The sequence below is a fragment of the Citrobacter sp. C1 genome (assembly GCF_014596895.2).
Lineage (GTDB): Bacteria > Pseudomonadota > Gammaproteobacteria > Enterobacterales > Enterobacteriaceae > Citrobacter > Citrobacter gillenii.
In genome coordinates, this window is sequence record NZ_CP115035.1 from 3,502,307 (window position 1) to 3,963,679 (window position 461,373).

At 53.2% G+C, this 461,373-nt stretch carries 407 protein-coding genes, 13 tRNA genes, 2 other RNA genes, 3 pseudogenes and 1 other annotated feature (2 of these 426 only partly in view); of the genes and pseudogenes, 204 read left to right on the forward strand and 221 right to left on the reverse strand.

Annotated elements, in window-relative coordinates:
* A protein-coding gene (hutG, locus tag IB214_RS16965) for a formimidoylglutamase (RefSeq protein WP_115259012.1) crosses the window boundary here: on the reverse strand, nt 1–375 show its beginning. It extends 567 nt beyond the left edge of the window; only the first 375 of its 942 coding nucleotides appear in the window; it begins with the start codon at nt 373–375; its stop codon lies beyond the left edge, outside the window.
* Entirely contained in the window at nt 372–1,595 is a 1,224-nt protein-coding gene (gene hutI / locus IB214_RS16970; protein WP_117341661.1) for an imidazolonepropionase, read from the reverse strand. Before hutI ends, hutG begins: the two co-directional genes overlap by 4 nt.
* A 223-nt stretch (nt 1,596–1,818) precedes the next feature.
* On the opposite strand from hutI, the gene IB214_RS16975 reads away from it, so the two are divergent.
* Nucleotides 1,819–3,102 (forward strand): putative acyl-CoA thioester hydrolase, encoded by a 1,284-nt coding sequence (locus IB214_RS16975; protein WP_115259975.1) that lies wholly within the window; start codon nt 1,819–1,821, stop codon nt 3,100–3,102.
* A 93-nt stretch (nt 3,103–3,195) separates the two neighbouring features.
* On the opposite strand, the gene IB214_RS16980 is transcribed toward IB214_RS16975, so the two are convergent.
* The 3 genes from IB214_RS16980 to IB214_RS16990 form a co-directional block, all read right to left on the reverse strand.
* Nucleotides 3,196–5,460 (reverse strand): hydratase, encoded by a 2,265-nt coding sequence (locus IB214_RS16980; protein WP_117341660.1) that lies wholly within the window; start codon nt 5,458–5,460, stop codon nt 3,196–3,198.
* A gap of 91 nt (nt 5,461–5,551) precedes the next feature.
* Nucleotides 5,552–6,985, reverse strand: a complete 1,434-nt coding sequence (locus IB214_RS16985; RefSeq protein WP_117341659.1) for an anion permease — start codon at nt 6,983–6,985, stop codon at nt 5,552–5,554.
* An 80-nt stretch (nt 6,986–7,065) separates the two neighbouring features.
* The gene (locus tag IB214_RS16990) at nt 7,066–8,121 is read right to left on the reverse strand and encodes a 4-oxalomesaconate tautomerase (RefSeq protein WP_117341658.1); all 1,056 of its coding nucleotides are present in this window, start codon (nt 8,119–8,121) and stop codon (nt 7,066–7,068) included.
* A 179-nt stretch (nt 8,122–8,300) separates the two neighbouring features.
* On the opposite strand from IB214_RS16990, the gene IB214_RS16995 reads away from it, so the two are divergent.
* The gene (locus IB214_RS16995) at nt 8,301–9,245 is read left to right on the forward strand and encodes a LysR family transcriptional regulator (RefSeq protein WP_115259017.1); all 945 of its coding nucleotides are present in this window, start codon (nt 8,301–8,303) and stop codon (nt 9,243–9,245) included.
* 65 nt (nt 9,246–9,310) lie between these two features.
* Here the strand turns inward: IB214_RS16995 and pgl are convergent, their stop codons facing one another.
* Nucleotides 9,311–10,306 carry a 6-phosphogluconolactonase gene (gene pgl / locus IB214_RS17000; protein WP_115259018.1) on the reverse strand — a complete coding sequence of 332 codons (996 nt, stop codon included), beginning with the start codon at nt 10,304–10,306 and terminating at the stop codon, nt 9,311–9,313.
* Nucleotides 10,307–10,472: 166 nt separating this feature from the next.
* On the opposite strand from pgl, the gene IB214_RS17005 reads away from it, so the two are divergent.
* Nucleotides 10,473–11,291, forward strand: coding sequence for a pyridoxal phosphatase (locus IB214_RS17005; RefSeq protein ID WP_117341657.1), 819 nt, complete (start codon nt 10,473–10,475; stop codon nt 11,289–11,291).
* Here the strand turns inward: IB214_RS17005 and modC are convergent, their stop codons facing one another.
* The 4 genes from modC to IB214_RS17025 all read right to left on the reverse strand — a co-directional run bounded on the left by modC (nt 11,292) and on the right by IB214_RS17025 (nt 14,164).
* On the reverse strand, nt 11,292–12,350 hold the full coding sequence (gene modC, locus IB214_RS17010; protein WP_117341656.1) for a molybdenum ABC transporter ATP-binding protein ModC: 1,059 nt from the start codon (nt 12,348–12,350) through the stop codon (nt 11,292–11,294).
* Between the two features lie 2 nt (nt 12,351–12,352).
* Complete coding sequence (modB, locus tag IB214_RS17015; protein WP_117341655.1) at nt 12,353–13,042, reverse strand: molybdate ABC transporter permease subunit; 690 nt, start codon at nt 13,040–13,042, stop codon at nt 12,353–12,355.
* Nucleotides 13,042–13,815, reverse strand: a complete 774-nt coding sequence (modA, locus tag IB214_RS17020) for a molybdate ABC transporter substrate-binding protein (protein ID WP_117341654.1) — start codon at nt 13,813–13,815, stop codon at nt 13,042–13,044. The genes modB and modA overlap by 1 nt, the downstream gene beginning before the upstream one ends.
* A gap of 199 nt (nt 13,816–14,014) precedes the next feature.
* Nucleotides 14,015–14,164, reverse strand: a complete 150-nt coding sequence (locus IB214_RS17025) for an AcrZ family multidrug efflux pump-associated protein (RefSeq protein WP_085047482.1) — start codon at nt 14,162–14,164, stop codon at nt 14,015–14,017.
* Between the two features lie 129 nt (nt 14,165–14,293).
* On the opposite strand from IB214_RS17025, the gene modE reads away from it, so the two are divergent.
* The 7 genes from modE to gpmA all read left to right on the forward strand — a co-directional run bounded on the left by modE (nt 14,294) and on the right by gpmA (nt 22,472).
* A complete protein-coding gene (modE, locus tag IB214_RS17030; protein ID WP_096757798.1) occupies nt 14,294–15,082 on the forward strand; it encodes a molybdenum-dependent transcriptional regulator in 789 nt (262 codons plus the stop codon).
* 67 nt (nt 15,083–15,149) lie between these two features.
* On the forward strand, nt 15,150–16,622 hold the full coding sequence (modF, locus tag IB214_RS17035) for a molybdate ABC transporter ATP-binding protein ModF (protein ID WP_117341653.1): 1,473 nt from the start codon (nt 15,150–15,152) through the stop codon (nt 16,620–16,622).
* A 618-nt stretch (nt 16,623–17,240) separates the two neighbouring features.
* Nucleotides 17,241–18,257: a UDP-glucose 4-epimerase GalE gene (gene galE, locus IB214_RS17040; RefSeq protein WP_117341652.1), complete on the forward strand. Its 1,017-nt coding sequence runs from the start codon at nt 17,241–17,243 to the stop codon at nt 18,255–18,257.
* Between the two features lie 9 nt (nt 18,258–18,266).
* Complete coding sequence (galT, locus tag IB214_RS17045) at nt 18,267–19,313, forward strand: galactose-1-phosphate uridylyltransferase (protein ID WP_117341651.1); 1,047 nt, start codon at nt 18,267–18,269, stop codon at nt 19,311–19,313.
* Between the two features lie 3 nt (nt 19,314–19,316).
* Complete coding sequence (galK, locus tag IB214_RS17050) at nt 19,317–20,465, forward strand: galactokinase (protein WP_115259026.1); 1,149 nt, start codon at nt 19,317–19,319, stop codon at nt 20,463–20,465.
* Nucleotides 20,459–21,499 carry a galactose-1-epimerase gene (gene galM / locus IB214_RS17055; protein WP_117341650.1) on the forward strand — a complete coding sequence of 347 codons (1,041 nt, stop codon included), beginning with the start codon at nt 20,459–20,461 and terminating at the stop codon, nt 21,497–21,499. Before galK ends, galM begins: the two co-directional genes overlap by 7 nt.
* Nucleotides 21,500–21,719: 220 nt before the next feature.
* Nucleotides 21,720–22,472 carry a 2,3-diphosphoglycerate-dependent phosphoglycerate mutase gene (gene gpmA, locus IB214_RS17060; protein ID WP_096757810.1) on the forward strand — a complete coding sequence of 251 codons (753 nt, stop codon included), beginning with the start codon at nt 21,720–21,722 and terminating at the stop codon, nt 22,470–22,472.
* Between the two features lie 118 nt (nt 22,473–22,590).
* Here gpmA and aroG read toward each other — a convergent pair whose 3' ends face one another.
* The gene (gene aroG, locus IB214_RS17065; RefSeq protein ID WP_115259029.1) at nt 22,591–23,643 is read right to left on the reverse strand and encodes a 3-deoxy-7-phosphoheptulonate synthase AroG; all 1,053 of its coding nucleotides are present in this window, start codon (nt 23,641–23,643) and stop codon (nt 22,591–22,593) included.
* Nucleotides 23,644–23,960: 317 nt separating this feature from the next.
* Here aroG and IB214_RS17070 point away from each other — a divergent pair, with 317 nt between their 5' ends.
* Complete coding sequence (locus IB214_RS17070; RefSeq protein ID WP_117341648.1) at nt 23,961–24,335, forward strand: YbgS-like family protein; 375 nt, start codon at nt 23,961–23,963, stop codon at nt 24,333–24,335.
* Between the two features lie 113 nt (nt 24,336–24,448).
* Nucleotides 24,449–25,390: a CDF family zinc transporter ZitB gene (gene zitB / locus IB214_RS17075; RefSeq protein WP_117341647.1), complete on the forward strand. Its 942-nt coding sequence runs from the start codon at nt 24,449–24,451 to the stop codon at nt 25,388–25,390.
* Here zitB and pnuC read toward each other — a convergent pair.
* From pnuC to cydA, 19 genes are all read right to left on the reverse strand, one after another.
* Nucleotides 25,387–26,106 (reverse strand): nicotinamide riboside transporter PnuC, encoded by a 720-nt coding sequence (gene pnuC, locus IB214_RS17080; RefSeq protein ID WP_117341646.1) that lies wholly within the window; start codon nt 26,104–26,106, stop codon nt 25,387–25,389. The two genes, zitB and pnuC, sit on opposite strands and share 4 nt — an antisense overlap.
* Before the next feature lie 25 nt (nt 26,107–26,131).
* On the reverse strand, nt 26,132–27,175 hold the full coding sequence (gene nadA / locus IB214_RS17085) for a quinolinate synthase NadA (RefSeq protein ID WP_117341645.1): 1,044 nt from the start codon (nt 27,173–27,175) through the stop codon (nt 26,132–26,134).
* 290 nt (nt 27,176–27,465) lie between these two features.
* A non-coding RNA gene (locus tag IB214_RS17090) (RtT sRNA) lies at nt 27,466–27,599 on the reverse strand.
* Between the two features lie 22 nt (nt 27,600–27,621).
* Nucleotides 27,622–27,697 (reverse strand) — tRNA-Lys (locus IB214_RS17095).
* A gap of 47 nt (nt 27,698–27,744) precedes the next feature.
* A tRNA-Lys gene (locus IB214_RS17100) sits at nt 27,745–27,820 on the reverse strand.
* Between the two features lie 49 nt (nt 27,821–27,869).
* Nucleotides 27,870–27,945 (reverse strand) — tRNA-Lys (locus tag IB214_RS17105).
* Between the two features lie 3 nt (nt 27,946–27,948).
* Nucleotides 27,949–28,024 (reverse strand) — tRNA-Val (locus IB214_RS17110).
* A gap of 35 nt (nt 28,025–28,059) precedes the next feature.
* Nucleotides 28,060–28,135, reverse strand: a tRNA-Lys gene (locus IB214_RS17115).
* Nucleotides 28,136–28,300: 165 nt separating this feature from the next.
* Complete coding sequence (gene cpoB / locus IB214_RS17120) at nt 28,301–29,089, reverse strand: cell division protein CpoB (protein WP_117342264.1); 789 nt, start codon at nt 29,087–29,089, stop codon at nt 28,301–28,303.
* Nucleotides 29,090–29,098: 9 nt separating this feature from the next.
* A complete protein-coding gene (gene pal, locus IB214_RS17125; protein ID WP_006685431.1) occupies nt 29,099–29,617 on the reverse strand; it encodes a peptidoglycan-associated lipoprotein Pal in 519 nt (172 codons plus the stop codon).
* Between the two features lie 34 nt (nt 29,618–29,651).
* A complete protein-coding gene (tolB, locus tag IB214_RS17130; RefSeq protein WP_096757817.1) occupies nt 29,652–30,944 on the reverse strand; it encodes a Tol-Pal system beta propeller repeat protein TolB in 1,293 nt (430 codons plus the stop codon).
* Between the two features lie 128 nt (nt 30,945–31,072).
* Nucleotides 31,073–32,344, reverse strand: a complete 1,272-nt coding sequence (gene tolA / locus IB214_RS17135) for a cell envelope integrity protein TolA (RefSeq protein WP_117342263.1) — start codon at nt 32,342–32,344, stop codon at nt 31,073–31,075.
* Between the two features lie 64 nt (nt 32,345–32,408).
* The gene (tolR, locus tag IB214_RS17140; RefSeq protein WP_005125437.1) at nt 32,409–32,837 is read right to left on the reverse strand and encodes a colicin uptake protein TolR; all 429 of its coding nucleotides are present in this window, start codon (nt 32,835–32,837) and stop codon (nt 32,409–32,411) included.
* Between the two features lie 3 nt (nt 32,838–32,840).
* Nucleotides 32,841–33,533, reverse strand: coding sequence for a Tol-Pal system protein TolQ (gene tolQ / locus IB214_RS17145; RefSeq protein ID WP_096757819.1), 693 nt, complete (start codon nt 33,531–33,533; stop codon nt 32,841–32,843).
* A complete protein-coding gene (gene ybgC / locus IB214_RS17150; protein WP_045441116.1) occupies nt 33,530–33,934 on the reverse strand; it encodes a tol-pal system-associated acyl-CoA thioesterase in 405 nt (134 codons plus the stop codon). Before ybgC ends, tolQ begins: the two co-directional genes overlap by 4 nt.
* A 275-nt stretch (nt 33,935–34,209) precedes the next feature.
* Nucleotides 34,210–34,503: a cyd operon protein YbgE gene (ybgE, locus tag IB214_RS17155; RefSeq protein WP_096757820.1), complete on the reverse strand. Its 294-nt coding sequence runs from the start codon at nt 34,501–34,503 to the stop codon at nt 34,210–34,212.
* Nucleotides 34,503–34,616: a cytochrome bd-I oxidase subunit CydX gene (cydX, locus tag IB214_RS17160; protein WP_096757821.1), complete on the reverse strand. Its 114-nt coding sequence runs from the start codon at nt 34,614–34,616 to the stop codon at nt 34,503–34,505. The genes ybgE and cydX overlap by 1 nt, the downstream gene beginning before the upstream one ends.
* Nucleotides 34,617–34,630: 14 nt before the next feature.
* On the reverse strand, nt 34,631–35,770 hold the full coding sequence (gene cydB, locus IB214_RS17165) for a cytochrome d ubiquinol oxidase subunit II (protein ID WP_115259034.1): 1,140 nt from the start codon (nt 35,768–35,770) through the stop codon (nt 34,631–34,633).
* Nucleotides 35,771–35,785: 15 nt separating this feature from the next.
* A complete protein-coding gene (gene cydA, locus IB214_RS17170) occupies nt 35,786–37,354 on the reverse strand; it encodes a cytochrome ubiquinol oxidase subunit I (protein WP_096757823.1) in 1,569 nt (522 codons plus the stop codon).
* Nucleotides 37,355–38,578: 1,224 nt separating this feature from the next.
* On the opposite strand from cydA, the gene glmS reads away from it, so the two are divergent.
* The 10 genes from glmS (at nt 38,579) to cobO (ending at nt 49,826) form a co-directional block, all read left to right on the forward strand.
* Nucleotides 38,579–39,028, forward strand: coding sequence for a methylaspartate mutase subunit S (gene glmS, locus IB214_RS17175; RefSeq protein ID WP_096757824.1), 450 nt, complete (start codon nt 38,579–38,581; stop codon nt 39,026–39,028).
* A complete protein-coding gene (gene glmL / locus IB214_RS17180) occupies nt 39,028–40,416 on the forward strand; it encodes a methylaspartate mutase accessory protein GlmL (protein WP_117342262.1) in 1,389 nt (462 codons plus the stop codon). Before glmS ends, glmL begins: the two co-directional genes overlap by 1 nt.
* Nucleotides 40,417–40,434: 18 nt before the next feature.
* Nucleotides 40,435–41,880 carry a methylaspartate mutase subunit E gene (locus IB214_RS17185; RefSeq protein ID WP_096757826.1) on the forward strand — a complete coding sequence of 482 codons (1,446 nt, stop codon included), beginning with the start codon at nt 40,435–40,437 and terminating at the stop codon, nt 41,878–41,880.
* Nucleotides 41,880–43,121 (forward strand): methylaspartate ammonia-lyase, encoded by a 1,242-nt coding sequence (locus tag IB214_RS17190; protein WP_117342261.1) that lies wholly within the window; start codon nt 41,880–41,882, stop codon nt 43,119–43,121. Before IB214_RS17185 ends, IB214_RS17190 begins: the two co-directional genes overlap by 1 nt.
* Nucleotides 43,122–43,124: 3 nt before the next feature.
* Nucleotides 43,125–44,495: an acyclic terpene utilization AtuA family protein gene (locus IB214_RS17195; protein WP_096757828.1), complete on the forward strand. Its 1,371-nt coding sequence runs from the start codon at nt 43,125–43,127 to the stop codon at nt 44,493–44,495.
* Complete coding sequence (locus IB214_RS17200) at nt 44,492–44,809, forward strand: DUF4387 domain-containing protein (RefSeq protein ID WP_115259037.1); 318 nt, start codon at nt 44,492–44,494, stop codon at nt 44,807–44,809. Before IB214_RS17195 ends, IB214_RS17200 begins: the two co-directional genes overlap by 4 nt.
* Before the next feature lie 168 nt (nt 44,810–44,977).
* Nucleotides 44,978–46,282, forward strand: a complete 1,305-nt coding sequence (locus IB214_RS17205; RefSeq protein WP_117342260.1) for a dicarboxylate/amino acid:cation symporter — start codon at nt 44,978–44,980, stop codon at nt 46,280–46,282.
* Between the two features lie 154 nt (nt 46,283–46,436).
* Nucleotides 46,437–47,438, forward strand: a complete 1,002-nt coding sequence (glsA, locus tag IB214_RS17210; RefSeq protein ID WP_117342259.1) for a glutaminase A — start codon at nt 46,437–46,439, stop codon at nt 47,436–47,438.
* A 123-nt stretch (nt 47,439–47,561) separates the two neighbouring features.
* Nucleotides 47,562–49,214: a class I fumarate hydratase gene (locus IB214_RS17215; protein WP_115259040.1), complete on the forward strand. Its 1,653-nt coding sequence runs from the start codon at nt 47,562–47,564 to the stop codon at nt 49,212–49,214.
* Nucleotides 49,215–49,223: 9 nt separating this feature from the next.
* Nucleotides 49,224–49,826 (forward strand): cob(I)yrinic acid a,c-diamide adenosyltransferase, encoded by a 603-nt coding sequence (gene cobO, locus IB214_RS17220; protein WP_117342258.1) that lies wholly within the window; start codon nt 49,224–49,226, stop codon nt 49,824–49,826.
* Nucleotides 49,827–49,868: 42 nt separating this feature from the next.
* On the opposite strand, the gene IB214_RS17225 is transcribed toward cobO, so the two are convergent.
* Entirely contained in the window at nt 49,869–50,771 is a 903-nt protein-coding gene (locus IB214_RS17225) for a LysR substrate-binding domain-containing protein (RefSeq protein ID WP_117342257.1), read from the reverse strand.
* Nucleotides 50,772–51,176: 405 nt separating this feature from the next.
* Here IB214_RS17225 and cobA point away from each other — a divergent pair, with 405 nt between their 5' ends.
* Entirely contained in the window at nt 51,177–51,965 is a 789-nt protein-coding gene (gene cobA, locus IB214_RS17230) for a uroporphyrinogen-III C-methyltransferase (protein ID WP_117342256.1), read from the forward strand.
* Here cobA and IB214_RS17235 read toward each other — a convergent pair.
* The 9 genes from IB214_RS17235 to sdhC all read right to left on the reverse strand — a co-directional run bounded on the left by IB214_RS17235 (nt 51,944) and on the right by sdhC (nt 62,859).
* Entirely contained in the window at nt 51,944–52,837 is an 894-nt protein-coding gene (locus tag IB214_RS17235) for a PocR ligand-binding domain-containing protein (RefSeq protein ID WP_117342255.1), read from the reverse strand. The two genes, cobA and IB214_RS17235, sit on opposite strands and share 22 nt — an antisense overlap.
* Nucleotides 52,838–53,063: 226 nt before the next feature.
* A complete protein-coding gene (sucD, locus tag IB214_RS17240) occupies nt 53,064–53,933 on the reverse strand; it encodes a succinate--CoA ligase subunit alpha (RefSeq protein ID WP_115259045.1) in 870 nt (289 codons plus the stop codon).
* Nucleotides 53,933–55,099 (reverse strand): ADP-forming succinate--CoA ligase subunit beta, encoded by a 1,167-nt coding sequence (gene sucC / locus IB214_RS17245; protein WP_096757838.1) that lies wholly within the window; start codon nt 55,097–55,099, stop codon nt 53,933–53,935. The genes sucD and sucC overlap by 1 nt, the downstream gene beginning before the upstream one ends.
* Before the next feature lie 91 nt (nt 55,100–55,190).
* Complete coding sequence (gene odhB, locus IB214_RS17250; protein WP_117342254.1) at nt 55,191–56,414, reverse strand: 2-oxoglutarate dehydrogenase complex dihydrolipoyllysine-residue succinyltransferase; 1,224 nt, start codon at nt 56,412–56,414, stop codon at nt 55,191–55,193.
* Between the two features lie 14 nt (nt 56,415–56,428).
* Nucleotides 56,429–59,230, reverse strand: coding sequence for a 2-oxoglutarate dehydrogenase E1 component (sucA, locus tag IB214_RS17255; protein ID WP_117342253.1), 2,802 nt, complete (start codon nt 59,228–59,230; stop codon nt 56,429–56,431).
* Nucleotides 59,231–59,615: 385 nt separating this feature from the next.
* Nucleotides 59,616–60,332: a succinate dehydrogenase iron-sulfur subunit SdhB gene (gene sdhB, locus IB214_RS17260; protein ID WP_117342252.1), complete on the reverse strand. Its 717-nt coding sequence runs from the start codon at nt 60,330–60,332 to the stop codon at nt 59,616–59,618.
* A 15-nt stretch (nt 60,333–60,347) separates the two neighbouring features.
* Nucleotides 60,348–62,114, reverse strand: coding sequence for a succinate dehydrogenase flavoprotein subunit (gene sdhA / locus IB214_RS17265; protein ID WP_117342251.1), 1,767 nt, complete (start codon nt 62,112–62,114; stop codon nt 60,348–60,350).
* Nucleotides 62,114–62,461, reverse strand: a complete 348-nt coding sequence (gene sdhD / locus IB214_RS17270) for a succinate dehydrogenase membrane anchor subunit (protein ID WP_115259050.1) — start codon at nt 62,459–62,461, stop codon at nt 62,114–62,116. The genes sdhA and sdhD overlap by 1 nt, the downstream gene beginning before the upstream one ends.
* Nucleotides 62,455–62,859: a succinate dehydrogenase cytochrome b556 subunit gene (gene sdhC / locus IB214_RS17275; protein WP_161959010.1), complete on the reverse strand. Its 405-nt coding sequence runs from the start codon at nt 62,857–62,859 to the stop codon at nt 62,455–62,457. The genes sdhD and sdhC overlap by 7 nt, the downstream gene beginning before the upstream one ends.
* A gap of 694 nt (nt 62,860–63,553) precedes the next feature.
* Between sdhC and IB214_RS17280 the strand changes: the two genes are divergently transcribed.
* Both IB214_RS17280 and IB214_RS17285 read left to right on the forward strand, forming a co-directional pair.
* Nucleotides 63,554–64,837 carry a citrate synthase gene (locus IB214_RS17280; RefSeq protein ID WP_115259051.1) on the forward strand — a complete coding sequence of 428 codons (1,284 nt, stop codon included), beginning with the start codon at nt 63,554–63,556 and terminating at the stop codon, nt 64,835–64,837.
* A gap of 174 nt (nt 64,838–65,011) precedes the next feature.
* The gene (locus tag IB214_RS17285) at nt 65,012–66,061 is read left to right on the forward strand and encodes an AbrB family transcriptional regulator (protein WP_117342250.1); all 1,050 of its coding nucleotides are present in this window, start codon (nt 65,012–65,014) and stop codon (nt 66,059–66,061) included.
* Nucleotides 66,062–66,070: 9 nt separating this feature from the next.
* On the opposite strand, the gene IB214_RS17290 is transcribed toward IB214_RS17285, so the two are convergent.
* The 9 genes from IB214_RS17290 to ybgI form a co-directional block, all read right to left on the reverse strand.
* Nucleotides 66,071–66,487 (reverse strand): hypothetical protein, encoded by a 417-nt coding sequence (locus IB214_RS17290; RefSeq protein ID WP_117342249.1) that lies wholly within the window; start codon nt 66,485–66,487, stop codon nt 66,071–66,073.
* Between the two features lie 86 nt (nt 66,488–66,573).
* A complete protein-coding gene (gene nei / locus IB214_RS17295) occupies nt 66,574–67,365 on the reverse strand; it encodes an endonuclease VIII (RefSeq protein WP_117342248.1) in 792 nt (263 codons plus the stop codon).
* 14 nt (nt 67,366–67,379) lie between these two features.
* Complete coding sequence (gene pcp / locus IB214_RS17300) at nt 67,380–68,024, reverse strand: pyroglutamyl-peptidase I (protein ID WP_117342247.1); 645 nt, start codon at nt 68,022–68,024, stop codon at nt 67,380–67,382.
* 9 nt (nt 68,025–68,033) lie between these two features.
* Nucleotides 68,034–69,029 carry a DUF979 domain-containing protein gene (locus IB214_RS17305; RefSeq protein ID WP_096757849.1) on the reverse strand — a complete coding sequence of 332 codons (996 nt, stop codon included), beginning with the start codon at nt 69,027–69,029 and terminating at the stop codon, nt 68,034–68,036.
* The gene (locus IB214_RS17310; RefSeq protein WP_096757850.1) at nt 69,026–69,748 is read right to left on the reverse strand and encodes a DUF969 domain-containing protein; all 723 of its coding nucleotides are present in this window, start codon (nt 69,746–69,748) and stop codon (nt 69,026–69,028) included. Before IB214_RS17310 ends, IB214_RS17305 begins: the two co-directional genes overlap by 4 nt.
* A gap of 180 nt (nt 69,749–69,928) precedes the next feature.
* A complete protein-coding gene (gene pxpA, locus IB214_RS17315) occupies nt 69,929–70,663 on the reverse strand; it encodes a 5-oxoprolinase subunit PxpA (RefSeq protein WP_117342246.1) in 735 nt (244 codons plus the stop codon).
* Nucleotides 70,653–71,585, reverse strand: coding sequence for a 5-oxoprolinase subunit PxpC (gene pxpC / locus IB214_RS17320; protein ID WP_115259062.1), 933 nt, complete (start codon nt 71,583–71,585; stop codon nt 70,653–70,655). The genes pxpA and pxpC overlap by 11 nt, the downstream gene beginning before the upstream one ends.
* A complete protein-coding gene (gene pxpB / locus IB214_RS17325; protein ID WP_117342276.1) occupies nt 71,579–72,235 on the reverse strand; it encodes a 5-oxoprolinase subunit PxpB in 657 nt (218 codons plus the stop codon). The genes pxpC and pxpB overlap by 7 nt, the downstream gene beginning before the upstream one ends.
* A gap of 29 nt (nt 72,236–72,264) precedes the next feature.
* A complete protein-coding gene (gene ybgI / locus IB214_RS17330; RefSeq protein ID WP_096759449.1) occupies nt 72,265–73,008 on the reverse strand; it encodes a radiation resistance protein YbgI in 744 nt (247 codons plus the stop codon).
* A gap of 288 nt (nt 73,009–73,296) precedes the next feature.
* Between ybgI and dtpD the strand changes: the two genes are divergently transcribed.
* On the forward strand, nt 73,297–74,778 hold the full coding sequence (gene dtpD, locus IB214_RS17335; RefSeq protein ID WP_117342245.1) for a dipeptide permease DtpD: 1,482 nt from the start codon (nt 73,297–73,299) through the stop codon (nt 74,776–74,778).
* A gap of 52 nt (nt 74,779–74,830) precedes the next feature.
* Here the strand turns inward: dtpD and IB214_RS17340 are convergent, their stop codons facing one another.
* The 4 genes from IB214_RS17340 to IB214_RS17355 all read right to left on the reverse strand — a co-directional run bounded on the left by IB214_RS17340 (nt 74,831) and on the right by IB214_RS17355 (nt 78,228).
* Nucleotides 74,831–75,757 carry an Rpn family recombination-promoting nuclease/putative transposase gene (locus tag IB214_RS17340; RefSeq protein ID WP_115259064.1) on the reverse strand — a complete coding sequence of 309 codons (927 nt, stop codon included), beginning with the start codon at nt 75,755–75,757 and terminating at the stop codon, nt 74,831–74,833.
* Nucleotides 75,758–75,918: 161 nt separating this feature from the next.
* Nucleotides 75,919–77,337: a deoxyribodipyrimidine photo-lyase gene (phrB, locus tag IB214_RS17345; RefSeq protein WP_117342244.1), complete on the reverse strand. Its 1,419-nt coding sequence runs from the start codon at nt 77,335–77,337 to the stop codon at nt 75,919–75,921.
* An 18-nt stretch (nt 77,338–77,355) separates the two neighbouring features.
* Nucleotides 77,356–77,925: a DUF1722 domain-containing protein gene (locus tag IB214_RS17350; RefSeq protein WP_117342243.1), complete on the reverse strand. Its 570-nt coding sequence runs from the start codon at nt 77,923–77,925 to the stop codon at nt 77,356–77,358.
* A gap of 96 nt (nt 77,926–78,021) precedes the next feature.
* Nucleotides 78,022–78,228 (reverse strand): YbfA family protein, encoded by a 207-nt coding sequence (locus IB214_RS17355; RefSeq protein ID WP_096757857.1) that lies wholly within the window; start codon nt 78,226–78,228, stop codon nt 78,022–78,024.
* A gap of 307 nt (nt 78,229–78,535) precedes the next feature.
* Here IB214_RS17355 and kdpF point away from each other — a divergent pair, with 307 nt between their 5' ends.
* Genes kdpF through kdpE form a run of 6 tightly spaced genes read left to right on the forward strand, consistent with a single transcriptional unit; the run spans nt 78,536 to nt 86,317 of the window.
* Nucleotides 78,536–78,625, forward strand: a complete 90-nt coding sequence (gene kdpF, locus IB214_RS17360) for a K(+)-transporting ATPase subunit F (RefSeq protein ID WP_008456132.1) — start codon at nt 78,536–78,538, stop codon at nt 78,623–78,625.
* Nucleotides 78,625–80,304: a potassium-transporting ATPase subunit KdpA gene (kdpA, locus tag IB214_RS17365; RefSeq protein ID WP_117342242.1), complete on the forward strand. Its 1,680-nt coding sequence runs from the start codon at nt 78,625–78,627 to the stop codon at nt 80,302–80,304. The genes kdpF and kdpA overlap by 1 nt, the downstream gene beginning before the upstream one ends.
* 20 nt (nt 80,305–80,324) lie before the next feature.
* On the forward strand, nt 80,325–82,373 hold the full coding sequence (kdpB, locus tag IB214_RS17370; RefSeq protein ID WP_117342241.1) for a potassium-transporting ATPase subunit KdpB: 2,049 nt from the start codon (nt 80,325–80,327) through the stop codon (nt 82,371–82,373).
* An 8-nt stretch (nt 82,374–82,381) separates the two neighbouring features.
* Complete coding sequence (gene kdpC, locus IB214_RS17375; protein ID WP_115259069.1) at nt 82,382–82,948, forward strand: potassium-transporting ATPase subunit KdpC; 567 nt, start codon at nt 82,382–82,384, stop codon at nt 82,946–82,948.
* A 10-nt stretch (nt 82,949–82,958) separates the two neighbouring features.
* Nucleotides 82,959–85,643 (forward strand): two-component system sensor histidine kinase KdpD, encoded by a 2,685-nt coding sequence (gene kdpD, locus IB214_RS17380; RefSeq protein ID WP_117342240.1) that lies wholly within the window; start codon nt 82,959–82,961, stop codon nt 85,641–85,643.
* The gene (gene kdpE / locus IB214_RS17385; protein ID WP_115259071.1) at nt 85,640–86,317 is read left to right on the forward strand and encodes a two-component system response regulator KdpE; all 678 of its coding nucleotides are present in this window, start codon (nt 85,640–85,642) and stop codon (nt 86,315–86,317) included. Before kdpD ends, kdpE begins: the two co-directional genes overlap by 4 nt.
* A 98-nt stretch (nt 86,318–86,415) precedes the next feature.
* Here kdpE and pgm read toward each other — a convergent pair whose 3' ends face one another.
* Together pgm and seqA are read right to left on the reverse strand one after the other, a co-directional pair.
* Entirely contained in the window at nt 86,416–88,056 is a 1,641-nt protein-coding gene (gene pgm / locus IB214_RS17390; RefSeq protein WP_115259072.1) for a phosphoglucomutase (alpha-D-glucose-1,6-bisphosphate-dependent), read from the reverse strand.
* Between the two features lie 24 nt (nt 88,057–88,080).
* Nucleotides 88,081–88,623, reverse strand: coding sequence for a replication initiation negative regulator SeqA (seqA, locus tag IB214_RS17395; RefSeq protein WP_096757864.1), 543 nt, complete (start codon nt 88,621–88,623; stop codon nt 88,081–88,083).
* A gap of 195 nt (nt 88,624–88,818) precedes the next feature.
* Here seqA and ybfF point away from each other — a divergent pair, with 195 nt between their 5' ends.
* From ybfF to IB214_RS17450, 11 genes are all read left to right on the forward strand, one after another.
* Nucleotides 88,819–89,592 carry an esterase gene (gene ybfF / locus IB214_RS17400; protein WP_117342239.1) on the forward strand — a complete coding sequence of 258 codons (774 nt, stop codon included), beginning with the start codon at nt 88,819–88,821 and terminating at the stop codon, nt 89,590–89,592.
* 128 nt (nt 89,593–89,720) lie between these two features.
* Nucleotides 89,721–90,008: a LexA regulated protein gene (gene ybfE / locus IB214_RS17405; protein ID WP_096757867.1), complete on the forward strand. Its 288-nt coding sequence runs from the start codon at nt 89,721–89,723 to the stop codon at nt 90,006–90,008.
* Between the two features lie 280 nt (nt 90,009–90,288).
* Nucleotides 90,289–90,819 carry a flavodoxin FldA gene (gene fldA, locus IB214_RS17410; RefSeq protein ID WP_167456047.1) on the forward strand — a complete coding sequence of 177 codons (531 nt, stop codon included), beginning with the start codon at nt 90,289–90,291 and terminating at the stop codon, nt 90,817–90,819.
* A gap of 210 nt (nt 90,820–91,029) precedes the next feature.
* Nucleotides 91,030–91,116 (forward strand): ryhB-regulated fur leader peptide, encoded by an 87-nt coding sequence (locus IB214_RS17415; protein WP_117342237.1) that lies wholly within the window; start codon nt 91,030–91,032, stop codon nt 91,114–91,116.
* Nucleotides 91,109–91,561, forward strand: coding sequence for a ferric iron uptake transcriptional regulator (gene fur / locus IB214_RS17420; protein WP_117342236.1), 453 nt, complete (start codon nt 91,109–91,111; stop codon nt 91,559–91,561). The genes IB214_RS17415 and fur overlap by 8 nt, the downstream gene beginning before the upstream one ends.
* A gap of 276 nt (nt 91,562–91,837) precedes the next feature.
* The gene (locus IB214_RS17425; protein ID WP_117342235.1) at nt 91,838–94,564 is read left to right on the forward strand and encodes a sigma 54-interacting transcriptional regulator; all 2,727 of its coding nucleotides are present in this window, start codon (nt 91,838–91,840) and stop codon (nt 94,562–94,564) included.
* 149 nt (nt 94,565–94,713) lie between these two features.
* Entirely contained in the window at nt 94,714–95,136 is a 423-nt protein-coding gene (locus IB214_RS17430) for a PTS sugar transporter (RefSeq protein WP_115259080.1), read from the forward strand.
* A gap of 14 nt (nt 95,137–95,150) precedes the next feature.
* Complete coding sequence (locus tag IB214_RS17435) at nt 95,151–95,882, forward strand: BtpA/SgcQ family protein (protein ID WP_197970841.1); 732 nt, start codon at nt 95,151–95,153, stop codon at nt 95,880–95,882.
* The gene (locus IB214_RS17440) at nt 95,875–96,348 is read left to right on the forward strand and encodes a PTS sugar transporter subunit IIB (RefSeq protein ID WP_115259083.1); all 474 of its coding nucleotides are present in this window, start codon (nt 95,875–95,877) and stop codon (nt 96,346–96,348) included. Before IB214_RS17435 ends, IB214_RS17440 begins: the two co-directional genes overlap by 8 nt.
* 10 nt (nt 96,349–96,358) lie before the next feature.
* Nucleotides 96,359–97,120 (forward strand): PTS sugar transporter subunit IIC, encoded by a 762-nt coding sequence (locus tag IB214_RS17445; RefSeq protein ID WP_115259084.1) that lies wholly within the window; start codon nt 96,359–96,361, stop codon nt 97,118–97,120.
* Entirely contained in the window at nt 97,104–97,922 is an 819-nt protein-coding gene (locus IB214_RS17450; RefSeq protein WP_115259085.1) for a PTS system mannose/fructose/sorbose family transporter subunit IID, read from the forward strand. Before IB214_RS17445 ends, IB214_RS17450 begins: the two co-directional genes overlap by 17 nt.
* A gap of 49 nt (nt 97,923–97,971) precedes the next feature.
* Here IB214_RS17450 and chiQ read toward each other — a convergent pair whose 3' ends face one another.
* From chiQ to nagE, 4 genes are all read right to left on the reverse strand, one after another.
* Nucleotides 97,972–98,304: a ChiQ/YbfN family lipoprotein gene (chiQ, locus tag IB214_RS17455; RefSeq protein WP_096757871.1), complete on the reverse strand. Its 333-nt coding sequence runs from the start codon at nt 98,302–98,304 to the stop codon at nt 97,972–97,974.
* A 49-nt stretch (nt 98,305–98,353) separates the two neighbouring features.
* Nucleotides 98,354–99,760 carry a chitoporin gene (chiP, locus tag IB214_RS17460; RefSeq protein ID WP_117342233.1) on the reverse strand — a complete coding sequence of 469 codons (1,407 nt, stop codon included), beginning with the start codon at nt 99,758–99,760 and terminating at the stop codon, nt 98,354–98,356.
* Between the two features lie 560 nt (nt 99,761–100,320).
* Entirely contained in the window at nt 100,321–101,988 is a 1,668-nt protein-coding gene (glnS, locus tag IB214_RS17465; RefSeq protein WP_117342232.1) for a glutamine--tRNA ligase, read from the reverse strand.
* Between the two features lie 212 nt (nt 101,989–102,200).
* Complete coding sequence (nagE, locus tag IB214_RS17470) at nt 102,201–104,147, reverse strand: PTS N-acetyl glucosamine transporter subunit IIABC (RefSeq protein ID WP_117342231.1); 1,947 nt, start codon at nt 104,145–104,147, stop codon at nt 102,201–102,203.
* A gap of 344 nt (nt 104,148–104,491) precedes the next feature.
* Here nagE and nagB point away from each other — a divergent pair, with 344 nt between their 5' ends.
* The 12 genes from nagB to IB214_RS17530 all read left to right on the forward strand — a co-directional run bounded on the left by nagB (nt 104,492) and on the right by IB214_RS17530 (nt 111,435).
* A complete protein-coding gene (nagB, locus tag IB214_RS17475) occupies nt 104,492–105,292 on the forward strand; it encodes a glucosamine-6-phosphate deaminase (RefSeq protein WP_003022803.1) in 801 nt (266 codons plus the stop codon).
* Nucleotides 105,293–105,353: 61 nt separating this feature from the next.
* A complete protein-coding gene (gene nagA / locus IB214_RS17480; protein WP_117342230.1) occupies nt 105,354–106,502 on the forward strand; it encodes an N-acetylglucosamine-6-phosphate deacetylase in 1,149 nt (382 codons plus the stop codon).
* An 8-nt stretch (nt 106,503–106,510) separates the two neighbouring features.
* Nucleotides 106,511–107,731 (forward strand): N-acetylglucosamine repressor, encoded by a 1,221-nt coding sequence (locus tag IB214_RS17485; protein ID WP_115259091.1) that lies wholly within the window; start codon nt 106,511–106,513, stop codon nt 107,729–107,731.
* Nucleotides 107,732–107,834: 103 nt separating this feature from the next.
* The gene (gene nagD / locus IB214_RS17490) at nt 107,835–108,587 is read left to right on the forward strand and encodes a ribonucleotide monophosphatase NagD (protein WP_096757877.1); all 753 of its coding nucleotides are present in this window, start codon (nt 107,835–107,837) and stop codon (nt 108,585–108,587) included.
* A gap of 253 nt (nt 108,588–108,840) precedes the next feature.
* Nucleotides 108,841–110,505, forward strand: a complete 1,665-nt coding sequence (asnB, locus tag IB214_RS17495) for an asparagine synthase B (protein ID WP_096757878.1) — start codon at nt 108,841–108,843, stop codon at nt 110,503–110,505.
* 223 nt (nt 110,506–110,728) lie between these two features.
* A tRNA-Met gene (locus tag IB214_RS17500) sits at nt 110,729–110,805 on the forward strand.
* 8 nt (nt 110,806–110,813) lie between these two features.
* A tRNA-Leu gene (locus IB214_RS17505) sits at nt 110,814–110,898 on the forward strand.
* 23 nt (nt 110,899–110,921) lie between these two features.
* Nucleotides 110,922–110,996: transfer RNA gene (locus tag IB214_RS17510), tRNA-Gln, on the forward strand.
* 36 nt (nt 110,997–111,032) lie between these two features.
* Nucleotides 111,033–111,107: transfer RNA gene (locus IB214_RS17515), tRNA-Gln, on the forward strand.
* Nucleotides 111,108–111,128: 21 nt separating this feature from the next.
* Nucleotides 111,129–111,205 (forward strand) — tRNA-Met (locus IB214_RS17520).
* Between the two features lie 44 nt (nt 111,206–111,249).
* Nucleotides 111,250–111,324, forward strand: a tRNA-Gln gene (locus tag IB214_RS17525).
* Nucleotides 111,325–111,360: 36 nt separating this feature from the next.
* A tRNA-Gln gene (locus tag IB214_RS17530) sits at nt 111,361–111,435 on the forward strand.
* A gap of 120 nt (nt 111,436–111,555) precedes the next feature.
* Here IB214_RS17530 and ubiF read toward each other — a convergent pair.
* On the reverse strand, nt 111,556–112,731 hold the full coding sequence (ubiF, locus tag IB214_RS17535; protein WP_115259092.1) for a 3-demethoxyubiquinol 3-hydroxylase: 1,176 nt from the start codon (nt 112,729–112,731) through the stop codon (nt 111,556–111,558).
* 145 nt (nt 112,732–112,876) lie between these two features.
* On the opposite strand from ubiF, the gene miaB reads away from it, so the two are divergent.
* From miaB to rihA, 10 genes are all read left to right on the forward strand, one after another.
* Nucleotides 112,877–114,307, forward strand: coding sequence for a tRNA (N6-isopentenyl adenosine(37)-C2)-methylthiotransferase MiaB (gene miaB / locus IB214_RS17540; RefSeq protein WP_096757880.1), 1,431 nt, complete (start codon nt 112,877–112,879; stop codon nt 114,305–114,307).
* A 254-nt stretch (nt 114,308–114,561) separates the two neighbouring features.
* Nucleotides 114,562–115,608, forward strand: a complete 1,047-nt coding sequence (locus IB214_RS17545; protein ID WP_167456046.1) for a PhoH family protein — start codon at nt 114,562–114,564, stop codon at nt 115,606–115,608.
* A complete protein-coding gene (gene ybeY / locus IB214_RS17550; protein WP_117342229.1) occupies nt 115,605–116,072 on the forward strand; it encodes an rRNA maturation RNase YbeY in 468 nt (155 codons plus the stop codon). The genes IB214_RS17545 and ybeY overlap by 4 nt, the downstream gene beginning before the upstream one ends.
* Before the next feature lie 98 nt (nt 116,073–116,170).
* Nucleotides 116,171–117,049, forward strand: a complete 879-nt coding sequence (gene corC / locus IB214_RS17555; protein ID WP_096757884.1) for a CNNM family magnesium/cobalt transport protein CorC — start codon at nt 116,171–116,173, stop codon at nt 117,047–117,049.
* Between the two features lie 24 nt (nt 117,050–117,073).
* The gene (gene lnt / locus IB214_RS17560) at nt 117,074–118,612 is read left to right on the forward strand and encodes an apolipoprotein N-acyltransferase (protein WP_117342228.1); all 1,539 of its coding nucleotides are present in this window, start codon (nt 117,074–117,076) and stop codon (nt 118,610–118,612) included.
* A 370-nt stretch (nt 118,613–118,982) separates the two neighbouring features.
* On the forward strand, nt 118,983–119,891 hold the full coding sequence (gene gltI, locus IB214_RS17565) for a glutamate/aspartate ABC transporter substrate-binding protein GltI (protein WP_117342227.1): 909 nt from the start codon (nt 118,983–118,985) through the stop codon (nt 119,889–119,891).
* A 158-nt stretch (nt 119,892–120,049) separates the two neighbouring features.
* A complete protein-coding gene (gene gltJ / locus IB214_RS17570) occupies nt 120,050–120,790 on the forward strand; it encodes a glutamate/aspartate ABC transporter permease GltJ (protein WP_096757888.1) in 741 nt (246 codons plus the stop codon).
* Entirely contained in the window at nt 120,790–121,464 is a 675-nt protein-coding gene (gltK, locus tag IB214_RS17575) for a glutamate/aspartate ABC transporter permease GltK (protein WP_096757889.1), read from the forward strand. Before gltJ ends, gltK begins: the two co-directional genes overlap by 1 nt.
* The gene (gene gltL, locus IB214_RS17580; RefSeq protein WP_096757890.1) at nt 121,464–122,189 is read left to right on the forward strand and encodes a glutamate/aspartate ABC transporter ATP-binding protein GltL; all 726 of its coding nucleotides are present in this window, start codon (nt 121,464–121,466) and stop codon (nt 122,187–122,189) included. Before gltK ends, gltL begins: the two co-directional genes overlap by 1 nt.
* Before the next feature lie 116 nt (nt 122,190–122,305).
* Nucleotides 122,306–123,241, forward strand: a complete 936-nt coding sequence (gene rihA / locus IB214_RS17585; RefSeq protein ID WP_117342226.1) for a pyrimidine-specific ribonucleoside hydrolase RihA — start codon at nt 122,306–122,308, stop codon at nt 123,239–123,241.
* A gap of 60 nt (nt 123,242–123,301) precedes the next feature.
* On the opposite strand, the gene IB214_RS17590 is transcribed toward rihA, so the two are convergent.
* Nucleotides 123,302–123,784, reverse strand: coding sequence for a zinc ribbon-containing protein (locus tag IB214_RS17590; protein ID WP_115259097.1), 483 nt, complete (start codon nt 123,782–123,784; stop codon nt 123,302–123,304).
* A gap of 235 nt (nt 123,785–124,019) precedes the next feature.
* Between IB214_RS17590 and leuS the strand changes: the two genes are divergently transcribed.
* From leuS to nadD, 4 genes are read left to right on the forward strand one after another with little or no spacing between them, the layout of a single operon-like run.
* A complete protein-coding gene (gene leuS, locus IB214_RS17595; protein ID WP_115259098.1) occupies nt 124,020–126,602 on the forward strand; it encodes a leucine--tRNA ligase in 2,583 nt (860 codons plus the stop codon).
* Nucleotides 126,603–126,616: 14 nt separating this feature from the next.
* Nucleotides 126,617–127,210 carry an LPS assembly lipoprotein LptE gene (lptE, locus tag IB214_RS17600; RefSeq protein ID WP_117342225.1) on the forward strand — a complete coding sequence of 198 codons (594 nt, stop codon included), beginning with the start codon at nt 126,617–126,619 and terminating at the stop codon, nt 127,208–127,210.
* Nucleotides 127,210–128,241 (forward strand): DNA polymerase III subunit delta, encoded by a 1,032-nt coding sequence (holA, locus tag IB214_RS17605; protein WP_117342224.1) that lies wholly within the window; start codon nt 127,210–127,212, stop codon nt 128,239–128,241. The genes lptE and holA overlap by 1 nt, the downstream gene beginning before the upstream one ends.
* 1 nt (nt 128,242) lies before the next feature.
* Nucleotides 128,243–128,884 carry a nicotinate-nucleotide adenylyltransferase gene (nadD, locus tag IB214_RS17610; protein WP_096759450.1) on the forward strand — a complete coding sequence of 214 codons (642 nt, stop codon included), beginning with the start codon at nt 128,243–128,245 and terminating at the stop codon, nt 128,882–128,884.
* Here nadD and cobD read toward each other — a convergent pair.
* The gene (gene cobD / locus IB214_RS17615; RefSeq protein ID WP_117342223.1) at nt 128,859–129,953 is read right to left on the reverse strand and encodes a threonine-phosphate decarboxylase CobD; all 1,095 of its coding nucleotides are present in this window, start codon (nt 129,951–129,953) and stop codon (nt 128,859–128,861) included. The two genes, nadD and cobD, sit on opposite strands and share 26 nt — an antisense overlap.
* A 96-nt stretch (nt 129,954–130,049) precedes the next feature.
* Here cobD and IB214_RS17620 point away from each other — a divergent pair, with 96 nt between their 5' ends.
* The 10 genes from IB214_RS17620 (at nt 130,050) to lipA (ending at nt 139,506) form a co-directional block, all read left to right on the forward strand.
* Nucleotides 130,050–130,661, forward strand: a complete 612-nt coding sequence (locus IB214_RS17620) for an adenosylcobalamin/alpha-ribazole phosphatase (RefSeq protein ID WP_117342222.1) — start codon at nt 130,050–130,052, stop codon at nt 130,659–130,661.
* Between the two features lie 254 nt (nt 130,662–130,915).
* Entirely contained in the window at nt 130,916–131,233 is a 318-nt protein-coding gene (gene rsfS, locus IB214_RS17625) for a ribosome silencing factor (protein WP_096757898.1), read from the forward strand.
* 3 nt (nt 131,234–131,236) lie between these two features.
* Nucleotides 131,237–131,704 carry a 23S rRNA (pseudouridine(1915)-N(3))-methyltransferase RlmH gene (gene rlmH, locus IB214_RS17630; RefSeq protein ID WP_003022725.1) on the forward strand — a complete coding sequence of 156 codons (468 nt, stop codon included), beginning with the start codon at nt 131,237–131,239 and terminating at the stop codon, nt 131,702–131,704.
* A 30-nt stretch (nt 131,705–131,734) separates the two neighbouring features.
* Nucleotides 131,735–133,636 (forward strand): peptidoglycan DD-transpeptidase MrdA, encoded by a 1,902-nt coding sequence (gene mrdA, locus IB214_RS17635; RefSeq protein ID WP_117342221.1) that lies wholly within the window; start codon nt 131,735–131,737, stop codon nt 133,634–133,636.
* Between the two features lie 2 nt (nt 133,637–133,638).
* Nucleotides 133,639–134,751: a peptidoglycan glycosyltransferase MrdB gene (gene mrdB, locus IB214_RS17640; RefSeq protein WP_096757900.1), complete on the forward strand. Its 1,113-nt coding sequence runs from the start codon at nt 133,639–133,641 to the stop codon at nt 134,749–134,751.
* 10 nt (nt 134,752–134,761) lie between these two features.
* Nucleotides 134,762–135,853 (forward strand): endolytic peptidoglycan transglycosylase RlpA, encoded by a 1,092-nt coding sequence (rlpA, locus tag IB214_RS17645; RefSeq protein WP_117342220.1) that lies wholly within the window; start codon nt 134,762–134,764, stop codon nt 135,851–135,853.
* A gap of 142 nt (nt 135,854–135,995) precedes the next feature.
* On the forward strand, nt 135,996–137,207 hold the full coding sequence (dacA, locus tag IB214_RS17650) for a D-alanyl-D-alanine carboxypeptidase DacA (protein WP_096757902.1): 1,212 nt from the start codon (nt 135,996–135,998) through the stop codon (nt 137,205–137,207).
* A gap of 106 nt (nt 137,208–137,313) precedes the next feature.
* A complete protein-coding gene (gene ybeD, locus IB214_RS17655) occupies nt 137,314–137,577 on the forward strand; it encodes a DUF493 family protein YbeD (RefSeq protein WP_003022706.1) in 264 nt (87 codons plus the stop codon).
* 116 nt (nt 137,578–137,693) lie between these two features.
* Entirely contained in the window at nt 137,694–138,335 is a 642-nt protein-coding gene (gene lipB, locus IB214_RS17660) for a lipoyl(octanoyl) transferase LipB (RefSeq protein ID WP_117342219.1), read from the forward strand.
* Nucleotides 138,336–138,540: 205 nt separating this feature from the next.
* Nucleotides 138,541–139,506, forward strand: coding sequence for a lipoyl synthase (lipA, locus tag IB214_RS17665; protein ID WP_117342218.1), 966 nt, complete (start codon nt 138,541–138,543; stop codon nt 139,504–139,506).
* Nucleotides 139,507–139,603: 97 nt separating this feature from the next.
* On the opposite strand, the gene tatE is transcribed toward lipA, so the two are convergent.
* On the reverse strand, nt 139,604–139,807 hold the full coding sequence (gene tatE / locus IB214_RS17670; RefSeq protein WP_045441030.1) for a twin-arginine translocase subunit TatE: 204 nt from the start codon (nt 139,805–139,807) through the stop codon (nt 139,604–139,606).
* 128 nt (nt 139,808–139,935) lie between these two features.
* Nucleotides 139,936–140,724, reverse strand: coding sequence for a deaminated glutathione amidase (locus IB214_RS17675; RefSeq protein WP_117342217.1), 789 nt, complete (start codon nt 140,722–140,724; stop codon nt 139,936–139,938).
* A 90-nt stretch (nt 140,725–140,814) separates the two neighbouring features.
* On the opposite strand from IB214_RS17675, the gene crcB reads away from it, so the two are divergent.
* The gene (crcB, locus tag IB214_RS17680) at nt 140,815–141,198 is read left to right on the forward strand and encodes a fluoride efflux transporter CrcB (protein ID WP_096757905.1); all 384 of its coding nucleotides are present in this window, start codon (nt 140,815–140,817) and stop codon (nt 141,196–141,198) included.
* Between the two features lie 51 nt (nt 141,199–141,249).
* Here crcB and cspE read toward each other — a convergent pair whose 3' ends face one another.
* Together cspE and pagP are read right to left on the reverse strand one after the other, a co-directional pair.
* Nucleotides 141,250–141,459, reverse strand: a complete 210-nt coding sequence (cspE, locus tag IB214_RS17685) for a transcription antiterminator/RNA stability regulator CspE (protein ID WP_000034826.1) — start codon at nt 141,457–141,459, stop codon at nt 141,250–141,252.
* A gap of 188 nt (nt 141,460–141,647) precedes the next feature.
* Entirely contained in the window at nt 141,648–142,244 is a 597-nt protein-coding gene (pagP, locus tag IB214_RS17690) for a lipid IV(A) palmitoyltransferase PagP (protein ID WP_338031701.1), read from the reverse strand.
* Between the two features lie 428 nt (nt 142,245–142,672).
* Here pagP and dcuC point away from each other — a divergent pair, with 428 nt between their 5' ends.
* On the forward strand, nt 142,673–144,055 hold the full coding sequence (gene dcuC / locus IB214_RS17695; protein ID WP_096757907.1) for an anaerobic C4-dicarboxylate transporter DcuC: 1,383 nt from the start codon (nt 142,673–142,675) through the stop codon (nt 144,053–144,055).
* 116 nt (nt 144,056–144,171) lie between these two features.
* Here dcuC and dpiA read toward each other — a convergent pair whose 3' ends face one another.
* Together dpiA and dpiB are read right to left on the reverse strand one after the other, a co-directional pair.
* Nucleotides 144,172–144,852 carry a two-component response regulator DpiA gene (dpiA, locus tag IB214_RS17700; protein WP_096757908.1) on the reverse strand — a complete coding sequence of 227 codons (681 nt, stop codon included), beginning with the start codon at nt 144,850–144,852 and terminating at the stop codon, nt 144,172–144,174.
* Nucleotides 144,821–146,482 carry a sensor histidine kinase DpiB gene (dpiB, locus tag IB214_RS17705; RefSeq protein WP_117342215.1) on the reverse strand — a complete coding sequence of 554 codons (1,662 nt, stop codon included), beginning with the start codon at nt 146,480–146,482 and terminating at the stop codon, nt 144,821–144,823. Before dpiB ends, dpiA begins: the two co-directional genes overlap by 32 nt.
* A 387-nt stretch (nt 146,483–146,869) precedes the next feature.
* Between dpiB and citC the strand changes: the two genes are divergently transcribed.
* The 10 genes from citC to uspG all read left to right on the forward strand — a co-directional run bounded on the left by citC (nt 146,870) and on the right by uspG (nt 155,719).
* Complete coding sequence (citC, locus tag IB214_RS17710; RefSeq protein WP_117342214.1) at nt 146,870–147,946, forward strand: [citrate (pro-3S)-lyase] ligase; 1,077 nt, start codon at nt 146,870–146,872, stop codon at nt 147,944–147,946.
* Nucleotides 147,943–148,239 (forward strand): citrate lyase acyl carrier protein, encoded by a 297-nt coding sequence (gene citD, locus IB214_RS17715; protein WP_096757911.1) that lies wholly within the window; start codon nt 147,943–147,945, stop codon nt 148,237–148,239. The genes citC and citD overlap by 4 nt, the downstream gene beginning before the upstream one ends.
* A complete protein-coding gene (locus IB214_RS17720; RefSeq protein WP_115259109.1) occupies nt 148,236–149,144 on the forward strand; it encodes an aldolase/citrate lyase family protein in 909 nt (302 codons plus the stop codon). Before citD ends, IB214_RS17720 begins: the two co-directional genes overlap by 4 nt.
* 9 nt (nt 149,145–149,153) lie before the next feature.
* Nucleotides 149,154–150,686, forward strand: coding sequence for a citrate lyase subunit alpha (citF, locus tag IB214_RS17725; RefSeq protein WP_117342213.1), 1,533 nt, complete (start codon nt 149,154–149,156; stop codon nt 150,684–150,686).
* Between the two features lie 3 nt (nt 150,687–150,689).
* Nucleotides 150,690–151,241 carry a citrate lyase holo-[acyl-carrier protein] synthase gene (citX, locus tag IB214_RS17730; protein WP_117342212.1) on the forward strand — a complete coding sequence of 184 codons (552 nt, stop codon included), beginning with the start codon at nt 150,690–150,692 and terminating at the stop codon, nt 151,239–151,241.
* On the forward strand, nt 151,213–152,118 hold the full coding sequence (gene citG, locus IB214_RS17735) for a triphosphoribosyl-dephospho-CoA synthase CitG (protein WP_117342211.1): 906 nt from the start codon (nt 151,213–151,215) through the stop codon (nt 152,116–152,118). The genes citX and citG overlap by 29 nt, the downstream gene beginning before the upstream one ends.
* Nucleotides 152,119–152,141: 23 nt before the next feature.
* Nucleotides 152,142–153,605: a citrate/succinate antiporter CitT gene (citT, locus tag IB214_RS17740; protein WP_115259113.1), complete on the forward strand. Its 1,464-nt coding sequence runs from the start codon at nt 152,142–152,144 to the stop codon at nt 153,603–153,605.
* A 123-nt stretch (nt 153,606–153,728) separates the two neighbouring features.
* Entirely contained in the window at nt 153,729–154,535 is an 807-nt protein-coding gene (gene rna, locus IB214_RS17745) for a ribonuclease I (RefSeq protein WP_117342210.1), read from the forward strand.
* A gap of 146 nt (nt 154,536–154,681) precedes the next feature.
* Nucleotides 154,682–155,092, forward strand: coding sequence for a nucleoside diphosphate kinase regulator (gene rnk, locus IB214_RS17750; protein WP_003022104.1), 411 nt, complete (start codon nt 154,682–154,684; stop codon nt 155,090–155,092).
* 198 nt (nt 155,093–155,290) lie between these two features.
* Nucleotides 155,291–155,719, forward strand: a complete 429-nt coding sequence (gene uspG, locus IB214_RS17755; protein WP_096757918.1) for a universal stress protein UspG — start codon at nt 155,291–155,293, stop codon at nt 155,717–155,719.
* A gap of 130 nt (nt 155,720–155,849) precedes the next feature.
* Here uspG and ahpF read toward each other — a convergent pair whose 3' ends face one another.
* Nucleotides 155,850–157,415 (reverse strand): alkyl hydroperoxide reductase subunit F, encoded by a 1,566-nt coding sequence (gene ahpF, locus IB214_RS17760; RefSeq protein ID WP_115259116.1) that lies wholly within the window; start codon nt 157,413–157,415, stop codon nt 155,850–155,852.
* A gap of 241 nt (nt 157,416–157,656) precedes the next feature.
* A complete protein-coding gene (gene ahpC, locus IB214_RS17765; RefSeq protein WP_115259117.1) occupies nt 157,657–158,220 on the reverse strand; it encodes an alkyl hydroperoxide reductase subunit C in 564 nt (187 codons plus the stop codon).
* Between the two features lie 371 nt (nt 158,221–158,591).
* Here ahpC and dsbG point away from each other — a divergent pair, with 371 nt between their 5' ends.
* The 4 genes from dsbG to IB214_RS17785 all read left to right on the forward strand — a co-directional run bounded on the left by dsbG (nt 158,592) and on the right by IB214_RS17785 (nt 162,439).
* Nucleotides 158,592–159,338 carry a thiol:disulfide interchange protein DsbG gene (dsbG, locus tag IB214_RS17770; RefSeq protein ID WP_115259118.1) on the forward strand — a complete coding sequence of 249 codons (747 nt, stop codon included), beginning with the start codon at nt 158,592–158,594 and terminating at the stop codon, nt 159,336–159,338.
* 204 nt (nt 159,339–159,542) lie between these two features.
* Nucleotides 159,543–160,448, forward strand: a complete 906-nt coding sequence (locus tag IB214_RS17775; protein WP_117342209.1) for a LysR family transcriptional regulator — start codon at nt 159,543–159,545, stop codon at nt 160,446–160,448.
* Between the two features lie 165 nt (nt 160,449–160,613).
* A complete protein-coding gene (locus IB214_RS17780) occupies nt 160,614–161,837 on the forward strand; it encodes a phosphoadenosine phosphosulfate reductase (RefSeq protein WP_117342208.1) in 1,224 nt (407 codons plus the stop codon).
* A complete protein-coding gene (locus IB214_RS17785; protein WP_117342207.1) occupies nt 161,822–162,439 on the forward strand; it encodes a ParB/RepB/Spo0J family partition protein in 618 nt (205 codons plus the stop codon). The genes IB214_RS17780 and IB214_RS17785 overlap by 16 nt, the downstream gene beginning before the upstream one ends.
* Here the strand turns inward: IB214_RS17785 and IB214_RS17790 are convergent, their stop codons facing one another.
* A complete protein-coding gene (locus IB214_RS17790) occupies nt 162,440–163,600 on the reverse strand; it encodes a pyridoxal phosphate-dependent aminotransferase (RefSeq protein WP_117342206.1) in 1,161 nt (386 codons plus the stop codon). It lies immediately after the preceding gene.
* A gap of 132 nt (nt 163,601–163,732) precedes the next feature.
* Here IB214_RS17790 and IB214_RS17795 point away from each other — a divergent pair, with 132 nt between their 5' ends.
* The gene (locus tag IB214_RS17795) at nt 163,733–164,821 is read left to right on the forward strand and encodes an oxidoreductase (RefSeq protein ID WP_117342205.1); all 1,089 of its coding nucleotides are present in this window, start codon (nt 163,733–163,735) and stop codon (nt 164,819–164,821) included.
* A gap of 111 nt (nt 164,822–164,932) precedes the next feature.
* Here IB214_RS17795 and IB214_RS17800 read toward each other — a convergent pair whose 3' ends face one another.
* The 7 genes from IB214_RS17800 to entC all read right to left on the reverse strand — a co-directional run bounded on the left by IB214_RS17800 (nt 164,933) and on the right by entC (nt 172,344).
* Nucleotides 164,933–165,130 carry a YbdD/YjiX family protein gene (locus tag IB214_RS17800; protein ID WP_096757928.1) on the reverse strand — a complete coding sequence of 66 codons (198 nt, stop codon included), beginning with the start codon at nt 165,128–165,130 and terminating at the stop codon, nt 164,933–164,935.
* 63 nt (nt 165,131–165,193) lie between these two features.
* Nucleotides 165,194–167,299 (reverse strand): pyruvate/proton symporter CstA, encoded by a 2,106-nt coding sequence (cstA, locus tag IB214_RS17805; protein ID WP_096757929.1) that lies wholly within the window; start codon nt 167,297–167,299, stop codon nt 165,194–165,196.
* Between the two features lie 184 nt (nt 167,300–167,483).
* Nucleotides 167,484–167,897, reverse strand: a complete 414-nt coding sequence (entH, locus tag IB214_RS17810; protein WP_115259979.1) for a proofreading thioesterase EntH — start codon at nt 167,895–167,897, stop codon at nt 167,484–167,486.
* A 2-nt stretch (nt 167,898–167,899) separates the two neighbouring features.
* Entirely contained in the window at nt 167,900–168,655 is a 756-nt protein-coding gene (entA, locus tag IB214_RS17815; protein WP_117342203.1) for a 2,3-dihydro-2,3-dihydroxybenzoate dehydrogenase EntA, read from the reverse strand.
* Nucleotides 168,655–169,512, reverse strand: coding sequence for an isochorismatase (locus IB214_RS17820; RefSeq protein ID WP_117342202.1), 858 nt, complete (start codon nt 169,510–169,512; stop codon nt 168,655–168,657). The genes entA and IB214_RS17820 overlap by 1 nt, the downstream gene beginning before the upstream one ends.
* A gap of 12 nt (nt 169,513–169,524) precedes the next feature.
* Entirely contained in the window at nt 169,525–171,135 is a 1,611-nt protein-coding gene (gene entE, locus IB214_RS17825) for a (2,3-dihydroxybenzoyl)adenylate synthase EntE (RefSeq protein ID WP_117342201.1), read from the reverse strand.
* A 33-nt stretch (nt 171,136–171,168) separates the two neighbouring features.
* Nucleotides 171,169–172,344, reverse strand: a complete 1,176-nt coding sequence (gene entC, locus IB214_RS17830) for an isochorismate synthase EntC (RefSeq protein WP_117342200.1) — start codon at nt 172,342–172,344, stop codon at nt 171,169–171,171.
* Between the two features lie 187 nt (nt 172,345–172,531).
* Here entC and fepB point away from each other — a divergent pair, with 187 nt between their 5' ends.
* Nucleotides 172,532–173,488, forward strand: a complete 957-nt coding sequence (fepB, locus tag IB214_RS17835; RefSeq protein WP_117342199.1) for a Fe2+-enterobactin ABC transporter substrate-binding protein — start codon at nt 172,532–172,534, stop codon at nt 173,486–173,488.
* Between the two features lie 27 nt (nt 173,489–173,515).
* Here fepB and entS read toward each other — a convergent pair whose 3' ends face one another.
* Nucleotides 173,516–174,754, reverse strand: a complete 1,239-nt coding sequence (entS, locus tag IB214_RS17840; RefSeq protein ID WP_096757935.1) for an enterobactin transporter EntS — start codon at nt 174,752–174,754, stop codon at nt 173,516–173,518.
* 110 nt (nt 174,755–174,864) lie between these two features.
* On the opposite strand from entS, the gene fepD reads away from it, so the two are divergent.
* Genes fepD through fepC form a run of 3 tightly spaced genes read left to right on the forward strand, consistent with a single transcriptional unit; the run spans nt 174,865 to nt 177,655 of the window.
* Nucleotides 174,865–175,872 carry a Fe(3+)-siderophore ABC transporter permease gene (fepD, locus tag IB214_RS17845; RefSeq protein WP_096757936.1) on the forward strand — a complete coding sequence of 336 codons (1,008 nt, stop codon included), beginning with the start codon at nt 174,865–174,867 and terminating at the stop codon, nt 175,870–175,872.
* The gene (gene fepG / locus IB214_RS17850) at nt 175,869–176,861 is read left to right on the forward strand and encodes an iron-enterobactin ABC transporter permease (RefSeq protein ID WP_161959009.1); all 993 of its coding nucleotides are present in this window, start codon (nt 175,869–175,871) and stop codon (nt 176,859–176,861) included. The genes fepD and fepG overlap by 4 nt, the downstream gene beginning before the upstream one ends.
* Entirely contained in the window at nt 176,858–177,655 is a 798-nt protein-coding gene (fepC, locus tag IB214_RS17855; RefSeq protein ID WP_117342198.1) for an iron-enterobactin ABC transporter ATP-binding protein, read from the forward strand. The genes fepG and fepC overlap by 4 nt, the downstream gene beginning before the upstream one ends.
* Nucleotides 177,656–177,701: 46 nt before the next feature.
* Here the strand turns inward: fepC and wzz(fepE) are convergent, their stop codons facing one another.
* The 4 genes from wzz(fepE) to fes form a co-directional block, all read right to left on the reverse strand.
* Entirely contained in the window at nt 177,702–178,835 is a 1,134-nt protein-coding gene (wzz(fepE), locus tag IB214_RS17860) for an LPS O-antigen length regulator Wzz(fepE) (RefSeq protein WP_117342197.1), read from the reverse strand.
* A 227-nt stretch (nt 178,836–179,062) separates the two neighbouring features.
* Entirely contained in the window at nt 179,063–182,953 is a 3,891-nt protein-coding gene (gene entF / locus IB214_RS17865) for an enterobactin non-ribosomal peptide synthetase EntF (protein WP_117342196.1), read from the reverse strand.
* Nucleotides 182,950–183,168, reverse strand: a complete 219-nt coding sequence (locus tag IB214_RS17870; RefSeq protein ID WP_096757939.1) for an MbtH family protein — start codon at nt 183,166–183,168, stop codon at nt 182,950–182,952. The genes entF and IB214_RS17870 overlap by 4 nt, the downstream gene beginning before the upstream one ends.
* Before the next feature lie 30 nt (nt 183,169–183,198).
* The gene (gene fes, locus IB214_RS17875; protein WP_117342195.1) at nt 183,199–184,416 is read right to left on the reverse strand and encodes an enterochelin esterase; all 1,218 of its coding nucleotides are present in this window, start codon (nt 184,414–184,416) and stop codon (nt 183,199–183,201) included.
* 252 nt (nt 184,417–184,668) lie between these two features.
* Between fes and IB214_RS17880 the strand changes: the two genes are divergently transcribed.
* Together IB214_RS17880 and entD are read left to right on the forward strand one after the other, a co-directional pair.
* A complete protein-coding gene (locus IB214_RS17880) occupies nt 184,669–186,924 on the forward strand; it encodes a TonB-dependent siderophore receptor (protein WP_117342194.1) in 2,256 nt (751 codons plus the stop codon).
* 49 nt (nt 186,925–186,973) lie between these two features.
* Complete coding sequence (gene entD / locus IB214_RS17885; protein WP_117342193.1) at nt 186,974–187,627, forward strand: enterobactin synthase subunit EntD; 654 nt, start codon at nt 186,974–186,976, stop codon at nt 187,625–187,627.
* On the opposite strand, the gene IB214_RS17890 is transcribed toward entD, so the two are convergent.
* Together IB214_RS17890 and IB214_RS17895 are read right to left on the reverse strand one after the other, a co-directional pair.
* Complete coding sequence (locus IB214_RS17890; protein WP_117342192.1) at nt 187,617–188,696, reverse strand: alpha/beta hydrolase; 1,080 nt, start codon at nt 188,694–188,696, stop codon at nt 187,617–187,619. The genes entD and IB214_RS17890 overlap by 11 nt on opposite strands.
* Before the next feature lie 83 nt (nt 188,697–188,779).
* Nucleotides 188,780–189,484, reverse strand: a complete 705-nt coding sequence (locus tag IB214_RS17895; RefSeq protein WP_117342191.1) for a GNAT family protein — start codon at nt 189,482–189,484, stop codon at nt 188,780–188,782.
* A gap of 267 nt (nt 189,485–189,751) precedes the next feature.
* Here IB214_RS17895 and IB214_RS17900 point away from each other — a divergent pair, with 267 nt between their 5' ends.
* Nucleotides 189,752–190,870, forward strand: coding sequence for a YbdK family carboxylate-amine ligase (locus tag IB214_RS17900; protein ID WP_117342190.1), 1,119 nt, complete (start codon nt 189,752–189,754; stop codon nt 190,868–190,870).
* A gap of 66 nt (nt 190,871–190,936) precedes the next feature.
* Nucleotides 190,937–191,185: a DUF1158 domain-containing protein gene (locus IB214_RS17905; RefSeq protein ID WP_115259141.1), complete on the forward strand. Its 249-nt coding sequence runs from the start codon at nt 190,937–190,939 to the stop codon at nt 191,183–191,185.
* 21 nt (nt 191,186–191,206) lie between these two features.
* Here the strand turns inward: IB214_RS17905 and IB214_RS17910 are convergent, their stop codons facing one another.
* Nucleotides 191,207–191,548, reverse strand: coding sequence for a RamA family antibiotic efflux transcriptional regulator (locus tag IB214_RS17910; RefSeq protein WP_045440915.1), 342 nt, complete (start codon nt 191,546–191,548; stop codon nt 191,207–191,209).
* Nucleotides 191,549–191,564: 16 nt separating this feature from the next.
* A complete protein-coding gene (locus IB214_RS17915; protein ID WP_117342189.1) occupies nt 191,565–192,677 on the reverse strand; it encodes an MBL fold metallo-hydrolase in 1,113 nt (370 codons plus the stop codon).
* Nucleotides 192,678–192,866: 189 nt separating this feature from the next.
* Between IB214_RS17915 and IB214_RS17920 the strand changes: the two are divergent.
* The 4 genes and pseudogenes from IB214_RS17920 to IB214_RS17935 all read left to right on the forward strand — a co-directional run bounded on the left by IB214_RS17920 (nt 192,867) and on the right by IB214_RS17935 (nt 195,898).
* Nucleotides 192,867–193,448, forward strand: a pseudogene (locus IB214_RS17920) (TetR/AcrR family transcriptional regulator).
* Nucleotides 193,448–193,816 (forward strand): MmcQ/YjbR family DNA-binding protein, encoded by a 369-nt coding sequence (locus tag IB214_RS17925; RefSeq protein ID WP_115259144.1) that lies wholly within the window; start codon nt 193,448–193,450, stop codon nt 193,814–193,816. The pseudogene IB214_RS17920 and the gene IB214_RS17925 overlap by 1 nt, the downstream one beginning before the upstream one ends.
* A 119-nt stretch (nt 193,817–193,935) precedes the next feature.
* A complete protein-coding gene (gene nfsB / locus IB214_RS17930) occupies nt 193,936–194,589 on the forward strand; it encodes an oxygen-insensitive NAD(P)H nitroreductase (protein WP_115259145.1) in 654 nt (217 codons plus the stop codon).
* A 64-nt stretch (nt 194,590–194,653) separates the two neighbouring features.
* Nucleotides 194,654–195,898 (forward strand): mechanosensitive ion channel family protein, encoded by a 1,245-nt coding sequence (locus IB214_RS17935; protein ID WP_115259146.1) that lies wholly within the window; start codon nt 194,654–194,656, stop codon nt 195,896–195,898.
* Nucleotides 195,899–195,901: 3 nt separating this feature from the next.
* Here IB214_RS17935 and IB214_RS17940 read toward each other — a convergent pair whose 3' ends face one another.
* The 6 genes from IB214_RS17940 to IB214_RS17965 form a co-directional block, all read right to left on the reverse strand.
* Nucleotides 195,902–196,882, reverse strand: a complete 981-nt coding sequence (locus IB214_RS17940; RefSeq protein WP_115259147.1) for a LacI family DNA-binding transcriptional regulator — start codon at nt 196,880–196,882, stop codon at nt 195,902–195,904.
* A 75-nt stretch (nt 196,883–196,957) separates the two neighbouring features.
* On the reverse strand, nt 196,958–198,109 hold the full coding sequence (locus IB214_RS17945) for a Gfo/Idh/MocA family oxidoreductase (RefSeq protein ID WP_117342188.1): 1,152 nt from the start codon (nt 198,107–198,109) through the stop codon (nt 196,958–196,960).
* Nucleotides 198,106–199,134, reverse strand: a complete 1,029-nt coding sequence (locus IB214_RS17950) for a sugar phosphate isomerase/epimerase family protein (RefSeq protein WP_117342187.1) — start codon at nt 199,132–199,134, stop codon at nt 198,106–198,108. The genes IB214_RS17945 and IB214_RS17950 overlap by 4 nt, the downstream gene beginning before the upstream one ends.
* A gap of 15 nt (nt 199,135–199,149) precedes the next feature.
* Nucleotides 199,150–200,391 (reverse strand): MFS transporter, encoded by a 1,242-nt coding sequence (locus tag IB214_RS17955; protein ID WP_117342186.1) that lies wholly within the window; start codon nt 200,389–200,391, stop codon nt 199,150–199,152.
* 165 nt (nt 200,392–200,556) lie between these two features.
* Nucleotides 200,557–201,951, reverse strand: coding sequence for a phenylalanine transporter (gene pheP / locus IB214_RS17960; protein WP_096757960.1), 1,395 nt, complete (start codon nt 201,949–201,951; stop codon nt 200,557–200,559).
* A gap of 166 nt (nt 201,952–202,117) precedes the next feature.
* Complete coding sequence (locus IB214_RS17965) at nt 202,118–203,200, reverse strand: SMP-30/gluconolactonase/LRE family protein (RefSeq protein WP_117342185.1); 1,083 nt, start codon at nt 203,198–203,200, stop codon at nt 202,118–202,120.
* A gap of 300 nt (nt 203,201–203,500) precedes the next feature.
* Here IB214_RS17965 and IB214_RS17970 point away from each other — a divergent pair, with 300 nt between their 5' ends.
* The 3 genes from IB214_RS17970 (at nt 203,501) to IB214_RS17980 (ending at nt 215,418) form a co-directional block, all read left to right on the forward strand.
* The gene (locus tag IB214_RS17970; protein ID WP_117342184.1) at nt 203,501–204,676 is read left to right on the forward strand and encodes a DnaJ family molecular chaperone; all 1,176 of its coding nucleotides are present in this window, start codon (nt 203,501–203,503) and stop codon (nt 204,674–204,676) included.
* A 613-nt stretch (nt 204,677–205,289) separates the two neighbouring features.
* The gene (locus IB214_RS17975; protein WP_117342183.1) at nt 205,290–205,868 is read left to right on the forward strand and encodes a LuxR C-terminal-related transcriptional regulator; all 579 of its coding nucleotides are present in this window, start codon (nt 205,290–205,292) and stop codon (nt 205,866–205,868) included.
* Between the two features lie 196 nt (nt 205,869–206,064).
* Complete coding sequence (locus IB214_RS17980) at nt 206,065–215,418, forward strand: autotransporter outer membrane beta-barrel domain-containing protein (protein ID WP_117342182.1); 9,354 nt, start codon at nt 206,065–206,067, stop codon at nt 215,416–215,418.
* Nucleotides 215,419–215,563: 145 nt separating this feature from the next.
* Here the strand turns inward: IB214_RS17980 and IB214_RS17985 are convergent, their stop codons facing one another.
* From IB214_RS17985 to rclA, 6 genes are all read right to left on the reverse strand, one after another.
* On the reverse strand, nt 215,564–216,331 hold the full coding sequence (locus IB214_RS17985; RefSeq protein ID WP_117342181.1) for an EAL domain-containing protein: 768 nt from the start codon (nt 216,329–216,331) through the stop codon (nt 215,564–215,566).
* A gap of 96 nt (nt 216,332–216,427) precedes the next feature.
* Nucleotides 216,428–217,009: a LuxR family transcriptional regulator gene (locus IB214_RS17990; RefSeq protein WP_170973020.1), complete on the reverse strand. Its 582-nt coding sequence runs from the start codon at nt 217,007–217,009 to the stop codon at nt 216,428–216,430.
* Between the two features lie 21 nt (nt 217,010–217,030).
* Nucleotides 217,031–217,726 (reverse strand): pilus assembly protein PilZ, encoded by a 696-nt coding sequence (locus tag IB214_RS17995; RefSeq protein ID WP_117342180.1) that lies wholly within the window; start codon nt 217,724–217,726, stop codon nt 217,031–217,033.
* A 388-nt stretch (nt 217,727–218,114) separates the two neighbouring features.
* Nucleotides 218,115–218,675: a reactive chlorine resistance membrane protein RclC gene (gene rclC, locus IB214_RS18000; RefSeq protein ID WP_115259157.1), complete on the reverse strand. Its 561-nt coding sequence runs from the start codon at nt 218,673–218,675 to the stop codon at nt 218,115–218,117.
* 11 nt (nt 218,676–218,686) lie between these two features.
* A complete protein-coding gene (gene rclB, locus IB214_RS18005) occupies nt 218,687–218,923 on the reverse strand; it encodes a reactive chlorine resistance periplasmic protein RclB (protein ID WP_188249372.1) in 237 nt (78 codons plus the stop codon).
* 177 nt (nt 218,924–219,100) lie between these two features.
* Complete coding sequence (gene rclA / locus IB214_RS18010) at nt 219,101–220,426, reverse strand: reactive chlorine resistance oxidoreductase RclA (protein ID WP_117342178.1); 1,326 nt, start codon at nt 220,424–220,426, stop codon at nt 219,101–219,103.
* Nucleotides 220,427–220,662: 236 nt separating this feature from the next.
* On the opposite strand from rclA, the gene rclR reads away from it, so the two are divergent.
* Entirely contained in the window at nt 220,663–221,517 is an 855-nt protein-coding gene (rclR, locus tag IB214_RS18015; protein ID WP_117342177.1) for a reactive chlorine-specific transcriptional regulator RclR, read from the forward strand.
* Nucleotides 221,518–221,560: 43 nt separating this feature from the next.
* Here rclR and IB214_RS18020 read toward each other — a convergent pair whose 3' ends face one another.
* The 4 genes from IB214_RS18020 to IB214_RS18035 form a co-directional block, all read right to left on the reverse strand.
* The gene (locus IB214_RS18020; RefSeq protein WP_117342176.1) at nt 221,561–224,704 is read right to left on the reverse strand and encodes a CusA/CzcA family heavy metal efflux RND transporter; all 3,144 of its coding nucleotides are present in this window, start codon (nt 224,702–224,704) and stop codon (nt 221,561–221,563) included.
* Nucleotides 224,705–224,715: 11 nt separating this feature from the next.
* On the reverse strand, nt 224,716–226,017 hold the full coding sequence (locus IB214_RS18025; protein ID WP_117342175.1) for an efflux RND transporter periplasmic adaptor subunit: 1,302 nt from the start codon (nt 226,015–226,017) through the stop codon (nt 224,716–224,718).
* Nucleotides 226,018–226,092: 75 nt separating this feature from the next.
* Complete coding sequence (cusF, locus tag IB214_RS18030; protein ID WP_115259162.1) at nt 226,093–226,440, reverse strand: cation efflux system protein CusF; 348 nt, start codon at nt 226,438–226,440, stop codon at nt 226,093–226,095.
* Nucleotides 226,441–226,472: 32 nt separating this feature from the next.
* Nucleotides 226,473–227,855 carry an efflux transporter outer membrane subunit gene (locus IB214_RS18035; RefSeq protein ID WP_117342174.1) on the reverse strand — a complete coding sequence of 461 codons (1,383 nt, stop codon included), beginning with the start codon at nt 227,853–227,855 and terminating at the stop codon, nt 226,473–226,475.
* A gap of 181 nt (nt 227,856–228,036) precedes the next feature.
* Between IB214_RS18035 and cusR the strand changes: the two genes are divergently transcribed.
* The 8 genes and pseudogenes from cusR to uspF all read left to right on the forward strand — a co-directional run bounded on the left by cusR (nt 228,037) and on the right by uspF (nt 233,652).
* Nucleotides 228,037–228,720, forward strand: a complete 684-nt coding sequence (gene cusR / locus IB214_RS18040; RefSeq protein ID WP_096757976.1) for a copper response regulator transcription factor CusR — start codon at nt 228,037–228,039, stop codon at nt 228,718–228,720.
* On the forward strand, nt 228,710–230,161 hold the full coding sequence (locus IB214_RS18045) for a Cu(+)/Ag(+) sensor histidine kinase (RefSeq protein WP_117342173.1): 1,452 nt from the start codon (nt 228,710–228,712) through the stop codon (nt 230,159–230,161). Before cusR ends, IB214_RS18045 begins: the two co-directional genes overlap by 11 nt.
* A gap of 144 nt (nt 230,162–230,305) precedes the next feature.
* The gene (locus IB214_RS18050) at nt 230,306–230,632 is read left to right on the forward strand and encodes a copper-binding protein (protein WP_117342172.1); all 327 of its coding nucleotides are present in this window, start codon (nt 230,306–230,308) and stop codon (nt 230,630–230,632) included.
* 43 nt (nt 230,633–230,675) lie between these two features.
* Nucleotides 230,676–231,065 (forward strand): annotated as a pseudogene (locus IB214_RS18055) (DUF302 domain-containing protein); the annotation flags it as partial.
* Between the two features lie 335 nt (nt 231,066–231,400).
* Nucleotides 231,401–231,907, forward strand: a complete 507-nt coding sequence (locus tag IB214_RS18060; RefSeq protein ID WP_117342170.1) for a hypothetical protein — start codon at nt 231,401–231,403, stop codon at nt 231,905–231,907.
* Between the two features lie 14 nt (nt 231,908–231,921).
* Nucleotides 231,922–232,173 (forward strand): membrane lipoprotein lipid attachment site-containing protein, encoded by a 252-nt coding sequence (locus IB214_RS18065; RefSeq protein ID WP_096757980.1) that lies wholly within the window; start codon nt 231,922–231,924, stop codon nt 232,171–232,173.
* 80 nt (nt 232,174–232,253) lie between these two features.
* Nucleotides 232,254–233,057 (forward strand): MBL fold metallo-hydrolase, encoded by an 804-nt coding sequence (locus IB214_RS18070; protein WP_117342169.1) that lies wholly within the window; start codon nt 232,254–232,256, stop codon nt 233,055–233,057.
* A gap of 166 nt (nt 233,058–233,223) precedes the next feature.
* Nucleotides 233,224–233,652: a universal stress protein UspF gene (gene uspF, locus IB214_RS18075; protein ID WP_096757984.1), complete on the forward strand. Its 429-nt coding sequence runs from the start codon at nt 233,224–233,226 to the stop codon at nt 233,650–233,652.
* Nucleotides 233,653–233,809: 157 nt separating this feature from the next.
* Here the strand turns inward: uspF and IB214_RS18080 are convergent.
* A tRNA-Arg gene (locus IB214_RS18080) sits at nt 233,810–233,886 on the reverse strand.
* A gap of 39 nt (nt 233,887–233,925) precedes the next feature.
* Nucleotides 233,926–234,105, reverse strand: coding sequence for a hypothetical protein (locus IB214_RS18085; RefSeq protein WP_115259164.1), 180 nt, complete (start codon nt 234,103–234,105; stop codon nt 233,926–233,928).
* Nucleotides 234,106–234,142: 37 nt separating this feature from the next.
* Here IB214_RS18085 and fimW point away from each other — a divergent pair, with 37 nt between their 5' ends.
* The 4 genes from fimW (at nt 234,143) to fimZ (ending at nt 237,594) form a co-directional block, all read left to right on the forward strand.
* Nucleotides 234,143–234,736 (forward strand): fimbria biosynthesis transcriptional regulator FimW, encoded by a 594-nt coding sequence (gene fimW / locus IB214_RS18090; protein ID WP_117342168.1) that lies wholly within the window; start codon nt 234,143–234,145, stop codon nt 234,734–234,736.
* 164 nt (nt 234,737–234,900) lie between these two features.
* Nucleotides 234,901–235,626 (forward strand): EAL domain-containing protein, encoded by a 726-nt coding sequence (locus IB214_RS18095; RefSeq protein WP_117342167.1) that lies wholly within the window; start codon nt 234,901–234,903, stop codon nt 235,624–235,626.
* 22 nt (nt 235,627–235,648) lie between these two features.
* Nucleotides 235,649–236,371: a fimbriae Y protein gene (locus IB214_RS18100; RefSeq protein ID WP_117342166.1), complete on the forward strand. Its 723-nt coding sequence runs from the start codon at nt 235,649–235,651 to the stop codon at nt 236,369–236,371.
* Between the two features lie 590 nt (nt 236,372–236,961).
* Complete coding sequence (gene fimZ / locus IB214_RS18105; RefSeq protein ID WP_117342165.1) at nt 236,962–237,594, forward strand: fimbria biosynthesis transcriptional regulator FimZ; 633 nt, start codon at nt 236,962–236,964, stop codon at nt 237,592–237,594.
* Between the two features lie 37 nt (nt 237,595–237,631).
* On the opposite strand, the gene sfmF is transcribed toward fimZ, so the two are convergent.
* From sfmF to fimA, 6 genes are all read right to left on the reverse strand, one after another.
* Nucleotides 237,632–238,150, reverse strand: a complete 519-nt coding sequence (gene sfmF / locus IB214_RS18110) for a fimbria assembly protein (protein ID WP_117342164.1) — start codon at nt 238,148–238,150, stop codon at nt 237,632–237,634.
* A gap of 10 nt (nt 238,151–238,160) precedes the next feature.
* Nucleotides 238,161–239,168, reverse strand: coding sequence for a type 1 fimbria D-mannose specific adhesin FimH (gene fimH, locus IB214_RS18115; protein WP_117342163.1), 1,008 nt, complete (start codon nt 239,166–239,168; stop codon nt 238,161–238,163).
* 13 nt (nt 239,169–239,181) lie between these two features.
* Nucleotides 239,182–241,794 carry a fimbrial biogenesis usher protein gene (locus tag IB214_RS18120; RefSeq protein ID WP_117342162.1) on the reverse strand — a complete coding sequence of 871 codons (2,613 nt, stop codon included), beginning with the start codon at nt 241,792–241,794 and terminating at the stop codon, nt 239,182–239,184.
* Between the two features lie 6 nt (nt 241,795–241,800).
* Nucleotides 241,801–242,493: a type 1 fimbria chaperone FimC gene (fimC, locus tag IB214_RS18125; RefSeq protein WP_117342161.1), complete on the reverse strand. Its 693-nt coding sequence runs from the start codon at nt 242,491–242,493 to the stop codon at nt 241,801–241,803.
* A 41-nt stretch (nt 242,494–242,534) separates the two neighbouring features.
* Nucleotides 242,535–243,068 carry a type 1 fimbrial protein subunit FimI gene (gene fimI / locus IB214_RS18130; RefSeq protein ID WP_096759453.1) on the reverse strand — a complete coding sequence of 178 codons (534 nt, stop codon included), beginning with the start codon at nt 243,066–243,068 and terminating at the stop codon, nt 242,535–242,537.
* A 77-nt stretch (nt 243,069–243,145) separates the two neighbouring features.
* Complete coding sequence (fimA, locus tag IB214_RS18135) at nt 243,146–243,700, reverse strand: type 1 fimbrial major subunit FimA (protein ID WP_115259167.1); 555 nt, start codon at nt 243,698–243,700, stop codon at nt 243,146–243,148.
* 574 nt (nt 243,701–244,274) lie between these two features.
* Here fimA and folD point away from each other — a divergent pair.
* The 3 genes from folD to IB214_RS18150 all read left to right on the forward strand — a co-directional run bounded on the left by folD (nt 244,275) and on the right by IB214_RS18150 (nt 246,011).
* Nucleotides 244,275–245,141 (forward strand): bifunctional methylenetetrahydrofolate dehydrogenase/methenyltetrahydrofolate cyclohydrolase FolD, encoded by an 867-nt coding sequence (gene folD, locus IB214_RS18140; RefSeq protein ID WP_096757996.1) that lies wholly within the window; start codon nt 244,275–244,277, stop codon nt 245,139–245,141.
* Nucleotide 245,142: 1 nt separating this feature from the next.
* Nucleotides 245,143–245,355: a ribosome-associated protein YbcJ gene (gene ybcJ / locus IB214_RS18145; RefSeq protein WP_096757997.1), complete on the forward strand. Its 213-nt coding sequence runs from the start codon at nt 245,143–245,145 to the stop codon at nt 245,353–245,355.
* 131 nt (nt 245,356–245,486) lie between these two features.
* The gene (locus tag IB214_RS18150; protein WP_096757998.1) at nt 245,487–246,011 is read left to right on the forward strand and encodes a metal-dependent hydrolase; all 525 of its coding nucleotides are present in this window, start codon (nt 245,487–245,489) and stop codon (nt 246,009–246,011) included.
* 91 nt (nt 246,012–246,102) lie between these two features.
* On the opposite strand, the gene cysS is transcribed toward IB214_RS18150, so the two are convergent.
* Entirely contained in the window at nt 246,103–247,488 is a 1,386-nt protein-coding gene (cysS, locus tag IB214_RS18155; RefSeq protein WP_115259170.1) for a cysteine--tRNA ligase, read from the reverse strand.
* Nucleotides 247,489–247,660: 172 nt separating this feature from the next.
* Between cysS and ppiB the strand changes: the two genes are divergently transcribed.
* Together ppiB and lpxH are read left to right on the forward strand one after the other, a co-directional pair.
* On the forward strand, nt 247,661–248,155 hold the full coding sequence (ppiB, locus tag IB214_RS18160) for a peptidylprolyl isomerase B (RefSeq protein WP_115259171.1): 495 nt from the start codon (nt 247,661–247,663) through the stop codon (nt 248,153–248,155).
* A gap of 2 nt (nt 248,156–248,157) precedes the next feature.
* Nucleotides 248,158–248,880, forward strand: coding sequence for a UDP-2,3-diacylglucosamine diphosphatase (gene lpxH / locus IB214_RS18165; RefSeq protein ID WP_117342160.1), 723 nt, complete (start codon nt 248,158–248,160; stop codon nt 248,878–248,880).
* A 206-nt stretch (nt 248,881–249,086) separates the two neighbouring features.
* Here the strand turns inward: lpxH and IB214_RS18170 are convergent, their stop codons facing one another.
* A complete protein-coding gene (locus IB214_RS18170) occupies nt 249,087–253,820 on the reverse strand; it encodes an inverse autotransporter beta domain-containing protein (RefSeq protein WP_348939351.1) in 4,734 nt (1,577 codons plus the stop codon).
* A 314-nt stretch (nt 253,821–254,134) separates the two neighbouring features.
* Nucleotides 254,135–254,719: a hypothetical protein gene (locus IB214_RS18175; protein WP_117342158.1), complete on the reverse strand. Its 585-nt coding sequence runs from the start codon at nt 254,717–254,719 to the stop codon at nt 254,135–254,137.
* Nucleotides 254,720–255,091: 372 nt separating this feature from the next.
* Here IB214_RS18175 and IB214_RS18180 point away from each other — a divergent pair, with 372 nt between their 5' ends.
* The 5 genes from IB214_RS18180 to mnmH all read left to right on the forward strand — a co-directional run bounded on the left by IB214_RS18180 (nt 255,092) and on the right by mnmH (nt 259,274).
* A complete protein-coding gene (locus tag IB214_RS18180; protein WP_117342275.1) occupies nt 255,092–255,937 on the forward strand; it encodes a winged helix-turn-helix domain-containing protein in 846 nt (281 codons plus the stop codon).
* The gene (locus IB214_RS18185; RefSeq protein ID WP_117342157.1) at nt 255,921–256,412 is read left to right on the forward strand and encodes a hypothetical protein; all 492 of its coding nucleotides are present in this window, start codon (nt 255,921–255,923) and stop codon (nt 256,410–256,412) included. The genes IB214_RS18180 and IB214_RS18185 overlap by 17 nt, the downstream gene beginning before the upstream one ends.
* A gap of 106 nt (nt 256,413–256,518) precedes the next feature.
* Nucleotides 256,519–257,028 (forward strand): 5-(carboxyamino)imidazole ribonucleotide mutase, encoded by a 510-nt coding sequence (purE, locus tag IB214_RS18190; protein ID WP_096758002.1) that lies wholly within the window; start codon nt 256,519–256,521, stop codon nt 257,026–257,028.
* Nucleotides 257,025–258,092 (forward strand): 5-(carboxyamino)imidazole ribonucleotide synthase, encoded by a 1,068-nt coding sequence (gene purK / locus IB214_RS18195; protein ID WP_117342156.1) that lies wholly within the window; start codon nt 257,025–257,027, stop codon nt 258,090–258,092. The genes purE and purK overlap by 4 nt, the downstream gene beginning before the upstream one ends.
* 96 nt (nt 258,093–258,188) lie before the next feature.
* Nucleotides 258,189–259,274, forward strand: coding sequence for a tRNA 2-selenouridine(34) synthase MnmH (mnmH, locus tag IB214_RS18200; RefSeq protein WP_117342155.1), 1,086 nt, complete (start codon nt 258,189–258,191; stop codon nt 259,272–259,274).
* On the opposite strand, the gene IB214_RS18205 is transcribed toward mnmH, so the two are convergent.
* The 6 genes from IB214_RS18205 to ybbA all read right to left on the reverse strand — a co-directional run bounded on the left by IB214_RS18205 (nt 259,271) and on the right by ybbA (nt 266,537).
* Nucleotides 259,271–259,930, reverse strand: coding sequence for a methionine ABC transporter permease (locus IB214_RS18205; RefSeq protein WP_005125237.1), 660 nt, complete (start codon nt 259,928–259,930; stop codon nt 259,271–259,273). The two genes, mnmH and IB214_RS18205, sit on opposite strands and share 4 nt — an antisense overlap.
* The gene (gene sfbB, locus IB214_RS18210) at nt 259,923–260,939 is read right to left on the reverse strand and encodes a virulence-associated ABC transporter ATP-binding protein SfbB (protein ID WP_117342154.1); all 1,017 of its coding nucleotides are present in this window, start codon (nt 260,937–260,939) and stop codon (nt 259,923–259,925) included. Before sfbB ends, IB214_RS18205 begins: the two co-directional genes overlap by 8 nt.
* A gap of 62 nt (nt 260,940–261,001) precedes the next feature.
* Nucleotides 261,002–261,832, reverse strand: coding sequence for a MetQ/NlpA family ABC transporter substrate-binding protein (locus IB214_RS18215; protein ID WP_117342153.1), 831 nt, complete (start codon nt 261,830–261,832; stop codon nt 261,002–261,004).
* 283 nt (nt 261,833–262,115) lie between these two features.
* Entirely contained in the window at nt 262,116–263,249 is a 1,134-nt protein-coding gene (locus IB214_RS18220) for a porin (protein WP_117342152.1), read from the reverse strand.
* Nucleotides 263,250–263,439: 190 nt separating this feature from the next.
* Nucleotides 263,440–265,854, reverse strand: coding sequence for a putative ABC transporter permease subunit YbbP (ybbP, locus tag IB214_RS18225; RefSeq protein WP_117342151.1), 2,415 nt, complete (start codon nt 265,852–265,854; stop codon nt 263,440–263,442).
* The gene (ybbA, locus tag IB214_RS18230) at nt 265,851–266,537 is read right to left on the reverse strand and encodes a putative ABC transporter ATP-binding protein YbbA (RefSeq protein ID WP_117342150.1); all 687 of its coding nucleotides are present in this window, start codon (nt 266,535–266,537) and stop codon (nt 265,851–265,853) included. The genes ybbP and ybbA overlap by 4 nt, the downstream gene beginning before the upstream one ends.
* On the opposite strand from ybbA, the gene tesA reads away from it, so the two are divergent.
* The 3 genes from tesA (at nt 266,508) to IB214_RS18245 (ending at nt 268,970) form a co-directional block, all read left to right on the forward strand.
* Nucleotides 266,508–267,122 (forward strand): multifunctional acyl-CoA thioesterase I/protease I/lysophospholipase L1, encoded by a 615-nt coding sequence (gene tesA / locus IB214_RS18235; protein ID WP_135953037.1) that lies wholly within the window; start codon nt 266,508–266,510, stop codon nt 267,120–267,122. The two genes, ybbA and tesA, sit on opposite strands and share 30 nt — an antisense overlap.
* A gap of 163 nt (nt 267,123–267,285) precedes the next feature.
* Nucleotides 267,286–268,056, forward strand: a complete 771-nt coding sequence (locus tag IB214_RS18240) for an SDR family oxidoreductase (RefSeq protein WP_096758010.1) — start codon at nt 267,286–267,288, stop codon at nt 268,054–268,056.
* Between the two features lie 59 nt (nt 268,057–268,115).
* On the forward strand, nt 268,116–268,970 hold the full coding sequence (locus IB214_RS18245; protein ID WP_115259180.1) for a co-chaperone YbbN: 855 nt from the start codon (nt 268,116–268,118) through the stop codon (nt 268,968–268,970).
* Between the two features lie 105 nt (nt 268,971–269,075).
* On the opposite strand, the gene fetB is transcribed toward IB214_RS18245, so the two are convergent.
* Together fetB and fetA are read right to left on the reverse strand one after the other, a co-directional pair.
* Nucleotides 269,076–269,855: an iron export ABC transporter permease subunit FetB gene (gene fetB / locus IB214_RS18250; protein ID WP_117342149.1), complete on the reverse strand. Its 780-nt coding sequence runs from the start codon at nt 269,853–269,855 to the stop codon at nt 269,076–269,078.
* Nucleotides 269,842–270,519, reverse strand: a complete 678-nt coding sequence (gene fetA / locus IB214_RS18255; protein ID WP_117342148.1) for an iron ABC transporter ATP-binding protein FetA — start codon at nt 270,517–270,519, stop codon at nt 269,842–269,844. The genes fetB and fetA overlap by 14 nt, the downstream gene beginning before the upstream one ends.
* 132 nt (nt 270,520–270,651) lie before the next feature.
* On the opposite strand from fetA, the gene IB214_RS18260 reads away from it, so the two are divergent.
* From IB214_RS18260 to IB214_RS18275, 4 genes are read left to right on the forward strand one after another with little or no spacing between them, the layout of a single operon-like run.
* A complete protein-coding gene (locus IB214_RS18260; RefSeq protein ID WP_117342147.1) occupies nt 270,652–271,569 on the forward strand; it encodes an SPFH domain-containing protein in 918 nt (305 codons plus the stop codon).
* Nucleotides 271,566–272,018, forward strand: coding sequence for an NfeD family protein (locus tag IB214_RS18265; protein WP_117342146.1), 453 nt, complete (start codon nt 271,566–271,568; stop codon nt 272,016–272,018). The genes IB214_RS18260 and IB214_RS18265 overlap by 4 nt, the downstream gene beginning before the upstream one ends.
* Nucleotides 272,019–272,044: 26 nt before the next feature.
* Nucleotides 272,045–274,189, forward strand: coding sequence for a hypothetical protein (locus IB214_RS18270; RefSeq protein WP_117342145.1), 2,145 nt, complete (start codon nt 272,045–272,047; stop codon nt 274,187–274,189).
* Nucleotides 274,159–274,875: a DUF3142 domain-containing protein gene (locus IB214_RS18275; RefSeq protein WP_117342144.1), complete on the forward strand. Its 717-nt coding sequence runs from the start codon at nt 274,159–274,161 to the stop codon at nt 274,873–274,875. Before IB214_RS18270 ends, IB214_RS18275 begins: the two co-directional genes overlap by 31 nt.
* Here IB214_RS18275 and cueR read toward each other — a convergent pair.
* A complete protein-coding gene (cueR, locus tag IB214_RS18280; RefSeq protein ID WP_096758018.1) occupies nt 274,872–275,282 on the reverse strand; it encodes a Cu(I)-responsive transcriptional regulator in 411 nt (136 codons plus the stop codon). The two genes, IB214_RS18275 and cueR, sit on opposite strands and share 4 nt — an antisense overlap.
* 109 nt (nt 275,283–275,391) lie before the next feature.
* Here cueR and copA point away from each other — a divergent pair, with 109 nt between their 5' ends.
* The 3 genes from copA (at nt 275,392) to ybaK (ending at nt 279,522) form a co-directional block, all read left to right on the forward strand.
* Complete coding sequence (gene copA, locus IB214_RS18285; protein WP_117342143.1) at nt 275,392–277,893, forward strand: copper-exporting P-type ATPase CopA; 2,502 nt, start codon at nt 275,392–275,394, stop codon at nt 277,891–277,893.
* Between the two features lie 153 nt (nt 277,894–278,046).
* A complete protein-coding gene (locus tag IB214_RS18290) occupies nt 278,047–278,841 on the forward strand; it encodes a TraB/GumN family protein (protein WP_117342142.1) in 795 nt (264 codons plus the stop codon).
* Between the two features lie 201 nt (nt 278,842–279,042).
* Nucleotides 279,043–279,522, forward strand: coding sequence for a Cys-tRNA(Pro)/Cys-tRNA(Cys) deacylase YbaK (gene ybaK, locus IB214_RS18295; RefSeq protein ID WP_117342141.1), 480 nt, complete (start codon nt 279,043–279,045; stop codon nt 279,520–279,522).
* A gap of 240 nt (nt 279,523–279,762) precedes the next feature.
* On the opposite strand, the gene ushA is transcribed toward ybaK, so the two are convergent.
* The gene (gene ushA, locus IB214_RS18300) at nt 279,763–281,415 is read right to left on the reverse strand and encodes a bifunctional UDP-sugar hydrolase/5'-nucleotidase UshA (RefSeq protein ID WP_117342140.1); all 1,653 of its coding nucleotides are present in this window, start codon (nt 281,413–281,415) and stop codon (nt 279,763–279,765) included.
* 162 nt (nt 281,416–281,577) lie between these two features.
* Between ushA and IB214_RS18305 the strand changes: the two genes are divergently transcribed.
* Complete coding sequence (locus tag IB214_RS18305; protein WP_117342139.1) at nt 281,578–282,798, forward strand: MFS transporter; 1,221 nt, start codon at nt 281,578–281,580, stop codon at nt 282,796–282,798.
* 225 nt (nt 282,799–283,023) lie between these two features.
* Nucleotides 283,024–284,703 (forward strand): YbaL family putative K(+) efflux transporter, encoded by a 1,680-nt coding sequence (gene ybaL, locus IB214_RS18310; RefSeq protein WP_115259190.1) that lies wholly within the window; start codon nt 283,024–283,026, stop codon nt 284,701–284,703.
* A gap of 104 nt (nt 284,704–284,807) precedes the next feature.
* Here ybaL and IB214_RS18315 read toward each other — a convergent pair whose 3' ends face one another.
* Nucleotides 284,808–286,112 carry an inosine/guanosine kinase gene (locus tag IB214_RS18315; RefSeq protein ID WP_096758024.1) on the reverse strand — a complete coding sequence of 435 codons (1,305 nt, stop codon included), beginning with the start codon at nt 286,110–286,112 and terminating at the stop codon, nt 284,808–284,810.
* 153 nt (nt 286,113–286,265) lie between these two features.
* Between IB214_RS18315 and aes the strand changes: the two genes are divergently transcribed.
* Nucleotides 286,266–287,225, forward strand: coding sequence for an acetyl esterase (gene aes, locus IB214_RS18320; protein ID WP_117342138.1), 960 nt, complete (start codon nt 286,266–286,268; stop codon nt 287,223–287,225).
* On the opposite strand, the gene hemH is transcribed toward aes, so the two are convergent.
* The 4 genes from hemH to IB214_RS18340 all read right to left on the reverse strand — a co-directional run bounded on the left by hemH (nt 287,222) and on the right by IB214_RS18340 (nt 292,422).
* On the reverse strand, nt 287,222–288,184 hold the full coding sequence (hemH, locus tag IB214_RS18325; protein ID WP_115259982.1) for a ferrochelatase: 963 nt from the start codon (nt 288,182–288,184) through the stop codon (nt 287,222–287,224). The genes aes and hemH overlap by 4 nt on opposite strands.
* Nucleotides 288,185–288,406: 222 nt before the next feature.
* Nucleotides 288,407–289,051 carry an adenylate kinase gene (gene adk / locus IB214_RS18330; protein ID WP_115259192.1) on the reverse strand — a complete coding sequence of 215 codons (645 nt, stop codon included), beginning with the start codon at nt 289,049–289,051 and terminating at the stop codon, nt 288,407–288,409.
* A 165-nt stretch (nt 289,052–289,216) separates the two neighbouring features.
* The gene (locus tag IB214_RS18335) at nt 289,217–290,125 is read right to left on the reverse strand and encodes a glycyl-radical enzyme activating protein (protein ID WP_223240364.1); all 909 of its coding nucleotides are present in this window, start codon (nt 290,123–290,125) and stop codon (nt 289,217–289,219) included.
* 5 nt (nt 290,126–290,130) lie between these two features.
* Nucleotides 290,131–292,422, reverse strand: a complete 2,292-nt coding sequence (locus tag IB214_RS18340; protein WP_117342137.1) for a pyruvate formate lyase family protein — start codon at nt 292,420–292,422, stop codon at nt 290,131–290,133.
* 242 nt (nt 292,423–292,664) lie between these two features.
* On the opposite strand from IB214_RS18340, the gene IB214_RS18345 reads away from it, so the two are divergent.
* Nucleotides 292,665–294,575: a fructose-specific PTS transporter subunit EIIC gene (locus IB214_RS18345; protein WP_117342136.1), complete on the forward strand. Its 1,911-nt coding sequence runs from the start codon at nt 292,665–292,667 to the stop codon at nt 294,573–294,575.
* Nucleotides 294,576–294,612: 37 nt separating this feature from the next.
* Complete coding sequence (locus IB214_RS18350; RefSeq protein WP_117342135.1) at nt 294,613–295,299, forward strand: GntR family transcriptional regulator; 687 nt, start codon at nt 294,613–294,615, stop codon at nt 295,297–295,299.
* 58 nt (nt 295,300–295,357) lie between these two features.
* Here the strand turns inward: IB214_RS18350 and htpG are convergent, their stop codons facing one another.
* From htpG to IB214_RS18380, 6 genes are all read right to left on the reverse strand, one after another.
* Nucleotides 295,358–297,232, reverse strand: coding sequence for a molecular chaperone HtpG (htpG, locus tag IB214_RS18355; RefSeq protein WP_117342134.1), 1,875 nt, complete (start codon nt 297,230–297,232; stop codon nt 295,358–295,360).
* Nucleotides 297,233–297,342: 110 nt separating this feature from the next.
* Nucleotides 297,343–297,948, reverse strand: coding sequence for a recombination mediator RecR (recR, locus tag IB214_RS18360; RefSeq protein WP_096758029.1), 606 nt, complete (start codon nt 297,946–297,948; stop codon nt 297,343–297,345).
* Complete coding sequence (locus IB214_RS18365) at nt 297,948–298,277, reverse strand: YbaB/EbfC family nucleoid-associated protein (RefSeq protein WP_046276079.1); 330 nt, start codon at nt 298,275–298,277, stop codon at nt 297,948–297,950. Before IB214_RS18365 ends, recR begins: the two co-directional genes overlap by 1 nt.
* Before the next feature lie 62 nt (nt 298,278–298,339).
* Entirely contained in the window at nt 298,340–300,265 is a 1,926-nt protein-coding gene (gene dnaX / locus IB214_RS18370) for a DNA polymerase III subunit gamma/tau (RefSeq protein ID WP_117342133.1), read from the reverse strand.
* Nucleotides 298,943–299,007, reverse strand: a sequence feature (DnaX frameshifting element). (Overlaps the previous gene by 65 nt.)
* Before the next feature lie 209 nt (nt 300,266–300,474).
* The gene (gene apt / locus IB214_RS18375) at nt 300,475–301,026 is read right to left on the reverse strand and encodes an adenine phosphoribosyltransferase (protein WP_096758032.1); all 552 of its coding nucleotides are present in this window, start codon (nt 301,024–301,026) and stop codon (nt 300,475–300,477) included.
* Between the two features lie 194 nt (nt 301,027–301,220).
* The gene (locus IB214_RS18380; protein WP_096759456.1) at nt 301,221–301,598 is read right to left on the reverse strand and encodes a DUF454 family protein; all 378 of its coding nucleotides are present in this window, start codon (nt 301,596–301,598) and stop codon (nt 301,221–301,223) included.
* 69 nt (nt 301,599–301,667) lie between these two features.
* On the opposite strand from IB214_RS18380, the gene priC reads away from it, so the two are divergent.
* Together priC and rsmS are read left to right on the forward strand one after the other, a co-directional pair.
* Nucleotides 301,668–302,195, forward strand: coding sequence for a primosomal replication protein N'' (gene priC / locus IB214_RS18385; protein ID WP_167456045.1), 528 nt, complete (start codon nt 301,668–301,670; stop codon nt 302,193–302,195).
* A 14-nt stretch (nt 302,196–302,209) separates the two neighbouring features.
* Nucleotides 302,210–302,371: a pleiotropic regulatory protein RsmS gene (gene rsmS / locus IB214_RS18390; protein WP_117342132.1), complete on the forward strand. Its 162-nt coding sequence runs from the start codon at nt 302,210–302,212 to the stop codon at nt 302,369–302,371.
* A 46-nt stretch (nt 302,372–302,417) separates the two neighbouring features.
* On the opposite strand, the gene mscK is transcribed toward rsmS, so the two are convergent.
* Nucleotides 302,418–305,783 (reverse strand): mechanosensitive channel MscK, encoded by a 3,366-nt coding sequence (mscK, locus tag IB214_RS18395; protein ID WP_117342131.1) that lies wholly within the window; start codon nt 305,781–305,783, stop codon nt 302,418–302,420.
* Between the two features lie 126 nt (nt 305,784–305,909).
* Nucleotides 305,910–306,554 (reverse strand): multidrug efflux transporter transcriptional repressor AcrR, encoded by a 645-nt coding sequence (gene acrR, locus IB214_RS18400; RefSeq protein ID WP_096758037.1) that lies wholly within the window; start codon nt 306,552–306,554, stop codon nt 305,910–305,912.
* 141 nt (nt 306,555–306,695) lie between these two features.
* On the opposite strand from acrR, the gene acrA reads away from it, so the two are divergent.
* The 5 genes from acrA (at nt 306,696) to IB214_RS18425 (ending at nt 313,025) form a co-directional block, all read left to right on the forward strand.
* Nucleotides 306,696–307,889, forward strand: coding sequence for a multidrug efflux RND transporter periplasmic adaptor subunit AcrA (gene acrA / locus IB214_RS18405; RefSeq protein ID WP_096758038.1), 1,194 nt, complete (start codon nt 306,696–306,698; stop codon nt 307,887–307,889).
* Nucleotides 307,890–307,911: 22 nt separating this feature from the next.
* Nucleotides 307,912–311,061 (forward strand): efflux RND transporter permease AcrB, encoded by a 3,150-nt coding sequence (gene acrB, locus IB214_RS18410; protein ID WP_096758039.1) that lies wholly within the window; start codon nt 307,912–307,914, stop codon nt 311,059–311,061.
* A 488-nt stretch (nt 311,062–311,549) separates the two neighbouring features.
* On the forward strand, nt 311,550–311,924 hold the full coding sequence (gene tomB, locus IB214_RS18415; RefSeq protein WP_115259201.1) for an Hha toxicity modulator TomB: 375 nt from the start codon (nt 311,550–311,552) through the stop codon (nt 311,922–311,924).
* Nucleotides 311,925–311,951: 27 nt separating this feature from the next.
* Nucleotides 311,952–312,170 (forward strand): HHA domain-containing protein, encoded by a 219-nt coding sequence (locus IB214_RS18420; RefSeq protein WP_002892050.1) that lies wholly within the window; start codon nt 311,952–311,954, stop codon nt 312,168–312,170.
* A gap of 381 nt (nt 312,171–312,551) precedes the next feature.
* The gene (locus IB214_RS18425; protein ID WP_117342130.1) at nt 312,552–313,025 is read left to right on the forward strand and encodes a YlaC family protein; all 474 of its coding nucleotides are present in this window, start codon (nt 312,552–312,554) and stop codon (nt 313,023–313,025) included.
* A 73-nt stretch (nt 313,026–313,098) separates the two neighbouring features.
* Here IB214_RS18425 and ykgO read toward each other — a convergent pair whose 3' ends face one another.
* Together ykgO and IB214_RS18435 are read right to left on the reverse strand one after the other, a co-directional pair.
* Complete coding sequence (gene ykgO / locus IB214_RS18430) at nt 313,099–313,239, reverse strand: type B 50S ribosomal protein L36 (protein WP_005125190.1); 141 nt, start codon at nt 313,237–313,239, stop codon at nt 313,099–313,101.
* 1 nt (nt 313,240) lies between these two features.
* The gene (locus IB214_RS18435; RefSeq protein ID WP_115259215.1) at nt 313,241–313,501 is read right to left on the reverse strand and encodes a type B 50S ribosomal protein L31; all 261 of its coding nucleotides are present in this window, start codon (nt 313,499–313,501) and stop codon (nt 313,241–313,243) included.
* Between the two features lie 184 nt (nt 313,502–313,685).
* Here IB214_RS18435 and IB214_RS18440 point away from each other — a divergent pair, with 184 nt between their 5' ends.
* Nucleotides 313,686–315,239 carry an EAL domain-containing protein gene (locus tag IB214_RS18440; RefSeq protein WP_117342129.1) on the forward strand — a complete coding sequence of 518 codons (1,554 nt, stop codon included), beginning with the start codon at nt 313,686–313,688 and terminating at the stop codon, nt 315,237–315,239.
* 53 nt (nt 315,240–315,292) lie between these two features.
* On the opposite strand, the gene IB214_RS18445 is transcribed toward IB214_RS18440, so the two are convergent.
* Nucleotides 315,293–315,646, reverse strand: coding sequence for a DUF1428 family protein (locus IB214_RS18445; protein WP_115259217.1), 354 nt, complete (start codon nt 315,644–315,646; stop codon nt 315,293–315,295).
* A gap of 82 nt (nt 315,647–315,728) precedes the next feature.
* Nucleotides 315,729–316,340, reverse strand: a complete 612-nt coding sequence (locus tag IB214_RS18450) for a hypothetical protein (protein WP_117342128.1) — start codon at nt 316,338–316,340, stop codon at nt 315,729–315,731.
* Nucleotides 316,341–316,428: 88 nt separating this feature from the next.
* Here IB214_RS18450 and IB214_RS18455 point away from each other — a divergent pair, with 88 nt between their 5' ends.
* A complete protein-coding gene (locus IB214_RS18455; RefSeq protein WP_117342127.1) occupies nt 316,429–317,856 on the forward strand; it encodes a PLP-dependent aminotransferase family protein in 1,428 nt (475 codons plus the stop codon).
* Nucleotides 317,857–317,906: 50 nt separating this feature from the next.
* On the opposite strand, the gene ffs is transcribed toward IB214_RS18455, so the two are convergent.
* Nucleotides 317,907–318,003, reverse strand: an RNA gene (gene ffs, locus IB214_RS18460) — signal recognition particle sRNA small type.
* Nucleotides 318,004–318,165: 162 nt separating this feature from the next.
* Here ffs and IB214_RS18465 point away from each other — a divergent pair.
* The gene (locus tag IB214_RS18465; protein WP_096758047.1) at nt 318,166–318,477 is read left to right on the forward strand and encodes an MGMT family protein; all 312 of its coding nucleotides are present in this window, start codon (nt 318,166–318,168) and stop codon (nt 318,475–318,477) included.
* Nucleotides 318,478–318,508: 31 nt separating this feature from the next.
* On the opposite strand, the gene IB214_RS18470 is transcribed toward IB214_RS18465, so the two are convergent.
* On the reverse strand, nt 318,509–319,078 hold the full coding sequence (locus tag IB214_RS18470) for a YbaY family lipoprotein (RefSeq protein ID WP_115259223.1): 570 nt from the start codon (nt 319,076–319,078) through the stop codon (nt 318,509–318,511).
* A 212-nt stretch (nt 319,079–319,290) separates the two neighbouring features.
* On the opposite strand from IB214_RS18470, the gene tesB reads away from it, so the two are divergent.
* Nucleotides 319,291–320,151: an acyl-CoA thioesterase II gene (gene tesB / locus IB214_RS18475; protein WP_115259224.1), complete on the forward strand. Its 861-nt coding sequence runs from the start codon at nt 319,291–319,293 to the stop codon at nt 320,149–320,151.
* A gap of 74 nt (nt 320,152–320,225) precedes the next feature.
* On the opposite strand, the gene amtB is transcribed toward tesB, so the two are convergent.
* From amtB to decR, 5 genes are all read right to left on the reverse strand, one after another.
* Nucleotides 320,226–321,512: an ammonium transporter AmtB gene (gene amtB / locus IB214_RS18480; RefSeq protein WP_096758050.1), complete on the reverse strand. Its 1,287-nt coding sequence runs from the start codon at nt 321,510–321,512 to the stop codon at nt 320,226–320,228.
* 31 nt (nt 321,513–321,543) lie between these two features.
* Nucleotides 321,544–321,882, reverse strand: coding sequence for a P-II family nitrogen regulator (gene glnK, locus IB214_RS18485; RefSeq protein ID WP_096758051.1), 339 nt, complete (start codon nt 321,880–321,882; stop codon nt 321,544–321,546).
* Between the two features lie 226 nt (nt 321,883–322,108).
* Entirely contained in the window at nt 322,109–323,887 is a 1,779-nt protein-coding gene (locus tag IB214_RS18490; protein WP_096758052.1) for a SmdB family multidrug efflux ABC transporter permease/ATP-binding protein, read from the reverse strand.
* Nucleotides 323,880–325,652 (reverse strand): SmdA family multidrug ABC transporter permease/ATP-binding protein, encoded by a 1,773-nt coding sequence (locus tag IB214_RS18495; RefSeq protein WP_117342126.1) that lies wholly within the window; start codon nt 325,650–325,652, stop codon nt 323,880–323,882. The genes IB214_RS18490 and IB214_RS18495 overlap by 8 nt, the downstream gene beginning before the upstream one ends.
* A gap of 44 nt (nt 325,653–325,696) precedes the next feature.
* Nucleotides 325,697–326,155, reverse strand: a complete 459-nt coding sequence (gene decR / locus IB214_RS18500) for a DNA-binding transcriptional regulator DecR (protein ID WP_164496612.1) — start codon at nt 326,153–326,155, stop codon at nt 325,697–325,699.
* A 112-nt stretch (nt 326,156–326,267) separates the two neighbouring features.
* On the opposite strand from decR, the gene IB214_RS18505 reads away from it, so the two are divergent.
* Nucleotides 326,268–327,323, forward strand: coding sequence for a PLP-dependent cysteine synthase family protein (locus IB214_RS18505; protein ID WP_219921364.1), 1,056 nt, complete (start codon nt 326,268–326,270; stop codon nt 327,321–327,323).
* A 51-nt stretch (nt 327,324–327,374) separates the two neighbouring features.
* On the opposite strand, the gene cof is transcribed toward IB214_RS18505, so the two are convergent.
* Nucleotides 327,375–328,193 (reverse strand): HMP-PP phosphatase, encoded by an 819-nt coding sequence (gene cof / locus IB214_RS18510; protein ID WP_117342125.1) that lies wholly within the window; start codon nt 328,191–328,193, stop codon nt 327,375–327,377.
* Nucleotides 328,194–328,316: 123 nt separating this feature from the next.
* Between cof and IB214_RS18515 the strand changes: the two genes are divergently transcribed.
* Together IB214_RS18515 and queC are read left to right on the forward strand one after the other, a co-directional pair.
* Nucleotides 328,317–330,017: an SgrR family transcriptional regulator gene (locus tag IB214_RS18515; RefSeq protein ID WP_117342124.1), complete on the forward strand. Its 1,701-nt coding sequence runs from the start codon at nt 328,317–328,319 to the stop codon at nt 330,015–330,017.
* Nucleotides 330,018–330,081: 64 nt separating this feature from the next.
* Complete coding sequence (gene queC / locus IB214_RS18520) at nt 330,082–330,777, forward strand: 7-cyano-7-deazaguanine synthase QueC (protein WP_117342123.1); 696 nt, start codon at nt 330,082–330,084, stop codon at nt 330,775–330,777.
* Nucleotides 330,778–330,866: 89 nt separating this feature from the next.
* On the opposite strand, the gene IB214_RS18525 is transcribed toward queC, so the two are convergent.
* From IB214_RS18525 to bolA, 9 genes are all read right to left on the reverse strand, one after another.
* On the reverse strand, nt 330,867–331,265 hold the full coding sequence (locus tag IB214_RS18525; protein ID WP_117342122.1) for a YbgC/FadM family acyl-CoA thioesterase: 399 nt from the start codon (nt 331,263–331,265) through the stop codon (nt 330,867–330,869).
* A gap of 106 nt (nt 331,266–331,371) precedes the next feature.
* Nucleotides 331,372–331,746, reverse strand: coding sequence for a helix-hairpin-helix domain-containing protein (locus IB214_RS18530; protein WP_117342121.1), 375 nt, complete (start codon nt 331,744–331,746; stop codon nt 331,372–331,374).
* A gap of 146 nt (nt 331,747–331,892) precedes the next feature.
* Nucleotides 331,893–333,767 carry a peptidylprolyl isomerase gene (gene ppiD, locus IB214_RS18535; protein ID WP_096758061.1) on the reverse strand — a complete coding sequence of 625 codons (1,875 nt, stop codon included), beginning with the start codon at nt 333,765–333,767 and terminating at the stop codon, nt 331,893–331,895.
* A 203-nt stretch (nt 333,768–333,970) separates the two neighbouring features.
* A complete protein-coding gene (gene hupB / locus IB214_RS18540) occupies nt 333,971–334,243 on the reverse strand; it encodes a nucleoid-associated protein HU-beta (RefSeq protein ID WP_003021629.1) in 273 nt (90 codons plus the stop codon).
* A gap of 208 nt (nt 334,244–334,451) precedes the next feature.
* Complete coding sequence (lon, locus tag IB214_RS18545; RefSeq protein WP_096758062.1) at nt 334,452–336,806, reverse strand: endopeptidase La; 2,355 nt, start codon at nt 336,804–336,806, stop codon at nt 334,452–334,454.
* 187 nt (nt 336,807–336,993) lie between these two features.
* Entirely contained in the window at nt 336,994–338,268 is a 1,275-nt protein-coding gene (gene clpX, locus IB214_RS18550; RefSeq protein ID WP_096758063.1) for an ATP-dependent protease ATP-binding subunit ClpX, read from the reverse strand.
* Between the two features lie 251 nt (nt 338,269–338,519).
* On the reverse strand, nt 338,520–339,143 hold the full coding sequence (gene clpP / locus IB214_RS18555; protein ID WP_096758064.1) for an ATP-dependent Clp endopeptidase proteolytic subunit ClpP: 624 nt from the start codon (nt 339,141–339,143) through the stop codon (nt 338,520–338,522).
* Between the two features lie 247 nt (nt 339,144–339,390).
* On the reverse strand, nt 339,391–340,689 hold the full coding sequence (tig, locus tag IB214_RS18560; protein ID WP_096758065.1) for a trigger factor: 1,299 nt from the start codon (nt 340,687–340,689) through the stop codon (nt 339,391–339,393).
* 346 nt (nt 340,690–341,035) lie between these two features.
* Nucleotides 341,036–341,353 carry a transcriptional regulator BolA gene (gene bolA / locus IB214_RS18565; protein ID WP_096758066.1) on the reverse strand — a complete coding sequence of 106 codons (318 nt, stop codon included), beginning with the start codon at nt 341,351–341,353 and terminating at the stop codon, nt 341,036–341,038.
* A gap of 307 nt (nt 341,354–341,660) precedes the next feature.
* Between bolA and IB214_RS18570 the strand changes: the two genes are divergently transcribed.
* From IB214_RS18570 to cyoE, 7 genes are all read left to right on the forward strand, one after another.
* Entirely contained in the window at nt 341,661–342,239 is a 579-nt protein-coding gene (locus IB214_RS18570; protein WP_096758067.1) for a lipoprotein, read from the forward strand.
* Nucleotides 342,240–342,282: 43 nt separating this feature from the next.
* Nucleotides 342,283–343,758 (forward strand): muropeptide MFS transporter AmpG, encoded by a 1,476-nt coding sequence (ampG, locus tag IB214_RS18575; protein ID WP_117342119.1) that lies wholly within the window; start codon nt 342,283–342,285, stop codon nt 343,756–343,758.
* Between the two features lie 725 nt (nt 343,759–344,483).
* Nucleotides 344,484–345,431, forward strand: a complete 948-nt coding sequence (gene cyoA / locus IB214_RS18580; protein WP_115259235.1) for a cytochrome o ubiquinol oxidase subunit II — start codon at nt 344,484–344,486, stop codon at nt 345,429–345,431.
* 19 nt (nt 345,432–345,450) lie between these two features.
* Nucleotides 345,451–347,442, forward strand: a complete 1,992-nt coding sequence (cyoB, locus tag IB214_RS18585) for a cytochrome o ubiquinol oxidase subunit I (protein WP_096758070.1) — start codon at nt 345,451–345,453, stop codon at nt 347,440–347,442.
* The gene (locus tag IB214_RS18590) at nt 347,432–348,046 is read left to right on the forward strand and encodes a cytochrome o ubiquinol oxidase subunit III (protein WP_096758071.1); all 615 of its coding nucleotides are present in this window, start codon (nt 347,432–347,434) and stop codon (nt 348,044–348,046) included. The genes cyoB and IB214_RS18590 overlap by 11 nt, the downstream gene beginning before the upstream one ends.
* Complete coding sequence (locus IB214_RS18595) at nt 348,046–348,375, forward strand: cytochrome o ubiquinol oxidase subunit IV (RefSeq protein ID WP_096758072.1); 330 nt, start codon at nt 348,046–348,048, stop codon at nt 348,373–348,375. The genes IB214_RS18590 and IB214_RS18595 overlap by 1 nt, the downstream gene beginning before the upstream one ends.
* 11 nt (nt 348,376–348,386) lie before the next feature.
* Nucleotides 348,387–349,277: a heme o synthase gene (cyoE, locus tag IB214_RS18600; protein WP_096758073.1), complete on the forward strand. Its 891-nt coding sequence runs from the start codon at nt 348,387–348,389 to the stop codon at nt 349,275–349,277.
* Nucleotides 349,278–349,371: 94 nt separating this feature from the next.
* On the opposite strand, the gene IB214_RS18605 is transcribed toward cyoE, so the two are convergent.
* The gene (locus IB214_RS18605; RefSeq protein ID WP_117342118.1) at nt 349,372–349,731 is read right to left on the reverse strand and encodes a DUF1493 family protein; all 360 of its coding nucleotides are present in this window, start codon (nt 349,729–349,731) and stop codon (nt 349,372–349,374) included.
* Between the two features lie 4 nt (nt 349,732–349,735).
* A pseudogene (locus tag IB214_RS18610) lies at nt 349,736–349,846 on the reverse strand (type VI secretion system tube protein Hcp); the annotation flags it as partial.
* Nucleotides 349,847–350,028: 182 nt separating this feature from the next.
* Between IB214_RS18610 and IB214_RS18615 the strand changes: the two are divergent.
* Nucleotides 350,029–351,393, forward strand: coding sequence for an MFS transporter (locus tag IB214_RS18615; RefSeq protein ID WP_115259237.1), 1,365 nt, complete (start codon nt 350,029–350,031; stop codon nt 351,391–351,393).
* Nucleotides 351,394–351,487: 94 nt separating this feature from the next.
* Here IB214_RS18615 and IB214_RS18620 read toward each other — a convergent pair whose 3' ends face one another.
* Nucleotides 351,488–351,979, reverse strand: a complete 492-nt coding sequence (locus IB214_RS18620) for a YajQ family cyclic di-GMP-binding protein (protein ID WP_096758076.1) — start codon at nt 351,977–351,979, stop codon at nt 351,488–351,490.
* A 174-nt stretch (nt 351,980–352,153) separates the two neighbouring features.
* Between IB214_RS18620 and panE the strand changes: the two genes are divergently transcribed.
* Genes panE through IB214_RS18635 form a run of 3 tightly spaced genes read left to right on the forward strand, consistent with a single transcriptional unit; the run spans nt 352,154 to nt 354,733 of the window.
* Entirely contained in the window at nt 352,154–353,065 is a 912-nt protein-coding gene (gene panE / locus IB214_RS18625) for a 2-dehydropantoate 2-reductase (protein WP_117342117.1), read from the forward strand.
* Entirely contained in the window at nt 353,028–353,618 is a 591-nt protein-coding gene (yajL, locus tag IB214_RS18630) for a protein deglycase YajL (protein WP_117342116.1), read from the forward strand. The genes panE and yajL overlap by 38 nt, the downstream gene beginning before the upstream one ends.
* Nucleotides 353,619–353,650: 32 nt before the next feature.
* Nucleotides 353,651–354,733 carry a hypothetical protein gene (locus IB214_RS18635; RefSeq protein WP_117342115.1) on the forward strand — a complete coding sequence of 361 codons (1,083 nt, stop codon included), beginning with the start codon at nt 353,651–353,653 and terminating at the stop codon, nt 354,731–354,733.
* 100 nt (nt 354,734–354,833) lie between these two features.
* On the opposite strand, the gene thiI is transcribed toward IB214_RS18635, so the two are convergent.
* On the reverse strand, nt 354,834–356,282 hold the full coding sequence (thiI, locus tag IB214_RS18640) for a tRNA uracil 4-sulfurtransferase ThiI (RefSeq protein WP_117342114.1): 1,449 nt from the start codon (nt 356,280–356,282) through the stop codon (nt 354,834–354,836).
* A gap of 194 nt (nt 356,283–356,476) precedes the next feature.
* On the opposite strand from thiI, the gene xseB reads away from it, so the two are divergent.
* Genes xseB through IB214_RS18660 form a run of 4 tightly spaced genes read left to right on the forward strand, consistent with a single transcriptional unit; the run spans nt 356,477 to nt 360,536 of the window.
* Nucleotides 356,477–356,719, forward strand: coding sequence for an exodeoxyribonuclease VII small subunit (xseB, locus tag IB214_RS18645; protein ID WP_096759458.1), 243 nt, complete (start codon nt 356,477–356,479; stop codon nt 356,717–356,719).
* Complete coding sequence (ispA, locus tag IB214_RS18650; protein WP_115259240.1) at nt 356,720–357,619, forward strand: (2E,6E)-farnesyl diphosphate synthase; 900 nt, start codon at nt 356,720–356,722, stop codon at nt 357,617–357,619.
* Nucleotides 357,620–357,643: 24 nt separating this feature from the next.
* Nucleotides 357,644–359,506, forward strand: coding sequence for a 1-deoxy-D-xylulose-5-phosphate synthase (gene dxs, locus IB214_RS18655; RefSeq protein WP_115259241.1), 1,863 nt, complete (start codon nt 357,644–357,646; stop codon nt 359,504–359,506).
* 55 nt (nt 359,507–359,561) lie between these two features.
* Nucleotides 359,562–360,536 carry an aldo/keto reductase gene (locus IB214_RS18660; RefSeq protein WP_117342113.1) on the forward strand — a complete coding sequence of 325 codons (975 nt, stop codon included), beginning with the start codon at nt 359,562–359,564 and terminating at the stop codon, nt 360,534–360,536.
* A 58-nt stretch (nt 360,537–360,594) separates the two neighbouring features.
* Here the strand turns inward: IB214_RS18660 and pgpA are convergent, their stop codons facing one another.
* From pgpA to nrdR, 6 genes are all read right to left on the reverse strand, one after another.
* Nucleotides 360,595–361,113 carry a phosphatidylglycerophosphatase A gene (gene pgpA / locus IB214_RS18665; RefSeq protein WP_096758084.1) on the reverse strand — a complete coding sequence of 173 codons (519 nt, stop codon included), beginning with the start codon at nt 361,111–361,113 and terminating at the stop codon, nt 360,595–360,597.
* A complete protein-coding gene (gene thiL / locus IB214_RS18670; protein ID WP_096758085.1) occupies nt 361,091–362,068 on the reverse strand; it encodes a thiamine-phosphate kinase in 978 nt (325 codons plus the stop codon). The genes pgpA and thiL overlap by 23 nt, the downstream gene beginning before the upstream one ends.
* Before the next feature lie 76 nt (nt 362,069–362,144).
* Entirely contained in the window at nt 362,145–362,564 is a 420-nt protein-coding gene (gene nusB, locus IB214_RS18675; RefSeq protein WP_096758086.1) for a transcription antitermination factor NusB, read from the reverse strand.
* Nucleotides 362,565–362,583: 19 nt separating this feature from the next.
* Nucleotides 362,584–363,054 (reverse strand): 6,7-dimethyl-8-ribityllumazine synthase, encoded by a 471-nt coding sequence (gene ribE, locus IB214_RS18680; RefSeq protein ID WP_003021575.1) that lies wholly within the window; start codon nt 363,052–363,054, stop codon nt 362,584–362,586.
* A gap of 86 nt (nt 363,055–363,140) precedes the next feature.
* Nucleotides 363,141–364,244: a bifunctional diaminohydroxyphosphoribosylaminopyrimidine deaminase/5-amino-6-(5-phosphoribosylamino)uracil reductase RibD gene (gene ribD / locus IB214_RS18685; RefSeq protein ID WP_117342112.1), complete on the reverse strand. Its 1,104-nt coding sequence runs from the start codon at nt 364,242–364,244 to the stop codon at nt 363,141–363,143.
* A gap of 3 nt (nt 364,245–364,247) precedes the next feature.
* Nucleotides 364,248–364,697: a transcriptional regulator NrdR gene (gene nrdR / locus IB214_RS18690; RefSeq protein ID WP_096758088.1), complete on the reverse strand. Its 450-nt coding sequence runs from the start codon at nt 364,695–364,697 to the stop codon at nt 364,248–364,250.
* Nucleotides 364,698–364,851: 154 nt separating this feature from the next.
* Here nrdR and IB214_RS18695 point away from each other — a divergent pair, with 154 nt between their 5' ends.
* Together IB214_RS18695 and IB214_RS18700 are read left to right on the forward strand one after the other, a co-directional pair.
* Nucleotides 364,852–365,391, forward strand: a complete 540-nt coding sequence (locus IB214_RS18695) for a DUF3251 domain-containing protein (RefSeq protein ID WP_117342111.1) — start codon at nt 364,852–364,854, stop codon at nt 365,389–365,391.
* A 298-nt stretch (nt 365,392–365,689) separates the two neighbouring features.
* The gene (locus tag IB214_RS18700) at nt 365,690–366,568 is read left to right on the forward strand and encodes a nucleoside-specific channel-forming protein Tsx (protein WP_115259246.1); all 879 of its coding nucleotides are present in this window, start codon (nt 365,690–365,692) and stop codon (nt 366,566–366,568) included.
* Between the two features lie 174 nt (nt 366,569–366,742).
* On the opposite strand, the gene secF is transcribed toward IB214_RS18700, so the two are convergent.
* From secF to queA, 5 genes are read right to left on the reverse strand one after another with little or no spacing between them, the layout of a single operon-like run.
* The gene (secF, locus tag IB214_RS18705; protein WP_096758091.1) at nt 366,743–367,714 is read right to left on the reverse strand and encodes a protein translocase subunit SecF; all 972 of its coding nucleotides are present in this window, start codon (nt 367,712–367,714) and stop codon (nt 366,743–366,745) included.
* A 10-nt stretch (nt 367,715–367,724) separates the two neighbouring features.
* Nucleotides 367,725–369,572 carry a protein translocase subunit SecD gene (secD, locus tag IB214_RS18710; RefSeq protein ID WP_096758092.1) on the reverse strand — a complete coding sequence of 616 codons (1,848 nt, stop codon included), beginning with the start codon at nt 369,570–369,572 and terminating at the stop codon, nt 367,725–367,727.
* 27 nt (nt 369,573–369,599) lie between these two features.
* Nucleotides 369,600–369,932: a preprotein translocase subunit YajC gene (gene yajC, locus IB214_RS18715; RefSeq protein WP_052283894.1), complete on the reverse strand. Its 333-nt coding sequence runs from the start codon at nt 369,930–369,932 to the stop codon at nt 369,600–369,602.
* A 22-nt stretch (nt 369,933–369,954) separates the two neighbouring features.
* Nucleotides 369,955–371,082, reverse strand: coding sequence for a tRNA guanosine(34) transglycosylase Tgt (gene tgt, locus IB214_RS18720; RefSeq protein WP_117342110.1), 1,128 nt, complete (start codon nt 371,080–371,082; stop codon nt 369,955–369,957).
* A 53-nt stretch (nt 371,083–371,135) separates the two neighbouring features.
* Nucleotides 371,136–372,206, reverse strand: a complete 1,071-nt coding sequence (gene queA, locus IB214_RS18725) for a tRNA preQ1(34) S-adenosylmethionine ribosyltransferase-isomerase QueA (protein ID WP_096758094.1) — start codon at nt 372,204–372,206, stop codon at nt 371,136–371,138.
* A gap of 93 nt (nt 372,207–372,299) precedes the next feature.
* On the opposite strand from queA, the gene acpH reads away from it, so the two are divergent.
* Nucleotides 372,300–372,881 carry an ACP phosphodiesterase gene (acpH, locus tag IB214_RS18730; RefSeq protein WP_096758095.1) on the forward strand — a complete coding sequence of 194 codons (582 nt, stop codon included), beginning with the start codon at nt 372,300–372,302 and terminating at the stop codon, nt 372,879–372,881.
* 167 nt (nt 372,882–373,048) lie between these two features.
* On the forward strand, nt 373,049–373,651 hold the full coding sequence (locus IB214_RS18735) for a peroxiredoxin (RefSeq protein ID WP_048212444.1): 603 nt from the start codon (nt 373,049–373,051) through the stop codon (nt 373,649–373,651).
* A gap of 46 nt (nt 373,652–373,697) precedes the next feature.
* Here the strand turns inward: IB214_RS18735 and malZ are convergent, their stop codons facing one another.
* From malZ to phoB, 5 genes are all read right to left on the reverse strand, one after another.
* On the reverse strand, nt 373,698–375,515 hold the full coding sequence (gene malZ / locus IB214_RS18740; RefSeq protein ID WP_117342109.1) for a maltodextrin glucosidase: 1,818 nt from the start codon (nt 375,513–375,515) through the stop codon (nt 373,698–373,700).
* A 138-nt stretch (nt 375,516–375,653) separates the two neighbouring features.
* Nucleotides 375,654–377,027: a proline-specific permease ProY gene (proY, locus tag IB214_RS18745; RefSeq protein WP_115259248.1), complete on the reverse strand. Its 1,374-nt coding sequence runs from the start codon at nt 377,025–377,027 to the stop codon at nt 375,654–375,656.
* Nucleotides 377,028–377,108: 81 nt separating this feature from the next.
* Nucleotides 377,109–378,428 (reverse strand): branched-chain amino acid transporter carrier protein BrnQ, encoded by a 1,320-nt coding sequence (gene brnQ, locus IB214_RS18750; RefSeq protein WP_115259249.1) that lies wholly within the window; start codon nt 378,426–378,428, stop codon nt 377,109–377,111.
* A gap of 412 nt (nt 378,429–378,840) precedes the next feature.
* Nucleotides 378,841–380,136: a phosphate regulon sensor histidine kinase PhoR gene (gene phoR / locus IB214_RS18755; protein ID WP_096759459.1), complete on the reverse strand. Its 1,296-nt coding sequence runs from the start codon at nt 380,134–380,136 to the stop codon at nt 378,841–378,843.
* Between the two features lie 50 nt (nt 380,137–380,186).
* Nucleotides 380,187–380,876 (reverse strand): phosphate response regulator transcription factor PhoB, encoded by a 690-nt coding sequence (phoB, locus tag IB214_RS18760; RefSeq protein ID WP_096758099.1) that lies wholly within the window; start codon nt 380,874–380,876, stop codon nt 380,187–380,189.
* Between the two features lie 192 nt (nt 380,877–381,068).
* On the opposite strand from phoB, the gene sbcD reads away from it, so the two are divergent.
* The 3 genes from sbcD to araJ all read left to right on the forward strand — a co-directional run bounded on the left by sbcD (nt 381,069) and on the right by araJ (nt 386,777).
* Nucleotides 381,069–382,271 (forward strand): exonuclease subunit SbcD, encoded by a 1,203-nt coding sequence (sbcD, locus tag IB214_RS18765; protein WP_115259250.1) that lies wholly within the window; start codon nt 381,069–381,071, stop codon nt 382,269–382,271.
* Entirely contained in the window at nt 382,268–385,399 is a 3,132-nt protein-coding gene (gene sbcC / locus IB214_RS18770) for an exonuclease subunit SbcC (protein ID WP_117342108.1), read from the forward strand. Before sbcD ends, sbcC begins: the two co-directional genes overlap by 4 nt.
* Nucleotides 385,400–385,592: 193 nt before the next feature.
* Nucleotides 385,593–386,777, forward strand: coding sequence for an MFS transporter AraJ (gene araJ / locus IB214_RS18775; protein ID WP_117342107.1), 1,185 nt, complete (start codon nt 385,593–385,595; stop codon nt 386,775–386,777).
* A 5-nt stretch (nt 386,778–386,782) separates the two neighbouring features.
* Here the strand turns inward: araJ and mak are convergent, their stop codons facing one another.
* Entirely contained in the window at nt 386,783–387,691 is a 909-nt protein-coding gene (gene mak / locus IB214_RS18780; RefSeq protein WP_117342106.1) for a fructokinase, read from the reverse strand.
* Nucleotides 387,692–387,816: 125 nt separating this feature from the next.
* Between mak and rdgC the strand changes: the two genes are divergently transcribed.
* Nucleotides 387,817–388,728 carry a recombination-associated protein RdgC gene (gene rdgC, locus IB214_RS18785; RefSeq protein WP_096759460.1) on the forward strand — a complete coding sequence of 304 codons (912 nt, stop codon included), beginning with the start codon at nt 387,817–387,819 and terminating at the stop codon, nt 388,726–388,728.
* A 53-nt stretch (nt 388,729–388,781) separates the two neighbouring features.
* Here rdgC and ppnP read toward each other — a convergent pair whose 3' ends face one another.
* The 5 genes from ppnP to IB214_RS18810 all read right to left on the reverse strand — a co-directional run bounded on the left by ppnP (nt 388,782) and on the right by IB214_RS18810 (nt 391,433).
* Nucleotides 388,782–389,066: a pyrimidine/purine nucleoside phosphorylase gene (ppnP, locus tag IB214_RS18790; protein ID WP_115259253.1), complete on the reverse strand. Its 285-nt coding sequence runs from the start codon at nt 389,064–389,066 to the stop codon at nt 388,782–388,784.
* Nucleotides 389,067–389,137: 71 nt separating this feature from the next.
* Nucleotides 389,138–389,815, reverse strand: a complete 678-nt coding sequence (locus IB214_RS18795; RefSeq protein WP_115259254.1) for an AroM family protein — start codon at nt 389,813–389,815, stop codon at nt 389,138–389,140.
* Nucleotides 389,816–390,028: 213 nt separating this feature from the next.
* Nucleotides 390,029–390,220, reverse strand: coding sequence for a protein YaiA (gene yaiA, locus IB214_RS18800; protein WP_096758106.1), 192 nt, complete (start codon nt 390,218–390,220; stop codon nt 390,029–390,031).
* A gap of 26 nt (nt 390,221–390,246) precedes the next feature.
* Nucleotides 390,247–390,792 carry a shikimate kinase AroL gene (aroL, locus tag IB214_RS18805; protein WP_115259255.1) on the reverse strand — a complete coding sequence of 182 codons (546 nt, stop codon included), beginning with the start codon at nt 390,790–390,792 and terminating at the stop codon, nt 390,247–390,249.
* Between the two features lie 185 nt (nt 390,793–390,977).
* The gene (locus IB214_RS18810; RefSeq protein WP_096758108.1) at nt 390,978–391,433 is read right to left on the reverse strand and encodes a YaiI/YqxD family protein; all 456 of its coding nucleotides are present in this window, start codon (nt 391,431–391,433) and stop codon (nt 390,978–390,980) included.
* Between the two features lie 181 nt (nt 391,434–391,614).
* Here IB214_RS18810 and proC point away from each other — a divergent pair, with 181 nt between their 5' ends.
* A complete protein-coding gene (gene proC / locus IB214_RS18815; protein WP_096758109.1) occupies nt 391,615–392,424 on the forward strand; it encodes a pyrroline-5-carboxylate reductase in 810 nt (269 codons plus the stop codon).
* A gap of 15 nt (nt 392,425–392,439) precedes the next feature.
* Here the strand turns inward: proC and adrA are convergent, their stop codons facing one another.
* The 5 genes from adrA to IB214_RS18840 all read right to left on the reverse strand — a co-directional run bounded on the left by adrA (nt 392,440) and on the right by IB214_RS18840 (nt 397,282).
* Nucleotides 392,440–393,555, reverse strand: a complete 1,116-nt coding sequence (gene adrA / locus IB214_RS18820) for a diguanylate cyclase AdrA (RefSeq protein ID WP_115259256.1) — start codon at nt 393,553–393,555, stop codon at nt 392,440–392,442.
* Nucleotides 393,556–393,654: 99 nt separating this feature from the next.
* A complete protein-coding gene (gene psiF / locus IB214_RS18825; protein WP_117342105.1) occupies nt 393,655–393,975 on the reverse strand; it encodes a phosphate starvation-inducible protein PsiF in 321 nt (106 codons plus the stop codon).
* A 97-nt stretch (nt 393,976–394,072) separates the two neighbouring features.
* A complete protein-coding gene (gene phoA / locus IB214_RS18830) occupies nt 394,073–395,488 on the reverse strand; it encodes an alkaline phosphatase (protein WP_117342104.1) in 1,416 nt (471 codons plus the stop codon).
* 106 nt (nt 395,489–395,594) lie between these two features.
* Nucleotides 395,595–395,837, reverse strand: a complete 243-nt coding sequence (locus tag IB214_RS18835) for a sigma-S stabilization anti-adapter protein IraP (protein ID WP_096758113.1) — start codon at nt 395,835–395,837, stop codon at nt 395,595–395,597.
* Nucleotides 395,838–396,085: 248 nt separating this feature from the next.
* A complete protein-coding gene (locus tag IB214_RS18840) occupies nt 396,086–397,282 on the reverse strand; it encodes a multidrug efflux MFS transporter (RefSeq protein ID WP_096758114.1) in 1,197 nt (398 codons plus the stop codon).
* Between the two features lie 301 nt (nt 397,283–397,583).
* Here IB214_RS18840 and ddlA point away from each other — a divergent pair, with 301 nt between their 5' ends.
* Nucleotides 397,584–398,678, forward strand: a complete 1,095-nt coding sequence (ddlA, locus tag IB214_RS18845; protein WP_096759461.1) for a D-alanine--D-alanine ligase — start codon at nt 397,584–397,586, stop codon at nt 398,676–398,678.
* Between the two features lie 23 nt (nt 398,679–398,701).
* Here the strand turns inward: ddlA and IB214_RS18850 are convergent, their stop codons facing one another.
* A complete protein-coding gene (locus IB214_RS18850) occupies nt 398,702–398,920 on the reverse strand; it encodes a DUF2754 domain-containing protein (protein ID WP_115259258.1) in 219 nt (72 codons plus the stop codon).
* 265 nt (nt 398,921–399,185) lie between these two features.
* On the opposite strand from IB214_RS18850, the gene IB214_RS18855 reads away from it, so the two are divergent.
* On the forward strand, nt 399,186–399,509 hold the full coding sequence (locus tag IB214_RS18855; protein WP_115259259.1) for a DUF2755 family protein: 324 nt from the start codon (nt 399,186–399,188) through the stop codon (nt 399,507–399,509).
* Here IB214_RS18855 and IB214_RS18860 read toward each other — a convergent pair.
* Both IB214_RS18860 and sbmA read right to left on the reverse strand, forming a co-directional pair.
* A complete protein-coding gene (locus IB214_RS18860) occupies nt 399,494–400,597 on the reverse strand; it encodes a DUF1615 domain-containing protein (protein WP_117342103.1) in 1,104 nt (367 codons plus the stop codon). The genes IB214_RS18855 and IB214_RS18860 overlap by 16 nt on opposite strands.
* A gap of 14 nt (nt 400,598–400,611) precedes the next feature.
* Nucleotides 400,612–401,832 carry a peptide antibiotic transporter SbmA gene (gene sbmA, locus IB214_RS18865; RefSeq protein WP_096758118.1) on the reverse strand — a complete coding sequence of 407 codons (1,221 nt, stop codon included), beginning with the start codon at nt 401,830–401,832 and terminating at the stop codon, nt 400,612–400,614.
* A gap of 383 nt (nt 401,833–402,215) precedes the next feature.
* Between sbmA and ampH the strand changes: the two genes are divergently transcribed.
* Nucleotides 402,216–403,373 (forward strand): D-alanyl-D-alanine-carboxypeptidase/endopeptidase AmpH, encoded by a 1,158-nt coding sequence (ampH, locus tag IB214_RS18870; RefSeq protein ID WP_096758119.1) that lies wholly within the window; start codon nt 402,216–402,218, stop codon nt 403,371–403,373.
* A 1-nt stretch (nt 403,374) separates the two neighbouring features.
* On the opposite strand, the gene iprA is transcribed toward ampH, so the two are convergent.
* Both iprA and ehaB read right to left on the reverse strand, forming a co-directional pair.
* A complete protein-coding gene (gene iprA, locus IB214_RS18875; RefSeq protein ID WP_117342102.1) occupies nt 403,375–403,998 on the reverse strand; it encodes a hydrogen peroxide resistance inhibitor IprA in 624 nt (207 codons plus the stop codon).
* Nucleotides 403,999–404,080: 82 nt separating this feature from the next.
* A complete protein-coding gene (gene ehaB, locus IB214_RS18880) occupies nt 404,081–407,080 on the reverse strand; it encodes an autotransporter adhesin EhaB (RefSeq protein ID WP_117342101.1) in 3,000 nt (999 codons plus the stop codon).
* A 492-nt stretch (nt 407,081–407,572) separates the two neighbouring features.
* Here ehaB and hemB point away from each other — a divergent pair, with 492 nt between their 5' ends.
* Nucleotides 407,573–408,547, forward strand: a complete 975-nt coding sequence (gene hemB / locus IB214_RS18885) for a porphobilinogen synthase (protein ID WP_117342100.1) — start codon at nt 407,573–407,575, stop codon at nt 408,545–408,547.
* 81 nt (nt 408,548–408,628) lie between these two features.
* Here hemB and tauD read toward each other — a convergent pair whose 3' ends face one another.
* From tauD to tauA, 4 genes are read right to left on the reverse strand one after another with little or no spacing between them, the layout of a single operon-like run.
* Nucleotides 408,629–409,480 (reverse strand): taurine dioxygenase, encoded by an 852-nt coding sequence (gene tauD, locus IB214_RS18890; protein WP_117342099.1) that lies wholly within the window; start codon nt 409,478–409,480, stop codon nt 408,629–408,631.
* Complete coding sequence (gene tauC / locus IB214_RS18895; protein WP_117342098.1) at nt 409,477–410,304, reverse strand: taurine ABC transporter permease TauC; 828 nt, start codon at nt 410,302–410,304, stop codon at nt 409,477–409,479. Before tauC ends, tauD begins: the two co-directional genes overlap by 4 nt.
* Nucleotides 410,301–411,068, reverse strand: a complete 768-nt coding sequence (tauB, locus tag IB214_RS18900) for a taurine ABC transporter ATP-binding subunit (RefSeq protein ID WP_096758124.1) — start codon at nt 411,066–411,068, stop codon at nt 410,301–410,303. Before tauB ends, tauC begins: the two co-directional genes overlap by 4 nt.
* Before the next feature lie 10 nt (nt 411,069–411,078).
* On the reverse strand, nt 411,079–412,041 hold the full coding sequence (gene tauA / locus IB214_RS18905) for a taurine ABC transporter substrate-binding protein (RefSeq protein WP_096758125.1): 963 nt from the start codon (nt 412,039–412,041) through the stop codon (nt 411,079–411,081).
* Nucleotides 412,042–412,376: 335 nt separating this feature from the next.
* On the opposite strand from tauA, the gene IB214_RS18910 reads away from it, so the two are divergent.
* From IB214_RS18910 to fbpC, 6 genes are all read left to right on the forward strand, one after another.
* Complete coding sequence (locus tag IB214_RS18910; RefSeq protein ID WP_115259273.1) at nt 412,377–413,006, forward strand: response regulator transcription factor; 630 nt, start codon at nt 412,377–412,379, stop codon at nt 413,004–413,006.
* On the forward strand, nt 413,006–414,547 hold the full coding sequence (locus IB214_RS18915) for an MASE1 domain-containing protein (RefSeq protein WP_117342097.1): 1,542 nt from the start codon (nt 413,006–413,008) through the stop codon (nt 414,545–414,547). The genes IB214_RS18910 and IB214_RS18915 overlap by 1 nt, the downstream gene beginning before the upstream one ends.
* A gap of 85 nt (nt 414,548–414,632) precedes the next feature.
* Complete coding sequence (gene uhpC, locus IB214_RS18920; protein WP_115259276.1) at nt 414,633–415,937, forward strand: MFS transporter family glucose-6-phosphate receptor UhpC; 1,305 nt, start codon at nt 414,633–414,635, stop codon at nt 415,935–415,937.
* Nucleotides 415,934–416,965, forward strand: coding sequence for an ABC transporter substrate-binding protein (locus IB214_RS18925; protein WP_117342096.1), 1,032 nt, complete (start codon nt 415,934–415,936; stop codon nt 416,963–416,965). Before uhpC ends, IB214_RS18925 begins: the two co-directional genes overlap by 4 nt.
* Before the next feature lie 136 nt (nt 416,966–417,101).
* Nucleotides 417,102–419,180, forward strand: coding sequence for an iron ABC transporter permease (locus tag IB214_RS18930; protein WP_117342095.1), 2,079 nt, complete (start codon nt 417,102–417,104; stop codon nt 419,178–419,180).
* A gap of 11 nt (nt 419,181–419,191) precedes the next feature.
* On the forward strand, nt 419,192–420,238 hold the full coding sequence (gene fbpC / locus IB214_RS18935) for a ferric ABC transporter ATP-binding protein (protein WP_117342094.1): 1,047 nt from the start codon (nt 419,192–419,194) through the stop codon (nt 420,236–420,238).
* Between the two features lie 61 nt (nt 420,239–420,299).
* Here the strand turns inward: fbpC and mmuM are convergent, their stop codons facing one another.
* From mmuM to IB214_RS18980, 9 genes are all read right to left on the reverse strand, one after another.
* A complete protein-coding gene (mmuM, locus tag IB214_RS18940; RefSeq protein WP_117342093.1) occupies nt 420,300–421,232 on the reverse strand; it encodes a homocysteine S-methyltransferase in 933 nt (310 codons plus the stop codon).
* Entirely contained in the window at nt 421,219–422,622 is a 1,404-nt protein-coding gene (mmuP, locus tag IB214_RS18945; protein ID WP_117342092.1) for an S-methylmethionine permease, read from the reverse strand. The genes mmuM and mmuP overlap by 14 nt, the downstream gene beginning before the upstream one ends.
* Nucleotides 422,623–422,899: 277 nt before the next feature.
* On the reverse strand, nt 422,900–424,114 hold the full coding sequence (gene mhpT, locus IB214_RS18950) for a 3-(3-hydroxy-phenyl)propionate transporter MhpT (protein WP_096759464.1): 1,215 nt from the start codon (nt 424,112–424,114) through the stop codon (nt 422,900–422,902).
* Between the two features lie 68 nt (nt 424,115–424,182).
* Nucleotides 424,183–425,196, reverse strand: coding sequence for a 4-hydroxy-2-oxovalerate aldolase (mhpE, locus tag IB214_RS18955; RefSeq protein ID WP_117342091.1), 1,014 nt, complete (start codon nt 425,194–425,196; stop codon nt 424,183–424,185).
* Complete coding sequence (mhpF, locus tag IB214_RS18960) at nt 425,193–426,143, reverse strand: acetaldehyde dehydrogenase (protein WP_096758135.1); 951 nt, start codon at nt 426,141–426,143, stop codon at nt 425,193–425,195. Before mhpF ends, mhpE begins: the two co-directional genes overlap by 4 nt.
* Nucleotides 426,140–426,949, reverse strand: a complete 810-nt coding sequence (gene mhpD, locus IB214_RS18965) for a 2-keto-4-pentenoate hydratase (protein ID WP_117342090.1) — start codon at nt 426,947–426,949, stop codon at nt 426,140–426,142. The genes mhpF and mhpD overlap by 4 nt, the downstream gene beginning before the upstream one ends.
* 9 nt (nt 426,950–426,958) lie before the next feature.
* Nucleotides 426,959–427,825 (reverse strand): 2-hydroxy-6-oxonona-2,4-dienedioate hydrolase, encoded by an 867-nt coding sequence (mhpC, locus tag IB214_RS18970; RefSeq protein WP_096758137.1) that lies wholly within the window; start codon nt 427,823–427,825, stop codon nt 426,959–426,961.
* A gap of 39 nt (nt 427,826–427,864) precedes the next feature.
* The gene (gene mhpB, locus IB214_RS18975; RefSeq protein WP_096758138.1) at nt 427,865–428,809 is read right to left on the reverse strand and encodes a 2,3-dihydroxyphenylpropionate/2,3-dihydroxicinnamic acid 1,2-dioxygenase; all 945 of its coding nucleotides are present in this window, start codon (nt 428,807–428,809) and stop codon (nt 427,865–427,867) included.
* A gap of 1 nt (nt 428,810) precedes the next feature.
* Nucleotides 428,811–430,475 carry a bifunctional 3-(3-hydroxy-phenyl)propionate/3-hydroxycinnamic acid hydroxylase gene (locus IB214_RS18980; RefSeq protein ID WP_117342089.1) on the reverse strand — a complete coding sequence of 555 codons (1,665 nt, stop codon included), beginning with the start codon at nt 430,473–430,475 and terminating at the stop codon, nt 428,811–428,813.
* Between the two features lie 191 nt (nt 430,476–430,666).
* Here IB214_RS18980 and IB214_RS18985 point away from each other — a divergent pair, with 191 nt between their 5' ends.
* Complete coding sequence (locus IB214_RS18985) at nt 430,667–431,479, forward strand: DNA-binding transcriptional regulator (RefSeq protein WP_135912487.1); 813 nt, start codon at nt 430,667–430,669, stop codon at nt 431,477–431,479.
* A gap of 29 nt (nt 431,480–431,508) precedes the next feature.
* Here the strand turns inward: IB214_RS18985 and IB214_RS18990 are convergent, their stop codons facing one another.
* The 4 genes from IB214_RS18990 to IB214_RS19005 all read right to left on the reverse strand — a co-directional run bounded on the left by IB214_RS18990 (nt 431,509) and on the right by IB214_RS19005 (nt 435,064).
* Nucleotides 431,509–433,497, reverse strand: coding sequence for a GGDEF domain-containing phosphodiesterase (locus IB214_RS18990; protein WP_117342088.1), 1,989 nt, complete (start codon nt 433,495–433,497; stop codon nt 431,509–431,511).
* A gap of 17 nt (nt 433,498–433,514) precedes the next feature.
* On the reverse strand, nt 433,515–434,009 hold the full coding sequence (locus tag IB214_RS18995; RefSeq protein WP_096758142.1) for a molybdopterin-dependent oxidoreductase: 495 nt from the start codon (nt 434,007–434,009) through the stop codon (nt 433,515–433,517).
* Between the two features lie 258 nt (nt 434,010–434,267).
* Complete coding sequence (locus tag IB214_RS19000; RefSeq protein ID WP_096758143.1) at nt 434,268–434,744, reverse strand: cold shock domain-containing protein; 477 nt, start codon at nt 434,742–434,744, stop codon at nt 434,268–434,270.
* Between the two features lie 74 nt (nt 434,745–434,818).
* A complete protein-coding gene (locus IB214_RS19005; protein ID WP_115259298.1) occupies nt 434,819–435,064 on the reverse strand; it encodes a YmjA family protein in 246 nt (81 codons plus the stop codon).
* Between the two features lie 450 nt (nt 435,065–435,514).
* Here IB214_RS19005 and IB214_RS19010 point away from each other — a divergent pair, with 450 nt between their 5' ends.
* Nucleotides 435,515–435,970: a SymE family type I addiction module toxin gene (locus IB214_RS19010; RefSeq protein WP_117342087.1), complete on the forward strand. Its 456-nt coding sequence runs from the start codon at nt 435,515–435,517 to the stop codon at nt 435,968–435,970.
* Nucleotides 435,971–436,296: 326 nt separating this feature from the next.
* Here IB214_RS19010 and IB214_RS19015 read toward each other — a convergent pair whose 3' ends face one another.
* The 7 genes from IB214_RS19015 to IB214_RS19045 form a co-directional block, all read right to left on the reverse strand.
* Nucleotides 436,297–436,467, reverse strand: coding sequence for a hypothetical protein (locus tag IB214_RS19015; protein ID WP_223240363.1), 171 nt, complete (start codon nt 436,465–436,467; stop codon nt 436,297–436,299).
* A gap of 44 nt (nt 436,468–436,511) precedes the next feature.
* Nucleotides 436,512–437,168, reverse strand: a complete 657-nt coding sequence (locus tag IB214_RS19020; protein WP_223240362.1) for a hypothetical protein — start codon at nt 437,166–437,168, stop codon at nt 436,512–436,514.
* A 61-nt stretch (nt 437,169–437,229) separates the two neighbouring features.
* Complete coding sequence (locus IB214_RS19025; protein WP_117342085.1) at nt 437,230–437,463, reverse strand: hypothetical protein; 234 nt, start codon at nt 437,461–437,463, stop codon at nt 437,230–437,232.
* A complete protein-coding gene (locus tag IB214_RS19030; protein WP_244207858.1) occupies nt 437,460–438,824 on the reverse strand; it encodes a VENN motif pre-toxin domain-containing protein in 1,365 nt (454 codons plus the stop codon). Before IB214_RS19030 ends, IB214_RS19025 begins: the two co-directional genes overlap by 4 nt.
* 200 nt (nt 438,825–439,024) lie before the next feature.
* Nucleotides 439,025–439,333, reverse strand: a complete 309-nt coding sequence (locus IB214_RS19035) for a hypothetical protein (RefSeq protein ID WP_135953036.1) — start codon at nt 439,331–439,333, stop codon at nt 439,025–439,027.
* A 10-nt stretch (nt 439,334–439,343) separates the two neighbouring features.
* Nucleotides 439,344–449,066 (reverse strand): hemagglutinin repeat-containing protein, encoded by a 9,723-nt coding sequence (locus IB214_RS19040; protein ID WP_188249408.1) that lies wholly within the window; start codon nt 449,064–449,066, stop codon nt 439,344–439,346.
* A 12-nt stretch (nt 449,067–449,078) separates the two neighbouring features.
* Nucleotides 449,079–450,698, reverse strand: a complete 1,620-nt coding sequence (locus tag IB214_RS19045; protein WP_115259306.1) for a ShlB/FhaC/HecB family hemolysin secretion/activation protein — start codon at nt 450,696–450,698, stop codon at nt 449,079–449,081.
* Between the two features lie 343 nt (nt 450,699–451,041).
* On the opposite strand from IB214_RS19045, the gene IB214_RS19050 reads away from it, so the two are divergent.
* Together IB214_RS19050 and IB214_RS19055 are read left to right on the forward strand one after the other, a co-directional pair.
* Complete coding sequence (locus IB214_RS19050) at nt 451,042–451,818, forward strand: MBL fold metallo-hydrolase (RefSeq protein ID WP_115259307.1); 777 nt, start codon at nt 451,042–451,044, stop codon at nt 451,816–451,818.
* An 18-nt stretch (nt 451,819–451,836) separates the two neighbouring features.
* The gene (locus tag IB214_RS19055) at nt 451,837–452,790 is read left to right on the forward strand and encodes a helix-turn-helix domain-containing protein (RefSeq protein ID WP_117342081.1); all 954 of its coding nucleotides are present in this window, start codon (nt 451,837–451,839) and stop codon (nt 452,788–452,790) included.
* Nucleotides 452,791–452,796: 6 nt separating this feature from the next.
* Here the strand turns inward: IB214_RS19055 and IB214_RS19060 are convergent, their stop codons facing one another.
* The gene (locus tag IB214_RS19060) at nt 452,797–453,405 is read right to left on the reverse strand and encodes a class I SAM-dependent methyltransferase (protein ID WP_117342080.1); all 609 of its coding nucleotides are present in this window, start codon (nt 453,403–453,405) and stop codon (nt 452,797–452,799) included.
* Nucleotides 453,406–453,579: 174 nt separating this feature from the next.
* Here IB214_RS19060 and IB214_RS19065 point away from each other — a divergent pair, with 174 nt between their 5' ends.
* From IB214_RS19065 to IB214_RS19075, 3 genes are all read left to right on the forward strand, one after another.
* On the forward strand, nt 453,580–454,650 hold the full coding sequence (locus tag IB214_RS19065) for a LacI family DNA-binding transcriptional regulator (protein ID WP_117342079.1): 1,071 nt from the start codon (nt 453,580–453,582) through the stop codon (nt 454,648–454,650).
* A 154-nt stretch (nt 454,651–454,804) separates the two neighbouring features.
* Nucleotides 454,805–457,882 carry a beta-galactosidase gene (locus IB214_RS19070; protein ID WP_117342078.1) on the forward strand — a complete coding sequence of 1,026 codons (3,078 nt, stop codon included), beginning with the start codon at nt 454,805–454,807 and terminating at the stop codon, nt 457,880–457,882.
* A 57-nt stretch (nt 457,883–457,939) separates the two neighbouring features.
* A complete protein-coding gene (locus IB214_RS19075; protein ID WP_117342077.1) occupies nt 457,940–459,193 on the forward strand; it encodes an MFS transporter in 1,254 nt (417 codons plus the stop codon).
* Nucleotides 459,194–459,262: 69 nt separating this feature from the next.
* On the opposite strand, the gene prpE is transcribed toward IB214_RS19075, so the two are convergent.
* Nucleotides 459,263–461,149 (reverse strand): propionate--CoA ligase, encoded by a 1,887-nt coding sequence (gene prpE / locus IB214_RS19080; protein WP_117342076.1) that lies wholly within the window; start codon nt 461,147–461,149, stop codon nt 459,263–459,265.
* Nucleotides 461,150–461,188: 39 nt separating this feature from the next.
* Nucleotides 461,189–461,373 carry the 3' portion of a bifunctional 2-methylcitrate dehydratase/aconitate hydratase gene (locus IB214_RS19085; protein ID WP_115259319.1) on the reverse strand. The gene runs 1,267 nt beyond the window's last position, so 185 of the gene's 1,452 nt are visible here — the last part of the coding sequence; its start codon lies beyond the right edge, outside the window; its stop codon occupies nt 461,189–461,191.

Genomic DNA, 461,373 nt, shown 5'->3' on the forward strand with positions numbered 1-461,373 from the left:
CACGAAAGTGCGCATCTCAGCCTGCTGACAACGCTGTACCGCATGGCGTAACGCCTGCTGCGCCCCTTCGAGATCGGGGGCTTGCGCCACAATGTTGCCCAGATCCACCAGCCGGTCATGGCCTTGGTGGCTGGCTAAATTCGCCAGCGCTTTACGCAGTGCATCAGGTGCGCCAGCCGCCCCCGTGCGTCCCTGATTACGCTTTACGCCTTCATCGCAGGCGAATCCCAGCAGCGCTATCTGTTCACGATAGTTTTCCGGGCTAAACGCTGCACTGAGCGTGATGGTCTGAAACAGGCGCAGCGCGTTGGGTGACTCAGCGCGATCATCACGACCTTGCCAAAGCGCGGGAGATGCGGGATGCCAGTGACTCATGATGGTTGTCCTCGGAATACGCGTTGATACAGCGGGTTGCGGCCAGGTTCATACAGGATCTCAACCGGAAGGTGGGCGTCCCACACCACAAAGTCCGCCACGAACCCGGCCTTCAATTGCCCATGGGTCGCCTGACGACCAAGGGCTTGCGCCGCATGACGCGTGACGCCCGCCCACGCTTCTTCCGGCGTTAAGCCAAACTGCACGCAGGCCATGTTCATCGCCCAGTGCAAACTGATAAACGGACTGGTACCAGGGTTGAAATCCGTCGCCACCGCCATTGGCACGTTATATTGACGTAGCCACTCCACCGGCGGGCGCTGTTTCTCTTTAAGAAAATAAAAGGCACCGGGTAGCAGGACCCCTACCGTGCCGCTGTGGCTCATCGCCGCCACGCCCGCTTCATCAAGATATTCAATATGATCGGCCGATAATCCGTGATAGCGACTTACCAACTGCGCACCACCGAGCAACGACAGCTGTTCAACGTGGCCCTTAACCGGAATGCCCAACGCCTGAGCGGCCTGAAATACCCGTTCACTTTGCGCCAGGCTAAACCCAACGCTTTCACAAAACAGGTCGACAGTCTCAAACAGTCCCTGTTCCCACAGCTGCGGCAAAATGGTCTCGCACACCAGCGTAATATAGCCGTCAGGATCGTCACGGTATTCCGCCGGTGTCGCGTGCGCGGCCAGCAGCGTGGGGCTAATTTCAAGGGTATTTTCCGCCGCCAGCGCAGAGACCACGCGCAAAATTTTCTCTTCTGTCGCCAAATCCAGACCATAGCCTGATTTCACTTCCAGCAACGTGACGCCTTCTTTTATCAGCCGTTCCATGCGCGCGCGCGCCACGGCAAGGAGCTGATCGTCAGATGCGCGGCGGGTCGCCGACACGGTGGCGTTTATGCCCCCCCCCTGGGCGCTGATTTGCTGGTAAGACACACCATTCAGCCGCTGCTCCCACTCGCCTGCACGATTTCCGCCAAAAACCAGATGCGTGTGGCAATCAATCAAACCTGGCGTAACCAGCCGACCCTGCATATCAAAGGTATTGTCATGTGTGCGGTATAACGAGGATTCAGGCACGATAGCGCGAATCTTGCCCTGTCGAATAATCAGCGCGTGACCGTCCACCAGCCCATACGGGGTATTACGTTCAGGATCCATGGTCGCCAGGCGGACATTACGCCAGATGGCATCATCAGGGAAAAATTGCTGCATTCCACTCACCACTTGTCATAGGTTGTATAGACATTTATTGAGATCCTGCGGATGTTGTCAACCTGAAGGGCGATAATTGTTATTTAATTGTGACATCAGGACGTTCTGCATCCGACATTGCTGCTATAAAAAACAACTTTTTACCTTTTCGCCTTTCCGTTTCGCTCAACTTAGTATAAAAAAGCAGGCTTCAATGGATAAATTTCAAAGCCCGGAGCAACCTGTGAACATTTCATCAGTTTCCCGTCTGGCGCTGGTAATGGCTTTTGGCGTGACGCTGACCGCCTGTAGCGCAACCTCGCCCGATCAAATTCCTTCCGACCAGACCGCGCCAGGCACCTCCTCGCGCCCGATTCTGTCGGCAAATGAAGCCAGCAATTTTGTCGCGGCTCATTATTTTTCTGCACTGACGCCAAACACCGCGCCGTGGTCCCCTTCTGCGATTTCTCTGCCCGCACAGCCTGATTTTGTTGTCGGCCCGGCAGGGACTCAGGGCGTCACCCACACCACCATTCAGGCGGCGGTGGATGCAGCAATCATTAAACGCACCAACAAGCGTCAATATATTGCGATCATGCCGGGTGAATATCAGGGCACGGTTTATATCCCGGCAGCAACGGGCAGCCTTACGCTGTACGGCATGGGCGAAAAACCGCTTGATGTGAAAATTGGCCAGGCAATTGACGGAGAGATGAGCACCGCTGACTGGCGTCGTACGGTCAACCCAGGCGGCAAATATATGCCGGGTAAACCTGCGTGGTATATGTTTGATAATTGCCAGAGCAAGCGCGGTACCAACATTGGCGTACTGTGTTCTGCGGTCGTCTGGTCACAAAACAACGGTCTGCAGTTACAGAACCTGACCATCGAAAACAACCTCGGCGACAGCGTGGATGCAGGTAACCATCCGGCCGTTGCTCTGCGTACCGATGGCGATAAAGTACAGATCAACAACGTCAACATTCTGGGTCGTCAGAACACCTTCTTCGTAACCAACAGCGGTGTACAAAACCGTCTGGAAAACGATCGTCAACCGCGTACGCTGGTGACAAACAGCTACATTGAAGGCGATGTGGATATTGTTTCTGGTCGCGGCGCGGTGGTATTCGAAAACACCGATTTCCGCGTCGTCAATTCTCGCACCCAGCAGGAAGCCTACGTGTTCGCACCTGCCACGCTGTCGAATATTTATTACGGTTTCCTTGCCGTCAACAGCCGCTTTACGGCTGCCGGTGATGGCGTGGCGCAGTTAGGCCGCTCACTGGATGTCGATGCTAACACCAACGGTCAGGTGGTGATCCGCGACAGCGTGATCAACGAAGGCTTTAACATGGCGAAGCCATGGGGTGACAGCGTAATCGGTAAGCATCCGTTTACCGGCAACACCGGTGCGGAAGACGACAAAGGTGAAATCCAGCGTAACCTGAACGACACCAACTTTAACCGCATGTGGGAATACAACAACCGCGGTGTGGGTAGCAAAGTGGTTGCCGAGCCGAAGCAGTAAACGTCATTCTCTTATGTAGGCCCGGTAAGCGCATGCGCCACCGGGCAATGTGCCGGATGGCGACGAAAACCGCCATCCGGCCTACAGTAAGCCTTACATCAAACGCGCTTTATTCGCGTTAATCAAACTTCCTGCCTTGATGATTTCACGCTCTTCCGCCGTCAGACTTTCCATATACAGGCTAATTTCACTGACCGACCCATTCTCATACAGTACGTATGCGGTAATCTCGCGACTGCATGCGTCCAGCGCGCGGCGAATACCGGGAATGTAAATATAATCACCCACCTCGAAAGACGGCTTCCCGCTCATTTGCAGCGGCAGCATCCCCCAGTTGATGACGTTGGAACGGTAACGCTTGGTGGCATATTCCTCGGTGATATTCGCCAGCCCACCAATCACGCGCTGGCAGCTTGCCGCCTGCTCACGCGCGGAACCATCTCCCGGTTTGACGGCATAAATCATGCTGCCAATCCCCGTTTCCAGTGGCACAACATCTTCCTGACCGGCAATCTGACGAATACGGTCGAAGATGGGTGACAATGCGCTGTTCACACCACCAGCCCGTCGCTGTTTTTCCAGCTCAGCAGTAGCTTTACTCCTCCCCACATAACCGGGATCCCGCCGTGAAAGCGTAAATTCCGCCAATCCTAAAGGATTTGAGCGATAGGACGACGTCTCCCCGGATGGGATCAGCTCGTCGGTCGTCGTCACTTCATCAAGAATTTTCGAGGCGACCTTCAACAAAATATTGTCAGTCAGTGCGCCAAGCTCCGGCCAGTCTTTAATGTTGGGACCATAGATTAACGCCTGCTGCGTGGCACCTTTCACAAAGCCCTGATACACACGACTTTTATAAGGCGCAGGGTCAAATGCATAGGCCGGAATTTCGTCCCAACAGTCCAGGTCGGTTGCCGGGGTCAGGAATCCGCCGTTTGCCGCTGTTGCGGCGATGGAACGCGCGTCCATCAGCGCCACGGCTGACATTTGCCCGTTGCCCGGCTTCGAGCCTTCGCGGTTAGGGAAATTACGTGTGGTATGGCGAATGCTCAGCCCGTTATTGACTGGTGTGTCACCCGCGCCGAAGCAAGGGCCACAGAACGCAGTTCGGATAATGGCACCCGCGCCCATCAAATCCGCCACCACGCCTTTCTTCGCTAAGTCCATAAACACCGGCTGTGATGAGGGGTAGACCGCCAGCGAGAAGGTGTCGCTACCGCAGGATTGACCGCGTAGCGCACTGGCGGCGGCAATCACGTTTTCGTAGTTGCCGCCCGAGCACCCGGCAATGATCCCCTGCTGTACTTTTAAACGCCCATTCTCAACTTTGTCGAGCAGTGAGAGGCTGGCTTTCCCTTGCGCGATACGCGCAGATTCAATTTCGATCCCGCGAAGAATATCGGTGAGATTCTCATTGAGGGTGTCAATTTCATAGACGTTGCTGGGGTGGAAAGGCAGCGCGATCATTGGCTTGATGGCGCTCAGATCAACATAAATACAGCCATCGTAATACGCCATCGGCTGCGGGTTCAGCAGGCGATAGTCTTGCTCACGGCCATGTAGCGCCAGCCAACTGCGGGTTTCGTCATCCGTTTGCCAGACGGAGCTCAGACAGGTGGTTTCTGTCGTCATCACATCAACGCTGTTGCGAAAATCTGTGGAGAAAGACTTAATACCCGGACCGACAAACTCCATCACTTTATTTTTGACGTAGCCGTTTTTAAACACCGCGCCGATAATAGCTAGCGCGACATCCTGCGGCCCCACGCCAGGTGCCGGTTTTCCGGTCAGATAGACCGCAACAACGTCAGGATAATCAACATCCCAGGTATCGTTTAACAGTTGCTTGACCAGCTCGCCGCCACCTTCACCGACTGCCATTGTGCCCAGTGCGCCATAGCGCGTATGGCTGTCTGAGCCGAGGATCATTTTTCCGCCGCCGGCCATCATCTCACGCATATATTGATGGATCACCGCAATATGTGGAGGCACAAAAATGCCCCCATAGCGTTGCGCCGCGGACAGCCCGAACAGATGATCGTCACCGTTAATGGTCCCGCCTACCGCACATAATGCGTTATGGCAGTTGGTCAACACGTAAGGCAACGGGAAACGCTCCATGCCTGAAGCTTTCGCTGTCTGAATAATGCCGACAAAGGTAATATCGTGTGACGCTAATGAGTCAAACTTAATTTTAAGCTTGTTCATATCTCCCGACGTATTGTGTGCCGACAGAATCGACCAGGCGATAGTCCCTTTTTTCGCGTGATCTTTTTCGATATGCCCGGAACAATGTTCCTCGGTTAACAGTTCATTGTTTTCGGAGAGAAAGACGCCTTTCTCATATAATTTAATCATCACATACTCCATGGTACAACGCCCGCACAAATACCGTGCACAAAGGCATTGTTAATCAATAAATTTAATAGACTGAAGATTGACGTATTATTTACAACATATTCCAGTCAATCAACATGCTCCACCACCATACGCCCAGGGTGATATGCACAATAAAAGTTAAGAATGTCAGCATGCCGCCAACCAGCCACCACGATTTAATGTCGTTATAGCCCACACCGAAAATAACCGGACCCGCCGCGCCGCCATAATGGGTTACCATTCCGCCATATGAGTTAGAGAACAGTAATGCCAGAGCCGTTAACATCAGTGGTGCACCAGAGACATTCGCTAACATGGCAAAGACGGGCATCATCGCCACAATATAAGCGCTACCGGAAGCGAAGAAATAGCGGACAATAATACTCAGGAACAAAATAACGAAGAAGGCTACATTGCTATGATTGTCAAAAGAGAGGTTATTTTTGAACAGTTCAGCTAACCAGTCAAAAAACTTCACTTTCGATAATAAAGAACTCAGGCCAATAATTCCGCCGTACCAAATTAAGGTATTCCAGCCCCCTTTATTTTTTACCACATCATCCCAGGTCACTACGCCCAAGAGGAGCATCGCGCCCATCACTACAATGGCCACCGTTGATTCATCAACGCCGAGGCTTTTACTGAAGATCCACCCTAATAGTGCAAGAACAAAAATGCCCAACAGCATTTTTTCTCGCCCTTTCATCGGCCCCAGTTCCTGGAGCCCGGCTTTGGCGATGGTTTTGTTATCCACTTTGGTAATTTCAGGCGGATACATAAAGTAGATAACTAACGGAGTCAGGAGCAACATCACAATACCAGGTAAACTCGCCGCCAGCGCCCATCCGCCCCAACTTAACTGCAGGTGACAGATATCGTTAATCATTTTCAATGCCAGGATGTTGCCTGCCATGGCGGTAAAAAACATATAGCTGGTGGTTTTGGTGACCATATAGACCGTCATCATCAGGTAGTGGCCAACACGGCGTGGGCTTCTGTCTGGTTCAGACCCCAATGCCACCGCCACGCTATTGATGATTGGCAGCACAATCCCTCCCGCTCGCGCGGTGTTAGATGGTGTTGCTGGCGCCAAAACCAGGTCCAGAAAAACAGTGACGTAGCCTAGCCCCAGTGTGGTATTCCCGATTTTGCCGATCAAAATATAGGCAATGCGCTTGCCCAGACCGGTAGTCACAAACGCGGCACTTAGCGTAAATGCAGAGAAAACCAGCCACGTGGTGCCTGACGCATAACCGCTGAGAACGCTGCTGGTTTTTAGTACGCCGTGACCTAAATTACCGACCACGACCATTGATGCCGCGACGGCAATCAACAACACTACCGGCTCAGGAAAAGGTTTGATCACCAACCCGACAATAGCGGCAAGATAAATACCGAAAAGAACCCAGGCCAGTTCCGTTAATCCTGCTGGCGCAGGAATAATGCCAATAATACAGGGGATCGCCAATATAACGATTAGCTTCCATAATGATTTCACATTCATGTGGTATTCCTGATTTATACGTACAGGCAATCTCGCGAAATAAATCCAGTATCCGCGATGCATAACCGTTTTAATTAACGTTATGCGGGAAGGTAAACCTCACCAGAAAATATTTTCCGGGCGGTGCGAATCACCGAGGCACGAATAGCCGTAGCATCATCACTTTCATTACTCAAATAAATATCCAGTGAGCCACCGGGGTGTTCAATGCTGATATTTCCATACCCTACCCCCGGTGCTACCTGCTGAGTTACCGTCCCAGCAATCACGCAACTGCTGGCAATGGCAATAGCGCCAGTGATCGCCAGCGCTTTATGGCAAGCGTGAGGCATAAAATAGCGCACAGTAATTGCACCACTCTGCTGCGGCGCTGAAATAAGGATAGGTTTAGGAATGACCATATTGGAAACATCCCCTAACCCCATAGCCAGCCCTGCCTGACAGCGAATAGATTCCATGCGTGCTAATAATTCTGAGTCAGCATCCAGTTCTTCCGGTGATTCATAACCGGCTTTGCCCAGATATTCAGCGGGAATAATCACCACCGGTGTCGCCATATCCATACAGGTCACCGGAACGGCATCAAAACAATCACGATGGTTTCCCGTTGGGAAAATACGTCCTGTTTTAGACCCTGCGGCATTCAGGAACGTGAGTGCTACAGGCGCTGACGTACCCGGTACGCCGTCTATTTTGACCGGGCCTTCATACTCAACAACACCTTGCGGCGTCTGCACATCGGCTTCAATAAATGTATTGGTGTTTATATTGCGAATCCGTACGCGCGTCGTCGGCGCTGTGGCGGTAATCAGCCCATTTTCGATGGCGAATCCCCCGACGGCGGAAAGCATATTGCCGCAGTTTGGCGTGGTATCGACACGTTGTTCATGCACCAAAACCTGAGCAAATAAATAATCAATATCTGCCTGTGGGTCGGTTGAACGGCTGATAATCGCCACTTTACTGGTTAGCGGATTACCCCCACCAATACCGTCGATTTCCAGCGCATTCCCGGAACCCATAATTTTAATCAATACATCATCACGCTGCGTTTTCTCTTGTGGTAGATGTTCTGCTAATAAAAATGCGCCTCTGGAGGTTCCTCCACGCATCATAACGCAAGGTATTTTTTTCACGCCAATGTCCTCAACTATATTATTCATATTAAAGACAGGATTACATGCGTGAAATACGCTGGCTAATGACTTTGTTGTCGTGATTAGTGACTTTTTTTTATTAATTCAAGATTAACAATGGCAGGTAAACTGGTCGCTCTATCAGGACAGAACGTCCCTTAACCTTGTCTGGAGTCGGAATGAAACATGAATTATCGAGCATGAAAGCATTTGTCACGCTGGCAGAGTCCAATTCTTTTAACAATGCGGCTAAGTTACTTAATATTACGCAACCTGCATTAACACGTAGAATAAAGAAAATGGAAGAGTATTTACACACTCAACTATTTGAGAGAACAACCCGCAAAGTCACATTAACAAAAGCAGGCCAGTTGTTATTACCAGAGGCCCGTGAATTAATTAGAACCCTAGATGAAACAATCTTTAATATCAGCAAAATGAATACACACTATCACGGGATGGTGACGTTATCCTGTATCCCTACCGCCGTTTTCTATTTTTTACCGTTGGCGATCGGCAAATTTAATGAGCTATATCCCAATATTAAGGTGCGAATTATTGAACAAGGTACGAATAATTGTATGGAATCCGTACTTTGCAACGAGGCTGATTTTGGCATAAACATGAACAACATCACAAATTCTTCCATTGAATTCACCCCGCTGGTTAACGAACCCTTTGTTCTGGCATGTCGGCGCGATCATCCACTCGCCCATAAACAGCTGGTCGAATGGCAAGAACTGGTGAATTGCAAATTAATAGGCGTGCGTTCGTCGAGCGGTAACCGATTGCTGATTGAGCAACACCTGGCAGATAAACCGTGGAAGCTGGATTGGTTTTACGAGGTTCGCCATTTATCCACCTCGCTTGGCCTGGTGGAGGCTGGGCTGGGGGTTTCCGCGTTGCCAGGGTTGGCCATGCCGCACACGTCGCATCCAACGCTGATCGGCATCCCGCTGGTTGAGCCGGTGATTAGGCGCACGTTAGGCGTTATTCGGCGTAAAGATGCGGTGCTCTCTCCTCCCGCTGAACGCTTTTTTTCTCTGCTGTTAAATCTGTGGGCCGAAGAGAAGGACAACTTGTGGCGACCAATTTCCGATCTCCAGGGGAAACAGAGTGCCTGATGGCGGCTAATGCCTTATCAGGCCTACGAAGCGTGTGCTTATCGTAGGCCATTTGGCATAAAGTCTTAGTATGCGTTGATCACGACCCACATCGGGCCTTGTCCAACCGCATAGCGACCTTTCTCGGTCAGCAGTCCCTGCTCACCCGCAATGTCATACACCGCAATGTGGTGCGATTTCTGCCCGGCGGCAATCAGGTATTTTCCGCGGCTGTCGATATTAAAACCACGCGGCTGGGTTTCGGTAGGCTGGAAGCCCTCTTTGGTCAGCACACTGCCATCTTCTGACACGCTAAACACCGTAATCAGGCTGGCGGTACGGTCACAGGCATACAGATGACGACCATCAGGCGTGATATGAATATCTGCCGCCCAGCGGGTGTCGGAGAAATCAGCTGGCATCATATCCAGCGTTTGTACGCACTCAATTTTGCCGTGCGGATCGTTCAGTTCCCAGACATCAACCGAACTGTTCAGCTCATTGACGCAATAGGCGTACTGATGATTCGGATGGAACGCCATATGACGCGGTCCCGCGCCCTCTACGGTCGTCACCTCCGCCGGATCCTGTGCGATCAGCTTGCCATCATCACTGAGGCCAAATAGACAGATACGATCCTGCTTCAGTGCGGGAACCCACAGCGTGCGGTTATCCGGAGAGATATTGGCCGAGTGGCACCCGTCCATACCTTCTACTACGTCCACCAGCTCAACCGGTAGGCCATCCTCCAGACGCGTCACGCTCACGCTGCCTGCGTTGTACGATCCGACAAACACAAAACGACCTTGATGATCGGTCGAAATATGCGTCGGGCTGCCCGGCAGCGCAGATTCTGCGGCAAAGGTCAGCGCACCGTCATCCGGCGCAATACGGTAGGCCAGCACGCGAAACTCAGGACGCACGCCAACATACAGATAGCGCTTATCCGGGCTGACGACCATCGGCTGCACCTGACCCGGTACATCAACCACCTGCGTCAGCGTCAGTGAACCGTCGTGGTTCAGGCTCCAGACGTGGATCTGCTGACTTTCAGGGCTGGCGGTATAAACGGTTTGCTTCATGAATGCTCCTTTTACTTTTTGGCAAGTGGCTGCAATTGCCTGACACACGCCTAAGGTAGACGCTTTTAACGGTGAATGCTTAATTAAGACTCAGAATTTTGTCCGGTTGCCGACTCGGTGTACCATGCCCAAAGACACAATTCTCAACCTTAATCTGGAATAACTGATGACCACTCGCGTGATTGCCCTGGATTTAGACGGTACGTTGCTGACCCCGAAAAAAACCTTACTGCCCTCTTCTCTCGAAGCGCTCTCGCGCGCCAGGGAAGCCGGCTACCAACTTATTATTGTCACAGGTCGCCATCACGTTGCTATTCATCCTTTTTATCAGGCACTGGCGCTGGATACACCTGCAATTTGCTGTAATGGCACTTACTTGTATGATTATCAGGCAAAAAAGGTTCTGCAATCCGATCCCCTTCCCGTTGATCAGGCGCTGCAACTGATCGATCTGCTGGAGGCACATCAGATCCACGGTCTGATGTATGTAGACGACGCCATGCTGTATGAGCGCCCGACCGGGCATGTGGTACGTACCGCAAACTGGGCGCAAACCCTGCCGCCGGAGCAGCGTCCCACCTTTACCCAGGTCCCCTCACTGGCGCAGGCCGCACAGGACGTTAACGCTGTCTGGAAATTTGCCCTGACCGACGAAGATATTCCTAAGCTGCAGCATTTTGGCAAGCACGTTGAGCAACAACTGGGGCTGGAGTGCGAATGGTCATGGCACGATCAGGTCGACGTGGCCCGCAAAGGCAACAGCAAAGGAAAACGCCTGACCCAGTGGATTGAAGCACAGGGGGGGTCAATGGAGAATGTCATCGCCTTTGGCGACAACTTTAACGATATCAGTATGCTGGAAGCCGCAGGCACCGGCGTGGCGATGGGTAATGCAGATGACGCGGTCAAGGCCCGCGCCAATATCGTGATTGGTGACAACACCACCGACAGCATCGCCAAATTTATTTATTCTCACCTGCTGTAATCAGGCGGTTATCGACACGCTCTTAATTTGCGCGTACAGCCACAGGCCAGGTTTGATGCCCAGTTCATCCCTGGCCCACGGGCTGATCCTCGCCCACAGCGTTTTACCGCCGACCTCAAGCTGCACTTCCACCTGCCCGTTGTCGTCATAGCACTGCGCGACCTTGGCGCGCAACACGTTGCGAATACTGGTCTGCTGCGGCGGTTGTAATACCAGTGATACATCCGAGGCCTGAATACGAATACGCAGCGCGGTTTGCAGCGGCTGCTCCAGTTTATTAACCCACAGATGCTGGTCGCCCAGCGCCAGCGCGGTCATTGAATAATGCGGATGATGTTCCAGCACGCTGACTTTGAGGATGCTGCTTTGCTGTTCTTTCGGTAGCCAGGGGTGCATCACGCTGCTGCCCCAGACATCCTCCAGCGAGCCAAACGCTTTTACCTGGCCGTTCTCCAGCACCATCACTTTATCGGCCAAATGTAAAATCTCATCCAGCGAATGGCTGACATACAGCATCGGGATGTTGATTTCGCGCGCCAGGCGTTGCAGGTAGGGTAGCAGTTCACGCTTACGCGGAATATCCAGTGACGCCAGCGGCTCGTCAAGCAGCAGCAACTCAGGCGCGGTCAGCAGCGCCCGACCAATGGCCACGCGCTGTTTTTCACCGCCGGAAAGGCTACCAGGCAGGCGCTCAAGTAGCGGTTCAATCCCTAACAACGTCACCAGCTTATCAAACTGCCCGGCCATGCTTTTCGCCATGCCGTAGCGCAGGTTACCGCGCACTTTATAATGCGGGAACAGGCGCGCATCCTGAAAAACGTAGCCGACCCGGCGTTTTTCAGGGGTTAAACAGATGCCATTTTCTACATCGTTCAACACCCGACCATTGAGCACAATGCGCCCGGACTGCGGCTTCGTCAGGCCGCTAATGGCGTTAATCAGCGAGGTTTTTCCCGCCCCGGACACGCCAAAAATCGCGGTAATGCCAGTGGCGGGTAACGTTTCGTTGAGCGTCAGACAGTGCGTGCCTAACGTCTGGGTGAAATTCAGTTCCAGCATGATTATCGCCCCGTCCGTTCGCGGCTGATGCGTGCCAGCCACTCAGAAATCAGTAGCGAAATTAACGCCAGCACAATAGAAATCATGCAAAGTCTCGCCGCCGCGCTTTCACCGCCAGGAGTCTGGATCAGGGTGTACATCGCCGAAGGGATAGTGCGGGTTTCGCCAGGAATATTGGAAACAAAGGTGATCGTCGCGCCGAACTCGCCGAGCGAGCGGGCAAATGCCAGCACCGTGCCGACAATAATGCCCGGTAGCATCAGCGGCAAGGTGATGGTCAGGAATACGCGCCAGCGACCGGCCCCCAGCGTACGGGCGGCCTGTTCCAGCTTGACGTCCACGCCTTCAAGCGCCAGACGGATGGCCCGCACCATCAGCGGGAAAGACATCACCGCCGCCGCCAGCACCGCGCCGCGCCAGCTGAAGGCAAACGTAATACCAAACCAGTCGTACAGCCGCTCGCCGATAAATCCGCGTCGCCCCATGGCCACTAACAGCAGATAACCGACCACCACCGGTGGCAGTACCAGTGGCAAGTGCAGCACGCTGTCGAGCAGAGCTTTACCTGGAAACGTGCAGCGCACCAGCAGCCAGGCAAAGAAGATCCCAAACGGCAGGCTGAACAGCACGGCCAGGGAAGAAACTTTCAGGCTCAGTATAACGGCCTGCCATTCAGGATCGCTGAGTATCATTACTTGGTCGTAAATCCATAACGTTTAAAGATATCAGCAGCCTGCGGTCCTTTCAGGTAATCATAGAACGCGCTGACCGTGGCGTTAGAATGCCCATCAACAATCGCGATAGGGTATTCGACTTTTTTGTGTGAATCTTCCGGGAACGTGGCGACTACTTTGACGCCTTTGCTGGCGACGGCATCGGAACCGTAAACAATCCCCAGCGGCGCTTCGTTACGTTCGACCAGCGCCAGTGCGCCGCGTACGTCTTCAGCTGGGGCCAGTTTCGGCGCCAGAGTATCCCATGCGCCCAGTTTTTGCAGCGCTTCTTTGGCATAAATGCCCGCCGGAACATGTTCCGGGTCACCGACCGCCAGACGCCCGCCGTTCAACAGGTTGGTCCAATTGGTTTTACTGTCGATGGTAAACGCTTTCTGCTCGCTCGCTTTTGGCGCCACGACCACCAGGCTGTTACCGAGCAGCGTTTTACGTGATGCGGTGTCGATAGACTTTTTGTCTACCGCATAATCCATCCATTTCTGGTCGGCAGAAATAAACAGATCGGCGGGAGCACCGGCTTCAATTTGGCGCGCCAGCGTAGAAGACGAGGCAAAAGAGGAGACGACGTCCACGTTCTTCTCTTTTTTATACTGGGCTGCAATGTCCTGCATCGCATTTGTCAGCGACGCCGCGGCGAACACCGTAATTTTGCCTTCATCCGCCAATGCATGCCCGGCAACAGAAAGAGAGAGTGTTGCCCCTGCAAACAAGCGTAACCATGTACGTGCCATCTGTAACTCCTTTGCGTTTCGTTATGTACGCAGCAATATAACGATTAATTCAGGATTTTCCCAGTGGTTATTCGTACCCATCAAAGGTTATATAAAGAAATTATCGGCAGGAAAAGCAGGATCTTGAGAAACTACAGGCACCGAAAACGAGCTGGAAGGCGAAAAAGATAAACGCCCGACTGAGCGGGCGTTTGGGGAATCAATGGTTCTGTTTGGACTGATCTTTCTGACCGATACCGGAGAAAATGTTGAACACTTCACCCAGTCCGTAAATCAGCCCCAGAATGATGGCCATCACCACAGGAACCATGATTACGGCGAATACCAGACTTTTCAATAACTCTAACATGATCAACTCCAGATATAGTCCTTAGCTGTATTTTAACCCCATAACGCAGAATTGCACTCCCCTTTTGTGCGGTCGACTTTGCGCGCGCCCGGTTTTCCGTCACAATATCCCTTTTGCCAGGAGCTTGATATGCAGGCCGAAATCCTTCTTACCCTGAAACTTCAGCAAAAGCTGTTTGCCGATCCCCGCCGCATTTCGCTGCTTAAGCACATTGCGCTTTCCGGCTCTATTAGTCAGGGCGCGAAGGATGCGGGCATCAGTTATAAAAGCGCCTGGGATGCCATCAATGAGATGAACCAGCTCAGTGAGCAAACGCTGGTAGAGCGCGCCACCGGCGGCAAAGGCGGCGGCGGCGCGGTATTAACCCGCTATGGCCAGCGCCTAATCCAACTTTACGATTTGCTGGCACAAATTCAGCAGAAAGCGTTTGATGTCCTGAGCGACGACGACGCCCTGCCGCTGAACAGTTTGCTGGCAGCCATCTCCCGTTTTTCACTACAAACCAGCGCCCGTAACCAGTGGTTTGGCACCATTACCGCACGCGACCACTCTCAGGTTCAGCAGCATGTTGATGTCCTGCTGGCCGATGGCGAAACGCGGCTGAAAGTCGCGTTGACGGCGCAAAGTGGCGAACGTTTAGGGCTGGATGAGGGTAAAGAAGTGCTGGTCCTGCTGAAGGCGCCGTGGGTGGGGATCACCCAGGACGACGCTATCGCCCAGGCGGCTGATAACCAACTACAGGGGACCATCAGCCATATTGAGCGCGGCGCCGAACAGTGCGAAGTGTTAATGGCGCTGCCCGATGGCCAGACGCTGTGCGCCACGGTTCCGTCGGAAGACGCCGCGACGCTGCAAGAAGGCGCTAACGTCACCGCGTATTTCAACGCCGACAGAGTGATTATCGCCACGTTGTGTTGAGTCGATTGACATCGGCTCGCAGAACACGTATCCCTGTTGTTCATTGCTGCAAAACATGGGATATAAAATGTCATCGTTGCAAATTTCGCAAGGCACGTTTCGTCTGAGCGACACAAAAACGCTCCAGTTGAATACGTTGACGTTGAACGCGGGGGATAGCTGGGCGTTTGTCGGTTCTAACGGCAGTGGGAAATCCGCGTTAGCGCGTGCGCTGGCGGGGGAATTGCCGCCGTTAAAAGGCGAGCGCCGCTGTCAGTTCACGCGTATCACCCGACTCTCCTTTGAGCAGTTGCAACAACTGGTCAGCGACGAATGGCAGCGTAATAACACCGATCTCCTCAGCCCCGGCGAAGACGACACCGGACGCACGACGGCAGAAATCATTCTCGATGAAATCAAAAATCCAGCGCGATGCAAAGCGCTGGCGCAGCAGTTTGGCATTACGCATCTGCTCGACAGGCGTTTCAAATACCTCTCTACCGGCGAAACACGTAAAACCCTGCTTTGTCAGGCGCTGATGTCGGAACCGGAATTGCTGATCCTGGATGAACCGTTTGACGGACTGGACGTTGCGTCACGTCATCAGTTAGCGGATTTGCTCGCCACGTTGCATCAGGCAGGTATTACGCTGGTGCTGGTCCTCAACCGCTTTGATGAGATTCCAGAATTCGTGCAGTTTGCTGGCGTCCTCGCGGATTGCACCCTGACTGAAACCGGCGAGAAAGCCGGTTTACTGCAACAGGCATTGATAGCCCAGCTTGCGCATAGCGAACAACTGGCCGGGATTACATTACCCGAACCCGATGAACCCTCTGTTCGCCGTACGTTGGCCGATCACGAGCCGCGTATTGCGCTCAACGATGGCGTGGTCTCGTATAACGATCGCCCTATTCTGCATCACTTGAGCTGGCAGGTGAATCCAGGCGAACACTGGCAAATTGTCGGCCCAAATGGCGCGGGGAAATCCACCCTGCTCAGCTTAATCACCGGCGATCACCCACAGGGTTACAGCAACGCACTGACGCTGTTTGGTCGTCGTCGCGGCAGCGGTGAAACCATCTGGGATATTAAAAAACACATTGGCTATGTCAGCAGCAGCCTGCACCTCGAGTACCGCGTCAGTACCACGGTACGCAACGTGATCCTCTCCGGTTATTTTGATTCGATCGGTATCTACCAGGCGGTTTCTGACCGGCAGCGTAAGCTGGTACAGCAGTGGTTAGACATTCTGGGCATCGATAAGCGTACTGCCGACGCGCCGTTTCACAGCCTTTCCTGGGGTCAGCAGCGACTGGCGCTGATTGTTCGCGCGCTGGTTAAGCACCCTACTCTGTTAATCCTCGATGAACCCTTGCAGGGGCTGGATCCGCTGAATCGCCAGTTGATCCGCCGTTTTGTTGATGTGCTGATCGGCGAAGGTGATACCCAGTTGCTGTTCGTTTCTCACCACGCCGAGGATGCACCAGCCTGTATTACGCATCGACTGGAGTTTGTGCCTGACGGCGAGATCTATGGCTATCGACAAACGTCCCTGGAATAATAAACATGTTATTTCAGGCAAGCTGTTCCGTTCACCTCATGTATATAGCTTCTCCGATGCCACACTACCCGTGAACGGGTAAAGGGCGTTCTCCGCCACGCCCTTTACAATCCCGGCTCCCGGCGGGAAAATTGCCACTTAGTGGTCCCCTCCGCTAATTCCTCCAGGCTACCGGGCCGGGCGCGAGGAAGCGTCCATGCAAAACGCGCCCTGAACCCGCATCCCTGCGGGTTCTCCCGGCCTTACGGAAACTCGTCGGCAATTTTCAGCCGGACCAGCCCACACCTAACCACCGGTGTTGTTATTTGAACTTACCTGAACAGAGAAATTAATTTGACTGAAAGTCAGAGCGCTGAAGCGACATCCTGCTCCGGGCTAATACATTTTCCATACATGTCTAACTGACGTGCTGTACGCATTGGACGCCCATTTTTTTACCTGCTTTTTCGGATAAATGGCGCAGTCGTGAACAAACCCTATGATTTACAATTAAAAAAATGGTGGTAAACGGTGAAAACACTGAAGTGTAAACGATTCCACTAATTTATTCCATGTCACACTTTTCGCATCTTTGTTATGCTAGGATCATTCCATACCATAGGCTTAACGGAGCGAATTATGAGAGTATTGGTTACAGGTGGTAGCGGTTACATCGGAAGCCACACGTGCGTGCAGTTACTGAAAAACGGTCACGACGTAGTGATCCTTGATAACCTCTGCAACAGTAAGCGCAGCGTACTGCCCGTTATCGAGCGTTTAGGCACGAAGCATCCGACCTTCATTGAAGGGGATATCCGCAACGAAGCGCTGATCACCGAAATTCTCCACGATCACGCCATTGATACGGTCATTCACTTTGCCGGTCTGAAGGCCGTAGGTGAGTCTGTTGCCAAACCGCTGGAATACTACGACAACAACGTCAACGGTACCCTGCGTCTGGTAAACGCGATGCGCGCCGCCAACGTCAAGAACTTCATCTTCAGCTCCTCAGCCACAGTCTATGGCGATCAGCCGCAAATTCCTTACGTTGAATGCTTCCCAACCGGAACCCCGCAAAGCCCGTACGGCAAAAGCAAACTGATGGTCGAGCAGATCCTGACCGATCTGCAAAAAGCCCAGCCAGAGTGGAGCATCGCGCTGCTGCGCTACTTCAACCCGGTTGGCGCACATCCGTCAGGCGACATGGGCGAAGATCCGCAGGGCATTCCCAACAACCTGATGCCTTACATTGCTCAAGTTGCCGTTGGCCGCCGCGAGTCGCTTGCGGTATTTGGCAACGACTACCCTACCGAAGATGGTACCGGCGTTCGCGATTACATCCACGTGATGGATCTCGCCGACGGGCACGTTGTCGCTATGGAAAAACTGGCGGGTAAACAAGGTGTGCATATTTATAACCTCGGCGCGGGCGTCGGCAGCAGCGTACTGGACGTGGTCAACGCCTTCAGTAAAGCCTGTGGTAAACCGATTAACTACCATTTTGCACCGCGTCGTGACGGCGATCTTCCCGCCTACTGGGCAGATGCCAGCAAAGCCGATCGCGAATTAAACTGGCGCGTAACCCGCACGCTGGACGAAATGGCACAAGACACCTGGCACTGGCAGTCACGCCATCCGCAAGGATATTCGGATTAAGGACACGTCATGACGCAATTCAATCCTGTCGATCATCCACACCGCCGCTTTAACCCGCTTACCGGGCAGTGGATCCTCGTCTCACCACATCGCGCCAAACGCCCCTGGCAAGGGGCGCAGGAGACACCGTCTAAGCAGGTTCTCCCTGCACATGACCCGGACTGCTTCCTGTGTGCAGGTAACACGCGCGTAACCGGTGATAAAAACCCGGATTACACCGGCACCTACGTCTTTACCAATGATTTTGCCGCGCTGATGTCCGACACCCCGGACGCACCGGACAGTCACGATCCGTTGATGCGCTGTCAGAGTGCACGTGGAACCAGCCGTGTCATTTGCTTCTCACCCGATCACAGCAAAACGCTGCCGGAACTCAGCGTGCCTGCGCTGACGGAGATTGTGAAAACGTGGCAGATGCAAACGGCCGATCTGGGGAAAACCTATCCCTGGGTACAAGTGTTTGAAAATAAAGGCGCAGCGATGGGGTGCTCGAACCCACATCCGCACGGTCAGATTTGGGCCAACAGCTTCCTGCCCAATGAAGCAGAGCGTGAAGACCGCCTGCAAAAAGAGTATTTCGCTGAGCAAGGCAAACCGATGCTGGTCGATTACGTCCAGCGTGAACAGGCAGACGGCAGCCGCACGGTGGTGGAAACCGAGCACTGGCTGGCGGTCGTGCCTTACTGGGCGGCATGGCCGTTTGAAACGCTGCTACTGCCTAAAGCACATGTGCTGCGTATTACCGATTTGACCGACGCGCAGCGTGCCGACCTGGCGCTGGCGCTGAAGAAACTGACCAGCCGTTACGACAATCTGTTCCAGTGTTCTTTCCCTTATTCCATGGGCTGGCACGGCGCACCGTTTAATGGCGAAGAGAATCAACACTGGCAGCTGCACGCACATTTTTATCCGCCTCTGCTGCGTTCCGCAACCGTGCGTAAATTTATGGTCGGTTATGAAATGCTGGCGGAAACCCAGCGCGACCTGACGGCAGAACAAGCCGCCGAGCGTTTGCGTGCGGTCAGTGACATCCATTTTCGCGAATCCGGAGTTTAAAAAATGAGTCTGAAAGAAAAAACACAATCTCTGTTTGCTGAAACATTTGGCTACCCTGCCACCCATACGATTCAGGCGCCCGGTCGCGTCAACCTGATTGGCGAACATACCGACTATAACGACGGCTTCGTTCTGCCTTGCGCCATCGACTACCAAACCGTGATCAGCTGTGCGACGCGTGACGATCGCATCGTGCGCGTGATTGCCGCTGACTACGAGAATCAGGTTGATGAGTTTTCTCTCGACGCGCCGATTATCGCCCATGACAGCCAGCAGTGGTCGAACTATGTCCGCGGCGTGGTAAAACACCTGCAAAAGCGTAATAGCGCCTTTGGCGGTGCCGATCTGGTGATCAGCGGCAATGTACCGCAGGGCGCTGGCTTAAGCTCCTCAGCGTCGCTGGAAGTGGCGGTCGGCACCGTGTTCCAGCAGCTTTATCACCTGCCGCTCGACGGCGCGCAGATTGCCCTGAACGGTCAGGAAGCCGAAAACCAGTTCGTCGGTTGCAACTGCGGCATCATGGATCAGCTGATTTCCGCGCTGGGCAAGAAAGATCATGCGCTACTGATCGACTGCCGTACGCTGGGTACCAAAGCGGTCTCCATGCCTGAAGGTGTCGCCGTGGTGATCATTAACAGTAACTTTAAGCGTACGCTGGTCGGCAGTGAGTACAACACCCGTCGCGAGCAGTGCGAAACCGGCGCGCGCTTCTTCCAGCAGCCCGCGCTGCGTGATGTCAGCCTTGAGGCATTCAACGCCGTCGCCCATGAGTTGGACCCGATCGTCGCCAAACGCGTCCGCCACGTGATCACCGAAAATGCCCGTACCGTGGAAGCCGCTGATGCCCTGGCAAAAGGTGACCTGCTGCGCATGGGCCAGTTGATGGCGGAATCTCACGCCTCCATGCGCGATGACTTTGAAATTACCGTGCCGCAAATTGATACCCTGGTGGAGATCGTCAAAGCGACCATCGGCTCCCAGGGCGGCGTGCGCATGACCGGCGGCGGCTTCGGCGGCTGCATTGTGGCGCTGATCCCTGAAGCGTTGGTTCCTGCGGTACAGCAGGCTGTCGCTGCGCAGTACGAAGCGAAAACCGGTATCAAAGAAACCTTCTATGTGTGTAAACCTTCACAAGGAGCCGGACAGTGCTAAACGAAATTCCCGTCATGGCCCCCGATGGCCAGCCGTTTCGTCTGCTGACCCTGCGTAATGACGCAGGGATGGTGGTCAACCTGATGGACTGGGGCGCAACGCTGTTGTCGGCCCGCATTCCTCTGAGCGATGGTAGCGTGCGTGAAGCATTGCTCGGCTGCGCCAGCCCGGAGCAATATCCTGATCAAGCTGCGTTTCTGGGGGCATCGATTGGCCGCTACGCGAACCGTATCGCCAACAGCCGTTACACCTTCGCTGGTGAAACCATTGAATTACTGCCAAGCCAGGGTGAAAACCAGCTGCACGGCGGGCCGGACGGTTTCGATAAACGTCGCTGGCAGATAGTGAATCAGAATGATCGTCAGGTGCTGTTCGCACTGACCTCTGACGATGGCGACCAGGGTTTCCCTGGCCACCTTTGCGCGACAGCGCAGTATCGCCTGACCGACGACAATCGCATTTCAATCACCTATCGCGCGACGGTCGATAAGCCCTGCCCGGTGAATCTGACCAACCACGTTTATTTCAACCTCGACGGTGATAAAACCGATGTCCGCCAGCATAAGCTGCAGATCCTCGCCGACACGTATCTGCCGGTTGATGCGATGGGTATCCCACACGAGGGTCTAAAGCCAGTGGCGGGCACTTCTTTTGACTTCCGTACGCCAAAAGTTATCGCCAGCGAATTTCTGACCGATGACGATCAGCGCCACGTAAAAGGTTACGATCACGCCTTCCTGCTACAGGCACAAGGTGATGCCCGTAAGCCGGTCGCGCTGCTGTGGTCGCAGGATGAAAAATTGCAGATGGAGGTCTACACCTCGGCCCCGGCTTTGCAATTCTACTCCGGGAATTTCCTCGGCGGCACGCCGTCCCGTGGTCCAGAGGCGTACGCCGACTGGCAAGGTCTGGCGCTGGAAAGCGAGTTTCTGCCGGACAGCCCGAACCATCCGGAATGGCCGCAACCGGACTGCTTCCTGCGCCCGGGCGAAGAGTACGCCAGCGTGACGGAATACCGGTTTATTCCGGCCTGACGACTAACCATGACGAGTCCAGTATCGGGCTCGTCGTTTATTGCCCCCCCAACCTGCTCAAAGCCTCACCACCAAAAGTCAAAATCGCAACCTTGAATTCACAAGAACCTTACACTGTGCAGCTATTTTCGCTATGGTTATGCGTAAGCATTGCCGCTGACGCATTACGGCAATATAATGAGAACTATTATCATTCAATATGGTTTATAGGAGTGAGTGTATGGCTGTAACTAAGCTGGTTCTGGTACGTCACGGTGAAAGTCAGTGGAACAACGAAAACCGCTTTACCGGTTGGTACGATGTTGATCTGTCCGAGAAAGGCGTAGGCGAAGCAAAAGCGGCGGGCAAACTGCTGCGAGAGGAAGGCTACAGCTTCGATTTTGCTTACACTTCTGTGCTAAAACGTGCCATCCACACCCTGTGGAACGTACTGGATGAACTGGATCAAGCGTGGCTACCGGTTGAAAAATCCTGGAAGCTGAACGAACGTCATTACGGCGCTCTGCAGGGTCTGAACAAAGCCGAAACCGCTGAAAAATACGGTGACGAGCAGGTTAAACAATGGCGTCGTGGCTTCGCGGTAACACCGCCGGAACTGACCAAAGATGACGAACGCTATCCGGGGCACGATCCGCGTTATGCTCAACTCACTGACAAAGAGCTGCCGGTTACCGAAAGCCTGGCGCTGACCATCGAGCGTGTTATCCCTTACTGGAACGAAACCATTCTGCCGCGCATGAAAAGCGGTGAGCGCGTGATTATCGCTGCTCACGGTAACTCCCTGCGTGCGCTGGTGAAATACCTGGATAACATGGGCGAAGATGAAATTCTGGAACTGAACATTCCGACCGGCGTACCGCTGGTGTATGAGTTCGACGAAAACTTCAAGCCGATCAAACGTTACTATCTGGGTAATGCTGACGAGATCGCGGCAAAAGCGGCCGCCGTTGCCAACCAGGGTAAAGCGAAGTAATTTCTTCGCTGAATATAAAAAAGCGCGGATTATCCGCGCTTTTTTTATTTCGCCGCTACCAGGCAGTCTGCGCAGAAAAGCCTGATGGCGCTACGCTTATCAGGCCTACGAGACTCGGTTAGCCGCGACGCGTTTTGACCGCGTTTGCCAACTGGCGTAACACCGCATCAGTATCTTCCCAGCCAATGCAGGCATCGGTAATGCTCTTACCGTAGGTCAGCGGCTCGCCGCTATCCGGATTCTGATTACCTTCAACCAGATGACTTTCAATCATCACGCCAATAATCGCTTTCTCACCGCCAGCAACCTGTCCGCAAACGTCTTTCGCGACATCCATCTGCTTTTTAAACTGCTTGCTGGAGTTTGCATGGCTAAAGTCAATCATCACCTGCGGGGACAGACCTGCTTTAACCAGCCCTTCCTTCACGTCTGCAACGTGCTGAGCACTGTAGTTTGGCTCTTTACCACCGCGCAGAATGATATGGCAGTCGCCATTACCACTGGTATTCACAATGGCTGAATGACCCCATTTGGTCACCGACAGGAAACAGTGCGGCGCGCCAGCGGCGTTGATGGCATCAATGGCCACTTTGATCGTACCGTCGGTCCCGTTTTTAAAGCCAACCGGGCAGGAAAGACCGGATGCCAGCTCACGGTGAACCTGTGACTCAGTCGTGCGTGCGCCAATAGCCCCCCAGCTCATCAGATCGGCCAGGTACTGTGGGGTGATCATATCAAGGAATTCACCCGCTGCTGGCAAGCCGCTGTCGTTAATATCCAGCAGCAACTTACGCGCAATGCGCAGGCCATCGTTGATCTGGAAGCTGTTATCCATATGCGGATCGTTGATCAGCCCCTTCCAGCCTACGGTGGTACGCGGCTTTTCAAAATAGACGCGCATGACGATTTCAAGCTCGTCTTTAAGCTCATCACGCAGCGCCAGCAGGCGAGCGGCATAGTCTTTGGCGGCTGCCGGATCATGAATCGAGCACGGCCCGATCACAACCAGTAAGCGATCGTCGCTGCCTTTCAGAATTTTATGAATCGCTTTGCGGGCGTGAGCAACCGTATTTGCGGCATTTTCAGTAGCAGGGAATTTTTCCAGCAGTGCGACCGGGGGGAGTAACTCGTTGATCTCTTTAATGCGTAAATCGTCGTTCTGATAATTCATGATTATTCCAGCGTTGCCATACTTATATAAATGAATGCAATCCCTCCAATCTATATCTTCAGTTCTAAAGTGTAAACGGGGTTTTACACTTTGGACGGATTAATCCTGGAATAAGCCAAAAAAACGCAATAAAGTAGCGATAAAAGAGATCCAAACTACAATTTATAACTGCAACAGCTTATTTTTTTATTAATTTCAATATTCTATGCTGGTTTTAATTTTCATACTGAAATAGTTAACTACCTTCTGAGGATTTAACTGGCACATGCACTGTTGGAAGAGGTTATCCGACATATCGACCATAACAGGAGCATATTATGCAAATGACAAAGCTGGCCTCACTCTTTCTTACTGCCACTCTTAGCCTCGCCAGCGGCGCGGCGTTGGCTGCAGACGCAAACACGCAGTCAAATAACGGTCAGGCGAATTCTTCGGCGGATGCCGGGCAAACCGCACCAGACGCACGCGAGAACGTGGCACCGAATAATGTCGACAACAACAACGTTAATTCGGGCGGCACCATGCTCCATCCGAACGGTTCATCAATGAATCATGAAGGGATGACCAAAGACGAGATGCACAAAAACTCAATGTGCAAAGACGGTCGTTGTCCGGATATCAACAAGAAGGTAGAGACCGGAAACGGTATCAACAATGACGTAGACACCAAAACCGACGGCACCACCCAGTAAAGCTAAAAATATGGCTAATAATGGGAGAGCAAAAGCTCTCCTTTTTAATTTTGTCAGCCCAAACCCGGTATGATGTCATACAGTAATGATGAGAATAACAAAGGGATGACATTATGGCGCACTCACATACCCCCACTTCCCCTGACCTGCCCAAAGATAATAACGCCCGTCGACTGCTGTTCGCCTTCTGCATTACGGCGGGATTTATGTTCGTGGAGGTGGTCGGCGGGATCCTGTCAGGCTCGCTGGCGCTGCTGGCGGACGCCGGCCATATGCTGACAGATGCAGCCGCTCTGCTTTTTGCACTGCTGGCTGTCAGGTTTGCTCGCCGACCGCCGACCATCCGACACACGTTCGGCTGGCTGAGGCTCACGACGCTGGCCGCGTTTGTGAACGCTATCGCGCTAGTGGTGATCACCATTTTAATCGTCTGGGAGGCGATAGAGCGCTTCTATACCCCACGACCGGTAGCTGGCGGCATGATGATGGTGATTGCCGTGGCAGGTTTACTGGCTAACGTTCTTGCCTTTTGGGTGCTGCATCGCGGGAGCGAGGAGAAGAACCTCAATGTTCGCGCCGCGGCCTTGCACGTAATGGGCGATTTACTGGGGTCGGTTGGCGCGATCATCGCGGCGTTGATCATCATCTGGACTGGCTGGACGCCAGCGGATCCGATCCTGTCGATTCTGGTTTCCGTGCTGGTACTGCGTAGCGCCTGGCGGTTATTGAAAGATAGCGTGAACGAATTACTCGAAGGCGCACCGCTGTCACTGGATATTCCCGCGCTACAGCGCCACCTCAGCCGGAATATTCCTGAAGTTCGCAACGTGCACCATGTGCACGTCTGGATGGTGGGTGAGAAACCGGTGATGACGCTACATGTGCAGGTGGTTCCCCCGCACGATCACGACGCATTGCTGGAACGCATTCAACATTTCCTGACGCATCATTATCAGATTGAACACGCAACGATCCAGATGGAATATCAGCCATGCAACGGACCGGACTGCCACCTGTATCAGGGACTGTCCGGCCATTCACATCACCATCACTAATGGGAGAGCGCGCGTGAGCCACGTTCGCGCGCGCTGTTCATCCACATCCTGCTGCCGTTAAGCGCAATAACGGTGAGGATCATGTATTCCAGCGACATCGCATACACGCCTTGTAGGGCGAAGATCACCACGCTGATGACGTTAATGATCACCCACAGCAGCCAGTTTTCGACGTATTTCCGCGTCATCAGGATCATCGCCGCAATCGACAGCACCATCATGCAGGAATCCCAGAACGGGAATGCATCGGGTTGCAACTCAGGTGCGGCAACCTGTAATCCCAGCCCTTGCATAATGTTCACGGCCATACGGGTCAGAAACGCGAAGACCGGATCGATAAATACCGTCATCAGACCAATCGCCACCACGCAAGCCGCCAGCCAACCTAGCGCTTTCGGCAGCGGCAGCCAGCGAATTTTCAGCTCAGCCTCATGTTGGCTGGTTTGCCGGGACCAGGCATACCAGCCGTAGATATTGGCGGCAAAAAAGAACACCTGTAATAACAGGCTGGCGTAGAGTTGGATCTGAAAGAAGATGATCGCAAACAGCGTGACGTTTATCAGACCAAAGACGTAGTTGCTGATTTTCTCAAGGCTTGCCAAACCAATGCACAGTAAACCGGCAACGGTCCCCACTGCTTCAATCCATGACAGGTCGTATCCCCCCGCGCCAATCGGGATATGAACCAAAATATTCTGCGTGCTAAAAAAATCCATCTTTTCCCCCAGAGCAATAATTTATTTAAGCTCGTAGTGTAGCCGCAAATTCCAGCATGCGGTTTAACGGCAATAGTGCCCCTTCTCGCAGCGCGTCATCAACCTGTATCTCATGGGCTGCCCCACCTTGCTCAAGGCCCTCTGCAATCGCTTTGAGGCCGTTCATCGCCATCCACGGGCAATGCGCACAGCTGCGACAGGTTGCCCCTTCGCCGGCAGTCGGGGCTTCAAGCAACTCTTTGTCCGGCACAGCCTGCTGCATTTTGTAAAAAATACCCCGGTCAGTCGCCACGATAAGCTGCTTATGCGGTAACGTTTTTGCCGCGTTGATGAGCTGACTCGTCGACCCCACGGCATCGGCCATATCGACTATTGATTGAGGCGATTCAGGGTGTACCAGCACGGCTGCGTCGGGATATAACCCTTTCATGCGCGTTAATGCCTGTGTTTTGAATTCGTCATGGACGATACAGGCCCCTTGCCAACAAAGAACATCGGCTCCGGTCTGTTTTTGCACGTAGTTGCCCAAATGCTTGTCCGGAGCCCAGATGATTTTTTCACCTAAACTATCCAGGTGCTCAATAAGTTCAACCGCAATGCTGGATGTCACCACCCAGTCCGCACGCGCTTTCACTGCCGCCGACGTGTTGGCATACACCACGACGGTACGGTCAGGATGCGAATCGCAAAATGCACTGAATGCGTCGATTGGACAGCCCAGGTCTAAGGAACATTCCGCCTGCAGCGTTGGCATCAAAATGGTCTTTTCCGGGCTGAGGATTTTAGCCGTTTCGCCCATAAATCGGACCCCAGCCACCAGCAGCGTCGAGGCCGAATGCTTTGAGCCAAACCGCGCCATCTCCAGCGAGTCAGAAATGCATCCACCGGTTTCCTCAGCCAGCTGTTGGATCTCTGGGTCGGTATAATAGTGCGCCACCATCACAGCATCGCGCTCTTTTAGCAGGCGTTTGATTTTCTCGCGATAAAATTGTTTTTCATCTTCGCTCAGCGGCAGCGGCTTAGGCGGAAACGGATAAATTGCGGCTTCAGGGTCAAACATCACGCTCATCATGCTTTCTCGTTTTACTGGCTTAACGAAATAACCGAGTAAAAGCGTGACGTACGCCATAATCGGTTAGATTTGTTTTATATGCTAAACAAGATAGCGGATTGGCGTAAAAAAGTCACAATAATTGCGTTGGACAATGCCGGATGGCGACTGGCGTCTTATCCGGCCTACAGGTACGGTGTCGATTTGTAGCTTCGTAGATCTGATAAGCGCGGCACCATCAGGAAAGTAGGTTCGAATCTTATAAATCGCAGATAGCAAAAAGGCGCCTTTAGGGCGCCTTTTTACACTGGTGGGGCGTGCAGGATGACTCGCTTCGCTCGCCCTCCGGGCCGTCGCCGTAAACGGCTCCGTTGTCTCACTGCGTTCGACCCGAACCTGCTGCAGGTTCGAATCTTTGAATTCCGTACATAGCAAAAAGGCGCCTTTAGGGCGCCTTTTTACACTGGTGGGGCGTGCAGGATTCGAACCTGCGACCAATTGATTAAAAGTCAACTGCTCTACCAACTGAGCTAACGCCCCCATATGGGGTTTACTGCTTTACTCTTTTCAGGAACCCACCGCAATATTGGTGGGGCGTGCAGGATTCGAACCTGCGACCAATTGATTAAAAGTCAACTGCTCTACCAACTGAGCTAACGCCCCATACGGGTGTTGCCTGAAATATTTTTTACTCGGAACCACCAAAAATAATTGGTGGGGCGTGCAGGATTCGAACCTGCGACCAATTGATTAAAAGTCAACTGCTCTACCAACTGAGCTAACGCCCCGAGTGGTGGGTGATGACGGGATCGAACCGCCGACCCCCTCCTTGTAAGGGAGGTGCTCTCCCAGCTGAGCTAATCACCCGATACTACGCTGGATACTGCTTACTGCTAAGTTAGTGGTGGGGCGTGCAGGATTCGAACCTGCGACCAATTGATTAAAAGTCAACTGCTCTACCAACTGAGCTAACGCCCCACTTTTTTTGCCGCTTTCGGGCTGTTTGATATCCCTTGGCAACGGCGGCATATATTACTGATTTCAGATTTTAGCGCAACAAAAATTTCGATGTAAATAACTCAACTGCTTAGGAATCACACGACGCGACCAGAAATAACACGATTTCTGGTCGCATGGTGCGCATTACATCGCGCCGAGGCGTTTTTGCGCTTGTTTCGCGCCATCAGTACCAGGGTATTTAGTGATAACCTGTTGATAAACCGCTTTGGCTTTTTCTTTATCACCTTTGTCCTGCATGATGACGCCAACTTTGTACATCGCGTCTGCAGCCTTCGGTGATTTCGGGAAGTTTTTAACTACCGATGCAAAATAGAACGCCGCATCATCTTTTTTACCCTTGTTGTAATTCAACTGTCCCAGCCAGTAATTCGCATTCGGCAGGTAGGTGGAATCAGGGTAATTTTTGATGAAGTTCTGAAATGCTTCAATCGCGTCATCCTGGCGGGATTTATCCTGCACCAGCGCAATTGCCGCATTGTAATCGGTATTCGCATCGCCAGAGCTTGCTGGAACGCCTGACGTCGCTGCTGCGCCTGCACCCGACGCAGAGGCCGCAGCCCCGCTCTGGTCGCCCGCTGCTGGCTGCGCCGCTGGCGTACCACCGCTGCTAAGACTGTCCATCTGCGTCAAAATCTGCTTCTGGCGCTCAACAACCTGATTCAGTTGATACTGACTTTCCTGAATTTGACCACGCAGGGAATCAATATCGGACTGGTTATCGGAGAGTTGTTGCTGGAGTTGGGTTAAAAGCTGACTGTGAGCGTTAGAAATACGCTCGAGTTGAGTGACACGGTCTTCGACCGAGCCTGAGCCGACACTACTGATTGGCGCCTGTGCAAAAGCGGCCCAAGGGGCCGCTATGCCAACCAGTAACGACAGACTCAACAGGTGATGTCTGAAGTTACTGCTCATGCAATTCTCTTAGTAAACCAGTACGGCACGACGGTTTTTGGAGTAAGCCGCTTCGTCATGACCCAGTACTGCAGGTTTTTCTTTACCGTAAGAAACGATGGAGATCTGGTCAGCAGAAACGCCTTTACCCTGCAGGTACATCTTAACGGCGTTCGCACGACGCTCACCCAGGGAAATGTTGTACTCAGGAGTACCACGTTCGTCCGCATGACCTTCTACGGTGACTTTGTAAGACGGGTTGCTACGCAGGAAGTTAGCGTGCGCATCCAGCATTGCAGCGAAGTCAGAACGGATATCGTACTTGTCCAGATCAAAGTAAACGATGTTGTTCTGCTGCAGCTGTTGCATCTGCAGACGCGCTTGCTCTTCGGAGGACATGTTGCCGCTGCCGTTTGCATCCATACCAGTGCCGGCACCCAGCATGCCTTCGCTGCCGTCATTGCTGGCGTTCTTGTTAGAAGAACATGCCGCAATAGCCATAACAGGCAGAGCAATCATCAGCCCTTTCAGCACTTTGTTCAGTTGCATTTCAATGATTCCTTTATTAATCAATTATTTATTATCACAGATACGGCGACCAGGCAGGGAATTTAACCTGACCATCGGTTGCCGGAAGACGCGCCTTGAAACGCCCATCTGTAGAAACCAAATTCAGCACGGATCCCATCCCCTGAGAAGAGCTGTAGATTACCATAGTGCCGTTAGGTGCCAGACTTGGCGTTTCATCCAGGAACGTTGACGACAGAACTTGTACGCCACCCGCTACCAGATCTTGTTTGGCAATGTGTTGCTGCCCACTGTTTGAGCTTACCATTACCATAAATTTACCGTCGCTGCTGACATCCGCATCCTGGTTTTGCGAACCTTCCCAGGTTATGCGCTGCGGAGCACCGCCGTTGACGTTAACTTTGTATACCTGCGGACGACCGGCCTGGTCAGACGTGAAGGCCAGGTTTTGGCTGTCCGGGAACCAGGTTGGTTCCGTGTTGTTGCTGCGACCATCAGTGACCTGACGGATTTGGCCAGAGCCAATGTCCATCACATACAGATTCAGGCTACCGGTTTTAGACAGGGCAAATGCCAGTTTGCTGCCATCCGGAGAGAATGCTGGCGCACCGTTGTGACGCGGGAATGACGCAACCTGACGCACAGCGCCGTTAGACAGCGTCTGGATAACCAGCGCAGAACGACCGCTTTCAAAGGTTACGTAGGCCAGTTTAGACCCGTCCGGAGACCATGCCGGAGACATCAACGGCTGCGGAGAGCGGTGAACCACAAACTGGTTGTAGCCATCGTAGTCAGACACGCGTAATTCATACGGGAACTGGCCACCGTTAGTCTGAACAACGTACGCGATACGGGTACGGAATGCGCCCTTAATACCGGTCAGTTTTTCAAACACTTCGTCACTGGCAGTATGGCCCGCGTAACGCAGCCACTGCTTGTTCACTTTGTAGGTGTTCTGTGCCAGTACGGTACCCGGCGCACCGCCGGTATCCACCAGCTGATAAGCCACGCTGTAGGAACCGTCCGGATTCGGCGTAACCTTACCGACTACTACGGCATCAATACCCAGCGCAGACCATGCCGCAGGCTGAACTTCAGCCGCAGTGCCCGGCTGCTGAGGCAGACGAGACCGGTCTAATGGGTTGAATTTACCGCTGTTACGCAGGTCAGCGCCCACGATACCACCGATATCTTCAGGTGCAGCACCCGGCCCTGCCCACTGGAACGGGACAACACCAATCGGGCGCGCCGAGTCCACCCCTTGGGTGATCTCGATACGTACTTCTGCATGCAGCACCGCTGCCCACAGCATCAGAAAACCAAATGCTACTCGTAATGCCTGCTTCATCATATCTCCCTTATCTGGACCAAAAGCCCACGATAATTTAGCAGAATGTTAACAAACTCAAATACACAAAACTACCAGAACTCTGTCTCAACCTTAGACTGTTTTCGTCCGAAAATACGGAAAAACGGTTACAGTTTAAAATCCAGTTTGGCGTCTTTTATCTTTTCGTAAACAGCCTGGTTAGGCGGTTTAGGAATACTTGCCGATCTCGCCGCCGCTAACGCGGCCTGGCATAGTGCAGGATCTCCACCTTCAGATGTCACACTCTTTAATCGTCCATCTGGTGCCAGGTTAATGTGCAGTACGCATTGTTTACCCTGGTAGAGGCCCGCATCAAACAGACGGCTCTGAATCGCGACCTGAATTTGCTTCGCGTAAGCGCTGATATCAGCACCTGTTGCGCCACCATTCGCACCACTTGTACCACTGTCTTTCGACGGTTGTCCGCTACCTTTCGCGCCACCACCTGATTTCGGTGCATTCTTACCGGAGCTTAAATCACCTAACAGATCGTCAACGCCAGAGGCGGCAGCAGCTTTCTCCGCCGCGGCTTTTTTAGCTGCTGCAGCTTTATCAGCAGCCGCTTTCTTGTCTGCGGCGGCCTTTTCTGCAGCGGCGGCTTTCTTGTCTGCTGCCGCTTTTTCGGCTGCTGCTTTCTTATCAGCAGCGGCCTTTTCAGCGGCGGCAGCTTTCGCGGCTGCAGCTTTCTCTGCAGCTGCAGCGGCTTTCTCTGCTGCGGCCTTCTCGGCAGCAGCTTGCTTAGCGGCTTCTGCTTGTGCTTTTTTCGCTGCATCTGCAGCAGCCTTGGCGGCTTGCGCCTCGGCAACTTTCTTCGCATCAGCGGCGGCTTTTGCTGCGGCGTCAGCCTCTGCTTTTTTCGCCGCGTCAGCGGCGGCTTTCTTCGCAGAATCTGCAGCTTGTTTCGCCTGAGCGTCCGCCTTGGCTTTGGCGTCTGCAGCAGCTTTCGCCGCCGCTTCTTCAGCCTGCTTCTGTTGCTCCTGCGCTTTCGCGGCCGCAGCTTCAGCCTGTTTTTGCTGTTCCGTCTGTTCGCGCACTTTTTCCTGCGCGGCTAAACGTTCTTTCTCTAGCTGCTTCAGTCGTTCCTGCTCGGCCGCCTGCTTCTCACGAAGTTCCTCGGCCTGCTGCTGCGCCTGCTTTTCACGCTGTTCTTCTGCGCGTTTCGCACTTGCCTGCTGCTGCTGTTGCCTGTCGTACTGTTGAACAACGGCACCAGGGTCGACCATGACGGCGTCAATAGACGAACCGCCACCGCCGCCTGAAGCATCAATGTGCTCATCGAACGAACTCCAGATCAGTACCGCAAATAAAATGACATGCAGCACCGCTGAAATAATTATCGCCCGTTTGAGCTTGTCGTTTTGTTCGGTTGCCTTTGACACTCTGGGTTCCCAAAAAACTGTTCGCCTGTTACGCGCTATCTTTCAAGCCAGGAATACGCAGACATCAAATTGGCTGCGTCATCAAGCCAACCGATTTCACGCCTGCGCTGTGTAACAGGTTCAGCGCTTTAATTATTTCATCATAAGGCACGTCTTTCGCACCACCGATTAAGAAGACCGTTTTCGGATTGGTCTGCAGGCGGCTTTTCGCTTCCGCGATAACCTGCTCCGGCGGCAGTTGATCCATTCTGTCTTTCTCAACCACCACGCTGTACTGCCCAACACCGGAAACTTCAATAATGACCGGTGGTTCGTCGTTACTGCTGACGGCCTGCGATTCGGTCGCATCCGGCAGATCGACTTCCACGCTCTGGGTAATGATCGGCGCCGTTGCCATAAAGATCAGCAGCAGCACCAGCAGTACATCGAGCAGCGGTACAATATTGATTTCGGACTTAAGTTCGCGACGACCTCGTCCACGCGTTCTGGCCATGGTTTACCCCTTGTTGCTCTCGCTAACGGTAAACGCCTGGCGGTGCAGAATCGCGGTGAACTCTTCCATGAAGTTGTCGTAATTCAGTTCCAGCTTATTCACACGCTGATTCAGTCGGTTGTACGCCATTACCGCCGGGATTGCCGCAAACAGACCGATTGCGGTGGCAATCAGTGCTTCTGCGATACCCGGAGCAACCATTTGCAGGGTTGCCTGTTTTACCGCACCGAGGGCGATAAACGCATGCATGATCCCCCAAACGGTACCGAACAGACCGATATACGGACTGATGGAACCGACGGTGCCGAGGAACGGAATATGCGTTTCCAGTGTTTCCAGCTCACGGTTCATGGAGATACGCATCGCACGGGATGCCCCCTCAACCACCGCTTCCGGTGCATGGCTATTAGCCCGATGCAATCGCGCAAATTCTTTGAATCCGCTGTAGAAAATTTGTTCAGAACCCGTCAGGTTATCACGACGCCCCTGACTTTCCTGATACAGGCGCGATAATTCGATGCCGGACCAAAACTTGTCTTCAAACGCTTCTGCTTCACGTGAAGCCGCATTCAGTATACGGGTCCGCTGGATAATAATGGCCCAGGATGCGATTGAGAAACCAATCAAAATCAACATGATAAGTTTAACCAGAAGGCTTGCCTTCAGGAACAAATCAAGGATATTCATGTCAGTCACTGCTTAAACTCCGCGACAATAGACTTGGGAAGCGCACGAGGCTTCATCTTGAGTGGATCAACGCAAACAATCAGAACTTCGGCTTCATTCAGCACGGTGTTCTCTGCGTTGACAATGCGTTGCGTGAAAACCAATGAGGTGCCACGCATTGACGTAATTTCGGTTTGGACTTCGAGCATGTCGTCGAGCCTGGCTGGCGCAAAATATTCCAGGGTCATCTTGCGCACCACAAAGGCTACACGTTCGGCCAGCAGCACTTGCTGACTAAAGTGATGATGACGCAGCATCTCTGTGCGTGCTCGTTCATAAAAAGCGACGTAACTGGCGTGGTAAACCACCCCACCGGCGTCGGTGTCTTCATAATAGACACGAACCGGCCATCGAAAAATATACTTATTCATTCTTACTGCCTCTTTGTTGGCTTCGCCCACTCACACCGGTTACTTACTTTTGTAAGCGCCAGGTGACTCGCGTTCTTGCCGCCGCGATGCTTCAAGAATGTCGTTTGTATATCGCGTTGTATTCACTTTACATCCCGGTAATGCAACAAAAGTTAGAGCTTTTAACCGGTGCTACTATACGCGCGGGAATGATGCTTTGGAATGGGGGAAAGTAAACGGAGAGTAAAAAATTATGGGCTTATGCAAGCCCATAAATATTTAAGGATGTTTCTTATTCAAAAGAAGAAGAAAATCAGACCAACCACCAGCACGATGTCGGCTATCAGCGGGCAGAAGATGCCCTGCCAGTGCACCGCGCGAGGACGAAACCCGACGCCATGGATAATGCCGGCGCAGACCGCCCACATCAGCAGAAGGCCATGCCAGATTTCAAGCTCGCTGGTTTTTGCTGCGAAGCGTGAGGGATCCCAAAAAATACATCCTGCCAACACTAACGCCATGACTAAAGAAAGCGCCCGCAAGGGGCGCTTATCCATCGCGTTATATAACATCGCGATAACGTTGGTCATTAGCTTTCTTCTGGCCCTGCTTTGCCTGCTTCGACATGCTCAAGCGCCAGCGCTGTGATTATCCCAAATGCACAGGCAAGAAGCGTTCCCAAAATCCATGCGAAATACCACATTTTAAGCTCCTTACTTAGTACAGAGAGTGGGTGTTGTTTTCAATATCTTCTTTGGTGATACGACCGAACATTTTCCAGTAACACCAGCTGGTGTAGAGCAGAATGATCGGTACAAACACCGCCGCAACCCAGGTCATCAGGTTCAATGTTCTCTGGCTGGAGGTAGCATCCCACATGGTCAGGCTGGCATTCATCATGGTGCTGGATGGCATCACAAATGGGAACATTGCGATACCCGCAGTCAGGATGATGCAGGCCAACGTCAGTGAAGAGAAGACGAACGCCCAGGCCCCTTTCTCCATACGAGACGTCAGGATGGTCAGCAGCGGCAGGGCTACACCCAGAGCCGGAACCAGCCACAGGATAGGTGCATTGTTAAAGTTCACCATCCATGCGCCCGCAACTCGCGCGACTTCTTTGGTCATCGGGTTAGAGGCAGCATGGTGATCCAGTGCAGAGGTCACAACATAACCGTCAATACCGTACATCACCCAGACACCGGCCAGCGCGAAGCACACCAGAGTAACCAGCGCGGCGACCTGTGAAGTAGCACGTGCACGCAGGTGCAGTTCACCTACAGTACGCATCTGCAGATAGGTCGCGCCCTGAGTGATGATCATGCCCACGCTTACCACACCGGCCAGCAGACCAAACGGATTCAGTAACTGGAAGAAGTTACCAGTGTAGTACAAACGCATGTACTCATCCATATGGAACGGAACCCCTTGCAGCAGGTTACCGAACGCCACACCAATGACCAGCGGCGGTACGAAGCTACCAATGAAGATGCCCCAGTCCCACATGTTGCGCCAGCGCATGTCTTCAATCTTAGAGCGGTAATCAAAACCGACCGGACGGAAGAACAAGGACGCCAGTACCAGAATCATCGCCACATAGAAGCCGGAGAACGCAGCGGCATACACCATCGGCCAGGCCGCAAATAATGCGCCGCCCGCGGTGATGAGCCAAACCTGGTTACCATCCCAGTGTGGGGCGATGGAGTTAATCATAATTCGACGCTCGGTATCATTACGACCGAGGAAACGGGTGAGCATGCCCACCCCCATGTCGAAACCATCAGTGACTGCAAAACCAATCAGCAGAATGCCAACCAGCAGCCACCAGATAAAACGCAATACTTCATAATCGATCATTTGACGACTCCTGTCTTAGCGTGCCGGCTGAGAAGTCACAGTGGACTGCTCGTAGTGATAACGACCGGTTTTCAGGCTGCTCGGGCCAAGGCGTGCGAACTTGAACATCAGGTACAGTTCAGCCACCAGGAACAGGGTATACAGGCCGCAAATCAACAGCATCGAGAAGATCAGGTCGCCCGCAGTCAGTGACGAGTTCGCCACGGCTGTCGGTAGCACTTCACCTATCGCCCACGGCTGACGCCCGTACTCTGCAACAAACCAACCGGACTCAATCGCAATCCATGGCAGCGGAAGCGCATACAGCGCCGTGCGCAGCAGCCATTTTTTCTCACCGATACGGTTACGAATGACGGTCCAGAAGGAAACCGCGATGATAGCCAGCATCAGAATGCCGCACGCCACCATGATACGGAACGCAAAGTACAGCGGAGCGACACGAGGAATAGAATCTTTCGTTGCCTGCTGAATTTGTGCTTCGGTCGCGTCGGTCACTTTGTCGGTATAGCGTTTCAGCAGCAGACCATATCCCAGGTCTTTCTTCATGCTGTTGAACTGGTCACGAACGGCCTGATCGGTGGAACCCGCACGCAGTTCTTCCAGCAGCTGATACGCTTTCATCCCGTTACGGATACGCTCTTCGTGCTGCACCATCAGGTCTTTCAGACCAATGACCGGCGTATCAACAGAGCGGGTGGCAATGATGCCCAGCGCGTAAGGGATTTGAATCGCAAAATGGTTTTCCTGCGCATCCTGGTCCGGAATACCGAACAGCGTAAAGGATGCCGGTGCAGGCTGGGTTTCCCACTCTGCTTCAATCGCGGCAAGTTTGGTTTTCTGCACGTCGCCCATTTCGTAACCGGACTCATCACCCAGAACGATAACAGACAGAATGGCAGCCATACCGAAGCTGGCAGCGATGGCAAAAGAACGCTTAGCAAATGCGAAGTCACGACCGCGCAGCATATAGTAAGAGCTGATACCCAGAACGAACATCGCGCCGCAGACATAACCAGACGCTACAGTGTGAACAAATTTCACCTGTGCAACCGGGTTAAGCACCAGTTCAGAGAAGCTCAGCATCTCCATGCGCATGGTTTCGAAGTTGAAATCCGCTGCAATTGGGTTTTGCATCCAGCCGTTCGCCACGAGGATCCACAGCGCAGACAGGTTAGAACCCAATGCCACCAACCAGGTGACGCACATATGCTGGACTTTACTCAGACGGTCCCAGCCAAAGAAGAACAGACCTACAAAGGTGGATTCGAGGAAGAAGGCCATCAAACCTTCGATCGCCAGCGGCGCACCGAAAATATCCCCGACATAGTGGGAATAGTAAGACCAGTTAGTCCCGAACTGGAACTCCATGGTCAGACCGGTAGCCACACCCAGAGCGAAGTTGATACCAAACAACTTGCCCCAGAACTTGGTCATATCTTTATAAATCTGTTTGCCGGAAAGGACGTAGACCGTTTCCATGATGGCCAACAAAAACGCCATACCCAGCGTTAGTGGCACAAAAAGGAAGTGGTACATCGCGGTCAAGGCAAACTGTAAGCGCGACAGTTCGACTATATCTAACATCATGACTCCTTGCTCATCGCATGAAGACTCCGAGAGTGAACCCCGTTAGAAAGGGTCACACGCATGCCCCAATACAAATTTATTTGCGTCCTTCCACCGTCGCTCTTTCTTCTCATTTGAAGAAAGGACAATGATGAAAAGTTACAAACATGTTAATAAAACACTCAAATTGATCCCGCAATTATATTACGCCGTAAAATCCTTACAATAAACAGGTTTTTATCGAGACAAATTTGCATTTTTCGATAGTGATCAATTTATAGCTAATTTACCACTTTCAGACCAATTTGATCTGCAGCAATTTAACCTCATTTGGTGGTGTTTACCAAGTTTTAAACATTGATTTAAATCAATTTACAGATTTAATGTTAATGATGTTTACCGATAACATGACTAGTGAATTTCATGTTAATTTCTTGTTTTACAATAAGTAATCATAGTTACCATAAATGATAGATTATTAATTAAAATCCACACGATCTTTTAAGCCATCAAGATGGCAACGGTCAGGAGATAGATAAAGAGTCACTCTTGCTGGGTAGCTCACAGTTTTTTTTAGCAAGCCATAACATTGTTATGTTATACAAATAATTCATTTTATTTTTACTTATAATTAACACCGAGATGTAACTATCTCAATCAGAAGTGAAATGCGGCTGCATTCAGTGACTCTACGAAGCGGGATCACCGCTGCGCGCCGAAACCCAAACATCATCGCCCGAATCATCATTATAAGTTATAGGTCATTCCTTCTCTATGCTTATGCGGCAAAGATTAAATATGTTCCGAACAATCTATTATCATTTTTATCTTAAATTTAACAAAAAATATTTCTGCCATATAAGATATATAAATAAAAAAACGTTATGTCGTTCACAAGTTATTTAGTGAGCCTACCTTTTTATATTATTAAAAATCGCACATTAAAACCTCGCATAACAAAATAAGATTTTGATCACAAAGATGGCAAGTCATTTATTAGTGAATTTACTAACAAAATGACAATGCGACAAAAACAACAACACAACTCATTGAATCATCACAGTTTTACCAAAATGCAATTATAACAATCATTTTAATCAGGATATTTTGAAAATAGATCAATTGCTTCCTTTTCAGCTTCCACAGAAACTCCGACTCTATTAAGAGGTTGTCACAATCCATGTTCTAAATATTAAAAAATAATTTTTACTTATTGACCATCAGCCCTACAGAGGATTCCCCATGAAGAAATCTACACTTGTTATTGGCGTTATCGGTGCTGACTGCCATGCAGTAGGCAATAAAGTTCTGGATCGCGTTTTTACCTCCCACGATTTTCACGTAATCAACCTCGGGGTGATGGTGAGTCAGGATGAATATATTGATGCCGCGATTGAAACAGGCGCGGATGCCATCGTGGTGTCATCTATCTATGGCCACGGTGATATCGACTGCCTCGGCTTGCGTGAGCGCTGCATCGAACGTGGCCTCGGCGATATTCTGCTCTATGTCGGCGGCAACCTGGTTGTGGGTAAACATGACTTTGCAGACGTCGAAGTGAAGTTTAAAGAAATGGGCTTTAACCGCGTCTTTGCACCAAGCCACGACCTGGAAGATGTTTGTGCGCTTATCACCAATGACATTCACCAACACAATGGCCTCGAGCAGCGTTGCCTGGAAGAGGCTATCTGATGCAAACAGTTTCTGTCGATATCGGCTCGACATGGACCAAGGCAGCCCTCTTCGCACATGAAGGTGAAGAATTAACGCTGGTAAACCATGTCCTGACCCCAACCACCACACATCATCTGGCAGACGGTTTTTTTGCCAGCCTGAATCAGGTGCTAAATGTTGCCGATGCTCGCCCGTTACTGAAAAGCGGTGAAGTGCAGTTGAAATACTCCTCGTCAGCCAAAGGTGGACTCGCCGTTGCAGCAATGGGGCTGGTGCCTTCCATTACGCTGGAATCGGCCAAAGTAACCGCCCATTCGGCTGGCGCAAAAATCGCGCAATATTATTCGTACAAACTTAACCGCCATGACATTCAGGAGCTGGAATCATCACCACCAGACATCCTGTTGTTTACCGGCGGCACGGATGGCGGTGAAGAAAGCTACGGTCTGGCTAATGCGCGTGCGCTGGCCGAGTCAAAGCTTGATTGCGCCATTATCTACGCTGGTAACCGCGACATTCAGGACGATGTGCAAACTCTCCTGGGACATAAAGATCTGACTACGGTAGATAACATCCTGCCCAATCTCGACCACCCTAATCCGTTTGCTGCTCGTCAGGCCATTTGCGATGTGTTTTTGTCCCGTATCGTCAAAGGCAAAGGACTGGACGTTATTGTCGGTGAAACCGGCGAAGAGCCGATGCCCACGCCGTGGACGGTGTATGAACTGGTAAAAGCGATTAGCGACTACGACAGCGCATGGAAGGAATTCATGCTGATCGACATGGGCGGCGCCACCACGGATGTCTATTCAGCCAGCGCGAATACCCTCTCCCCTGACACCGTTCTGCACGGCGTCCCAGAACCCTTCGTCAAACGTACTGTTGAAGGCGATCTGGGGATGCGAGTTTCCGCCGTTGTCGTCGGAGAAAGCACGCAGGAAATGGTGAAAGTTATCTTTGCCCAACAGCCACAGCGCGAAGAGGCGTTTTACCGCTATCTGCGCCATCTGGTTGGGCAACCGGATTACCTGCCACTCAGCGAGGAAGAGAAATATTTCGACACCCTGCTGGCAGGTTTGTGCGTGGGCTATGCCACTGAGCGCCACGCGGGCACTAAAAAGCAGGTTTGCACCTGCGTAGGTAACGTGGATTTACAGATGGGTCGCGATCTCACCACCGTACGCAAAGTTGTCGGTTCAGGGGGATGGCTCTCGCGCGCCAGCCAGTTTGATATTCATAACTGGCTCAAATATCGGGAGTTGGACGACCAGGGTAAAAGAATTCTGTTACCGAATCAGTTTGAGTATTACCGCGATTCACATGGCCTGCTCCCTCTACTGGCAAACGTCGCCAGGCTGTACCCGCAAGCCGCTGCTCGCACCAGCATTCAGTGTTTAACCCTATAAAACTTAAGGCAGCTACGAATGGAACTTCGAAATAAAAAACTGACCCATGACGAATTTATGACCGAAAGGCTGCAGGTGTTACAAACCTGGGAAACCGGCAAAGACGTTGAGAACTTCGAAGATGGCGTGAAGTACCAACAAACAATTCCAGACCAGAAGCGCTTCTCCCTCGCGCTGTTGAAGGCCGATCAGGAAGGTAAAACCCTGAGCCAGCCGCGTGCAGGCGTTGCATTAATGGATGAGCACATTGCGCTGCTCAAAACATTGCAGCAAGAGTGCGACCTGCTGCCCAGCACCATCGATGCTTATACCCGTCTGAACCGTTATGAAGAAGCCGCCGTCGGGATCCAGAAATCTATCGAAGCGGGTACGTCCAAGCTGAATGGTTTACCGGTCGTCAACCACGGGGTTGCTGCCTGCCGCCGGATGACGGAATCCCTGGAGAAACCTATCCAGGTTCGCCACGGTACGCCAGATGCGCGCTTGCTGGCAGAAATTGCCATGGCCAGTGGTTTTACCAGCTACGAAGGTGGCGGTATCTCTTACAACATCCCTTACGCCAAGCGCGTCACCCTGGAAAAATCCATCCGTGACTGGCAGTACTGCGACCGTCTGATGGGACTGTACGAAGAAAACGGGATTCGCATTAACCGTGAACCCTTTGGTCCGCTGACCGGCACCCTGATTCCGCCATTCATGTCTCACTCCGTCGCGATCATCGAAGGTCTGCTGGCGCTGGAGCAAGGCGTGAAGTCCATTACCGTGGGCTACGGCCAGGTCGGTAGCCTGACGCAGGACATTGCTGCGATTCAAGCGCTGCGTGAACTGTCACACGAATACTTCCATAACTACGGCTTCGACGACTATGAGCTGAGCACCGTATTCCACCAGTGGATGGGCGGATTCCCGGAAGACGAAGCGAAAGCTTTCTCCGTTATCGCCTGGGGTGCGGCAGTGGCTGGCATGTCTGGCGCAACGAAAGTGATCACCAAGAGCCCGCATGAAGCATTTGGTATCCCGACTGCGGCAGCAAACGCCCAAGGCCTCAAAGCGTCACGTCAGATGCTGAACATGGTTAGCGACCAGAAATTCCCGCAGTGCGCAGCCGTGGAGCAGGAAGTAGAACTGATTAAGAGCGAAGTCCACGCAGTGCTGAAGAAAGTCTTCGAACTGGGTAATGGCGACATTGCACGCGGTACCGTGCTGGCCTTTGAAGCAGGCGTACTGGACGTGCCTTTCGCACCTGCAGCCTGTAATGCTGGCAAAATCCTGCCGGTTCGCGATAACTCAGGCGCAATCCGTATTCTTGAAGCCGGCTCCGTACCGTTGCCGAAAGATATTCTCGCCCTGCACCACGACTACGTCGCAGAGCGCGCCCACTTTGAAGGCCGCAAGCCTTCTTTCCAGATGGTCATTGATGACATCAACGCCGTATCCCACAGTAAATTAATAGGAAGACCATAATGAAAATTAAACAGGCCCTTTTCACAGCTGGCTACTCCTCATTTTATTTTGACGACCAGCAGGCCATTAAAGACGGCGCAGGTCACGATGGGTTCATCTATACCGGCACGCCGGTAACGCCTGGATTTACTTCTGTTCGCCAGGCGGGTGAATGCGTTTCGGTTCAGCTGATTCTGGAAAACGGCGCGGTAGCGGTCGGTGATTGTGCAGCCGTACAGTATTCCGGTGCGGGCGGTCGTGACCCGCTGTTCCTGGCAGAGAACTTCATTCCGTTCCTCAACGATCACATCAAACCGCTGCTGGAAGGTCGCGATGTCGATGCGTTCCTGCCAAACGCCCGTTTCTTCGACGAACTGAGCATTGACGGTCGTCTGCTGCATACCGCCGTTCGCTACGGCCTGTCTCAGGCGCTGCTGGATGCCGCTGCGCTGGCGACCGGTCGTCTGAAAGCAGAAGTCGTTTGTGACGAATGGCAGTTGCCATGTGTTCCGGAAGCGATACCTTTATTCGGCCAGAGCGGCGACGACCGTTATATCGCCGTCGACAAAATGATCCTCAAAGGTGTGGACGTTCTGCCGCACGCGTTGATCAACAACGTCGAGCAGAAGCTGGGCTTTAAAGGTGAAAAACTGCGTGAGTATGTGCGCTGGTTATCCAACCGCATCTTAACCCTGCGCACCAACGAAGCGTATCAGCCTACGCTGCACATTGATGTGTACGGCACCATCGGTCTGATTTTCGATATGGATCCGGTTCGTTGCGCCGAATACATCGCCAGCCTGGAAGTTGAAGCACAGGGCCTGCCGCTGTACATCGAAGGTCCGGTTGATGCCGGTAACAAACCGGATCAGATCCGCATGCTGACTGAGATCACCAACGAGCTGGCTCGTCTGGGTTCCGGCGTGAAAATCGTGGCCGATGAATGGTGTAACACCTATCAGGATATCGTCGACTTCACCGATGCGGGCAGTTGCCACATGGTGCAAATCAAGACCCCGGATCTGGGTGGTGTTCACAACATCGTTGATGCAGTGCTGTATTGCAACAAACACGGAATGGAAGCCTATCAGGGCGGCACCTGTAACGAAACCGAGATCAGTGCACGTACCTGCGTACACGTCGCGCTGGCCGCGCGTCCAATGCGCATGCTGATCAAACCGGGTATGGGTTTCGATGAAGGTCTCAACATCGTGTTTAACGAAATGAACCGCACCATCGCGCTGTTGCAGACTAAGGATTAAGAGATGGCACGCACATTTAAGATCTTATCGCCTACGGCTATCCTGGGTTATGGCTTCCCGGAAGAAAGTTTTCGTAAAGCCATGGAAGAGTCACCGGATCTTATTGCTGTTGACGCAGGTTCCTCCGATCCTGGCCCCCACTACCTCGGGGCAGGTAAACCGTTTACCGACAGGGCCGGCGTAAAACGCGATCTGCGCTATATGATCGTAGCAGGCGTTAAGAACAACATCCCGGTGGTCATCGGCACAGCCGGTGGTTCAGGTGCTGCTCCGCATCTGGAGTGGTGTCGCCAGATTATCCATGAGATTGCGCAGGAAGAAAAACTGTCCTTCTCTATGGCGCTGATCCCGTCTGATGTTGACAAAGAGGTCGTTCATCAGGCGCTGGATAACGGCAAAATCACCGCTCTGGATTTTGTCCCTGAACTGACTCACGAGGCGATTGAAGAGAGCACCTACATCGTCGCACAGATGGGCGTCGAGCCTTTCCAGCGTGCGCTGGAAGCCGGTGCGCAGGTGGTACTGGGCGGACGAGCCTACGATCCGGCCTGCTTCGCCGCACTGCCGATTATGCAGGGCTTTGATGAAGGTCTGGCGCTTCACTGCGGTAAGATCCTTGAGTGTGCTGCTATTGCCGCCACCCCGGGCTCCGGCTCAGATTGTGCGATGGGGATCATTGACGACAACGGCTTTACGCTGAAAGCGTTCAATCCAAAGCGTAAGTTCACTGAAACTTCCGCCGCAGCGCACACTCTGTATGAGAAGTCCGATCCGTACTTCCTGCCGGGACCGGGCGGCGTGCTGAACCTGAAGGCGTGTACCTTCACGCAGGTAAACGACGGCGAAGTGTATGTCAGCGGCTCACGTCATGAAGAGACGCCGTATGCGCTGAAACTGGAAGGTGCACGTCAGGTTGGCTTCCGCTGCCTGACCATCGCCGGGACACGCGACCCGATTATGATTGCCGGAATTGACACCATTCTTGAAGAGGTACAGGCAAGCGTAGCACGTAACCTTTCACTGAATGATGACAGTATCCGCATGACGTTCCACCTGTACGGGAAGAACGGTGTGATGGGCAATCATGAGCCGATTAAAACCGCCGGTCACGAACTGGGGATTTTACTGGACGTGGTCGCACCGACGCAGGATATCGCCAACAGCGTCTGCTCGCTGGTGCGCTCTACCCTGCTGCACTACGGCTATGAAAATCGCATTGCGACTGCGGGCAACCTCGCTTTCCCGTTCTCGCCATCTGATATTCAGAGTGGTCCGGTGTATGAGTTCTCAATCTATCACCTGATTGAAGCAAGCGATGCACTGCGTTTTGATTTCCACATTGAACAGGTCACGCCAGAAGGAGTTCAGGCATGAAACACTCAATTTGTTCACTGGCGCAGGTCATCCGTTCCAAAAATGCCGGACCGTACGAACTGGTTTTAGATATTTTATTCAAAACCAAGGAAGACTATCAACGAGTAAAAGCGTCCGAGCAATTAACACCGCAACTGATTGCTGGATTATATAATGTCGAGCCTGACTTTATTCATAACATTGTCTGGTTTGACCCGGCAAATGCGGTAAAGATCGTCATGCCTCGCGATATTATTTCCGGCAACGTCGGCGACAATGATGTTTATGGCGCGCAGCAACATGCTCCATTATTAAGTATTGAGTTCGATTTGTAATAAAAAACAAAATAACAACCATTGGAGCACAGAATTCAGCAGTATCACAGTGCTTCGAAGTATTCATGCGGTTGGTCACAACAGGCGTGCGCCTGAGCTACTGTTCCAGCTCAGGTGCCCGCCACCCTACACAATTTTCATTACCAGCCTTTATCCGATGGAGTACACATGAAGAAAATTAGTTTAACGAAGATGATCATATTAGGCCTGATACTCGGCATGATTGCCGGGGTGGCCATAAATAATATGGCCGCGGCTGAAACAGCAAAATCTTATGCAGCGGATATTTCTATTTTCACCACTATATTCTTACGTATGGTGAAAATGATTATCGCGCCATTGGTTATCTCCACACTGGTTGTTGGTATTGCCAAAATGGGCGATGCCAAAACGCTGGGACGTATATTTTCTAAAACCTTTTTCCTGTTTATTTGCGCCTCTCTGGTGTCAATTGCGCTGGGTCTGGTTATCGTTAACATCTTCCAGCCAGGTGCGGGCATCAACTTTGTTCCACATGACGTCGGTGCTGTCGCAGCCGTTAAGTCAGAGCCGTTCACGCTGAAAGTATTTATCTCGCACGCGGTACCGACCAGTATCGTTGACGCGATGGCACGTAACGAAATCCTGCAGATCGTGGTGTTCTCAATTTTCCTCGGTTGCAGCCTGGCCGCCATTGGCGAAAAAGCCGATCCTATCGTGAAGGTACTGGACTCGCTGGTACACGTGATGCTGAAGCTGACTGGCTACGTCATGCTGTTCGCACCGCTGACCGTTTTTGCTGCGATTTCCGGTCTGATTGCCGAACGTGGTCTGGGTGTGATGGTGAGCGCCGGGATCTTCATGGGTGAGTTCTACCTGACGCTGGGTATGCTGTGGGCCATCCTGATTGGTCTGTCAACAATACTGATTGGTCCTTGCATCAGCCGTCTGACCAAATCCATTCTCGAACCGGCTCTGCTGGCCTTTACCACCTCCAGTTCTGAAGCGGCCTTCCCAGGCACGCTGGATAAACTGGAGAAGTTTGGCGTCTCTTCCAAAATTGCCAGCTTCGTACTGCCTATCGGTTACTCGTTTAACCTGGTCGGCTCCATGGCCTACTGCTCCTTTGCCACCGTCTTTATTGCCCAGGCGTGCAACATCGAACTGAGCATGGGTGAGCAAATCACCATGCTGTTGATCCTGATGCTGACCTCTAAAGGGATGGCGGGTGTACCGCGTGCGTCCATGGTAGTTATCGCCGCTACGCTGAACCAATTCAACATTCCGGAAGCCGGTCTGATCCTGCTGATGGGCGTCGATCCGTTCCTCGATATGGGTCGTTCTGCCACTAACGTAATGAGTAATGCCATGGGTGCTGCCATCGTGGGTCGTTGGGAAGGTGAACACTTCGGCCAGGGTTGTCGCGGAACTGCACCAGTGAAAACCCCGGAACAGGATCGTCCGGTTACTGAAACGGAAGTTGCTTTGTCTTAATCATTTGATAACTGCGATCTGTAGACCGGGTAAGGCGTTTACGCCGCTATCCGACAAGAGAGCCACACCTGATGGCGACGCGAAGCGTCTTACCAGGTCGATAAGGTTTTTCCGGTCTACGGATCTTTTTTCACAACACCACCAGGAAAACACAATGAATAAAACACTTCTCGGCGTAAGTCTCTTTTCTTTCAGCGTCTTGTTTAGCGCAACAACGTTCGCGCAAACCACGCCGGATTACGCCAAACTGATCGAACAGGCACACCAGAAATTTAAAAGTAACAATGACGGAAAAGTCGCCGACTATATCCCTGCTCTGGCGACCTATAGCCCGAAAAATTTTGCCATCACCATTGCCACCGTTGACGGCAAAATCTACCAGGTTGGCGATGTCAACAAACCCTTCCCGATGGAATCCCTGAGCAAAGTCTTCACCATGGCATTGGCTATGGAGCAGCATGGCCCACAGGTGGTTCTGGATAAACTCGGCGCCAATGCCACCGGCATGCCATTCAACTCAGGCTTAGCCGTTGAACTGACTAAAGGCGCACCGGAAAACCCGCTGGTTAACGCCGGCGCAATGAGCACCGTTAGCCTGATTGAAGCCAAAGACAAAACCGATCGTTGGAACAAAATCCTCGATAACCTGAACGTCTGGGCAGATGCCAAACTGACCGTGAACGAACCGGTGTTCAAATCTGAAATGGATACCAACCAGCACAACCAGGCGCTGGCGAAGCTGATGGAATCCTACAACAGCTTCTATGGCGACACCGACGAAGCCGTTGAAATTTATACCCGTCAATGCTCAGTCGATATCACCGTTGAGCAACTGGCCAAAATGGGTGCTGTCCTCGCCAACAAAGGAAAGTCTCCGTTTAACGGCAAGCAGTTGTTGAACGAAAAATATGTGCCGCAAGTATTGGCTGAAATGGCGATTGCCGGGTTGTACGACGGCAGTGGCAAGTGGCTGTATACCGTCGGCCTGCCGGCGAAAAGCGGCGTTGGCGGCGGAATGGTTGCTGTCGTCCCGGGTGAATATGCGATAGCTGTTTATTCTCCGCCGCTGGATGAAGCCGGTAACAGCGTTCGTGCCCAGAAAACTATCGAATATGTCGCCGAAGCGACAAAAGCCAACATCTTTTTAGCGAAATAAGCCCGTGCCGGATAGCGCTAACGCGTATCCGGCCTCCTCGCTAAAACTTCTCCGGCCAGCAAAGTTTACTTTTTTGTTGGCCGGAACCGACGTTACCTAAAAACCTAAAGGTGAGAAGTAAAAATGTCTAAACCATTTGTCTGGCAGGAACTCTTTGTTCAGAGTAAAGATAATACAGAATATGAATTACTCACTAACCAATACGTTACGGTAACTGAGTTAGACGGAGAGGAAGTGATCAAGGTGGCGCCTGAGGCGTTAACCTTGTTGGCACAGCAGGCATTTTATGAAGCGTCCTTTTTCCTGCGCGCCGGACATTTGAAGCAGGTAGCCAGCATTTTGCACGACCCGCAGGCCAGCAGTAACGATAAATATGTCGCACTCCAACTGCTGCGCAATGCGGAAGTTTCCGCCAAAGGCGTACTGCCCAACTGCCAGGATACCGGCACCGCAACGATTGTTGCCAGCAAAGGACAGCAGGTCTGGACCGGCGGCGATGACGCGGAAGCATTAAGCAAAGGCGTGTATACCACCTTCACGGAAAATAACCTGCGCTATTCGCAAAATGCCCCGTTGGATATGTACACCGAGGTCAACACCCAAACGAACCTGCCTGCGCAAATCGACATCAGTGCAACTCCGGGTAACGAATACCGCTTCCTGTTCGTCAATAAAGGCGGCGGCTCGGCCAACAAAGCGGCGCTGTATCAAGAAACCAAGTCCATTCTGCAGCCAGAAAAACTCACCGCCTTCCTGATCGAGAAAATGAAATCACTGGGCACCGCTGCCTGTCCGCCGTATCACATTGCGTTCGTCGTGGGCGGGCTCTCTGCCGATCAATCGCTGAAAGTGGCGAAGCTGGCTTCAACAAAATATTACGATAACCTGCCAACCAGCGGCAACGAACTGGGTCAGGCGTTCCGCGATACCGCACTGGAGACGGCGTTGCTCAATGCCAGCCGCGAGTTTGGTATTGGCGCACAGTTTGGCGGTAAATACTTCGCGCACGACATTCGCGTCATTCGCCTGCCACGCCACGGTGGCTCCTGCCCTATCGCTATGGCCCTCTCCTGCTCTGCAGACCGCAATATTAAAGCCAAAATTAATAAGCACGGTATCTGGCTGGAGAAACTTGAACATAATCCGGGAAAATTTATTCCCGATTCTCAGCGCGTAGAAAACAGCGGTCAGACCGTACAACTGAATCTGGATCGTCCGCTGCGCGAGATCATGCAGGATCTGTCCGCACTGCCGATTGGCACCCGACTGTCACTCAGCGGCCCAATTGTCGTTGCCCGCGATATCGCCCATGCCAAGATCAAAGAACGTCTGGATAACGGCGAACCGATGCCGGAATACATGAAAAATCACATTGTGTATTACGCCGGTCCCGCCAAAACGCCTAACAATCTGGCCTGCGGTTCAATGGGCCCCACTACCGGCGGGCGCATGGACGGTTATGTCGATGCTTTCCAGGCAGCAGGCGGCAGTTTGATCATGTTGTCAAAAGGCAATCGCAGCAAGCAGGTGACCGATGCTTGTCAGAAGCATGGTGGATTTAACCTTGGCAGCATCGGCGGCGCAGCGGCCCTGCTGGCCCAGCAGTATGTGAAGAGCCTGCATTGTCTTGAATATCCTGAACTGGGTATGGAAGCGGTGTGGATGATGGAAGTGAAAAATATGCCCGCCTTTGTATTAGTGGATGACAAAGGCAACAACTTCTTTAGTCAGTTTGAGCAGCAGCATCGCTGCACAACCTGCCCTGCAGGACATTAAGGAGCAACAATGGAAGCGCGAGCCAATGACGACAGGCACCGCCAGCGTCAGCAGAAACTGAAAGATCAGGTTGATACCCGCGTGGCGGCGGCAACGGAAAAGAAAGGGATTTTGATTGTCTTCACCGGCAACGGTAAAGGGAAATCCACAGCCGCCTTTGGTACCGCGACGCGCGCGGTCGGCCATGGAAAAACCGTTGGCGTCGCGCAGTTTATTAAAGGCCAGTGGGATAATGGCGAATACAACACGTTACAACCGCTCGGCGTTGAATTCCATATTATGGGCACCGGCTTCACCTGGGAAACCCAGAACAAGGAAGCGGACATTGCGGCAGCAACGGTGGTCTGGCAGGAAAGTAAGCGCATGCTCGCCGATGCGCACTACGACCTGGTCGTACTGGATGAACTGACGTATATGTTGGCGTATCACTATCTGGATACTCAGGAAGTGATCGCTGCCATCGAGAATCGTCCAGCCGAACAGAGCGTAATTGTCACAGGCCGCGGATGCCACACGCTTTTACTGGAACTTGCCGATACGGTCAGTGAGATGCGTCCGGTCAAGCACGCGTTTGATAGCGGTATTCAGGCACAAGTTGGGATTGACTGGTAGGAAAAACACGCTGGCCTACAACATTGTAGGCCGGCGTTGTCATCACGTCACTGACACCACAGATTTACCGAGTAACCAGTTACGGAAAGTCTGTAAATGCGGAGATTCCGCCTTCTCTTCACGCCACGTCATAATGAACCGGTTGCCGGTACGCATCGGGACATCGCAGGGAATCACCATATCACCGCAGTCCAGATCGTGCTGAATAGCAAATCGGGGTAACAACGCGACGCCCAAATTCGAGCGTACCGCCGCGATCAGCATCGAGAGCAAATCAAAGCGCGGACCTTTATTGACTAACGGACTGCTGACATCAGACAACGCAAACCATTCCTGCCAGCCTTTGATACGCGTACTTTGGTGCAACAGAGGAAACTCATTCAGCAGATCGGTTACCGCCAGCTTGCGATCGGCTTCGTTCAGCAGGCATCTGCTGCATACAGGTAAAATTTCCTCTTCGAAAAGGTACTCCACCCCAGACCATGGCGAGTAAAAATCTTCCCGCATGATTGCCGCGTCGTATTCACGATTGAGAAAATCGCCGATATTCGCCAAAGAGTGAATATTAACGATAATATCAGGGTTAAGTTTATTGAACTCACGTAAGTTAGGAATCAGCCAGTGCGTACTAAACGTAGGATTAACCGCCAACTCAATAACCTGCACGGTCGGTTGCCAGGTCATTATGGTGGTGGTGTCACGTTCCAGTTTGTTAAGCGTTTCCTTGACGATAGTTAAATAATGCTTCCCTGCCGCATTTAAGAAAATTCGCTTTTTGGCATGATTAAATAGCGCTGTATTTAGAAAGTCCTCCAGCGCATTCACCTGGCGAAAAACAGCACTTTGTGTCAACGCAAGCTCTTCTGCTGCCCGGGTATAACTTTCGTGACGCGCAACCACTTCAAAAGTTACCAGCAACTCCGTCTTCGGTATTTTTCCTCTCATAACCTCTTCCATATGCAGCGTACAAAATAAGTTTAATTTATAAAATAAATTTCATTACACCCAGACAAGCATCGAAAGTTATATTTTATTTTGTCCATTGATGTCATTGATCCAATCCATGATTTACTCACACTGAGGCGGATAAATATTAACCAATAATACGCAAGCCGGGCAGTAAACACAATTTAAATAAGGTTAAATATGGGCAAATAGTGCTTATAAGTTCTTAATAATTTTTCAAATGATCTTGTTTATTGCAGAAAAAACTATGCGAGTTTAATCAATATTATTGCTGCGATATTTTAGGATAATTTAGTGTTATAACCACCCGGCAAACGACTGCTTTTAATCATTCCTTGATGTAGTTTCTGCCATTCTAATGTTAGACGTGATAAAGGACACAATGTGAAAACTTTCGGAAAGGTCTGGCTCGTTGGCGCCGGTCCCGGTGATATATCGTTACTCACCCTCAAAGCAATGATGTGCATTAAGCAAGCCGATGTCATTATTTACGACAGGCTGGTCAATCCTAAAATTTTGGAATGGGCGGCACCTGATTGCCAGCTCATCAATGTCGGCAAAAATCCGGGCTTTCATTGTGTGCCACAGGATGAAATCAACGCGTTGCTGGTCCAGTATGCTGAAACCCATCACCACATCGTGCGCTTAAAAGGCGGCGATCCTTACGTGTTTGGCCGGGGGGCTGAAGAAGTTGAGGATCTCGTGGAAATCGGCATACCTTTTGAAGTCGTACCCGGCATCAGTTCCACTATTGGCGGCCTGACCTGCGCCGGTATTCCGGTCACGCATCGCGATTATGCTTCAGGATTTCACGTGGTCACCGGTCATACGCGTGAAGGAAATCAGCAGCAGGACTGGCGTCAACTGGCCAAACTCAACGGTACGCTGGTTATCGTGATGGGGATCGCCAATCTGGCGTTTATTTGTGAAGAGTTGCTCATGGGGGGAAAATCTGCCGACACCCCCGCCGCTATTATCATGTCCGCTACGCGGGAGAATCAGCGCCGACTGACTTGTACGTTGGGGTCATTACTGAACAAAGCGCAGGAAGCGAACATCGTGCCACCCGCGCTGATCGTTATCGGTGAGGTTGTAACCCTAAGCGACAGACTGTCTTTTATTCCTGAAGCCCTCGCGCTACCGGAAAGCTTCTACTGCGAAAGTCTCGCGTGACGAAAAGACTGGGGTGACGTTTGATGCGCCGCCCGGAAAACACGGCAAAAGTAACTGGTTTGCGCGTACTGAAGTTTCCGGGCAATGCTGTCTATTGAATGCACAGGATCATGCAATAATTCGCCCGCTTTTTGCATTTTCTTCTGATTCACCCATGTTTTAAAATTCACTCCCTGACGTTTCTTAAAGAAGCGGCTAAAATAGTTAGCACTCAAACATACATGCGCTGCCACGGATTCAAGAGATAGCTCACTATATAAATTCTCATCAATATAACGTAGCGCTTCCATGAGTTTCTTTTCATGCCGGGAAAGCTCAGTAAAATAAATCTGCGGGGTACTTGTTTTAGGGATATTAACCATTTCATCTACCGTATCTTTTCGTTCATAATTATTAACAATAAAGTTCAGTAAGTTTACCGACGCGGTCAATATATTATTATCCACAACAATCACGCGTTCCCATGCAGCCTTTATTTCAGGATCGCTCATCCATTGTGATTGTTCATCTATAACTATCGTTTTATATTCCTGATATTTGGCTCGTACTTGGCCACAAATAATAAAACCGCAAAGATTCCCTTCATTAATGAGTGGCATTGAGAAGAGGCTTAATCCTGCATAACAGCAGAGTATTCTTGGTTTTAGCTGTTTTAACCCTTCAAAAGCGCAATACTTATCACACTTTTGACAACTCGCTCGGTACTGTTCATTGGTACGCATGAGTGTACAGAATGCGTTAAAATTATGGCAATCCGATATCACCTTGCCTGTAACATCAATCACTACCGTCGCTAATCCTGTCGCTCTGGCAAAAACATCGGCGATGGAGAAAAAACACTGTAAGTCGTCATCCTTAATTTTCAGCGGCACGCCATCCTCCGGCAATGTTGATATTAAAGCCGGTAATATGCAGAATTTAGTCTAAAGAAAGAATGATGCTGACCGCAAAAAATAATCTCATTTGTGAAGATGATTGTGATCAAATTTCAAGATAGTGGATTGCAGAAAATAAAAAAGGCCATCATCAGATGGCCAACCATGTCGAAACGGGAACAGCCCTTGACCATATTGATAGTCAGGGCTGTTTTTTTACTTATTACTTAATCACGGTCTTCAGCGCTTCGCCGATATCAGCCAGGCTGCGTACGGTTTTCACACCAGCGGCTTCCAGTGCAGCGAACTTCTCATCCGCTGTCCCTTTACCACCAGAGATAATCGCGCCCGCATGGCCCATACGTTTGCCTTTCGGCGCGGTCACGCCAGCGATGTAGCCGACAACCGGTTTGGTCACATGATCTTTAATGTAGGCTGCGGCTTCTTCTTCCGCGCTGCCGCCGATCTCACCGATCATGACAATCGCTTCGGTTTGCGGATCTTCCTGGAACAGCTTCAGAATGTCGATAAAGTTAGAACCAGGGATTGGATCCCCACCGATGCCCACACAGGTGGACTGGCCGAAACCGTAGTCAGTGGTCTGCTTAACCGCTTCATAGGTCAGCGTACCGGAACGGGAAACGATGCCCACTTTGCCCGGTTTGTGAATGTGACCCGGCATGATACCGATTTTGCATTCGCCCGGGGTGATAACGCCTGGGCAGTTCGGGCCAATCATACGCACGCCTGCTTCATCCAGCGCTACTTTCACGGTCAGCATATCCAGCGTCGGAATACCTTCGGTGATGGTGATGATCAGTTTGATGCCCGCGTTGACAGCTTCCAGAATGGAGTCTTTGCAGAACGGTGCCGGTACGTAGATAACTGACGCAGTCGCGCCGGTCGCTTCTACCGCTTCACGTACGGTGTTGAACACCGGCAGACCCAGATGGGTGGTGCCGCCTTTGCCCGGCGTAACGCCGCCGACCATTTGTGTACCGTAAGCAATCGCTTGTTCTGAGTGGAATGTCCCCTGGCTGCCGGTGAAGCCCTGGCAGATTACCTTGGTATCTTTATTAATTAAAACGGACATTATTTCCCCTCCACTGCGGCAACAACCTGCTGAGCTGCATCCGTCAGACTTTTCGCTGCAATAATATTCAGGCCGCTGTCAGCCAATTTTTTCGCGCCGAGTTCGGCATTGTTGCCTTCCAGACGGACAACAACAGGTACGTTAACGCCCACTTCCGCTACCGCGCCGATGATACCGTCAGCGATCAGGTCGCAACGTACGATACCGCCGAAGATGTTAACCAGAACGGCTTTAACATTGTCGTCAGAAAGGATGATTTTGAACGCTTCGGTCACGCGTTCTTTGGTCGCGCCGCCGCCAACGTCGAGGAAGTTAGCCGGTTCGCCGCCGTGCAGCTTAACGATGTCCATGGTGCCCATCGCCAGACCCGCGCCGTTAACCATGCAACCGATGTTGCCATCCAGCGCAACGTAGTTCAGCTCCCACTGTGCTGCCTGCGCTTCACGCGGATCTTCCTGAGACTGGTCGCGCATTTCGCGCAGGTCAGCCTGGCGGAACAGTGCGTTGCCGTCAGCGCCCAGTTTGCCGTCGAGGCAAATCAGGTCGCCTTGCTTGGTGACAACCAACGGGTTGATTTCGATCAGCGCCAGGTCACGCTCAAGGAAGATGGTCGCCAGACCCATAAAGATTTTGGTGAACTGCTGAACCTGTTTACCTTCCAGACCCAGTTTGAATGCCAGCTCACGTCCCTGATACGGCATTGGGCCCGCCAGCGGATCCAGTGCGACTTTGTGGATCAGGTGCGGGGTTTCTTCCGCGACTTTTTCGATTTCCACGCCGCCTTCGGTAGAGGCCATAAAGACCACGCGACGGGAGCTACGGTCAACCACAGCGCCGAGGTAAAGTTCTTTACCAATATCGGTCGCAGCTTCAACCAGAATCTGATTTACCGGTTGGCCATTGGCGTCCGTCTGGTAAGTGACCAGACGTTTACCCAGCCAGTGTTCAGCAAAAGCGCGAATGTCTTCTTTGCTGTTAACGACCTTCACACCGCCCGCTTTACCGCGGCCACCAGCGTGAACCTGACATTTTACTACCCATGGACCTGCGCCGATTTTAGAGGCAGCTTCTTCGGCTTCACGCGGAGTAGTACAGGCATAACCCACCGGTGCCGGTAAGCCATAGCGGGCAAAAAGTTGTTTTGCCTGATATTCATGTAAGTTCATGTGTTCTGTCCATCCTTCAGGTAATCGTTATCTTATAACCCGTAGGCCTGATAAGGCCGCAGACCTACGGGGCAGGTGATACTCTTTATAGTTACACGTCTAACAGCAGACGCGTTGGATCTTCCAGCAACTCTTTAATGGTCACCAGGAAGCCCACTGACTCACGACCATCGATCAGACGGTGGTCATAAGACAGCGCCAGATACATCATCGGCAGGATTTCAACCTTGCCGTCTACCGCCATCGGCCTGTCTTTGATGGCATGCATACCCAGGATGGCGCTCTGCGGCGGGTTGATGATCGGCGTAGACATCAAGGAACCGAACACACCACCGTTAGTGATAGTGAAGTTCCCGCCCGTCAGATCCTCGACCGTCAACTTGCCGTCGCGACCTTTCACTGCCAGTTCTTTGATATTTTTCTCGATGTCAGCCATACCCAGCAGGTCAACATTGCGCAGAACCGGAGTCACCAGGCCGCGCGGCGTAGAGACCGCCATGCTGACATCAAAGTAGTTGTGATACACCACGTCATCGCCATCGATAGAGGCGTTGACTTCCGGGAAGCGTTTCAGCGCTTCAACCACGGCTTTCACGTAGAACGACATAAAGCCCAGACGGATACCGTGACGTTTTTCAAACGCATCACCGTACTGCTTACGCAGATCCATGATTGGCTTCATGTTGACTTCGTTGAAGGTCGTCAGCATCGCGGTGGAGTTTTTCGCTTCCAGCAGACGCTCGGCCACGCGTTTACGCAGACGGGTCATCGGAACACGTTTCTCACCACGCGCACCCAGTGCAGGTTGAGCGGCAGGTGCGGCTGCCGGTGCTTTGGCTTCCGCTTTCGCTGCCGGAGCTTTAGCCAGATGTTTTTCAACATCTTCACGAGTGATGCGGCCGCCGACGCCGGTACCATTAATGGCGCTGGCTTCGAGGTTATGCTCACCCAGCAGGCGACGAATCGCCGGGCTCAGGGCATCGTTATTCTGCTCGGAGAGCGAGGCCTGCTGGCGCTGCGCCGGAGTAGAATCTTTTTCTTCAGACTTGGCGCTGGTCTCTTTCCCGGCGCTGTTACCTTCACGCAGGCGACCGAGGATCTGGCGAGACGTGACGGTTGTCCCTTCATCTTCCAGAACCGCATCAAGAATACCGTCCGCTGATGCCGGTACTTCCAGTACCACTTTGTCAGTTTCGATTTCTACCAGCACTTCATCGCGCTTAACGCTATCGCCCGGTTTTTTATGCCAGGTCGCTACGGTTGCGTCAGCCACAGATTCAGGCAGGTCGGGAACAAGAATATCTACGCTACTCATTATTTATCCTTTATTTAATCGACGTTCAGCGCGTCATTTACCAGATCTTGTTGCTGCTTCTGGTGAACGGACATATATCCTACTGCCGGTGAGGCAGAGGCCGGGCGACCTGCGTAACGCAGAGCAGACCCAAATGGAATCACTTCACGGAAATGATGCTGGCTGCAGTACCATGCGCCCTGGTTGAGCGGCTCTTCCTGGCACCAGACAAAATCATGTACGTGAGCGTACTGTTTCAACACGTCCTGCATCGCTTTATGCGGGAACGGATAAAGCTGTTCGATGCGCACAATGGCAACATCTTTCTGACCATTCTTGCGGCGTTGCTCCAGCAGGTCGTAATAAACCTTACCAGAACACATTACAACGCGCTTCACGCCTTTCGGATCCAGTTCATCAATCTCGCCAATGGCTGGCAGGAACGCACCGTTAGCCAGTTCGTCCAGCGTGGACACCGCCAGCGGATGACGCAGCAATGACTTCGGTGACATCACCACCAGTGGACGGCGCATACCGCGCAGCGCCTGACGACGCAGCATGTGGTACACCTGAGCCGGGGTAGACGGGACGCAAACCTGCATGTTCTGCTCGGCGCAGAGTTGCAGATAACGTTCCAGACGCGCGGAAGAGTGCTCCGGACCCTGACCTTCATAGCCGTGCGGCAGCAGCATCACCAGACCACACATGCGGCCCCATTTCTGCTCGCCAGAGGAGATGAACTGGTCGATAACCACCTGTGCGCCGTTGGCGAAGTCGCCAAACTGTGCTTCCCAGATGGTCAGCGTGCGCGGCTCAGCCGTGGCGTAGCCGTATTCAAATGCCAGCACCGCTTCTTCAGACAGAACGGAGTCCCATACGCGGAACGTGCCCTGACCGTTATGCACGTGCTGCAATGGGGTGTAGGTTGAACCGTTCGCCTGGTTGTGGATCACCGCGTGGCGGTGGAAGAAGGTCCCGCGACCGGAGTCTTCACCCGACAGACGAACCGGAATGCCTTCGTCTACCAGCGTGGCGTAGGCCAGATTCTCAGCGCCACCCCAGTCGAACAGCTTCTCGCCGGCAGCCATTGACTGACGGTCACCGTAAATCTTGGCGACGCGCGACTGCATTTCAACCGCTTCAGGTACGGTACTGATGCGTTTTGCCAGTTCCTGCAAACGCTTCATTTCAACCTTGCTCGGGTAGTTCTCATCCCAATCGTGGTTGAGGTACGGTGACCAGGTGAAGGAGTGCATGTTCATTGGACGCCACTCTTTCACCACGCATTCACCCGCATCTAACGCATCACGATACAGGTTGACCATTTCGGTCGCGTCTTCCAGCGTAACAACTTTATCGGTTTCCAGTTTGTCAGCGTAGATTTTGCGCGGCGTCGGGTGTTTTTTGATTTTCTGATACATCAGCGGCTGGGTTGCGCTCGGCTCGTCGGCTTCGTTATGGCCGTGACGGCGGTAGCACACCAGATCAATGAACACATCGCGTTTAAAGGTATTACGGAAATCCAGCGCCAGACGCGTCACGAAAGCGACCGCTTCCGGGTCATCCGCATTGACGTGGAAAATCGGCGCCATCACCATCTTACCAATGTCGGTGCAATACGGCGTGGAACGCGCATCCAGTGGGTTAGAGGTGGTGAATCCGACCTGGTTGTTGATAACGATACGAACGGTGCCGCCGACTTCGTAGCCGCGCGCTTTCGACATGTTCAGGGTTTCCTGAACCACGCCCTGCCCGGTTACCGCTGCGTCACCGTGAATGGTGATCGGCAGAACTTTATTGCTGCTCGGCTCATCCAGTCTGTCCAGACGCGCACGAACGGAACCGATAACCACCGGGCTGACGATTTCCAGGTGCGACGGGTTAAACGCCAGCGCCAGGTGAACCAGACCGCCTTCGGTTTCGATATCCGATGAGAAGCCCATGTGGTACTTCACGTCACCGGTACCGAGGTGTTCTTTATGTTTGCCCGCAAATTCGTCGAACAGTTCTTGTGGACGTTTACCCAGCACGTTCACCAGCACGTTCAAACGACCACGGTGCGCCATGCCCAGAACCACTTCACGCGTGCCGCTGTTGCCGGCATGGCGAATCATCTCTTTGAGCATCGGAATTAACGCATCACCACCTTCCAGCGAGAAGCGTTTAGCACCCGGGAACTTGGCCCCCAGGTAGCGCTCCAGACCTTCTGCTGCGGTCAGTTCACTGAGGAACCGTTTTTTCTCTTCGCCACTGAACGCCGCGCGACCGGATTCGATACGCTGTTGAAGCCAGCGTTTCTCTTCGGTGCTGGTGATGTGCATGTACTCGGCGCCAATCGGGCCGCAGTAAGTTTGCTTCAGTGCTTCCAGTAACTCGCCCAGCTTCATCGTATCTTTGCCACCGGCAAAAGAACCGACGTTAAAGCTTTCCTGAAGATCGGCTTCGGTCAGATCGTGGAAAGACGGATCCAGATCGGCCACGTTTTCTTGCTGCCACAGTCCCAGCGGATCGAGATTCGCATGCTGATGGCCGCGGAAACGGTATGCGTTGATGAGCTGCAGGACTTTAACCTGCTTCACATTGGCATCAGGGTCGGAAATAGAAGAAGAGTAACGTGGGGTAGCCAACGCCTGACGACGGAAATAATCACGCGTTTTTGAATGGAGTTGATCCGGTTTGACTCCGGTACCAGGTAACTGCTGGAACGTCGAACGCCAGTTAGCATCTACCGAGTCAGGGTCGGTTAAGAAGTCTTCATAGAGCTGTTCTATCCAACTCTGGTTCGAACCAGAGAGGTAAGAAGAGTCCAACCAGGCTTTCAAAGCGCTGTTCTGCATCGTGATCCCTTAAGCATCTTTTCTGCTTATTTAATACTCTAAATAGTTCACGTTTCAGGAAGGCGGCAAGCTTGCGAATCCCTGGGAGCTTACAGCCAGTAAGTGACCGGGGTGAGCAAGTGCAGCCAACGCACATGCAACCTGAACTATGACGAGTATTTCGCCGTGGATACTACCACGCATACGCGTATGCGTGCCGGGGTTCACTTGCGAGCTCTTTTTGTTTGGCTCGCGAAGGAACCTTTAAAAACTGTCAGAGATAAGAGGCAGTTTTTAGAGGTTTCCTGCATTAACGATTTGCCTGATGGCGCTTCACTTATCAGGCCTACAGGTACAATCCCGTAGGCCGGATAAGACGTTTACGTCGCCATCCGGCAACAACAACTTATGCACTACGCTTCAGCAGCATCGACTTAATATGGCCGATAGCGCGCGTCGGGTTCAGCCCCTTAGGACATACACTGACGCAGTTCATGATGCTATGGCAGCGGAATACGCTGAAAGCGTCACTTAAACCTTCCAGCCGACTGTCGGTCTCGGTATCGCGACTGTCAATCAGGAAGCGATACGCAGCCAGCAGACCCGCCGGGCCAACAAACTTGTCCGGATTCCACCAGAATGACGGGCAGGACGTTGAGCAGCATGCACATAAAATACATTCATACAGCCCATCGAGCTTCTCACGCTGCTCAGGCATTTGTAAATGCTCACGAGCCGGTGGATTTTTCCAATTATTCAACAAGTAAGGTTTAATCTTCTCATACTGTGCGTAGAATTGCCCCATGTCTACCACCAAATCGCGCACCACCGGTAAACCCGGCAACGGGCGGATGACAATTTTTTTGCCCGGCTGATTCAGCGCAGAAATAGGTGTGATACAGGCCAGACCATTTTTGCCGTTCATGTTCAGGCCGTCGGAGCCACAAACGCCTTCACGGCAAGAGCGACGGAACGACAGTGACGGGTCTTTTTCCTTCAGCTGCATCAACGCATCCAGCAGCATCATGTCGCGACCTTCTTCCGCTTCCAGGGTGTAATCCTGCATATGCGGAGCATCGTCTACGTCCGGGTTATAACGATAAACTGAAAACTCGAGTTTCATTGTCCTGTCTCCGCATTAATAAGTACGAATCTTCGGCGGGAATGCCGGGCGCAGTTTCGGTTCCATGTTGACCTGACGTCGTGTCATGGATTCCGATTCTGGCAGGTACAGGGAATGGCACAGCCAGTTTTCATCGTCACGTTCCGGGAAGTCGAAGCGGCTATGCGCGCCACGGCTTTCGGTACGGAAGTTTGCAGACACCGCCGTGGCGTAAGCAGTTTCCATCAGATTATCCAACTCCAGACACTCAACGCGCTGGGTGTTGAACTCGCTGGAGGTATCATCCAGACGGGCATTTTTCAGGCGCTCGCGAATCACCTTCAACTCTTCAAGGCCCTTCGCCATCGCATCACCTTCACGGAATACCGAGAAGTTATGCTGCATACATTCCTGCAGCGCTTTACGGATGAGCACAGGATCTTCGCCGTCACGGTTGCCGTTCCAGCGGTTCAGTCGTTCCAGAGAAGCATCAATCTCGTCTTCTGTTGCATCGCGAAGGTCACCCTGCTCGGCGATAGATTCCTGCAGATGCAGACCCACCGCACGACCGAACACCACCAGATCCAGCAGCGAGTTGCCGCCCAGACGGTTGGCGCCGTGAACCGATACGCAGGCGATTTCGCCCACCGCAAACAGCCCAGGAATCACCACGTCTTCGCCCTGCTCGTTCACGGTCAGCGCCTGGCCGGTCACTTTGGTCGGCACGCCGCCCATCATGTAGTGGCAGGTTGGGATAACCGGAATAGGTTCTTTCACCGGGTCAACGTGAGCAAAGGTACGGGAGAGTTCAAGGATGCCCGGCAGACGGGACTCAAGAACCTCTTTACCCAGATGGTCGAGTTTCAGCTTGGCGTGTGGGCCCCATGGACCGTCACAGCCACGACCTTCACGGATTTCGATCATGATAGAACGCGCCACCACGTCACGACCCGCCAGGTCTTTCGCATTCGGGGCATAACGCTCCATAAAGCGCTCGCCGTGTTTGTTCAGCAGGTAACCGCCTTCACCACGGCAACCTTCAGTGACCAGAACCCCTGCCCCGGCGATACCGGTTGGGTGGAACTGCCACATTTCCATATCCTGCACCGGTACACCGGCACGGATTGCCATGCCAACGCCGTCACCGGTATTGATATGCGCGTTGGTGGTGGACTGGTAAATACGGCCTGCGCCGCCGGTCGCCAGCACGGTGGCGCGGGCTTTGAAGTAAACCACTTCACCGGTTTCGATACACAGCGCGGTACAACCGACCACTGCGCCATCGGCATTTTTCACCAGATCCAGCGCGTACCACTCAGAGAAAATGGTGGTATGGTTTTTCAGGTTCTGCTGATACAGCGTGTGCAACAGCGCATGACCGGTACGGTCAGCTGCTGCTGCAGTACGTGCCGCCTGCTCGCCGCCGAAGTTTTTCGACTGGCCACCAAACGGACGTTGATAGATAGTGCCATCGTCAAGACGCGAGAACGGCAGGCCCATATGGTCCAGTTCCAGAATCGCTTCCGGGCCGGTCTTACACATATATTCAATCGCGTCCTGATCACCAATGTAATCCGACCCTTTAACGGTGTCGTACATGTGCCATTCCCAGTTATCTTCATGGGTATTACCGAGCGCAACGGTGATGCCACCCTGCGCGGAAACGGTATGGGAACGGGTTGGGAACACTTTGGAGAGCAGCGCACAGGTCTGGCCGCTCTGGGAAATTTGCAGCGCCGCGCGCATACCTGCGCCACCGGCACCAATCACAACAGCATCAAATTCTCTGACTGGCAGTTTCATTACACACCCCACACCACAACGAATCCATAAATGACGTAAACCACCAGTGCAACGACAATCGCCAGTTGCAGAATCAGGCGCACGGCCAGTGGTTTAACGTAGTCGGTCAACACCTGCCACATGCCAATCCAGGCATGAATCAAGATAGAAAACAGTGCCAGCAGGGTGAAGACTTTGGTGAATGCCGATGAGAAGAAACCGGTCCAGATTTCCCAGGTCAGCGTGCCACTGGTGGCGAAGAAGCCGACCATATAGATGATGTATAACGTCAGAACGATAGCGGTAGCACGGACCAGAATGAAGTCATGTACGCCGTTGCGTCCTAATGCGGAGGCGTTGCTTACCATACGAGGACTCCTGCGAGAAGTGAAAGCACGACAATGATAACAAAAGAAATTTTGGCAGAACGCGTCCCTGCTTCGAGGGTTTCTTCGATGTAGCCAAAATCCATCAACAGATGGCGAATGCCCATGACGGCGTGGTAGGCCAGCGCTATCAGAATTCCCCACAGAATTAACTCCACAAAGAAGTTATTCATAATGGAAGACGCTGCGAGGAAACCTTCAGGGGAGGAAAGGCTGGTACCCAATAACCACAACAGTATCCCGACCGCCACGAAGGTGATCACTCCAGATACGCGATGGAGAATGGACGCTATCGCCGTGATTGGGAACCGAATCGTTTGCAGATCCAGATTGACAGGTCTTTGTTTTTTCACATTTCTTATCATGAATAACGCCCACATGCTGTTCTTATTATTCCCTTTAGACTTCGGGTACAGAAGATGAAGACTCCTGTTGCCTGAAAGACGACGGGATTTCCTTCCTCCGGTCTGCGTGCGGGTCAGACAGCGTCCTTACTATAACTACGCGTCATATAAAACACTGCTTCCAGTTGCTAAAACGACACGTTACAACGCTGGTTGGCTCGGGATTGCAGGGTATTCCGGAGACCTGGCGGCAGTATAGGACGTTCACAAAATCATTACAATTAACCTACATATAGTTTGTCGGGTTTTATCCCGAACAGTGACATAGGTCACGATAACAACATTATTTTAATTTTTAATCATCTGATTTGACAATCATTAAACAAACTTGTTACAAACGACACCAGAAAAAGCATATAATGCGTAAAAGTTATGGGGTCACTCTTTCACCGATGAGTAAGTTATGTAACAGTGTGGAAAGGTTGACCAATGAATTCAGGACAGTTATTAGTGTAGACAGGTTTAATAATTCGGATTGCTAAGTTGTTGATTTGTTGCTAATTCACCATGAGTTAACTGATTTACCTGCAAGCGCCCATTGCTCTGTACCCTGGTTTTCTCCTCTTCGCAGAGCGGCGAGCCGAATAACAAAGTGGTAACGGTTAATTGATGAGTTGAAACAGATCTCACCTGAGTAGTCTTAAGCAATAAGGCGCTAAGGAGACCGTAAATGGCTGATACTAAAGCAAAACTCACTCTAAACGGTGATACTGCTATCGAACTGGATGTGCTAAAAGGCACGCTCGGTCAGGACGTTATTGATATTCGTAGCCTTGGCTCAAAAGGCATGTTTACTTTTGACCCAGGTTTCACCTCTACCGCATCCTGCGAATCCAAAATTACGTTCATCGACGGTGACGAAGGTATTTTGCTGCATCGCGGCTTCCCGATTGACCAGTTGGCAACCGAATCTAACTATCTGGAAGTGTGTTATATCCTGCTGTACGGTGAAAAACCGACGCAGGAAGAGTACGACGAGTTCAAAACCACGGTCACTCGCCATACCATGATCCACGAGCAGATCACCCGTCTGTTCCACGGTTTCCGCCGCGACTCCCACCCGATGGCCGTGATGTGCGGTGTCACCGGGGCGCTGGCTGCGTTCTATCACGATTCGCTGGACGTGAATAATCCGCGCCATCGTGAAATTGCCGCCTTCCGTCTGCTGTCCAAAATGCCGACCATGGCCGCAATGTGCTACAAATACTCCATCGGCCAGCCGTTTGTTTACCCGCGCAATGACCTGTCTTACGCCGGTAACTTCCTGAACATGATGTTCTCCACGCCGTGCGAAAAATATGAAGTGAATCCGATCCTGGAACGCGCAATGGACCGTATTCTGATCCTGCACGCCGACCACGAACAGAACGCCTCAACCTCTACCGTACGTACCGCGGGCTCTTCTGGCGCTAACCCGTTTGCCTGTATCGCTGCCGGTATTGCTTCCCTGTGGGGACCGGCACACGGCGGCGCAAACGAAGCCGCACTGAAGATGCTGGAAGAAATTAGCTCGGTTAAACACATTCCAGAATTTGTTCGCCGTGCGAAAGACAAAAATGACTCTTTCCGCCTGATGGGCTTTGGTCACCGTGTTTACAAAAACTATGACCCACGCGCCACCGTGATGCGTGAAACCTGCCATGAAGTGCTGAAAGAACTGGGCACTAAAGATGATCTGCTGGAAGTGGCGATGGAGCTTGAGCACATCGCGCTGAACGACCCGTACTTCATCGAGAAGAAACTGTACCCGAACGTCGACTTCTACTCCGGTATCATTCTGAAAGCGATGGGCATTCCGTCTTCCATGTTCACCGTAATCTTTGCCATGGCGCGTACCGTTGGCTGGATTGCTCACTGGAACGAAATGCACACCGACGGCATGAAAATCGCCCGTCCTCGTCAGCTGTACACCGGCTACGACAAGCGTGATTTTAAGGCTGATATTAAGCGCTAATTCTCTGCCGGATGGCGCTATCGCTTATCCGGCCTACGTTTTTATTTCCGTAGGCCGGATAATCCGCATCTTGCTATGCCCGGCACATTCTTTCTTTTTCTTGACTCCCGTTGTTTTCATCCAGCTTTCTCTATGATTTACTGAGTGTTACTTAATTATACTCAGGAGCATGGGATGCCTGTTTTGCAGTGGGCCGCATTGTTTGTGCTGTCATTACTTCTTTCCCTGCTCTTTCTGTTTATCCATCTCCCGGGACCGCTACTGCTCGGTTCAATGATCGTTGGCATATTGTTCAGTTTGCGTGGCATTGCCCTGCACCCGCCTCGCTGTACCTTTCTTGCTGCACAGGCCATTCTCGGCTGCATGATTGCGCAAAACCTCACCGGCTCCATTTTTACAACGCTGGCGGCACACTGGCCGGTGGTGATTGCCATCCTGCTGGCGACCCTTATCTCCAGCACCGCAATAGGCTGGCTGTTGGTTCGCTACAGTAAGCTGCCGGGCAATACCGGCGCGTGGGGATCTTCACCCGGCGGTGCGGCGGCAATGGTTGCGATGGCCCAGGAATATGGCGCCGATATCCGTCTGGTGGCGTTTATGCAGTATCTGCGCGTGCTATTGGTGGTTGGCGCTGCGGCACTGGTCACCCGACTGGTAATGGGCGATCGGGCGCAAGCGGTCAGCGAGCAAATGGTCTGGTTTCCGCCGCTGAGCAGCAATTTGTTCAGCACCCTGTTGCTGGCCGTGGTGGCTGGTACTGCCGGACGCTTACTGCGTATACCTTCAGGCGTGATGCTGCTGCCGATGCTGGCTGGCGCGCTGCTGAACGCAGGCGGCGTGATGGTGATTGAACTGCCGGAATGGCTGCTGGCGGTAGCCTATATGGCCATCGGTTGGCAAATTGGTCTCGGTTTTGACAAGCAGATCTTTTTTATGGCGCTGCGCCCGTTGCCACAGATCCTGTTGTCCATTTTTTCACTGATGGCGATTTGCGCCGCTATGGCCTGGGGACTGGCGCATTACATGCAGATAGATTTTCTCACTGCCTATCTGGCGACCAGCCCAGGCGGAGTGGACTCCGTCGCGGTAATTGCCGCAGGGAGCCACGCCGATATGGCGCTGATCATGGCGATGCAAACCCTGCGGCTGTTCAGCATTTTGCTCACCGGGCCGGCCATCGCCCGCTTTATCTCGGCACATGCGCCGCGAAAACCGCCGTCTTAACGCGGGGCGTTAATCCGGGTGCCCAATCTCCGTCACGGTCGTTCCGGATTTATCCACGGTAAATATAAACTCGGTCGTACCACCCGGAAAATTCTGCGTAATATGCAGATTGTTTTTGCCTTTCCAGACATATTCCACGAGATCCGTATCCCCAATATTTTCTATTTTACGATCCTTACCTGGGGTCAACGTGGGTGTCAGGTTTTGACGGTCCGACCGTGCTTTTCTCAGTGCCTGATACGTTTCTTCCAGCGTCATGGCAGGATAAAAACAACGAGTCTGGGCTCCGTGTTCATAAATATATTCCATATCCCGCGGCCCGGACTCACATTGAGGGGCTACCGATTCAGCAGCACTGGCCGACGCGGCAAAGAAACCGGCCGTTGCGATAAGTAAGGCGGTACAAAAAAAACGATTAACATCCATATTCCACTCCTGCTCATCACCTTGAGAGATTCAGGTGACCTTATTCGACATATCCCTCTGCATCACCGGGACCGCGTCATGTTATGTTATTTCTGACAACCCGGACACCAGTAAAATGGTCTTGACGACAGCATCGTTTTTTCAATAATCCCGCCGCATCGCTCGCAGGCTTCACCGTCGCGGTGAAAGACTTTAAAGCGAAACAGCGCCCCGTGATGCTTATTCTCATCAGCCAGTCCACGAGTGTTATAGGATAAACGCGGAATATCGAGCAGCGCCTGCGCCAGCGCGTCCAACTGTTGTTCGCTCAGCTGCGACGCTTTATGTTGCCCCGTCAGCCCAACCTGCCAGAGGATCTCTACCCGCAGGTAGTTACCCAATCCCGCGAGAAACGACTGATCCAGCAGCAGGCCGGAAAACTGCCGATTGCGAAAACGCGGTGACAGCAGACGCGTTTTGACTTCAGCGGATGTTAAGTGCAGATCCAGCACGTCCGGCCCTACCCGCTGCAGGAAAGGGTGGGTAGTGAGCTGTTCTGGCGTCAGTATTTCGATATCCGACGCGCTATAGAGCAGGATAGTTTTATCGGCGGTTTGCAACCTGACGCGCAACACGCGGGTAGTCTCCGGGATATTCCCCGTGTCCACTACCCGCCAGACGCCGTACAATTGATTATGGCTATATAACGTCAGACCATTGGAAAAATGGGTGAGTAAGGCTTTACCCCGCGTTTCGAGCTGGGTAATACGCTGCCCAATCAGTTGAGATTGATACGGTTTTAACTGCTCAAAGGCAAACCAGACATCCGTCAACGGTTTGCCTTTGACTGCCGCCTCCAGGGTATCCGCCGCGCGGCGGATCTCCGGGCCTTCAGGCATAATACTGTCCTTTGTTAATGTGTTGCACCGCCCGTCACGGCGATATCGCGCTCCACCTGTAACGCCGTGACGATGGCAATTTCCAGCGCGCGACGCACCGTATCACTCGCCATACTTGGCGCACCGGGATGGGCTGCGGCCTGCTGTGGAAGATAAGGGATATGAATGAATCCCCCCTTCACCGTCGGCGTATCTCGCAGTTTGTGCAGCAGCCCATACATCACGTGGTTACAGACGAAGGTACCTGCGGTTTGCGAAACCGATGCCGGAATACCAGCGCTGCGCATGGCCGCCACCATGGCTTTGATCGGCAGTGTGCTGAACCACGCCGCCGGGCCATCGGCCACAATCGGTTCATCTACCGGTTGCTGGCCACGGTTATCCGCAATACGCGCATCGTCCACGTTGATGGCAACGCGTTCAACGGTGATGTCTGTACGACCTCCGGCCTGACCGACCGCCAGCACCAGCGACGGTGACAGCGTATCAATCGCACTATTGAGCACTGCCAGAGATTCGCCAAATACGCACGGCAGTTGGCGCGCCACGACGCGGCATCCAGCGATGATAGCATTGTCGAGCCCCGAGACCACTTCCCAGGAAGGGTTAACTGACTCGCCGCCAAAGGGTTCAAATCCGGTGATTAATACCGTTTTCATCCTTCCTCCTTACAGGAACATCAGGAAATACATCAGGAACACGTTCACCAGCAACAGCAGGATGCCGGTCGGCACCTGCGCTTTAATCACCGCGTTTTTATCCGGCAGCTCCAGCAGCGCCGCTGGCACGATGTTAAAGTTTGCCGCCATCGGCGTCATCAGCGTTCCGCAATACCCGGAGAACATACCAATTGCCGCCATCACCGCCGGATTGCCGCCGTGCTGCAAGACGAGAATTGGAATCCCAATCCCGGCGGTCACAATCGGGAAGGCGGCGAAAGCGTTACCCATAATCATGGTCAGCAACGCCATACCGATGGTATATACCGCTACCGCAATAAAGCGGCTGTCCACCGCCAGATATTCCTGCGTCAGATACGAAATGCCGCTGCCGACGCCCGCCGCCGTAAACAGCAGTCCGAGCGTGGCAAGAATTTGCGGCAGAATGAACGCCCAGCCGATGGAGTCCAGCAGACGACGCGCTTCCTGAATCGGCTGATGTGCCCGCTCATGGGTCATTTTAACCGCCATTGCCAGACCAATCAGCGAACCGGCGGTCATTGAAAACAGCGTCACCAGCGTGGCGTGATTCCCCGGCCCAAACAGCGCATTCTGTAAACCCGGAATATGATTGAACATCAGCACGCCGACAACAGTGACCACCGGGATCGCCAGCGCCGGGAAAAACAGCCGGTTGCCCAGTCGACTGGCGCTTTCTTCACGCTGTTGTTGCGTACGTTGATGGTAGCTGCCGAGCTTCACGCCGCCAAAACCGGCGATCAGCGCCAGTACGACCACCGCGATACCCACCGCGATATGCACCGTACGTTTATCGCCAAACAGTGAATAGGTCCAGTCACCCAGCAAAAACAGTAGACCATACACGCCCCAGAACAGACCGGTGGTTAAACGCCGGGGGTTCGCTTTGTCCTGCCAGGACATCACGGCCACAATCAACAAGACCGCACCCGCCAGCCAGTAGAGATAGCTTTGCTGAAAATTCATTTCGCTTCTCCTTTCGCTGCGGCATTCGCTTTCGCGACTTCTCGTTGCAGATAGCTATCCAGCCGCCACAAGCGCGCACCGTGGATCAGGAAGGCACAAATCGCCGTTGGGATCCCCCACAGGGCAATGTGCAACGGCTCGGTCTGGATCCCGCCGGACTCCAGCATAAAGTTGTGCATGAAGATGATTGCCCCAAAGGCAACAAAGATATCTTCGCCGAAAAACAGCCCAACGTTATCGGTCGCCGCTGACATCGCACGCAGGCGATAGCGTACAGAGCCTGGCAGTTCACCGTGATTTTTCTCAGCGGCCCCTTCTGCCATCGGCGCCAGCAGCGGACGCACCATTTGCGGATGCCCCCCCAGACTGGTTAGTCCCAGCGCGGCGGTCGCTTCACGAATAAACAGATAGACAATCAGCAAACGGCCGCTGGTGGCGCTACGGATTTTCGCGATCCACGCCTGGGCGCGTTCTTTCAGGCCATGGCGCTCCAGCAGGCCGATGACCGCCAGTGGAATCAATAAGATAAACGGCAGGTTGCGGGTGTTGAGAAAACCTTCACCCAGTTTTTCGAGGATAGTGGCGATCGGCATATGCGCCGCCAACCCGGTGACGATCCCGGCAATGATAACCACCAATACCGGGTTAAAACGTAAAAGAAATCCGACCACGATGACGGCGATCCCCGTCAATGGCCAAAGAGAAATTACCTCTTCCATAATTCATTCCTGTTAAAACTCGTCATACTTCAAGCTGCAGGTGCGTTGACTGCCTTCGTTCACCCCAGTCACTTACTTCTGTAAGCGCCTGGGAACTCACTCACTGGTCATCTTCCTGCAACTCGAATTACTTAGAGTTTATGTTGTTGTGTAATATATTATTGTTTTGTATGGTAAATCTTATGCGCTAATTTCAATATTGCATGCATTAAACGCGCTGCGCAAACGGCGGGCAAAAGCGAGTGCGTGCTCACCATCACCATGAATACAGACCGTCTGTGCCGTGACGTTGGCCCATTCTCCGGTTTGGCTTTTTACTCTCCCGGACCGCACCATTTGTAAGGTTTGCGCCAACGCCTGCTCTTCGTCTTCAATCAGCGCCCCCGGCTGACTACGCGGAACCAGACTGCCATCCGCCTGATAGCCGCGATCGGCAAACACCTCCTGACGCGTCTGCAGACCATAATGCTCGCCGGCCCGAATCAGTTCGCTACCCGCCAGCCCCACCAGCACCAGCGACGGATCGCAGGCATGCACCGCCCTGGCGATGGCATCGGCTAACTGTGGATCCCTGGCGGCCTGGTTGTACAACATGCCGTGCGGTTTGACGTGGCGCATCACGCCACCTTCCGCCCGGGTTATCGCCGCCAGCGCACCGATTTGATACAGCGTCTGGGCGTAAACCGTATCGACGGGCAGGGTCATGGCGCTACGGCCGAAGTTTTCCCGATCCGGAAAACTGGGATGCGCCCCCACTGCTACGTCATTTTTTAACGCTTCACGCACGCTTGCCAGCATGGTTTGCGCATCGCCGGCGTGAAATCCGCAGGCAATGTTGGCAGAAGACACCAGTTGCAGCAGCGCGGCATCATTTGCGCAGCCTTCACCGAGGTCTGCATTCAGATCAATTTTCATCGTTAAGTCGCCATGTTAATTGTTCCAGATAACGCTGCTGGTCGTGACGCGCCTTTAGCGCTTCCTCCAGCGAGCACTGAACAAAATGAATTGGCTGGCCGAGGGGAATTTGCGCCAGATGGTACATATCCGCCTCAATGATACAGGCGATGCGTGGATAGCCCCCCGTGGTCTGGGCGTCGTTCATCAGCACAATAGGCTGGCCGTTATGCGGCACCTGCACCACGCCGGGAAGCAGACCATGCGACAACAGTTCTCGATCGGTAGTGCGCGTTAGCGGTTGTCCCTGCAGGCGATACCCCATGCGGTTACTCTGCGGGCTGAGTTGCCATGGCGAACGCCAGAATGACGCCTGCGAAGCTTCATCAAACTCATGATACTCAGGTCCGGGTAACGCACGAATGCGGTTCCCCCACATGAGCTGTTTTACCCCCTGCGGTCCGCTGAACCGTCGCGTGGAAACGCCCACCGCCAGCCTGTCGCCATCGCGTAACAGACGCCCTTCCAGACCACCGATGCCGACTTTCAGGTCGGTGCTGCACGAACCCATGACCTCGGGAACATCAATGCCACCCGCTATTGCCAAATAACTGCGCATGCCATGTTGCGGACGTTTTAGCGTCAGGCGTTGCCCAGCCTTCACCGGAAGTCGCCATCCGCTCCACACCGGGTTACCGTCTAAATGTGCATCACACCCCGCGCCGGTCAAGGCAAACCAGCTATCTGCGTCAAACTCCACAACCAACTGGCCGAGCGTTATCTCCAGCGCGGCGGCATTTGCATCGTTGCCCACCAGCAGGTTGGCAACGTTCAATGCGGGCTTATCCAGCGCCCCACAGTGGCTGATTCCTGACTGGCGAAAACCGTGACGACCGCCGTCCTGGACGGAGGTGTACATACCGGCACGAATGATAGTTAACATACTCCCTCCTTCTGCGGTACAAAGCGCACGGTATCTCCTGGTCGTAACAGGATGGGTTCATCCCGGCGGGGATCAAACAACTTAATGGCGGTATGCCCTATCAGCTGCCATCCCCCCGGTGTGGCGAGCGGATAGATACCGGTTTGTGAGCCGCCGATACCGACCGAACCTGCTGGAACAATCAGACGCGGTTCCGCACGTCGTGGAGTATGCAGTTGTTCCGGTAAGCTCCCGAGATAGGGGAACCCTGGCTGAAAGCCTAAAAACCAGACCACATAGTCAACAGAAGCATGCAATTCAACGACCTGCTTTTCGCCTAATCCACTGTGTTGTGCGACATCGGCCAGATCCGGTCCCTGCTTTCCGCCGTAGGTCACCGGAATTTCAATAAAGCGCGAATCTGGCTCCAGTGCTTCACTCTCCTCCCACCAGCGTTGCAGACGTTCAATGGCATCCAGCGCCAGGGTTTGCGGATTACGCAGCGTCACCGTGATATTGTTCATACCCGGGATCACTTCAAGCACATTCGGGGCATCAACCAGGCGCTGAGCCAAACCCCAAATACGTTTCTGGGTCGCCAGCGTAATGGGGGGTTCCAGTTCCAGAACCACCGCAGTTTCACCTAACAGATAACAACGCGCTCGCTGCACTTTCGTCCCTCTTTTTACAACCTGATTCATTAGGCGGGGTTAGGAATATCGATAAACGATACATCCAGCTCGGTATTTTCATTCAGCCATTCACTTAACGCCCGGATACCGCCGCGTTCGGTGGCATGGTGTCCGGCGGCATAGAAATGCAGCCCCTGCTCACGGGCTGAGTGAATAGTTTGTTCTGAGACTTCGCCGGTAATAAATGCATCAACACCAAAACGGGCCGCGCTATCAATGAAGCTCTGCCCTCCCCCGGTGCACCAGGCAACACGCTGAATTTTTTCCGGCCCGCTATCGCCACACCACAATGGTTTACGCCCTAAACGCGCCTCAATCCACGAGGCAAATTCCAGCCCCGGCACCGGCATGGCAAGTTCACCCCACGGTACCAACGGCTCGATTTCACCCATCACGGTAATGCCCAACAGCGCCGCCAGCTGTGCGTTGTTACCCAGCTCCGGGTGAGCATCCAACGGCAGGTGCCAACCATACAGGTTGATGTCATTTTCCAGCAGCGTTTTCAGACGATGGCGCTTCATGCCACGAATTACCGGAGATTCGCCTTTCCAGAAGTAACCGTGATGAACGATGACCGCATCAGCGCCCAGGCGCACAGCCTCATCCAGCAAGGCCTGGCTTGCTGTCACGCCGGTCACGATTTTATGCACCGTCTCTTTGCCCTCAACCTGCAAACCATTCGGCGCATAGTCGCTAATCGCGGCGCTGTTCAGTTTGTCGTTGATCAGTTGTTCCAGCTCGGTGTTTTTCATCATCGCCCTCGTTGTCATAATTTCTGCCTGTCCAATCAGCAATACTGCTTATGTAAAATAGCGTCCCCGCCTCCATTCGTCGATAACCATTTCACTGACACATCAAGAAACACTCACTCTCCGTTTGAACGTAAATTGCTTACCACTACGTGATTTTATTCATGTATATTTATGCAATCAGACAGCATATTGCAAAAATAATCAGATCTGTATCAAAGTTATAACTTCAAGGAAACACGCTCACGCAGTACGTTCATCCTGGCGTGAGGCATTTACTTCGAGAATAGAATGAATAAACACGCATCTCAGCCACGCGCAATTTATTACGTCGTCGCGCTGCAAATTTGGGAATACTTCAGTTTTTACGGCATGCGCGCCCTGCTGATCCTGTATCTCACCAACCAACTCAAGTACAACGATACTCATGCGTATGCGTTGTTCAGCGCTTACTGTTCGCTGGTGTATGTCACGCCTATTCTTGGCGGATACCTGGCGGATAAGGTCCTTGGTAACCGTATGGCGGTGATGATTGGCGCATTGTTAATGGCGGTTGGACACCTGGTACTGGGTGCCAGTGAAATGGCGCCAGCGTTCCTATATTTATCTTTGGCGATCATTGTCTGTGGCTACGGTCTGTTTAAATCCAACATTAGCTGCCTGCTGGGTGAGCTGTATCACAACGACGATCCGCGCCGCGACGGCGGGTTCTCACTGCTCTACGCCGCCGGAAATATCGGTTCGATTATCGCCCCCATTGCCTGTGGCTATGTGCAGGAAGAATACAGCTGGGCGATGGGCTTCGCGCTGGCCGCAATTGGTATGCTGGCAGGACTGGTGATTTTCTTGTGCGGCAACCGGCATTTCGCCCATACAACCGGCGTCAACAAAACGGTCCTGTGTGCCAGAACGTTTGTTCTGCCAAACTGGGCCTGGCTGTTAGTGCTGCTGGTCGCCGCACCGCTGCTAATTACCGTTCTGTTCTGGAAAGAGTGGTCCGTATATGCGCTAATCGTCGCCACCGTCATTGGTCTGGTCGTTCTGGCTAAAATTTACCGTCAGGCACAAACGCAAAAGCAGCGCAAAGAACTGGGGCTTATCGTCACGTTAACATTCTTCAGTCTGTTATTCTGGGCCTTTGCACAGCAAGGCGGCAGCTCCATCAGCCTGTATATCGACCGCTTTGTGAATCGCGATATTCTGGGATATTCCATTCCTACCGCCATGTTCCAGTCGGTTAACGCCTTTGCCGTGATGCTGTGCGGCATCGTGCTGGCCTGGGTAGTCAAAGAAAGCGTCAGTGGTAATCGTACCGTGCGCATCTGGGGAAAATTTGCCCTCGGCCTGGGGTTGATGAGCGCCGGATTCTGTATTCTGACCTTAAGCGCCCGCTGGTCCGCCGCTTACGGCCACTCCTCGATGCCGCTGATGGTGTTGGGGCTGGCGGTAATGGGATTTGCCGAACTGTTTATCGACCCGGTCGCCATGTCGCAGATTACGCGCATTGAGATCCCTGGCGTCACCGGCGTGTTAACCGGAATCTATATGCTGCTGTCCGGCGCTATTGCCAACTATCTGGCGGGGGTGATTGCCGACCAGACGTCACAAGGCGCGTTTAATGCCTCCGGGGCCATCAACTATTCCATCAACGCGTATATTGACGTCTTTAGCGAAATTACCTGGGGCGCGCTGGCCTGCGTGGCGCTGGTGCTGCTAATTTGGCTGTACCAGTCACTTAAATTTAAAAAACGCGCGCTGGCGCTAGAGTCCTGAGTTAACAGGCCCGATGATGTCATATGAGTCGGGCCTGTTTTTTATCAGACGGTTACGCATTATTCGCTGCCAAATCCTCTTCAGCCAAACCGGTAATCAGTAATACCATTTCGCGATCTATTCCTTGTGCCAGCATGGTTAGCGCAATACGCAACGCGGCTTCTTGCTTACCTTGCTGTAGTCCTTGTTGCAGCCCTTGTTGCAGTCCTTCCTGTACTCCATCTAACCGTAACCGCTCCGCAATAGTCATCAGCCTCTCCTTGTGTTGGGGGATCCGTTGCGTCATCTCTTGCATAAATTCAGTGAAACGAGATTCATCGCCGGATTGCAGAATGTAATTAAACATCGCCTGTAGCTGCGTGTCATTAGTGCAACCTGTTAGTAGCAGTGTGCTCAGTTGCTCTACCAGCCCCATCAAATCCCGCTGACGGATATGCTTTTGCATCAGTTCCAGCAACGCCATTCGCCTGTGAGCCATGATGTCGTCATCTGGCACAACCGTTATATCCACCAGCGGAAATGCGCTGGCATAAAGTTGCTTTGCCGCCACGGGATCGGCGAACGCATCCAACCAGCACAGTGAATACGGGTACGGGCTTCGACAGCCATGATAAAACAGCATCGGAATAACCAGCGGTAATTCCTTGTGCCCGGCGTCCAGATGGCGCTGCATAGCTGCCATCGCATAACGCAGCAGACGAAAGGCCATATGCGGATCGGCTGAACTCTGATGCTCTATAACAACATAAACATAACCATCGCCTTCGCGTGTGTGTAAAGACCAGAGCACATCGGAGTAGCGGGAACGTAAATCAGCGTCGATAAAGCTCTCTGACTCCAGTTTCAGCGTGGATAAATCGCAAAGCGTCCGCAGAGAAGCCGGAAGGTGAATGTCGAGGAAATCGCGCGCTGTTTCGGGATGGCGTAAAAATGTTTTGAATACCGCATCATGCGGTGTGGACGTCGCTGGCGTTGTCATCGTATTCCGTCACCTGAAAGAAGATGACGGGACTTTACTGCCCGAGCGTGACGCGTGCATCCAGGCATTCACAGCCTTGCGTACACGCTCCAATTCTAAATACGCCCGGCAGCAACGCATTCATGCTACCGGATGGTAGTACGCAGAAATAAACCGTACGCTCACCCCTTGCGTGCCGCCTCGTAGGCCGCCAGCGTCGCTAGCCTGGCCTGTTTATGATCTACAATCGGACGGGGATAATCGAGGGTAACCTGCGCTTTTTCTGCCCACGTCCACGGGTCGTGGATTGCTTTACCAGGTACCTCGTGCAACTCGGGAACCCACCGGCGGATAAACTCACCGTCGCGGTCGAATTTCTCCCCCTGAATTGTAGGGTTAAAAATGCGGAAATACGGTGCAGCATCGGTTCCGGTAGACGCAGCCCACTGCCAGCCACCGTTATTGGCCGCCAGGTCGCCGTCGATCAGTTGCGACATGAAGTACTGCTCCCCTTTACGCCAGTCAATCAGCAGATCTTTTACCAGGAAGCTGGCGGTGATCATGCGTAAACGGTTATGCATCCAGCCGGTAGCGTTAAGCTGGCGCATCGCGGCATCAACAATGGGGTATCCCGTATTTCCCGTCTGCCACGCCTGAAGATGCGCCGCGTTGTTCTGCCATTGCACGCGGTCAGTCCAGCGAATAAACGGTTGATACCGACACAGCGCCGGATACCAGGTCATTAAATGTCGGTAAAATTCACGCCAGATAAGTTCATTTAGCCATACGCTCCCGGCACCGCCCTCTAGCGCCTTCGGCTGTTCGGCTAACAGACGGTTCAGGCATTGACGCGGCGACAACCCGCCCGTGGCCAGACTCGCAGACAAGCGACTGGTGCCTTCAATGGCCGGGTAATCACGCTGTTGTTCATAGTCACTCGCGGCCTGCTGACAAAACTGGCGTAACTGCGCGATAGCCCGTTTTTCTTGCGCCGGGAAAAGTGCTGCATCAAAATCCTGCTGCGGATAATTCAGCGTGAGTGGCGTTAACGGCGCGGTGAGCGCCCCACTATCCCGCACCATTGGCGCGCTAACACATTCCGGAATGCCGTCTTTAATTCGCTTCAGCCAGGCATTTTTAAACGGCGTAAAGACTTTATACATTTCATGATTGCCGGTCATAACCGCGCCCGGGGGTAAGATCACACTGTCGTCAAAGCCTTCGCACACGACGTCAGGCAACTGCTTCTCGACCCTTGCATCACGCTGCCGTTCATTGATTTCATACTGATAGTTATAAAACAGTCGGCTGACGTCATGCTGCGCGCAAACACGTTTTACTGTCTCCACGCTGGCAGCAAAATCGGCAACTTCATGAAACAGCAGCGGGATCCCTTTTTCTGCCAACGCCGCATGTAGCGCATTCAACTGCACGCTGATAAACGCCGCCTGACGCGCAGACATATCATGCGCCGCCCATTGTTCTGGGGTGGCGATATATAGCGCCAGCACCCGGGCTGAACGATCCCGACACGCCGCCGCAAGAGCAAGATTGTCATGCAGGCGCAAATCACGCCGAAACCAGACCAGATGCGTGGTCATAAAACTCCCGCAGATAAATTAATTTTTGCCGCGCAAATCCAGAATTGCCGGCCAGAGTTCAAAATAACGTTGCCCGGACAGCCAGGTGTTCGGATGCTCGGCCATATAGTGTTTGATGAGCATTAACGGTGCAAGCAGTGGCTGCGCTTCACGTCGATAGCTATCGATTATCGAGGTCAGTTCCTGACGTTGATGCAGATCGAGTTGATTGCGGAAATAACCCTGAACGTGCATCAGGACATTGGTGTGATTACGTCGGGTTGCATTATTGAACAGCAAATGCGTCAGTCGTAAGCGGTACTCATTAAAAAACGCCTCAAGACTTTGCCATTCGTGGATGGCCGCAACGAAGGGGCCAAGTTCACGATACTCTGGCTGGGAATGCGCCAGCAGGATCAGTTTGTAGCGGGTGTGATAGTCAATCAACGCTCCGCGCGTTAGCCCCCGCTGGTGAAGCTTATACAGTTCATGCAACGCATAAATACGCACCAGAGTACTGTCGTCAAACGGGCAGACTTCTCTGGCAGAACAACCAACCGCAGGTGCCGTAACACAGGTGTGGATACCCACAGGAATTCTCTTGCTCATCACGACTCCTTATCCGTTATTCGGGTAAGTGTAGACCTCCGTGCATAAAAAAACCGCCACATTGCTGTTGGCGGTTTTTTTAGCAATTACGATGACTTAATAGAAATCGCAGGTCGCTTTTTCAGCCTGATCCATCCACACAGGTTTATCACTGGTTTTCGACCAGACGCGGTGCAGGTAGCTGTAAAAACGGGCACGGTCTTTCCAGAACAGCATGACCGGCAGCGCCAGCACGCCCGCCACGACGGCGAAAGTACGGCGTAATAAGACAATGTGCGCTGGATATTCTTTATACAAGTCCATAATCCTCTCCCCTATATCTGTTCGGTGAATAGCACCGGAAAATAAATTTGGTTAACTGATGAAAATAATACCGCCTTGTGTGTAATTTTGCTACTCATCCGACCACTTATTTTTATCTATTGATGCTCCGTTTAGCCTGAAACTGTAATTAGGTTACATAAAAGTTAAATTAATACTAATCATTAGTTAAATAACGGTCTTTGCCATTTTTATACTTTTTTTACACCCCACCCGCCAATTTTTGCGAAATCTTTGCAACCAAAAACCTACGCTCTGGTTATCACATTGATGTCACAGGAGGTGCACCGTGAGTGCAGGCGTGATAACTGGCATTGTGCTGGTTTTTTTATTACTCGGTTATCTGGTGTATGCCCTGATTAAGGCGGAGGCGTTCTGATGGCGGCACAAGGATTTTTACTCATCGCCAGTTTCTTACTGGTGTTATTTGTCATCGCCAGACCGCTGGGTGCCGTGCTGGCACGACTCATCACCAACATCCCCCTTCCGGGCGTAACCGGTGTTGAGCGTATTCTCTGGCGCGGGTTAGGCGTTTCACAACATGAGATGAACTGGAAACAGTACCTGCTGGCGATCCTGATGCTCAATATCCTGGGTCTGCTGGTGCTGTTTTCCCTGCTGATGGCGCAAAACTTGTTACCACTGAATCCTCAGCAGCTACCGGGGCTGTCATGGCATCTTGCGCTGAATACCGCCGTGAGTTTTGTCACCAATACCAACTGGCAGTCTTACAGTGGCGAAACCACCTTAAGCTACTTTAGTCAGATGGCTGGCTTAACCGTGCAGAACTTCCTGTCTGCGGCGACCGGTATTGCGGTGATTTTTGCCCTAATCCGCGCCTTTACGCGCCAGAGTATGAATACCCTGGGCAATGCGTGGGTGGATCTGGTGCGCATTACGCTGTGGATGCTGCTCCCTCTTTCTCTGCTTATTGCCCTGTTCTTTATTCAGCAAGGCGCACTGCAAAACCTGCTGCCCTATCAGTCATTCACCACCCTTGAAGGCGTCAAGCAGCTGTTACCAATGGGACCGGTTGCCTCGCAGGAGGCCATTAAAATGCTCGGTACCAACGGCGGCGGCTTCTTTAATGCTAACTCATCGCATCCGTTTGAAAACCCAACCGCCTTGACCAATATGGTGCAGATGTTGGCTGTCTTTTGCATTCCTGCCGCCCTGTGCTTTGCCTTTGGCGATGTCGTGGGCGATCGCCGTCAGGGACGCACCTTACTGTGGGCCATGTCGCTGATTTTTGTCATCTGCGTGGCGATTGTGATGTGGGCGGAAGTTCAAGGAAACCCACATCTGCTGGCATTTGGCGCAGACAGCAGTCTCAATATGGAAGGGAAAGAGAGCCGCTTTGGCGTACTGGTCAGCAGTCTGTTCGCGGTCGTCACAACGGCGGCCTCCTGTGGGGCGGTCATCGCGATGCACGACTCCTTCACCGCACTGGGCGGGATGGTACCGATGTGGTTGATGCAGATTGGCGAAGTGGTGTTCGGCGGCGTGGGCTCCGGTTTGTACGGCATGCTGCTGTTCGTCCTGCTGGCGGTGTTTATTGCCGGACTGATGATCGGGCGCACGCCGGAATATCTGGGTAAGAAAATCGACGTGCGGGAAATGAAAATGACCGCGCTGGCGATTCTGGTGACGCCTGCGCTGGTGCTGCTCGGTACAGCGATAGCCATGATGAGCGACGCCGGACGCAGCGCCATGCTCAACCCCGGCCCGCATGGTTTCAGCGAAGTACTGTACGCCGTGTCATCTGCCGCCAACAACAACGGCAGCGCCTTTGCCGGGTTAAGCGCTAACAGCCCCTTCTGGAACTGCCTGCTGGCGTTGTGCATGTTCTTCGGCCGCTTCGGGGTCATTATTCCGGTGATGGCAATTGCCGGTTCGCTGGTGGGTAAAAAGAGCCAACCGGCAAGCCAGGGGACGCTCCCCACTCACGGCCCACTGTTTGTCGGGTTGTTGATCGGTACGGTGTTACTGGTTGGCGCCCTCACCTTTATTCCTGCACTGGCGCTTGGCCCGGTCGCAGAATACCTCTCTTTACGTTGAGCGATGCGGAGCACATTGTTATGAGTCGCAAACAACTGGCACTGTTCGAACCGTCTCTGGTCGCACACGCGCTGATGGACGCAGTCAAAAAGTTAAGCCCACATACTCAGTGGCGCAACCCGGTGATGTTTATCGTCTGGCTGGGCAGCCTGCTGACAACCTTGTTAACCGTTGCAATGGCAACCGGGCACATGACAGGCAATCCCCTGTTTACCGGTGCGATAAGCCTCTGGCTGTGGGTCACCGTCCTTTTTGCCAATTTTGCCGAAGCGCTGGCGGAAGGACGCAGTAAAGCTCAGGCCAACAGCCTGAAAGGCGTTAAGAAGACAGCGTTTGCCCGTAAATTGCGTGAACCGAAATACGGTGCAGAAATGGATCATGTTCCCGCAGAGGAACTACGCAAAGGCGATATCGTACTGGTGGAAGCAGGCGATATTATTCCCTGCGACGGCGAGGTGATTGAAGGCGGCGCATCGGTGGACGAAAGCGCCATTACCGGGGAATCTGCGCCGGTTATCCGTGAGTCCGGCGGTGATTTTGCTTCCGTAACCGGCGGGACCCGCATTCTTTCCGACTGGCTGGTTATCGAATGCAGCGTGAACCCCGGTGAAACCTTCCTCGACCGGATGATCGCCATGGTTGAAGGCGCCCAGCGGCGTAAGACGCCCAACGAAATCGCGCTGACAATCCTGCTGATAGCCCTGACCATCGTCTTTTTACTGGCAACCGCCACCCTGTGGCCGTTCTCCGCCTGGGGCGGCACTGCAGTTAGCGTCACGGTGCTGGTTGCCCTGCTGGTGTGCCTGATCCCGACAACTATTGGTGGGCTACTCTCGGCGATTGGCGTGGCCGGTATGAGCCGAATGCTCGGCGCGAACGTGATCGCCACCAGCGGGCGGGCGGTCGAAGCAGCAGGTGACGTCGACGTACTGTTGCTGGATAAAACCGGCACCATTACGCTGGGTAACCGTCAGGCATCAGATTTTATTCCCGCCCACGGTGTCGACGAAAAAACGCTGGCCGACGCGGCGCAGCTTTCATCACTGGCGGATGAAACGCCGGAAGGTCGCAGCATCGTGATTCTGGCAAAACAGCGCTTTAATCTGCGCATACGCGATGTGCAATCGCTGCACGCCACGTTTGTGCCGTTCACCGCGCAAAGCCGGATGAGCGGCATTAACATCGACAACCGCATGATCCGTAAAGGCTCGGTCGACGCCATTCGTCGTCACGTTGAGGCCAACGGCGGACACTTCCCTGCAGATGTCGAACAGAAAGTGGAAAACGTTGCCCGTCTTGGCGCGACGCCGCTGGTGGTTGTCGAAGGTTCGCGCGTTCTGGGCGTCATTGCCCTGAAAGATATCGTCAAAGGCGGGATCAAAGAACGGTTTGCCCAGCTACGCAAAATGGGTATCAAAACGGTGATGATTACCGGCGATAACCGTCTGACTGCCGCCGCGATTGCAGCGGAGGCCGGGGTTGACGACTTTTTAGCCGAAGCCACACCGGAAGCTAAGCTGGCGCTGATTCGTCAGTACCAGGCGGAAGGCCGTCTGGTGGCAATGACCGGTGACGGCACGAACGACGCCCCCGCACTGGCGCAGGCAGACGTTGCGGTCGCCATGAACTCCGGGACCCAGGCGGCTAAAGAAGCGGGCAACATGGTGGACCTTGATTCTAACCCCACCAAGCTTATCGAAGTGGTCCACATTGGCAAACAGATGCTGATGACGCGCGGTTCACTGACCACCTTCAGTATTGCCAACGACGTCGCCAAATATTTTGCCATTATTCCGGCGGCGTTTGCCGCCACCTATCCGCAGCTCAACGCGCTTAACGTGATGCGTCTGCATTCGCCGGATTCGGCAATCCTCAGCGCGGTTATCTTCAATGCGCTGGTGATTGTCTTTCTGATCCCACTGGCACTGAAAGGGGTGAGCTACAAACCGTTGTCCGCCTCCGCCATGTTACGCCGCAATCTGTGGATTTACGGCCTCGGCGGCCTGGTCGTGCCATTTATCGGCATTAAAGTGATTGATTTACTGCTGACCCTGCTGGGTCTGGTGTGAGGTTTCAGATGAGTGGATTACGTCCTGCATTATCAACATTATTTTTCCTGATGCTTATTACCGGCGGGGTCTACCCGCTGTTGACCACCGCACTGGGGCAGTGGTGGTTTCCCCATCAGGCCAACGGGTCGCTCATCCGCGAAGGTCAGACGATCCGCGGTTCTGAACGCATCGGGCAACACTTTACCGCCGCCGGATATTTTCAGGGACGCCCGTCAGCAACGGCGGAAATACCCTATAATCCAATGGGTTCGGGTGGAAGTAATCTGGCCGCCAGCAACCCGGAGCTGGATAAGCAACTACAAAGCCGGATCGCCGCGCTGCGTGCCGCCAACCCGCAGGCCAGCCCTGTCGTTCCTGTGGAGTTAGTAACCGCATCCGCCAGCGGGCTGGATAATAACCTGACGCCAGAGGCCGTTGCCTGGCAGATTCCACGCGTGGCACATGCGCGCAACCTCAGCGTTGAAGAGGTTACGCAGTTGGTTGCACAATACACGCAAAAGCCGCTGGTCAGTTTTATCGGTCAACCGGTGGTGAACCTGGTGGAACTTAATTTAGCGCTGGATAAGCACTGAGACAAAGGACATGCATAGCGAACCCTTACGCCCCGATCCGGACCGTTTACTGGAACAAACGACCGCCCCGCATCGTGGAAAACTGAAAATTTTCTTCGGTGCCTGTGCCGGCGTGGGTAAAACCTGGGCCATGCTGGCAGAGGCCCAGCGGCTGCGGGCGCAAGGCCTGGATGTGTTGATCGGTGTGGTGGAAACCCACGGACGCAAAGAGACCGCCGCGCTGCTGGACGGTCTCGCCGTACTGCCGTTAAAACGTCAGACTCACCGCGGGCGACGCATCAGCGAGTTCGATCTTGATGCGGCCCTCGCCCGCCGCCCGGCGCTGATATTAATGGACGAACTGGCGCACAGTAATGCGCCAGGCTCGCGCCATCCCCGCCGCTGGCAGGACATTGAAGAGCTGCTGGAAGCGGGCATTGATGTCTTTACTACCGTTAACGTGCAGCATCTGGAAAGCCTGAACGACGTGGTCAGCGGCGTGACCGGTATTCAGGTGCGTGAAACCGTCCCCGATCCCTTTTTCGATGCTGCCGATGATGTGGTGCTGGTCGATCTGCCGCCTGACGACTTACGCCAGCGCCTCAACGAAGGCAAGGTCTACATCGCCGGTCAGGCGGAACGGGCAATCGAACATTTCTTTCGCAAAGGTAATTTAATCGCCCTGCGCGAACTGGCCCTACGCCGTACCGCCGATCGAGTAGACGATCAAATGCGCGCCTGGCGAGGACGACCGGGAGAGGAAAAAGTCTGGCACACCCGCGACGCTATTTTGCTGTGTATTGGACACAATACCGGCAGTGAAAAGCTGGTACGCGCCGCCGCACGTCTGGCTGCTCGCCTTGGCAGCGTGTGGCACGCGGTGTATGTCGAAACCCCGGCGCTGCATCAGCTCCCGGAAAAACAGCGCCGTGCGATCTTAAGCGCGCTACGGCTGGCACAGGAACTGGGTGCGGAAACCGCCACCCTTTCCGATCCCGCCGAAGACAAGGCGGTGATTCGCTACGCCCGGGAGCATAACCTGGGAAAAATTGTGCTGGGACGGCCAACCACGCGCCGCTGGTGGCGCAGCGATTCCTTTGCCGACAAGCTGGCTCATCGTGCCCCGGATCTCGATCTGATGATTGTCGCGTTGGACGAGCCTCCACCACGCGCAGCAGCCCAAACCATGGATACTCGCACTTTTAAGGATAAATGGCGGGTACAAATTCAGGGCTGTGTGGTGGCCGCCGCGCTGTGCGCCATCACCACGCTGATTGCCATGCAATGGCTGGTTACTTTTGATGCCGCCAATCTGGTGATGCTCTATCTGTTAGGCGTGGTGGTTATCGCCCTGTTTTATGGTCGTTGGCCCTCGGTAGTGGCGACCATGATCAACGTCGCCAGCTTCGATCTGTTCTTTATTGCGCCACGCGGGACGCTTGCCGTCTCAGACGTCCAGTATCTGCTCACTTTTGCGGTCATGTTAACGGTTGGTCTGGTTATTGGGAATCTGACCGCAGGCGTGCGCTATCAGGCGCGGGTCGCGCGTTATCGGGAGCAGCGAACGCGTCATCTGTATGAGATGTCCAAAGCGCTGGCCGTGGGACGTAGCCAGAAAGATATCGCCACCACCAGCGAACAGTTTATCGCCTCCACCTTTCAGGCCCGCAGCCAGGTGTTATTGCCGGATGAGCACGGAAAGCTGGCACCGCTGACAGAGCAGCAGGGCATGACGCCGTGGGATGACGCCATTGCCCAATGGAGTTTTGATAAAGGACAACCGGCAGGTGCCGGCACCGATACCCTCCCCGGCGTGCCGTATCAAATCTTGCCGCTGAAAAGCGCTGACAAAACGCACGGGCTGCTGGTAGTGGAGCCGGGAAACCTGCGTCAGTTGATGATCCCGGAACAGCAGCGTCTGCTGGAAACCTTTACCCTGCTGGTTGCCAGTGCGCTCGAACGCCTGACGCTGACCGCCAGCGAAGAACTGGCGCGATTGGCCAGCGAACGAGAGAGCATCCGCAACGCTCTGCTGGCGGCCCTCTCCCATGATTTACGCACGCCACTCACGGTGCTGTTCGGTCAGGCGGAGATTTTAACGCTGGATCTCGCCAGCGAAGGTTCTCCCCATGCCCGCCAGGCCAGCGAAATTCGCCAGCACGTGCTCAATACCACCCGGCTGGTCAATAATTTGCTGGATATGGCGCGGATCCAGTCTGGCGGCTTTAATCTTAAGAAGGAGTGGTTAACGCTGGAAGAAGTAGTAGGTAGCGCCCTGCAAATGCTGGAACCTGGCTTAGCCGCGCCGATTAATTTGTCGCTTCCGGCGCCGTTGACGCTGATTCACGTTGACGGTCCACTGTTTGAACGGGTGCTGATTAACCTGCTGGAAAACGCCATTAAGTACGCAGGTCCACAGGCGCAAATCGGCATTGATGCGCAGGTAGAAGGTGAGCATCTGTTTCTGGATGTATGGGATAATGGCCCCGGCATTCCAGCGGGCCAAGAGCACGCTATTTTCGACAAGTTCTCCCGGGGAAACAAAGAATCCTCAGTACCGGGCGTAGGGCTGGGACTGGCTATTTGTCAGGCGATTGTGAACGTACACGGCGGGACGATTACCGCCCACAATCGACCGCAGGGTGGCGCATGCTTCCGTGTTACACTCCCGCAGGAAACGCCCCCTGAACTTGAAGATTTTCATGAGGATATGTGACAAACGTACTGATTGTTGAAGATGAACAGGCCATTCGCCGCTTTCTGCGCACCGCGCTGGAAGCCGATGGCCTGCGCGTTTACGAAGCAGAAACGCTGCAACGTGGCCTGCTGGAAGCGGCCACGCGAAAACCCGATCTCATCATTCTCGATCTCGGCCTGCCGGACGGTGACGGCATCGATTTTATTCGCGACCTGCGACAATGGAGTGCCATCCCGGTGATTGTGCTTTCTGCCCGCAGTGAGGAGAGCGACAAAATCGCCGCGCTGGACGCCGGTGCCGATGATTATCTCAGCAAACCGTTTGGTATTGGCGAGCTGCAGGCGCGTTTACGCGTGGCCTTACGCCGCCACGCAACCGGGCAAACGCCCGAACCGGTGGTTCAATTCTCAAACATTAAAGTGGATATTGCCGCGCGGCTGGTACACCGTGGTGAAGAGGAAATACATCTGACGCCGATTGAGTTTCGCCTGCTTGCGGTCCTGCTGAACAACGCGGGTAAAGTACTCACCCAACGCCAGTTGTTAAACCAGGTATGGGGACCCAATGCCGTCGAGCACAGCCACTACCTGCGAATCTATATGGGGCACTTGCGCCAGAAGCTCGAGCTGGATCCGGCCCGTCCACGTCACTTTATTACCGAAACCGGGATCGGCTATCGGTTTATGCCGTGAACAGATGCTGAATAAAAAAGCCGGATCAGCATATAAGCTATCCGGCTTTTATAATTCATGCCGGATGGCGACGCGAGCATCGTCATCCGGTCTACGCCTTATGCGTTTTTCAGCACTTCGCTGACAATCTCAACCGCTTCTTTCTCAATCTGCTGGCGATGCTCAGCGCCGAGGAAGCTTTCACAGTAAATCTTGTAGGCGTCCTCGGTGCCGGACGGGCGTGCGGCAAACCAGCCGTTGTCGGTCATCACCTTCAGACCGCCAATGGAGGCACCGTTACCTGGTGCAGCGGTCAGACGTGCAGTGATCGGGTCACCGGCAAGCGTACTGGCGCTAACCATTTCCGGAGACAGTTTAGACAGCGCAGCTTTCTGCGCAGACGTCGCGGGAGCCTGTAAACGGTTGTAGCTTGGCGCACCAAAGCGCGCGGCCAGCTCATTATAGTGCTCCTGCGGGTTCTTACCGGTAACCGCGGTAATTTCCGCTGCCAGCAGGCACATGATGATCCCGTCTTTGTCCGTCGACCATGGCGTACCGTCGAAACGCAGGAATGACGCGCCCGCGCTCTCTTCACCGCCAAAGCCAAAGCTGCCGTCAAACAGACCGTCAACGAACCATTTAAAGCCAACCGGCACTTCCACCAGCTTGCGACCCAGGTCATTCACCACGCGGTCAATCATCGCGGAGGACACCAGCGTTTTACCGACAGCAACCTCTTTGCCCCACTGCGGACGATGCTGGAACAGGTAGTTGATTGCCACCGCCAGATAATGGTTCGGGTTCATTAACCCAGCCGGGGTAACAATGCCGTGACGGTCGTAGTCCGGATCGTTGGCAAACGCCAGATCGAACTTATCACGCAGCGCCAACAGACCCGCCATGGCACACTCAGAAGAGCAGTCCATACGGATGGCGCCATCTTTGTCGAGATGCATAAAGCGGAAGGTCTGATCAACCTGATCGTTAACGATGGTCAGATTCAGTTTGTAGTGCTCAGCAATACGCTTCCAGTATTCGATACCGGAGCCACCCAGCGGATCAACACCCAGCGTCAGGCCCGCTTTCTGGATCGCGGCCATATCGACGATGTCTGCCAATCCTTCAACGAACGGTTGCACCAGATCCTGTTCTTTCACGTGACCCGACGCCAGCGCCGCATCCAGTGAAATACGTTTCACGCCGTTAAGGCCATCGGCCAGTAGTGCATTGGCCCTGTCTTCCACCACTTTAGTGACGTTAGTATCTGCCGGACCACCGTTTGGCGGGTTGTATTTAATCCCGCCATCCTCCGGCGGGTTATGGGACGGTGTGATCACAATACCGTCAGCCAACGGGCCGCCTTTTTTGTTGTGGACCAGGATAGCGTTAGACACGGCGGGCGTTGGCGTATAGCCGTTATTTTCCTGCACGATGACATCAACACCGTTTGCCGCCAGCACTTCCAGTACAGAGATAAATGCCGGTTCAGACAGCGCGTGAGTGTCCTTGCCCACATAACAAGGGCCAGTAATTCCGTTTTTCGCACGTTCTTCAGCAATCGCTTGAGCGATAGCCAGAATGTGCGGTTCGTTAAAACTGTGACGACCTGCACTGCCGCGATGCCCGGACGTACCGAACTTAACGGCGTGCTCTGCATTCCCTGCTTCTGGTTTCAGTACATAGTACTGTGCCGTCAGTTGGGCGACGTTAATCAGATCACTCTGTTGTGCAGGTTGACCTGCACGATTGTGGATTGCCATTGCCTGGTCCTTCTAATGCAAGGATTAAATTGTTCCGCAAACCTTTTCAATCAATTCCGCAGGGAATTGCATTGACTGCATGATGTGTTCAACCATGCTGCATTTACGGCCGGTATTCGTGTTGGTGATCACCCAATACGGCGTGCCTGGCACGTGTTTCGGCTTGGTTTGATTACCATTTTTCAGCAGCGTCTGTTCATCCGCTGCAAAATAGACGCGCGTGCGACCATGCAACGATTCTGTTGCCTCGGCAAACGCGTGTTGATCCAGTGAATAGAGTGTAGACAGCACCAGCATAAAGCGATTCACTGCTTTTTTCTGTTCCGCATATTCATCGGAAAGCAGCAGTTCACGCATGGCGCGCACTTTGTCTTTTACAGGGTTAACCGGCTTGGCTTCCACGACAGGTTGCACGGCGCGGACGTCTTTCACCACCGGCGTGGCAGGCTGTGATGCGGCGGAAAACTTCAACATACGCCGTAAAATGTCGGATGCGCTCTCGCCGATATGCTTGGTATGGCTGGCAATATAGCTATAGAGTTCATCATCAACTTCAATCGTTTTCATCTTAATCCAGTGCGGTGTTTAGCTGAATACAAGTTGTTGGGACTGTACACGCGTAGTGTAAAGGCAAATCCCAACAGCGGATAGCGTCAAGCCCGATGGCCGGAAAAACTCGGAGTAACCGTAGTTGTTGCAGCCGTGTGGCAGAATGGTCAACATGATACCCTAACCCGCTAGCGTGAAAAAAAGAACTTTGCCATGAAATTGAATATCCGAGCGCAATCTGCACAAAACCTGCACAATAATTCTCCCATCGTCCTGGTGCACGGGCTGTTTGGCAGCCTGGACAATCTGGGCATACTGGCCCGCTCTCTGGTTGTCGATCACAATATCATCCAGGTTGATATGCGAAATCATGGCCTCTCACCCCGTTCTCCGGAGATGAACTACCCGGCGATGGCGCAAGATCTGCTGGATACGTTGGATGCCCAACAGATAGAAAAAGCCACCTTTATTGGCCATTCAATGGGGGGCAAAGCCGTGATGGCGCTAACCGCCCTGGCACCGGAACGTATCGATAAGCTGGTGGCTATCGATATTGCCCCGGTTGATTACCAGGTCCGCCGTCACGATGAGATATTTGCGGCGATTAATGCGGTGACGGATACAGAAGCCGCGTCGCGCCAGCAGGCGGCTAGCGTGATGCGCCAACATCTTAAAGAAGAAGGCGTGATCCAGTTTCTGCTGAAATCATTTATAGACGGTGAATGGCGCTTTAACGTCCCGGTATTGTGGGATCAGTATCCGCATATTGTCGGCTGGGAAACCATTCCGGCCTGGGATCACCCGGCGCTGTTCATCCCTGGGGGGAACTCACCGTACGTTACTGAAGCGTATCGAGCCCCATTGCTGGCGCAATTTCCCCAGGCACGGGCACATGTCATTGCCGGCGCGGGCCATTGGGTGCATGCAGAAAAACCCGAAGCCGTGCTGCGCGCCATCCGTCGTTATCTGACAGAACAGGCTAACTGATTAAAAACTCAGCGTCCGCGCGCGATTACGTGCGTGGGCGTTGGCGCGCCTCCCCTGCTGATGTATGATGGCGCGCTATCCATCCGGGCAGACGCCTGGCTGATTGTTTCCCCGAAGTCACCAAGATCATGGCCAAAGAACAAACGGACCGTACGACATTAGATCTGTTCGCGCAGGAGCGTCGCCCGGGACGACCCAAAACCAATCCGCTTTCGCGTGATGAACAGTTACGTATTAACAAACGTAATCAGCTTAAACGCGACAAAGTTCGTGGGCTTAAGCGTGTCGAACTGAAACTGAACGCCGACGCCGTTGACGCGCTGAATGAGCTGGCTGATGCGCGTAATATGAGCCGCAGTGAACTCATTGAAGAAATGCTGATGATCCAACTCGCCACATTGCGTGGTCAGGCATAGTCTGAAATTCTGCTCTATACCCTAAATAATTCGAGTTGCATCAAGGCGGCGACGCAGCGAATCTCCAGGAGTGTACATAAGTACGTGACTGGGGTGAGCGAGGAAAGCCAACGCACATGCAGCTTGAAGTATGACGGGTATAAATCATAAATCGTGTAGCACAGAGTGCAGTCCAGCGTGTTTGCTGTTTCCGCATGCCTGACTGTTCTGCTATGATTGCCCTTATCCGTGGGCAATGCGCCACCACCATTTCAATAAGTTTCAAGAGGTTATTTTACTCATGGCAATCACTGGCATCTTTTTCGGCAGCGACACCGGTAATACCGAAAACATCGCAAAAATGATTCAAAAACAGCTTGGTAAAGACGTTGCCGATGTACATGACATTGCAAAAAGCAGCAAAGAAGACCTGGAAGGGTATGACATTCTGCTGCTCGGCATCCCGACCTGGTACTACGGCGAAGCGCAGTGTGACTGGGACGACTTCTTCCCGACCCTCGAAGACATTGATTTTAACGGTAAACTGGTTGCTTTGTTTGGCTGTGGCGATCAGGAAGATTACGCAGAATATTTCTGCGATGCGTTAGGCACGATTCGCGACATCATCGAACCGCGCGGCGCAACCATCGTCGGTCACTGGCCAACGGCGGGTTACCACTTTGAAGCATCCAAAGGTTTGGCTGACGACGACCACTTTGTCGGCCTGGCTATCGATGAAGATCGCCAGCCTGAACTGACCGCAGAACGCGTTGAAAAATGGGTTAAGCAGATTTCAGCAGAACTGCATCTCGACGAGATTATTAACGCCTAATTTCGTGCGGCGCAGATCTTCATCTGTGCCGCATCAATAGATAAAACCAATCAAAATAATTGCTACAAATTTGTAACTTTCTCGCCTGACCCTGTACAATGGCTGGATGCCAATCGGGTATTGCACAGTGTGTTTGTTGGCGATACCACGTTTTGATTAACAATATTTGCCAGAGGCTTGCAGTTTTCATTTAGGCGTGGCAGTTCTATAATGATACGCATTATCTCAAGTGCATTTTCTGTCACTTCTTTTAATGAAGTGAACCGTTTAGCTACAGGACAGATTCCGCATGACTGACAACAATACCGCATTAAAGAAGGCTGGCCTGAAAGTAACGCTTCCTCGTTTAAAAATTCTGGAAGTTCTTCAGGGACCGGATAACCATCACGTCAGTGCGGAAGACTTATATAAACGCCTGATCGATATGGGTGAAGAGATTGGTCTGGCGACCGTGTATCGCGTACTGAACCAGTTTGATGATGCCGGTATCGTGACCCGCCATAATTTCGAAGGGGGCAAATCCGTCTTCGAACTGACTCAACAGCATCATCACGATCACCTGATTTGCCTCGACTGTGGCAAAGTGGTCGAATTCAGCGATGACTCTATCGAAGCGCGCCAGCGTGAGATTGCCACTAAACATGGTATTCGTTTAACGAACCATAGCCTCTATCTTTACGGCCACTGCGCTGAAGGCGATTGCCGCGAAGATGAGCATGCGCACGACGGTGTTGCAAAATAAGTTTTGAATCACGTCAGTCCCCCGCTCAACGTTGAGCCGGGGATTAACGTATCAGTAAAATTTAAGTACGAAATAGTCACAATCACCGCCAACCATCCGCCGACTATCCGCAAAATGTGATAACCTCCCCCGCGGCTAAATCAAAATAACACGCGTAGAAAACGTGATGACTCAAAAACTCCAAATGAGCCATGATGTCCCACAACATTTTATTTTTGTTACTTTTATATGCGCACCAGACGTTAGAACCCGCATGGAACAGTTAAGAGGCTCACGGTGTTAAAAGAAGAGATCTTTGCATTTTTGGCAGAAGAGACCCGTCATTTTTCTTTTGACTCGCTGGACGACTTTCATACGGCCCAAACGATGGCAGAACACTTCAATGTGAAGCGTAATACCATCAGCCACTATCTGAATCAGCTCATTGACGATAATCTGGTCATAAAACTGAATACCCGGCCCGTCTATTTTCTGCACAAAGCCGTTTTTGAAGAACAGTTTTTTCGTGTCAGTCAATCCGTCTTCTCAGGCGCCGCTGAGCTAAAAAAGCATCAATATAAACAACAAGACACGTTTGCCGGATTGATCGGTTCCCAGGGAAGTTTAGTCCCCGTTATAGAAAAATTGAATACCGCGATCTGTTATCCCCCTCACGGTCTGTCAGTAATGCTGTATGGCCCGACCGGCAGCGGTAAGAGCATGCTGGCACAATTATCCTGGCAGCGAGCTGTGGAGAAGAAAATCCTGCCCCCCACCGCGCCATTTATTGCGTTCAATTGTGCTCAATATGCCAACAACCCTGAATTACTTTCGAGTCACCTCTTTGGCTATATCAAAGGTGCATTTACAGGGGCAGATAAAACCAGCGAAGGACTTCTGCAAAAAGCCGATGGAGGGGTGCTATTTCTGGATGAGATCCACCGCTTACATCCGGAGGGTCAGGAAAAGTTATTCACCTTTATGGATACCGGGCGTTTTCGTCGCATGGGGGAAAGCGAAAAAGAAATCAGCGCTCAGGTCAGACTGGTTTTCGCCACAACCGTCTCGCCCAAAGAGTATTTTCTGGAAACGTTTATACGTCGTATCCCGCTGAATATTGCCATTCCTTCGTTGGAACAGCGCGGTGAAGCGGAAAAAATCCAGTTTATTTATGCCTTTTTCCTGCATGAGTCGAAACTGCTCAAGCGCAATATCAAACTGTCCCCACAGGTGCTGAACGTCTTAAAACGACACATCTACAGCGGAAATATCGGTGAATTAAAAAATACCATCACCTGCCTGAGTGCCACGCGTTTTGCAAAGTCTCAAGCAGATCAGTGCCTCTCTTTACACTTAGACGATCTACCAGACAGCTTTATGCCGCATGGTGTGCAAATTAATCACCAGGTTGTAGGAACCGCTGTCGTATTTACCCCTTCGATGACGCTACAGCAATTGGTTCTCCCTGTAGTACCGTTGAACCATTTTATTAGTGAATTCTGGGATAAGATCTTCAGCCTGTTTCAGCAAAATAGCGAAAATGTACTGCTCCCAGAAGTCTCTCGTGAAATCGATACGCTGTTCGATAAGATCATATTTAACCCAACGGCACAAAACGATCACCCGACCATTTATTCACATCTCAATACTATCCAGGATATTGTTCAGCAGATAGAAAGCAAACATTCGGTCCAATTTAACGGTAATCGACTGTACGGCTTAGCATGGTATTTATTCACTAAAAATAAGCAGGGTAATGACGGCATCCTGGCGCATAAAAAAACGCTCAAAAATTTACATCAGTATATTAGCCAATATTTGGCAGAAGAGAACCTGATTGCGAGTATGTTATCAACACAGATCGCCCAGCGATTTGATCTCAAGATTACCCAGGAAGATGACGTTTTCTTCACGCTATATTTGAAAAGTATGAAGATGGTGACCGTTGCACCACGAACCAAAGCGGTCATTCTGGCACATGGCTATGCAACGGCCAGCAGTATTGCCAATGTCGTGAACCGCATGTTGGGTGAAACCCTTTTTGCCTCCTTCGATATGCCTATCGACACGGCCATCAAAGATATCGCCAGTAATATACTGCAGTACATTAATGATAATGATATGTCCAATGGGCTGGTCATTCTGGTAGATATGGGGTCGTTAACGGATATTTACTCTGAGTTCAATAAAAGCATCCATTTCCCTGTCGCCATTATTAATAATGTCTCCACGGCAATGGCGCTACACGTCGGTGAGTTATTATTAGATAACGCTCCGCTGGAAAGCATTGTTGAGAACGTCACCTCTTACCAAAAGAATGACAGTAAAATCATCTATTCAGAGCAGGTCAAACGCCCAGTAATCATTACCAGCTGCTATACCGGAATGGGTACGGCGCAGCGAATACAGACATTGCTGGAAGACAGTATTCCGAAAGAAGCAGGGGTGGATGTTATCGCCTATGACCACCAGCTACTGCTTTCAGAGTCCTCCCGCCAGTCACTGTCTCAGTTCTATGACATTATTGCTGTTGTCGGAACAGCTAATCCGGATATCCCCTTTATTCCCTATATTTCATTGGATGACCTGATCAGCGGCCGGGGTGATGTTCGCCTGGAAACGGTTTTCCAGGGCATTGCTGATACCGATATGATTCAGACCATCAACGACAGATTGGTACATAACTTTTCGCTCAAGCGGGTCATCGCTCAGTTGACGATTCTGGATACCGGAAAAATCCTTGAGCACCTTGATATCTGTATCAGTACTCTCGAAAGATTACTCAAAAAACGCTTAGCCAATGAGACGAAGATTAACCTGTATGTCCATGCCAGCTGCATGCTGGAACGTTTGATTCGTCAGATTCCTCTTGAGAACTACCCGGCACAGCAGACGCTTAGTCAAAGTGATAAAGAAACACTGTGCATGATTCAGGATGCCTTTAGTGTCATAGAAGATACCTATAGTGTCACCATTCCGTTCAGCGAAATCGGCTATATTTACGATATTATAAAATCAAATTAATCCTTTAAAATCATACTAATGGATTAACCCTCCCCTCTCACCTCCTTCCGTTTTGACATTAGCTGGCATGATTCCTGCTATCTCAATTCAGTCTCATCATTTATGGCGACGCCTGTAGTGTCGTCACTCATTGTGGAGCATGGAGCGGTATGCGTAAGTTTTTGTTCGCCAGTCATGGCAGATTTGCTGATGGAATCAGGGATTCACTGGAAATGGTCGTGGGTAAAAATGAAGATATTTCCACGCTGTGTGCCTACACCGAGGATGTGCCTGATATCAAACTCAGCGTACAAAAATTCATGAGCACGTTGGGCAGCCAAGATGAAGCCATTGTGATCACCGATATCTCTAAGGGAAGCGTGACTAACGAGTTTATTACTCATCTTGACGATCCGCGCCTGCATTTAATCACCGGACTCAATTTACCGTTACTGATTGCATTGATTCTGGAAAACCCCGATACCGACGACACCCAAGCGCTAATTAGAACCGCCGTTCTGGAATCCAAAGAAACCATCCAGTACTGCAATGATGTGTTATTCAACAGCACCCCAAAATCAGATGATTTTTAATGCCAGGAGCGAACATGAAAAATAAAGTTGAAACGTTATTTGGTGACAATAAATTCATTCTTGCCATGCTGCATTTGAAAGGTGAAAACGACCGTGATGTCCTCGAAAATGCAAAAAAAGAGATCGCTATCTATCAACAAAATGGCGTAGATGCGGTGATTGTTGAAAACTATTTTGGCACCCCTGCACAAGTTGAAAGCGTGCTGCATTACCTCGACAGCACTCAACCGGGTATTACCTACGGCGTCAATCTGTTAGACGATGATAAGAAAGGGTTTGAGTTAGCCAAAAAATATCACGCCAGCTTTATCCAGTTAGATTCTGTTGCCGGACATTTGCCTGTCGATGAAGACCTCTCATTTGCCCAATTTATTGAGGAAAATCGTCGCAATGCTTCTTTTGCCGTATTCGGTGGTGTACGTTTCAAGTATCAACCCTACAAATCTGGACGCAGCTTGCAGGAAGACCTGACGCTAGGGATGCAACGCTGTGACGCCATTGTCGTCACCGGTGATGCCACCGGACAGGAAACAGATGAAGATAAAATCCGCGAATTCAGGGCCATCATTGGTGACTTTCCATTAATTATTGGTGCCGGGATCACCCTCGACAATTGTCAGCATCAGTTGACCATGGGTTCAGGTGCAGTGGTAGGAAGTTATTTCAAAGATACCTATAAAGACACCGGCGATGTCTGTGCCGAACACGTTTCACAGCTAATGCAAAAGGTTAAACAAAATGATTAAATTATTACGTGTAGACCATCGCTTATTACATGGCCAGGTAGCTTTTGCCTGGACTGCGGCGCTGCAGGCCGATTGCATTCTTATTGCCAATGATGACATCATCAATGATGAGTTAAAAATGACGGCCATGCGCCTGGCGCGACCGAATAACGTTAAATTGGTTATTAAAAATATTGCAGATTCGATCAAAGCCTTACAAAGCGGCGCGACAGAAAAATATAACCTCTTTATTGTTGTTGCATCGATTAATGATGCACACGCGTTGGCAATGGAATACGAAAAAATTGTCAGTATCAATCTGGGTGGGATTAAATCTGCACCGGGCACGCGTCAAATATCAAAAGCCATATTTATTACCGACCACGACGTTACACAATTAAAAGAACTGGATAACAAAGGTGTCGAACTTGAGATCAGGCAAGTACCGAACGATACCCGACTGAAAGCTATCGCCTTACTGGGATGAGGTAGTGGATATGAGCTTACTAATGCAATCCTTTTTATTGGGTGGTTTATCCTGTGTCGGTTACCTGGACTCCATCTTCGGTACCGCCATGCTCCGACGTCCGATCGTAATGGGGCCGTTGGTGGGGCTAATTATGGGCGATCTCACCAATGGCATCATTATTGGTTCGGCCATTGAACTTGTGCTGTTAGGCGCATTCCAGATTGGCGCATCTAATCCCCCTGATGTGACGTCTGGCGGTATTTTAGGCACCGCCTTTGCCATTGCCTCTGGGCAAAACGTGGCCACTGCCGTAGCTCTTGCGGTACCTATTGCTACGTTGGTATTGGTATTACAAAACGCCGTGTATATCTTTGTCTTGCCGATATTTTGCCGTCGCGCAGACAAACATGCGTTAAATGCCAATATCAGCGGCGTGGTCCGCATGCATATTTACTCTACCCTCGCCTGTTCCGTGCCGTTTGCGATTCTGGTTGGTTTTGCTTTTTATGTTGGGACGCCGGTGGTTAATGCCATTCTCGAATCGATCCCCAAAGATATTATGACGGGAATGACTATCGCCACGGGCATCTTACCGGCGCTCGGTTTTGCCATGCTGGCGAGAATGATCATCAACAAAAAAGTATTCCCCTATTTCTTCTTTGGTTTTCTACTAGCGGCATATTTAAAACTACCGCTGGTCGGGATCGCCCTGTTTGGCCTGTTCCTCGCAATCGTACTCGTTAATAACGAAGCAAAAAAACAAGAGGTCATCGATGACAACGAATTCTGATGTCAAAATTACCAAACGCGATCTCTGGAGCGTCTATTTCCGCTCATTGACCATGGAATCGTCGTGGAACTATGAGCGTATGATGCATATGGGTTATACCTTTTCGATGGTGCCCATTATCCGTAAAACGTGTAAAACCGACCAGGAAATCTCCGACGCGCTGGTCCGGCATTTGGAGTTTTTTAATACCACGCCTCACTTGTCGACGCTGCCGCTGGGGATTACGTCAGCCATGGAAGAGCGCCGGATGCTCGACGATGACTTCGACGCCAGCTCAATCAACGCCGTGAAGGCATCGCTGATGGGTCCATTAGCGGGTATTGGTGATTCATTCTTCTGGGGAACGCTGCGTATTATCGCCGCGGGGTTGGGGATTTCATTAGCATCATCCGGCAATATTCTGGGACCGCTACTGTTCCTGCTGGTGTTTAACATTCCCCACTACTTTATCCGCTACTTCTGTTTGATGGGCGGTTACCGACTGGGTGCTGATTTCTTCAAAAAAATGGAGGAGTCGGGAATGATGCAGAAAATCACCTACGGTGCGGCAATATTGGGGCTGATGGTCATAGGAGGAATGACCGCCACCATGGTCTCATTGAACGTTCCCTTTGTGATTGGCGAAGGTGCTTATGCCGTGCCGTTACAAAAGATTTTAAACGATATTATGCCGTGTCTGTTACCGATGGGGGCATTTGGCGTAATGTATTATCTGTTAGGGAAGAACATCCAAATTTCCCGCATTCTTATTGGCATCGTTGTCGTATCAATACTGGGTGCCTATTTGAATATTCTGGGTTAACAAAAACAGCAACGGGCGGAGACTATCCGCCCGTTTTTTACCTGTCATTTTACTGCGCTGTGTTCTTGCTGCGGATTTCCTGCCATACCTTGTCGCAATCGGCCGAAACGGCCTGATCGTTGCCCGTACGCGTCGCCTGGATACACTGCTGATAATCCAGTACGCGAACACTTTCTTCATTGGCAAACTGCTGGTGCTGCTTTTCTTTCTTCAGCACGTTTAACACGCTTTGGCAGGCCTCGATTTTCTCTGGCGATCCCTGTGCGGTGTTGATGCAGGCGCTGTAGGCTTCTTTCAAACGGCTGTCTTCTTTTGGCGCCGGAGATTGTGCGCAGGCCACCAGCCCAGATGCCATGACGGCGATGAGTATCAGTTTTTTCATAGAACAGTCCTCAACGTTGCGGCAGGCACCTGGCCTGCCGCGGTTGGCATTAGAAGATGGTGAATGGTGCAATCACGATGAACTTCACGTCGCGCTCATCCTGGAAGATGTTGCCGTAACCACCACTCCAGCTCGGGATGTCTGAATGGTTGTCGTATTGGGTGAAGTGCAGTTTAAACATGGTGCCTTTCGCACGACCGTCCTGCAGGGTGTAGACCGCATCCAGGCTGTAAGACGATTCTTCGATGGTACGATTTTTGTCGTAGTATGCATCCGGGTTAGTCTGCCAGGTCGATGGCTTCGCGTCCCAGGCGTAAACATAGGAGGCACCCACAGCCCAACCCGGCAGGTTCCAGTTATTCAGGTCATACATTGCGCCAAAGAAAACCGCTTTTTCGCCGTTGGCGTTGAAGTCAGAGCGGTTATCCCACCACACGTCCAGACGACCGTTTGAGGAGGCATAGGTTGGCGTCATACGCTGCAGGAAATAGCCCTGCTGTCCGTCCGCTTTCACCCAGGTACCTTCCAGACGCAGATCAACCACTTCTGCCACTTTGTAGCCAAAGGTCAGCGCCTGCAGCCAGGCGGTACCGTCATAAATATTGTTAACGGTACGGTCATCAACCTTATCGCGTGCGCCGTAGAACTGATAGCTGGTGGTGAATGGATTGCCGCCTAAATCAAATTTGTAACTGGCTTTCGCGAAGTATTGATCGACATAGCCTTCGGACTGACCAAATGCCGCTTCCAGCAACAGGTTGTTTTTGAAGTCATATTTCGCGCCGACCGAATGAAGGTAATCTACCTTGGTTTTTTTATCGGCCTGATAGAATTTATCGACTTCGATGTGCCACGGTGCTTTATATTCGTTAGCCCACATGTAGGAGAAGCTCAGCGCACCGGCATCACCATAGTCAAAGTTAGCACCGGCTTCAGCACCCTGATAAGTTCCCGGCATAAAGCTCCAGTGCGGAGCCAGCAACGTCTGCCCGGTGGGTTGAATATAACCAGCGCGCGCCCAGGTTGGGCCGTATTTGAATTTAGCTGCTGCTTTATAAAGGCTAATCCCGCTCTTATCGCCGGAGTAATCTTCGTCATAGCCTTTATTTTTGGAAGAGAATGCGATTTCGTTTGGATGACCGCTTTCGCTACTTTCGTTCATTTCAATAGCGGTAAATGCAGCGATATCAATACCAAACATATCAGCCGCGTAACCGGACTGGAAGTCGAGGTTGGCGTTCCAGGTGGAGTGCGAAAGGTTGGTTTTGTATTTGTCATGATCGGTCACATCTTTACGGTCACGCTCACGCTGCCAGTAATAGATGCCGCCGGTTAAGGTTGAGTCATCAATAAATCCTTCGGCATGTACCTGGGGAGCGACAACAAAACCCGACATTGCTGTGATACCGGCGATAGCCAGCGCCAGCGTACTACGTTTGCCACTAAACGTACGCATATGTTAATCCTCTTTGACGTATAACCCTTCGTCTTTCAAGCCGCATCTGCGTTGGCGTTCCTCGCTCATCCCAGTCACGTACTGATGTACGCTCTTGGGAATTCGCTGCGTCGCCGCCTTGATGCAACTCGAAATCCATTGGGTATAAAATGCTGCCGATAAAAGCGGTCAGCGAAAAAACAAAAAGTAAAAAAAGTAGCGCTGAGAAAACCTCATTGACTACAATGAATAGACTATTTTTCGCGACGCGAATTATCAATCTCTTTTTGTAACCAGTATGTAAGAATATGAGCAACCGCACATATTTGATTGCTTTCTGTTACATTTTCATGTGCAGATATAAAAACGTTGAAAAATGAAAAAAATGCTTGTTTTCCATATGGATGAAAGCGGTTACAGTCAGAGTCATCCTCGGGCATAAGGTTTTGATGGGTAATTAATTAATTCTCCGGACACGACGGAATAATAATTAATTCGCTCTGCAAACAGAGCCAGTAATGCAGGATGTCGAGATAAAAAAAACGCCGCAGAGCGCGGCGTTTGACAGGGAGTGTTGCAGCTTACTCGCCCACTTTAGCCCACGTATCACGCAGACCCACAGTACGGTTAAACACCAGTTTATCCGCCGTTGTATAGCGGCTATCGAGGCAGAAGTACCCTTCACGTTCAAACTGGAAGGCTTTACCCGCAACGGCAGCCTGCAGCGATGGTTCGCCATAGCCCTGTTTGATAACCAGTGAATCCGGGTTAATAACGGACAGGAAGTCATCCGCCGCCCCTGGGTTCGGCACGCTGAACAGACGATCGTACAGACGGATTTCAATTGGCAGTGCATGTGCCGCACTGACCCAATGAATAACGCCTTTGACTTTACGCCCATCGGCCGGATCTTTGCTCAGCGTGTCAGCGTCATAGGTGCAGAAAATAGTGGTGATATTGCCTTCTGCGTCTTTCTCAACACGCTCGGCTTTAACAACATACGCATTGCGCAGACGCACTTCTTTGCCCATCACCAGACGCTTGTACTGCTTGTTGGCTTCTTCGCGGAAATCTGCGCGATCGATCCAAATCTCACCGCTGAACGGCACTTCACGGCTGCCCATTTCGGGTTTATTCGGATGGTTCGGCATAGTAACCAGTTCGCTTTCACCCTGCGGATAGTTTTCGATAACCAGTTTCACTGGATCGATAACCGCCATCGCGCGCGGTGCGTTTTCGTTGAGATCTTCACGAATACAGGATTCCAGAGAGGCGATCTCAATGGTGTTATCCTGCTTGGTCACGCCAATACGTTTACAGAACTCACGGATAGCGGCAGCAGTATAACCACGGCGACGCAGGCCAGAGATAGTCGGCATACGCGGATCGTCCCAGCCTTCAACGTGCTTGTCGGTGACCAGCAGGTTCAGCTTACGCTTGGACATCACGGTATATTCCAGATTCAGGCGCGAGAATTCGTACTGGCGCGGGTGAACCGGAATGGTGATGTTGTCCAGTACCCAATCGTACAGACGACGGTTGTCCTGGAACTCCAGCGTACACAGGGAATGCGTGATGCCTTCCAGCGCATCGCTGATGCAGTGGGTAAAGTCGTACATCGGGTAGATGCACCACTTATTACCGGTCTGGTGGTGCTCGGCAAATTTAATGCGGTACAGCACCGGGTCGCGCATGACGATAAACGGCGAGGCCATATCGATTTTCGCGCGCAGGCAGGCTTTCCCTTCTTCAAAACCACCGGTACGCATTTTTTCGAACAGCGCGAGGTTCTCTTCAACGCTACGATCGCGGTACGGGCTGTTTTTACCAGGCTGCGTCAAGGTGCCACGGTATTCACGGATCTCGTCAGCTGACAGTTCGTCGACGTACGCCAGGCCTTTGTTGATAAGCTCTACCGCATAGGCATGCAGCTGGTCGAAGTAATCCGACGAGTAGCGAATATCGCCAGTCCAGTGGAAACCTAACCATTCAACGTCATTTTTGATGGATTCAACGTACTCGATGTCTTCTTTAACCGGGTTCGTATCATCAAAACGCAGGTTGCACTGGCCCTGGTAATCTTGCGCAATACCAAAGTTCAGACAAATGGATTTCGCGTGGCCAATGTGCAGATAGCCATTTGGCTCCGGCGGAAAACGGGTATGGATAGTGGTGTGCTTACCACTGGCCAGATCTTCATCGATGATCTGACGAATAAAGTTACTCGGGCGGGCTTCAGCCTCACTCATCGTGGATTCCTCAAAGCGTAAACAACGTATAACGGCGTATGATCTTATAAGCAGGACTGACTGACAACCTTTAGTTACGCAAAATACGTATCAGACAGTCATTATGCGGGCATTTGCTGCAAAAAAAAGCGGCGGAGATTGCTCCCCGCCGCTGGTGACGCATTTCATGTTGCCGGATGGCAGCGCTTACGCCTTCTCCGGCCTACGCGCGATTACTTACTTTTAATCTCGTACAGTGGCGTTTGACCGGCAACCACATGGCCTTCGGCTTTAATCACCAGGCCACCGAAGTCATCGCTGTTGCTGCAGACAACCGGGCTAATCATTGAACGAGCATTGGCGTTCAGGTATTCCAGATCCATTTCCAGGATTGGCTGACCTGCTTTGACTTCCGCACCTTCTTCCACCAGACGCGTAAAGCCTTTACCTTCCAGCGCCACGGTATCGATACCCATGTGGACCACGATCTCCGCGCCTTTCAGCGTTTCCAGGCAGAACGCATGGTTGGTATTGAAGATTTTCACAATGGTACCCGCTGCCGGAGAAACCACGATTTTGTCGGTTGGTTTCACCGCCACGCCGTCGCCGACCGCTTTGCTGGCGAAGGCTTCATCAGGCACCTGCTCCAGCGCAACCACGTCACCGGTAATCGGAGAAACCAGCGCTTCAACGGTGACAGCATTCGCCACAGCCTGCGGTTTTGCAGCCGGGGCTGCTGCAGGCGCGCTGTCAGCAGACGCTGCGGCAACTGGACCACGTGCGACAACTTTCTTCATTTCGTCGCCAATAGATTCCGCTTTCGCGCCGACGATGACCTGAATAGTCTGCTTGTTCAGCTTAACCACACCGGAAGCACCCAGGCGTTTACACATTGCATCGCTCACTTTCGCGGAGTCGACAACGGTCAGACGCAGGCGAGTGATACAGGCATCAATGGCTTTCAGGTTATCGGTACCGCCAACCGCAGCAATGTAGCTGGTGGCCAGTTGTGCTAAACCTTCTTCGGTGTTGCTGTTGGCTTCGTCAGTAACAATTTCATCGTCTTTATCTTCGCGGCCCGGCGTTTTCAGGTTAAACATACGAATAACCGCGCTGAACAACACAAAGTAGATGACGAAGAACACCAGCCCCATCGCGACCAGCATCCAGACGTTCTTACTTGCAGCCGGCAAGTTGTACATCAACACGTAGTCGATAGCACCTGCTGAGAAGGAGAAGCCCGCGTGGATCCCCAGTAATGTCGCAACGAACAGGCTGATACCCGTTAACAATGCGTGCAGGAGATACAGCAATGGTGCCAGGAACATGAACAGGAATTCCAGCGGCTCGGTCACACCGGTCAGGAACGCGGTGATGGCCACGGACAACAGCATACCGCCAACCATCGGACGACGCGCTTTCGGAGCGGCAAAGTACATTGCCAGTGCCGCACCCGGCAGACCAAACATCATGATCGGGAAGAAGCCGGACATGAACATACCTGCAGTGCCGTCACCCGCGTAGAAGCGGTTGATGTCACCGTGGAAGACCGCACCTGCCGCGTTGGTGAATTCACCAATCTGGAACCAGGCGATGGTGTTCAGAACCTGATGCAGACCGGTTGGGATCAGCAGACGGTTGATGAAACCAAAAATACCGGAACCCAGCGCGCCAGCGCCCACGATCCACTCACCACCCGCATGGATGGCATTTTGTACCGGCGGCCATACGTAGCCGAAGATAGCCGCCAGAACCAAACAGAAGAAACCGGTGGCGATTGGCACAAAGCGTTTACCGCCGAAGAAGCTCAGGAAGTCAGGCAGTTTGATGCCAGACCAGCGGTTATACACGGCACCGCCGACCAGACCGGTAATGATACCTGCCAGCACACCCATATTGATCGCCGGGTTAATGGTAACCATTGCTTTGGTCAATATGAAATAACCAACGGCACCTGCCAACGCTGCCGCACCCGCACTGTCTTTAGACCAGCTGGATGCCACACCGATGGCAAATATTAACGCGAGGTTATCAAAAATGGCCCCACCCGCTTGCGCGATGAAGGCGACGTTAAGCAAATCTGGTTGGCCAAATCGCAGCAACAGTGCCGCGACAGGCAGCACAGCGATGGGGAGCTGTAACGCCCTACCCAGCCGCTGGAAAAAACCTAAAATATTCATTTTATTCCCCCTACGAGACCCCGATTAGGCTCCTTTGAAGCCATATTTTTATTGTGCGACCAATTCTGACAGCAAGATATTCTGGAACAACGATATTAACCATTCATCTACATTCAGAGTGTGTGGAAAATTAATTCGTATCGCAAATTAAAAGCGTGTTTTTTGTGATTACAGTCACCAAATATCGTTATTAACCCTCCCTTCCACTGGCTAACTACGAAAACTTATTTTATCATTCAAAAAATCGAAACGGATTGATCCTTACCGATGCAAAACCAGGTTACGCTTAATACTGCACAGCGACTCAATCCGCCAACTGCTTACATTGACTACTGAGGTGAAGAATGAGACTGATCCCCCTGAATACCGCTGAACAAGTCGGCAAATGGGCTGCTCGCCATATCGTTAACCGTATCAACGCGTTCAAACCAACGGCAGATCGTCCGTTCGTTCTGGGCCTGCCGACTGGCGGCACCCCACTGACAGCCTATAAAGCATTAGTCGAAATGCACAAAGCGGGCCAGGTTAGCTTCAAACATGTTGTCACATTTAATATGGACGAGTATGTTGGCCTGCCGAAAGAGCATCCAGAAAGCTACCACAGCTTCATGCATCGCAACTTCTTTGATCATGTTGATATTCCAGCAGAAAACATCAACCTCCTCAATGGTAACGCACCAGATATCGATGCAGAATGCCGTCAGTATGAAGAAAAAATCCGTTCCTACGGTAAAATCCACCTGTTTATGGGGGGTGTAGGCAACGACGGGCACATCGCATTTAACGAACCGGCGTCGTCTTTAGCCTCTCGTACGCGTATCAAAACGCTGACCCACGACACACGCGTGGCGAACTCTCGTTTCTTTGACGGTGACGTAAGCCAGGTGCCGAAATATGCGCTGACCGTTGGCGTGGGCACACTGCTTGATGCCGAAGAAGTGATGATTCTGGTGCTGGGCCACCAAAAAGCGCAGGCTCTGCAGGCTGCCGTTGAAGGTAACGTCAACCATATGTGGACCATCAGCTGCCTGCAACTGCATCCAAAAGCCGTTGTGGTTTGCGATGAACCTTCCACAATGGAACTGAAAGTGAAGACGCTGAAATACTTTAACGAGTTAGAAGCCGAAAATATTAAAGGTCTGTAATGCTGTTTCCGCCCAGCCGAAAGCGTTGCAGGGCGGCATTTTTTTGAAATCGGGGGTCGGAATGTATGCTTTAACCCAGGGCCGGATCTTTACCGGTCACGAAATTCTTGATGACCATGCGATTGTCGTCGCTGATGGCCTGATAGCCAGCGTTTGCCCACTGGCTGAATTACCGCCGGAGATTGAACAACGCTCATTGAATGGGGCCATTCTTTCCCCCGGTTTTATTGATGTGCAGTTAAACGGCTGCGGCGGCGTGCAGTTCAACGATACGGCAGAAGCTGTGACCGTTGAAACACTGGAAATCATGCAGAAAGCCAACGAGAAATCGGGCTGCACTAACTACCTGCCTACGCTTATCACCACCAGCGATGAGTTGATGAAACAAGGCGTTCGCGTGATGCGTGAATACCTGGCAAAACACCCGAATCAGGCATTAGGACTTCACCTTGAAGGCCCATGGCTGAATCTGGTGAAAAAAGGTACCCATAACCCAAGTTTTGTTCGTCAGCCTGACGCTGCGCTGGTCGACTTCCTGTGCGATAATGCCGATGTGATCACCAAAGTCACGCTGGCACCAGAAATGGTTCCTGCTGACGTGATCATCCGACTGGTCAATGCCGGTATTGTCGTTTCAGCGGGTCACTCAAACGCGACGGTAAAAGAAGCCAAAATCGGTTTCCGTGCGGGCATTACCTTTGCAACACACCTGTTCAACGCCATGCCTTACATTACTGGCCGCGAACCGGGTCTGGCTGGTGCCATCCTTGATGAAGCCGATATTTATTGCGGTATCATCGCCGATGGTCTGCACGTCGATTACGTTAACATCCGTAACGCTAAACGCCTGAAAGGTGACAAGCTGTGCCTGGTGACCGACGCCACCGCGCCGGCGGGTGCAAATATTGAACAGTTCATTTTCGCTGGTAAAACAATATACTACCGCAATGGACTGTGTGTGGATGAGAATGGCACCCTGAGCGGCTCGTCATTAACCATGATTGAAGGTGTACGTAATCTGGTTGAACATTGCGGCATTGCGCTGGATGAAGTGCTGCGTATGGCAACACTTTACCCCGCTCGCGCCATCGGCGTGGACAAGCAACTCGGCAGTATCGCCCCAGGCAAAGTCGCCAACCTGACCGCGTTCACACACGACTTTAAAATCATCAAGACCATCGTTAATGGCAACGAGGTCATTACAGAGTAAGAGAAAGAATGACACCAGGCGGACAAGCTCAAATAGGTAATGTTGATCTCGTAAAACAGCTTAACAGCGCGGCAGTTTATCGCCTGATTGACCAGCATGGGCCAATCTCGCGCATCCAGATTGCCGAACAGAGCCAGCTTGCTCCCGCCAGCGTAACTAAAATTACGCGCCAGCTTATTGAACGCGGGCTGATCAAAGAAGTGGATCAGCAGGCCTCCACCGGGGGCCGCCGCGCTATCTCTATCGTCACTGAAACACGCAATTTCCACGCCATTGGCGTGCGTCTTGGCCGTCATGACACTACGCTAACGCTGTACGATATGAGCAGCAAAGCCGTCGCTGAGGAGCACTACCCCTTACCCGAGCGCACCCAGGAAACGCTGGAACATGCGCTACTCAATACCATTGCCACCTTTATGGACAGCTGCCAACGGAAAGTCCGTGAGCTAATTGCCATCTCCGTTATTCTGCCAGGCCTGGTTGACCCGGAAAGTGGCGTCATTCGCTATATGCCGCATATTCAGGTTGAAAACTGGGGGCTGGTCGAGGCGCTGGAAAAACGGTTCCAGGTGACCTGCTTTGTTGGTCACGATATCCGTAGTCTGGCACTTGCCGAGCACTATTTCGGGGCAAGTCAGGACTGCGAAGACTCCATTCTGGTGCGAGTGCATCGCGGAACCGGTGCCGGGATCATCTCCAATGGACGCATTTTTATTGGCCGTAACGGCAACGTTGGCGAGATTGGCCATATTCAGGTAGAGCCGTTGGGCGAGCGCTGCCACTGCGGTAACTTTGGTTGTCTGGAAACTATCGCGGCCAACGCGTCCATCGAGCATCGCGTGCAAAACTTACTCAAGCAAGGTTATCCAAGTCGGCTAACGCTTGATGATTGCAGTATCAAATCGATCTGTAAGGCTGCCAACAAAGGCGATAACCTGGCATCGGAAGTGATTGAGCACGTGGGCCGCCACCTGGGTAAAACTATCGCTATAGCCATCAACCTGTTTAACCCACAAAAAATCGTTATTGCTGGTGAGATTACAGAGGCAGATAAGGTCCTGCTGCCAGCGATCGAAAGCTGCATTAATGCCCAAGCGTTGAAGGCATTTCGCCACAATTTACCCGTGGTTCGCTCCACGCTGGACCACCGTTCCGCCATTGGCGCATTTGCGCTGGTGAAACGCGCCATGCTCAACGGAACGTTGCTACAACGTTTGCTGGAAAGCTAATACACCTCACTCTTCAAGCTGCCTCTGTATCGCTGAGGCAACTCGAATAATTGAGTGTATTTTATGTATAGTAACGCCTTCTTATTTTGATGTCGGATTGTCCATGGCCATTAAGAATGTAATTTGTGATATCGACGGCGTGCTGATGCACGACAATGTTGCCGTACCGGGTGCGGCAGAATTTTTGACCGGCGTGATGGAGAAAGGCTTGCCGTTAGTCCTGTTGACTAACTACCCTTCGCAGACCGGACAGGATCTGGCAAACCGCTTTGCCACCGCAGGTGTCAATGTTCCTGACAGCGTGTTTTATACCTCCGCCATGGCTACCGCCGATTTCCTGCGTCGCCAGGAAGGAAAAAAAGCCTATGTTGTCGGTGAAGGCGCACTGATCCACGAACTGTACAAAGCGGGCTTCACCATTACCGACGTTAACCCCGATTTTGTGATCGTCGGCGAGACGCGTTCCTACAACTGGGACATGATGCATAAAGCGGCATACTTTGTGGCCAATGGCGCACGTTTCATTGCCACCAACCCGGATACGCACGGTCGCGGTTTTTATCCTGCCTGTGGTGCGCTGTGCGCTGGTATTGAGAAGATTTCAGGCCGTGAGCCCTTCTACGTAGGTAAACCCAGCCCGTGGATTATCCGCGCGGCACTCAACAAAATGCAGGCGCACTCGGAAGAGACCGTCATTGTTGGCGACAACCTGCGTACCGATATTCTGGCTGGCTTCCAGGCCGGTCTTGAAACTATCTTGGTGCTGTCTGGAATTTCCACCCTTGATGATATCGACAGCATGCCGTTCCGACCAAGCTGGATCTACCCGTCCGTTGCCGAGATAGATGTTATTTAAGCAACGCTGTGCCGGATAACCCTAAGAACACGTTAACCGGCACACTAAATAACCCCATCTAATAAAACCGCCATTTTTCTGGCGATTCATCAATAAATACGCTCATTACATACTCTTTTTTCACTATTCAACAATCATCATTGAGTTTTTTCTTTTCTCCTCACCAAACTCCTTGCGCCCTCTGCGGCTTTACGGCATTTTCTTTATTAAGCAAACATAAAAAGCATCACGCAACGGGTTAACGGAGAAGGTTATGTGTTCTATTTTTGGCGTATTTGATATTAAAACCGACGCAGTTGAGCTGCGTAAAAAAGCCCTCGAGCTGTCTCGTCTGATGCGCCACCGCGGCCCGGACTGGTCGGGTATTTACGCCAGTGATAACGCGATCCTGGCACATGAACGTCTGTCCATTGTCGACGTTAACGCCGGTGCTCAACCGTTATACAACGTGAAAAAGACGCATATCCTGGCGGTAAACGGCGAGATTTATAACCATCAGGCGTTACGTGCTGAATACGGCGATCGCTATCAGTTCCAGACCGGTTCCGACTGCGAAGTTATCCTTGCGCTGTACCAGGAAAAAGGGCCTGAATTCCTTGACGACCTGCAGGGCATGTTCGCCTTCGCACTGTACGACAGCGAGCAGGATGCGTATCTGATCGGCCGCGATCACATTGGGATTATCCCTTTGTACATGGGTCATGATGAACACGGCAACTTGTACGTGGCGTCTGAGATGAAAGCGCTGGTTCCTGTTTGCCGCACCATTAAAGAATTCCCGGCCGGTAGCTACCTGTGGAGCAAAGACGGAGAAATCCGTCAGTACTATCAGCGCGACTGGTTCGAATACGATGCCGTAAAAGACAATGTGACGGATAAAGACGAACTGCGTCAGGCGCTGGAAGATGCGGTTAAAAGCCATCTGATGTCAGATGTGCCTTATGGTGTGCTGCTGTCTGGTGGCCTGGATTCGTCCGTGATTTCCGCTATCACCAAAAAATATGCAGCGCGCCGTGTTGAAGATCAAGAGCGCAGTGAAGCCTGGTGGCCGCAACTGCACTCCTTCGCCGTGGGCCTGAAAGGCGCACCGGATCTGAAAGCCGCTCAGGAAGTCGCCAACCACCTGGGAACCGTACACCACGAGATCCATTTCACCGTACAGGAAGGCCTGGATGCCATCCGCGATGTGATTTATCACATTGAAACCTATGACGTCACCACCATTCGCGCCTCAACACCGATGTACTTAATGTCAAGAAAAATCAAAGCGATGGGCATTAAAATGGTGCTGTCAGGCGAAGGTTCTGATGAAGTATTTGGCGGCTATCTTTATTTTCACAAAGCGCCGGACGCAAAAGAACTGCACGAAGAAACAGTACGTAAACTGCAGGCACTGCATATGTTCGACTGCGCCCGAGCCAACAAAGCCATGTCGGCCTGGGGCGTTGAAGCCCGCGTACCGTTCCTCGACAAGAAATTCCTCGATGTCGCGATGCGCATCAACCCACAGGATAAAATGTGCGGTAACGGAAAGATGGAAAAACATGTCCTGCGTGAATGTTTTGAATCCTACCTGCCAGCCAGCATTGCATGGCGTCAGAAGGAGCAGTTCTCTGACGGCGTCGGTTATAGCTGGATTGACACGCTGAAAGAAGTGGCGGCAGAGCATGTTTCCGATCAACAACTGGAAACCGCCAGCTTCCGCTTCCCGTACAACACACCATCGTCTAAAGAAGCGTATTTGTACCGTGAGATTTTTGAAGAGCTGTTCCCGGTAGCCAGCGCCGCCGAGTGTGTGCCGGGTGGCCCGTCCGTCGCCTGTTCTTCTGCCAAAGCCATCGAATGGGACGAAGCGTTCAAAACCATGAACGATCCATCAGGCCGTGCGGTTGGCGTGCACCAGTCGGCTTATAAGTAAGCCCATCATCCACTAAGAGCCCTGAGGGGCTCTTTTTTTATGTCGGTTTTACGTGCGGAAAAACAATTAATAACGAATAATTGCCGAATATTGCGTCACGCTGTTCGCAACCTAACCAAACAGTCACATTCCAGCTATTTTCAATGAAAAAGGGGTTGACGCTTCAAGGCTCAATACGCATAATGCGCCCCGCAACGCCGATAAGGTAACGCGAAAAAAAGATGGCTACGTAGCTCAGCTGGTTAGAGCACATCACTCATAATGATGGGGTCACAGGTTCGAATCCCGTCGTAGCCACCATCTTTTTTGCGGGAGTGGCGAAATTGGTAGACGCACCAGATTTAGGTTCTGGCGCCGCAAGGTGTGCGAGTTCAAGTCTCGCCTCCCGCACCATTCACCCGTAAGCGTTGCACGGATGGGGTATCGCCAAGCGGTAAGGCACCGGTTTTTGATACCGGCATTCCCTGGTTCGAATCCAGGTACCCCAGCCACTTTTCTTCGATATAGCGGTTCACCGCAACGGTCATTGGGGTATCGCCAAGCGGTAAGGCACCGGTTTTTGATACCGGCATTCCCTGGTTCGAATCCAGGTACCCCAGCCATCGAAGAATATGATAGTATTTGGCTACGTAGCTCAGCTGGTTAGAGCACATCACTCATAATGATGGGGTCACAGGTTCGAATCCCGTCGTAGCCACCATATTAAGGGCGTATCGATTTAATTCGGTAAATCCAAAAAATTGTTGGGGTATCGCCAAGCGGTAAGGCTCTGGTTTCTGATACCAGCATTCCGAGGTTCGAATCCTCGTACCCCAGCCACTTTCAAAAAGTCGTCCACTTTGTGGGTGCACCCGTTGGGGTATCGCCAAGCGGTAAGGCTCTGGTTTCTGATACCAGCATTCCGAGGTTCGAATCCTCGTACCCCAGCCATTTTAGAAAAGCTCGCTTCGGCGAGCTTTTTGCTTTTCTAACGCCGGGTGACGGCAAGCCTTACCCGGCCTACATGACGCGTAGGCCTGATAAGCGCAGCGCCATCAGGCACCACTTGAGCTACAACCCTAATGCATACTTCAGCGCCTGACGTTTTAAAACGCCTGCACGCTCGGCGGCCATTAGACCAAGATTGCGCATAATACGCAGCGGCTGCAGGTTGTTGCTGAATCCGGCGTAAAACAGATCCATACCACTTTGCATGATGAAGTTATCGGTCATACGACGCGTTTGGTAGCGCTTCAGTACCCGCTGACTGGCCCACTGCTCACCATAGCTACGGGCGTTCACCAGCACATCAATTAACGCATCGACATCACGGTACCCCAGATTCACCCCCTGCCCGGCAAGCGGATGAATGGTGTGCGCAGCATCGCCCACCAGCGCCAGTCCTGGCTGTACATACTGCAACGCGTGGCGACGAGTAAGTGGAAACGCCCCTGCGGCAACAGGCGTAACGTCACCCAGACGTGAAGGGAAATATTTTGCGATTTCCGCCTGGAGCTGAGCCATATCGAGACTCTGCAACTGGCGGATGCGGGCCGGAGAGTCATACCACACCAGCGAAGCCCAGTTATCGAACAGCGGTAAAAACGCCCGCGGTCCGTCAGGGGTAAACTGCTGCCAGGTACTGTCTCCCGGTGAATTCTCGCATTGCACGGTAATCAGCATGCAGGATTGCGCGTACTGCCAGGCATGGATGCCAATCCCGGCCATTTGACGTACCTGAGAATTCGCGCCATCGGCACCAATCACCAGTTTTGCCGTTATCTTTTCACCGCCAGTCAGTTCAAGTTCATGCCGATCGTTATGTTGATGCAGAGAAATCAGTGATGCCGGCACGCGCAGGGTCACGTTGGGATGCGCCTCCATCGCCTGCCACAACGCCTGTTGCAGGACGTTGTTTTCGACCATATAGCCCAGCAATGGGAGTTTTAGCTCTGCCGCATCAAACACCACATGGGCATTCTCCCACTCCCAGGTTTCCAGACGACGATATGGATGAGTGCGCATGCCCTGCACCGCATCCCAGACACCCAACCCTTTCAGCAACGATGCAGACGCGGAGCTAATGGCTGAAATACGGATATCGGGCTGACTGTCAGCCACAAACGGCACGGGCGCGGCGTGCTCTATTACCGTCACCCTGAATCCATGCTGCGCCAGTCCCAGCGCCAGCGCGCCGCCGACCATCCCCCCGCCGACAATGGCAATTTCCGTTGGTTGATTTGTCATGGTCAATCATCCTGTTACATGTATTGTGTAAGTTTACAGGATTTTTTACCCCTTGAGGCTGACATCCGTCATACTGGTCACAACCGCGCCAACGCAGTACACTATGCGCCCTGCATTTCAGCCACAATTTCGCAAGAGCAAGTCGATGACTAAAAAACTCCATATTAAAACCTGGGGCTGTCAGATGAACGAATACGATTCATCGAAGATGGCCGATCTGCTGGATGCCACTCACGGGTATCAACTGACCGACGTGGCGGAAGAAGCGGATGTGCTGCTGCTGAATACCTGCTCAATTCGCGAGAAGGCTCAGGAAAAAGTTTTCCATCAGTTAGGTCGCTGGAAACTCTTAAAAGAGAAAAACCCGAATCTGATTATCGGCGTGGGTGGCTGTGTCGCCTCCCAGGAAGGCGACCATATTCGTCAACGTGCACACTACGTCGACATTATTTTTGGGCCACAAACCCTGCACCGCCTGCCGGAAATGATCAACAAAGTGCGCGGTAGCACCAGCCGTAGTCCAGTGGTGGATATCAGCTTCCCGGAAATCGAAAAGTTCGACCGCCTGCCGGAACCGCGTGCTGAAGGTCCAAGCGCGTTTGTGTCCATCATGGAAGGCTGTAACAAATACTGCACTTACTGCGTGGTGCCCTACACCCGTGGTGAAGAAGTCAGCCGTCCGGCGGACGATATCCTGCTTGAAATTGCCCAACTTGCGGCGCAGGGCGTACGTGAAGTCAACCTGCTGGGGCAAAACGTTAACGCCTGGCGCGGTGAGAACTACGACGGCACGACCGGCTCATTCGCAGATTTACTGCGTCTGGTAGCGGCGATCGACGGCATTGACCGTATCCGTTTCACTACCAGTCATCCAATTGAGTTCACCGACGATATCGTTGAAGTCTATCGCGACACCCCGGAGCTGGTAAGCTTCCTGCACCTGCCAGTACAGAGTGGCTCAGATCGCGTACTAAACCTGATGGGACGTACCCATACCGCGCTGGAATACAAGGCGATCATCCGCAAACTGCGCGCTGCACGCCCGGATATTCAGATTAGCTCCGACTTCATCGTGGGCTTCCCTGGCGAAACCACACAAGATTTCGAGCAGACCATGAAGCTGATTGCCGACGTTAACTTCGACATGAGCTACAGCTTTATCTTCTCAGCTCGTCCTGGCACGCCTGCCGCCGATATGGTTGACGACGTCCCGGAAGAAGAGAAAAAGCAACGTCTGTATATCCTGCAGGATCGCATCAACCAGCAGGCCATGGCCTGGAGCCGCCGTATGCTCGGCACCACCCAGCGTATTCTGGTCGAAGGCACGTCGCGTAAAAGCGTAATGGAGCTGTCGGGTCGTACTGAAAATAACCGTGTGGTGAATTTTGAAGGCACCCCGGATATGGTCGGTAAGTTTGTGGATGTTGAAATTACCGACGTCTGGACTAACTCCCTGCGCGGTAAAGTCGTGCGTACCGAGGACGAAATGGGCCTGCGCATCGCAGAAAGTCCGGAGTCGGTCATTGCGCGTACCCGCAAAGAGAACGATCTGGGTGTTGGCATTTATCAGCCGTAATTACCATAACCCCTCCTCTATCCCCTAAAGCGACAAACGAGCAAATCCCCAGGAGCATAGATAACTATGTGACTGGGGTGCGCGAGTGCAGGCAACGCCTCTGCGGCTTGAAGTATGACAGGGAGGGTCTTGTATTTCCTCTCTACGCCCCCATCTTCATTGCAATGCTTGCGCCTTTTCCCTGTGGCGTGAATAATTTCCCTACATGCCGGTAAATGTTCGACGTCCGGCGATATCTGCATAAGAGGAACGGTTTGAACATAGACACTCGCGAAATTACCCTTGAGCCCGCAGACAATGCCCGTCTGTTGAGCCTGTGCGGTCCTTTTGATGACAACATCAAACAGCTGGAACGTCGCCTTGGTATCGAAATTAACCGCCGCGACAACCACTTTAAGCTGACCGGTCGCCCGATTTGCGTTACCGCTGCGGCAGATATTTTACACAGCCTGTACGTCGATACCGCGCCAATGCGCGGCAAGACGCAGGACATCGAGCCGGAACAAATTCACCTGGCAATCAAAGAAGCGCGTGTCCTTGAGCAGAGCGCAGACAGCGTGCCAGAGTTTGGCAAAGCGGTGAATATCAAAACCAAGCGTGGCGTGATCAAACCGCGTACGCCGAATCAGGCGCAGTACATCGCCAATATTCTCGACCACGACATCACCTTCGGCGTCGGTCCTGCAGGGACGGGTAAAACCTACCTGGCGGTAGCCGCCGCGGTCGATGCGCTCGAGCGTCAGGAAATTCGCCGTATTCTGCTGACCCGTCCGGCGGTTGAAGCCGGTGAAAAACTGGGCTTCCTGCCGGGCGATCTCAGCCAGAAAGTCGATCCTTATTTACGTCCGCTGTATGATGCGCTGTTCGAAATGCTCGGCTTTGAGAAGGTGGAGAAGCTTATCGAGCGTAACGTCATTGAAGTCGCCCCGCTGGCTTATATGCGCGGTCGTACGCTGAACGATGCGTTCATTATCCTTGATGAGAGCCAGAACACGACTATCGAACAGATGAAAATGTTCCTGACCCGTATTGGCTTCAACTCCAAAGCGGTGATCACCGGCGACATTACCCAAATTGACCTGCCGCGCAGCACCAAATCCGGTCTGCGTCATGCCATCGAAGTGTTGGCTGAGGTCGATGAGATTAGCTTTAATTTCTTCCATAGCGAAGACGTGGTACGCCACCCGGTGGTTGCCCGTATCGTGACGGCGTATGAAGCCTGGGAAGAAGCAGAACAAAAACGTAAAGCCGAACAGGCAGCGGAACGCAAGCGTGAAGCCCAGGAACAGGAACAAAAATGAGTCAGGTTATTCTCGATTTACAGCTGGCATGTGAAGATAACGCCGGTTTACCGGATGAGCGCCTGTTTCAGGCATGGCTGGATGCGGTGATCCCGCAGTTTCAGGAAGAGTCAGAGGTTACCATTCGCCTGGTCGATGACGCTGAAAGCCACGAACTGAACCTGACCTATCGCGGGAAAGACAAGTCAACCAACGTGCTGTCCTTCCCGTTTGAGGCCCCACCGGGCATCGAACTGCCGCTGCTGGGCGATTTGATCATCTGTCGTCAAGTGGTCGAAAAAGAAGCGCAGGAGCAAGGTAAGCCTCTTGAAGCCCACTGGGCACACATGGTTATACACGGTAGCCTGCATCTCTTAGGCTACGACCATATCGAAGACGACGAAGCGGAAGAAATGGAATCCCTCGAAACAGAGATTATGCTTGCTCTGGGCTATGAGGATCCGTACATTGCCGAGAAGGAATAACCTGCTGCCGGTCAAGCCGGTGACAGGTCACCACGCCGGGCACTGAGTTTACGTGCCTTGAGCAATCTATTAACTAACATGAGAACCCATACGACGCCATGAGCGACGACAATTCACACAGTAGTGACACCTTACACAGCAAAAAGGGATTCTTTTCCCTGTTACTGAGCCAACTTTTCCACGGTGAACCAAAAAACCGCGACGAACTGTTGGAGCTGATCCGTGATTCCGGGCAAAACGACCTTATCGATGAAGATACGCGCGATATGCTCGAAGGGGTGATGGACATTGCGGACCAACGTGTTCGCGACATCATGATCCCCCGGTCCCAGATGATCACACTGAAACGCAACCAGACTCTGGATGAGTGTCTTGATGTCATCATCGAGTCCGCCCACTCGCGTTTCCCGGTGATCAGCGAAGACAAAGATCACATTGAAGGGATTCTGATGGCGAAAGACTTGCTGCCGTTTATGCGCAGTGATGCCGAAGCTTTCAGCATGGAAAAAGTGTTACGCCCGGCGGTTGTCGTACCTGAGAGCAAGCGTGTTGACCGCATGCTGAAAGAGTTCCGCTCTCAGCGGTACCATATGGCTATCGTTATCGACGAGTTCGGCGGTGTCTCGGGTCTGGTGACCATTGAGGACATTCTTGAACTGATCGTCGGTGAAATCGAAGATGAATACGACGAAGAAGACGATATCGATTTCCGTCAGCTTAGTCGCCACACCTGGACCATTCGTGCGCTGGCCCCGATCGAAGACTTCAACGAAGCCTTCGGCACCCACTTTAGCGACGAAGAAGTCGATACTATTGGCGGTTTGGTGATGCAGGCCTTTGGTCATCTGCCCGCACGTGGAGAGACTATCGACATTGATGGCTACCAGTTCAAAGTTGCCATGGCCGACAGCCGTCGTATTATTCAGGTTCATGTCAGAATTCCGGACGACTCACCCCAGCCAAAACTGGACGAATAAACCCGAAACTGGATCAAAGACTACATGGCATTTGCCCACTTAATTGAACGCCAGCGCATTCGCCTGCTGCTGGCGTTATTATTCGGTGCCTGCGGGACGCTGGCGTTCTCTCCGTATGACATCTGGCCTGCGGCGATTATTTCGCTGATGGGTCTGCAGGCCTTAACTCTCAACCGTCGCCCACTCCAGTCTGCCGCTATCGGCTATGTTTGGGGAATGGGTCTTTTTGGCTCCGGCATCAACTGGGTCTATGTCAGCATTGCGCAATTTGGCGGTATGCCAGGCCCGGTTAACGTATTCCTTGTGGTATTGCTTGCGGCATACCTCTCGCTGTACACAGGTTTGTTTGCGGGCGTTCTGTCGCGCCTGTGGCCAAAAACCAGCTGGCTGCGGGTGGCGATTGCTGCCCCGGTAGTCTGGCAGATAACCGAATTCCTGCGCGGCTGGGTGCTGACCGGCTTCCCATGGCTACAGTTTGGCTACAGCCAGATTGACGGCCCGCTGAAAGGCCTGGCGCCGGTAATGGGCGTCGAGGCGATTAACTTCCTGCTGATGATGGTCAGCGGCCTGCTGGCGCTGGCGTTAGTCACACGTAACTGGCGTCCTCTGGTTGCTGCCGTGGTATTGTTCGCTCTGCCCTTCCCGCTGCGCTACATCCAGTGGTATACACTGGAGCCAGAAAAAACCACCCAAGTTTCGATGGTGCAAGGTGACATTCCGCAGTCGCTGAAGTGGGATGAAGGTCAGCTCATCAACACGTTGAAGATTTACCTTGATGCCACGCAGCCTGAAATGGGCAAATCACAGCTGATCATCTGGCCAGAGTCCGCTATTCCTGATCTGGAGATCAATCAGCAGCGGTTCCTCGGCATGATGGATGACCTGCTAAAATCTAAAAACAGCACGCTAATCACCGGTATTGTTGACGCGCGCCTTAACAAGCAAAACCGCTACGATACCTACAACACCATCATCACGCTGGGTAAAGACAGTCCGTACAGCTATGACTCCAGCAATCGTTACAACAAAAATCACCTTGTCCCGTTTGGTGAGTTTGTGCCGCTGGAATCGATTCTACGCCCGCTGGCGCCGTTCTTTGACTTACCCATGTCATCCTTCAGCCGAGGGCCGTATGTGCAGCCACAGCTGCAGGCGCACGGCTTTAAGCTGACGGCGGCAATCTGCTACGAAATTATTCTTGGCGAACAGGTACGGGATAACTTCCGCCCGGATACGGACTACTTGCTGACCATCTCCAATGATGCCTGGTTTGGTAAATCCATCGGTCCATGGCAGCACTTCCAAATGGCGCGCATGCGGTCACTGGAGCTGGCGCGTCCGCTGTTGCGTAGCACTAATAATGGCATCACGGCGGTGATTGGCCCGCAAGGTGAAGTGCAGGCCATGATCCCGCAATTTACCCGACAGGTACTGACCACCAGCGTTACCCCGACAACGGGTCTCACGCCGTATGCGCGTACCGGAAACTGGCCGTTATGGCTGATTACCGCGTTGTTAGGCTTTGGCGCGATCATCATGAGTCTGCGCCAGCGTCGTAAATAATCTCTGCTCTCGTCATATTGCCGGATGTTGGCGCTCACGCGCCTTGTCCGGCTAACACATCCCCTCTCCTCTCCCATTCTGGCACGCCTATTGCTTTGTTATACAAGGCAAACGCTGTTTTGGTTGAATGTGCAACCTGGTCGCACCAAATTTGAGCACAGGTAGCACCTGAAATGTGCAACAAGATATTTTTGCCCTCAAACGGTGCGGCGCACCTCGCAAAAATAAACAATAACACAGCAAATTCTTTACATTCATCCAAACTAAATGTTAACAAACACATACAAGACTGCACTTTTAAGTAGCAAACAATAACAACATCACAATGGGTATCAATGCGTCCCTGACGCAGACGATAAAGGAGTTGGATATGCAATTACGTAAGCTCGCCACTGCCATGCTGGTCGTGGGAATGTCTGCCGGTCTGGCGCACGCGGAAGATGCCGCCCCTGCGGCAAGCAGCACCCTGGACAAGATCGCTAAAAATGGCGTCATCGTCGTCGGACACCGTGAATCCTCGGTCCCGTTTTCCTACTACGATAATCAGCAGAAAGTGGTCGGTTATTCACAGGATTACTCCAACGCAATTGTTGAGGCCGTGAAGAAAAAGCTGAACAAACCTGACCTGCAGGTGAAGCTGATTCCGATTACCTCCCAGAACCGCATTCCGCTGCTGCAAAACGGCACCTTCGACTTTGAATGTGGTTCAACCACCAACAACGTTGAACGCCAGAAACAAGCGGCATTTTCTGACACCATTTTCGTTGTCGGCACCCGCCTGCTGGCGAAAAAAGGCGGCGACATCAAAGATTTCGCTGACTTGAAAGGCAAAGCGGTGGTTGTGACTTCCGGTACCACCTCGGAAGTGCTGCTGCATAAGCTGAACGAAGAACAAAAAATGGATATGCGCATCATCAGTGCGAAAGACCACGGTGACTCTTTCCGTACCCTCGAAAGCGGTCGCGCCGTCGCCTTTATGATGGATGACGCCCTGCTGGCTGGTGAACGCGCGAAGGCGAAGAAACCGGACAACTGGGAGATCGTCGGCAAGCCACAATCTCAGGAAGCGTACGGCTGTATGCTGCGTAAAGACGACGTCACGTTCAAAAAGCTGATGGATGACACCATTGCACAGGCACAAACTTCAGGTGAAGCTGAGAAGTGGTTTGATAAATGGTTTAAAAACCCTATTCCGCCAAAGAACCTGAATATGAATTTCGAACTGTCGAGCGAGATGAAGGCCCTGTTCAAAGAACCAAATGATAAAGCACTCAACTAACTAAAATAAATGGGGCGAGTTCACCTGGCCCTCACGATTGTCGGGAAGCATGGACAGACTATACGCTGAGTGGCCGTTCCCCACTCAGCGCGAAAAATGAGCTTCTCAACAATCTTCGAGGGTAGCGCTGCTACCCTTTTTTTTTCTGGAGTAGATTTATGTCTATAGACTGGAACTGGGGGATTTTTTTACAAGAAGCCCCGTTCGGCAACACCACCTATCTCGGCTGGCTCTGGAGTGGTTTCCAGGTCACCGTCGCGCTTTCAATCACCGCCTGGATTATTGCTTTCCTGATAGGTTCCCTATTCGGCATCTTACGCACCGTTCCCAACCGTTTCCTTTCCGGGATAGGCACGTTGTATGTTGAACTGTTTCGTAACGTTCCGCTGATCGTACAATTTTTTACCTGGTATCTGGTGATCCCGGAACTGCTCCCAGAAAACATTGGCATGTGGTTCAAGGCTGAGTTGGATCCCAACATCCAGTTTTTCCTCTCCTCAATGCTCTGCCTGGGGCTGTTTACCGCCGCCCGCGTTTGTGAGCAGGTGCGCGCCGCGATTCAGTCTTTGCCTCGCGGACAAAAAAACGCCGCGCTGGCGATGGGGCTGACGCTACCGCAGGCCTATCGCTATGTTCTGCTGCCCAACGCCTACCGCGTGATCGTACCGCCGATGACATCAGAAATGATGAACCTGGTGAAAAACTCCGCCATCGCCTCAACCATCGGTCTGGTCGATATGGCAGCACAGGCAGGTAAGCTGCTGGATTACTCTGCCCACGCCTGGGAGTCGTTTACGGCTATCACCCTTGCCTATGTCTTGATAAACGCCTTTATTATGCTGGTGATGAATCTGGTTGAACGTAAAACTCGCCTGCCTGGCAATTTGGGAGGCAAATAATGTACGAATTTGACTGGAGTTCCATTGTCCCCTCCCTGCCGTATCTGCTGGATGGGCTGATGATCACGCTGAAAATTACCGTTACGGCGGTCATTATTGGCATCGTTTGGGGAACTATCCTTGCGGTAATGCGTCTGTCCAGCTTCGCGCCCATTGCCTGGTTTGCGAAGATCTACGTGAACGTATTCCGCTCTATTCCGCTGGTCATGGTGCTGCTGTGGTTCTATCTGATTGTACCAGGGTTCTTACAGAACGTATTAGGCCTGTCACCGAAAACCGATATTCGTCTGATCTCAGCGATGGTGGCGTTTTCGATGTTTGAAGCGGCGTACTACTCAGAGATTATCCGTGCCGGGATCCAGAGTATTTCTCGTGGACAGTCCAGCGCCGCGCTGGCGTTAGGGATGACCCACTGGCAGTCGATGAAGCTCATTATTCTGCCGCAGGCATTTCGCGCGATGGTGCCGTTGCTGCTGACCCAGGGCATCGTTCTATTCCAGGACACCTCGCTGGTCTACGTATTAAGTCTTGCAGATTTCTTCCGTACCGCCTCCACCATTGGCGAGCGTGACGGCACACAGGTCGAGATGATCCTGTTCGCTGGCGCCGTCTATTTTGTATTCAGTCTGAGCGCATCGTTGTTGGTCAGCTATTTGAAGAAAAGGACAGTTTAATGATTACCCTGAAAAATGTTTCTAAATGGTATGGTCACTTTCAGGTTCTGACCGACTGCTCCACGGAAGTTAAAAAAGGTGAAGTGGTGGTAGTTTGCGGTCCGTCAGGCTCCGGTAAATCGACGCTGATCAAAACGGTAAACGGCCTGGAGCCAGTGCAGCAGGGTGTGATCACCGTTGACGGTACCGTCGTGAATGACAAAAAAACCGATCTGGCCAAACTGCGTTCTCGCGTGGGCATGGTCTTCCAGCACTTTGAACTGTTCCCACATTTGTCGATCATCGAAAACTTGACCCTGGCCCAGGTAAAAGTACTTAAACGCGATAAAAAGCCTGCTCGCGACAAAGCACAAAAACTGCTTGAGCGCGTAGGACTGTCGGCCCATGCCGATAAGTTTCCGGCCCAGCTTTCTGGTGGACAGCAGCAGCGCGTGGCCATTGCCCGGGCGCTGTGTATGGATCCTATCGCCATGTTGTTTGATGAACCCACCTCAGCGCTCGATCCAGAAATGATCAACGAGGTGCTGGACGTCATGGTCGAGCTGGCTCATGAAGGGATGACCATGATGGTGGTCACCCACGAAATGGGCTTCGCTCGGAAAGTGGCGAACCGGGTAATCTTTATGGATGAGGGTAAGATTGTGGAAGACTCGCCGAAAGAAGAGTTCTTTGCCAATCCAAAATCAGATCGCGCCAAAGACTTCCTCGCCAAAATATTGCATTAATCTTTCCGGCGCGCACATCAAAGTGCGCGCCAAATCACGCTTTCTTTCTTCGCATCTCGAATCACATACAGCCCGGCGTTAACCTTGTCACGAAGTCCCACCCACAAGGAGTCACAATGGCACTTCCGATCCTTTTTGATTGCGATCCAGGTCATGACGACGCTATCGCAATGGTTCTCGCCCTCGCCTCACCGGAACTTGATGTTAAAGCCATAACATCCTCAGCGGGCAACCAGACGCCTGATAAAACCCTGCGTAATGTGTTGCGTATGTTAACGCTGCTCAACCGATCGGATATTCCCGTTGCCGGAGGCGCGTTGAAGCCCCTGATGCGCGAGTTGATAATTGCCGATAACGTTCACGGAGAAAGTGGCCTGGACGGCCCCGTACTGCCGGAGCCGGCATTTGCCCCGCAAAGTTGTACAGCCGTGGAGTTAATGGCGAAAACCCTGCGCGAAAGTCCGGAACCGGTCACGATTGTATCAACTGGCCCCCAAACTAACGTAGCACTGCTGCTGAATAGCCACCCCGAGTTGCATAAGAAAATCGCCCGTATTGTGATTATGGGCGGCGCGATGGGACTCGGAAATTGGACACCGGCTGCTGAGTTCAATATTTATGTTGATCCCGAAGCGGCAGAGATGGTGTTTCAATCAGGTATTCCGGTAGTGATGGCCGGGCTGGACGTCACACATAAAGCACAAATTCATCGTGAAGACACCGAGCGATTGCGCGCGATTGGCAATCCTGTGGCGAGCATTGTCGCTGAGTTACTGGATTTCTTCTTCGAATATCACAAAGACGAGAAATGGGGATTCAAAGGCGCACCGCTACACGATCCATGCACCATTGCCTGGTTACTGAAGCCCGAACTGTTTACCACCGTTGAACGCTGGGTCGGCGTAGAGACGCAGGGAAAATACACGCAGGGAATGACCGTAGTGGATTACTATTTCCTGAGCGGAAATAAACCCAACGCCACGGTTATGGTTGACGTTGACCGGCAAGGTTTTGTCGATCTGCTGGCCGAACGGCTCAGGTTTTACGCCTGACATTTATCATTAAGTGCGTAGGCCGGATAAGACGCGTCGCGTCGCATCCGGCACAAAAAATCACGGCTCAAATGGTCTGCGCTGGAACTGATCGTGACCACATTTCGGGCATAGCGGCAGCACGTCTGGCGTGTAAACGGCTAAATGGAAGTGGCATTTCTCACAGACCAGATTCCCCAACCCGACCACCTCACCACTGTGATAAACCCCGTGATGACTCAGGTCCTGGAATACTTCGCGCCATTCAAGCTGGGTTTTATCGGTAATATCCGCCAGTTCTTGCCAGATACTCTCTTTGATGACCCGCATAAAAACGCTGTCAGTCTCCTCATCAAGACTCTCTTCATAACTGATCGCGAACTCTTCAAGGTCGCGTCTGACGGCCCTGGTGAGTTCTTCTACCTCGGTTCGCGTTAACTCCCCGGTCTGCATAACTCGCTGACGAGCCTGGTCCACCAGCGCATCGATATCGCGTTCACCATTGCGTAGACGTTCGCTAAGTGACGTCACCAGTTCACGGTAATATTGAGCAACCTTGTTCATCGCTTCGCCTCCTGGGTCGTTAACTGTCTATAATAATAGACGTTATTTACACTACGCTTTGCAAGACTGTCCACAGAGTATGTAAATTCGTGCAATATTTATCCTTGCGGGAATTCAATGCTGAATGCGCGAAAGGCTGTTTTGACGCGGACGTTTGGGCTATGCTATGCGGATCTGAAACACCACATCTAAAGCTACGTTTGTAGCTGTATTGAAAACAGGACCACTGGCTGCCATGCAAGAGCAATACCGCCCGGAAGAGATAGAATCCAAAGTACAGCTTCACTGGGATGAGAAGCGCACATTTGAAGTTACCGAAGACGAGAGCAAAGAGAAGTATTACTGCCTGTCTATGCTTCCCTATCCTTCTGGTCGACTACACATGGGCCACGTACGTAACTACACTATCGGTGATGTGATCGCCCGCTATCAGCGTATGCTGGGTAAAAACGTTCTGCAGCCGATTGGCTGGGATGCATTCGGCCTGCCAGCTGAAGGCGCGGCGGTGAAAAACAATACCGCGCCTGCTCCGTGGACGTACGACAACATCGCTTACATGAAGAACCAGCTCAAAATGCTGGGCTTCGGCTATGACTGGAGCCGTGAGTTGGCGACCTGCACCCCGGAATATTACCGTTGGGAGCAAAAGTTCTTCACTGAACTGTACAAAAAAGGTCTGGTGTACAAGAAAACCTCTGCGGTTAACTGGTGCCCTAATGACCAGACAGTACTGGCGAACGAACAGGTTATTGACGGCTGCTGCTGGCGTTGTGATACCAAAGTTGAGCGGAAAGAGATCCCGCAGTGGTTCATCAAAATCACCGCATACGCTGACGAACTGCTGCGCGACCTGGACCGTCTGGATCACTGGCCTGACACCGTAAAAACGATGCAGCGCAACTGGATTGGCCGCTCTGAAGGCGTGGAGATCACCTTTGATGTCAACGGTTATGACAACACGCTGACCGTTTACACCACCCGCCCGGACACCTTTATGGGTGCCACTTATCTGGCCGTTGCCGCAGGTCACCCGTTGGCGCAGAAAGCCGCGGCGAATAACCCGGAACTGGCGGCGTTTGTTGACGAATGCCGCAACACCAAGGTTGCCGAGGCTGAAATGGCGACCATGGAGAAGAAAGGCGTCGACACTGGCTTTAAAGCGATTCATCCGCTGACCGGTGAAGAGATCCCGGTTTGGGCTGCAAACTTCGTGCTGATGGAATACGGTACAGGTGCCGTGATGGCCGTGCCGGGTCACGATCAGCGCGACTACGAGTTCGCAACCAAATATGGTCTGAGCATCAAGCCAGTTATCCTGGCGGCGGACGGTTCAGAACCGGATCTGTCTGAGAAGGCACTGACCGAGAAAGGCGTGCTGTTTAACTCTGGTGAGTTTAACGGTCTCGATTTCGAAGCGGCTTTCAACGCCATTGCCGACAAGCTTGTCGAAAAAGGTGTGGGTGAGCGTAAAGTTAACTACCGTCTGCGTGACTGGGGCGTTTCCCGTCAGCGTTACTGGGGCGCTCCAATCCCAATGGTCACGCTGGAAGATGGCACCGTGTTGCCAACCCCAGAAGATCAGCTGCCGGTTATTCTGCCGGAAGATGTGGTGATGGACGGTATCACCAGCCCGATTAAAGCCGACCCAGAGTGGGCAAAAACCACCGTTAACGGTATGCCGGCTCTGCGTGAAACCGACACCTTTGATACCTTTATGGAATCATCCTGGTACTATGCGCGCTACACTTGCCCGCAGTATCAGGAAGGCATGCTGGACTCTAAGGCTGCCAACTACTGGCTGCCGGTTGATATCTACATTGGCGGTATCGAACACGCCATCATGCACCTGCTCTATTTCCGTTTCTTCCACAAGCTGATGCGTGACGCGGGCATGGTGAACTCTGACGAACCGGCTAAACAGCTGCTGTGTCAGGGCATGGTACTGGCGGATGCCTTCTACTACGTCGGTGCCAACGGCGAGCGTAACTGGGTTTCTCCGGTTGATGCTATCGTTGAGCGCGATGAAAAAGGCCGTATCGTGAAGGCGCAGGACGCCGAAGGTCATGAACTGGTCTATACCGGCATGAGCAAGATGTCCAAGTCAAAAAACAACGGTATCGACCCGCAGGTGATGGTTGAGCGTTACGGCGCAGACACCGTGCGTCTGTTCATGATGTTCGCCTCTCCGGCTGATATGACGCTTGAATGGCAGGAATCCGGTGTTGAAGGAGCTAACCGCTTCCTGAAACGTGTCTGGAAACTGGTTTACGAACACACCAGCAAAGGTGATGTTGCGGCCCTGAACGTTGACGCATTGAGCGACGATCAGAAAGCGCTACGTCGCGATGTTCACAAAACTATTGCGAAAGTGACCGATGATATCGGCCGTCGTCAGACCTTTAACACCGCGATTGCGGCGGTTATGGAACTGATGAACAAGCTGGCAAAAGCACCGCAGGAAGACGAGCAGGACAGAGCCCTGATGCAGGAAGCGTTGCTGGCCGTTGTGCGTATGCTCAACCCGTTCACCCCGCACGTATGCTTCACCTTGTGGCATGCGCTGAAGGGCGAAGGCGATATCGACAACGCACCGTGGCCGGTTGCTGACGACAGCGCAATGGTCGAAGACTCAACGCTGGTTGTGGTGCAGGTGAACGGTAAAGTACGTGGCAAAATCACCGTTCCAGTCAACGCCACCGAAGAGCAAGTTCGTGAGCGTGCTGGCCAGGAGCATCTGGTAGCAAAATATCTTGATGGCGTTACCGTACGAAAAGTGATTTATGTACCGGGTAAACTCCTCAATCTGGTCGTTGGCTAAGCGCGGGAGGAAGCGTGCGACATCTGACAACTCTGTTGTTATCCCTGGTGGTGCTGGTCACCGCTGGGTGTGGTTGGCATCTGCGTAGTACTACGCAGGTACCGCCCACAATGAAAACTATGATCCTGGACTCTGGCGATCCGAACGGCCCGTTAAGCCGCGCGGTACGCAACCAGTTACGTCTGAACGACATCGAACTGCTCGAAAGCGGTTCTATGCGTAAAGACGTGCCGTCCCTGCGTCTGGGCGGCGTGAGTATCTCGAAAGACACGGCATCGGTATTCCAAAACGGTCAAACCGCCGAATACCAGATGGTGATGACTGTCAAAGCTTCCGTTCTGATTCCGGGTCACGACATTTATCCGATTAGTGCCAAGGTCTATCGTTCGTTCTTTGATAACTCACAGGCTGCACTGGCGAAGGATAACGAGCAGGATATGATCATCAAAGAAATGTATGACAAAGCGGCCGAACAGTTGATTCGTAAGCTGCCAAGCATACATATTGCTGATACTCAGTCATCCAGTGATGACGTACAGCCTGCTGAGAATGAAACAGCCGCGCCAACGTCTTCTCAGGCGCGTGTTTCCACCACGCTGGGTAACTGATGCTCAAGTTGTACCCTGAACAACTCCGCGCACAGCTCAAAGAAGGGCTGCGCGCGGCGTACTTATTACTGGGCAACGATCCCCTCTTGTTGCAGGAAAGCCAGGATGCCGTCCGTCTGGCCGCCACTGTGCAAGGATTCGAAGAACACCACACGTTCACCCTCGATACCAGCACTGACTGGGGGGCTATTTTTTCCCTCTGCCAGGCCATGAGCCTATTTGCCAGCCGGCAGACATTACTTCTACAACTGCCTGAAAACGGCCCTAATGCCGCCATTAACGAACAACTCGCCACGCTGGTTACCCTGCTGCATGACGATCTACTGCTGATTGTTCGCGGCAACAAGCTGACCAAAGCACAGGAAAATGCCGCGTGGTATACCAGTCTGGCGAGCCATGCTGTTCAGGTGAGCTGCCAGACGCCAGAGCAGGCGCAGCTCCCTCGCTGGGTTGCCGCCAGAGCGAAACAAAGCAACCTGCAACTGGACGAAGCCGCCAATCAGCTATTATGTTATTGCTATGAAGGTAACCTATTAGCCCTGGCGCAGGCGCTGGAGCGGTTATCATTGCTGTGGCCTGATGGAAAACTCACGTTGCCTCGTGTGGAGCAAGCGGTTAACGATGCGGCGCACTTTACCCCCTTCCATTGGGTCGATGCGCTGTTGATGGGAAAAAGTAAACGCGCGCTACATATCCTGCAGCAACTGCGCCTTGAAGGCAGTGAGCCGGTTATTCTGCTGCGCACGATACAGCGTGAATTACTGTTACTGGTCAACCTGAAAAGGCAATCAGTCCACACACCATTACGCGCCTTGTTTGATAAGCATCGGGTATGGCAAAACCGCCGCGGCATGATGGGTGATGCACTAAACCGGCTGTCATCTGAGCAATTACGCCAGGCGGTACAGTTGTTAACGCGCACGGAAATTACGCTTAAACAAGATTATGGTCAGTCAGTATGGGCCGAGCTTGAGGGACTTTCTCTTCTGCTCTGCCATAAATCACTGGCAGATGTTTTTATTGATGGTTGATATGAAATCATTACAGGCTTTGTTCGGTGGCACCTTTGATCCGGTGCATTATGGTCATCTTAAACCCGTGGAAATTCTGGCTAATCTGATTGGCCTATCACGGGTGATTATCATGCCTAATAATGTGCCGCCGCATCGTGCGCAACCCGAAGCCTCCAGCGCACAGCGTAAACAGATGCTTGAGCTGGCAATTGCTGACAAGCCTTTGTTTATCCTGGATGAACGTGAGCTAAAACGAGATACGGCCTCTTACACCGCCCAAACTCTCAAGGAGTGGCGCGAGGAACAAGGGCCACTCGCGCCGCTGGCGTTTATTATTGGTCAGGACTCACTGCTCACCTTTCCTTCCTGGCACAATTCCGACACCATTCTGGACAATACCCATCTCATCGTCTGCCGACGACCGGGGTATCCGCTGGAGATGGCGCAGGCGCAGCACCAGCAGTGGCTCGAACGTCATCTGACTCATTCGCCAGATGACCTGCACCAGCTTCCTGCCGGGAAAATTTACCTGGCAGAAACCCCCTGGTTCAATATCTCCGCTACCCTTATCCGCGAACGACTGGAACACGGTGAGCCGTGTGACGATTTAATGCCAGACTCCGTGCTGGACTATATCAATCAGCAAGGGTTGTACCGCTAAGCGTGTAGCGTAATGCCGCCAGCAGGCGGTTGTTCTCTTCAGCGCCACGGACAGCCACCCGGTAGTAACGCGCATCCAGCCCCGGATAGTTAGCGCAACTGCGGATCAACACATGCTGTTCCAGCAATGATTTTTGCAAATCTAAACCCGGTCGATCGCAGCGTAACAAGCGATAATTTGCCCGTCCGGGATACACCGTCAGGCCAGGCAGATTTTGCAGTTGTTGATCGAATCGGCTCCCCTCATGCGCCAGCCATTCCCATGTCGCCTGCTGATAGACACTATCGTGGAGAATCATTTCGCCCGCCAGTGCGGCAAAGGCATTGATTGACCAGGGCATTTGCCGGCTGCGCAGGTGTGCTACCGCCTGCTCGTTGCTGTTAACCAGATATCCCAGGCGCAGGCCGGGTATCGCATAAAATTTGGTGAGTGAGCGCAAAACCCAGATGTGCGGATTCTCTTGCAACAGCGGAATAAACCCCTGTTCCCCGGCGATAAAATCGATAAACGCTTCATCGAGGATCAATGCGATCCCGAGCTGTTTACAACGCCGTGCTATCTCCTGCAACAGGTGATGTTCGGGCAACAGCCCGGTGGGATTGTTAGGTGTACACAGGAACAGGCAATCCAGCTCCGAGGTAAGTGCATCGAGAATCTCTCCGGTCAACTGCCAACCGTCCTCTTCGCGCAGCGCAAACTCGTGTATTGCGCATTCGCCCCATTGCAGTGCCCGGCGATATTCCGCAAATCCGGGAATGACGATCATCGCATGACGCGGCTTAAGACCATCAACCAACGTAAAGATCGACTCCGTCTCCCCGTTACCGGCGAGGATCCACGACATAGGAACATGATGGTGCTCCGCCAGAGTGGCATGCAAATGGGCGTAATCCACATCCGGATAGCGCTCAGCACGGTCCAAATTGTCGATTAGTGCGCGTTTTAAGCTTGCCGGCATACCCAGCGGGTTAATATTCGCGCTAAAATCCAGCAATTGCCCAGGCGAGATGCCCAATAATGCGGCGGCTTCCCGGGTGTTACCGCCATGCGCGCTCTTTAATAAAGACATCGTGCCGCTCCAGTTTTAAAAGGGTATTTTATTGAAAAGTCACTGCGCAATCAGGGCAAATATCATGTTTTGTGCGAATAGCCTCACGAGGGAAAAATGAGACTCTGGTTAGTACGTCATGGAGAAACCGACGCCAACGTTGCCGGGTTATACAGCGGTCATGCCCCTACATCGCTCACTCAGCGGGGAATAACCCAAGCTGAAACACTGGCCGCACTATTACACAACGTTCCTTTCGACCACGTCCTCTGCAGCGAGCTTGAACGCGCGCGCCATACCACGCAGTTGCTCTTAGCAGGGCGCGACGTTCCACTGCGGATCATGCCCGAGCTTAATGAAATGTTCTTTGGTGACTGGGAAATGCGCCACCATCGCGATCTGGCGCGTGAGGACGCAGAAAACTATGCGCTGTGGTGTAACGACTGGCAGAATGCGACCCCCACCAACGGCGAAGGTTTTCAGGCATTTTCACAGCGAGTTGAGCGCTTCATTGCCCAACTTGCTGATTATAAAAATTCGCAGAACCTTCTGGTGGTCAGCCATCAGGGCGTACTCAGCGTGCTGATCGCCCGGCTCATGTCAATGCCCGCGGCATCAATGTGGCATTTCCGCGTTGAACAGGGGTGCTGGAGCGCAATTGATTTCTGCGACGATTTTGCGGTGCTGAAAGTGTTAAACAGCCGAGCCATCTGGCGCGAGGGGGAGTGAATACACGGTTTTTTCTGTCGAAGGGGCTCGCGCCCATTGACACCCCATGACAGGCTGCTATTCTCCGCAGCCTGACTTTTCCCGCCTTTCAGAGCTTTGCAGAAATTGTTTTACAAAAATGGCGATGCATTCTGTTGCGTGGGGTGGGATGATAGCGCACCTCAAAAGCGCTTTCGGAGACATTTGTCCCGATATCGCCTCTGGTTCAGGTATACTAACAAGCCTTTTTAACTCTTTTCACCCAGGGGGAACACTTGCAGGGTAAAGCACTTCAGGATTTTGTAATCGACAAAATTGATGACCTTAAAGGTCAAGACATCATCGCCTTAGACGTTCAGGGCAAATCCAGCATCACTGACTGCATGATTATCTGCACCGGCACATCCAGCCGCCATGTCATGTCTATCGCTGACCACGTTGTTCAGGAATCTCGCGCCGCTGGCCTGCTGCCGCTTGGCGTTGAAGGTGAGAACGTGGCCGACTGGATCGTCGTTGATCTCGGCGAGGTGATTGTCCACGTTTTACAGGAAGAAAGCCGTCGCCTGTATGAACTGGAAAAACTCTGGAGTTAATGCGTGAAGCTGCAACTTGTCGCTGTGGGTACGAAAATGCCTGACTGGGTGCAAACCGGTTTTACGGAGTATCTCCGTCGGTTTCCAAAAGACATGCCTTTTGAGCTTATCGAGATCCCGGCAGGAAAACGCGGCAAGAACGCGGATATTAAACGCATACTCGATAAAGAGGGTGAACAGATGCTGGCTGCCGCTGGCAAAAATCGCATCGTCACCCTTGATATCCCAGGAAAACCCTGGGACACGCCACAACTGGCAACCGAGCTGGAACGCTGGAAACTGGATGGTCGTGACGTCAGTCTGCTGATTGGCGGACCGGAAGGATTGTCTCCAGCCTGTAAGGCTGCCGCGGAGCAAAGCTGGTCACTCTCTGCATTAACCCTTCCCCACCCTCTTGTTCGGGTTCTGGTGGCAGAGAGTCTGTACAGAGCGTGGAGCATTACCACCAACCACCCTTATCACCGTGAGTGATCATTGAGTCTTGAGTAGATTAAGCAGCGGATGAAACTACAGAATTCTTTTCGCGACTATACGGCTGAGTCCGCGCTGTTTGTGCGTCGGGCGCTGGTTGCTTTTTTGGGGATTTTGCTGCTCACTGGCGTGCTGATCGCCAACCTGTATAACCTGCAAATCGTTCGTTTCACCGATTATCAGACCCGTTCAAACGAAAACCGCATCAAACTGGTGCCGATCGCCCCCAGTCGCGGCATCATTTATGACCGTAACGGCATCCCCCTGGCCCTCAACCGCACCATTTACCAGATAGAAATGATGCCTGAGAAGGTCGATAACGTTCAGCAAACGCTGGATGCGCTGCGGGAAGTGGTTGATCTCAATGACGACGATATTGCCGCCTTTAAAAAAGAACGAGCACGTTCCCACCGCTTTACGTCCATTCCGGTGAAAACCAATCTGACGGAAGTGCAGGTAGCACGCTTTGCCGTCAATCAATATCGTTTTCCCGGTGTGGAAGTCAAAGGCTATAAGCGCCGTTACTATCCCTACGGCTCTGCGCTAACTCACGTCATTGGTTACGTCTCAAAAATTAACGATAAAGACGTTGAACGCCTGGACAAAGACGGCAAGCTCGCCAACTACGCCGCTACCCACGATATCGGCAAGCTGGGTATTGAACGTTATTACGAAGACGTTCTGCATGGTCAGACCGGTTACGAAGAAGTTGAAGTCAACAACCGTGGTCGCGTGATTCGCCAATTGAAAGAAGTGGCGCCTCAGGCCGGGCACGATATCTATTTAACGCTGGATTTAAAGCTCCAGCAGTATATTGAAACCCTGCTGGCCGGCAGTCGTGCCGCCGTGGTGGTCACAGACCCGCGTACCGGCGGCGTGCTGGCGCTGGTTTCTATGCCCAGCTACGATCCCAACCTGTTTGTAGACGGTATCTCCAGCAAAGATTATGCAGGGTTGCTCAATGACCCCAATACCCCACTGGTTAACCGCGCGACGCAAGGTGTTTACCCCCCTGCCTCAACCGTTAAGCCTTACGTGGCGGTATCCGCACTAAGCGCGGGCGTGATTACCCGTAATACCGGGCTGTTCGATCCAGGCTGGTGGCAGTTGCCCGGTTCTGAAAAACGTTATCGCGACTGGAAAAAGTGGGGGCATGGTCATCTGAACATAACCCGCTCACTGGAGGAATCTGCGGATACGTTTTTCTACCAAATCGCCTATGATATGGGGATAGACCGTCTTTCAGAGTGGATGAGTAAATTCGGCTATGGCCATTATACGGGGATCGATCTGGCCGAAGAGCGAGCCGGTAATATGCCAACGCGTGAATGGAAGCAAAAACGGTTTAAAAAGCCATGGTACCAGGGTGATACTATTCCGGTGGGCATCGGTCAGGGGTACTGGACAGCAACCCCTATTCAGATGAGCAAATCGCTGATGATTCTTATCAACGACGGCGTGGTAAAAGTCCCGCATCTGCTGATGAGCACCACGGAAAACGGCAAGCAGGTGCCATGGGTTCAGCCGCATGAGCCGCCGGTGGGTGACATTCATTCCGGTTACTGGGAAATTGCCAAAGACGGTATGTACGGTGTTGCAAACCGTCCTAACGGTACCGCGCATAAATATTTTGCCGGTGCACCGTATAAAATTGCGGCAAAATCCGGTACCGCTCAGGTCTTCGGTCTGAAAGCCAATGAAACCTATAATGCGCATAAAATTGCCGAACGTTTACGCGATCATAAGCTGATGATCGCATTTGCGCCCTACGATAAACCCGAGGTCTCTGTCGCGATTATCCTCGAAAACGGCGGAGCCGGTGCGCCTGTAGGTACCATCATGCGCCAGATCCTTGACCATATTATGTTGGGCGACAACAACACCAATCTGCCTGCGGAAAACCCGGTGACTACCGCAGCTGAGGACCAATAATCGTGACGGATAATCCGAACAAAAAAACGTTCTGGGATAAAATTCACATCGATCCCACGATGTTGCTTATTTTGCTGGCACTGCTGGTTTACAGCTCGCTGGTTATCTGGAGCGCCAGCGGCCAGGATATTGGCATGATGGAGCGTAAGGTCGGCCAAATAGCCATGGGTCTGGTCATCATGGTGGTGATGGCGCAGATCCCTCCCAGGGTCTACGAAGGCTGGGCCCCCTATCTCTATATTGTCTGTATTATTCTGCTGGTAGCGGTAGATGCCTTTGGGGCCATTTCTAAAGGCGCACAGCGCTGGCTGGACCTCGGCATTGTGCGTTTTCAGCCGTCTGAAATTGCTAAAATTGCAGTCCCGCTGATGGTAGCACGCTTTATCAACCGTGATGTTTGTCCGCCGTCGCTGAAGAATACCGCTATCGCGCTGGTGTTGATTTTCATGCCGACGCTGCTGGTCGCCGCGCAACCTGACCTCGGGACCTCTATCCTTGTTGCCCTTTCCGGCCTGTTTGTGCTGTTCCTGTCGGGCTTAAGCTGGCGCTTAATCGGCGTGGCTGTGGTTCTGGTCGCCGCATTTATCCCGATACTGTGGTTCTTCTTGATGCATGATTACCAGCGTCAGCGCGTGATGATGCTTCTCGACCCTGAAACCGACCCACTGGGCGCGGGATATCACATTATTCAGTCTAAAATTGCTATTGGTTCCGGCGGTTTGAGCGGCAAAGGCTGGCTGCACGGTACGCAGTCACAGCTTGAATTTTTACCCGAACGCCACACCGACTTTATCTTTGCGGTGTTAGCCGAAGAGCTTGGGCTAGTAGGGATCTTAATTCTGCTGGCGCTGTACATTTTGCTGATTATGCGTGGGCTATGGATTGCCGCCCGAGCGCAAACCACTTTTGGTCGCGTCATGGCCGGTGGTTTAATGTTGATATTATTCGTTTATGTCTTCGTAAATATTGGTATGGTGAGCGGTATTCTGCCCGTAGTAGGGGTTCCACTCCCGCTGGTCAGTTACGGAGGCTCTGCACTGATTGTGCTGATGGCCGGGTTCGGGATTGTGATGTCGATCCACACCCATAGAAAAATGTTGTCGAAAAGCGTGTAAGGGGTACGCAATGCGTAAGCAGTGGCTTGGAATCTGCATCGCAGCAGGAATGCTCGCGGCGTGTTCGAATGATGATGGTCAGCAACAGGGTGCTGTCGCGCCGCAACCAGCGGTGTGTAATGGTCCGATTGTTGAAATCAGCGGAGCCGATCCGCGTTTTGAACCCCTGAACCCAACGGCTAATCAGGATTACCAGCGTGATGGTAAAAGCTATAAAATTGTTCAGGATCCCTCTCGCTTTAGCCAGGCCGGATTGGCCGCAATCTATGATGCGGAACCCGGCAGCAATTTAACCGCATCCGGTGAGGCATTTGATCCCATGCAGCTCACCGCTGCGCATCCGACATTACCGGTTCCCAGCTACGCCCGAATTACCAACCTGGCAAACGGCAGGATGATCGTCGTACGGATTAACGATCGTGGTCCTTATGGCAACGATCGCGTGATTTCACTTTCACGCGCTGCGGCCGATCGTCTGAACACCTCGAACAATACGAAAGTGCGTATTGATCCGATAATCGTCGCGCAAGACGGTTCGTTGTCAGGCCCCGGTATGGCGTGTACGACGGTCGCAAAACAGACTTACGCCCTGCCGTCTCGTCCTGATTTAAGCGGGGGTAACACTATGCCTTCTGCACCGGACGCAGGCCAGCCGCAAGGCGATATTCGTCCTATCAGTAATTCAACGCTGAAAAGCGATGACGCTACCGGTGCGCCAGTTAACAGCAATGGTTTCCTTGGTGCGCCAACCACGCTCGCCGCAGGCGTGCTCGAAGGCAACGAACCCACACCGGCTCCACAGCCCGTAACAACAGCGCCTGCAACAGTGTCAGCACCGGTATCTGCTCCGGCCGCTGCTACACCCGTTGCTGCAACCAATGGCCGTTATGTCGTTCAGGTGGGTGCCGTCAGCGAGCAGGCCCGTGCGCAGCAGTACCAAAAACGACTGAGCCAGCAGTTTGGCGTGCCGGGCCGCGTGGTACAAAACGGTGCCGTATGGCGTATCCAGATGGGGCCGTTCGCCAGCAAAGCGGAAGCCAGTACATTGCAGCAGCGCCTGCAATCCGAAGCGCAATTACAGTCCTTCATCACCGGCGTGTAGTAACGTAAAGCAGGCACCCGATCTGTCAATTTCTGTCAATGACATTAACAAAGTCATGTGGAAAGTCGGATGCCTGTAAGTTACGCATTTGCTATAGTAGGGCACTTTTTTTACTTTCATCACGGACGTCGTAGTTCAGACCATGAAGACCACTTTTTCCGCTCGTTTCGTGCAGCGCATCGCGCTCACCGCGGCTCTCTGCGCAGCCTCTCTCTCTGCTGCCCATGCCGATGACCTGAATATTAAAACCATGATCCCGGGCGTTCCGCAGATCGACGCGGAGTCCTATATCCTGATTGATTACAATTCAGGAAAGGTTCTGGCCGAACAGAATGCGGACACTCGCCGCGACCCCGCCAGCCTGACCAAAATGATGACCAGCTATGTCATCGGTCAGGCCATGAAAGCCGGGAAATTCAAAGAAACCGATTTGGTCACCGTGGGCAATGACGCGTGGGCTACCGGTAACCCGGTGTTTAAAGGTTCATCGCTGATGTTCCTGAAACCGGGAATGCAGGTTCCCGTTTCACAATTGATCCGTGGTATTAACCTGCAATCCGGCAACGACGCTTGCGTGGCAATGGCTGACTTTGCTGCCGGTAGTCAGGATGCTTTCGTCGGCCTGATGAACAGCTATGTGAATGCGCTGGGACTGAAAAACACCCACTTCCAGACCGTCCACGGTCTGGATGCTGAAGGTCAGTACAGCTCAGCACGTGACATGGCGTTGATTGGTCAGGCGCTGATTCGCGACGTGCCTAACGAATACTCTATCTACCGAGAAAAAGAGTTCACTTTCAACGGCATTCGTCAGTTAAACCGTAACGGCCTGCTGTGGGATAACAGCCTGAATGTTGACGGGATTAAAACCGGTCACACCGATAAAGCGGGCTATAACCTGGTGGCATCCGCAACCGAAGGTCAGATGCGTCTGATCTCTGCCGTCATGGGCGGTCGTACCTATAAAGGTCGTGAAACCGAAAGCAAAAAGCTGCTGACCTGGGGCTTCCGTTTCTTTGAAACCGTGAACCCACTGAAGGTCGGCAAAGAATTTGCCTCTGAACCGGCCTGGTTTGGTAATACCGATCGTGCCTCGTTAGGTGTTGATAAAGATGTCTACCTGACCATTCCGCGCGGCCGTATGAAAGATCTGAAAGCGAGCTATGTGCTGAACACCACTGAACTGCACGCGCCGCTGCAGAAAAACCAGGTTGTCGGCACCATCAATTTCCAGCTCGATGGCAAAACCATTGAACAGCGCCCGCTGGTGGTCCTGCAGGAAATCCCTGAAGGCAACTTCTTTGGTAAAATCATTGATTACATTAAATTAATGTTTCATCACTGGTTTGGCTAAAAATTGAGCACTTGAAAGTGTGATTTACGTCCCCATATACTAGGTATCCAGATAACTCCCACTCAGCGTGGGAGTTATTATTTTTTGATGTAACGCCGGAGCTGACATGAAAACCAAACTTAACGAACTGCTTGAATTCCCTACTCCATTTACTTACAAAGTAATGGGGCAGGCGTTGCCGGAGTTGGTTGATCAGGTGGTTGAAGTGGTACAGCGCCATGCGCCAGGTGATTACTCTCCAACAGTAAAACCGAGCAGCAAAGGCAACTACCACTCGGTCTCTATCACCATCACTGCTACGCACATTGAGCAGGTTGAAACCCTGTACGAAGAATTAGGCAACATCGACATCGTACGTATGGTGCTGTAACAGCCTGTCGGTTACCCGTTGCATTCTGCTCGGGTAACCTCTCTCTCCTTCCCCTGTGATATACTTTCCCCTCTTTATATTCTCTACTCGATGTGAGTATCTACGGAGATACCGTTTTGTATCAGGATAAAATTCTTGTCCGCCAGCTCGGTCTTCAGCCTTACGAGCCCGTCTCTCAGGCCATGCACGAATTCACCGATACCCGCGATGAAAACAGTCATGATGAAATCTGGCTGGTAGAGCATTATCCGGTCTTCACTCAGGGGCAGGCAGGCAAAGCAGAACACGTTCTGGTGCCGGGTGATATCCCCGTTATTCAGAGCGATCGTGGCGGTCAGGTAACGTACCACGGCCCAGGGCAACAGGTGATGTATGTCCTGTTGAACCTCAAACGCCGAAAACTGGGCGTTCGCGAACTGGTCACGTTGCTGGAACTAACCGTGGTAAACACGCTTGCAGAAATGGGTATCGATGCACACCCACGAGCCGATGCGCCAGGCGTTTACGTCGGTGAAAAGAAAATCTGTTCGTTAGGGTTACGGATTCGTAGAGGATGTTCATTCCATGGCTTAGCGCTTAACGTGGATATGGATTTGTCGCCTTTCCTGCGCATCAACCCTTGCGGCTACGCCGGAATGGAGATGGCGAAAGTTTCACAGTGGGACAGTCATGCCACCACCGAAAGCGTTCGTCCTCGTTTGCTGGCAAACATATTAGCGCTACTCGGTAACCCACCACACGAGTACGTCGCAGACTAAAAACGGGGCAGACATTGCCGCAGCATATGTTGTGGCAAATGGCACAAAACAACAACTATTTTACATTTTGCCAGCCTGTCAGGCTGCTTTCTGGCCCGTTTCAATGATATACTGCGTATCACTAATTCAAAAATAGTTGATAAATACAACATTCCCTTGAATTGAAACGCTTTCCTTCGTTATTCGCAACTGGAACACGCAAGCTATGAGTAAACCCATTGTGATGGAACGCGGTGTTAAATACCGCGATGCCGATAAGATGGCTCTTATCCCGGTAAAAAATGTGGCAACAGAGCGTGAAGCCCTGCTGCGTAAACCGGAATGGATGAAAATAAAACTGCCAGCGGACTCCACTCGCATCCAGGGCATCAAAGCGGCAATGCGCAAAAATGGCCTGCACTCTGTCTGCGAAGAAGCGTCCTGCCCTAACCTGGCTGAATGTTTCAATCACGGCACCGCAACCTTTATGATCCTCGGCGCGATTTGTACCCGCCGCTGCCCATTCTGTGACGTTGCCCATGGTCGTCCGGTTGCCCCGGATGTCAACGAACCGTTAAAACTGGCTCAAACTATTGCGGACATGGCGCTGCGCTATGTCGTCATCACCTCCGTTGATCGCGACGATCTGCGCGATGGCGGTGCTCAACACTTTGCGGACTGCATCACAGCTATCCGTGAGAAAAGCCCGTCGATTAAAATCGAAACGCTGGTACCTGACTTCCGTGGTCGAATGGACCGCGCGCTGGATATCCTCACCGCAACGCCGCCAGACGTGTTTAACCACAACCTTGAAAACGTACCGCGTATTTACCGCAATGTACGTCCGGGTGCAGATTACAACTGGTCACTGAAGCTTCTGGAGCGTTTCAAAGAAGCCCATCCGGAGATCCCAACCAAATCAGGTCTGATGGTGGGTCTGGGTGAAACCAACGCGGAAATCATTGAGGTCATGCGTGACCTGCGTCGTCATGGCGTTACCATGCTAACGCTGGGGCAGTATTTACAGCCAAGCCGTCACCATCTGCCGGTTCAGCGCTATGTTAGCCCGGATGAGTTCGATGAAATGAAAGCGGAAGCCATGGCGATGGGCTTTACCCATGCAGCTTGCGGTCCATTTGTACGTTCTTCATATCATGCAGACATGCAGGCAAAAGGGCTGGAAGTGAAGTGATCGCGTAATACTCACTTACATTTCAACAATAAAAAAACCGGCAAATTGCCGGTTTTTTTCATGCAGAGTTTGCAGTACGAGCATCATGCTCCTGACATCACTCTTTATGAGAAAGCTTCTCAGCCTGAACGCTACCATCTGCATCTTTCTTCGCATCGGCATTTTCATCGTTCATCGCTTTCTTGAAGCCTTTAATTGCCGTTCCCAGGTCTCCACCCAGAGTACGCAACTTCTTGGTACCAAACAGCAGAACGACCAGTGCGGCAACCACCAGCAGTTTGGTAATACTAATCTCACCCATAGATACCTTCTTCACTTAAACCAGGCTGCATAAAGCGCCATATTAACCTGAGAATTTTAACGGCCTTTCGACGCGGGCACACAATAGCAATCTGTAACAAGGTGAATCAAGTCTTGTTTAAAAAAACGTCATAATAATTGCGGTGGCGCAAAGCGTCGGTTGCGTAACACCGGAAGTTGCGCCCTGACCTGTCGCACTCGCTCGGCAGAAACCTCAGTAACAATCAGCGCGGGTGTTTCTGCGGCAGCGGCAATCGTCACGCCAAACGGATCGATTATCCGGCTTTGACCAATATTCTTATTGCCACACTCACCGGCAGCAATCAGATAGCAGGTCGCATCCAACGCTCTGGCCGCCAGCAGCGTAGCCCAGTGATGTTCTTTTAGTGCACCGCGTACCCAGGCCGCAGGGAGTACCAGAATATCTGCCCCCTGCAAAGCATGTGCTAATGCCAGCTCAGGGAAACGTAAATCGTAACAGGTCATCAAACCGACTTTAAGACCTTCCACGTCCAACAGCGGCGGTACGACATCGCCTGCATCAACATTACGCGACTCCTGAATCGAAAAAGCATCATAGAGATGTAATTTGGCGTAATGAGCCACAACCTGACCTCTTCGTAGCGCCACCAGCATGTTAAACGCCCGTCCCGGCAGCGAGGGAACATGAATCGTCAGGATCGTTGTCATCTCATTCTGCACGCTTTCTCGCAGTAATCGCGTCAGAAATCCCCCTTCCAGCCATTGAGCAGATTTCACTGACAGGTCAGGGTCAAGATCGTCACGGGCCAGCAACGCTTCGGGTAAGACCAACAATGAGACGCCCTCGCCCGCGGCCTGGGACATCAATGATACGCACGTTTCGGCATTTTTCTCCCATGAGGGACCCACGGCGAATTGCCCTGCAGCAACGAACATACTCCCTCCTGAAAAAACGGTTAGGCTCGCCAATAATGATTATTCAGCGTTACACTCACACTATATACAATCAAATAGCAGGATTATGCAGTGTCACAACTCCTTTTAGCGGTTTTTATTGGCGGTGGTACAGGTAGCGTAGCCAGATGGCTGTTGAGTATGCGATTTAACCCCCTTCATCAAGCGATTCCCTTCGGCACGCTGGCTGCAAACTTAATTGGGGCGTTTATCATTGGTATGGGGCTGGCGTGGTTCAATCGCATGACCCACATTGACCCAATGTGGAAGGTATTGATTACGACAGGCTTTTGCGGCGGGCTGACCACCTTCTCAACATTCTCCGCAGAGGTAGTGTTTTTACTGCAAGACGGACGTTTTGGCTGGGCAATGGTGAACGTACTGATCAATCTGTTGGGGTCTTTTGCGATGACCGCCCTGGCGTTCTGGCTGGTTTCCGCTTCTTCGGCACACTGAAGATAAAAAAACCCGCAATTAAGCGGGTTTTGAATTCTTGCTGTCGTATGCTTACAGAGCGGTTACGTTTGCAGCAGAAGGGCCTTTGGCACCGTTAGTGATTTCGAACTCTACACGCTGACCTTCAGCCAGAGTTTTAAAACCATTGGTCTGGATTGCAGAGAAGTGTACGAACACATCTTTGCTGCCATCTTCCGGAGTAATGAAACCGAATCCTTTGGACTCATTAAACCACTTAACGTTACCTTTAATCTTAGACATCAAAATTACCTTTACATGAAAAATAGACACAAATGCTGTGTCGGGTATCAGTACAACAATTGTGGTGGACTTTGTCCAGTCGAACTTTGCCAAAAAGTGATAAATGTCGCGTTATTTTTGCAGTAACGTTCGTAACCAATTGTTTTTTAATTGTTTATACTTAGCTGTATAACAATACACATCGTTCATCAAAACTGGAAACGCATCCAGGCAAAATAGACATTCCCGTTATTATACGTACCGGGTATGTAGGTCATCTGAAACGTTGCCGGACCATAACCTATCGATGCCAGTGGCAGTATCACCGGCACAGGAATGTAGTTCCAGTTATCACGCGCGGTGAAACCGGCGGTAAAGCCCAGACCAGTATGGAAGTTATCATCGGCCAGCGGGCGCCAGGTTTTTTCCCAGCCATATCCTCCGATGGGTTCCCACTTATTGTAGGAATCCTTAAAGGCCATAATATACAGCCCGTGCCAGTTGCCTTTATCATCCCAACGGGACTGACCAAATCCCGCTCCCCAGGGGCGTTCATTGTAACGATCTGTTTTATCTTTATCGTAGGCAAATCGCGCATGCCAGGTAATGGCGGGCACGTACAGGTCATAATGCTCCGGCTGCTGCCAGGTTTCACTGACATTATCTGTGAAGGTATCAAACCAACCTTTATCTTCAGCTGTGGCCTGTGGAATAACAGCCAACTGAATAAAAACAAATGAAATAAACAGGAAATAGCGCTTCGCGACAATCACAACGTAATTACCATTCTGGGGTTCTGCATTAATTGTAGCAAAGCCATCCTTAATGTTAACTTAACGAAAATGCTTAGGGTTAAAAATCAGAATATTCCCTTCGTATGCGCGTAGTTTATTTCCCTTATATTTCCCGAGCCTTATCTGAAACGGTCATTACTCTATTAATATCAATAAATTGTTCATTTTACATGCAAAAGTTAAATAAATTAACAATTAGAAAACAAAATAAGATCAATTCAATGTCAAATCCCACACAACCACAGACGACTTCACACTTTTTGATTGCAGCATTCCCGGTTCATCCGCTATGTTGAAAAAATGGCTCAGCCATTGGTTTAATCCGTATTTTTATTGATTTCAATCAGCGAGGGTTATCCGTTTATTAGGCACATTCTCTCACCGTTTTATGCTTTTTTTAGTTTTTTTACTTTCTGGGCGTCAATATGACAGGGGAAATAATGTTGACATTTATAGAACTCCTTATCGGAGTTATGGTTATTGTGGGTGTAGCGCGCTACATCATTAAAGGTTATTCAGCGACCGGCGTACTGTTTGTCGGTGGCCTTGTTTTACTGATTATCAGCGCCCTGATGGGTCATAAAGTTTTGCCTGGTAGTGCCGAAAGCACGGGCTACACAGCAACAGACATCGTTGAATACATTAAAATTTTGCTGATGAGCCGCGGTGGCGATCTCGGCATGATGATCATGATGCTGTGTGGTTTTGCCGCCTACATGACGCATATTGGTGCAAACGATATGGTGGTTAAACTGGCTTCCAAACCACTGCAATATATCAACTCACCCTATGTGTTAATGATTGCCGCCTACTTTGTCGCCTGCCTGATGTCACTGGCGGTTTCTTCAGCGACGGGGCTGGGCGTACTGCTGATGGCAACCCTCTTTCCGGTCATGGTTAACGTGGGTATCAGCCGTGGTGCTGCGGCGGCCATTTGCGCCTCCCCTGCCGCCATCATTCTATCCCCCACTTCTGGTGATGTGGTTCTCGCCGCCAAAGCCGCAGAAATGCCGTTGATCGACTTCGCATTTAAAACCACGCTGCCGATTTCCATTGCCGCCATTATCGGCATGGCGATTGCCCACTTTTTCTGGCAGCGCTATCTGGACAAAAAAGAGAACGTTTCTCACGAAATGTTAGACGTGGCCGAAATCACCACCACCGCGCCATCGTTTTACGCCATCCTGCCGTTTACTCCGATTGTCGGGGTTCTCATTTTTGATGGTAAGTGGGGACCGCAACTGCACATCATTACCATTCTGGTGCTGTGCATGCTTATTGCCGCAGTGTTGGAGTTTGTCCGCGGGTTCAATACCCAGAAGGTTTTCTCAGGTCTGGAAGTGGCCTACCGCGGCATGGCTGATGCCTTTGCTAACGTGGTAATGCTGTTAGTTGCCGCCGGAGTTTTCGCCCAGGGTCTGAGCACTATCGGCTTTATTCAGAGCCTGATCTCGATCGCCACCTCGTTTGGCTCCGCAAGCATTATTCTGATGCTGGTGCTGGTTATTCTGACCATGCTGGCAGCAATGACCACCGGCTCCGGTAATGCCCCGTTCTATGCCTTCGTTGAGATGATCCCAAAACTGGCGCACTCTTCAGGCATTAACCCCGCTTACCTCTCCATCCCGATGCTGCAAGCGTCGAACCTGGGGCGTACGATCTCCCCGGTCTCTGGTGTGGTCGTTGCCGTTGCGGGTATGGCGAAGATTTCACCGTTTGAAGTGGTCAAGCGCACGTCTGTGCCGGTGATGGTCGGGCTACTGATTGTCATTATCGCCACGGAAGTGATGGTGCCCGCTACAACCGCCGTGATTGGAGGTTGATAACGAACAAAATGTAGGCCGGATCAGGCGGTTACGCCGCCATCCGGCATTGCAACCGCACGTTGCCGGATGGCGATGCTAAAGCATCTTATCCGGCCTACGTCAGAAATCCGCATTTAGCCGCCGTGGTAAATACGCTGCGGCCGCCCAACTTTCCCGTGAATAATCTCCGCAATAATCAAATGCCGGCTGGCACAGTACTCCAGATAACGCCTGGAGGTTGTGCGGCTGATGGTCAACGCCTGTGCAATGGTCTCCGCAGTATGGTGTACCGTCGGATCAGCGAATAATTTCAGCACCGCATTCAGCGTTAGCGCATCAATACCCGTAGGCAAATCCCCTTTTGGTTCACCCCGCGCATAAGCGTTAAACATTTCATCAATCTGCTTTTGACTGGCACTGTCGTTACCCGCCAGCATGCGTCTGCGCTGCTGATAGCGCGTTAGCGTCTGCCCCAGTCGCTCGTAGGCAATCGGTTTGACCAGATAATCAAACGCCCCGCCGCGCACCGCCTCTGACACCGTATCCATGTCACTGGCAGCCGTAGTAAACACCACGCCGCCAGGGTAGCGTGCCTGAGTCAACTCATGTAGAAGGGTAATGCCCTTACCGTCCGGTAAATAGTTATCGAGAAGAATCAGACCGGGCTTAAAACGCGCGATCATCATCCGCGCCTGCTCCAGGTTCCCCGCCAACCAGATCTGGCTGAAACCGGGTATATGGCGGATATATTCAGCATGCATCTCCGCCAGCAGCGTTTCATCCTCAACGATCAATAGCGTTAATGGTTCCGTCATCGTTTTTTTTCACTTTCGGAAGAAATAGAGAAAATAAAGTGCCGCAGGGGGTGTTATCTTCAAGCGTAATAACCCCATCACAGCGCCTCACATAACTTGCAATCAGATACAAACCGATGCCATGTTCACCTGGTTCATCGGTACGGGTGCTCACACCCTGTTCAAATATTTTTTCACGTAACGCTTCCGGTACGCCGCACCCTTGGTCGGCAACTTCAATGATGACCTCATCCCCTTCATCACTCAGAAACAGTTCAACAACATTATTCCCTTGCTGGGTACGTAAACTGGCCTCAAATGCATTATCAAGCAGATTGCCAACAATTGCTGCAAACTCTGTGCTATCCAGCCCTTCGGGAAGTTGATGAAGTTGACTTCCGGGAACAATCGTCATTTTGAGCCCCAATTCCCGCGCACGCTGGACTTTACCAAACAGCAGACCGGCAACCTGGCGATCGGCAAAGGCACCGCGCAGGTCATCAATCAGCTGCTGCTGGGCTTGGGATTCCCCCTGCACCATCTCAAGCACGCGATCGTATTCTTTCATTTGCAGCAGGCCATTAATGGTCGACATCCAGTTCAGATGTTCATGACGCAGTGTTCTCAGGCTCTCAACATATTGTTTGATTTGTGTCAGCTGGGCATTGAGGGTGGCTATTTCATCTTTGCTACGAAAACTGATAATCGCCCCGAGTAATTCATCGCCGGAACGAATAGCCTCACGGTTGGCGATAACGCTTAGCCCGTTAAAATTCACCATCGCATCCTGACGTTGCTCCGCAATCTGCTGCGTAAAAAAGTCCGACGGATTAACAACCTCATCAATGGGTTTCCCCAACCACTGCCGCCCTGGCGACGGAAGCCCCAGCATTTTTCGCGCACTGCGATTGATAGCAGTTATGCACCCGTCCAGGTCAACGGCAATCAAGCCTTCGTATACCGAGCTAAATAACGCGTCCTGTTGGCGCACCACACGGGCAATTTGTTTGGGCTCCATTCCCAGCATCTGGCGGCGAATATGGGCGGCAAAAAACCAGGAGAGCAGCATCAGTAACAACAGCAGCAGAAGAAACACACCCGCCATCGGCAGTAAAAAATCCGATCGCCAACTGTCGATTTTACTGATCAAATAACCTATCGAAACCACGCCAATAATCTTGCCATCATCATCAAAAATGGGCGTTTTAGCGCGCATTGCCAACCCAATAGATCCCGTCCCGGTAATAAAGTAGCTTTCCCCATTTGCCAACGCACCGGGCTTGGTGAACTGCATTGGGTAGCCAATTTTTTGCGGATTCGGATGGTAGAGACGAATAGAGTTCTCATCACCGATCACCACATAATCGAAATCAGTCCCGCTCTGAAGCTTGTCTGCAATGGTCGCCAGACGCGTGTAATCGCGATGCTTCACCGCAGTGATGATACTGTCGTTAGAGGCGATGATTTTCGCCTGGTTCATTGCCATATCACGGACGTGCGTTGTCAGGTAGTCTTCAAAACTGGCGGTGAAGTATTTCGCCAGCGCGGCGATGATAAAAATGGAAACGACCAGGATCAGCAGGAAAATACGCAATGGAAACGCCAGTCTGCGGAAAAAAGAAAACCGTGTTTTATTTTTATGTTGTGACATAATTTTTCCTCAACGACGTTAACCGCAACTTATTTTTTTGTATTTGTAATGAAAATGTTTTATTTACAAGTCACGGCATAAAATAGGATCGTTACAGATTCCCCACCTTAAATCAATTAAACAAATTAAAACCACGCGCTATTTCAGGGTTAAATTAATTAAAAAACTTAAAACCATAAAACACATAAAAACCTTCTAACGTATTGTGAAATAAATCAAAATTTACCTCTAAAATACCCCTTACGATGTATGCAGTAGGGAAAAAAAGAAATACTCCGTAATAAAAAAACCTTCCCTTCATTTGCAAACAAAACGTTATCAGGTTGCTAAGCCTGGCAACAAAACCTAAAAGCCAGTAACAAATATACCATCAGGACACTTTTTACTATGTTCGGTAATAATATATTCTCGCACGTGAAGCGCTCAGAAAATAAAAAGATGGCGGCTATCGCTCAATTTCTGAAAGAGAATGATTTGAGCGTGGATACGACCGTTGAAATATTTATCACCGTCACCCGTGATGACCGCCTGATTGCCTGCGGCGGTATTGCCGGAAATATCATTAAATGCGTGGCTATCAGCGAAACCGTGCGCGGCGAAGGCTTAGCCCTGACGCTCGCCACTGAGCTGATCAATCTCGCGTATGAGCGTCACTGTACGCATCTCTTCATTTATACCAAAACCGAATACGAAGCGCTGTTTAAGCAGTGTGGCTTCTCTACGCTGACCAGCGTACCAGGCATTATGGTGCTGATGGAAAACAGCACCACGCGTCTGAAGCGTTACGCCGAATCGCTGACAAAACAGCGTCGCGAAGGAAAAAAAATTGGCTGTATCGTCATGAACGCCAACCCTTTTACCAACGGTCATCGTTTTCTGATCCAACAGGCAGCGGCACAGTGCGACTGGCTACATCTGTTTCTGGTAAAAGAAGACACCTCACGCTTCCCGTATGAAGACCGTCTGGATCTGGTACTTAAGGGAACAAAAGATATTCCGCATTTAACTGTGCATCGCGGATCGGAATACATCATTTCTCGCGCCACGTTCCCGTGCTACTTCATTAAAGAGCAGAGCGTCATTAACCACTGCTACACCGAAATAGACTTGAAAATCTTCCGCCAGTATCTGGCCCCGGCACTTGGCGTCACGCACCGCTTCGTCGGTACCGAACCGTATTGCACCGTCACCTCCCAGTACAACAACGACATGCGCTACTGGCTGGAGACCCCAACGCTCCCCGCCCCACCGATTGAACTGGTGGAAATTGAGCGGCTGTGCTTCCAGGAGATGCCGATTTCCGCCTCCTGGGTACGCAAGCTGCTGGTTAAAAAAGCTCTCACGGCTATCGCCCCTCTGGTTCCTGAAGCCACGTTGCACTACCTGCAAAACATGCTTGAGAGAACCTCGCCAGGCGCGGTAGTCCGCCAAAATACCCCCGCATTAGCAACAGGTGAAAAATGAAAATAAAGCAGGCAGCCGTCGCAGGCACTCTCGAGTCCGGTGATGTGATGATTCGCATTGCCCCGCTCGATACGCAGGATATCGACCTGCAGGTTAACAGTAGCGTTGAAAAACAATTTGGTGATGCCATTCGCACCACCATCCTCGACGTTCTGTCCCGCTACAACGTACGCGGCGTGCAATTAAATGTTGATGATAAAGGCGCACTGGACTGCATTTTACGCGCGCGACTGGAAGCATTACTGGCCCGCGCCAGCGGCATTCCGGCACTGCCATGGGAGGATTGCCAGTGATTTCTGAATCTTTGCAACAACGTAAATCCCGCACACGCCGTAGCATGCTGTTCGTACCGGGCGCCAATGCCGCAATGATCAGCAACTCGTTTATCTACCCGGCAGATGCGCTGATGTTCGACCTGGAAGACTCCGTCGCACTGCGCGAGAAAGATACCGCGCGTCGTCTGGTGTACCACGCGCTGCAGCACCCGCTGTATCACGACGTTGAAACCATTGTTCGCGTAAATGCCCTCGATTCTGAATGGGGTATCAATGACCTCGAAGCGGTCGTTCGCGGTGGCGCTGACATCGTGCGTTTACCTAAAACGGATACTGCGCAGGATGTTATCGACATCGAAAGCGAAATTCTGCGTATCGAAAACGCCTGCGGTCGCGAACCTGGCAGCACCGGTCTGCTCGCTGCTATTGAATCACCGCTGGGCATCACCCGCGCCGTTGAAATCGCTCACGCCTCTGAACGTCTGATCGGTATTGCCTTGGGTGCAGAAGATTACGTGCGTAACCTGCGCACCGAGCGTTCGCCGGAAGGCACCGAACTGCTGTTTGCCCGCTGCTCTATTTTGCAGGCGGCACGCTCTGCGGGCATTCAGGCATTTGACACCGTTTATTCCGATGCCAATAACGAAGCCGGTTTCCTGCATGAAGCCGCACACATCAAGCAGTTGGGTTTTGACGGTAAATCGCTCATCAACCCGCGTCAGATCGACCTCCTGCACAACCTGTATGCGCCAACGCGCAAAGAACTGGCGCACGCCCGTCTGGTTGTAGAAGCCGCTGAAGCCGCCGCTCGCGAAGGCCGTGGCGTTGTCTCCCTGAACGGCAAGATGGTCGACAGCCCGGTTATCGAGCGCGCCCTTCTGGTTATCTCCCGTGCAGAACTTTCCGGCATTCGCGAAGAATAAGGCAAAAAAATGACGCAGAAAATCGAACAGTCTCAACGACAGGATCGCGTGGCGACCTGGAGCCGTCATGCTGAAAGCGACCTTTCCGCTTTCCACAGCAGCGCAAAAGTCGCTTTACAGGCGCAAAAACCCCGCGACAAAAAACTGTGCGCTAACCTGGAAGACGCTATTCGCCGTTCAGGTTTACAGGATGGAATGACTATCTCTTTCCACCACGCTTTCCGCGGTGGCGACCTGACCATTAACCTGGTGATGGATACCATTGCCGTCATGGGCTTTAAAAACCTGACGCTGGCGTCCAGCTCCCTGAGCGACTGTCACGCTCCGCTGGTGGAACACATTCGTCAGGGCGTCGTCAGCCGCATTTATACTTCCGGTCTGCGTGGTCCGCTGGCGGAAGAGATCTCCCGCGGTTTACTGGCTGAACCTGTGCAGGTCCACTCTCACGGCGGTCGCGTACACCTGGTGCAAAGCGGTGAGTTAAGCATTGACGTAGCCTTCCTCGGCGTACCGTCCTGCGACCAATTTGGTAATGCTAACGGCTACACCGGTAAAGCTTGCTGTGGCTCACTCGGCTACGCCCGTGTCGATGCCGATAACGCTAAACAGGTGGTCCTGCTGACCGAACAACTGCTGGGCTACCCGCATAATCCGGCCAGTATCACCCAGGATCAGGTGGATCTGATCGTGCAGATCGAGCAGGTCGGTGATGCGGACAAAATTGGCGCCGATGCAACCCGCATGACGACCAACCCGCGTGAGCTGCTGATCGCTCGCAGCGCGGCAGAGGTGATTGCCAACTCCGGCTACTTCAATGAGGGCTTCTCTTTGCAGACCGGTACCGGTGGCGCCTCGCTGGCCGTAACCCGCTTCCTGGAAGACAAAATGCGCAGCCGCGACATCCGCGCCGACTTCGCACTGGGCGGCATCACTGCCACCATCGTTGACCTGCATGAAAAAGGGTTAATCCGCAAACTGCTGGATGTACAGAGCTTCGACAGTGCCGCCGCAAAATCCCTGGCCCGCAATCCAAACCATATTGAGATCAGCGCTAACCAGTACGCTAACTGGGGTTCGAAAGGCGCATCGGTTGACCGTCTGGATGTCGTAGTGCTGAGCGCACTGGAAGTGGATACGAACTTCAACGTCAACGTGCTGACCGGCTCCGACGGTGTGCTGCGCGGCGCATCCGGTGGCCACTGCGATACCGCTGTCGGTGCTGCGCTGTCGATTATCGTCGCCCCATTGGTTCGCGGTCGCATCCCGACGCTGGTTGATAACGTGCTGACCTGCGTCACCCCTGGCTCCAGCATTGACATCCTGGTCACTGACCACGGTATCGCCGTCAACCCTGCACGTCCTGAACTGGCTGAACGTTTGCAGGAAGCGGGGATGAAAGTGGTCTCCATCGACTGGCTGCGCGAGCGTGCACAGCAGCTTACCGGTCAGCCACGCGCCATCGAATTCACCGACCGGGTGATTGCCGTTGTGCGTTACCGCGACGGTTCAGTGATTGATGTTGTGCATCAGGTGAAGGAATAAGCCATGCACCTGCTCCCTGAACATGCCACCTGCCACGCGGTTTCTATTCCCGAGCTGCTCGCCAGCCGCGATGAGAGACAAGCACGGCAGCATGCCTGGCTCACCCGCCACTGCGCGCCACTGGTCTCTTTTACCGTGGTCGCACCGGGTCCGATTAAAGACAGCGAACTCACTCGTCGCATTTTTAATCACGGTATCACTGCCCTGCTCACGCTGGCGGAACAATCGGGCTGGGTTGTCAGGGAGCAAAATGCGCGGGTTTCTGCCAGCGGGCCGGAAGGTCTGTTGTCTATAGAGGCCCCGGCACACGACCTCAAGCTCGCCACCATAGAGCTTGAGCATTCACACCCGCTGGGACGGTTATGGGACCTCGATGTCCTGACTCCGGAAGGAGAAATCCTGTCTCGCCGTCATTTCACGCTCCCTGCACGCCGCTGCCTGCTGTGCGAGCAAAGCGCAGCCGACTGCGCGCGGGGTAAAACCCACACGCTTTCCGAGTTACTTATTCGCATGGAGGAACTGCTGCATGATGCCGATTCCCGCAACATCGACTAAATCCGCCGTTCTTCCTCAGGATTTACCAGAAGCGTACGCGACGCTCGCGTGGCGTGCCATGCTGACGGAAGTCAACCTGTCTCCCAAACCCGGTCTGGTGGATCGTATTAACAACGGCGCGCACAAAGACATGGCGCTGGATGACTTTCACCGCAGCGCCGAGGCGATTCACGCCTGGCTGCCGCGTTTCGTCGAATACGGGGCCTTCAGCGCGCAACTGGTACCTGAAGATGTGCTGAAAGGACTGCGTCCGGTGGGGATGGCCTGCGAGGCCGAGATGTTTCGCGCCACTGCCGGGGTGAACACCCATAAAGGCAGTATCTTTTCGCTGGGATTGCTGTGCGCCGCCATTGGTCGCCTGCACCAGCTCAGCCAGACCGTCACACCTGAAACCATTTGCTCTACAGCAGCAGCCTTTTGCCGCGGCCTGACCGAGCGCGAACTGCGCCAGAACAATCAACAACTCACGGCTGGCCAACGTCTGTATCAACAACTGGGATTAACCGGGGCTCGCGGTGAAGCCGAAGCGGGCTATCCATTAGTGATCCACCACGCGTTACCGCACTACCGCGCGTTGCTGGCTCAGGGTCGCGATCCTGAACTGGCATTGCTCGATACCTTACTGCTGCTTATGGCAATCAACGGCGATACCAACGTAGCTTCCCGCGGTGGCGCTGAAGGTCTGCGCTGGTTACAGCAGCAATCTGCCACATTATTGCAGCAAGGGGGAATTCGCACCCCCGCCGATCTCAATTACCTGCACCAGTTCGACCAACAGTGTATTGAACGCAACCTCAGTCCCGGGGGCTGTGCCGATCTGCTGATTGTCACCTGGTTCTTAGCTCAGATTTCACAAGTTCATCATTATCACCATTAAAGATCCTTTCCGGAGAATCATTCATGTCTTTATCAAAAGATAGTATATGGAAGTTACTGGCCCCGCTGGTCGTCATGGGTGTCATGTTTCTTATCCCCGTCCCTGATGGAATGCCCCCGCAGGCCTGGCACTACTTTGCCGTGTTTGTGGCCATGATTGTCGGTATGATCCTCGAGCCTATCCCGGCAACAGCGATCAGCTTTATCGCCGTGACAATTTGCGTTATCGGCAGCAACTACCTGCTGTTTGATGCCACAGAACTGGCAGACCCCACCTTTCACGCCGGCAAACAGGCGCTGAAGTGGGGTCTGGCTGGCTTCTCCAGCACCACCGTCTGGCTGGTGTTTGGTGCGTTCATCTTCGCACTGGGTTATGAAGTCACCGGTCTGGGTCGTCGTATCGCGCTGTTCCTGGTGAAGTTCATGGGGAAACGTACCCTGACACTGGGCTATGCGATTGTTATTATCGACATCCTGCTGGCACCATTTACACCGTCGAACACCGCGCGTACCGGTGGTACCGTTTTCCCGGTTATCAAGAACCTGCCGCCGCTGTTTAAATCATTCCCGAACGATCCGTCAGCTCGCCGTATCGGCGGTTATCTGATGTGGATGATGGTGATCAGTACCAGCCTGAGCTCCTCTATGTTCGTTACCGGCGCTGCGCCAAACGTACTGGGTCTGGAATTCGTTAACAAAATTGCCGGTATTCAGATCAGCTGGCTGCAATGGTTCCTCAGCTTCCTGCCAGTCGGTATTATTTTGCTGATCGTTGCGCCGTGGTTATCCTACGTTCTGTACAAACCCGAAGTCACTCACAGTGCAGAAGTTGCCGCATGGGCCGGTGACGAACTGAAAACCATGGGTAAACTGACCCGTAAAGAGATGACCCTGATCGGTCTGGTGCTGCTGAGCCTGGGTCTGTGGGTATTCGGCGGCAAGCTGATTGATGCCACCGCCGTGGGTCTGCTGGCGGTTTCTCTGATGTTGGCTCTGCACGTGGTACCGTGGAAAGACATCACCCGCTATAACAGCGCATGGAACACGCTGGTCAACCTTGCCACCCTGGTGGTAATGGCCAACGGCTTAACCCGTTCCGGTTTTATCGACTGGTTCGCTAACACCATGAGCTCACACCTGGAAGGCTTCTCGCCTAACGCGACCGTGATCGTGCTGGTGCTGGTGTTCTACTTTGCTCACTACCTGTTTGCCAGCCTGTCTGCGCATACCGCGACCATGCTGCCAGTAATTCTGGCGGTCGGTAAAGGGATCCCGGGCGTACCAATGGAGCATCTGTGTATTCTGCTGGTACTGTCCATCGGTATCATGGGTTGTCTGACACCGTATGCCACCGGCCCTGGCGTGATCATCTACGGCTGTGGTTATGTGAAGTCCAAAGACTACTGGCGTCTGGGCGCCATCTTCGGCGTTATCTATATCGCCATGCTTCTGCTGGTCGGCTGGCCGATTCTGGCAATGTGGAGCTAATCGTACTTCTTAGTCCTTAGCAAAAACGCGTAACGAAAATGATGCCGCTCAGCTAAACCTGAGCGGCTTTTTTTATGATTTAATAGATGACATTCAGAAATTATATAAGTATCCGAATTCATCATGACATCGACATGGCGTTATTGCTCTTTGCTGGCGGCACTTCTGCTGCCGGTTTCTGCGGCCCAGGCCGAACAACTTCAGGCAAAACAGTACGGTGACTTTGATCACTATGTGCTGGCGCTCTCCTGGCAAACCGGTTTTTGTCAGAGCCAACACGAACGTAATCGTCAGGAACCCGACGAATGCCGCCTGCAAAAAGAAACTGCAAATAAAGCAGATTTCCTGACCGTCCACGGTCTGTGGCCTGGCCTGCCAAAATCGATTGCTGCCCGCGGTGTAGATAATCGTCGGTGGATGCGCTTTGGCTGCGCCACGCGCCCTATACCAAACCTGCCGGAGGCTCGTGCCAGTCGCAAATGCGCCGCGCCAGAAACGGGGCTTTCGCTGGAAAGCGCCGCAAAACTGAGCGCTGTGATGCCCGGCGCTGGCGGAACATCGTGTCTCGAACGTTACGAATATGCCAAGCACGGCGCCTGTTTTGGTTTCGATCCTGACGCGTACTTTGGCACTATGGTGCGAATGAATAGTGAGATAAAAAATACCGAACTCGGCAAATTTATTGCCGACAATTACGGAAAAACCGTCAGCCGCAACGCATTTGACGACGCCGTCGCGAAAACCTGGGGTACAAAAAGCGTGAAGGCAGTGAAGTTAAGCTGTCACGGTAATCCGGCCTACCTGACTGAAATCCAGTTTACGCTCAAGGCAGCCACCATTAATGCCCCGCTTTCCGCAGCATCGTTCCTGCCGCAAGCGCATCCTGGAAACTGCGGCAAGCAGTTTATCCTCGACAAAGTCGGTTATTGATCGCCTGAATGTGAACTAAATCACTTCAAACCTGGGGTAAGTCTCAGTATCATCATAAAAGCTAAACCCTTGCCGCCTGACGGTGAGGGTTTTCTTTTGGGATTATTTACCTGCGCACCCGCAGTATCGACGACATGGAGTAATAAATGTCCAGACCAACTATCATCATTAACGACCTCGATGCTGAGCGCATTGACCGCCTGTTGGAGCAACCTGCGTTTGCGGGTTTACCGATTGCTGACGCCTTAAACGCCGAGCTGGATCGCGCCCAAATGTGTTCTCCAGAAACCATGCCGCACGATGTCGTCACCATGAACAGCCGCGTGAAATTCCGCAATCTGAGCGATGGTGAAGTCCGAGTGCGTACCCTGGTGTATCCGGCCACGATGACCGACAGCAGTACTCAACTGTCGGTGATGGCCCCGGTAGGTGCTGCCCTTCTGGGTCTGCGCGTTGGCGACACGATCCACTGGGAACTACCAGGTGGTACATCAACCCATCTCGAAGTCATCGAACTTGAGTACCAGCCTGAAGCTGCGGGCGACTACCTGCGCTAACTCTGTTATAGCAAAGCTACTCGCTTTATCTTACAGGGGATGCTTACGCATCCTCTTTCCGATGATATCCCCGCCCCTCATTGACATTATTGCTGCTTTCCCTTTCCTGCTCGCAAAACATAAATCTGTGTCGTGACTGACAGAATCATTTTTAATACTATGCTGTTATGTGTTCATGTAATGACAAGGAGAATGTTTATGTACAACACAATCATAATGCCTGTTGATGTATTCGAAATGGAACTAAGCGACAAGGCTGTTCGCCATGCAGAATTTCTGGCACAGGAAAATGGGATTATCCATCTTCTGCATGTGCTTCCTGGCTCCGCCAGCCTGAGCCTGCATCGTTTTGCTGCTGACGTTCGCCGTTTTGAGGAACATCTGCAGCACGAAGCGGAAACCCGCCTGCAAACGATGGTCGGTCACTTCAGTATTGATCCTTCTCGCATCAAACAGCACGTTCGCTTTGGTAGCGTACGTGATGTAGTCAACGAGTTGGGCGAAGAGCTGAACGCCGATGTGGTGGTCATTGGATCGCGCAACCCATCAATCAGCACCCATCTGCTGGGTTCTAACGCCTCCAGCGTAGTCCGCCACGCCACCCTGCCGGTGCTGGTCGTTCGTTAAAAAAAGGGGCTACCTTTCGGTAGCCCCTTTTTATTCCGCATCGATGTTATTTCACCGAATCGGTAAGCCTGAAACGCGTTTGCGACCTCAGGCATTTTCCTTCTTTTGCAGGTGAGTCTTACTTTCTTTCTTATTGTACGGTGGAGCGAATCAGGTAATCAAAGGCGCTCAGTGAGGCTTTTGCACCTTCGCCGGTAGCTATGATTATCTGTTTGTACGGCACGGTGGTGCAGTCACCCGCAGCGAAAACCCCTTTCACGCTGGTTTCACATTTGGCATCAATAATAATTTCGCCCATGCGATTACGCTCAACGGCACCTTCCAGCCAGTTGGTGTTTGGCAACAGGCCAATCTGCACAAAAATACCCGCCAGTTCCACATTGTGGACGTCGCCGCTGACGCGATCGCGGTATTCCAGACCGGTCACTTTGCTACCGTCGCCCTTCACTTCAGTAGTTTGCGCATTCAGAATAATATCGACGTTTTTCAGGCTACGCACTTTATTTTGCAGAACCTGATCAGCCTTCATTTCCGGCGCAAACTCAAGCAGTGTCACATGTTCAACTATACCGGCCAGATCGATAGCCGCTTCAACGCCCGAGTTACCGCCGCCAATCACCGCCACGCGTTTGCCTTTAAACAGTGGGCCATCACAGTGCGGGCAATAGGTTACGCCTTTGGTCCGATACTTATCTTCGCCCGGTACGTTCATGTTGCGCCATTTGGCACCGGTGGCAATAATAATGCTGCGTGCTTTTAGCACCGCACCGGAGGCCGTTTCAATCTGGTGCAAGCCTCCTTCCTGCGCAGCAGGAACCAACTTGCTGGCGCTCTGGCTATCAATCACATCAACATCATAGTCATCAACGTGTGCTTTCAGCGCGCCTGCCAGTTTTTGACCTTCGGTTTTCGGCACCGAGATATAGTTTTCGATATCAACGGTATCCAGCACCTGACCGCCAAAGCGTTCACCCATCAAGCCGGTACGAATACCTTTACGGGCGGAATACACTGCTGCCGCCGCCCCTGCAGGACCCGAACCGACGATCAGCACATCATAGGCATCACGTTTATTCAGCTCTTCTGCCGCGCGCTTCTCAGCACCGGTATCGACTTTGGCGACGATTTCCGTCAGCGTCATACGCCCCTGACCAAACTCTTTGCCGTTCATATACACGGCCGGAACACCCATCACGTTGCGATCGGTAATCTCATTCTGGAAAGTACCGCCATCAATCGCCGTATGCTTGATACGCGGGTTCAGCACCGACATCAGGTTCAGCGCCTGCACCACGTCAGGACAGTTGTGGCAGGACAGTGAATAATAGGTTTCAAACTCAAAATCGCCATCGAGATCGCGGATCTGCTCCAGCAGAGACTGCGCTTCTTTTGACGGATGACCACCGGTCCACAGCAGCGCCAAAACCAGAGACGTAAACTCGTGGCCCAGTGGAGAACCGGCAAAACGCGGTCCCTGGTGAGAACCTGGATTAGTAATCAGAAACGATGGCTTACGTACTGCCAGCGTGTTGTCTTCTTTAAAGGTTACTTTCTCTGACAGTTCAGCAATTTCAGTTAGCAGTTCCTTGATTTCTGCCGATTTAGCGCTGTCATCCAGCGTAGCAATCAGCTCAACAGGTTTGGTCAGTTTCTCAAGGTAAGCCCTGAGCTGGGTTTTCATATTTGTGTCGAGCATTGTTCTTCCCTCTCTGAAAACATCATCATGCAAGCCGATTTCACGGGACTGCATCAATGCAACTTGCATCATGATGCTGGAATAAAATGGGCGCGCCTGCGCCCATGACTGACGTAATTTCCTAAGTATTTCGCGTCAGAGCAAGGCGGCTAGCCTGGTAATCCCCGGGAGCTTACAGAAGTAAGTGACCGGGGTGAGCAGGCGACGCCAACACGGCGATGACGTGAAAGACGACGGAAATTTAGATTTTACCGACCAGGTCCAGGGACGGCGCTAATGTAGCTTCACCCTCTTTCCACTTCGCCGGGCACACTTCGCCAGGGTGAGAAGCGACATACTGCGCGGCTTTAATTTTACGCAGCAGGTCAGACGCATCGCGGCCGATACCTTCAGCGGTAACTTCGATCGCCTGGATGATACCCTGCGGGTCAACAACGAACGTTGCGCGGTCAGCCAGACCTTCATCTTCACGCATGTTGTCGAAGTTACGGGTCAGGGCGCCAGTCGGGTCACCGATCATCGCGTATTTGATTTTGGCGATGGTGTCAGAGCTGCTGTGCCAGGCTTTATGCGTAAAGTGGGTATCGGTAGATACAGAGTAAACGTCTACGCCCAGCTTCTGCAGTTCTTCGTAATGGTCTGCCACGTCGCCCAGTTCAGTCGGGCATACGAACGTAAAATCAGCCGGGTAGAAGAAGAAAACACTCCAACGACCTTCGATATCTTTCTCGGTAACTTCGATGAACTCACCGTTTTTGAACGCCTGGTTTTTGAAAGGTTTAATTTTGGTATTAATCAAAGACATCTGTACTTCCTCCGTGTTTTCGTTGAGGGATAAGTTAACGAAAATCTTTCATCAGGGCTAATGCGTTTCCTTTATCAAATCAATAAGCGTTAACTAACAACCGACTCAACAAAATGTTGTGAAACCGTAGCAAAAAGTAAAAAGGCCCCCTTTGCAGGGAGCCCATTACCCGAGTTACCCGCAGATAACTTCAGTGCCAGCGGACTGGCTAAGTGTTGCGCTCTACATTACCTTAACAAAGGTTGTAACAGCGATTGGGATTACATCACCCCACTCAAGAAAGGGCAATCGACAGACCGTCGGTCTTACCTATGGCTGTGATAGGTTTTGCAATTCAGCCCCCTTTCCTTTTGATTTTATAAGGAAAATCAATGTTTAAACGTACATTACTCTTCGCTTTGCTCCCTGCCGTCGTGCACGCCGAAGAACTCCCTGCCCCGGTAAAAGCCATCGAAAAACAGGGCATTACCATCCTCAAGCCGTTTGACGCGCCAGGTGGAATGAAAGGTTACCTGGGAAAATACCAGGATATGGGAGTGACTATCTATGTCACGCCTGACGGGAAACACGCCATTTCCGGCTACATGTATAATGAAAAAGGCGAAAACCTCAGTAATACATTGATAGAAAAAGAAATCTATGCACCTGCAGGCCGTGAAATGTGGCAGCGCATGGAAAAAGCGTCGTGGATTCTGGACGGGAAAAAAGACGCGCCGGTTATTGTCTATGTTTTCGCCGATCCCTTCTGCCCATATTGCAAACAATTTTGGCAACAGGCACGTCCATGGGTTGATTCAGGAAAAGTACAACTCCGGACATTGTTGGTCGGCGTAATCAAGCCCGAGAGTCCGGCAACCGCCGCAGCAATTCTGGCCAGCAAAGATCCGGCTAAAACATGGCATGACTATGAGGCCTCTGGCGGTAAACTCACGCTGAAAATGCCAGAGACGCCCCCTTCCGAGCAGCTGAAGGTATTGAATATCAACCAAAAATTGATGGATGATTTGGGCGCTAACGTCACGCCGGCAATCTACTACATGAGCAAAGACAACACATTACAACAGGCCGTCGGGCTGCCGGATAAAGAAAAACTGGACATTATAATGGGTAATAACTAAAACTAATATTATGAGTGATTGTTATCATTCTCATTTCAATCACTCATGATGCATTTTCTACTCGTCAAATTAATACTGACTGTGATACTTTAGTTTAAGTTAACTATTCATTAAGCGTATAAAAGATTCTTAAAAGAAATAACTTGCAATTCAAATATATAAAAATGAAATATTTCCACATAAAATAACAATGAGAATATACATATGGCTAACCTCTATGACCTTAAAAAATTCGATCTCAACCTATTGGTTATTTTTGAGTGTATTTATCAACATTTGAGTATCAGTAAGGCCGCCGAAACGCTGTATATCACGCCATCCGCCGTAAGTCAGTCGTTGCAAAGACTACGCACACAGTTTAATGACCCTCTATTTATTCGGTCTGGTAAAGGGATCACGCCTACGGTGACAGGCATCAACCTGCACCATCATCTTGAGCAAAATCTTAACAATCTGGAGCAAACGATAAATATCATGCATAGCTCCAGCCTGAAAAAGAAGTTTGTCATTTACTGCCCACAACTTGTTACCGGTTTTAATATAAGAGAGTTAATTCATTATCTGAGAGAGGATGCCGATGTCGAAATTGAACATCATGATATATTAATGTCAGCAGAAACGGCTGAAAACATATTGGCTTATCGCAAAGCAGATCTGGTCGCTACTATTGTACCCGTGCGCAATCGTTCCATAATCTGCGCCCCGTTCAAAACCATCGAAGGTGTATTGGTTTGCAGTAGCAACCACCCCAGAATAAATGCTTCAAGCACACTTAAACAAGTACTGGAAGAACAGTTTACCTCTCTTCTCTCTGAAGAACTGGGTATGAAAGAGTACCAGTCAAAAACTAACGAATTTATGGCCAATCGTAATATAGGGTTTAGCAGCGACTCTCTTATTTCAATTACCAACGTCATTTCCAGCACTGATATCATCGGTATTATTCCCAGAGTCATTTTCGAGCACTACGCACCTATTTTCAATCTAAAAGAAATAGATATTGGTATAAAGATACCGTCAGCCGAACTTTTTCTGATGTATAATCGCGCCTCACTTAACAACAGCGGTTTTGCTGAATATATAAAAAGAATTATACCCGAGAGCGAATGAGCCAACATCGTTTATTTTTTAATTCAATGCATGCGCGATATGAATCAATGGAACCCATACACCAAGTAAATATATTTAAAAAAGTTGCGTGACCCGTAAATTAGCATATCTTATTGCAACCATTTATTATGTATAAAAATAATAAAGTTACGACCTGAGCTTGATATGTCTGTTTATAAAATACCGCTAAGTAAAAATGTACTTGAAGCCGCTCAGGAGCGCATTACGTGGACGCTGGAAACGCTGCCGCGCATTTGTGTTTCATTATCAGGTGGCAAAGATTCAGGGGTGATGTTGCATCTGACGGCCACACTGGCCCGTCAGATGCATAAAAAAATTCACGTATTATTTATCGACTGGGAGGCCCAGTTTTCCTGCACTATCGACTATGTGCAGGCATTGCGCGAACATTACTCCGACGTTATTGAACGGTTTTATTGGGTCGCCTTGCCGTTAACCACGCAAAATTCACTCTCGCAATTTCAGCCGGAATGGCAGTGCTGGGAGCCGAATACGCAATGGGTTCGCCAACCGCCAGCAGATGCCATTACCGATCCCGAGTTCTTCCATTTCTATCAGACCGGAATGACCTTTGAACAATTCGTTCGCGAGTTCGCTGACTGGTTTTCAGAAAAGCGGCCGGCCGCAATGCTGGTCGGGATCCGTGCCGACGAGTCATATAATCGCTTTGTCGCGATTGCCAATTCACATAAGCAGCGGTTTGCCGATGATAAACCCTGGACGACCGCTGCTCCCGGGGGGCACACCTGGTACATTTATCCCATCTATGATTGGAAAACGGCCGATATCTGGACCTGGTTTGCTAAAACCAATATGACATGCAACCCCTTGTATAACCTGATGTACCAGGCCGGTGTCCCGACGCGATACATGCGCATTTGCGAACCCTTTGGCCCGGAACAACGCCAGGGCCTTTGGCTCTATCACGTTATTGAACCGCAGCGATGGGCAGCCATGTGCGCCCGCGTGAGCGGCGTTAAAAGTGGGGGTATTTATGCCGGTCATGACAACCATTTTTACGGACACCGGAAAATATTAAAACCGGATCATTTAAGCTGGCAAGAGTACGCCATGCTGCTACTAAACAGCATGCCAGAACAGACAGCTGAGCACTATCGCAACAAAATCGCCGTCTATATTCAGTGGTATAAGAAAAAAGGTATGACCGATATCCCGCAAAATCAAGACGGTGATATTGGGTCCAAAGATATCCCCTCATGGCGACGAATCTGCAAAGTCCTGCTGAATAATGATTACTGGTGTCGGGCGCTTTCTTTTAGTCCAACAAAGTCAAAAAGCTACCAACGCTATAACGAACGCATGAAAACAAAACGTCAGGAATGGGGGATTTTATGCAACAACGATTAACACAGGAGCTCCTCGGTTTTCTTTCTGAACTCCCCGAAAAAGAGCGAATTGAGGCCATAAATGAATTCAGAATAGCCATCCACAGCGTCAGTCCTTTTCGCGAAGAGCCGGTAGATTGTGTGTTATGGGTCGAAGGAAATCATATTACGCCTAACGACTACAACCCTAATAACGTGGCGCCGCCGGAGAAAAGACTGCTGCTGAAATCCATCGAGGCAGATGGATTTACCCAACCCATCGTTGTGGTTCACTCAACGGAAGAAGAATATGAAATCATTGATGGTTTTCATCGACATGAATTAGGCAAAAGCAAACCCTCGCTGAGATCCCGACTAAAAGGTTATTTACCCATCACCTGCTTGCAGCGTGAACGCCATGAACGCATGGCGGCAACGATTCGTCACAACCGTGCTCGCGGACGGCATCAAATCCACGCCATGTCTGAAATTGTCCGTGAATTATCACTCCTCGGCTGGAGTGAAGAAAAAATCGGTAAAGACCTCGGGATGGACCGTGATGAGGTATTACGTCTCAAGCAAATCAACGGTCTGCAAGAATTGTTCGCCGACCGCCGATTCTCCAAAGCCTGGACGGTGAAGTAACTACAGCGCGGCCAGGCGTTCTGCTGCCGCCAACAGCGTCGATTCCTGCTTGGCAAAACACAGGCGAATCAACTTGTGTGGGAAAGGATCGGCGCAAAAAACTGACAGAGGGATCGCTGCTACCCCCACCTCTTTGGTCAGCCACTGGCAAAACGCCACATCATCGAGATCCGAGACGGCACTGTAATCGATCAGCAAAAAATACGTCCCTTCGCAGGGCAAAATGTCCAAACGACTGTCACGGAGTGCGTTCACCAGCACATCACGTTTTCGCTGATAAAACGCGGGCAGGTCGCGGTAATGCGTTGGGTCGGCCCGCAGCATATCCGCCAGTGCCAACTGCGCTGGCGTATTTACCGAGAAGGTCAAATACTGGTGTACCTTACGTAATTCGACACTGATGTTTTTTGGCGCCACACAGTACCCAACCTTCCATCCGGTCATATGGTAGGTTTTGCCGAATGATGAGACCGCAACCGCACGCTCGCGCAGTTGCGGATGTGCCAGCACGCTGGCATGCCCTTGCGCGGCAAAGCAGATGTGTTCATAGACTTCATCGCTTACCACAAAAATATCGCGTGCTTTAATGGCCTGCCACAGCGCATCAAAGTCTGCTTTTTGCCAGACGGTGGCAGAGGGGTTATGCGGTGTGTTGAGGATCACCAGTCGGGTCCTGTCGCTCAACAACGCGGTAAATGCCTGCCAGTCCACGCGAAAAGATGGCGGCTGCAGCGCGATACGTTTAACCACGCCGCCAGATAGCGCCACCGCGGGCGCATAGCTGTCATAGCTCGGGTCAAAACAAATCACCTCATCGCCGGGTCGCACTAAGGCCGTAATCGCCGAGTACAGTGCTTCCGTCGCTCCCGCCGTCACCGTAACCTCACTGTCAGCATCCGGTTTATAGCCGTATAACTCGGCGGTTTTGTCGGCGATTGCTTCACGCAGCGGCTGCACACCTGTCATGGGAGCATATTGGTTCGCCCCTTGCGCTACATGGTACGCCAGGCGTTCTTGCAGATAGTGTGGGCCGTCAAAATCCGGGAATCCCTGCGACAGGTTAATCGCCTGATGTTCCTGCGCCAGGGCGCTCATTTGCGAGAATATGGTAGTGCCTAAATTGGGGAGTTTGCTTTGCACAATCAGCGAGTTATTACTCATTATTGTTATCCTGACGTGTGATGTTGTGGTTGAAGCCACTATAACACGATGTTAGTATTTGGCAATCAAGACGTTTAGACGTCTATATAAAAATAACCTGCGTGGACAGGACAGCCAAAAGGACAACACAACATGAGTCAGAGCGAAATTCGCGTCGTCGTCGGCCCGGCCAATTACTTTTCCCATACCGGCAGCCTGTCCAGACTGCATGATTTCTTCACCGCCGACATACTGTCGCGCGCCGTCTGGGTGTATGGCGAGCGTGCTATCGCCGCTGCCCGTCCCTATCTGCCTGGCGCATTTAATTGTGACGGAGCAAAGCACCTGCTGTTTACCGGTCATTGCAGCGAAACAGACGTTCAGCAACTGGCAGAAGATGCCGGTGATCACCGCAGCGTGCTGATTGGCGTGGGCGGCGGCACATTACTCGACACCGCCAAAGCGCTGGCCCGTCGTCTCGGTTTGCCTTTCGTGGCGATCCCAACCATTGCCGCGACCTGCGCGGCCTGGACGCCGCTCTCCGTGTGGTACAACGATGCCGGTCAGGCGCTGCACTTCGACATTTTCGATGACGCCAACTTTCTGGTGCTGGTGGAGCCGCAGATAATCCTCAATGCACCAGAGGAATACTTACTGGCGGGCATCGGCGACACGCTGGCGAAGTGGTACGAAGCAGTCGTGCTGGCACCGCAGCCTGAAACGTTGCCGCTGACCGTGCGTCTGGGGATCAACGGCGCGCTGGCTATTCGCGACGTGCTGCTGGAATACAGCGAACAGGCGCTGGCTGATAAAAAGCAGGGGAAACTGAGTCAGGCGTTTTGTGATGTGGTGGATGCAATCATTGCCGGCGGCGGCATGGTGGGCGGTCTGGGCGAGCGTTACACCCGCGTGGCGGCGGCACATTCGGTGCATAACGGTCTGACGGTGCTCCCGCAGACGGAGGCGTTTTTACACGGTACCAAAGTGGCCTACGGCATCCTGGTACAGAGTGCGCTGCTGGGGCAAGACGATGTACTGGCTCAACTCACTTCAGCCTACCAGCGTTTCAATTTACCCACCCGGTTGGCCCAGTTAGACGTGGATATAAATAACCGTGCTGAGATCGATAAGGTGATTGCGCACACATTGCGCCCGGTGGAATCCATTCACGCACTGCCGGTCACGTTAACACCAGAAACCCTGCGCGCGGCGTTTGAGAAGGTGGAATCGTTTACGGTGTGAGTGCGATGTGGGTTACCTGATGGTGGGTTGCCTGATGGCGGCTTCGCCTTATCAGGCCTACGCAATGCGGTGTTGTAGGCCGGATAAGCGTCAGCGCCATCCGGCAAAAAATCAACAGCACTTCGCGCCGCCTTTGCCCCCATAGCGCGCATCCTGACGCTCACGGAAGAATTCTTCGTAGGTCATCGGCGCCTGCTCCGGATGCGTGACGCGCATATGCTCAACATAGTTGTCATAATCCGGCACGCCAATCATCAGGCGGGCGGTTTGACCTAAATATTTCCCGGCTTTTGCGAGTGTTTCAAACATAGTCATTCCCTGTCATGCAAACGCCCTCCCCGCTGCGGAGAGGGCTTGTGGGTTATGAGAATATTAGTGCGCGCCTTTCGCCTGCGCCACGATCTCTTCGACATTCTCTGGCATCGGTTCGTACGGCGTTTCTTTTGACGTCGGTTTGTCCTCTTTCAGCGCAGCCCTCGCCGTTTTAATGGCGAACAGACCCAGAACCACCACCACCACCATGAAGAAGATGGTCAGTCCAGCATCCAGACGGTTGTTAAACACCAATTGTGAAAGCTGCGACTGGGTGTATTGCGCCGGAATGTTACCGCTGTCGATCATCGCCTGGAACTTGTTGGCGATCGCCAGGAAGCCAATTTTGGTATCCGGGCTAAACGCTTTCTGCCAGCCGGCGGTCAGAGTACAAATCAGCAGCCAGGCGGTTGGCACCAGCGCCACCCATGCGTAGCGCTGACGTTTCATCTTGAACAGTACCACCGCACACAGCATCAGCGCCATGCCAGCCAGCATCTGGTTGGCGATACCAAACAGCGGCCACAGGGTGTTGATACCGCCTAATGGATCCACCACGCCCTGGTGCAGGAAGTAACCCCAGGCCAGCACGCACAGCGCCGTTGCCAACAGGTTCGCAGGCAGTGAATCAGTACGCTTCAGGCCTGGTGACACCACGCCCAACAGGTCCTGCAACATAAAGCGTGCAGCACGCGTACCGGCATCGACCGCGGTCAGAATAAACAGGGCTTCGAACAGAATAGCGAAGTGATACCAGAACGACACATCCATCATGCCACCCAGCGCACCGTGCAGAATGTACGCCATCCCTACCGCCAACGTAGGCGCACCGCCCGCACGAGAAATAATGGATTGCTCGCCCACTTCGTTAGCGATTTGATGCAGGGTATCCGGGGTAATGGCAAAGCCCCAGCTACTGACCACCTGCGCCGCAGAAGCGACCACATCCACCGTGCCTGCAGGTGCCAGCACCGCCATCGGGCTGTTCATAGCAAAGTACACGCCCGGATCGATGATACACGCAGAGACCAGCGCCATGATGGCGACAAAGGACTCCATCAGCATCCCGCCGTAGCCGATAAAACAAGCCTGCCCTTCATTTGCCAGCATCTTCGGCGTGGTGCCGGACGCAATGAGCGCATGGAAGCCAGAAACCGCCCCGCAGGCAATGGTAATAAACAGGAATGGGAACAGGTTGCCCGTCCACACCGGACCGGTGCCGTCAACGAATTTGGTCAGCGCAGGCATGGTCAGCGTTGGACGCATGATCAGAATGCCCACCGCCAGGCCGACAATGGTACCAATTTTCAGGAAGGTAGACAGGTAGTCACGCGGTGCCAGCAGCAGCCACACCGGCAGTACGGCGGCCACGAAGCCGTAACCCACCAGCATCCAGGTCAGCTGTACACCGGTAAAGTCAAAGTACGGTGCCCAGGTTGGGCTTTCAGCCACCCAGCCGCCGGAAATAATGGCAAACACCAGGAATACCAGGCCGATAATCGACACCTCACCAATGCGACCCGGACGCAGATAGCGCAGGTAAATGCCCATAAAGATCGCCAGCGGGATGGTAAACGCTACGGTGTAGGTTCCCCACGGGCTGTGGGTCAGCGCTTTCACGACGATCATCGCCAACACCGCGAGGATAATCACCATGATCATAAAACAGGCCACCAGCGCAATCACACCCGCCGTTGGGCCCATCTCTTCTTTCACCAGTTCGCCCAGGGAACGGCCATCGCGACGGGTGGAGACAAACAGCACCATAAAGTCCTGCACCGCGCCCGCCAGTACCACCCCGGCCAGTAGCCAGATCATGCCCGGCAGGTAGCCCATTTGCGCTGCCAGCACCGGTCCGACTAACGGACCCGCTCCGGCAATCGCCGCAAAGTGGTGACCAAACAATACTTTTTTATCGGTAGGAACGTAATCCAGACCGTCGTTATGCCGCACGGCTGGCGTCATACGCGTCGGGTCCAGTGCCAGCACATTTTTCGCAATGTACAGGCCATAAAAACGGTAGGCAATAAGATAGACACAGACCGACGCCACCACAATCCACAGCGCGTTGATCTGTTCACCACGGTTTAACGCAATATATCCCAGGGCAAATGCTCCGATAACGGAGAGCAATGTCCAGAGAAGGTATTTCCCTGATTTATTCATGGTTGTTGTCCGTTTGCGTGATCCAGAAAGATGTTACATTTTGTTTCTATAACACCTTTCCTGAATTTAACAACCTGACAACTACATAAACCCGAGACTCTACTGACTATTTACATTGCATTGTTAACTAGATCACTTCATTTACCTGTTAAGCCTGCAATTTCATTTTACGATGTCGGCAATGTCACCCCATCACCGCCGTGCCTAAGCGACAGGTACAGCAGCGCCGCCCTTGCTCATCAAAAATCACGATCTCCCAGCTTTGGTTCTGCCGCCCGAGATGCAGCGGCTGACAAACGCCGCGCACTTTTCCCTGCGATACCGCACGATGGTGGGTAGCATTGAGTTCCGTACCGACCACACATTGTCCATCGCGGGTCATCATGTAGCCCGCCATCGATCCCAGCGTTTCCGCCAGTGCCGCCGACGCGCCACCGTGTAGCAGACCAAACGGCTGATGGGTACGATGGTCCACCGGCATTTCAGCTTCCAACACGTCATCGCCCAGCCGGGTATAGACCACGCCTAAATGCGCCACCAACGTGTTCTGGCTGGTGGCATTGAGTTCATCGAGCGTGAGGTGTCGTTTCCAGATCATCATTACGCTCCCAGCGTCGAGCCGCCGTCCACCACGATATCCTGCAAGGTGATATGGCTGGCCAGATCGGAGGCGAGGAATAAGACAGTGTTGGCGATTTCCTGCGGACGAGCAATCTTACCCAACGGAATGCCAAGCTTAAACTGCTCGCCAAACCCGCGAATACGCTGCTGTTCGGCGTCGTCACTGACCCACAGCGTACGTTGCATATCGGTGTCGGTCGACCCCGGCGAAACTACATTACAGCGCACGCCACTCGTAGCCAGTTCCAGACCGACGGTCAATGCCAGGCTTTTCAGCGCGGCTTTTGACGCGCCGTAAGCGCTCATACCGATACGTGGCGTATGTGCCGCATCCGATGCAACGGTGACTATCGCCCCGCCCTGCTGGCGGCGAAACTGCGCCATGGTGTGCTGAAACAGATTGAACGCGCCGCCCACATTGACGGCGAAGGTCTGCTGCCAGTCCTCAGCGCTCAGCGCGTCGGTTGGCCCCATACGTAAAATCCCGGCGGCGTTGACCAGCACGTCCAGCCGCTCGGTGTTCGCCAGCAAGCGCTCGCACACCTGCGCCACCTGCGGTGCATCCGCCACATTCATTACCTCGGTGGCAAACGGATAAGCTTCACCGTCAAACGCCAGATCGAAGCCGGTCACCCGCGCACCCGCGTCAACAAACGCCAGAGCCGTGGTGTAACCAATGCCTTTTCCTGCGCCGGTGACCCAGACGGTTTTGCCTGTGAAATCAAACCCAACCATTACTTCACCTCGCGGGAAAGCAGTTTCCACCAGGCGTCAATGGTCGGATTTTTCGCCAGCATCACGAAGTCGATATCGCCATGCACTTTACGCCAGCGGGCGGCCAGCGCCATCATCCGTACCGAATCCAGACCGTAGTCGATCAGATTTTCGTCATCCAGCGGCTCATCGGATTCATCCAGCAATGGCAAAATTACGCTGCGTAGCACCTCTTTACTGGCAGGCACCGGCGTTGGCAAGAGTTCCTGCGTCATCACCACCCGACCAGAGCGTCCGGCAACATATTTCAGCGACATCAGGTGTTCGTCTCGGCTAAAGTCAGCCAACGCATCGGCCACCATAAACGGCTTAATGTCGCGCATGAACGCGTCGGTTGCGGTGGTCATACAGCCAATATGCGCGTAGACGCCGGTAATAATCAGCTGATTACGCCCAGTTTCTTTCAGCATCTGTTCCAGCGGGGAGCGATGAAACGCGCTGTAGCGCCATTTCACCAGGATTGTATCCGCTTCGTCCGGGGCCAGCGCGTCGACAATCTTCTGCTGTTCCGGCGAGCGCGTCAGCCCCGGTCCCCACATATCGTTCAACAGGGCACGGTCTTCATCGCTTTGATCTTTCGGCTGGGCAGTGTAATAGACCGGAATGTTATGCGCTTTGCAGTACTGGCGCAGCGCGGCAATATTGGCCACTACCTGCTCCATCATCGGGCAGTTATCGCCCCAAAAACCGATAAAATAGTCCTGCATGTCGTGGATCAGCAGCGCAGCACGCTCGGGTTCAAACGCCCAGTCAACTTTATTGGCGGGAACATCAAGCGCGGTGGGCAGCGCATAAGCCTGCAGTTTAGGAATTGCCATATCTTTTCTCCTTCAGGCCAGTGAACGTGATGCCAGCCACTGACGTAATTGTTTTTTATCCACTTTCCCGACCGGGGTTAGCGGCAGCGACGCCACGCACTCGACGCGGTCCGGTAATTTGAACTCCGCCACGCCCTGCTCACGCAGGAAACGACGCACCTGAACTGCGCGCAGCGGTTCTTTCACCACCAGACAGGCACAGCTTTTCTCGCCCATCAGCTCATCATCCACGCTGACCAGCGCCGCATGAACCACCGCCGGGTGGCGCAGTAACAGGTTTTCTATCTCTTCGGCGGCGATCTTCTCCCCGCCCCGGTTGATCTGATCCTTCTCGCGCCCTTGTACGGTGATGTAACCATCATGATCGATGGCGATCAGGTCGCCTGAGCAGTAGAACCCGTTGGCATCAAAGGCGCTGGCGTTGTGTTCAGGGCTGTTGAAATAGCCGCGGAAGGTATACGGCCCGCGCGTCATCAGGCGTCCGGTCTCACCCTGCGGCAAAGGATTACCGTCGACATCGGCCACCCAGACCTCGTCATCCGGGCACATCGGGCGTCCCTGGGTATTGATGATTCGCTCAGGACTGTCGTCCAGACGGGTGTAGTTCACCAGCCCTTCCGCCATGCCGAAGACCTGCTGTAACTGACAGCCGATCTCTGCCGGAATACGGGCGGCAAGCGAAGCAGAAAGCCTCGCCCCACCGACCTGCAACAGTTTCAGCGATGCCAGTTGCGCATGACTGCCCCATTCTGCAATCGCCTGCAGCCACAGGCTTACCGCCGGGGGAACCAGCGCCGTGACGTTAACCTGATGCTTCTCAATCAGCGGGAAGCACAGCGTGGCGCTCGGGTCCGTCGCCAGCACCACGGTTCCACCGGCGAGGAACACGCCCAGCGCGCCCGGTGAGCTCATGGCGTAGTTATGCGCGGCCGGGATCGCACACAGATAGCGCGTTTCTTCGGTAAAATGGCAAATTTCGTTGCTGCGCCGCACGCTGTAGTAATAATCGTTATGGGTACGCGGGATCAGCTTCGGCGTCCCGGTGGTGCCACCGGAAAGTTGGAAATACGCCACTTCATCGGCAGGCGATGGCGTGGCGGTAAAATTGTGAGCAGGCTGGCTTATCGCATTTTGCAGGTTGTGTTCACCCTCGTCATTGAGCAGCAGCACCACGCGTAGCGAGCTGTGATCACTCACAAATGCGTTCAGGAAATCATCCGCAGCAAACAGCGCATGTGCGCGGTCAGCAATCAGCAGCACCGGTTTGATTTGCGTCGCGTAGGCGTTGAGCTCAGTGCGTTGATGGCTGTACAACCCAAAAACCGGAGCCACGCCCAGCTTGAGCAGCGCAAAGAAGGTGATATACAGCTCCGCCACATTGCCCAACTGCACCAGCGCGGTTTCACCGGGTTTAATGCCCTGACGACGCAGGCTGCTGGCAAGATTGTCCGCTGCCTGGTTAAGCTGGCGGTAGCTCAGATGCCGCGCTCCATCAATCACCGCCGTATGGTCACTGTCGGCATGACGGGTCAGAATGTCGGTCAGCGGCAGATCCTGCCAGTAGCCTTTTTCACGGTAACGGCGGGCAAACTCTTCCGGCCAACGGGTGAAAGGAATACTCATTATCGCTCCTTAGAGGCCTGGTCAATAAGGCTCTTAATGCAGTCCAAAAACATTCAACATGGTCGAAAGCTTGGCACCCGTTTCACGCCATTCGGCAACCGGGGAAGAGGCAGGCACAATGCCGGCACCGGCGAAGAAACGCACCTGATTACGCAACAACTTCGCGCAGCGGATCGTCACCACCCACTCGCCATTGCCCTGCGCATCACACCAGCCGACAATGCCGCCAAACAGTTCGCGCTCGAACGGCTCCAGCTCGGCAATCAGTTTCTGCGCAACGTGATGTGGAAAACCGCTCAGCGCTGGCGTCGGATGCAGCAGGCAGGCCAGCGTCAGGGCGTTTTCCTCGGGATTAGCTTGACCCTCAAATGGCGTACCGAGATGCCAGAGCGTGGGTGTGGTGACCAGTTGAGGAGAAGACGGCAGTTGCAGTTCACGACTGCGATCGCGCAGTACCGTTTTCATAGCCTGCGTCACGAGATCGTGTTCATGGCGGTCTTTCTCAGAGGCCAGCAGGCGGATCCCGGCTTCTCTGTCCAATACGTCATCCGGCTGACGCCGCGCCGAACCCGCCAGTGGCAATGAACTGAAATGGTCACCGTCTTTACGTAACAGCAACTCCGGACTGGCGCCGATCAATACGCCGCCATCTTCGATCGGCACATGGAAGTTGTAACTTGCCGGATTTTGCGCCACCAGACGCTCCAGCAGCGCACCGCTGTCAATGTTGGCGTCGGCGGTGATATCGATCAGCCGCGACAGCACCACTTTGTCCACTTCCGGGGTGGCGGTCCGGGCCGCCGCCTGGGCGACCATGTGTTCAAATACGTCCTGCTCGGGAATCGCTTTACGTTCCACGACGCTCAGCGACTGATGCGCGGTAAAGTAGCGCGACGATTGTTGCTTCGCCGTGCGGGAGAAGCTCTGCCAGGACCGGGGGATAAACAGCGACGATGGCTGGCGGGTATCAAAGGGGATGGCCCCAACCATGATGGGATTAGCGATACCCTGCGATTTGGCATCGGCAAACAAGGCGTGCATTTTTTGCTGGAACGGGCTGTCCGGTGAATCCCCATCAACTGCCGGTTCCGCATAGCGGGCAAAGCATCCTGACGTCGTAAAGCTACGGTACGGCGACATAAAGAAAAAACTGTCGGGAGCAAGTGTTGCCATAGTCTGCGGTATTTCCTCGGCCAGTGACGTATCCATATCATCCTCCAAAAATGATAAATGTTTTAATAATGATTATCATTTATATTTTCGGTCGCTAACCTAAAAGCAAAGTGCCGGTATGTCAACTCTTGCCGTCACACAATGTGCGACTTAGGCTTGCATCCCTGCCCGCTAACAATGAAAATGAGAAGCATTAACTATATTGATAACAGGAAACTTATTCGTGCAACTCCCCGCGTTTTACCGAACGGCGCTCTTATTGGTTGGGCTGTCTCTTTCAGGAATTTCTTTAAGCCATGCTGCTGACTGGCCGCGTCAGGTCACCGACAGCCGTGGGACTCATACGCTGGAACAGAAGCCACAGCGCATTGTCTCCACCAGCGTGACGCTGACCGGGTCGCTGCTGGCCATTGATGCGCCAATTATCGCCAGCGGGGCCACCACGCCGAATAACCGCATCGGCGATGCACAGGGTTTTTTACGCCAGTGGAGCGAGGTGGCAAAAGCCCGCAAGCTGAGCCGTCTGTATATTGGCGAACCGAGCGCCGAGGCCGTTGCCGCACAAATGCCGGACCTGATTCTGATCAGCGCCACCGGCGGTGATTCTGCCCTCGCCCTGTACGATCAGCTGTCCACCATTGCCCCCACGCTTATTATTAATTACGACGACAAAAGCTGGCAGTCGCTGCTGACGCAGTTAGGTGAGATCACCGGGCATGAACAACAGGCGGCGGCACGCATTGCCGAGTTTGATAAGCAGTTGCAGGCGGTTAAGCAGCGCATTACCCTGCCGCCACAGCCGGTCAGCGCGCTGGTGTACACCGCCGCCGCGCACAGCGCCAACCTGTGGACGCCAGAGTCTGCGCAGGGCCAACTGATGGAGCAGCTCGGTTTCACGCTGGCACCGCTGCCTGCCGGACTGCATACCAGCCAGAGTCAGGGCAAACGTCACGACATTGTGCAGCTTGGCGGTGAGAATCTGGCAACCGGACTGAACGGCGAGGCGCTGTTCCTGTTTGCGGGCGACAGCAAAGATGCCGACGCCATTTACGCTAACCCGCTGTTGGCACACCTGCCTGCCGTGCAGAATAAACGCGTCTACGCACTGGGCACTGAAACCTTCCGTCTGGATTACTACAGCGCCACGCTGCTGCTGCAACGCCTCTCCGCACTGTTTTAATCTTTAGTGCCGGATGAGGTTTACGCCTTATCCGGCATTCACCGGCATCTGCCGAAAACGACGGACCTCACTCAACAGCAACAGCAGCAACAGACCAACGATAGCCAGGCCGAATCCACTGACGCTTGCCGACGCGACCGGCGTCATCATCGCACCCAAACCGCCTAACAGCGCTGCGCCGATGGCATCACCGGTGACGTTCTGTGCGGTCCACAAACCGTTAATGCGCCCGAGCATCGCTTCCGGCGTCTGCGTCTGTAACAGGGTGTACTGCAACAGAGAACTCACCGCGCTCAGCCAGCCAAACAGCGCCAGGCAGACCACGCCCAATTGCCAGACCGGCATCAGTCCAAACAGACCAATTGCGAGGAAGGACGCCACGGTCGACGTCAGCATAATCAAACCAGGACGCACGCTGTGCGCCAGTTGCCCACTGGTCAATGCGCCGATGGCGGCACCCAGCGGGATCGCCGCATACAGCAGACCAATCTGGGCGCTCGACATCTGCCAGCTCATCGCCAGCGCCGGGTAAAGTACGCGCACAGCGCTGGCCATGGTCAGCAGGCCGCCCAACAGCGCAATGCCGCCAATCAGCGGACTGGCAAGCAGGAAACGAAATGCTGCCAGCAGGGATTTCAATGGGTGTTCACGTGGCTGGGGCGGCGGCGGTAATGCAGGAAGGCTCAACAACGGCAGTAAGGTAATAAAAGTACCTGCCGCCGCCAGACCATAGTTCCAGGCCACGCCGCCGGTGGCGAGCAGTACCCCACCTACCATCGGCGATATCACCGATCCCAGGCGCACCGTCAGCATGGTGATGGCCCCCGCCTGCATCAGGTTTTCACGCCCAACCAGCGCCGGCGTTGCCGCCAGCAGCGCCGTAACGCCCAATGAAGCAAAAAAGCCGTCCCATAAACCGAGGATATAAATTGCCAGCAGCGACGGTTCCGGGAGCAGCGCATTCAGACACAGACCAATAAAGCCAATGCCGCAGGTGCCACGCGCCAGCAGGATCACTTTTTTACGCTCATAGCGGTCGGCCAGCACGCCGCCGATCATCAAGCCAATAAACATCGCGCTGCCGGTGAGCGTTACCGACAAACCAACCTGCCAGGTCGACTGTGTCATCATCTGGATCTGTACCGGCACCGCCACGCCGAGTAGTCCCAGAGAGACGATGGAAATAAAACGGGCAAGGAAAACGGCGCGAAATGCAGGGTGGGTCTTTAGCAGGCTGAGATTGAGCAGCCAGGATTGTCGATTCATTACAGAGCCTTACCAGGTACTTTTTCAATATCCATTCAATGGCTGCACATGCTAACATACCTAAATAAGATCGATAACGATAATTACTATCATTATCAAGGATAGTTGATATGTCATGCTCTGTTTCCGCGACACGCGCCTTTGCCGTGCCCGGACTGTTGTTATTACTTGTTGTCACCACGGTATTAAGTCTGGTTATTGGCGCCAGGTCGCTCCCTGCCTCCGTGGTGCTGGATGCGCTCACCGGCAGTTGTCATAGCGCTGATTGCACCATTGTGCTGGACGCTCGACTCCCGCGTACGCTGGCAGGATTGCTCGCAGGCGGCGCGCTGGGACTGGCGGGTGCCTTGATGCAAACGCTGACCCGGAATCCGCTGGCCGACCCCGGTATTCTTGGCGTCAATTCTGGTGCCAGCTTCGCCATTGTGCTGGGGGCCTCGCTGTTCGGTTTCTCCTCCCCGCAAGAGCAACTGCTGATGGCCTTTTCCGGGGCGCTAGCCGCGTCGCTGATTGTCGCCTTTACCGGCAGCCAGGGGGGTGGACAGCTCAGCCCGGTTCGCCTGACGTTGGCTGGCGTGGCGCTGGGGGCAGTACTGGAGGGATTATCCAGCGGCATCGCCCTGCTCAACCCTGACGTCTACGATCAACTGCGTTTCTGGCAGGCCGGTTCGCTGGACATTCGCAGTCTGCAAACCCTGAAAGTGGTCCTGATCCCGGTACTGATCGCCGGAGCCGTAGCCCTGTTCCTCAGCCGTGGCCTGAACAGTCTGAGCCTGGGCACGGATACCGCCACTGCGCTGGGCAGTAAAGTCGCCCGTACGCAGTTTATCGGTCTGCTGGTAATCACCGTCCTGTGCGGAAGCGCGACCGCGATTGTCGGCCCTATCGCTTTTATCGGTCTGATGATGCCGCATATGGCGCGCTGGCTGGTGGGAGCCGATCACCGCTGGTCGCTGCCCGTCACCTTACTGGCAACGCCTTCCCTGCTGTTAATTGCCGATATTATCGGTCGCCTGATTGTGCCCGGTGAGCTGCGCGTATCGGTGGTCAGTGCGTTTATCGGCGCGCCGGTGCTTATTTTTCTGGTACGCCGTAAGCAGCGTGGAGGTGGCGCATGATGCACCTTTCTCGTCGACTGATGATCAGTTGCCTGCTGCTGGTTGTGGGCTGTATCGCCGTCGGATTATGGAGCCTGCGTAGCGGCGTTGTAACGCTGGAAACGCAGCAGATCATTGCCGCCCTGCTGGGCGATGCACCGCGCAACATTACGCTGGTGGTGACGGAATGGCGTTTACCGCGCGTGCTGATGGCACTACTGATTGGCGCGGCGCTGGGCGTCAGTGGCGCAATATTCCAGTCACTGATGCGTAACCCGCTGGGCAGCCCGGACGTGATGGGCTTCAATACCGGCGCCTGGAGCGGCGTGCTGGTGGCGATGGTGCTGTTTGGCCAGCATCTTACCGCCATTGCGCTGGCGGCCATGCTCGGCGGGGTCCTGACCTCGCTGGTCGTCTGGGCGCTGGCCTGGCGCAACGGTATAGAAACGTTCCGCCTGATTATCATCGGCATCGGCATTCGCGCCATGCTGGTGGCGTTTAACACCTGGCTGCTACTGAAAGCCTCCTTAGAAACCGCGCTGACGGCCGGACTGTGGAACGCCGGATCGCTCAATGGTCTGACTTGGGCGAAAACCTGGCCATCCGCGCCGCTGATTATTCTGATGCTGGTGTGCGCCACGCTGCTGGTGCGCCGCCTGCGCTTGCTGGAAATGGGTGATGACAGCGCCTGTGCGCTGGGCGTCAGCGTCGAACGATCGCGTTTAATGATGATGCTGGTGGCGGTAGTACTGACCGCCGCCGCCACTGCGCTGGCGGGGCCTATCTCGTTTATTGCCCTTGTCGCACCGCATATAGCCCGTCGCCTTAGCGGCACTGCACGCTGGGGATTAACCCAGTCAGCGCTGTGCGGCGCACTGTTACTGCTGATGGCCGATTTATGCGCCCAGCAGCTATTTTTGCCTTATCAGCTTCCGGTCGGCGTTGTCACCGTAAGCCTCGGCGGTATTTATCTTATCGTCTTGTTAATTCAGGAGTCCCGCAAAAAATGACCGAATCAGTAGCCCGTTTGCGTGGCGACCAATTAACGCTAGGGTATGGCAAGTTTACCGTGGCAGAAAACCTCGACGTGTCGATCCCCGACGGCCACTTCACTGCCATTATTGGCCCCAACGGCTGCGGGAAATCAACGCTGCTGCGCACATTGAGCCGTCTGATGACGCCGGCGCACGGCAAGGTGTGGCTGGATGGTGAACATATTCAACATTACGCCAGTAAAGAGGTGGCGCGCCGCATTGGCCTGCTGGCGCAAAACGCCACTACGCCGGGCGATATTACCGTTCAGGAGCTTGTTGCCAGAGGCCGTTATCCGCATCAGCCGCTGTTCACCCGCTGGCGTAAAGAAGATGAAGACGCGGTGATGAACGCCATGAAAGCTACCGGGATCACCCACCTGGCAGCACAAAGCGTAGATACGCTTTCCGGCGGACAGCGCCAGCGAGCGTGGATCGCCATGGTGCTGGCGCAGGAAACGTCGATCATGCTGCTTGACGAGCCGACCACCTGGCTGGATATCAGTCATCAAATAGATCTGCTGGAACTGCTCAGCGAGTTAAACCGTGAGAAGGGCTATACGCTGGCCGCCGTGCTGCACGATCTCAACCAGGCCTGCCGTTATGCCACGCATTTAATCGCGCTTCGTGAAGGGAAGATTATTGCCGAGGGTGCGCCGAAGGAAATTGTTACGCCGCAGCTTATCGAAAAGATCTACGGACTGCACTGCATGATTATTGACGACCCGGTGGCCGGAACGCCGCTGGTGGTACCTCTCGGGCGTCAGAAATAACGATATTTATTGTATGGCGACGTGTTCGTCGCCATACAATAATAAATCACACCAGTTGCTGCCCAAGGATCGCAATATCACGTTTACGCGATAGCATGGCATAATTCAGCAGCGTCCCACCGCACGCCGCCATTCCCCCCAACAGCGCCGCCAGAATAACGATCATGGATTTCGCGGGGCCGTCTTTTTTCACTGGCAGAGACGAGGCAAGTTGATATTTAAACGGTGAGAATTTGACGTCACTGACATTCATCGCCAAGAGCTGTTCAACGTGATACTGGCGGTTACGCAATTCACCGTTGATCTCTGCTACATCGGTTACTGATTTTTCGATTTCTAATTTACGCGCAATGCCATCCGCACCCAGCGAAATAGAGAAATCAGGATCGTCCTTCACGGCTTGTCCATTACTGTAAACCGGTTTTTTGATCCCAGCCGCATTCGCAATTTCGAGTGAGTAATTCAATCTCTGAATGTTTGCATCCAATTGATTCTTCAGTCTGATTCGGTCCATCGCCAGTCGTTCTTTCTCAAAGCTGGTTTTGATGGCCAGTTTATTGCGAATATTCTCCAGCGTTTCTTTCACAACACGGTCAGAAATAAACTGGATATACCCTGCCAGCACGGCCTGCGCTTCTTCAGCCAGCGGTGCGGTAAAGCTTAGCGTCCACGCGGTATACAGCGAGGTTTCATTCTTCTTACCCTGATTTGCATCAACCGCTTTCATTTTTTCACTGAGGCGTGCTATCGCCCGATGCAAATTCATTTCGTCTATATCAGCGCCTTTCAGTTGATCCATCACATAAGGTGAAGAGCGCAGGTACTCTTCCAGCAGCGATGGCGACTGAAATTTCTTGATAAACAGGTTAAATACATCACCACGGTTAACGCTAATATCCATGTCCAGCACACGCAACTTGGTCAACGCATTCTCAAGTCCCTGCCACTGCACGGGTTCAGCTGGGGTAACAATTGCCTCACTGGTCCATTTTTGCGGAAGCAGAAAAGACACCAGAATCCCCACACAGGCAAACGCGAAGACGGTAGCAATAATCTTGTTCCTGGCGCGCCACAAAATCTCGAGCAGGTTGAATAAATCAATTTCATTACCGCTTAGCGTAGTCTGCGGATAAGCAGCTAATTCTGAATCATTATCTTTCTTTATTTTTAATGATGACATGTTGTGTAACCTGAATTTCTGGCCAAAAGAAACTTCTTCCCGTAGACAAAGTCTACCAGCTAATAAGAATTATCCGAAACACTCTTTGCCCCTAATAACCTGCCAGATATTATATTCAGAATTTATTAAGCCTTATGGTCTCACAGATCAGCATAAACAAAACAACCCCATAACATTTTATTTACATTATGAGGTTATTCAAATAAGCCAATAGTGAGTATTCCCGGCTACGCAGGCGGAGCGATCAACCTGTTTATTATCGGCCCAATACTCTCAAACGCTGTCGGGGAAATAATATCAACGTGCGCGCAGTCCTGACGGTAGATATCCAGACTGGCTATCCACGGCGACCAGCTGTGTTCAGGGCTGACGCCCTGCGGTAGCGTACGTTCGGCCACAAACAACGTAGCATGACCGTCAAAAGCCACGCTGTGCGCGGTGGTTAACAGACGCACCGCATCGGCATAGTTACCTTCAATGGTGCTAAACAGCGTGTCGGACGCATTGCCCTGCTGGGCCGCCAGAAACGCCTCGCGTTCGCGTTCGATTTCCGCCAATACGGCAGGATCCAACCCATTGGCCTCTTTTTCCTGCCAGTTTTGCGTTTCCGGCGGCCAGGTATCCAGCAACCCCAGGAATGCAACCTTCTCTCCCCTGGCCTGCAAGCGTGCCGCAATACCCTGCGCCAGCGTGCCGCCCAGCGAATACCCCAGTAAATAGTAGGGGCCGTGAGGCTGCTGCTCCAGCAACGTTTTAAGATGGTATTCACAGACCTCATCGAGATTTGCTGCCGTCTGCATCGGCCCACTAGGCCGTGGCGACTGAATGCCAGTAATTGACCACTCAGGGTTCAAATAGCGCGATAACACGCTAAACTGCCAGGCAAAGCCGGACGCTGGATGGAAACAGAACAGCGTTGGGCCGTGGCTGGTGCGCAGCGGTAGCAGCGCTTCAAACCCCAGTTGCTGTGACTGTGCGTCATCGTTGCTGTCCAACAGCGTACTGAGTTGTTCAACGGTGGAAGCAACCATCACCTGCCCTGGCGTCACCTGACGTTCAAATACGCGGCTCAACTGCGCCGCCAGCTTCATCGCCAGTAACGAATGACCGCCGAGCGCGAAGAAGTCTGCTGCTACATCATTAACTTCACAGCCCAGCAGCGCGGAAAAGGCCTCGGCAATGGTGGTCTCCGTGCCCGGGTATGGCGCGCGTCCTGCCGTGCGCGGCGTCAACTGCGGCATCGGTAAGGCTTTACGATCCAGCTTACCGTTGGCGCTGAGCGGTAACTCCGCCAGCTGCAATAACACGGTCGGCACCATATGCGCAGGCAGCGTTTCACGCAGTCTCGCCTGTAGTGCGGGAATATCCAGCGGTAACCCCGAATGCGACACCAGATACCCGACCAGTTGGCGCGCATCGCCGCCGGTAGCTACCGCCTGATTGAATACGCAGGCATGGGCCACGGCATGCTCGACATCCGGTAGCGTCTGCATTACCCGATCAATCTCACCCAGTTCAATGCGCTGCCCGCGAATTTTTAGCTGGTCATCGCTGCGCCCGAGGTATTCCACCGCACCATTATCCAGCCAGCGCGCCACGTCCCCGGTACGGTACATGCGTTCACCGGACGCAAACGGATCGGCAATAAAACGGCTTGCCGTCAGGTCCGGGCGCCCCAGATACCCCTGCGCCAGTTGGATCCCTGTCAGGTACAGATCGCCCGCCACACCGACGGGCACCGGGCGCATCATGGCATCAAGGATCCGCAGGCCAGTATTCCAGACCGGATAGCCAATCGGCACGCTGTTACCGGTCACGGCGGCAAGCGCATCTCCGCATGCCGGATACCAGCTGACATCCACCGCCGCTTCGGTCGGGCCGTACAAATTGTGCAGCGGTGCGTGGGTCAACTGTTCCCACTCGCGGCACAGTTCTGCTGGCAGGGCTTCACCGCTGCAGAACACCTGCTTCAGCGTGGCGCAGCTTTCCCGCGCCGTCTCCGGCGTCAGCGAGGCAACAAACGCCGCCAGCATCGACGGTACAAAGTGCGTGGTGGTCACGCCATATTGTGCAAAGAACTGCTGCATCGCCAGCGGGTCACGATGCGCCTCAGGCTCCGCCATCACCAGCTTTGCGCCCGCAATAAACGGCCAGAAAAACTCCCACACCGAGACATCAAAACTGCATGGCGTTTTTTGCGCCACCACATCATCGGCGGTCAGCGGATAGTGATTTTGCATCCACAACAGGCGGTTAACGATGGCGGTTTGCCCCACCATCACCCCCTTTGGTCTGCCGGTCGAACCCGAGGTAAAGATGATGTAAGCGGTATGCTCTGGACGCGATAACGCCAGCGGGACGCTATTTTCCGTTGGCAGCGGCGCGTTATAGCACACACTGTCCAGCCCAGGAATATCGCGAAAGCGGGACAGCTGTTCTTCGGTAGTGATCAACAACGTAGGACGTGCATCTTCCAGCATCATCCGCAGACGATCGTCCGGATAGCCGGTATCCAGCGGCAGCCAGGCGGCACCCGCTTCCACAATGCCGTGTAATGCGAGCGTCAGGAACACAGAGCGCGGTAAGGCCACAGCAACACTGTCGCCTGGTCGCACGCCGCGTTCACGCAGCACCTGCGCCAGTGCAACAACCTGCTCACGCATTTCGCGGTAGCTGAACTGATAGCGAGCGTCGGCCAGCGCCGGCGCATCCGGTGTTTTCGCGGCCTGTTCCGCCACCAGCGCGCTGAGCGTGGTGAACGGAATATCAATCGCCGTCTCGTTTATTTGCGCCAGCTGTTCTTGCTCTGACGGCAACAACATATCGGCATCGCCGCAGCGCAGCGCCGGGTTGTCGGCAAACTGGCCCATCAGCGCGGTTAAACGCGACGCATGTTGCGCCAGCGTCGCCTCATCATAACGCTGTTTATTGGCGAGAATTTCAATGCTCAGACCGCCGTTTTCATCCGGGAACAGCGCCAGTTCCAGATCGTTAACCGGCCCGGTCGCCAGCGTATGTGTTTGTGCCTGGATGCCGGGAAGATCCAGCTGGTAGTCAAAGATTTTCACGTTCAGTACCGGACCAAACAGCGCCTCTTCACCGGCCGCTCGGCCGCCGTCGCGCACAATTTGCTCCGCATCATAACGCTGATGACGACGCATCTTCTTGAGCTGCCCGGCCAGTCGTTTCGCCAGTTCAGGTAGGCTTTCCGCGGCATCAAGATGCACACCGAATGGCAGCACATTCAACACCGGCCCGGTTGCCGTTAGCGCCGCCGACCCCATGCGGCGCATGAAAATAAACCCGGCGGCATAATCCATCCGGCTGCATAAACGCCCCAACCATAGTGCCACCAGCGCCAGCGCTAAATCCGCACGCTGAATGTCAGGCATGCGCGCGGCAAGCTGGCGGAATACGCCGTCGGGGGCGGTCAACTGCATGCGAATAATATCCGCGCTGGTCGCCCGGCCCGGCAGGGGTTTGCCCGACAGCGAAGCCGGTGGCGGCAACTGCTCTCGCTGCCCGGCCCAGAATGCGCCGTCACGTTGATACGCCTCGCTGTGGCGATACTGCTGATACTCTTCCACCACCTCGGCAAAGGGGGTAAAAGGTGATTCCGGCGTCGGTTCGCCGCGCTGCCATGCGCGGTAAATGGCGGCTATCTGGCGGGTGATGGCAGGAAAACTGAAGCCATCCACCAGCAAATGATGATAGCGCTGATACCAGTACCAACGGTTATCTGCCACTTGAATAAGTTGATGGCAGACCAGGGGTTTTGCGCCATCGGCACGAATGTCTTGCTGCAAGTCAGCCTGCATCAACGCCCGAGCGGCGTCGTGCGGACTGGCCATGTCACGGACATCGATAATCTCGGGTTGCGTAAAAGTGAACGTTGGATCAACCCACTGCCAAACCTCGCCGTTGTCTTCGCAAAACCGCATACGCAGGGTATCAGCATGCCCCAGACCGACGACAACCGCTTTCGCCAGCAGCGGTGCGTTCAGTTCCCCGGTTAATTCCACGTAGTGCGCGACGCTCCATGCTGAAGGCAACGTGGAGAGTTTTTCCGCCATCCAGATCCCCGGCTGGGCCGCGACTAACGGTAAGCGCTGAGTCATTCTGCCTCCTGTACATCGGCATAATTTGCAGGTGTTAGCGTGGTCCAGTTTTCCGCGAGCCATTGCTGGCAGGCTTCCTGGGATTGCGGTTCGCATGCGATGGCCCAGCCAGCAGGAAGCGAGCACTGCTGCGGCCAAAGGCTAAACTGACGTTGGGGATTTTGCAGAATGTAAAACTGACCCTGCGGGTTATCGAAAGGGTTACTGAATTCCATACTCAACTCCTGTCGTGGAACATCGTCCGGTTAAATCGTATCGGTGAGCGGCTGCCAGAGCGTCATCAGCCCGTGCATTAAGCCGCCGCGCCAGCAAAGCGCGTCGTGTCCACCTTCAACCTGACGCCAGAAAATAGACCGTGGTGCATGCGGTAACTGTGCGAAGAGCGCCTGATTAGCGCGAAAAATAATCGGTTCACGAATTCCGGCTTCCAGAACAATACGCAGCCCCTGCGCGCTCAACGTTCCTGCCCTCAGTTGTTCAATCACGATCCCATCCTGATGCCCTGCGCGATGCGGCCACCAGTAAGATCCGGACTGACTGAGCACGCAGCCAAAACGTTCCGGCCAGTTCAGACCGGCATACAGCGAGGACAATCCCCCAAAGCTTTGCCCGGCGACGACCGTGCGCTGCGGATCGTCACTGAACGCGGCAGTCGCGTTCACCAGCGGCAATAACTCCTGCTGTACCGCCAGCCAGAAATCGGCATTGCACGGCAGCTCGCGACTGCGATGAGGCGTATCGATGGCATCAATCAGGAGATAAACGGCAGGAGGGAGCTGATGTCGCTGGGTCAGTGAGGTCAGCGCGGGCCAGACCGGCATGCTGTGCGCCCAAAACTGTCCGTCCAGCAGGACTGCCAGCGGACGTTCCCCGGGATTTGCCTCGCCGGTGGTAAATACCCACACGCGGCGCGTATTACCTAACCTTTCGCTGTGCCATTGCAAGCAAAGCGCTGGTGAATCCGGAGGTTGGGGACTGTCCCAGCCAGGCTGAACGGGGGCGTCGGGCATTTCCAGCGCTGAGACCGCATGCCCGCGCCCGCCTTGCCAGCTTTGAGGATTGAGGGGATCGGCGATGGCCTGCGGCAGCAGCTGTCGCCAGCCTTCGCGTAGTAACGTTCTGTCCGGAGTGTCGCCTGCGTTCAACGTGGCAAAAATGTCGTCTCGTGCAGAAGGGATGAAACAGTAACTGCCGCGCCAGTGGGCGTTCAGGGTAATGCTCCAGCACCAAACATCTGTACCGTCAATACGTTGCATCGACTGGGGAACGGCATTTTGATGGTGGTCGGTCACGCCGGTAATGTAGACCCACACGCGACGAATTGTTGAGTGTTTTTCCGTTCCCTGCGGGTCACGCCACCAAAACGTCACGCGGTAATCGCCGCTGTCCTCACGCACCCATTCCGGGCCATTTTTTGACTGCCACCACGCCTCGCTTCCCATCATTAACGCCGTCACCGTCATAACCCCATGTTTATTGTGCAATTTTAAATCTAATCGTGAAATATATTGATAATATTATTGATAACTATTTGCATTTGCAATAGCGTATTGTCGCGCTGTGGGAAGCGCGTACAGTTTTTCACCACTCATAAACCGACCTGACGCTGCGAACTTTTTCTGGAACGGATGGTTTTCGCAGGAGCGGGCGACATCAGGCCAAATGCCCCACAACGGCACATTGGTTCACGTGGCTAAAAGAAAGCAGGACATACAATGAACAACAAGATTCATTCACTGGCCTTATTGGTCAATTTAGGGATTTACGGGATAGCGCTGCCAGCCATGGCAGAAGATAAAACCGATAGCACCGCCGTCTCGCATGAAGATACCATCGTCGTTACCGCCGCCCAGCAGAACCTGCAGGCGCCAGGTGTTTCCACCATCACCGCTGATGAAATCCGTAAGAATCCTCCCGCGCGCGATGTGGCGGAAATCATCCGTACCATGCCTGGCGTTAACCTGACCGGTAACTCAACCAGCGGCCAGCGCGGCAACAACCGTCAGATTGATATTCGCGGCATGGGGCCAGAAAACACCCTGATTCTGATCGACGGCAAGCCGGTCACCAGCCGCAACTCCGTACGTCAGGGCTGGCGCGGCGAGCGTGATACCCGTGGCGATACCGCCTGGGTGCCGCCGGAAATGATCGAACGTATTGAGGTGCTGCGTGGTCCTGCCGCGGCGCGTTACGGTAACGGTGCTGCGGGTGGTGTGGTGAATATCATCACCAAAAAAGGCAGCAACGAGTGGCATGGTTCCTGGGATACCTATTTCAACGCCCCGGAACACAAAGAAGAAGGCTCCACCAAACGCACCAACTTCAGCCTGAATGGCCCACTGGGCGGGGATTTCAGCTTCCGTCTGTACGGTAATCTTGATAAAACGCAGGCTGACGCCTGGGACATCAACCAGGGTCACCAGTCAGAACGTACCGGGACCTATGCCAACACCTTACCGGCGGGTCGTGAAGGGGTCATCAACAAAGACATTAACGGCGTAGTGCGATGGGACTTTGCCCCACTCCAGTCTCTCGAACTGGAAGCCGGTTACAGCCGTCAGGGCAACCTGTACGCGGGTGACACCCAAAACACCAACACCAACCAGTTGGTGAAAGATAACTACGGTAAAGAGACCAACCGTCTTTATCGCCAGAACTACTCCCTGACCTGGAACGGCGGCTGGGATAACGGCGTCACCACCAGCAACTGGGTACAGTACGAACACACGCGTAACTCCCGCACCCCGGAAGGATTAGCTGGCGGTACGGAAGGGATCTTCGATCCGAAAGCGTCGCAAAAATATGTCGACGCCGACCTGAGTGACGTCATGCTGCACAGTGAGGTCAGCATTCCGCTGGATCTGCTGGTCAACCAAAATCTGACGCTCGGTACCGAGTGGAACCAGCAGCGTATGAAAGACATGCTGTCCAACTCGCAAACCTTTATGGGCGGTAATATTCCTGGTTTTAGCAGCACCAACCGCAGCCCGTACTCGGATGCCGAGATCTTCTCTCTGTTCGCCGAAAACAACATGGAACTGACCGACAGCACCATGCTGACGCCGGGCCTGCGCTTCGATCACCACAGCATCGTGGGCAATAACTGGAGTCCGTCTCTGAACCTGTCTCAGGGACTGGGCGACGACTTTACCCTGAAAATGGGCATCGCGCGGGCCTATAAAGCGCCGAGCCTGTACCAGCTCAACCCGAACTATATTTTGTACAGTAAAGGCCAGGGCTGCTACGCCACCGGTTCCGCCAGCGGCATCGGCTGCTACATGATGGGCAACGACGACCTGAAAGCGGAAACCAGCATCAACAAAGAAATTGGCCTGGAGTTCAAACGCGACGGCTGGCTGGCTGGAGTCACCTGGTTCCGCAACGATTACCGCGATAAAATCGAAGCCGGTACCGTACCGTTGAACCGTATTAACAACGGTAAAACAGATATCTACCAGTGGGAAAACATTCCTAAAGCGGTAGTAGAAGGCCTGGAAGGTACGTTGAACGTCCCGGTTAGCCAAACCGTTAACTGGACCAACAACATCACCTACATGCTGCAAAGTAAGAATAAAGAGACCGGTGAACGTCTGTCGATTATTCCGCAGTACACGCTGAACTCCACGCTGAGCTGGCAGGCGCGCGACGATCTGTCCTTGCAGTCCACCCTCACCTGGTATGGCAAACAGCAGCCGAAGAAATACGATTACCAGGGCAAACCAGTGACCGGCAGCTCGGCTGATGAAGTCAGCCCGTACAGCATTGTCGGCCTGAGCGCGACCTGGGATGTCACCAAAAACGTCAGCCTGACCGGTGGCGTGGATAACGTCTTTGACAAACGCCTATGGCGCGAAGGGAATGCCCAGACCACGGGTGATATTGTGACCGGAAATTATATGGCGGGCGCAGGCGCATACACCTATAACGAACCGGGCCGCACCTGGTTCATGAGCGTTAACACGCACTTCTGATAACGTTTTTCCCTCTCCTCCATCGAGGAGAGGGAATTCGTGAGCCATCATGCACACAACCCACATTCCACTGTCCTTCGCCAGCCATACGCTGCATCTCGTTGAATTTGCCCCCGACAGCCTGCATGAACACGATCTGCTGTGGCTTCCTCATTACGCCCAGCTCGCAGCCTGCGGGCGTAAACGACAAGCGGAGCATTTAGCGGGGCGTATTGCCGCCGTCCATGCGCTGCGTGAATATAGCAGTAAAGCCGTGCCCGCCATCGGCGAGCGCCGCCAACCGCTGTGGCCACCAGGTCTGTTTGGCAGCATCAGCCATAGCGCCTCGACCGCGTTAGCAGTTGTCTCGCCGCGCCCCATAGGGCTAGACATTGACGCTATTTTTACACCCGACACCGCTGCCGAACTGGCTGACAGCATTATCGACCACCATGAACAACAGGTTTTGCAAGGTTGCCCGGTCCCCTTTCCGCTCGCCTTAACCCTGGCGTTCTCCGCCAAAGAGAGCGTATATAAAGCGTTCAGTGCGCAAACTCGCGGACTGCCGGGCTTTGCCAGCGCCAAAATCATCGCCCTCACCGCCACGCACTTAACGGTGCAAATCATGCCGTCATTTTCGGCAAACCTCGGCGGATTGAACGTCAACGTGCGCTGGACCTCACGCGATAACAGCGTCATTACCCTGTGTGACGCTACTTTTTAACAAACTCACCAATCGCCTGATACGTGGCCTGCGCTTCCTGCGGGACTTTATCTTCCAGCATCAAATAGGCATGAGTCATCCCCGGAAAGTGAACGTGCTGTACGGGAATGCCCTCAGCTTGCAGTTTGGCAACAAAGGCAAAGTCCTCATCGCGCAACGGATCCAGCCCGCCGCTAAAGAGTAATGTGGCCGGAAAATCTTTACGCAATGGAAAATAGAGCGGTGATGCCAGTTTACGATCTTCATCATTCTGGAAATACTGCTGGAAGTACCAGCGTATTTTGCTTTCATCGAGCAGTTTCCCTGTGCCGTTTTCCTTCACGGACGGCCAGCCTGCCGTGTAATCCAGACTCGGGTAGATCAGCACCAGCCGATTAATCAGCCCCGGCTGATTACGGGAAAGCGACGCGGCGAGCGTTGCGCTGAAAGCACCGCCACCGCTGTCACCGACCAGGGTCAGTTGACGCTGATAGGGTATGTGCTGACGCTCGAGCACTGAATAGACACTTTCAACCGCGGCTTTGGCATCGGAGAGACCCGCCGGATACGGGTTTTCCGGTGACCGCCGATAGTCGACCGACACCACCGTATTGCCGGTTGCCGTCGCCAGATGCCGGGCTACGGGATCGTAGACCTCCACTGATCCACTCAGGTGTCCGCCGCCGTGAATAAACACCAGCACCGCAGGCGAACCGGCTAATGACGGACGATAAATACGTACCGGGATGCGACGTTCCCCGGTATCCACTTCATCATTGATGACCGCTGCCATGGGGTCAGAAGTGGTGACGTTGGCTTTGGTCAGCGCCGCTAATCCTGCTCGCGAACTGAGCGTGTCGTAAACCGGTTTATCCGTCGTGGGTTGGGCGGCGAGAAATGCCGCCAGAGGTGCTGGCGGGGCTTGCGTCAGCGGGCCATGTTCCTGTTGCCAGCGTTGCTGATAGCGCTGTTGCTGCTCCTGCAACGCGTCGGCGCTGACAGCCGCGCTGAAAAGACTCGCCGCCATGGCGACTGCGGCGGGTTGAACTAAGCCCTTGCCGGATAACCCTAATCGGCTACCTGATTTCATGGTACGTTCTCCGTTGAACCGTTTCGCGAAAGAGTATAGCCGTTGCTAATAATCTGTCTGAACGGTTATGGCGGATGACGGCGTTATCCCTGCCGACACGCAGCCAGCGACTGACGCTGCTGACCCTGCGCATCAAAGTTTTCCGCGGCCAGCCAGCGTTGTAAAACGGCATCACGTTGTGGCCATTCACCGTCAATCATCGATAGCCAGTCGCTGTCGCGGTTACGGCCCTTGCGCACAATTTTCTGGCGGAAACGCCCTTCAAAGACAAAACCTAAGCGTTCTGCCGCCCGTCGCGACGCATCGTTCAGCGAGTCACATTTCCACTCCACACGACGATACCCGAGGGCAAATGCCTGACGCAGCAGCAACCAGACGGTTTCCGTCCCCAGCACCGTATTTTTCATCCGCGGCGACCAGGTTACATGACCAATTTCGACCGAACCGTTCTCGCGGTCCATCGCCATAAAACATACCAGCCCGACGGCGCGCCCCGAGCGCAAATCGATAACCGCGTAGGGAACCAACCCGGCGTCAGTAGATTTTCCTTTTACCCAGTGGGCCGCTACCGCAACGCTCGTCGGCCGCTCGCTGGCAAGCCAGGTCCAGTCACGTTCGTCCGGCGCTTGCGCATAGGCGTCAAATAAATCGGCGGCATGGCTGTCTGCATCCAGCACCTCAAGACGGCAATATCGCCCTTCCAGCACAACCCGAGGCAGCACTGACGCCCCATTCCAGTCCGGCAGGGCATCGCCTACCGTCTGTCCATACAGATTAATTTCCGGCACTGCTCACCCCCGTTGTGAAAGCAAAAAACAGTTATAGCACCTGTCATTTTGCGTTCAAAGCGCAGGATGTGGATTTCCCTTATCGTACGGAAAACCGCCAGTCCTTCTATACTCTAAGGATTTCGAGTTGCAGGAAGGCGACAAGACTGCAAATTCCTGGGAGCTTACTAAAGTAAGTGACCAGGATGAGCAAGCGCTGTCAACACACCTGCGGCTCGAAAGACGACGAGTAAATACTGATTAAAAATCAACGCTCGAGGGAACGCTATGTCACTACCCGACTTTCATGTCTCCGAACCGTTTACATTGGGCATTGAGCTGGAAATGCAGGTGGTTAATCCGCCAGGCTATGACCTGAGCCAGGACTCTTCCCGACTGATTGACACCGTAAAACCGCAGCTCACCGCCGGAGAAGTGAAGCACGATATCACCGAAAGTATGCTGGAGATGGCAACCGGCGTCTGTCGTAATATTGATCAAGCGGCAGCAGAGTTTTCCGCCATGCAGCAGATAATCCTGCAGACCGCGGCGGAGTATCACCTCGACATCTGCGGCGGCGGCACTCACCCGTTTCAGACATGGCGGCGTCAGGAGGTGTGCGATGACGAGCGCTACCGGCGCAACCTGGAGAACTTTGGTTATCTCATCCAGCAGGCAACGGTGTTTGGCCAGCATGTTCACATAGGTTGTACCCACGGCGACGACGCCATTTACCTGCTGCACGGCCTGTCACGCTTTGTGCCGCATTTTATTGCGCTCTCTGCCGCCTCACCGTATATGCAAGAAGCCGATACGCGATTTGCCTGTGCTCGACTCAATATCTTCTCAGGATTTCCCGATAACGGTCCGATGCCGTGGGTTAACAACTGGCAGGAGTTTGAGGGATTATTTCGTCGACTGGCCTACACCAGCCTCGTTGACAGCATTAAGGATTTGCACTGGGACATCCGCCCCAGTCCGCACTTTGGCACGGTAGAAGTTCGCGTAATGGACACCCCGCTCACCCTCGAGCATGCGATCAACATGGCCGGGCTCATTCAGGCTACGGCCCACTGGTTGTTGAAAGAGCGTCCCTTCAAACATCAGGAGCGTGATTACCTGCTGTATAAATTTAACCGTTTTCAGGCCTGCCGCTTTGGTCTGGAGGGGATCGTTACCGACGTGCATACCGGCACTCATCACCGACTGGCGGATGACACACTTCGATTGCTGGAGCTTGTCGCCCCCTCGGCGGATAAAGTGGGTGCCGCCAGTGCCATTGACGCCTTACACCAGCAGGTAAAAAATGGGCACAACGAAGCGCAGCGCATGCGTGATTTTGTGGCCGATGGCGGATCGCTAAGCGGACTGGTGAAAAAACATTGTGAGATCTGGGCGGGGCGTTAAGCGAGGGGTTTGCGTTAGCACGGGAGATCCCGGACAATGGTCTTTTAACTCAAGTTTAACAATGTTATGAAACACCCGCTTGAATCACTGATGACCGCCGCCGGGATCCTGCTGTTGGCCTTTCTGTCCTGCCTGCTGCTGCCCGCGCCTTCGCTTGGCCTGGTGCTGGCGCAAAAACTCGTCGCCACTTTACATTTGATGGATCTTAACCAGTTTTATACGTTGCTATTTTGCTTGTGGTTTTTACTGCTTGGGGTGATTGAGTATTTTATTCTGCGTTTTATCTGGCGACGCTGGTTCTCGCTGGCGGATTAGCCCCGCGAGAACCTTTCGTCGTTAATGCGTACGGCTGTGGTTTTCTTTGCGGTACGCCCCAGGTGGCTGGCTGAACGTACGGGTGAAGATACGCGTAAAGGTTTGTTGCGAATCGAAGCCGTACTTCAGGCAGATATCGTACACTTTCTGGTCGGTATCACGCAAATCACGCGCCGCCAGCAGCAGCTTACGCTCGCGAATGTAGCGCCCAAGGCTCTCGCCTTTATACTGCATAAACAGACGCTGCAGATGCCATTTTGAATATCCCGCGTGGCGGGCAATATCATCAATGCGCAATGGTTGATTCAAATTATCATCAATCCATTCGACAATCGTCTCGATAACTTGTGCAGAAATCGTCATCGTTATCTCCCTTTTTTCATTGAGCCGCTGGCTGCCACCAGGCCGTGAACGGTTGGTCCGGTTCGGACAGTACTACCGGCTCACCCAGCATCGGCGTCAGCAGACGGTAATCTTTGAGACGGCTGGCCAGCGCCAGACGCTTGTAGGGATCGTCCCAGCTATGTTTCGCCAGTACAAAACGACCGGCATGACCGGGCACAACGGCTTTGGCATGGAGATCGGCGGATGCCTGCGCGGTCTCTTCCGGCATCATATGAATGAACTTCCAGTCCTGGTCATATTGACCGTTCTCCATAATCGCCACATCGACCGTGCCGAACTGTTCGCCAATCGCTTTAAAATGCGGCCCGTAGCCGGAGTCTCCACTGTAATAAATATTTTGCTCTGGCGTTTCCAACATAAAGCTGGCCCACAGGGTCTGGTTACGCTTGATGCCGCGCCCTGAAAAATGCCGTGCCGGCAGGACATGCACAATCAGTGAGTCCGTCACTCTGACGGACTGATTCCAGTCCCGCTCTTCAATTATCTCGCTGTTCATTCCCCAGTACCGCAGATGCGACCCGACGCCAAGCGGCGTAATCACCCGCTTAATCTTCGGCATCAACGCCTTTATGGTGGCAAGATCCAGATGGTCATAGTGGTCGTGCGAGATGATGAGCAGATCGATTTCGGGCATGTTTTGAGCCGTCCACGGATACTCCCCGGCAAAGGCTTTATTCAGAAATGAAAACGGCGCAGCGTAGTTGCTCAATACCGGGTCGATCAGAATGCGTTGACCCGCCAGTTGCAAATACCACGAGGAATGACCCAGCCAGACGAGAGTATCCTGCTGCGGTGACAGACGCGCGAGTTCGGTTGCCACCAGCGGCAATGGTTGCGCAGGGCGGGCATTTTCGCGCTTCGCGACCAGAAATTCCCACCAGGCTGCCAGCATGCTTTTGTTGCCGGTGTAACCCAGCGTGGGCACCTGATTATGAAACTGTCCGTCACGGTAGTGTGGTGACTGTTCAACCTCACTCAGTTGTGCCCCTTGCGGCGCCTGACCGAATCCGGCATTGAGTACAAACGGTAAACTTGCAGCTGCAGCAATGAGCATAATAACAACCACACAAACGGTGAGACGCCTCATATCCTGACCTTAAACGCGCCCCTTTCCGCTGGTTTGCGCGACTGACTCTTGATTATGAGTGAGTAAGCACTCATTATAGAAATCGCAAGTTCGCCGTCAAGATGATTTTCAATCTTTGACATTCACCGTTGCGGTGCTGCGAAGGCCGTGATTCAATCGTGTTTTTAACAGGCTTAAGGGTAAAGTGTAGTGGCTCGTCCGAAGAGTGAAGATAAAAAATTGGCATTACTGGAAGCAGCAACCATAGCATTTGCGCAGTCCGGCATTGCGGCCTCTACCGCCGTCATTGCCCGCAATGCAGGCGTTGCTGAGGGAACTTTGTTTCGCTATTTCGCGACAAAAGATGACCTCATCAACGAACTTTACCTCCATTTAAAGCACGATATGTGCCAGTCAATGATGGCTAACCTGGACCGTTCAGTGACCGATGCCAAAACCATGATTCACTTCATCTGGAATAGCTACATTAGCTGAGGCCTGCATCACACCGCCGGGCATCGCGCCATCCGTCAGCTTGCCGTCAGCGAGAAAATCACCAAAGAAACCGAGCAACGGGCTGAGGATATGTTCCCCGAACTGCGTGATTTTTGTCATCGCTCGGTGCGCCCGGAGTTTATGTCCGACGAGTATCGCGCCTTTGGCGACGCGTTTTTTCTGTCACTGGCTGAAACCACAATGGAATTTGCTACCCGCACCCCTGCCCGCGCCGATGAATACATTGCCATGGGATTTGAAACCATGTGGCGCGCCCTCACCCGCGAGGAAAAATAATGGACGGCCAGACATTACATGCGTGCGCAAAACGCCTTGCGCTTGAACTGCCGTTTACCGAACACTGCTGGCCGTTTGGCCCGGAATACGACGTCTTTAAGGTCGGCGGCAAGATTTTTATGCTGGTCTCAGAGCATCACGGACGCCCGCTGGTCAACCTGAAGTCAGACCCGCAAAAGTCGCTACTCAATCAGCAGATCTACCCCAGTATTGAACCCGGTTATCACATGAATAAAAAGCACTGGATTTCAGTTTATCCCGGTGACGATATTACCGAGTCCTTACTGGCAGACCTGGTGAATGACTCGTGGCATCGGGTGGTGGACGGCCTGCCTAAGCGGGATCAAAAACGCCTGCGTCCCGTCTGATTTATCGCTAACCCCGATAAGTGTTTATGCCTTTTTCTGTCTTATCTTTTTGCCGCTTTCCCTGTACCCTGCTGAAACAAAACGCACCCGCAGGGTAAGAAAAACGACCAGGAGTTTTTATGGATATTGTTTCTGTCGCCTTAAAACGCTACTCCACCAAGGCATTCGATCCGACCAAAAAACTGACCGCTGAGCAGGCAGAAAAATTAAAAACGCTGCTGCAGTTCAGTCCGTCCAGCACCAACTCGCAGCCGTGGCATTTTATCGTGGCCAGCACTGACGAAGGCAAAGCGCGCGTAGCCAAAGCCGCCGCCGGCGGTTTTGTGTTCAACGAACGTAAAATCCTCGACGCGTCCCACGTCGTAGTGTTCTGCGCCAAAACAGCGATGGACGATGCTTGGCTGGAACGTGTAGTGGATCAAGAAGAAGTCGATGGTCGTTTCGCCACGCCGGAAGCCAAAGCCGCCAACCACAAAGGCCGAACCTTCTTTGCCGATCTGCACCGCAAAGAGCTCAAAGATGATGCGCACTGGATGGCAAAACAGGTGTACCTGAACGTCGGTAACTTCCTGTTAGGCGTGGCGGCAATGGATCTCGATGCGGTACCCATCGAAGGCTTTGATGCCGCGGTTCTCGATGCAGAATTTGGTCTGCAAGATAAAGGATTCACCAGCGTGGTTATCGTCCCGGTGGGCCACCACAGCGTAGAAGACTTCAACGCCGCGCTGCCAAAATCACGTCTGCCGCAGGAAACTACCCTGACGGAAGTCTGATCCTCACATTTGCATAACCTCCACACAGCGGTCATCATAGACCGCTGTTTATTAAGGAGACGTTATGCAGGAATTGATATCTCAGGTAGAAGACCTCGGCATTGAAATGAATCACACCACTTCGCTGGTGATGATTTTTGGCATTATTTTTATCACCGCCATTATTGTTCACGTTATTTTGCACTGGGTGGTACTACGCGCATTTGAAAAACGCGCCAACGCCAGCTCCCGCCTGTGGCTGCAAATCATCACGCAGAACAAGCTATTTCACCGCCTGGCGTTTACGCTGCAAGGTATCATCGTCAATATACAGGCCGCGCTCTGGCTACAAAAAGGCAGCGAAGCCGCAGAGATATTAGTCACCTGCGCCCAGCTGTGGATCATGATGTACGCCCTGCTGTCGGTCTTTTCTCTGCTCGACGTTATTCTTAATCTGTCGCAAAAACTCCCCGCCGCCTCGCAGTTGCCGCTGAAAGGCATCTTTCAGGGCATCAAGTTAATCGGCGCGATTCTCGTCGGCATTCTGATGATTTCGCTGCTGATTGGTCAATCACCCGCCATCCTGATAAGCGGTCTGGGTGCCATGGCGGCAGTCTTAATGCTGGTGTTTAAAGACCCGATCCTCGGTCTGGTAGCCGGAATACAGCTTTCGGCCAACGATATGCTCAAACTGGGCGACTGGCTGGAAATGCCGAAATACGGCGCAGATGGTGCGGTGATCGATATTGGTTTAACCACCGTCAAAGTACGCAACTGGGATAATACCATCACCACCATTCCCACCTGGTCGCTGGTCTCTGACTCGTTTAAAAACTGGAGCGGCATGTCAGCGTCCGGCGGTCGGCGAATTAAGCGCAGTATCAGCATCGATGCCACCAGCATTCGTTTTCTCGATGAAGATGAGCGCCAGCGATTGCATAAAGCACATCTGCTGAAACCGTATTTGACCACGCGCCTTCAGGAAATTAACGAGTGGAACCAGCAATTAGATGCACCTGAATCCGTCTTGAATCATCGCCGGATGACCAATATCGGGACGTTTCGCGCCTACCTGAACGAATATTTACGTCACCATCCGCGCATTCGCAAAGATATGACGTTAATGGTGCGCCAGTTAGCTCCGGACGACCACGGGTTGCCGATTGAGATTTATGCTTTTACTAATACAGTGGTGTGGCTGGAATATGAAAGTATTCAGGCTGACATCTTCGACCATATTTTTGCTGTGGTCGAAGAGTTCGGATTACGTATTCATCAGTCGCCGACCGGGAATGATATTCGCGCCCTGTCAGGGGCGTTTCAGCGTTAATCTTTAGCTACTGGCGCGCGCAATATAGCGCCAGTCCATCATCACCCTTTCTGTTGGGGCATCGGGGTTATCGATTTTATTCAGTAATAACCCCACCGCCTTGCGGCCAATATCACGCGAAGGTTGCTCAATAGTTGAAAGCTGTGGGGAGACCATTTCAGCCAATTCCGTACCGTCAAAGCCCACCACGGCGATATCCTGCGGGATCTGTAACCCGGCGTTGCTAATAGCACGCATCGCACCGGCTGCCAGCGTGTCCGATACCGCAAACACCGCGTCGGGTTTCACCCCCGCCGCCAGCAGGTTTTCCATCGCCGCGATCCCGGCGCTGGAACTTAACTCACGGGCGTACTCCACTGCCTGATACTCCAGCGATAACGCATGCAGCGCCGCCTTGTAGCCGCGTTCACGCAAACGGGCGTATTTATAGCTCAGGTCATGGTTGATCAGCGCAATACGCCGATAGCCCTTGTCTACCAGATGCGATATCACCGACTGCGCGGCGTCTACATCGTTAATGCCCACACAGGAAACCGCGCCTTTATCGGCATATTCCGCACACTGCACCCACGGAGCATCGCCAATCAGGGTGGTCAGTTCCGGTAATTTTGAGAAGGCATCCATGGTGATGATGCCATCAACAATTTTACCTGACAGCAGCTTCAGCGCTGACTTCGAACGCGCTGTATCGGAACCGGAATTACACAGCAGAATGCGATAGCCATTTTTCTCCGCCTCCTCCTCAATACCTTTCACCACCTCGGCACAAAACGGGTTGGCAATGTTGGAGACCATCACGAGGATCATTGAGCTTCGCGCCGTGCGCAGTTGACGAGCCAGAAGGTTGGGCTGGTAATTACTTTCCTTAATAGCCTGCAGCACACGTTCGCGGTTTTTGGCCTTGACGGACTCACTGTTATTCAGCACACGTGATACCGTCGCTACCGACACACCGGCAAGCTGGGCGATTTTTTGAATAGACATAACGACGACACATCCTGCGTTTTACGCTTTGTGCTGAGGCTACCATAAAATCACCGCCCGGCGAACCGGACCGGTTTAACGCTGTACCGACACCCAGCGCTGCTGTTGATGGCTTTTTATAATCGCATCAATGATGTACATCACGTCTGCGCCATCCTTGAACGAGGCAAAACGTCGGGCCTGTGGCGCGGGCATTTGGCCTGTCTGTACGGCCTGATAGAACTGCAGCATCATATTTTTAAACGCATCCGGCCAGCCCTCAATATGCCCACCGGGGAAATGCGCGCTGGCGGCGACATCGGCATTCATTAGCCCCGGATCGTCCGTCAGGATCTGGTTCGCCTGCTGGCGGTGGCCCACCCACAGTTGCTGCGGCGTTTCCTGATCCCAACTCAACGCGCACTGGCTGCCGCTAATCTCAAAGCTCAGATGGTTTTTGCGCCCGGCGCTAACCTGCGAGACGCTAAAGCAGCCTTTGCTGCCGTCGTCAAACCGCACCAGCACCGACCCGCGGTCTTCGGTGGTCACCGGTTTATCCTCCAACTGCCGACCAACCGTCTGCGAATTAAACGTCGCACCACCGGCCACGTCCGCTTTCCGCGTGGGCCAGACGATCGCGAGATCGGCCATCACCTCAACAATGCGTTTACCGGTGACAAACTGCACCGTGTCGCACCAGTGCGAGCCAATATCGGCCACCGCCCGCGAGCCGCCGCCCAACGCCGCTTCAACCCGCCAGTTGTAGTCGGTCTCCAGCAGCATCCAGTCCTGTAAATAGCTGCCCTGCACGGCAAACAGACGTCCAACGCTGCCATTGCGTACCATGCTGGCCGCCTGTTGCACCATCGCAAACTGGCGATAGACAAAACTCACGCCGTGCACGACCCCCGCCTGCTCCGCCAGCGTCACCAGTTCATGGGCCTCTTCGGGGGTTATGCACAGCGGTTTTTCAGAAAATACGTGCAGCCCGGCACGCAGTATCTGCCGGTTGATGTCGGCATGCAGATGATTCGGCGTACAGTTGTGGACCACCTGTAGCCCCGGGTGCGCCAACAGCGCTTCCACACTGCCATATGCATGAGGCACCTGTAGCACACTGGCCCGCGCCTGAGCCACCGTCAGCGAACTGTCGCAGAGTGCCACCACCTGCACATTCCCCAGTCGACGCAGCGCCTCAATATGCGCAGGCCCAATAAACCCGCTGCCAATAATGCCAACCTGGATCATTTGCGTACCTCATCGCCTGCGGCGAAATCATCAAATGCGTGGGATGAAACCGGAATAATATGCCGCTGAATAAACTCACGGCCTTCGCGGGCGCCGGTTTCTGCGTCTTTCAGGCAGCATTCCCACTCCAGTACCGCCCAGCCGGGATAATCATATTGTGTGAGCTTGCTGAAAATCGTTTTGAAATCAACCTGCCCGTCGCCTAATGAGCGGAAGCGTCCAGCACGGTCGATCCACGGCTGGTAACCGCCGTAGACGCCGCTGCGGCTGCTGGCTCGATACTCCGCATCCTTGACATGAAACGCTTTTATGCGCGAGTGATAGGCGTCGATGAATCCGAGATAGTCCATCTGCTGCAACAGCAGATGGCTGGGATCGTAGAGCATATTGCAGCGCGGATGATTATCCACCAGCGCAAGAAAACGCTCGAACGTGATGCCATCGTGCAGATCTTCGCCGGGATGAATTTCAAAACAGACATCAACCCCCTGCTCATCAAAACCGTCGAGAATCGGCCGCCAACGGTCAGCCAGTTCCTGAAATGCCTCGGCAAAACGCTGCGCATTATGCGGCGGCCAGGGGTAAAAATAGGGCCACGCCAGCGATCCGGAAAACGTGGCGTGCGCCGTCAACCCCAGTTTTTGCGAGGCTGCCGCGGCCTGGTGTAACGTCCGCGTCGCCCACGCCTGTCGGGCCTGAGGATTACCGCGTACCGCCTGCGGCGCAAAACCATCAAAAGCGTCATCGTAGGTGGGATGAACGGCAACCAGTTGGCCTTCGAGATGGGTGGATAATTCGCTGATCGTCAGTCCGTGCTGCGCCAGCATTCCACGAATATCATCGCAGTAAGTCTGGCTAACAGCGGCCTGTTCAACATCAAACAGCGACGCATGATTACACGGCATCTGTATAGCTTTGTAGCCCAGACCCGCTGCCCACTGCGCCAGCCCGTCCAGGGTATTGAACGGGGATTGTCCGCCGATAAACTGCGCCAGAAAAATCCCCGGTCCCTTAATGGTTCTCATAACCCCTCCTGAATATTACGCCTGCTCTTTCTCGTCATACTTGAAAGAGAAAAGGAAAATCACGGCAATCACCGCCGCTGCAACCGCCGGGATCCACCAGAACGGGATCCATGACTCAGGTACTGCCTGCCCCGCCACCAGATGGTTATACAGCGCACCGGAAATTTGCGAACCCAGCAGCATGCCGATCCCGTAGGTAAACATTACGATCATGCTTTGCGCCTGGCCTTTCACCTTTTCCCCGGCAATACGGTCGGTGTAGATAAAGCCGACCACAAAGAAGAAGTCGTAACACACTCCGTGCAGCAAAATACCAAGATACAGCAGGATGCGCCCTTCTTCGCTGATGCCCAGCGCAAAGAAGGCGTAACGCACAAACCAGGCACACATGCCGATCAGTAACATGTATTTCACGCCCAACCGTCTGAACAGGAATGGGATCACCAGCATGAAGAAGATTTCGGACATCTGACCGAACGACATCGCGGTACTGACATCCCCAACGCCCGCATCCGCCAGAAACGATGCGGTGTACGCGTAGTAGGTCCCCAGTGGTACCGAGATTAACGTAGCGCAGAGTGAGAAGACGAAGAAGTGACGGGTTTTGAGTAAAGCGAAAGCATCGGCGCAAAACAGATCGCGGACTTTTACCGGCAACCCTTTCGCGGGCGCAGGCGTGTTTGGCAGCGTCAGGCTGTAGAGCGCCAGAATCACAGAGATAACCGCCGCCAGCGTAAAGATGCCGGTGGTATCCGAAATGCCTGTCACGCCGATAAAGATCCCCGCAACAATCCAGCCTATGGTGCCAAACACCCGTACTACCGGGAAGGTTTTGTCTTTATCCGACAGGCTGTGAAACGCAATATTATTGGTCAGCGCCAGCGTCGGCATGTAGCACAGCGTGTAGCCAAACAGCAGGCCAATCAGCAGCGCACCGTTTTGCGCTACCAGCGCCTGCGGCACAAACCACAGGATCGCCGCCCCGGCGAGGTGCATCACCGCCATCACTTTTTGCGAGGCAAAAAAGCGATCCACCAGCATACCTAAGACAAACGGCGACAAGATTGAGGCTATCGGTCCGGCGGAAAACGCATCGCCAATCAGCAGCGACATGTTGTGCTGGCTCATCACCAGCCCCAGCGTGACGGACCAACTTCCCCAGATAAAGAACTGTAAGAACATCATCAGCGACAGCCGCGGCACCAGCAGCCGGTACTGTACGCTCTGTTTTCCACTACTCTCGGTTGTCGACACCATTTTTTGCCCCACCCTTAAAAAAGTAATCGATTACAAATAGGTTCAAATGAAAAGTAATCGATTACAAAATAAAGATCCTGTCAGTAAGAACAGAACTGGGAGATCAATCACGATAAAGTTCAGGGAGTGACCGATCTCATCGAAAAGGATGAGATCGGTAAGGGATTAGCGGGCTTTACGGCGCAGCAGTTTGAAGGCCACAAACAGGAACAGGATCCATGCCGGTAGCAGCATCGCCGACAGGCGCATCTCATCCATGGTGCACATCAGCACCAGAATCATGCCGAGGAACGCAATACACAGGTAGTTCCCGGCCGGGTACAGCAGCGCTTTAAACTGAGTGTCACGCCCTTTGCGACGCATTGCCGCGCGAAAGCGCAGGTGCGCCAGGCAAATCATGATCCAGTTCAACAGCAGCGTCGCCACGACCAGCGCCATCAGCAGGCTGAAGGCCTTTTGCGGCAGCGCGTAGTTGATTAGCACCACCAGCGAGGTGATCGCCCCGGAAAGCACCAGAGAGTTAACCGGTACGCCGCGACGGCTGACGCGGGTCAAGAACTTCGGCGCATTGCCCTGCACGGAGAGGCCAAACAGCATGCGGCTGTTGGAGTACACGCCGCTGTTATACACCGACAGAGAAGCCACCAGAATAACGAAGTTCAGCGCGGAAGCCACCACGTTGCTGTCAAGATTATGGAAAATCATCACAAACGGGCTGCTGTTTGATTTCACTTCAACCCATGGGTATAGCGCCAGCAGCACCACCAGTGAACCGATGTAAAACAGCAGAATACGATACACCACCTGGTTTACCGCTTTCGGAATACTTTTTTGCGGATCCTGCGCTTCTGCCGCAGTAATACCGATCAGTTCCAGCCCACCAAAGGAGAACATGATCACCGCCAGCGAGAGGATCAGCCCGTTCCAGCCGGTGGCAAAAAAGCCGTTATAGCGCCAGAGGTTATCGATACTTGCCTGTTCGCCACCGTGACCAGAAAACAACATCCAGACGCCGAAGCCAATCATGCCAATAATCGCCAGCACTTTGATCAGTGCAAACCAGAACTCGGTTTCGCCATACAGTCGCACGTTGACCAGGTTGATGGCATTGATGATAACGAAGAATACGGCGGCCCAAATCCAGGTAGGCACATCGGGAAGCCAGTATTGCATGTAGATCCCAGCCGCCGTCAGTTCAGCCATGCCGACCAATACAAACATCACCCAGTAGTTCCAGCCAGACAGAAAACCGGCAAACGGTCCCCAGTATTTATAGGCAAAGTGGGCAAACGATCCGGAAACGGGTTCTTCAACCACCATTTCGCCCAGTTGGCGCATGATCAGAAACGCGATGATCCCGGCTACGCCATAGCCCAACAGCACCGCCGGTCCTGCCATTTGAATCGCCGGGCCAATGCCCAGAAACAGACCCGTACCAATTGCGCCGCCCAGCGCAATTAACTGAATATGGCGGTTTTGCAACCCCCGCTGAAGCGTCGGCTCACTCGTTGACGCGGCATCGGACACGCTGGTGTCGGATGCAGATGACGCGTTTTTCACGCCCTACCCCTGTGTCGTTTATATTGAAGGGGCTTCTTTTAACATTTCAACCTGGTTGTCGCAAGGCGCAATCGTTTGGATACGCCGGGCATCCTTGCCCAACGCACCGAGGCGCAGGAAAAAAGTCACCAATCAACGGGCGTTAGCGGAAGCCAACGCGTTGTTGTTATTTATTCAGATCAATACGCACCACGTTATCGGGTGCATCCGTGGAGTGGTCCTTATTAAATTTCTGCTTCACAGTGACAAACAGCGTTTGCCCATCCGCAGAGAGCAGCAGGCTATTCGGGTTCGGCGGCAGATCCCAGCTTTTCTTCACGCTGTAGTCGTTTGCATTCAGGCTAAGTAGTTTCCCGGCATCGCGCTGGGTAATATAGATTTCGTTGCGCTTTGCATTGAATTTCACCGCTAACGAATCGCCAACATCGAGTTGCTTGAGCAATTTACCGGTGTGGATATCCAGCACCAGAGTCGTTTTCGCTTGCGAGTTATCGGTGACAAACAAACGGCCCGTTTGCGCGTCTTCTGCCATATTCAGCAACAGCGCAGGTTTCTCACCCAGCGGCTTCCAGCGTTTCTCTATACGCTGATTACGCGGGTTGATCACCAGGATTTCGCCACCGCCATTGGCGGCATAAATACGCTGAGTGACGTCAGAGTAATGCAGACCGGTCATCCATTTACCGGTGTTTTTGATACGGGTTTTCAGCTTCAGGGTTTCGGCATCCACCACCCAAATTACCGCCGGGTCAGCCACCGCGCCAATATAGAGCAGGCCATTATGCAGCAGCACCTGGCGCGCACCGTACGGGAAACCTTCGGCATTACGTTCCGGGAACAGTACACGATTTTTCACTTTACCATCGGCGGTATTCAGGGCGCTCAAGCCGCCGTCCAGTGAGTTAGTAACGTACACCGTTTTACCGTCTGGCGAGAGCGCCATACCAAAGTTTTTCATATCGGTATGGCTTAGACCGAGCGTCTTGAGCGTTTTCGGATCCAGTTTGTAAACCACCCCGCCCTGGACATCTTTAAATCCTTCCGCACTGGCAACATACAGCGCATCGCCCGCCGGACTCAGCGCCATTTCATACAGACCATCAGCCAACGCACGCTGCTGGACATCAGTAGCAGCTGGCGTCACCGCTTTTTCCTGTACCGCCGTACGACTGGCTGGCGTTGAATGTGCGGCACAGCCACTTAGCGCTGCGGCAATCAGCAATGCCAGAGCGGATGTTGTTTTTTTCATTGCGGGGATCCTTACCAGAGTGTACGGAAATGGTTAATAACAAAAGAGAATGAGAACTATACGCATTATCTTTATTGAATCAAGAATAATTAGCTCGTGAATAAAAAAGATGAAACGGAGGTTTGAAGAGTGCGACTGACGCGCGCTACCTCCGCTTTCTTATAATTACCGTGAATTATTCTGGACGAAAAGGCACCGCAGGCCACAAAATGCACCTTACTGTTTTTTCAACATTTTTAAACGCGTTCCCCAGGTCAGGTTCCTGTCACGCGCTTTAAGCCACGCCGGGCAGCGACCGTCATGAATAAGATCATTAAACGTCTTGAAATCATCAAAAGTGCCATCGAACTGGAAGATGACGAGATCATTTTCCAGCAACTGGTGCATTTGAAAAATGATGCGTTGACGGACGTACCCAAAACGATCGTTCAGGCACTTGAAGCACGACGCTTCAGCGATGCCCTGCATGAAATCACCGGCTGGCTGCAATCACAGCGAGCGGTATCAACGTGGCAAGATCCCGGCATAGCTGCCAGCAAACTTGAGCTAAAAGCACTTGAAACACAGTTGCGCGACTTAATTGATAAACGCAATGCACGCATTCAAATCCTTGATGACTTCAACGACTTGTATCATCAGCACCTTGGACCACTGATGAGTCGTATTCTCGAGTTGCGTAAACATCTGGCCGCCAGTGCGCAACGTAAGCAGGACGCTGAGCGCAAACGCCGGGAAAAAGATTATCAGTCCTGTCAGCACTTTATTTCTCAGGCGGTCGATCAACTGGCGCAGCTCAAACAGCAGTGGATGAGCCAACGTTCAGACTCGCGCGAATCAGTGGAAACCCGGCAGCGCATTCAGCAGCAAACAGAGCTTATCACCGCCCTGCTGGCGGAAATTCGCGAACTGGAAAACGACTTTTCCCGCCAGGATGACAGCGCCACCCGCCAGGCGCAGGAAGAAGCCCGTCACGAATATGATGAATATCAGGAGCAACAGCAGGACGCGCAGCATCGTTATAACCGCGAACGGACACTTTCTCATGATGAGCGCAATGAACTAAAACGCCTGTGGCGGCAGGCCAGTCGCCTGTGCCACCCGGACGTGGTTGCGGATGACCTGAAAGATAAAGCGCACCAGATGATGGTACAGTTGAATCAGGCGCGACAAAATGCCGATCTGGCCGCCGTTCGTACGCTGCTTACCCAGTTGCAAAACGGTCTCGAACCGATGATGGCAAGCGACCGCCTTAACGATCTGCAACATTTACGCCGCAAGATACAGCAGCTCAGAGAGCAAATTAGCAGCTTGCTCAACGAAATTAGCGAACTGGAAGCTGAGAACGCCTGGCGTCTCGCCGCCTCTGTGACAGATAAGGAAGCCTACTTTGCCGACCAACAACGGGCGTTAACCGAGATCCGCAATACGCTGGAAGATCAGGTACGCCAGGTCGAGCAAGAACTGCTGGCCGGATAAGCCGGAAACGTACAAAAAACAAGCGAACCGCTATTCTTTCGTGTGATTTTCAAATTAAGCACAAAAAGACAATTTTAGAATTAAATTCTTGAAATTTATAAAATCAAAGCACATAGCACCATAAAACAAAATGAAGACGTAAATAAATTTGAATATGGCAATATTTTCATCCCTCCCCTATACACCCTCCGCGCCAGCCTGGTTTAAGTTAAGAATTATCTTACAGCGTTCTCATTGTGCTAAAAATGAGCCCTATCCAACTGAATTACGCTCTTTTTTGGCGACCTTCTTAGCCACACCTATCAGAATCCCCTGTGTCTTTAGGGTTATCCAGTCCGCAATTTTCTCGATTCATAAGCGAAATCTATCAATCAACTGCCCAGAGGTGATTTAAACGATTTATCTTAAATTTTAACAAAGTGTAATATCAATATTAAGAATAGTTAAAGATTTTAATAAATACAGAAAGTATCTGTTGAAACCGAAATTAATAAGGATACGTTCAAAACACAGAACGGGATATTCGTTTTAATTAACATTTCACGCATCGCGAGGAACTCTTTTTAATAAAAAAAGAGGCGATTGCTTGCATCAAAATTTCAAGGAGATCGTTATGTCTAAAGCTGTATTTTTGGGTGACTCACTTTACCCGTGGCTTGGCATGCGAGAAATTTTACGTGGTTCAGCATTATTTACGGATATCACGTACCACTCCTCTCAGACGCTTTCTGCCGTCAACATACATTCTCATAAATTGGATTGCATCATTATTAATCCTGGCAATTCTGATTTTTTAAAATATGCCAGAATTATCCGCAACATGGCCTTACGCCCTGCGACGATGATTATCGTTCTGGCCGATGAAGCCACTTTTTCACTTTTTCAAACCGTTTGCGGGATGAACATGCATTTTCTCGATCAAGACGACTCTCTTGATCAACTTTTGCACGCGTTCACCTCTATCACTCAAATAAAAAAATCACGCACTATCAAAGCAGTACATAACAAAATAACCGCAAACGAATTTAACGTCATGATGATGTTGGCCCGCGGTTGGACGCTGACTCAAATCGCCGGCGCATCGCAAAAAAGTGAAAAAACCATTGGGGCGTACAAAAGCAACATTGCCAGAAAGCTTGGCAAAACCAATACCCGGCTCAAGTACACCATCTCACACTATAGCCAGCCGTAACTGACTTATTTAAGGACGACCATAACGATTATTTTTTAAAAGGGACTCACTTTCAGTTCGTCTTTTATTCCGCGAAACCCGGAAGGTATCCCCATTTTTAAAAATCGACCTGCCAGGTAGCACTCCCGCGTGCCAACCATAGCCAACAACTCAACGTAATAACGCATGCAATATAAAATGCAGATAAGGGTTATATATGAATAAAGTTTACAGCATTATTTGGAACGCGGTACTCGGTATCTGGGTTGTCGTTTCCGAATTAACCAAAGGCAAGAAAAAAAGCAGTTCGCGTAAAACTGTCGCGGTACTGGCGGCCAGTGCATTAAGCGGTGCATCGATGCTGGCATCTGCGGCACCGATTATCGATACAGGTGAGCACAATATTTATACTGACTATCAGAGAGGTATTTCAGCTGAGGTAAATGAAGGAATTCATAATTATGGCTTCTTATATGAAGATAACTCTACTGGTCAGGCGCTCAACATCAGCGGCGCAATCCCAACGATTGCCCCAGGTCAAAGCGGCGTTGTGGAGTCAACCACCATCAGAGAGCTGCTGCAAGACGGAAAAATCACCCTAAAAGCCACCAGCCCCGATCAGAATGTCAAAACGATCTCCACCGTGGAGCAACTGGCAGAATACCTGACTCATACTCAATCGGCGAAACCTTCGCAGAGCACAGATTTTGATGTTTTTGATCCGGCGCTTCCGGGAGAACCCGAGCCCATTAAAGTCTTCGATACCAGCGCATTAGCCGGTTTTATCACCGAATCACAAATCGGTGATGCGGTGTTGAACACTTATGATCCACAGCAAACGCAAATCTATAAGCAATTTGGTATTGCTCTGGCGACAAACGGAGGCATCGCCAATCTGAATATTGGCAACGACACGCTTAACGTACGTGACAAGGCCAATACCATCGAATTGCTGGCCAAGGACTCCTCACTGCTGCAAGCGCAGGGTGCCAACAGCCAGGTGAACTGGAAGTCCGATAACTACATAAAATTCAACGCTGCCCCGGTTGTACCAACGGAAACATTTAACGGTTCACAAACCACCTCCGTATTTGGCACTGATGTAACGCTACTGGCTTACGGTTATAACGACACCGGTGAGGTTATCGAAACAGGTACCAAAACGTTCTCGATTACAACGGCCGCGGAGCTGGCTGAGTTCAATAGCTGGCTATTAGGCGAAAGTGATGACGCCGCACAAAAACCGGATGGACAAAAAGTCAGCCAGATCCAGCTGTGGCTGGATGCCGAAAATAGCCAAATAACGACGGTATCCGCTGCGCAAGCGAAGTATGCCGAGTTGATTGAAAACGTGCTTAGTTCCGGTAAAAAATCTGACGTTATCACCTGGGATTATGACGTCTGGACCGACGACCTGTCGCATACGAATAACACTACCGCCGGGCGTGGTGAACTGCACGCCATCTATGCCAACGGCGCTGGGACTACCGGCACCCTGAACCAAGGTGCGATGATCGCCGTTGACGGCAGCATTAATGGCGTAATGAAAGCCATTGACGGTGGGGTTATCACTAACCTCGGCGAACTGAACGCATTGCGTTCCTCCGGCGGGCAAAGTCTGGCCATCGGTATGCTGGCGAAAAACGCCACTGCTACCAACCACGGCACCATCAACTCCGGGTTGTTTATTGATAAAGACGGTAATCAAAAGGTCAACAGCTATGGCGCATTTGGTATGCAGGGACAAGGCGCCAGCACCATTACCAACAACGGCACCATCAACCAGGCCATCACCACCGATAACTTCGGTACCGCCTCTGCCGCCGATCCCTGGAGTAAAGATGATCCTGATACCTCGCTGACGTTGGCCATTGGCATGCAACTGTCCAACACTGCACAGGGCGTGAATAACGGCGTTATCAATATCGTCGACGGGAGCAAAAACAGCGCATCCTTTGGTAAAGGCACCGCCTTTGGCGTAGAAGTCGCCGACAACGCGACCTTTACCAACGCGCAGAATGCCTCTATTTATCTTGGCCGCGACGCCAATGACCTGTCCCTGGATGCCACCCTGCCAGGCGGCTCCAGCCCAAGCGCCGGGATCATGACCAAAAGCGCCAGCGAGGTTATCAATAATGGTCTCATCACGCTGGGCGTCGGCGTACGCAACGCTGCGGGGATCTTGATCGGCAACGCGACAGGCAACGTGCTGAATACCGGCAATATCGTGGTCAATGGCGATGGTCGTGGAGGGAATATCAAGAACTACGGCATCACTGTTCGTGACAGTGGCGCTGAAAATGGTCAGATCATTCGCAATGACGGCAAGATCAACGTCAATGGCACCAACAACGTCGGCATTCACGTCAGCGCGACGAAAAAAAATGCCCTGGTGACCACCAGCGACTCAGGCTCTATTGTGGTAGACGGTACCGGCGGTGTGGGTAACCGTAACTACGCTATCTGGGCTGAGGGTGGCGTTAATGGTCAGGCGACGGTCAACGTCGATTCCGCTATCACACTTAACAAAGCCGGGAACATCGGCGTGCACGTGCGTGATAACGCCATCGCGAATGTCGACACCCTGAGCAGTCCACTATTCAACAGCACCAACCAGATTGGTTATTACCTGTATGGCAAAGGGGCTACCGCCAACATTGGTCAGGCGGTGATGAATGACAACGGTCAGGCTAACACCACTATTTTTCGTATCGCTAATGGTGCAAAACTTGCAGGTAATACGACCAACCCGAAAGATAATTCGAGTTCCAATCTCGACCTGACCTTAAGCGGCAAAAACTCCGTCGGCGTCCTCGCCACCGGCGCAGGTAGTAGTGTAGACACCGGCGAAGCCACGTTTAGCGTGAAAGGCTCCGATTCCGCAGCCCTGCTGATTGAAGGCGGCGCAACAGGTAACATCAGCGATAAAACCACCATCAATTTAACCGGTGAAAGAACCATTGCCGGGATTGTTGACGGTCAGGCGCATCAGTTGAATGGCGACGACGAGCAAGGTAACCCGACTGAAACTACCCTCACCTCAAACGCGAAGATCACCTCTGAAACTGGCGGTAACGAGGTTATTGCCTATGTGGCAAGAAACCAAGGCAATCTGACCCTTGGTGCCAACGCCATTATCGATCTAGCCAGCACCGACAGCATCGGTGTTGATGTACAGCAAGGCGGGCGTTTCACCAACAATTCCGACAAAGCCCTGCATGTCAGTGACGGTATCGGTGTTCAGGCTTCGGGAGCCAGTGCGCAGATTAATAAACTGGGCCAAATCCTGGTCGATGATGGTACTGCCGGTGTTCTACTGACTGAAGGTGCCAGTTTACTGATTAATGGCATTTCCGGTGACAGTATTACTACCAACGGCTCCGCTGACGGTATTCGACTCGCCGATAAAGCCGGCGCGCTGTCCGCGCAAAGCGTGATGATCCGCGCCGATGGAACTGGCGCAGGCATTCAAAACGATGCCAACAACAACAATATCCTGCTGCGCAACGTGACCATTGACTCCAACGATGGCGCGGGGATCCGCACCAGCGTGGCACTCACCATGACCGATAAAGACAGCGCCGGAAATATCCTCAACGTCAACGGGAGCGGCACTGGCTTCGCTTTTGAACAACGCAATGGCGACGCAACGACGGGAGACCTGAGCATAGGTCAGGGCTATACCATTGAGGTCCTTAAGGCTGAAGGCAGCGGTATTCGCGCGAATACCGATGGCGCGCTCACCACCAATGCCGATATCAATGTACGTGACGGCGCAGGCGGCTCGGCGATCATCGCGAAGAACGTCCGCGCCGTCAGCAATAGCGGCAAAATTATCTCTGCCAGCACCAGCGCACCGGTGATTGATGCCAGCGGTGACAGCAATAAAAAAATCACCAACACCGGCACCTTGCAGGCCATCAACGACACGGCCGTAGCCATTCAGTCTGGTAAAGGCGATGACACCATTGATATCAGCAAAGGTATCACCAGCGGCGTGATCAACACCGGTGAAGGCACGGACACCTTTAACTGGCAAAGCGGCACCTTTGCGGGCGAGGTGAATTTCGCCGGCACCGGCAGCAACAATAAAGCCAGCATCGGCAATGTGACGCTGGACAAAACACGCCACATCATTACCGCAGCGGGTACGGGCAATGCCCTCACCTTCACCAACACCCACGGCGACAGTGCGAAAATTGGCAGCCTGAACAGCGATAACCAGACTACCGGCACCAACATTGGCACCGGCTGGAACTCGCTGACCATTACCGGCTCAAACGCGGATGTCCGCGTCGTTGAAAATCTGAGTCTGGCGAGCAAAACCATTGCCTTAAACGATGGTGCAACGCTGCGTACCGGCGACCACGTCGAGTCCACCAGCACCGCCGCGACCATTGGCAATTATGACGTGAAAACCCAGGGCACCAGCAGCAGGGTTATCTTTGATACCCAGGGTGATACGTCAGCCGCGCAAATTTACAACGGCGTCATCAGCGGTGACGGGAAATTTGAACGTGCGGCAGGTGGGACTACGATCTTCACCGCCAACAACACCTACACCGGTTCCACCTCCATTGATCAAACTGGGACGCTGCAGTTAGGTTCCGGCGGCGATACCGGCGAAGTCAGCGCCGTATCAAACATCCTCGACAACGGCGTACTGGCGATTAATCGCGCCAATAATGTGCTGCTCGGTGGCGTGATTTCGGGTATCGGCGCGCTGCAGCAAATCGGCGGTGGCATTACGCGCCTGGCGGGCAATAACACCTATACCGGTGACACCACCGTCACCCACGGTACTCTGCTGGTAAACGGTAATCAGAGTGCGGCTACGGGCGCAACCACCGTCAGCGGCATGTCCACGCTTGGCGGTAACGGCACTATCGGCGGCAACGTGCTGATGAACGACGCCTCGACCCTCAGCGCGGGTGACGGCGGTGCGGGAACATTAACCATTAACGGCGGCCTGCAACTGGGCAGCAAAACCACCTCCGCCTTCGAGCTGGGTCAGGCGTATACGCCGGGTGGCGCGCTGAATGACCTGATTACAGTCACCGGCAACCTGCAACTGGACGGGACGCTGGACGTCACCACGTCTCAGGGCGGTAATTTTGGACCGGGTGTGTACCGTATTTATAACTACGGCGGCACGCTGGATAACCGGACGCTGGAGCTGGGCGCGGTGCCAGACAGTCAGGATAAGAACAACATTTTTGTCCAGACCTCTATCGACAAACAGGTTAACCTGGTCAACGCCAACGGCGTCACGCTGCAATTCTGGGACGGCGCAACCGTCAACCAAAGTCACGGTAAATCGGGCATTGAAGGCGACAGCAAGATTGACGGCGGCGATGGCAAATGGATGGCGATTGGCGATCAGGGCGACAACAACTGGACAACGGCCACCGGCGAGGGCAACGCGCCGTGGGCGCAGAAATCCTTCGCCGTGTTTACCACCAAAGGCGGTACCGTCACCGTGGATGACGCCAAAGGTGACGTCAATTTCTCCGGAGCACAGTTTGACGCCGACGGCTATGTCGTGAAAGGCGATGCGCTCAACGCTTATGCCACCACCGAAACGGCCACACATGCGGGTCAAACGCCGGGCACCGGTGAACTGCTGCTGCGCGTCGGGGCCGGTGGCGCGGGACAAAACTATACCGCGACCATTGAATCTATCCTTCGCGAGGCCAGCGCCCGCGATCGGCTGACGCTGGTGAAAACCGACCTCGGCCGTCTAATCCTCAGCGGTGATAACGAATATCGCGGCGGCACGCGTATTGACGGCGGCACCTTGCAAATCTCCGCCGACAGCAACCTCGGTCAGAGTGGCACGGATTTGGTCATCAATAACGCCTCCACGCTGCAACTGGGCGCTGATTTGACCAGCAACCGTACCATCGAGCTGGGCGCCAATGCTAACGCGGCGGTATTTGATCTCAATTCGCACCATTTCACCCCAACCGGCGATATTACCGGTGATGGCAAGCTGAAAGTGACCAGTAGCTCAAGCGATGCGGGCAGTACCTTAACGCTTGACCGCGCCAACAGCTACCAAGGGGAAACCGAAATTGCCGGGACCGGAAATAGCCATAATGTGACGGTTAACGTCAGCAAAACCGGAGCGTTCGGCAGCAATGAAAGCAGCACTGTTAACGTCAATAACGGCGCAACGCTGAACATCAATGGTGCAGACACCAGCCTGACATCGCTGACCATGAACATCGCCGACAGTCTGTTAACGCTGGCCGATACCGTCACTGCCGCCAGCGCCAACCTGAATCTGACAGGTAAAGCGAAAGCAGTATTACGCGATAAAGCCACCGCCGCTAACGCGACGGTCAACGTAGCGAAAGACAGCACCCTGGCACTGGAAGACAACGCCAGCGGCGGCAATGCCACGGTAAACAACAGCGGCCTGATGACCGCGGCTGATAACGCGATGGCGGAAAATACGGTGGTCAAAAACCTGGCGGACGGCCTGGTGGATGTCAGCGCAGTCAACAGCGCCACCTCCATCGGTTCACTGTCCGGTGCGGGTAATGTCGAGCTGGGTAACAAGCAACTGTCGCTGGGTAATCTAAATCTGGCTGACACTATCAGCGGCGTTATCAGCGGCAACGACGGCAGCCTGGTGAAAATCGGCGACGGTACGCTGACCCTGACCGGCGACAACACCTGGACCGGCATCACGGATGTTGACCAGGGCGTGCTGCTGGTCAACGGTAATCAGTCTGCCGCAACCGGCCAGGTCACGGTGAAAACCGGCGCTACGCTCGGCGGTAACGGCATTATCGGCGGCGCGGTGGATGTGCAGGATAACGGTCACATTACCGCCGGTGCGGCCATCAACAGCGTCGGTAAACTGACCACCGGTTCGCTGACGCTAAGCGATAACGCACAGCTGGATTATCAGTTTGGTCAGGCCTATACCCCAGGCGGAGCTTTCAACGATCTGATTGATGTCAACGGCGATCTGACGCTTGACGGCAAGCTCAACATCGAGACCTCACCGAACGGCAGTTTTGACGTTGGGGTTTATCGCGTGATCAACTATACCGGCACGTTGACCAATAACGTGATGGATATTGCTAACGCACCGGAAGCCGCGGACAGCCTGTATGTACAAACCTCGGTTAAAAATCAGGTAAACCTGGTCAACCATGCCGGGCTAACGCTGCGCTTCTGGGACGGCACCGGCGGTGAGAACGGCAACCTGAAAAACAACGGCGTGATTAACGGTGGCGACGGGATCTGGCAATCCAGCCAGGGGAATGACAACTGGACCACCGATGAATCCACGCCAGAAGGCGCGCTGAACGCGCCATTTACCGATGCCGCGTTTGCCGTCTTCCAGGGCGAGGCGGGCAATGTGACGGTCGATAACAGCAAAGGCGACGTCATCATCAGCGGTGCACAGTTCGCCACCGACGGCTATCGCGTCGGCGGAGAGGCTATCACCACCGATACCGCCAATACGCTGATCCGCGTTGGCGATGGTACGGTAGACGGCGTTAACTACACCGCCACCATTGACAGCGTGATCCGCGGCACCGGCGGTCTGAATAAAGGCGATCTTGGTACGCTGATCCTCACGGGCGACAATACCTACAGCGGTGGCACCACTATCACTTCAGGTACGCTTCAGGTAGCCGGTGATACCAACCTCGGCGCAGCAGATACTGGCATCACCTTTAATGGTGGTACGCTGAAATATGGCGACGCGTTCGATACCGCACGTCAGGTAACGCTGGAATCCGGTGGCGGGACGTTCGACACCAACGGGCACGATGTATCCCTGCTGACCGAAGTCGAAGGTCATGGTCAGTTGATTAAAACCGGCAAAGGTTCACTGACCCTGACGCTGGATAACACCTACACCGGCGGTACCACCATCAACCAGGGCGTATTACAACTCGGCACCGGCGGCGATATCGGCAGCATTCAGGGTGATATCGTTGATAATGGCGTGCTCAGCGTCAATCGCGCTGATACCCTGGCATTAACCGGTGATATCAGCGGCAAAGGTCAACTGCACCAGACCGGCAACGGCACCACCGAGCTGCAGGGTAAAAACAGCTACAGCGGCGCAACGCTGATTACCCACGGCGTGCTGCAAGCGGGTGATACCAACACCCTGAGCGCGGCGTCGCACCACTATGTGGTTGCGGACACTACGCTTAACACCCAAGGCTACAACCAGACGGTAGCCGGGCTGAGTAACGGCGGCGATGTGTCGCTTATCGGTCAGCAAATTGGTACAACCTTAACCGTCAAAGGAGACTACACCGGCGAGAAAGGCACTATCAACATGGCAGCCACGCAGAATGGTCGCGGCGCGGGTATCGCCGATCGCCTGATTATCGACGGCGGTAAAGCCAGCGGGAAAACGTTGCTTGATGTTGACGGCTCCGGCCTCGGCGCGCCTACCGTGGGTGACGGCATCGAAGTGGTCACCGCGCTGAATGGCGCCACCACCACCGCGCAGACCTCGCGAGACGCCTTCCATCTTGCCGCTGAACGCATGGCTGCGGGTGCATTTGAGTACCAACTGCACGCCGGTAACGCGCAAGGTCAGGGTGAAAACTGGTATCTGAGAAGCGAATACCGTCCGGAAACCATGCTGTACTCCGGCCTCGCCAGCGTCGTTCGCCAGGGTGACATCAGCCTGCTGGGTAACATGCACCAGCGTATGGGTGACGAGGTGAAACCGGGTATTGATGAAGATAACCGCGCGTGGGCCAGAATGATTGGTTACTCCGGCAAAACCAAGCTGGATGATGCGACAGGGACACAAACCAATTCACATACCATGGGCATCCAGGTCGGCGTCGATATGTACGCCAATGAAAGCTGGAAAGCCGGGATGTATGCCAGCGTGCTCGACATCGACAGCAGTGTTAAAGGCACCAAAACCGGCAGCGATGGCAAAGGCGGTAATATCGATGACAACGCGTTTTATGTTGGCGGTTATGCCACCTGGTTCTCGGATGACGGAATGTATGTCGACAACGTCCTGCAGTACGGTAACCATAAATCCCGTCTGTCGGCATCCGGAAATAACGGCTCGCACACGGTGAAAGGCAATACGCTGACGGCCTCAACGGAAGTGGGCAAGTCATTCCGTTTAGGCGCCAGCGCCTGGAGTCTGGAGCCTCAGGCGCAGTTGATCTATCAGTACAGCAACTTCGATAACAGTACGTTGGATGGCGTCACCCAAACGAAGGTCAAGATGGATACCGCCGATTCGTTTACCGCGCGTCTGGGTGTGCGTCTGGTCGCAGACTATGATACCAACCACGGCAAATTCCAGCCTTACGGCCGGGTGAACGTCTGGCAGGGTCTGGGTTCAAAAGACAAGACGCAGTTTAGCAATGCGGTTGCCACCACTACGCTGGAATCGTCACAGCAGTACTCCAGCACCGAAGTCGCCGCCGGTCTGAGCTGGTCTATTGACCGGAATGTGCAGGTCTACGGTGAATTGGGTACGCAATTCAGCAACGGCAGCAGTAAGTCGCAGATTGAAGCCCCGGTGAATGCATCTATTGGCTTTAAGAAATCGTTTTAATCTAACGTAAACGTAGCCAGCCCTCTGTTATTACAGAGGGCTTTTTTATGCGCGAGGGAATCAACATCGGTTGTCCGGCGGTTGTCCGGATAACGCGCGTGCGCCGCCATCAGGAAAAAGGCGTTATAGCCCAGGGAGAGAGTGATTAACGGCTAAATTGGGTTAACAGTGCGGGAATGTCTTCGGCCATCACCGGAGGGGAGATGAAAAAACCCTGAATTTTATCGCAGCCAATCAGCGTCAAACGTTCTAACTGGGCATGGGTTTCTACCCCTTCAGCCAGCACTTCAATGCCAAAATTGTGCGCTAATGAAATAATACCCTCAACGATCTTTGCCGATCGGGTATCGGGCTCGATGCCTGCAACAAATTCTTTATCAATCTTTAAGGTATCAAACGGATACTTCAGCAGATAATTAAGGTTAGCGTGCCCGGTACCAAAATCATCAAGCGCCAGCTTCACCCCAATCGCCTTCAGTTCTGTCATGTTTTTAGCGGCTATCTGGCTGTCGCACAACGGCGACGTTTCCGTGATCTCTATTTGGCATCGATGAGCAGGCAGTCCACTGGCGGCGAGATTTTGTCTGACTCGTTGTGGGAGCAGTGGATCGCAGAATTCAAGGGCAGAAATATTAACAGAGAGAGAAAGAGGGTCTGGCCAGGAGGCGGCAATGTCCCATGGAGGGTTGCTTACCATCTCCTCTATGGAAAATATATTGCCGCTATTTTCCAGCACCGTAATAAAAACATCAGGGGAGATCATGCCCATCTGTGGGCTATTCCAACGCATTAACGCTTCAAACCCACTAATAGTGTGGGTTTGTAAGTTAAAAATAGGTTGATAAACCATATAAAGCTGACTGGTATTGAATGCTTTTTCAAGCGCCGTTAGCACATCACTGGAATCTAACACACCCCTTCCCCCCCATCACCACAACAAAAACCAGTCGAAATCACTCCCAAATTGTATCTACTTTTACGTATTTCACATCAGAAAAGAATATTCAGATCAGGGTAAAAAAGACAAGCTATGGGTAAACCTAATAATTAATTTATTTAAATCAGAGGTATTGGCCAGTCCCAGTTTCGTAACGACCCGCATCTTGTGCGCTTGAATCGTTTTATAATTCAAACTGACTAATTCAGAAATTTCTCTGGCAGTATAACCACTTACCAACAGATTGAGGATCTGCTGTTCTCTTTCCGTGAGCCTTTTCTGCGACCGATACAGTCGGGGATTCCATTTCCCAACCGCCAGCGTAGCCAGTTGTCCAAAATCACGCAGTGATGATTTTTCCGTCAGGACAATGGTCTTTTCCACATATAATAACTCAACACATAATTTCGCCACCAAACTGTCAGCGACAATGACAATAACGTTATTATAAAATTTAAATCGGTTTTTATTCAAAAACTGCACAATTGCAGAACACGGTTGTTCATTGTTAATGATATTAAAAACCATTGTTTGATGTTGGCACAATGATGATTGCTGCAACATATCCTCAAACGGGAATGTTTTGATAGGGATATGTTTACTTGTCAGATAGGCGAACATACCGCTGCCCACAAAATTATCAGTGCCGCACATCAACATCCTGTTCACCGTTCCTTATAAACTTCGAATCTTATTACTCATTAAAAATTTGATGATTATTTTCTCGACTTCCGCCTCTTCACGACGGTTCTTATAGTCAAACTCGCACGATATCTGGTAGCAGGAGTACAACTGATTATCATCATCAAACTCATTGATCATGACGACATCAATCACTTTGAGATCAAGCAGTAAACTGCCAAACACATCAAAATCCAGGGCGGCACCTTTAATAACCGCATCTTTATAAAGGAATCGTGCATTCACATCCTTAACGATTAATGCGCAGCCCCCCTGAGAAATATTTTTAACCTTCAGTGAGTAATTTTCGCCGTTTTTGTAACGACCAGAACAGAAAAAATCATAGCCCTTGAGGAAGGAGAAACGCTGATTTTGTCGCTGTTGCGCAAAGAAAATCATATCCGGGATAAGGTACGACAACCCTGCTTGCGCATCACCTGCGGACGCCTGTTCGTATCTGGCGCTAAATTTAACAATCCCGCTATCACTGTGCAGGATGAAGTATTGGACCTTTTCAGGAACGATGTCTTTGTGCGGAGAAAGCACAAAGCGCTCGAAATCAATCTTTTCTAACTGTGTGATAACGCTGTTGTTTTCACATAAGACTTCCAGTTTAGTCTTCTTGTGCAACTCTTCGCGCAGGATCGCTATGATTTCAAACTTGTTGTCCTTTGCTAATCCAAAGCTCATTCTCAAACCCTTATTTCCATATTTAAGAAATGTTCCGGTCTTGTTCGCAGACAAAAACACGAAATCAGCATCCACTCCTGGCGCTTAATTACCTTAGTGGATTCCATGTCAAACTGTTGATAAAAATTTAAGTTTTTAACTATCTTTAATGTTTTATTGATATGTAAAAACGTTTGATACGGGTTAATTCTAGCTGAAGTGAAGTCTAAAACCACGCGAAGTTGCGCAACAAGCATAACAAAAAAGAATAACAAGGCGTTTTCAGCAGGGGTTTGGGGATAACGAATTTAGCTTATGGCAAAAAAAAGCCAGCATCATGCTGGCTCCGGTAATTACCGTATTAAACTCTAGTGGCATACTATCTTACAGAGGGTACAACGTGAGAAAATCAGTACTGCTGCTTAACGAGGGTCCGAGCTGAATCCGCAATAATCATTACTGCACCCGCCAGCATTAATGTATCTTTTAACACTAGCCGCCCGGCCCCCGATAAATACGGGAAACCGTGGTGCAGATCGCCTAGCGGCATAACCCATGCTTCCGGCGTGGTGATTAAAAAAGACAGGGTGACAATCGGTGTGGCGAATGCCAGAATCCCGCCGATTAATCCCAACCTGCGGCTGAGCGGATTTGCCAGCACCAACAAGGCAATAATTATCTCAACCACGCCCAGTCCATTAGAGAAGCTGTAGGTATTATTCGCTGCTTGCCATTCCCGCTCCTGCGGTTTAAATTCCCCTTCATGCGTCAAATGCTGCTGATACTCTTGTGGATGTTCATAAAAAAATGACATTAGCGGACTGTTGGCCACGAATGGCGTAATACTGTCGGCTTCGTATGGAACGAATTTTAATAATCCAATCCAGATAAACACAATGGCGATGCTCAGGCGAATCAGGGTTAATCCGATGCGATCGGCCTTGCCCAGTAAGCGAAGATATTTTTCCATACCAACCGCCCTTACTTGTACAAAATCGCCGTAGCGTAAGTGCTGCTGTCAATACGCATTGAGGTGATTTTCCACGATGATGCCTGTTTCTCCTGCGCCAGCTTTGCAATGGCCTCCTCAATCACAGAAGGCGCGGCTGAGATGGCTGACACGCTAACGTGGGCAATTTCGGTTGGCGACTGCGCCAGCGCGGAAAACGTGACAGGTGCAGTCAGTAAAGTGGTCATCAGTAAAGTTGCTTTCAACATATTCATTTCTATTTCCATTAACCAGTCAATTCAGTGTTAATATAATAAACTCACACATTCTATTTATTGCCATCCGTAACGCCAGAATAACTGTTCATACGTATTATTTAGGTACTGTGCTACACGCATAAAAAAAGCCCCACACGGGTGGGGCAAAAAGGCAGACACAGCGTTTTATTATTTAACTAATGCGAATAGATCGTTTAATGATTCGCTCATGCTCGGGTGGGTAAATATTTGGTCACGTAAAACGGTATAGGGTAATCCGGCATCCATAACGGTTTTAACGATATTAATCATTTCATGTGAATCTACACACAATAGCGAGACACCTAATATCCGTTGGGTATTCACATCAACCACGGCTTTGAGCATACCGCGAGTATCATCCATCACCCGAGCCCGCGGGATCGCCGTAACGGGTAACGTCACGATCTGAACCTCCGCCCCGCTGGCTCTGGCCTGCGCTTCACTCATCCCCACGCGAGAAAGCGGCGGTGTCATAAACACGGAATACGGCACATTCTGGCGGTCGCCGGTGTTGCGCAACCCATCGCCCAATAAACTGTCGCGCACAATGCGGAAATCATCCAGCGAGATATAGGTAAATTGCAATCCGCCAGTCACGTCGCCCATGGCCCAGATATTATCTGCCGAGGTGCGCAGATATCTATTCACGATAATTCCGCCCCGATCGTTGACGTCCACGCCAGCATTTTTCAGTTGCAGTGCTTCCGTTGCCGGTTTACGCCCCGAGGCGATCAGTAGCGCGTCCACCGAATGCGTCTCTTCTGGCATCTGTATCTGTACCGCACCGTCCTGGGACGATACAGAGTGTACATTGGTGTTCAGAATCAGCTCGACACCTTTGTCGCGCAAAATGTGGGCAATGGCATCAGCGACATCCCGGTCTTCACGCGGTAAAAATAGCGGCGCGGCTTCAAAGATAGTGACCTTGCTTCCAAAATTGGCAAACATGGACGCGAATTCCACGCCAATGTACCCGCCGCCCAAAATCCCCAACCGCTGAGGACGCTGCGCCAGATTCAGCAATCCAGTGCTGTCGAATACGCCAGGTGTGCTGGATAATCCTTTAATATCAGGCATCGTCGACTGCGCACCGGTATTAATGAAAATCTTCTCGCCGCGAAGTTCACGCGTGCGGGTCGCCTGGATGACCCGCACAGTATGGTTGTCAACAAACTCAGCGCGCCCTTCAATCACATCGACATTGTCCAGACCGGCAAGGTTATGGAAGTTTTTATCACGCAGAAAGCGAACAACGTCTGTTTTGCGTTGCATTGCGGCGGCAAAGTCATGCTGCATTTCGGCATCATGCACCAGTGTTTTAGTGGGTATACAGCCGATATTGATACATGTCCCGCCATACATGGTGTTGGACTGCTCAATAATCGCCACCTTCCAGTCTGCTTTTGCCAGCGTCGCCGCCAGCGTTTTACCTGCTTTGCCAAAACCAATAATGATCGCCTGATACTGATTCATACTGCCTCTTTGCAAAATCACTGTTCATTTGTTAACCCGAAGTATAAGGACTGACGAACATGAACAGCGTATCCATAACGCGCTTATTTATGTCAAATCGTCTAAAGTGAACCATGCAAATTTTTGAAAGCACAAACCATATTTCCAACTAACCATTTGATGGTATTAATTTAATATAAAATTATAGCGATAATGGCGATATCTCCCTAAGGGTATAAAATTGTTCAGGAGTCTTGATGGACGCGCTTAGCCGATTATTAACGCTTAATGACCCGCAGGGGTCTATTGATAAAAACTGCTTGTTGAGCAGAGACTGGCAGTTGCCACATGCGGCGGGAGAGCTGTCGGTTATTCGCTGGCATACGGTAACTCAGGGTGCGGCTCAGCTTGATCTCCCGGACGGCTCGTCCTACACGCTGCATCCTGGCGCAGTGGTTATGCTGGCACAAAACTCCGCCCACAGGCTGTGCCAGTCAGGCGAGGAACAAACGCATCTCGTCTGCGGAAGCCTACGGTTGCAGGCATCTTCACGCTATTTTTTAACCGCACTGCCGGAATTGCTCATTCTGGCCCCCGAGGAAAATAGCCCTGTTGGTCAGTGGCTGAGAGCCATGATTGAACTGCTGCAACTGGAATCAATGAGCACGCTGCCAGGTTCTGAGGTGGTATGCAGCCAGCAATGCGCCACGTTGTTTACCCTTGCTGTACGCGAGTGGCTGACACGGGCCGCGCCGGGCAAAAACATGTTGAATCTGCTGCTGCATCCCAAACTGGGGGTTATCGCTAACCTGATGCTGGAGTTGCCCGCTCATCCGTGGACTGTCGAAGAGCTGGCGCAGCGCGCGCATATGTCGCGGGCCAGCTTCGCGCAACTGTTTCGTGAAGTCTCAAACTCCACGCCGCTCGCGGTCTTAACCACATTGCGTCTGCAATTCGCCGCCCAGATGTTAGCGCGTGATTCACGGCCGTTGATCGTGATTGCTGAGGCGGTGGGCTATGCCAGCGAATCATCGTTTCACAAAGTCTTTCTGCGTGAATACGGCTGCACGCCGGGTGAGTACAGAAAGCGGGTCAAGGCGCTGGAAAAATAGCGTTGCGCCGTATTACGTTCTCCGGCGCAACGCTATTCAGGCGTTATTTCTGCGAACGATGGCGGTGCAGCCACATCAGCTTATACGCAGCCGGAATGATAAACAGCGACAGCAGCGGCGCGGTGATCATACCGCCAATCATCGGGGCGGCGATCCGACTCATCACCTCCGACCCGGCCCCGGTGCCCCATAAAATCGGCAGCAGGCCGGCAATAATCACCGCCACGGTCATCGCTTTGGGGCGCACGCGAAGCACCGCCCCGTGATACAGCGCCTCATCCAGCTTAGCCACCGTAAAGGTCTGCGGATTTTCCAGCGCGGGCTCCGCCTCAATGGCGTGACGCAAATACATCAACATCACCACGCCAAACTCGGCGGCAACACCTGCCAGCGCAATGAATCCGGTGCCGGTCGCCACCGACATATGGAACCCCATCCAGTAGAGGAACCAGATCCCACCCACCAGTGCGAACGGCACGCTGGTGATAATCAGCAACGCTTCACCAAAACGACGGAACGCCAGATACAGCAGCACGAAGATGATCATCAGCGTCATCGGCACCATCAGTTTGAGCTTATGGCTGGCGCGTTCAAGCAGCTCAAACTGGCCCGAAAACGCCACGCTGGTCCCCGGTTTTAGCTGGACATTTTCGGCAATCGCTTTTTTCAGATCGTTTACCACCGAGACCATGTCACGATCGCGGGCATCGATGTAGATCCAGCTGGTCGGGCGTGCGTTCTCGGTTTTCAACATCGACGGACCTGAAACAACCTTCACATCCGCCACATCCGCCAGCGTGATTTGTTGCTTCATGGGCGTCAGGACCGGCAATTGTCGTAACGCTTCCGGACTGTCGCGATAGCTTTGCGGGTAGCGAAGATTGATCGGATAGCGGGCAATCCCTTCCACCGTTTCGCCCACCATCGCGCCGCCGACTGCCGAGGTAATGAACAGCTGTACATCACCTACGGTCATGCCATAACGCGCGGCCTTTTCACGTTGAATATCGACGCTGAGATAGCGCCCGCCTTCCAGACGTTCCGCCAGCGCGGACGCGACGCCCGGCACGGTCCTCGCCACCTCTTCGATTTGCTCTGCCGTGGCGTCAATGTCTGCCAGCACGGTACCCGAGACCTTAATCCCGATTGGACTTTTGATCCCGGTAGACAGCATGTCGATGCGGTTACGAATCGGCGGTACCCACAGGTTCGCCAGGCCCGGCAGCCGGACTGTTTTATCCAGTTCCTCGATGATTTTGTCCATCGTCATCCCCGGACGCCACTGATCCTGCGGTTTCAACTGGATGGTGGTTTCAACCATTTCCAGCGGCGCGGAATCGGTAGCGGTTTCAGCCTTACCGGTTTTACCAAATACCCGCGCCACTTCCGGCACGGTCATGATCAGCTTGTCGGTTTTTTGCAGCATATCCGCCGCCTGCGCCGCCGAGATCCCCGGCAGGGTCGACGGCATATACAGCAGGTCACCTTCGTTGATCTGCGGTAAGAACTCGCCGCCGACTTTATTGAGCGGGAAAATAACCGTCAGGATCGACAACACCGCCACCAGCAGGGTGGTCTTCGGCCAGTGCAGCACCTTCAGCAACAGCGGATGATAAATGCGGATCAGAAAACGGTTAAGCGGGTTACTGCTTTCCGCCGGGATCGTGCCGCGGATCCAGAATCCCATCAGGATTGGGATCACCACAATCGCCAGCAATGCGGCCCCAGCCATGGCATAGGTTTTGGTGAACGCCAGCGGGCCAAACAGTCGCCCTTCTTGCCCCTCAAGGGTGAAAATAGGGATAAACGACAGGGTAATAATCAGCAAACTGATGAATAGCGCCGGTCCCACTTCCACCGAGGCGTTTGTGATCACCTGCCAGCGCGTGGCGTTATCCAGCTTTTCTCCCGGATGCTGATGCGCCCACTCTTCCAGCCGCTTATGCGCGTTCTCAATCATCACAATCGCGGCATCAACCATCGCCCCTACAGCAATGGCGATGCCGCCAAGCGACATAATGTTGGCGTTCAGTCCCTGGAAATGCATCACAATAAACGCAATACACAGCCCCAGCGGCAGGGAAATAATGGCGACCAGCGCCGAGCGGATATGCCACAGGAACAGCGCACACACCAGCGCCACAACGATAAACTCTTCCAGCAACTTGTAGCTCAGGTTATCAATCGCGCGGTCGATAAGCTGACTGCGATCGTATGTTGTAACTACCTCAACGCCTTCCGGCAGGCTGCTTTTCAGCGTCTCAAGTTTGGCTTTGACGGCGGAGATTACGTCACGTGCATTTTTACCCGAGCGCAGGATCACCACGCCGCCCGCCACTTCGCCTTCACCATTCAGTTCGGCGATGCCACGGCGCATTTCCGGTCCAATTTGCACGCGGGCAACATCGCGCAGGTAAACCGGCACACCGTCAGCCCCGGATTTCAGCACAATAGTATTGAAGTCATCGAGGGTTTGCAGATACCCGCTGGCACGCACCATGTATTCCGCTTCCGCCATCTCCACGGATGAGCCACCCGCCTCCTGGTTAGACGCATCCAGCGCCGATTTCACCTCAGCCAGGCTGATACCGTATTGCGTCAGCTTCATCGGGTCGATAACCACCTGGTACTCTTTGACCACGCCGCCTACCGACGCCACTTCTGCGACATTGGGAATCGTTTTCAGCTCATACTTTAAAAACCAGTCCTGCAGAGAACGCAGTTCGGCCAAATCGTGTTTGCCGCTGCGGTCCACCAGCGCATATTCAAAGATCCAGCCGACGCCGGTGGCATCTGGCCCCATTTCCGCGCTGACGCCTGCGGGCAGTTTTCCCTGCACCTGGTTGAGATATTCCAGTACACGGGAGCGTGCCCAGTAAGGGTCAGTGCCGTCTTCAAAAATGACATACACGTAAGAGTCACCAAACTGCGAGAAACCGCGCACCGTTTTCGCACCAGGCACCGACAGCATGGTGGTGGTCAGAGGATAAGTGACCTGATTCTCAACGATTTGTGGCGCTTGTCCCGGATAGCTGGTTTTAATAATCACCTGCACATCAGAGAGATCCGGCAGTGCATCTACTGGGGTGTTGATAATGGTCCATGTTCCCCAAATACTGAGGAACAACGCCCCCATCATCACCAGAAAACGGTTAGCCACTGAGCGGCGAATAATCCATTCAATCATGTGTTATATCCTCAGTGTGAATGGGTCGCCGGGGTCGGCATTGCGGGCATAGCCGCGGCGTCTGGCGTCCCACTCTTCCGGGCGCGCATGCGGTCCAACGCCCCGGCGATATTCGCCTCGGAATCAATCAGGAACAGGCCGCTGGAGACCACCTTCTCACCTTCCGTCAGACCGGAGCGGATAGCCGTTAGCCCCTGAGATTCATGGAATACGGCAACCTGCTTCGGCACAAAGCGTCCGTCGTTATCCACGGTGATCACCCGCTGCTCGCTGCCCGTATCAATCAGCGCTTTGGACGGGATCAGCAGCATCGGCTCACTTTGTGTTTTCAGCTTGAGGTAAGCATTCATCCCCGGCTTGAGTGCCTCGTCAGGGTTTTCGACCTGCAAACGTAACTGGAGGGTACGCGTCGTGGCATCCACGCTCGGCAAAATACTCCACTTGCTGATGGTGAATGTTTTATCCGGCCAGGCGGGTACGGTAATCGCAAACTGCGAGGCGTCTTTAATCAGCCAGGCGATAGACTCCGGGACCGATGCGCTGACCCACACCGGATCCATGCCCTGAATTTTTGCTACCACGTTATCTTTCGAAATGTTCATGCCGGTGCGCAAATCAAAGGCGGTGATCACCCCATCGATGGGCGCGCGCAGGGTGAAGCGGGTTTGAATTTTCCGCGTCGATTTTAAGCGCTGGATGTCCTGTTCGGGCATCCCGGCCAGACGCAATCTTTCGAGAATACCGTCGACTTGAGTGGCGGTACCGCCGGTCTCGCGCAGCAGCAGATATTCGCTCTGCGCTTCAACCCAGTCGGGGATGGTCAGATCAATCAGCGGCGCGCCTTGCTTAATTTTATCGCCGACAGTCAGCGGATACACTTTTTCGATAAATCCCGCTGAGCGGGCTTGCACAATCACAAACTGATATTCGTTATAGCTAACGTTGGCCGGGAACGTTTGTGCATACTGCAGCGGTCCACGACGTACGGCCTCGGTTTTTAGCCCCAGATTTTGGGTTTGCGTCGGATCGATTCGCACCCCTGCGGCGGCGTCGCTCGCGGTCTCTTCATCGGCATATTTCGGGATCAGATCCATATCCATAAACGGCGATTTACCCGGCTTATCAAAACGGGTATTCGGATACATCGGGTCATACCAGAACAGGACTTTACGCGCTTCTTTTTGCGCATCGGGGCCACTGTCAGTCGGGACGTTTGCTGATGACAAATAAGGATAGATACCGACGGCAATAACCCCACCGACAATCATGCTGGCAAGAATAAGCGCGGTATTTTTAATATTTAAAGACGCCATAGTGATTTCCATTGCGCGAGTGTCTCACCCGCGTTCAGAGAAAACGGGTGAGAATAAAAGAGACCTGCGACTGCGTTATTGACTGACGTGAATATCACGTAATACAGAGAGATTTCCCTGTTGAACAAAGGTAAAGGCGACCTTATCGCCGGGCTTAATATCATCAGCCTTCGTTTCCGGGACCAGCGTAAATCGCATGGTCATCGCAGGCCAGTTCACCGCCGGAATAGGTTCGTGCTTGATGGTGATTTTTTTGCTCGCCATATCAATAGATTCAATCACGCCCGTGGCGCTGATGACTTGCTCCTGCTGGGTAGCGGGCTGCATATTCATCATCTCGCCATGCTGATGCTCATTGGCCTGAGCGTTAAACATGACCACAGACAACACAGTAAACAAAGCGGCTTTAGCGGTACTTTTCATGTCATATACTCCTGAGAATTTATAATTAAATATCATTCAACCCAGCCGCCGCCTAAGGCAGCAAACAGCTTAATTTCATTAACCTGCTGGGCGTAATTAAGATCGAGCAGTAATTGCCGGGTAGCGAATAAAGAACGCTCTGCATCCAGTACTTCGATATAACTCACCGCACCATGTTGATAGAGCGCTCTGGCGCGTTGCAGCGTGATTTGCAAAGAGTCCAGATAGCGCTGCTGAGCGGTAATTTGATCTGCCAGGCTTTGGCGCAACACCAGCGCATCCGCCACTCCTTTAAACGCGTTCTGGATTTTTTGTTCGTAATTCACCACCGACTGCTGCTGACGAATTTCGGCCAAATCGAGGTTTGACTGATTACGTCCGGCGTTAAAAATCGGAATATCGATTTTGGGTACGAAATTCCACATGCCGCTGGCGGCATTAAATAAGCTGGAGAGGTCACTGCTGCTACCCGATAGCGAACTGGTGAGGGTAATGGACGGGAAAAAGGCCGCCCGTGCAGCACCGATGTTGGCATTTGCCGCCATTAATGCATGCTCGGCTTCTAAAATATCCGGTCGCTGAAGCAGTATTTGCGATGGCAGCGACGGCGGCAGCGCCACCGCGTTGATATCACCGTGGCTGCGTGCCCGGTCATCCGGTAATTTCCCGTAGGTGCCAAGCAACAGTTGCAGCGCATTATTCGCCTGCGCCAGTTCGCCTTTACGTTTGGCGATATCGGCGCGCGTGCTTTCAATTACGCCCCGCGCCTGTTCCAACGCCAGCACGTTGGTGCTACCGGTTAACAGTTGTTTCTCAACAAAAGCGTATGAACGCTGATAGTTTTGCAGCGTCTCTTCGGCAATTTTCAGCTGCGCGTAAGCCAGTCGTTGGTTGAAATAACTTTGCGACACATTGGAAATTAATAAGATATGCACCGCCCGACGCGCTTCTTCACTGGCAAAGAAATTCTGTCGTTCGGCTTCACTCATATTTTTCAGGCGACCGAAGAAATCCAAATCGAAACTGAGATTCAGCCCGGCCTCAAATTCTTTCTGCGTGCTGGTTTCGCCTTTAAATTTGCCGCTATAGGTACCGCTGGAGCCAGCATTAAGCTGCGGATAGCGGTCTGCGTCTGTCACCCCATATTGTGCTCGCGCTTCCTGAACCTTGAGGGTGGCCATGCGCAGATCACGGTTATTCAGCAATGCCTCGCCAATCAGCGTTTTCACCTGATCATCAACGAAAAAGGTGCGCCAGCCCGTATCCTGGTATCCCTGTGGTGCCGGTACCAGCGCATTCTGGCTCAACGAAAATTGCTGCGGTATCGGCATTGCCGGACGCTGATACTCCGGCGCCAGCGAACAACCGGCCAGAATAAAAACAACGCTGAGAGTAAGAAGCTTAAATTTGCACATAGTTCTTTTCGTCCAAACCGGACTGGAATGTGAATTTATTACCGTGCACCTTACCGAATCGACTCTGTTTAAGCGGTGACAGGAAAATGACAAAGCTGTCATTTTCCCAATAACTCATTGCTATCCGATCCCGCTTCTCTAGAATTGAAACCCGCACAGCCAGTGGGTGAAGGAGAATGTGATGAAGATTTTGGTCGTCGAAGATGAGAAAAAAACCGGCGAATACCTGACGAAGGGCCTGACGGAAGCCGGTTTTGTTGTCGATTTGGCGGATAACGGCCTGAACGGGTATCACCTGGCCATGACCGGCGATTATGACCTGATCATCCTCGACATCATGCTGCCTGACGTGAACGGTTGGGATATCGTGCGTATGTTGCGCAGCGCTAACAAAGGCATGCCGATTCTTCTCCTCACCGCGCTGGGCACGATTGAACACCGGGTCAAAGGCCTGGAACTGGGGGCGGATGATTATCTGGTGAAACCCTTCGCCTTTGCCGAACTGCTGGCTCGGGTCAGAACGCTGCTGCGCCGTGGCGCGGCAGTGATTGTCGAAAGTCAGTTTCAGGTTGCGGATTTAATGGTTGATCTGGTCAGCCGAAAAGTCACCCGCAGTGGCACCCGCATTACCCTTACCAGCAAAGAATTTACGCTGCTCGAGTTTTTCCTGCGCCATCAAGGGGAAGTATTACCCCGCTCGCTGATTGCCTCACAGGTCTGGGACATGAATTTTGACAGCGACACCAATGCGATTGACGTCGCCGTAAAGCGCCTGCGTGCCAAAATTGATAATGACTTTGAACCGAAGCTGATTCAGACCGTACGCGGTGTGGGATATATGCTTGAGGTACCGGATGGCTATTAAACGCCTGCAGCGCCCTTTTTCGCTGGCCACGCGACTGACCTTTTTTATCAGCCTGGCAACCATCGCTTCGTTTTTCGCCTTCGCCTGGATAATGATCCACTCGGTGAAAGTCCATTTTGCCGAGCAGGATATCAACGATTTAAGAGAGATCAGCACCACGCTGGAACGGATCCTTAATCAACCCAACGAACCGGAATCCCGGCGGCTGGAAATCTTAAAAAACGTGGTTTCCGGTTACTCTAACGTTATTATTTCACTGGAAGATGCTAACCAAAAAGCCATTTTCCATTCACCTGGTGCGCCGGATCTGCGTCAGTTTATTACCCATGCGAAACCGGATAAAAACGCCGGTAATAATAATGTCTTTTTAATCTCCGGCCCCATGCTACGCACGCAAAATCACGATCACGGAGAAAACACGCCCTCCAACTGGCGCATGATTCGTTTGCCGGTAGGCCAGTTAGCGGACGGCAAACCGGCCTGGACGCTGTATATGGCGTTATCGATAGACTTTCATCTGCACTATATTAACGATCTGAAAAACAAGCTAATTATGACGGCGTCGCTGATCAGCATGATGATTATTTTCATCGTATTGTTCGCCGTCTATAAAGGTCATGAACCGATCCGTAACGTCAGTCGCCGTATCCAGAACATTACCTCCAAGAATCTCGATGTCCGCCTCGATCCCCAGGCCGTACCGATAGAGCTGGAGCAGCTGGTCGGGTCGTTTAACCATATGATCGAACGCATCGAGGATGTGTTTAAACGCCAGTCTAATTTCTCAGCGGATATTGCCCATGAGATCCGCACCCCCATCACCAATCTGGTCACCCAAACGGAAATCGCACTTAGCCAGCCCCGTAGCCAGAAAGAGCTGGAAGATGTGCTCTATTCTAATCTCGAAGAGTTTGGCCGAATGTCGAAGATGGTGAGCGACATGCTGTTCCTAGCACAGGCGGACAATAATCAATTGATCCCGGAAAAGACGGCACTCAACCTGGCGGATGAGGTCGGTAAGGTGTTTGACTTTTTCGAGGCGTGGGCAGAAGAGCGCGAGGTGAGTTTACGCTTTGAGGGCCGCGCATGCTGGGTGTCTGGCGATCCGTTAATGCTGCGCAGAGCCCTGAGCAATTTGCTGTCGAACGCCATGCGTTACACTCCCAAGGGCCAGTCGGTGACCGTACGGGTAAAAGAGGCGGACGAACAGGTGCACATCATTGTCGAGAATCCCGGCACGCCCATCGCCGCGGAGCATCTGCCGCGACTGTTCGACCGTTTCTATCGCGTAGACCCATCACGACAGCGTAAAGGTGAAGGGAGCGGCATTGGCCTGGCGATTGTGAAATCAATTGTCGCGGCCCATCAGGGAAAGGTGGCGGTCACCTCTGACACCCGCGCTACCCGCTTTATTCTGACACTGCCAAAACACGCAAATTAGCCCTGCAGGGTGGCACGAATGTGCCATCCGCTGACCTGCTGGCATTTTTATTGATTCTCTGACGTAACCGTCATAATTCTGTCACCTCGCTGAGCGCGCCTGCTTATTATCATTTCTTCCGTAAACCCATACTGGAGAAATATGATGAACAAGATGTCTTCTTTTTTTGCTATTGCATTTTTTATCTCAGCTGGCGTGAATGCCGCAGAAAGTGTTGATACCCATCAACAGGCGGCGATGGCCCATGAAATGATGAATAATAGCGATGCCCCTGCCCATCAGAAAATGGTGCAGGCACATCAGACGCAAGCACGTAATAGTCAGTCCACTAAGGCCGTTGCGCCGTCATTTTCACAAATGGATGAGCATGAAAAAGCAATGGTTGTACATGAGTCAATGAATAACGGTCATGCGTTTTCACATCAGCAACAGGCAGAAAAACATCGCCAACAGATCCCCGCACAGGGATAACTAATGTACTATTCTGGATGAATAACACCACTCTCTCATTACGGATGGAAATTCCATGAATAAGCTATTCAGCGCCTTTGATTTTCAGCAAACACGTCAGCGCCTGCTGGCCAACATAAAATCACATGGCCTTGTTTTATTTGGCGAGTTTGATCATGCCAAAGCTGCTGCCGAGGTGGAATTAATACTTCCACCCACTACGGTACTTATTTTTGGTAACCCCAAAGGGGGTACAGCGCTAATGTTGCAGCATCCAGAATTAGCGCTCGACTTACCCTTCAGAGTATTAATTAGCCAGCAACCGGACGGGCTGGTTTGGGTCGGTTTTCATCCGGTCGAAACGCTGGAGAAATACGGGCTGGATACGCATGCTATTCAGGCACTAAAAAAACTGGAAAATCTTGTAGAACAAAGCATTGCCAGCATTGACTGAGTCACACACGCAGGCTTATTGTTCAATAAGTCTGCATTTCTCATTACCTCCTTCATTCTTTCTCTCCACGATTAATGTCAATATTAATATTCCATTAAATCGCACATCAAAAATTAAACAACCTCCATAATAATAAATGAATTGTATACAATACGTAAAATACCTACGTATTATGTTGTATACCACCATAATTTAACGCCCTCAGAAAATATAAATTAGGAATCCCCCTGGTATTCACCGTTAATATTTAATGGGAAACTTTCTTCGTCATAAACATGACAGCAATAAAATCAATATTCCTATAAATAAATTTAATGATGATAGTGAGTAACAGAATGAATAAACGTCTGCTGGCCATCTTTGTTCTGGGTCTGACAACCGCGACAACTGCATGCGCCATTACCCCGGCGATGCAGAAAAAATATGAACGCTCAGGCTGTACGCAAATGAGTGAACTCAACGGTTGCGATGTGAATAAATCCTATGAGTGGAACCGCGATCACGGGTTTATCGACAATGCGGAAAACCATCATCAGCGCCATCATCGTCATGATGAAGACCGCCAGAACAGCGGTAATCAGGATAATCATGACCAGGCCGGTATCGACGGTAAGTTCACCGGTAATTACGTGGCTAAATTTGAAAACGGTCAACGCAGCGTTGATATTCACGTAGAAGATTCCGGCGTTTACATCAACGGCAATGAAGTACGCGATGTGAATACCTATAAAGATACGATGACATTCCGCGTGGGGTATGCCACTTACACCCTGAAAGCGAACGGCCGCGGTAGCTGGAACGATAGCGACGCCGGTAACGCTGGCAAGATTGTGCGTGAATAACGGATGACACCACAATGAAAAAACTGATATCTGCACTGGTAATCATGGCCAGCCTGGCAGGCTGTGCTGAGCATCCGTACCTGTCTGCCGCAGCCGCAGGTGTAGGCGCTGCAGCGGTTGCCACGGCGATTGCTAACCACAAGAATCGTGAATCCAAACGCGATAAAGAGCATAAACGCCAGGAGCAGGAAGACAGAGAAAACCAGCACGCCTGGCGACATCACCACCGCCATGACGACGACAACGACCAGTACTATCGCCGCTGAGTAGCCCCGAAGAGCGCTGAGATCACAGCGCTCTTACTTTCCGTGCGTTACAGTATGACGCTTTAACGCCGGAGTCTGGTATGGCTTTAACCCTTACGGTATTGCTTGAAAACACACGCGCTGCCGGTGCTGACAAATCATTGCAGGCAGCCCCTGGGTTAAGCCTGCTCGTCCAGGATGAAACAACCTCTGTTTTGTTTGATACCGGGCCGGATGACAGCTTTAAGCTGAATGCCGCGAGAATGGGCGTTGACCTGTCTCAACTTACCGCCGTGGTACTCTCGCACGGGCATTACGATCACTGTGGCGGCGTGCCGTGGCTGGCGGATAATACGCACGTCATCTGCCATCCGCACATTGCCTGCGAGCGTTATTCTGCAATCACCGTTGCCGGATATAGCCAAAAAATCAAAAAATTATCACGCGAGAATGATTACTCTCGCCTGCATATGACCTATACCCGCGAGCCATTCCCGATTAGTGAGCACTTTCTGTGGTCCGGAGAAATAAACGTGCCGACGCCACAGGCTTACGGCGTTATTCAGGAGCAAACACCCCAACCGGATTACATCACCGACGAAGGCGTATTGATTTATCAGTCTGAGCGTGGACTGATCATTATTACCGGCTGCGGGCATCGAGGAATAGAGAACATCGTCCGCCATTGTCAAAACATTACGGGCACCACCAAGATCTACGCCCTGATCGGCGGCTTTCATTTACGCGCGGCGTCGCCGCAAAAATTGTGGAAAACGCGTCGGTTTCTCCGTCAACAAAAGCCCGAAAAGTTGCTCGGCTGTCATTGCACCGGTTCGTGGGGACGTTTTTGGCTGCCCGGAACAGACGCGCCAGCAACGGGAGATGTGATTGTTCTGGCTGAGTGAGCACAGCGAATATGAACATAAAGATCGTCAAAATGATATTGAACATTCATCACATTATTCACATCAATATTGATTGATACACACAACCTTGATCTGGTCACTTATCATACAGAAATAGCCTTCACTACACTCAGATTAGCGGTATAACAAACAAGAGGTGGTGAATATGTATCGTTCTATTCTGGTGCCGATTGATATCTCTGAAACCGATGTAACGCGTCAGGTGATCCCACAGGTCGAGGCGCACGCAAAAACCGCAAAGGTCCATTTTTTAGCCGTTATCCCTACAGTCCCATTCTACGCATCACTGGGACTGGCCTACTCCAATGAATTCCCGGACAGAAGTGGCATTCAAGCTAAGGCCACCGAAAAGCTGCAAGAGATTGTTAAACAATTCAACATTCCTGCCGGCAGGACGGAACTGCACGTCGTTTACGGCCCGCCTAAAGATCAGATCTTAAAGTTAGCGGAAGCGGTAGATGCAGAACTCGTCATCATCGGTTCGCATAAGCCGGGTTTTAGCACTTATCTGCTGGGTTCAACGGCCTCCGCCGTGGTGCGCCACGCAAAATGCCCGGTGCTTGTAGTGCGGTGACATGCCGACAAAAGACCATACATACGGGAGCAAATCAGCTCCCGTTCTTATTCGTTTCGGATTTCCTGAGTCTCGCAGAAAAAGTCAAATACGGAGCGAAAGGTGGTTTGTTGCAATGCGAATACGACAGGGATGATTAGAGAGGAATGCTGTAAAATGGTACGCCCTGTAGGATTCGAACCTACGACCTACGGCTTAGAAGGCCGTTGCTCTATCCAACTGAGCTAAGGGCGCATTGCGAAGTGAAAACTTCATGCGGATGAAACGCGTGAATTATACGGTCAGCGCCTGCTGAGTCAATGCCTTTTGTTCTGGTTGCTTGCGAAGTGTACGAATGGTGGTTTTTTCTGCTCGTCCACGGGTATCCAGGAAATCACCTGGTAACAACTGAGGCGCCGTAAAGCCCGGTTTAAGGTTAAATGTATTTAGAAAATTAATGATTTTGCTTAACATTCTCCTACACCCTTCCCTGCGGTTTAGGATCCCTTCAATGTTAAGTATCGCCATCAAAGACGAAAATAGTCACTTCGAACATGGTCTGAAAATCATCATTACTCGTCTGACGAATCAGTGGCGTCAGGAGATTTGCTTCTTGCCTGTCGACGATATCGATCGTGCAGACATCGCCTTTTTATCGCTGGATGAAGAGTGGCTCAGCGCGGGCTGTTACGAAATTCCCCACCACACCCGTCACCAGCATCGGGTCATTATTTGCAGCAAATGCGATAAAGATAAGCTGATGTTCAGGCCCTGCCTGTACATGCTACCGCTGATTTATCGCGAAGATGATGTCGAAGAGATCGGCAAAAAAATGGTACTCATTTTGCAAAAACGCGCACTCCGTTCCAGCGTCCCTGCCACCATATGTCACTACTGCACCACCCGCAACTTTTCCATTGCAGAGCGTCAGTTTTTAATGTTCCTCGCCAGCGGATATACCTCCGCCGAAACCGCACAGCTTCTTGCACTCAGTGAGGTAGAAGCGAAGGTAACGCGTCGGAGTATTATGAGAAAACTGCAGGTGAAAAATGAACAACAATTCTTAAGATACATCAGGGTTAACCTGAGTTTTCTACAAAATTGAACCGTTTCTTATGCGCTGGAAACTTTATGAGAAATGTCTCATGTGCAATTAAGTATATGCGCCTACTGCCCCCATTTCTATGCTGCCACAATAATGCCTATGTGTTATTTCCGGGGTATAAATAAAACACTCTCGGTAATATTTGCTCCGCGTGGGAGAATATCATGATGCCGAGCCTGTTATTGTGCAACGATAAATATGAGTACGCACATCCTTCAATAAAAAATGATGCTAACGTTCTACTTTCAACACTGAAATTAGAACCCATTGTCGAGTTATCGACTTCGCACCGATACGGCTTTGAAGTCCTGACCCACCTCCCGCGAAAAATGAATAGCGAGAACTATTTTCGCCAGCTTTCTTTCGCACAACAACAAAGCCTGTTTTATCGCCAAATAGCCAACATCGTACATTATCAGCCCGGCTACGTTTATTCACTGAACCTGCCGATGAAGGCCTTTCTGAACTGGACGTCATTTCATTGGCGTGATGTTACGTATCCACCTAACCTTGTCATCGAAATACAGGACCCTGCTACATTCCTTTTGCTCAATGTTGCTCAACGCCATGTGGCGTATAACGCTATGCAGCATGTTGAAGCGTCAGGCACCCCTATCTGGATGGATGACGTCAATGAAGAATTACTCATCGCATTCATTGAGGCTAATTGGCACCTGTCAGGCATTAAACTGGATAAAAATACCTTTTGGACACTGAGTAAAAAACCCAGCAGGCTCCAGCAGATCATTAAGAAAGGACAAGCAATCGCAAATCAGGTGATTGTCGAAGGGATTGAAACCCAAACGCACAAGGAAATTGCCCAGCGAGCCGGCGCAAAATTGGGGCAGGGGTATTTATGGCCCGCCATTTATCCAGGGCAGGAGAAATAAAACGGAAAGGAAAACAGGAAGGATGCGCAGCGTACTACGTCGGGAACGACATCGCCGTTTACAAAACACTCACTGTACCCATCAATATCATCACTGTGCGCCGCAGGTATTTGACCGGCTTGAGTATCTGGCACAAAAAATCAATTATACATTACCGGGAGACACTGTATCTCAGGCAATTATCACCACTGATTACTATCTCGCATTTACACTGAACCGCTATTTATTTTCAGGTACCCGTACGGCTGTTTTCCAGAATTTTGAGTCGGCGCTCGACAGTCTGCAATCACCTGAATCCAGTCAGTTAGTGATTGATATGGAAGGATTGCCATTCTCGTATTTCGAGACGCTCCAACAGTTACGCCTGCTGGTTAAACAGCGTAATGACATACAGATTTTTTTATTACTCAACGATAATGACGAAAGTCTGGGTAAATTTATTGCCATGACCGGTCCTTTTTATGTTCTCCCCCGCCGTCAGCGCCTTGCAGACATACGTCACGCTTTATTATCACCAAATCTAAATAATATTCATTCTTCGCGTTTAAACCTAGCTGACTGGGAGATGGTTTCATTACTATTGCAAGGTGAATCCTTAAAAAAGATTGCCTGCATACAAAACCGGCCTTACCACCGGGTTATCTATCGTCTGAATCAACTGATTACGTACCTCGGATTGCCACACCGCCAACGTTTTTTGCATCTGATACACCGTCTTAACGCTACCTCTCATCATTTAATTTAACACCATAAACCTTTGTGAAATAAGATTTTTTAGGAAATTACTTATTTATCACTGAGACGCCCCATGTAATTTTTACATAAATTTAATATTTACAACTAATCCTGGTATTATGCCTGCGGCGTGCAAAGCACTTAACCCTACGAACTCTGTGCATTACGTCGTAATGGCCATCTAAGACCTCCTTAACAAAACCTAAACAATCAGCCTGTTGTGTTGTTTTTAGTATTTTAAAAAAACTTTCAATCTGCCATAATTAAAACAGAAGGAAAATAATACTAACAATCGTAAGCATATTGGGTTCTTTCAGGATATCGTAACAGCCATTAAGAAGTTACTTACCGCAAGACTTTTCCGAATGAGTAGAGTAGGTATAATCCCTACTGTTTAATGATTAATTGTAAATTTTTCCTGGTGTGAAATGGATATTCCACACACTCATTGTTCTTACCAAGAACGGCTGAATAAACAAGGATGAAGTCTTATTTATTCGGTTCTTCTCGCAGAACAACCCTTGGCTATTTGACAATATTAATAACGCCTGATGTTTTATCAAAATCGCAAGATACACGAACAGTTTGAGGCATACAACAATGAAACCAGCATCCGTTATCATTATGGACGAACACCCTATTGTCAGAATGTCGATAGAAGTGCTGCTCGAAAAAAATAGTAATATCGAAGTGGTACTGAAAACTGACGACAGTCGTACAGCAATTGATCACCTACGCACCTATCCTGTCGATCTCGTCATTCTGGACATTGAACTGCCTGGTGCCGATGGATTTACCCTACTCAAGAGAATTAAATCACTGCAGGAAAAGACGCGGGTTCTGTTTCTGTCCTCAAAATCTGAATCTTTTTACGCCGGACGCGCTATCCGGGCAGGTGCAAATGGTTTTGTCAGTAAACGCAAGGACCTGAATGATATCTACAATGCGGTGAAAATGATCTTATCCGGTTATTCTTTTTTCCCGTCAGATACGCTTAACTTTATTAATAACATTAATATACGTAAAGGAGAGCTGAATGACATGCCGCTTTCCAATCGCGAGGTCACGGTGCTACGTTATCTGGCAAATGGGTTATCCAATAAAGAAATTGCAGAGCAGCTATTACTCAGCAATAAAACGATCAGTGCGCACAAAGCCAATATCTACTCCAAACTTGGTTTGCATACCATTGTCGAGCTGATCGATTATGCGAAAATGCATGAATTAATGTAACACCACTCCCGACGAGATGACGTTCGGGAGTGAGTGGTCAGTTATAGTTGATCATAAACGTCGCATCAGCCCTGGCAAGTCCGGGCTGGACCCCATCCGCTAAGGCAATATAGTTGGCGAAAAAGGTCAGTGTGGCATTGCCATTTTCGTCAATACTCACCGTCTGGCTCGCCTGTTCGAGCGGCAACCGTGTACGATCGCTGTCATGCAGTTCAATCGCCACCTTTTGCGCCATCGCCGTATTATCCAGCGCCAGTAGCGTGGTACCCGCTGCCGGCGTACCGGAAAAGGTGATTGACGCCGACCCAGGCGGGCAGCCTTCCAGCTTTAGCGAAAAAGGAACCGGTTGGGTGGTATCACCACTGGTTTTTAACTGCTTTGTCGGCCAGGTACCGAGGTCCACGTATTTATTGCTGTCGCTGGCAATCACGGCACAGGTAAAGTCCACTACATTACCGCGCAACTCAATATTGATCTCGCCCAACGACGTATCCGCCCGACTTAGCGAGGTAAACGACAGCAAGGCAGCAACCACCAACAGTATGCGAATGACCATTGCGCGCCTCTTAGTCATAATCTACTCGCAGATATCCACGGGCAGTAAATGGCCCTTCCGCCGGTTTATTGCCCGTCACGCTAACCGGCCACGCCCGGATACTGACGCTCGCCGCGGCGTTATCATCCAGGCGAAACGGAATGGTGCTGGACAGGTTGTTAGGTGTTAGCGGTACGCCGCTGCTGTCGGCAACAATAAAGCCTAAATCGGCGTTGTCCGACACCATCATTTGCCCCGAAGATCTTTCAGCCTCCACGCGCATGGTCAGGTAGGCCTGCGCGGCAACATTGGTACATTTTATGGCCATCGTTTTAGTCTGCGGGTTAACGCCTTCTGGCCGATTTCCAGCCCCAGCTTTGCTAAACAACGACGCGCCGATATCACCAAAATCAAACTCGACAACCTGTCCGGCATTCACTTCGCAGTTTTGCGGCACCTCGACCTTGCCGCTGTAGCTGATGGTGTATACCGGCACACTCAGGGCATCGCCGATGCTGGTCGTGACATAGACCCTAAACATCGTTTGGCGGGGGATTGGTACCATGTTAATAAATGAGCGGATCACTTTTAATTTGAATACCAGCTTTGAATCCATGACGCCAAAGGGTTTCTGCTTAGGTACGTTTGGGTGAGTTCCCATACGAATATCGTTACGTGGAGGATAAAACAGCCCGGCATAGCTGTCGGTGATACTCATAGCCCCCAACAGGTAATCATTCAGCTTCAAATACTGAAAGCCCCCTTCCGTACTTTGCACCGGGAGTTCCGTCACGTAGCTGCGGTAGGTGTAATTTACCGTCGTCCCCGCAGGACAGGTCGCATTAACCCCAACCCAGCCGGACTTTTCCGGCAACGTCACGACCTGACCGGGGCGGTTATTACTGCTGTTAAAGACGTTCGACAGATCGTAAAACACATCCGTCGGCGTGCCATTCGAATTCTGGCAGACCGTGGCCCATGACGAATTTGCCAGCAGCAGTAAAGCGCTCCCGAGTAACCAACCAGTTTGTCGTTTCATCGTATTATTCCTTTCATGCCGACGGGCGTTCGCAGGTCACATTGGTGAGCGTTACCGCCTGTTTCAGGCTCTCCTCAGGCAAGGCATAGTGCGCCGTACAGCGCGCGTTCGCGCCTTCGCCCCACTGGATCAGCAACTCACCTTTTAGCGGCAAACCGCTCAGGTAGATTTGTCCATCGTCTCCCACCATGCTGGTTACGCCGCTGGCGGTTTCACGCACAATGGAGCCAAACGGTACCGGTTTACCCGCCTGTTGCGCCGTAATTAACGCGCGCACGCCGATACGTGTATCAAACGCCGCTCTTACCAGCGCCCCCTGTGTCGGTACTACGCTGCTGACGTTATTTTCCACATCGGTATGGTTGTTCATTGAATTGGTATCCAGCGCCACACGGTTATAGCGATAGACGGTGGCGTACGGCATGACCGCGTAACCACGCCAGTCGGTCTGCACCCCGGTCTGGTTCTCTATCCTTACGCCCTGGGCGCCTGGTGCTTTGATCAGCACATTGGTATCGCCCAGCGGCTGGCTCAGGGTGATTCCGTCCGCATGCCCAATCACGCCGCCGGAGAGCTGCCAGTTATAGTCATGCTGGTCGCGGTCGTAGTTGTATCCCATACCCAGCGTGCCATAGGTCGCCTGCCAGTTTGCGCTGGCGCTACCGCTGTAACCGTTGGTGCTGCTGTGCCCCTGGTTTACGCTGTAGCTCAGGTTGCGCCCGTCAAGCAACGTCCCGCCAATCCCGCTCTGCCAGCTGTTTTGTCCGTTGCTATTGCGGTTAGCGTTGAAGGTGGCATAGGTGCGATCAAGCGCGTTATCGCGCGTGTAGCGTCGCCCGGTCAACAGGCTAAACGGCACCGACATATTGAAGGCCAGAATCCTGTCGGTGTCGGCAATCCCTACCGATTCGTTCCACGACCAGGAGAGCGAATAGCTAATCCCCTGCCAGCCGCTGGCGTAGCCGAGCTGATACCAGGTATTGGTATCGGACGTATTCCAGTAAGTTTGCTGACTGCCTGAGACATACAGCGATCCGTAATCTCCGAGATTCTGCGAGATGTTGATCTGAAAACGGCCTTTTTTGCTGTAGCTCAGATTGTGATAGCTCTGGACCACCGGCACTTTATGGCGATTGCCTTCGCTGTCGTATTCGTATTCGTAACCTTCCATATTGCGATACGCCACGTCGTCGAGGGTATAAAACCCCCGGGTCGAATAGCGATATCCCAGTAACTGGAAGTTGGTGCCGACATTATTCAGTGATTTTGCGTACAGAAAACGCAGCGATTGCCCCTGGTGGGTGCTGTCATCCGCCAGTTGGCTGCGCGCATGGGTTAAATCGACGGAGACCGCGCCCCAGTCGCCGAGGTTGCGCCCGGTACCGAACACCAGCGCGCGGTAACGAGAGGCCAACTGCGTGCCGCCATAGGCCGTATAGCCTTCAGGTAGCCCGGCGATTAACGTGCCCTGGACAAAAAACGGTGATGACTGCTGGCTGTTACCGCTGCGGAAATCCCCGGCCACCAGGTCGTATTTCAGTCGCCCTTCGCGCTGTAACAGTGGAACCGTGGAGTACGGGACGGTATAGCGCTGCTGGCTGCCATCTTTTTCATCTACCGTCACCTCCAGGTCACCGCTGGACGACGTCGGGTTGAGATCGGTAATCGAGAACGCCCCAGGCGACACATAGCTTTGGTATATAACATAACCGTTCTGGCGAATGGTCAGTTTCGCCGCCGTACGGGCAATGCCGCGAACCGTTGGCGCGTACCCCTGCAAGCTATCCGGATACATGCTGTCTGACGAGTAGAGCCGCGCCCCGCGAAACCCGACGCTGTCAAAGACGTCGTTACTGGTGTTGCTGTCGCCCATCACCAGCTCACCTTTCAGCGGGATAATGGCGCGCTGAAGCCAGGTACCGATGTTTTTCCAGCTCTGCGAGTGATATCCGTCGCCTTTGGAATAGCTCCAGGCGCCGTTGTTTCTCAGCCGCCAGGGGCCATAGTTCAGGCCGCTCAACATGCTTAAGAAATAGCTGTCAGAATCGCTGCCACGACTGCCGGTAAAGCTGTAGTTCACCAGCGCAGCCGGGATCCCTTCATCCCATTCCTCAGGCGGAATATATCCCCGCGCGCTATTCAGCATACTGGCCTGCGGCAAGCTGATGTTCAGGCGCAGCGTAGAGAAATCGAAGGCGATTTCGCTGCCGGGGATAGCCTCGGGCAAATTAATACAGGTACTGTTCGGGTCCTGACTGAGCGCCGGAAACGCCGCCGTGTTGACCCCCAGGCGCTTAACCCAATCGAGACCAAAACATGGCGTCAGCCCACCAGATTTCTCGCCGGTACCCGCCTTACTGGTGGCGAAATGAACATCCTGGGTGGCAATAAATTCATCATTGCGCCAGATATCCACGCGGTAGACGCCCTCAGGCTGGTGATTCCCTTTTTCAAAACGCGACAAATCCGCCACGGACGCCGTATCCGCAGATAAAAATGCCGGGTTAAAATAGCTTTCCCCGTGGCCTGACAGCGGAAATAAGGCAGCCAGCGTGGACAACGCCACGCCCGCCAGCGGTGGCGTAATCCCCGGTAACCGGCCAGGTAAGTACGTTGTCTTATTCATCGTTTATCAACGCACGCTAACCGTTTTGGCAGGTGTCACTGCGCCGTAGTCATTAACCGTCTGGAACGTCACGCTGCCCTGAACGCCCGCAGGCAGCGGGATCTGCGCCGCGTTCTTCGGTGCCACCATGACGTTATCAACCTTCGTTTTTCCCACATTGAGGTTAACCAGCGTGACGTAATACGCTGACGGATTCGTAATTTTCAGCTGTGTGCCGGAACGGGAAAATTGCAACATGCCGGGCGCGTCTTCCGGTACCTGTGGCAGGTTATTTGGGCGGACAAAGAGTTTAATACGCGACAAAATCGCCAGTTGCAGAACGTTTTTACCCTCAAGGCTGTCTTTATTGACTGACGGGATCGCCTTCACGTTCATCCAGAACAGCGATTCGCGGTCTGTAGGCAGTGGCTGACCGGCATAGATAATGCGCAGCGTATTTTCACTTTTGGGCTCGCTGACAAACAGTGGAGGCGTCACCACAAAGGCTTTTTCTTTAACGCCTGCGCTATTCTCAATCCATGAATTAACCAGGAAACGTTCTTTAGTATCGCTATTGCTAATAGCCAGCGATGTTTGTTTAGCCTCGGCGGGATAAATAACGCGGGTAGCACCTAATGCAATTCCCCCAGCAGCCTGAGCACTGCAGGAAACAAATAAGGTGAGGAAAATAATAAAACCTGATTTAAGATAATTAAACATGGCTACAAATACCTTTGGTGTGATTATCGTTGGTAAATAAATCAGGGATAGACCAACGTAAACCACACGTCTGAACGAAGCGTTCCTGGCGTTATCTTTTCCGAGACAGCCCGATAGCGCGCGGTGAAGTGAAACGTCATTTCCTGCGTTAAAATTGGGGCGTAATGACGCGGCAGCGCATTCGGAATAATTTGTCGTTGCCCCTCATCAAATAATGCCAGGCCAATACCCGAGGCCGCAGACGCCTCACCGCTGGCCAGAAAGACCTGCGGATCTTCTGCAGGCGTGACGCCGGCAAACGCAATCCCAACATGGTCATAAACGTCGGCACTGCAGGACGTTAAGCGCAGTGAAAACGGTACGCTGGTCGAGGCAAAGCTTCCCGGTTCGCCAAATGCGTTGGTGCGATACTGCCCCATCTGTACCCGCAAGTTCTGGCTATCGGTGGCCACCGTACAGGCCCCATTGACCAGTTGCCCACGCAGGTGAAGGCGACCGCTTTCCAGTATTACCGTGTGTGCAAGCGCAGGCATTACGCACAGCATTCCCGCCAGCGTCATGCCTTTGAAAATCAGTTGCCACATCCTTCGTCATCCCCGGATATTGCCTCATCCATTGAGGCTGTCGTCTTCCTTGCGCCAATCAGAACGGCTTATTCGTACTTCATGATGAAGGTGGCGTCGGCGTTTGCCTGCCCTGGCGTGGCGCTTGCAGCGGTCGCTTTATAACGTGCGGAGAAACGCAGGGTGTTGGTGCCTTCTACCAGCGCCTGGGCAGTAGAGAAGGTGGCACCATCTGGCTTCAGCGCGGTAGACGCGTTGTCCAGAATTTCGATGCCTACACCGCCAGCGGTGGTGGTGTTATTCCCTGAAGATACCGCCAGCAGAGCTGAGTTGGAGGCATCCGCCTGACCCGAAAACGCCACAGCTGCCGTCGCGGCAACCGCAGGATCGCAGTCATTCAGCACGATGGAGAACGGAATCTGTGCCGTGGTATCGCCGATGGCTGCAAAGCTGGCAGTACGATATTGCCCTAATGTCACCACCTGATCGGCTGACTGTGTGCTTACCGCACAAGCTGCATTGACCAGTTCACCTTCAAAATGAACGGTACCGCCGCTCACGCTGACCGGATCGGCTGCGACTGCGGCCCCTGCAACTAACATCAGGCTGGCAATAACAGAAGTATTTATTAATTTACGTTTCATGGATTTCCCTTGAATTACACACATCCGGTTCCGGTATCCTGCCGGCTCCGTTTGAATCATTATCGACATAAAATGTCAGGCAAATTATCTCTGCATCCTGTAAAGATATATATCGAAAGAGAATTAATGATGCTTGACCCCAACTCTCCTGAGCGCGAGATTCACTAATTAATCTTTACGAATATGACAATTCGTCACAGGGATAAATTAAACATTTCAATTAATGAAAAATACCTGCAAATCCTTGTAATGGCCCTGGCTAATTCTTATTGGGATCTAAGAAATGTCTGGGTAAATATTACTTAAACACCACCACAATGGTACGTAACAGACTGGTTTATGACGCATTACCCATGAAAACAGAAGGGTGATGAGTTGTTTCACTAACGTTAAAATTAATTAGCGTACTCAGTAATTATTCCTGTCTTTACGATATTGACACCTCACCCGTTCGCACAGCGAGACGTTCCTAATCTCACCTAAAAATGCAAACGAAAACTGACAGCACGCCGCGCTTCTGACAAAATAGTGACATCCCCTTCGATTTAACGTAACAGACGGAATCCTCTCTCTGATGGCAGCAAAGATTATTGACGGTAAAACGATTGCGCAGCAGGTACGCTCTGAGGTGGCTCAAAAAGTTCAGGCGCGTTTAGCGGCTGGATTACGCGCCCCAGGCCTGGCTGTTGTGCTGGTAGGTAGCAACCCGGCTTCGCAAATTTACGTAGCAAGTAAACGCAAAGCCTGCGACGAAGTGGGGTTCGTCTCCCGCTCCTATGACCTGCCTGAAACCACCAGCGAGGCGGAACTTCTTGAGCTCATTGATACGCTCAATGCGGATGCCGCCATCGACGGTATTCTGGTCCAGCTGCCGTTACCGGCGGGGATCGACAACGTTAAGGTGCTGGAACGCATTGCACCGGATAAAGACGTCGACGGCTTCCACCCGTATAACGTCGGTCGCCTGTGCCAGCGTGCACCGCGCCTGCGTCCGTGTACGCCTCGCGGCATCGTGACCCTGCTTGAGCGTTACAACATCGATACCTACGGCCTGAATGCCGTGGTGATTGGCGCCTCAAACATTGTCGGTCGTCCGATGAGCATGGAGTTGCTGCTGGCGGGCTGTACCACCACGGTAACCCACCGCTTTACCAAAGATCTGCGTCGCCATGTAGAGCATGCTGACCTGCTGATTGTCGCCGTCGGCAAACCGGGTTTTATTCCCGGTGAATGGATCAAAGAAGGTGCGATTGTGATTGATGTCGGCATCAACCGTCTGGAGAATGGCAAGGTTGTTGGCGATGTGGTCTTTGAAGATGCCGCTGCGCGCGCCGGGTATATTACACCGGTGCCGGGTGGCGTTGGCCCGATGACGGTCGCCACACTTATCGAAAACACGCTTCAGGCGTGCGTTGAATACCATGATGTAAAGGACGTTTAAGATGGCCACATTTTCACTGGGTAAACACCCACACGTTGAACTCTGCGATCTGCTAAAGCTGGAAGGCTGGAGCGAAAGCGGCGCCCAGGCAAAAATTGCCATTGGCGAAGGGTTAGTGAAGGTCGATGGAGTAGTAGAAACACGTAAACGCTGCAAAATCGTTGCCGGACAGACCGTGAGCTTTGAAGGTCAAAGCATTAACGTCGTGGCATGATCCCAGGGCCGGATGGCGGTTCACACCACATCCGGTCCGTTCCCCCCTGATTTTCAGATAATTAACTTCACCTTCACTTCACGCCAGGCTGTTAGCCTATCGTTTTCTTATACTTATACGAAGCGACTATCATGCCAACCATCGTTACCCACGCAGCTGTACCTCTTTGTTTAGGATTGGGTCTGGGCCTCAAAGTCATTCCCCCACGCTTGTTGTTTGCCGGGGTTGTACTGGCAATGCTGCCTGACGCCGACGTCCTGTCGTTTAAGTTCGGTATTGCCTACGGCAACGTATTCGGTCACCGCGGATTTACCCACTCGCTACTGTTCGCCTTCGCGGTGCCGTTACTGTGCATCATGATAGGTCGACGATGGTTTAAAGCCGGGCTGGTTCGCTGCTGGTTATTTTTGACGGTGTCGTTGCTGTCACACAGCCTGCTGGATTCGGTGACCACCGGAGGTAAAGGCGTTGGCTGGCTGTGGCCATGGTCAGATGAGCGCTTCTTTGCGCCGTGGCAAGTGATTAAGGTTGCGCCGTTCGCGCTGTCACGCTACGCCACGCCGTATGGGCATCAGGTGATTATCTCGGAATTAATGTGGGTGTGGCTGCCGGGAGCCGTCATGATGGGTGTGCTGTGGTGGTACAGACGTCACTAATAGTGCCTGATGGCGCTACGCTTATCAGGCCTACCGATCATTCCATCGTAGGCCGGATAAGGCGTTAGCCGCCATCCGGCAATTGAGAGAATTACTTACGACGCCAGGTGGTGCCTTGTGGACCATCTTCCAGCACAATACCCATCTCGTTCAGACGGTCACGTGCCGCGTCGGCCGCCGCCCAGTCTTTCGCTTTACGGGCATCTAAACGCTGTTGGATAAGCGCTTCAATCTCAGCGACCTCACCGTCATCCGCCTGCGCACCGCTTTGCAGGAACGCTTCCGGATCCTGCTCCAGCAGGCCCAGCACGCCGGACAGCTTGCGCAGATGCGCGGCCATGGCGTTAGCCGCCGCCATATCTTCACCCTTCAGACGGTTGACCTCACGCGCCATATCAAACAGCACCGAGTAGGCTTCCGGCGTATTGAAATCATCGTTCATTGCTTCAATGAAACGCGCTTCAAAGGCATCACCACCGGCTGGCGCCACGGATTTGTCAGTACCGCGCAGCGCGGTGTACAGACGCTCCAGTGCAGAACGTGCCTGCTTCAGGTTCTCTTCGCTGTAGTTCAGCTGGCTACGATAGTGGCCGGACATCAGGAAGTAGCGAATGGTTTCGGCGTCGTAGTATTTCAGCACGTCGCGCACGGTAAAGAAGTTGCCCAGTGATTTGGACATTTTCTCACGATCAACCATCACCATCCCGGAGTGCATCCAGTAGTTGACGTATTCGCCGTCGTGCGCACAGGTGGACTGGGCAATTTCGTTTTCATGATGCGGGAACATCAGGTCAGAGCCGCCGCCGTGAATATCGAAATGGTTGCCCAGCTGTTTGCAGTTCATCGCAGAACATTCGATGTGCCAGCCCGGACGGCCTGCTCCCCACGGGGACGGCCAGCTCGGCTCGCCCTCTTTGGACATCTTCCACAGCACGAAGTCCATCGGGTTACGTTTCACATCCACCACATCCACGCGGGCACCCGCCTGCAGCTGATCCAGATCCTGGCGCGACAGCTGGCCGTAGTGCGGATCGGTCGGCACGTCGAACATCACGTCGCCGTTATCAGCCACGTAAGCGTGACCTTTGGCGATCAGCTGTTCGGTGATTTCAATAATTTCCGCAATATGATGCGTCGCACGTGGTTCGAGATCCGGGCGCAGGATATTCAGCGCGTCGAAGTCGTTGTGCATTTCCGCGATCATCCTGTCGACCAACGCCACAAAGCTTTCGCCATTTTCATTAGCGCGTTTAATGATTTTGTCGTCGATATCGGTAATGTTACGCACGTACTTCAGCTTATAGCCGAGGAAGCGCAGATAGCGCGCAACCACGTCAAAAGAGACGAAGGTACGTCCGTGACCAATATGACAGAGATCATAAACAGTGATACCACACACGTACATGCCGACTTCCCCGGCATGAATAGGTTTGAATTCCTCTTTTTGGCGCGTCAGTGTATTAAAGATTTTTAACATCGAAGATTCCGTGTAGACGTGTGTGGATAACAAAGCCCTATAATACCTATAAATTGGCCCCGAAGCAGCACACTTTGCAAGGTGATCGAATCTTGCGGTTATGCTATAACACACCCCTAACTCTGACCCTGACCAGGGTCGAAGCACCACTCTATCGGAACAGGATGCACAAATGGTTACTTTCCACACTAATCACGGCGATATCGTAATCAAAACATTTGATGATAAAGCGCCTGAAACAGTTAAAAACTTCCTGGACTACTGCCGCGAAGGTTTCTATAACAACACCATTTTCCACCGTGTGATTAATGGTTTCATGATTCAGGGCGGCGGTTTTGAGCCTGGCATGAAGCAAAAAGAAACCAAAGAGGCTATCAAAAACGAAGCCAACAACGGTCTGAAAAACACCCGTGGTACGCTGGCGATGGCCCGTACTCAGGCTCCGCACTCCGCAACGGCGCAGTTCTTCATTAACGTTGCCGACAACGACTTCCTGAACTTCTCCGGCGAAAGCATGCAGGGCTGGGGTTACTGTGTATTTGCTGAAGTGGTTGAAGGTATGGACGTGGTTGATAAAATCAAAAACGTTTCTACCGGTCGCAGCGGCATGCACCAGGACGTACCGAAAGAAGACGTTATTATCGAAAACGTGACCGTCAGCGAGTAATCGTGGCGACACTGTTTATTGCAGATCTTCACCTCTGCACGGAAGAACCGGCGATTACCGCCGGTTTTCTGCGTTTTTTAGCCGGTGAAGCACGAAAAGCCGATGCGCTGTATATTCTTGGCGATCTGTTCGAAGCCTGGATAGGCGACGATGACCCCACTCCGCTGCACCATGAAATCGCCGTCGCAATAAAATCGCTGGCTGATTCCGGCGTCCCCTGCTTCTTCATTCACGGCAACCGTGATTTTCTGCTCGGCAAGCGTTTTGCCCGCGAGAGCGGCATGACCTTGTTACCCGACGAAAAAGTGCTCGACCTGTATGGCCGCAAGGTGCTGATCATGCATGGCGACACGCTGTGTACCGATGATGCCGGTTATCAGGCATTTCGCGCTAAAGTGCATCAGCCCTGGCTACAAACACTGTTTCTTGCTCTGCCGTTGTTTGTTCGCCAACGCATTGCCGCAAAGATGCGCGCCAACAGCAAAGCCGCCAACAGCAGCAAATCGCTGGAAATTATGGATGTGAATCCGCAGGCCGTGGTTACCGAGATGGAAAAACACCAGGTCCAGTGGTTAATTCACGGGCATACCCATCGCCCGGCGGTGCATGAACTGGCTGCCAATAGACAACCTGCGTTCCGCGTAGTATTAGGTGCGTGGCACAGCGAAGGTTCGATGGTTAAGGTCACGCCCGACGACGTTGAGCTGATCACGTTTGCATTTTAAATACATCACACAATCTGGCTCCGGTTAGCAAAATGTTCGCTCACTGTCGCAACAACTCAGTACCTCATCCTCATCCTCATCTCGCCACCGTTTTACCACGAAGACGCTAATTGTCAGACTTTAGCCGTTTGGCCAAACAGAACTGACTACACCTCCCCACATAACGTAGGGAGGTGTGATGGTTACGTCGTCAGTTCCCTGTATATTTAGAAATCCTCAATGCACAGGAAACGTGATTTAGCAGATATTCCTGCCCCCCCGGAATAGACTCCGTTAATAAGATAACGTACCCACAGATAGGGGGCTGCATTATTAGTCGTTTTTATCCAAAAACGTACGCTATCGAGATAAATATGAGACGGAATTACAGATTGCTCATATTTAGACTTAGTACCCCAGAAATCACTAAAACCATCTCTCGCATCTGCCGGGAGTCTCATGTTCAGTGAAGCACATGCTTCCAGGGCATCGGGATAGAATACCTCATTGTCATAAACCGAAATCCATCTATCAAGTTTGAAGGTATGGCGAATAATGCCAAACGTTTTCCCATTCTTAGGTGTGGCCGTCACAGTGACCTCCCTGGCCTGATGGCTTGCTATCGTCGTTTTTAGCATCACCACGCCGCTCCCATCAACCGTTGCCCAATCCGCATTGGTACGCCAGTTATAATCCGTGCGATCGCCGCCCCCCTGTAAGTCCAGGACAAACTGAGCACCGTAGAAACCCTCTTTGGGGTGATTCAAGCCCATATTTGTATCTCTGCTATGGAGTCCCCTCACATTACGAAAAACTGGCATAACATCATAATTTGTTGTAACAATATCTGACGCCCAGCCATTGAGTCTAAATGATGCCTGTAGATCTTCACCTTTAACGCTCGCCGTTATCGTGAATGAGTAAGAACCATTACTATTCATCTCCAGTTTATTTATTACGGTATCTGAACCAGGCGTTTTGAATGTTGCATCACTTAAAACGCTCTCAGGGTCCATCCTGACCACATTTCGATTTCCATCTCGTAGAATTAGGGTGAATATCATCTCTTGATTCACCAAATAACCATTAGCGTTGCGGGTTAATGTTGACGTTGAGGCAACAGGTTCTCCGGCAACAATGCTATAAGGCAGCGACGTCACGCCAGTGTCCCAGTCGCTAAGCTGAAGCTTTGCGGTAGCACTACTCGTCACCTTCACGGCGGTGAACGTCGCGATATATTTCCCACGCCCTTCGTCCTGCCAGCTACTTCCCTCTTTTATGGTTGCATTGTTTACGTCAACGGTACTCGAACTCAGCTTATCCACTTGATTAATAACAGCATTTCCATGCTCATCATTAAGTGTTACGGTCACAACAACATCATCACCAGAGGTATAGGTATCCTTATCCACAGCCACTTCTGACCTCGAGAACGCCGCCTCTCCAACAACAAATGCCGTCTCCTTGCTGGCGGCATTATTGCCTACCGTTGCCGTCACGATAATTTTCCCGGCCACGGTGCTGGTCAGCGTGGTGCTGGCCCTGCCGTCATCGCCCGTGGTCACCACCGCAGGCGCAAACGAGGCCCCTGTATTATCGGCCGTGAACGTCACCTCTGCCTTTGCCACCGGATTGCCCTGCGCATCCGTCACCAGCGCCACTACGGCGTTGCCCTCCAGACCGTCTGCCTTCGCTCCGGAAGCGACAGTCAGGTTGCTGTCGGTGATGTTGGCGGTGTCCCGGTCGGCGATAAATGCTGTCTCCTTGCTGGCGGCATTATTGCCTACCGTTGCCGTCACGATAATTTTTCCGGCCACGGTGCTGGTCAGCGTGGTGCTGGCCCTGCCGTCATCGCCCGTGGTCACCACCGCAGGCGCAAACGAGGCCCCTGTATTATCGGCCGTGAACGTCACCTCTGCCTTTGCCACCGGATTGCCCTGCGCATCCGTCACCAGCGCCACTACGGCGTTGCCCTCCAGACCGTCTGCCTTCGCTCCGGAAGCGACAGTCAGGTTGCTGTCGGTGATGTTGGCGGTGTCCCGGTCGGCGATAAATGCTGTCTCCTTGCTGGCGGCATTATTGCCTACCGTTGCCGTCACGATAATTTTTCCGGCCACGGTGCTGGTCAGCGTGGTGCTGGCCCTGCCGTCATCGCCCGTGGTCACCACCGCAGGCGCAAACGTGGCTCCTGTATTATCGGCCGTGAACGTCACCTCTGCCTTTGCCACCGGATTGCCCTGCGCATCCGTCACCAGCGCCACAACGGCGTTGCCTGCCTGCCCGTCCGCCTTCGCTCCGGAGGTGACGCTCAGGTTGCTGTCGGTGATGTTGGCGGTGTCCCGGTCGGCGATAAATGCCGTCTCCTTGCTGGCGGCATTATTGCCTACCGTTGCCGTCACGATAATTTTCCCGGCCACGGTGCTGGTCAGCGTGGTGCTGGCCCTGCCGTCATCGCCCGTGGTCACCACCGCAGGCGCAAACGAGGCCCCTGTATTATCGGCCGTGAACGTCACGTCGGCCTTTGCCACCGGATTGCCCTGCGCATCCGTCACCAGCGCCACTACGGTGTTGCCTGCCTGCCCGTCCGCCTTCGCTCCGGAAGCGACAGTCAGATTGCTGTCGGTGATATTGGCGGAGTCCTGGTCGGCGATAAAGTGCGTTGTCGTGTCGGTTGAACTTCCGGATTCACGTATAGATGCGTTGACCTTATACTCTCCGGCAGTCTGAGTTCTGATAATCGCATTCACCAGACCCTCATCATTACTTGCAAACGTGTCTGCCGTAACCGTCGCTTCCGCCGTTTCGCCAACGGCGCTAATATCCACGATCACCCCCCCGGCAATATTTCCCCGGGTATCCGTCACCTTTATCGTTACCGCATTGCTGTCCATTCCGTTGGCTTTGGCACCCGCCGTAACCCTCAGATCACCTTCAGCAATATGCGCGGCTGATTTGTCTACGACAAAGTGCACCGTAGTCGACAACGCAGCTCGCGTTGCCGATCCTGAGCGAACGGCAACATTCGTTTCTCCGGCACGCTCATTGGTGATCTTCAGCGTCGTTTTACCCTTTGCATCGGTTAACAATGATGTATCGACCACACCATCATTATCTGCATCCGCTTCAACGGTAAAATTCGCCAGCGGATTACCCTGCGCATCCAGAACAACAGCTTCAATTTCGTTCGAACTTAAACCATCCGCATGAGCATGATTTTTGGTCACGTTCAGACCACTGATCATTGCAGTATTAGCATCAGCGGCAAATAATACCTGTGCTTCCCTGGTACTCCCGTCATCCGTTGTGACCGTCACAGAACCCTTTTTTGCTACCTTACTGCGTAGCATAACCGTTCCCTTTCCATCCGCATCCGTGGTAACAGAGAGTACTTTGCTGTTCGATTGCGTATCGGTATAAAGCGTGGCCGAGGGGTTGTTATTCTCATCCGTCAGGCCCGATACGCTGAAAGTCAGCTGTTGCCCAGGCACGCCTAAACCAGACTCATCGTTTACGGCGGCCGTCAGTGAAACAAACTTGCTGTTATCTGCGACAACGGGGCTCTTCGGCGTGACGACAAGTTCCCCCATCTCGTGGTGAGAGGGGCTAACACGGATAATTGTGCTGGCTGTATTCGAACGATTACCTTTATTATCAAAGCTTACCGCAGTCAGCGTGTATTCCTGCGCAGCCCCACTACGTGTCCCTTGGGTATAAGCAGGGATACGAACGTCAATTTCTCTTTCTGAACGTTTCTGCAGGGTCCCTCCCTGCTCTACGAATCCTGGCGATGACGTCCATTGCGTCTCTTTCAGCCCATATTTATCCTTGTGCAAGGTAACAGGAATACGGATCAGCTCTGAAGAGCGCGCCTCTGTAACATCCGGCAAACTGATACGCAGCACTTCCTGCTGACGATACTCAAGAACAATATTGTTGTTACGATCAACCAGATCGTATCGGCTGCCAGCCAGACTACGCATTGCCGCCACTGATGACGGATCGATCTGCTGATTCCACGGCATACCCAGTTGATAATTAAAACCGATCCCCATACGGGTATCATTTTTGCCCGACTGCCCCTGACGCTGCTCAGCGTTTAAACTCAGTAACGGGATCGGCGTGTATTCAAGGCCGGCCGTGACCGCAAACGGGTTACGTTGGCGATTATTCTTTCCAAATAGTGCAACGTCTTTGCCATAGTACTGCTCCCAGGTCAGCTTCCCCCCCAGTTGCGGGGCAAACGGTAACCAGCCTTGTGTCCGAACATCCCAGCCATTCGCCGGGCGTTCATCATAATCTCTGACATCCGGGGAATCCTTCCAGCCGGTGAGTCTGAAATAACCATTCGCACTTAATTTAACAAAGTCACGCCAATATTCCGCACCAATACCGGCGCGGGCATGTTCGCGGGAGAGGTCATAGTCGCCAAACGTATTAACGCCCAGCATATAATCAGAGATGAAGTGACGAATCCCCACCCCCAGATTCGACTGGTTGCGGTCATCCGTACGATGGAGACTTCCCTGGGTAAACACCACCCTATCCCCCCGATCGTAAAGTGGAACCAGCAGGTCAAGCTGAGAATTTTTCAGCGACAGTTTTTTGTCAGTCTCCAGCTGCACGCGGGCGGTTCCGAAGCGGTTCAGGAGCTCCTGCACCTCACTACTGGCCGCGGTGGTTGCCATGCTGTTGCCCAGGGTAACGGCCGCATCCGTATCAGGGTTGTTAGCCAAAAAGCTCCCGGCGCGGGACGCAATTCCGGCAATATTTTTCTCGCGTTCATTGTCAACTGAAGGGAGCGGGTCGTTTTCACCCCAGGCTATCTCAGGAAACGGGGTTAACGGCACATCCAGTTCATCACCCGCCTGCAATGCATTAAAACCGCGCGAAAAGGTACGTAATTGATTGAGTCTTTTCAGCGCATCCGTACTCATGTTGAATTTCGCCGCAACGGAATCCACACTTTCGCCAGGCTGGAGAATATACACCTGGGTTGGAATATCTACTGTAGAATTTGCCGATGGTGTATTAAGAAATCGCCGTTCGCTTCCCGTACCAGCAATCGCTGGCGTGAACGCAACCGTCACGGGGAATAAGAACTGGGTTATTATATTAATCCAAACAAAACGTCGAAAAAAATTTCGCATACATTAAAATACCTGTATAAAAGGAATGCACCATCCCCTCCTTGACAGAAAGGATATAATTACGTCGTTTATATAAAAGTTGGCCAGCATGGCCGTGATACCATCAACCATTATTTACACATTATAAATTAAGCTATTTCAATTCTGATAAATTGCCTGACTTCAGTAACATGTTGTAGATTGAGTTTGCGGGCGATCACACCCACTCGCGAATAAACCGTCTTGTTATTCGCATTAAGAAATGTTGCCACTGCAGATATATTCGAATGCTGCGCAACTGCAATAGCAATCTTCTTCTCTTTTTCAGTCATCATGGAAAGTTCCTGCACCCTGGCTATATAATCTTCAATATCTGCCCAGGTCATCGAGCGGCCATTCTTGATACAACACAATATTTCACTCAAACCATCATCTCGATCAAAAGCTGTAATAGGTGCCAGAACCTTAGAATGAACGCTAATACCTTTCATCAGAAAGACATTCTGTTCAATATCCATATACTCAATAACATCCAATAACTCACCAAACGAATAAAACGAGTCGATATCAACAATGCATATTTTGTAGTTAAAATCACACTTTTTAAGCACATATCTAAATGCTAATTTTATATATGTGTTTTTCGACAGAATTTTATACCTCATAACAACAATACAACTCATTAACAATGAAAGCAGATAAAAACCTTTGTCTGAAAGACTTAAAGAGACCATCAAAAACCTGAGTTGTTCTCCCGAGTGGTCTGGTGATTGTCATTGTGTTGCTCCTTATACGCACTAACTCAGGCGTGGCGAGAAGTGTGAACGTTAGAGACACGCCCTCAGCTAAAACCGTTCAGTCCTTACTCATTTACTTATACGACTAATCCTAACAACTCAATGCCGCAATAAGATACTTGTATCGAAAATTTAAGCATTTACAGACACATAAACTTAAATACAGTTAAAGTACAAACAATTTAACTACGAAAATGTGAGGGCTATCTAAATGTGCTATCATGCCAACATCAATGCTGATAAGAAAACAGCACGAGGAATGCAGGTGGTTTAAGCCATTATGTCACCATGAGGCACGGAGAGGCGGGAATGGTTTATTTGATTGATAAACGGATAAAATATCGTACTGAGGATGGCTCAATATGGCCGTTGGGCGATGAGGAATCAACTGTCATTTTGACCCTCACCATGAACCGACTCCTGGCATGTCTTCTTAATCGCCATGGACAAGTCCTGACCCGTAATGAACTGCTTGATGATGTTTGGGATGCCCATGGTCTGCGTTCATCAAATCATACACTGAATAAATACATATCCGAACTCAGAAAATGTTTTTCCCGTTTAGGTATTTCTGCCGAATGTATTACGACCGTACCCCGGGTTGGTTTTATGTTCAGCCGTAATATTGACGTCCAGATTATCGATAATGATATTCCTGAAAGCCTCTCTCAGTCTGAAACGGTATTGCAACAGGAAAACACCCTACAGATAAGCAAACAAGCAGAAGAAAGCCGTAGCGATCTGGTAGAAAAAAAACAAACACCCTATCAGCGATTCAGATACACAATATTATCGTTAATTATTGTAATAATGAGCATTATCATGTTAACAGAGAAATACTGGTATCCCGAGAACCGAACCGCAGACATAAAAGATACCCCGAGATATTTTTTATTTAACTATGAAACGTGTCCAGTCTACACCATTCAGAAAAATTCAATTTCACTTACAGAGAAGAAAAAAAGATTGTTTCTGGAGCTCGTTAGACGAGAAAATATATCATGTCTTACCGGTGCTTCTTTTACTTACCATGCTTCTGAATCTTATTTGTATGGTAAAGAAGGGCGTGTATTTATTAGTCGCTGCACCTCTAAAGATAGAAACTATATATCTTGCCTGAACTATTACTGGAGCGGTCATGAAAGTAATATATAAACAAAAATGGCTGTTCCCCTTTATGCTGTTATTGCTATTAGCATTCTCATTTTACAGATTTGTATTCAATCGGTACCAGACTCCCGGTTTAGATATTAACTGTGCAACAATTATACATTACGATCATCTAGATCCCATCTTTATCTCTACTATTGAAATGAACTTTCGTCTGGGTAAGGATCACAATGGTAAAGTAATATTATCAGGAAATATCAAAACGGGTAGCAATGTACAAACCATCTCGCGAATGGCCGTGTTTGATTATGAAATAACCTCCCCAAACGAGATTTCAATCTATAATGTGGAATATATGAAGAACGCGCGCGATACCGCAAACGATGAGTTATTTAGAAATAGCTTCTTTTATGCTCAGAAAGGAACAAGTAGACAAATGCACCTGAGTCCGTCAGGTAATGCGTGGTTAATCGGAAACCTGCAGTCACCCTTTGCGTTATGTGTAAATAAAGAGGGATAACTACGCGTTCCCTCCTCCTGCGCAATCGTTTTCCTTGACGTTAAAACATGCTATTCTCTGTGGCCTCAAAAGTCGAGTGTTGTGCACCACAGGAGTTTTCAGACGCATGTCTTCCCGCAATAATCCGGCGCGAGTCGCCATCGTGATGGGGTCCAAAAGCGACTGGGCTACCATGCAGTTCGCCGCCGAAATCTTCGAAATCCTGAATGTCCCGCACCACGTTGAAGTGGTCTCTGCCCACCGCACCCCCGACAGACTGTTTAGCTTCGCCGAAAGTGCTGAAGAGAACGGCTATCAGGTGATTATTGCAGGCGCAGGCGGTGCAGCACATCTGCCCGGTATGATTGCCGCCAAAACGCTGGTACCGGTATTAGGTGTTCCGGTGCAAAGCGCAGCGCTGAGCGGCGTAGACAGCCTGTACTCCATCGTGCAGATGCCGCGCGGTATTCCGGTGGGCACACTGGCGATAGGTAAAGCGGGCGCGGCGAATGCGGCCCTGCTGGCGGCACAAATTCTGGCGACACACGATAAAGAACTGCATCAGCGTCTGCATGACTGGCGTAAAGCACAGACCGACGAAGTACTGGAGAACCCGGACCCGCGAGGTGCGGCATGAAGCAGGTTTGCGTACTCGGCAACGGTCAGCTAGGACGCATGTTGCGCCAGGCCGGTGAGCCGCTGGGGATTGCGGTCTGGCCCGTCGGGCTGGATGCCGAACCCGCTGCCGTTCCCTTTCAGCAAAGCGTGATTACCGCCGAGATTGAACGCTGGCCGGAAACTGCACTAACCCGCGAACTGGCGCGCCATCCGGCGTTCGTCAACCGTGATATTTTCCCGATTATTGCCGACCGTCTGACGCAAAAGCAGCTATTTGACAAACTGAAGCTGGCTACCGCGCCGTGGCAGCTGTTGGCAGACAAAAGCGAATGGTCTGCGGTATTTGAAACGCTGGGAGAGCTGGCGATCGTCAAATGCCGCGTCGGCGGCTACGACGGTCGCGGGCAGTGGCGTTTACGCGCCCACGAAACAGAACAACTGCCGGATGACTGCTACGGCGAGTGTATCGTCGAGCAGGGTATTAACTTCTCCGGCGAAGTATCGCTGGTTGGCGCCCGCGCCCACGACGGCAGCACCGTCTTCTATCCACTGACTCATAACCTGCATCAGGACGGCATTCTGCGCACCAGCGTCGCGTTCCCGCAGGCCAATGCCAAACAGCAGGATCAGGCCGAGGCGATGCTGTCTGCCATCATGCACGAGCTGGGCTATGTTGGCGTAATGGCGATGGAGTGTTTTATCACCCCGGAAGGCTTGCTGATCAACGAACTGGCCCCGCGCGTACACAACAGCGGACACTGGACACAGAACGGCGCCAGCATCAGCCAATTTGAACTTCACCTGCGCGCCATTACCGACCTGCCGTTACCTGTGCCGGTGGTGAACAGTCCGTCAGTGATGGTGAATTTAATTGGCAGCGACCTGAATTATGACTGGCTGAAACTGCCACTGGTGCATCTGCACTGGTATGACAAAGAGGTGCGCGCAGGTCGTAAGGTCGGTCACCTGAACCTGACCGATGGCGATACCGCTCGCCTGAGCGCCACGCTGGAAGCGCTGATTCCCCTGCTACCGCCGGAATATGCCAGCGGCATTATCTGGGCACAGTCCAAACTGAAATAAGCCATTAATGCCGGGGAATGGAATTTGTCCTTCCCCGGCCCCTCCTCTGGCGCGTAAAATCCCCTCCATTGCTGTTTTGTATTTTCAGGATTGAACATGAACGATGGAACGGACTATCGCGCGATTCTGCTCGCCGGTACGCCCTTAATCGATGTACGCGCCCCCGTTGAGTTTCAACAAGGCGCGATGCCGGGTGCAATCAACCTTCCCCTGATGAACGATGACGAACGTGCCGCGGTCGGGACCTGTTACAAACGTCAGGGACCGGACGCTGCGCTGGCACTGGGACATCAGCTTGTGAGCGGCGACACCCGCCAGCAGCGAATGAATGCCTGGCAAGCGGCCTGTCGCCAACACCCTGAGGGAATTTTATGCTGCGCACGCGGCGGTCAGCGTTCACACATTGTGCAGCAATGGCTGCGTGAATCCGGCATTGACTACCCACTGGTCAGCGGCGGTTATAAAGCCCTGCGTCAGGCCGCGATACAAATAACCGAAGAGTTGGTGCAAAAACCAATAGTCTTAATTGGTGGCTGTACCGGCAGCGGTAAAACGCAGTTGGTGCAATTGCAGCCAAACGGCGTGGATCTCGAAGGTCTGGCGCACCATCGCGGCTCTTCTTTTGGTCGCACGGTTGAGCCCCAACTGAGCCAGGCCAGTTTTGAAAACCTGCTGGCGGTCGAGATGCTGAAAACCGACAGCCGTCAGGACCTGCATCGCTGGGTGCTGGAAGATGAAGGCCGCATGATTGGCGCCAATCATTTGCCCGAGTGCTTGCGCGAGCGCATGAGCCAGGCCTCTATTGCGGTGGTTGACGATCCCTTTGAACTGCGCCTTGAGCGGCTGCGTGAAGAGTATTTTGTCCGCATGCACCACGATTTCACCCAAGCGTACGGGGAAACCCAGGGCTGGCAGGAATACAGCGAATACCTGCACCACGGTCTGTTCGCCATCCGCCGTCGTTTAGGGTTACAACGTTTTGCGGAACTGACCGAGCTGCTCGACGTCGCGTTGAACGAGCAACAGGCCAGCGGCAGCACCGACGGTCACATGGGCTGGCTGGTGCCGTTACTCAACGAATATTACGATCCGATGTATCGTTACCAGTTAGAGAAGAAAGCCGCGAAAATTGTCTTTCGCGGCACATGGCAGGAGGTGAATGACTGGGTTCAGACGCATTAATGCCGGTCGCGCTTATCCGCGCGTTTCGCCAGCCAGTCGCCCAGCACCTGAACAACCTGTACCAGAATAATCAGCGCCACCACGGTGACGATCATGACCTGGGTTTCGTAGCGGTAATAACCGAAGCGAATCGCCAGGTCACCAACGCCGCCGCCACCAACAATCCCGGCCATCGCGGAATAGCCGATCAGGCTGACCAGCGTTATCGTCAACCCACGCAGCAGGCCGGCACTGGCTTCCGGTAACAGCACCGTACAAATGATGCGCATCGGGCTGGCGCCAAAGGCCTCCGCCGCTTCAATAATGCCTTTATCGACCTCGCGCAGGGCGCTGTCCACCAGTCGGGCATAAAATGCAATCGCCGCTACCGACAGCGGTACCGACGCCGCAATCGGCCCGATGGTATTGCCGAGCAGAAACTGAGTTAACGGCAGCAGCAGCACCAGCAGGATCACAAACGGCACCGAACGGATGATATTCACCAGCACGGAGCTGAGCAGATACACAAAACGGTTCTGCCAGAATAAATGACGGTCGGTTACGAAGATTAAAAAACCCAGCGGCAGGCCGCCAACAATTGCCAGCACCGTTGAGATGCTCAGCATCTGGAAGGTTTCATTGAACGCCAGCGTCAAATCCGGCAATAAATCATCCACGAATCACCTCCACCTGTGCGGTACGTTGACGAATGTGCTCCACGGCGACATCGACCGCCGCAGGATTATGCGGCGCGGTCAGTTGCACCACCAATATCCCCAGCGCCCGCTCGCCAATATATTCAATTTTGCCGTGCAGGATATTCACCGCCACGCCAAATTTCACCGCCACCTCGGACAGCACCGGCTGTTCTGCCGAATCGCCAATAAACAGAATTTTTAACAGCTGCCCCGGCAAATGTTGCCGCAGGCGATCCGGTAGCGTCAGGTTGAGCGTGTGTGATACCAGCTGTTGGGTAAACGCGTGCTGCGGATGGGCAAAAACATCAAACACCTCGCCGGACTCCACCACCTTGCCACCGGACATCACCGCCACGCGATCGCAGATAGATTTGATCACGTTCATCTCGTGGGTGATCAGGACGATCGTGATCCCCAGTTGGGCGTTGATCTGCTTGAGCAGTGCCAGAATGGTAGCGGAGGTTTCCAGATCCAGCGCCGAAGTCGGTTCATCGCAGAGCAGCACATCCGGGTGGTTGGCAATCGCACGGGCAATACCCACACGCTGCTTTTGCCCGCCGCTGAGCTGCACCGGATAACGGTTGGCCTTATCAGACAGTCCCACCAGGGCCAGGATCTCCGTCACGCGTGGGGCAATTTTACTGCCCTCCCAGCCTGCAGCCTTCAGGCTGAAGGCCACATTTTGCGCCACGGTGCGGGTATGCATCAGGTTAAAGTGCTGGAAGATCATGCCGATACGCTGACGCGCCTTGCGTAATTGACGTCCCTCAAGCGCGGAGATTTCCACGCCATTCACTTTTACGCTTCCCTCGCTCGGGCGCGTTAAGGCGTTCAGGGTACGCAGCAGGGTACTTTTTCCCGCGCCGCTGGTCCCAACAATACCGAATATCTCGCCTGCGCCGATCCGCAGGCTGACGTCATCCACCGCGCGGGTTGACGGCCCACGGCCTGCGGTAAAGTCCACGCAAACCTTCTCTATCTCAATCATAGCCACCTCAGAAATGCGAAAAGGGCAGTCATCGCTGCCCTGTTAACCCATTGGCGCAGCGATTACTGGGCTGCCGACATCCATTCCGGTTTCTGGAAGGCGCTGTAAATATTTTTCGGATCGTCAATCACCGCGCGATAAGCCGGTGATTTCACCGCCTCAACAATGTCTTTAGCGAACGGTTTATCCGCATCTTCACTGCGTACCGCGATGATGTTTTTCAGGTTTTCATCCAGATTCTCTTGCTTCAACGCACTTGCGAGATCCAGTTTTGCGGCAACGGCGAAGTTACCGTTGACCAACGCGCCGGTCACACCGTCGAGCGTACGCGGCAACTGCGCAGCTTCCAGCGGTTTGAAAATCAGCCCTTTCGGGTTGCTGGCGATATCACGCTCGGAAGCTTTAGTGGGATCGATATTATCTTTAATGGTGATCAAATCGATGGATTGCAGGAAGCGCAGCCCGCGAGCCAGGTTGGTAGGGTCGTTGGAAAGCGTAATCACGTCCCCTTTCTTCAGCTCATCTAGGCTTTTGATTTTATGTGAGTAGAACCCCATTCCGGCCGTCGGGACCACAATCAATTTGCTCAGCTTCAGGCCTTTGTCGGCAGTGAATTTGTCAAAGTACAGCGAGTGCTGGAACAGGTTGGCGTCAATGCTACCGTTGGAAAGCGCCATATTGGGCTGGACGTAGTCGCTGAATTCGCGCACCACCACCTTGTAGCCCTTTTCTTTCAGCGTCGGGGCAATAGCCTGTTTTACCATGTCACCATACGGACCCGGCGCGACGCCGAAAACGATAGTCTGTGGATCGCTATTGGCGTGAGCAAACTGTAAGCCGCAGGCCAGTAATAATGCTCCGGTCGCGATGCGTAAATTGTGGCGCAATCCCATAATCTCTCCATTTTAACGTTGTGATGTGGTATCTCACGCCGTTCATGCGGCGTTGTTGTTGTTGACCTGCCTAACAGGCTGATTGTTAACATGACACAGATCACAACCTGCTGTCCTTGAAATTATTTCATGATATTGCAGAGTGTGTAATTGAAGGGGAAGGCATGAAAAAAGCCGGATGGCGGCACAAGCACCTTATCCGGCCTACAAATAACTCGATTACGCTGCTCTCGTAGGCCCGATAGCACACGTGCATCGGGCATTCCGTTTGGCAGGTGTTCGATTAGAAATCGTAACGCAGACGCACCAGGTTCATGTCGCCCAGGTTGTCGGTGCTGGAGGTAAAGACATGTTCGTAATCTACACGGAAGCCGTAGTCCAGCTGGAAGCTGATCCCCACGCCGTTGTCGGTGCGCAGGTAGTTACGGCCATTCACGTATTCAATACGATCGCCCATAAAGTAAGGCTGAACGGATTTCAGTGCATACTGGCCAACCGGGAAAGTGTAACCGGCAAAATATTCCAGACCCCACGCGTCACCGGCAAAATAGTCGTTAACCGACACTTTCTTGGTGGTCATGAAGTTTTGATACCAGCCGCCCCCCAGGGAGAAGGTCCAGTTGTCCGGTTTCCAGCTCAGCGCAGTACCCACGATGTTCTGATCGTACGTTTTGCTGCCATTGCCGCGCATTTCCGCACGGGTGTAGTTCCACGCCGTACCCCAGGTTAAGTCGTCGGTAATGTGGTAATCGGCCCCCAGCGAGCCGCCGCCTTTACGTTTGTAGCGCAGACCGTTGTTCGGGTTGTAATCATCGCTGAAAAGATAAGAGGCATAGAGATCTACATCGCCCACGGTTTTCTTATACTTCAGTGATTTACGCGTACGATATGAACCATCGTAGTCGCCATTAATCCCGTTACCTGGTGCCTGACCGATCATGTCGTAGTCCCAGATATCTGTTTTCGCACCGACCACATCATAGTAAATGCTGTTCTGTTGACCGAAGGTCAGCGTACCCCAAGTCGCGCTCTTCAGCCCGGTGTACAACATACGACGCGTGGTGTCGTTGGCGCCGTCTGCATGGTGATTATCCCAGTCGAACATCGCCGGGAAGTTAACGCCCAGTTCGTAGTAGCTCACCCAACTGATGTCATCAAACAGATAGTAGTCTGCGGCAAAGCGGAAACGGGTACCGCCATCGAAACCGTTACGCTTGTAGCCATTCTTGCCATCGTCGCCCGCCATGTTCTGGAACTGGGGACGGATACTGCCACCGACGGTGAAGTTAAGACGGCTCAGCGGATTACCCGCCTGCGGATCTTGTTTCAGGACGGTGATTTCCGCCTGGGCGGCGAACGTCGTTAATGCCACTGCTGCGCCGATCGATACCGCCAGCGCTGTTTTTTTTATAGTCATGGATTGTTTTACCTTGATAGATAGCCTGCCAATTATTCAGCACGCAAATATTAACGTTTATTAATACTCGCGTGTTGGCGGGTTTTTATTGTTCCGTGCGGTTAAATATCAAGGAGTTATCAATTTGTGCGGGATAACCGAAAAATACGCACCGGTGTAAAAACCGGTGCGTAATCATCACTAAAATGAATTAATTGTTAAACTGACGAAACAGGGCCTTGCCTTTTAGCAGACGTGCGCCGAGCCACCCACCGCATAATGAGAGCAGCAACGCCCCGCAAACCGGTAAGATGACCCACAGCCGCCAGTCAGGCTCCCACGGGAAATCAAACACGCGGGTTTGCAGAACCGCCAGCGCGGTTTCTGCGCCAATGGCCGCAACCAGCCCGGAGACCATCCCCAGCATGGCGAACTCGCACCAAAGCGTGGTGCGCAGCAATTTCTTGCCCGCCCCCAGCGTCCGCCAGACCACCAGTTCCTGATGCCGCTGACGCATGCCGACCTGCACCTGAGCCAGCAGCAGCAGCATGCCACAAGCGGTAACCAGCACCACCATCACCTCCAGCGCCCGGCTGACCTGTTCAAGCACCTGGCCAACCTGTTTGAGGATCGCGCCAATATCCAGCAGGCTGATGGTCGGAAACTCGCGGTTAAGCTGCGTCAGCATGCCGTTGCCATTTTCCCAACGGAAGCTGGTCAGCCAACTTTGCGGCTGCCCGTCCAACGCGCCCTGCGGGAAGATAAAGAAGAAGTTAGGCCGCAGGCTTTCCCAGTCCACCTTACGCAGGCTACTGACCGTAGCGCTGAAATCCTGGGTGTCACCCATAAAGGTCACGCGATCGCCAAGTTTGACGTTCAGTCGCTTCGCCAGCCCTTCTTCCATCGACACTTCACCTGCTTTTGGCGGCCAACTTCCGGCGGTTAACGGGTTATGATCCGGACGGGTATCCTGCCAGGTCAGGTTCAGTTCGCGGTTGAGCGACTCATCCTGATTACCTTCGGTTGCCTTGTCATTGATGGCGGTCAGACGCGCCCGCACAATCGGGTAGAACGACTCAGGGATCACCTGATGCTCGGACAGGAACGCCTTCAGCGGCCCCACTTGTTCAGTGGCAATATTGATGAGGAAGTAGTTCGGGCTTTCCGGCGGCATTTGCTGCTGCCAGCGGTCGAGCAGATCGCCCCGTAACACCAGCAACAGCGCCAGTAGCATAAAAGAGAGCGAAAAGGCCGACAGCTGACTCAGCGTTGACCACGGCTGGCGCAGTAAACGACTGACCGCCAGACGCAGCGGCAGCGAGGTGAGCGTCAGGCCGCGCAGCAGGTTGAGCAGCATCCAGCCCAGCACGCCGCACAACAGCGCCAGCACCACCGCACCGGCCAGCACCGCCCACAGTAGCATGCTTCCGCCCATCAGCCCGGCCAGCAGCGCAACCACCACGATCGTCGCCACGGGCAAATAGATCTTCAGCGGCCAGACGTTGGCCACCACGTCGCGGCGCAGCACCCGCAGCGGCTGCGTGGCCAGCAGCAGACGATAGGGACGCAGCCCGACCAGCAGTGAAATGACGGTCATGGTGCCGAACGCCCACAGCCACGGCCACAGGCTGGCAGGCGGCAATTCACCCGGTAAAACGGGCCTGAGCAGCAGCACCAGTATGCGTTCAAACAGCAGACCACACGCCCCGCCGGTGATACCGGACAACGCCAACACCATCAGCCACTGGCCGACAATCAGCTTGCGTAGCTGCGCCCTGCCCGCGCCGAGCGTTTTTAGTATCGCCACCAGATCGTAGCGGCTGCGGCAGTAATGATTCATCGCCACGGCAACGGCGGCAACCGCCAGCAGCAACGTTAACAGTGCCGACAGCAGCAGGAACTGTTGCGAGCGTTCGAGAGATTTCCCCAACGCGCCTTCATCTTGTTCCAGCCCGTACCAACGCTGCTCCGGTTTTAACTGCGGCAACAGCCACTTTTCATAATCTTCCAACTGCTGCGGCGTGCCGCCAAATTTATAACGCCAGGTCACACGGCTTCCAGGCTGGACGGCCCCGGTTTTTTCGACATCGGCAAGATTCATCATCAGACGCGGTGCTATCTGAAACGGGTTAAACCCGGAATCCGGCTCCTGTACCACCTCGCCAGCAATACGCAGCGTGGCGTCCCCGACATCAATGGCATCACCGATTTTCAAATTGAGCAGCGCCATCAGACGCGGGGCCAGCAGCACCGAACCGGGCTGCGGTTTCAGCCCTGGCGGGTTGGTTTGCAGCGCGCCATACAGGGGGTACACGTCATCCACCGCTTTGACGTTCGCCAGTTGCGGAGTATCGGCGGCAAAGGTCATGGTGGCGAAGGTCAGCTGTTCGCCCACCTTCAGGCCGCGCTGTCGCGCCTCGTCAATCCAGGCTTTCGGCACGTCCCGCGAGCTTTGCAGCGCCCGGTCGCCCGCCATAAATTCGCGGCTTTGCTGACTCAGCCCTTTTTCCATGCGGTCGCTGATATTCCCCAGCGCCAGCACGCAGGCCACCGCCAGGCTGAGCGCCAGCCAGACAATTAATAATGAGGGCGAGCGCCATTCGCGCCAGAACCAGCGTGCAATCATGCCTCCTCCTGTAGCAGCCCGTTGACCAGACGTAAACGCCGGTCGCAGCGCGCCGCCAGCTGCGGGTCATGCGTGACCAGAATCAGGGTGGTGCCGTGTTCACGGTTGAGAGAGAACAGCAGATCGGCAATTTTGTTTCCAGTTTGCCGGTCGAGGTTGCCCGTCGGCTCATCGGCAAACAGCACGTCCGGGCGTCCGTTAAACGCCCGCGCCAGCGCCACACGCTGCTGCTCCCCGCCGGACAGCTGGGCCGGAAGGTGGTCAAGGCGTTTGCCTAACCCCAATTGCTCCAGCAAAGCTTTGGCTCCAGCCTGACTGCTGCCACTGTTTTCCCCGCGCAATAACGCGGGTAGTTCGACGTTCTCGAGTGCGTTGAGGGTCGGAATGAGCATGAAGGACTGAAAGACAAAGCCGACATGCTGCGCGCGCAGCTGCGCCCGGGCTTCTTCGTCCATACTGTGCAACGGTTGCCCGACCAGGCTGACTTCGCCGCTTGTGCCATCGTCCAGCCCGGCGAGGATCGCCAGCAGCGTGGATTTCCCCGAACCCGACTCACCAATCAGCGCAATGGTCTCGGCGCGTTTGACAACCAGTTCAACTCCGGTAAGGATGGATAGCTCCTGATCACCCTGACCGACGGATTTCTTAAGATGATGAACTTCAACAATGTTTTCCGCTGGCATTTGCCCTTCCTGTTCCTGGTTCTGTTAACTTTCCGCGCCGCCGCGGCGGACACGTTATTAATTCTGGGTGACAGCCTGAGTGCCGGATACCGAATGTCGGCCAGCGCAGCGTGGCCAGCGCTGCTGCATGATAAATGGCAAAACAAAACATCGGTGGTGAATGCCAGCATTAGTGGCGACACCTCACAACAGGGCCTGGCGCGTCTGCCCGCATTACTGCAACAACACCAGCCACGCTGGGTGCTGGTAGAACTGGGCGGCAATGACGGCTTGCGCGGGTTTTCACCTGCGCAAACTGAACAAACCTTGCGTAAAATTTTACACGACGTCAAAGCGGCAAAGGCCGAACCGCTGCTGATGCAAATTCGTCTGCCAGCCAACTACGGTCGCCGTTATAATGAAACCTTTAGCGCAGTTTATCCAAAGCTCGCCAGCGAGTTTGATATTCCTCTGCTGCCCTTTTTTATGGAAGAGGTCTATCTGAAACCCCAATGGATGCAGGATGATGGTATCCACCCTAATCGTGACGCCCAGCCGTTTATCGCCGACTGGATGGTGAAACAACTCACACCTTTTCTATCCTAAATAATTCGAGTTGTATGAAGGCGGCAAGTGAGAGAGTTCCCAGGAGCATAGATAACTATGTGACTGGGGTGAGCGAGCGTAGCCAACGCACAGACAACTTGAAGTATGACGGATATAGTAAATCACGACTCGTAAAACAACGGAGATCCTGACAGGTAAAGTTATGCAAAAATCGGTCTTAATAACAGGATGTTCCAGTGGAATCGGCCTGGAAAGCGCGCTTGAGCTAAAGCGCCAGGGTTTTCAAATTCTGGCAGGCTGCCGCAAACCCGACGATGTCGCACGCATGAACGGTATGGGATTCACCGGCATCTTGCTGGATCTGGACTCTACAGAAAGCGTGGATCGCGCAGCCGATGAGGTGATCGCCCTGACCGATAATCGTTTGTATGGGATCTTTAATAACGCCGGATTCGGCGTGTATGGCCCGCTGCCGACCATCAGCCGTGAGCAGATGGAACAGCAGTTTTCCGCCAACTTCTTTGGTGCGCATCAGTTGACCATGCGCCTGCTGCCCGCCATGTTGCCCCACGGCGAAGGGCGTATTGTGATGACGTCATCGGTGATGGGCCTGATCTCCACGCCGGGACGTGGGGCCTATGCCGCCAGCAAATACGCGCTGGAAGCCTGGTCCGATGCGCTGCGTATGGAGTTACGCCACAGCGGCATCAAAGTCAGCTTGATTGAACCCGGCCCTATCCGCACCCGTTTCACTGAGAACGTTAACCAGACACAGAGCGATTCCCCGGTAGAAAACCCCGGTATTGCCGCACGGTTTACGTTAGGACCTGAGGCTGTGGTCGCCAAAGTGCGTCATGCTTTTGAGAGCGATAAACCGAAACTGCGCTACCCCGTCACCCTGGTGACCTGGGCAGTCATGCTGTTGAAGCGCCTGTTGCCAGGTCGCGTAATGGACAAAATTTTACAGGGCTGAGTTGAAGCCAGCGCGTCTGCCCCCATGTAAAAACAAATCGACGAATAGAGAGTGACTCCATGTCCGTACAAAATATTGTCAATATTAACGAATCTAACCTGCAGCAGACCCTTGAACTGTCGATGACCACGCCGGTCCTGTTCTATTTCTGGTCTGAACGCAGCCAGCACTGTCAGCAATTGACGCCGGTGCTGGAAAGCCTGGTCGCGCAGTACAACGGTCAGTTTATTCTCGCCAAGCTGGACTGCGACGCCGAGCAGATGATCGCCTCGCAGTTTGGCCTGCGCGCCATCCCAACGGTGTATCTGTTCCAGAACGGTCAGCCGGTGGACGGTTTCCAGGGTCCGCAGCCGGAAGAGGTGATCCGTGCGCTGCTCGAGAAAGTCCTGCCAAGTGAAGAAGAGCTGAAAGCACGCCAGGCCATCGAATTCATTGAAGCTGGCAACCACGCTGACGCACTGCCGCTGCTGAAAGAAGCCTGGCAGATGTCCAACCAGAGCAGCGAAATTGGCCTGCTGCTGGCAGAAACGCAAATCGCCCTGAACCGCTCCGACGATGCCGAAGCGGTGCTGAAAACCATTCCGTTACAGGATCAGGACACCCGCTATCAGGGTCTGGTCGCCCAAATTGAACTGCTGAAGCAGGCAGCGGACACGCCGGAAATCCAACTGTTGCAGCAGCAGGTAGCAGACAACCCGCAGGATGCCGCACTGGCCACCCAACTGGCGATCCAACTGCATCAGGTCGGACGTAACGAAGAAGCGCTGGAGCTGCTGTTCAGCCACCTGAGAAAAGATCTTGCTGCCGCTGACGGCCAGGCGCGTAAGACCTTCCAGGAGATCCTCGCCGCATTGGGCACCGGCGATGCGCTGGCGTCGAAGTATCGTCGTCAGCTGTACGCGTTGTTGTACTAATCCGCGTGATGTTGCCCGATGGCGCTTGCGCCTATCGGGCCTACAAATTCTACAAATACCGATCCCGTAGGCCGGATAAGGCGGTAGCCGCCATCCGGCTTCACATTACGTCTTCTTCAGATGCGTTACGACTAATTGGTGACGCGAATTATAGAACTTCCGATAGGTTAAATAGCAGGCGATAATGGTCGACAGGCTGGCGGTAGAAAGCAGCATGAAGGTCACCATAATCTGATATTTGATCGCTTTTACCGGATCGATACCGGCAAAGATTAACCCAGACATCATCCCCGGCAAGCTCACCAGACCGACGGTTTTCGCGGAATCAATGGTTGGGATCAACGACGCACGAATACTGTCGCGAATTAACGGCGCGGAGGCAATCTTCGGCGTGGCGCCGAGACTCAACTTTTCCTGAATTTGCTGCTGTTCGCTGTTAAATCGCTGGCCCAGATTGTTATAACACAGCCCGACCGCCACCATCGCGTTGCCCGCAATCATGCCGGAAATCGGGATCACCTGCATCGGCGTGAACGCAATGGAGCCTGACAGCACCAGTACCGCCAGCGTCAGTCCGGCCCCTGCCGTTATTGCAATAAACGACGAGATAAAGGCGTTGCCGATATATTTACTGCGTTTTTGCGCGTTATAGGCGGCGTTAAGACAGATAAACAGCACCATCAATAAGGTCAGAATACTGTGATTCACGCCAAAGATATATTTCAGCACGTAGCCGACGATAATAAGCTGGATAACCGCCCGACATACGCTCCAGAGAATATCTTTTTCCAGCGCCAGTTTTTCTTTATGGCTAATCAGAATAGCCACCACCACCAGCATCATCGCTAATGCCAGCGACTCATTGGTAATATTATGCTCGTTCATTGCGTGTTTCCTGCATTTTTCCGGCATGCGGTTGGAGGGTTATGACATTATCCGCATGATTAATTTCATCTTTGTCGTGCGTCACCCACAACACCGCCATATTTTTCTCGCGAACGTAGCGATGTATAAGCTCATTTACATTCCGCTTATTGGTTTCATCCAGCGCGCTGGTGATTTCATCGAGCAGCAGAATTTTGGGCAAAAACTGCAAATTACGAATGAGCGAGACACGTTGCTTTTCACCGCCGGACAGTTCATTGATGCCCTTTTTGAGGATCGTCTCGGGCAGCTCAAAGCGCGCCAGATCGGCGAGAAACGCCTCTTCTTGTGGGTGTTTATGCCGAATTTGCCACGGAAAAATGAGATTGTCGTAAACGGTGTCGCCAAACAATGCGGGGGTTTGCGCACAATACGAGACCTGCTGTCGATACGCTTCGGGTTTGAGCGTGGATATCTCCTTTCCCTCAAAGAGGATCTCACCGTTGCTTGGGCTAATTAACGAGGCCACAATCTTCAGCAATGTGCTTTTACCGCAGCCGGATGGGCCTGTTATGAGCTTAAATTCCCCGGCGTGGAGATTAAAACAGATATTATTGAGAATCTTCGTGTTACCCGCCTGCCAGCCGACATCGTTGAGCTGGAGCAAAATACTGCTTTCTTCCATTATCATTCCCTTTTCACCGCTTTCGTGCAGACAGTCTATCCCTGTAATTTATTATTGGGGAGCCACCTTGATAAATCGGGTATAATTTGACTTATCAGGCAGTAAAGGACAGCGTAACAGGAGGTTTTATCGATGCTCATTTTCATCCCCATTCTCATTTTTGTCGCGCTGGTGATTGTTGGCGCAGGCGTCAAAATCGTCCCTCAGGGATACCAGTGGACGGTGGAACGCTTTGGTCGTTACACCAAAACCCTGCAGCCAGGCTTAAGCCTCGTGGTACCGTTCATGGACCGGATTGGTCGTAAGATCAATATGATGGAGCAGGTTCTCGATATTCCGTCGCAGGAAGTTATCTCCAAAGATAACGCCAACGTATCCATCGATGCGGTGTGCTTTATTCAGGTGATCGATGCGCCAAAAGCGGCGTATGAAGTCAGCAATCTGGAACTGGCGATCATCAACCTGACGATGACCAACATCCGTACCGTTCTCGGCTCGATGGAGCTGGACGAAATGCTTTCCCAGCGCGACAACATCAATACGCGTTTGCTGCATATCGTTGATGAAGCCACCAACCCGTGGGGCATCAAAATTACCCGTATTGAAATCCGCGATGTGCGCCCACCGGCCGAGCTTATCGACGCCATGAACGCCCAGATGAAAGCCGAACGAACCAAGCGCGCCTATATTCTTGAGGCCGAAGGGATCCGCCAGGCCGAAATCGTCAAGGCCGAAGGTGAGAAGCAGTCGAAAATCCTGAAAGCGGAAGGTGAACGCCAGTCCGCGTTCTTGCAGGCCGAAGCGCGCGAACGTTCCGCCGAAGCTGAAGCCCGTGCAACGCAGATGGTGTCTGAGGCCATTGCCGCCGGGGATATTCAAGCCGTGAACTACTTCGTGGCACAGAGATACACCGAAGCGCTGCAACAAATCGGTTCGTCCAATAACAGCAAAGTGGTGATGATGCCGCTGGATGCCAGCAGCCTGATGGGCTCCATTGCCGGTATTAGCGAACTGATTAAGGACAGCGCCAGCGAGCGGAACAAATCATGATTGCGATGATTCTGGTTCATCCACACCTCTTCTGGCTCAGCCTCGGCGGTCTGTTACTGGCCGCTGAGATGTTGGGCGGCAACGGCTATCTGCTGTGGAGCGGTGTGGCGGCAGTCATCACCGGTCTGGTCGTCTGGCTATTGCCGCTCGACTGGGCGTGGCAGGGCGCGATGTTCGCCGTCTTAACGCTGCTGGCAGCCTGGCTGTGGTGGAAGTGGTTGGCAAAGCGTGTGCAGGAACAAAAACCGGCAGACAGCCATCTCAACCAGCGCGGACAGCAACTGGTCGGCCGCCGGTTTGTGCTGGAAACGGCGCTGGTGAACGGGCGCGGACATATGCGCGTGGGCGACAGCTCCTGGCCGGTCAGCGCGCGTGACGATTTGAGTGCAGGAACACAGGTTGAGGTGATTGCCGTTGAAGGCATTACCCTGATTATCAGAGCCTTATAACCCACATAATGACAGGAATAAAGATTATGGTCAGGAAGACATCCCTCGCCTTTGCCGTGTGTACCTTGCTGGCGGGTGCCCCACAGGCATTCGCCTCTTTTGATATGGAAGATTGCAAATGGAGCGATGCGAGCTGTCTGCTGAAAGGCATCCCGGTACTCAGCCCGGAAAACGACTCCCGTGATAACCTGCTGCGTCTGTTGAGCCAGGAAAAATCATTCACCCTGCCAGTGCAGTCACTGCCTGCGGATGTTACCCGCTCCCGCGATTACTATTTTGCATATCATCCACAGTGGGATGAAATATCTCCGCCGCCAGCCGACGCCCCAGTGCAAAGCAAAGATGATACGCTTGCCCGCCAGATGGCCGAACTGCAGATTACCGTCGAAGAGACAAACGCCGACGACGCAGAGCATGAGAACCGCCATGTGTCGAATACGACAGCCAGCGTCAGCCAATTCTTTGCCGCACTGCTGGCGGATACTACGTTAACAGCTGAACAACGCCAGGCGTTAGCCCGGGCACGCCTGGGACTACTGTCCGGCGCGAGCGCTGAGCAAATTACATCCTCGCTTGCCACCATCCCTGCCGACGCCTCTGCGCAACAATACAAAACCTATCTGATCGCCGCCGCCCGTTTCTACGAAGGCGACTACGTCACTGCCGAACAGGATTTCACGCAGCTAGCCACCAGCAGTAGTCCGTGGCTGGCAGAAACCGCGCAATATATGCTGATGCGCACCGCGCTGAACAGAAGCAGCCAGAACAGCGTCGGTGAATACGGCGATTTTGATAGTGCAAAAATCAACCGCCAGGATGCCAGCCAGGCGCAAACTCAGGCCCAGGCTTATCTGCAACGCTTCCCGCATGGGCTGTACGCCGACTCCGCACGCGGCATGCTGCGCCGGATTAACTGGTATTTGCAGGCATGGCCGCCGCTGGCTGGGCTGTATGAACAAGCCTTCCAGCAGACAACCGACGCACAGCAGCTGCGCGAAACGGTCATCGAATACGATAATGTTTTCGGTATGCAATTCTTTGAAGGCCCCGTGGTGGAGGCCTTCCCCGACGCGCCGCTGGTCAGCTATATCGAGTTGCTGCGCGCGCTGCGTCTGAACAACGACAACAAACCGACGCTGACGCAGGCCCAGCTTGATGCCAGCAAACCGGTGTTTGAAAAGGGGGGCAAACTCGCCCTGTGGCAGGATCTACAGCTGAATCTGTGGATGGCAACGGGCAATTACGCGGCCATTGTGCAGGCGGTGACCCCGGCGCAAAAACTCCCCGCACACGACATTCTCGCCTTCAGTGAGCAGGTGATGTACGGAGAAGCGCTGATGGGGCAACAGCAGTGGCCCGCCGCCCGCGCGTTCTGGCAGCAGCTACTGAAAATCAGTCAGGACCCCGAACAGCAGCAGTATGTACAGGCCAAGCTGGCGGCAACGCTGGTTTACAGCGGCGACATTGCGTCTATTTTCGCCCCGGACAGCGTGGTGACGAACCTGCGTTTTCGTTCGCAGGTGCTAAAAGCACAGGCAACACCAGAGCTGCTGCGCCAGCAGGCCACTCGCGGCCCCAACAACGAAGAACGCACCATCGCCCTGCATACATTGTTGGTACGCGATCTCACCGAGAATCGTTTTAGCGACTGGTTGAATGACAAAAAGCTGGCTGGCGCGATTACGCCACCGGTGATTGGCGAGTCGTTTGCTGATGTAAATCTGAGTACCTTTGACTGGAACGGCGACGCCGCCCAGGCCGGTTATACCTGCCGTAGCCTCGATGAAACGGTCACTGTGCTAAGCAAAAAAGCGGATGATGCCCACGCGCTGAACTGCCTGGGGGAATTCTTCCGTACTTCGCAAACCCATGTGGATCTGCAGGCAGACAGTGCCGGTAACGACGTGCTGGGCACGGCCATCTCACGCAAAGAGCCGTTCGGGCAGTTTGACCGCCAGCGTTATTATCAGCAGGTGATCGCCTCCCCCAACGCAGAAGTCGAAGACAAGAGTTTTGCGCTGTACCGGGCCATCATGTGCTATGCGCCATCAGGTTATAACGAATGCGGCGGTGAAGAGGTGGACAAGTCGCAGCGTAAAGACTGGTACACACAGTTGAAGACGCAGTATCCAGGAAGCCCGTGGGCGCAAAAACTCAAATACTACTGGTAATTGCGCTGCTGAGCGGACAGGCTCAGGCCGCAGAAACGGTAGCTGCCCGTGAACATCAGGCCTTTTGGTTATGGTCCGGGGTAAAAGCCAGCCACGAGCTGCGGGACGCGCAAACGGTGTATCTGCACCAGGGGGAAGTGCTGACCCGCTCGGGCCAGGTGGTTTTTCAGCGTCTGGGTCTGCCGGTCAGCCGCCTGACCTTTCCGTCAATTTGGCTGACCGTGCGTTTTACTACCCTCGACGTGCCGGATGCGATCCCGGCACGTATCGTGCGGCTGTTGCAGCGCTGGCAGGCCGCAGGCAACCACGTGGTCGGTCTACAGGTTGATTTTGACGCGGCAACCCATCAGCTCGCTGATTACGCCCGATTTCTGCAACAGCTGCGCCAACAGCTGCCGCCGGAGTTCGCTCTTGGGGTAACCGGACTGCTGGACTGGGCCAAGACCGGCGATGTCGCCACGCTGAATGCGCTACCGGTTGATGAACTGGTGGTGCAGAGCTATCAGGGACGTCACACGGTAGCCAATTATCAGGCGTATCTGCCCGCATTCACCCGGTTACGCATTCCGTTTAAGCTCGGGCTGGTACAACACGGTAGTCGGAATGTGCAGGCGGAAGCGCAGTTGGAGACATCACCGTGGTATCGCGGCACGGTGGTCTTTATGCTGCAACCGCCTCGCCTTTAGGCCTTCGCTTTGTGGTGGCAGCAGCCGGAGAGATTATCGATGATCGGGCATTCGGCGCTGTCATCGCCGGGACAGCTGTCCGCCAGCGCCAGCAAATGCGTGCGCATCGCCTGGAGTTCGTTAATGTGCCGCTCAATGTCCGCCACTTTTTCCAGGGTGCGCTTTTTCACATCCGCGCTGTGGCGTGCCGGATCGTTAAACAGGTTTACCAGCTCACCGCACTCTTCAAGGTTAAAGCCAACCTGCCGCGCCTGACGCAGCAACGTCAGTTCGTTCAGATGTTGTTGCGTATAGGTGCGGTATCCGTTTTCGCTGCGCAGCGGCGGCGTCACCAGCCCTTTCTCTTCATAAAAGCGGATAGCTTTACTGGTTAAACCGGTTTTTTTAGCAACATCGGATATATTCACATCTTCCCCCTTGACCTTCCCCTTGATGGAAGGTTTAACCTTTATAACAGTTAGTCAAAACGATTGCCAAGGTCAATAAACCACCGACCAATCATAGAGGATTATTGTTATGTCTCAAACCATCGACCTGACCCTGGACGGATTGTCCTGTGGTCACTGCGTTAAACGCGTCAAAGAAAGTCTCGAACAACGTCCGGACGTTGAGCAAGCGGATGTCACTGTTACCGAAGCACACGTTACCGGTAGCGCCAGCGCTGAAGCGTTAATTGAAACCATCAAACAAGCCGGCTATGGCGCAGAGTTAAGCCACCCAAAGGCTAAACCGCTGGCGGAGTCATCAATCCCGTCGGAAGCGCTGACAGCGGTCTCTTCTGAGCTTCCGGTAGCGACGGCTGAAGATGACAGCCAACAGTTGTTGTTGAGCGGCATGAGCTGCGCCAGCTGTGTTTCCCGGGTACAAAATGCGTTGCAAAACGTACCGGGCGTCACGCAGGCACGGGTAAATCTGGCGGAGCGTACTGCGCTGGTAATGGGCAGCGCTTCCGCCGAAGAATTAGTCCAGGCCGTAGAGAAGGCCGGCTACGGCGCTGAAGCCATCGAAGACGATGTTAAACGTCGTGAACGCCAGCAGGAAACGGCCGTTGCCACCATGAAACGCTTTCGCTGGCAGGCAGCCGTTGCGCTGCTGCTGGGCGTACCTGTGATGGTGTGGGGCATGATGGGCGATAACATGATGGTCACCGCCGATAACCGTAGCCTGTGGCTGGTCATCGGTCTGGCGACGCTCGCCGTGATGGTCTTCGCAGGCGGTCACTTTTACCGCAGCGCATGGAAAAGCCTGATGAACGGCACCGCCACCATGGATACCCTGGTGGCGCTCGGAACCGGGGTGGCCTGGCTCTATTCAATGAGCGTTAACCTCTGGCCGCAGTGGTTCCCGATGGAAGCACGCCACCTCTATTATGAAGCCAGTGCGATGATTATCGGTCTGATTAACCTCGGACATATGCTGGAGGCGCGCGCCCGTCAACGCTCCTCCAAAGCACTGGAAAAACTGCTCGACCTCACGCCACCGACCGCGCGCGTGGTAACAGAAGAAGGCGAAAAAAACGTCCCACTGGCTGATGTTCAGGCAGGCATGTTACTGCGCCTGACCACCGGTGACCGCGTCCCGGTGGACGGTGAAATCACCCAAGGCGAAGCCTGGCTGGATGAAGCCATGCTCACCGGCGAGCCAATCCCACAACAAAAAGGCGAAGGCGACAGCGTCCACGCCGGTACGGTGGTTCAGGATGGCAGCGTGCTGTTCCGCGCCAGCGCTGTCGGCAGCCATACCACCCTGTCGCGCATTATTCGCATGGTCCGTCAGGCGCAAAGCAGCAAGCCAGAGATTGGCAAGCTGGCTGACCGCATCTCCTCGGTGTTCGTTCCGGTGGTGGTAGTGATTGCGCTGGTCAGCGCCGCAATCTGGTATTTCTTTGGCCCGGCACCGCAGATTGTCTATACGCTGGTGATTGCCACCACCGTACTGATTATCGCCTGCCCGTGTGCGCTGGGTCTGGCAACACCGATGTCGATTATTTCCGGGGTCGGTCGTGCCGCAGAGTTTGGTGTTCTGGTCCGCGACGCCGATGCGCTGCAGCGTGCCAGTACGCTTGATACCGTGGTGTTTGATAAAACCGGGACGCTGACCGAAGGGAAACCGCAGGTTGTCGCCATCAAAACTTTCGGTGATATCGATGAAGCGCAGGCCATCCGTCTGGCCGCAGCCCTTGAACAGGGTTCCAGCCACCCGCTGGCCCGCGCGATTCTGGATAAAGCCGGCGATGCGGCCCTGCCGCAGGTCAATGGGTTCCGTACGCTGCGCGGCTTAGGCGTTAGCGGTGAAGCGGAAGGTCATAGGCTGCTGCTGGGCAACCAGACGCTGCTCCATGAACAGCAGGTGGTCACCACAGAGATGGAAGCTGAAATCACCGCGCAGGCCACTCAGGGGTCGACTCCGGTGCTGCTGGCGATTGACGGCAAAGCGGCCGCACTGCTCGCGGTACGTGACCCGCTGCGCAGCGACAGCGTGGCGGCACTGCAGCGTTTGCACCGCGCCGGGTATCGTCTGGTGATGCTCACCGGTGACAACCCAACCACCGCTAACGCTATTGCCAAAGAAGCAGGCATCGACGAGGTGATCGCGGGCGTTCTGCCGGACGGAAAAGCAGAGGCGATTAAACGCCTGCAAAGCCAGGGACATCAGGTGGCGATGGTCGGTGATGGGATCAACGATGCGCCAGCACTTGCCCAGGCTGATGTAGGGATTGCCATGGGCGGTGGCAGCGATGTCGCCATTGAAACCGCGGCGATTACGCTGATGCGCCATAGCCTGATGGGCGTAGCGGATGCGCTGTCTATCTCGCGGGCCACCCTGCGGAACATGAAGCAAAATCTGCTCGGCGCATTTATCTATAACAGCATTGGTATTCCCGTTGCCGCCGGGATCCTGTGGCCGTTTACCGGTACCCTGCTTAACCCAGTGGTGGCCGGGGCGGCGATGGCGCTCTCTTCCATCACCGTGGTAAGCAACGCGAACCGACTGCTGCGCTTTAAACCCAAAGAGTAACCGTGTGCCGGATGACGCTAACGCTTATCCGGCCTACAAAATGCAGGTGATATCGTAGGCCGGATAAGACGCTTTCGCGTCGCCATCCGGCGATTCACGCATTGCACCTTCCCGGACCACGCGCTAGCATGGGATTTTTCAACGGGAGGTCGTATGGATCTGTTATACCGGGTAAAAGCATTATGGTCTGCACTACGCGGTCACCATTATACCTGGCCTGCTATCGACATCTCGTTGCCCGGTAATCGCCATTTTCATCTGATTGGCAGTATTCATATGGGCAGCCGTGAAATGGCCCCTCTGCCCGCCAAACTCCTGAAAAAGCTCTACCGCGCCGACGCGCTGATCGTCGAAGCCGATGTCTCCGGTGACGATGCGCCGTTTGCTAACCTGCCCACGTTTACCGCTCTGGAAGACCGCATCAGCGACGAGCAGCTCCGCCACGTGCAAAAAGTCAGCGCTGAGTTGGGCATTTCACCTTCCCTGTTTTCCACCCAACCTTTGTGGCAAATCGCCATGATATTGCAGGCTACCCAGGCGCAGCAGTTGGGGTTACGTGCGGAATACGGAATTGATTACCAACTGCTGAAACAGGCGAAGCAGGCGCAAAAGCCGGTTATCGAGCTGGAAGGTGCTGCCAGCCAAATCGATCTTTTATGTCAGCTACCGGATAACGGTCTGGCGTTGCTGGACGATACCCTGACACACTGGCATACCAATGCCCGTCTGCTGCAACAGATGATGGGTTGGTGGTTAAAAACACCGCCGCAGAATAACGATCTCACGTTACCCAATACGTTCAGTCAGTCGTTATATGACGTCCTGATGCACCAGCGAAATGAGGCATGGCGGGACAAGCTTAACGCGTTGCCCGCAGGCCATTATGTGGTGGCAGTAGGCGCACTGCATCTTTATGGAGAAGGGAATTTGCCGGAGATGTTGCGATAAAAAAATGGCCAATATTTCTATTGGCCCGTCAAAGAGGAATTTCATCATTATTATTATGCCGACGCTTAAAGCATCGGTGTAGGTCGATTGTCGCTCAAAGTCAGCATCCTGCCAATACTATTGCGCAAGATGGTACTATTTTTTCGACCGCCATCAGGCGTATGCTTTGGTCGTATTTTGTCTGAGCCAGGAAAAATTGCTATGACACCCGCCGTTAAATTACTCGAAAAAAACAACATTTCGTTCCAGATCCACACCTATGACCACGATCCGTCCGAGACTAATTTTGGTGATGAAGTGGTACGTAAACTGGGTCTGAATGCAGATCAGGTCTATAAAACGCTGCTGGTTGCCGTGAATGGCGATATGAAACATCTGGCCGTCGCCGTCACGCCGGTAGCCGGACAGTTGGATCTGAAAAAGGTCGCCAAGGCGCTGGGCGCGAAAAAGGTCGACATGGCCGACCCGATGGTGGCGCAGCGTACCACCGGCTATCTGGTGGGCGGCATCAGCCCATTAGGGCAGAAAAAAAGATTGCCGACGCTTATCGACGCCCCCGCCCAGACATTTGACACCATTTATGTTTCCGGCGGCAAACGCGGGCTGGATATTGAACTGGCGGCGGACGATTTGGCCAAAATTCTGGATGCGAAATTCGCCGATATCGCACGCCGCGATTAACCTGTTTTGGAATGATTGCCTGATGGCGCGCAGCTTTAAGGCCTACAACTGAATACTCTACAGGGCGTTATTGGTGAAGGCAGTTTGGACTCGGCCAGCGCGTAGGAACCGGAGCGTACATGTAGTACGTGAGGATTATTCGCTACGCTCCCCCTCCGGGCCGCCCTGATGGGCGTTCAAAACTCTGTGAGTTTTGTCCGAGCACTGCCCGCGTTCAAAATGGCGAACAAAATAGCCCTGTTATTGCCAGCTAACTTCACCCTTCGGCTCAAACGCACTGACATCCAACGGTGAATTCTTCTGCACATACTCTTTCAATACTTCCGCATCGATAAACCCGGTATTCACATAACCCGGTTTGTTATCAATTCGCGGATAGCCATCACCGCCGGTGGCGTTGAAACTCAGCGTCGCCATGCGATAGGTTTTGGCCGGGTCGACGGGCTCACCGTTGATTTTCAAATCGTTAAGCTTGCCGTCTTTCGCCACAAAGCTAACGTTGGCAAATTGCGGATAGGCCCCCGAGTCCGGCTTCATTTGCGCGACGGCGGTCAGATAGTCAACCACCTCTTTACCACTCATATCGGCATAGACCACTATGTTGCCAAACGGCTGAACCTTGAGCACGCTTTTATAGGTAATATCGCCGCCTTCAATGGAGTCACGGACGCCACCACCGCTCATCACGCCAAAATCAGCACCGGTGCGCGCCATTTGCGCCGCCAGTAGCAGACGCCCCATGTTGGTCTGAACAAAACGGACTTTGCTGCGGTCTCCTTCCAGACGCCCATTAACGCTACCAATTTTGACCTCCAGCTGCGCTTTGCCTTTATTCTGGAACGGTGTTAGCAGGGAAAGCATTTGCGGGTTTTCAGCGATTTCCGGGGTGTAAAGTACGCGCTCACTTTTGCCGTTATCCCAGGTCACTTTCTTCTTCAGGTTTACCGGAATGAGCTGGTAGTTGACCATTTTCATTTCGCCATTGCGGAATTCAAAGTCCGCGCGGCCTACGTATTTTCCCCACTCGTGCGCTTGGACGATCCAGATACCATTTTGTTTATCTGGCGCACACGGGGTACCTGGTATGTAATCCACCTGCTTTTTGTTTTCCGATGCCATGCACACCGGATCCTGTGAGTGACCACCCACAATCATCGCCAGCGCGCCTGCGGGCAGGCTACGCGCCATTTCCACATCGCCTGGAGCGTTGGAGCCGTGGTTGCCGTTGTCGTAATGCCCCATGTGCGTGGTGGCAATAATGACATCGGGCTTTTCACCCATATTGAGTTCCTGAATCACCAGCTTGGCTTCATCCGCAGGTTTACGGAACTCGATATCGGTGAAGAACTCCGGGTTGCCAATTTTCGCCGTGTCGTCGGTGGTTAAACCGATAACGGCAATTTTTAAATCCTGACGCTTAAAGATGGCCCAGGGTTTGAATAAACGCTCACCGGTGCTTTTCTGGTAGATGTTGGCGGAGAGGAGCGGGAATTTGGCCCATTTTTCCTGCTGTCGCAACACGGTCAGCGGATTATCAAATTCGTGGTTACCCACCGCCATCGCGTCATAGCCAATCAGGTTCATGCCGCGAAAATCCGGTTCAGCATCCTGAAGATCGGACTCCGGTACACCGGTATTAATGTCGCCGCCGGAAAGTAACAGGACGCTTCCGCCCTCGGCTGCCACCTCATGACGAATACCGTCCACCAGCGTTTTTTGCGCCGCCAGTCCGTATTCGCCGTATTCGCTGCGCCAGAAGTGGCCGTGATGATCGTTGGTATGCAGAATGGTTATTTTATAGGTTTTATCTTTTTCGTAAGCCTGAGCAGGCTGGCCTGCCAGCGCAAAGGCGGCAAATAATGCTAGCGCCACGCCCCGTTTCAAAAATTTCATGCTTCTCTCCCTGACCCAATATCAACCGCTGAAATTACAATGATATGAAATAATAGCCGAAAATGTTTTCAGAAATGAGACTTCCTTCAAACACCTTCCGCAGGTATGTTAGTCGGATAATAATTACACCTGTTCCTGTCTCATCATTACTGAAGTGGACCTATGGCTACCAATCAAACCGCTCAACCGCTCCCCGGCTCTGCTGCGCCGTCGCAAAAAGCACGCACCTCGTTTGGCATTTTAGGGGCGATCAGCCTTTCTCACCTGCTCAACGATATGATCCAGTCGCTGATCCTGGCGATTTATCCGCTGTTGCAGTCAGAGTTCTCGCTGAGCTTTATGCAGATCGGGATGATTACCCTGACTTTCCAGCTCACCTCCTCGTTGCTTCAACCGGTGGTAGGTTACTGGACAGACAAATATCCGATGCCATGGTCACTGCCTATTGGCATGTGCTTCACGCTGAGTGGACTGGTATTGCTGGCAATGGCCGGTAATTTCCATATGGTGCTGCTCGCCGCTGCGCTGGTCGGCACAGGTTCATCGGTGTTTCACCCGGAATCGTCCCGCGTGGCACGGATGGCTTCCGGCGGTCGCCATGGTCTGGCCCAGTCTATTTTCCAGGTGGGCGGTAACTTCGGCAGTTCTCTGGGGCCATTGCTGGCGGCTGTCATCATCGCGCCATACGGTAAGGGTAATGTAGCGTGGTTCGTGCTGGCCGCGTTGTTAGCGATTGTGGTACTGGCGCAAATCAGCCGTTGGTATTCGACCCAACATCGGATGAGTAAAGGTAAGCCGAAAGTCGCCATCGTTAACCCGCTACCGCGCAACAAGGTGGTGCTGGCGATTAGCATCCTGCTGGTGCTGATTTTCTCCAAATACTTCTATATGGCGAGCATCAGCAGCTATTACACCTTTTATCTGATGCAAAAATTCGGATTATCGGTACAAAATGCGCAGTTCCACCTGTTTGCGTTCCTGTTTGCCGTTGCGGCAGGGACGGTTATTGGCGGACCGCTAGGTGATAAAATCGGTAGAAAATATGTCATTTGGGGCTCTATCCTCGGCGTAGCGCCGTTTACCCTCGTTTTACCCTATGCAACGCTGGAATGGACCGGGATTTTAACCGTGATCATTGGTTTTATCCTGGCATCGGCCTTTTCTGCCATTCTGGTATACGCTCAGGAGCTGCTTCCGGGGCGTATCGGCATGGTTTCTGGGCTGTTTTTTGGTTTTGCCTTTGGCATGGGCGGCTTAGGGGCCGCGGTGTTAGGGCTGGTTGCCGACCATACCAGTATTGATTTGGTCTATAAAATATGTGCTTTCCTGCCTCTCCTGGGGATACTGACCATATTCTTACCTGATAACCGACATAAAGCCTGATTTTATGGCGGCCAAAAGTAAACTTTGGCTGCCATCACTTACAGTGACCATCAGCGTTTGCTCTATGCTCCCCCCCGCAGTTATCCGATCCGTGCTTTTTTACGACTAAATTCCTGTTTTCATCAAATTTCAATAATTATTCATAAACATAAACATTAAAATTGTCATAAACTATTACTCGTAATTAGGGTTTTCAGGATCACCACAGCAATCAAAGGAGACGGAATGCATCACGCCACCCCGCTTATCACCACCATTGTTGGCGGCCTTGTGCTCGCTTTTATATTTGGCATGCTTGCCAATAAACTGCGTATTTCTCCTCTGGTGGGATATCTGTTAGCGGGCGTTCTGGCCGGTCCATTTACACCTGGTTTTGTTGCGGATACCAAGCTTGCGCCGGAACTGGCAGAACTTGGCGTGATCCTGCTGATGTTCGGCGTGGGGCTACACTTTTCGTTGAAGGATTTAATGGCGGTAAAGTCCATCGCCATTCCCGGTGCGATAGCCCAGATAGCCGTGGCGACGCTGCTGGGTATGGCGCTTTCAGCTGTGCTGGGCTGGTCGCTGATGGTCGGTATCGTCTTTGGATTATGTCTGTCTACCGCCAGTACCGTGGTGCTACTGCGCGCGCTTGAAGAACGACAGTTGATTGACAGCCAGCGCGGGCAGATCGCCATTGGCTGGCTGATTGTTGAAGACCTGATGATGGTGCTAACGCTGGTTCTCCTGCCAGCCATCGCCGGTATGCTGGAAAAAGACAACGTTGGCTTTGCGTCACTGGCCGTTGATATGGGCATCACCATCGGTAAAGTAATCGCGTTTATCGCCATTATGATGCTGGTCGGTCGTCGCCTGGTGCCGTGGATTATGGCCCGTAGCGCCGCCACGGGCTCGCGTGAACTGTTTACCCTGTCGGTACTGGCACTCGCATTAGGTATCGCGTTTGGTGCCGTAGAAGTATTCGATGTTTCCTTCGCACTGGGCGCGTTCTTCGCCGGTATGGTGCTGAACGAATCTGAACTGAGCCACCGTGCGGCGCATGACACCCTGCCGCTGCGTGATGCATTTGCGGTGCTGTTCTTTGTTTCCGTCGGCATGCTGTTCGACCCATTGGTCCTGATCCAGCAACCGCTGGCTGTGCTGGGCACGCTGGCAATTATCATCTTTGGTAAATCCCTCGCCGCCTATTTCCTGGTGCGCCTGTTCGGTCACTCTCAGCGCACAGCGCTCACCATTGCCACCAGCCTGGCGCAGATTGGCGAATTTGCTTTTATCCTCGCCGGCCTTGGCATGGCGCTTAACCTGTTACCACAGGCGGGACAAAACCTGGTGCTGGCCGGGGCCATCCTGTCCATCATGCTGAATCCAGTGCTGTTCGCCGTGCTGGAAAAATACCTCGCAAAAACCGAAACGCTGGAAGAGCAGACGCTGGAAGAAGCTATCGAAGAAGAGAAGCAAATCCCGGTCGATATCTGTAATCATGCCCTGCTGGTCGGTTTTGGCCGCGTCGGTAGCTTGTTAGGTGAAAAACTGATGGCTGCGGGTATCCCGCTGGTGGTTATCGAAACGTCGCGGACTCGCGTGGACGAGCTACGTGAACGTGGGATCCGCGCGGTACTGGGCAATGCAGCCAACGAAGAGATCATGAACCTGGCACATCTGGACTGTGCGCGCTGGCTGCTGCTGACCATCCCGAATGGTTATGAAGCCGGTGAGATTGTGGCTTCCGCGCGTGAGAAGTGCCCGACGATTGAGATTATCGCCCGCGCGCATTATGACGATGAAGTGGAATACATTACCGAGCGTGGTGCTAATCAGGTGGTGATGGGTGAACGTGAAATCGCGCGCACCATGCTGGAACTTATTGAAACGCCACCAGCGGGTAACGTTGCTACCGCCAGTTAATGTTGTGTGCCGGATGGTGCTAGCGCTTATCCGGCCTGCGGGTACACCGCATTATGCAGGCCCGGTAAGCAATAACGCCACCGGGCAATGTCGCGCAATACCGCTTAACGCTCCCAGTAAGCCTCTTCGAGGCTGTCTTCCTTCTCCGGCAATCCGCGCGTCAGGCGCGGTGAATGCTGGTTCAGCACCTGATAACTCACGCGATTGGCATATTTACACACCTGCGCTAACGAGGAATAGGTCAGCCAGGTGTACTTGTGCTTGCTGGAGTTCGGCACATTGCCGCGATGGTAGCTGTTTGCCGTAATATCATGCAGCAGGGCCGCCAACGCACCGTCACCCGCGCCGTTGGTGTTCATGATTTTCTCCGGGCCGCCCATGTACGGGGCAATGTGCGAATAAATGCGCAACGGGTTGATACAGTCTTTATGGCGCATCGCGCGGCTGAACTCGTACTGGTTGAATTCGGCAATGGCGCCCGGCAGCAGCGGATGCTGCGTTTTGCGTTTGACCTCATCTTCCGTAAACCCAGCCATATACAGGCCCACCGGACCGGCGGTACACAGCACCAAATCCACCCAATCCAGCGCTTTGTCAGATGCCAGCAGCGGGTCATTCAGGCCGGTCAGCGCTTCGGCTTCTTCTTCGTTCATCGCCAGAATGGAGACATTCTCTTTCAAGAATTCCTGCCACCACTGCGGGTTATCCGCAATAACGAATTTGGTTCCTAAGGTCAGCACCACCGGGACATTGTGCTTTTTGGCGAACTCAATGGCCTTCATGGTCGCTTCCGGCATCGGCTCGCCCGGTTCGCAGCGCACCAGATATGAGGTCAGCACCAGCGCAGAGGCACCGGCAATCACCGACTCGGGAATGCTGTCCGCCCGCAGTTTGTTCATGTGACCGGGGCTGATGGCGAAGGTACGCTCGCCGGATTCGCCAATCAGCGTGAAGCAGCGACCAATCGGCCCGTCAACGCCCTGCAGGTAGTTCAGATCGGTACGGCTGGAGGTATTGCATAAATAGCGATACGCGTAGCTACCAATCTCAATGTTGCTACACATGACGCCCAGCAATACAGAGCGGTCATCCGCCAGTACCGAATAGTTGTGCATGGTGTTACCGATGGTTCCGCCCGCAAACTGATGGGTGATTAAATTTTCACGTACCAGTTCCTGATAGAGCGCCTCAGCAACATCATCAGCAATCACCAGAGAATGCCCGGCGCTTAATCCATAACGCTTCACAAAGTCGTCATCCACTTTGGCTTCTATATCCACCAGAGTCTGGTCGATACCGACGACCCAGGCGGCGCTGGTCTCGTTTTCAGGCTGAATTTGTTGCAGCAACGGATCGCGCGCGCTGACGGGAAAATAGTGTTTGGATTTGCGTTTGCCGGGAAATTTCATGGTCGATTTTACGGGTGGTTAACTGAGCGATGCATGGTAGCACATTCCCTCCTGCGCGCGCGATGCGGTGCTAATTTTCAATATCGGGCGGTGAGATCGCAGTTTATCTGCCGTTAATTTCTACAATACATCACCTTTTACAAGGAGCGTTTTATGCAGCCGGAAAACAAGATCCCCGTCCTCGACCTTATTTCAGACGAAATGAAAAGCGTGGTGAACTTTCATCGCGATGACCTGCCGCCGTGGCCCGCCGCGGATGATTTCGTTGCCCAACGCCAACACTACGTGCACGAGCGTCAGTTCTGGAATGCCGATGCTCCGCAGATGAGTACCCGGGAGTGCGTCATTTCTACCGCGTGCGGCCCGGTGGCGACGCGGATTTACTCCCCCCAACCCCATAGCCAGGCCACGCTGTACTATTTGCACGGCGGCGGTTTTATTCTCGGTAATCTGGATACGCACGATCGCATTATGCGCTTGCTGGCGAGTTACACGCGCTTCACGGTAATTGGCATCGACTATTCACTTTCGCCGGAAGCGCGCTTTCCACAGGCCATCGAAGAAATTGTCGCGACCTGCCAGTACTTTCATCACCATGCCGCTGACTATGCGCTGAACGTAGAGAATATCGGTTTTGCCGGTGATTCCGCAGGCGCCATGCTGGCGCTTGCCAGCGCACTGTGGCTACGCGATAAGCAAATTGCCTGCGGTAAGGTCGCGGGCGTGCTGTTGTGGTACGGGCTGTACGGTTTACGGGATTCGCTCAGCCGACGACTGATGGGCGGAGAATGGGATGGCTTAACGCGAGACGATCTGCAGATGTACGAAGACGCCTATCTGCGCAGCGTCGATGACCGCGAGTCGCCGTACTATTGTTTATTTAACAACGATCTCACCCGCGATGTGCCGCCGTGTTTTATCGCCAGTGCAGAGTTTGACCCGCTGATTGACGACAGCCGCTTACTGTTCCAGACGCTCCAGGCGCATCGGCAGCCCTGTCAGTACAAAATGTACCTCGGCACGCTGCACGCCTTCCTGCATTACTCGCGGATGATGAAAACCGCCGACGATGCCTTGCGGGATGGCGCGCGTTTCTTCAGAGCGCAGCTTTAGCGATAGGCAGCGGTCAGTTTCAGCATCATTTCGATGTGTTCCGGTGCGTCATTCAGCGCCGGAATATATTCGTATTTCTGCCCGCCCGCTTCGAGGAAAATTTCTCGGTTTTGCTCGGCGATTTCCTCCAGCGTTTCAAGGCAATCAGCAGCAAATCCCGGACACATGACCTGGATATGCCGGGTTCCTTTTTCCGCCAGCATTTTGAGCGTTTCGTCGGTATATGGCGTCAGCCATGGTTCCCGACCGAAGCGTGACTGGAAGGTCATCATCACCTTTTCCGGCGGCAGCCCTAACGCCGACACCAGCTCCCGCGTGGTGTCGCGACAGCGTTGCGGGTAATCATCGCCTTCATCAGCGTAGCGCTGTGGAATACCGTGGTAAGAAAGCAGCAGTAAATCGGGTTCGCCGTGCCGGGCAAACGCATCACGGGCGCTTTTGGCCAGCGCATCAATATACGCGCTGTCGTCTGCGTAATCGCGAATAAAGGAGACGCCGGGGATCGCACGCTTGCGCGCTAAAATGCGCGCCAGTTCATCCCACACCGCGGCCACCGTTGAGCAGGAGTATTGCGGATACAGCGTTAACACCACAATGTGCTCAACGCCGCTCGCTAGCAATTCATCGACCGCGCTTTCCAGCGAGGGGGAACCGTAGCTCATCCCCAGTGCAACCGGCGTATCCGGCAGGCATTTTGCCAGCGCCTGTTGCTGACGGCGGCTGTAGACCATCAGCGGCGAGCCTTCATCCATCCAGACTGACTGGTATAGCTTCGCAACGCGCGGCGCGCGCAGCGGCAGGATCACTCCGCGCAGCAGCGGCCACCACAGCAGACGGGGAGTGTCGACCACGCGTGTGTCGCTTAAAAACTGGCGCAGATAACGTTTAACTGCTTCGGGTGTGGGGGCATCGGGGGTGCCGAGATTTGCCAGCAGGATACCGGTTTTCGTCTGACGCATTACCGCCTCGTATTGATTCAAATTGTTGATAATTGTAGCGGAAAAGCGAGGAAGAAGAACTAATTGCTGCGAGAGGTAAGAATATGCCTGATGGCGCTAACGATACCGGTAGGCCGGATAAGGCGTTTACGCCGCTATCCGGCACCGATTGCCTGATGGCGCTGCGCTTATCAGGCCTACGAGATAATGGCAGGCCTGATAAAGGGTTCACAACGCTAAAACTTAACCGAGGATTTTTTCCAGGTCAGCGCGAACAGCGGCAACAGCCTGCGTACCGTCAACTTTCGCGTATTTGGTTTGACCCGCTTCAGCTTCTTTCTGGTAGTAACCAATCAGCGGGGCAGTCATCTGATGGTATTCAACCAGACGCTTACGCACGGTCTCTTCCTGGTCATCTTTACGGGTAGTCAGTTCATCGCCGGTCACATCGTCTTTGCCTTCAACTTTAGGTGGGTTGAATTTGATGTGATAAACACGGCCAGATGCCGCGTGAACGCGACGACCAACAATACGGTCAACGATCAGTTCGTCCGGTACCGCGAATTCCAGAACGTAATCCACCACGATACCCGCTTCTTTCATGGCGTCAGCCTGCGGAATAGTACGTGGGAAGCCGTCCAGCAGGAAACCGTTACGGCAGTCTTCCTGTGTAATACGCTCTTTGACCAGCGCGATCACCAGCTCATCGGTCACCAGTTTACCGGCGTCCATGATGTCTTTCGCTTGTTTGCCCAGCTCGGAGCCAGATTTCACGGCAGCACGCAGCATATCACCGGTGGAGATTTGCGGAATACCATATTTCTCCATGATGAACTGAGCCTGAGTCCCTTTACCCGCGCCCGGAGCGCCAAGCAGAATGATACGCATTACGAAAATCCCCTTAAAGGTTGTCGATATTTTAAAAAAGCGCTAAACGATACCACCATCACGCAATTGGCTCAAGAAAGGCGCTTGACGCTGAAACGTTTAACAGCAGGATATCGTGAAATATCATTAATTGCGTACGCTATATTCTACCCAAACACCCCGCGCTTACCCCCGACGCACGGTCTTTCCTCCGTTCTGATTCAATTTTTCCAGTGCCTGTGCCACCGTTGCCTCATCCGGTACGCTAATCGTGCATACCGGGATCTGTCCAAGCTCACGATGTTTCGCCATGCCGAGATTATGGTAGGGCAATATTTCACTGTGCAGGATAGCCGCATAGCGTTCGGTTATCGTGCGGATCGCCGCCAGATGCGCATCATTGAGGTTATATCCCGGAATCAGCGGGCAGCGCAGGATCACCTGTGCGCCAATCTCATTAAGCGTGTCCAGCGTGCTCTCCACCACGTGTTTCGCAATACCGGTATGGGCTTTATGTGCACGCGCGTCGGTCACTTTGTAATCGAGAAGAAACAGATCCACCCACGGGGCGATTTCGCGATACCGCTCGGGACGAGAGGCGCCGTTCGTTTCAAGACAGACGTGCAAACCGGCGGTTTTCGCCGCTTTTGCCAGCGCCAGCGCAAAGGGAAACTGGAACATCGCCTCCCCGCCGGACAAGGTTATGCCGCCCCCGGTTTTGTCAAAGTAGGGTTTATCCTTGATGACCTCTTCAAGGATCTCAGTCACCTTCCGGGTCTGCCCATAGATTTTAAGCGCCTGCGCCGGGCATGCCTCAACGCAGCGTCCGCACGCCTGACAGGCGGCATAATCTATCTCATGCCGCCCTTGGGCAAACTGGTGGCATCCGTGCGGACAGACCTCTGCGCAACGCTGACATTGCAGGCACTTATGTTCCAGAAACGCCAGCTGCTTTTCGGCTCTCAGCGACTCCGGATTGTGGCACCAGACGCAGCGCATCTGGCATCCTTTCAGAAAGACGGTGGTGCGGATCCCCGGCCCATCGTGCAGTGAAAATTTCTGAATATCAAAAACCGTGCCCGCTTCGCTCATCATCCACCTCAGTCGTTCAGCGTACGGTTCAGGATTTCCTGCTGTACATCTCGGTCCAGATTGACAAAACGCGCGCTAAAACCACCGACGCGAACAATCAAATTAGGGTAGTTTTCCGGGTGTTGGTACGCCGCCTCCAACTCCCCCTTACCCACCACGCTGACCATCAACTGCGGCCCGCCGCGCTCAAAATAAGAGTGCATCAACGCCTCCACCAGCGGGCGACGGGTGTTGAATAACCCTTTGCTGAATTTGATGTTTTGTACCGAACCGGCGTGATATTTTGCCTCCAGTTTCAGCAGTGAGTTCAGCATCGCCGTCGGACCATTTTTATCCGCCCCACTCTGCGGGTTGTTGGCGTTGCTCATATAAATACCTTTATGCCGCCCATCGGCTGAAGCGCTGGTTGCACGCCCCCATTCGGTATTCACCTGATTGTTGATGATCACCACCAGATAGCTGTCCAGCCCTACCCGCTTCGCCGCATCGCGTACGCCGGTACAAACATAGCGATGCATCATCACCGCCAGGTCATCCGCCGCATTGTCATCATTACCAAACTTGGTCGCCGCGATCAGTGCCCGCTTGAGGTCGTCATAGCCCACGAAATCCGCTTTCAGTGCCGCAATCAACGTTGTGTAGTCATAACGCTGCTCGGTAAAAATAACCTGTTTGATTGCCGCCAGTGAATCTGCCGCATTGGTATTGCCGTAGGTTTCGTTAGTACCGCCGAGGTAGCGCACGCCGCCGTCAAGCAGCGCCTTATCGCGCGCCACGCAGTCTGCCGTCAGGATCGAGGTAAACAAGAAGCCGACCTGTTCATTCATCACCCGATACGACAACGCCTGAGCGTGCGCCGTGATATCAATGTAGTAATCCAGCAACCGCTGGTAGTTATTCAGCACGTCATCAAAGCACGATATCTGTTCTGGCGGGGTTAACGCCACACCGCCACTTTTTTGTTTATCATCCCAAAAATCGATGCCGCCGCTGAGCGAGATATTGAGAATTTTAAGCAGGTTAATACAGGTATTCGGCGTGCCTACACTTCGCCCGGCCAGCACAAACTCGCCGCAGCCAAAAGGAACATACTGCTCGGCCTCCGTTTCCCCCACCTGCATCGCGTCCATCACCGCCGGAATATTGACGTCATCGTTATACAGAATGGGATAGGTCAGGCCGGTGCCAATCACCGTCAATGCCTGTTGCCAGATTGCGTTGTCCATTCCCTGATAAATACGTAAAGTAAATTGCGGTTCCGTATCACCATTTTCCTCAACGGCCTGGATCGCCAGTCGACAATAGACATCCGCATTTTTCGGGTTACGCCGCCCTTTCCCGCCAACCACCACGCGACCATTCACCGTGGTTTTCCGCGCTTCAATCAGGCGGTAGTGGGAACGGATACACGCAATGGCCTGGCGTTCGCTTAGACGTCCGGCGTCAAGATCGGCCACCAATAAATCACCCAGGTAGTCATCCATACGGCCATAATTCACCACGCCAGCACACAGGCTGTAGAGCCAGCTCAGTTCAATCCCCTGGATGAAAGTTGCAGGTTTGTCATGACGAATAGCGCCCAACTCGCGCATTAACAGCAGCAGATGCTTACAGCGCTCCACATCCGTGCATTCCACCATCTCATCGGCAGCTATTTCAATGTGACGGTCAATCACCTGCTGCAAAATGCCCAGTACGTCCTTGAAAGATTGCTGTAACTGCACCGCGGCCTCATCCCCGGCGCGTTCAGCCTGCAGTTGCTGCTGTTCGATGCGTTGCAGCAACCCACCGATCCCAAGCGTCATCAACTGCGGATAATCCAGATACATGCCGCTTAAACGCGCCGTCGCAATCGCCGGAAAGTTAACGTCAACGAATTTGCCGAGCGTGTCATCGGTCAGCGCCTGGCGAAAATAGACAGAACGGGTGTCATGCTCGCGCCAGAAGCGCTCAAGCACATCGATACGGTATTGTTGGTCGGGGAACTCCAGCATTTTCCGCAGTTCGTCCAGCCGGGCAAAATTGCAGTAATGACCCACACCGCCAACGGAGGTGACGCAGCCAAAACCAATCGGCAGCGCATCGACGCGTCCCAGGATCAGATCGTCAGCACAGGGACGGCGGAACAGCGTGGGGTAAAGCGCCTGCAGACAGCGGACCTCGCGCTGAAAACGCTCCGGGGTTGACTGAAACGCCTCGGTGTAGGCCTCCATAATCGCGAGTTGTTCTTCCGGGCTTTTTTCGCACGGGATCTTTTTATTCACATCAACTTGTTCGGCGATAATCGCTTGTTTGCTCACGGCCCTGCCTCCAAAAGAAACGTCCCCCTATTAACTTGTAATTACAAATTACGATCCTTGACCTAAATCAAAAATCAATAAACGAACAAATCATCATCAATCACATTGTGTGAAACAGCCTGCATAACCGAAATAACAGTCAAATACGCATCTAAAGAGATGATCAATATCAAGATCATTTCGCAGGTAAACTTTTAGCCTCTGCGAAAGTTGTAAATACAAATAATCATAGAGAGTCTACTGTGAAGATAAACGACCTTGTTCAACCGGCGTTGATTTGTCTGGATCTCAAATCAAACCAAAAAGACGCGGCACTTGCTGAACTCGCCGACCTGTTATTGCGCGCGAATAAAATTCGCGACACCGACGCGTTTCTCCAGGAGGTATGGGCACGAGAAGAGACCGGGAATACTGGATTTGAAGGCGGCGTTGCGCTGCCGCACGCACGTTGCGACAGCGTTTTATCACCGGCGGTGGCGATAGGTATCAGCCGTCAGGGCATTGATTATGGCGCGGAAGATGGCCAGCCGACACATCTGATCCTGATGATCGCCTCAGCAAAACAGGCCAGCACTGCGCATATCGATGTGTTGGCACAGATCTCTTCACGTCTGGTCGAAGAGGACAGCGTCAGGCAGATCCTGGCCTGTCAGGACGTTCAGGCGGTCGTGGACTATTTCTGCCAACAAGAGGCGTGTCACGAAAAGGTTAGTGCTGAGTCCTCTCGTGGGCTGATTATCGGCGTAACCGGCTGCCCGGTGGGTATCGCGCACACTTACCTGGCCGCTGAGATGCTGGAAAAAGCCGCTGCGGAAATGGGTTATGAAGCCATTGTTGAAACCAACGGCTCTATTGGCGTCAAAAATGCACCCAGCGACGCTGATATCTCCCGGGCTGAGGCCATTGTCGTCGCCTGCGATAAGCAGGTCGATTTGGACCGTTTTAATGGCAAAAAGGTGGTGATTACTGGGGTCAAAGCGGCCATCAAAGATGCACAGGGATTGATTCACCAGGCCCTGGCGGCACAGCCTTACCAGGCGAGAGCCACAACGAAGACCCAGACGTCGAGCACCACGGTACGCAGCCAGTTGTACAAGTCTCTGATGAATGGGGTCTCCTATATGATCCCGTTTGTGGTCACCGGCGGGTTAATGATTGCCCTCGCGCTGGCACTGGGTGGCGTGCCGACACCGTCCGGACTGGCTATCCCGGAAGGAAGCCTGTGGAATCAAGTACTGAATGTCGGCGTCGTTGGCTTCACGCTGATGATTCCAGTCCTCGCCGGGTATATTGCATTCGCCATTGGCGAGCGGCCCGCCCTGGCTCCAGGGCTTATCGGCGGCTGGATTGCCAATACCGGTTCGTTTTACGGAGCCAGCGCCGGCTGCGGGTTTATCGGTGCAATTATTGCCGGACTGCTGGTGGGCTATTTCATCCGCTGGCTGACCCACCTTTCATGGCACAAAATGCTGCTGCCGCTGGTGCCTATCATGATCGCGCCGATTGCGGGCACCGCCTTCATCGCCGCATTATTTATCTTTGTTATTGGTGCACCAGTTGCTGATCTGATGGCCTTCCTGAATCATCTGCTGACCAACCTTTCCACGGGTAATATTATTTTAATCGGTCTGGTGATGGGGCTAATGCAGGGCTTTGATATGGGGGGACCGTTTGGCAAAGTGGTCTTCATGTTCAGCGTGGGTCTTATCGCCCAGGGGCAAACTCAGTTTATGGGCGCGCAGGCAGCGGCCATTCCGGTTGCGCCACTGGGTATGGCGCTGGCGGCCTTTATTGGCAGACGCTTTACGTTATTTGATGACGAGGAGTTCGAAAACGGTAAGGCGGCAGCGGCGATGGGACTGGTCGGAATTTCTGAGGGCGCGATTCCCTTTGCCGCCCGCGATCCGCTGTCTGTTATTCCAGCCAACATGATTGGCTCTGCGGTGGCATGCATCCTCGGTTTTGTTTTCGGATTACATTGCAATGTCGCACATGGTGGGCCAATTATCGTGCTGCTCGGCGGTTTCGATCAGCCACTGATGGCGTTGATCGCAATGAGCGGCGGCATTATCACCACAGCCGCAATTGCTATTGTGCTCAAACGACTTAGAATGGCGAAAAAGCAGCAATTACTCGTTCAATCGCAAGCCTAACCAAGGGCGCGTCGTCAGACGCGCCAGAACGGACGCCATGAAGTATCTTGATATCTACCTGTTGTTAAGAGAGAAAATCCTCAAAGGGGAATACGCTGCCGGTGAACCGGTCGAAGGTGAACATGCGCTGGCAGAACGCTATGGCGTCAGTCGACCGACTATTCAGAAAGCCGTTGCGCGGCTGAAAAGAGAGTCATTTGTCCATACCCGGCAGGGTTCAGGGATCTTCGTGAACCCGCCGGAGTTTTATCAGGACAACAATGTCATTACCTTGTCAGAGCGTATACACCGCGATCAGACGCTGGACAACGTGGTACTCAGTTACGACGCACTTTCGAGCGATCCCGAGATCGCCGCGCTTTTCGACTTACCATCAGATACACCGCTGATCCACTATCGTCGCATGCGCATCATTAACCAGCAGCCGACTATCATTGAAGAAACCTGGATGCCGCGGGCGTTGTTCCCGGCGTTCACTGAGGAAAACTGTCGCCAGTCGGTGCTGCACTATATTGAGCAAACCTGCGGCTACGCCATCAGTCACGATGTAAAAATCTGGTCGGGGAAAATACTCAATGCAGATGAGGCGTGGCTGTTACGTTTACCGGAAGGACAAGTCAGCCTGTGTATTAAGCACAAAGTCTATTTGCAAAGCGGCGAGCTGGCACAGTACACCCAGGAAACGCTGGCAACCAATAGCGTAACCACTGTGTCGATGCGTTAAGCATAAAAAAGGGCAACCTGCGTTGCCCTTTTACGGTAATGCTCAATCTGTGGTGAAATTACGACACCAGCAGCTGGTTCATGCGACGGATAAACTGGTTAGGATCTTCCAGCGTGCCGCGTTCTGCGAACAACGCCTGATCCAGCAGCAGTTCAACCCACTCTTTAAACTGCTCATCATCCTGGGTATCCGCCGTGCGTTTAACCAGCACGTGGTCCGGGTTGAGTTCAAAGATGTATTTCACTTCCGGCACGGCCTGGCCCGCAGCGGCAAACAGCTTCGCCATTTGCGTGCTCATTTCGTCCGCATCGGTGGTTACGATAGCCGGTGTGTCGGTCAGACGGTGCGTCAGGCGCACTTCTTTCACGCGATCGCCCAGCAGGTTTTTCACGCGCTCAACGAACGGGGTCAGCGCTTTTTCAGCTTCTTTTGCCGATTCGTCGACTTCATCCGCCAGTTTGTCGATAGACTCATCAGCTTTAGCAACGGACTGGAACGGCTTGCCATCGAACTCGGTCAGGTAGTTCATCATCCACTCGTCGATGCGATCGGACAGCAACAGAACTTCGATGCCTTTCTTACGCAGCAGTTCCAGGTGCGGGCTGCTCTTCGCCGCCGCATAGCTGTCAGCGGTGATGTAGTAAATCTTCTCCTGTCCTTCTTTCATCCGCGACACGTAGTCTTCCAGCGACACGGTCTGTGCAGAAGAGTCGGTGTGCGTAGAAGCAAAACGCATCAGCTTGGCGATGGTTTCCTGGTTGGCGTGGTCTTCCGCCGGACCTTCTTTCAGGACCAGGCCAAACTGTTTCCAGAAGGTCTGGTATTTTTCTGCATCGTCTTTCGCCAGTTTTTCCAGCATCTGCAGTACGCGTTTGGTCAGCGCGCTGCGCAGGTTACGGGTGACGGTGCTGTCCTGCAGGATCTCACGGGACACGTTCAGCGGCAGATCGTTGGAATCTATCAGACCGCGCACAAAACGCAGGTAGTTCGGCATGAACTGCTCGGCGTCGTCCATGATGAACACGCGCTGGACGTACAGCTTCAGACCGTGCTTGTGATCGCGGTTCCACATATCCCACGGGGCCTGCGAAGGGATGTACAGCAGGCTGGTGTACTCCTGCTTACCTTCCACACGGTTGTGGCTCCAGGTCAGCGGGTCGGTGAAGTCATGAGCGATGTGCTTGTAGAATTCGTTGTACTCGTCGTCTTTGATTTCCGACTTGTTACGCGTCCACAGCGCCTGCGCCTTGTTGATTTTCTCCCAGGAAACCACGGTTTCACCGTCTTTCTCTTCCTGTTTTTCAATCTCTACCGGCAGGGCGATATGGTCAGAATATTTGCTGATGATGGAGCGTACGCGCCAGTCATCGAGGAACTCATCTTCCCCTTCACGCAGGTGCAGGGTGATTTCGGTGCCGCGATCGTCTTTGGTAATGTCGGCCACGGTGTATTCACCTTCGCCCGCAGACTCCCAGAACACGCCGTTCTCCGGCTTGTCGCCCGCTGCACGGGTGCGCACGGTGACTTTGTCAGCCACGATAAATGCAGAATAGAAACCCACCCCGAACTGGCCGATCAACTGGCTGTCTTTCGCCTGATCGGAACCCATAGATTCGAGGAAAGATTTGGTACCGGATTTAGCAATGGTCCCCAGATGATCGATAACGTCATCGCGGTTCATCCCCACGCCGTTGTCGGCGATGGTCAACGTACGCTTATCTTTATCGAAGGAGACACGCACGCGCAGTTCACCGTCACCTTCATACAGGTCCGGGTTAGACAGCGCACGGAAACGCAGCTTGTCTGCCGCATCGGAGGCGTTAGAGATAAGCTCACGCAGGAAGATTTCTTTATTGGAATACAGAGAATGGATCATCAGGTGCAGAAGCTGTTTTACTTCTGACTGAAAACCACGAGTTTCTTGTCCTTTCATGTAGATCTACCTCAACAATGCCATTTTTAATGGTAAAAACACGTTGAGAGTGAAATGGGGACAGGGAATGATAATTTCAAGCGGAAACCGCCGTCGCGGCTTCCGTTTGTTCAGAATTTAATCTTATGACGCCCGGCAAGAGAGTGCGACAGCGTGGTGCCATCGACCATTTCCAGCTCACCGCCAACCGGTACGCCGTGGGCGATACGGCTGGCTTCAACGTCATATTGCATGCACAGCTCGGCAATGTAGTTGGCGGTAGCCTCGCCTTCGACCGTCGGGTTGGTCGCCAGGATCACTTCATTGATGTGCTCAGACGCCAGTCGCTGCTCCAGACGATCAAGCCCGATATCATCAGGCCCGATGCCATCCAGCGGCGACAGGTGTCCCATCAGCACGAAATAACGGCCGGAAAACTGCCCCGTTTGCTCAATGGCGTAGATGTCCGCAGGACTCTCTACCACGCAAATTTGGCCGTTTTCCCGGCGACGCGGATTCGCACAGATGTTGCATACTTCTTGTTCTGTGAAGGTGCGGCAATCAGCACAGTGGCCGATTTCCGACATCGCCTTCGTTAACGACTGCGCCAGACGCATCCCGCCGCTGCGATCGCGCTGAAGTAGCGCGAACGCCATGCGCTGCGCTGACTTCGGGCCAACGCCCGGTAGGCAGCGCAGTGCTTCCATAAGCTGAGTTAACAGCGGGCTGGTTTGCATCAGAACGGCATCTTAAAGCCAGGCGGCAGCTGCATACCAGAGGAAACGGAGGCCATTTTCTCTTTCTGGGTCTCTTCAATGCGACGAGCCGCATCGTTGAATGCCGCAGCAACCAGATCTTCCAGCATGTCCTTGTCGTCTTCCAACAGGCTTGGGTCGATTTCCACACGACGGCAGTTATGCGCGCCGTTGATGGTCACTTTCACCAGACCCGCACCCGATTCGCCGGTCACTTCCAGCTTGGCCACTTCTTCCTGCATCTGCTGCATTTTTTCTTGCATCTGCTGGGCCTGTTTCATCAGGTTACCCAGACCGCCTTTACCAAACATAGGCTTCTCTCTCAATCACGTTAAGGGATGACAACCATAAAACCATGGAAAATGGCTTACGATCAAATGGGGCGAATACTCTCTTCGTCCAGCTCCGCATCGAAGAAACGACGCAGCGTCTGAATGTTATTATCCGCAATAATTGACTCACGCGCCTGCGCAAGTTTTTCTTCATAAATGGCCTGACGCCACTCCAGCGGCGTGCGCACCGCAGGATTATCATCTTCAACGATGGTCAATTCAACCGCTGAGCCCGTTAAGCTGCTCAATGCTTCAGCAAGTCGTTGCTGCGCACCGCTGGAATTGAGGTGCCGCTGCGTGGAACGCAGGTGCAGGCGAACCTCGTTGCCATTCTCTTCTTTCCAGGCATTGAGCGCCACCTGCTCCACCAGCTTAGGCAATGAAAGCTGACTGACCTGCGCGGCCCACGGGTCGCGTTCAATGGCTTCCGCCGCCAGTTTTGCCGCCAGTTCCGGTGTTTTTTCATGTTCCAGCGCTTTTTTCAGCGCCTTTGGCGTGGCAACAACTTCTTTGACTTCTGCAACCGGATTGGTCGTCTTCCAGCGATAGGCTTCTTTTTTCGCCGGTGCCTTCTCCAGCGTAGAGGCCGCCGGGCGCGCCTGAACGCGTTCCGTCACCGACGCCAGTCTTTCCAGCGCAGCATTATTCACCGGCCGCGCGCGGGATGCGGCTGCCGGTTCACTCTTTTTTGCTTTGGTCGCTCCCTGAGCACGCTGCAGCTGACTACGCGCAGCCAGCACCTGGCTGGTTGCCTCAGACAACGGTACGTCCTGATGCGCAGGCGCAGGTTGTTGCTCCGGGGCCTGTGTCGGTGCCATGATCGCGGTAGGAGCCGCGGGTGCAAACGACTGGCGAGGGACTTCGGGTTCCGGTAGCGGGACGCGCGGGTGAAAAGCCAGCGCCCGCAGCAACGTCATTTCTACGCCCATACGCCTGTCCGGCGCATACGGCAGCTCTTTACGTCCAATTAACAGAGTCTGGTAATACAGCTGAATATCGGTCGGCGGCACGGTCCGCGCCAGTTCGCGCATACGTTGTTCAATGGCGGCCATATCGCTACCGAGCGCGGAAGGCGTGAGCTGAACCATCGCAATCCGGTGCAGCAACGCCAGCATCTCAACCAGCAGCGCTTCCCATTCAATACCACGCGCGGCAGCGTCATTAACCAGCGTCATGGCTCGTTCGCCATTCCCGGAAACCACCGCCTCAACCAGAGACAGCGCTTGATCGTCGTCAAGCGTACCGAGCATGGTACTCACCGCCTGAGTTGAGACCTGGCCGTCGCCGCTGGCAATCGCCTGATCGGTCAGGCTTAGCGCATCGCGCAGGCTCCCGTCCGCCGCGCGCGACAGCAGCTGCAGTGCACGCGGTTCGTGGGCGATGTGTTCCTCATTGAGGATATGCTCAAGCTGATGGCGGATCTGCTCAACGTCCAGCGCTTTAAGATGAAATTGCAGGCAGCGCGACAGGATAGTGACCGGCAGCTTCTGCGGATCGGTAGTCGCCAGCAGGAACTTAACGTGCGCTGGCGGCTCTTCGAGCGTTTTCAGTAAGGCGTTAAAACTGTGGCGCGACAGCATGTGCACTTCGTCGATCAGATAGACCTTGAAGCGTCCACGTGCGGGCGCGTACTGGACGTTATCCAGCAGATCACGGGTATCTTCAACCTTGGTGCGCGACGCGGCGTCAATTTCAATCAGATCGACAAAACGTCCCTGCTCGATTTCACGGCAGTTGTCACACACCCCGCAGGGAGTGGCGGTAATGCCGGTTTCACAGTTGAGTCCCTTCGCCAGCAGACGGGCGATAGAGGTTTTACCGACACCACGGGTGCCGGAAAAAAGATAAGCATGATGAATACGCCCTAACGACAAGCCGTTAGCCAGTGCCGTCAGCACATGTTCCTGGCCGACGACGTCAGCAAAGGTTTGTGGGCGCCATTTTCGGGCTAAGACCTGATAACTCATTGGCAGGCTCTGAAAGGCTGGAGGGTGGATTCACAGGGGAGTAATGCTAACACAACCTCGCAGCGACGGCGAGGTTGACACGTTATATTCGGGCGTTATCGTTGCAGTCAGTTTGGTTTCGGGCAGCGCACAGAAACCGGAGCGTACACGTAGTACGTGAGGATTTTGAGCACTGACCGGGGCCAAAATGGCAAAAAAGATAGTCCGACTTAGTGGCCCGGGAAAGGGACCAGGCTGTAGCAGGTCAGCCCTTGTTTTTCCAGGCGCTGTTCGCCACCCAGATCGAACAAATTGATGATGAACGCCGCATCGGTCACTTCACCACCCAGACGGCGGATCAGCTTCACGGTCGCTTCGATGGTTCCGCCGGTCGCCAGCAGATCGTCTACAACCAGAACTTTGTCGCCCGGTTTGATAGCATCAACATGGATTTCCAGCTGATCGGTGCCGTATTCCAGCTCATAGCTTTCAGCAATTACTTCGCGTGGCAGTTTATGGGGTTTACGCACCGGAACAAACCCGACGCCCAACCCCAGGGCGACTGGTGCGCCAAACAGGAAGCCGCGCGCTTCGGTGCCGACAACTTTCGTGATACCCGTATTTTTGTAACGCTCAACCAGCAGTTCAATGCTGAGTGCGTAAGCTTTCGGGTCTTCCAGCAAGCTGGTGACATCGCGGAAAAGAATGCCCGGTTTTGGGTAGTCGTTGATGCTTTTGATGCTATCTTTGAGAAACTCAAGCTGCTGTGCAGTTGCGGTCATAAGTTTGTGCCTGATTGATACGGTATTACTTCACGGCGCACTATATACTCCATCCTCGACGCGTCTTGAATGATTTTTTGTATATATAAAGAGCAAAGGTTACATCTGTTTAACCTTTGACCGCCTGCGCCTGTGCTCGAAAACGGTCAAATTTACTGGCTGCGGGAGACAATTGCAACAGCGATTATTATGCTTCAGTGCTTTTGTTGCTCTTCATCAATCACCGGGATCCGCCACATAAAAATCAACAAGCAGGCGAGAATAACCAACAGCAGTCCGCGTACCCACATCATCTCAACCAGCCACAGCGAAACGCCAAACGTCAGCAAAATAAACACAATGGCGCGCGGCTTTGCCCCTGACGGCATCGCACGGTGTTTCTGCCAGTGGCGCAGATAACCGCCGAACCATGAACGGTACAGCAGCCAATCGTGAAAACGCGGCGATGAGCGGGCAAAGCACCAGGCGGCCAGCAGCATAAACGGTGTTGTGGGCAACAGGGGCAAAACCACACCCAGTGTGCCTAATACTACCGCTATCCAGCCAATGATGATTAGAATAATGCGTCGCATAATATCAATACTTAACACAGAGAATCGCTACTTTAGCATAACGGTTCTCATTTTCATCGGAGTGTTATCGTGAAAACCGCCCTGCTGCTTCAGACGCTCGAAAGCCAGCTCAACAGCCTGCGGCAGCGTTGCGCCCCTCTTGCGCATCACGCAACGCTTAGCGCCCGTTTCGATCGCCAGCTTTTTCGCACCCGCAGCACACGGTTACAGGCCTGCCTGGATGAAGCCGATGCTAACCTGAGCGCGTTATGCCATGCCGTTGAACACCAGCAGCGTCCCCAGGTAGCCTGGCTGGCTGAACATTTAGCGTCTCAACTGGAAGCCATTTCCCGTGAGACCGCCACCTGGTCGCTCAGAGAATGGGACAGCGCGTCGCCAGGGCTTGCCCGCTGGCAGCGCAAACGCGTTCAACATCAGGAATATGAGCGCCGACTGGTCGAGATGACACGCGAACGTAAGGCTCAACTGGCTCGGGCAACTAATTTTGAGGAGCAGCAGCGCCTGCTACGAGAAGTGGAAGCCTTCGAGGCGCGTCTGGCACGCTGTCGCCATGCGCTGGAAAGAATAGAAAACGTGCTCGCACGTATCACCCGTTAATCGTCGGAGAATGTATGTCACTTGAAAGCGCCCCGGACGAAGTCAAACTGGCCGTCGATTTGATTGTCTTACTTGAAGAGAATCAGGTTGCGCCTGAAACCGTGCTGAAAGCACTAGAGATCGTTAAGCGGGATTATGAAACGAAACAGCTCGCATCATCCAAAAAAGAACGGTAGCAGGATTGCCTGATGGCGCTGCGCCATCAGGCAATCACATTTCCTATTAGCCTACTGAAGGCGTCGGATCATCACCGTTGATGATGTCGCGCTTAACTTCAGTCACAGTATCCCCTTTGGCGTTGTGCAAGTGCACTTCGAGTTGGTTAAAGGCGATATCAATGTTGTTTTCACGGCACAAGCGGTCAACCGCGCGGTTAAGTTCATCAACCGTGTGGCTGCGGTCGCGCAGTTCACGGACATACAGACGCAGTTCGTGATCCAGCGTGCTGGCACCGAAGGCGGTGAAGAACACGGCTGGCTCAGGATCGTGCATCACTTTCGGGTGTTCCATTGCCGCCTGCAGCAGCACTTTCTTCACTTTATCGAGATCTGAACCGTAAGCGACCCCAATGCGGATCACCAGACGCGTGGTGGTATCTGAAAGCGACCAGTTGATCAGTCGCTCGGTCACAAACGCTTTGTTCGGGATGATCACTTCTTTGCGATCAAAGTCGGTAATGGTGGTCGCACGAATACGAATCTTACTGACTGTTCCGGAATAAGTGCCAATCGTGACGGTATCGCCGATACGCACCGGGCGTTCGAACAGAATGATCAGACCCGAGACAAAGTTACCAAAGATTTCCTGTAAGCCAAAACCGAGACCGACCGACAGAGCAGCGGCCAGCCACTGCAATTTATCCCACGATACGCCGAGCGACCCGAAGACCGTCATCGCACCGATGGCAATGATCGCGTAGTTGAGGATTGTGGTGATCGCATACGATGCGCCCTGGCGCATTTTCAGGCGCGACAGCACCAACACTTCCAGCAGACCCGGTAAGTTGCGGATCAGCGCCCAGGCCACCATTGAGGCAATAATCGCAAACAGCAGGCTGCCCATAGTGACATCTTTCACCACCGCGGCACCGGCTTCTGTGCCGTTGTAATGCCAGAGCGTGATACTGTCGAGATAGCTGAACACGGTGATCAGATCGGACCATATAGCCCAGAACAGCACGCCAAACAGGGCCACCATCAGCAGCATGGTAATACGCAGCGTTTGCTGGTTGACCTGCTCCAGCGCAATGGTAGGTTCTTCCTGCGGCTCGGCGCCTTCGGCCCCTTCTTTCACCAGGTTCTCACGACGGGCAAGTGCACGACGCCAGGCAATTCGGCGCGCCGCAACGCTCAATCCGCGCAGCACCGTCTGGTACAGCAGGTTCCAGATGATCACCAGATATACGGTCTCAATCCAGCGACCGGATAAACGCAACGTGGTATAGAAATAACCGGTCGCCGTCAGCACCATTAGCGCGATCGGAATAATCGACAATACGGTTATCGTCACCAGGCGCAGACCGTGAGATTCCTTATCACGCCAGCTCTCACGACACATTGGCCATACCAGGAAGGCAATAAGTAGCAAGTTAAAGAAAATAACAATCTGCCCAAGCACATCATCCATCAGATTGAGAGGCGAAAGCTCAGCGACCACCGACCAGAAATTCAGCGGCAGCAGTGCCAGGCTAATACGCACAATCTGGCGACGCCAGTGGCTGGTCTGTTTCGCGGGCATGCCGAAGTGGCGGATCGCCACGCCGTCTTTTTCCAGCACCTTCCAGCACAGGCCAAACACCAGCCAGAAGACGGCCATTTTCTTGCTAAATGCCCATAGCAGATCGCTGACGTTCAGTTGCATAGTCAGCAGAATCAAGCCCACGGCAAGGATAATCAGGCATGCCGGCAAGGCGCGAATCAGATCGATCAGTATCGCTTTAGGTGTGTTGAGCTGGCTGTCATTGCGCAAGTTACCCACCGCGGCGGCGAGTTTCGCCTGGTACGCTTTCAGCCACTTCAGGCGCCAGCGGATAAGCCCGGCTACCAACAGCAGCGGCAAACCGGCCAGGAATGCGATAAACACCGCCGGCCAGGCTTTTTCCCAGTTCACGGTGATTTTCATCGATTTAAACTGGTCTTTGAGCGTTTGCGGGAAGGATTTCACCCAATCCCAGTCCATTGGGCGGTTGCTGTTAACCCAGAAAATTTGCTGAGTGAGGATGCTCTTGAGGTTCTTCGACACGCTCATTAACTGCTGCTGGTTGATCTGCAGGTTAATCGCCATCATCAGCTGATTTCCCAACTGCTTATTCAGCTGGTCCAGCAGTTCACGGCGCATATCCACAACCTGCAGCAGCGCATCATGAACTTCGCCGTTCACTTCATTGCTGTGCCCTTCTTCCAGTTTGGCAACGAAGGCATCATTCTGGAACAGCGCATCACGCTGCTGGTTGACTTCAAATTGCTCCAGACGCAGATCGGCAATGCGGTTAGTCATATCAGCAAGCTCGTCTGCCGACGGCAGCGTTTGCTGCTGCTGATACAGAATGCGCGACAGCAGCAGACTGCCCTTCAGCACAGCGATTTGTTCTTTAATATTGCGTTCCGATTGCAGCGCACGATCAAGCCAGTTTTTGACTTTAATGTTTTGCTGCATCAGTGAGTTGCCGTTTTCCGTGGCGGAAATCAGGCGCTGGCTAAGCTGATGGTTAATATCCAGTTCCTGTTTTACCAACGGATTGGTCTGGATACGATCCGCTTCATCTGGCGTCACTGCTTCCTGCGCGGTTTTTTCGGTTAACGTCAGACGTTTGCTGTTCACCGCTTCCTGCAGCAACTGGAGCTGATGTTCGAGCCTGTTGGTGTTGGACGTCACGTAATCCCGTTGTTTTTGCAGGGTATCCTGCAAAACCGTGTTGCCCTCCAGGCTTTTACGCTGCTGGTCGATTTGCGCATTCAGCAACGCCTGCTGCGCCTGAAGCAGCACCTGCTGGCTGGGGCGTAATGCCGCCTCGCCAACGCTGGTTCCATCCAGGCGATTGCGGATTTGCTGCATTTGCTGCGAGGCGGTGTACATCGCGTTTTGCACGCGCTCAGGCTGCGTCTGCAACGAGACCAGTTGGCTGTTATAAGCGGCCAGATCGTTTTGCGCGCTTTGCAGGTCATCCAGCACCTGGGCGACGCGCGACTCGAGTTGTCGCAGAGAGAGCGCGCTCAGTGTTTTTCGCGTTTCATCGTCATTATCGACATCGCTGAGCGAATTTAACGCCGCCGTCGCCTCGCGCATTTTTTCCGGCGCCTGGGCCACTTTCTGGCGTAGTTGAACGGTCTCGTCCTTCACGCGCTCAATTTTATCGAGCGTGGCGAGGGTATCGATAAGATCCTGCTGAACCAATTTTTCCTGCGCAGAAAGGTCTTTTTGTTTATTCAGCGTGTCTAGCTGGCTCTGAATATCCGCTTTCGTCGGCAGTTCGCCATTCTGTTGTGCTCGCGCAAATGCTGATGACTGGCAAGACAGCAATAGAATGAAGAAAATAATGGTAATAGCAATGAGATGCTGTGAACGTTTATAAAGCTGCAACATAGTCATGAGGATGAATGTTTCTAACCAGAAAAGTGACCGAAAATAGTCAAGCAGCTAGAATATCACGGCTGTGATGGACAAAATAGCGGGGGTGAAAATGTCCAGGAAAATTCCTGGAGTGAAACTCTCTGGTCAGCAGGTCTCAGGCACGCGAAGCGTAGGGCACAGCAGACACATTTCCAGCAGCACAGCGACATATTCACGCGCGTCTTTTTTCAGATCAAAAGACTCTGGTGCAAATAACCAGTTTTCTAAAATGCCGGAAAGATAGCTGCGCAGTAACACCGCCACACGACGCGTGTTCAGATTCTCCGGCAACATTTTTGCGTTCATACAGTTGCGAAGGGTTTGCTCGATGCGATCATAGTTTTCAAGACACAGGCTACGTTGTGCCAACTGAACAGAGGCTATTTCCCCGACAAACTCGCATTTGTGGAATATAATCTCCATCAGCAAACGCCGGCGTTCTTCTGTCACGGTAGCTTCAAGAACGTAAACTAAAATTTCTCTTAATACTGATAGTGGATCGTCAGGGAATTTTGCCTGATACTCAGACTCTAGTTCATCAATATTGGGTTTTGCCAGCTCCCAGATTTCACTGAATAAATCCGACTTGTTTTTGAAATGCCAATAGATTGCACCACGCGTGACGCCAGCGGCTTTTGCGATCTCTGCAAGCGAGGTGGAAGAGACCCCTTGTTGCGAGAACAAACGCAGAGCAACATCGAGAATGTGTTGACGCGTTTCCTGCGCTTGTTGTTTGGTTTTTCGTGCCATATGTTAGTGAATTTACAGGCGTTAGATTTACATACATTTGTGAATGTATGTACCATAGCACGACGATAATATAAACGCAGCAATGGGTTTATAGGCTTTAAGCCATTGATCAATTTGAAATCGGACACTCGAGGTTTACATATGAACAAAAACAGAGGGTTAACGCCTCTGGCAGTCGTTCTGATGCTCTCAGGCAGCTTAGCGCTAACAGGATGTGACGACAAACAGGCCCAACAAGGGGGCCAGCAGATGCCAGAGGTTGGAGTTGTGACGCTCAAAGCTGAACCTCTACAGATAACAACTGAACTCCCGGGTCGCACCAGTGCTTTCCGCATTGCAGAAGTTCGCCCTCAGGTTAGCGGCATCATCCTGAAGCGTAATTTCACAGAAGGCGGTGACATTGAAGCGGGTGTGTCTCTCTATCAGATTGATCCTGCTACTTACCAGGCCGCATATGAAAGTGCAAAAGGCGATCTGGCTAAAGCGCAGGCGGCAGCTAATATCGCTCAGTTGACGGTGAATCGTTATCAGAAACTGTTGGGTACCAAGTACATCAGTCAACAGGAATACGATACCGCCAAGGCCGATGCGCAACAGGCAAATGCTGCCGTTATTGCCGCGAAAGCCGCAGTAGAAACGGCGCGTATTAACCTGGCGTATACCAAAGTCACGTCGCCAATTAGCGGCCGTATTGGTAAGTCTGCCGTTACGGAAGGTGCCCTGGTGCAAAACGGTCAGGCGACCGCGCTGGCAACCGTACAGCAGTTGGATCCGATCTATGTCGACGTCACACAATCAAGCAACGATTTCCTGCGACTGAAACAAGAACTGGCGAACGGCAAACTGAAGCAAGAGAACGGTAAAGCGAAAGTGGAACTGGTGACCAGCGACGGCATTAAATTCCCGCAATCCGGTACGCTGGAGTTTTCTGACGTGACGGTTGATCAGACCACCGGTTCTATCACGCTGCGCGCCATCTTCCCTAACCCGGATCACACCTTACTGCCGGGTATGTTCGTCCGTGCTCGTCTGGAAGAAGGGATCAACCCAACGGCAATACTGGTTCCGCAGCAAGGCGTGACCCGTACACCGCGCGGTGAAGCCAGCGCGTTAGTTATCGGTGCAGATGACAAAGTGGAAACCCGCCAGATTGTGGCAGCACAAGCAATTGGCGATAAATGGTTGGTCACAGAAGGACTTAAGCCAGGCGACCGCGTGATTGTCACGGGGCTGCAAAAAGTACGTCCAGGCGCGCAGGTAAAAGCGCAGGAAGTCACCGCGGATAACAACCAGCAAGCCGCAAGCGGTAGCCAGCCTGAACAGTCCAAGTCTTAACTTAAACAGGAGCCGTTAAGACATGCCTAATTTCTTTATCGATCGCCCCATATTTGCGTGGGTGATCGCCATTATCATCATGTTGGCAGGGGGGCTCGCGATCCTCAAATTGCCGGTAGCGCAATATCCAACTATTGCACCGCCTGCAGTGACGATCTCCGCGACCTACCCTGGCGCTGATGCGAAAACAGTACAGGATACTGTTACGCAGGTTATCGAACAGAATATGAACGGTATCGATAACCTGATGTACATGTCCTCCAACAGTGACTCCACGGGTACCGTGCAGATCACCCTTACCTTCCAGTCAGGTACGGATGCGGATATCGCACAGGTGCAGGTACAGAACAAACTGCAGCTGGCGATGCCGTTACTGCCTCAGGAAGTTCAACAACAAGGGGTTAGCGTAGAGAAGTCTTCAAGTAGCTTCCTGATGGTTGTCGGTGTTATCAACACCAACGGCACCATGACCCAGGAAGATATTTCAGACTACGTGGGCGCTAACATGAAGGACGCCATCAGCCGTACTTCAGGTGTGGGTGACGTTCAGCTGTTCGGTTCCCAGTACGCAATGCGTATCTGGATGGATCCGAACAAACTGAACAACTTCCAGCTGACGCCGGTTGATGTGATCAACGCCATTAAAGCGCAGAACGCCCAGGTTGCAGCCGGTCAGTTAGGTGGTACGCCACCGGTGAAAGGCCAGCAGCTTAACGCGTCAATCATCGCGCAAACCCGTCTGACCTCTGCCGATGAATTCAGCAAAATTCTGCTGAAAGTGAATCAGGACGGTTCTCAGGTTCGTCTGCGTGACGTGGCGAAAGTGGAGTTGGGTGGCGAAAACTACGACATCATTGCGAAGTTTAACGGCAAACCGGCTTCCGGTCTGGGTATCAAACTGGCGACAGGTGCTAACGCCCTGGATACCGCTAGCGCCATCCGCGCTGAACTGGCGAAGATGGAGCCGTTCTTCCCATCAGGCCTGAAAATTGTTTACCCGTATGACACCACGCCGTTCGTGAAAATCTCAATTCACGAAGTGGTGAAAACGCTGGTGGAAGCAATCATCCTCGTGTTCCTGGTTATGTATCTGTTCCTGCAGAACTTCCGCGCGACGTTGATTCCGACCATTGCCGTACCGGTGGTCTTGCTGGGTACCTTTGCAGTGCTGGCCATTTTCGGCTTCTCGATAAACACCCTGACGATGTTCGGGATGGTGCTCGCCATCGGCCTGTTGGTGGATGACGCCATCGTGGTGGTCGAGAACGTTGAGCGCGTTATGGCGGAGGAAGGACTGCCGCCGAAAGAAGCGACGCGTAAATCAATGGGCCAGATTCAGGGCGCACTGGTGGGCATCGCGATGGTGCTGTCAGCGGTATTTATCCCGATGGCATTCTTTGGCGGATCTACCGGTGCAATCTACCGTCAGTTCTCCATCACCATTGTTTCTGCAATGGCGTTGTCAGTACTGGTGGCGTTGATTCTGACGCCGGCTCTTTGTGCCACCATGCTCAAACCGATCGCTAAGGGCGATCACGGAGAAGGCAAAAAAGGCTTCTTCGGCTGGTTTAACCGCATGTTCGATAAGAGCACCAACCACTATACCGACAGCGTTGGCGGCATTCTGCGCAGTACGGGTCGTTATTTGGCGCTGTATCTGATCATTGTCGTCGGCATGGCTTATCTGTTCGTTCGCCTGCCAAGCTCCTTCTTGCCGGATGAAGACCAGGGGGTATTCCTGTCCATGGCTCAGCTACCTGCAGGTGCTACGCAAGAGCGTACCCAGAAGGTGCTGGACGAAATGACGGATTACTATCTGACCAAAGAAAAAAATAACGTTGAATCAGTATTTGCCGTTAACGGCTTCGGTTTTGCGGGACGCGGTCAGAACACCGGTATTGCCTTCGTGTCGTTAAAAGACTGGAGCGAACGTCCGGGTGATGAGAACAAGGTCGAGGCAATCACCGCTCGCGCGATGGGGGCGTTCTCGAAGATTAAAGATGCGATGGTCTTCGCCTTTAACCTGCCCGCAATTGTCGAACTGGGTACCGCAACTGGTTTTGACTTCCAGTTGATTGACCAGGGTGGTTTGGGCCATGACAAACTAACACAGGCGCGTAACCAGCTGTTTGGTGAAGTGGCTAAGCATCCGGATCTGTTGGTCGGTGTTCGTCCTAATGGCCTGGAAGATACGCCGCAGTTCAAGATCGATATCGATCAGGAAAAAGCGCAGGCGCTGGGCGTTTCCATTAGTGATATTAATACAACGCTGGGTGCAGCATGGGGCGGAAGCTACGTGAACGACTTCATCGACCGCGGTCGTGTGAAGAAAGTTTACGTCATGTCTGAAGCGGAATACCGTATGTTGCCGGAAGATATTGGAAACTGGTACGTTCGCGGTAGCGATGGACAAATGGTACCGTTCTCCGCCTTCTCTACCTCACGTTGGGAATATGGTTCACCGCGACTGGAACGCTATAACGGTCTGCCTTCCATGGAAATCTTAGGCCAGGCTGCACCGGGTAAAAGTACCGGTGAAGCCATGGCAATGATGGAGCAACTGGCAAGCAAACTGCCGTCCGGTATCGGCTATGACTGGACCGGGATGTCCTATCAGGAACGACTGTCTGGCAACCAGGCTCCGGCCCTGTATGCCATTTCACTGATCGTCGTCTTCCTGTGTCTGGCAGCACTGTACGAGAGCTGGTCAATTCCGTTCTCCGTTATGCTGGTGGTTCCGCTGGGGGTTATCGGTGCGTTGCTGGCCGCGACGTTCCGCGGATTAACTAACGACGTTTACTTCCAGGTAGGCCTGCTCACAACCATTGGGTTGTCGGCGAAGAACGCGATATTGATCGTCGAATTCGCCAAAGACTTGATGGATAAAGAGGGTAAAGGGTTGATCGAGGCGACGCTGGATGCAGTTCGTATGCGTTTACGTCCGATCCTGATGACCTCGCTGGCCTTTATTCTTGGCGTTATGCCGTTGGTTATCAGCTCCGGCGCAGGGAGTGGCGCGCAGAACGCCGTTGGTACTGGCGTAATGGGCGGGATGGTTACAGCAACCGTACTGGCTATCTTCTTCGTTCCAGTGTTCTTTGTGGTGGTTCGCCGCCGCTTTAGCCGCAAGAATGAAGATGTTGAACACAGCCACCCGGTTGATCACCATTGATTCATCGCTAATGAAAAGGCCGCGCAAGCGGCCTTTTTTCTGGAAAAATCATAAAAATCACTTATTGTGATTACGTTTATTTTCTGCCGAGTGAATAAGCGATATAATCCCTGTAGGCTTAAAGGCTATTCTTAAGAATTCTTGAGGTTTCTTATTTTACCTGAATAATTATTAAGATTAATCCTAGCAGCTAATCTGCATTGTTAGAGGTTGCCTTTGATTGCTAAAGCTAACTCCGTTAACCTGATGATTGCCCGAACAATAAAGAAGTTGTTCCATTTCGAATACCTTCATTTTTAAGGTAAAATGTAAAAAGGGTGCCACATCATAATTTTACGCAATTGTAATTTTTCATGATATGACGATGAAATCTTTTTTAGAGTAGATTATAGTTAAATCATCAGGCGTCACGGGCAAGTTTCAGGTAGTTTGTTGTATCCACCCCGAAGGTGTTCGGTTAGTTTAAACCACTAAGAAGGGGATGCGCTATGGACGAGTACTCACCCAAACGGCATGATATCGCGCAGCTTAAATTTCTCTGCGAAACCTTGTATCATGACTGTCTTGCAAACCTTGAACAAAGCAACCATGGCTGGGTTAATGACCCGACTTCAGCAACCAGCCTGCAGCTCAACGAACTGATAGAGCATATTGCAACTTTCGCACTTAATTATAAAATTAAGTACAATGAGGACAATAAGCTGATTGCGCAGATTGATGAATACCTGGATGACACTTTTATGTTGTTCAGCAATTATGGTATTAATACGCAGGATTTGCAGAAATGGCGAAAGTCCGGAAATCGACTGTTTCGCTGTTTTGTCAATGCCACCAGGGCTAATCCTGTTAGTTTGTCTTGTTAAAAAATATTACAATCATAGGTAAGAGTTATGTCTGATAAACCATTAACTAAAACAGATTATTTGATGCGTCTTCGACGCTGCCAGACAATTGACACGCTCGAGCGCGTTATTGAGAAAAATAAATATGAATTGTCCGACAATGAACTGGCTGTATTTTACTCAGCAGCAGATCATCGCCTTGCTGAATTGACGATGAATAAGCTGTACGACAAGATTCCAACTTCCGTTTGGAAATTTATTCGCTAATTGTTCACGAGGTTAAGTCAGGTATCGCGTTAGATTTGTTTGTCTGGCTGACCACCTCCTCATATTTACAATAGTTATTTAATTCAAATCAGGTGACTTCGATCACAATAAGGTAATGGGAACGCTCCCCTGTGCGCATTGCGTTTTATTGTTTTGCCATAATGAACGTTCGGCAAACAGAAGATGCAGACTGTCCTGCATAACCTGTTGGGTCAAAAACACCGTTGTAGGCGGCAATCCTGCGCGCCTCATCAAAACGCTATACGTTCAAATGTAACTGTTATGCTAAATTGTGGTTAATCTGTTACTTTTTTCAGGCACTATCCCCTCTTAAAATGGGTCGATCCCACCTGAATATTGAAGACATCACGAAGGCAAGAGATGACAGAAATACAGCGCCTGCTCACCGAAACAATTGACGACTTAAATGTGCGCGAAAAGCGCGATAACAGACCGCGCTTTAGCATCAGCTTCATTCGCAAGTATCCGGGACTGTTTATTGGCATGTATGTCGCCTGGTTCGCCACGCTGGCGGTTATGCTGCAATCAGAAACGCTGGTCGATTCAGTGTGGCTGCTGGTGGTATTGTTTGTCATCCTCAATGGTTTTTTCTTTTTTGACGTCGCGCCGCGTTACCGTTTCGAAGACATCGACGTGCTGGACTTCAGAGTCTGCTATAACGGCGAATGGTATAACACCCGTTTTGTTCCGCCAGCGCTTATCGAGACCATTCTGCATTCACCGCGGGTGGATGGCGAACGTAAAGCCCAATTGCAAAAAATGATGGCGCGGAAAGGCGAACTCTCTTTCTACGACGTCTTCACGCTAACTCGCGCAGAAGCTGCCGCTCAGTAGCTTGCCTACCAGCCAATAAAAAAGTGCGTACCCGCTGGCACGCACTGGTTTCCCTGAAATGTTGGCAAAATGTCTAACGTCTTTTCTTCCTGCCCTGCACCGCTTTAAATCGCGGATTCGTTTTGCAGATAACATACAAACGCCCTTTGCGTTTGACTATCTGACAGTCAGGGTGGCGCTGTTTGGCACTTCGAAGTGAATTAAGAACCTGCATATTAACCTCGCTTAGTGCCAATAAAATGGCCAAAACGTTTCTGGAAGCGCGCCGCACTGCCCTCGTTGTCGAACGTCTTCTGCTTCCCGGTGTAGTACGGGTGTGATTTAGACGAAATATCAAGGGTCACGTAGGGATACGTTTGTCCCTCAAATTCAATCTCACGTTCCGTTTTGATGGTCGAACCGACCTTAAAGTACTCATTGGCACTGGTGTCGTGGAATACCACAGTACGATAAAAAGGATGGATATCCGGTTTCATAGCAACCTCTAATTGTTACATTATAACATAACAATAAAGTACACTACTCTCGTCCCTGGCTCAACCTCATTTACACAGTGGGTAATTAATCTGGAAATACCCCTCTTAAATCTATTAGGTCATTCGAATAGATTTTTCACTTTCGGATATACTTTCCCTACGCTGTGTAAATAAGGATATCACTGTGACAACACGACATTTGATCGGCCTGGTGACCGGAATACTGATTCTGTCCATCCTTGCGCCAGTGGGTTTGAGTCTGTGGCTGGCGTATCGTCAGGTTGAAACTAAATTTATGGACGAGCTTGATTCTTACACCAGCCGGGTTGCTTTGCGCACAGAAAGGGTCGGCGAGCAGGCGAAAAAAGCATTACGCCAGATTGAGACCTTCAAGGGAGAACCTTGCGGAACGAAACATTTACTGGAAATGCGTCGTTTGTCATACAGCTATCGTTACATTCAGGAAGTGGTGTACCTCAAGGACAACGTCCCGCAATGCTCTTCCCTCGAGAATAAAAGCCGTGCTGTCGCCTTCCCTGCGGCGATGAAAGTCACCGAGGATGGCTACCGTGCCTGGTTAACCACGGATAACGACTTAGGTATCCAGCGTTTTATGGCTGCATTAGGCAGCGAAAACTATGTGGTGATGGTCGATCCCGCCACGTTCATTGACGTTGTTCCGTTTGGTTCGTGGCCGATTGATGTCGCCATTATTGGCGCCGATAAAAGCAGGATTGTCACCAGTAGCGGAACGCTACCAGAAGATATTTTGCAAAATTTTCAACAAGATAATGCCACTACGCATTTGCAAAAAGAGGGCGTTATTTACAACGCCCGCCCCTTCCCTGCATTAGGTATTACCGTCGTCAGCTGGGCATCTACGCTGCCGCTGAAAAAAATATGGCACCGACAGGCGCTTATCTGGCTCCCGGCGGGAATTCTTATCGGTCTGCTGACCGCCGCCTTTGTTCTGCGTATTTTACGTCGTTTGCAGTCTCCCCATCATCAGTTGCAGGAGGCTATCCAGCGCCGTGAAATTAAGGTGTACTATCAGCCGATCATTTCTCTTCGTACCGGGAAAGTGGTAGGTGCCGAAGCGCTGGCCCGTTGGCCGCAGCCCGATGGCAGTTTTCTCTCACCAGAGATTTTCGTCGCGCTGGCACAGCAGACCGGCCTGACAACCCCTCTCACTCGCCTGATTATCGAAAGCGTGTTTGACGATCTGGGCAAATGGCTTCATCACCATCCGGAGCAGCATATCTCCATCAATCTTGAAGCCGATAATCTGACATCAGAAACGCTGCCAGGTCTGCTCAGCCGGAAGGTGAATCACTATCAGATAAACCCGTCGCAAATTGCACTCGAACTCACAGAACGCGCCTTTGCCGATCCGAAAACCAGCGCTCCGTTCATCGCCAAGTACCGCCAGGCAGGCCATTCGATTTACATTGATGATTTTGGCACCGGTTATTCCAGTCTCAGTTACTTGCAGGATCTGGATGTCGATATTTTGAAGATCGATAAATCGTTCGTGGATGCGTTGGGATACAACAACGTGACGCCGCATATTATCGAGATCGCAAAAACGCTGAAGCTGGAAATGGTGGCAGAAGGTATCGAGACGAAAAATCAGGAAGAGTGGCTACGACAGCATGGCGTGCAGTACGGCCAGGGCTGGCTATACAGTAAGGCATTGCCAAAGGCAGAGTTTATCCTGTGGGCGGAGACACGACTGTAGCCGACATGCGAAAAGATTGAGATGGCTGGCGGCACGCCGCACAGCCAGTCACGTCAGTCATCCATAATGGGCGAGAATCCACCGTAGATCATGCGCTTGCCATCAAAGGGCATCGATTCGCCAAATTCCTTCATTCGGGGATCGGACATCATCTTCTGATTCGCCGCGTCACGGACTTCTTTTGAAGGATACTCAATCCAGCTGAATACCACTTCTTCATGATCCTGCGCTTTTACCGCCATGCGAAAATCGGTCAATTTGCCGTCAGGGACATCGTCTGCCCAGCATTCCACCACGCGCAATGCACCGAACTCCTTGAAAAGCGGAGCCGCTTTTGCCGCCATCGCGATATACGCCTCCTTGTTTTCAGCGGGTACGGCAACCACAAAACCATCAACATACTTCATGAGAAAAGCCTCCGAAGTTTACTGCGCGGCAAGCCAATTCTGGCCGCGTCAGTCGAGATTAAGTTTAGTCGTCAGCCCGCGATCATGCCGTAGGTTCATTCCGAACCCGAATGCGTGACTGCGGCTGATACCGAAACCACGGCAGGCAAAGCTGAATGAGCGGACCAATCGCCAGTGCATACAGCAACGTACCAACGCCCAGGGTTCCCCCGAGTAGCCAACCGATAAGCAACACCGACACTTCGATGGCCGTTCGAATTCGCCTCACCGGCCAACCGGTACGCGCGTGAATGCCGGTCATCAGACCATCTCGTGGGCCAGCACCGAACCCCGCACCGATATACAGACTGGTCGCTAAGGCGTTCAGTATCACCGCAGATACCAACAGACCGCTGCGGGCAAACAGGGATTCAAATCCCGGGATCACCATCAGCGCCACATCAGCCGCCAGCCCAATCATAATGACATTACTCAATGTGCCAAACCCCGGACGCTGGCGTAGTGGGATCCATGCCAACAGGACCAATACGCCCACGACAATAATCACCAAGCCGATGTTCATCGACAACAGATTTGCCACACCCAGATGAAAAACGTTCCAGGGATCAGCGCCTAAATCCGCACGCACAAACATCGCCGTCGACACGCCGTAAAGCATCAGCCCGATAAACAATTGCAGTAAACGACGCAGCATGCTTTTCTCCTCTCCCTGCGCAGACAGTCTTCATCTTCAACGCAATTGGCACTATGATTAATGACCAGTTTCCAAAAAGTGGACTGCAATGTCATCTCGCCGTTATGGAAGTCAGTCTCTCCAGCGCCTGCTCGGGCACTGGCAGGAGAGTCCCTCACGTACCCCAATCTGGCGACAGCTGGCCGAAGCCTTGCGTCTGCTGATACTGGATGGCCGGCTGGCGCTGGATAGCCGGCTTCCCGGCGAGCGCGAACTTGCTACGGTGCTGGAAGTCAGCCGAACAACTATCGCCAGCGCAATGGCACAGCTGCGGGAAGAAGGATATCTGGAAAGCCGCCAGGGTAGCGGCTCACGGGTGATCCTGCCGGAACATATTCGCCATGTACCGACTCGCACCGTCACCGGTACCGCACTCGATCTGTCCACCGCCGCGCTCAGCGCAGGTCCCGAAATTCATCAGGCTTACCAGCAGGCGCTGTTTGCCATACCGCAGCATCTATTAAGTTCCGGGTATCTGCCCCAGGGGCTACCGTCTTTGCGCGAATCCATTGCCCGGCATTACTGCGAACGCGGATTACCCACGCAGCCGGATGAGGTTATGGTGGTCAATGGTGCAGTCAGCGGGCTGGCGCTGATCCTGCGGTTGCTTACCGGTCCAGGCGATCGCGTAGTGGTTGATCATCCTACTTACCCGCTCGCTATTGCGGCGATTCAGGGGGCCTCCTGCCGACCCGTGGGGGTGTCGCTGCCTGAACAGGGATGGGATACTGCGGGTCTTGTCGCCACCATCGCACAAACCGCCCCACGCATGGCCTACCTGATGCCGGATTTTCACAATCCTACCGGACGTTGCATGGACGCCGCCACACGCCAAGTGGTGGCCGATATCGCCGCCAAAACGCACACCACGCTGGTGGTGGACGAAACCATGGTCAATCTGTGGTATGACGCCCCGCCACCACCGCCGCTCGCCGCCTTCAATCGCGATGCACCCATCATTATGTTGGGGTCTGCCGGTAAAAGTTTCTGGGGAGGATTACGTCTTGGCTGGGTGCGGGCGTCATCACGGACTATTGCCGCACTGGTGCAAACCCGCGACACGTTCGATTTAGGCTCACCGGTGCTGGAACAGCTCGCTACCGGCTGGCTGCTGGATAACGCCGCGCAGTTTCTCCCGGACAGAAGACAACTGCTCACCGCCAGACGCGACCAGTGCCATACTCTGATGCGATCGCATTTCCCGGAATGGCAATTTACCCAACCGCAGGGCGGGTTATCTTTCTGGGTAGAATTGCCCGATACGCTGGCGACGCTGTTTGCCACTCGCGCCGACAGCGCCGGTATTCAGTTAGGTACCGGAACGCGCTTTGGGTTAGCGGGTTCATTCGATCGTTTCTTACGCATGCCCTTCGCGCTGCCGGATGACACGATGCGCGCCGCCTTCAACACATTGCAGCCGATCTGGGACACTCTGCGTTCACAGGCAAGTCATGGGAAAATACGTAAAATAATCTAAGTGACGAGGAAAGGTGAAAAAGATTGCCGAACGGCAGAATTGGGTGGGGGCCCTGCCAGCTACATCCCGGCACACACGTCATCTGCCTTGGCTGCTTCCTTCCGGACCTGACCTGGTAAACAGAGTAGTGTTGCGGGAGAACCAACAGAGCCCCCATTGAGAGCGTTGTTAACCAACGCGCAGGCGCATTATCACTGCTGCACCGTGTAATTGCAACCCATCCAGCACCAGATGCTGTTTTCTTGTGCAATGCGGCTTCACTCACCCGCCATTCCAGATTATGCTGGGGAATTAGCGCAGGAATAACTGATGGATATACAAGACTCTTTCCCCCAACGCGTCTGGCAAATTGTCGCCGCAATCCCCGAAGGATTCGTCACTACCTATGGTGATGTCGCCAGACTTGCCGGATCTCCGCGCGCAGCGCGTCAGGTCGGCGGCGTCCTCAAACGGCTTCCCGAAGGCAGCACCCTGCCGTGGTATCGAGTCGTCAATCGCCATGGTGCTATATCGCTGACCGGGCCGGATCTACAGCGCCAGCGTCAGGCATTGCTGGCTGAAGGGGTGGTGGTTTCGGGAAGTGGGCACATCGATTTACAACGTTATCGCTGGGTGTATTAACCCTCCCCTGGCGGAGAGGGTTATGCCAGTCTTAGTACTGCGTAGGTGCAGGGACGGCTGAAGACGGATTCACCTGCGTGGGAGACGTTGACGGCACCGTAGTTGCCGCACCACCGCTGGCCTGAACCGGAACTTCCGTCTGCTGAACAGGAACCAGCGTCAGATCGGCCTTGGTACCGCCCTGGTTGATAACCGGCTGCACGGTGTCCGTAATAAACACCAGTTTGTCGTTCACCATAATGGCTGCACTCAACAAAATACGGGCGTTCGGCTGAATATCTGCCGGGTTAAACGGCAGCACAAAGCTAAATGGCGCCTGCTTCCCTTCAGTACGCACCGCTTTTTGCGACAGAACTTTTGACGGGGCATCCGCCAGCGAAGCGTCCGACAGTGTGACGGTCAGTACGGCATCCGGTGGCAGCGCAACTTTCTGGCGGATCCACACCGTACCAGAAACATTCGGCTGTTGAATTTTTGACTGTGTGTCAGCAATTGACGTAGTAGGGCTTGGCGCAGGTGTCTGAATATCTGCACTTTTATCAGCACAGGCCGCCAGCGCGACCGCAACGGCTAAACCACTTACCATGTGCACGAGTTTCATTAAATTCTCCTTATCGTCAATGCACCAGCGAGAACTTTCCTCGCCAGAAGAGTGGTTAACAAAAACATAACGTGACTAAGTGTGGCACAAAGTAGCTATTTTTGCCTGCAATCGACCGGTAATTCAGACAATTGCACCCATCGGACCACTTTCAAAATTGCGTTATACTCTGCCTACTTCGCTGCGACATCGACATGACCTGGAGAGCACCTATGAGTCTGGCACTAAAAAGTTTGCTGACATTGTTGAATTTGGAAAAAATTGAAGAAGGACTCTTTCGCGGCCAAAGTGAAGACTTAGGATTACGCCAGGTTTTTGGCGGGCAGGTCGTCGGACAGGCGCTGTATGCCGCTAAAGAAACCGTGCCGGAAGAGCGGCTGGTGCACTCCTTTCACAGCTACTTTTTACGTCCGGGCGATAGCCAAAAACCGATAATTTACGATGTCGAAGTGCTGCGCGATGGTAACAGTTTCAGCGCTCGCCGCATTGCCGCCATCCAGAACGGAAAGCCCATTTTCTACATGACCGCCTCTTTTCAGGCGCCGGAAGATGGCTTTGAACATCAAAAAACCATGCCGCACGCACCCGGGCCCGACGCGCTGAAATCCGAAACCGAAATTGCCCGTTCAGTGGCGCATCTGCTACCGCCGCTGTTGAAAGAGAAATTTATCAATGACCGCCCACTGGAAGTGCGTCCGGTGGAGTTTCATAACCCGCTCAAAGGCCATGTCGCCGAACCGGCACGCCAGGTGTGGATCCGCGCCAACGGTACGGTGCAGGACGACCTACGCGTGCATCAGTATCTGCTGGGTTACGCCTCCGACCTGAACTTCCTGCCTGTGGCGCTACAGCCGTACGGAATTGGTTTTTTGGAGAAAGGGATTCAGATAGCCACTATCGACCATTCGATGTGGTTCCATCGTCCTTTCAATATCAATGAGTGGTTGCTGTATAACGTCGAGAGCACCTCTGCCTCCGGTGCACGGGGCTTTGTGCGCGGGGAATTTTATACACAGGACGGTGTGCTGGTTGCCTCTACCGTACAGGAAGGGGTGATGCGCAATCGCAACTGATGTCTTATCCGGCCTACAGACTACATCTGTCGTAGGCCGGATAAGCGTTTAGCGCCATCCGGCAGAGTGAAATATCAAGCGTTGTAGGCGTTTTCACCGTGGCTGTTCACATCCAGCCCTTCGCGCTCCTGCTCTTCCGGTACGCGCAGCCCTACCGTCATGTCCGCCAGCTTATAGCCGATGAAGGCCACCACGCCGGACCAGACAATGGTAATCGCCACGCTTTCGAGCTGCACCAGCACCTGATGCCCCATGGTCACGCCCTCAGCAAAGCCTACGCCACCCAGCGAACTGGCGGCGAACACCCCCGTCAGAAGACAGCCGACAATGCCGCAAACGCCGTGCACACCGAACACATCGCACGGGTCATCAACGCGCAGAAAACGCTTCAGCATCGTCACGCCCCACAGTCCCGCCAGACCGGCAATTGCCCCGATGATCAACGCACCGCCGACGCCAATGTAACCACAAGCAGGGGTCACGCCAACCAGGCCCGCAATGGCACCAGAACACGCCCCCAGCAGCGACGGTTTACCGCGCAGCGCCCACTCACCGAAGATCCAGCCGAGAATGGCAGCAGCGGTCGCCACCACGGTATTCACAAAGGCCAGTGCAGCGATTTCATTTGCCGTCCCAGCAGAACCTGCGTTAAAACCAAACCAGCCGATGTAGAGAATTGCGGTCCCGGTAAAGACCATCGGCAGGTTATGCGGTTTGAAAGCCTCTTTGCCAAAACCCACACGCTTGCCAATCAGATAAGCACCCACCAGCCCGGCGATCGCGGCGTTGATATGCACCACCGTCCCGCCCGCAAAATCCAGCGCGCCATGGGAGGCCAACAGACCACCACCCCAGACCATATGCGCAATCGGAATGTAGGACAGCGTCAGCCATACCACCACAAAAATCAGTACCGCAGAGAAGCGAATGCGTTCAGCCAGCGCCCCAACGATAAGTCCAACGGTGATGCAAGCAAATGAGCCCTGGAACGCAACGTGAATGTACTGGTAGAAACTCCCCGTTACCGCCGTCAGGGCAATGTTTTTCAGCATCACCCAGTTGAAGTTGCCGAAGAAACTATTCCCCTCGCCAAAGGCCAGCGAGTAGCCATACACCACCCATAAAATGCAGACCAGTGCAAACGTCACCGTCACCTGCGTCAGCATCGACAGAACGTTCTTGCCACGAATCAAACCGCCGTAAAACAGCGCGATGCCCGGAATGGTCATAAACAACACCAGCGCGGTACATATCATCATAAAGGCGTTATCAGCTTTGTCCGCGACGGCTGGCGCTGCCATCGCCAGTCCCGGCAGCAGTGCCAGTGAAGCGATACCCGTTTTCATCGTTGCTATCTTCATTTTTTGGTTTCCTATCACTGTGTGCCAGAAGTTACAGTGCGGCTTCGTCGGCTTCGCCGGTACGAATACGAATCACACGTTGCAGCTCGGCGACAAAAATTTTGCCGTCGCCAATTTTTCCGGTATAGGCCGACTTGCTGATGACGTCGATCACCTCATCAAGCTGATCGTCGGCAATCGCCACATCAATCTTCACCTTCGGTAAAAAATTGACGCTGTATTCGGCTCCCCGATACAACTCGGCATGGCCTTTCTGTCGACCAAAGCCCTTCACTTCGGTGACGGTCAGCCCCTGAATACCAATAGAAGACAGTGCTTCACGGACGTCTTCCAGTTTGAACGGTTTGATTACCACGGTAACCAGCTTCATAGATCCCCTCCAGTCAGAATTCAGTAGTGGCTGCAGATACACAGGATGAATATTGCAAGGGGTGTGCCAGAAATGAAAAACGCGGGGTGATTCAGGCTCGCAGGGCGCGGCCGGGGTAGAAAAAGAAAAAACGCACTATAACGGTGCATAGTGCGTTACATTTTTGCACCAGATTGTTGATGCCTCTTGAACCAATTTAGCCGTAGGCCTGAAACGCACTGCGCCATCAGGCAATAATGGAATCCTCATGCGCACTGGCCGCCAGCTCTTCACCGGCCAGTTGCAGCTGATACATTTGCCAGTAGCGGCCTTGCGCCGCCAGCAATTGCTGATGTGTGCCGCGCTCGACGGCCTGCCCCCGGTGCAGCACCAGAATGGTGTCTGCTTCCACGATCGTGGAGAGTCGATGGGCAATCACCACCAGCGTAGTGTGTTCGCGCACAGCAGCCAGCGCCTGCTGAATGGCCTGCTCCGTGCCGGAGTCAATACTGGCAGTGGCTTCATCCAGAATCAGTACCTGCGGCGTTTCAACCAGAACCCGCGCCAATGCCAGCAGCTGTTTCTGCCCCACGGACAAATTATTGCCCTGTTCGCCCAATCGGGTGTGAATACCGTCACTCAGACCGCGTGCCAGCTCAGCCAGCTGTACGGTCTCCAGCGCCTGCCACACTCGATCTTCAGAAATATCGCGGCCCAGCGTGACGTTTGCCAGGAAGGTGTCCGCCATCACAACCGGATCCTGCTGCACCATCGCGACGCCCTGACGTAAGACGCCGTGACTCAACGAGGAGAGGGGGCGCCCGTCCAGACGGATCTCCCCTTGCGTCAGCGGATAGTAGCCCATCATCAGGCTGGCGAGCGTACTCTTGCCACTACCGGTATGCCCAACCAACGCCACAAAACTGCGTGAAGGCACAGACAGGCTAATATTTTTCAGCACCAGATTGTCATCGCGATAAGCAAATGACACGTTATCAACCTCAATGTTGCCACTCTTCAGCGGCTGATCATCATCGCCATAATGCTGACGCGGTCTGTCCATCAGTTCGAAGACGCGCTCACCGGCGACAACCGCTTGCTGCAGCATAGATTGTTGGGTCGTCAGCTCAATCAGCGGCTCGTTCAGACGCCCGAGATAGCTGATAAACGCATACAGCACGCCAACCTCGATGGACGTGCCAGAGGTCACGCTGAACAACATCAGTAAACCGCAGAGGATCAGGGCGGAAAACAGGCTCAGCAACGGACGCAGTAAAAAACCGTCCAGCCGCAAGGTCTGCATGCGTGCCATATAGTGCGAACGGCTGGCCTCGCCCATGCGCTCCCCAAAGCGCGCCTGCTGACGAAACTGTTGGATCACGCTCATACCGTTAATGACTTCATTGAAGCCATCATTGATATCGGCCAGATAGGCACGAACGCGGCGCACAATCGGCGTACTGTAGCGCTGATAAATCACCATCACCACCATCACCGCCGGGAATATAGCCATCGCCACCAGCGCCATACGCCATTCGAGGCTAAACATCGCCACCAGCATGGCACCAATCAGAGCCGCACTGCGCAGTACCGTCGCCACGACCGTCACGTACAGGTCGCGGATCACTTCGGTATCGTTGGTTACACGAGAGATAAGCTGTCCGACGGGCTGGATGTCAAATTCACTCAACGGTTGGCGCAGCGCAGCATCCATTACATCCGTGCGTAGCTGTTGCACCACACCGACGGCAGCCTGGTTAAACAACAGTGACTGCGCATAGTGCAGTCCCGCCGCCAGCAGTTGCAGACCGACATAAGCCGCAACCAGACCAGCCACCATCGCCAACGGCAAATTGTTTTTCGCCACCATGTTATCAATAAAGTAGCTTATCAGCAGCGGACCGCTGACTTCTGCCGCCGCCGCCACCCACAGCATCACCACCGCAATGCCCAGTGGTTTTCGCCACGGTGAACCATAGCGCAGCAGCCGTTTCAGCGTCGGCCATAATTGCCCAAAACTACGCATTCGCCGCCTCCTCATTTAACGCAGGGGCATCAGACAGCGCCGCTTCCAGCTGCTGATAGCGATACATATCGCGGTACCAACCGGGTTGCTGGACCAGCGTGTCATGGTCGCCACGCTGGGCAATATGTCCGTGCTGCATCACGATAATCTCGCTGGCTTCCGTCAGCGCCGACAAGCGGTGGGCGCTGATAATAACCGTTCTTCCCTCGCCCCACTGGCGCAGGTTATGCAGGATCTGATGTTCGGTACGGCCGTCTACCGCCGACAGCGCATCGTCAAGAATCAGAATTTCCGCATTAAGCAGCAGCGCGCGGGCAATAGAAATTCGCTGTTTTTGCCCGCCCGAGAGCATCACGCCCCGCTCGCCCACTTCGGTGTCATATCCCTGCGGCAAACGTAAAATATCCTCATGCACGCTGGCGAGGCGCGCCACATGTTCGATTTCGACCTGCGTCGCCTGCGGGCGTCCAAGTGCAATGTTGTTGCCGACGGTGTCCGAAAACAGAAACGGCGTCTGGCTAACAACCGCCAGCCGACTGCGCCAGCTATCAAGCTGTAAGCGCGTCAGCGGAATGTCATGAAAGCGCACGTCGCCCTGGGTAATATCAAAGTGGCGCTGGATCAGCGACAGAATGGTACTTTTTCCCGCACCGGTCGGCCCACAAATACCCAGCATCTGTCCAGGTTTAAGCTGGAAATTAACGTTTTCCAACGTCGGGCGCGCCATCAGCGGGTAGCTGAATTCACGAATCGCAACCGCCAGTTCCCCGCGCCCTTCCGGCACGGGTTCCGTGCCATCATTAACCACGGGAGCTTCCGCCAACATGGCGCGAATACGGCTGTAGGCAGCGCTACCGCGCTCGACGATATTAAACATCCACGCCAACGCCAGCATCGGCCAAATCATCAGACCGAGATACATCATAAAGCTGGTCAGCTGACCGAGCGTCAGCGAACCGTGAACCACCATCCAGCTTCCACCGCCAATCGCCAGCAGGTTCGCCATACCAATAGCGATATAAATGGTGGGATCGAAGCGGGCGTCGATGCGCGCGACGCGCATATTTTTCTTACCGGTATCCTGCGCATCTGCGGCAAATAAGGCCGACTGCCGGTCCTCCAGACCAAAGGCTTTAATCATGCGAATGCTGGTCAGGCTCTCCTGAGTACGATCGTTGAGACTGGAGAATGCCGCCTGCGCCTGCTTAAAGCGATTATGAAGCCGATCGCCGTAACGCTTAATCATCAGCGCCATCACCGGCATCGGTAGCAAGGCAAATAGCGTCAACTCCCAGCTTATTTGCGTAGACATGACGATAAGCACCGCACAGCCCATCACCAGCGAGTCGACCAACGTCAGCACACCTTCTCCGGCGGCGAACACCACCCGGTCAACATCGTTGGTGGCGCGCGCCATCAGATCGCCCGTGCGATGGCGCAGATAAAATTCAGGATGTTGACGGCTCAACTGACGGTAATAATCTTCGCGCAGTTCTACTGCCAGCTGGTAGGATGCCCCAAACAGCAGCACGCGCCAGACGTAGCGCAGCAAATAGACCACCACCGCAATCAGCGCAATTGTGCCAACCCACATAAGCAGGCGTTCGGTCGTGAAGCGTTGAGCCGTCACGCCATCAACAATAATTCCGACCACTTTAGGCGGAATAAGTTGAAGGATAGCGATGATGATAAGCAGGGCCACTGCCCCGAGGTAGCGACGCCACTCCCGGCGAAAGTACCAGCTTAATTGAGCAAATAATCGCACGCGTTATGTCCTGACATGATTTCCGACAATGAGCGCCGGGAGAATTATTCAATAGGTAGAGCAGTTGTGTATTTAATCTGTTCCATCGCAAAGCTTGAGGTAACGTCCGACAACCCCGGCACGCTGTTCACCAGCCGTTTGTAGAAGTCATCATAGCGTTTCATGTCGGCGACCTGCACTCGCATCAGGTAGTCATACTCCCCGGCCATGCGCCAGAATCCCAGTACCTCTGGCATCCCGGTCACTTCGGTCACAAAGCGACAGTACCATTCACTGCTGTGATGCTGCGTTTTGATCAGCACAAAGGCCGTTAACCCAAGTCCCAGCTTTTCGGGATCCAGCAGCGCGACTTTGCCAAGCAGAACACCATCATCCTCAAGTCGCTTGAGTCGTTTCCAGCAGGGGGTGGTTGTCAGATTAACGGCATCTGCGAGTGCCTGCAAAGAAAGGGTGCAATCCTGTTGCAGCAAGCTGAGCAGCTTGCGGTCAATTTTGTCTAACATATCCACTCCACAGAGAAGAATTTTCTCCCTACATTCTATTTTAAAGGCTAAATGGCAACAATTTTTTCCGTGCTTTTCGTTACTCTAGGCACAAAATGACAAATGGATATTAATGATGAATAGCTCCTGGGTTAAAAACGCCATCAATGAAATCAATGCGGATTATCAACGCTCCGCAGATACTCATCTTATCCGCCTGTCACTTCCGGCGTTCCCGGGAATTCAGCTGTACCTGAAAGATGAAAGTACCCATCCGACCGGTAGCCTGAAACATCGACTGGCGCGTTCACTGTTCCTGTACGGACTGTGCAATGGTTGGATCAAAGAAGGCACCACCATTATTGAGTCGTCTTCCGGCTCCACGGCGGTTTCTGAAGCCTATTTCGCCCGCCTGCTGGGGCTACCGTTTATCGCCGTCATGCCGTCCTGCACGGCAAAACGCAAAGTTGAGCAGATTGAGTTTTACGGCGGTCGCTGCCATTTCGTGGAAAGCGCCTGCGAAATTTATGCCGCGTCTGAACAGCTGGCCCGTGAACTCAACGGCCATTATATGGATCAGTTCACCTACGCCGAGCGCGCTACCGACTGGCGCGGCAATAACAATATTGCCGACAGTATCTTCCGCCAGATGTCATGCGAGCCACATCCCGTTCCCCGCCACATTGTGATGAGCGCCGGAACCGGCGGCACGTCAGCAACCATTGGGCGCTACATTCGCTGCCAGGGTTACGACACCAGGCTGATGGTGGTCGATCCGGAAAACTCTGTTTTTCTGCCATACTGGCAGGCGCGTGACGCCACATTACGCAGCCCGGTGGGCAGTAAAATCGAAGGTATCGGTCGCCCGCGCGTCGAGCCCTCTTTCATTCCGGACGTGGTTGATGAAATGCTGCGCGTGCCGGATGCCGCCAGCGTCGCTACCGCGCACTGGCTGGAAACGCAGTTGGGCCGCAAAGTCGGTGCTTCAACCGGGACCAATATGTGGGGTACGCTGCAACTTGCCGCCCGCATGCGTGAAGCTGGAGAGACAGGTTCACTGGTAACGCTACTGTGCGACAGCGGCGAACGTTATCTTGAGACCTACTACAACCCAGAGTGGGTTAATGCGCATATTGGCGATTTGACACCATGGAAAGCGGAAATCGCCCAACTGCTGAATACCCAGTAAACCGGCAAAAAAAAGCCAGACCTAATGGTCTGGCTTGCTGGAAGGGATCTCTCATTCGGGGGAATAAGGTAGATGCGGATTATCCAGCCAATGTGTTAAAAAGTGCGATACCGCCTGATTGCGACAATGTCCAATCACCGGTAAATCAGGAAGCTCAGCAATTAATTGCGGCATGGCGTTGCCCATAATCAAACCTCGCCCCACGCTGCCCAGCATCTCGCGATCGTTCATCGCGTCACCAAATGCCATGCACTCAGCCATAGAAAAACCTAAATGGTCGCTCAGTACCGCCAGCGCGGAGCCTTTGTTACAGCCCAGCGGCAACACTTCAAGACAGTCTACGGCGGAAAAACAGAGATTTGCCTGCTCACCCAGCGCCTCATTCAATTGAATGCGCAGGCGTATCAGGTCGTCATGATCGCCGCAGAAGCAGATCTTCGTCACCTGATGCGCGGGGATACGCTTCACATCCACGACCTGATAACGGAATCCGCTGTACACATGCGCCTTGAGGATCGACGGGATCTCCTGCCCGGTGAACCATCCATTGTCATTGAAGACATGCATGCTGGCCTGGGTATCCCACTTCTGATGCAGGACGATATCTGCTGCCTCGGGTGCCAGATCCTGACGATGCAGTACGTCCCCTTCCAGCGAATGAATACGCGTCCCGTTACCCGTTATCAAAAATGCGTCCAGCGAGAGGGTCCCTAAGATATGACGCATCTCCAGCACATGGCGGCCAGTGGCAAACGTCAGGGTGATGTCGCGTTCACGCAGGCGCGCCAGCGTCGAGAGTGTTTCGTCACCTAAATGGTGATTCGGCATCAGCAGGGTGCCATCCATATCAAATGCAGTCAGACGAGCCATTTCTTTCTCCACACTGTGACGCGGTTAACTTGTGGTTCAGTATCACCTGAGATATACGGAAGTAATAGTGAATAGATAAAACGAATTGTTCCGGGTTTATGTTGCCCGAAGGATGAAGTGCAAATGCGACTTTTGAATCGATTGAATCAGTACCAACGCCTCTGGCTGCCCTCAAACGGAGAGCCGCAGTCGGTCACCGTCGGCGAACTGGCTGAACGCTGTTTTTGCAGCGAGCGCCATGTCCGTACGCTGCTACGCCAGGCACAGGAGGCGGGCTGGCTGGTATGGGAAGCACGCTCAGGACGCGGAAAACGGGGACAATTGCGCTTTTTGGTCACGCCCGACTCGCTGCGCAATACGATGATGGAGCAGGCGTTGCAAAAGGGAGAACAGCGTAGCGTGCTGGAGCTGGCGCAGCTGGCTCCCGGAGAATTAAGAACGCTGCTGCAGCCGTTTATGGGCGGCCAGTGGCATAACGATACGCCAACCCTGCGTATTCCCTACTATCGCCCACTTGATCCCCTCCGCCCCGGCTTTCTCCCCGGCCGTGCCGAACAACATCTTGCCGGGCAAGTCTTCTCCGGACTGACCCGTTTTGACAGTACGACCCAGCGTCCCTGCGGTGATTTGGCCCACCACTGGGATATCTCCGCCGACGGCCTGCGCTGGGATTTCTATATTCGCTCCACGCTGCACTGGCATAACGGTGACGTGCTCAGCACCTCGCAGCTACATCAACGCCTGCAACAGCTGCTGGAGCTGCCCGCGCTCAATAAATTATTTATCAGCGTGAAGCGTATTGAGGTGACTCACCCTCAATGCCTGACGTTTATTTTACATCGCCCCGACTTCTGGCTGGCACACCGTCTGGCCAGCTACAGCAGTCATCTGGCGCACCCGGAACAGCCGCTCGTCGGCACCGGTCCGTTTAGGCTGACGCTGTTTACACCGGAACTGGTCCGTATCGAGAGCCATGACCACTATCACCTCAGCCACCCGTTGCTGAAAGCCATTGAATTTTGGATAACACCGCAGCTTTTCGACCAGGATCTGGGTACCAGCTGCCGCCATCCGGTGCAAATTGCCATTGGCAAGCCTGAGGAACTGCCGATGCTTAGCCAGGTCAGTAGCGGGATCAGCCTCGGATTTTGTTATTTAACCCTCAGGAAAAGCGCACGACTGAACGTGCTTCAGGCGCGTCGGCTGGTCAATATCATCCACCGCTCTTCCCTGTTGCAGACGCTTGAGGTGGAAGAGAATCTGATTACCCCAAGCAATGCGCTGCTGCCAGGGTGGACCATTCCGCAATGGGATCAGTTGGATGAAGTGGCCCTGCCGGAAAAACTGACGCTGGTATATCACCTGCCAGTAGAGTTGCACGCCATGGCCGAACAGCTTCGCCAGGTACTGGCAACGCTGGGCTGCGAGTTAACGCTGATTTTTCACAATGCCAAGAACTGGGACGGTGACCATCCTCTGGCCCAGGCCGACCTGATGATGGGCGACCGTCTGATTGGCGAAGCACCAGAATATACACTTGAACAGTGGCTACGCTGCGATCAGCTCTGGCCGCATGTTCTGGATGCCCCGGCATTCTCTCATCTACAGGCCACGCTGGATGCGCTGCAAACCCAGGCTAATGAGGATCATCGTCACGCGGCGTTACAGCAGGTTTTCACTAACCTGATGAATGACGCCACGCTAACGCCGCTGTTTAATTACCATTACCGCATTAGCGCCCCACCGGGCGTCAACGGCGTGCGGCTCAACCCCAGAGGCTGGTTTGAATTCACCGAGGCCTGGCTGCCGCCGCCTTCATCGTGAAGAAGCTGGTCGACGCCGCGCCCAGGCGCTACCATAGGGTTTTCGTTATTTGTCAGGAAAAACCATGAAACGTGCCGTTGTCGTATTTAGTGGAGGTCAGGACTCCACCACCTGTCTGGCGCAGGCGCTGCATCAATATGATGAAGTGCACTGTGTGACCTTTGATTATGGTCAGCGCCATCGCGCTGAGATTGATGTCGCACGTGACCTGGCCTTAAAACTCGGCGCACGCGCACACAAAGTTCTCGACGTCACGCTGCTTAGCGAACTGGCGGTCAGTAGCTTGACCCGCGATAACATTCCGGTACCGGATTACGAACCGGAAGCCAACGGTATTCCCAACACCTTTGTGCCCGGACGTAATATTTTGTTCTTAACGCTGACGGCGATTTATGCATATCAGGTGCAAGCGGAAGCGGTCATTACTGGCGTTTGCGAGACCGATTTCTCCGGCTATCCTGATTGTCGCGATGAGTTTGTCAAAGCGCTGAATCATGCCGTAAGTCTGGGCATGGCAAAAGATATCCGCTTTGAAACCCCGTTGATGTGGCTTGATAAAGCCGAAACCTGGGCACTGGCCGACTACTGGGGCAAGCTGGATCTGGTGCGTGAAGAGACGCTGACTTGCTATAACGGCGTTAAGGGCGACGGTTGCGGCCAGTGTGCCGCCTGTAACCTGCGTGCCAACGGCCTGAAACATTATCTGGCGGATAAACCGGCAGTGATGGCGGCCATGAAGCAGAAAACCGGGTTAAAGTAATTTATTGCGATGATAATGCCGGATGGCGACGCTAATGCGTCTTATCCGGCCTACAAATCGGTATCATTTGCAGGCCCGGCAATCTTCCCTTACTTCACCATCTGCTCCAGCTTTTCGCGCAACTCCCCTTCCAGCGGCAGCGCTTTCTGCGTTTTTAAATCGATACAGACGAAGGTAATCAACGCATCGGCCACTACCTGCCCTTCCGGCTCTAACGTGATGGTCTGGTTTAACACACCGCTTTTGCCATTTAACTGTTGTACCTGACTGGTGACGGTCAGCAGATCACTCAGCACGGCGGGGCGCCGGTAGTTGATATTAATGTTAACCACCACAAAAGCGATGTTGTGCGCGGTCATCCAGTGGAAGCTATCACTGTTTTCCAGACCGTCCCAGCGGGCTTCTTCCAGAAACTCAAGGTAGCGGGCATTGTTAACATGTTGATAGACATCGAGATGAAAACCACGAACTTTGATTTGTGTTTGCATAGCGCAGGAACCCTAATTTGTTTTTATAGGAATAGACTTGAGGATAAGGAGGCCATAACTGGTATGACCTCTACAGTCTGGCAAATTTTCAGCGCTCTGCAAGTTATTAAAGTGTTAAAACAGCCAGGTTACGCTCCACCAGTGAACTGCCCATTCCCGGCACCTGTTTTAAGTCATCAACCGTTTTAAACGGCCCGTACTCCTCCCGATAGCTGACAATCGCCTGCGCTTTCTTTAGCCCGACACCATTCATGACCCGCGCTAAATCCTCCGCCGACGCGGTATTGATGCTTACCCTGGTGCCTTCATCATCGCTGGCTTTCGTCGGTACCGTTGCTTTGCTATGCGCCGCACCCGCCCCCTCTGCTTTGGTCTGGACTGCCTGGCTTTTAGCGACCGGTTCCGCGGCCAGAATACTTTGGCTCACGCCAGCACAGGTTAATGAAAGGGTGATAAGCAGTGCTTTGATTCCATGTTTCATACTGTTTTCTCCTTGTTTGTTAACAGTGGAATCACGATAGCGAGGTGGAGAACGGCAGACAAATGGCAAAATTCAGAAATGGAAAAGGCCGCGAAAGCGGCCTTTGGTGTATACAACTTTTTGCAATTTTTTGCGAAGCGTCTCGATTATTGCTGCTGTTCCAGCGCGTCACCGACTTTAATTTTTGCCGCTTTACGCAGGTTACTCATCAGCGCTTCGAAGACAATCTGCGCGTTGTTCTGAGTAATCCCCTGAACCATTGCTTTCTTCTGCTCTTCTGGCATTGAACCCGCTTTCACCGCGTCGAGCGCCAGCAGAACAACGTTGCCCTGCATATCGTTCGCTACGCCGTAGCTCGGCTTGTCATTCGCCGGCAGCGCCAGACCAAACGCCGCCTGGCTCAGCGGATCCTGACCTGTACGGCTCAGGGTTTTCGCTTCACCAAAACTCAGACCTGCCGCTTTCATTGCTTCATCGCCTTTACCGGCTTTCAGCGCAGCCAGCAGTTTGTCGGCATCCAGCTTCGCTTGCTGCTCTGCTTTGTTATGCTTAACAAGCGCGGTTACCTGATCTTTCACTTCAGCCAGCGGCTTAACAGCTTCCGCTTTGTGCTCAGCAATACGCAGCACAAACGCGCGATCGCCATCCACGGTGATGATGTCAGAGTTGCTGCCCGGAGTGCCATTCTCACCAACCAGGCCACCATTGAAAATGATGTCTGAAACCGGTTTGAAATTCAGCTCTTCAGGCAGGCTGTCACGGCTAAACCAGCCTGTTTCAACGGCTTTCATACCCGCTGCCTGCTCAGCCCCCGCGAGGGATTCGTTATCGTTGCTTGCCGCATCGCTGACTTTCTGCTGCAGCGCATAGTAGGCATCCAGCGCTTTTTCCTGCTTCACTTTCGCCGCAATCTCGTCACGTGCTTCGCTCAGCGGTTTAACCTGCGCTGGCTGGACATCATCAAGACGAGCAACCAGGAAACCCACAGAAGACTTGATCACGCCTGACAGTTGGCCTTTTTCTTTCAGACCCGCATTCTTCAGCTCTTCTGGCGTGGTGGATTCTTCCAGCCATCCCATATCACCGCCGTTACGGGCAGAGATAATGTCGGCGGATTTTTCCTTCGCCAGGGCGGCAAAATCACCACCTTTGTTCAGCGCATCCAGTACCGCTTTGGCTTCATCTTCCGTTTTGGTCTGGATGATGCTGTAGCGATTACGCTGCGGTTGAGTGAACTGATCCTGATGCTGGTCATAATAAGACTGAATATCCGCATCGCTGGCTGTTTCCTGCATAGCTGCAGCATCCAGCTTGATGTAGCTCACACGGAACTGCTCCGGCATCATAAAGTGGTTTTTATTCTGCTCGTAGTAGCTGGCAACTTCCTGCTCAGTCACCGACTGTTTCGCTGCAAGTGCGTTGACGTCAATAGTCGCTTCACGCACGATACGCTGCTGTGCAACCAGCGCCGCCAGTTCGTCCGTTTCACCCTTCAGCATGAACTCTGTCCCGGCTACGCCGTTGATCAACTGCTGGGTGGTGAGCTGGTTACGCAGCGCCTGAGCATACTGGTCTGCGGTCATCCCCATCTGATTTACAATTGCGTTATAGCGGTTGTTATCAAATTTACCGTCAACCTGGAAAGCAGGCGTTGAGAGGATAGCCTGTTTAACCTGCTCATCGCTGATGCTGAGCTTCAGTTCGCGAGAGTATTGGTCCAGCAGCGCTTCGTCTACCAGACGATTCAGCACCTGCTGACGCAGCGTTTTCATGTAGCCTTCATTCGCCGCCAGCTCAGAGAACTGATCGCCCAGCTGCTGCTGCATGCGATTACGTTCACTGTTAAACGCATTCTCAAACTGCCCGCGGCTAATTTCCTGGCCATTCACTTTTGCGGCGTAGTTGTTGCTTCCGCCAATCAGGTAACCACTCACGCCGGTCAAAATGAACGACACGATAATGATACCGAAAATAATCTTGAGCACGAGACTGTTAGCAGCCGTGCGTAAGCTGTCCATCATGGTGTAACCACACTCCGCTGTAGGTGACTGTATACCTCACGCAGCATAGCGTTTTCTGAACGCTGCGTGGAAAGGTCTATTGTGACAAGAAACAGGGGCGATTGTCAGCCCACAACACGTAGAAAGTCCCGGAATCACAAATAAAAAAGGCACATCTGTTGATGCGCCCTTGTACTTAGTCACATCCCCAAAGGGGGAATCACTTAGTTTACCGCGTCTTTCAGTGCTTTACCTGCACGGAAACCCGGTACTTTAGCCGCGGCGATAGTGATCTCTTTACCAGTTTGCGGGTTGCGACCAGTACGGGCAGCACGCTCTTTAACGGCAAAAGTACCAAAACCTACCAGCGCTACGTCATCACCTTCTTTCAGGGATTCGGTAACAGAAGCAATAATTGCATCTAACGCACGTCCAGCCGCAGCTTTAGAGATATCAGCCCCTGCAGCAATTTTGTCGATCAGTTGAGATTTATTCACTCTTCTCTTCCTCTTTATAATTTATATCGCACCTGAATCCTTCAAAGTGCGAACGCGCAGCAGTTATATCAGGCCTGCCATGCCCTTACAACACCCGTTAATGATGGCAAGCCTAATCCGTCATCTAAATTAGCTATACAAAAAAAGGCTGGCAAGCCCGAAATGGCCTGCCAGCCCTGTTTTTATTGACGCTCTTTGCGCGAGGTCACTATTTTGCCGTCACAACCTGCATACCTGAAGGTTCGTTTTGCAGTGCCAGAGTCAGAACTTCCTCAATGCGCTTCACCGGATGGATGTCCAGATCGGCGAGAACGTTGTCCGGAATCTCTTCCAGGTCACGTTTGTTTTCATCAGGAATTAAGACCGTTTTGATACCACCACGGTGTGCTGCCAGCAGTTTTTCTTTCAAACCACCGATCGGCAAAACCTGACCACGCAGGGTGATCTCGCCGGTCATGGCAACATCCGCACGAACCGGGTTACCGGTCAGGCACGATACCAGTGCGGTACACATAGCAATACCTGCGCTTGGACCATCTTTCGGCGTTGCCCCTTCAGGGACGTGAACGTGAATATCACGTTTTTCGTAGAAGTCCGGGTTAATACCCAGTTTCTCCGCACGTGCGCGTACCACGGTCAGCGCTGCCTGAATGGATTCCTGCATCACTTCGCCCAGAGAACCGGTGTAGGTCAGCTTGCCTTTACCCGGCACACAGGCGGTTTCGATGGTCAGCAGATCGCCACCCACTTCAGTCCACGCCAGACCAGTGACCTGACCTACGCGGTTTTCGTTGTCCGCACGGCCGTAGTCAAAGCGCTGCACACCCAAGTAGTCGTGCAGGTTATCGCCATTGATCTCGATATGTTTCAGTGACTTATCAAGCAATAGTTGTTTCACCGCTTTGCGGCACAGTTTGGAGATTTCACGCTCCAGACTACGCACGCCCGCTTCACGGGTGTAGTAACGAATAATGCCCACAATGGCGCTATCGTCGACCGTCAGTTCACCTTTTTTCAGCGCGTTACGCTCAATCTGCTTCGGCAGCAGGTGGCGTTTAGCAATATTCAGCTTCTCGTCTTCGGTATAACCGGACAGACGGATCACTTCCATACGATCCAGCAGCGGTGCCGGAATGTTCATGGAGTTAGAGGTCGCAACAAACATCACGTCGCTGAGATCGTAGTCCACTTCCAGGTAGTGATCGCTGAACGCCACGTTCTGTTCGGGATCCAGCACTTCAAGCAGTGCGGACGCCGGATCGCCACGCATGTCGGAAGACATTTTGTCGATCTCATCGAGCAGGAACAGCGGGTTTTTAACGCCCACCTTGGCCATTTTCTGGATCAGTTTGCCCGGCATTGAACCGATATAGGTCCGGCGGTGACCGCGGATTTCCGCTTCGTCACGCACGCCACCCAGCGCCATACGGATGTATTTACGCCCGGTCGCTTTAGCAATGGACTGCCCCAGAGAGGTTTTACCCACCCCCGGCGGCCCTACCAGGCACAGGATCGGCCCCTTGATTTTGTTGACTCGGCTTTGAACCGCAAGATACTCAAGGATGCGGTCTTTCACGCGCTCCAGACCATAATGATCGGTATCGAGGATCTCCTGCGCCTGACGCAGGTCTTTTTTGACCTTGCTACGCGCGTTCCACGGTACCTGCACCATCCAGTCGATGTAGCCGCGAACCACGGTCGCTTCTGCCGACATCGGAGACATCATTTTCAGCTTCTGCAGTTCTGCTTCCGCTTTCTCTTTTGCCTCTTTCGGCATTTTCGCCGCGTCGATTTTACGTTTCAGCGCTTCGTTTTCATCCGGCGCGTCGTCCATCTCGCCGAGTTCTTTCTGAATGGCTTTCATTTGCTCGTTCAGATAGTACTCACGCTGGGACTTCTCCATCTGCTTTTTCACGCGGTTGCGAATACGCTTCTCAACCTGCAGCAGATCGATTTCAGATTCCATCATTGCCATCAGATATTCCAGACGTTCGTTAACGTCTGACATCTCCAGCACGGACTGCTTATCCGCCAGTTTTAGTGGCATGTGCGCAGCGATGGTGTCCGCCAGGCGTGCAGGATCGTCAATGCTATTAAGCGACGTCAGCACTTCTGGTGGGATTTTCTTGTTCAGCTTGATATAGCCTTCGAACTGGCTGATTGCGGTACGCACCAGCACTTCCTGTTCGCGCTCATCAATGGCCGGCGAATCAAGGTACTCCGCTTTCGCAGAGAAATGCTCACCGTTATCAGACAGCGCAGAAATACGCGCGCGCTGTAACCCCTCGACCAGCACCTTTACGGTGCCGTCAGGCAGTTTCAGCATCTGCAAAATAGAGGCCACGGTCCCGACGGTGAAAAGATCGTTTACACCCGGCTCATCCGTTGATGCTTCTTTCTGTGCGACCAGCATGATTTTTTTATCATGGTCCATGGCCGCTTCCAGACAACGGATAGATTTTTCCCGCCCTACAAATAAGGGTATGACCATGTGCGGATAAACCACCACATCGCGCAACGGCAATACGGGGATTTCAATGCGTTCAGAACGCTCAGGATTCATAGAGCTCTCTCTTAGTTTAGTGTCCGCCAGGTAATCAGGTGGCATTGCTGTGCTTCTTATTACCACCTTTAACATGTATGTCAGTATATGGGGATGTTTCCCACACATTCAACGCCATGTTTACGGAAAAATAAAAGGGGAGATAAAATCCCCCCTTTTTGATTAACCGATTGTATAAAATGGTTAATTATTCGCCAGATGCCTGCTGCGCTTCCGGCTTACCGTAAATCAGTAATGGCTTGCTCTGACCACCGATAACGGACTCGTCGATAACCACTTTTTCGACGTCTTCCATAGAAGGCAGATCGTACATGGTGTCGAGCAGTGCAGCTTCAACGATAGAACGCAGACCACGAGCACCGGTTTTACGCGCCATCGCTTTCTTGGCGATAGCATCTAGCGCTTCGTCACGGAATTCCAGATCCACGCCTTCAAGATTGAACAACGCCTGATACTGCTTGGTCAGGGCGTTTTTCGGCTCTTTCAGGATTTGGATCAGCGCATCTTCACTCAGCTCGGTCAACGTTGCCACCACCGGCAGACGTCCGATGAACTCAGGGATCAGACCAAATTTGATCAGATCTTCCGGCTCAACCTGCGACAGCAGTTCACCTTCGCTGGCTTTATCAGACTGGGCTTTTACCGTCGCGCCAAAACCAATGCCGGAGCCGGTTTCAACACGGTTAGCAATCACCTTATCCAGACCGGCAAATGCACCGCCACAGATAAACAGGATCTTAGAGGTATCAACCTGCAAGAACTCCTGCTGCGGATGTTTACGTCCGCCCTGCGGAGGCACAGCAGCAACCGTACCTTCGATCAGTTTCAACAGCGCTTGCTGTACGCCTTCGCCGGAAACATCACGCGTGATGGACGGGTTGTCTGATTTACGCGAAATCTTGTCGATCTCATCAATATAGACAATACCGCGCTGCGCTTTCTGTACGTCGTAATCGCACTTCTGCAACAATTTCTGAATGATATTTTCAACGTCCTCACCCACATAACCTGCTTCGGTCAGGGTGGTGGCGTCGGCCATAGTGAACGGAACGTCCAGCAGGCGCGCCAGCGTTTCAGCCAGCAGCGTTTTACCGGAACCCGTCGGGCCGATCAGCAGGATGTTACTTTTGCCCAACTCGACGCCATTGCTGGTGTCGCCGTTGCGCAGACGTTTGTAATGGTTGTATACCGCGACCGCCAGCACTTTCTTCGCCTGCTCCTGACCGATAACGTAATCGTCCAGGTGGTTGCGAATTTCATGCGGCGTCGGCAGCGCACTGCGTTCACGATGCGGTGCGACTTCCTTAATCTCTTCGCGAATGATGTCATTACATAAATCAACACATTCGTCGCAGATATACACGGATGGTCCGGCAATCAGCTTGCGCACTTCATGCTGGCTTTTGCCGCAAAAAGAGCAGTACAACAATTTGCCCGAGCCATCTTTGCGTTTATCTGTCATGGGTCAAAACCTCTTCTTTGTTCTTTGTGCCGCACACGACGACGCAAATGCCATTCTCAGGCGCAAGCCGCTTGTCAGCGTTGTGCCGCCCTTCATTAGTATATACACAAAATCATTCGAGCTACATCGAGGCGGCAACTAAGCGACTCCCCAGGCGCTTACATAAGTAAGTAACTGGGGGGAGCGCTGGCAGCCAACAAAGAGGTAGCGTGAAGGATGAAGTGTATAGCGACACACTTGCGTCCTGGGCATCAATTACGATGGGTCAAAATCGAGTCGACCAGACCGTACTCTACTGCTTCAGAAGCAGAGAGGAAGCGATCGCGCTCGGTGTCACGTTCAATCTGCTCAAGCGATTGACCCGTATGATGCGCCATAAGTTCATTCATGCGCCCTTTCACTTTAAGGATTTCACGGGCATGAATTTCAATATCCGTTGCCTGGCCCTGGTAACCGCCCAGAGGCTGGTGGATCATGACGCGAGAGTTAGGCAGGCAGAAGCGTTTATCTTTTGCCCCTGCAGTCAACAGGAACGCGCCCATTGAGCACGCCTGGCCCATACAAATGGTGCTAACGTCCGGCTTAATAAACTGCATGGTGTCATAGATAGACATCCCTGCGGTAATTACCCCACCCGGGGAGTTGATGTACAGGTAGATATCTTTTTCTGGGTTTTCCGCTTCCAGGAACAGCATCTGCGCCACGATCAGGTTAGCCATATGGTCTTCGACCTGGCCGGTCAGAAAAATGACGCGTTCCTTAAGTAGACGAGAATAGATATCAAAAGAGCGCTCGCCACGTGAGGTCTGTTCAATGACCATCGGCACCAGCGCCATATGGGGTGCAAAGTTATCTCGTTCGCCGCTGTATGACATTTCCGTCTCCTGGATAAAATTTGAAAAAACCTGCTGTGCTGATTGTAACCTTATGGACGGATTATCAGCTAGTCCCTCAGTAATGGGTACGACATCGCCATAATTCAAGCATAACAATCTTTTGTTGTAACGCTAACACTGAAACGCTGTTTTCGCACCCTTCCCATGCAAAATGCGTGACAAAAAAAAACCCGCCACCGGAAGGTGACGGGCTTATGTGCGAATTTCGTGCTAAAAACGCGACGAATTACGCCTGCTGGTTCATCAGTTCGTTGAAGGTAGTGGCTTTTTCAGTCACTTTTGCCTTCGCCAGAACCGCTTCAACAGCCTGCTCTTCCAGAGCGACGTTACGCATGTTTTCCATCAGCTCTTTGTTCTTGCTGTAGAATTCAACCACTTCTTTCGGATCTTCGTAAGCAGAAGCCATCTCTTCGATCAGGCCTTTTACGCGTTCTTCGTCAGCTTTCAGCTCGTTGGTACGAATAACTTCGCCCAGCAGCAGGCCAACAACAACGCGACGCTTAGCCTGTTCTTCGAACAGTTCACGCGGCAGTTCCAGAGCTTGTTTCTCGTTGCCACCGAAACGCTGTGCAGCCTGACGACGCAGAACGTCGATTTCGTTGTCAATCATGGCAACAGGAACGTCGATGTCATTCGCTTTTACCAGACCTTCGATCGCCTGAGACTTAACGCGGTTACGCACGGCGCCTTTCAGCTCGCGTTCCATGTTTTTACGCACTTCAGCACGCAGACCGGCAACAGAACCATCTTCCACGCCGAAACGCTTGATGAATTCTTCAGTCAGTTCTGGCAGTTCACGTTCTTCAACTTTCTTCAGGTTGATAACGAATTTAGCCGCTTTACCTTTCAGGTTTTCAGCGTGGTAGTCTTCCGGGAAGGTCACTTCGATAGTGAACTCTTCGCCAGCTTTGTGACCTTTAACGCCTTCTTCGAAGCCTGGGATCATACGACCCTGACCCATTGCCAGTACGAAGTCAGACGCTTTGCCGCCTTCGAACTCTTCGCCGTCTACAGAACCGGTGAAGTCGATGGTGACACGGTCTTCTGCATCAGCAGCGCCGTCTTTGTCTTTCCAGGTCGCCTGCTGCTTACGCAGGGTGTCCAGCATGACGTCAACGTCAGCGTCGGTGACTTCAACAACCGGTTTTTCAACTTCGATTGCGTCCAGACCCTTCAGCTCAACTTCCGGGTAAACTTCAAACTCTACCGCGTAAGTAAAATCTTCACCCAGTTTGTATTCGCCCGGAACGTAGTTCGGAGAGCCAGCCGGATTAATTTTTTCTTTGATGATTGCATCAACGAAGTGACGGCTCATCAGGTCGCCCAGAACGTCCTGGCGAACAGAAGCGCCATAACGCTGAGCAACAACATTCATCGGTACTTTTCCCTTGCGAAAGCCGTCAATACGCACTTTCTTCGCTACGTTGACCAGCTCGCTTTTCACAGCGTTTTCGATGCTGTCAGCAGCGATAGTAATCGTTACACGGCGGCCAAGGCCTTGAGTGGTTTCAACTGAAACTTGCATCTTGTTACCTCAAAAAATCACAGTGCTCGGTCAACTCTTCTCCGCAAGCACAGGTTGTTGGCTTCGCGGAACCGGGATGTTCTCAAAATCAATCACATTCCCTGTCGTCAGAATCATCCCGAAGACATTCCGAAAAATAAGACGCGCATTATAGCGGCATCACTTTTATGAGTCGAGAACGGTTATCGCGCGTTGCTGCGGCTTTTTTCACAATTCCCGGCTAATTTTTGTCTGAATACTGTACGACTGACTCAGAATTCAGACAAAATAAAACGGCCCGTAGGCCGTTTTCACATAATCTGTAGCAACATACTGGAAAAGCGCCGGTTGTTGCAAATCCGTTTTTCTACGCGATGCTTCCCGCTCCACGACAGGGAGGCGATGCAAAAATCGTGTCCTGCAACGCTTCCCACTCCTTGGTGGTGTAGGTATGCAGGGCTAACGCATGTACGGTTGTGGAGAGTTCCGCCGTTAACGTACTGTAAATCATCCGATGACGATTAAGAAAACGTTCACCTGTAAAGCGATCGCTGACCAGCACAACCTTAAAGTGGCTTTCAGAACCTGCCGGAACATTGTGACGATAGCTTTCATCCACAACTTCGAGGAACACGGGTTGGAACGCTGCCCTTAATTTTTCTTCTATTTGCTCACGAATCATCATGAAATTTTTCCTCCGACAACGCTGAGATGTCACCCATCCCTTTAAATACTAGCCGCTTTTACCGTTTCCATTACACCTTAGCAACAAAAAATTAGCGTTTATCTGATTTTCTCAGCCAAACGAATGAAGTTCACTGATTCAACTGTCCGGTTTATTGCAAAAAGTCCATTTATGGTCTCATCAAAGTAGATAAACGGACAACGCAATGAATTTACATGCGTTACCCACTTCCCCTCGTCTCTGGCAATGTTATGATGGCGGGAATTTTCTCTAACCATAAAATGTAGATCCACTGAGAACCCCTGGCATGTTTAAAAAAATCCTCTTTCCGTTAGTCGCGCTGTTTATGTTAGCTGGATGCGCAACGCCACCGACCACCATTGACGTTTCGCCAAAAATTACCCTGCCGCAGCAGGACCCTAGCCTGATGGGTGTGACCCTCAGCATTAATGGGGCCGATCAGCGTCAGGATCAGGCTCTGGCCAAAGTCACCCGCGACAATCAACTGGTAACGCTGACTGCATCCCGCGATCTGCGTTTCCTGCTGCAAGAAGTGCTGGAAAAACAGATGACCGCACGCGGTTATATGATTGGTCCAAACGGTGCTGTTAACCTGCAAATCATCGTGAGCCAGCTGTACGCCGACGTGTCTCAGGGTAGCGTGCGTTACAACATCGCCACCAAGGCAGACATCGCCATTATTGCTACCGCAGCCAACGGCAACAAGATGACCAAAAACTACCGCGCAAGCTATTCTGTTGAAGGCGCGCTGCAGGCCTCTAACAAAAATATTGCTGATGCCGTTAACAGCGTCCTGACCGATACCATCGCTGATATGTCTCAGGACACCAGCGTTCACGATTTCATCAAGCAGAACGCACGTTAATTTCTGCCCTTATGGCCCGGCGCACGTCGGGCCTAAAGACGCCATGTCCAGTCACTACTTACGTATTTTTCAGCAACCTAAGTCAGCAATTCTGCTGATGCTGGGTTTTGCTTCCGGTTTACCGCTCGCGCTGACCTCCGGTACGCTTCAGGCGTGGATGACGGTCGAGAACATCGATCTTAAAACTATCGGCTTCTTTTCTCTGGTCGGTCAGGCCTACGTCTTTAAGTTCCTCTGGTCCCCTGTGATGGACCGCTACACACCGCCGTTTTTGGGTCGACGTCGAGGCTGGCTGCTGACCACACAGATTTTGCTGCTGGTTTCTATTGCTGCAATGGGTTTTCTGGAGCCAGGCACGCAGTTGCGATGGATGGCAGCACTTGCGGTAGTAATCGCCTTTTGCTCAGCGTCGCAGGATATCGTCTTTGATGCCTGGAAAACGGATGTTTTACCCGCCGAAGAACGCGGCACCGGCGCTGCCATCAGCGTGCTCGGCTACCGCTTAGGGATGCTGGTTTCCGGTGGCCTGGCGCTGTGGATGGCCGATCGCTGGCTTGGCTGGCAGGGCATGTACTGGCTGATGGCGGCCCTGCTGATACCGTGTATTATCGCCACCCTGTTAGCCCCCGAACCCACAGATGCGATTCCGGTCCCTAAAACGCTGGAACAAGCAGTTGCCGCGCCGCTGCGCGATTTCTTTGGCCGTAACAACGCCTGGTTAATCCTACTGCTGATTGTGCTGTATAAGCTTGGCGATGCCTTCGCCATGAGCCTGACCACCACCTTTTTAATCCGCGGCGTCGGATTTGACGCCGGTGAAGTTGGGGTGGTCAATAAAACGCTGGGGCTGCTGGCGACAATTGTTGGCGCACTGTACGGCGGGATCCTGATGCAACGCCTGTCGCTGTTTCGCGCATTGCTGATTTTTGGCATTTTGCAGGGCGCATCGAACGCGGGTTACTGGTTGCTCTCCATTACCGACAAACATATGTTTAGCATGGGTGCGGCAGTATTCTTCGAAAACCTGTGCGGTGGGATGGGGACAGCAGCATTTGTCGCTCTGCTGATGACGCTGTGCAATAAATCCTTCTCCGCAACGCAGTTTGCCCTGCTCTCCGCGCTTTCCGCTGTGGGGCGCGTTTATGTCGGCCCGGTCGCGGGCTGGTTTGTCGAAGCACACGGTTGGCCCACGTTTTATCTGTTCTCCGTCTTTGCCGCGATCCCAGGCCTTATTCTGTTGCTGGTCTGTCGCCAGACGCTGGAACATAGCTGGAAAAACGAAAGTTTTATCCCGCGCACGGCGTTTCGTAGCGCGTACAACCTGGCATTGATGACGCTGGTGGCGGGCTGTTGTTTGCTGGTGGTCTGGCTGTTACTGCTGACAATGAACGCCCTGGATTACACTAACTTCTCCTTCCTGCCGGAACTGCTTGAAGTTGCGGTCGTGGTCGCAGTCTGCGGTGTGGTATTCGGTGGATTGCTGGATTATCTGGCGCTGCGCAAAACGCGTCTGGCGTGATGTTGCACATTTATGCTCTAAATAATTCGAGTTACGGGACAAAAGGCGTGAGCGTTTTGAACAGCGCTTGCGCTGGCCCCGTAGGGGAGAGGCCGAAAGGCCGAATCACGCGGCGACGCAGCAAATCCCCAGGAGCTTACATAAGTAAGTGACAGGGGTGAGCGAGGACAAATTCGTCGGGAACGAATTTGAACGCTGTTCACAGCGCACGTAAGGGTGAGGCCCAGGATGGGCCGAGTTATTGCCAACACACCCGTAGCTTGAAGTATGACGAGCATATTTGGCCGTTGTAATAACTCTGCGTAATTATAACGGCTAAATAAACAACACTTAATGAAAATATTATTTGTTGTTTTGTGCGCCATAGATTTTGGAAATTATTGACGCCTTTTATAAATTCTATTTTCCTTACTCGATTCAGCCAACGCCATTCTATTTTTTGTTCTCTAATTGTCCTTTTAATGATAATCAATTGTTAATTAATTGTTTTATTTTAGCATTGGTTATACCAATTGCCCTTCGCACTGCCCCCGCATGCCCGCTTTCGTTATAACGTGATGTTGCAACAGGTTCTTAAAGTCAACGCGGTATATATTGCAACATATGTGACATGCACGGCAGAACCCGGTAACACAGATCCAATGATGTTTACAGTAATGTAACCTTCCCGTAAAATGCCCTCACACTTTAAACGCCACCCGGTCCCGTGGAATTGAGGTCGTTAAATGAGACTCAGGAAATACAATAAAAGTTTGGGATGGTTGTCATTAATTGCAGGCACTGCATTACTCAGTGGCTGTAATTCTGCGCTGCTTGACCCTAAAGGACAGATTGGTCTGGAACAACGTTCATTGATACTGACGGCATTTGGCCTGATGTTGATCGTCGTTATTCCTGCCATCTTGATGGCTGTTGGTTTTGCCTGGAAGTACCGTGCAAGCAATAAAGATGCGAAGTACAGCCCGAACTGGTCACACTCCAATAAAGTGGAAGCTGTGGTCTGGACGGTGCCTATCTTAATCATCATTTTCCTTGCCGTACTGACCTGGAAAACCACGCACGCGCTTGAGCCAAGCAAACCGCTGGCGCATGACGAGAAGCCCATTACCATCGAAGTGGTTTCCATGGACTGGAAATGGTTCTTCATCTATCCGGAACAGGGTATCGCTACCGTGAATGAAATCGCCTTCCCGGCGAACACTCCGGTTGAATTCAAAGTGACATCCAACTCCGTGATGAACTCCTTCTTTATCCCGCGTCTGGGTAGCCAGATTTATGCCATGGCCGGTATGCAGACTCGACTGCATCTGATCGCCAACGAAGCCGGTACTTATGATGGTATCTCCGCAAGCTACAGCGGACCAGGCTTCTCCGGTATGAAGTTCAAGGCTATCGCAACAAAGGACCGCGCCGAATTCGACCAATGGGTTGCTAAAGCTAAACAGTCCACGAACACCATGAGTGACATGGCAGCGTTCGAGAAAGTGGCTGTACCAAGCGAATACAACCAGGTGGAATATTTCTCCAACGTGAAACCGGATTTGTTTAAAGACGTTATTAACAAATTTATGGCTCACGGTAAGAGCATGGACATGGCCAAACCAGAAGGTGAGCACAGCGCACACGAAGGAATGGAAGGCATGGACATGAGCCACGCGGAATCCGCTCACTAAGGGGCCGAGGAAGAATACGATGTTCGGAAAATTGACACTGGATGCAGTCCCGTTCCATGAACCAATCGTCATGGTTACGATCGCTGCCATTATCATCGGTGGGGCGGCCTTACTGGGCCTCATTACTTACTTCGGTAAGTGGACCTACCTGTGGAAAGAGTGGCTGACTTCGGTTGACCACAAACGTCTTGGCATCATGTATGTCATCGTCGCCATCGTCATGTTGATTCGTGGCTTTGCTGACGCCATCATGATGCGTAGTCAGCAGGCGCTGGCGTCTGCAGGTGAAGCGGGCTTCCTGCCACCTCACCACTACGACCAGATCTTCACGGCTCACGGCGTGATCATGATCTTCTTCGTCGCCATGCCATTTGTTATCGGTCTGATGAACCTGGTGGTTCCGCTGCAGATCGGCGCACGTGACGTTGCCTTCCCCTTCCTGAACAACCTGAGCTTCTGGTTCACCGTTGTCGGCGTTATCCTGGTTAACCTGTCTCTGGGCGTAGGTGAATTCGCACAGACCGGCTGGCTGGCCTATCCGCCGCTCTCGGGAATAGAGTACAGTCCAAGCGTCGGGGTTGATTATTGGATATGGGCGGTGCAGTTGTCCGGTATCGGTACAACCTTAACCGGTATCAACTTCTTTGTGACCATCATCAAGATGCGTGCACCGGGTATGACGATGTTCAAGATGCCGGTATTTACCTGGGCATCTCTGTGCGCCAACATCCTGATTATCGCCTCCTTCCCAATCTTGACGGTTACCGTCGCGTTGCTAACCCTGGATCGCTATCTGGGCACCCATTTCTTTACCAACGATATGGGCGGCAACATGATGATGTACATCAACCTGATTTGGGCCTGGGGCCATCCGGAAGTGTACATTCTGATTCTGCCGGTCTTCGGGGTGTTCTCCGAAATCGCAGCGACCTTCTCGCGTAAACGCCTGTTTGGCTACACCTCGCTGGTGTGGGCAACCGTGTGTATCACCGTTCTGTCGTTCGTTGTTTGGCTGCACCACTTCTTCACCATGGGTGCAGGCGCTAACGTTAACGCCTTCTTCGGTATTACCACCATGATTATCGCCATCCCTACCGGGGTGAAGATCTTCAACTGGCTGTTCACCATGTATCAGGGCCGTATCGTATTCCACTCAGCGATGCTGTGGACGATCGGCTTCATCGTGACCTTCTCAGTCGGCGGTATGACCGGCGTACTGCTGGCGGTTCCGGGTGCGGACTTCGTACTGCACAACAGCCTGTTCCTGATTGCGCACTTCCACAACGTTATCATCGGCGGCGTGGTATTTGGTTGCTTCGCCGGTATGACCTACTGGTGGCCAAAAGCGTTTGGCTACACGCTGAACGAAACCTGGGGCAAACGCGCATTCTGGTTGTGGATCATCGGCTTCTTCGTGGCATTTATGCCGCTGTATGTGCTGGGCTTTATGGGTATGACCCGTCGTCTCAGCCAGCAGATTGACCCGCAGTTCCATCCGATGCTGGTCGTTGCCGCCTGCGGTGCCGCGCTGATTGCACTGGGTATCCTGTGCCAGCTGATTCAGATCTACGTGTCTATTCGCGACCGCGAGCAGAACCGTGACCTGACCGGTGACCCGTGGGGTGGTCGTACGCTGGAGTGGGCAACCTCTTCCCCGCCTCCGTTCTACAACTTTGCCGTTGTGCCACACGTTCACGAGCGTGATGCCTTCTGGGAAATGAAAGAAAAAGGCGAAGCGTATAAGCAACCTACGCACTATGAAGAGATTCATATGCCGAAGAACAGCGGCGCCGGTATCGTCATTACCGCCTTCGCAACACTGTTTGGTTTCGCCATGATCTGGCATATCTGGTGGCTGGCAATTGCAAGCTTCGCAGGCATGATTATCAGCTGGATCGTGAAGAGCTTTGATGAAGACGTGGATTACTACGTGCCGGTCCCGGAAGTCGAAAAACTGGAAAATCAGCATTTCGATGAGATTACTAAGGCAGGGCTGAAAAATGGCAACTGATACTTTAGCGCACGCGAATGCCCACGCGCACGAACACGGGCACCACGATGCAGGTCAGAACAAAATCTTCGGATTTTGGGTCTACCTGATGAGCGACTGCATTCTGTTCTCTATTCTGTTTGCAACCTATGCCGTTCTGGTGAACGGCACCGCAGGTGGCCCAACAGGTAAGGACATTTTTGAGCTGCCGTTCGTCCTGGTAGAGACCTTCCTGCTGTTATTCAGCTCCATTACTTACGGCATGGCGGCGATTGCCATGTACAAGAACAACAAGAGCCAGGTCATTTCCTGGCTGGCGTTGACCTTCTTGTTCGGTGCCGGATTCATCGGGATGGAAATCTATGAATTCCACCACCTGATTGTTAACGATATGGGCCCGGATCGTAGCGGTTTCCTGTCGGCGTTCTTCGCGCTGGTTGGTACGCACGGTCTGCACGTCACTTCCGGTCTTATCTGGATGGCGGTGCTGATGGTGCAAGTTGCCCGTCGCGGCCTGACCAGCACTAACCGTACCCGCATCATGTGCCTGAGCCTGTTCTGGCACTTCCTGGATGTGGTGTGGATCTGCGTGTTCACTGTTGTTTATCTGATGGGGGCGATGTAATGAGTCATTCAAACGTGAGCGGCGGCGCATCCCATGGCAGCGTAAAAACCTACATGACAGGTTTTATCCTGTCTATAATCCTGACGGTCATTCCGTTCTGGATGGTGATGACAGGTTCTGCCTCTCCTGCCGTTATTCTGGGGACTATCCTCATTATGGCAGTGGTACAGATACTGGTTCACCTGGTGTGCTTCCTGCACATGAATAGCAAATCTGATGAAGGTTGGAACATGACGGCCTTTGTCTTTACTGTGCTAATCATCGCCATTCTGGTTGTGGGCTCCATCTGGATTATGTGGAACCTGAACTACAACATGATGATGCACTAAGAGCGGCGATTATGATGTTTAAGCAATACCTGCAAGTAACGAAACCAGGCATCATCTTTGGCAACCTGATCTCGGTGATTGGTGGATTCCTGCTGGCCTCTAAAGGCAGCATTGATTATCCCCTGTTTATCTACACGTTGGTTGGGGTGTCACTGGTTGTGGCGTCGGGTTGTGTATTTAACAACTACATCGACAGGGATATCGACAGGAAGATGGAGAGGACCAAAAACCGTGTGCTGGTTAAAGGTCTGATTTCTCCTGCGGTCTCGCTGGTATACGCCACCTTGCTGGGTATTGCTGGCTTTATGCTGCTGTGGTTTGGCGCGAACCCTCTGGCCTGCTGGCTGGGGGTGATGGGCTTCGTGGTCTATGTTGGCGTGTACAGCCTGTACATGAAACGCCACTCGGTCTACGGTACGCTGATTGGCTCACTCTCCGGCGCTGCGCCGCCGGTGATTGGCTACTGCGCCGTGACGGGGAGCTTTGACAGCGGTGCGCTGATTCTGCTGGCGATTTTCAGCCTGTGGCAGATGCCGCACTCTTACGCCATCGCGATTTTCCGCTTTAAGGATTATCAGGCTGCCAACATTCCGGTACTGCCGGTGGTGAAAGGCATTTCGGTGGCGAAGAACCATATCACGCTGTATATCATCGCCTTTGCTATCGCCACGCTGATGCTGTCTCTGGGCGGTTACGCCGGCTACAAATATCTGGTTGTGGCGGCTGCGGTCAGCGTCTGGTGGTTAGGCATGGCGCTGCGTGGGTACAAAGTGGAAGATGACAGAGTCTGGGCGCGCAAGCTGTTCGGTTTCTCCATCATTGCCATCACCGCGCTTTCCGTGATGATGTCCGTCGACTTTATGGTGCCAAACTCGCAGAACCTGCTGACTTACGTCTGGTAAGTTAATCGTCACATCTTCTATGCCGGATGGCGGCTAACGCCTTATCCGGCCTACAAAAAGCACATTGCTTGTAGGCCGGATAAACGTAACCCCATCAGGCATCTTCCAGTTTATTATTCGTCCAGATTTCAAACAGCCATTTCCCCGCTTCAGCCGACTCAGCAAACATCCTTACAGTTAACGGTAAACGTGTTGCTTCCACTTCTTCCCGTTTAGCTTTGAACCATCTCGTGAATAGTGGCAGATTGTGCCATGGATAATAAGGTTTCCAGTTCACACATGATAAATCGACTTTGAACTCTTTCTCATATCTATCCAGAGCACTGTAGAGATCATCACCGGGGGCATCAAACAGATCTGAGTCGAGTTCTAAAGGAACCTCTTTCCAGTTTTCATCTAAATACCCCGGTATTTCTTCCCTGAACATCAAAAGCACATCATTAGTAATAGTCATTAGTATGATGAAAACCCTTAAATTCAATACTGTTTTCTCGTCCCTTCACGTCGCACCCGCCTTTGATCAGCGCGCCGCCATCGTCATACATCCACATATTGCCCGGAATCGCCATTTTCCCTGTTCCTTATTCCGTAAAAAAAGACCACAAAAAATGTACACTTGAAATTATTGCATGTAAATTAGTTGCCATCGTAACAACAGTTTTTACACCTCTTCACGGCTCCACATATTGTAGTGGTTTACCCCATCCTCTCCCCGCTTTACACTAGGCGCGAAATTAAAACAGAGGTGGGAATGAACGATTATAAAATGACGCCCGGTGAGTTGCGCGCCACCTGGGGTTTAGGGACCGTATTCTCGTTGCGCATGCTTGGCATGTTTATGGTCCTGCCGGTTCTGACCACCTATGGCATGGCGCTGCAGGGCGCCAGCGAAGCGCTGATCGGGCTTGCCATCGGCATTTATGGTCTGGCACAAGCGGTCTTCCAGATCCCCTTCGGCTTGCTTTCCGACCGCATCGGTCGTAAACCGCTTATCGTCGGTGGGCTGGCGATATTCGTTTTCGGTAGCGTGATTGCCGCGCTCTCAGACTCTATCTGGGGAATTATACTCGGACGTGCACTGCAGGGTTCCGGGGCGATTGCCGCCGCAGTGATGGCGCTGCTGTCTGACTTAACCCGCGAACAAAACCGCACAAAAGCGATGGCGTTTATTGGCGTCAGCTTTGGTATCACCTTCGCCATTGCAATGGTGCTTGGGCCGATCGTTACCCACGCGCTGGGATTACATGCGCTGTTCTGGATGATTGCCGCACTGGCAACCACCGGTATCGTACTGACCATTTGGGTGGTTCCCAATAGCACCACCCACGTGCTGAACCGCGAATCGGGCATGGTCAAAGGCAGCTTCAGTAAAGTCCTGGCGGAGCCTAAACTGCTGAAGCTCAATTTTGGCATCATGTGCCTGCATATTTTACTGATGTCCACTTTCGTCGCCCTGCCAGGCCAGCTGGCAAAAGCGGGCTTTCCCGCCGCCGAACACTGGAAGATTTATCTGGTGACGATGCTGCTGTCCTTTGTTTCCGTGGTGCCGTTCATCATCTATGCCGAAGTAAAACGCCGGATGAAGCGGGTATTTGTGTCGTGTGTGGTGCTGATCCTGGCTGCTGAGATTGTCCTGTGGAGCGCTAACATTCGTTTCTGGGGGCTGATTGCAGGTGTTCAGCTCTTCTTCCTCGCCTTTAACCTGATGGAAGCACTTCTCCCCTCGCTCATCAGCAAAGAATCACCGGCGGGTTATAAAGGAACGGCGATGGGCGTTTACTCCACCAGCCAGTTCCTCGGTGTCGCCATCGGGGGTTCACTGGGCGGTTGGGTGGTCGAAATGTTTGATGGTCAGGCGGTATTTTTGGCAGGCGCATTACTGGCTGCAATCTGGTTACTGGTGGCCAGCACGATGAAAGAGCCGCCGTATGTCAGCAGCCTGCGCGTGGAGATCCCCCCTGAGATCGCCGCAGATGACACACTAAAACAGCGACTGCAGGCAAAAGAAGGCGTGAGTGAGGTGTTAATTGTGGCAAAAGAGCATTCTGCCTATGTGAAAATCGACAGCAAAGTGACCAATCGATTTGAAATTGAGCAGGCGATAAGCCAGGCGTGAGGATTGCCGGATGGCGACTATCGCCTTATCCGGCCTACAAATAGCGTGTGCGATCGGTAGGCCTGATAAGCGTAGCGCCATCAGGCAGAACGGCTTAGTCGCGGAAGTTCTTGAACTGGAACGGCTGGCCGAGGTCGCCGCCACGCACCAACGCCATGACGGATTGCAGATCGTCACGCGCTTTGCCGGTCACACGAATTTCTTCGCCCTGAATCTGCGCCTGCACCTTCAGTTTGCTGTCTTTAATCAGCTTGACGATTTTCTTCTGTACCGCGCTTTCAATGCCCTGCTTCAGCTTCGCTTCCACAAACCAGGTTTTTCCGCTGTGCGTAAAGGTTTCCGGTACGTCCAGTGACGTCCCTTCAATCCCGCGCTTCAGCAGCTTGGCGCGCAAAATATCCAGCAACTGATTAACCTGGAAATCAGACTCGCTCAGCACCTTAATGGTCTTATTGGCTTCGTTCAGCTCAAAAGTGGCTTCAACGCCACGAAAATCGAAGCGTGACTCCACTTCGCGGCTCGCGTTATCGACCGCGTTACGCGCTTCCTGAAGATCAACTTCAGAGACAATATCGAAAGATGGCATCTTTTCCTCTCCCTTCGTTTTTGATGCGAAGCATAATACCTGCAAAGTTACTCAACAGACAGCGCTATACTAGGCTGTATCCCCTAATTGTACGTGCCAATGGTAGCGGCGAACAATAATGGGATGCAGACGATATGGATTAGCACCTGGTGCTGTTGCAGGTGAGGAGGATGAATGAGAATTACCGTACTGGGATGCGGAGCCTTAGGGCAGCTTTGGCTTACCGCGCTATGCAAACATGGACATGAGGTTCAAGGGTGGCTACGCGTGCCACAACCTTATTGCAGCGTGAATTTGATTGACACGGATGGGTCAGTTTTTAATGAATCCCTGACGGCAAACGATCCCGACTTTTTGGCAAAAAGCGATCTGTTACTGGTGACGCTGAAAGCCTGGCAGGTTTCTGATGCGGTAAAAAGCCTGGCAACTATTCTGCCAAAGACCACCCCAATTCTGTTGATTCACAACGGAATGGGCACCATTGATGAGCTGCAAAGCATTACGCAACCACTGTTGATAGGCACCACCACGCAGGCCGCTCGCCGTGATGGCAACATCATAATCCATGTGGCGAAAGGAACAACGCGCATCGGCCCGGCGCGTGAACAGGATGGCGATTTCAGTTATCTGGCTGAGATCCTGCAAGAGGTGCTGCCTGACGTTGCCTGGCACGACAACATCCGCGCGGAACTGTGGCGCAAGCTGGCAGTCAATTGCGTTATTAACCCACTCACCGCACTGTGGAACTGCCAAAACGGCGAGTTACGCCAGCATCCTGAAAAAATAGCGCAGATATGCGAGGAAGTGGCGGCGGTTATCGAACGCGAAGGCCACCATACATCCGTGGATGATTTACGCTATTATGTTGAGCAAGTAATTGACAGTACGGCAGAAAATATCTCATCCATGCTGCAGGACATTCGTGCTCTGCGCCATACGGAGATTGACTACATTACCGGTTATTTGTTGAAACGCGCGCGTGCGCACGGCATCGCCGTCCCGGAAAATGCCCACCTGTTTGAAATGGTAAAGCGAAAGGAAAGTGAATATGAGCGCTCAAGCACTGGTATGTCTCGCCCCTGGTAGTGAAGAGACCGAAGCGGTCACCACTATCGACCTGCTGGTTCGAGGCGGGATCCAGGTAACAACCGCCAGCGTAGCCAGCGATGGCGACCTGACGATTGTCTGCTCGCGCGGCGTCAAGTTGCTGGCGGATGCACCGCTGGTTGAAGTCGCCGACGGCGATTACGACATTATCGTGCTGCCCGGCGGTATTAAAGGCGCAGAATGTTTTCGCGACAGCCCGCTGCTGATTGAAACCGTTAAACAGTTTCATCGCTCCGGGCGTATTGTGGCAGCTATATGTGCCACAGCCGCCACCGTGCTGGTTCCGCATGACATTTTCCCCATCGGCAATATGACCGGATTCCCGGCGCTGAAAGACAAAATCCCCGCTGAACAATGGCAGGACAAACGCGTCGTCTGGGATCCGCGCGTCAACCTGCTGACCAGCCAGGGGCCAGGAACATCGATTGATTTTGGCTTAAAAATCATTGATCTGCTGGTCAGTCGCGAAAAGGCTCATGAAGTGGCGTCACAACTGGTGATGCCCGCAGGCATTTATAACTACTACGAGTAACACTTAGGCCACTCCCTCTAAAAGGAACCGTTATGAAAGGATATCTGAGCGGAGTGGTTTTACTGCTCCTTTCCAGCACCACCGCCGCAACCCAGCTTGAAATTAAGAGCCTTGAGTACCGTTATCCCAATAGCACTGAAATGCAGTATCGCGTGCCATGGTTTTCCTCAACGGATAACCCGCAGGTTGCAAAACGCATTAACGATTATATTTTCGCAAGCTTCATCAATCGGTTACCAGGGAATAACCCGCAGGCGACAGTGAATCAGTTTGCGAAATCAGAGATGAATGCCACCGCCAACCTTGACTACACGGTCGAGTATCGCGACGCCAACGTGCTGACCCTGAATATGTTTGCCGAAGGCTGCGGGGCCTATTGCGAGTCGTATAACGTGCCGATGAGCTTCGATTTAGCCAATGGCGCGGCAATTACCCTTAACGATCTCTTTTCTCGCGCCACGATGGCCGAATTAAACACCCGCATCAGAAAAGATATCCGCAGCCAAATTGATACCTTTGTTGCCGCACAGAAATCACAAAAGTCGGAGCCAATAAAAGAGGAAGACGGTGAAGATTTGGGCTATGACGACTTCTACGCCTCATGCGCCACCTACACCGACGGGTTGTACTACATCGACAAATTCTCCCTGCAAAAAGATCATCTGGCTTTCCTGAACGGACGCTGTAGCAACCACGCCAACCGCGCGGGTGATGAACTGGGCGATTTCACAACAAAAATCCCGACCGCAGATCTGCATAATCAGTTCACGCCATACGGCCAGTATCTGACAGGCGCCAAGGGTACAACACCGGTTGAGCCCGCGCCCGGCATCGACGGCAAGGTGATGTACGGCACGCTGGGAAAAAGCCTGCGTATTGTGTTGAAGGTAGACTGCAAATACGGTGATTATTTTGAAGGGGCTTACTTCTACCAGAAATTTGGCGCACCGATTGAATTAACCGGCAAGTGCGACACCGCCAACAATCAACATTATGAACTGAAGACCTCTGACGCAGAACAGGCGCAAGAGAAGATGACGCTGGAATTGAAAGACGGTGTCTATCAAGGCGTCTGGGAGTCGAACGGGAAGACGCTTCCCGTGCGTTTTGAATAATATCGTGATATTGCCGGATGGCGGTGTAAACACCTTATCAGGCCTACAAAGACGTACAGTTTGTAGGACTGATAAGCGCAGCGCCATCAGGCAGAAGTCACTACGGGCGATACACCTTCACGTTTGCAAAACCCTGCTCGCGCAGATACAGCGCCTGCAGGCGGCTCATCACACCGCGTTCACACCACAGCAGCCAGGTTTTATTCTGGTCCAAATCGCCAAAGTGGGTGCTCAGCTTGTAGAACGGCAGCGAAACCACGTCCACGCCTTCCACTTTCAGCGGCTTATCATCCTGTTCATCCACAGAGCGGATGTCCAGAATCACGTCGTTGGGGCCAAAACCGCTCACGGTTTCAACTTCCACCACGGCCTGCTCGGTCTGCTGAGCGATATCGCGGATATCGATATTATTGGCTTCTTCCACCACTTTATCGAGGATGGCAAAATCGAAGTTTTGTTCTTCGGCTTCAATCCTCGCTTTAATGGCTTTTACCGTCGGGCTTTTTGAGATCACACCGCAGTACTCCGGCATGGTTCGAGCAAAGTCTTCGGTACCAATTTCACGCGCCAGATTAATGATGTGTTCTTTATCGTGCGAGATCAGCGGACGCAGGATCAGCGTGTCGGAGACGTTGTCGATCAAACGCAGGTTAGTCAGCGTCTGGCTGGATACCTGCCCAAGCGCCTCACCGGTCACCAGCGCCTGGACGCCGTAGCGCTCGGCCACTTTAGACGCCGCGCGAACCATCATACGCTTGAGGACCACGCCCATCTGGCCATCGTCAACTTTCTCGAGGATCTCACCCACCACCGGTTCAAAATTGATGGCGACAAAACGTACGCGATGCGAACTCCCGAAGCGGTTCCACAGGTAATGCGCCACCTGACGAACGCCGATTTCGTGCGCCGCACCACCGAGGTTAAAGAAGCAGTAGTGCACGCGACAGCCGCGACGCATCAACATATAGCTGGAAACGCCAGAGTCAAAACCGCCGGAAATCAGCGACAGTACGTCTTCCTGGGTGCCAATCGGATAGCCGCCAATACCTTCGTAGCGACCTTTCACCAGCAGCAGTCGGTCGTTTTCGATTTCAAGATTGACGGTCACATCAGGTTTGGTCAGCTTCACGCGCGCGGATTCAATATGTTGATTCAGCCCACCGCCAACATAACGTTCCACTTCAATGGAGCTAAACTCATGCTTACCACGGCGCTTCACGCGCACGCAGAAGGTTTTGCCTTCCAGTTGATCGCGGTACTGCACCAGCGCTTTCTCGAAGATATCGTGCATATCGGTAAACGGCACGTCTTCCACTTCGAGAATATGGTGGATACCCGGAATGCGGGTCAGCGCGTCACGAATATCCAGACGCTGGGTTTCATCTTTGGCGCGAACCTCAACATGGTCCCAGTGGCGGACGACAGCAAGGTCTTCATCATAGTGTTTTAAAACGTTACGGATGTTCCCTGTCAGAATTTTTATAAAGCGCAAACGCACAGATTGGCTTTTGATGGTGATTTCTGGGAACAATTTAATGATAAACTTCATGGCGGCAATGGTTCTTTGGCAAGCATCAAAGGCTTGTATTGGGGAATAATACAGCAGCCCATACCTGCGGCTGCATCCAAGCGCGGAAGTATACCACTACGCGAGCTTCCTGTGCACATTGCGCATTATTTGATAATTGCCCGAAGTCCGTTACCATGGCTTGGGCTGAAAATATTGAGAGTCAGACATTCATTATGCCGAAGAAAAATGAAGCGCCCGCCAGCTTTGAAACAGCGCTGAGCGAGCTGGAACAGATTGTTACCCGTCTGGAAAGCGGCGACCTGCCGCTGGAAGAGGCGCTGAACGAATTCGAACGTGGCGTACAGCTGGCGCGTCAGGGACAGGTTAAGTTGCAACAGGCTGAACAGCGCGTGCAAATCCTGCTGTCTGAGACGGAAGATGCCGCCCTCACGCCTTTTACACCGGATAATGAGTAAATGGATTTTACGCAGCAGCTACAGGCTTGCGTTGAGCAGGCCAACCAGGCACTGAGCCGTTTTATCGCGCCATTGCCCTTTCAGAACACTCCCGTGGTCGAGACCATGCAGTATGGCGCATTATTAGGCGGTAAACGTCTGCGCCCATTCCTGGTATACGCAACCGGTCAGATGTTTGGCGTCAGCCTGAGTACGCTCGACGCTCCCGCCGCGGCGGTTGAGTGCATCCATGCTTATTCGCTGATGCACGATGATTTACCCGCGATGGACGACGACGATCTGCGACGCGGCCTGCCGACCTGCCACGTTAAGTTTGGCGAGGCGAATGCGATTTTAGCGGGTGATGCGCTGCAAACGCTGGCGTTTTCCATTATCAGTGACGCCCCCATGCCGGAGGTCGCCGACCGTGACCGCATCGCCATGATCTCTGAACTGGCTCAGGCCAGCGGTATTGCCGGCATGTGCGGCGGTCAGGCGCTGGATCTGGCGGCTGAAGGCCTCCAGGTTGAGCTGGAGGCGCTGGAGAAAATCCATCGCCATAAAACCGGGGCCTTGATTCGCGCCGCCGTGCGTCTGGGGGCATTAAGTGCCGGAGACCAAGGCCGAAACGTCCTGCCGATACTCGACAAGTACGCCGAAAGCATCGGTCTGGCGTTCCAGGTTCAGGATGACATACTGGATGTGGTAGGCGATACTGCAACATTGGGTAAACGTCAGGGTGCCGACCAGCAGCTTGGCAAAAGTACCTATCCTGCACTTCTGGGTCTTGAGCAAGCCCGGAATAAAGCCCGGGATTTAATCGAGGATGCCCGCCAGTCGCTCAGTCTGCTGGCCGCACAGTCACTCGATACCTCGGCACTGGAAGCGCTAGCGGACTACATAATCCAGCGTGATAAATAAACCAACATATCCGATGAGCTTGCGATGAGTTTTGATATAGCCAAATACCCGACCCTGGCGCTGGTCGACTCCACCCAGGAGTTACGCCTGCTGCCAAAAGAGAGCCTGCCCAAGCTTTGCGACGAACTGCGCCGCTATTTGCTCGACAGCGTGAGCCGTTCCAGCGGGCATTTTGCCTCCGGTCTGGGCACGGTGGAGCTGACCGTCGCGCTGCACTACGTCTACAACACCCCGTTTGACCAGTTAATCTGGGATGTGGGACATCAGGCGTACCCGCACAAAATTCTGACGGGGCGCCGCGATAAAATCGGCACCATCCGCCAAAAAGGTGGCCTGCATCCGTTCCCCTGGCGTGGCGAGAGCGAGTATGACGTTTTAAGCGTCGGACACTCCTCCACCTCCATCAGCGCCGGTATTGGCATTGCGGTTGCCGCCGAGAAAGAAGGCAAAGAACGCCGTACCGTTTGCGTGATTGGCGACGGTGCCATCACTGCCGGCATGGCGTTTGAAGCCATGAACCACGCGGGCGATATTAAGCCCGACATGCTGGTTATCCTGAACGACAACGAAATGTCGATTTCAGAAAACGTCGGCGCGCTGAACAACCACCTGGCACAACTGCTCTCCGGCAAACTGTATTCCTCATTGCGTGAAGGCGGGAAGAAAGTCTTCTCCGGCGTGCCGCCGATAAAAGAGCTGCTTAAACGTACCGAAGAACACATTAAAGGCATGGTGGTGCCGGGTACGCTGTTTGAAGAATTGGGCTTTAACTACATCGGCCCGGTAGACGGTCACGACGTGCTGGGACTGATCACCACGCTGAAGAACATGCGCGACCTGAAAGGCCCGCAATTCCTGCACATCATGACCAAAAAGGGTCGTGGCTATGAGCCTGCAGAAAAAGACCCAATCACGTTCCATGCGGTACCCAAATTCGATCCGTCCAGCGGATGTCTGCCGAAAAGCAGCGGCGGCCTGCCGAGCTACTCCAAAATCTTCGGCGACTGGCTGTGCGAAACGGCGGCCAAAGACAACAAGCTGATGGCGATCACCCCGGCCATGCGTGAAGGTTCCGGTATGGTGGAGTTTTCGCGTAAATTCCCGGACCGCTACTTCGACGTGGCGATTGCCGAGCAGCATGCGGTGACCTTTGCTGCCGGACTGGCAATTGGCGGCTATAAGCCGGTGGTCGCGATTTACTCCACCTTCCTGCAACGCGCTTACGATCAGGTGCTGCATGATGTCGCCATTCAGAAACTGCCGGTCCTGTTCGCCGTGGATCGCGCGGGGATCGTGGGCGCAGATGGACAAACCCACCAGGGCGCGTTCGATCTTTCTTTCCTGCGCTGCATCCCGGAGATGGTCATTATGACCCCGAGCGATGAAAACGAATGCCGCCAGATGCTGTTTACCGGTTATCACTACACTAACGGCCCGGCCGTGGTGCGCTACCCGCGCGGTAATGCGGTTGGTGTTGAGCTGACACCGCTGGAAAAATTACCTATTGGTAAAGGCATCGTGAAGCGTCACGGGACAAAAGTGGCAATCCTTAACTTCGGCACCCTGATGCCAGAAGCCGCTCAGGTTGCGGAATCGCTGAACGCCACGTTGGTCGATATGCGCTTTGTCAAACCACTGGACGAAACGTTGATTCTGGAGATGGCGGCCCGTCACGAGGTGCTGGTTACGCTGGAAGAAAACGCCATTATGGGCGGCGCGGGCAGCGGTGTAAACGAAGTGCTGATGGCGCATCGTAAGCCGGTTCCGGTGCTTAACATTGGTCTGCCTGACTTCTTCATCCCACAGGGGACACAGGACGAAGCGCGCGCCGATCTCGGTCTTGATGCCGCCGGCATTGAGGCCAAAATCAAGGCCTGGCTGGCATAATCCCCTCCCCGCTCCTGCTATGCTTAATGATTAACACGCTAAGCAGGAGCGGAATATGCAATACAACCCCTTAGGAAAAACTGACCTTCGGGTTTCTCGCCTTTGTCTGGGCTGCATGACGTTTGGCGAGCCCAATCGCGGCAATCACGCCTGGACGCTGCCGGAAGAAAGCAGTCGCCCAATTATCAAACATGCTCTTGAAGGCGGTATTAACTTTTTTGATACTGCCAATAGCTACTCCGCTGGCAGCAGTGAAGAAATTGTCGGTCGCGCCCTGCGTGACTTCGCCCGCCGCGACGAGGTGGTGGTCGCCACAAAAGTATTTCACCAGGTAGATGATTTAGCGGAAGGGTTATCCCGGGCGCAAATCCTGCGTTCTATCGACGACAGCCTGACTCGCCTTGGCATGGACTATGTCGATATCCTGCAAATTCACCGCTGGGATTACAACACGCCTATCGAAGAAACCCTGGAAGCGCTCAACGACGTGGTGAAATCCGGCAAAGCACGCTATATCGGCGCCTCTTCGATGCACGCCTCCCAGTTTGCGCAGGCTCTGGCCTTGCAGAAACAACACGGCTGGGCACAGTTTGTCAGCATGCAGGATCACTACAACCTTATCTACCGTGAAGAAGAACGCGACATGCTGCCGCTGTGCTACCAGGAAGGCGTGGCGGTGATCCCGTGGAGCCCACTGGCGCGGGGACGTCTGACGCGCCCCTGGGGTGAAACGACCGCGCGCGTTGTGTCGGATGAAGTCGGCAAAAATCTGTACCGCGAGAGTGATGAAAACGACGCGAGAATAGCGGAACGGTTAACCGGGGTGAGTGAGGAAATCGGCGCTTCGCGCGCGCAGGTAGCGCTGGCGTGGCTGCTGAGCAAACCGGGCGTCGCTGCGCCCATAATTGGCGCCTCGCGCGAAGAACAGCTGGATGAGTTGCTCAACGCGGTCGATTTAACGCTAAAACCGGAACAGATTGCCGAACTGGAAATGCCGTACAAACAGCATCCGGTGGTGGGATTTAAATAATCTGGTATTGCCCGATGGCGCTGCGCTTATCGGGCCTACAACATAACCCAGGGAAGGATTAAATAATGCCAAGCGGCCAGTGATGCCCGATAAAATAGAGGATCCCTGCGGAAAGTATCCCCGCCACAATATCGTCGATCATAATCCCCGTACCGCCATGCACGTTACGATCGAACCAGCGGATCGGCCAGGGCTTCCACATATCCAGAATGCGGAAAATCACAAATCCGGCGGCGACCCACTGCCAGTCGAGTGTCGGCAGAGCCATCAGGGTTATCCACATCCCGACAAACTCATCCCAGACGATACTGCCGTGATCGTGTACACCCATATCTTTCGCCGTTTGATGGCACAGATAGACACCGATACAAATAGCCAGCATGACGACCAGTGAATACAGCTGCCACGGCAGAAACGTCATCAAATACCAAAATGGGATCGCCGCCAGCGATCCCATGGTACCGGGTATAATTGGACTTAATCCGCTGCCGAATCCGGTGGCCAACAGGTGCCACGGATTACGCATACTCAAACGGCTTTTTGCGACATCTTTTTTAAGGCGCAGCAAAATGGTCATATCCTTTCCAGTCAAACGTGACAGGCTTACCGTCACGCGTAAAGTGCATCCCTTCCACGTCCGCACTCATCTGCCCAATGCAGGTAAATGATACGCCAAGATGCCCCAGCGCGACGTCCAGTGCACCACGGTTTATTTCCGGTACGGTAAAGCATAACTCATAATCTTCACCACCTGAGAGCGCCCAGCGCAGCGCCTGCTCCGGCTCAACGTGCTGGGAAAATGCCGTGGAATACGGTAACGCATCGACATTAACGCGTGCGCCGCAGCCGCTGGCATTAACGATATGTCCGAGATCGGAAATCAGACCGTCGGAAAGATCGATAGCCGCACTGGCCAGGTCGCGCAGGGCCTGCCCCTGTAAAATTCTCGGCGTGGGGCGCAGGTGACGTTTAAGCAGGTACTCCGCGTCCTTGGCATCTGTTACCTGCAATCGGTTTTGCAGAATAGCCAAACCGGCAGCGCTGTCGCCCGGCGTACCGGTAACGTAAATCCAGTCACCTGGCTTCGCACCCGAGCGTTTTAAGGCTCGCCCGACCGGGACGTAGCCATGGATACCCAACGTCATCGACAGTGGCCCACGCGTGGTATCACCGCCAATCAGCTGCATATCATAGTAATTAAGGAGTTCAAACAGGCTGTCACTGAAGGCTTCGAGCCAGGATTCATCAACGTCAGGTAACGTGAGCGCCAGCGTCAGCCATGCCGGGTCAGCTCCCATCGCCGCCAGATCGCTTAAATTAACCGCCAGCGCTTTCCAGGCCAGGTCCGTTGGATCAATATCGGGAAGGAAGTGATTGCCTGCCACTAGCGTGTCGGTGCTGATCGCCAGCGTTTGTTTTTCAGGGATGTTCAGGAGTGCACAATCGTCACCAATGCCGGTTTCGACGTCAAGACGAGAGCTTCTAACACGGTCAAAATAACGGGCAATCAGGGAGAATTCGCCACATGCCATACGTTATGCCTCAGCAGGAAAAAAGAAAAGGCCGGCGACAGCGGAAATAGATTCCACCATCCTGCCGGCCTGGCGATCACTTTTTGTTGGGGCGAATCGCAGGTGCTGCTTTATCCAGTACGCCGTTGACGAACTTGTGGCTATCTTCGGCACCGAAGGTTTTCGCCAGTTCAATCGCTTCGTTGATGGCCACTTTATACGGCACATCACTACGTTTAGACAGTTCAAACAGTGCAATACGCAGTACGGCTTTCTCTACCTGACCCAGCTCTTCCAGCAGACGAGACAGGTAAGGCTTCATCAGACCATCCAGGTACGCGCTGTTAGTCGCCACCCCGGACAGCAGTTCACGAAAATACAGGACGTCGACATCTTTCACGTCCTGTTCCGCCAGGAACTGGTATTCAACATCAGAGATGTCGTTCTGGGACAACTGCCAGGAGTAGAGCGCCTGGACGGCACACTCACGGGCGCGGCGACGAGCAGCAGGTTTCACGGATTTCCCCTTACAAAAATCAGGCCTTAATGGCTTTCAATACATTAATCATTTCAAGCGCGGTCAGTGCAGCTTCTGCGCCTTTATTACCGGCTTTCGTGCCAGCACGTTCGATGGCTTGTTCAATACTTTCGGTGGTCAGAACACCGAAGGCTACCGGAATACCGCTGTCCTGAGCGACGTGCGCCAGGCCATTGCTTGCACCGCCAGCCACATATTCGAAGTGTGCGGTACCGCCACGGATAACTGTACCCAGCGCAATCACCGCGTCATATTTACCGGTTTTCGCCAGTGCATCAGCTGCCAGCGGCAGCTCATACGCGCCTGGAACCCAAACGACGGTAATGTTTTCATCTTTAACCTGGCCAATACGCTTCAGGGCGTCGATAGCACCTTCCAGCAGGCTGTCATTGATAAAGTTGTTGAAACGCGCAATGGTGATGGCGACGCGAGCGTCCGGAGTAGCAACGTTAGCTTCAATAATGTTCATATTCTTCCTTCGGATTCACTAGACCCCGCAGGGGGGCGGATTTTATCATAATAATCTGTGCGCTGCTTCCCTTTCGAACCGGGAGATCATGCGCTCACTAAATGCAGGCAAACGTCCGGACCTACATGGCGTATCTCGTTGAATTTGAAATGGGGGGCATCGGCCAGTTTCTCAAGGCCTGGCAGCACACATAATCCTCGCGCGTCACTGCCTAACAGTTTAGGCGCAACATAGACGATTAGCTCATCCACCACCCCAGCCTGCAATAATGCGCCTGCAAGCGTTGGGCCAGCCTCAACCCAAATACTGTTAATTTGCTGCTTGCCCAGTTGCATCATCAACACCACCAGATCCAGATTGCCGTTATGCTCCGGCACATTCAGCGTGCGAACACTCTCCGGCCAGATACGCGAATCGTCGCTGCTACGCGCAATCCAGGTTTCTCCCGGCTGCTGCACAATACGATGTTCAGGTGTGACCTGGTTTTGACGATCGAGAACAATGCGGATTGGCTGACGCAGGTTTTCCTGCGGATACAGCGCCTGGGTCGATTCATCAAGATCCGACCAACGGACGGTAAGCTGGGGGTCGTCAGCCAGCACCGTGGCGCTGCTGGTTAAAATAGCATGGCTTTGCGCACGCAGGCGCTGAACGTCGCGACGTGCCTGTGGTGAGGTTATCCACTGGCTTTCGCCGCTGGCCATCGCCGTACGGCCGTCAAGCGATGCGCCGAGCTTAAGCTGAACATACGGAAATCCGGTGCGCATCCGCTTGAGAAAACCTTTATTCAGCTGTTCGACGTCGTTCATCATCATGCCGTGGCTGACATCAATACCGGCCTGCTGCAAGCGGTAAAGTCCACGCCCCGCCACCTGCGGGTTAGGATCCTGCATCGCAGCAACAACACGCGTCACGCCCGCAGCAATCAGCGCATCGCAGCACGGCGGCGTACGCCCGTGATGACTGCACGGTTCGAGCGTGACGTAGGCGGTTGCCCCCTGCGCTTTAACACCGGCCATACGCAGCGCATGGACCTCGGCATGGGGTTCGCCCGCGCGGTGATGGTATCCTTCACCGACGATTTCCCCGTCTTTAACAATGACACAGCCCACGTTGGGATTAGGGTGGGTCGTGAAACGTCCACGCGCGGCCAGCTTCAGCGCTCGCGCCATGTACAACTCATCCTGCATGGCTTAATCCTGTAGGCGAGCAATCTCTTCGCCAAATTCTTTGATATCTTCAAAGCTCCGGTAAACCGAAGCAAAACGGATGTAGGCCACTTTATCGAGCTTTTTCAGTTGCTCCATCACCAGATTACCGATCATTTTACTCGGCACCTCGCGCTCGCCCGTCCCACGCAGCTGTGATTTTATATGGTTTAACGCCATTTCGACGTCATCTGCGCTGACCGGCCGTTTCTCAAGCGCTCTCAGCATGCCGCTGCGCAGCTTCTCTTCATTAAAAGGCTCGCGCACGTCGTTGCTTTTTACAACGCGTGGCATAACCAGTTCTGCCACTTCAAAAGTGGTAAAACGTTCGTTACAGACCAGACACTGCCGACGGCGGCGTACTGAAGAGCCCTCGCCGACAAGACGAGAGTCAATTACCTTTGTGTCTACGGCGAAACAGAATGGGCAATGCATACGGCGTCCTGTACCTCAGTGGTTCATAGAGATCTATTTTACCCTGAACTGGCGCGACAACAAAGGCAGAGCGCTTTTGAGACAAAGGATCGATGCCTTCGTGCTCTGAGCACACTACCATTATGCTATCGCGACAATGTAGGAAGTAATCATAATGACAAGACGTTACCTAAGAATTCTCCTGGTGGGAAGCCTCTTTAGTCTTAATGCCTGCGCACAGCAAGCTGAAGTACGACAGATGCATCAAAGCGTAAGTACCTTGAGCAAAGAGATGACCCAGCTCAATCAGGAAACGGTAAAAATAACGCAACAAAATATGTTGAATGCGAAATCCACCCGCGGCGTCTATTTATTACCGGGTTCGAAAACCCCCGCCCGCCTGAACAGCCAGATTGGTACGCTCCGCATGTCACTGGTCAATATTGCACCGAATGCGGACGGTACGCGCCTGACGCTGCGCATTCAGGGAGAATCCAACACACCGTTACCGGCATTTAGCGCCACCGTAGAGTACGGGCAAATCCAGGGCACCACGGACAACTATCAGGAAGTGAACGTTAAGAATGAATTGATCAACGCTCCGGCAAGCCTTCTTGCCCCCAGTGACGTAGACATTCCGCTGCAGCTCAATGGCCTGTCACTTGACCAACTCGGCTTTGTACGCATCCATGACATCCAGCCTGTGACCCAATAAACTTTTTTGCGGAGCGTTTTGTGCGTTCCGCAACACCCATCCCCGTCATTTTGTTACTCCGCTGACATCACCGATATTTTTAGTAAAACTTGGCAACATTCATGGGAGTCAGTACAATTCGCCGCCTAAAGTACGCAAACGAGAACGCAATCGATTACGTAAATGATAGAACTGTGAAACAAGACATATTTTTGTGAACAATGATTTTTATAATAGGCTCCGAAGAATTACGAAATATTTAGAAACGCAAATTGCGCCTTTTTCACTCCCGAAAGGGATTTCAAACAGTGGCATACATATGAAAAAAACATTACTTGCAGCCGGTGCAGTGCTGGCGCTCTCCTCGTCTTTCACTGCTAATGCAGCAGAAAACAACAAACCGGAATACCTGTCCGACTGGTGGCACCAGAGCGTTAACGTTGTCGGCAGCTACCACACCCGTTTCGGACCGCAGATCCGTAACGATACCTACCTGGAATATGAAGCTTTCGCTAAAAAAGACTGGTTTGACTTCTATGGTTACATGGATGCGCCGGTATTCTTCGGTGGTAACACCGATGCGAAGGGTATCTGGAACCACGGCTCCCCGCTGTTTATGGAAATCGAACCACGTTTCTCCATCGACAAATTGACCGGTGCCGATCTGAGCTTTGGTCCGTTCAAAGAGTGGTATTTCGCGAACAACTATATCTACGATATGGGTCGTAACAAAGATGGTCGCCAGAGCACCTGGTATATGGGTCTGGGTACTGATATCGACACCGGCCTGCCGATGAGCCTGTCCATGAACGTGTACGCCAAGTACCAGTGGCAGAACTACGGTGCCGCGAACGAAAACGAATGGGATGGCTACCGTTTCAAAGTGAAATACTTTGTCCCGATTACCGAACTGTGGGGCGGTAACCTGAGCTATATCGGCTTCACCAACTTTGACTGGGGCTCCGATCTCGGTGACAAAGACTTCACCGATGTAAATGGCAAGAAAGCACGTACCAACGATTCGATCGCCTCCAGCCACATTCTGGCGCTGAACTACGATCATTGGCACTATTCTGTTGTTGCCCGTTACTGGCACAACGGCGGCCAGTGGAAAGATAACGCGGACGTGGTCTTTATGAACGAAAACGTTCGTTCTACCGGTTGGGGTGGTTACTTTGTTGTAGGTTACAACTTCTAAATTGAGGTTGGTTGTCGCCGGATGGCGCTATGCTTATCCGGCCCAGGTATACAAAAGCCAGCTTAATTGCTGGTTTTTTTGTCTAAAGAAAACCCATAGACAATTTGTAGGCTTTCTTCAGGCAAAAAAATCCCGACCTTGCGATCGGGATTCCAGTGTAACGCCCTGCGTCGGTTAAGGCAGAATAGACGGCTGATCCGCCCCTTCTTTCTCAACTTTCTGCTGCAGCATGTGCTCACGCTTCATACCCAGCTTCAGCGCCAGTGCCGATGCCACGTAGATAGACGACGCGGTACCGATGGACACACCGATAAGCATAGTCAGCGAGAAGCCTTCCAGTACCGGACCACCAAAGAGGTACAGCATCAGAATAACCACTAACGTTGTACCGGAGGTAATCAACGTACGGTGCAGCGTTTGGGTCAACGACACGTTAAAGATTTCATAAGGCGTCCCGCGACGGATTTTGCGGAAGTTCTCACGAATACGGTCAGAAACCACGATGCTGTCGTTTAGCGAGTAACCGATAACCGACATCAACGATGCGACGATAGTCAGGTCAATCTCGATATGGAACAACGACAGGATCCCAAGCGTGATGATCACGTCGTGCGCCAGCGAGATAACCACGCCCGCCGCCAGTCGCCACTCAAAGCGGAAACCGACGTACACGAGGATGGAGATCAGCGCCACGATCAGCGCCATCGCACCGTTTTGTGCCAGATCGGCACCGACGCTAGGCCCGACGAATTCGATACGCTTCACCGCTGCATGCTGGTTGGTGGCTTCGTTAATGACGCTCAGCACCTTGCTACCCAGCACTTGCCCACCGTTTTCACCTTCGGTTGGCGGCATACGTACCATAATGTCGTGGCTGCTACCGAAGTTCTGCAGCAGCGGCTCGACGAAGCCCGCTTTCTCCAGCGCATCGCGCATCACGTCCATTTCCGCCGGTTTTTCCAGCGTGATTTCAATTACCGTACCACCGGTGAAATCGAGCCCCCAGTTAAAGCCACGTACGCCCATCACCACGATGGCCGCAATCAGCAGGAAACCAGAGATGCCGAAAGCCCAGTAGTCCCAGCGCATAAAGTCGATGACTTTACGGCCGTGATTCAATTGTTCAACAGTATATTCCTGTGCCACTTCGCACTCCTCAGATTGACAGCTTTTTGACGCGCTTGCCGCCATACAACAGGTTTACGATGGCACGTGTCCCGACGATCGCGGTAAACATCGACGTCGCCACACCAATACCGGTAGTAATCGCGAACCCTTTAATTGCCCCGGTACCGACTGCATACAGGATCAGAACTTTAATCAGCGTCGTGATGTTCGCATCGAAGATGGAACTGAATGCGCCCGCATAACCTTCGTTGATCGCCTGCTGAATCGAACGTCCGTTACTCAACTCTTCTTTGATACGTTCGTTGATCAGTACGTTCGCATCGACCGCTACGGCAAGGGTTAAGACGATCCCCGCGATACCCGGCATACTTAGCGTAGCGCCCGGCAGCAGCGACATGATACCGACAATCAGTACCAGGTTCGCAATCAGTGCGCTGGTCGCAATCAAACCAAACTTCTTGTAGAAGAAGATCATAAACAGAATAGAAACAGCCAGACCAGCCAGACACGCTTCCAGACCCTGCTTGATGTTCTGCATACCCAGAGTCGGGCCGATGGTGCGTTCTTCAACAATCTGAATCGGCGCAATCAACGCACCGGCACGTAGCAGCAGTGAAAGCTGACGCGCTTCATTCGGGTTGTTGATACCGGTGATACGGAAGCTGTTGCCCAAGCGAGACTGGATGTTGGCGATGTTAATCACCTCTTCCTGTTTCACCAGCACTGAACGGCCATTCGCATCTTTTTTACCGCTGTCTTTGTACTCCACGAACAGGGTCGCCATCGGCTTACCGATGTTATCCTTGGTGAAGTTAGACATGATGTTACCACCCGCGCTATCCAGCGAGATGTTAACCTGCGGCTGATTGTATTCGTCCTGGCTGGAAGTGGAATCGGTGATATGGTCACCGGTCAGGATCACGCGTTTATACAGCACAACCGGCTGTCCTTCACGAGACTGTTTCACTTCCGAGTCACCCGGTACGCGCCCGGATGCCGCCGCAGACTGGTCCACGTTGGTGTTTACCAGACGGAACTCCAGCGTCGCCGTTGCGCCCAGAATCTCTTTCGCACGCGCGGTGTCCTGAATACCCGGCAGTTCGACCACGATGCGGTCGGCGCCCTGGCGTTGAACAACCGGCTCAGCGACACCCAGCTGGTTAACACGATTACGCAGAATATTGATGTTCTGCTGTACCGCGTACTCACGGGCTTCACTCAGACGTGCATCGGTCATCACTGCACGCAGCGCATTGCTGCCCTGGCTGGAAATAACCAGATCCTGATGACGCTTGCTCAGATAAGAGATCGCGTCGTCACGCGCCTTGCCATCACGGAAGGTGATGCTCAGACCGTAGTTATCTTCTTTACGAACGGTAGTATAAGGAATGCCTTTTTCACGCAGATCGCTGCGCAGGCTATCGATATTTTGTTCCTGCAGTTTACCCAGCGCGGTGTCCATATCCACTTCCATCAGGAAGTGAACGCCACCACGCAGATCAAGACCGAGTTTCATCGGTTCCGCGTGAATAGCAGCCAGCCAGCGAGGGGTTGCCGGAGCAAGGTTAAGCGCCACGACGTATTGATCACCCAGCACGCCCAGCAGCACTTCACGTGCGCGCAATTGGGTATCGGTGGAGTCGAAGCGCGCAAGAATAGCGCCCTCTTCCAGAGCCACAGACTTAGGTGTGATTTTTTCTTCTTGTAACGTTTTCTGGACCTGGATCAGCGTTTGCTCACTGGCGGCGGCACCGCGCACGCCAGTGATTTGAACAGCCGGATCCTCACCATACAGGTTGGGAAGTGCGTAAAGCAGGCCGACGATAATCACGACGACCAGCATGATGTACTTCCACAAAGGATAACGGTTTAACACGGCAGTTCCCTTTGGGAAAACGGAATATTACAGCGCCTTCATGGTGCCTTTCGGCAGAACGGCAGCTACGAAGTCACGTTTGATAACCACTTCAGTGGTGTCGTTCAGTGCGATAGAGATGTAGCCAGTTTCCGCTACTTTGGTCACACGACCGACCAGGCCACCGTTCGTCAGGACTTCATCACCTTTGGCAATGGAGCTCATCAGATTTTTATGCTCTTTGGTACGCTTTTGCTGTGGACGCAGGATCATGAAGTAGAAAATCAGACCAAACACCACCAGCATCAGAATCAGAGACATCGGGCTGCCCTGCGCCGGAGCACCTGTTGCCGCTACCGCATCAGAAATAAAAAAGCTCATTCAAATTCCCTCATTATTAAAATTAATAAACGTTCACAGGTGGAACAGGTCGACCCTGACGTTGGTAAAAATCGGTTACGAAGCTCTCTAATTTACCCTCTTCAATAGCCTTGCGTAAACCCGCCATCAAGCGCTGGTAGTAGCGAAGGTTATGAATGGTATTGAGTCGCGCGCCCAATATTTCGTTGCAACGGTCAAGATGATGCAAGTAAGCGCGTGAATAATTGCGACAGGTGTAACAATCGCACTCAGCGTCGAGTGGACTGGTGTCGCTTTTATGTTTCGCGTTACGAATTTTTACCACGCCGTCAGTCACAAACAAATGGCCATTACGGGCATTTCGCGTTGGCATCACACAGTCAAACATATCGATACCACGACGCACGCCTTCAACCAGATCTTCTGGTTTGCCGACGCCCATCAGGTAACGAGGTTTATCTGCCGGAATTTGTGGGCAAACATGTTCCAGAATACGGTGCATGTCTTCTTTCGGTTCACCCACAGCCAAACCGCCGACAGCGTAGCCATCAAAGCCTATATCTACCAGACCTTTAACAGAGATATCACGTAAATCTTCGTAAACGCTGCCCTGAATGATGCCAAAAAGCGCATTTTTGTTGCCGAGGCTATCAAAACGGTCACGGCTACGCTGTGCCCAACGCAATGACATCTCCATCGAGCGTTTAGCATAGTCCCAGTCAGCCGGGTACGGTGTACATTCGTCGAAAATCATCACGATATCGGAACCGAGATCGTATTGAATCTCCATCGATTTCTCAGGATCGAGGAAAATCGGATCGCCGTTGATCGGGTTGCGGAAATGTACACCCTGCTCGGTAATCTTACGGATATCGCCCAGGCTGAATACCTGGAAACCGCCAGAATCGGTGAGGATCGGTCCTTTCCACTGCATGAAGTCATGCAAATCGCCATGCAGCTTCATGATTTCCTGCCCAGGGCGCAGCCACAGGTGGAACGTGTTGCCGAGAATAATTTGTGCGCCGGTCGCTTCAACTTCTTCCGGCGTCATACCTTTCACCGTACCGTAGGTACCGACAGGCATAAAAGCAGGCGTTTCCACTACGCCACGATCAAAAACAAGGCGTCCGCGGCGAGCGCGACCGTCTGTGGTATCCAGTTCAAATTTCATCTTAACTCCTGCGTCAGAAAAACAGTCCGACGTAAAATACTCATGCCGGGAACTTACTCCCCGACACGCTCAGAAATAGCCTGCGGATTGTACGTGATAAACATCGCATCACCGTAACTAAAAAAGCGATATTCCGCTTTAACCGCTTCATGATAGGCGTTCATGGTGTTTTTATAACCTGCAAACGCCGAAACCAACATAATCAATGTCGATTCAGGGAGATGGAAGTTGGTTACCAGCGCATCGATGACGTTGTACTGATAGCCCGGGTAGATAAAGATTTGCGTATCCCCGAAGAACGGTTCAATCAGATCATTTTTCGCCGCCTGAGCCGCGCTTTCCAGCGAACGAACTGAGGTCGTCCCTACCGCGATCACGCGATTACCGCGCGCTTTCGCCGCCAGTACCGCGTCGACCACGTCCTGCGGAACTTCCGCATATTCGGAATGCATGATGTGATCTTCAATGGTGTCTACGCGCACCGGCTGGAACGTCCCCGCCCCAACGTGCAGCGTCACAAACGCCATCTCAATGCCCTTTTCACGCAGTTTTGCCAGTAACGGATCGTCAAAGTGCAGACCCGCTGTCGGTGCCGCCACGGCGCCAGGTTTTTCGCTGTATACGGTCTGGTACAGTTCACGGTCGGCGTCTTCATCCGGGCGGTCGATATACGGCGGCAGCGGCATATGGCCGATGGCGTTGAGGATATCCAGTACGCTGCGTTCGTCGTCAAACGCCACTTCAAACAGCGCATCATGGCGCGCAACCATCGTCGCTTTAATGCTTTCATCATCGCCCAGCAACAGCTCAGCACCCGGCTTCGGCGCTTTGGATGCGCGAATATGAGCCAGAATACGTTTGTCATCGAGCATGCGCTCAACCAGCACTTCAATCTTGCCGCCGCTGGCTTTACGCCCAAACAGGCGGGCCGGGATCACGCGGGTATTGTTAAAGACCAGAAGATCTCCGGGGTTGAGCTTGTCGAGCAAATCGGTGAAAGTACCGTGCGTCAGCGCGCCCGTTGGCCCATCCAGTGACAGCAAGCGGCAGCTACTGCGCTCTGCTTGCGGATAGTGGGCAATCAGGGATTCAGGAAGTTCAAAGGTGAAATCGGTAACGCGCATGACACTGACTCAGACTAAAATAAGAGGCGGGTAGTCTAGTGCCGGGGCGCTTTCCCTGCAACCTTTACCCCGCTTTTGGACAGATAATCGATAATGAATTTTCTTGCACATTTACATCTGGCGCATTTAGCCGACAGTTCACTCTCCGGCAACCTGCTGGCGGATTTTGTTCGCGGAAACCCGGCATCCAGTTTTGCGCCTGAGGTGGTGGACGGCATTTTCATGCATCGTCGAATCGACGTCATGACCGACAACCTGCCGGAAGTCCGTGAAGCTAAAGAGTGGTTTCGCAGCGAAACGCGCCGCGTCGCGCCGATTACGCTCGACGTGATGTGGGATCACTTTTTATCGCGCCACTGGGCAGAAATCTCGCCCGACTTCCCATTAGCAGCCTTTGTCCGCTACGCCCATACTCAGGTTGCCACAATCTTGCCTGAATCGCCGCCGCGCTTTGTCAATCTGAACAATTACATGTGGTCAGAGAAATGGCTGGAGCGCTATCAGGATATGGATTTTATCCAGGATGTGCTCAATGGCATGGCCAGCCGCCGCCCGCGTCTCGATGCCCTGCGCGACTCGTGGTATGACCTGGACAGACATTACGACGCGCTGGAAGAACGCTTCTGGCGTTTTTATCCGCAGATGATGGAACAGGCCCGCCGTAAAGCACTTTGATCGCCCGACAGCACTGGGCCGAATAAGGTGACGCCACCATCCGGCAAAACATTGATAGCCAAAACCTGTCTCATTGATTGTCAGCGCCTCTTTGTCTTATTCCCGAACACTCTCTATACTGGCCCGCGTTGCGTTCCAAAAAACCCTTAACTTTGCAGGAGAATTATATGGTACTGGTAACTCGTCAGGCTCCGGATTTCACAGCAGCTGCGGTACTGGGTAGCGGTGAGATTGTTGATAACTTCAACTTCAAACAGCATACCAACGGTAAAACCACCGTTCTGTTCTTCTGGCCGATGGACTTCACCTTCGTTTGCCCGTCTGAACTGATCGCGTTCGACAAACGTTACGAAGAATTCCAGAAGCGCGGCGTTGAAGTGGTTGGCGTTTCTTTTGACTCTGAATTTGTCCATAACGCATGGCGTAACACCCCTGTCGACAAAGGCGGCATCGGTGCAGTGAAATACGCAATGGTTGCTGACATCAAGCGCGAAATCCAGAAAGCTTACGGTATCGAGCACCCGGAAGCGGGCGTTGCTCTGCGCGGTTCTTTCCTGATCGACGCGAACGGCGTTGTTCGCCACCAGGTGGTTAACGATCTGCCGCTGGGTCGTAACATCGACGAAATGCTGCGTATGGTTGACGCGCTGCAGTTCCACGAAGAGCACGGTGACGTTTGCCCTGCACAGTGGGAAAAAGGTAAAGAAGGTATGAACGCGTCTCCGGACGGCGTGGCAAAATACCTGACCGAAAACGTCTCCAGCCTGTAATTGGCATGAATTGAACAAGGCCCGCAAATGCGGGCCTTTTTTTATCTCAATGACCCGACCACACCGACGCTGAGATTGCAGGCAACGTCAGTACATCGCCCATAGTCTGGCCTTTGCCCTCTTCGTGCCGCCACTGCGCGACATTGAGCAACGGCGACGACGGCAGCACCACTTCACAGGCGTGTCCCCGGTTAATCGCCACCAGTACGCGCTGCTGGTTAAGTACCCGGACAAATACCACCACGTTATCTTCGGCGTAAATTACCTGACAGCCGCCGTGGCGTAGCGCCTTGCTACGATGACGTAATTTCGCCAACCGCTGGTACAGCGCCAACAGTTCGCCGTCCTGTTGATCCTTCTGCCACGGGAACGGTTTACGACAGAACGGATCGTTATTTCCATCCAGCCCCACTTCATCACCGTAGTAAATACACGGCACGCCAGGCCACGTAAACAGCCACACCACCGCCAGTGGCAGGCGCGCAACATCTTTGCCCAGTAAAGATTTAAAACGAGCGGTATCGTGGCTGTCGAGCTGGTTGAACATACGCAACTGCTGCTGATGCGATAATCCCGCACGGTAGTTATCCATCCACGCCATGCACGTTTGAGCATCAATAGACTGCGGATCGTAAGAGATGTCGGTGTTGGCGAGAAATCCCCAGAGCGGGAAGGTAAAACCACGGTAGTTCATGGCGGCATCTTCGGCATCGGCCTGCAGCCACTGGCGCGCATCGCCAAAGTGTTCACCGACCACATAGGCTTCTGGCTGCGTTTCTTTCGCCGCCTGGGTGATCCCGGCCACATGCTGCAGGTTATTGCGCGCTCCACCGGCTTCTCCCAACATGTGCACAACATCAAGCCGCCAGCCGTCCATGTTCCACGGCGCTTTTAACCAGTGACGGACAATGCTGTCCTCGCCGCGATAAATTTCGTTCACCAGGCTTTCCGAGGCAAAATCCAGCTTCGGCAGGCTGGCGTAACCCAGCCAGTCCAATGCGACGCCGTCGTCAGAGAAATGGTACCAGTCGCGCCAGGGCGAGTCCGGGTTATGGCACGCCCCGTCTGTTCCCTGATGATGCCTGTCGAACCAGGCGTGCGAATCGCCACTGTGATTGAATACGCCGTCCAACACCAGGCGCATTCCCTGTTGCTGCGTGTTATGCCGCAGGCGTAATAGCGCCCTGTCGCCACCAAACTGGGGGTCAACATGGCGATAATCTTCGGTATCGTATTTATGCACGCTCGGTGCGGTAAACACCGGGTTCAGATACAGTGCTGTTACCCCTAAGCTTTTCAGGTACGGCAGCTTCTCGCTGATCCCGTCCAAATCACCACCATAGAACGTCGAGCCTCCGGCCTGTGCGTTCAGCGGTTCATCCCAGTCACGCTGCACAATATCGTGCCCGGCCGCGTGGTGGTAATAGACGTTATCCTGTTCTGTATCGCGCGACTGACCGCGGGCAAAGCGGTCCGGGAAAATCTGATAGAAAACCTGGTCGGCCACCCATTGCGGACCATTGTCTGGCACATCCACAGCAAACTGTTCCAGCCGCGCGGGCGGAAATCGGCTGAACCCTTGCGGGGTAAACCACAGCTGGCGATCGAGCCACAGCAGCTTAAAGCTATAGCGTCGACGAGGCTGGCCGCAGGAGAGATCGATTGCCGCGCGCCACGCGGTCACGCCAGGCTGCGGCTGGCTGCGCTGCTTATGCATGCCGAGCGAGATCTCTTCGTTATCATTTTCTGCGCGTAACGTGACCCGCTGGGGTGGATTGTCCCCTGCCAGCCAGAGCGTAATCGTCAGTTTATCGTTGTTTTGCTTAACAAATGGGGCAACCGGAAGGTGCCAGGCGTTCAACATCACGTATCCCCTTTGATGAAAATGAAGTCACCTTGCCATAGGAAAGTTAAGGATCACTCATCATCTTAACGTTTATTGGGGGAGGAGTTCGGGGGAGGAGAAAATGCCGGGAGGCGCAAGCCTTACCCGGCAAAAAAATTACTGTGCTTCAGCCGGTTGACGCTCACGGCGGCGTTTGAACACCCACCCCACCAGCAGCAGGGCAATCCACGCAAAACCAACGTACAGTGAAATACGGGTATCCGGATGGTAGCCAATAAGCCCGATAATAAAGACCAGGAAAATCAGGCCAATCACCGTCGTAACCACACCGCCCGGTACTTTAAACGTCAGTGCTTTGACCTCTTCCGGCGGCAGACGACGGCGGAAGGCAATCTGCGACAGCAGGATCATGATCCATACCCACACCGTGGCAAACGTCGCCAACGAGGCGATCACCAGGAAGATGTTCTCCGGCATGATGTAGTTGAGATACACCGCAAACAGCAGGGCAATGGTCATCACCATCACCGTCACCCACGGCACGCCGCGACGCGAGGTTTTGGCGAACATTTTCGGTGCACTTCCCTGCTCCGCCATACCGTGCAGCATACGGCCCACGCCAAAGACATCAGAGTTGATCGCCGACAGCGAGGCGGTCAGCACCACAAAGTTAAGGATACCTGCCGCAAAGGTAATGCCCATATGCTGGAACGTCAGAACAAAAGGACTCCCGTCGGTGCCCACCTGATTCCATGGGTAAATAGACATAATGACGAACAGCGTGCCCACGTAAAACACGAGGATTCGCATCGGCACGGAGTTAATTGCACGCGGGATCGACTCCTGCGGGTTCTTCGCTTCACCGGCAGTAATGCCGATGATTTCAATGCCACCATAGGCAAACATCACCATTTGCAGCGACATAATCATGCCCAACCAGCCGTTACTGAAGAACCCACCGTTGCTCCACAGGTTATGGATGCCGGTTGGTTGCCCACCGTTGCCGATCCCCCAAATGATGATGCCAAAACCGGCGACAATCATAATGATGATGGTGGCGACCTTAAAGAATGAGAACCAGAACTCCAGTTCGCCAAACACCTTCACACTCATCAGGTTGATGGCGCAGATAATCAGCACTACGCTCAGAACCCAAATCCAGTGCGGCACCGCCGGGAACCAGACGCCCATATAAATACCGAAGGCGGTCACGTCGGCAATAGCGACAATCAGGATTTCAAAACAGTAGGTCCAGCCGGTAATGTAGCCTGCCAACGGTCCGAGGTTTTCCTGCGCATAGCGCGAAAACGAGCTGGCTGCTGGGTTATGAACGGACATTTCGCCCAGCGCGCGCATGATAATGTACGCCGCCGCGCCGCCGATAATATAGGCCAACAACACGCTCGGCCCTGCCATTTTGATGGCATCGGCTGAGCCATAGAACAGCCCGGTACCAATTGCCGAACCTAATGCCATAAAGCGGATGTGCCGGGTGCTCAGCCCACGCTTTAGCTTGTTATTACTTTCCATCGATTCCTAACCTGTTAACACAATAAAAAAACCACGGGGCCATATTAATAGCCCCGTGGTTAAAACTTATTGTCAGTGATATTAGTGTGCGCTGGAGGTCACTTGTCGACCTGCTGCGCGGTCCCAAATTACGGCCAGGACCACCATCACGACTGTTGGCATCAACCACGCCAGACCTTGCTCTGCCAGCGGTAAACGCTGGGTCCAGGCTGGTAACACGTCGCCAATTGCAGAAGCTTTAATGCCATCAAGGATACCAAAAATCAGGCTGATAAACATCGCAGGTGCAATGACGCGGGAAGAATTATGCCACCATGAGCGGGTAAAGCTTAATACAACCAGTGCGATACAGGGCGGATAGATAGCCGTCAGGACCGGAATCGAGATCTGAATCAGGTGGCTCAGGCCGAGGTTTGACACCACCATCGAGAAGCCGCCAAGGATAAACACCAGCGTACGGTAAGACAGTGGAATGTACTGCGCAAAGAACTCAGCACACGCACAGGTCAGGCCAACCGCCGTCACCAGGCAAGCGATGAAAATCAACGCGGCCAGCAGCAGGCTACCTGCACCGCCGAAGGTGTGCTGAACATACGCATGCAGAATTGCCGCGCCGTTAGCAGACTGATCGACCAGAATCGCGCTGTCTGAACCCAGACGGAACAAGGCGAGGTACAGCAGCGTTAAGCCGACACCAGCCATCAAACCTGCCCAGACGGTATAACGTGTCAGTAGACGTGCTTCAGTAACGCCACGCGAACGCGCGGCGTTCACGATAACAATACCAAAGACCATCGCCCCCAGCGTATCCATCGTCAGATAGCCGTTCACGAAGCCGTTGGAAAACGCCGCAGTTTGATAGGCTTCCATGGCATTGCTGATCGGACCGGCAGGCCAGATAATCGCAGCAACAGACAGCACAACCAGCGCCAGAATTTTCAGCGGCGCGAGGAAATTCCCCACGGTATCCAGCAGTTTGCCCGGATAGAGCGACACCAGGATGACAATCGCGAAATAGACCACGCTGTAGATAAACAGCGGCAGCGCGGAGTCACCTGTCAGCGGGGCAATCCCCACTTCAAAGGAGACCGTTGCGGTACGCGGCGTTGCAAATAACGGCCCAACGGCCAGATAACAGACGGTAGCCAGTACTAAACCGGCCACTTTGCCGATCGGAGTGCTGAGGCTGTCTACACCACCGCCGACTTTCGCCAGCGCCACAACGGTGAGCACCGGCAGGCCAACAGCGGTAATCAGAAAGCCAAAAGCCGCAGTCCAGACGTGTTCGCCGGCCTGCAAACCAACCATTGGGGGGAAAATAATGTTACCTGCACCTACAAACAGTGCAAATGTCATAAATCCCAGTGCGATGATATCGCGCGATTTTAACTGATGGGTCATAAAGTCTTACAGCCTGTGGATGTGAATGTGGTGTTGTAAAGGTTAAATTTTTGCCCTTCCCTTTTGGGACGATACAGCGGCATTTTTAATCAATTCCAGCGGGAAATTCTCCCAGCCGGGCGCGGCGAAGAATAGTTTTTCGATTTACCGCGTAAATGCAGTCGGTATGACAGCACATGGTGCGCAATTTAAACGCTTATAACGTTTTAAAGCAAGGTGGGATCTAAAAACCAGAACAATATAGCGATATGAAAAATCCAGTTAGAACAAAACACCATTTCCGGGAAAAAGGTATGGGTAATAATGCGAACAAAAAACAATCAGACGTCGTAAAATTCAGGATGACTGTATTGACCCGCGTAAAAAAGCCAGCTTTCGCTGGCTTTTGGAAAGATAATCTTACGGATACGCCTCAATCGTTACTTTTGGCAAGTAAACGTTCCGCTAGCACAAAGCTAAACCGCGTCCCTTTGCCCGGCGTACTCTCGATATTCAATCGGCTGTCGTGATGATTTAAAGCATGCTTCACAATAGCCAGCCCCAGCCCGCTACCGCCCGTTTGCCGCGATCGCGCTTTATCCACGCGGTAGAAACGCTCGGTCAAACGAGGAATGTGCTCAGGCGCAATCCCTGGCCCATTATCTTCGACGCTGAACTCGGCTCCCGCCGTCGCCCGCTGCCAGCGCACGGTGATGTGCGTTCCCGCCGGCGTATGGTTCACCGCGTTATAGATAAGATTCGAGATTGCGCTACGCAGTTGCTCCTCGTTACCCATCACGCTCAGGCGATTATCCACGTCGAAGGTAAACGTGTGTTTATTCTGGCTCAGCGTTTGTGCTTCGTGCTCAGCCACGCGCAGTATCATCGGCACATCCACTTTTTCATTCTGCGGCAGTGTCGGTGCGGCTTCTATTTTCGATAGCGTCAGCAGCTGTTTCACCAGCCCTTCCATACGCTGCGTTTGCTCACGCATGGTATCCAGCGCTTTCTCTCGCGTTGCCCCTTCCAGGGGATGCTCCTGCATCATCTCCAGATAACCTTGCAGCACCGTCAGCGGCGTACGCAACTCGTGGCTGGCGTTGGCAAAGAAATTACGCCGCGCGCCTTCCAGTTGGTGCATCTGCGTGACATCGCGCGCCACCATCAGCAACTGCTTGTCGGTATACGGCATCACCCTAATTTCCAGATGCCGCCCGGTATTAAGTACCAAATTAATTGGCCGACTAAAGTCGCGCGTTTTCAGGTATGAGGTAAATTCCGGGTAGCGAAGCAGGTTAAGAATATTTTGCCCACTATCGTCCGGCCAACGCAGTCCCAGAACCTGCTGTGCCAGGCCGTTACACCAGAAAATCCCACCCTCTTCGGTGGTCAGTACCACCGCATCAGGCAGCGATTCAGCCCCGCTGCGAAAACGCTTAATCAGATTACCCAGTTCGCGGCGGCGTTTTTTGTTACGCAGTTGCATTTGATGCAGGCCGTAAAGCAGCGGTTCCCAACTGCCCCGCCCCGGCGGAGGCGTCATACTCCTGTCGACCCACAGCCACCAGGACAAACGCAGTAAATTCCAGAAATGCCAGATAAGCAGACCCGTTACCGATGCCAGTAAAAACCACGGCAGATAACCGAAAAAAGCACTAAGGATAAAAGCCGGAATGCAGCAAAGTATCAGCTCCAGTACCAGCCTTTTCCATGACAATCGTTCCAGCAAACGTCGCACTCCCTATACAACTTGATCTAATGGGCTATTTTCCGTGCCGGTCAGAAGCGGGTTGAAAAACGGTATCCCGTTCCGCGTACCGTCTGCACCATGCGATCGTGGCCGCTGTGCTCCAGCGCCTTACGCAAGCGGCGGATATGCACGTCAACCGTCCGGTCTTCTACGTACACGTTGGTGCCCCAGACATGATTAAGTAGTTGTTCGCGGCTGTAGACGCGCTCAGGATGAGTCATAAAGAAATGCAGCAGTTTGAACTCAGTTGGCCCCATATCCAGCGGTTCTTCGCCGGTCATTACACGATGCGAGGTGGGATCAAGGCTCAGCCCCTGCATCTCAATAACTTCTTCAACCGCCATTGGTGAAATACGACGCAGTACGGCTTTAATGCGCGCCACCAGCTCCTTCGGCGAAAACGGCTTGGTGATATAGTCATCCGCACCGGTTTCCAGCCCACGTACGCGATCTTCTTCATCACCTCTTGCCGTCAGCATCATCACCGGGATGTCCCGCGTCATCGCTTCACGTTTGAGGTGTTTAATGAACTGTAACCCCGAGCCACCGGGAAGCATCCAGTCAAGCAGGATAAGATCCGGCCAGGGTTCATTGAGTTGATTCACCGCACTGTCATAGTCTTCGGCTTCTACAGGTTGGAACCCGTTTTGCTCGAGCACGAAGCAGACCATTTCACGAATTGGAGCTTCATCTTCTACGACCAGAATACGTCTCGCCATGATTTGCCCTGTTTTAATTTAATCGTTCATACCCTCTATACGCCGCCATTATGCGTCAGATTTATGACAGATTTATGAAAAAGATAGTCCAGGCTTAACCAATGTTGTTGAATTATGACAGCCCGGAAACAAGATATTCACGCCATTGCAAGGGTATAATCCCCCTCATTGCTTTTTCGTCATGGAACTCGTATGCGCATCCTTCATACCTCAGACTGGCATCTGGGCCAAAACTTCTACAGCAAGAGCCGCGCCGCCGAGCATCAGGCCTTTCTTGACTGGCTGCTGGAGACCGCACAATCCCATCAGGTGGATGCCATTATTGTGGCAGGCGATATTTTTGATACCGGCTCACCGCCGAGCTATGCCCGCGAGATTTACAACCGCTTTGTCGTCAATTTGCAGCAAACAGGCTGCCACCTGGTGGTGCTGGCAGGCAACCATGACTCGGTCGCCACGCTTAATGAATCACGCGATATTTTGGCGTTTCTGAACACCACGGTGGTCGCCAGCGCAGGCCATGGACCGCAAATACTGAAACGCCGCGACGGCACGCCAGGCGCCGTGCTGTGCCCGATTCCCTTTTTACGCCCACGCGACATCATCACCAGCCAGGCGGGACTCACCGGCAGCGAAAAACAACAGCATTTGCTGGGGGCAATTACCGACTATTACCAGCAGCAGTACCTGGACGCCTGTGAACTGCGCGGTGAACGCAACCTGCCGATCATTGCAACCGGGCACCTGACGACCGTCGGTGCCAGCAAAAGTGACGCGGTACGTGACATTTATATTGGCACACTGGATGCCTTTCCGGCGCAGAATTTCCCGCCAGCAGATTACATCGCGTTGGGACATATTCACCGGGCGCAGGTCATCGGCGGAACAGAACATATTCGCTACTGTGGCTCGCCGATTGCCCTCAGTTTTGACGAATGTGGCAAAAGCAAAGGCGTGCATCTGGTGAGCTTCGAAGACGGCAAGCTACATACCGTCGACAATCTCACCGTACCGGTCACGCAGCCGCTGGCAGTATTGAAAGGCGATTTAGCCGCCATTACCGCCCAGCTTGAGCAATGGCGCGATGTAGAGCTGCAAACGCCCGTCTGGTTAGATATTGAAATCACCACCGACGATTACCTGCACGACATGCAGCGCAAAATTCAGGCGTTGACGGAAGACCTGCCGGTAGAGGTTCTGCTGGTGCGCCGCAGTCGGGAGCAGCGCGAGCGTATTATGGCCAATGAGCGGCGTGAAACGCTGAGCGAACTGAGCGTGACGGAAGTCTTTGACCGCCGTCTGGCGCTGGAGGAACTGGAAGCGCCGAGGCGGGAACGTCTTAATCAGCTGTTTAATGACACGTTACAGACGCTTGCCGGGGAGGCTGACGCATGAAAATTCTTAGCCTGCGCCTGAAAAACCTCAACTCCCTGAAAGGGGAATGGAAAGTCGATTTTACGGCAGAGCCTTTTGCCAGCAACGGTCTGTTTGCCATCACCGGGCCTACAGGGGCCGGAAAAACCACCCTGCTTGATGCGATTTGTCTCGCGCTGTACCACGAGACACCGCGCCTGAATACCGTATCACAGTCGCAAAACGACCTGATGACCCGCGACACCGCCGAGTGTCTGGCAGAGGTCGAGTTCGAAGTTAAAGGCGAAGCCTACCGCGCGTTCTGGAGCCAGAATCGGGCGCGTAATCAGCCTGACGGCAATCTGCAGGTCCCGCGCGTGGAACTTGCCCGCTGCGCCGACGGAAAAATCCTCGCCGATAAAATCAAAGATAAACTGGACATGACCGCCACGCTCACCGGGCTGGATTACGGACGGTTTACGCGTTCGATGCTGCTGTCGCAGGGGCAATTTGCCGCCTTCCTTAACGCCAAACCCAAGGAGCGCGCTGAGCTGCTGGAAGAGCTGACCGGCACCGAAATCTACGGACAAATTTCGGCAATGGTGTTTGAAAAACACAAAGCGGCGCGCAATACGCTCGAAATATGCGAAGCGCAGGCGGCGGGTGTCGTACTGTTAAGCGAAGAGCAGCAACAGCAGTTGCAGCAAAGTTTGCAGGTACTTACTGACGAAGAAAAAATTTTGCTGGCGCAGCAGCAACATCAGCAGAAAGATTTTCAATGGGTTACGCGCAGCGAAGAACTGGTTCGTGAACAGCAGCGCGTGGCTAGCTTAGCGCAGCAGGCCCAACAGGCGCTTGCGGACGCCGCGCCTGAGCTGGCAAGACTCCAGCTCGCTCAGCCTGCCAACCAGCTTCGTCCACTGTGGGATCGCCAGCAGGAGCAGACTGCACGCCTGGCGCAAACAAAGCAGCGGATCATTGAAGTAAATACTCGCTTACACGCTAAAACCTCGCTGCGCGCGCGCATCCGCAACGGTGCACTGCGCAGCCACGAGCAACTTCAGACCGAACTTACCGCACTGGCGCAGTGGTTGGCGGAGCATGATCGATTCCGCTTATGGGGCCAGGAGATTGCGGGCTGGCGCGCACTTTTTTCTCAGCGTAGTCGCGATAAGCATCAGCTTACGGCGCTCGCTGCCCGTATCGCTGAGTTACGCCAGAAACTGGCGGCGTTGCCGGAAAATGCCCTGACGCTCACCGCGGATGAGGTTGCGGTCGCGATGGAACAGCAAGCGCAATCACGGGCTTTCCGTCAGCGTCTGACCTCACTTCATGCTCGCTATCAGCCGTTGCAAAAACGTCTGCGTCAGAACGGTGAAAGCGTGCAAAAAGCGCAGGCGCAGCAGGCCGCGCTCAATGAAACGCTCGCGCTACGCCGACAGCAATATAAAGAAAAAAATCAGCACTACCTGGACGTTGAAACGCTCTGCAAACAGGAAGAAAAAATCAAAAGTCTGGAGGCAGAGCGCGCGCTTTTGCAGGCCGGACAGCCCTGCCCGTTATGCGGCTCTACTGCACATCCTGCGGTCTCGGAGTATCAGGCGCTGGAACTGAGTGCAAACCAGCAACGTCGCGACCAGTTAGCCAAAGAAGTCGCAGCACTGAAAGAGGAAGGTCTGCTGGTTCTGGGGCAGGTCAATGCCCTGACACAGCAAATCCAGCGTGAGACAGAAGAGATACAGACGCTCTCTCAGGAAGAGCAAGCACTCACTAAAGAGTGGCAGGACGTTTGCACCGCTCTGAATATTACGCTGAATATTCAGGAGGATATTACCGGCTGGATGGGCGAACAGGAGCACTACGAGCGCCAGCTTTATCTGCTCAGCCAGCGCCTGACGCTGGAAAACCAGTTACACGATCAGCAACAACAGGAACGCCAGTATCAACAACAGCTGGCGACGACGCATCAGGGGCTGGAAAGCGCCTTGTCCGCGCTGTCACTGACTGCACCGGAAGACGGCACAGAGGCAGCCTGGTTAAGCGCCCGCGAAACCGAATTCGCGCAGTGGCAGGAGAAACAGACGCAGCATGGCGTGATTCAGGAACGCATTCACGCCCTGAAGCCGCTGCTCGACACGCTTCCGGCAACGGACACCGCAGAAGCCGAAACGGTTATCCCTGAAAACTGGCGCGAAATTCACGACGACTGCGTGTCGCTGCAAAGCCAGCTTGCCGCACAGCAACAGCAGGAAACGCTGGAAAGCGAACGCTTGCAACAGTCGCAGGCGCAATTTACCGCCGCCCTGGCGGCCAGTTGCTTTGCCGATCAAGAGGCGTTCCTTGCCGCGCTGCTGGACGACGACACCGTCCGCCGCCTTGAGCAGTTAAAACAGACGCTGGAAAATCAATCGCAGCAGGCAACGGCGCTGTCCGGGCAAGCCAGCCAACAACTGCAGACGCATCAGGCGCTGCGCCCGGAGGGGCTGGACGCCGACGCACAAACCCTGCAAGCCCGGCTGCAACAACTGGCGCAACAACTGCGAGAGAACACCACCCAACAGGGGGAGTTACGCCAGCAGCTTAAGCAGGACAGCGATAACCGCCAGCGTCAGCAGGCATTAATGCAGCAGATTAAAGAGGCGGCCAGCCAGGTCGAAGACTGGGGCTATCTGAATGCGCTAATTGGCTCGAAAGAAGGGGATAAATTCCGCAAGTTTGCCCAAGGCCTGACGCTGGATAACCTGGTGTGGTTGGCTAACAATCAACTGACCCGCCTGCACGGTCGCTATCTGCTACAGCGAAAAGCCAGCGAAGCGCTGGAGCTGGAAGTGGTTGATACCTGGCAAGCCGACGCCGTTCGCGATACCCGCACGCTGTCCGGCGGTGAAAGCTTCCTGGTAAGTCTGGCCCTGGCCCTGGCACTGTCCGATCTGGTCAGCCACAAAACGCGCATTGACTCCCTGTTCCTTGATGAAGGTTTTGGCACGCTGGACAGCGAAACGCTGGATACCGCGTTGGACGCGCTGGATGCGCTAAATGCCACCGGCAAAACCATTGGCGTTATAAGCCACGTCGAGGCCATGAAAGAACGCATTCCGGTGCAAATCAAGGTGAAGAAAATCAACGGGCTGGGTTATAGCAAACTCGACAAGATGTTTGCGGTGGAGTAGTCGACAGACGGGTGCAGCTTCACAGGCCGGATAAGCGTTAGCGCCATCCGGCACAATATGTAGCATAATATTGCATACTCAGAGACGGATATGAAATGGCATTTCATTTCACTTATCCGCAAGCTATGCTCTTATTGGCGGCGAACGTTCGCCGCTGTGGCGCACATCTGCGCTGATATTGCTGGCAGGTCGTATGAAAAAAGTGATTTTCTCTTTAGCCCTCGGGACGTTTGGGCTGGGCATGGCCGAGTTTGGCATCATGGGTGTGTTAACCGAGCTGGCGCGAGATGTAGGAATTTCCATTCCTGCGGCGGGCCACATGATTTCGTTTTACGCCTTCGGCGTGGTGCTGGGCGCGCCGATTATTGCGATCTTTTCCAACCGCTTTTCGCTGAAACATATTCTGCTGTTTCTGGTCACGTTGTGTGTAATAGGTAACGCCATCTTCACCCTCTCCTCATCCTATTTTATGCTGGCGGTCGGCAGGCTGGTTTCCGGTTTTCCGCACGGTGCATTCTTTGGCGTCGGGGCCATTATTCTGACTAAACTCGCACGCCCGGGGAAAGTCACCGCCGCCGTCGCTGGCATGGTCAGTGGGATGACCGTCGCCAACCTGATTGGCATTCCCGTCGGTACCTGGCTGAGTCAGGCATTTAGCTGGCGCTACACCTTTTTGCTGATCGCCGTGTTTAACATTGCAGTCATTGCGTCGATTGCCTTCTGGGTGCCCAACATCAGTGACGAAGCAAAAGGCAAACTGCGAGAGCAATTTCACTTTCTGAAAAGCCCGGCACCGTGGCTTATTTTCTCCGCTACGATGTTTGGCAACGCCGGCGTGTTCGCCTGGTTTAGCTATGTGAAGCCATACATGATGTATATCTCCGGTTTTTCTGAAGCGCTGATGACCTTCATCATGATGCTGGCTGGATTAGGCATGGTGCTGGGCAATCTGCTGAGTGGGCGGATTTCGGGCCGCTATACGCCGCTGCGCATTGCGGTGGTGACCGACTTCGTGATTGTTCTGGCCCTGGTGATACTGTTTTTCGTCGGCGATATGAAAGCCGCGTCGCTGACCTTCGCCTTTATTTGCTGCGCGGGTCTGTTTGCGCTGTCGGCCCCGCTACAAATTTTGCTGCTGCAAAATGCGAAAGGCGGCGAACTGCTGGGTGCCGCCGGTGGGCAAATGGCCTTTAACCTCGGTAGCGCGGTTGGCGCATACTGCGGCGGCATGATGCTGACGCTGGGTTTTGCCTACAACTACGTAACCCTCCCAGCGGCCCTGCTGTCGTTTTCCGCCATGTCATCGCTGCTGCTGTATGGGCGTCTGAACCGCCCTACAGGCGTAAATTGTATGCCGGATAAGCGCCATCCGGCATAGCAAAATTACCCCTGCGGCCACAGCCAGGCCGCACCGCGAACCCCGCTGGAATCACCGTGCAACGCCTTGCGTAAAGGCGTTTCACACTCACTGCCAAAGACGAACTGTTTAATCAATGACGGAACGGTCTGATACAACCTGTCGACATTACTCATCCCGCCCCCCAGCACGATGACGTCCGGGTCAAGGATGTTCACCACATGAGCCAACGATTTTGCCAGGCGCAATTCATAGCGGCGTAACGCCTGTTCCGCCAGCACATCACCTTCGCTCACCAGCCGAATAATATCGCTACCTTTCAGTTTATTACCGCTCAGGCGATGATAATCCGTGGCGAACCCGGTCCCGGAGATGAAGGTTTCAATACAACCTTGCTTCCCGCAGTAACACGGTACTTCCTGCCGATAGCGCAATTCATCTTCGTCCATCCACGGCAGCGGATTATGCCCCCACTCACCCGCAGTACCGTTGCCGCCGATATGCGCCCGACCATTAAACGCCACCCCGGAGCCGCAGCCGGTACCGATAATCACCGCGAACACCGTTTGCGCGCCCGCCGCAGCGCCGTCTACCGCTTCAGAGACCGCCAGGCAGTTAGCATCGTTAGCCAGACGGACCTCCCGGTTCAGACGCACGCTTAAGTCTTTGTCAAAAGGCTGCCCATTGAGCCAGGTTGAGTTGGCATTCTTCACCACCCCCGTGTAAGGGGAAATCGATCCGGGGATCCCCATACCAACGGTTCCGGTCTGTCCGGTGGCTTTTTCCGCCATATCCACCAGTGCGGCAATAGTTTCTATGGTTTGCCGGTAGTCATCACGCGGCGTGGGCAGGCGATGGCGGAAAAGTTGCTCCCCCGCATCACTCAGCGCGATAACTTCTGTTTTGGTACCACCTAAATCGATTCCTATACGCACACGCTGGTCCTCATTTTTTGGGAATATCAACAGAGTAGAGGCGAGCATGGTGTTAGGCAATGCACGCCCGCCGACAATTCGTTATTATGCCCGCTGAATTTAACGACAAGGCCGTGGAAATTATCATGCTGTGGTTCAAAAATTTAATGGTTTACCGTCTTAGCCGCGATGTTTCTTTGCGCGCCGAAGAGATGGAAAAACAGCTTGCCTCAATGACGTTTACCCCTTGTGGTAGCCAGGATATGGCAAAAATGGGCTGGGTTCCGCCGATGGGATCGCACAGCGACGCATTGACGCATTCTAACAATGGCCAAATTATTATCTGCGCCCGCAAAGAAGAAAAAATTCTGCCGTCGCCGGTGATCAAGCAGGCGCTGGAAGCCAAAATCTTCAAGCTGGAAGCTGAGCAGGGTCGCAAACTCAAGAAGACCGAGAAAGACTCGCTGAAAGATGAAGTGTTGCACTCCTTGCTGCCGCGTGCCTTTAGCCGCTTTAGCCAGACAATGATGTGGATAGACACCGTTAATGATTTGATCATCGTCGACTGTGCGAGCGCCAAGAAAGCGGAAGATACGCTGGCACTGCTGCGTAAAAGCCTGGGCTCACTGCCGGTAGTCCCGCTGACCCTGGAAAACCCGATAGAGCTCACGCTCACTGAATGGGTCCGTTCCGGGACGACTGCGCAGGGATTCCAGTTGCTGGATGAAGCCGAACTGAAAGCTATGCTGGAAGACGGTGGTGTGATCCGGGCGAAGAAACAGGACCTGGTGAGTGATGAGATCGCCGTGCACATTGAAGCCGGAAAAGTCGTCACCAAGCTGGCTCTCGACTGGCAGCAGCGCATTCAGTTTTTGATGTGTGACGATGGCTCGATTAAGCGTCTGAAGTTCTGCGATGAGCTGCGCGACCAGAACGAAGATATCGACAGAGAAGATTACGGTCAGCGTTTTGATGCCGATTTCATCCTGATGACCGGTGAACTGGCAGCGTTGATTAAAAGCCTGGTGGAAGGATTAGGCGGCGAAGCGCAGCGCTAAGCGCACCCGTCTTGCCGGATAACGCCACAAGCGGCTTATCCGGCATATTACGCTTACAGGTAACGGCAAAGATAGGACGTCGGCTCTGCGACCTGCAGATGAAATTCACTGTGCCCAGGCACGTTAAACGTCTCCCCGGCAGCATACACTTTCCACTCAGTTTCGCCCGGCAGCAATACATTCAATGCCCCGCTCACCACCGTCATCTCTTCAGGTGCCGCCGTGCCAAAGGTGTACTCGCCTTCCACCATCACACCCACGCTCGCGCGGCCAGTACTGCTGCTGGTAAAACCAATCGATTTTACTTTGCCGGAAAAGTATTCATTACTTTGAAGCATACCACTGGCCCTATCTCGTTATTAAGTTAACAACCAATATAGGGGCCTGACGTTCCCTCTGTCACGCAAAATTACGCCAGAAGTTCCGAAGCCAGACGGGCTATCAGCACATTCGACAACAGCACCGGAACGTCGAGTGATTTTTGCAGTACATCACGATGACGCTGATTAAACCCCAGGCAGTCGAGCATAATCACGTCGGCACCTTGCTCAAGAAGTTGCTTTCCAGCATCAATCAGTTGTTGTTCAGTGCCATCAATGGGATTGGCCACGGCATAGACTGGCGGCGTTTGTAGCACCTGCCATTTCTGCGTCTGGGCGGCGAGTAATTCAGTGACGGGTACAATCACACCAACCTGATGCCCGTCGACAATCGACGCCACCAGAGGGGGAATAATACGTAAGGGCTCCAGCAGGATGCCGTTTCGGATCGTCAGACGAGTAATGACTGCAGTGCTCATCAATAAAATAACGTCAAAGCCCTGATTATCCAGCACCTCAACGATACCTTGCAGCGCGCGTTCCACTTTCTGGCGCGAAACGTGCGCCAACTGTTGGTCACTGAGCAGCGTTAATAACACATCGTCGCCCGGCGAGATGGCGTACTCGGCCATCACCTCTTCCCGCCGCATCTGCCCTAGCAAACTATGGTGGGTAATGTGTTGCTCATCGATATATTCCGTCAGGAGCGGTAATACCTCACACATCGGCACAACGCCAATCGTGAGGATAGCCAACGACGTACTCATGTGTTGCTCCACCGTCTTCTTACTTTGCTGTGAATTCCCGGATAAATACCGGGCACTGACCTGCGCTACAAATGTTCAAAAGCGTAGCAGCGGATAAGCAATACATTGTGTAAAGATTCCAAATCATTCTAATAATTTATTGTTATCGTTTACTTTTCATTTTTCGCACTCTCCAGAGACGTGCGAAAAATGTGACACAGACAGCGTCCGACCTCAGGTTTTCTGCGGATCCTCATAGCGTTTTTTGGCATCCATTGCTTCCTGCGCGGACGGATGTTCGCTAATCAACGAATTCGGCTTCGGGTGGTCAGCGCGGAGTTGATACCAGGTGACCGTCTGGCCTGGCGTACCTTTTTCAACAGTAACAATCGTCGCTTTACGTGGATAAGGGGGGTTTGTCGGCATAGCGCTTCCTTTTGAATGGATAAGCGTTAAGTATAGACCCCACCCTGCAACCGCGGCGCAGCCTGGGACATCATCGCCAGGATATCAGCCACAACCTGAGAGGGTTCGTGCGTTGCATCAACAATAAAGTGCGCCGCTTGACGATACAGCTCGTCGCGTTGCTCAAGCACTTCCTGCACCTCTTCGGTCAGCGGTTTACCGGTTAAGGTTGGGCGCAATCCTTCTTCAGGCGCGGCTTCCAGGCGACTCACCAGTACCGAGACCGGCGCGCTTAAATAAATGACCATGCCGTTATTTCGCATGTAGTGACGGTTATATTCGGTAAGAATAATGCCGCCACCGGTCGCAATAACCGTTGAGGGGCCGGTCACGGCCTGCAAAGCGGTCGTCTCCTGAGCGCGAAATCCTTCCCACCCCTCTCTTTCAACGATTTCGGCAACGGTCATTTGCACATGTGATTGCAACCAGCGATCGGTATCAACAAACTGGAAGTCGATAGCTTTCGCCAGCGCCATACCGGTTGTCGTCTTACCACAGCCCCGCGGGCCAACAAGAAAAAGAGGTTGCGTCATCGAAGAAATTCCCCAGAGAGCCGCCCACAAGCGGGATCTGATGCTGTTAAAGTTATAATCATACCATCAAACTAGTACATCACAAAAACGTAAAGAATAAGTTCCACTACAGACTAAAAAGCCCATTAATTCTCACTATAACAAGATTTCACAATGATGAAAGTGTAAAAAATAAATTACAGTCGTTATTTTCTACGCTGAACTTCCAGCCACCACTTATCCAGTTCAGCAGCAAAATGCTGTCGGTCGCGCGGTGAAAGCGTGTCCGGGCCTCCGGTCTGGATCCCACTGGCACGGAGTGTATCCATAAAATCACGCATCATCAGACGTTCACGGATGGTGGCTTCGGTATAGCGTTCGCCACGAGGATTCAGCGCCGCGGCCCCTTTTTCAATCACTTCAGAAGCCAGCGGTATATCCGCCGTTACCACCAAATCGCCTGCGCTACACTGGCGCACAATCTCGTTATCGGCAACATCAAACCCGGCAGGAACACGTAATGTACGGATAAAACGCGAAGGCGGCACGCGCAAACTCTGGTTGGCGACCAAAATCAGCGGCATCTGCATACGCTCTGAAGCCCGGTACAAAATATCTTTAATCACATTCGGACACGCATCCGCATCCACCCATATTGTCATAACACCTCCTGGTTCCTGTGCAATCTCACATTGTCTCGTGCTTTTACTTTCCGGCAAAGTGCTGTTTCTCCTTCTGAACATATCCATTCCGCGCTAAGCTTAACTTTCCCAGGTATACCCTAAGTAATTCAAAAGTATGACGGGTATAAAACAATGAATATCACGCATAGGGAGTGACAAGATGGACAAGAAAATTGGTTTTATCGGCTGCGGCAATATGGGCAAAGCCATTCTTGGAGGCATGATCGCCAGCGGTCAGGTTCTCCCCGGACAAATCTGGGTCTATACCCCCTCTCCTGATAAAGTCGCCGCATTACACGACCAGTACGGCATCAACGCCGCGCAGTCGGCACAGGAAGTCGCCCAAATTGCCGATATTGTCTTTGGTGCTGTGAAGCCCGGCATCATGGTTAAAGTGCTGAGCGAAATCACCTCCAGCCTGAACAAAGATTCACTGGTCGTCTCTATTGCCGCTGGCGTCACGCTCGATCAGCTTGCCCGCGCGCTGGGTCATGACCGTAAAATTATCCGCGCGATGCCCAACACACCGTCGCTGGTTAATGCGGGCATGACCTCCGTAACGCCAAACGCGCTGGTGACGCCGGAAGATACGGCTGACGTATTAAATATTTTCCGCTGCTTTGGCGAAGCTGAAGTGATTGCGGAATCGATGATTCACCCGGTCGTCGGCGTCAGCGGTTCTGCGCCGGCCTACGTGTTTATGTTTATTGAAGCGATGGCTGATGCGGCCGTCCAGGGCGGCATGCCCCGCGCGCAGGCGTATAAATTCGCCGCACAGGCGGTGATGGGGTCAGCAAAAATGGTTCTCGAAACAGGAAAACATCCTGGAGAACTGAAGGATATGGTGTGCTCACCAGGTGGAACAACCATTGAGGCCGTGCGCGTTCTGGAGGCCCGTGGTTTCCGTTCTTCAGTCATTGAAGCGATGGTTAAGTGCATGGAACAGTCGGAAAAACTAAGCAAATCCTGAGTGGGCAACCGGACGTCAGGCCGCCGCTTCAGTGCGGTTACGTCCGGAATTCTTTGCTTTATAAAGCGCCATATCCGCCGATTTCAGCCATTCTCGATAGTGTTCCGTTTCTGAAGTCAGCGGTGCGACGCCGACGCTGATACGCAGAGCAACCTGCGGAGCACAGGACAATCGCAATAGGCTGAGTCGTTCGTGGACACGAGACATGGCGGCGATGGCGCTGCTCGCCGGGGTACCGCACATAATCACAGCAAATTCATCGCCACCAAAACGCCCTATGACATCGCTGCCGCGCAGCGTCATCTGCAACTGACGCGTTAGCGCGACAATAGCCTCATCACCAACGTCATGGCCCCAGGTATCGTTAATACTTTTGAAGTGGTCGATATCGATAATCAGTAACGTGGCGTCGCGCTGATAACGGCGGCAGTTATCAAATTCATTGCGCAGCAAAAGCTCCCAATGACGTCGGTTATACACACCGGTCATACCATCTCGCGTGCTCATCACCTGCAACCGACGTTTGTGCTCAGCCAGTTTGATGACCGTCTTATAGCTCACCCACGCAAACAGCAGCGGATACAACACCAACACCGGCAGCGACAGCATCACACTCAGTTGCGTACTGCTAAACACCACGGGGATGTCCGTCAGTTGCAGGGTGACCAGACATGAGACAATCGTCAACACCAGACCGGCGATGAATAACCGTATTCCCCCTGCGCCCATCAGGTTAATACAGATAATCATCAGTAGGGCCGTCGACGGTAGCAGGTTTACCCCCATCAGCCCTATCCACATTCCGGTCAGAATCGCATCGGCTTTTAAGTTGGTGAATTCGCTATGCATCGGGTCATCTGCTTTGCCCGCCAACTGCCATGCCAGATGCGGCCAGACAAAAGCCCATCCTACCAATAAAAGCCACCAGCCTCCGGTGATCGGCTGAGACACCAGGACCGACGCGATAGGGAAAAACATCCCGCCCAATCCCACCGCGCGCGGCAGCCTGATCCGTCGGGCAAATCGCAGTCCGGAGCGCTGATGGTCATTTTGATGAAGCGATAAAACCGCTTCATTTGGGACGACCTTTTTTTGATAGAAACTTTCATCATTCATCGTATTTAGGAACATTCTGAAACAAATTTCCCAAATTATAGAAAGGAGGACGTGCGCGGGAGTATGATATTTCGGGTGAGCGAATTTCGCTGCTCACCCTTATGTACTACGCAATTACGCTGCTTTTTTCAGGCAGGCACTCATAAAATTATTGCGATCATCACCTTTCAGCGACTGTTCCGTTGCCTGAACATTACATTCACGCATCTTCTGTTGCTGTGGCGTCAGGCTTTTTTCCTCGGGGGCCGATTTACTGTTTTTCAGGCAATCACTCATATAGCTCTTACGCGCATCCCCTTTTAAGGTCTGCGCAGTGGCCTGCTGGTTACAGGTGGTCATTCGTTGTTGTTGCGGGGTTAGCGTTTTCTCGGCGGCGCCAACAGTCGCTAAAAAAAGCAGACCAAAAAGCAACGTCATGACTAATGATATTTTCATAGCACCTTCCTTTTCTGAACGACGAGACACAGATAAGTCTGGCTGCTAACGATAAAAAAACCACCCGACAGCAAAAGTAATGCCGCCGGGCGTGTACTTATTTCAGCCCTAAAGCCGATTTCATGGTGTAGAACAAATCGGTCTGGTCGGTCAGGCCAACCACATTCGCCGCATGCGGCCCATAGGCAGCAATACGCAGTTGGCTGCCCGTATGCTCCTGAGATTCTTCTTCAGAGTTGCCGTAGCTGATGACCATCACCGCGCCATCTTTGGTGTTCAGCGCCTGAGTCAGGCCCGGCGCTTTGGTATCTGGCGCCACTATCTGGCTGGCATGCGCGTGATCGGCGGTTACCACCACCAGCGTATTACCGTCTTTCTTTGCAAAGGCCAGCGCACGCTGTACGGCTTCGTCCAGATCAACCGTTTCGCCAATCTGCCCGCACGGGTTAGCAGCATGATCCTGTTTATCGATTGACGCGCCTTCCACCTGCAGGAAGAAGCCTTTTTCATTTTTGCTTAACAGCTCAATCGCTTTATCCGTCATCTGTGCCAGCGTCGGCACCGTGTCGTTGCGTTTGGCATTTGGCGTACAGGTCACAACCGGCTTATCAATGTTGCCATGATACGAGGCTTTCGGTCCTTCCCAACGCACCGGCATATTACCTTCAGAGAACAACCCCAGCAGCGGTTTATCCTGACTGGCGTCAGTGATTGCCGCAAGCGAGGTCGCGTCGCTCACCAACTGATAGCCACGCATCTGCGCCTGCTCACGCAGCGTCTTTCCCTGCCATTCACCCGCAGCAGCGGTTTCAGCAAACGTTTTTGCCCCGCCCCCCAGCGTGACGTCGGCACGGGCATTCAACAATTGTTCAGTGATTGACCCTTTACCGCCGTTTTCCAGCGCATTAGTCGGGCATTTTTCACGGGTCACGCTCGGACCGTAGCATTTACGTGACGTCACATGCGCAACCAGCGCAGCCGGAGTGGCATCCTGTAATTCAGCTGTAGAAACGTTGCCGGTAGCCAGACCTGCGGCTTTTGCCATTTCCAGAATCGTGGCGTGATCTTTTTCATGGATATCAACGCCCAGCGCACCATTATAGGATTTAACCCCGGTGGTCCACGCCGTTGCCGAAGCCGCTGAATCTGTCACGTAATCGGGTTTACCCGTTTTCTTATCCAGCGAATAGTGGGTGTATTGTCCAGTCAGGGGTAGCGCATCAATCCCTTTAAAAAAGCCGCCCGCGCCTTCGGCATAATTTCGCGCTGCAGTAATTTCTGAGTCACCCATACCATCGCCAATCAGCAAAATAATATTTTTAGCCGGTTTATTAATCAGTGAATCACGCAGAGCGGTCGTTTGATCGCCGGCTAATCGGCGAGCGCCACCCGGCGTGGTGATATCCCCCTGAGCGGCGCGATTATCCATAACCGGCACAGCAGATGATTCTGCATAAATAACCGGGGTAAACAGCAAAGGTAACAGGGCAATAGCGAGTGCGCTTTGTTTCACTTTATTTTCTCCATGTATAAATACGGTAAAATTAAAACAAAGCGACTATAAGTATTTGATGTGACACTTTTATGATGATTCAACGTCGTGAGGCGCTACGCAAACCTCAATATGCTTTGGGTACCCTCTCGCCGACGTCATGCAAGGTTGTTAAACAGGCTGGCATGCGGCTTACGCCTGCCAGCGCGCCCTCAATATGACGAATCAGTGTTTGCTGCTCATGCGTCGCCATCGTATGCAGCATTTCCATGATAACGCGCTCTAAGGTTTCTACCTGCGCGGCGAGGTCCTGTGACTCTTCTTCTTTTTGGGCGAGCTTAAGTAACAACTCAGTGACGAGATTTTTCATTTGTGTATTCCCTTAACAAAATATGGGTCACGGTAGCATTATGGCTCCCAACTGCCTAGGGGATGAAAGTTGTATTTTTAGCAGAAATAAAACGTTTTGCGAAAACAATCACACCGCAAAATAAGATGAATTGGGAATTACGACAGAATTATTCAATATAAAAGGGTGAGAAGCTTAATAATCACCCAATAATATAATACAAACTTATGGATAAACCCCGCTGACAGCCAACGGGGTTTATTCGCCATTCAGCGCGTGCGACGCCGACGTCGTAACGCGACAGCCAGTTGCCAAATGTTGATCAGCACAATGCTCGCGGTCGCGATAAACACCCAGCGAAAACCCGCCATGGCCGACACGGTGGCTCCCATTAACGGTCCGGCGACGTTGCCCAGATACATAAACGACTGGTTATAGCCAAAAATACGCCCAGTTACCTGGTCGCTGGAGTATTTCACCAGTAGCGTTTGCACGGCAGGAAGCATTGCGCCATCGGCAAAGCCTAGCAGGAAACGCAATACCCCCAACTGCAACGGCGTTGTGACCCAGGACATGGCGAAAAACAGCACCACGGCAAAGATAAGCGTCGCCATGAGGATCCGTTCAGTTCCCACCCGATCGCCTAATTTGCCCAGCCGGGGGGCTGAAATCAGCGCCGATATACCAGGCACCGAGGCAATCAGCCCGCTGAGAAAGGCAATATTGCCGCTGTCTGGCACCATCGATTTAATAAACAGTGCCAGAATGGGACCGATTGATCCGTTGCACAACTGGATAACCAGGGTAGTAAAAAACAGGCTGATCACCAGCGCCGGATAAGGCAACGAGGCGAACACAGCCTTGCCGCTTAAGCGTTCACTTTTTTTAATCGTTGGGCGCACACCCTCTTTAATGAAGAATAACGTGACCATGAAACTGACCACCAGCAGCCCGGCGGTAATACAAAATACCGCGCGCAAGCCCACGTGGTCGGCAATAAAACCGCCCATCAGCGGCCCACCAATCACCCCGCTAATCTGTGCCGTAGAGAGCGTACTTAGCGCCCAACCGCTGCGTTCACGCGGAACCTGCGACGCCACTAACGCCATCGCATTAGGGATGTATCCCGACGTTAATCCCATCACACCACGCAGCAGGAAAAGCTGCCAGACATTAGTGGCAAAGGCCTGCAATAAAATCGCAATCGCCATCCCCAACGAGGCGCGCAGCAGCATCAGCTTACGCCCTTTACGATCGGCTAAACTGCCCCACATCGGCGAAACAATGGCGGAAATCAGAAAGGTGACGCTAAACGTTAACCCGGACCACATCGACAGCGCTTCATGCGAGGTCACCCCAAGCTGGGAAACATAGAGCGGTAAAAAAGGCAGGATTTGGCTGATCGCCAGTCCGGTAAAAAAGCACCCGAACCAAACGGAAATAAGGTTAACTCTCCAGGATTCCATAGGGACTCATAACGATAAGTAGCTGAAAACTGAGAGCAGCTTAACAAATTACGTGTCCGGACAAGGGCCCAGAGGTGCGATACCTCACAGTTTAGTATTTTATCTCCCCGCTCATCATATTTGTGATATCCATCACACATAACCCCTATTTATTGCAGGGGAATATGCTTTGAGGCTCCAGCGCAGATTTGTGAGTTTCCTTTCCCTGGCGACGCACGAAAACATTCTGCCAGAAGCCGAGGAATCCTGCGTTTTGTCGTGGTAATGTATGTGCTTTGCATTCATGGAATGGGTTTTTAAGATGGCAAAGTTGCGGGTAGGAATCGTATTTGGTGGTAAATCAGCAGAACATGAAGTGTCATTGCAATCGGCAAAAAATATTGTCGATGCCATCGACAAGACTCGCTTTGATGTTGTGCTGTTAGGTATTGATAAAGAAGGGCAATGGCACGTCAGCGATGCCAGCAACTATCTACTTAATGCCAACGACCCGGCGCGTATTGCGCTGCGTCCTTCGGCAACCAGCCTGGCGCAGGTACCGGGAAAGCAAGAACACCAGTTGATTGATGCGCACAATGGTCAGCCGCTGCAGACCGTCGATGTTATTTTCCCGATTGTGCACGGTACGTTGGGCGAAGATGGTTCCCTGCAAGGTATGCTGCGCGTGGCAAATCTCCCATTCGTCGGTTCCGACGTGCTGGGCTCAGCGGCATGCATGGATAAAGACGTGACTAAACGTCTGCTGCGCGACGCCGGATTAAACATTGCCCCCTTTATTACGCTCACCCGCGCTAATCGTAATAGCATCAGCTTCGCAGAGGTTGAATCGCGCCTGGGCCTGCCGCTGTTCGTCAAGCCGGCTAATCAGGGCTCGTCCGTTGGGGTCAGCAAAGTCACCAACGAAGCTCAATATAACCAGGCCGTGGCGCTGGCATTTGAGTTCGACCATAAAGTGGTGGTGGAACAAGGGGTCGTTGGTCGTGAGATCGAATGCGCGGTGCTGGGGAACGATCATCCGCAGGCCAGCACCTGTGGCGAGATCGTTCTGAACAGCGATTTTTACGCCTATGACACCAAGTACATTGACGATAACGGTGCCAAAGTTGTGGTCCCGGCGGCCATTGCGCCGGAGATTAACGACAAGATCCGCGAGATAGCGATCCAGGCTTACCAGACGCTGGGTTGCGCTGGCATGGCACGCGTAGATGTGTTCTTAACCGCGGAAAATGACGTGGTGATCAACGAGATCAACACGCTACCGGGCTTCACCAATATCAGTATGTATCCAAAACTGTGGCAGGCGAGCGGCTTAGGTTATACCGATTTGATCACCCGTCTGATCGAACTGGCGCTGGAGCGTCACGCGGCAAACAGCGCGCTGAAAACCAGTATGTAACCCCCCGCCAGGGTGCCCGATAGCTATTGGGCATCCTGCGTTTCGTCATCTTCCGCGCGGCGGCGGATAATCAATCCGGCAAGCCAAAAGCTAATCACCCAGGTAACCAGCCCCACCGCATAGGTTTGCCACCCCTTCGCTTCAAATCCCAGTAATCCCACCACCCCGTTGAGAATAAAGATAAGCCCAATAGCAAACGCGTAGTAGTGCCAGTCGCGGCGAAGTTTTACAGGCAGGTTCATAACAGCTCCGGGGATCACAACGTTATAAAGACGCATCCTCGCACATTTCTCTCTGGCGGTCTGTGGCGTAGGCAGAATTTCTTAGATGTAATCTAATTTCACTTAAGGTTACATATTTGTGACGACAGGCAAAAAAACGAAATCCAGGAATAATCCCTGGCTGAAATTACCATCATTCTGATATTGACAATCCCGATCACCTGTCAGACTCACTGTCAGTTACTGGCATTACGTCAAGAAAAGCAGGTTGTTGCTGGAGGTCTTTATGGCTGATTTTACGCTCTCAAAATTCCCGTTTAAGGGCAAGCATCGGGATCCCTCCTCGCTGACCGGCAACATTGTCTATGCCGTCTTTGTGCTGTTTTGCTTTTGGGTCGGGGCGCAGGTATTAACCCTACTGGCTCACGCACCCGGTATTTATGAACAGCTAATGCAACTGCAAATGCAGGAGAGCGGACGCCCGCACATCGAGATCGGGTTGGGCGTAGGAACAATTTTTGGTTTGATTCCCTTCCTGGTCGGCGGTCTGATTCTTGGCACCATCGCAGCCGTGTTGCACTGGCGCCAACGCCATCACAAAGATGACTGACCCATACATTTTGCCCGTCGCTCATCCACCCGTTTCGCAAACCACGCGGTGGTCAGATTACGGGTAATCTTTGGACTTTCGAGCTGAATACCCGGCAGCATTTCGCGGGGTAAGGTTTTGCCCGTTTTCGCTTCCGCTAGCTTATACACGTTCTTGTACAACGCGGTCTCTTCAAACGCGAGGCTGTCACCTTTTTGCAACTGCCGATGGATATCACTCTCGCTCATGTCCAGCTTCCCGGCCAGCTTACGTACCGCCAGCTCTGTTTTGCCCGGATCGTTGCTGTCGTAGCGAATCAAATCACCGTCCAACGCCAGTTTCACGCCGCTGGCCTTAGTCACCGCGTTCTGGAAAGCCGCATTACGACTGGCGTACCAGCCCGCATTAAAATCAGCGAAACGGAAGATAGGCGCGCTATAGTTCGCCGGGTAATTCAGCAAATGATAGGTCCCGAACCACAGCCCACCACGACGGGTGAAGACTTCCTGACGTACCGTCCCCGCCATTTTCCACGGATAGCCTGAAGCGTGTTGTTCAGCAAACGCGATGCTGACCTGCATCGGACCGCCTGTATGCACCGGATTAAGCGAACCGAATAGCGTCTGCCCCATCGGCACCATATTGATAAAATCATCAAAAATAGCGCTAAGCTGCTTTTCCGTTTTTACCGAATCCAGACGCTCGCTGTAGGTTTTGCCGGTCGGCGAGTTAATCTTCAGCGCGGTGTGCACCACAAACAGCGGAATATGCATGCGCTCAGCGCGGCGGTCGATCTCTTTCCAGGCTATTTTATTTAAGCCCGGTACCTCCGGGTCCGCCTGATAGTTAGACTCCTGCTGCGCTACCGCCAGCACCGAACAGACATTCTCAACCGTCGGTGCCAGCTTCTGGCTTTCAAACGTCCTGGCCAGATCCTGCGCCCAGGCGTCTCTGTCCTTCACGCTGGCCGGCATCTTCTGACGGACCACGCTCGCCACATCGACGGCTTTCTCCCCTTTTTTTAACGGCTGCGAAGACTGGCTACTGCATCCCACCAGCACCAACGCCGCCAGACAAGACCAGGGGTAAAGACGGGAAACCGTCGACATAACATCTCCTTTTGTTAGCTAAGCGTATGGGTTACGGCCTGAATATCCTGACCATCCAGCTCACGTTCGAAGCTGCGCAGACGCTTATAGATAGACATTAATTCCACTAACGTCGTCCAGGAGTTAATCAGATACTGGAACGATCCGCGTACCTGACCAAACACGTTGGTGATTTGCGTCATCAGACCGAGCGTAATCGTACCGGCAACAATTGACGGAAACAGCAGGAACAAACCGAAAACGTTATCCACCTGCAGGTAAAGAATACGGGCGATATTAAAGTACATATAGTGAAAATAGAGGCGGAAATAGTTCTGACGCACCGCGTGAAACAGCTCGCGCACGGTCGGCGGCGTTGCGCGATTAGCATCATCTTCGCCGTAGACCAGTTCTTTACGGTAAGCAGCTTCCACGCGCTGGTTTTTAAACTCCAGACCCGGGAGTTTGATCCCCACCACCGCCAGCAAGCCGGTGCCCATCAACGACCAGACAATGGCAGCAATCACCAGACCATAGGGAACATGGCCAACAATCGGCAGATCAGGGACATGCGCAGACAGCGTGACCAGCACCGGTAAGAAGGCAATCAGCGTCATAATCGCATTGATAAAACTGACGCCCATATCTTCCAGCGTAGAGGCGAAGCGCATGGTATCTTCCTGCACACGCTGCGCGGCGCCTTCGATATGACGCAGATGCTGCCAGTGCGCCATATAATGTTCGTTCATCGCGGTACGCCAGCGGAACACGTAATGGCTGACGAAGAAATTGTTCATCACCCCAATTACCACGGCAATCAGCGCGATGCCAAGGAAGATCCCCACTTCATGATAGAACTGTTCAATCTTCACCTTATGAGGAGCGCTCAGTGCGGTTTGAATCAGGTCATAGAACGGCGCATACCAGGCGTTGACGGCAACCCCGACTTCAACCAGAAACCAGGTCACAAAGATAATCAGCGACGTGCCCAATATGGACCAATACTGCCAACGGTGTGGACAGTAGATAAACCAGAACGCGGCGAACAGGCCGACGCAGAGAAGGTAATATGCATAAAAAATCAGATAATCCAGCGACCAGAACCGGGCGGCGCTTATAGGCACATCACCCGATGCGCCGGTGATATGTGCAACCCAGGCTCCCCCACCTGCCTGCCAGAATACAACGGCGACCAGCGCCCAAATAAATGCCGAAATAAAGAACGGTCCCGGCTTTGGGAAAAAAGACGTAAACATAGTGCTCTCCTGCTAACTTCTTATCGTTATGACGACTGCTGTGCATTTGCCAGCGTGCAAACGATGGCAAGACGGCTAACGCCCAATAAACACATGCTGAAACCGACAATTGTGACCAGAACCGACGCGCTTAGTTCGCTACCGGCCCTGAAGAATTGTTTCTATGGTTTTCATACCTGACAGCGTTCCGGCATATTCAGATTATCGCAGCGTGAGATCACAAAAGCGAACATCCACTCCGGGGGAAAACGTAACGTTTACTCATCGTTACGTTTTTCACACTATGATTGGCGTAATAGCACTTTGCAATATGCCGATGAGTAGTATAAATACGCATACGCACGTCATCCTTTTTTACTACCCCTAACCCATGGACACCACCGTTGAAACGTAGTCTGCTTTTTTCTGCCGCGCTGTGTGCGGCGTCATTGACATCTGTCCAGGCGGCACAGCCTATCACCGATCCGGTCTTCGCCTCTGATATCGTCGATCGTTACGCCGATCATATCTTCTACGGCAGCGGGGCGACGGGAATGGCACTCGTGGTCATTGACGGTAATCAGCGCGTATTTCGCAGTTTTGGCGAAACACGCCCTGGCAATAATGTTCATCCGCAGCTGGATTCGGTGATCCGCATCGCCTCAATTACCAAATTGATGACCAGTGAAATGCTGGTCAAATTACTCGATCAGGGCACGGTAAAACTGAACGATCCATTGAGTAAATATGCACCGCCCGGTGCACGAGTCCCGACCTGGCAGGGAACGCCGATCACGCTGGTGAATCTGGCGACTCATACCAGCGCCCTACCCCGCGAGCAGCCAGGCGGTGCGGCAAAACGCCCGGTATTTGTCTGGCCAACGCGCGAACAGCGCTGGAGTTACCTCTCTACCGCCACGCTGAAAGCTGCTCCCGGATCGCAGGCCTCCTACTCGAATCTGGCGTTCGATCTACTGGCCGATGCGCTGGCAGCCGCGTCCGGTAAGCCTTATCAACAGCTGTTTGAAGAGAAAATTACCCGACCGCTCGGGATGAAAGACACCACGTTTACGCCTTCACCCGATCAGTGCAAGCGCCTGATGGTCGCCGAAAAAGGGGCCAGCCCGTGTAACAATACGCTGGCGGCTATGGGCAGCGGCGGCGTCTATTCGACGCCTGGCGATATGATGCGCTGGATGCAGCAGTATCTCTCTTCAGACTTTTATCAGCGCAGCCAGCAGGCTGACCGGATGCAGACGCTGATTTATCAGCGTACACAGTTAACCAAAGTAATTGGCATGGACGTGCCAGGCAAAGCCGATGCGCTGGGCCTGGGCTGGGTCTATATGGCACCGAAAAATGGCCGCCCGGGGATTATTCAAAAAACCGGTGGGGGTGGTGGATTCATTACCTATATGGCGATGATCCCGCAGAAAAACGTAGGGGCCTTTATTGTGGTCACCCGTTCTCCGCTGACCCGATTTACCAATATGAGCGATGGTATCAACGATCTGGTGAGTGAGTTGAGCGGAAACAAACCCCAGGTTATCCCCGCATCCTGATTTAGTACTCAAAAGGCAAACGGTTAATATTCACCAGTTTGCCTTTATTCATTTCAATGTAGCCGCCTTTACGCAGTGCTGCGAGAACTTCTGCGACGACAGAGCGTGAAATACGTGTACGTTGGTGGATATAGTTCATAACACCAACGCGAGAGCGCAGTAACTCATCCCATTTCATCATGGATATCAGCGTGGCGCGGATTTGATCGTAGGAGTTATTGCCAATTAATTGCAGGTCGCGTAATTCAAGCATGCAGTGCTGCCATGCTAACCAGCTAAAGGCTTCGCGCCATAGCTGGCATTGTTCAATGATATTAATCGTTTGGGACGCGGGCAGATAATACCCCGTACAGTAACCTTCTGTTATTAATCTATATTGAATATCTGTTTTCATCACACCATCAGCAAGTCCCATAATAAACGGTGCCTGTGTAATGCCAACCAGTATGGTTTCTCCTCGCCTCAGCGAGACAACCCCCTTTAAAACAACAAAAGTGTCGTTTTTATTTACATCACTGGAATATATTATTTGTTTTTCATTTTCATATTCAAAACGCTCGCCATATTTCGACAAACATTTATCCAGCTTACCAAATTCCAGAAAAGGCTTATCTACAGATAACATTTACGCATTCCTTGCATAAAAGCCCGTCAAATCCTTGACGGGCTTATTGGGATTAAAATACCGAGTCCTCTAATAGGAATTCTTACCAGGTATATTTAACGCCTGCATTCGCAGACCAGTCTTGATCTACGTCACCACCGCCGAGGTAGCTGGCATCGGTATATGCGCTGAAGTTTTTGGTAAAGCTGAACTGAGTACCCAGTCCAACACGTACCGCAGAACCTTCTGTACCATTGTCGATGGAATCACCGTTGACGTTAGCATCGTTACCCGCATCGTCATAAACGTACGCCAGTTTGAAGTACGGAGTCAGCGCCTGGTCATCGCTGTAAGCGAAGGTATAACCGGCATCAACACCCAGTTCATAACGCATGCTGTCATAAGACTGACCGTCAACTTTCATGTCGTTGCTCAGCTTATAGTCATCACCAGACTGGAACAGACCGGATACGCTACCGTAAGGCGTCACGTAACCTGCGTCACCCAGTTTCAGGTCATAACCCAGTTTCAGACCGAAGCCCCAGGCATCAGAAGCACTGCTACCGTCAACGTACTGACCGTTGCTCATGTTAGCAGACAGATCGTTGTTGAAATGAGAGTAGTTCAAAGAACCATCAATAAAGAGGTTGTTTGCGAAGCGAGCAGAAGAGTAGATATAGGCAGTCTGGCTATCCTGATCCACCTGTCCGCTGTTATCGCTTACGTCACCTTTCGCAAAGCCCGCTGCGGCACCGACAATCCACTGTGCATTGTTACCGTCAACTTTGGTATCAAGGCCGACCATGATGCCGTTAACGTCCTGATCGTAGTTAATGGTGCCGTTGTCGCCGTTGAAGCTGCCGCCGAAGTAGCTCACCCACGCGCCACCGTTATCCGCCAGACCGTGACGTGCATTGGTCAGACGCGTACCGACAGTATCCTGCTGCAGGTTCCAGATATTGGTGTTAGCAGACGGGATGCTCAACGCCATGTTCGCGTAGTCTGTCAGTTCCATCTGCTGCAGAACAACGGTGTTACCCTGCAGCTGCGCCTGATAAGTGTAAGCACCTAGGTCAGCTTTGTTAGCCGCAGAGAAGGTCGCGTTGCTGTTCGTGTCGTTAACGTAGATCAGCTCGTTACCTTTGTAATCAGCAACAGAGCCTGCACCAGTGGCGTTATCGATGCGAACTTTATAGTTACCGGTTGCCGCTGCGACGTGGTCACCGTCGTTATCAACTTCAGACTGATCGCCTGAAGTGTCAGAATCGCCATTACCGTTGATAGTCAGATGACCATCAGAGTTCATCGCGATCACGCCGTAACCGTAGTTAGACTGGGTCGTATCGTTGGTGCGATCGTTGGTCAGATCAGCATTCAGCACATAGTTGGTGCTGTTGATATCGAAAACACCGGCATTGACATTGTTGTAAGCGTCGGTGTAACTGGTCAGGTTCAGTGTATCAACTTGCAGTGCATCGCCCGTGCTGTTGCCGACATCCAGAACACCGTTGTTGGTAACGTTAATGGTATTGGCATACAGCGCAGCACTACCTACACTCCAGCCAGCAGCAACATCATCAGCAATCGTTACAGTACTGTTGTCGATAGACAACGTATCCGTCGCAACATGACCATCTTCATTGATGTTCAGTGCAGAAGCACCGGTCAGGGAGATGGTGTCGGAAATCAGAGTTGAATCGCCAACATTAACCACGGAACCGCTGTTGATACTTAAGGTATCAATCAGAGACGTTTTAGTGGTATCCCACTGTGAGGCACCGTTCAGCGTCACATTGAACAGACCGCTCTGATAAACAGAATTGCCCACCACATGACCATCTTCACCATAAGCACTGTTATCACTGTCAATACCATAGGTCGAATCAGGCCACAGGCTATTAGCAGCGATGTCGATCAGCGTTGCAGTGGCTTCAGTGCCAGCAGCATAGCTGTCGTAAACGCCGTCCGGAGATGTTGCATCCAGAATGCCGTCACCGTTTGTATCTACAGTATTTTCGAAAACACCATCGTTATTAGCATCTGTACCAATATCAACCTGATGTACAGACATTGCCGCACCAACCCACTTACTGCCGTTGTTCAGGGTCAGATCCAGACGATCTGTACCATCCCAACCATTGGTATCCAGGTCGGCATCAGTATCGCGGTAGGTATCAGCACCGTTCGGGAAGAAGTTCTCATCGAAGTTGCTGGAGAAAAGCACATCCCCCATGAGCGTGGAATTATTAAACGTTGCGGTGGTCTGCATCGCGTTATCTGCATCTGGATGGGCAATAACGGCCAGTGCAATATCATCAGCAGTATAAGAACCGCTGTAATCGCTGGCATTGCTAGTATTACCAAACCAGCCAGTGGTACCTTCATCAGACCATGAACCTGAGGTTACAGTAGAATCAGTCACAGTGATCGTATTGTTAAACACTTCGCTGCTGTTTACGCCAGTGCTGACGGTGTTATCGTCAGTATCTTCCCACTCATAACCCTGAGTCAGAGTAATACCTGCGACATGAGAGTTATTGGAGATAGACAGATCAACTTCTTGATCCAGGGTGATAGCCGTACCCAGGTTGTAAACATCTACAACGTGTGAATCAACTGCGTCATTATAGCTACCGTTGTAGGTATAATGTTCGTAATTGTCATCGATAGTTGTGTTGATAACGCTCATCGCCAGACGATCGTAGTAATAGTCGGTACCACTACGGTTAGTACAATCCGTCGTCTTTATACATTCGGACGTTACCATACCGTGAATAGTGCTGTTTTTAATCGTCAGACTATTGGTATTACTGTTAGTCGAAAGACCATCATCCAGATAGTAAGTCGAAATGACACCATTAACGGTGGAGTTATTAATTACTGGGTAAATATCACCGTTATAAATACTATCCGTGTCGTAGTTATTCCAGCCAACATATCCATCATAGTAAACACCATCGCTGTAGGAGGCATCATTGTAATGATTGAACGTGGTATAGGTAGTTCCAGAGATATCAGTTGAAGCATTCGCCTGAGAAGTGATTGCCAATGTGCAGGCTAATGCTAATTGTGAGACTACGAGTTTCTTTTTCCAAGTGTGCATTTGTCATCCCTCCTCAGGGACGTAATATAGTTGATCCATCAATTATTAATGCATAGTAAACATATTATGTTTCGCCGAAAGATTATGCGGCGTCATAGATAAAAGGTTCAATTATTCTTTACTTTAAGTCCGAATGCGGACAATAAACGAAATACAAACAAAAAAAGCATAAACCTTTTACTTTCAGTAAATTATGGGAAAATTAATAAAATAAACCATACAATACAATGATAATTAAAAACAAAACCACAAGGACAGCAAATAAACAAACGCACAATGAAAGGTATTCAATCAACTATTAAACAAAATCAAACCCACAGCAAAACCTATTGATATTAGAAATGATAAATTCAATAAAGTATAAATAGCGCATATTAAATTTTTAAAAATACGGTACGCGGGTTTCACTCGCATAAGGCCAACTTTCGTAAAACACCCACACACAGGTTGAGGTATACTACGGCCTTCGATTCCACAAACATCAGGCATACCATGACAGACCTAATCCAACGCCCTCGCCGCCTGCGCAAATCCCCTGCGCTGCGCGCCATGTTTGAAGAGACAACACTCAGCTTAAATGACCTGGTGTTGCCGATCTTTGTTGAAGAAGAACTCGACGATTACAAAGCCATCGAGGCCATGCCCGGCGTGATGCGCATTCCAGAGAAACATCTGGCACGCGAAATCGAACGCATTGCCAACGCCGGTATCCGCTCGGTGATGACCTTTGGTATTTCCCACCATACCGATGACACCGGCAGCGATGCCTGGAAAGAAGACGGACTGGTGGCGCGCATGTCACGCATTTGCAAGCAAACCGTGCCGGAGATGATCGTCATGTCCGACACCTGCTTCTGCGAATATACTTCGCACGGTCACTGCGGCGTATTGTGTGACCACGGCGTAGATAACGATTTAACCCTCGCGAACCTCGGTAAACAGGCAGTGGTTGCCGCCGCGGCGGGTGCCGACTTTATCGCACCGTCCGCCGCCATGGACGGTCAGGTGCAGGCTATTCGCCAGGCGCTGGACGCCGCGGGCTTCACTGATACCGCGATCATGTCCTACTCCACCAAGTTCGCCTCCTCCTTCTACGGCCCATTCCGCGAAGCCGCGGGCACCGCGCTGAAAGGCGATCGTAAAACCTACCAAATGAACCCGATGAACCGTCGTGAAGCCATTCGCGAATCACTGCTGGACGAAGCCCAGGGTGCAGACTGCCTGATGGTGAAACCGGCCGGTGCATACCTGGATATTCTGCGTGATATTCGCGAACGCACCGAACTGCCGATTGGCGCCTACCAGGTCAGCGGCGAATACGCGATGATCAAATTCGCTGCCCTGGCAGGGGCAATAGATGAAGAGAAAGTCGTGCTGGAAAGTTTAGGCTCGATCAAACGCGCAGGCGCGGATCTGATCTTCAGTTACTTTGCCCTGGATCTGGCTGAGAAAAAAATTCTGCGTTAATGACGCAGTGTTGCCGGATGGCGGCTTCGCCCTGTCCGGCCTGCACGCCGGGGCCCGGTGGGCAAAGCGCCATCGGGCACGTTAGCTCGCACGATAGTAAGGCTTGTCTCCGAGAATCGTCGCCCGGTGCATAATGCGCCGCTGCGGCAGGTAGTCTGCATTGGCATAATGCTGCGTCACGCGGTTATCCCAAATCGCCACATCGTCAGGCTGCCAGCGCCAGCGTACCTGAAACTCCGGTTTGGTGATGTGGGCAAACAGAAATCCGAGCAGCGCCTCACTCTCTTTTTCCGTCACATCGACAATTCGTGTCGTGAACCCTTCATTCACAAACAGCGCCTGTTTGCCGCTCACCGGATGCGTTCGCACTACCGGATGCAGCAACGGTGGGTGCTTTGCCACCGCCTCCAGCCAACGCTGATGCTCTTCTTCGGTATTACGGTATTTGAACTCCTGAAACGATTTACGGAAATCATGTTCGGCCCGCAGGCCGCTCAGCAATTGGCGAAAAGGTTCTGAAAGCGCTTCAAAAGCGGCAATGCCGCTGGTCCACAGCGTATCGCCACCTGTTGATGGCAGCTCTTTTGCCGCCAGAATCGCCCCGGCAGGTGGCGTCTCAATAAAGGTTACATCGGTGTGCCAGTTGTCGTTATCCGGCGGATTGTCGTTGTGGGTATCGAGGACGATGATCTCCTCAACGCCCTGCGCATGCGGGTAAACCGGATGGATATGCAAGTCGCCAAAACGCAACGCCAGCGCCCGCTGCTGCTGTGGTGTGATCGCCTGCTCGCGCAGGAACACCACCTGATGACGAAGTACCGCGTGGTACAACTGTTCAAACTGGTTATCGCTCAGCGGTCGCGTCAAATCCGCCCCGGTGACCTGCGCACCTATATAGGGCCCCAGCGGGAAAATGCTCAGACGTTCACTCATTGTACTTCTCCATGCCAGGGCGTCAGACGGCGCTGAAGCGCACGCAAACCCAATTCTAAAATAAAGGCGATCACGGCAATCACCATAATTCCCGCCAGCACCACATCCGTTGCCAAAAACTCACCGGCTGACTGCACCATAAACCCCAGACCTCGCGTCGCGGCAATCAGCTCCGCCGCCACTAATGTCGACCACCCCACACCCAGTCCAATCCGCAGCCCAGTAAGAATTTCCGGCAAAGCACCCGGTAAAATTACAAACCACAATACCTGTGCGCGGCTGGCCCCCAGCGACTGAGCGGCCCGCACCCGCACCTGCTGCACACTTTTGACGCCCGCCAGCGCAGACATCGCCACAGGGGCAAAAATCGCCAGATAGATCAGCAGGATCTTCGAGGTTTCGCCGATGCCAAACCAAATAACCATCAGTGGCAAATAGGCCAGCGGCGGTACCGGACGATACAGTTCAATGATCGGATCGACGATCCCGCGTACCGTCGGACTCAGCCCCATCGCGATCCCCACCGGCACGCCGAGCAGCACCGCGGCCAGCAGAGCAATGACGATACGCGTCAGGCTGGCGGCCAGATGCTGCCACAGCGTGGCATCCATAAAGCCCTGCGGTCCGGCAATGACGATAAGTTTTTGCAGTACCTGCCCCGGCGGCGGTAAAAACAGCGGGCTGATGAATTGCAGTGCCGCCACTGCCCACCACACCACCAGAAACACGCCCAATGTGCCAACACTTAACGTCATCTGACGTGAAAGCGGCCAGCGCCAGCGCAACGCACGCGGACGGGGTTTGTCGTTAATCACCACGCTCATGAGAACGCCTCCCGTTGCGCGAAAACGCGGCCTAGCACGTATTCACGCATGGCAATAAACTGGGGATCGGATTTAATGCTGCGACTCGGCTCCCCGGCCACAAAGCGGCGGGCGAAATTTAGCGGTAAGCGTTCCAGCACCCGGCCCGGTCCCGGAGACAACAGCACCAGTTCGGTCGCCATAAACACCGCCTCTTCGATATCGTGGGTAATCAGCAGCACCTGTTTGCCGGTCTCCTGCCACAGCGTCAACAGCAGGGTTTGCATCTGCTCGCGGGTAAAAGCATCCAGCGCGCCAAAGGGTTCATCCAACAGCAACAGTTGCGGATTTGCCGCCAGCGCCCGGGCAATGCCGACGCGCTGACGCTGACCACCGGAAAGCTGCCAGATAAAGCGCTTTTCCGCGCCTTCCAGCCCAACCTTCTTCAGCATGTCCTGCGCAATGCGTTGACGCTGTAACTTCTCTACACCGGCCAGTTGCAGGCCAAATCCGACGTTATCCTGCACGTTACGCCACGGCAGCAAGCCTTCGTTCTGGAATACCACGCCGCGCTCGGCCCCCGGGCCTGTCACTTTTTTACCCGCCAGCACGATGCTGCCGTGCTGATACGGCACAAACCCGGCAATCAGATTCAGCAGCGTGGTTTTGCCGCAGCCGGAAGGCCCGAGCACCACCAGCAGTTCACCGCCGTCGAGCGTCAGGTTGATGTCGTCCAGCACCGGCTTTCCGTCATAGCGGGCGGCAAGATGAGAGATTTGCAGCATCAGCGCCCCCTTATTGCACGAAGCGATCGGTAACGTACTGGCTGTAATCCGTCGCCACAGCAGGCACTTTGCCCTGCTCTTTGAGGAACTGCGCAGTGTCGATAATCGCTTTATTCACCGGTCCTGTCAGCTCGGCGGTTTGCTGCTGCGGTGTCAGGTAGGTGTTACCTTTTACCAGTCCCGGAATATCCGCTTCCGGCACGCCGCTTAAGCGCGACAGCTTGCTGATGTTGTCCGGCTGCTTTAGCCATTCATCGGGATCAGTAATATAGGGCTGTTGGGCATCAATCGCGCTTTTGGCAAAGGCCTTCACCACCTCAGGATGCTGCTCGGCAAAATCTTTGCGCACGACCCACACGTCCAGCGTCGGCGCGCCCCACTCACCTACTTTTTCCGAGTCGGTTAACACCTTGCCGTCTTTTTCCAGCGCGTTCACCGCCGGTGCCCAGACGTAGGCGCCGTCAATATCCCCGCGCTGCCAGGCGGCAATAATCGCTGGCGGCTGCAGGTTCACAATCTCCACCTGACCGGGCTTGATGCCCCAGTGTTTTAACGCGGCCAGCAGGCTGTAATGGGTGGTGGAGATAAACGGCACGGCAATACGTTTACCGATCAAATCCTCAGGTTTGTTGATGCTTTTCTTCACCACCAGCGCCTCGGAGTTACCGAGTTTGGACGCCAGCAGGAACACCTCAATCGGTACCTGTTGGCTGGCCGCAACCGCCAACGGGCTGGAGCCAAGATTGCCAATCTGTACGTCGCCAGACGCCAGCGCCCGGACGATGCTCGCCCCGCTGTCGAACTTACGCCAGTCAACGGTGGCCCCGCTCTCTTTAGCAAATGTGTTGTCCGCCTGCGCCACTTTGGCCGGTTCAGCGGAGGTCTGATACGCGACGGTGACGTTCACCGCCTGCGCCTGAAATGCAACCACTGCCAGTACGGCAAGGAGTGTATTACGCGATGATATAGCCATGATTGTCTGCTCCCCTGTCTTGTTATGTGGGGCAGTATTTCGTTACGGCACACTTTGATAAAGGAATTAAAAATTCTGGCTAAGAACAAAGCGTTTTTAGAAAAAAAGCGGCAATAGTTAGCTATTTCGCTCATGACAGATGGAATTCGTAGGCCTGATAAGCGCAGCGCCATCAGGCACTGTTGCCGGATGGCGGCGCAAGCGCCTTATCCGGCCTACAACACCTGCAAATTATTGCGATTTTGTTACATTCGTTACATAACAGCATCCCGGTGATTGCCAGCGTAATGCGGGCAGGCATCATAGACGCCATTGTCAGACAAGAGAGCAAGAAAATGATCCATGTTGTGCTGGTGGATGACCATGTGGTGGTGCGTTCCGGCTTTGCGCAATTACTCAGTCTTGAAGATGACCTTAACGTCATCGGTCAATACAGCAGCGCGGCAGATGCCTGGCCTGCGTTACTGCGCGATGACGTCAGCGTGGCGGTGATGGACATCGCTATGCCGGATGAAAATGGTCTGAGCCTGTTAAAACGGCTGCGGGCGCAGAAACCCAACTTTCGCGCCATAATTCTCAGCATTTATGACGCGCCGACGTTTGTGCAAAGCGCGCTGGATGCCGGTGCCAGCGGCTATCTGACCAAACGCTGCGGGCCTGAGGAACTGGTACAGGCGGTACGTTCAGTGGGCATGGGTGGGCATTACCTGTGCGCTGACGCATTGCGGGCGCTACGCGGCGGCGAACAACCCGCCCAGGTGCTGGAAGTCCTCACCCCACGCGAGCGCGAAGTGTTTGATCTGCTGGTCAAAGGCGACAGCGTGAAAGAGATCGCCTTCAAGCTCGACCTCAGCCACAAAACGGTCCACGTCCACCGCGCCAACGTGCTGGGTAAACTGCAATGCCACAGCACTATTGACCTGGTGCATTTTGCGCTCGACCATCAGCTACTGACGGGGCACTGATGTCGCGCTCGGCTCGCCATTGGGTGATCTCCCTGTTTATCCTGCTGGCCTGGGGTTCGGGCTGGCTGATGCTGTGGACGCTGGGATTTTACCTGACCCAAAACGGTCAGCAGGCAGCGCTATTTCTGCCACACGGCGTCTATCTCGCACTCTTGATCCTACTGTCACGCCGCTACTGGCCCGCGCTGGTACTACCACCGGTGCTAATGCTGTTCTGGCTACACAGCGAACAATTATTAAATGGTTATATTCTGCTGGCCGCACCGTTAATTAGCCTGATCCCGGCCAGTATCGGCCAGTCTTACTGGCACCGCTTCCCACTCTACTGGCAGCGCTTAACGCTGCTACTGGCCGCCGTCACCGTCACCGCATTGCTCAATACCGCCCTCCTGTCGCCCTTTATCGAAAGCCCGGCGATGTTAATTGGCCTGGCGTCGTTTACCGGCGGCGTGCTGTTGACGCCATTTGTTTATTTGATTTACGAATTTCTGCGCCAGCAGCACCGCTATCATTTGCTCGGCCTGGACACCCGTAATCCGCCGCTGCGCACCTCGCTTATCATTTGGTGCAGTCTGTTTTTTATTATCGGCATCGGCACTCAGATGGTGCTGTCACCAGACATTGAGCGCCTGCTGCTGATCGTAGTGTTTCTGCCCAACGTGGTGATGGCATGGAAGTTTGGCTGGCAGGGCGGCGTATTATCCGGGTTGCTTGGCAGCATGATGATCACCATCGCCCGGCAAATCGGTGTGGGGTTCAGCAATTTACTGGAACTGGAAATTTTTCTCGCTACCCAGGCGTTGTTGGGTATTGGCCTGGGTATCGCTATCAGCCGCCAGCAGCATCTGGCGCAGAACCTGCACCACTATCGCCAGCGTCTGGAAGCCGAGCTGACGGCACGACGGGCGTTAACTGAGCAACTGATCCGCAGCGAAGAAAATACGCGCAAGAGTCTGGCGCGGGAGCTGCACGACGAAATTGGGCAAAACATTACCGCCATTCAAATCCACTCTCAGCTGGTCAAGCGAGCACAGGATCCACAGCAAACGCTGGACGCAGCGAATCAGATCAATGACCTTGCCCGGCGCATTCATCACTCCACCCGCCAGTTGCTGCGCCAGCTGCGTCCTCCCGCGCTCGATGAACTGTCCTTTCAAGACGCGCTCCATCATCTGGTGAATGAGTTTGCCTTTGCCGAACGGGGCATCCGCTGCCGGTTTGACTATCGGCTGGAAAATACGCCAGACAATGAAACGGTCCGCTTTACGCTGTACCGACTGTTGCAGGAGTTACTCAATAACGTTTGTAAACATGCCGACGCCAGCGAGGTGTCGATTACGCTCCGCCAGCAGGAGCACAGCCTGGTTCTGCACGTTGAGGACAACGGCGTGGGCATTCTGCCAGAAAAAATCCCCGGTTTCGGTATTCAGGGAATGCGTGAACGGGTAAGCGCACTGGGTGGCGAGCTAACGCTTGAGTCGCACAACGGTACGCGGGTAATTGTTAACCTGCCCACAAATTTGCAACAAACCCATCATTAACCAGGAAAAAGTCTTAGTCACTCTGGACTTTCTCTCATCCCCTTTTGCTTTCACTTTCCTATAGTCAGCACAAATGGAGACCGCCATGCACGCACGCGCATCACGCGAAACAGATCAACGCTACCGGGCGCTACGTCCCCGGCTACTGATGTGCATGGTCATTGGCTACGCCGCGTTCTACCTGACGCGCAAAAGCGTCAACTACGTGCTCCCAGCGCTGCAAACGGATCTGGGGCTGGATAAAAGTGATATTGGCCTGCTGGGTTCGCTGTTTTATCTGACCTACGGCCTGTCAAAGTTCACCGCCGGATTATGGCATGACAGCCACGGGCAGCGGGCGTTTATGGGCATCGGCCTGTTTGCCACCGGCGTCTTAAACGTGGTGTTCGCCTTTGGCGAATCACTGACGCTGCTGCTGGTGGTGTGGACGCTCAACGGGTTTTTCCAGGGCTGGGGCTGGCCCCCCTGCGCCCGCCTGCTGACTCACTGGTATTCGCGTAACGAACGCGGTTTCTGGTGGGGCTGCTGGAATATGTCTATCAACATCGGCGGAGCCATCATTCCGCTGATTAGCGCCTTCGCCGCCCACTGGTGGGGCTGGCAGGCAGCGATGCTGACACCGGGGATAATCAGCATGGCATTAGGGATCTGGCTCACCCTGCAACTGAAAGGCACGCCCCAGGAAGAGGGATTACCGACGGTTGGAGAATGGCGGCAGGACCCGCTGGAACTGCGCCAACAGCAGCAAAGCCCGCCGATGGGGCTGTGGCAAATGTTACGCACCACCATGCTGAAGAATCCGATGATCTGGCTGCTGGGCGTGTCATATGTGCTGGTCTATGTGATCCGCATCGCGCTTAACGACTGGGGCAACATCTGGCTGACCGAAAGCCACGGCGTGAATCTGCTCAGCGCCAACGCCACGGTGATGCTGTTTGAAGTCGGCGGCTTGCTCGGCGCGCTGTTTGCCGGATGGGGATCAGATGTGCTGTTCAGCGGTCAGCGCGCGCCGATGATCTTGCTGTTCACGCTCGGGCTAATGGTCTCTGTCGCCGCCCTATGGCTGGCACCGGTTCACCACTATGCGCTGCTGGCGGCCTGTTTCTTTAGCGTGGGCTTCTTTGTTTTTGGCCCACAGATGTTGATTGGTCTGGCCGCCGTCGAATGCGGACACAAAGCAGCCGCAGGTTCGATCACCGGTTTTCTCGGGCTGTTTGCCTATCTCGGGGCCGCGCTGGCGGGTTGGCCGCTGTCGCTGGTCATTGAACGTTATGGCTGGTCGGGAATGTTCAGTTTGCTCTCGGTTGCCGCTGTCGTTATGGGTTTATTGCTGATGCCGCTGCTTATTGCAGGCATTACCCCTTCTCTCAGTCAAAGGATAAAACAATGAAATTGACGCTTACCTCTACCCTGATTGCTTCCACCCTCGCGCTGGCGGCGTTAAGCAGCGTTGCCCAGGCTGAAGGTCGTCTGGTGGTCTACTGCAGCGCCACCAACGAAATGTGCGAAACCGAATCCAAAGCCTTCGGTGAAAAATATGATGTGAAGACCTCATTTATTCGCAACGGCTCCGGCAGTACGCTGGCGAAAGTGGATGCCGAGAAGAAAAACCCGCAGGCGGATGTCTGGTACGGCGGAACGTTGGATCCGCAGTCTCAGGCCGGAGAGATGGGTCTGCTGCAGCCGTATAAATCACCGAAACTTGACGAGATCATGGAGAAATTCCGCGATCCGGCGAAAGTGAAAGGTAACCTCTCCTCCGCCGTTTACGTCGGTATTCTGGGCTTTGGCGTCAATACCCAGCGCCTGAAAGAGAAAAACCTACCAGTGCCAAAATGCTGGAAAGATCTGACTAAACCGGAATACAAAGGCGAAATCCAGATTGCCGACCCACAAAGCTCCGGCACCGCCTACACCGCGCTGGCAACCTTCGCCCAACTGTGGGGGGAAGATCAGGCCTTTGATTACCTGAAGCAACTCAATGCCAACGTTTCTCAGTACACCAAGTCTGGTATTGCCCCGGCGCGTAACGCTGCCCGTGGCGAAACGGCGATCGGCATTGGCTTCCTGCACGACTACTCGCTGGAAAAAGAACAAGGCGCCCCGCTGGAGCTGATTTCGCCGTGCGAAGGCACCGGCTATGAAATTGGCGGCGTCAGCATCCTGAAAGGCGCGCGTAACCTCGACAACGCCAAACTGTTCGTTGACTGGGTACTGTCAAAAGATGCCCAGGAACTGGCATGGAAGAAAGGCAAATCCTATCAGATCCTGACCAACACCACCGCCGAGACGTCACCGAACTCCCTGAAGCTCGACGACCTGAAGCTTATCAATTACGACATGGATAAATATGGTTCTACCGATGTTCGTAAAGCGTTGATCAATAAGTGGGTTAGCGAAGTGAAGATGGGCAAATAAAACATGATGACCTTCTTCGGATAAGGTTACGTAGGCCGGATAAGGCAACGCCGCATCCGGCAATGATCGTCACCCTGAATGCCGGATGGCGCACAAGCTTATCCGGCCTACATCAGGATTGAACACCGGAACCGCTATGTCACAGACACTTGCACTCCATCCCGTGAAAAAACGGGATGCGATATTCCTTTGGGTTTTACTCGGCTGGCTGGCGTTTGCCCTGCTGCCAAGCTGGAGCCTGGACTATGGACTGCTGGAGTCCACGCGCGAGGAAATACTCGCCGCCTACAGCTGGTCACATTTCAATATTAGCTGGTTGTGGTATCTGCTACCGAGCCTGCTGCTGGTACGTCCGTTCCAGGAAGCCAAACGCGAGCAGCGCAGCCGCCACACTCTCGACGCGAGCTGGTCGCTGTTCTGTATGGCCTTTATTGTCGCCAGCGCCACCCTTGAAGGACGCGGCCTAGGCTATGCCACCATCGTGCTGTTTGTCGCGCTGGGCGCGATTATGACGCTGGCGCTCACCCGCCTCGAATGGCTGGGTGGCGACCGTTTCGTTATCGGATCGCTCACCGCCATTGTCGCGCTGATCGGGATTTTTATCGTCTGGCCGAGCATCGCGATTTTCATTCCCATGTTCACCAACGACGCCGGAGAGTTTGCCCCGCTGGCGTTTATGAATGTGCTGTCGCAGGCGCATATCATTCAGGTGATCCTCAACTCCATTATGCTGTCGATCGCCGTCGGCGTCGGCTGTACCTTCTTCGGTCTGGTGCTGGCGATTTACACCACTCGTATTGCCAGACGCAGCGCCATTATTGGCCGCATTTTCTCGATCCTGCCGATCGTGACGCCGCCGTTTGTCGTTGGCCTTGGCGTCACCTTAATGATGGGCCGTTCCGGCTACATTACCGAATTAATGGTGGACTGGTTTGGCTTAACCAACACCAACTGGCTGTACGGGTTTACCGGCATCTGGTTGGCGCAGGTGCTGGCCTTCACCCCGATGGCGTTTATGATCCTCGACGGGGCGATCAAAACCATTCATCCGTCGCTGGAAGAAGCGTCGTACACCCTGCGCGCCAGCCGCTGGCAGACCTTTAACGGCGTGTTTGTCCCGCTGCTAAAACCGGCGCTGGCAAACGCCTTTTTGATTGTCATTGTGCAGTCGCTGGCTGACTTCAGTAACCCGCTGGTGCTCGGCGGTAACTTTGACGTGCTGGCGACACAAATCTACTTCTACATCACCGGTTCACAGCTCGATTACCAGGCCGCCAGCACGCTCGGTGCGTTCCTGCTGCTGTTCTCCCTGCTGGTGTTCTGCGTGCAGTACATGTGGATCGGCAAACGCTCGTACGTCACCGTTTCCGGTAAATCATACCGTGGCGACGTGCAACCGCTGCCGGTAACGCTGGTGTGGAGCGTAGTCGCGCTGCTGGCGGTATGGATCGCCTTTAACGCCCTGCTGTATGGCAGCATTTTCTACGGCAGCTTCACCGTTAACTGGGGCGTGGACTACACCCTGACGCTGGCGAACTTTACCAAGTTGTTTGGTCAGGGGATGAGCGACGGCGCGTGGCCTTCGCTACTCGACACCCTGCTGTACGCCGGGATCGCCGCGCCGATCACCGCCATCTTCGGGCTGCTGATCGCCTGGATTGTGGTGCGCCAGCAGTTTAAAGGCAAAAAAACTATCGAGTTCACCACCATGCTGTGCTTTGCCGTTCCCGGCACCGTGGCGGGTGTCTCGTATATTCTGGCCTTTAACAGCGCCCCGGTGTACCTCACCGGGACGGCGGCCATCGTCATTATCTCAATGGTGATGCGTAACGTGCCGGTCGGCATTCGTGCAGGCATTGCGGGCTTAGGGCAAATCGATAAATCTCTGGATGAAGCCTCGCTCAGCCTGCGTGCCGGTTCGCTACGGACCATCACGCACATCCTGCTGCCGCTGCTACGCCCGGCTATCCTCTCCGCACTGATCTACAGCTTTGTGCGCGCCATTACTACCGTCAGCGCCATTGTGTTCCTCGTCACGCCAGATACCCGCGTCGCAACGGCCTACATTCTGAACCGCGTGGAAGACGGTGAATACGGCGTGGCCATTGCCTACGGTTCGATCCTGATCGTGGTGATGCTGGCGATTATTTTCATCTTTGACTGGCTGATCGGTGAATCACGTACCTCCCGTTCAAAAGCCAAAAACCCGGCGTAATGGAGCGCACTATGACTCAGAAAAATTTCGTTGAACTGCGCAACGTCACCAAACGTTTTGGCAGCAACACGGTTATCGACAACATCAATCTCACCATCCCGCAAGGGCAAATGGTGACGCTGCTTGGCCCTTCCGGCTGCGGCAAAACCACCATTTTGCGCCTGGTTGCCGGACTGGAAAAACCGAGCGAAGGACAGATTTATATTGATGGCGAAGACGTTACCCATCGTTCCATCCAGCAGCGCGATATCTGCATGGTGTTTCAGTCTTACGCCTTGTTCCCACATATGTCGTTGGGTGAAAACGTCGGCTACGGCCTGAAGATGCTCGGCGTATCGCGCAGCGAACTGAAAGCGCGGGTGAAAGAGGCGCTGGCGATGGTGGATCTGGAAGGATTCGAAGACCGCTATGTCGATCAGATCTCCGGCGGGCAACAGCAGCGCGTGGCGCTGGCCCGGGCGCTGATCCTCAAACCGAAGGTGCTGTTATTTGATGAACCGCTGAGTAACCTCGACGCCAACCTGCGACGCAGCATGCGTGACAAGATCCGCGAACTGCAAAAGCAGTTTGATATTACCTCGCTGTACGTGACCCACGATCAGAGCGAAGCCTTCGCGGTGTCCGACACCGTACTGGTGATGAACAAGGGACATATCATGCAGATCGGCTCACCGCAGGATCTGTACCGCCAGCCCGCCTCGCGCTTTATGGCGAGCTTTATGGGCGATGCCAACCTGTTCCCGGCCGCGTTCAGCGAGGCGTTTGTCGATATTTACGGTTATCGCCTGCCAAGGCCGCTGCATTTCGCCACCCAGGGAGAAGGTACGGTTGGCGTGCGTCCGGAGGCAATTACGCTCAGCGATCGCGGCGAGGAGAGCCAGCGCTGTGTGATCCAGCACGTCGCCTATATGGGGCCGCAGTATGAGGTCACGGTAGAGTGGCACGGGCAGGAAATTCTATTGCAGGTCAACGCCACGCGCTTACAGCCAAACGCTGGCGAGCAGTATTACCTCGAAATCCACCCGTACGGCATGTTTGTGTTAGCAGATACCGTGTGATTGATGCCGGGTGGCACACGTTGTAGGCCGGGTAAGGCATCAGCCGCCACCCGGCACAAATTCAGCGCTGGACGTTCAATTCAGCAATATCCGCAGGCGTGGTGCGACAGCACCCGCCAATCAACCGGGCGCCCGCCGCACGCCACTGGGGTAAATAATCCGCCAGCGTTTTACACGCTTCACCGTGAGTGTGCCAGGTTTTGCTCTGCGCATCGTAATGCTCGCCGGAGTTGGGATAGACCACCAGCGGCAGTTCCGTTAAGCCGTGTAAATGCTGCAACGCCTCGGTAGTGTTTTCCAGCGCAATGCAGTTGATACCAATAGCCAGCACCTGCGGGTAGTTTGCCAGTAACGCCACCACTTCGCGCAGCGGCGTGCCGTCGCTCAGGTGTTCGCTGTCACGCAGGGTAAACGAGAACCACGCCCGCGCACGCGGGTATCCCGCCAGCAGTTCAGCCAGCGCCTTAATCTCAGTAAAATTCGGCAGCGTTTCGCAGGCTAACAGGTCAGCTCCGGCGTCCAGCAGCGCTTCAACGCGCGGTCGGTGAAACCCCTGAAACTCGTCTTTGCTGCGCACGTAATCGCCACGGTATTCCGAGCCATCCGCCAGATACGCGCCATACGGTCCCACAGACCCGGCCACCAGCAATGTACCCGCCTGCGGGTTTTCCGCCAGATACGCCTCGCGCGCTTTACGCGCCAGCTCTACGCTTTTGCCAATCAGTGCCTTCGACTGCGCCTCATCCAGACCTCGGGCGGCAAAACCTGCCGGCGTGGCCTGATAGCTGGCGGTGATCGCACATTGAGCACCCGCCCGGTAGTAATCTAGATGGACTTCGCGGATAAGCTGCGGGTTTTCTACCAGCACTTTCGCTGACCACAGGCTATCGGCCAGGTTACAGCCGCGCGCCTCCAGTTCCGTCGCCATCGCACCATCCAGCAACAGGAAATCCTGTTTCTCAAGAAGGGTACGTAACGGATTATTCTGCGACATGGTGTGGCTCCTGTTTTACTTTACGGGGTTGAGTAAGGAAATAAGCACCATAGCACAACGCCACAAACGGTAACCCGCACCACAACGCAATTCTCTGCGCGGGATCGAAGGCCAGGCCGACACAGGCCACCAGGCACAGCACAAACCCCAATACGGGAACCAGCGGATACCACGGCGCACGATAATGCAATTCACTCACAGCCTTTCCTTGCTGTAAGTGACGGCGGCGAAAAACAAAATGCGAAGCGCAGATGCTCAGCCACACCGCCACCACCGCAAACCCGGAGATCGCCGACAGCGCCACAAATACCGTATCCGGGGCGATCACGCTGGAAAACAGCGCCAGCACGCCGCCGAGCATGCTGACCGATATGGCTGTCAGCGGCACGCCGTTTTTGGTTACCCGCGCAAAACAGGCGGGCAGCGTACGTTCATTCGACAGCGACCACAGCATGCGCCCGGAAGCATACAGTCCTGAATTCGCAGCCGAAAGAATGGCCGTCAGGATCACGACGTTAAAAATATCCGCCGCATATGGAATCCCCACCTTCTCAAACACCAGCACAAACGGGCTTTTCTCCACTCCCGCCTGCTGCATCGGGATCAATGCCGCCAGCACAAACACGGTGCCAATAAAGAAAATAATCAGTCGTGCGATAGTGGTACGAATCGCCACCGGAATCACCTTGCGTGGGTTTTCCGTTTCGCCCGCCGCGATGCCGATAAGCTCGGTTCCCGAGAAAGCAAAGTTCACCGCCACCATGGTCATCAGGATCGGCAGGCCGCCATGTGGAAACCAGCCTTCTGCGGTGAGATTGCTCAGCCCCGGCGCGGGTGAACCATCCTGCATCGGGATAAAGCCAAAAATGGCCGCCCCGCCGAGGATAATAAAGGCGATGATGGTGATGACTTTTACCAGCGAGAACCAGAATTCCCCTTCGGCAAAAAAGCGCGTAGAAATGACGTTCAGGCCAAAGATAACAACGCAGAAAACCACGCACCAGATCCACACCGGCACCTGTGGGAACCAATACTGCATGCAGAAACCGGCGGCGGTAAAGCTGGAGCCAAGCGCCACGGTCCAGGTCAGCCAGTAGAGCCAGGCTACGGTGTAACCCGTCGCCGGGCCGAGATAGCGCGCGGCATAAACGTGAAACGCGCCGGTTTCCGGCATCGCCACCGACAGTTCACCCAGACATTGCATCACCAGCCAGACCACCAGCGCGCCAATCAAATAGGCCAGCAGCGTCCCCGCCGCCCCGGTGGTGGAGATGATGTACCCGGTATTAAAGAATAACCCTGTGCCAATCACGCCACCTAAAGAGAGCATAATCAGGTGACGTGTTTTCATTGTGCGCTTCAGTGGCGCATTTTGTTGTGTTGTTTGCATATGACCTTCTAAACGTATGGACATCTAAACATCCAAAGAAGGTTTGTTATACCGCGTTTGTAAACACAATGCAAAGTTAGCCCTGCACCAGACGCAGATGCCCGCGCCGGGCGCTCAACACAGGACGAGGATTAACAATAAGATACAAAAAAGGTCGCCAGGCCATAACGCCTCCGCTATCAGGGTTTATTCAACTCTGGCAACGGAGACGTCCAATGACGTTCCCCCGAAAGTAGGAACCGCGCGTCACACCTCATACGTCCGGATGAGCGCACGGTCAGGAGTCGCTGGCTTGAACCTGTATCTGTGATTTACGGCTCATCAGCACAAACACCGCCAGCCCGGCCAGCAAAATACCCGGTGCGGAGGCCGCCATCACGCCTACCGTTCCAGTGCCCAGCGCCAGCATTTTCCCCGCCAACAGTGGACCACTCATCGCCCCGAGGCGCCCAACGGCCACCGCGGTGCCTACGCCGGTGGCGCGGATGGGGGTGCTGTAAAACAGCGGAGCCAGCGCATACAGCACGCTTTGGCCGCCGGTGGCAAACATCCCTGCGACAAATCCGGCCACCAGCATACCGCTCAATGACGACACCGTACCGAGCGCCAGCAGTGAAGCCAGCATCCCGGTGTAAATCAGTAGCGACATCACCACCGGGCGCAGTTTATCCATCAATGCACCGAGGATTAACGTCCCGCTGGCCGCGCCGATTTGCAGGGCAAACATCACGCCCGCCGCCTGTGAGGGACGAAAGCCCTGTTCAACCAGTAGCATCGGCAGCCAGTTGATCAGCATATACACCACCAACAGGGTGAAGAAATAACACAGCCACAGCAGCAACGTGGCGGTCGCGGTGGCAGGGGCAAACAGCGCACGCAACGGTGCGGCGGCGGCCTGCGTTTGCTGGGCATACACGTGTGATTCCGGTAGCCAACGCATCAGCAACGGCACCAGCAGCAGCGGGATCACCCCACCAACCCAGAACACAGTTTGCCAGGCGGAGGCCACACCGCTAAAACCCAGCGCCGCCGCCAGCGCTGCGCCAATCGGCACCCCGCAGTACATCAGGCTCACCGCGGTGCCGCGAAAGCGCGGGCCTGCGGCTTCGGAGGTCAGCGCGATCAGGTTCGGCAACGCCGCCCCCAACCCGACACCGGTCATCAGACGGGCAAACACCAGCGACGAGAAATCCCAGGATATCGCCGTCGCCAGCGAAAACAGGCCAAACAGCGCCACGGAGCCAATAAGGATCCGCTTGCGCCCATAGCGGTCAGCCAGCATACCGCCCACCAGCGCGCCGGGCAGTAATCCCAGAATACCGGCGCTGAAGATCCAGCCCATCTGCATTTTATCTAACGCAAAAGCCTGGGCGATGCCGACGGCAGCGATACCGGCGGCCTGTAAATCCAGCCCTTCCATCAGGGCGACTAAAAAACACAGCCCGACGGTCAGCGTCAGACGGGAGGAGGATGCGGGGGTACGGGTTGTCATGAGGTGTACCTCTGAGGTCACGATGCAGGTGAAGCGCGGCTGATACGTTGCCAGCCGCGTCATTATTTTTATTTGCTGTTGCGCAGATCCAGCGCCACGTCGACGATCATATCTTCCTGGCCGCCCACCATTCGGCGTTTGCCCAGTTCAACCAGAATATCCACCGCGCTCAGACCATAGCGCGCCGCCGCCACTTCGCAATGACGCAGGAAGCTGGAATAGACCCCGGCATAACCCAGCGCCAGCGTTTCGCGATCCACCCGCACCGGGCGGTCCTGCAGCGGACGGACTAAATCGTCGGCGGCATCCATCAGCGCGTAAAGGTCGGTGCCGTGCTGCCAGCCGAGCTTATCTACAGCGGCGATAAACACCTCCAGCGGCGCGTTGCCCGCCCCTGCGCCCATGCCAGCCAGGCTGGCATCAATACGGTCACAACCCTCTTCTACTGCCGCCAGGGAGTTCGCCACACCGAGGCTCAGGTTGTGGTGAGCATGCATCCCGGTTTCCGTTTCCGGCTTCAGCACCGCTTTCAGGGCGCGGAAGCGATCGCGAATGTCCGTCATGTTCATTGCCCCGCCGGAATCGACCACATAGATACAGGTTGCACCGTAGTTTTCCATCAGCTTCGCCTGCTGCGCCAGTTTCTCCGGCGTGGTCATGTGGCTCATCATCAGAAAGCCGACGGTGTCCATGCCCAGCTCGCGCGCATACTGAATATGCTGGGCCGACACGTCCGCTTCGGTGCAGTGGGTCGCCACGCGCACCACCCGCGCACCGGCCTGGTATGCGTTTTTCAGGTCATGAATCGTGCCGATACCCGGCAGCAACAGCGTGGCGATTTTGGCGTGCTCCACCACGTCCGCCGCCGCTTCAATCCATTCCAGATCGCTGTGCGCGCCAAAGCCGTAGTTAAAGCTGGAGCCCTGTAACCCGTCGCCGTGCGCCACCTCAATGGAATCGACACGCGCATCGTCCAGTGCTTTAGCTATTTGGCGGACATTTTCCAGCGAATATTGATGACGAATAGCGTGCATGCCGTCACGCAAGGTCACGTCAGAGATATAGAGTTTTTTACCGTTCATGCTGCTTCTCCTGCCTGACGCGCGAGTGACTGTGCCATCTTTTCAGCGGTCGCCAGCGCGCTGGAGGTCATAATATCGAGATTGCCCGCGTAGGCTGGCAGGTAGTGCGCCGCACCTTCCACTTCCAGATACACCGCAGTTTTCAGGCCGGAGAACTGGCCAATACCCGGCAGATTCACCGGTTTATCCTGTGGGATGACCTCAAACTGCACGCGCTGTTTCAGGCGGTAGCCCGGCACGTACGCGTGTACCGCCGCTGCCATTTGGTTAATCGACGCCTCAATTTCTGCCTGAGAAGCCTCTTCGCTCAGCACATACACCGTGTCGCGCATCATCAGCGGCGGCTCCGCTGGGTTGAGCACAATAATCGCTTTGCCTTTCTCGGCACCGCCCACCACTTCAATCGCCTTCGAGGTGGTTTCGGTAAATTCATCAATATTGGCGCGCGTGCCCGGCCCCGCGGACTTACTGGCAATAGAGGCGATAATCTCGGCGTAATACACCCGCGCCACGCGGGACACCGCCGCCACCATCGGGATGGTCGCCTGGCCGCCACAGGTCACCATATTGACGTTCAGCCGATCCACGTTGGCCTCGAGATTCACTACCGGCACGCAGTACGGGCCAATCGCCGCCGGCGTCAGGTCGATCAGGCGGATCCCCGGCTTAACCGCGCGTAAGGCGGCGTCATTTTTCACGTGCGCACCCGCGCTGGTGGCGTCAAACACGATGTCGATATCGGCAAATTCCGGCATTGCCATCAGCCCCGTTACCCCTTCATGGGTGGTGGCGACGCCCATGCGTCTGGCGCGCGCCAGACCGTCGGATCCCGGGTCGATACCGACCATCACCGCCATCTCAAGCTGCTTGCCGTGACGCAGAATTTTAATCATCAAATCGGTGCCGATGTTACCGGAGCCGATAATGGCAACTTTACGCTTACTCATGACTGACTTCCTTTTGTAACCGCCGCAGAGAACGTGGCGGCGACTGAACCAATACCCTCGATATGGGCCTCAAAACGATCGCCCGCATTTACCGCGACCATCGGGCCTAACGCCCCAGTGAGAATGATGTCTCCGGCACGTAGCGGCTCGCCGAGGCTGGCCATTTTGCGCGCCAGCCAAACGGCGGCGTTGATCGGATGCCCCAGACATTCGCTACCGCGCCCGCTGGAAACCTCCTCGTTATTACGCGTCATTTTCATCGTGCAGTTTTTCAGATCTAACCCCGCCGGGCGCTGCGCCGGGCCGCCAACCACGTACACGCCGCAGGAGGCGTTATCCGCCACGGTATCAACAAATTGAATCGACCAGTCGCGAATACGGCTGCCGACCACTTCCAGTGCAGGCAGCACCCACTCGATGGCGTTAACCAGCTCATCAAACGTGGTGTCGGTCGCAGGCAGGTCGCGGTTCAGCACCAGCGCAATCTCCGCTTCAATCCGCGGTTGCAGCACGCGCTCAAACGGGATGGTGTCGTTATCGCCGTAACACATGTCGGCAAACAGCGTGCCGAAGTCGGGCTGACTGACCCCCAGTTGCTGCTGGACTTTCGGGTGCGTCAGCCCCACCTTGCGCCCAACCACGCGACGCCCCTGCGCCACGTCGTGCTGCACGTTGATGTGCTGAATGGCGTAGGCCGCCTCGGCGTTGTCCACACCAATCAATTCGCGCAGCGGGGCAATCGCGACACCCTGCTCCTGTGCCTGGCGTAAATCAGCGGCTAACTGTTCAAGATTACGATTCGTCATTTCCGTTCCTTAAGGTCGCGCGAGGAAGTTCAGCACCAGCTGATTAAAGGCGTCCGCATGTTCCCACTGCGCCCAGTGCCCGCAGTCGCGGTAAATGTGCAGCTCTGAACCCGCAATTCCGGCGAGCAGGCGCAGCCCGGCGTCCATCGGCACGAAGCGATCGTTGCGTCCCCAGACAATCAGAGTCTGGGCTTTGATCTCCGCCAGACGCGGACTAAAGTCCGGGAACTGTTTTGGATTGGCTTCCAGGCTCTGGACAAAGTTTTCCAGGTGATCGCGACGCGACAGCATGTTATTGAGTCGTGCCTCAAACAGCGCGTCGGTCAGGTCGCTGGTGTCGAACACAAAGATGTCCATCATCAACTTCAGATTCTCGATGGTCGGCTCGCGATACAGCTGGTTCAGGCGCTTGATGCCTTCAGTTGGCATCGGCGTAAACAGGCTCATACCGCCCGTCCCACCGCCCATCAGCACCAGCTTGCCCACGCGCTCCGGCCAGCTCAGGGTGAACGCCACGGCGCTGTGGCCGCCCATCGAGTTGCCCAGTAAGTGGACTTGCTGAAGATCCAGCTGATCGACCACACTTTTCAGGATGCGGGCGTTCAGATCTGATCGCGACCCGCGGTTAACGATCCCATCGCTTTTCCCCCAGCCCGGGCAATCCAACAGGATCACCCGGTAACCGGCCTCAACCAGCGGATCGATATTGCGGCTGAAGTTGGCCCAGCCCGTGGCGCCCGGGCCGGATCCGTGCAGCAGCACAACGGTCTCTTCGCCCTGCCCACAGTCATTGACATGTACGCGTAGGGTTTCGCCAGCTTCCTGCACCTCAAGAAAACGGCTGCTGGCGGCTTCGGTTTGCGGTTGGTAAGTCATGATGTTCTCCTGCATGTTCAGTTCTGTTTCAGTTCTATTTCAGTTCTGTGTGGCGGCGCTCAACGAGCCAAATCCGGCGATCCACTCCGGGATCGGACGGTAGTAACGGCCTTCGCTGCGCCAGTGACCAAAAGCAGAAATAGCGGCGAAGGCGGCAACCCAGGTTTTCACTTCGTGCGTCGATTTGCCCGCCATTGCGGACAGCTCTTCGTTGCTGACGCCGTCCAGTTCCGCCAGACGCCCCTGCTCAAGCAGAGTCATAAAACGGTTATCCCAGACGGGGTTGAGCGGGTGCAGCGTGTTCTGATCTTCAACAAACTTTTCGGCGGCGCTGATCACCCGCTGCTGACGTAGCTGGCGTTCGTTTTCTGGCAACTGCTTACCGCTGCCAAGCAGACGGTCGCGCATGTGGGCGTCGGCCTTCGCCAGCTCGGGCACCGGCGGCTGGTGCGACAGCCCACCGGAGCCTATAAACAGCACGCGTTTATTCAGCGAGCTGGTGAACCGACCAATCGCCTCGCCGAGCAGGCGAGTGCGCTGGAAGCCCGGCAGCGGCGTAGCGACGCCGTTAATAAACACCGGCAATACCGGGACCTTATCCAGTCCGCCGAGCAAAAACTCCAGCGGCTGAGCAAAGCCGTGATCGACCTGCATGTTGTACGACACGGCAAGATCGATGCCGCTTTTCATCACCGCGTGGGCGCAGGCTTCCGCGAGATCCGCCGGCACCGGCAGTTCTCCCGCCGCGCTGCCAAAATCACCGATCGCCGTGGCGCCAATGCCTAAGCAAAACGGCGGCATCACATCGTAGAAAAAACCGTTGTAGTGATCGGGGGCAAACAGCACCACCAGTTCGGGATCGAACGCCGCAATGCGCGCACGGGCGCTGGCGATCACCCCGTTGACCTCGTCGAGCACGGCCTGTGCCGGGTCGACATAGCCCACCAGCGGCGAGTGGGAAAGACAGTGAAGATAAGCGTGCATATCAGGCGACCTTTTCGACAGGAACCGCGACATGAGTGCGGGTGAGCGTCATCACCGACGCCAGTTTATTCAAGGTGCTGCCCAGGGTTTGCGGAATGGCAACCGCAGCAACGAAGCGATCCGGACGCATCACCACCAGCGCGGCGTTATGTTGGGCAAACCACGCGCGCAGGCGATTTTGCGTATCACCAATACGGATAACCCCGTCGTGGTTATCCTGTGAGGTATTGATCTGCGTGTCCGGCACCACCTGGATAAACCGCGTGCCGAGCGCGCGCCACAGCTGGATTTGCTCGTCACTCATACCCCACAGCGGATTACAGCCCCAGCCAATCACCGCAAAATTCGGCCCGATGACGTTGTCGAGCAGCGTCACGTCACCCGTTTCCAGCGTCACCTTTGGCTGAATAAACATCTTGCCGACCGTGGAGGCTTTCGCGTCGCCTTCACGCACCAGCGCCCCGACGTGATATTGCGGCATCGGCTTGAAGCGCATTTCGAGGAAGTAGCGTTTGACCGGCGGAATGTAGTTCAGCAGCCAGGAAATGCCGTCACGCACCGCGCCATGCCAGCGTTTCGGCGGTGCCAGCACATTGCCCGCAGTCACCGACAAATCAATCATGGCTTTGGCGTGATCGCGGCGTTCCTGCTGGTAGGTGTCCAGCAGCGCATCACCGGCTTTGCCCTCAATGACCAGCGCCAGTTTCCACGCCAGGTTGAAGGCATCGCGCATGCCGCTGTTGTACCCCTGCCCCTGCCAGACCGGCATAATGTGCGCGGCATCGCCCGCCAGCAGCACGCGGTCAATACGAAAACGTTCGGCCAGACGGGCGTTATGGGTATACACGCGCTGGCGGATCAGCTCAACGTTGTCCGGGTTCGGCAGCACTTTGCTCAGCAACTGGCGCATATTCTGCGGCTCGCTAAGCTGCGCTTCGGTTTCCCCCGGCATCACCATAAATTCAAAGCGGCGCACCGCGTGCGGCAGTGCGGCGGAGACATACGGACGCACCGGATCGCAGCACAGATACACGTGTGGGGTGCTGAGCGGATCGTTGGCGATATCCACCACAATCCACTGATTTGGCGCGGTTTTACCTTCGAATGGCACATTCAGCGAGCGCCTGACGACGCTGCCGCCGCCGTCGCAGGCCACCAGCCACTGGGCCTGCACCGTTTCACGCTGACCGTCCGGTGCCTTCAGGTTCAGCGTCACTTCGCCATCCTTCTGACTGAACGCCTCCAGCTCGCGAGAGAACAGGCAACGCACGTTGGGAAACCGCGACAGCCCTTCCAGCATCACCGCGTCTACCTGCGGCTGAATAAACGCATTACGGCGCGACCAGCCAAACTCGTCGGTCATCGGCTGGATATCAGCAAAGCAGCGGCCCTTGGGGGTAAGAAAGCGCATCGCATGCCATGGCGTGGTGTGCGGCAGCACGTTATCGACCAGACCGACGGACTGCAGGGTGCGCAGCGCTTCATCGTCAATGCCGATGGCGCGCGGATAGTCGATCAGCGCATCGAGCTTCTCCACCACCAGCACCTCAATGCCCATCTGGCCGAGATAGTTCGCCATCATCAGCCCCACCGGACCGGCTCCGGCAATCGCCACCTGCACGGTGTGTTGCACAGCGGGTTGGATATCCGGGTTTATCGTTGTCATTTCAGAACCTCACTACGCGGACAAAACGTCATGGCAGCCTCTGGAGAGACGCACCTTGCTTTGTTAAAAATATGTGAATAATTTTTTATTGTGCGGTCAGTATAGGAGGGTGTTTTTGCGCTACAATCAAAACATACCTGGATGTGCACTTAGTGCACTACGTTGTTTTATCTGTAGATTTGTCAACGAATATGAAAAGTGACGAGAGTACCGAATACAAAACCGTGCGCGGATTAACCCGCGGGTTAATGTTATTAAATATGTTAAACCGGCTCGACGGTGGGGCCAGCGTTGGTCTGCTGGCAGAGCTGAGCGGCCTGCACCGCACCACGGTCAGACGACTGCTGGAAACGTTGCAGGATGAGGGTTACGTCCGGCGCAGCCTATCCGATGACAGCTTTCGCTTAACCATCAAAGTTCGTCAGCTCAGCGAGGGATTTCGTGACGAGCAGTGGATTTCCGCGCTGGCCGCGCCGCTGCTGGGGGATTTACTGCGCGAGGTCATCTGGCCGACCGACGTTTCCACGCTCGACGTCGATGCCATGGTGGTGCGTGAAACCACCCACCGCTTCAGCCGCCTGTCATTTCACCGGGCGATGGTCGGGCGTCGTCTACCGTTGCTGAAAACCGCCTCCGGCCTGACCTGGCTGGCGTTTTGTCCGGAGAATGAACGTCAGGAGCTGATCGAAATACTGGCATCGCGACCGGGAGAAGAATTCCAGCTGGCGCGCGAACCGCTGAAGCTGGACGCCATCCTGACTCGCGCGCGCAAAGACGGTTTTGGACAGAACTATCGCGGCTGGGATCAGGAGGAGAAAATCGCCTCTATCGCCGTGCCAATCCGCAGCGAACAGCGGGTGATCGGCTGCCTGAACCTGGTGTATATGGCCAGTGCGATGACCATCGAACAGGCCGCGGAAAAACACCTTCCGGCCTTACAAAAAGTGGCGAAGCAGATCGAAGACGGCGTGGCGTCACAGGAGATTTTGGTTGCCGGGAGGTGAGATGGATCACATTTCCCCTCCCCCTCTGATTAAGAGCCACGTTCACTGCGCAATGTGTCGTCGTTATCTGTCAGCAGAGACGTTCGCGATTTACCGTTTCTGATTTTTCCATCAATACCAGGTTGAGGTTTACCAAACAGATAGCCTTGTGCGAAATCGCAGCCCAGAGCCTGAAGACTTTCCAGTTGCTCCTGCGTTTCAACCCCTTCTGCAACCGCCTTCATATTGAGAGATTTCGCCATACCGGTGATAAGTTTGATGATGTTAAGGGCGTCTTCCTGTGTAGATATCGAATGCACAAAGGACTTGTCTATTTTGATTTTGTCGAAAGCAAGCCTGCTCAGCCGCGAAAGCGAAGAGTATCCCGTACCAAAATCATCAATGGAGATTTTCACGCCCAGGGCTCTGAGCCTGTTAAGCGTATTCATCGGCGTACTGCTGTCAGTAAAAAGAGAGGATTCCGTCACTTCCAGTTCAAGACGATCAGCCGGAAGTCCTGTTTCTTTCAGAATAGACAACACTATTCCGGCAAAGGCTTTGCTGCTTAGCTGGACAGGCGAGACATTGACTGAAATTTTAGCTGGAACCGCCCAAGAAGCCGCTTCCCTGCAGGCCATTTCAAGCACCGATTTCCCCATTTCATTAATCATTCCTGTCTTTTCAGCAACAGGAATAAAGCTATCCGGCGACAGCAGGCCTTTAAGAGGATGTATCCAGCGGATAAGGGCTTCATAGCTGTAAATTTCCCTGCTGAAAGAATCTACAATCGGCTGGTAATAAACCACGAATTCTTTATTCGCTATTGCCATCGCCATATCATGCTCAAGGGTTCTGCTTTCTTGCAACTTATCTAACATTCGTTGCCGGAAGACTTTTATCTTACCAGAACCTTCTTTTTTGGCTTCATATAGGGCGAGATCGGCAAATTTATATAGATAGTCGGAGCGGCGTTCAGTTTCGGAAATAACAATGCCAACGCAGGTGGTAATGTTGATAATCGTGTTATAAATCGTGTAGGGCTGGTTGATAAATTCACATATTTTTTGCGCGCGAGAAACAGCATGACTCTCAGTCAGACCCATCGAGAGAAACGCAAACTCATCCCCACCTAAGCGATAAAGCGTATCTGAAGTCAGGCTCATCGAAACCAGGCGATGGGATATCTGACGTAACAATGAATCGCCGACATCATGACCATACGTATCATTGACCTCTTTGAATCGGTCTAAATCAAACAACATCACTGTCACAGAACTATTATTCTTTTCTGCCGTCTCGATGGTTTTATTTAAATCTTCCCAAAAAAGCTGGCGGTTATTCATCTCGGTAAGAGAATCATGGTAGACGTCATATTCCAGTTTTGTATTCTGGATTTGCAGTTTTTCTTTAGATTTCTGCAATTCTTCAGCAAGACGCTTAACCTGAAGATGCGCCTGCAAAATATTTCTGTTCTGATAGAATATCAGCACGCCCAGTATCGCACTCAGTATGATCAGCAGTACTGAGATCGCTGAATAAATATAGTACAGCGCTTGAATTTTGAGGTTTGTACTATTAATCGAGTTAACATCTTTATTTAGCGCACCGGATGAAAGACGGCCTAGCGGCGCATCCAGCGCATGCATTTTTTTCAAGTATGTCTGGAGCTCTGGACGATTCATTTTCTCAAGATGAACATCCAGATAGTTAAGTGTGTTTTCCAGTTGTAAAGCCAGTTCACCATTCGCTTCATTATTTTGTATATAATGCCCCAACTCACCTTCTTTCATTAAATCATTCTGGCTGAGCATGATGTCGAGGCGCAGACGTACATCATCGAGGTTCATAGAATCATCGATAGTGTAAAGACCAAGCCATGACTCAAAACGGTAGTATTCTGATACCAGTTGTGCAGCGGACCATGAATCGGTGTAGTGAGTCAGTTTCTGTAACTCTTGTTGCCGTTCATGCACGAGGTAAGAGATATACCCGGTAGATATAAAAAGAGAAAATATGATGCCCGCCAGTATTCTGTTCATGATGTTCTTCTGAACTCCTACTCAATATTCATTCTGCTGACCTGCCATGCTGAGCGTGCATAAAAAACCTGATTATTCAGTTCAGGCATGCTGTCATAGGGGTACACAATGAATAAGGGACCTTTATCACGGACGCGAATGTATTTTTCGTTGATTTTTACAGCCAGGATAACATTATATTTTTTGAAATCACTGAGTGGGATAACCGTGGTGTAGTCATTGAGCGCGGTGACCTTAACCACAGAACCTTTCGCGCCAACATAATCCATGAGCTTTTGCAGTGGAATACCCGTAAAGGTAGTGCGCCCATTATACCAGGGCGAGGTGGTCTGGAAACTGACCATGCCCAGCTTCTCAAGGCTGGCAATATCAAAAACGGCTTTCCCGTCTTCATTTGTATTTTCTATATTACCGGACAGCGTTAAAAGGGCTTTACCGGCAGGTTTAGAAAGTTCACCCGCCCAGAGCTGTGTGGAGACGACAAAGCTTAACAACATAACAATTAATCGCATTTTAACCTCGCCTGCCGACCGGATGTAAACGAATTATAATTTAGTTATAATGCTATTTACATATGCTGCCTGGATATTATTGGTGCAATAAACCCATTCATATTTTAAATCATCAAAATCAACAGGTTAGCCATCACTCCATTTTTATACTAATTAATAGCTCAGACAATGTCCGCCTGCCACCATGCAGGCCAAAAAAAACCGAAACCTCGCTCATAAAATGAGCAGAATTTCGGCACACGTTCAGCCTGGAGCGCTTTAGACTTTAAGCAGCTTTACCGTTTCTTCGATGTCTATCTCATCTTCCGAGAAGATCAGCGTCGTACCCTGGAAAGTAGTGATGGCCAGCTTTTTCAGCGAACGCATTTCGCCAGGCTTGACGTCTGACTTCGGCTTAATGCTGTTCATCAGCGCGCCCACGGACAGCACCGCATTTTCTTTATCAATGCGGGTTTCAACCGGCACTTCTTCGCTATACACCACCCAGGACTTGATCGCCGTGAGTTTCAGGCGCTCACCCGCGATATAGATGTATTTGCTGTCGGGCACCACTTTCACCGCATAGGCTGACAGGCCTTTGTTGTTAGTGGTCGGCTCGAAGGTCACCGCCGCGTCTTTCTTGATCAGCTCAGGATTAGCAACCTTAATCACATGAAAATAGCGGTTATCGCCGTTTTCATCTTTGATAAATCCAAAGCCTTTATCTTTAAACCACGTTGTGATTGTTCCGTTCATTGCTGTTTCCGCCTGATTAAAACGTCATACTCGTAAAATTTGCGCGCAGTGTAAAACATCGGCCACGTCTTTGGCTACTCGTTGCCCCAGCGGTTGAGGAACTCGGCGATATCATCGATACGCTGTGCGTCAATCCCGGCCACGGTTGCCATCTCTTGCTGCGCGTCTTCGCCGATCTCTTCGTTGTTCATCAAACGGACGATCAACTGTTGGAAGTAGTGCGCCAGCGCGTCGCGTTCCGCGTCGCTAACCGGCTTTGCGGCCTCGGTCGCGTACTCGTCGGCGATATCATAATATTTTAGCGGAATGTCGTTGTTCATCAGGTGCTCCGGGGTGAATGCGTGTGCCAGCAGTTGTCTGCCGCGTCTGGAGTGAATGATAGCATTCTTATTTCACCGTTAGCGATCTGTTTTATTGACTGCAATATGTTTCATATATCCGCAATATTTTCTGGAGCCACTTCGAATTTAATAAATCTCATTACATTTAAATGACCCCATTTTTATTCAGCACGGTATAATAGCCGCAGGTTAAATAAAGCAGCAACGAAGGAAATATAAGATCATTTTAAATCTAATCGCCTGAATAATTCGAGTTGCAGGACGGCGGCAAGGGAGTAAATTCCCAGCAGCATAGATAACTATGTGACTGGGGTGAACGAGCATAGCCAACGCACCTGCAATTCGAATTATGACGGGGATTCGCGGCATGAAGGTGCAGCAACACCCTCACACCGCTAACCACAAAACAACTAAGTAGAGGAGTTGATTATGGCTGACGCGAATTTTATGCCAGAACCCGCCGTAGCCCAAGCAGATTCTGAGGTTTTGCCGGATGAGTCGCAAAACCCCGAGCTGCTACGCAAAAACCACCGCAACCGTCTGCACGGCAAGCGCACCGTGGAGGCCAGCATTCATCCACGAGCGGAATCGGCGCAGGACAGTTCCGCCTGCTGCGAACTGTATTCGCGGATGGATAATAATTATCTGCCACTCAGCGGAGAATGGCTGCCCAATGCCGGATTTGTTAATGGTATGCCGGTAAAAATACGGGTGATGAAAGATTGCATCGTTATTACGCCACAGCATACGAGAGAGTTATGGGGCTGTATAGAAGGAATGAGTGTGGTGAATATTAATAAGCAGAAAGTGTCCCAGTGGTTAAAAACCTTTCCCGGCGCGTTGCATGATTTGGGCGATATACCGATGATTAAACGCAGCAAATAAAGCTTCGTCCCGTAGGCCTGATAAGCGCAGCGCATCAGGCCTGTTACGCACCACCATCCCCTGCCGGCTGGCGGGCAAGCGCGAGTCTATTCCTTCATTTCTAACGTTGACCATCTGGCTCCCGCATGTCTGACCGTAAAGTCCGCTTCGTTATGAATGCCCCTGAAACCCAGCGTCCCGGCTGTTTTTATCCGCCGTCGCCCGCAAACAGCCCCGTCTGCTCCTGCACTAAGGCGTAATTTCTCAATCAGCATTGTCTTGGCACTGAGTCATTTCCTGAGCACGGGATTTATTTTGAGCAACACTCAGCGCATTATTCTCCACGATTAAAATCCTTTAATCTTAAAAAGACGACATAAAACGATCCCAATGCCAATAATAAATCCACCGCCACCACCTACTTTTAGATTATGCAGGACTTCAGGCAAAGAAAAATCGAAGCTACCCCGTATAAAATAATCAGTAATAAGTAAGAATAAATAAGCCAGTTCAGCCATGATAATTCCCGCTACTAAAGAGAAGATAAAAAATAGAACATTAATCATTTATCTCCCTCTCCCACAGAGCCCGTAGGTTTTTCTATACCTTTGCCTGTTATTTCAGAGAAGAATGAGCCACCAAAATCACCAAAAGCACCAGGAACACGGCTAGGGGATATTTCCTTCGAAATCCCAAAATCACCTTTTACTTCAGTATACTTCTGAAGTGTCGGGTTAAATTTCGGATCCCAGCCACCTTTCCACCAGTTTGCCCCGGCATTAACACCCCATGAAAGTCCTTTACCAATGCCATAACCGATACCAGAACCAGCACCATTGATAATCGCCCCAGATAGCGGATCTTTGTTGTCAATCCAGTTACTAAACGCACCACCTGTGGTATTCCAGCCTACCGTTCCCACCACACAATTTCTCATACTGAACACATTCACCCAGCCAGCCACTACCGCACTGGAAGGGTCAACCGAACCATCCGCCAGGTAGCCAATTCCTGCATTTGCCCCCGCGCCCAGTCCCCACATCGCCTGAGCACTGCCAGGAAGCAGAGCCACTGTACCTGTTGCCAGCGCCAGCCCTACCGCATCACGCTCATTTTTCGCTTTATGACAGGCGGCTCCACCAGGATTATCCGAACAACTCGCCATATCTATCCCATGCTGACGTATCCATGCTGCCTGAGCATCCTCACTCCCGCCCATCAGGTTATTCTCCGCAACAACCCAGTGACTAAATAGGGTATTGTTATCTGTCCCTACGTATTCACTGTCGTTTCATTGTTCTGGTGTAATAATACACACCACCAATTCCGCACACACCGCCTGTAATGCAGGCTATTTTTAAATAGTTAATAAATTCTTTCATAGAAAAGTTGAAAGGTATTTTGTAAAACAGCCAAAAGAAAACATCAATGGCTGTGCCTATTAGCATTAATGCCAAGGCTACGGTCATAAATGTAGCAAGAAAATAATATAGAAAAACGGGAATAAACTTCATTTATTATTGCCTCCATTATTACTCTTCACTTCATCTATCTTGTCATTTACCTTATTGGAAATGTATTCACCACCTGAAGTTCCACTCGTAGCTCCAGCAACTGAAGGCCATAAGCTTGGTTGAACGGGCTTAGATATTCCCATCCCTATGTCGTCCCATCCTAAATTTTTCCAAACAGGATTGAAAACTTCATCCATAGCAGGTCCAACAACTTTATTTCCTACTCCATAGGCCACTCCGCCTGTGAGACCGCTAACCAGTCCACCTACCCATGGATTTTTGCCGTCAAGATAACTTGTTGTAGCTCCTCCAGCAGCATTTATGGCCATTGTCGCTTCCAAGCCAATACTTCTGGTCAGCACTCCAACCCAATATGCTGCGATGACATTCTTAGGATCAACGGAACCATTCATCGCATAATCAATACCACCAACAGCCCCTGCACTGATAGCACCAGAAATCACCATTGCTTCAGGAAGAAGACCGCCGGACATCACGGTACCCATAGCCGCTACCGCCATCTGACATGACACAGGCGTATCACCACTGCACGCCTCTCTAATCGCAGCCTGCTGCTCTTCCTGCCATTTCTCTGCAGTCCCTGCTTTGTTCGCTTCCGCTGCTGCCAGTACATGCGCCAGCGAGTTATTCTCAACCGCATTCTTCCCGGCCTGCGCGCCCGCTGCCGCAGACGACGTACTGTCTCCCGCCAGAGCGCCCGCCATTCCCGCGGACAGACTCGCCAGCATGCTGATGGTCTGCTTTTCCGCTTCGCTCAGCTCACTGACCTGCTTATCCGGGTACATCGCCTCCATTATCGCTTTCGCCGCCAGCTCACCCGTGACAGCCCCTGCCGCCCCCGCCGCCGCGCTGTTTCCCTGCATCGCCGCTGCCGCGCCACCCAGTATCGCATGCGCTATCAGCGCCGCATCATCGCTTAATCCTGAATCATGACCAATAATATTCGCCAGGTACGGGGCCGATGCCCCCGCCAGCGCCGCGCCGGCATCTCCGCCCCCCAGCCCCTGAAGCGCTGCCGTCGCCGCCTGAATACCACGCTGAAAATCACTCCCTGTACCATATTCTGCCTGTGCATCACGCCAGGTCTGCGTCTCTTTCAGCTCTTCCGCCGTTTTATCCGGGTAAACCTTCTGCGCTTCCTCCAGCGCATTCAGCTCCCCCTGCGTCCGTGCGATATCTGCCGCCTGGCTGCCGATATCCCCGATGTGGCTCACTTCCTGCAGCCGCTTCTGATCTTTCTCTTTGTCAAAAATCGGGCTGATGCTGTCGTTCGCCTGTGCCGTATCACGGCTCAGACCCGCCACATCCTGCTGCTGATTCGCCGTGTCGCGAACCGTCACCGTTCCTGCCGCAACCACCGCCTGCGTACAAACTGGGAGAAACCGGATTCAGCACCGACTCGCCGATCTCTGTCAGCGTGGAACATGGGAGACTGGTGATCGAGCCGGTTAAGGGCTGACGACTAAAAAGAAGATCCCGGCGCTGTGGGCTGGGCTCTTCTTTTTATTTAATAACTTTGTTTTTGCATACTCGTTTATAATTAGCTTTCTTTTCTTTGAAAAACACTATAACCCTGACTAAGAATGATTGGCTCCGGGCTGTCAATTCTTTTTATGATGGTTTCTATATCAAAGTCATCCTCAAAGTCCGCTATGACCTCAGTTTCAATTATAGAGATGTTCTCTTTATCATCATCCCGAACTTCTCCATCAATAAAAAAACACAGCAAAATTTTATTTCCACAGATATCTACAGTTATGTTTCTCATATTTTCAGAAACAGCACCAAGAAGAGCTGATTGCATTGATAACTTCAATCTTTTTATATATTCATAATTGCTTTTCATCATAACCTCCCGATCATGGACGAGCAGGCACTATATGAGCGCCATCCTTACCATAATGAACAATTCCTTTTGTCGTAGGCACAGTTAGGCCAGTATCTTTATCGACAAAGTTTCCAATAGGCTTACCAAAATCTATTCGCTCTTTAGAACCTGCTAAACCAACGTCTACCTTACCAACCTGCTGCCCAGTGCCTAATTTAGGCAGTAAAGATTGCGGATCAACAGTTAAGACACTCCGTTGACTTCCTGATGAAGCAGCTGCAGTTTTATACTCATTAGTACCTTCAATATGTTTGTTTTGCTGTCCTTTATTAATAGAAAACTTAGCGCCCCCACCACCTTTCAGTGGTTCGCCATTCTCATCAAGAACTTTGGCAGTGTTATTAAATAAAGGGTTAATGTCAATAATGTTGGCAGGTCGCAGGCCCAGTCGCTTCTCATCATCCTTGCTCAGCGAGTTATTCTCAGCCGCATTCTTCCCGGACTGCGCACCCGCTGCCGCAGACGACGTACTGTCTCCCGCCAGAGCGCCCGCCATTCCCGCGGACAGACTCGCCAGCATGCTGATGGTCTGCTTTTCCGCTTCGCTCAGCTCACTGACCTGCTTATCCGGGTACATCGCCTCCATTATCGCTTTCGCCGCCAGCTCCCCCGTGACAGCCCCTGCCGCTCCCGCCGCCGCGCTGTTTCCCTGCATCGCCGCTGCCGCGCCACCCAGTATCGCATGCGCTATCAGCGCCGCATCATCGCTTAATCCTGAATCATGACCAATAATATTCGCCAGGTACGGGGCCGATGCCCCCGCCAGCGCCGCGCCGGCATCTCCGCCCGCCAGCCCCTGAAGCGCTGCCGTCGCCGCCTGAATACCACGCTGAAAATCACTCCCTGTACCATATTCTGCCTGTGCATCACGCCAGGTCTGCGTCTCTTTCAGCTCTTCCGCCGTTTTATCCGGGTAAACCTTCCGCGCTTCCTCCAGCGCATTCAGCTCCCCCTGCGTCCGTGCGATATCTGCCGCCTGGCTGCCCATCTCCCCGATGAGGCTCACTTCCTGCAGCCGCTTCTGCTCTTTCTCTTTGTCAAAAATCGGGCTGATGCTGTCGTTCGCCTGTGCCGTATCACGGCTCAGACCCGCCACATCCTGCTGCTGATTCGCCGTGTCGCGAACCGTCACCGTTCCTGCCGCAACCGCCGCCTGCGTCGTCCCGTCCGCATGACCGCTGTTGCCCCCGACCGTAACCATCCCGACCGGCATGTTGCCTTTGAACCCGCCGCCCGTGTCTCCACCGCCAGCGCTCACGCTGGCTCCCGCATGGCTGACCGTAAAGTCCGCTTCGTTATGAATATCCCTGAAACCCAGCGTCCCTGTGTCCAGACTGTTTTTATCCGCCGTCGCCGTCGAAGCGATTACCGCGCCGTCCAGCTGCGTGTGCCCGCCCACCGTCACGTCAAATCCGCCGTCGCCGGCAAACAGCCCCGTCTGCTCCTGCACCGAGGCGTAGTCGCTCTTCATCTGGTCCTGGCTGGCGCTGATATAGCCTGAGCCGGACATGCTGCCGTAGGTAAAGCTGCCCCCGGCCGCCGCGCTGCTCTGCTTCGACCGGTAGTCATTGCTGTCCTGGGCACTGCTCATCCACAGGTCGCCACCGATGTCAGCCACCACGCGGTCACCGCTGACCTGCGCCCCGTTCAGGATGGCGTCACGCCCGCTGACCAGCGAAACCGTACCGCCGCTGTCCAGCGTGGTCTCCGTCCACGCCGTGCCGTTGCCCTTTTCACTGCCTTTTGCGCCGTTGACGTTGGCGAAGACGCTGATGCCGTAACTGTCTGCGTTGACGCCGATACCGACGCCCACCCCGCCCCCGCTGCTGCTGTTTGTGCCCGTCGTCTGCTGGGTGTTTGCCGCACCGCTCAGCACAATATCGTTCGCCGCCACCAGCGTGGTGTCCCCGCCCGCCTTTATCTGGCTGCCGCCGATCAGGATGTCGCCGCTGTTGCCGCTTTGGCCGCTGCCCGTCGCGGCGATAATCAGGTTATTCCCGGCATTCAGGGTGCTGCCCGTCACGGTATCCGTCTGAGTATGCTGTTCAGATTTGGCGCTCTGCGACGTCAGCGAGACGCTGATACCCAGCCCGCTGTCCGCTTTGTCGCTGGCCCGGGCAACCGCTGCCGCCTGCACCGCCTGCGCGCCAGAAAGCACCGCTTTGGTGGCCTGCAGCGCCGCCAGACGGTCATCGCTCTCCCCCTTCGCATCCTGTGAGGTTTGCACCGCGCTGTTTACTGCGCTACCTGCTGCACCTGACAGCGCCACCGTCAAGCCGCTGCTCTTCTGCTCAAACGTCTCATCGCGGGTACGTTTGTCATGGCCGGGCTCAATCACCACGCTGTCGCCGAGCACGGCAATATCTTTCTGTGCGATGATATCCGCGCCGCCGATGTGCACCTGCTGACCGGCGGTAATGCTGACGTTGCCGCCGGTTGACCCGACCGTGCTGAAGCTCTCGCTCTGGGTGGTGCCCTGCTCGCGCAAATCATGCGTGGTTTTACTGCTGCCGATGGAAAAACCGATGCCGCCTGTTCCCATCACGCCGCTTTTTTTCGTTTCTTTAAATCGCCATGCGGTGTCGGTATTGGTTGCGGCAATAATATCGACGTTGTTTCCGGCACCGAGCGCCACATCGCCATCACCGACGACGGCTGAGCCCTGTACCAGAATGTTGTTCCCGGCAGCTACAGTCACATTGTCACCGCTCAGCAACGCGCCTTTTTCACGCGTGGCGCTGTCCTCCTCAATCGTGTGAGTGGTCTTTTTATTGAGGAATCCTTTTTTGGTTTTGGTGGTTTCTTCGTAGTGGTAGTCACTTTCCGTCGCCGTAATGAGATTCACATCCCGGCCCGCCGCTACGCCGATATCCCCCTGAGCAATCACATCGGTTGCCTGCGCATTCACATCGCGCCCGGCGATAATGACCGTGTCGCCACCGCTGGCAACTTCCGTTCCCTGCTGGCGCACGGACTCATTGATGATGGTTTTTTTCTTCGCGCGGTAACTGTCGCCTTCGGCCGTGGCCTCGGCCAGCAAATTGACATCGCGTCCGGCCTGCAGACCCACATCATTTTCCGCCGCCAGGCCCGCCGCGTGGGCGTTAATATCCTGACCCGCGATCAGGACCAGGTTATCGCCCGCAGAAATAGTGGTGCGATCCAGCCCGGAACGGTGCGATTCACTGCCCCCGTCGCGGCTGTTCTCAAGCGTGGTGGCCGCATTCAGGTTGAGATCGTTACCCGCAGTCAGCACCGCACTACCGCCAGCGTTCACGTCGCTTGCCGTCAGGTTGAGATTATTCCCGGCATTGATGCCAAGGTCCCCTCCTGCGCTGATGCTGCTTCCCTGCCAGCCCTGTGATGAACGACTGGTCTCGTCAGTCCAGCGTCCGGCATGGCTCTGCGCATCGTTAATGTGATTCGCATTCACCGCAATATCTCCCGCGGCATTCATCTGCAGTGAATCGCCCGCCGAAAGCGTTGCGCCCGTGACGGTGATATTCTTGCCTGCCGAGAGCGACAGCCCATCCTGTGCGGTAATCGACGCCGTCGTGCCCAGCAGCGTGTCTTTAAAACTCACATTGCCGTATTTATCCCACGCATTGATGTCAATCTGCTCCACCTGCGTCAGGTTATTAATGCTGCCGTCGAGACTTGCCAGTTGAACCGTTTTTCCGCTAATAGCGGCGCTGATGTTATTGATATCACCAATAGCGCTCAGGTCGAGGTTGCCCCCGGCCTGCATCAGGCCATTGTTGAGATTGTTAATGCTATTCTGGCTATCGAGGGTCAGGGTGTTATTCGCCCGCAGCGTACTGCCGGTGTTAGTGATAGTGCCGCCTGCCAGTTGGACATTATTTCCAGAGATGACACTCCCGTTATTGACGGTGATATCCTTCGGCGACAGATAGAGCTTCGGTATCATCACCGTTTCGCCGTTGACGGTCGCCGCTTCCCACCACAGCATGCTCTGCTCAAGAGAGGAAATTTGCTCCGCCGTCAGGGCCACGCCAAATTTCAGCCCCAGCGACTGCTGTGCGCTGGCGGCGCTATCCATCAGATAACGCATTTGATCCAGATCGGAACCTATACCGTTGATATAACGGCTTCCTGTCTGATTCAGCATCGCATTACTGACGTAACGGGTATCGAACGCCGCGTCACCGAGAAAACGGTAATCGTATTCCGGATTCAGGTTGAGACGGTCCAGCATATACGCCGATCCGAGGAACTGATTTTGATCGGTATAGGCGCGGTTGGTTTCACGTGGGGCATCGCCAGGCGTAATCCCCAGCAGTACGTTCAACTCGGCAAACAGAGCCGGATCCAACTGCCCCAGGCCGTTAAGCTTAGGATTAATGTTGATCAGGTACGGGCTTTGCGGATCGTCAGAGACAACAAAGTAGCCGTTTTGACCAAAAGGCAATGGATACGCGCTGGTATCCACCGCTTCCCCCTGATTAATCTGGCTGTTCTTATCGGTAGAGACGGTGTCCAGCGTTGCATCCGCGACATTCCCGGCATCCAGCGTGCCACCGTTAATCTGCTGCAGGGCATCTTGCAGTTGATCGTTCCACTGCGGCGAATTAACGCTAACCGCTTCACTATCTGCCAGTGTCTGCTTTTGCACCCCGGCGTCGATGGTCTGGTTGCTGAGAGTATTCAGGGTTGGGGTAACGAGGGTATTTATCGCCCCACCCGCACTCGGGGTGGTTGTGGTATTGCTGATATCCTGCGAAAAATTAGCCAGAATTGTTCCGCCAGACTGAATAACAGCGCGGTATGCCGTTCCTCCAGAGGTTTCCTCCCGGTCATTACCCTGAGCGATATAGTGAATCGGGCCGCTATTATATCTATCCGCGTCTACCGAAGCGGCAGGGGTCTCCCAGGTAAAACCTGATTGCTCAGCAACATACGTCCGATAACGGGTGATTGTACCGTCAGTCCAGGACTGATTTTGCAGGATTGAACCGGAAAGGGACATATCCCCACCCGCAAGCAGCGTGCTGGCATTATTTTCCAGATGATCTGCCTGGATTACCATCCCGCGCGCGGCGCTGATGCGCCCGGCACCGCCGTTTGCGGAGACTGAAAGGGTAGAACGTGAAATAGCGATCTCTTTCGCAGGGCTGTTTTTCATCGCCAGGGGTATTGCGACATCGCTACAGTTTGGGCCTGCGCCGTGCCCTGGGCTACCGCCTCCGCTGCAGGATCGACTAACAACATAGCCGTAGTCAGTTCCCAGAATAAGTTCTGACAGAGGAATGTCGGCATATCCCTCATTCAGCCATGCATACTGTTGTGTCAGATCTTCAGTGTTACCATTACTTACCACCAGCCCGTCCCTCTGGTTCAGAAGATGTCCGGTTTTAATCGTGATATCGCCGCTCTGCGTCTCGATGGTGCCGGAGGTGTTGATGACCTCGCGGTTGGCATTTCCCGCCGCATCTTTCTGCATCCACAGGCTGTTGCCCGCAAGAATATCGCCGCGCTGATTGGTGATAGAGTCGGCATACAGCGCCATGTTATTTGCCGCATACAGCAGCGCCGTGTTGATGATCGCCCCCGGTGTATTGAGCGTGAGCGTTCCGCGCGTGCCGGTAAAACCGTCTACGGTAATAGTGTCGCGACTGGTGACCATGATGTCACCCCCACCCTGTACCGTTCCGGCGGCATTAAGCGCCACGTTGCTGCCGCTGAGGCTGCTCGTACCGCTGCCGGTGGTAATTTGCCCATTGTTGCTCAACTGCCCGCCTGCGGTCAGGTTTACCACCTGCCCCTGCATGACATTGCGGTTGTCGATGGCACCCTCGCTGTTAACAGTGAGCGTGTTGCCCGCAGCAAGCGTACTGTTGGCGGTGAACGCATTCACCAGTTTCAGCGTCAGATTACCCAGCGCAACCACCTGCCCGAAGGCGTCCAGAGATTGGCTATTGAGAGTCAAATCGCCACCGCTGAACAGTTTGCCAGCCGTATTCTGGCTCACCCGATCGGCATTAACGGTCAGTTGGGACGTTCCTAACACCGTACCGTTATTGGTCAACTGCTGGTAATTGAGCGTCAGTTGTCCCGCCTGCGTCGTCCCCTGGTTAGTGAACTGACTGCCCGTCAGCGTTGTGCTGTCAGCAAGCCAGTTCCCGTTGTTGGTGGCCGTTGCCGCATTCAGAATGAGATTTGTCGCCTGTAGCCAGCCCGCGCCGGAATACTGCGGCGTGTTGAGTCTCAACTCGGCGCCGGAAAGCAGTTGCCCCTCATTCAGCGCTCGGGTTGTGGCGTTAAGACGCGTGTTGCCGCCGCCCTGAATCACGCCGTAGTTAAACAGTATGGGCGTGGCAATCGTCAGTCCCTGACGGCTGACAATTTCACCACCCGCCAGGTTCGTCAGGTCACCGCTCAGCGCCAGCGTGGCGTCATTATCCCCCTGCAGGCGTCCGCCATTGGTTAACGCGCCGGACGTTATATTTAGCGTCGTCCCCTGAATGCTGCCCGCGTTAGCCACCGATGCCGCATTGAGATCCAATGCGCCGCCGGTGAGCATGCTGCCCGACGCCTGTTGGCTAACCGCGCCATTCATGGCTAACGTCAGGCCATTGACCCCGCTGATTGCCCCGGCGTTATCCAACGTTGTTCCGTTTAACGTCAAATGACTCGCCGCCCATTGCCCGTTATTCGTCAGGGATAGCGCCTGTAGCGTGGCATTGCCGAGGGCGGTGACTTTGCTGCCCTCGGCAGAAGTGAGATTTTTGACGAGCATAAGCTGTAGCGCGTCTGCGCTTTGGATTGCTCCGCTATTAATCAGCGACTGCGCATTGAGCAGAATCGACTGCCCCTGCCACGTTCCTGCGTTGGTCACATCCCCGGACGTCACTTTCAGCATTCCCTGAGTTAGCAGCGACCCGCCCGCCGCATTCATCAGTTCCTGCTGCGGGGCTGCCACCGTCAGGCTTTGCAGACCAATCAATACGCCCTGGTTATGAATACGATCCTGGCTTAGCGTCAGGGTATTTCCCTGTACCACCCCAGTGTTTGTAAGCTGCTGACCATCAAGCGTAATGTCACTTTCACTGAGGATGTTTCCGGCATTATTCAACTGCTGTGCAGCTAACGACATGGCTCCCTGACTCATCAATTCGCCCGGCAGGGCAAATCTGTTACTGATGTCAGCCGTCAGCGCACCAAGGCTGACCAACGAACCCGCGTGCTGCCAGTTATCAGACGTCACCGCGACCTGTTGTCCCTGTAACGTACCTTGCGTAATCATCGTACCGACATCAACGGTCAGCGCGCCGCCGCTCAGCGTCAGAGACGTCGTGCCCGTGCTAAGCGTATCGCCGCGTAAAGCCAGTCCGTTCGCGCCCTGCCACAAGCCATTGTTGCGCAGCGTCGTTGCCGCAAGCATGAGCGAATCCCCCACGATACGCCCGGCGCTGATCAGGTCGTTTGCGGCGAGCGAGAGTCCGCCGCCGCTTTGAATTTGTCCGACGTTGGTCAGTTGCCCGGTCAGTATCCCTTCCAGGCCACCTAACCCGTTGAGCACACCGCTGTTATTCAGCGCATCGGCTGCCAATGTAAGGGTATTCCCCTGCATCACCCCGGCGTGCTCTACCGTACCCGCGTTCACCGTCAGCGCATTACCGGTTAGCCATTGCCCCGTCGTCTCCGTCGTCAGAGCACCCGCAGAAATCAATGCGCTGTCATTCCCCTGAACCAGACCACCGTTCTGAACAGTGTTTCCGTCGAGAGTGATAGTATTCGCCACCAGCATGCCGCTATTTTCCAGCGTTTGCGCCGTGAGTTGCGCACTCTGGTGCGCGAGCAGACGCCCAGAATTATTTACCGCGTCGCGCAGTTGCAGCTCAAGCGTGTCGGCCTGAATGTCGCCAGCGTTAATCAACTGAAGACCACCAAGGCGCAGATCGCCATCGGTAGCAATAATCCCGTCGTTAGTCAGGTACGGAATATCCAGCGCCAGAGCGGTAAGGCTGTAGATCGTACCGCCGCTCAGGTTTTGCAGATTATCAGTATGCAAAGCCAACGCCGCGTTACCCTGCAGCAGGCCGCTGTTAGCAATATGCTGGCTGTCGAGACTGAGGTTGTCTGCCAACAGCGTGCCGTTTTGAGTGATTGTTTGCGCCACGTTCAGGTTCATCTGCGTGGCACTCGATTTTCCGTCATGGGTGAGGGTGTTTGCCATCACGGTCAGGTCATTTTTCGCCGCGTGGGTGCCGTTCAGATTTACCGTCTCGGCTTGCAGGGCGATATTCTTCCCACTTTGCACCTGAGCATCCGTGGCTGTAGAGATACGCTGGCCTTTAATCGTCAGCGTATCTGCCGCATTGAGCTGACCACTAAGATCAACATCACGCGTGGCGGCAATATCCAGCGATTTCCCCTGCATCACACCGCTGTTGGTCACGCTGCCGCCCTGAATACGGGAAGCATCCCCCGCACTCCATTGGCCGCTGTTACTCAGCGAATCCGCCTTCACACTCAGCTGTTTTCCGGCAGTGACCGTTCCCTGCGTGGCAACATGATTGCGCCCGGTCAGCGAAACATTTCCAGCGGCATCTATTTGCGCCGCACGCTGCTGGGCTATATCGCCGGCCGTCAGCACAATATCCTGACCCGCAGTAAGCGCACCGCCATTCTGCACCAGCGTTCCTTGCGCAGTAAGCTGCAGGTTTTTATCACTGACCAGGGCGCTACCAGTCAGGGCGATAGCACCCTGACTGGTGATGGATAAATTATCCCCCGCTTTATGATCGCCAGAAAGCGCAACCTCTTGCCCTTTCATGGAAACAGCCCCACTGGCCAGGCTGGACTTAACGGTTAATTTTCCATTTGCATCAAGCGTGATATCACCCTGACGGGCGTTCAGATTCCCGAGGTTGACCCCCAAACCTTTCTCGCTGGAAACCAGACGGATCCGGTTGGCATACATTCCGCCTAGCGCACCGGTATCTACCGCGATTTTCGGTACATCCCCTTCGCCTTGCAGTTGACTCACCTGCCCCTTCGCCGTTATGCGGTTAGCTCCGGCTATCACACTGAGATTTTTTGCATGCAGTGCCGCGTTAATTTCCGTGGCGCGGGCAATAATCGACACCGCATCGCTCTGGCTACCATCCAGCCCTTTGCCTTCGATGGTAATGCTGCCTTTGCTTACATCCAGCGACTGCAGATTACCGTTAGCATCTAACACCGGTTTACCGGTAGTCAGGGTGGCGTTAGGCGTGTTGATAAATCCGCACCCGTTACAGGTAATGCCATAAGGGTTGGCGACCATGACGTTGGCGGCTTTCCCCGCTACTTCGGTATAGCCCTGGAGCTGTGAACGGCTATTCCCGGTAACTTCGTTGATGATCCCTGTCGCTTCTTTTCCTGAACGCAGGTTCGGGTTGTTCTGGATAATGCCGCCAAGCTGGGTCTGATTTAATTGCCCGGTGGCGTTGTTAAGAATCAGCCCCTCTTTTCCCACGTTGTAGTCGTTATATTTGTTGTGTGAAATCCCGGACGCGTTCGGCGTAGCGATGTTCACTACCGGAACACCGTTGGCCGCCTTATCCATTTGCGTATTGCCGACAGGGGTGATGGTGGCGGCAATGGCCGGAAACAGCGGCTGCGTGGCCAACAGGGCGCTCAATACCCCACTAAGTACACGCTGAGAGAAACGAATCTGATCCTTTGTCATTATCCTGCTTCCTTAAAATGCCACGGCCACGCGGTAATAAATATTGAGATGATCCGGTGCCAGCCAGTCCGGGTACTTCACCGGCGTTCCAACGGTAAACTGACTGGAGAACCAGCGCCCTGAACTGGTTAATCCCAGCGCAGCGCCCCACAACGTGCCGGAGGCATAGCTATCAACGCCATCCTGTTTCAGCCAGCCGCCGTCGAATGCCGCCATCGCGCCAATCTGCCCAAATACCGGCAGCGTAAAGAGCGAATAATTCACTTCGTTGCGCCAGTAACCGCCGTTGTCCCCGGAAATGTATTGTTCTTTAAAGCCACGTACTGACGTTTCACCGCCCAGCGTCAGGCGCTCGCTGCCATAAAGGCGGTCCGGTGACCACTGAAAATAGACGCTGCTCAGCCACCACAGATTCTCTGTCAATGGGCGTTGAAAGCTGCCGCTAGCGCTCCATTTGCGAAATTCGGCCTTCGGGACATCACCCTGTTTATTATTGTCATTCTCTGCGCCAAACCACGGCACACCCTGGGTAAACGTGGGGTTAAGCGTGGCAACGCCGGAGGCGATTTTTTGCGTATGGTTGATACCCAGCGAAATACTGGAAAGCTTGCGGCTACTGGTTTCCAGCAGGACATCATTCAATTTGTTACGGTTAATTCGATGCGTCAGGCCCAGCGCTGCCGCGGTTTTGATATCACCATTGCGAAACAGCCCCCAGGTGCCGGTCAGACGATGGGTTTCGCTGTCGCCAGTTGAACGCCAGGCATAGCCATTGTTATCAATGGTGCTGAGGTAATTACTCCAGCTGTAGTTGTAATCAAATAGCCCGTAGCCGTAAGGAATGCTCACGCCCGCGGCAACGTTCTGCGCATCTTTACTGCTGGAAAAATCGCTGCTGCGCCCACCGCTGATAAACCATTTATCCGCCAGGCCGAACGGGTTATTGGCAAATAACGCCCCGCTCAGTTGCCCCGTTCCGGTACTCTTTTGCCCGCTGTTATCAAAACTGACTGAGCCAGTAAGCGGCGATTCAGGCGCAGCCGTCAGGTTTACTATCGAGAAGCCTTGTTGGCTGCCAGGTAAAATTTCTATTTCAACCGGCGTCTGGCGAACCCGGTTCAATTGCTCCATACCCTGTTCAATATCGCGCAGATTGAGAATCTTTCCTTCCAGCCCAGGAAAGGTCATTTTCAGCGTGCGTGACGGGACACCTTCGAGACGAATCTCCTGCAATTTTCCCTCAAGTACCGTAATGCGCAGCACACCGGAGGAGAGATCCTGCTCGGTTAAAAAAGCACGGCTGGTGATAAAACCGCGGCTGATGTACCAGTCAGAAATCGCGTTCGTCAGCGCCGTCAGGCGAGCGATGTCCAGACACTGATTTACCCACGGTGCGGTTAGTTTTCTGGCGGCTTTGGGTGATAACTGGCTTGCGCCCTCAATATCGATACGAGAGGTCGTAAAACAGGCCCCAGAGGGCGTGGCAGGAAGCGTTGCTTTTTCCGATTGAGGGAGGACAACGCTACGGCCTAACTCTTCGCGCTGACGCTGGTTCTCATCAAGTAATTGCTGCTGCTGTTGCTGAACTGAACTGCGATCGGCAGGTGATAAAGGCGCAGCGTGCCCCGTCATGGTCAATGACAGAGCCCACCCTGACAGTAAAAAAGTAATCCCGACGTCCCTGATCTTCACCCGCAGCCCCACTTTCCATAACCCATCATGGCTGTTAAAAAATGAGCAAACTAGGTTAAAAGGCACAAAATGTAAATAAATGACACAGTGATATTAAGTTTGTAACCGTTTTCCTATTGCTTTTTAGGAAAAGTGCCCGGCTTAAATATCAAGTTTTCACCTGGAGGGCTTTATTTTCCCAGCGATTGGCCCAATCCCATCGCTAGTCGCCCATTTGCCCACATTCATCTTCTGGACAACACTCCAGGATGACACCACTGACCCAACACGTGGAGCAAACACCATGAACATCACGCAAATCCGTAATGCCACACTGCACATCACCTTTGGCGGCAAGACCTTCCTCGTTGATCCAATGCTGGCCCCGAAAGGTGCGTATCCGGGTTTTGCCGGAACGGCGCGCGCAGAGATCCGCAATCCGACCGTGGAGCTGCCCGTTGACATCGACACCCTGCTTAACGTCGATGCGCTGATCGTCACCCATCTGCATGAAGATCACTGGGACGAGGTTGCCGCGCGCGTTGTGCCGAAAGACAAGCCGATCTACGTACAAAATGATCAGGATGCGCAGGTGCTGCGAGGACAGGGGTTCACCCAACTGAGCGTATTGACAGAAAATACCGCGCTGGGGGACATCACCCTGCGTAAAACCGGCGGCCAGCACGGGTCGGATCGCGCCTACGCCGTGCCGCAAATGGCAGAACGCCTGGGTGACGCCTGCGGAGTTATCTTCCAGCATACAGCAGAAAAAACGCTGTATCTGGTTGGCGATACTATCTGGCGCGATGAGGTAGAGGCCAATATGCAGACCTTCCAGCCTGATGTCGTGGTACTGAACGCCGGTTTTGCCCACGTCATCGGCTTTGGGCCGATCATTATGGGCGCGGAAGATGTGCTAAAAACCCACTTTGTGCTGCCTGAAGCGCAGATTGTGGCGACCCATATGGAAGCCATTAACCACTGCCTGCTGACGCGCGCTGCGCTAAAAGAATATGCGTTCGACAACCAGATTGCGCAATTCGTCAACGTGCCGGAAGATGGGGAAACCCTGACCTTTTAATGCCAATAGAGGAATCGTATGTGCCCGCTTACCGTCGCCATTGTCGCCGTGGAAGATTTCAGCCCGTTTCATTTTTCGGTGCCGTGCATAATTTTCAGTGACAAAATGGCGGCGAAAAAGCGCTTTGAGGTGCAGATATGCGCCGAAAATCCCGGCATCGTCTCTTCGCAGGATGGCTTCTCCGTCACCGCCTCTCACGGTTATGAGGCGGTGACGGCAGCCGATATTGTGGTGGTCCCCTACTGGGGCACTACCGGGCATCGCCCGCCGCAGGGTCTGCTCAATGCCCTCAATTGCGCGCGGCAAAACGGCGCACAGATTGTCGGGCTGTGTCTGGGCGCGTTTGTCCTCGGCTACGCGGGCCTGTTAGACGGAAAGCGGGCCGCGACGCACTGGGAATTTGAGCAAGATTTTCAGACGCGCTTCCCGGCGGCGCGTCTGGATATCAACGCCCTGTACGTTGATGACGACGGTATTATTACCTCGGCAGGTACCGCCGCCGCACTGGATTGCTGCTTGTACGTCATTCGCCAGCACTTTGGCAGCACGGTAGCGAACCAGATTGCCCGACGGATGATTGTGCCACCGCACCGCGAAGGGGGACAGGCGCAGTTTATTGAGCAGCCGGTGGCGAAAAATACCCAGGATCAGCGCATTAACACCCTGCTCGATTATTTACGCCAGCACCTCCATGAGCAGCATAACCTCGACACGCTGGCGCAGCGGGTGATGATGAGCCGTCGCACCCTAACCCGCCATTTTATGAAGGCCACCGGGTCAAGCGTGGCCGAATGGCTTATTACCGAGCGCCTGCGACGCAGCCAGGAGCTGCTGGAGTCCAGTTCGTTACCCGTCGAACGTATTGCTGAACAGGTCGGTTTTCTCTCTCCGGTCACCTGGCGCCAGCATTTTAAAGCCCACTTCGGCGTCAGCCCGGCTGAATGGCGCAAGACCTTCCGCGGCGCAGCGTAAACAGGCTCAGCCTCTTTTTTGCGCCAGCCACACCGTATGCCCGGTGCACTGTGGGTCTTCCATGATCACGTCAATGACCTCAAAGCCGTGCGCGGACAACAATGCACGGTACTCATCGGGCGCCAGGCTTGCATGAAACAGCGGCTCACCTTCAAATTGCCCCATTGCGATGCCGTTTCCGGTACCGCTGGTGAACATCAGCGCGCTGCCGGGATGACTGAGCTGGTCAAAGATCGGAAACATCCTGTGTTGGTCCTGCTGGGGTAAATGGAAAAAGCTGTCCCACGCAATCAGGCCATCAAAGGTGCCATCAAGCGCGAGCTCACGCATATCCTGCTCCAGCCAGCACTGGTCGGGAAAAGATTGCCGGGCGCGCGCCAGCATCGCCGCGGAACCATCCACTCCAGTTAGGTGAAAGCCTTGCCGGATAAAATACCCGGCAATCGGCTGACCGTTCCCACAGCCGATATCCACAATACTGCCCTTCCCGCCCATTACCGCGATGAACTTATCCAGCCACGGTTTTTCAAACAGCGTGCGTGAACGCTGGCTGGCAAAGGCATCAGCATGGCGTCGGTAGATAGACAGAATGTTCTGGGCCGCAGAGTCGCTCACGATTTCCTCACTGTTTTACTCGTTCTGCCATCATGTTAAGCATAAAGACGCCATGCCCGCTATCACGCGTCACTGGCCCTGGAATGCGCCTCGCAGAACCCAACCACAAATACGCCAAAACCCTACGTGCTGTGGCATGATAGCGCGTGGATAACGTAATGAAGGGTGAAGAATGTGAAACCGGTAACGCTATACGATGTGGCAGACCATGCAGGTGTCTCTTACCAGACCGTCTCGCGCGTCGTGAATCAGGCCAGCCACGTTTCCGCCAAAACCCGTCAGAAAGTTGAGGCCGCGATGGCGGAGCTCAATTACATCCCCAACCGCGTTGCCCAGCAGTTGGCCGGTAAACAAACGCCATTGATTGGCGTGGCGACGGCGAACCTTGCCCTGCACGCGCCCTCGCAAATCGTTGCGGCTATAAAATCCCGTGCCGACCAGTCCGGGGCCAGCGTGGTGATCGCCATGGTCGAGCGTAGCGGCGTAGACGCCTGCAAAGCAGCGGTGCATAACCTGCTCTCCCAGCGGGTGACTGGGCTTATCATCAACTATCCGCTGGATGAAGACGACGCAATTGCCGTCGCCGCCGCCTGCGGTACGGTACCGGTGCTGTTTCTGGACGTCTCTGACCAGTCGCCGGTTAACAGCGTGATTTTCTCCCATGATGACGGCGCACGCCTCGGCGTTGAGCACCTGGTCCAGCACGGGCATCAGCGTATCGCCCTGCTGGCCGGACCGCACAGCTCAGTCTCGGCGCGGTTACGGCATGCGGGCTGGCATAAGTATCTGGCGCACTATCAGCAGCAACCCGTCGCGGAACTGGAAGGCGACTGGAGCGCAATATCCGGCTTTACACAAACCATGCAGATGCTGAACGACGGCATCATCCCAACCGCCATGCTGGTTGCCAACGATCAAATGGCGCTGGGCGCGATGCGGGCCATCAGCGAGTCCGGCCTGCGGGTGGCGACCGATATCTCGGTGATTGGCTACGACGATACTGAAGACAGCTCCTGTTATATCCCGCCACTCACGACCATCAAGCAGGATTTTCCGACGCTCGGGCAAACCAGCGTCGATAAACTGCTGCAGCTTTCACAGGGGGGTGAGAGCCTCGGCAATCAACTCCTGCCGGTGACGCTGGTCGAGCGTAAAACGGTGCTGCCCCCGAACAGACAACAGGCAACGCCGCAGGCGCTGGCGGAGTCGCTGATGCAGCTGGCACGTCAGGTTTCTCGGCTGTAACGTTTCCACAGCGAGCGCTCACATCTGCTGTTACTGAGCTGAATTACTGTGAGTCAGCTCACTGATTACCCACCCCATCCTTTACAGGATAATCTCAATCCTCGTATGTTCAGTTAAATTGTGAGCGGATAACAAATTTACACAGGATACTGCCATGACCCTGAACACGGATTCACTCGCCGCCGTACTGGCACGTCGCGACTGGGAAAACCCCGGCGTCACTCAGCTTAATCGTCTTGAAGCGCACCCGCCGTTTTGCAGCTGGCGCTCTGCGCAGGACGCCCGTAACAACCACCATTCGGCACAGTTACAGTCGCTGAACGGTGAGTGGAAGTTTGCCTGGTTTGCCTCACCTGAAGCGGTGCCGGAAAGCTGGCTTGCGGGCGATTTGCCGCAGGCCGATAGCGTAACCGTACCGTCTAACTGGCAAATGGACGGTTACGACGCGCCGATCTACTCCAACATTACCTACCCGTTCCCGGTCAATCCGCCGCACGTTCCAACGGAGAATCCGACAGGATGTTACTCGCTCACATTCAAAGTGGATGCCGCGTGGCGACAGACGGGACAGACGCGCATTATTTTTGATGGCGTGAACTCAGCGTTTCATCTGTGGTGCAATGGCCGCTGGGTCGGCTACGGGCAGGACAGCCGCCTGCCGTCCGAGTTTGATCTCAGTGATTTCCTGAGCGACGGCGAAAACCGTCTGACGGTGATGGTGCTGCGCTGGAGCGACGGCAGCTATCTGGAAGATCAGGACATGTGGCGCATGAGCGGTATCTTCCGCGACGTCTCGCTGCTGCATAAGCCGGATACGCAGATCCGCGACCTGCGTATCCACACCCGTTTTAACGATGATTTCAGCCGCGCGGTGCTGGAAGCCGACGTCAGAATGGCGGGCAAGCTGCGCGATGATTTACGCGTGACGCTGCAACTGTGGCAAGGCGATACGCTGACCGGTGAAGCCACTTCGCCTTTTGGTAGTGAGATTATTGATGAGCGCGGCGCGTATGCCGATCGCACCACTCTGCGCCTGAACGTTGAACGTCCGGCGCTGTGGAGCGCTGAAACCCCGAATCTGTACCGCGCGGTAGTGCTGCTACATACCGCCGACGGCACGTTGATTGAAGCCGAAGCCTGCGACGTTGGCTTCCGCCAGGTCAGCATTGAAAACGGTCTGCTGTTGCTCAATGGGCAGCCGCTGCTGATCCGCGGCGCCAACCGTCATGAACATCACCCACAAAACGGTCAGGTGATGGATGAAGAAACGATGGTGCAGGACATCGTCCTGATGAAGCAAAACAACTTTAACGCCGTGCGCTGCTCGCATTATCCAAACCATCCGTTGTGGTACACCCTGTGCGACCGCTACGGCCTGTACGTGGTGGATGAAGCCAATATCGAAACCCACGGCATGGTGCCGATGAACCGTCTGAGCGATGACCCCACCTGGCTACCGGCGATGAGCCAGCGCGTGACGCGCATGGTGCAGCGCGACCGCAACCATCCGAGCATTATTATCTGGTCACTGGGCAACGAATCCGGGCACGGCGCAAATCACGACGCTCTCTACCGCTGGCTGAAATCCGAAGACCCGTCCCGCCCGGTGCAGTACGAAGGCGGCGGGGCGGATACCGCTGCGACCGACATTATTTGCCCAATGTATGCCCGCGTTGACCAGGACCAACCCTTCCCGGCGGTACCGAAATGGTCTATCAAAAAATGGCTGTCGATGCCCGGCGAGCAGCGCCCGCTGATCCTCTGCGAATACGCCCACGCGATGGGGAACAGTCTCGGGGGTTACGCCAAATACTGGCAGGCATTCCGTCAGTATCCGCGTCTGCAGGGTGGGTTTGTCTGGGATTGGGTCGATCAGTCGCTGACAAAATATGACGACAACGGCAACCCGTGGTCAGCCTACGGCGGCGATTTTGGCGACACGCCGAATGACCGTCAGTTCTGCATGGACGGGCTGGTATTTGCCGATCGCACGCCGCATCCGTCGCTGTATGAAGCCAAACACGCGCAGCAGTTTTTCCAGTTTACGCTGTTGCCGGGCGACGAACGCCAGATTGAAGTGCGCAGCGAATACCTGTTCCGCCGCAGCGATAACGAAATCCTGCACTGGTCTGTCGCCCAGGACGGCAATCTGCTGGCCACCGGCGAGGTCTCGCTGGATATCGCCCCGCAGGGTTGTCAGCGGGTTACCCTGCCGGACCTCCCCATGCCGGACACCGCCGGTCAGCTGTGGCTGACCGTGCGCGTGGAACAACCTCAGGCCACCGCGTGGTCAGACGCCGGGCATATCAGCGCCTGGCAGCAATGGAAGCTGGAAGAGAAACTCAGCCTGACGCTCCCCCCACGCGCCAGCGCCGTGCCACAGCTCACCGTCAGTGACGATACATTCGCGGTGACCGTCAGCGATAAACGTTGGGAATTCTGCCGTCAATCAGGATTGCTGACGCAATACTGGCTGGGCGGCGACGCGCAACTGTTAAGCCCGCTCATTGACCAGTTCACCCGCGCGCCGCTGGATAACGACATTGGCGTCAGCGAAGTGACGCGCATCGACCCTAACGCCTGGGTCGAACGCTGGAAAGCCGCCGGCCATTATCGCGCAGAACCTCAGCGGGTGTTGTGCGAAGCCGAATCCCTGTCGGAAAGCGTGCTGATTACCACCGCGCACGCCTGGCTGTATCAGGGCGAAACGCTGTTTATCAGCCGCAAGTCCTACCGTATCGACGGCCATGGCAAGATGCATATCACGGTGGATGTCGATGTCGCCAACGGAACGCCGCACCCGGCACGTATCGGCCTCAGCTGCCAACTGGCGCAGGTTGCCGAACGCGTAAACTGGTTAGGTCTCGGCCCGCATGAGAACTACCCGGATCGCCTGAGCGCGGCCTGTTTTGACCGTTGGGATCTGTCGCTGGATGAGATGTACACCCCTTACGTCTTCCCGAGCGAAAACGGCCTGCGCTGCGGTACGCGCGAGCTGCGCTACGGGGCACATCAGTGGTGTGGTGACTTCCAGTTCAACATCAGCCGCTACAGCCAAAAACAGTTAATGGAAACCAGCCATCGCCATCTGCTGTCGCCGGAGGCGGGAACCTGGCTCAATATTGACGGCTTCCATATGGGCGTCGGCGGGGATGATTCGTGGAGCCCTTCCGTTTCCCCGGAGTTTCTGCTGAGCGCAGGGCGTTATCACTACCAGGTTATCTGGGGCTAAACATAATAATAATGGGCAGGTTACGACCTGCCCTTATTTTGCCTGAGGAAGTCTATTATGTATTATTTAAAAAACACTAACTTCTGGATGTTCGGTTTCTTCTTCTTCTTTTACTTTTTTATTATGGGTGCTTATTTCCCTTTCTTCCCGATTTGGTTACACGATATCAACCATATCAGTAAAGGCGATACTGGCATTATCTTCGCCTGTATATCGCTGTTTTCGTTGCTGTTCCAACCGGTATTTGGTCTGCTATCTGATAAACTCGGCCTGCGTAAGCATCTGCTGTGGATAATCACTGGCATGCTGGTAATGTTTGCCCCGTTCTTTATTTACGTGTTTGGGCCATTATTACAATTCAATATTTTAGTAGGCTCGATTGTCGGTGGCATCTACCTGGGATTTATTTATAATGCCGGGGCGCCTGCGATTGAAGCTTATATTGAGAAAGTCAGTCGCCGCAGCAATTTTGAATTTGGCCGGGCGCGAATGTTTGGCTGCGTTGGCTGGGCATTGTGCGCATCCATTGTCGGCATTATGTTTACCATCAACAATGAATTTGTCTTCTGGCTGGGTTCTGGCTGTGCGGTAGTCCTCGCCCTGCTGCTGTTCTTCTCGCGCACCGATACCTCGTCATCAGCAGAGGTCGCCAATGCCGTCGGCGCAAACCACTCTGCCTTTAGCCTGAAGCTGGCGCTGGAATTATTTAAGCAGCCAAAGCTGTGGTTCCTGTCGCTGTACGTGGTTGGCGTGTCCTGCACCTACGATGTGTTTGACCAGCAGTTTGCCAATTTCTTCACCTCGTTCTTTGCAACCGGTGAACAAGGCACGCGGGTATTTGGCTATGTCACCACCATGGGGGAATTACTCAACGCCTCGATCATGTTCTTTGCGCCGTTGATCGTAAACCGTATTGGTGGGAAGAACGCTCTACTGCTGGCCGGGGCGATTATGTCGGTACGTATTATCGGCTCATCATTCGCCACCTCGGCGCTGGAGGTCATCATCCTCAAAACGCTGCATATGTTTGAAATCCCGTTCCTGATCGTCGGCTGTTTCAAATACATTACCAGCCAGTTTGAGGTACGGTTTTCTGCCACCATTTACCTCGTGTGCTTCTGTTTCTTCAAACAGCTGGCGATGATTTTCATGTCGGTGCTGGCGGGCAATATGTACGAAAGCATTGGCTTCCATGGCGCGTATCTGGTGCTGGGTATTATTGCGCTGACTTTTACGCTGATTTCGGTGTTCACACTGAGCGGGCCGGGGCCGTTGTCTCTGCTGCGTCGCCGGGAAAGCCCGGCGCTATAACGCGGGGTTTGCCAGAGGGTGTAATAACAAGCCCGGTAAGCATCGCGCTACCGGGCCGTTTAACGGGGATTATTCTTCGATTGCCTGGCGAATTTGCTGCAACGACGCGGGATCGTCGATGGTGGTCAGATCGCCGGGATCGCGGCCTTCACAGATCGCCTGGATCGTACGCCTTAGCATCTTGCCCGATCGCGTCTTCGGCAGTTGTGACACAAACCAGACATGTGCCGGACGGCCAAAGTTACCAATCTGGCTGTCCACCAGCGCCATAATCGCCTTCTCTTCTGAATGCGCAATGTCGCGGTCTTCCAGACTGTCACTCTGTTTAGGGATAACAAACGCCACCGCCACCTGCCCTTTCAGCGCATCTTTCACGCCGACCACCGCCACTTCCGCGACGTTCGGATAGCTGGAAATACTCTCCTCTATCTCACGGGTGCCCAGCCGGTGTCCGGCCACGTTTATCACATCATCGGTGCGGCCTAAGATGAAGTAATAGCCGTCTGCGTCGCGGATCCCCCAGTCGAAGGTGGCGTAAACCTGGCGGGAGAACAGCGACCAGTAGGTGTTCACAAACCGTTCGTCATCGCCCCAGATGGTCTGAATACAGCCCGGTGGCAGCGGCCCTTCAATCACCAGCATACCCTTTTCGTTCGCTTCGCAGGGTTCACCGGTCACTTCGTTGAGCAACTGCACGTTGTAGCCATACATCGGCACACCGGGGCTGCCCAGACGCGACGGCCTGTCGTCCACGCCACGGGCAATTGCCATAATCGGCCAACCGGATTCAGTCTGCCAGTAGTTGTCGATCACCGGCACGCCCAGTGTTTGGGTTACCCAACTCGCAGTGGGTTCATCCAGCGGCTCGCCCGCCAGATACAGCACCTCCAGCGAGGAGAGATCGTGATTGCGGATCTGCGCGGTCGGGAACTTCTTCAGCACGCGAATGGCGGTCGGCGCTGAGAACATTCTGCTGACCTGATATTTTTCGACAATCTTCCACCACACACCGCAGTCCGGGTACGTCGGCAGCCCTTCGTACACCACCGTCGCCATCCCCGCCAGCAGCGGGGCATAAACGATGTAGGAGTGTCCGACCACCCAGCCGATATCCGAGGCACAGAAGAACACGCCGCCCGCTTTGCCGCCAAAGATGGTCTCCATCGACGTCGCCAGCGCCACCGCATAGCCGCCAACGTCACGCTGCACGCCCTTCGGCTTGCCGGTCGTGCCGGAAGTGTAAAGTATGCAGGAGGTTTCGTTCGACTCCAGCCACACCACCGGCACGCGCGCCCCGAGATGCTGCTGACGCAGCGCGGCAAAATCGAGATCGCGCCCCTCGACCCGCGCCATTTTCGCCAGCCCACGATCGACCAGTACCACGTGGTGCGGCTGATGCTGCGCCTGGCCAATAGCCTCATCGAGCAGCTTTTTATACGGCAGGATCTTGCCCCCGCGCGCCCCGGCATCCGCCGACACGATGACCTTCGGTCGGGCATCGTCGATTCGCGCCGCCACGCTGTGCGAGGCGAAGCCACCGAACACCACCGAGTGGATCGCGCCAATGCGTGCACAGGCCAGCAGTGTAATGTGTGCCTCGGCGATCATCGGCATGTACACCAATACCCGATCGCCGCGCTGCACGCCCAGCGACAGCAGAATAGCGGCCGTCACGTTGACTTCGTCATACAGCTGACGAAAGGTAAACGTGCGCTCTTCTTCGGTTTCCGAGGAAACGGCAATCAGCGCAAGCGCATCGGGCTGCTTCTCCAGCCAACGGTCAATGGCGTTATGGCACAGATTGGTCGTCCCACCGCAAAACCAGCGCGCAAACGGCGGATGGCTATGGTCCAGCACCTGAGTGAACGGCTGCTGCCAGTCAATACGCTGGGCCTGCTCGGCCCAGAATGACTCAGGTTGAGTGATAGATCGTTGATAAAACTCGCTAAAAGACATAATGCTCTCCTGTTGAACTTACGCCTAATGAGTCAGGTTTTAGATAATGAACAAATCCATGTACTCATTAACCGGCATCTGTTCCAGGCGAGTTCTGTCCAGGGAAACATCCAGAATGCGCTGTTGTTGGCGGGTCGGGAACTGGCGCGCCAGGTTGATTTTGAATTTCTCAACCAGCTTCGGCATGCCGTCAGTCCGACGACGCGCGTGGCCGATCGGGTATT

Bases quoted from the DNA above. Each gene is read 5' to 3' on its own strand.
- hutI (WP_117341661.1), bottom strand. From the start codon at position 1,595: ATGCAGCAATTTTTCCCTGATGATGCCATCTGGCGTAATGTCCGCCTG.
- IB214_RS16980 (WP_117341660.1), bottom strand. From the start codon at position 5,460: ATGATTAAATTATATGAGAAAGGCGTCTTTCTCTCCGAAAACAATGAA.
- IB214_RS16985 (WP_117341659.1), bottom strand. From the start codon at position 6,985: ATGAATGTGAAATCATTATGGAAGCTAATCGTTATATTGGCGATCCCC.
- IB214_RS16995 (WP_115259017.1), top strand. From the start codon at position 8,301: ATGAAACATGAATTATCGAGCATGAAAGCATTTGTCACGCTGGCAGAG.
- pgl (WP_115259018.1), bottom strand. From the start codon at position 10,306: ATGAAGCAAACCGTTTATACCGCCAGCCCTGAAAGTCAGCAGATCCAC.
- IB214_RS17005 (WP_117341657.1), top strand. From the start codon at position 10,473: ATGACCACTCGCGTGATTGCCCTGGATTTAGACGGTACGTTGCTGACC.
- modC (WP_117341656.1), bottom strand. From the start codon at position 12,350: ATGCTGGAACTGAATTTCACCCAGACGTTAGGCACGCACTGTCTGACG.
- modB (WP_117341655.1), bottom strand. From the start codon at position 13,042: ATGATACTCAGCGATCCTGAATGGCAGGCCGTTATACTGAGCCTGAAA.
- modA (WP_117341654.1), bottom strand. From the start codon at position 13,815: ATGGCACGTACATGGTTACGCTTGTTTGCAGGGGCAACACTCTCTCTT.
- IB214_RS17025 (WP_085047482.1), bottom strand. From the start codon at position 14,164: ATGTTAGAGTTATTGAAAAGTCTGGTATTCGCCGTAATCATGGTTCCT.
- modE (WP_096757798.1), top strand. From the start codon at position 14,294: ATGCAGGCCGAAATCCTTCTTACCCTGAAACTTCAGCAAAAGCTGTTT.
- modF (WP_117341653.1), top strand. From the start codon at position 15,150: ATGTCATCGTTGCAAATTTCGCAAGGCACGTTTCGTCTGAGCGACACA.
- galE (WP_117341652.1), top strand. From the start codon at position 17,241: ATGAGAGTATTGGTTACAGGTGGTAGCGGTTACATCGGAAGCCACACG.
- galT (WP_117341651.1), top strand. From the start codon at position 18,267: ATGACGCAATTCAATCCTGTCGATCATCCACACCGCCGCTTTAACCCG.
- galK (WP_115259026.1), top strand. From the start codon at position 19,317: ATGAGTCTGAAAGAAAAAACACAATCTCTGTTTGCTGAAACATTTGGC.
- gpmA (WP_096757810.1), top strand. From the start codon at position 21,720: ATGGCTGTAACTAAGCTGGTTCTGGTACGTCACGGTGAAAGTCAGTGG.
- aroG (WP_115259029.1), bottom strand. From the start codon at position 23,643: ATGAATTATCAGAACGACGATTTACGCATTAAAGAGATCAACGAGTTA.
- IB214_RS17070 (WP_117341648.1), top strand. From the start codon at position 23,961: ATGCAAATGACAAAGCTGGCCTCACTCTTTCTTACTGCCACTCTTAGC.
- zitB (WP_117341647.1), top strand. From the start codon at position 24,449: ATGGCGCACTCACATACCCCCACTTCCCCTGACCTGCCCAAAGATAAT.
- pnuC (WP_117341646.1), bottom strand. From the start codon at position 26,106: ATGGATTTTTTTAGCACGCAGAATATTTTGGTTCATATCCCGATTGGC.
- nadA (WP_117341645.1), bottom strand. From the start codon at position 27,175: ATGAGCGTGATGTTTGACCCTGAAGCCGCAATTTATCCGTTTCCGCCT.
- cpoB (WP_117342264.1), bottom strand. From the start codon at position 29,089: ATGAGCAGTAACTTCAGACATCACCTGTTGAGTCTGTCGTTACTGGTT.
- pal (WP_006685431.1), bottom strand. From the start codon at position 29,617: ATGCAACTGAACAAAGTGCTGAAAGGGCTGATGATTGCTCTGCCTGTT.
- tolB (WP_096757817.1), bottom strand. From the start codon at position 30,944: ATGAAGCAGGCATTACGAGTAGCATTTGGTTTTCTGATGCTGTGGGCA.
- tolR (WP_005125437.1), bottom strand. From the start codon at position 32,837: ATGGCCAGAACGCGTGGACGAGGTCGTCGCGAACTTAAGTCCGAAATC.
- ybgC (WP_045441116.1), bottom strand. From the start codon at position 33,934: ATGAATAAGTATATTTTTCGATGGCCGGTTCGTGTCTATTATGAAGAC.
- ybgE (WP_096757820.1), bottom strand. From the start codon at position 34,503: ATGACCAACGTTATCGCGATGTTATATAACGCGATGGATAAGCGCCCC.
- cydX (WP_096757821.1), bottom strand. From the start codon at position 34,616: ATGTGGTATTTCGCATGGATTTTGGGAACGCTTCTTGCCTGTGCATTT.
- cydB (WP_115259034.1), bottom strand. From the start codon at position 35,770: ATGATCGATTATGAAGTATTGCGTTTTATCTGGTGGCTGCTGGTTGGC.
- cydA (WP_096757823.1), bottom strand. From the start codon at position 37,354: ATGTTAGATATAGTCGAACTGTCGCGCTTACAGTTTGCCTTGACCGCG.
- glmS (WP_096757824.1), top strand. From the start codon at position 38,579: ATGAAGAAATCTACACTTGTTATTGGCGTTATCGGTGCTGACTGCCAT.
- glmL (WP_117342262.1), top strand. From the start codon at position 39,028: ATGCAAACAGTTTCTGTCGATATCGGCTCGACATGGACCAAGGCAGCC.
- IB214_RS17185 (WP_096757826.1), top strand. From the start codon at position 40,435: ATGGAACTTCGAAATAAAAAACTGACCCATGACGAATTTATGACCGAA.
- IB214_RS17190 (WP_117342261.1), top strand. From the start codon at position 41,880: ATGAAAATTAAACAGGCCCTTTTCACAGCTGGCTACTCCTCATTTTAT.
- IB214_RS17195 (WP_096757828.1), top strand. From the start codon at position 43,125: ATGGCACGCACATTTAAGATCTTATCGCCTACGGCTATCCTGGGTTAT.
- IB214_RS17200 (WP_115259037.1), top strand. From the start codon at position 44,492: ATGAAACACTCAATTTGTTCACTGGCGCAGGTCATCCGTTCCAAAAAT.
- IB214_RS17205 (WP_117342260.1), top strand. From the start codon at position 44,978: ATGAAGAAAATTAGTTTAACGAAGATGATCATATTAGGCCTGATACTC.
- glsA (WP_117342259.1), top strand. From the start codon at position 46,437: ATGAATAAAACACTTCTCGGCGTAAGTCTCTTTTCTTTCAGCGTCTTG.
- IB214_RS17215 (WP_115259040.1), top strand. From the start codon at position 47,562: ATGTCTAAACCATTTGTCTGGCAGGAACTCTTTGTTCAGAGTAAAGAT.
- cobO (WP_117342258.1), top strand. From the start codon at position 49,224: ATGGAAGCGCGAGCCAATGACGACAGGCACCGCCAGCGTCAGCAGAAA.
- IB214_RS17225 (WP_117342257.1), bottom strand. From the start codon at position 50,771: ATGAGAGGAAAAATACCGAAGACGGAGTTGCTGGTAACTTTTGAAGTG.
- sucD (WP_115259045.1), bottom strand. From the start codon at position 53,933: ATGTCCGTTTTAATTAATAAAGATACCAAGGTAATCTGCCAGGGCTTC.
- sucC (WP_096757838.1), bottom strand. From the start codon at position 55,099: ATGAACTTACATGAATATCAGGCAAAACAACTTTTTGCCCGCTATGGC.
- odhB (WP_117342254.1), bottom strand. From the start codon at position 56,414: ATGAGTAGCGTAGATATTCTTGTTCCCGACCTGCCTGAATCTGTGGCT.
- sucA (WP_117342253.1), bottom strand. From the start codon at position 59,230: ATGCAGAACAGCGCTTTGAAAGCCTGGTTGGACTCTTCTTACCTCTCT.
- sdhB (WP_117342252.1), bottom strand. From the start codon at position 60,332: ATGAAACTCGAGTTTTCAGTTTATCGTTATAACCCGGACGTAGACGAT.
- sdhA (WP_117342251.1), bottom strand. From the start codon at position 62,114: ATGAAACTGCCAGTCAGAGAATTTGATGCTGTTGTGATTGGTGCCGGT.
- sdhD (WP_115259050.1), bottom strand. From the start codon at position 62,461: ATGGTAAGCAACGCCTCCGCATTAGGACGCAACGGCGTACATGACTTC.
- sdhC (WP_161959010.1), bottom strand. From the start codon at position 62,859: ATGTGGGCGTTATTCATGATAAGAAATGTGAAAAAACAAAGACCTGTC.
- IB214_RS17280 (WP_115259051.1), top strand. From the start codon at position 63,554: ATGGCTGATACTAAAGCAAAACTCACTCTAAACGGTGATACTGCTATC.
- IB214_RS17285 (WP_117342250.1), top strand. From the start codon at position 65,012: ATGCCTGTTTTGCAGTGGGCCGCATTGTTTGTGCTGTCATTACTTCTT.
- IB214_RS17290 (WP_117342249.1), bottom strand. From the start codon at position 66,487: ATGGATGTTAATCGTTTTTTTTGTACCGCCTTACTTATCGCAACGGCC.
- nei (WP_117342248.1), bottom strand. From the start codon at position 67,365: ATGCCTGAAGGCCCGGAGATCCGCCGCGCGGCGGATACCCTGGAGGCG.
- pcp (WP_117342247.1), bottom strand. From the start codon at position 68,024: ATGAAAACGGTATTAATCACCGGATTTGAACCCTTTGGCGGCGAGTCA.
- IB214_RS17305 (WP_096757849.1), bottom strand. From the start codon at position 69,029: ATGAATTTTCAGCAAAGCTATCTCTACTGGCTGGCGGGTGCGGTCTTG.
- IB214_RS17310 (WP_096757850.1), bottom strand. From the start codon at position 69,748: ATGGAAGAGGTAATTTCTCTTTGGCCATTGACGGGGATCGCCGTCATC.
- pxpA (WP_117342246.1), bottom strand. From the start codon at position 70,663: ATGAAAATTGATCTGAATGCAGACCTCGGTGAAGGCTGCGCAAATGAT.
- pxpC (WP_115259062.1), bottom strand. From the start codon at position 71,585: ATGTTAACTATCATTCGTGCCGGTATGTACACCTCCGTCCAGGACGGC.
- ybgI (WP_096759449.1), bottom strand. From the start codon at position 73,008: ATGAAAAACACCGAGCTGGAACAACTGATCAACGACAAACTGAACAGC.
- dtpD (WP_117342245.1), top strand. From the start codon at position 73,297: ATGAATAAACACGCATCTCAGCCACGCGCAATTTATTACGTCGTCGCG.
- IB214_RS17340 (WP_115259064.1), bottom strand. From the start codon at position 75,757: ATGACAACGCCAGCGACGTCCACACCGCATGATGCGGTATTCAAAACA.
- phrB (WP_117342244.1), bottom strand. From the start codon at position 77,337: ATGACCACGCATCTGGTCTGGTTTCGGCGTGATTTGCGCCTGCATGAC.
- IB214_RS17350 (WP_117342243.1), bottom strand. From the start codon at position 77,925: ATGAGCAAGAGAATTCCTGTGGGTATCCACACCTGTGTTACGGCACCT.
- IB214_RS17355 (WP_096757857.1), bottom strand. From the start codon at position 78,228: ATGGACTTGTATAAAGAATATCCAGCGCACATTGTCTTATTACGCCGT.
- kdpA (WP_117342242.1), top strand. From the start codon at position 78,625: ATGGCGGCACAAGGATTTTTACTCATCGCCAGTTTCTTACTGGTGTTA.
- kdpB (WP_117342241.1), top strand. From the start codon at position 80,325: ATGAGTCGCAAACAACTGGCACTGTTCGAACCGTCTCTGGTCGCACAC.
- kdpC (WP_115259069.1), top strand. From the start codon at position 82,382: ATGAGTGGATTACGTCCTGCATTATCAACATTATTTTTCCTGATGCTT.
- kdpD (WP_117342240.1), top strand. From the start codon at position 82,959: ATGCATAGCGAACCCTTACGCCCCGATCCGGACCGTTTACTGGAACAA.
- pgm (WP_115259072.1), bottom strand. From the start codon at position 88,056: ATGGCAATCCACAATCGTGCAGGTCAACCTGCACAACAGAGTGATCTG.
- seqA (WP_096757864.1), bottom strand. From the start codon at position 88,623: ATGAAAACGATTGAAGTTGATGATGAACTCTATAGCTATATTGCCAGC.
- ybfF (WP_117342239.1), top strand. From the start codon at position 88,819: ATGAAATTGAATATCCGAGCGCAATCTGCACAAAACCTGCACAATAAT.
- ybfE (WP_096757867.1), top strand. From the start codon at position 89,721: ATGGCCAAAGAACAAACGGACCGTACGACATTAGATCTGTTCGCGCAG.
- fldA (WP_167456047.1), top strand. From the start codon at position 90,289: ATGGCAATCACTGGCATCTTTTTCGGCAGCGACACCGGTAATACCGAA.
- IB214_RS17415 (WP_117342237.1), top strand. From the start codon at position 91,030: ATGATACGCATTATCTCAAGTGCATTTTCTGTCACTTCTTTTAATGAA.
- fur (WP_117342236.1), top strand. From the start codon at position 91,109: ATGACTGACAACAATACCGCATTAAAGAAGGCTGGCCTGAAAGTAACG.
- IB214_RS17430 (WP_115259080.1), top strand. From the start codon at position 94,714: ATGCGTAAGTTTTTGTTCGCCAGTCATGGCAGATTTGCTGATGGAATC.
- IB214_RS17435 (WP_197970841.1), top strand. From the start codon at position 95,151: ATGAAAAATAAAGTTGAAACGTTATTTGGTGACAATAAATTCATTCTT.
- IB214_RS17440 (WP_115259083.1), top strand. From the start codon at position 95,875: ATGATTAAATTATTACGTGTAGACCATCGCTTATTACATGGCCAGGTA.
- IB214_RS17445 (WP_115259084.1), top strand. From the start codon at position 96,359: ATGAGCTTACTAATGCAATCCTTTTTATTGGGTGGTTTATCCTGTGTC.
- IB214_RS17450 (WP_115259085.1), top strand. From the start codon at position 97,104: ATGACAACGAATTCTGATGTCAAAATTACCAAACGCGATCTCTGGAGC.
- chiQ (WP_096757871.1), bottom strand. From the start codon at position 98,304: ATGAAAAAACTGATACTCATCGCCGTCATGGCATCTGGGCTGGTGGCC.
- chiP (WP_117342233.1), bottom strand. From the start codon at position 99,760: ATGCGTACGTTTAGTGGCAAACGTAGTACGCTGGCGCTGGCTATCGCC.
- glnS (WP_117342232.1), bottom strand. From the start codon at position 101,988: ATGAGTGAGGCTGAAGCCCGCCCGAGTAACTTTATTCGTCAGATCATC.
- nagE (WP_117342231.1), bottom strand. From the start codon at position 104,147: ATGAATATTTTAGGTTTTTTCCAGCGGCTGGGTAGGGCGTTACAGCTC.
- nagB (WP_003022803.1), top strand. From the start codon at position 104,492: ATGAGACTGATCCCCCTGAATACCGCTGAACAAGTCGGCAAATGGGCT.
- nagA (WP_117342230.1), top strand. From the start codon at position 105,354: ATGTATGCTTTAACCCAGGGCCGGATCTTTACCGGTCACGAAATTCTT.
- IB214_RS17485 (WP_115259091.1), top strand. From the start codon at position 106,511: ATGACACCAGGCGGACAAGCTCAAATAGGTAATGTTGATCTCGTAAAA.
- nagD (WP_096757877.1), top strand. From the start codon at position 107,835: ATGGCCATTAAGAATGTAATTTGTGATATCGACGGCGTGCTGATGCAC.
- asnB (WP_096757878.1), top strand. From the start codon at position 108,841: ATGTGTTCTATTTTTGGCGTATTTGATATTAAAACCGACGCAGTTGAG.
- ubiF (WP_115259092.1), bottom strand. From the start codon at position 112,731: ATGACAAATCAACCAACGGAAATTGCCATTGTCGGCGGGGGGATGGTC.
- miaB (WP_096757880.1), top strand. From the start codon at position 112,877: ATGACTAAAAAACTCCATATTAAAACCTGGGGCTGTCAGATGAACGAA.
- ybeY (WP_117342229.1), top strand. From the start codon at position 115,605: ATGAGTCAGGTTATTCTCGATTTACAGCTGGCATGTGAAGATAACGCC.
- corC (WP_096757884.1), top strand. From the start codon at position 116,171: ATGAGCGACGACAATTCACACAGTAGTGACACCTTACACAGCAAAAAG.
- lnt (WP_117342228.1), top strand. From the start codon at position 117,074: ATGGCATTTGCCCACTTAATTGAACGCCAGCGCATTCGCCTGCTGCTG.
- gltI (WP_117342227.1), top strand. From the start codon at position 118,983: ATGCAATTACGTAAGCTCGCCACTGCCATGCTGGTCGTGGGAATGTCT.
- gltJ (WP_096757888.1), top strand. From the start codon at position 120,050: ATGTCTATAGACTGGAACTGGGGGATTTTTTTACAAGAAGCCCCGTTC.
- gltK (WP_096757889.1), top strand. From the start codon at position 120,790: ATGTACGAATTTGACTGGAGTTCCATTGTCCCCTCCCTGCCGTATCTG.
- gltL (WP_096757890.1), top strand. From the start codon at position 121,464: ATGATTACCCTGAAAAATGTTTCTAAATGGTATGGTCACTTTCAGGTT.
- rihA (WP_117342226.1), top strand. From the start codon at position 122,306: ATGGCACTTCCGATCCTTTTTGATTGCGATCCAGGTCATGACGACGCT.
- IB214_RS17590 (WP_115259097.1), bottom strand. From the start codon at position 123,784: ATGAACAAGGTTGCTCAATATTACCGTGAACTGGTGACGTCACTTAGC.
- leuS (WP_115259098.1), top strand. From the start codon at position 124,020: ATGCAAGAGCAATACCGCCCGGAAGAGATAGAATCCAAAGTACAGCTT.
- holA (WP_117342224.1), top strand. From the start codon at position 127,210: ATGCTCAAGTTGTACCCTGAACAACTCCGCGCACAGCTCAAAGAAGGG.
- nadD (WP_096759450.1), top strand. From the start codon at position 128,243: ATGAAATCATTACAGGCTTTGTTCGGTGGCACCTTTGATCCGGTGCAT.
- cobD (WP_117342223.1), bottom strand. From the start codon at position 129,953: ATGTCTTTATTAAAGAGCGCGCATGGCGGTAACACCCGGGAAGCCGCC.
- IB214_RS17620 (WP_117342222.1), top strand. From the start codon at position 130,050: ATGAGACTCTGGTTAGTACGTCATGGAGAAACCGACGCCAACGTTGCC.
- mrdA (WP_117342221.1), top strand. From the start codon at position 131,735: ATGAAACTACAGAATTCTTTTCGCGACTATACGGCTGAGTCCGCGCTG.
- rlpA (WP_117342220.1), top strand. From the start codon at position 134,762: ATGCGTAAGCAGTGGCTTGGAATCTGCATCGCAGCAGGAATGCTCGCG.
- dacA (WP_096757902.1), top strand. From the start codon at position 135,996: ATGAAGACCACTTTTTCCGCTCGTTTCGTGCAGCGCATCGCGCTCACC.
- ybeD (WP_003022706.1), top strand. From the start codon at position 137,314: ATGAAAACCAAACTTAACGAACTGCTTGAATTCCCTACTCCATTTACT.
- lipA (WP_117342218.1), top strand. From the start codon at position 138,541: ATGAGTAAACCCATTGTGATGGAACGCGGTGTTAAATACCGCGATGCC.
- tatE (WP_045441030.1), bottom strand. From the start codon at position 139,807: ATGGGTGAGATTAGTATTACCAAACTGCTGGTGGTTGCCGCACTGGTC.
- IB214_RS17675 (WP_117342217.1), bottom strand. From the start codon at position 140,724: ATGTTCGTTGCTGCAGGGCAATTCGCCGTGGGTCCCTCATGGGAGAAA.
- cspE (WP_000034826.1), bottom strand. From the start codon at position 141,459: ATGTCTAAGATTAAAGGTAACGTTAAGTGGTTTAATGAGTCCAAAGGA.
- dcuC (WP_096757907.1), top strand. From the start codon at position 142,673: ATGTTGACATTTATAGAACTCCTTATCGGAGTTATGGTTATTGTGGGT.
- dpiA (WP_096757908.1), bottom strand. From the start codon at position 144,852: ATGACGGAACCATTAACGCTATTGATCGTTGAGGATGAAACGCTGCTG.
- dpiB (WP_117342215.1), bottom strand. From the start codon at position 146,482: ATGTCACAACATAAAAATAAAACACGGTTTTCTTTTTTCCGCAGACTG.
- citC (WP_117342214.1), top strand. From the start codon at position 146,870: ATGTTCGGTAATAATATATTCTCGCACGTGAAGCGCTCAGAAAATAAA.
- citD (WP_096757911.1), top strand. From the start codon at position 147,943: ATGAAAATAAAGCAGGCAGCCGTCGCAGGCACTCTCGAGTCCGGTGAT.
- citF (WP_117342213.1), top strand. From the start codon at position 149,154: ATGACGCAGAAAATCGAACAGTCTCAACGACAGGATCGCGTGGCGACC.
- citX (WP_117342212.1), top strand. From the start codon at position 150,690: ATGCACCTGCTCCCTGAACATGCCACCTGCCACGCGGTTTCTATTCCC.
- citG (WP_117342211.1), top strand. From the start codon at position 151,213: ATGATGCCGATTCCCGCAACATCGACTAAATCCGCCGTTCTTCCTCAG.
- citT (WP_115259113.1), top strand. From the start codon at position 152,142: ATGTCTTTATCAAAAGATAGTATATGGAAGTTACTGGCCCCGCTGGTC.
- rna (WP_117342210.1), top strand. From the start codon at position 153,729: ATGACATCGACATGGCGTTATTGCTCTTTGCTGGCGGCACTTCTGCTG.
- rnk (WP_003022104.1), top strand. From the start codon at position 154,682: ATGTCCAGACCAACTATCATCATTAACGACCTCGATGCTGAGCGCATT.
- uspG (WP_096757918.1), top strand. From the start codon at position 155,291: ATGTACAACACAATCATAATGCCTGTTGATGTATTCGAAATGGAACTA.
- ahpF (WP_115259116.1), bottom strand. From the start codon at position 157,415: ATGCTCGACACAAATATGAAAACCCAGCTCAGGGCTTACCTTGAGAAA.
- ahpC (WP_115259117.1), bottom strand. From the start codon at position 158,220: ATGTCTTTGATTAATACCAAAATTAAACCTTTCAAAAACCAGGCGTTC.
- dsbG (WP_115259118.1), top strand. From the start codon at position 158,592: ATGTTTAAACGTACATTACTCTTCGCTTTGCTCCCTGCCGTCGTGCAC.
- IB214_RS17775 (WP_117342209.1), top strand. From the start codon at position 159,543: ATGGCTAACCTCTATGACCTTAAAAAATTCGATCTCAACCTATTGGTT.
- IB214_RS17780 (WP_117342208.1), top strand. From the start codon at position 160,614: ATGTCTGTTTATAAAATACCGCTAAGTAAAAATGTACTTGAAGCCGCT.
- IB214_RS17785 (WP_117342207.1), top strand. From the start codon at position 161,822: ATGCAACAACGATTAACACAGGAGCTCCTCGGTTTTCTTTCTGAACTC.
- IB214_RS17790 (WP_117342206.1), bottom strand. From the start codon at position 163,600: ATGAGTAATAACTCGCTGATTGTGCAAAGCAAACTCCCCAATTTAGGC.
- IB214_RS17795 (WP_117342205.1), top strand. From the start codon at position 163,733: ATGAGTCAGAGCGAAATTCGCGTCGTCGTCGGCCCGGCCAATTACTTT.
- IB214_RS17800 (WP_096757928.1), bottom strand. From the start codon at position 165,130: ATGTTTGAAACACTCGCAAAAGCCGGGAAATATTTAGGTCAAACCGCC.
- cstA (WP_096757929.1), bottom strand. From the start codon at position 167,299: ATGAATAAATCAGGGAAATACCTTCTCTGGACATTGCTCTCCGTTATC.
- entH (WP_115259979.1), bottom strand. From the start codon at position 167,897: ATGATCTGGAAACGACACCTCACGCTCGATGAACTCAATGCCACCAGC.
- entA (WP_117342203.1), bottom strand. From the start codon at position 168,655: ATGGTTGGGTTTGATTTCACAGGCAAAACCGTCTGGGTCACCGGCGCA.
- IB214_RS17820 (WP_117342202.1), bottom strand. From the start codon at position 169,512: ATGGCAATTCCTAAACTGCAGGCTTATGCGCTGCCCACCGCGCTTGAT.
- entE (WP_117342201.1), bottom strand. From the start codon at position 171,135: ATGAGTATTCCTTTCACCCGTTGGCCGGAAGAGTTTGCCCGCCGTTAC.
- entC (WP_117342200.1), bottom strand. From the start codon at position 172,344: ATGGATACGTCACTGGCCGAGGAAATACCGCAGACTATGGCAACACTT.
- entS (WP_096757935.1), bottom strand. From the start codon at position 174,754: ATGAATCGACAATCCTGGCTGCTCAATCTCAGCCTGCTAAAGACCCAC.
- fepD (WP_096757936.1), top strand. From the start codon at position 174,865: ATGTCATGCTCTGTTTCCGCGACACGCGCCTTTGCCGTGCCCGGACTG.
- fepG (WP_161959009.1), top strand. From the start codon at position 175,869: ATGATGCACCTTTCTCGTCGACTGATGATCAGTTGCCTGCTGCTGGTT.
- fepC (WP_117342198.1), top strand. From the start codon at position 176,858: ATGACCGAATCAGTAGCCCGTTTGCGTGGCGACCAATTAACGCTAGGG.
- entF (WP_117342196.1), bottom strand. From the start codon at position 182,953: ATGACTCAGCGCTTACCGTTAGTCGCGGCCCAGCCGGGGATCTGGATG.
- IB214_RS17870 (WP_096757939.1), bottom strand. From the start codon at position 183,168: ATGGAATTCAGTAACCCTTTCGATAACCCGCAGGGTCAGTTTTACATT.
- fes (WP_117342195.1), bottom strand. From the start codon at position 184,416: ATGACGGTGACGGCGTTAATGATGGGAAGCGAGGCGTGGTGGCAGTCA.
- IB214_RS17880 (WP_117342194.1), top strand. From the start codon at position 184,669: ATGAACAACAAGATTCATTCACTGGCCTTATTGGTCAATTTAGGGATT.
- entD (WP_117342193.1), top strand. From the start codon at position 186,974: ATGCACACAACCCACATTCCACTGTCCTTCGCCAGCCATACGCTGCAT.
- IB214_RS17890 (WP_117342192.1), bottom strand. From the start codon at position 188,696: ATGAAATCAGGTAGCCGATTAGGGTTATCCGGCAAGGGCTTAGTTCAA.
- IB214_RS17900 (WP_117342190.1), top strand. From the start codon at position 189,752: ATGTCACTACCCGACTTTCATGTCTCCGAACCGTTTACATTGGGCATT.
- IB214_RS17905 (WP_115259141.1), top strand. From the start codon at position 190,937: ATGAAACACCCGCTTGAATCACTGATGACCGCCGCCGGGATCCTGCTG.
- IB214_RS17910 (WP_045440915.1), bottom strand. From the start codon at position 191,548: ATGACGATTTCTGCACAAGTTATCGAGACGATTGTCGAATGGATTGAT.
- IB214_RS17915 (WP_117342189.1), bottom strand. From the start codon at position 192,677: ATGAGGCGTCTCACCGTTTGTGTGGTTGTTATTATGCTCATTGCTGCA.
- IB214_RS17925 (WP_115259144.1), top strand. From the start codon at position 193,448: ATGGACGGCCAGACATTACATGCGTGCGCAAAACGCCTTGCGCTTGAA.
- nfsB (WP_115259145.1), top strand. From the start codon at position 193,936: ATGGATATTGTTTCTGTCGCCTTAAAACGCTACTCCACCAAGGCATTC.
- IB214_RS17935 (WP_115259146.1), top strand. From the start codon at position 194,654: ATGCAGGAATTGATATCTCAGGTAGAAGACCTCGGCATTGAAATGAAT.
- IB214_RS17940 (WP_115259147.1), bottom strand. From the start codon at position 196,882: ATGTCTATTCAAAAAATCGCCCAGCTTGCCGGTGTGTCGGTAGCGACG.
- IB214_RS17945 (WP_117342188.1), bottom strand. From the start codon at position 198,109: ATGATCCAGGTTGGCATTATTGGCAGCGGGTTTATTGGGCCTGCGCAT.
- IB214_RS17950 (WP_117342187.1), bottom strand. From the start codon at position 199,134: ATGAGAACCATTAAGGGACCGGGGATTTTTCTGGCGCAGTTTATCGGC.
- IB214_RS17955 (WP_117342186.1), bottom strand. From the start codon at position 200,391: ATGGTGTCGACAACCGAGAGTAGTGGAAAACAGAGCGTACAGTACCGG.
- IB214_RS17965 (WP_117342185.1), bottom strand. From the start codon at position 203,200: ATGAAAAAAACAACATCCGCTCTGGCATTGCTGATTGCCGCAGCGCTA.
- IB214_RS17970 (WP_117342184.1), top strand. From the start codon at position 203,501: ATGAATAAGATCATTAAACGTCTTGAAATCATCAAAAGTGCCATCGAA.
- IB214_RS17975 (WP_117342183.1), top strand. From the start codon at position 205,290: ATGTCTAAAGCTGTATTTTTGGGTGACTCACTTTACCCGTGGCTTGGC.
- IB214_RS17980 (WP_117342182.1), top strand. From the start codon at position 206,065: ATGAATAAAGTTTACAGCATTATTTGGAACGCGGTACTCGGTATCTGG.
- IB214_RS17990 (WP_170973020.1), bottom strand. From the start codon at position 217,009: ATGTGCGGCACTGATAATTTTGTGGGCAGCGGTATGTTCGCCTATCTG.
- IB214_RS17995 (WP_117342180.1), bottom strand. From the start codon at position 217,726: ATGAGCTTTGGATTAGCAAAGGACAACAAGTTTGAAATCATAGCGATC.
- rclC (WP_115259157.1), bottom strand. From the start codon at position 218,675: ATGGAAAAATATCTTCGCTTACTGGGCAAGGCCGATCGCATCGGATTA.
- rclB (WP_188249372.1), bottom strand. From the start codon at position 218,923: ATGTTGAAAGCAACTTTACTGATGACCACTTTACTGACTGCACCTGTC.
- rclA (WP_117342178.1), bottom strand. From the start codon at position 220,426: ATGAATCAGTATCAGGCGATCATTATTGGTTTTGGCAAAGCAGGTAAA.
- rclR (WP_117342177.1), top strand. From the start codon at position 220,663: ATGGACGCGCTTAGCCGATTATTAACGCTTAATGACCCGCAGGGGTCT.
- IB214_RS18020 (WP_117342176.1), bottom strand. From the start codon at position 224,704: ATGATTGAATGGATTATTCGCCGCTCAGTGGCTAACCGTTTTCTGGTG.
- IB214_RS18025 (WP_117342175.1), bottom strand. From the start codon at position 226,017: ATGGCGTCTTTAAATATTAAAAATACCGCGCTTATTCTTGCCAGCATG.
- cusF (WP_115259162.1), bottom strand. From the start codon at position 226,440: ATGAAAAGTACCGCTAAAGCCGCTTTGTTTACTGTGTTGTCTGTGGTC.
- IB214_RS18035 (WP_117342174.1), bottom strand. From the start codon at position 227,855: ATGTGCAAATTTAAGCTTCTTACTCTCAGCGTTGTTTTTATTCTGGCC.
- cusR (WP_096757976.1), top strand. From the start codon at position 228,037: ATGAAGATTTTGGTCGTCGAAGATGAGAAAAAAACCGGCGAATACCTG.
- IB214_RS18045 (WP_117342173.1), top strand. From the start codon at position 228,710: ATGGCTATTAAACGCCTGCAGCGCCCTTTTTCGCTGGCCACGCGACTG.
- IB214_RS18050 (WP_117342172.1), top strand. From the start codon at position 230,306: ATGAACAAGATGTCTTCTTTTTTTGCTATTGCATTTTTTATCTCAGCT.
- IB214_RS18060 (WP_117342170.1), top strand. From the start codon at position 231,401: ATGAATAAACGTCTGCTGGCCATCTTTGTTCTGGGTCTGACAACCGCG.
- IB214_RS18065 (WP_096757980.1), top strand. From the start codon at position 231,922: ATGAAAAAACTGATATCTGCACTGGTAATCATGGCCAGCCTGGCAGGC.
- IB214_RS18070 (WP_117342169.1), top strand. From the start codon at position 232,254: ATGGCTTTAACCCTTACGGTATTGCTTGAAAACACACGCGCTGCCGGT.
- uspF (WP_096757984.1), top strand. From the start codon at position 233,224: ATGTATCGTTCTATTCTGGTGCCGATTGATATCTCTGAAACCGATGTA.
- IB214_RS18085 (WP_115259164.1), bottom strand. From the start codon at position 234,105: ATGTTAAGCAAAATCATTAATTTTCTAAATACATTTAACCTTAAACCG.
- fimW (WP_117342168.1), top strand. From the start codon at position 234,143: ATGTTAAGTATCGCCATCAAAGACGAAAATAGTCACTTCGAACATGGT.
- IB214_RS18095 (WP_117342167.1), top strand. From the start codon at position 234,901: ATGATGCCGAGCCTGTTATTGTGCAACGATAAATATGAGTACGCACAT.
- IB214_RS18100 (WP_117342166.1), top strand. From the start codon at position 235,649: ATGCGCAGCGTACTACGTCGGGAACGACATCGCCGTTTACAAAACACT.
- fimZ (WP_117342165.1), top strand. From the start codon at position 236,962: ATGAAACCAGCATCCGTTATCATTATGGACGAACACCCTATTGTCAGA.
- sfmF (WP_117342164.1), bottom strand. From the start codon at position 238,150: ATGGTCATTCGCATACTGTTGGTGGTTGCTGCCTTGCTGTCGTTTACC.
- fimH (WP_117342163.1), bottom strand. From the start codon at position 239,168: ATGAAACGACAAACTGGTTGGTTACTCGGGAGCGCTTTACTGCTGCTG.
- IB214_RS18120 (WP_117342162.1), bottom strand. From the start codon at position 241,794: ATGAATAAGACAACGTACTTACCTGGCCGGTTACCGGGGATTACGCCA.
- fimC (WP_117342161.1), bottom strand. From the start codon at position 242,493: ATGTTTAATTATCTTAAATCAGGTTTTATTATTTTCCTCACCTTATTT.
- fimA (WP_115259167.1), bottom strand. From the start codon at position 243,700: ATGAAACGTAAATTAATAAATACTTCTGTTATTGCCAGCCTGATGTTA.
- folD (WP_096757996.1), top strand. From the start codon at position 244,275: ATGGCAGCAAAGATTATTGACGGTAAAACGATTGCGCAGCAGGTACGC.
- ybcJ (WP_096757997.1), top strand. From the start codon at position 245,143: ATGGCCACATTTTCACTGGGTAAACACCCACACGTTGAACTCTGCGAT.
- IB214_RS18150 (WP_096757998.1), top strand. From the start codon at position 245,487: ATGCCAACCATCGTTACCCACGCAGCTGTACCTCTTTGTTTAGGATTG.
- cysS (WP_115259170.1), bottom strand. From the start codon at position 247,488: ATGTTAAAAATCTTTAATACACTGACGCGCCAAAAAGAGGAATTCAAA.
- ppiB (WP_115259171.1), top strand. From the start codon at position 247,661: ATGGTTACTTTCCACACTAATCACGGCGATATCGTAATCAAAACATTT.
- IB214_RS18175 (WP_117342158.1), bottom strand. From the start codon at position 254,719: ATGGTCTCTTTAAGTCTTTCAGACAAAGGTTTTTATCTGCTTTCATTG.
- IB214_RS18180 (WP_117342275.1), top strand. From the start codon at position 255,092: ATGGTTTATTTGATTGATAAACGGATAAAATATCGTACTGAGGATGGC.
- IB214_RS18185 (WP_117342157.1), top strand. From the start codon at position 255,921: ATGAAAGTAATATATAAACAAAAATGGCTGTTCCCCTTTATGCTGTTA.
- purE (WP_096758002.1), top strand. From the start codon at position 256,519: ATGTCTTCCCGCAATAATCCGGCGCGAGTCGCCATCGTGATGGGGTCC.
- purK (WP_117342156.1), top strand. From the start codon at position 257,025: ATGAAGCAGGTTTGCGTACTCGGCAACGGTCAGCTAGGACGCATGTTG.
- mnmH (WP_117342155.1), top strand. From the start codon at position 258,189: ATGAACGATGGAACGGACTATCGCGCGATTCTGCTCGCCGGTACGCCC.
- sfbB (WP_117342154.1), bottom strand. From the start codon at position 260,939: ATGATTGAGATAGAGAAGGTTTGCGTGGACTTTACCGCAGGCCGTGGG.
- IB214_RS18215 (WP_117342153.1), bottom strand. From the start codon at position 261,832: ATGGGATTGCGCCACAATTTACGCATCGCGACCGGAGCATTATTACTG.
- IB214_RS18220 (WP_117342152.1), bottom strand. From the start codon at position 263,249: ATGACTATAAAAAAAACAGCGCTGGCGGTATCGATCGGCGCAGCAGTG.
- ybbP (WP_117342151.1), bottom strand. From the start codon at position 265,854: ATGATTGCACGCTGGTTCTGGCGCGAATGGCGCTCGCCCTCATTATTA.
- tesA (WP_135953037.1), top strand. From the start codon at position 266,508: ATGAACTTCAACAATGTTTTCCGCTGGCATTTGCCCTTCCTGTTCCTG.
- ybbA (WP_117342150.1), bottom strand. From the start codon at position 266,537: ATGCCAGCGGAAAACATTGTTGAAGTTCATCATCTTAAGAAATCCGTC.
- IB214_RS18240 (WP_096758010.1), top strand. From the start codon at position 267,286: ATGCAAAAATCGGTCTTAATAACAGGATGTTCCAGTGGAATCGGCCTG.
- IB214_RS18245 (WP_115259180.1), top strand. From the start codon at position 268,116: ATGTCCGTACAAAATATTGTCAATATTAACGAATCTAACCTGCAGCAG.
- fetB (WP_117342149.1), bottom strand. From the start codon at position 269,855: ATGAACGAGCATAATATTACCAATGAGTCGCTGGCATTAGCGATGATG.
- fetA (WP_117342148.1), bottom strand. From the start codon at position 270,519: ATGGAAGAAAGCAGTATTTTGCTCCAGCTCAACGATGTCGGCTGGCAG.
- IB214_RS18260 (WP_117342147.1), top strand. From the start codon at position 270,652: ATGCTCATTTTCATCCCCATTCTCATTTTTGTCGCGCTGGTGATTGTT.
- IB214_RS18265 (WP_117342146.1), top strand. From the start codon at position 271,566: ATGATTGCGATGATTCTGGTTCATCCACACCTCTTCTGGCTCAGCCTC.
- IB214_RS18270 (WP_117342145.1), top strand. From the start codon at position 272,045: ATGGTCAGGAAGACATCCCTCGCCTTTGCCGTGTGTACCTTGCTGGCG.
- copA (WP_117342143.1), top strand. From the start codon at position 275,392: ATGTCTCAAACCATCGACCTGACCCTGGACGGATTGTCCTGTGGTCAC.
- IB214_RS18290 (WP_117342142.1), top strand. From the start codon at position 278,047: ATGGATCTGTTATACCGGGTAAAAGCATTATGGTCTGCACTACGCGGT.
- ybaK (WP_117342141.1), top strand. From the start codon at position 279,043: ATGACACCCGCCGTTAAATTACTCGAAAAAAACAACATTTCGTTCCAG.
- ushA (WP_117342140.1), bottom strand. From the start codon at position 281,415: ATGAAATTTTTGAAACGGGGCGTGGCGCTAGCATTATTTGCCGCCTTT.
- IB214_RS18305 (WP_117342139.1), top strand. From the start codon at position 281,578: ATGGCTACCAATCAAACCGCTCAACCGCTCCCCGGCTCTGCTGCGCCG.
- ybaL (WP_115259190.1), top strand. From the start codon at position 283,024: ATGCATCACGCCACCCCGCTTATCACCACCATTGTTGGCGGCCTTGTG.
- IB214_RS18315 (WP_096758024.1), bottom strand. From the start codon at position 286,112: ATGAAATTTCCCGGCAAACGCAAATCCAAACACTATTTTCCCGTCAGC.
- aes (WP_117342138.1), top strand. From the start codon at position 286,266: ATGCAGCCGGAAAACAAGATCCCCGTCCTCGACCTTATTTCAGACGAA.
- hemH (WP_115259982.1), bottom strand. From the start codon at position 288,184: ATGCGTCAGACGAAAACCGGTATCCTGCTGGCAAATCTCGGCACCCCC.
- adk (WP_115259192.1), bottom strand. From the start codon at position 289,051: ATGCGTATCATTCTGCTTGGCGCTCCGGGCGCGGGTAAAGGGACTCAG.
- IB214_RS18335 (WP_223240364.1), bottom strand. From the start codon at position 290,125: ATGATGAGCGAAGCGGGCACGGTTTTTGATATTCAGAAATTTTCACTG.
- IB214_RS18350 (WP_117342135.1), top strand. From the start codon at position 294,613: ATGAAGTATCTTGATATCTACCTGTTGTTAAGAGAGAAAATCCTCAAA.
- htpG (WP_117342134.1), bottom strand. From the start codon at position 297,232: ATGAAAGGACAAGAAACTCGTGGTTTTCAGTCAGAAGTAAAACAGCTT.
- recR (WP_096758029.1), bottom strand. From the start codon at position 297,948: ATGCAAACCAGCCCGCTGTTAACTCAGCTTATGGAAGCACTGCGCTGC.
- IB214_RS18365 (WP_046276079.1), bottom strand. From the start codon at position 298,277: ATGTTTGGTAAAGGCGGTCTGGGTAACCTGATGAAACAGGCCCAGCAG.
- dnaX (WP_117342133.1), bottom strand. From the start codon at position 300,265: ATGAGTTATCAGGTCTTAGCCCGAAAATGGCGCCCACAAACCTTTGCT.
- apt (WP_096758032.1), bottom strand. From the start codon at position 301,026: ATGACCGCAACTGCACAGCAGCTTGAGTTTCTCAAAGATAGCATCAAA.
- IB214_RS18380 (WP_096759456.1), bottom strand. From the start codon at position 301,598: ATGCGACGCATTATTCTAATCATCATTGGCTGGATAGCGGTAGTATTA.
- rsmS (WP_117342132.1), top strand. From the start codon at position 302,210: ATGTCACTTGAAAGCGCCCCGGACGAAGTCAAACTGGCCGTCGATTTG.
- mscK (WP_117342131.1), bottom strand. From the start codon at position 305,783: ATGACTATGTTGCAGCTTTATAAACGTTCACAGCATCTCATTGCTATT.
- acrR (WP_096758037.1), bottom strand. From the start codon at position 306,554: ATGGCACGAAAAACCAAACAACAAGCGCAGGAAACGCGTCAACACATT.
- acrA (WP_096758038.1), top strand. From the start codon at position 306,696: ATGAACAAAAACAGAGGGTTAACGCCTCTGGCAGTCGTTCTGATGCTC.
- acrB (WP_096758039.1), top strand. From the start codon at position 307,912: ATGCCTAATTTCTTTATCGATCGCCCCATATTTGCGTGGGTGATCGCC.
- tomB (WP_115259201.1), top strand. From the start codon at position 311,550: ATGGACGAGTACTCACCCAAACGGCATGATATCGCGCAGCTTAAATTT.
- IB214_RS18420 (WP_002892050.1), top strand. From the start codon at position 311,952: ATGTCTGATAAACCATTAACTAAAACAGATTATTTGATGCGTCTTCGA.
- IB214_RS18425 (WP_117342130.1), top strand. From the start codon at position 312,552: ATGACAGAAATACAGCGCCTGCTCACCGAAACAATTGACGACTTAAAT.
- ykgO (WP_005125190.1), bottom strand. From the start codon at position 313,239: ATGCAGGTTCTTAATTCACTTCGAAGTGCCAAACAGCGCCACCCTGAC.
- IB214_RS18435 (WP_115259215.1), bottom strand. From the start codon at position 313,501: ATGAAACCGGATATCCATCCTTTTTATCGTACTGTGGTATTCCACGAC.
- IB214_RS18445 (WP_115259217.1), bottom strand. From the start codon at position 315,646: ATGAAGTATGTTGATGGTTTTGTGGTTGCCGTACCCGCTGAAAACAAG.
- IB214_RS18450 (WP_117342128.1), bottom strand. From the start codon at position 316,340: ATGCTGCGTCGTTTACTGCAATTGTTTATCGGGCTGATGCTTTACGGC.
- IB214_RS18455 (WP_117342127.1), top strand. From the start codon at position 316,429: ATGTCATCTCGCCGTTATGGAAGTCAGTCTCTCCAGCGCCTGCTCGGG.
- IB214_RS18465 (WP_096758047.1), top strand. From the start codon at position 318,166: ATGGATATACAAGACTCTTTCCCCCAACGCGTCTGGCAAATTGTCGCC.
- IB214_RS18470 (WP_115259223.1), bottom strand. From the start codon at position 319,078: ATGAAACTCGTGCACATGGTAAGTGGTTTAGCCGTTGCGGTCGCGCTG.
- tesB (WP_115259224.1), top strand. From the start codon at position 319,291: ATGAGTCTGGCACTAAAAAGTTTGCTGACATTGTTGAATTTGGAAAAA.
- amtB (WP_096758050.1), bottom strand. From the start codon at position 321,512: ATGAAGATAGCAACGATGAAAACGGGTATCGCTTCACTGGCACTGCTG.
- glnK (WP_096758051.1), bottom strand. From the start codon at position 321,882: ATGAAGCTGGTTACCGTGGTAATCAAACCGTTCAAACTGGAAGACGTC.
- IB214_RS18490 (WP_096758052.1), bottom strand. From the start codon at position 323,887: ATGCGTAGTTTTGGGCAATTATGGCCGACGCTGAAACGGCTGCTGCGC.
- decR (WP_164496612.1), bottom strand. From the start codon at position 326,155: ATGTTAGACAAAATTGACCGCAAGCTGCTCAGCTTGCTGCAACAGGAT.
- IB214_RS18505 (WP_219921364.1), top strand. From the start codon at position 326,268: ATGATGAATAGCTCCTGGGTTAAAAACGCCATCAATGAAATCAATGCG.
- cof (WP_117342125.1), bottom strand. From the start codon at position 328,193: ATGGCTCGTCTGACTGCATTTGATATGGATGGCACCCTGCTGATGCCG.
- IB214_RS18515 (WP_117342124.1), top strand. From the start codon at position 328,317: ATGCGACTTTTGAATCGATTGAATCAGTACCAACGCCTCTGGCTGCCC.
- queC (WP_117342123.1), top strand. From the start codon at position 330,082: ATGAAACGTGCCGTTGTCGTATTTAGTGGAGGTCAGGACTCCACCACC.
- IB214_RS18525 (WP_117342122.1), bottom strand. From the start codon at position 331,265: ATGCAAACACAAATCAAAGTTCGTGGTTTTCATCTCGATGTCTATCAA.
- IB214_RS18530 (WP_117342121.1), bottom strand. From the start codon at position 331,746: ATGAAACATGGAATCAAAGCACTGCTTATCACCCTTTCATTAACCTGT.
- ppiD (WP_096758061.1), bottom strand. From the start codon at position 333,767: ATGATGGACAGCTTACGCACGGCTGCTAACAGTCTCGTGCTCAAGATT.
- lon (WP_096758062.1), bottom strand. From the start codon at position 336,806: ATGAATCCTGAGCGTTCTGAACGCATTGAAATCCCCGTATTGCCGTTG.
- clpX (WP_096758063.1), bottom strand. From the start codon at position 338,268: ATGACAGATAAACGCAAAGATGGCTCGGGCAAATTGTTGTACTGCTCT.
- clpP (WP_096758064.1), bottom strand. From the start codon at position 339,143: ATGTCATACAGCGGCGAACGAGATAACTTTGCACCCCATATGGCGCTG.
- tig (WP_096758065.1), bottom strand. From the start codon at position 340,689: ATGCAAGTTTCAGTTGAAACCACTCAAGGCCTTGGCCGCCGTGTAACG.
- bolA (WP_096758066.1), bottom strand. From the start codon at position 341,353: ATGATGATTCGTGAGCAAATAGAAGAAAAATTAAGGGCAGCGTTCCAA.
- IB214_RS18570 (WP_096758067.1), top strand. From the start codon at position 341,661: ATGTTTAAAAAAATCCTCTTTCCGTTAGTCGCGCTGTTTATGTTAGCT.
- ampG (WP_117342119.1), top strand. From the start codon at position 342,283: ATGTCCAGTCACTACTTACGTATTTTTCAGCAACCTAAGTCAGCAATT.
- cyoA (WP_115259235.1), top strand. From the start codon at position 344,484: ATGAGACTCAGGAAATACAATAAAAGTTTGGGATGGTTGTCATTAATT.
- cyoB (WP_096758070.1), top strand. From the start codon at position 345,451: ATGTTCGGAAAATTGACACTGGATGCAGTCCCGTTCCATGAACCAATC.
- IB214_RS18590 (WP_096758071.1), top strand. From the start codon at position 347,432: ATGGCAACTGATACTTTAGCGCACGCGAATGCCCACGCGCACGAACAC.
- IB214_RS18595 (WP_096758072.1), top strand. From the start codon at position 348,046: ATGAGTCATTCAAACGTGAGCGGCGGCGCATCCCATGGCAGCGTAAAA.
- cyoE (WP_096758073.1), top strand. From the start codon at position 348,387: ATGATGTTTAAGCAATACCTGCAAGTAACGAAACCAGGCATCATCTTT.
- IB214_RS18605 (WP_117342118.1), bottom strand. From the start codon at position 349,731: ATGACTATTACTAATGATGTGCTTTTGATGTTCAGGGAAGAAATACCG.
- IB214_RS18615 (WP_115259237.1), top strand. From the start codon at position 350,029: ATGAACGATTATAAAATGACGCCCGGTGAGTTGCGCGCCACCTGGGGT.
- IB214_RS18620 (WP_096758076.1), bottom strand. From the start codon at position 351,979: ATGCCATCTTTCGATATTGTCTCTGAAGTTGATCTTCAGGAAGCGCGT.
- panE (WP_117342117.1), top strand. From the start codon at position 352,154: ATGAGAATTACCGTACTGGGATGCGGAGCCTTAGGGCAGCTTTGGCTT.
- yajL (WP_117342116.1), top strand. From the start codon at position 353,028: ATGAGCGCTCAAGCACTGGTATGTCTCGCCCCTGGTAGTGAAGAGACC.
- IB214_RS18635 (WP_117342115.1), top strand. From the start codon at position 353,651: ATGAAAGGATATCTGAGCGGAGTGGTTTTACTGCTCCTTTCCAGCACC.
- thiI (WP_117342114.1), bottom strand. From the start codon at position 356,282: ATGAAGTTTATCATTAAATTGTTCCCAGAAATCACCATCAAAAGCCAA.
- xseB (WP_096759458.1), top strand. From the start codon at position 356,477: ATGCCGAAGAAAAATGAAGCGCCCGCCAGCTTTGAAACAGCGCTGAGC.
- ispA (WP_115259240.1), top strand. From the start codon at position 356,720: ATGGATTTTACGCAGCAGCTACAGGCTTGCGTTGAGCAGGCCAACCAG.
- dxs (WP_115259241.1), top strand. From the start codon at position 357,644: ATGAGTTTTGATATAGCCAAATACCCGACCCTGGCGCTGGTCGACTCC.
- IB214_RS18660 (WP_117342113.1), top strand. From the start codon at position 359,562: ATGCAATACAACCCCTTAGGAAAAACTGACCTTCGGGTTTCTCGCCTT.
- pgpA (WP_096758084.1), bottom strand. From the start codon at position 361,113: ATGACCATTTTGCTGCGCCTTAAAAAAGATGTCGCAAAAAGCCGTTTG.
- thiL (WP_096758085.1), bottom strand. From the start codon at position 362,068: ATGGCATGTGGCGAATTCTCCCTGATTGCCCGTTATTTTGACCGTGTT.
- ribE (WP_003021575.1), bottom strand. From the start codon at position 363,054: ATGAACATTATTGAAGCTAACGTTGCTACTCCGGACGCTCGCGTCGCC.
- ribD (WP_117342112.1), bottom strand. From the start codon at position 364,244: ATGCAGGATGAGTTGTACATGGCGCGAGCGCTGAAGCTGGCCGCGCGT.
- nrdR (WP_096758088.1), bottom strand. From the start codon at position 364,697: ATGCATTGCCCATTCTGTTTCGCCGTAGACACAAAGGTAATTGACTCT.
- IB214_RS18695 (WP_117342111.1), top strand. From the start codon at position 364,852: ATGACAAGACGTTACCTAAGAATTCTCCTGGTGGGAAGCCTCTTTAGT.
- IB214_RS18700 (WP_115259246.1), top strand. From the start codon at position 365,690: ATGAAAAAAACATTACTTGCAGCCGGTGCAGTGCTGGCGCTCTCCTCG.
- yajC (WP_052283894.1), bottom strand. From the start codon at position 369,932: ATGAGCTTTTTTATTTCTGATGCGGTAGCGGCAACAGGTGCTCCGGCG.
- tgt (WP_117342110.1), bottom strand. From the start codon at position 371,082: ATGAAATTTGAACTGGATACCACAGACGGTCGCGCTCGCCGCGGACGC.
- queA (WP_096758094.1), bottom strand. From the start codon at position 372,206: ATGCGCGTTACCGATTTCACCTTTGAACTTCCTGAATCCCTGATTGCC.
- acpH (WP_096758095.1), top strand. From the start codon at position 372,300: ATGAATTTTCTTGCACATTTACATCTGGCGCATTTAGCCGACAGTTCA.
- IB214_RS18735 (WP_048212444.1), top strand. From the start codon at position 373,049: ATGGTACTGGTAACTCGTCAGGCTCCGGATTTCACAGCAGCTGCGGTA.
- malZ (WP_117342109.1), bottom strand. From the start codon at position 375,515: ATGTTGAACGCCTGGCACCTTCCGGTTGCCCCATTTGTTAAGCAAAAC.
- proY (WP_115259248.1), bottom strand. From the start codon at position 377,027: ATGGAAAGTAATAACAAGCTAAAGCGTGGGCTGAGCACCCGGCACATC.
- brnQ (WP_115259249.1), bottom strand. From the start codon at position 378,428: ATGACCCATCAGTTAAAATCGCGCGATATCATCGCACTGGGATTTATG.
- phoB (WP_096758099.1), bottom strand. From the start codon at position 380,876: ATGGCGAGACGTATTCTGGTCGTAGAAGATGAAGCTCCAATTCGTGAA.
- sbcD (WP_115259250.1), top strand. From the start codon at position 381,069: ATGCGCATCCTTCATACCTCAGACTGGCATCTGGGCCAAAACTTCTAC.
- sbcC (WP_117342108.1), top strand. From the start codon at position 382,268: ATGAAAATTCTTAGCCTGCGCCTGAAAAACCTCAACTCCCTGAAAGGG.
- araJ (WP_117342107.1), top strand. From the start codon at position 385,593: ATGAAAAAAGTGATTTTCTCTTTAGCCCTCGGGACGTTTGGGCTGGGC.
- rdgC (WP_096759460.1), top strand. From the start codon at position 387,817: ATGCTGTGGTTCAAAAATTTAATGGTTTACCGTCTTAGCCGCGATGTT.
- ppnP (WP_115259253.1), bottom strand. From the start codon at position 389,066: ATGCTTCAAAGTAATGAATACTTTTCCGGCAAAGTAAAATCGATTGGT.
- IB214_RS18795 (WP_115259254.1), bottom strand. From the start codon at position 389,815: ATGAGTACGTCGTTGGCTATCCTCACGATTGGCGTTGTGCCGATGTGT.
- yaiA (WP_096758106.1), bottom strand. From the start codon at position 390,220: ATGCCGACAAACCCCCCTTATCCACGTAAAGCGACGATTGTTACTGTT.
- aroL (WP_115259255.1), bottom strand. From the start codon at position 390,792: ATGACGCAACCTCTTTTTCTTGTTGGCCCGCGGGGCTGTGGTAAGACG.
- IB214_RS18810 (WP_096758108.1), bottom strand. From the start codon at position 391,433: ATGACAATATGGGTGGATGCGGATGCGTGTCCGAATGTGATTAAAGAT.
- proC (WP_096758109.1), top strand. From the start codon at position 391,615: ATGGACAAGAAAATTGGTTTTATCGGCTGCGGCAATATGGGCAAAGCC.
- adrA (WP_115259256.1), bottom strand. From the start codon at position 393,555: ATGTTCCTAAATACGATGAATGATGAAAGTTTCTATCAAAAAAAGGTC.
- psiF (WP_117342105.1), bottom strand. From the start codon at position 393,975: ATGAAAATATCATTAGTCATGACGTTGCTTTTTGGTCTGCTTTTTTTA.
- IB214_RS18835 (WP_096758113.1), bottom strand. From the start codon at position 395,837: ATGAAAAATCTCGTCACTGAGTTGTTACTTAAGCTCGCCCAAAAAGAA.
- IB214_RS18840 (WP_096758114.1), bottom strand. From the start codon at position 397,282: ATGGAATCCTGGAGAGTTAACCTTATTTCCGTTTGGTTCGGGTGCTTT.
- ddlA (WP_096759461.1), top strand. From the start codon at position 397,584: ATGGCAAAGTTGCGGGTAGGAATCGTATTTGGTGGTAAATCAGCAGAA.
- IB214_RS18850 (WP_115259258.1), bottom strand. From the start codon at position 398,920: ATGAACCTGCCTGTAAAACTTCGCCGCGACTGGCACTACTACGCGTTT.
- IB214_RS18855 (WP_115259259.1), top strand. From the start codon at position 399,186: ATGGCTGATTTTACGCTCTCAAAATTCCCGTTTAAGGGCAAGCATCGG.
- IB214_RS18860 (WP_117342103.1), bottom strand. From the start codon at position 400,597: ATGTCGACGGTTTCCCGTCTTTACCCCTGGTCTTGTCTGGCGGCGTTG.
- sbmA (WP_096758118.1), bottom strand. From the start codon at position 401,832: ATGTTTACGTCTTTTTTCCCAAAGCCGGGACCGTTCTTTATTTCGGCA.
- iprA (WP_117342102.1), bottom strand. From the start codon at position 403,998: ATGTTATCTGTAGATAAGCCTTTTCTGGAATTTGGTAAGCTGGATAAA.
- ehaB (WP_117342101.1), bottom strand. From the start codon at position 407,080: ATGCACACTTGGAAAAAGAAACTCGTAGTCTCACAATTAGCATTAGCC.
- hemB (WP_117342100.1), top strand. From the start codon at position 407,573: ATGACAGACCTAATCCAACGCCCTCGCCGCCTGCGCAAATCCCCTGCG.
- tauD (WP_117342099.1), bottom strand. From the start codon at position 409,480: ATGAGTGAACGTCTGAGCATTTTCCCGCTGGGGCCCTATATAGGTGCG.
- tauC (WP_117342098.1), bottom strand. From the start codon at position 410,304: ATGAGCGTGGTGATTAACGACAAACCCCGTCCGCGTGCGTTGCGCTGG.
- tauB (WP_096758124.1), bottom strand. From the start codon at position 411,068: ATGCTGCAAATCTCTCATCTTGCCGCCCGCTATGACGGAAAGCCGGTG.
- tauA (WP_096758125.1), bottom strand. From the start codon at position 412,041: ATGGCTATATCATCGCGTAATACACTCCTTGCCGTACTGGCAGTGGTT.
- IB214_RS18910 (WP_115259273.1), top strand. From the start codon at position 412,377: ATGATCCATGTTGTGCTGGTGGATGACCATGTGGTGGTGCGTTCCGGC.
- IB214_RS18915 (WP_117342097.1), top strand. From the start codon at position 413,006: ATGTCGCGCTCGGCTCGCCATTGGGTGATCTCCCTGTTTATCCTGCTG.
- uhpC (WP_115259276.1), top strand. From the start codon at position 414,633: ATGCACGCACGCGCATCACGCGAAACAGATCAACGCTACCGGGCGCTA.
- IB214_RS18925 (WP_117342096.1), top strand. From the start codon at position 415,934: ATGAAATTGACGCTTACCTCTACCCTGATTGCTTCCACCCTCGCGCTG.
- IB214_RS18930 (WP_117342095.1), top strand. From the start codon at position 417,102: ATGTCACAGACACTTGCACTCCATCCCGTGAAAAAACGGGATGCGATA.
- fbpC (WP_117342094.1), top strand. From the start codon at position 419,192: ATGACTCAGAAAAATTTCGTTGAACTGCGCAACGTCACCAAACGTTTT.
- mmuM (WP_117342093.1), bottom strand. From the start codon at position 421,232: ATGTCGCAGAATAATCCGTTACGTACCCTTCTTGAGAAACAGGATTTC.
- mmuP (WP_117342092.1), bottom strand. From the start codon at position 422,622: ATGCAAACAACACAACAAAATGCGCCACTGAAGCGCACAATGAAAACA.
- mhpT (WP_096759464.1), bottom strand. From the start codon at position 424,114: ATGACAACCCGTACCCCCGCATCCTCCTCCCGTCTGACGCTGACCGTC.
- mhpE (WP_117342091.1), bottom strand. From the start codon at position 425,196: ATGAACGGTAAAAAACTCTATATCTCTGACGTGACCTTGCGTGACGGC.
- mhpF (WP_096758135.1), bottom strand. From the start codon at position 426,143: ATGAGTAAGCGTAAAGTTGCCATTATCGGCTCCGGTAACATCGGCACC.
- mhpD (WP_117342090.1), bottom strand. From the start codon at position 426,949: ATGACGAATCGTAATCTTGAACAGTTAGCCGCTGATTTACGCCAGGCA.
- mhpC (WP_096758137.1), bottom strand. From the start codon at position 427,825: ATGACTTACCAACCGCAAACCGAAGCCGCCAGCAGCCGTTTTCTTGAG.
- mhpB (WP_096758138.1), bottom strand. From the start codon at position 428,809: ATGCACGCTTATCTTCACTGTCTTTCCCACTCGCCGCTGGTGGGCTAT.
- IB214_RS18980 (WP_117342089.1), bottom strand. From the start codon at position 430,475: ATGACAACGATAAACCCGGATATCCAACCCGCTGTGCAACACACCGTG.
- IB214_RS18985 (WP_135912487.1), top strand. From the start codon at position 430,667: ATGAAAAGTGACGAGAGTACCGAATACAAAACCGTGCGCGGATTAACC.
- IB214_RS18990 (WP_117342088.1), bottom strand. From the start codon at position 433,497: ATGAACAGAATACTGGCGGGCATCATATTTTCTCTTTTTATATCTACC.
- IB214_RS18995 (WP_096758142.1), bottom strand. From the start codon at position 434,009: ATGCGATTAATTGTTATGTTGTTAAGCTTTGTCGTCTCCACACAGCTC.
- IB214_RS19000 (WP_096758143.1), bottom strand. From the start codon at position 434,744: ATGAACGGAACAATCACAACGTGGTTTAAAGATAAAGGCTTTGGATTT.
- IB214_RS19005 (WP_115259298.1), bottom strand. From the start codon at position 435,064: ATGAACAACGACATTCCGCTAAAATATTATGATATCGCCGACGAGTAC.
- IB214_RS19010 (WP_117342087.1), top strand. From the start codon at position 435,515: ATGGCTGACGCGAATTTTATGCCAGAACCCGCCGTAGCCCAAGCAGAT.
- IB214_RS19015 (WP_223240363.1), bottom strand. From the start codon at position 436,467: ATGGCTGAACTGGCTTATTTATTCTTACTTATTACTGATTATTTTATA.
- IB214_RS19020 (WP_223240362.1), bottom strand. From the start codon at position 437,168: ATGGGCGGGAGTGAGGATGCTCAGGCAGCATGGATACGTCAGCATGGG.
- IB214_RS19025 (WP_117342085.1), bottom strand. From the start codon at position 437,463: ATGAAGTTTATTCCCGTTTTTCTATATTATTTTCTTGCTACATTTATG.
- IB214_RS19035 (WP_135953036.1), bottom strand. From the start codon at position 439,333: ATGATGAAAAGCAATTATGAATATATAAAAAGATTGAAGTTATCAATG.
- IB214_RS19040 (WP_188249408.1), bottom strand. From the start codon at position 449,066: ATGACAAAGGATCAGATTCGTTTCTCTCAGCGTGTACTTAGTGGGGTA.
- IB214_RS19045 (WP_115259306.1), bottom strand. From the start codon at position 450,698: ATGACGGGGCACGCTGCGCCTTTATCACCTGCCGATCGCAGTTCAGTT.
- IB214_RS19050 (WP_115259307.1), top strand. From the start codon at position 451,042: ATGAACATCACGCAAATCCGTAATGCCACACTGCACATCACCTTTGGC.
- IB214_RS19055 (WP_117342081.1), top strand. From the start codon at position 451,837: ATGTGCCCGCTTACCGTCGCCATTGTCGCCGTGGAAGATTTCAGCCCG.
- IB214_RS19070 (WP_117342078.1), top strand. From the start codon at position 454,805: ATGACCCTGAACACGGATTCACTCGCCGCCGTACTGGCACGTCGCGAC.
- IB214_RS19075 (WP_117342077.1), top strand. From the start codon at position 457,940: ATGTATTATTTAAAAAACACTAACTTCTGGATGTTCGGTTTCTTCTTC.
- prpE (WP_117342076.1), bottom strand. From the start codon at position 461,149: ATGTCTTTTAGCGAGTTTTATCAACGATCTATCACTCAACCTGAGTCA.